The sequence below is a fragment of the Thermodesulfovibrio hydrogeniphilus genome, from assembly GCF_054657355.1.
In genome coordinates this window covers 1,151,698-1,613,070 of record NZ_BAAHYW010000001.1, presented here as the reverse complement: position 1 = coordinate 1,613,070, position 461,373 = coordinate 1,151,698, and the positions used below count along the sequence as shown (strand labels likewise).

The 461,373-nt window shown below is 36.4% G+C and carries 443 protein-coding genes, 7 tRNA genes, 1 other RNA gene, 10 pseudogenes, 1 CRISPR repeat array and 1 riboswitch (2 of these 463 cut by a window edge); of the genes and pseudogenes, 216 read left to right on the top strand and 245 right to left on the bottom strand.

Annotated elements, in window-relative coordinates:
* Window positions 1-2,176: a CRISPR direct-repeat array (repeat unit 37 nt; unit sequence GTTTCAATCCTTGTTTTAATGGAAGTTGCATTCAAAC) (it extends 4,033 nt beyond the left edge of the window).
* Between the two features lie 281 nt (window positions 2,177-2,457).
* The 8 genes from cas4 to ACYQ3P_RS08035 are packed head-to-tail and all read right to left on the bottom strand — an operon-like array spanning window position 2,458 to window position 11,535.
* Window positions 2,458-3,120 (bottom strand): CRISPR-associated protein Cas4, encoded by a 663-nt coding sequence (gene cas4, locus ACYQ3P_RS08070; protein ID WP_460177403.1) that lies wholly within the window; start codon window positions 3,118-3,120, stop codon window positions 2,458-2,460.
* Window positions 3,117-3,422 carry a CRISPR-associated endonuclease Cas2 gene (cas2, locus tag ACYQ3P_RS08065; RefSeq protein ID WP_460177402.1) on the bottom strand — a complete coding sequence of 102 codons (306 nt, stop codon included), beginning with the start codon at window positions 3,420-3,422 and terminating at the stop codon, window positions 3,117-3,119. Before cas2 ends, cas4 begins: the two co-directional genes overlap by 4 nt.
* Window positions 3,419-4,396, bottom strand: coding sequence for a CRISPR-associated endonuclease Cas1 (cas1, locus tag ACYQ3P_RS08060; RefSeq protein ID WP_460177401.1), 978 nt, complete (start codon window positions 4,394-4,396; stop codon window positions 3,419-3,421). Before cas1 ends, cas2 begins: the two co-directional genes overlap by 4 nt.
* 4 nt (window positions 4,397-4,400) lie before the next feature.
* A complete protein-coding gene (locus ACYQ3P_RS08055) occupies window positions 4,401-5,081 on the bottom strand; it encodes a CRISPR-associated endonuclease Cas6 (protein WP_460177400.1) in 681 nt (226 codons plus the stop codon).
* Window positions 5,078-7,411: a CRISPR-associated helicase Cas3' gene (gene cas3, locus ACYQ3P_RS08050; RefSeq protein WP_460177399.1), complete on the bottom strand. Its 2,334-nt coding sequence runs from the start codon at window positions 7,409-7,411 to the stop codon at window positions 5,078-5,080. The genes ACYQ3P_RS08055 and cas3 overlap by 4 nt, the downstream gene beginning before the upstream one ends.
* Window positions 7,395-8,126, bottom strand: coding sequence for a CRISPR-associated protein Cas5 (cas5, locus tag ACYQ3P_RS08045; protein WP_460177398.1), 732 nt, complete (start codon window positions 8,124-8,126; stop codon window positions 7,395-7,397). Before cas5 ends, cas3 begins: the two co-directional genes overlap by 17 nt.
* Window positions 8,127-8,128: 2 nt before the next feature.
* On the bottom strand, window positions 8,129-9,496 hold the full coding sequence (gene cas7b / locus ACYQ3P_RS08040; protein ID WP_460177397.1) for a type I-B CRISPR-associated protein Cas7/Csh2: 1,368 nt from the start codon (window positions 9,494-9,496) through the stop codon (window positions 8,129-8,131).
* Window positions 9,496-11,535: a TM1802 family CRISPR-associated protein gene (locus ACYQ3P_RS08035; RefSeq protein ID WP_460177396.1), complete on the bottom strand. Its 2,040-nt coding sequence runs from the start codon at window positions 11,533-11,535 to the stop codon at window positions 9,496-9,498. Before ACYQ3P_RS08035 ends, cas7b begins: the two co-directional genes overlap by 1 nt.
* 341 nt (window positions 11,536-11,876) lie before the next feature.
* On the opposite strand from ACYQ3P_RS08035, the gene ACYQ3P_RS08030 reads away from it, so the two are divergent.
* The 7 genes from ACYQ3P_RS08030 to ACYQ3P_RS08000 all read left to right on the top strand — a co-directional run bounded on the left by ACYQ3P_RS08030 (window position 11,877) and on the right by ACYQ3P_RS08000 (window position 17,003).
* On the top strand, window positions 11,877-12,983 hold the full coding sequence (locus ACYQ3P_RS08030) for an IS4 family transposase (RefSeq protein ID WP_460177395.1): 1,107 nt from the start codon (window positions 11,877-11,879) through the stop codon (window positions 12,981-12,983).
* Window positions 12,984-13,412: 429 nt separating this feature from the next.
* A complete protein-coding gene (locus ACYQ3P_RS08025) occupies window positions 13,413-13,661 on the top strand; it encodes a hypothetical protein (protein ID WP_460177394.1) in 249 nt (82 codons plus the stop codon).
* A 53-nt stretch (window positions 13,662-13,714) separates the two neighbouring features.
* On the top strand, window positions 13,715-13,990 hold the full coding sequence (locus ACYQ3P_RS08020) for a hypothetical protein (RefSeq protein ID WP_460177393.1): 276 nt from the start codon (window positions 13,715-13,717) through the stop codon (window positions 13,988-13,990).
* Between the two features lie 128 nt (window positions 13,991-14,118).
* Window positions 14,119-15,555 carry a transposase gene (locus ACYQ3P_RS08015; RefSeq protein ID WP_460176825.1) on the top strand — a complete coding sequence of 479 codons (1,437 nt, stop codon included), beginning with the start codon at window positions 14,119-14,121 and terminating at the stop codon, window positions 15,553-15,555.
* Between the two features lie 311 nt (window positions 15,556-15,866).
* The gene (locus tag ACYQ3P_RS08010) at window positions 15,867-16,040 is read left to right on the top strand and encodes an integrase core domain-containing protein (RefSeq protein WP_460177392.1); all 174 of its coding nucleotides are present in this window, start codon (window positions 15,867-15,869) and stop codon (window positions 16,038-16,040) included.
* A 215-nt stretch (window positions 16,041-16,255) separates the two neighbouring features.
* Window positions 16,256-16,561: a hypothetical protein gene (locus ACYQ3P_RS08005; protein WP_460177391.1), complete on the top strand. Its 306-nt coding sequence runs from the start codon at window positions 16,256-16,258 to the stop codon at window positions 16,559-16,561.
* Window positions 16,548-17,003 (top strand): hypothetical protein, encoded by a 456-nt coding sequence (locus ACYQ3P_RS08000; RefSeq protein ID WP_460177390.1) that lies wholly within the window; start codon window positions 16,548-16,550, stop codon window positions 17,001-17,003. The genes ACYQ3P_RS08005 and ACYQ3P_RS08000 overlap by 14 nt, the downstream gene beginning before the upstream one ends.
* A gap of 130 nt (window positions 17,004-17,133) precedes the next feature.
* Here ACYQ3P_RS08000 and ACYQ3P_RS07995 read toward each other — a convergent pair whose 3' ends face one another.
* From ACYQ3P_RS07995 to ACYQ3P_RS07980, 4 genes are all read right to left on the bottom strand, one after another.
* On the bottom strand, window positions 17,134-17,271 hold the full coding sequence (locus tag ACYQ3P_RS07995; protein WP_460177389.1) for a hypothetical protein: 138 nt from the start codon (window positions 17,269-17,271) through the stop codon (window positions 17,134-17,136).
* A 180-nt stretch (window positions 17,272-17,451) separates the two neighbouring features.
* Window positions 17,452-18,573 carry a tRNA guanosine(34) transglycosylase Tgt gene (gene tgt, locus ACYQ3P_RS07990; RefSeq protein ID WP_460177388.1) on the bottom strand — a complete coding sequence of 374 codons (1,122 nt, stop codon included), beginning with the start codon at window positions 18,571-18,573 and terminating at the stop codon, window positions 17,452-17,454.
* A complete protein-coding gene (gene glgB, locus ACYQ3P_RS07985) occupies window positions 18,570-20,489 on the bottom strand; it encodes a 1,4-alpha-glucan branching protein GlgB (RefSeq protein ID WP_460177387.1) in 1,920 nt (639 codons plus the stop codon). The genes tgt and glgB overlap by 4 nt, the downstream gene beginning before the upstream one ends.
* 394 nt (window positions 20,490-20,883) lie before the next feature.
* Window positions 20,884-21,534: a class II aldolase/adducin family protein gene (locus ACYQ3P_RS07980; protein ID WP_460177386.1), complete on the bottom strand. Its 651-nt coding sequence runs from the start codon at window positions 21,532-21,534 to the stop codon at window positions 20,884-20,886.
* A 54-nt stretch (window positions 21,535-21,588) separates the two neighbouring features.
* Between ACYQ3P_RS07980 and ACYQ3P_RS07975 the strand changes: the two genes are divergently transcribed.
* Window positions 21,589-22,227 (top strand): HEAT repeat domain-containing protein, encoded by a 639-nt coding sequence (locus ACYQ3P_RS07975; protein WP_460177385.1) that lies wholly within the window; start codon window positions 21,589-21,591, stop codon window positions 22,225-22,227.
* Window positions 22,205-23,074 carry a metallophosphoesterase family protein gene (locus tag ACYQ3P_RS07970; RefSeq protein ID WP_460177384.1) on the top strand — a complete coding sequence of 290 codons (870 nt, stop codon included), beginning with the start codon at window positions 22,205-22,207 and terminating at the stop codon, window positions 23,072-23,074. The genes ACYQ3P_RS07975 and ACYQ3P_RS07970 overlap by 23 nt, the downstream gene beginning before the upstream one ends.
* Here the strand turns inward: ACYQ3P_RS07970 and ACYQ3P_RS07965 are convergent.
* Window positions 23,049-23,246, bottom strand: coding sequence for a DUF6485 family protein (locus tag ACYQ3P_RS07965; protein WP_460177383.1), 198 nt, complete (start codon window positions 23,244-23,246; stop codon window positions 23,049-23,051). The genes ACYQ3P_RS07970 and ACYQ3P_RS07965 overlap by 26 nt on opposite strands.
* A 524-nt stretch (window positions 23,247-23,770) precedes the next feature.
* On the opposite strand from ACYQ3P_RS07965, the gene ACYQ3P_RS07960 reads away from it, so the two are divergent.
* Entirely contained in the window at window positions 23,771-24,283 is a 513-nt protein-coding gene (locus ACYQ3P_RS07960) for an IS110 family transposase (RefSeq protein WP_460177382.1), read from the top strand.
* Window positions 24,284-24,323: 40 nt separating this feature from the next.
* On the opposite strand, the pseudogene ACYQ3P_RS07955 reads toward ACYQ3P_RS07960, so the two are convergent.
* The 3 genes and pseudogenes from ACYQ3P_RS07955 to ACYQ3P_RS07945 form a co-directional block, all read right to left on the bottom strand.
* A pseudogene (locus tag ACYQ3P_RS07955) lies at window positions 24,324-25,250 on the bottom strand (IS256 family transposase); the annotation flags it as partial.
* Window positions 25,251-25,899: 649 nt separating this feature from the next.
* Window positions 25,900-26,292, bottom strand: a complete 393-nt coding sequence (locus tag ACYQ3P_RS07950; RefSeq protein ID WP_460176154.1) for a transposase — start codon at window positions 26,290-26,292, stop codon at window positions 25,900-25,902.
* Between the two features lie 25 nt (window positions 26,293-26,317).
* Window positions 26,318-26,914, bottom strand: a complete 597-nt coding sequence (locus ACYQ3P_RS07945; protein ID WP_460176447.1) for an IS110 family transposase — start codon at window positions 26,912-26,914, stop codon at window positions 26,318-26,320.
* 452 nt (window positions 26,915-27,366) lie between these two features.
* On the opposite strand from ACYQ3P_RS07945, the gene ACYQ3P_RS07940 reads away from it, so the two are divergent.
* The 9 genes from ACYQ3P_RS07940 to panC all read left to right on the top strand — a co-directional run bounded on the left by ACYQ3P_RS07940 (window position 27,367) and on the right by panC (window position 35,467).
* The gene (locus ACYQ3P_RS07940) at window positions 27,367-27,879 is read left to right on the top strand and encodes a transcriptional repressor (protein WP_460177381.1); all 513 of its coding nucleotides are present in this window, start codon (window positions 27,367-27,369) and stop codon (window positions 27,877-27,879) included.
* 26 nt (window positions 27,880-27,905) lie between these two features.
* Window positions 27,906-28,322 carry a ferritin-like domain-containing protein gene (locus ACYQ3P_RS07935; RefSeq protein WP_460177380.1) on the top strand — a complete coding sequence of 139 codons (417 nt, stop codon included), beginning with the start codon at window positions 27,906-27,908 and terminating at the stop codon, window positions 28,320-28,322.
* 2 nt (window positions 28,323-28,324) lie between these two features.
* On the top strand, window positions 28,325-29,539 hold the full coding sequence (locus ACYQ3P_RS07930) for an FprA family A-type flavoprotein (protein ID WP_460177379.1): 1,215 nt from the start codon (window positions 28,325-28,327) through the stop codon (window positions 29,537-29,539).
* Between the two features lie 14 nt (window positions 29,540-29,553).
* Window positions 29,554-30,048, top strand: coding sequence for a rubrerythrin family protein (locus ACYQ3P_RS07925; protein ID WP_460177378.1), 495 nt, complete (start codon window positions 29,554-29,556; stop codon window positions 30,046-30,048).
* An 84-nt stretch (window positions 30,049-30,132) separates the two neighbouring features.
* Entirely contained in the window at window positions 30,133-30,705 is a 573-nt protein-coding gene (locus ACYQ3P_RS07920; RefSeq protein ID WP_460177377.1) for a flavodoxin family protein, read from the top strand.
* Window positions 30,698-31,591: a radical SAM protein gene (locus ACYQ3P_RS07915; protein ID WP_460177376.1), complete on the top strand. Its 894-nt coding sequence runs from the start codon at window positions 30,698-30,700 to the stop codon at window positions 31,589-31,591. The genes ACYQ3P_RS07920 and ACYQ3P_RS07915 overlap by 8 nt, the downstream gene beginning before the upstream one ends.
* 46 nt (window positions 31,592-31,637) lie before the next feature.
* Window positions 31,638-32,366, top strand: coding sequence for an ABC transporter ATP-binding protein (locus tag ACYQ3P_RS07910; protein ID WP_460178067.1), 729 nt, complete (start codon window positions 31,638-31,640; stop codon window positions 32,364-32,366).
* A complete protein-coding gene (locus tag ACYQ3P_RS07905; RefSeq protein WP_460177375.1) occupies window positions 32,357-33,607 on the top strand; it encodes a SufB/SufD family protein in 1,251 nt (416 codons plus the stop codon). The genes ACYQ3P_RS07910 and ACYQ3P_RS07905 overlap by 10 nt, the downstream gene beginning before the upstream one ends.
* Before the next feature lie 1,017 nt (window positions 33,608-34,624).
* Window positions 34,625-35,467 (top strand): pantoate--beta-alanine ligase, encoded by an 843-nt coding sequence (panC, locus tag ACYQ3P_RS07900; protein WP_460177374.1) that lies wholly within the window; start codon window positions 34,625-34,627, stop codon window positions 35,465-35,467.
* Here panC and ACYQ3P_RS07895 read toward each other — a convergent pair whose 3' ends face one another.
* Window positions 35,468-37,576 carry a RelA/SpoT family protein gene (locus ACYQ3P_RS07895; RefSeq protein ID WP_460177373.1) on the bottom strand — a complete coding sequence of 703 codons (2,109 nt, stop codon included), beginning with the start codon at window positions 37,574-37,576 and terminating at the stop codon, window positions 35,468-35,470.
* A gap of 40 nt (window positions 37,577-37,616) precedes the next feature.
* Here ACYQ3P_RS07895 and murA point away from each other — a divergent pair, with 40 nt between their 5' ends.
* Entirely contained in the window at window positions 37,617-38,870 is a 1,254-nt protein-coding gene (murA, locus tag ACYQ3P_RS07890; RefSeq protein ID WP_460177372.1) for a UDP-N-acetylglucosamine 1-carboxyvinyltransferase, read from the top strand.
* Window positions 38,871-39,024: 154 nt separating this feature from the next.
* Here murA and ACYQ3P_RS07885 read toward each other — a convergent pair.
* Window positions 39,025-39,324: pseudogene (locus ACYQ3P_RS07885) on the bottom strand (transposase); the annotation flags it as partial.
* 56 nt (window positions 39,325-39,380) lie between these two features.
* Here ACYQ3P_RS07885 and ACYQ3P_RS07880 point away from each other — a divergent pair.
* Both ACYQ3P_RS07880 and ACYQ3P_RS07875 read left to right on the top strand, forming a co-directional pair.
* Entirely contained in the window at window positions 39,381-39,725 is a 345-nt protein-coding gene (locus tag ACYQ3P_RS07880) for a transposase (protein ID WP_460177371.1), read from the top strand.
* Between the two features lie 80 nt (window positions 39,726-39,805).
* Window positions 39,806-40,483, top strand: a pseudogene (locus ACYQ3P_RS07875) (IS256 family transposase); the annotation flags it as partial.
* A gap of 40 nt (window positions 40,484-40,523) precedes the next feature.
* Here ACYQ3P_RS07875 and ACYQ3P_RS07870 read toward each other — a convergent pair.
* The 9 genes from ACYQ3P_RS07870 to ACYQ3P_RS07830 all read right to left on the bottom strand — a co-directional run bounded on the left by ACYQ3P_RS07870 (window position 40,524) and on the right by ACYQ3P_RS07830 (window position 50,537).
* Complete coding sequence (locus ACYQ3P_RS07870) at window positions 40,524-41,348, bottom strand: IS1634 family transposase (RefSeq protein ID WP_460177370.1); 825 nt, start codon at window positions 41,346-41,348, stop codon at window positions 40,524-40,526.
* 491 nt (window positions 41,349-41,839) lie between these two features.
* Complete coding sequence (gene tyrS / locus ACYQ3P_RS07865) at window positions 41,840-43,051, bottom strand: tyrosine--tRNA ligase (RefSeq protein ID WP_460178066.1); 1,212 nt, start codon at window positions 43,049-43,051, stop codon at window positions 41,840-41,842.
* 271 nt (window positions 43,052-43,322) lie between these two features.
* Window positions 43,323-44,117, bottom strand: a complete 795-nt coding sequence (gene panB / locus ACYQ3P_RS07860) for a 3-methyl-2-oxobutanoate hydroxymethyltransferase (protein WP_460177369.1) — start codon at window positions 44,115-44,117, stop codon at window positions 43,323-43,325.
* Complete coding sequence (gene recJ / locus ACYQ3P_RS07855) at window positions 44,114-45,787, bottom strand: single-stranded-DNA-specific exonuclease RecJ (protein ID WP_460177368.1); 1,674 nt, start codon at window positions 45,785-45,787, stop codon at window positions 44,114-44,116. The genes panB and recJ overlap by 4 nt, the downstream gene beginning before the upstream one ends.
* Before the next feature lies 1 nt (window position 45,788).
* Window positions 45,789-46,694, bottom strand: coding sequence for a protein translocase subunit SecF (gene secF / locus ACYQ3P_RS07850; RefSeq protein ID WP_460177367.1), 906 nt, complete (start codon window positions 46,692-46,694; stop codon window positions 45,789-45,791).
* On the bottom strand, window positions 46,691-48,313 hold the full coding sequence (secD, locus tag ACYQ3P_RS07845) for a protein translocase subunit SecD (protein ID WP_460177366.1): 1,623 nt from the start codon (window positions 48,311-48,313) through the stop codon (window positions 46,691-46,693). The genes secF and secD overlap by 4 nt, the downstream gene beginning before the upstream one ends.
* A gap of 9 nt (window positions 48,314-48,322) precedes the next feature.
* On the bottom strand, window positions 48,323-48,676 hold the full coding sequence (gene yajC / locus ACYQ3P_RS07840; protein WP_460177365.1) for a preprotein translocase subunit YajC: 354 nt from the start codon (window positions 48,674-48,676) through the stop codon (window positions 48,323-48,325).
* Between the two features lie 588 nt (window positions 48,677-49,264).
* A complete protein-coding gene (locus ACYQ3P_RS07835) occupies window positions 49,265-50,113 on the bottom strand; it encodes an IS256 family transposase (protein ID WP_460177364.1) in 849 nt (282 codons plus the stop codon).
* Window positions 50,091-50,537 carry a transposase gene (locus tag ACYQ3P_RS07830; RefSeq protein WP_460177231.1) on the bottom strand — a complete coding sequence of 149 codons (447 nt, stop codon included), beginning with the start codon at window positions 50,535-50,537 and terminating at the stop codon, window positions 50,091-50,093. Before ACYQ3P_RS07830 ends, ACYQ3P_RS07835 begins: the two co-directional genes overlap by 23 nt.
* Before the next feature lie 57 nt (window positions 50,538-50,594).
* Here ACYQ3P_RS07830 and ACYQ3P_RS07825 point away from each other — a divergent pair, with 57 nt between their 5' ends.
* Window positions 50,595-51,248: an IS1634 family transposase gene (locus ACYQ3P_RS07825; protein WP_460177363.1), complete on the top strand. Its 654-nt coding sequence runs from the start codon at window positions 50,595-50,597 to the stop codon at window positions 51,246-51,248.
* Here ACYQ3P_RS07825 and ACYQ3P_RS07820 read toward each other — a convergent pair.
* From ACYQ3P_RS07820 to ACYQ3P_RS07755, 14 genes and pseudogenes are all read right to left on the bottom strand, one after another.
* Window positions 51,245-52,363 (bottom strand): IS4 family transposase, encoded by a 1,119-nt coding sequence (locus ACYQ3P_RS07820; RefSeq protein ID WP_460177362.1) that lies wholly within the window; start codon window positions 52,361-52,363, stop codon window positions 51,245-51,247. The two genes, ACYQ3P_RS07825 and ACYQ3P_RS07820, sit on opposite strands and share 4 nt — an antisense overlap.
* An 86-nt stretch (window positions 52,364-52,449) precedes the next feature.
* Window positions 52,450-53,112 carry a hypothetical protein gene (locus ACYQ3P_RS07815; protein ID WP_460177361.1) on the bottom strand — a complete coding sequence of 221 codons (663 nt, stop codon included), beginning with the start codon at window positions 53,110-53,112 and terminating at the stop codon, window positions 52,450-52,452.
* Window positions 53,113-53,544: 432 nt separating this feature from the next.
* On the bottom strand, window positions 53,545-54,516 hold the full coding sequence (gene hydE / locus ACYQ3P_RS07810) for a [FeFe] hydrogenase H-cluster radical SAM maturase HydE (RefSeq protein WP_460177360.1): 972 nt from the start codon (window positions 54,514-54,516) through the stop codon (window positions 53,545-53,547).
* Window positions 54,506-55,795 (bottom strand): [FeFe] hydrogenase H-cluster maturation GTPase HydF, encoded by a 1,290-nt coding sequence (gene hydF, locus ACYQ3P_RS07805; RefSeq protein ID WP_460177359.1) that lies wholly within the window; start codon window positions 55,793-55,795, stop codon window positions 54,506-54,508. Before hydF ends, hydE begins: the two co-directional genes overlap by 11 nt.
* Window positions 55,792-56,067, bottom strand: coding sequence for a hypothetical protein (locus ACYQ3P_RS07800; protein WP_460177358.1), 276 nt, complete (start codon window positions 56,065-56,067; stop codon window positions 55,792-55,794). Before ACYQ3P_RS07800 ends, hydF begins: the two co-directional genes overlap by 4 nt.
* Window positions 56,042-57,541: a [FeFe] hydrogenase H-cluster radical SAM maturase HydG gene (hydG, locus tag ACYQ3P_RS07795; protein WP_460177357.1), complete on the bottom strand. Its 1,500-nt coding sequence runs from the start codon at window positions 57,539-57,541 to the stop codon at window positions 56,042-56,044. The genes ACYQ3P_RS07800 and hydG overlap by 26 nt, the downstream gene beginning before the upstream one ends.
* Window positions 57,538-58,953 (bottom strand): aspartate ammonia-lyase, encoded by a 1,416-nt coding sequence (locus ACYQ3P_RS07790; protein ID WP_460177356.1) that lies wholly within the window; start codon window positions 58,951-58,953, stop codon window positions 57,538-57,540. Before ACYQ3P_RS07790 ends, hydG begins: the two co-directional genes overlap by 4 nt.
* The gene (locus ACYQ3P_RS07785) at window positions 58,950-59,207 is read right to left on the bottom strand and encodes a TM1266 family iron-only hydrogenase system putative regulator (protein ID WP_460177355.1); all 258 of its coding nucleotides are present in this window, start codon (window positions 59,205-59,207) and stop codon (window positions 58,950-58,952) included. Before ACYQ3P_RS07785 ends, ACYQ3P_RS07790 begins: the two co-directional genes overlap by 4 nt.
* 83 nt (window positions 59,208-59,290) lie before the next feature.
* Window positions 59,291-59,596 carry a hypothetical protein gene (locus ACYQ3P_RS07780; protein ID WP_460177354.1) on the bottom strand — a complete coding sequence of 102 codons (306 nt, stop codon included), beginning with the start codon at window positions 59,594-59,596 and terminating at the stop codon, window positions 59,291-59,293.
* Between the two features lie 20 nt (window positions 59,597-59,616).
* Complete coding sequence (locus ACYQ3P_RS07775) at window positions 59,617-59,943, bottom strand: iron hydrogenase small subunit (RefSeq protein ID WP_460177353.1); 327 nt, start codon at window positions 59,941-59,943, stop codon at window positions 59,617-59,619.
* Between the two features lie 13 nt (window positions 59,944-59,956).
* Window positions 59,957-61,339, bottom strand: a complete 1,383-nt coding sequence (locus tag ACYQ3P_RS07770) for a [Fe-Fe] hydrogenase large subunit C-terminal domain-containing protein (protein WP_460177352.1) — start codon at window positions 61,337-61,339, stop codon at window positions 59,957-59,959.
* A 19-nt stretch (window positions 61,340-61,358) separates the two neighbouring features.
* Window positions 61,359-63,128: an NADH-dependent [FeFe] hydrogenase, group A6 gene (locus ACYQ3P_RS07765; RefSeq protein ID WP_460177351.1), complete on the bottom strand. Its 1,770-nt coding sequence runs from the start codon at window positions 63,126-63,128 to the stop codon at window positions 61,359-61,361.
* 23 nt (window positions 63,129-63,151) lie between these two features.
* The gene (locus ACYQ3P_RS07760) at window positions 63,152-63,466 is read right to left on the bottom strand and encodes an NADH-ubiquinone oxidoreductase-F iron-sulfur binding region domain-containing protein (RefSeq protein WP_460178065.1); all 315 of its coding nucleotides are present in this window, start codon (window positions 63,464-63,466) and stop codon (window positions 63,152-63,154) included.
* A gap of 111 nt (window positions 63,467-63,577) precedes the next feature.
* Window positions 63,578-63,973, bottom strand: a pseudogene (locus ACYQ3P_RS07755) (hydrogenase iron-sulfur subunit); the annotation flags it as partial.
* 214 nt (window positions 63,974-64,187) lie between these two features.
* Between ACYQ3P_RS07755 and argB the strand changes: the two are divergent.
* Genes argB through rsfS form a run of 3 tightly spaced genes read left to right on the top strand, consistent with a single transcriptional unit; the run spans window position 64,188 to window position 66,165 of the window.
* Window positions 64,188-65,063, top strand: a complete 876-nt coding sequence (gene argB, locus ACYQ3P_RS07750; protein WP_460178064.1) for an acetylglutamate kinase — start codon at window positions 64,188-64,190, stop codon at window positions 65,061-65,063.
* A complete protein-coding gene (locus ACYQ3P_RS07745; RefSeq protein ID WP_460177350.1) occupies window positions 65,060-65,788 on the top strand; it encodes a 16S rRNA (uracil(1498)-N(3))-methyltransferase in 729 nt (242 codons plus the stop codon). Before argB ends, ACYQ3P_RS07745 begins: the two co-directional genes overlap by 4 nt.
* Complete coding sequence (rsfS, locus tag ACYQ3P_RS07740; RefSeq protein ID WP_460177349.1) at window positions 65,779-66,165, top strand: ribosome silencing factor; 387 nt, start codon at window positions 65,779-65,781, stop codon at window positions 66,163-66,165. The genes ACYQ3P_RS07745 and rsfS overlap by 10 nt, the downstream gene beginning before the upstream one ends.
* Here the strand turns inward: rsfS and ACYQ3P_RS07735 are convergent.
* From ACYQ3P_RS07735 to fdhD, 7 genes are read right to left on the bottom strand one after another with little or no spacing between them, the layout of a single operon-like run.
* A complete protein-coding gene (locus ACYQ3P_RS07735) occupies window positions 66,131-66,907 on the bottom strand; it encodes an energy transducer TonB (RefSeq protein WP_460177348.1) in 777 nt (258 codons plus the stop codon). The two genes, rsfS and ACYQ3P_RS07735, sit on opposite strands and share 35 nt — an antisense overlap.
* Before the next feature lie 4 nt (window positions 66,908-66,911).
* The gene (locus tag ACYQ3P_RS07730; protein ID WP_460177347.1) at window positions 66,912-68,063 is read right to left on the bottom strand and encodes a geranylgeranyl reductase family protein; all 1,152 of its coding nucleotides are present in this window, start codon (window positions 68,061-68,063) and stop codon (window positions 66,912-66,914) included.
* Window positions 68,064-68,068: 5 nt separating this feature from the next.
* Entirely contained in the window at window positions 68,069-68,509 is a 441-nt protein-coding gene (locus tag ACYQ3P_RS07725) for a universal stress protein (protein WP_460177346.1), read from the bottom strand.
* 9 nt (window positions 68,510-68,518) lie between these two features.
* The gene (locus ACYQ3P_RS07720; RefSeq protein WP_460177345.1) at window positions 68,519-69,259 is read right to left on the bottom strand and encodes a type III pantothenate kinase; all 741 of its coding nucleotides are present in this window, start codon (window positions 69,257-69,259) and stop codon (window positions 68,519-68,521) included.
* Entirely contained in the window at window positions 69,259-70,056 is a 798-nt protein-coding gene (locus tag ACYQ3P_RS07715; protein WP_460177344.1) for a biotin--[acetyl-CoA-carboxylase] ligase, read from the bottom strand. Before ACYQ3P_RS07715 ends, ACYQ3P_RS07720 begins: the two co-directional genes overlap by 1 nt.
* 3 nt (window positions 70,057-70,059) lie before the next feature.
* On the bottom strand, window positions 70,060-70,680 hold the full coding sequence (locus tag ACYQ3P_RS07710) for an MBL fold metallo-hydrolase (RefSeq protein WP_460177343.1): 621 nt from the start codon (window positions 70,678-70,680) through the stop codon (window positions 70,060-70,062).
* Between the two features lie 33 nt (window positions 70,681-70,713).
* Complete coding sequence (gene fdhD / locus ACYQ3P_RS07705; RefSeq protein ID WP_460177342.1) at window positions 70,714-71,472, bottom strand: formate dehydrogenase accessory sulfurtransferase FdhD; 759 nt, start codon at window positions 71,470-71,472, stop codon at window positions 70,714-70,716.
* Between the two features lie 592 nt (window positions 71,473-72,064).
* Here fdhD and ACYQ3P_RS07700 point away from each other — a divergent pair.
* Genes ACYQ3P_RS07700 through ACYQ3P_RS07670 form a run of 7 tightly spaced genes read left to right on the top strand, consistent with a single transcriptional unit; the run spans window position 72,065 to window position 78,745 of the window.
* Complete coding sequence (locus ACYQ3P_RS07700) at window positions 72,065-72,385, top strand: HesB/IscA family protein (RefSeq protein ID WP_460177341.1); 321 nt, start codon at window positions 72,065-72,067, stop codon at window positions 72,383-72,385.
* Between the two features lie 3 nt (window positions 72,386-72,388).
* A complete protein-coding gene (hemB, locus tag ACYQ3P_RS07695) occupies window positions 72,389-73,360 on the top strand; it encodes a porphobilinogen synthase (RefSeq protein WP_460177340.1) in 972 nt (323 codons plus the stop codon).
* Between the two features lie 3 nt (window positions 73,361-73,363).
* Window positions 73,364-75,373 carry an excinuclease ABC subunit UvrB gene (uvrB, locus tag ACYQ3P_RS07690; RefSeq protein ID WP_460177339.1) on the top strand — a complete coding sequence of 670 codons (2,010 nt, stop codon included), beginning with the start codon at window positions 73,364-73,366 and terminating at the stop codon, window positions 75,371-75,373.
* A gap of 6 nt (window positions 75,374-75,379) precedes the next feature.
* Complete coding sequence (locus tag ACYQ3P_RS07685) at window positions 75,380-76,957, top strand: FAD-dependent oxidoreductase (protein WP_460177338.1); 1,578 nt, start codon at window positions 75,380-75,382, stop codon at window positions 76,955-76,957.
* A complete protein-coding gene (locus ACYQ3P_RS07680) occupies window positions 76,954-77,442 on the top strand; it encodes a 4Fe-4S binding protein (protein WP_460177337.1) in 489 nt (162 codons plus the stop codon). Before ACYQ3P_RS07685 ends, ACYQ3P_RS07680 begins: the two co-directional genes overlap by 4 nt.
* Window positions 77,439-77,708: a (2Fe-2S)-binding protein gene (locus ACYQ3P_RS07675; RefSeq protein ID WP_460177336.1), complete on the top strand. Its 270-nt coding sequence runs from the start codon at window positions 77,439-77,441 to the stop codon at window positions 77,706-77,708. The genes ACYQ3P_RS07680 and ACYQ3P_RS07675 overlap by 4 nt, the downstream gene beginning before the upstream one ends.
* Window positions 77,705-78,745 (top strand): NAD(P)/FAD-dependent oxidoreductase, encoded by a 1,041-nt coding sequence (locus ACYQ3P_RS07670; RefSeq protein ID WP_460177335.1) that lies wholly within the window; start codon window positions 77,705-77,707, stop codon window positions 78,743-78,745. The genes ACYQ3P_RS07675 and ACYQ3P_RS07670 overlap by 4 nt, the downstream gene beginning before the upstream one ends.
* Window positions 78,746-79,076: 331 nt before the next feature.
* On the opposite strand, the gene ACYQ3P_RS07665 is transcribed toward ACYQ3P_RS07670, so the two are convergent.
* Complete coding sequence (locus ACYQ3P_RS07665; protein ID WP_460177334.1) at window positions 79,077-80,108, bottom strand: IS4 family transposase; 1,032 nt, start codon at window positions 80,106-80,108, stop codon at window positions 79,077-79,079.
* A 431-nt stretch (window positions 80,109-80,539) separates the two neighbouring features.
* Window positions 80,540-80,698, bottom strand: coding sequence for a hypothetical protein (locus ACYQ3P_RS07660; RefSeq protein WP_460177333.1), 159 nt, complete (start codon window positions 80,696-80,698; stop codon window positions 80,540-80,542).
* Between the two features lie 336 nt (window positions 80,699-81,034).
* Between ACYQ3P_RS07660 and ACYQ3P_RS07655 the strand changes: the two genes are divergently transcribed.
* Complete coding sequence (locus tag ACYQ3P_RS07655) at window positions 81,035-82,291, top strand: IS1380 family transposase (protein ID WP_460177332.1); 1,257 nt, start codon at window positions 81,035-81,037, stop codon at window positions 82,289-82,291.
* Between the two features lie 344 nt (window positions 82,292-82,635).
* Complete coding sequence (locus ACYQ3P_RS07650; RefSeq protein WP_460177331.1) at window positions 82,636-83,055, top strand: hypothetical protein; 420 nt, start codon at window positions 82,636-82,638, stop codon at window positions 83,053-83,055.
* Window positions 83,056-83,371: 316 nt separating this feature from the next.
* On the opposite strand, the gene ACYQ3P_RS07645 is transcribed toward ACYQ3P_RS07650, so the two are convergent.
* The 16 genes from ACYQ3P_RS07645 to ACYQ3P_RS07570 form a co-directional block, all read right to left on the bottom strand.
* Entirely contained in the window at window positions 83,372-83,953 is a 582-nt protein-coding gene (locus ACYQ3P_RS07645) for a Mut7-C RNAse domain-containing protein (protein WP_460177330.1), read from the bottom strand.
* A complete protein-coding gene (gene rpoC, locus ACYQ3P_RS07640; RefSeq protein ID WP_460178063.1) occupies window positions 83,937-88,052 on the bottom strand; it encodes a DNA-directed RNA polymerase subunit beta' in 4,116 nt (1,371 codons plus the stop codon). Before rpoC ends, ACYQ3P_RS07645 begins: the two co-directional genes overlap by 17 nt.
* The gene (gene rpoB / locus ACYQ3P_RS07635) at window positions 88,052-91,987 is read right to left on the bottom strand and encodes a DNA-directed RNA polymerase subunit beta (protein WP_460177329.1); all 3,936 of its coding nucleotides are present in this window, start codon (window positions 91,985-91,987) and stop codon (window positions 88,052-88,054) included. Before rpoB ends, rpoC begins: the two co-directional genes overlap by 1 nt.
* A gap of 25 nt (window positions 91,988-92,012) precedes the next feature.
* Window positions 92,013-92,408, bottom strand: a complete 396-nt coding sequence (gene rplL / locus ACYQ3P_RS07630) for a 50S ribosomal protein L7/L12 (protein WP_460177328.1) — start codon at window positions 92,406-92,408, stop codon at window positions 92,013-92,015.
* Between the two features lie 15 nt (window positions 92,409-92,423).
* On the bottom strand, window positions 92,424-92,990 hold the full coding sequence (gene rplJ / locus ACYQ3P_RS07625; protein ID WP_460177327.1) for a 50S ribosomal protein L10: 567 nt from the start codon (window positions 92,988-92,990) through the stop codon (window positions 92,424-92,426).
* Window positions 92,991-93,144: 154 nt separating this feature from the next.
* Entirely contained in the window at window positions 93,145-93,831 is a 687-nt protein-coding gene (rplA, locus tag ACYQ3P_RS07620; RefSeq protein ID WP_460177326.1) for a 50S ribosomal protein L1, read from the bottom strand.
* A gap of 3 nt (window positions 93,832-93,834) precedes the next feature.
* Window positions 93,835-94,269 carry a 50S ribosomal protein L11 gene (gene rplK, locus ACYQ3P_RS07615; RefSeq protein WP_460177325.1) on the bottom strand — a complete coding sequence of 145 codons (435 nt, stop codon included), beginning with the start codon at window positions 94,267-94,269 and terminating at the stop codon, window positions 93,835-93,837.
* A 13-nt stretch (window positions 94,270-94,282) separates the two neighbouring features.
* Entirely contained in the window at window positions 94,283-94,807 is a 525-nt protein-coding gene (gene nusG, locus ACYQ3P_RS07610; RefSeq protein WP_460177324.1) for a transcription termination/antitermination protein NusG, read from the bottom strand.
* Between the two features lie 5 nt (window positions 94,808-94,812).
* The gene (secE, locus tag ACYQ3P_RS07605) at window positions 94,813-94,998 is read right to left on the bottom strand and encodes a preprotein translocase subunit SecE (protein WP_460177323.1); all 186 of its coding nucleotides are present in this window, start codon (window positions 94,996-94,998) and stop codon (window positions 94,813-94,815) included.
* Between the two features lie 23 nt (window positions 94,999-95,021).
* Window positions 95,022-95,095 (bottom strand) — tRNA-Trp (locus ACYQ3P_RS07600).
* A gap of 1 nt (window position 95,096) precedes the next feature.
* Entirely contained in the window at window positions 95,097-95,249 is a 153-nt protein-coding gene (gene rpmG / locus ACYQ3P_RS07595) for a 50S ribosomal protein L33 (protein ID WP_460177322.1), read from the bottom strand.
* 3 nt (window positions 95,250-95,252) lie between these two features.
* Window positions 95,253-96,452 (bottom strand): elongation factor Tu, encoded by a 1,200-nt coding sequence (gene tuf / locus ACYQ3P_RS07590; protein WP_460177321.1) that lies wholly within the window; start codon window positions 96,450-96,452, stop codon window positions 95,253-95,255.
* A 47-nt stretch (window positions 96,453-96,499) separates the two neighbouring features.
* Window positions 96,500-96,572 (bottom strand) — tRNA-Thr (locus tag ACYQ3P_RS07585).
* A gap of 7 nt (window positions 96,573-96,579) precedes the next feature.
* A tRNA-Gly gene (locus ACYQ3P_RS07580) sits at window positions 96,580-96,651 on the bottom strand.
* 5 nt (window positions 96,652-96,656) lie between these two features.
* A tRNA-Tyr gene (locus ACYQ3P_RS07575) sits at window positions 96,657-96,739 on the bottom strand.
* Window positions 96,740-96,790: 51 nt separating this feature from the next.
* Window positions 96,791-96,863: transfer RNA gene (locus tag ACYQ3P_RS07570), tRNA-Thr, on the bottom strand.
* 162 nt (window positions 96,864-97,025) lie between these two features.
* Here ACYQ3P_RS07570 and ACYQ3P_RS07565 point away from each other — a divergent pair.
* On the top strand, window positions 97,026-97,229 hold the full coding sequence (locus ACYQ3P_RS07565; RefSeq protein WP_460177320.1) for a helix-turn-helix domain-containing protein: 204 nt from the start codon (window positions 97,026-97,028) through the stop codon (window positions 97,227-97,229).
* 278 nt (window positions 97,230-97,507) lie between these two features.
* Here the strand turns inward: ACYQ3P_RS07565 and ACYQ3P_RS07560 are convergent, their stop codons facing one another.
* The gene (locus ACYQ3P_RS07560) at window positions 97,508-98,353 is read right to left on the bottom strand and encodes an IS256 family transposase (RefSeq protein WP_460177319.1); all 846 of its coding nucleotides are present in this window, start codon (window positions 98,351-98,353) and stop codon (window positions 97,508-97,510) included.
* On the bottom strand, window positions 98,331-98,777 hold the full coding sequence (locus ACYQ3P_RS07555; RefSeq protein ID WP_460177318.1) for a transposase: 447 nt from the start codon (window positions 98,775-98,777) through the stop codon (window positions 98,331-98,333). Before ACYQ3P_RS07555 ends, ACYQ3P_RS07560 begins: the two co-directional genes overlap by 23 nt.
* Window positions 98,778-98,873: 96 nt before the next feature.
* Between ACYQ3P_RS07555 and ACYQ3P_RS07550 the strand changes: the two genes are divergently transcribed.
* The gene (locus tag ACYQ3P_RS07550) at window positions 98,874-99,014 is read left to right on the top strand and encodes a hypothetical protein (protein ID WP_460177317.1); all 141 of its coding nucleotides are present in this window, start codon (window positions 98,874-98,876) and stop codon (window positions 99,012-99,014) included.
* A 346-nt stretch (window positions 99,015-99,360) separates the two neighbouring features.
* On the opposite strand, the gene ACYQ3P_RS07545 is transcribed toward ACYQ3P_RS07550, so the two are convergent.
* Genes ACYQ3P_RS07545 through ACYQ3P_RS07495 form a run of 11 tightly spaced genes read right to left on the bottom strand, consistent with a single transcriptional unit; the run spans window position 99,361 to window position 111,471 of the window.
* The gene (locus ACYQ3P_RS07545) at window positions 99,361-100,419 is read right to left on the bottom strand and encodes an NAD-dependent epimerase/dehydratase family protein (protein WP_460177316.1); all 1,059 of its coding nucleotides are present in this window, start codon (window positions 100,417-100,419) and stop codon (window positions 99,361-99,363) included.
* Window positions 100,416-101,573 (bottom strand): radical SAM/SPASM domain-containing protein, encoded by a 1,158-nt coding sequence (locus tag ACYQ3P_RS07540; RefSeq protein WP_460177315.1) that lies wholly within the window; start codon window positions 101,571-101,573, stop codon window positions 100,416-100,418. Before ACYQ3P_RS07540 ends, ACYQ3P_RS07545 begins: the two co-directional genes overlap by 4 nt.
* On the bottom strand, window positions 101,570-102,709 hold the full coding sequence (locus ACYQ3P_RS07535; RefSeq protein WP_460177314.1) for a methyltransferase domain-containing protein: 1,140 nt from the start codon (window positions 102,707-102,709) through the stop codon (window positions 101,570-101,572). Before ACYQ3P_RS07535 ends, ACYQ3P_RS07540 begins: the two co-directional genes overlap by 4 nt.
* Complete coding sequence (locus ACYQ3P_RS07530; protein ID WP_460177313.1) at window positions 102,696-103,211, bottom strand: NUDIX domain-containing protein; 516 nt, start codon at window positions 103,209-103,211, stop codon at window positions 102,696-102,698. The genes ACYQ3P_RS07535 and ACYQ3P_RS07530 overlap by 14 nt, the downstream gene beginning before the upstream one ends.
* Window positions 103,208-105,094, bottom strand: a complete 1,887-nt coding sequence (locus ACYQ3P_RS07525; protein WP_460177312.1) for a thiamine pyrophosphate-binding protein — start codon at window positions 105,092-105,094, stop codon at window positions 103,208-103,210. The genes ACYQ3P_RS07530 and ACYQ3P_RS07525 overlap by 4 nt, the downstream gene beginning before the upstream one ends.
* A complete protein-coding gene (locus ACYQ3P_RS07520) occupies window positions 105,069-105,683 on the bottom strand; it encodes a hypothetical protein (RefSeq protein WP_460177311.1) in 615 nt (204 codons plus the stop codon). Before ACYQ3P_RS07520 ends, ACYQ3P_RS07525 begins: the two co-directional genes overlap by 26 nt.
* A complete protein-coding gene (locus tag ACYQ3P_RS07515; protein WP_460177310.1) occupies window positions 105,683-107,197 on the bottom strand; it encodes an N-acetylneuraminate synthase family protein in 1,515 nt (504 codons plus the stop codon). The genes ACYQ3P_RS07520 and ACYQ3P_RS07515 overlap by 1 nt, the downstream gene beginning before the upstream one ends.
* A gap of 2 nt (window positions 107,198-107,199) precedes the next feature.
* Window positions 107,200-108,558, bottom strand: coding sequence for a lipopolysaccharide biosynthesis protein RfbH (gene rfbH, locus ACYQ3P_RS07510; RefSeq protein ID WP_460177309.1), 1,359 nt, complete (start codon window positions 108,556-108,558; stop codon window positions 107,200-107,202).
* Complete coding sequence (gene rfbG / locus ACYQ3P_RS07505; protein ID WP_460177308.1) at window positions 108,542-109,639, bottom strand: CDP-glucose 4,6-dehydratase; 1,098 nt, start codon at window positions 109,637-109,639, stop codon at window positions 108,542-108,544. The genes rfbH and rfbG overlap by 17 nt, the downstream gene beginning before the upstream one ends.
* A complete protein-coding gene (gene rfbF / locus ACYQ3P_RS07500) occupies window positions 109,640-110,410 on the bottom strand; it encodes a glucose-1-phosphate cytidylyltransferase (RefSeq protein ID WP_460177307.1) in 771 nt (256 codons plus the stop codon). It abuts the gene before it with no gap.
* Entirely contained in the window at window positions 110,407-111,471 is a 1,065-nt protein-coding gene (locus ACYQ3P_RS07495; RefSeq protein ID WP_460177306.1) for a glycosyltransferase family 2 protein, read from the bottom strand. The genes rfbF and ACYQ3P_RS07495 overlap by 4 nt, the downstream gene beginning before the upstream one ends.
* Window positions 111,472-112,108: 637 nt before the next feature.
* Between ACYQ3P_RS07495 and ACYQ3P_RS07490 the strand changes: the two genes are divergently transcribed.
* The 8 genes from ACYQ3P_RS07490 to ACYQ3P_RS07455 all read left to right on the top strand — a co-directional run bounded on the left by ACYQ3P_RS07490 (window position 112,109) and on the right by ACYQ3P_RS07455 (window position 119,727).
* Window positions 112,109-112,240 (top strand): hypothetical protein, encoded by a 132-nt coding sequence (locus tag ACYQ3P_RS07490; RefSeq protein WP_460177305.1) that lies wholly within the window; start codon window positions 112,109-112,111, stop codon window positions 112,238-112,240.
* A gap of 12 nt (window positions 112,241-112,252) precedes the next feature.
* Window positions 112,253-114,820, top strand: a complete 2,568-nt coding sequence (gene mutS, locus ACYQ3P_RS07485; protein WP_460177304.1) for a DNA mismatch repair protein MutS — start codon at window positions 112,253-112,255, stop codon at window positions 114,818-114,820.
* A gap of 486 nt (window positions 114,821-115,306) precedes the next feature.
* Complete coding sequence (gene coaE, locus ACYQ3P_RS07480; protein ID WP_460177303.1) at window positions 115,307-115,918, top strand: dephospho-CoA kinase; 612 nt, start codon at window positions 115,307-115,309, stop codon at window positions 115,916-115,918.
* Complete coding sequence (locus ACYQ3P_RS07475) at window positions 115,905-116,855, top strand: bifunctional riboflavin kinase/FAD synthetase (RefSeq protein WP_460177302.1); 951 nt, start codon at window positions 115,905-115,907, stop codon at window positions 116,853-116,855. Before coaE ends, ACYQ3P_RS07475 begins: the two co-directional genes overlap by 14 nt.
* 639 nt (window positions 116,856-117,494) lie before the next feature.
* Window positions 117,495-117,638 carry a hypothetical protein gene (locus tag ACYQ3P_RS07470; RefSeq protein WP_460177301.1) on the top strand — a complete coding sequence of 48 codons (144 nt, stop codon included), beginning with the start codon at window positions 117,495-117,497 and terminating at the stop codon, window positions 117,636-117,638.
* A gap of 24 nt (window positions 117,639-117,662) precedes the next feature.
* Complete coding sequence (locus ACYQ3P_RS07465; protein ID WP_460178029.1) at window positions 117,663-118,091, top strand: IS110 family transposase; 429 nt, start codon at window positions 117,663-117,665, stop codon at window positions 118,089-118,091.
* Window positions 118,092-118,116: 25 nt separating this feature from the next.
* On the top strand, window positions 118,117-118,509 hold the full coding sequence (locus ACYQ3P_RS07460; RefSeq protein ID WP_460176154.1) for a transposase: 393 nt from the start codon (window positions 118,117-118,119) through the stop codon (window positions 118,507-118,509).
* A gap of 204 nt (window positions 118,510-118,713) precedes the next feature.
* A complete protein-coding gene (locus ACYQ3P_RS07455) occupies window positions 118,714-119,727 on the top strand; it encodes a hypothetical protein (RefSeq protein WP_460177300.1) in 1,014 nt (337 codons plus the stop codon).
* 68 nt (window positions 119,728-119,795) lie between these two features.
* Here the strand turns inward: ACYQ3P_RS07455 and rfaD are convergent, their stop codons facing one another.
* Window positions 119,796-120,764 carry an ADP-glyceromanno-heptose 6-epimerase gene (gene rfaD / locus ACYQ3P_RS07450; RefSeq protein ID WP_460177299.1) on the bottom strand — a complete coding sequence of 323 codons (969 nt, stop codon included), beginning with the start codon at window positions 120,762-120,764 and terminating at the stop codon, window positions 119,796-119,798.
* Between the two features lie 790 nt (window positions 120,765-121,554).
* On the opposite strand from rfaD, the gene ACYQ3P_RS07445 reads away from it, so the two are divergent.
* Window positions 121,555-122,202, top strand: a complete 648-nt coding sequence (locus tag ACYQ3P_RS07445) for a protein-L-isoaspartate(D-aspartate) O-methyltransferase (RefSeq protein ID WP_460177298.1) — start codon at window positions 121,555-121,557, stop codon at window positions 122,200-122,202.
* 10 nt (window positions 122,203-122,212) lie between these two features.
* Here the strand turns inward: ACYQ3P_RS07445 and ACYQ3P_RS07440 are convergent, their stop codons facing one another.
* Genes ACYQ3P_RS07440 through ACYQ3P_RS07430 form a run of 3 tightly spaced genes read right to left on the bottom strand, consistent with a single transcriptional unit; the run spans window position 122,213 to window position 125,759 of the window.
* Complete coding sequence (locus ACYQ3P_RS07440) at window positions 122,213-123,514, bottom strand: sigma-54-dependent transcriptional regulator (protein WP_460177297.1); 1,302 nt, start codon at window positions 123,512-123,514, stop codon at window positions 122,213-122,215.
* Window positions 123,487-124,701, bottom strand: a complete 1,215-nt coding sequence (locus ACYQ3P_RS07435; protein ID WP_460177296.1) for a sensor histidine kinase — start codon at window positions 124,699-124,701, stop codon at window positions 123,487-123,489. Before ACYQ3P_RS07435 ends, ACYQ3P_RS07440 begins: the two co-directional genes overlap by 28 nt.
* Before the next feature lie 32 nt (window positions 124,702-124,733).
* The gene (locus tag ACYQ3P_RS07430) at window positions 124,734-125,759 is read right to left on the bottom strand and encodes a ribonuclease Z (protein WP_460177295.1); all 1,026 of its coding nucleotides are present in this window, start codon (window positions 125,757-125,759) and stop codon (window positions 124,734-124,736) included.
* Window positions 125,760-125,869: 110 nt separating this feature from the next.
* On the opposite strand from ACYQ3P_RS07430, the gene galT reads away from it, so the two are divergent.
* The 6 genes from galT (at window position 125,870) to ACYQ3P_RS07400 (ending at window position 133,885) form a co-directional block, all read left to right on the top strand.
* Window positions 125,870-126,868: a galactose-1-phosphate uridylyltransferase gene (galT, locus tag ACYQ3P_RS07425; RefSeq protein ID WP_460177294.1), complete on the top strand. Its 999-nt coding sequence runs from the start codon at window positions 125,870-125,872 to the stop codon at window positions 126,866-126,868.
* Entirely contained in the window at window positions 126,865-128,331 is a 1,467-nt protein-coding gene (glgA, locus tag ACYQ3P_RS07420; RefSeq protein WP_460177293.1) for a glycogen synthase GlgA, read from the top strand. Before galT ends, glgA begins: the two co-directional genes overlap by 4 nt.
* Window positions 128,328-130,880: a PAS domain S-box protein gene (locus ACYQ3P_RS07415; RefSeq protein WP_460177292.1), complete on the top strand. Its 2,553-nt coding sequence runs from the start codon at window positions 128,328-128,330 to the stop codon at window positions 130,878-130,880. Before glgA ends, ACYQ3P_RS07415 begins: the two co-directional genes overlap by 4 nt.
* 40 nt (window positions 130,881-130,920) lie before the next feature.
* Window positions 130,921-131,280: a response regulator gene (locus ACYQ3P_RS07410; RefSeq protein WP_460177291.1), complete on the top strand. Its 360-nt coding sequence runs from the start codon at window positions 130,921-130,923 to the stop codon at window positions 131,278-131,280.
* Window positions 131,277-132,575 carry a M16 family metallopeptidase gene (locus tag ACYQ3P_RS07405; RefSeq protein ID WP_460177290.1) on the top strand — a complete coding sequence of 433 codons (1,299 nt, stop codon included), beginning with the start codon at window positions 131,277-131,279 and terminating at the stop codon, window positions 132,573-132,575. The genes ACYQ3P_RS07410 and ACYQ3P_RS07405 overlap by 4 nt, the downstream gene beginning before the upstream one ends.
* Window positions 132,576-132,646: 71 nt before the next feature.
* On the top strand, window positions 132,647-133,885 hold the full coding sequence (locus ACYQ3P_RS07400) for a M16 family metallopeptidase (protein ID WP_460177289.1): 1,239 nt from the start codon (window positions 132,647-132,649) through the stop codon (window positions 133,883-133,885).
* Here ACYQ3P_RS07400 and polA read toward each other — a convergent pair.
* Window positions 133,880-136,399, bottom strand: a complete 2,520-nt coding sequence (gene polA, locus ACYQ3P_RS07395; RefSeq protein WP_460177288.1) for a DNA polymerase I — start codon at window positions 136,397-136,399, stop codon at window positions 133,880-133,882. The genes ACYQ3P_RS07400 and polA overlap by 6 nt on opposite strands.
* A gap of 495 nt (window positions 136,400-136,894) precedes the next feature.
* Between polA and ACYQ3P_RS07390 the strand changes: the two genes are divergently transcribed.
* The 25 genes from ACYQ3P_RS07390 (at window position 136,895) to ACYQ3P_RS07270 (ending at window position 163,940) form a co-directional block, all read left to right on the top strand.
* Complete coding sequence (locus ACYQ3P_RS07390; RefSeq protein WP_460177287.1) at window positions 136,895-138,592, top strand: ABC1 kinase family protein; 1,698 nt, start codon at window positions 136,895-136,897, stop codon at window positions 138,590-138,592.
* 46 nt (window positions 138,593-138,638) lie between these two features.
* Window positions 138,639-139,826, top strand: coding sequence for a tryptophan synthase subunit beta (gene trpB / locus ACYQ3P_RS07385; protein ID WP_460177286.1), 1,188 nt, complete (start codon window positions 138,639-138,641; stop codon window positions 139,824-139,826).
* The gene (trpA, locus tag ACYQ3P_RS07380; protein ID WP_460177285.1) at window positions 139,823-140,599 is read left to right on the top strand and encodes a tryptophan synthase subunit alpha; all 777 of its coding nucleotides are present in this window, start codon (window positions 139,823-139,825) and stop codon (window positions 140,597-140,599) included. The genes trpB and trpA overlap by 4 nt, the downstream gene beginning before the upstream one ends.
* Window positions 140,600-141,436, top strand: a complete 837-nt coding sequence (gene accD / locus ACYQ3P_RS07375; protein ID WP_460177284.1) for an acetyl-CoA carboxylase, carboxyltransferase subunit beta — start codon at window positions 140,600-140,602, stop codon at window positions 141,434-141,436.
* Window positions 141,437-141,470: 34 nt separating this feature from the next.
* Window positions 141,471-142,775, top strand: a complete 1,305-nt coding sequence (locus tag ACYQ3P_RS07370) for a bifunctional folylpolyglutamate synthase/dihydrofolate synthase (protein WP_460177283.1) — start codon at window positions 141,471-141,473, stop codon at window positions 142,773-142,775.
* The gene (locus ACYQ3P_RS07365) at window positions 142,772-144,850 is read left to right on the top strand and encodes an LPS-assembly protein LptD (protein WP_460177282.1); all 2,079 of its coding nucleotides are present in this window, start codon (window positions 142,772-142,774) and stop codon (window positions 144,848-144,850) included. Before ACYQ3P_RS07370 ends, ACYQ3P_RS07365 begins: the two co-directional genes overlap by 4 nt.
* Entirely contained in the window at window positions 144,847-145,722 is an 876-nt protein-coding gene (gene truB / locus ACYQ3P_RS07360) for a tRNA pseudouridine(55) synthase TruB (protein WP_460177281.1), read from the top strand. The genes ACYQ3P_RS07365 and truB overlap by 4 nt, the downstream gene beginning before the upstream one ends.
* Window positions 145,715-146,521, top strand: a complete 807-nt coding sequence (locus tag ACYQ3P_RS07355) for a TaqI family restriction endonuclease (protein ID WP_460177280.1) — start codon at window positions 145,715-145,717, stop codon at window positions 146,519-146,521. Before truB ends, ACYQ3P_RS07355 begins: the two co-directional genes overlap by 8 nt.
* A 24-nt stretch (window positions 146,522-146,545) precedes the next feature.
* Window positions 146,546-147,793 carry an N-6 DNA methylase family protein gene (locus ACYQ3P_RS07350; protein WP_460177279.1) on the top strand — a complete coding sequence of 416 codons (1,248 nt, stop codon included), beginning with the start codon at window positions 146,546-146,548 and terminating at the stop codon, window positions 147,791-147,793.
* Window positions 147,790-149,085 carry an adenylosuccinate lyase gene (purB, locus tag ACYQ3P_RS07345; protein ID WP_460177278.1) on the top strand — a complete coding sequence of 432 codons (1,296 nt, stop codon included), beginning with the start codon at window positions 147,790-147,792 and terminating at the stop codon, window positions 149,083-149,085. The genes ACYQ3P_RS07350 and purB overlap by 4 nt, the downstream gene beginning before the upstream one ends.
* A gap of 23 nt (window positions 149,086-149,108) precedes the next feature.
* On the top strand, window positions 149,109-151,205 hold the full coding sequence (gene fusA / locus ACYQ3P_RS07340; RefSeq protein ID WP_460177277.1) for an elongation factor G: 2,097 nt from the start codon (window positions 149,109-149,111) through the stop codon (window positions 151,203-151,205).
* Window positions 151,205-152,581, top strand: coding sequence for an argininosuccinate lyase (gene argH / locus ACYQ3P_RS07335; protein ID WP_460178062.1), 1,377 nt, complete (start codon window positions 151,205-151,207; stop codon window positions 152,579-152,581). The genes fusA and argH overlap by 1 nt, the downstream gene beginning before the upstream one ends.
* A gap of 35 nt (window positions 152,582-152,616) precedes the next feature.
* On the top strand, window positions 152,617-153,525 hold the full coding sequence (locus tag ACYQ3P_RS07330; RefSeq protein ID WP_460177276.1) for a fibronectin type III domain-containing protein: 909 nt from the start codon (window positions 152,617-152,619) through the stop codon (window positions 153,523-153,525).
* Window positions 153,518-154,516: a hydrogenase expression/formation protein HypE gene (gene hypE / locus ACYQ3P_RS07325; RefSeq protein WP_460177275.1), complete on the top strand. Its 999-nt coding sequence runs from the start codon at window positions 153,518-153,520 to the stop codon at window positions 154,514-154,516. The genes ACYQ3P_RS07330 and hypE overlap by 8 nt, the downstream gene beginning before the upstream one ends.
* Before the next feature lie 28 nt (window positions 154,517-154,544).
* Window positions 154,545-155,507 carry a SurA N-terminal domain-containing protein gene (locus ACYQ3P_RS07320; RefSeq protein WP_460177274.1) on the top strand — a complete coding sequence of 321 codons (963 nt, stop codon included), beginning with the start codon at window positions 154,545-154,547 and terminating at the stop codon, window positions 155,505-155,507.
* A gap of 3 nt (window positions 155,508-155,510) precedes the next feature.
* Complete coding sequence (locus ACYQ3P_RS07315) at window positions 155,511-156,239, top strand: pseudouridine synthase (RefSeq protein ID WP_460177273.1); 729 nt, start codon at window positions 155,511-155,513, stop codon at window positions 156,237-156,239.
* Complete coding sequence (gene truD / locus ACYQ3P_RS07310) at window positions 156,218-157,405, top strand: tRNA pseudouridine(13) synthase TruD (RefSeq protein ID WP_460177272.1); 1,188 nt, start codon at window positions 156,218-156,220, stop codon at window positions 157,403-157,405. Before ACYQ3P_RS07315 ends, truD begins: the two co-directional genes overlap by 22 nt.
* Before the next feature lies 1 nt (window position 157,406).
* Entirely contained in the window at window positions 157,407-157,850 is a 444-nt protein-coding gene (locus ACYQ3P_RS07305) for a DNA polymerase ligase N-terminal domain-containing protein (protein WP_460177271.1), read from the top strand.
* Window positions 157,822-158,466, top strand: coding sequence for a response regulator transcription factor (locus ACYQ3P_RS07300; protein ID WP_460177270.1), 645 nt, complete (start codon window positions 157,822-157,824; stop codon window positions 158,464-158,466). The genes ACYQ3P_RS07305 and ACYQ3P_RS07300 overlap by 29 nt, the downstream gene beginning before the upstream one ends.
* The gene (locus ACYQ3P_RS07295) at window positions 158,463-159,362 is read left to right on the top strand and encodes an ATP-binding protein (protein WP_460177269.1); all 900 of its coding nucleotides are present in this window, start codon (window positions 158,463-158,465) and stop codon (window positions 159,360-159,362) included. Before ACYQ3P_RS07300 ends, ACYQ3P_RS07295 begins: the two co-directional genes overlap by 4 nt.
* Window positions 159,363-159,750: 388 nt before the next feature.
* The gene (gene yedE, locus ACYQ3P_RS07290) at window positions 159,751-160,842 is read left to right on the top strand and encodes a YedE family putative selenium transporter (protein ID WP_460177268.1); all 1,092 of its coding nucleotides are present in this window, start codon (window positions 159,751-159,753) and stop codon (window positions 160,840-160,842) included.
* A gap of 3 nt (window positions 160,843-160,845) precedes the next feature.
* Window positions 160,846-161,064, top strand: a complete 219-nt coding sequence (locus ACYQ3P_RS07285) for a sulfurtransferase TusA family protein (RefSeq protein ID WP_460177267.1) — start codon at window positions 160,846-160,848, stop codon at window positions 161,062-161,064.
* Window positions 161,065-161,613 (top strand): putative Se/S carrier protein, encoded by a 549-nt coding sequence (locus ACYQ3P_RS07280; RefSeq protein ID WP_460177266.1) that lies wholly within the window; start codon window positions 161,065-161,067, stop codon window positions 161,611-161,613. It begins immediately after the preceding gene.
* Window positions 161,598-162,479, top strand: coding sequence for an NAD(P)H-hydrate dehydratase (locus ACYQ3P_RS07275; RefSeq protein ID WP_460177265.1), 882 nt, complete (start codon window positions 161,598-161,600; stop codon window positions 162,477-162,479). The genes ACYQ3P_RS07280 and ACYQ3P_RS07275 overlap by 16 nt, the downstream gene beginning before the upstream one ends.
* A 672-nt stretch (window positions 162,480-163,151) precedes the next feature.
* A complete protein-coding gene (locus ACYQ3P_RS07270) occupies window positions 163,152-163,940 on the top strand; it encodes a coiled-coil domain-containing protein (RefSeq protein ID WP_460177264.1) in 789 nt (262 codons plus the stop codon).
* 640 nt (window positions 163,941-164,580) lie between these two features.
* Here ACYQ3P_RS07270 and ACYQ3P_RS07265 read toward each other — a convergent pair.
* The 12 genes from ACYQ3P_RS07265 to nifH all read right to left on the bottom strand — a co-directional run bounded on the left by ACYQ3P_RS07265 (window position 164,581) and on the right by nifH (window position 177,156).
* Window positions 164,581-165,126, bottom strand: a complete 546-nt coding sequence (locus tag ACYQ3P_RS07265) for a ferredoxin domain-containing protein (RefSeq protein ID WP_460177263.1) — start codon at window positions 165,124-165,126, stop codon at window positions 164,581-164,583.
* A gap of 245 nt (window positions 165,127-165,371) precedes the next feature.
* Entirely contained in the window at window positions 165,372-165,710 is a 339-nt protein-coding gene (locus tag ACYQ3P_RS07260) for a P-II family nitrogen regulator (protein WP_460177262.1), read from the bottom strand.
* A 13-nt stretch (window positions 165,711-165,723) separates the two neighbouring features.
* Complete coding sequence (locus ACYQ3P_RS07255) at window positions 165,724-167,028, bottom strand: ammonium transporter (protein WP_460177261.1); 1,305 nt, start codon at window positions 167,026-167,028, stop codon at window positions 165,724-165,726.
* A gap of 11 nt (window positions 167,029-167,039) precedes the next feature.
* Complete coding sequence (locus ACYQ3P_RS07250) at window positions 167,040-167,864, bottom strand: TorF family putative porin (protein WP_460177260.1); 825 nt, start codon at window positions 167,862-167,864, stop codon at window positions 167,040-167,042.
* A gap of 950 nt (window positions 167,865-168,814) precedes the next feature.
* Window positions 168,815-169,696, bottom strand: a complete 882-nt coding sequence (locus ACYQ3P_RS07245) for a radical SAM protein (protein ID WP_460177259.1) — start codon at window positions 169,694-169,696, stop codon at window positions 168,815-168,817.
* Complete coding sequence (locus ACYQ3P_RS07240; protein ID WP_460177258.1) at window positions 169,677-170,096, bottom strand: P-II family nitrogen regulator; 420 nt, start codon at window positions 170,094-170,096, stop codon at window positions 169,677-169,679. Before ACYQ3P_RS07240 ends, ACYQ3P_RS07245 begins: the two co-directional genes overlap by 20 nt.
* A complete protein-coding gene (locus tag ACYQ3P_RS07235) occupies window positions 170,093-170,410 on the bottom strand; it encodes a P-II family nitrogen regulator (protein WP_460177257.1) in 318 nt (105 codons plus the stop codon). The genes ACYQ3P_RS07240 and ACYQ3P_RS07235 overlap by 4 nt, the downstream gene beginning before the upstream one ends.
* Entirely contained in the window at window positions 170,407-170,811 is a 405-nt protein-coding gene (gene nifX, locus ACYQ3P_RS07230) for a nitrogen fixation protein NifX (RefSeq protein WP_460177256.1), read from the bottom strand. Before nifX ends, ACYQ3P_RS07235 begins: the two co-directional genes overlap by 4 nt.
* On the bottom strand, window positions 170,808-173,363 hold the full coding sequence (gene nifE / locus ACYQ3P_RS07225) for a nitrogenase iron-molybdenum cofactor biosynthesis protein NifE (protein ID WP_460177255.1): 2,556 nt from the start codon (window positions 173,361-173,363) through the stop codon (window positions 170,808-170,810). Before nifE ends, nifX begins: the two co-directional genes overlap by 4 nt.
* Window positions 173,364-173,370: 7 nt before the next feature.
* A complete protein-coding gene (gene nifK, locus ACYQ3P_RS07220; RefSeq protein ID WP_460177254.1) occupies window positions 173,371-174,882 on the bottom strand; it encodes a nitrogenase molybdenum-iron protein subunit beta in 1,512 nt (503 codons plus the stop codon).
* A complete protein-coding gene (nifD, locus tag ACYQ3P_RS07215; RefSeq protein ID WP_460177253.1) occupies window positions 174,879-176,318 on the bottom strand; it encodes a nitrogenase molybdenum-iron protein alpha chain in 1,440 nt (479 codons plus the stop codon). The genes nifK and nifD overlap by 4 nt, the downstream gene beginning before the upstream one ends.
* A 13-nt stretch (window positions 176,319-176,331) precedes the next feature.
* Complete coding sequence (gene nifH / locus ACYQ3P_RS07210; RefSeq protein WP_460177252.1) at window positions 176,332-177,156, bottom strand: nitrogenase iron protein; 825 nt, start codon at window positions 177,154-177,156, stop codon at window positions 176,332-176,334.
* 688 nt (window positions 177,157-177,844) lie between these two features.
* Here nifH and ACYQ3P_RS07205 point away from each other — a divergent pair.
* The 20 genes and pseudogenes from ACYQ3P_RS07205 (at window position 177,845) to glpX (ending at window position 198,536) form a co-directional block, all read left to right on the top strand.
* Window positions 177,845-178,447: a PAS domain-containing protein gene (locus tag ACYQ3P_RS07205; RefSeq protein WP_460177251.1), complete on the top strand. Its 603-nt coding sequence runs from the start codon at window positions 177,845-177,847 to the stop codon at window positions 178,445-178,447.
* Between the two features lie 12 nt (window positions 178,448-178,459).
* A pseudogene (locus ACYQ3P_RS07200) lies at window positions 178,460-178,627 on the top strand (hypothetical protein); the annotation flags it as partial.
* Window positions 178,628-178,696: 69 nt separating this feature from the next.
* Window positions 178,697-178,816: a hypothetical protein gene (locus tag ACYQ3P_RS07195; RefSeq protein WP_460178061.1), complete on the top strand. Its 120-nt coding sequence runs from the start codon at window positions 178,697-178,699 to the stop codon at window positions 178,814-178,816.
* The gene (locus ACYQ3P_RS07190; protein WP_460177250.1) at window positions 178,767-180,350 is read left to right on the top strand and encodes a PAS domain-containing protein; all 1,584 of its coding nucleotides are present in this window, start codon (window positions 178,767-178,769) and stop codon (window positions 180,348-180,350) included. The genes ACYQ3P_RS07195 and ACYQ3P_RS07190 overlap by 50 nt, the downstream gene beginning before the upstream one ends.
* Window positions 180,351-180,453: 103 nt before the next feature.
* Window positions 180,454-181,326: a response regulator gene (locus tag ACYQ3P_RS07185; RefSeq protein WP_460177249.1), complete on the top strand. Its 873-nt coding sequence runs from the start codon at window positions 180,454-180,456 to the stop codon at window positions 181,324-181,326.
* Window positions 181,327-181,410: 84 nt separating this feature from the next.
* The gene (locus ACYQ3P_RS07180; protein WP_460177248.1) at window positions 181,411-181,827 is read left to right on the top strand and encodes a putative metalloprotease CJM1_0395 family protein; all 417 of its coding nucleotides are present in this window, start codon (window positions 181,411-181,413) and stop codon (window positions 181,825-181,827) included.
* A gap of 681 nt (window positions 181,828-182,508) precedes the next feature.
* Window positions 182,509-183,954: a menaquinone biosynthesis decarboxylase gene (locus ACYQ3P_RS07175; protein ID WP_460177247.1), complete on the top strand. Its 1,446-nt coding sequence runs from the start codon at window positions 182,509-182,511 to the stop codon at window positions 183,952-183,954.
* Complete coding sequence (locus tag ACYQ3P_RS07170) at window positions 183,914-188,110, top strand: acyl-CoA dehydratase activase (RefSeq protein ID WP_460177246.1); 4,197 nt, start codon at window positions 183,914-183,916, stop codon at window positions 188,108-188,110. The genes ACYQ3P_RS07175 and ACYQ3P_RS07170 overlap by 41 nt, the downstream gene beginning before the upstream one ends.
* A 5-nt stretch (window positions 188,111-188,115) precedes the next feature.
* Window positions 188,116-188,211: a 30S ribosomal protein bS22 gene (locus ACYQ3P_RS07165; RefSeq protein WP_460177245.1), complete on the top strand. Its 96-nt coding sequence runs from the start codon at window positions 188,116-188,118 to the stop codon at window positions 188,209-188,211.
* A gap of 14 nt (window positions 188,212-188,225) precedes the next feature.
* On the top strand, window positions 188,226-188,441 hold the full coding sequence (locus ACYQ3P_RS07160; RefSeq protein WP_460177244.1) for a hypothetical protein: 216 nt from the start codon (window positions 188,226-188,228) through the stop codon (window positions 188,439-188,441).
* 2 nt (window positions 188,442-188,443) lie between these two features.
* Window positions 188,444-189,457 (top strand): uroporphyrinogen decarboxylase/cobalamine-independent methonine synthase family protein, encoded by a 1,014-nt coding sequence (locus tag ACYQ3P_RS07155; RefSeq protein ID WP_460177243.1) that lies wholly within the window; start codon window positions 188,444-188,446, stop codon window positions 189,455-189,457.
* Window positions 189,458-189,477: 20 nt separating this feature from the next.
* Window positions 189,478-190,104, top strand: coding sequence for a dTMP kinase (gene tmk / locus ACYQ3P_RS07150; RefSeq protein ID WP_460177242.1), 627 nt, complete (start codon window positions 189,478-189,480; stop codon window positions 190,102-190,104).
* A 3-nt stretch (window positions 190,105-190,107) separates the two neighbouring features.
* Window positions 190,108-191,067 (top strand): DNA polymerase III subunit, encoded by a 960-nt coding sequence (locus ACYQ3P_RS07145; protein WP_460177241.1) that lies wholly within the window; start codon window positions 190,108-190,110, stop codon window positions 191,065-191,067.
* Window positions 191,060-191,815, top strand: coding sequence for a PSP1 domain-containing protein (locus ACYQ3P_RS07140; RefSeq protein ID WP_460177240.1), 756 nt, complete (start codon window positions 191,060-191,062; stop codon window positions 191,813-191,815). Before ACYQ3P_RS07145 ends, ACYQ3P_RS07140 begins: the two co-directional genes overlap by 8 nt.
* Window positions 191,802-193,691 carry a methionine--tRNA ligase gene (gene metG / locus ACYQ3P_RS07135; RefSeq protein ID WP_460177239.1) on the top strand — a complete coding sequence of 630 codons (1,890 nt, stop codon included), beginning with the start codon at window positions 191,802-191,804 and terminating at the stop codon, window positions 193,689-193,691. The genes ACYQ3P_RS07140 and metG overlap by 14 nt, the downstream gene beginning before the upstream one ends.
* On the top strand, window positions 193,688-194,362 hold the full coding sequence (radC, locus tag ACYQ3P_RS07130; RefSeq protein WP_460177238.1) for a RadC family protein: 675 nt from the start codon (window positions 193,688-193,690) through the stop codon (window positions 194,360-194,362). Before metG ends, radC begins: the two co-directional genes overlap by 4 nt.
* A 3-nt stretch (window positions 194,363-194,365) precedes the next feature.
* Window positions 194,366-195,565, top strand: a complete 1,200-nt coding sequence (locus ACYQ3P_RS07125) for a TRM11 family SAM-dependent methyltransferase (protein WP_460177237.1) — start codon at window positions 194,366-194,368, stop codon at window positions 195,563-195,565.
* Window positions 195,566-195,609: 44 nt separating this feature from the next.
* A complete protein-coding gene (locus ACYQ3P_RS07120) occupies window positions 195,610-196,584 on the top strand; it encodes a DpnII family type II restriction endonuclease (RefSeq protein WP_460177236.1) in 975 nt (324 codons plus the stop codon).
* A complete protein-coding gene (locus tag ACYQ3P_RS07115) occupies window positions 196,574-197,533 on the top strand; it encodes a DNA-methyltransferase (RefSeq protein WP_460177235.1) in 960 nt (319 codons plus the stop codon). The genes ACYQ3P_RS07120 and ACYQ3P_RS07115 overlap by 11 nt, the downstream gene beginning before the upstream one ends.
* Window positions 197,534-197,570: 37 nt before the next feature.
* On the top strand, window positions 197,571-198,536 hold the full coding sequence (gene glpX / locus ACYQ3P_RS07110; protein WP_460177234.1) for a class II fructose-bisphosphatase: 966 nt from the start codon (window positions 197,571-197,573) through the stop codon (window positions 198,534-198,536).
* A 318-nt stretch (window positions 198,537-198,854) separates the two neighbouring features.
* Here the strand turns inward: glpX and ACYQ3P_RS07105 are convergent, their stop codons facing one another.
* Complete coding sequence (locus tag ACYQ3P_RS07105) at window positions 198,855-199,247, bottom strand: transposase (protein WP_460176169.1); 393 nt, start codon at window positions 199,245-199,247, stop codon at window positions 198,855-198,857.
* A 25-nt stretch (window positions 199,248-199,272) separates the two neighbouring features.
* Window positions 199,273-199,869: an IS110 family transposase gene (locus tag ACYQ3P_RS07100; RefSeq protein ID WP_460177233.1), complete on the bottom strand. Its 597-nt coding sequence runs from the start codon at window positions 199,867-199,869 to the stop codon at window positions 199,273-199,275.
* 656 nt (window positions 199,870-200,525) lie between these two features.
* On the opposite strand from ACYQ3P_RS07100, the gene ACYQ3P_RS07095 reads away from it, so the two are divergent.
* Window positions 200,526-201,344, top strand: coding sequence for an IS1634 family transposase (locus tag ACYQ3P_RS07095; protein ID WP_460177232.1), 819 nt, complete (start codon window positions 200,526-200,528; stop codon window positions 201,342-201,344).
* On the opposite strand, the gene ACYQ3P_RS07090 is transcribed toward ACYQ3P_RS07095, so the two are convergent.
* The 3 genes from ACYQ3P_RS07090 to ACYQ3P_RS07080 are packed head-to-tail and all read right to left on the bottom strand — an operon-like array spanning window position 201,308 to window position 202,581.
* Window positions 201,308-201,877 (bottom strand): transposase, encoded by a 570-nt coding sequence (locus tag ACYQ3P_RS07090; RefSeq protein ID WP_460178060.1) that lies wholly within the window; start codon window positions 201,875-201,877, stop codon window positions 201,308-201,310. The genes ACYQ3P_RS07095 and ACYQ3P_RS07090 overlap by 37 nt on opposite strands.
* Window positions 201,878-201,884: 7 nt before the next feature.
* Window positions 201,885-202,157 (bottom strand): hypothetical protein, encoded by a 273-nt coding sequence (locus ACYQ3P_RS07085; protein WP_460176029.1) that lies wholly within the window; start codon window positions 202,155-202,157, stop codon window positions 201,885-201,887.
* Complete coding sequence (locus ACYQ3P_RS07080; protein WP_460177231.1) at window positions 202,135-202,581, bottom strand: transposase; 447 nt, start codon at window positions 202,579-202,581, stop codon at window positions 202,135-202,137. Before ACYQ3P_RS07080 ends, ACYQ3P_RS07085 begins: the two co-directional genes overlap by 23 nt.
* 57 nt (window positions 202,582-202,638) lie before the next feature.
* On the opposite strand from ACYQ3P_RS07080, the gene ACYQ3P_RS07075 reads away from it, so the two are divergent.
* Entirely contained in the window at window positions 202,639-203,259 is a 621-nt protein-coding gene (locus ACYQ3P_RS07075) for an IS1634 family transposase (RefSeq protein WP_460177230.1), read from the top strand.
* 222 nt (window positions 203,260-203,481) lie between these two features.
* On the opposite strand, the gene ACYQ3P_RS07070 is transcribed toward ACYQ3P_RS07075, so the two are convergent.
* The 22 genes and pseudogenes from ACYQ3P_RS07070 to ACYQ3P_RS06965 all read right to left on the bottom strand — a co-directional run bounded on the left by ACYQ3P_RS07070 (window position 203,482) and on the right by ACYQ3P_RS06965 (window position 226,111).
* The gene (locus ACYQ3P_RS07070) at window positions 203,482-204,708 is read right to left on the bottom strand and encodes a type I glyceraldehyde-3-phosphate dehydrogenase (protein ID WP_460177229.1); all 1,227 of its coding nucleotides are present in this window, start codon (window positions 204,706-204,708) and stop codon (window positions 203,482-203,484) included.
* Window positions 204,709-204,727: 19 nt separating this feature from the next.
* Window positions 204,728-208,825, bottom strand: a complete 4,098-nt coding sequence (locus tag ACYQ3P_RS07065; protein ID WP_460177228.1) for a PEP/pyruvate-binding domain-containing protein — start codon at window positions 208,823-208,825, stop codon at window positions 204,728-204,730.
* A 293-nt stretch (window positions 208,826-209,118) separates the two neighbouring features.
* Window positions 209,119-209,574: a hypothetical protein gene (locus ACYQ3P_RS07060; protein ID WP_460177227.1), complete on the bottom strand. Its 456-nt coding sequence runs from the start codon at window positions 209,572-209,574 to the stop codon at window positions 209,119-209,121.
* A gap of 382 nt (window positions 209,575-209,956) precedes the next feature.
* A complete protein-coding gene (locus ACYQ3P_RS07055; protein ID WP_460177226.1) occupies window positions 209,957-212,113 on the bottom strand; it encodes an ATP-binding protein in 2,157 nt (718 codons plus the stop codon).
* A gap of 120 nt (window positions 212,114-212,233) precedes the next feature.
* Window positions 212,234-212,479 (bottom strand): DEAD/DEAH box helicase family protein, encoded by a 246-nt coding sequence (locus ACYQ3P_RS07050; RefSeq protein WP_460177225.1) that lies wholly within the window; start codon window positions 212,477-212,479, stop codon window positions 212,234-212,236.
* A gap of 32 nt (window positions 212,480-212,511) precedes the next feature.
* The gene (locus ACYQ3P_RS07045; RefSeq protein ID WP_460177224.1) at window positions 212,512-213,747 is read right to left on the bottom strand and encodes a methyl-accepting chemotaxis protein; all 1,236 of its coding nucleotides are present in this window, start codon (window positions 213,745-213,747) and stop codon (window positions 212,512-212,514) included.
* Window positions 213,748-213,761: 14 nt separating this feature from the next.
* Window positions 213,762-216,617 (bottom strand): chemotaxis protein CheA, encoded by a 2,856-nt coding sequence (locus ACYQ3P_RS07040; protein ID WP_460177223.1) that lies wholly within the window; start codon window positions 216,615-216,617, stop codon window positions 213,762-213,764.
* A gap of 3 nt (window positions 216,618-216,620) precedes the next feature.
* Window positions 216,621-216,989: a response regulator gene (locus tag ACYQ3P_RS07035; RefSeq protein WP_460177222.1), complete on the bottom strand. Its 369-nt coding sequence runs from the start codon at window positions 216,987-216,989 to the stop codon at window positions 216,621-216,623.
* A gap of 633 nt (window positions 216,990-217,622) precedes the next feature.
* On the bottom strand, window positions 217,623-217,904 hold the full coding sequence (locus ACYQ3P_RS07030; protein WP_460177221.1) for a hypothetical protein: 282 nt from the start codon (window positions 217,902-217,904) through the stop codon (window positions 217,623-217,625).
* Window positions 217,901-218,266, bottom strand: coding sequence for a response regulator (locus ACYQ3P_RS07025; protein ID WP_460177220.1), 366 nt, complete (start codon window positions 218,264-218,266; stop codon window positions 217,901-217,903). Before ACYQ3P_RS07025 ends, ACYQ3P_RS07030 begins: the two co-directional genes overlap by 4 nt.
* Before the next feature lie 4 nt (window positions 218,267-218,270).
* Window positions 218,271-219,098, bottom strand: a complete 828-nt coding sequence (locus ACYQ3P_RS07020; protein WP_460177219.1) for a CheR family methyltransferase — start codon at window positions 219,096-219,098, stop codon at window positions 218,271-218,273.
* A 200-nt stretch (window positions 219,099-219,298) separates the two neighbouring features.
* Window positions 219,299-220,123 (bottom strand): HEAT repeat domain-containing protein, encoded by an 825-nt coding sequence (locus tag ACYQ3P_RS07015; RefSeq protein ID WP_460177218.1) that lies wholly within the window; start codon window positions 220,121-220,123, stop codon window positions 219,299-219,301.
* Window positions 220,124-220,423: 300 nt separating this feature from the next.
* Window positions 220,424-220,639 (bottom strand): annotated as a pseudogene (locus ACYQ3P_RS07010) (chemotaxis protein CheB); the annotation flags it as partial.
* 272 nt (window positions 220,640-220,911) lie between these two features.
* A complete protein-coding gene (locus tag ACYQ3P_RS07005; RefSeq protein ID WP_460177217.1) occupies window positions 220,912-221,073 on the bottom strand; it encodes a hypothetical protein in 162 nt (53 codons plus the stop codon).
* A 381-nt stretch (window positions 221,074-221,454) separates the two neighbouring features.
* The gene (locus ACYQ3P_RS07000) at window positions 221,455-221,682 is read right to left on the bottom strand and encodes a hypothetical protein (protein WP_460177216.1); all 228 of its coding nucleotides are present in this window, start codon (window positions 221,680-221,682) and stop codon (window positions 221,455-221,457) included.
* Between the two features lie 222 nt (window positions 221,683-221,904).
* On the bottom strand, window positions 221,905-222,069 hold the full coding sequence (locus ACYQ3P_RS06995; protein ID WP_460177215.1) for a DNA methyltransferase: 165 nt from the start codon (window positions 222,067-222,069) through the stop codon (window positions 221,905-221,907).
* A gap of 132 nt (window positions 222,070-222,201) precedes the next feature.
* Window positions 222,202-224,091: a hypothetical protein gene (locus tag ACYQ3P_RS06990; protein ID WP_460177214.1), complete on the bottom strand. Its 1,890-nt coding sequence runs from the start codon at window positions 224,089-224,091 to the stop codon at window positions 222,202-222,204.
* Window positions 224,088-224,687, bottom strand: coding sequence for a PDDEXK family nuclease (locus ACYQ3P_RS06985; protein ID WP_460177213.1), 600 nt, complete (start codon window positions 224,685-224,687; stop codon window positions 224,088-224,090). The genes ACYQ3P_RS06990 and ACYQ3P_RS06985 overlap by 4 nt, the downstream gene beginning before the upstream one ends.
* Before the next feature lie 7 nt (window positions 224,688-224,694).
* The gene (locus ACYQ3P_RS06980) at window positions 224,695-224,919 is read right to left on the bottom strand and encodes a PDDEXK family nuclease (protein WP_460177212.1); all 225 of its coding nucleotides are present in this window, start codon (window positions 224,917-224,919) and stop codon (window positions 224,695-224,697) included.
* Window positions 224,920-224,973: 54 nt separating this feature from the next.
* Window positions 224,974-225,153, bottom strand: a complete 180-nt coding sequence (locus ACYQ3P_RS06975; protein WP_460177211.1) for a hypothetical protein — start codon at window positions 225,151-225,153, stop codon at window positions 224,974-224,976.
* A 59-nt stretch (window positions 225,154-225,212) separates the two neighbouring features.
* Window positions 225,213-225,350 carry a hypothetical protein gene (locus ACYQ3P_RS06970; RefSeq protein ID WP_460177210.1) on the bottom strand — a complete coding sequence of 46 codons (138 nt, stop codon included), beginning with the start codon at window positions 225,348-225,350 and terminating at the stop codon, window positions 225,213-225,215.
* A 290-nt stretch (window positions 225,351-225,640) separates the two neighbouring features.
* Window positions 225,641-226,111 carry a hypothetical protein gene (locus tag ACYQ3P_RS06965; protein WP_460177209.1) on the bottom strand — a complete coding sequence of 157 codons (471 nt, stop codon included), beginning with the start codon at window positions 226,109-226,111 and terminating at the stop codon, window positions 225,641-225,643.
* Window positions 226,112-226,487: 376 nt separating this feature from the next.
* Between ACYQ3P_RS06965 and ACYQ3P_RS06960 the strand changes: the two genes are divergently transcribed.
* Window positions 226,488-226,652 carry a hypothetical protein gene (locus ACYQ3P_RS06960; RefSeq protein WP_460177208.1) on the top strand — a complete coding sequence of 55 codons (165 nt, stop codon included), beginning with the start codon at window positions 226,488-226,490 and terminating at the stop codon, window positions 226,650-226,652.
* Window positions 226,653-227,937: 1,285 nt separating this feature from the next.
* On the opposite strand, the gene ACYQ3P_RS06955 is transcribed toward ACYQ3P_RS06960, so the two are convergent.
* Entirely contained in the window at window positions 227,938-228,105 is a 168-nt protein-coding gene (locus ACYQ3P_RS06955) for a GNVR domain-containing protein (RefSeq protein WP_460178059.1), read from the bottom strand.
* A gap of 267 nt (window positions 228,106-228,372) precedes the next feature.
* Between ACYQ3P_RS06955 and ACYQ3P_RS06950 the strand changes: the two genes are divergently transcribed.
* The 16 genes from ACYQ3P_RS06950 to ACYQ3P_RS06875 all read left to right on the top strand — a co-directional run bounded on the left by ACYQ3P_RS06950 (window position 228,373) and on the right by ACYQ3P_RS06875 (window position 246,184).
* Window positions 228,373-229,674, top strand: coding sequence for a nucleotide sugar dehydrogenase (locus tag ACYQ3P_RS06950; RefSeq protein WP_460177207.1), 1,302 nt, complete (start codon window positions 228,373-228,375; stop codon window positions 229,672-229,674).
* The gene (locus ACYQ3P_RS06945; RefSeq protein ID WP_460177206.1) at window positions 229,671-231,236 is read left to right on the top strand and encodes a Gfo/Idh/MocA family oxidoreductase; all 1,566 of its coding nucleotides are present in this window, start codon (window positions 229,671-229,673) and stop codon (window positions 231,234-231,236) included. Before ACYQ3P_RS06950 ends, ACYQ3P_RS06945 begins: the two co-directional genes overlap by 4 nt.
* Window positions 231,233-232,387, top strand: a complete 1,155-nt coding sequence (locus ACYQ3P_RS06940) for a DegT/DnrJ/EryC1/StrS family aminotransferase (protein ID WP_460177205.1) — start codon at window positions 231,233-231,235, stop codon at window positions 232,385-232,387. The genes ACYQ3P_RS06945 and ACYQ3P_RS06940 overlap by 4 nt, the downstream gene beginning before the upstream one ends.
* Window positions 232,384-233,475, top strand: a complete 1,092-nt coding sequence (wecB, locus tag ACYQ3P_RS06935; protein ID WP_460178058.1) for a non-hydrolyzing UDP-N-acetylglucosamine 2-epimerase — start codon at window positions 232,384-232,386, stop codon at window positions 233,473-233,475. Before ACYQ3P_RS06940 ends, wecB begins: the two co-directional genes overlap by 4 nt.
* Window positions 233,465-234,274: a class I SAM-dependent methyltransferase gene (locus tag ACYQ3P_RS06930; protein WP_460177204.1), complete on the top strand. Its 810-nt coding sequence runs from the start codon at window positions 233,465-233,467 to the stop codon at window positions 234,272-234,274. Before wecB ends, ACYQ3P_RS06930 begins: the two co-directional genes overlap by 11 nt.
* The gene (locus ACYQ3P_RS06925) at window positions 234,267-235,586 is read left to right on the top strand and encodes a flippase (protein WP_460177203.1); all 1,320 of its coding nucleotides are present in this window, start codon (window positions 234,267-234,269) and stop codon (window positions 235,584-235,586) included. The genes ACYQ3P_RS06930 and ACYQ3P_RS06925 overlap by 8 nt, the downstream gene beginning before the upstream one ends.
* 14 nt (window positions 235,587-235,600) lie before the next feature.
* On the top strand, window positions 235,601-236,890 hold the full coding sequence (locus ACYQ3P_RS06920) for a glycosyltransferase family 4 protein (protein ID WP_460177202.1): 1,290 nt from the start codon (window positions 235,601-235,603) through the stop codon (window positions 236,888-236,890).
* An 85-nt stretch (window positions 236,891-236,975) separates the two neighbouring features.
* On the top strand, window positions 236,976-238,013 hold the full coding sequence (locus tag ACYQ3P_RS06915; protein ID WP_460177201.1) for a hypothetical protein: 1,038 nt from the start codon (window positions 236,976-236,978) through the stop codon (window positions 238,011-238,013).
* Complete coding sequence (locus ACYQ3P_RS06910) at window positions 237,970-238,389, top strand: hypothetical protein (protein WP_460177200.1); 420 nt, start codon at window positions 237,970-237,972, stop codon at window positions 238,387-238,389. The genes ACYQ3P_RS06915 and ACYQ3P_RS06910 overlap by 44 nt, the downstream gene beginning before the upstream one ends.
* Complete coding sequence (locus ACYQ3P_RS06905; RefSeq protein ID WP_460177199.1) at window positions 238,356-239,579, top strand: glycosyltransferase family 4 protein; 1,224 nt, start codon at window positions 238,356-238,358, stop codon at window positions 239,577-239,579. The genes ACYQ3P_RS06910 and ACYQ3P_RS06905 overlap by 34 nt, the downstream gene beginning before the upstream one ends.
* The gene (locus ACYQ3P_RS06900; protein ID WP_460177198.1) at window positions 239,569-240,684 is read left to right on the top strand and encodes a glycosyltransferase family 4 protein; all 1,116 of its coding nucleotides are present in this window, start codon (window positions 239,569-239,571) and stop codon (window positions 240,682-240,684) included. Before ACYQ3P_RS06905 ends, ACYQ3P_RS06900 begins: the two co-directional genes overlap by 11 nt.
* Before the next feature lie 46 nt (window positions 240,685-240,730).
* Complete coding sequence (locus tag ACYQ3P_RS06895; protein WP_460177197.1) at window positions 240,731-241,786, top strand: glycosyltransferase family 2 protein; 1,056 nt, start codon at window positions 240,731-240,733, stop codon at window positions 241,784-241,786.
* A 4-nt stretch (window positions 241,787-241,790) separates the two neighbouring features.
* Window positions 241,791-242,501 carry a class I SAM-dependent methyltransferase gene (locus ACYQ3P_RS06890; protein WP_460177196.1) on the top strand — a complete coding sequence of 237 codons (711 nt, stop codon included), beginning with the start codon at window positions 241,791-241,793 and terminating at the stop codon, window positions 242,499-242,501.
* The gene (locus tag ACYQ3P_RS06885; protein WP_460177195.1) at window positions 242,498-243,649 is read left to right on the top strand and encodes a DegT/DnrJ/EryC1/StrS family aminotransferase; all 1,152 of its coding nucleotides are present in this window, start codon (window positions 242,498-242,500) and stop codon (window positions 243,647-243,649) included. The genes ACYQ3P_RS06890 and ACYQ3P_RS06885 overlap by 4 nt, the downstream gene beginning before the upstream one ends.
* Window positions 243,646-244,260 (top strand): sugar transferase, encoded by a 615-nt coding sequence (locus tag ACYQ3P_RS06880; protein WP_460177194.1) that lies wholly within the window; start codon window positions 243,646-243,648, stop codon window positions 244,258-244,260. The genes ACYQ3P_RS06885 and ACYQ3P_RS06880 overlap by 4 nt, the downstream gene beginning before the upstream one ends.
* The gene (locus ACYQ3P_RS06875; protein WP_460177193.1) at window positions 244,253-246,184 is read left to right on the top strand and encodes a polysaccharide biosynthesis protein; all 1,932 of its coding nucleotides are present in this window, start codon (window positions 244,253-244,255) and stop codon (window positions 246,182-246,184) included. Before ACYQ3P_RS06880 ends, ACYQ3P_RS06875 begins: the two co-directional genes overlap by 8 nt.
* Here ACYQ3P_RS06875 and ACYQ3P_RS06870 read toward each other — a convergent pair whose 3' ends face one another.
* Window positions 246,185-246,673, bottom strand: a complete 489-nt coding sequence (locus ACYQ3P_RS06870; RefSeq protein ID WP_460177192.1) for a GNVR domain-containing protein — start codon at window positions 246,671-246,673, stop codon at window positions 246,185-246,187. It abuts the gene before it with no gap.
* A gap of 203 nt (window positions 246,674-246,876) precedes the next feature.
* On the opposite strand from ACYQ3P_RS06870, the gene ACYQ3P_RS06865 reads away from it, so the two are divergent.
* Window positions 246,877-248,538 carry an IS1634 family transposase gene (locus tag ACYQ3P_RS06865; RefSeq protein WP_460177191.1) on the top strand — a complete coding sequence of 554 codons (1,662 nt, stop codon included), beginning with the start codon at window positions 246,877-246,879 and terminating at the stop codon, window positions 248,536-248,538.
* 30 nt (window positions 248,539-248,568) lie between these two features.
* On the opposite strand, the gene ACYQ3P_RS06860 is transcribed toward ACYQ3P_RS06865, so the two are convergent.
* Both ACYQ3P_RS06860 and ACYQ3P_RS06855 read right to left on the bottom strand, forming a co-directional pair.
* Entirely contained in the window at window positions 248,569-249,075 is a 507-nt protein-coding gene (locus tag ACYQ3P_RS06860; protein ID WP_460178057.1) for a Wzz/FepE/Etk N-terminal domain-containing protein, read from the bottom strand.
* A 108-nt stretch (window positions 249,076-249,183) separates the two neighbouring features.
* Entirely contained in the window at window positions 249,184-250,176 is a 993-nt protein-coding gene (locus ACYQ3P_RS06855) for a capsule assembly Wzi family protein (RefSeq protein WP_460178056.1), read from the bottom strand.
* A 117-nt stretch (window positions 250,177-250,293) separates the two neighbouring features.
* On the opposite strand from ACYQ3P_RS06855, the gene ACYQ3P_RS06850 reads away from it, so the two are divergent.
* Window positions 250,294-251,574, top strand: a complete 1,281-nt coding sequence (locus tag ACYQ3P_RS06850; RefSeq protein ID WP_460177190.1) for an IS1380 family transposase — start codon at window positions 250,294-250,296, stop codon at window positions 251,572-251,574.
* Window positions 251,575-251,779: 205 nt separating this feature from the next.
* Here the strand turns inward: ACYQ3P_RS06850 and ACYQ3P_RS06845 are convergent, their stop codons facing one another.
* The 6 genes from ACYQ3P_RS06845 to ACYQ3P_RS06820 form a co-directional block, all read right to left on the bottom strand.
* Window positions 251,780-253,006 carry a chemotaxis protein CheW gene (locus ACYQ3P_RS06845; protein WP_460177189.1) on the bottom strand — a complete coding sequence of 409 codons (1,227 nt, stop codon included), beginning with the start codon at window positions 253,004-253,006 and terminating at the stop codon, window positions 251,780-251,782.
* 11 nt (window positions 253,007-253,017) lie between these two features.
* Entirely contained in the window at window positions 253,018-254,982 is a 1,965-nt protein-coding gene (locus ACYQ3P_RS06840; RefSeq protein ID WP_460177188.1) for a methyl-accepting chemotaxis protein, read from the bottom strand.
* 13 nt (window positions 254,983-254,995) lie between these two features.
* A complete protein-coding gene (locus ACYQ3P_RS06835; RefSeq protein WP_460177187.1) occupies window positions 254,996-255,421 on the bottom strand; it encodes a tetratricopeptide repeat protein in 426 nt (141 codons plus the stop codon).
* A 2-nt stretch (window positions 255,422-255,423) separates the two neighbouring features.
* Window positions 255,424-255,888 carry a ParA family protein gene (locus ACYQ3P_RS06830; protein WP_460178055.1) on the bottom strand — a complete coding sequence of 155 codons (465 nt, stop codon included), beginning with the start codon at window positions 255,886-255,888 and terminating at the stop codon, window positions 255,424-255,426.
* Window positions 255,889-255,986: 98 nt separating this feature from the next.
* A complete protein-coding gene (locus ACYQ3P_RS06825; protein ID WP_460177186.1) occupies window positions 255,987-256,169 on the bottom strand; it encodes a ParA family protein in 183 nt (60 codons plus the stop codon).
* 242 nt (window positions 256,170-256,411) lie between these two features.
* On the bottom strand, window positions 256,412-256,846 hold the full coding sequence (locus ACYQ3P_RS06820) for a hypothetical protein (protein WP_460177185.1): 435 nt from the start codon (window positions 256,844-256,846) through the stop codon (window positions 256,412-256,414).
* Window positions 256,847-257,186: 340 nt separating this feature from the next.
* Here ACYQ3P_RS06820 and ACYQ3P_RS06815 point away from each other — a divergent pair, with 340 nt between their 5' ends.
* On the top strand, window positions 257,187-258,059 hold the full coding sequence (locus ACYQ3P_RS06815) for a tetratricopeptide repeat protein (RefSeq protein WP_460177184.1): 873 nt from the start codon (window positions 257,187-257,189) through the stop codon (window positions 258,057-258,059).
* 1 nt (window position 258,060) lies between these two features.
* Here the strand turns inward: ACYQ3P_RS06815 and galE are convergent, their stop codons facing one another.
* The 3 genes from galE to ACYQ3P_RS06800 form a co-directional block, all read right to left on the bottom strand.
* A complete protein-coding gene (gene galE, locus ACYQ3P_RS06810; protein ID WP_460177183.1) occupies window positions 258,061-259,041 on the bottom strand; it encodes a UDP-glucose 4-epimerase GalE in 981 nt (326 codons plus the stop codon).
* Complete coding sequence (locus ACYQ3P_RS06805) at window positions 259,038-259,907, bottom strand: NAD(P)-dependent oxidoreductase (protein ID WP_460177182.1); 870 nt, start codon at window positions 259,905-259,907, stop codon at window positions 259,038-259,040. The genes galE and ACYQ3P_RS06805 overlap by 4 nt, the downstream gene beginning before the upstream one ends.
* A gap of 879 nt (window positions 259,908-260,786) precedes the next feature.
* Window positions 260,787-262,502 carry a methyl-accepting chemotaxis protein gene (locus ACYQ3P_RS06800; protein WP_460177181.1) on the bottom strand — a complete coding sequence of 572 codons (1,716 nt, stop codon included), beginning with the start codon at window positions 262,500-262,502 and terminating at the stop codon, window positions 260,787-260,789.
* A 541-nt stretch (window positions 262,503-263,043) separates the two neighbouring features.
* Between ACYQ3P_RS06800 and ACYQ3P_RS06795 the strand changes: the two genes are divergently transcribed.
* Window positions 263,044-263,178, top strand: a complete 135-nt coding sequence (locus ACYQ3P_RS06795; RefSeq protein WP_460177180.1) for a transposase — start codon at window positions 263,044-263,046, stop codon at window positions 263,176-263,178.
* A 347-nt stretch (window positions 263,179-263,525) separates the two neighbouring features.
* Here ACYQ3P_RS06795 and ACYQ3P_RS06790 read toward each other — a convergent pair whose 3' ends face one another.
* Entirely contained in the window at window positions 263,526-265,070 is a 1,545-nt protein-coding gene (locus ACYQ3P_RS06790) for an IS1634 family transposase (RefSeq protein ID WP_460178054.1), read from the bottom strand.
* Window positions 265,071-265,660: 590 nt separating this feature from the next.
* Window positions 265,661-268,024, bottom strand: a complete 2,364-nt coding sequence (locus ACYQ3P_RS06785) for a DNA-directed DNA polymerase (RefSeq protein ID WP_460177179.1) — start codon at window positions 268,022-268,024, stop codon at window positions 265,661-265,663.
* A gap of 91 nt (window positions 268,025-268,115) precedes the next feature.
* On the opposite strand from ACYQ3P_RS06785, the gene ssrS reads away from it, so the two are divergent.
* From ssrS to ACYQ3P_RS06750, 7 genes are all read left to right on the top strand, one after another.
* Window positions 268,116-268,295, top strand: a non-coding RNA gene (gene ssrS / locus ACYQ3P_RS06780) — 6S RNA.
* 138 nt (window positions 268,296-268,433) lie between these two features.
* Window positions 268,434-270,035, top strand: a complete 1,602-nt coding sequence (gene rny / locus ACYQ3P_RS06775; RefSeq protein ID WP_460177178.1) for a ribonuclease Y — start codon at window positions 268,434-268,436, stop codon at window positions 270,033-270,035.
* The gene (locus ACYQ3P_RS06770) at window positions 270,025-270,825 is read left to right on the top strand and encodes a TIGR00282 family metallophosphoesterase (RefSeq protein ID WP_460177177.1); all 801 of its coding nucleotides are present in this window, start codon (window positions 270,025-270,027) and stop codon (window positions 270,823-270,825) included. Before rny ends, ACYQ3P_RS06770 begins: the two co-directional genes overlap by 11 nt.
* Window positions 270,826-270,906: 81 nt before the next feature.
* Window positions 270,907-271,344, top strand: coding sequence for a multiheme c-type cytochrome (locus tag ACYQ3P_RS06765; RefSeq protein ID WP_460177176.1), 438 nt, complete (start codon window positions 270,907-270,909; stop codon window positions 271,342-271,344).
* Window positions 271,344-274,016, top strand: a complete 2,673-nt coding sequence (locus ACYQ3P_RS06760; protein ID WP_460177175.1) for a response regulator — start codon at window positions 271,344-271,346, stop codon at window positions 274,014-274,016. Before ACYQ3P_RS06765 ends, ACYQ3P_RS06760 begins: the two co-directional genes overlap by 1 nt.
* A 1-nt stretch (window position 274,017) precedes the next feature.
* Window positions 274,018-274,386: a response regulator gene (locus ACYQ3P_RS06755; RefSeq protein WP_460177174.1), complete on the top strand. Its 369-nt coding sequence runs from the start codon at window positions 274,018-274,020 to the stop codon at window positions 274,384-274,386.
* Complete coding sequence (locus ACYQ3P_RS06750) at window positions 274,383-275,453, top strand: response regulator (RefSeq protein WP_460177173.1); 1,071 nt, start codon at window positions 274,383-274,385, stop codon at window positions 275,451-275,453. The genes ACYQ3P_RS06755 and ACYQ3P_RS06750 overlap by 4 nt, the downstream gene beginning before the upstream one ends.
* A 1-nt stretch (window position 275,454) precedes the next feature.
* On the opposite strand, the gene ACYQ3P_RS06745 is transcribed toward ACYQ3P_RS06750, so the two are convergent.
* The 5 genes from ACYQ3P_RS06745 to ACYQ3P_RS06725 form a co-directional block, all read right to left on the bottom strand.
* The gene (locus ACYQ3P_RS06745) at window positions 275,455-276,633 is read right to left on the bottom strand and encodes a molybdopterin-containing oxidoreductase family protein (protein ID WP_460177172.1); all 1,179 of its coding nucleotides are present in this window, start codon (window positions 276,631-276,633) and stop codon (window positions 275,455-275,457) included.
* Window positions 276,634-276,660: 27 nt separating this feature from the next.
* Window positions 276,661-277,566: a molybdopterin-containing oxidoreductase family protein gene (locus ACYQ3P_RS06740; protein WP_460177171.1), complete on the bottom strand. Its 906-nt coding sequence runs from the start codon at window positions 277,564-277,566 to the stop codon at window positions 276,661-276,663.
* An 11-nt stretch (window positions 277,567-277,577) separates the two neighbouring features.
* Window positions 277,578-278,516: a class I SAM-dependent methyltransferase gene (locus tag ACYQ3P_RS06735; RefSeq protein WP_460177170.1), complete on the bottom strand. Its 939-nt coding sequence runs from the start codon at window positions 278,514-278,516 to the stop codon at window positions 277,578-277,580.
* 665 nt (window positions 278,517-279,181) lie between these two features.
* The gene (locus ACYQ3P_RS06730) at window positions 279,182-279,967 is read right to left on the bottom strand and encodes a TrmH family RNA methyltransferase (protein ID WP_460177169.1); all 786 of its coding nucleotides are present in this window, start codon (window positions 279,965-279,967) and stop codon (window positions 279,182-279,184) included.
* Window positions 279,954-281,615, bottom strand: coding sequence for an NAD(P)H-hydrate dehydratase (locus tag ACYQ3P_RS06725; protein ID WP_460177168.1), 1,662 nt, complete (start codon window positions 281,613-281,615; stop codon window positions 279,954-279,956). Before ACYQ3P_RS06725 ends, ACYQ3P_RS06730 begins: the two co-directional genes overlap by 14 nt.
* Window positions 281,616-282,134: 519 nt before the next feature.
* Here ACYQ3P_RS06725 and ACYQ3P_RS06720 point away from each other — a divergent pair.
* The gene (locus tag ACYQ3P_RS06720; protein WP_460177167.1) at window positions 282,135-283,157 is read left to right on the top strand and encodes a hypothetical protein; all 1,023 of its coding nucleotides are present in this window, start codon (window positions 282,135-282,137) and stop codon (window positions 283,155-283,157) included.
* Window positions 283,158-283,386: 229 nt separating this feature from the next.
* On the opposite strand, the gene hemC is transcribed toward ACYQ3P_RS06720, so the two are convergent.
* The 13 genes from hemC to miaA form a co-directional block, all read right to left on the bottom strand.
* Window positions 283,387-284,352 carry a hydroxymethylbilane synthase gene (gene hemC, locus ACYQ3P_RS06715; RefSeq protein ID WP_460178053.1) on the bottom strand — a complete coding sequence of 322 codons (966 nt, stop codon included), beginning with the start codon at window positions 284,350-284,352 and terminating at the stop codon, window positions 283,387-283,389.
* Window positions 284,339-285,613: a glutamyl-tRNA reductase gene (gene hemA / locus ACYQ3P_RS06710; RefSeq protein WP_460177166.1), complete on the bottom strand. Its 1,275-nt coding sequence runs from the start codon at window positions 285,611-285,613 to the stop codon at window positions 284,339-284,341. The genes hemC and hemA overlap by 14 nt, the downstream gene beginning before the upstream one ends.
* Window positions 285,610-286,416 (bottom strand): cytochrome C assembly family protein, encoded by an 807-nt coding sequence (locus ACYQ3P_RS06705; RefSeq protein WP_460177165.1) that lies wholly within the window; start codon window positions 286,414-286,416, stop codon window positions 285,610-285,612. Before ACYQ3P_RS06705 ends, hemA begins: the two co-directional genes overlap by 4 nt.
* A complete protein-coding gene (locus tag ACYQ3P_RS06700) occupies window positions 286,416-287,090 on the bottom strand; it encodes a molybdopterin-guanine dinucleotide biosynthesis protein MobB (protein ID WP_460177164.1) in 675 nt (224 codons plus the stop codon). The genes ACYQ3P_RS06705 and ACYQ3P_RS06700 overlap by 1 nt, the downstream gene beginning before the upstream one ends.
* A 297-nt stretch (window positions 287,091-287,387) precedes the next feature.
* On the bottom strand, window positions 287,388-287,762 hold the full coding sequence (locus ACYQ3P_RS06695) for a transposase (RefSeq protein ID WP_460176031.1): 375 nt from the start codon (window positions 287,760-287,762) through the stop codon (window positions 287,388-287,390).
* A gap of 36 nt (window positions 287,763-287,798) precedes the next feature.
* Complete coding sequence (locus ACYQ3P_RS06690; protein WP_460177163.1) at window positions 287,799-288,668, bottom strand: transposase family protein; 870 nt, start codon at window positions 288,666-288,668, stop codon at window positions 287,799-287,801.
* 371 nt (window positions 288,669-289,039) lie between these two features.
* Window positions 289,040-291,373, bottom strand: a complete 2,334-nt coding sequence (hypF, locus tag ACYQ3P_RS06685; protein WP_460177162.1) for a carbamoyltransferase HypF — start codon at window positions 291,371-291,373, stop codon at window positions 289,040-289,042.
* 4 nt (window positions 291,374-291,377) lie between these two features.
* Window positions 291,378-291,995 (bottom strand): ribonuclease HII, encoded by a 618-nt coding sequence (gene rnhB, locus ACYQ3P_RS06680; RefSeq protein ID WP_460177161.1) that lies wholly within the window; start codon window positions 291,993-291,995, stop codon window positions 291,378-291,380.
* Window positions 291,992-292,354, bottom strand: coding sequence for a 50S ribosomal protein L19 (rplS, locus tag ACYQ3P_RS06675; RefSeq protein ID WP_460177160.1), 363 nt, complete (start codon window positions 292,352-292,354; stop codon window positions 291,992-291,994). The genes rnhB and rplS overlap by 4 nt, the downstream gene beginning before the upstream one ends.
* On the bottom strand, window positions 292,335-293,102 hold the full coding sequence (trmD, locus tag ACYQ3P_RS06670; RefSeq protein ID WP_460177159.1) for a tRNA (guanosine(37)-N1)-methyltransferase TrmD: 768 nt from the start codon (window positions 293,100-293,102) through the stop codon (window positions 292,335-292,337). The genes rplS and trmD overlap by 20 nt, the downstream gene beginning before the upstream one ends.
* Window positions 293,103-293,156: 54 nt before the next feature.
* Window positions 293,157-293,387 carry a KH domain-containing protein gene (locus ACYQ3P_RS06665; protein WP_460177158.1) on the bottom strand — a complete coding sequence of 77 codons (231 nt, stop codon included), beginning with the start codon at window positions 293,385-293,387 and terminating at the stop codon, window positions 293,157-293,159.
* Window positions 293,388-293,440: 53 nt separating this feature from the next.
* A complete protein-coding gene (gene rpsP / locus ACYQ3P_RS06660; protein ID WP_460177157.1) occupies window positions 293,441-293,677 on the bottom strand; it encodes a 30S ribosomal protein S16 in 237 nt (78 codons plus the stop codon).
* 86 nt (window positions 293,678-293,763) lie between these two features.
* Entirely contained in the window at window positions 293,764-294,711 is a 948-nt protein-coding gene (gene miaA, locus ACYQ3P_RS06655) for a tRNA (adenosine(37)-N6)-dimethylallyltransferase MiaA (protein WP_460177156.1), read from the bottom strand.
* 66 nt (window positions 294,712-294,777) lie between these two features.
* Between miaA and ACYQ3P_RS06650 the strand changes: the two genes are divergently transcribed.
* The 5 genes from ACYQ3P_RS06650 to ACYQ3P_RS06630 are packed head-to-tail and all read left to right on the top strand — an operon-like array spanning window position 294,778 to window position 298,369.
* On the top strand, window positions 294,778-295,539 hold the full coding sequence (locus ACYQ3P_RS06650) for a flagellar motor protein (protein WP_460177155.1): 762 nt from the start codon (window positions 294,778-294,780) through the stop codon (window positions 295,537-295,539).
* A complete protein-coding gene (locus ACYQ3P_RS06645) occupies window positions 295,536-296,177 on the top strand; it encodes an OmpA/MotB family protein (protein ID WP_460177154.1) in 642 nt (213 codons plus the stop codon). Before ACYQ3P_RS06650 ends, ACYQ3P_RS06645 begins: the two co-directional genes overlap by 4 nt.
* A gap of 37 nt (window positions 296,178-296,214) precedes the next feature.
* Complete coding sequence (locus tag ACYQ3P_RS06640; RefSeq protein WP_460177153.1) at window positions 296,215-296,721, top strand: PilZ domain-containing protein; 507 nt, start codon at window positions 296,215-296,217, stop codon at window positions 296,719-296,721.
* Window positions 296,722-297,588 carry a flagellar motor stator protein MotA gene (gene motA, locus ACYQ3P_RS06635; protein ID WP_460177152.1) on the top strand — a complete coding sequence of 289 codons (867 nt, stop codon included), beginning with the start codon at window positions 296,722-296,724 and terminating at the stop codon, window positions 297,586-297,588.
* Window positions 297,578-298,369 (top strand): flagellar motor protein MotB, encoded by a 792-nt coding sequence (locus tag ACYQ3P_RS06630; protein ID WP_460177151.1) that lies wholly within the window; start codon window positions 297,578-297,580, stop codon window positions 298,367-298,369. Before motA ends, ACYQ3P_RS06630 begins: the two co-directional genes overlap by 11 nt.
* Here ACYQ3P_RS06630 and ACYQ3P_RS06625 read toward each other — a convergent pair.
* The 4 genes from ACYQ3P_RS06625 to ACYQ3P_RS06610 are packed head-to-tail and all read right to left on the bottom strand — an operon-like array spanning window position 298,332 to window position 302,383.
* Window positions 298,332-299,234: a diacylglycerol/lipid kinase family protein gene (locus tag ACYQ3P_RS06625; protein WP_460177150.1), complete on the bottom strand. Its 903-nt coding sequence runs from the start codon at window positions 299,232-299,234 to the stop codon at window positions 298,332-298,334. The two genes, ACYQ3P_RS06630 and ACYQ3P_RS06625, sit on opposite strands and share 38 nt — an antisense overlap.
* Window positions 299,231-299,971, bottom strand: a complete 741-nt coding sequence (locus tag ACYQ3P_RS06620) for a 6-carboxyhexanoate--CoA ligase (RefSeq protein ID WP_460177149.1) — start codon at window positions 299,969-299,971, stop codon at window positions 299,231-299,233. Before ACYQ3P_RS06620 ends, ACYQ3P_RS06625 begins: the two co-directional genes overlap by 4 nt.
* Window positions 299,955-300,863: a biotin synthase BioB gene (gene bioB / locus ACYQ3P_RS06615; RefSeq protein WP_460177148.1), complete on the bottom strand. Its 909-nt coding sequence runs from the start codon at window positions 300,861-300,863 to the stop codon at window positions 299,955-299,957. Before bioB ends, ACYQ3P_RS06620 begins: the two co-directional genes overlap by 17 nt.
* Window positions 300,860-302,383: a sodium-dependent transporter gene (locus ACYQ3P_RS06610; RefSeq protein WP_460177147.1), complete on the bottom strand. Its 1,524-nt coding sequence runs from the start codon at window positions 302,381-302,383 to the stop codon at window positions 300,860-300,862. The genes bioB and ACYQ3P_RS06610 overlap by 4 nt, the downstream gene beginning before the upstream one ends.
* 729 nt (window positions 302,384-303,112) lie before the next feature.
* Between ACYQ3P_RS06610 and bioD the strand changes: the two genes are divergently transcribed.
* The 4 genes from bioD to ACYQ3P_RS06590 all read left to right on the top strand — a co-directional run bounded on the left by bioD (window position 303,113) and on the right by ACYQ3P_RS06590 (window position 307,457).
* Complete coding sequence (gene bioD / locus ACYQ3P_RS06605; RefSeq protein ID WP_460177146.1) at window positions 303,113-303,847, top strand: dethiobiotin synthase; 735 nt, start codon at window positions 303,113-303,115, stop codon at window positions 303,845-303,847.
* Window positions 303,848-304,779: 932 nt separating this feature from the next.
* On the top strand, window positions 304,780-305,472 hold the full coding sequence (locus ACYQ3P_RS06600; protein ID WP_460177145.1) for a lytic transglycosylase domain-containing protein: 693 nt from the start codon (window positions 304,780-304,782) through the stop codon (window positions 305,470-305,472).
* Window positions 305,457-306,368, top strand: a complete 912-nt coding sequence (nadA, locus tag ACYQ3P_RS06595; protein WP_460177144.1) for a quinolinate synthase NadA — start codon at window positions 305,457-305,459, stop codon at window positions 306,366-306,368. The genes ACYQ3P_RS06600 and nadA overlap by 16 nt, the downstream gene beginning before the upstream one ends.
* Window positions 306,369-306,410: 42 nt before the next feature.
* The gene (locus ACYQ3P_RS06590; protein WP_460177143.1) at window positions 306,411-307,457 is read left to right on the top strand and encodes a class I SAM-dependent methyltransferase; all 1,047 of its coding nucleotides are present in this window, start codon (window positions 306,411-306,413) and stop codon (window positions 307,455-307,457) included.
* On the opposite strand, the gene ACYQ3P_RS06585 is transcribed toward ACYQ3P_RS06590, so the two are convergent.
* The 5 genes from ACYQ3P_RS06585 to hpt all read right to left on the bottom strand — a co-directional run bounded on the left by ACYQ3P_RS06585 (window position 307,451) and on the right by hpt (window position 311,920).
* Window positions 307,451-307,873 (bottom strand): CAP domain-containing protein, encoded by a 423-nt coding sequence (locus ACYQ3P_RS06585; protein WP_460177142.1) that lies wholly within the window; start codon window positions 307,871-307,873, stop codon window positions 307,451-307,453. The genes ACYQ3P_RS06590 and ACYQ3P_RS06585 overlap by 7 nt on opposite strands.
* Window positions 307,874-307,962: 89 nt before the next feature.
* On the bottom strand, window positions 307,963-309,123 hold the full coding sequence (locus ACYQ3P_RS06580; protein ID WP_460177141.1) for an acyl-CoA dehydrogenase family protein: 1,161 nt from the start codon (window positions 309,121-309,123) through the stop codon (window positions 307,963-307,965).
* A 601-nt stretch (window positions 309,124-309,724) separates the two neighbouring features.
* Complete coding sequence (locus tag ACYQ3P_RS06575; RefSeq protein WP_460177140.1) at window positions 309,725-311,053, bottom strand: TldD/PmbA family protein; 1,329 nt, start codon at window positions 311,051-311,053, stop codon at window positions 309,725-309,727.
* Entirely contained in the window at window positions 311,028-311,396 is a 369-nt protein-coding gene (queD, locus tag ACYQ3P_RS06570; protein ID WP_460177139.1) for a 6-carboxytetrahydropterin synthase QueD, read from the bottom strand. The genes ACYQ3P_RS06575 and queD overlap by 26 nt, the downstream gene beginning before the upstream one ends.
* On the bottom strand, window positions 311,396-311,920 hold the full coding sequence (gene hpt, locus ACYQ3P_RS06565) for a hypoxanthine phosphoribosyltransferase (RefSeq protein WP_460177138.1): 525 nt from the start codon (window positions 311,918-311,920) through the stop codon (window positions 311,396-311,398). The genes queD and hpt overlap by 1 nt, the downstream gene beginning before the upstream one ends.
* 380 nt (window positions 311,921-312,300) lie before the next feature.
* Between hpt and ACYQ3P_RS06560 the strand changes: the two genes are divergently transcribed.
* From ACYQ3P_RS06560 to ACYQ3P_RS06545, 4 genes are read left to right on the top strand one after another with little or no spacing between them, the layout of a single operon-like run.
* A complete protein-coding gene (locus tag ACYQ3P_RS06560) occupies window positions 312,301-313,191 on the top strand; it encodes a lysophospholipid acyltransferase family protein (protein ID WP_460177137.1) in 891 nt (296 codons plus the stop codon).
* A 31-nt stretch (window positions 313,192-313,222) separates the two neighbouring features.
* On the top strand, window positions 313,223-314,302 hold the full coding sequence (locus tag ACYQ3P_RS06555; protein ID WP_460177136.1) for a type IV pilus twitching motility protein PilT: 1,080 nt from the start codon (window positions 313,223-313,225) through the stop codon (window positions 314,300-314,302).
* Complete coding sequence (locus tag ACYQ3P_RS06550) at window positions 314,299-315,474, top strand: type IV pilus twitching motility protein PilT (protein ID WP_460177135.1); 1,176 nt, start codon at window positions 314,299-314,301, stop codon at window positions 315,472-315,474. Before ACYQ3P_RS06555 ends, ACYQ3P_RS06550 begins: the two co-directional genes overlap by 4 nt.
* Window positions 315,475-315,476: 2 nt before the next feature.
* Complete coding sequence (locus ACYQ3P_RS06545) at window positions 315,477-315,899, top strand: response regulator (RefSeq protein ID WP_460177134.1); 423 nt, start codon at window positions 315,477-315,479, stop codon at window positions 315,897-315,899.
* Here the strand turns inward: ACYQ3P_RS06545 and ACYQ3P_RS06540 are convergent.
* The 4 genes and pseudogenes from ACYQ3P_RS06540 to ACYQ3P_RS11750 all read right to left on the bottom strand — a co-directional run.
* Entirely contained in the window at window positions 315,896-317,524 is a 1,629-nt protein-coding gene (locus ACYQ3P_RS06540) for a phosphohexomutase domain-containing protein (protein ID WP_460177133.1), read from the bottom strand. The two genes, ACYQ3P_RS06545 and ACYQ3P_RS06540, sit on opposite strands and share 4 nt — an antisense overlap.
* A 653-nt stretch (window positions 317,525-318,177) precedes the next feature.
* On the bottom strand, window positions 318,178-319,209 hold the full coding sequence (locus ACYQ3P_RS06535) for an IS4 family transposase (protein WP_460177132.1): 1,032 nt from the start codon (window positions 319,207-319,209) through the stop codon (window positions 318,178-318,180).
* Window positions 319,210-319,803: 594 nt separating this feature from the next.
* The gene (locus tag ACYQ3P_RS06530) at window positions 319,804-320,646 is read right to left on the bottom strand and encodes a transposase (protein ID WP_460178052.1); all 843 of its coding nucleotides are present in this window, start codon (window positions 320,644-320,646) and stop codon (window positions 319,804-319,806) included.
* 90 nt (window positions 320,647-320,736) lie between these two features.
* Window positions 320,737-320,910, bottom strand: a pseudogene (locus tag ACYQ3P_RS11750) (transposase); the annotation flags it as partial.
* Between the two features lie 231 nt (window positions 320,911-321,141).
* On the opposite strand from ACYQ3P_RS11750, the gene ACYQ3P_RS06520 reads away from it, so the two are divergent.
* The 7 genes from ACYQ3P_RS06520 to ACYQ3P_RS06490 all read left to right on the top strand — a co-directional run bounded on the left by ACYQ3P_RS06520 (window position 321,142) and on the right by ACYQ3P_RS06490 (window position 326,641).
* Entirely contained in the window at window positions 321,142-322,266 is a 1,125-nt protein-coding gene (locus tag ACYQ3P_RS06520) for a carbohydrate porin (protein WP_460177131.1), read from the top strand.
* An 11-nt stretch (window positions 322,267-322,277) separates the two neighbouring features.
* Entirely contained in the window at window positions 322,278-323,048 is a 771-nt protein-coding gene (locus ACYQ3P_RS06515) for a DUF4198 domain-containing protein (RefSeq protein WP_460177130.1), read from the top strand.
* Window positions 323,048-323,647, top strand: a complete 600-nt coding sequence (gene cbiM, locus ACYQ3P_RS06510; protein WP_460177129.1) for a cobalt transporter CbiM — start codon at window positions 323,048-323,050, stop codon at window positions 323,645-323,647. The genes ACYQ3P_RS06515 and cbiM overlap by 1 nt, the downstream gene beginning before the upstream one ends.
* Before the next feature lie 100 nt (window positions 323,648-323,747).
* Complete coding sequence (locus ACYQ3P_RS06505) at window positions 323,748-324,398, top strand: hypothetical protein (protein WP_460177128.1); 651 nt, start codon at window positions 323,748-323,750, stop codon at window positions 324,396-324,398.
* Window positions 324,388-325,131, top strand: coding sequence for a cobalt ECF transporter T component CbiQ (gene cbiQ, locus ACYQ3P_RS06500; RefSeq protein WP_460177127.1), 744 nt, complete (start codon window positions 324,388-324,390; stop codon window positions 325,129-325,131). Before ACYQ3P_RS06505 ends, cbiQ begins: the two co-directional genes overlap by 11 nt.
* Complete coding sequence (locus ACYQ3P_RS06495; protein ID WP_460177126.1) at window positions 325,128-325,784, top strand: energy-coupling factor ABC transporter ATP-binding protein; 657 nt, start codon at window positions 325,128-325,130, stop codon at window positions 325,782-325,784. The genes cbiQ and ACYQ3P_RS06495 overlap by 4 nt, the downstream gene beginning before the upstream one ends.
* Before the next feature lie 260 nt (window positions 325,785-326,044).
* Window positions 326,045-326,641 carry a class I SAM-dependent methyltransferase gene (locus ACYQ3P_RS06490; protein WP_460177125.1) on the top strand — a complete coding sequence of 199 codons (597 nt, stop codon included), beginning with the start codon at window positions 326,045-326,047 and terminating at the stop codon, window positions 326,639-326,641.
* A gap of 182 nt (window positions 326,642-326,823) precedes the next feature.
* Here ACYQ3P_RS06490 and ACYQ3P_RS06485 read toward each other — a convergent pair whose 3' ends face one another.
* The 3 genes from ACYQ3P_RS06485 to ACYQ3P_RS06475 form a co-directional block, all read right to left on the bottom strand.
* Complete coding sequence (locus tag ACYQ3P_RS06485) at window positions 326,824-327,000, bottom strand: hypothetical protein (protein ID WP_460176854.1); 177 nt, start codon at window positions 326,998-327,000, stop codon at window positions 326,824-326,826.
* Between the two features lie 117 nt (window positions 327,001-327,117).
* A complete protein-coding gene (locus ACYQ3P_RS06480; RefSeq protein ID WP_460177124.1) occupies window positions 327,118-328,224 on the bottom strand; it encodes an IS4 family transposase in 1,107 nt (368 codons plus the stop codon).
* 190 nt (window positions 328,225-328,414) lie between these two features.
* The gene (locus ACYQ3P_RS06475) at window positions 328,415-328,789 is read right to left on the bottom strand and encodes a hypothetical protein (RefSeq protein ID WP_460177123.1); all 375 of its coding nucleotides are present in this window, start codon (window positions 328,787-328,789) and stop codon (window positions 328,415-328,417) included.
* Window positions 328,790-328,973: 184 nt separating this feature from the next.
* On the opposite strand from ACYQ3P_RS06475, the gene atpB reads away from it, so the two are divergent.
* Both atpB and ACYQ3P_RS06465 read left to right on the top strand, forming a co-directional pair.
* A complete protein-coding gene (atpB, locus tag ACYQ3P_RS06470) occupies window positions 328,974-329,651 on the top strand; it encodes a F0F1 ATP synthase subunit A (protein ID WP_460177122.1) in 678 nt (225 codons plus the stop codon).
* 27 nt (window positions 329,652-329,678) lie between these two features.
* Window positions 329,679-330,011 carry an ATP synthase subunit c family protein gene (locus ACYQ3P_RS06465; protein ID WP_460177121.1) on the top strand — a complete coding sequence of 111 codons (333 nt, stop codon included), beginning with the start codon at window positions 329,679-329,681 and terminating at the stop codon, window positions 330,009-330,011.
* A gap of 686 nt (window positions 330,012-330,697) precedes the next feature.
* Here the strand turns inward: ACYQ3P_RS06465 and ACYQ3P_RS06460 are convergent.
* From ACYQ3P_RS06460 to ACYQ3P_RS06430, 7 genes are all read right to left on the bottom strand, one after another.
* The gene (locus tag ACYQ3P_RS06460) at window positions 330,698-331,375 is read right to left on the bottom strand and encodes a zinc dependent phospholipase C family protein (protein ID WP_460177120.1); all 678 of its coding nucleotides are present in this window, start codon (window positions 331,373-331,375) and stop codon (window positions 330,698-330,700) included.
* Window positions 331,372-331,941 (bottom strand): aminoacyl-tRNA hydrolase, encoded by a 570-nt coding sequence (gene pth, locus ACYQ3P_RS06455; protein ID WP_460177119.1) that lies wholly within the window; start codon window positions 331,939-331,941, stop codon window positions 331,372-331,374. Before pth ends, ACYQ3P_RS06460 begins: the two co-directional genes overlap by 4 nt.
* Before the next feature lie 11 nt (window positions 331,942-331,952).
* Window positions 331,953-332,597: a 50S ribosomal protein L25 gene (locus ACYQ3P_RS06450; protein WP_460177118.1), complete on the bottom strand. Its 645-nt coding sequence runs from the start codon at window positions 332,595-332,597 to the stop codon at window positions 331,953-331,955.
* Window positions 332,598-332,611: 14 nt separating this feature from the next.
* A complete protein-coding gene (locus tag ACYQ3P_RS06445) occupies window positions 332,612-333,553 on the bottom strand; it encodes a ribose-phosphate pyrophosphokinase (protein ID WP_460177117.1) in 942 nt (313 codons plus the stop codon).
* 54 nt (window positions 333,554-333,607) lie between these two features.
* Window positions 333,608-333,679, bottom strand: a tRNA-Gln gene (locus ACYQ3P_RS06440).
* 20 nt (window positions 333,680-333,699) lie between these two features.
* A complete protein-coding gene (gene ispE, locus ACYQ3P_RS06435; RefSeq protein WP_460177116.1) occupies window positions 333,700-334,545 on the bottom strand; it encodes a 4-(cytidine 5'-diphospho)-2-C-methyl-D-erythritol kinase in 846 nt (281 codons plus the stop codon).
* Complete coding sequence (locus ACYQ3P_RS06430; protein ID WP_460177115.1) at window positions 334,545-336,209, bottom strand: tetratricopeptide repeat protein; 1,665 nt, start codon at window positions 336,207-336,209, stop codon at window positions 334,545-334,547. Before ACYQ3P_RS06430 ends, ispE begins: the two co-directional genes overlap by 1 nt.
* Before the next feature lie 254 nt (window positions 336,210-336,463).
* On the opposite strand from ACYQ3P_RS06430, the gene radA reads away from it, so the two are divergent.
* The 6 genes from radA (at window position 336,464) to ACYQ3P_RS06400 (ending at window position 340,929) form a co-directional block, all read left to right on the top strand.
* A complete protein-coding gene (gene radA, locus ACYQ3P_RS06425; RefSeq protein WP_460177114.1) occupies window positions 336,464-337,822 on the top strand; it encodes a DNA repair protein RadA in 1,359 nt (452 codons plus the stop codon).
* Window positions 337,794-338,432 (top strand): hypothetical protein, encoded by a 639-nt coding sequence (locus ACYQ3P_RS06420; RefSeq protein ID WP_460177113.1) that lies wholly within the window; start codon window positions 337,794-337,796, stop codon window positions 338,430-338,432. The genes radA and ACYQ3P_RS06420 overlap by 29 nt, the downstream gene beginning before the upstream one ends.
* A 31-nt stretch (window positions 338,433-338,463) precedes the next feature.
* The gene (rsmA, locus tag ACYQ3P_RS06415) at window positions 338,464-339,234 is read left to right on the top strand and encodes a 16S rRNA (adenine(1518)-N(6)/adenine(1519)-N(6))-dimethyltransferase RsmA (protein WP_460177112.1); all 771 of its coding nucleotides are present in this window, start codon (window positions 338,464-338,466) and stop codon (window positions 339,232-339,234) included.
* 491 nt (window positions 339,235-339,725) lie between these two features.
* Entirely contained in the window at window positions 339,726-340,088 is a 363-nt protein-coding gene (locus tag ACYQ3P_RS06410; RefSeq protein WP_460177111.1) for a hypothetical protein, read from the top strand.
* A 47-nt stretch (window positions 340,089-340,135) separates the two neighbouring features.
* Entirely contained in the window at window positions 340,136-340,486 is a 351-nt protein-coding gene (locus ACYQ3P_RS06405; RefSeq protein WP_460177110.1) for a Spy/CpxP family protein refolding chaperone, read from the top strand.
* A gap of 47 nt (window positions 340,487-340,533) precedes the next feature.
* On the top strand, window positions 340,534-340,929 hold the full coding sequence (locus tag ACYQ3P_RS06400; RefSeq protein ID WP_460177109.1) for a MamS/MamX family magnetosome protein: 396 nt from the start codon (window positions 340,534-340,536) through the stop codon (window positions 340,927-340,929).
* On the opposite strand, the gene ACYQ3P_RS06395 is transcribed toward ACYQ3P_RS06400, so the two are convergent.
* Window positions 340,916-341,434, bottom strand: a complete 519-nt coding sequence (locus tag ACYQ3P_RS06395; RefSeq protein ID WP_460177108.1) for a chemotaxis protein CheW — start codon at window positions 341,432-341,434, stop codon at window positions 340,916-340,918. The two genes, ACYQ3P_RS06400 and ACYQ3P_RS06395, sit on opposite strands and share 14 nt — an antisense overlap.
* A gap of 212 nt (window positions 341,435-341,646) precedes the next feature.
* Here ACYQ3P_RS06395 and ACYQ3P_RS06390 point away from each other — a divergent pair, with 212 nt between their 5' ends.
* Together ACYQ3P_RS06390 and ACYQ3P_RS06385 are read left to right on the top strand one after the other, a co-directional pair.
* Window positions 341,647-342,900 (top strand): ISNCY family transposase, encoded by a 1,254-nt coding sequence (locus ACYQ3P_RS06390; protein ID WP_460177107.1) that lies wholly within the window; start codon window positions 341,647-341,649, stop codon window positions 342,898-342,900.
* A 515-nt stretch (window positions 342,901-343,415) separates the two neighbouring features.
* Window positions 343,416-344,306, top strand: coding sequence for a selenium metabolism-associated LysR family transcriptional regulator (locus tag ACYQ3P_RS06385; protein ID WP_460177106.1), 891 nt, complete (start codon window positions 343,416-343,418; stop codon window positions 344,304-344,306).
* Here the strand turns inward: ACYQ3P_RS06385 and ACYQ3P_RS06380 are convergent.
* The 4 genes from ACYQ3P_RS06380 to ACYQ3P_RS06365 all read right to left on the bottom strand — a co-directional run bounded on the left by ACYQ3P_RS06380 (window position 344,296) and on the right by ACYQ3P_RS06365 (window position 346,378).
* A complete protein-coding gene (locus ACYQ3P_RS06380) occupies window positions 344,296-345,027 on the bottom strand; it encodes a thioredoxin fold domain-containing protein (protein ID WP_460177105.1) in 732 nt (243 codons plus the stop codon). The genes ACYQ3P_RS06385 and ACYQ3P_RS06380 overlap by 11 nt on opposite strands.
* A 336-nt stretch (window positions 345,028-345,363) precedes the next feature.
* The gene (locus ACYQ3P_RS06375) at window positions 345,364-345,507 is read right to left on the bottom strand and encodes a hypothetical protein (protein WP_460176822.1); all 144 of its coding nucleotides are present in this window, start codon (window positions 345,505-345,507) and stop codon (window positions 345,364-345,366) included.
* 3 nt (window positions 345,508-345,510) lie between these two features.
* Window positions 345,511-345,756 (bottom strand): transposase, encoded by a 246-nt coding sequence (locus ACYQ3P_RS06370; RefSeq protein WP_460176823.1) that lies wholly within the window; start codon window positions 345,754-345,756, stop codon window positions 345,511-345,513.
* A 25-nt stretch (window positions 345,757-345,781) separates the two neighbouring features.
* On the bottom strand, window positions 345,782-346,378 hold the full coding sequence (locus ACYQ3P_RS06365) for an IS110 family transposase (protein WP_460177104.1): 597 nt from the start codon (window positions 346,376-346,378) through the stop codon (window positions 345,782-345,784).
* Window positions 346,379-346,911: 533 nt separating this feature from the next.
* On the opposite strand from ACYQ3P_RS06365, the gene ACYQ3P_RS06360 reads away from it, so the two are divergent.
* The 4 genes from ACYQ3P_RS06360 (at window position 346,912) to aroF (ending at window position 350,263) form a co-directional block, all read left to right on the top strand.
* Entirely contained in the window at window positions 346,912-348,018 is a 1,107-nt protein-coding gene (locus ACYQ3P_RS06360; RefSeq protein ID WP_460177103.1) for an IS4 family transposase, read from the top strand.
* 152 nt (window positions 348,019-348,170) lie between these two features.
* Complete coding sequence (gene pgeF / locus ACYQ3P_RS06355) at window positions 348,171-348,839, top strand: peptidoglycan editing factor PgeF (RefSeq protein WP_460177102.1); 669 nt, start codon at window positions 348,171-348,173, stop codon at window positions 348,837-348,839.
* Window positions 348,840-348,847: 8 nt separating this feature from the next.
* A tRNA-Pro gene (locus tag ACYQ3P_RS06350) sits at window positions 348,848-348,921 on the top strand.
* Between the two features lie 322 nt (window positions 348,922-349,243).
* Complete coding sequence (aroF, locus tag ACYQ3P_RS06345; RefSeq protein ID WP_460177101.1) at window positions 349,244-350,263, top strand: 3-deoxy-7-phosphoheptulonate synthase; 1,020 nt, start codon at window positions 349,244-349,246, stop codon at window positions 350,261-350,263.
* Here the strand turns inward: aroF and ACYQ3P_RS06340 are convergent.
* Window positions 350,254-350,520 carry a SemiSWEET transporter gene (locus tag ACYQ3P_RS06340; protein WP_460177100.1) on the bottom strand — a complete coding sequence of 89 codons (267 nt, stop codon included), beginning with the start codon at window positions 350,518-350,520 and terminating at the stop codon, window positions 350,254-350,256. The genes aroF and ACYQ3P_RS06340 overlap by 10 nt on opposite strands.
* 24 nt (window positions 350,521-350,544) lie before the next feature.
* Between ACYQ3P_RS06340 and ACYQ3P_RS06335 the strand changes: the two genes are divergently transcribed.
* The 4 genes from ACYQ3P_RS06335 (at window position 350,545) to ACYQ3P_RS06320 (ending at window position 353,735) form a co-directional block, all read left to right on the top strand.
* Window positions 350,545-351,399, top strand: coding sequence for an HDOD domain-containing protein (locus tag ACYQ3P_RS06335; RefSeq protein WP_460177099.1), 855 nt, complete (start codon window positions 350,545-350,547; stop codon window positions 351,397-351,399).
* Entirely contained in the window at window positions 351,396-352,631 is a 1,236-nt protein-coding gene (locus ACYQ3P_RS06330) for a sensor domain-containing diguanylate cyclase (protein ID WP_460177098.1), read from the top strand. Before ACYQ3P_RS06335 ends, ACYQ3P_RS06330 begins: the two co-directional genes overlap by 4 nt.
* A 278-nt stretch (window positions 352,632-352,909) precedes the next feature.
* Window positions 352,910-353,167: a hypothetical protein gene (locus tag ACYQ3P_RS06325; RefSeq protein WP_460177097.1), complete on the top strand. Its 258-nt coding sequence runs from the start codon at window positions 352,910-352,912 to the stop codon at window positions 353,165-353,167.
* A gap of 358 nt (window positions 353,168-353,525) precedes the next feature.
* A complete protein-coding gene (locus tag ACYQ3P_RS06320; protein ID WP_460177096.1) occupies window positions 353,526-353,735 on the top strand; it encodes a hypothetical protein in 210 nt (69 codons plus the stop codon).
* Here ACYQ3P_RS06320 and phoU read toward each other — a convergent pair.
* The 6 genes from phoU to ACYQ3P_RS06290 all read right to left on the bottom strand — a co-directional run bounded on the left by phoU (window position 353,721) and on the right by ACYQ3P_RS06290 (window position 358,764).
* Entirely contained in the window at window positions 353,721-354,425 is a 705-nt protein-coding gene (gene phoU / locus ACYQ3P_RS06315; protein ID WP_460177095.1) for a phosphate signaling complex protein PhoU, read from the bottom strand. The two genes, ACYQ3P_RS06320 and phoU, sit on opposite strands and share 15 nt — an antisense overlap.
* A 327-nt stretch (window positions 354,426-354,752) precedes the next feature.
* Window positions 354,753-355,064: a HEAT repeat domain-containing protein gene (locus ACYQ3P_RS06310; RefSeq protein ID WP_460177094.1), complete on the bottom strand. Its 312-nt coding sequence runs from the start codon at window positions 355,062-355,064 to the stop codon at window positions 354,753-354,755.
* 2 nt (window positions 355,065-355,066) lie between these two features.
* Entirely contained in the window at window positions 355,067-355,918 is an 852-nt protein-coding gene (pstB, locus tag ACYQ3P_RS06305; protein WP_460177093.1) for a phosphate ABC transporter ATP-binding protein PstB, read from the bottom strand.
* Window positions 355,912-356,829, bottom strand: a complete 918-nt coding sequence (gene pstA / locus ACYQ3P_RS06300; RefSeq protein WP_460177092.1) for a phosphate ABC transporter permease PstA — start codon at window positions 356,827-356,829, stop codon at window positions 355,912-355,914. Before pstA (ACYQ3P_RS06300) ends, pstB (ACYQ3P_RS06305) begins: the two co-directional genes overlap by 7 nt.
* A 2-nt stretch (window positions 356,830-356,831) precedes the next feature.
* Window positions 356,832-357,731, bottom strand: a complete 900-nt coding sequence (pstC, locus tag ACYQ3P_RS06295; RefSeq protein WP_460177091.1) for a phosphate ABC transporter permease subunit PstC — start codon at window positions 357,729-357,731, stop codon at window positions 356,832-356,834.
* 10 nt (window positions 357,732-357,741) lie between these two features.
* Window positions 357,742-358,764 carry a PstS family phosphate ABC transporter substrate-binding protein gene (locus tag ACYQ3P_RS06290; protein ID WP_460177090.1) on the bottom strand — a complete coding sequence of 341 codons (1,023 nt, stop codon included), beginning with the start codon at window positions 358,762-358,764 and terminating at the stop codon, window positions 357,742-357,744.
* A 161-nt stretch (window positions 358,765-358,925) separates the two neighbouring features.
* Here ACYQ3P_RS06290 and pstS point away from each other — a divergent pair, with 161 nt between their 5' ends.
* Window positions 358,926-359,933 carry a phosphate ABC transporter substrate-binding protein PstS gene (gene pstS / locus ACYQ3P_RS06285; protein ID WP_460177089.1) on the top strand — a complete coding sequence of 336 codons (1,008 nt, stop codon included), beginning with the start codon at window positions 358,926-358,928 and terminating at the stop codon, window positions 359,931-359,933.
* 38 nt (window positions 359,934-359,971) lie between these two features.
* On the opposite strand, the gene aroD is transcribed toward pstS, so the two are convergent.
* Window positions 359,972-360,661 (bottom strand): type I 3-dehydroquinate dehydratase, encoded by a 690-nt coding sequence (gene aroD, locus ACYQ3P_RS06280; RefSeq protein ID WP_460177088.1) that lies wholly within the window; start codon window positions 360,659-360,661, stop codon window positions 359,972-359,974.
* Window positions 360,662-360,794: 133 nt separating this feature from the next.
* On the opposite strand from aroD, the gene ACYQ3P_RS06275 reads away from it, so the two are divergent.
* Window positions 360,795-360,965: a hypothetical protein gene (locus ACYQ3P_RS06275; RefSeq protein ID WP_460177087.1), complete on the top strand. Its 171-nt coding sequence runs from the start codon at window positions 360,795-360,797 to the stop codon at window positions 360,963-360,965.
* A gap of 388 nt (window positions 360,966-361,353) precedes the next feature.
* Here the strand turns inward: ACYQ3P_RS06275 and ACYQ3P_RS06270 are convergent, their stop codons facing one another.
* Genes ACYQ3P_RS06270 through ACYQ3P_RS06245 form a run of 6 tightly spaced genes read right to left on the bottom strand, consistent with a single transcriptional unit; the run spans window position 361,354 to window position 365,980 of the window.
* Window positions 361,354-361,737, bottom strand: a complete 384-nt coding sequence (locus ACYQ3P_RS06270; protein WP_460177086.1) for a response regulator — start codon at window positions 361,735-361,737, stop codon at window positions 361,354-361,356.
* Between the two features lie 54 nt (window positions 361,738-361,791).
* A complete protein-coding gene (locus ACYQ3P_RS06265; protein WP_460177085.1) occupies window positions 361,792-363,339 on the bottom strand; it encodes an alkaline phosphatase in 1,548 nt (515 codons plus the stop codon).
* 22 nt (window positions 363,340-363,361) lie between these two features.
* A complete protein-coding gene (locus ACYQ3P_RS06260) occupies window positions 363,362-363,637 on the bottom strand; it encodes a metallophosphoesterase family protein (RefSeq protein WP_460177084.1) in 276 nt (91 codons plus the stop codon).
* Window positions 363,610-364,080: a metallophosphoesterase family protein gene (locus ACYQ3P_RS06255; protein ID WP_460177083.1), complete on the bottom strand. Its 471-nt coding sequence runs from the start codon at window positions 364,078-364,080 to the stop codon at window positions 363,610-363,612. The genes ACYQ3P_RS06260 and ACYQ3P_RS06255 overlap by 28 nt, the downstream gene beginning before the upstream one ends.
* Window positions 364,081-364,094: 14 nt before the next feature.
* Entirely contained in the window at window positions 364,095-365,282 is a 1,188-nt protein-coding gene (locus ACYQ3P_RS06250; protein WP_460177082.1) for a ceramide glucosyltransferase, read from the bottom strand.
* 8 nt (window positions 365,283-365,290) lie between these two features.
* Window positions 365,291-365,980, bottom strand: coding sequence for a PHP domain-containing protein (locus ACYQ3P_RS06245; protein WP_460177081.1), 690 nt, complete (start codon window positions 365,978-365,980; stop codon window positions 365,291-365,293).
* A gap of 161 nt (window positions 365,981-366,141) precedes the next feature.
* Between ACYQ3P_RS06245 and ACYQ3P_RS06240 the strand changes: the two genes are divergently transcribed.
* The 7 genes from ACYQ3P_RS06240 (at window position 366,142) to pstB (ACYQ3P_RS06210) (ending at window position 372,809) form a co-directional block, all read left to right on the top strand.
* Window positions 366,142-366,912, top strand: coding sequence for an EAL domain-containing protein (locus tag ACYQ3P_RS06240; protein WP_460177080.1), 771 nt, complete (start codon window positions 366,142-366,144; stop codon window positions 366,910-366,912).
* Entirely contained in the window at window positions 366,902-367,939 is a 1,038-nt protein-coding gene (locus tag ACYQ3P_RS06235) for a GGDEF domain-containing protein (RefSeq protein WP_460177079.1), read from the top strand. The genes ACYQ3P_RS06240 and ACYQ3P_RS06235 overlap by 11 nt, the downstream gene beginning before the upstream one ends.
* Window positions 367,926-368,606, top strand: a complete 681-nt coding sequence (locus ACYQ3P_RS06230; RefSeq protein ID WP_460177078.1) for a sensor histidine kinase — start codon at window positions 367,926-367,928, stop codon at window positions 368,604-368,606. Before ACYQ3P_RS06235 ends, ACYQ3P_RS06230 begins: the two co-directional genes overlap by 14 nt.
* Window positions 368,530-369,855 (top strand): glycoside hydrolase family 1 protein, encoded by a 1,326-nt coding sequence (locus tag ACYQ3P_RS06225; protein ID WP_460177077.1) that lies wholly within the window; start codon window positions 368,530-368,532, stop codon window positions 369,853-369,855. The genes ACYQ3P_RS06230 and ACYQ3P_RS06225 overlap by 77 nt, the downstream gene beginning before the upstream one ends.
* A gap of 433 nt (window positions 369,856-370,288) precedes the next feature.
* A complete protein-coding gene (gene pstC, locus ACYQ3P_RS06220) occupies window positions 370,289-371,218 on the top strand; it encodes a phosphate ABC transporter permease subunit PstC (protein ID WP_460177076.1) in 930 nt (309 codons plus the stop codon).
* A complete protein-coding gene (gene pstA / locus ACYQ3P_RS06215; protein WP_460177075.1) occupies window positions 371,215-372,054 on the top strand; it encodes a phosphate ABC transporter permease PstA in 840 nt (279 codons plus the stop codon). Before pstC (ACYQ3P_RS06220) ends, pstA (ACYQ3P_RS06215) begins: the two co-directional genes overlap by 4 nt.
* Window positions 372,051-372,809 carry a phosphate ABC transporter ATP-binding protein PstB gene (gene pstB / locus ACYQ3P_RS06210; protein ID WP_460177074.1) on the top strand — a complete coding sequence of 253 codons (759 nt, stop codon included), beginning with the start codon at window positions 372,051-372,053 and terminating at the stop codon, window positions 372,807-372,809. The genes pstA (ACYQ3P_RS06215) and pstB (ACYQ3P_RS06210) overlap by 4 nt, the downstream gene beginning before the upstream one ends.
* Here pstB (ACYQ3P_RS06210) and ACYQ3P_RS06205 read toward each other — a convergent pair.
* The 8 genes from ACYQ3P_RS06205 to ACYQ3P_RS06170 are packed head-to-tail and all read right to left on the bottom strand — an operon-like array spanning window position 372,806 to window position 378,749.
* Complete coding sequence (locus ACYQ3P_RS06205; protein ID WP_460177073.1) at window positions 372,806-373,225, bottom strand: hypothetical protein; 420 nt, start codon at window positions 373,223-373,225, stop codon at window positions 372,806-372,808. The genes pstB (ACYQ3P_RS06210) and ACYQ3P_RS06205 overlap by 4 nt on opposite strands.
* Window positions 373,226-373,243: 18 nt before the next feature.
* Complete coding sequence (locus ACYQ3P_RS06200; RefSeq protein WP_460177072.1) at window positions 373,244-374,206, bottom strand: tRNA 4-thiouridine(8) synthase ThiI; 963 nt, start codon at window positions 374,204-374,206, stop codon at window positions 373,244-373,246.
* On the bottom strand, window positions 374,199-375,194 hold the full coding sequence (rfaE1, locus tag ACYQ3P_RS06195) for a D-glycero-beta-D-manno-heptose-7-phosphate kinase (protein ID WP_460177071.1): 996 nt from the start codon (window positions 375,192-375,194) through the stop codon (window positions 374,199-374,201). Before rfaE1 ends, ACYQ3P_RS06200 begins: the two co-directional genes overlap by 8 nt.
* Window positions 375,191-376,444 carry a histidine--tRNA ligase gene (gene hisS / locus ACYQ3P_RS06190; protein ID WP_460177070.1) on the bottom strand — a complete coding sequence of 418 codons (1,254 nt, stop codon included), beginning with the start codon at window positions 376,442-376,444 and terminating at the stop codon, window positions 375,191-375,193. Before hisS ends, rfaE1 begins: the two co-directional genes overlap by 4 nt.
* 46 nt (window positions 376,445-376,490) lie before the next feature.
* Complete coding sequence (locus ACYQ3P_RS06185; RefSeq protein ID WP_460177069.1) at window positions 376,491-376,961, bottom strand: DivIVA domain-containing protein; 471 nt, start codon at window positions 376,959-376,961, stop codon at window positions 376,491-376,493.
* Window positions 376,958-377,266 carry a YggT family protein gene (locus ACYQ3P_RS06180; protein WP_460177068.1) on the bottom strand — a complete coding sequence of 103 codons (309 nt, stop codon included), beginning with the start codon at window positions 377,264-377,266 and terminating at the stop codon, window positions 376,958-376,960. Before ACYQ3P_RS06180 ends, ACYQ3P_RS06185 begins: the two co-directional genes overlap by 4 nt.
* Complete coding sequence (gene proC / locus ACYQ3P_RS06175; RefSeq protein WP_460177067.1) at window positions 377,266-378,057, bottom strand: pyrroline-5-carboxylate reductase; 792 nt, start codon at window positions 378,055-378,057, stop codon at window positions 377,266-377,268. Before proC ends, ACYQ3P_RS06180 begins: the two co-directional genes overlap by 1 nt.
* Window positions 378,054-378,749 carry a YggS family pyridoxal phosphate-dependent enzyme gene (locus ACYQ3P_RS06170; protein WP_460177066.1) on the bottom strand — a complete coding sequence of 232 codons (696 nt, stop codon included), beginning with the start codon at window positions 378,747-378,749 and terminating at the stop codon, window positions 378,054-378,056. The genes proC and ACYQ3P_RS06170 overlap by 4 nt, the downstream gene beginning before the upstream one ends.
* A 29-nt stretch (window positions 378,750-378,778) precedes the next feature.
* On the opposite strand from ACYQ3P_RS06170, the gene ACYQ3P_RS06165 reads away from it, so the two are divergent.
* From ACYQ3P_RS06165 to ACYQ3P_RS06155, 3 genes are all read left to right on the top strand, one after another.
* Window positions 378,779-380,179: a sensor histidine kinase gene (locus tag ACYQ3P_RS06165; protein ID WP_460177065.1), complete on the top strand. Its 1,401-nt coding sequence runs from the start codon at window positions 378,779-378,781 to the stop codon at window positions 380,177-380,179.
* 2 nt (window positions 380,180-380,181) lie between these two features.
* Window positions 380,182-381,567: a sigma-54-dependent transcriptional regulator gene (locus tag ACYQ3P_RS06160; RefSeq protein WP_460177064.1), complete on the top strand. Its 1,386-nt coding sequence runs from the start codon at window positions 380,182-380,184 to the stop codon at window positions 381,565-381,567.
* Between the two features lie 132 nt (window positions 381,568-381,699).
* Window positions 381,700-382,170 (top strand): hypothetical protein, encoded by a 471-nt coding sequence (locus ACYQ3P_RS06155; RefSeq protein WP_460177063.1) that lies wholly within the window; start codon window positions 381,700-381,702, stop codon window positions 382,168-382,170.
* 39 nt (window positions 382,171-382,209) lie between these two features.
* Here the strand turns inward: ACYQ3P_RS06155 and ACYQ3P_RS06150 are convergent, their stop codons facing one another.
* A complete protein-coding gene (locus ACYQ3P_RS06150) occupies window positions 382,210-382,593 on the bottom strand; it encodes a hypothetical protein (RefSeq protein WP_460177062.1) in 384 nt (127 codons plus the stop codon).
* A 65-nt stretch (window positions 382,594-382,658) separates the two neighbouring features.
* Window positions 382,659-382,728: riboswitch (Fluoride riboswitch) on the top strand.
* An 81-nt stretch (window positions 382,729-382,809) separates the two neighbouring features.
* Between ACYQ3P_RS06150 and ACYQ3P_RS06145 the strand changes: the two genes are divergently transcribed.
* The 3 genes from ACYQ3P_RS06145 to ACYQ3P_RS06135 are packed head-to-tail and all read left to right on the top strand — an operon-like array spanning window position 382,810 to window position 385,301.
* The gene (locus ACYQ3P_RS06145) at window positions 382,810-383,922 is read left to right on the top strand and encodes a cation:proton antiporter (RefSeq protein WP_460177061.1); all 1,113 of its coding nucleotides are present in this window, start codon (window positions 382,810-382,812) and stop codon (window positions 383,920-383,922) included.
* A 2-nt stretch (window positions 383,923-383,924) separates the two neighbouring features.
* Complete coding sequence (locus ACYQ3P_RS06140) at window positions 383,925-384,350, top strand: universal stress protein (RefSeq protein ID WP_460177060.1); 426 nt, start codon at window positions 383,925-383,927, stop codon at window positions 384,348-384,350.
* Window positions 384,351-384,374: 24 nt separating this feature from the next.
* Window positions 384,375-385,301: a metal-dependent hydrolase gene (locus ACYQ3P_RS06135; RefSeq protein ID WP_460177059.1), complete on the top strand. Its 927-nt coding sequence runs from the start codon at window positions 384,375-384,377 to the stop codon at window positions 385,299-385,301.
* 90 nt (window positions 385,302-385,391) lie between these two features.
* On the opposite strand, the gene ACYQ3P_RS06130 is transcribed toward ACYQ3P_RS06135, so the two are convergent.
* Window positions 385,392-386,498, bottom strand: coding sequence for an IS4 family transposase (locus ACYQ3P_RS06130; protein ID WP_460177058.1), 1,107 nt, complete (start codon window positions 386,496-386,498; stop codon window positions 385,392-385,394).
* A gap of 166 nt (window positions 386,499-386,664) precedes the next feature.
* Between ACYQ3P_RS06130 and ACYQ3P_RS06125 the strand changes: the two genes are divergently transcribed.
* Both ACYQ3P_RS06125 and ACYQ3P_RS06120 read left to right on the top strand, forming a co-directional pair.
* Window positions 386,665-387,279: a radical SAM protein gene (locus tag ACYQ3P_RS06125; RefSeq protein ID WP_460177057.1), complete on the top strand. Its 615-nt coding sequence runs from the start codon at window positions 386,665-386,667 to the stop codon at window positions 387,277-387,279.
* A gap of 474 nt (window positions 387,280-387,753) precedes the next feature.
* Complete coding sequence (locus ACYQ3P_RS06120) at window positions 387,754-388,518, top strand: hypothetical protein (RefSeq protein WP_460177056.1); 765 nt, start codon at window positions 387,754-387,756, stop codon at window positions 388,516-388,518.
* Between the two features lie 299 nt (window positions 388,519-388,817).
* Here ACYQ3P_RS06120 and ACYQ3P_RS06115 read toward each other — a convergent pair whose 3' ends face one another.
* From ACYQ3P_RS06115 to acpS, 4 genes and pseudogenes are all read right to left on the bottom strand, one after another.
* Window positions 388,818-389,726: a sulfite exporter TauE/SafE family protein gene (locus tag ACYQ3P_RS06115; protein WP_460177055.1), complete on the bottom strand. Its 909-nt coding sequence runs from the start codon at window positions 389,724-389,726 to the stop codon at window positions 388,818-388,820.
* Window positions 389,727-390,157: 431 nt separating this feature from the next.
* Complete coding sequence (locus ACYQ3P_RS06110) at window positions 390,158-390,406, bottom strand: thioredoxin family protein (RefSeq protein ID WP_460177054.1); 249 nt, start codon at window positions 390,404-390,406, stop codon at window positions 390,158-390,160.
* A gap of 409 nt (window positions 390,407-390,815) precedes the next feature.
* Window positions 390,816-391,921: pseudogene (locus tag ACYQ3P_RS06105) on the bottom strand (IS4 family transposase).
* Between the two features lie 277 nt (window positions 391,922-392,198).
* The gene (gene acpS, locus ACYQ3P_RS06100; RefSeq protein ID WP_460177053.1) at window positions 392,199-392,558 is read right to left on the bottom strand and encodes a holo-ACP synthase; all 360 of its coding nucleotides are present in this window, start codon (window positions 392,556-392,558) and stop codon (window positions 392,199-392,201) included.
* Window positions 392,559-392,803: 245 nt separating this feature from the next.
* On the opposite strand from acpS, the gene ACYQ3P_RS06095 reads away from it, so the two are divergent.
* The 5 genes from ACYQ3P_RS06095 (at window position 392,804) to ACYQ3P_RS06075 (ending at window position 398,585) form a co-directional block, all read left to right on the top strand.
* Window positions 392,804-393,187: a hypothetical protein gene (locus tag ACYQ3P_RS06095; RefSeq protein ID WP_460177052.1), complete on the top strand. Its 384-nt coding sequence runs from the start codon at window positions 392,804-392,806 to the stop codon at window positions 393,185-393,187.
* Between the two features lie 158 nt (window positions 393,188-393,345).
* Window positions 393,346-394,542, top strand: a complete 1,197-nt coding sequence (locus tag ACYQ3P_RS06090) for an HD-GYP domain-containing protein (protein ID WP_460177051.1) — start codon at window positions 393,346-393,348, stop codon at window positions 394,540-394,542.
* Window positions 394,543-394,593: 51 nt separating this feature from the next.
* Window positions 394,594-396,042, top strand: a complete 1,449-nt coding sequence (locus ACYQ3P_RS06085; RefSeq protein ID WP_460177050.1) for an RtcB family protein — start codon at window positions 394,594-394,596, stop codon at window positions 396,040-396,042.
* 173 nt (window positions 396,043-396,215) lie between these two features.
* The gene (locus ACYQ3P_RS06080) at window positions 396,216-397,037 is read left to right on the top strand and encodes a menaquinone biosynthesis protein (protein WP_460177049.1); all 822 of its coding nucleotides are present in this window, start codon (window positions 396,216-396,218) and stop codon (window positions 397,035-397,037) included.
* Window positions 397,038-397,796: 759 nt separating this feature from the next.
* On the top strand, window positions 397,797-398,585 hold the full coding sequence (locus ACYQ3P_RS06075) for a coiled-coil domain-containing protein (protein WP_460177048.1): 789 nt from the start codon (window positions 397,797-397,799) through the stop codon (window positions 398,583-398,585).
* Here the strand turns inward: ACYQ3P_RS06075 and rlmB are convergent.
* The 6 genes from rlmB to dsrA all read right to left on the bottom strand — a co-directional run bounded on the left by rlmB (window position 398,569) and on the right by dsrA (window position 405,570).
* Complete coding sequence (gene rlmB / locus ACYQ3P_RS06070; RefSeq protein ID WP_460177047.1) at window positions 398,569-399,360, bottom strand: 23S rRNA (guanosine(2251)-2'-O)-methyltransferase RlmB; 792 nt, start codon at window positions 399,358-399,360, stop codon at window positions 398,569-398,571. The genes ACYQ3P_RS06075 and rlmB overlap by 17 nt on opposite strands.
* The gene (gene cysS / locus ACYQ3P_RS06065) at window positions 399,339-400,805 is read right to left on the bottom strand and encodes a cysteine--tRNA ligase (RefSeq protein WP_460177046.1); all 1,467 of its coding nucleotides are present in this window, start codon (window positions 400,803-400,805) and stop codon (window positions 399,339-399,341) included. The genes rlmB and cysS overlap by 22 nt, the downstream gene beginning before the upstream one ends.
* A gap of 57 nt (window positions 400,806-400,862) precedes the next feature.
* Window positions 400,863-402,668 (bottom strand): ASKHA domain-containing protein, encoded by a 1,806-nt coding sequence (locus ACYQ3P_RS06060; protein WP_460177045.1) that lies wholly within the window; start codon window positions 402,666-402,668, stop codon window positions 400,863-400,865.
* A gap of 266 nt (window positions 402,669-402,934) precedes the next feature.
* Entirely contained in the window at window positions 402,935-403,159 is a 225-nt protein-coding gene (locus tag ACYQ3P_RS06055) for a hypothetical protein (RefSeq protein ID WP_460177044.1), read from the bottom strand.
* 64 nt (window positions 403,160-403,223) lie between these two features.
* The gene (gene dsrB, locus ACYQ3P_RS06050; protein ID WP_460177043.1) at window positions 403,224-404,339 is read right to left on the bottom strand and encodes a dissimilatory-type sulfite reductase subunit beta; all 1,116 of its coding nucleotides are present in this window, start codon (window positions 404,337-404,339) and stop codon (window positions 403,224-403,226) included.
* 22 nt (window positions 404,340-404,361) lie between these two features.
* Complete coding sequence (gene dsrA / locus ACYQ3P_RS06045) at window positions 404,362-405,570, bottom strand: dissimilatory-type sulfite reductase subunit alpha (RefSeq protein WP_460177042.1); 1,209 nt, start codon at window positions 405,568-405,570, stop codon at window positions 404,362-404,364.
* Between the two features lie 148 nt (window positions 405,571-405,718).
* Between dsrA and smc the strand changes: the two genes are divergently transcribed.
* Window positions 405,719-409,168 carry a chromosome segregation protein SMC gene (gene smc, locus ACYQ3P_RS06040; protein ID WP_460177041.1) on the top strand — a complete coding sequence of 1,150 codons (3,450 nt, stop codon included), beginning with the start codon at window positions 405,719-405,721 and terminating at the stop codon, window positions 409,166-409,168.
* Window positions 409,169-409,193: 25 nt separating this feature from the next.
* Window positions 409,194-410,540, top strand: coding sequence for an FAD-binding oxidoreductase (locus ACYQ3P_RS06035; RefSeq protein WP_460177040.1), 1,347 nt, complete (start codon window positions 409,194-409,196; stop codon window positions 410,538-410,540).
* Window positions 410,541-411,011: 471 nt separating this feature from the next.
* On the opposite strand, the gene ACYQ3P_RS06030 is transcribed toward ACYQ3P_RS06035, so the two are convergent.
* Complete coding sequence (locus ACYQ3P_RS06030; RefSeq protein ID WP_460176154.1) at window positions 411,012-411,404, bottom strand: transposase; 393 nt, start codon at window positions 411,402-411,404, stop codon at window positions 411,012-411,014.
* Between the two features lie 25 nt (window positions 411,405-411,429).
* On the bottom strand, window positions 411,430-412,026 hold the full coding sequence (locus ACYQ3P_RS06025) for an IS110 family transposase (protein WP_460177039.1): 597 nt from the start codon (window positions 412,024-412,026) through the stop codon (window positions 411,430-411,432).
* Between the two features lie 476 nt (window positions 412,027-412,502).
* Between ACYQ3P_RS06025 and ACYQ3P_RS06020 the strand changes: the two genes are divergently transcribed.
* From ACYQ3P_RS06020 to ACYQ3P_RS05990, 7 genes are all read left to right on the top strand, one after another.
* Window positions 412,503-413,720, top strand: coding sequence for an aspartate kinase (locus ACYQ3P_RS06020; RefSeq protein ID WP_460177038.1), 1,218 nt, complete (start codon window positions 412,503-412,505; stop codon window positions 413,718-413,720).
* On the top strand, window positions 413,720-414,901 hold the full coding sequence (argJ, locus tag ACYQ3P_RS06015; RefSeq protein WP_460177037.1) for a bifunctional glutamate N-acetyltransferase/amino-acid acetyltransferase ArgJ: 1,182 nt from the start codon (window positions 413,720-413,722) through the stop codon (window positions 414,899-414,901). Before ACYQ3P_RS06020 ends, argJ begins: the two co-directional genes overlap by 1 nt.
* Before the next feature lie 293 nt (window positions 414,902-415,194).
* Window positions 415,195-415,497 (top strand): ATP-dependent Clp protease adapter ClpS, encoded by a 303-nt coding sequence (gene clpS / locus ACYQ3P_RS06010; RefSeq protein ID WP_460177036.1) that lies wholly within the window; start codon window positions 415,195-415,197, stop codon window positions 415,495-415,497.
* Window positions 415,490-417,706 carry an ATP-dependent Clp protease ATP-binding subunit ClpA gene (clpA, locus tag ACYQ3P_RS06005; RefSeq protein WP_460177035.1) on the top strand — a complete coding sequence of 739 codons (2,217 nt, stop codon included), beginning with the start codon at window positions 415,490-415,492 and terminating at the stop codon, window positions 417,704-417,706. The genes clpS and clpA overlap by 8 nt, the downstream gene beginning before the upstream one ends.
* Window positions 417,687-418,430 (top strand): leucyl/phenylalanyl-tRNA--protein transferase, encoded by a 744-nt coding sequence (gene aat, locus ACYQ3P_RS06000; RefSeq protein WP_460177034.1) that lies wholly within the window; start codon window positions 417,687-417,689, stop codon window positions 418,428-418,430. Before clpA ends, aat begins: the two co-directional genes overlap by 20 nt.
* Window positions 418,427-419,104 carry an HAD family hydrolase gene (locus ACYQ3P_RS05995; RefSeq protein ID WP_460177033.1) on the top strand — a complete coding sequence of 226 codons (678 nt, stop codon included), beginning with the start codon at window positions 418,427-418,429 and terminating at the stop codon, window positions 419,102-419,104. The genes aat and ACYQ3P_RS05995 overlap by 4 nt, the downstream gene beginning before the upstream one ends.
* 8 nt (window positions 419,105-419,112) lie before the next feature.
* Entirely contained in the window at window positions 419,113-419,493 is a 381-nt protein-coding gene (locus ACYQ3P_RS05990; RefSeq protein ID WP_460177032.1) for a peptide chain release factor family protein, read from the top strand.
* 26 nt (window positions 419,494-419,519) lie between these two features.
* Here the strand turns inward: ACYQ3P_RS05990 and ACYQ3P_RS05985 are convergent, their stop codons facing one another.
* From ACYQ3P_RS05985 to lptC, 13 genes are all read right to left on the bottom strand, one after another.
* The gene (locus ACYQ3P_RS05985; RefSeq protein WP_460177031.1) at window positions 419,520-419,942 is read right to left on the bottom strand and encodes a F0F1 ATP synthase subunit epsilon; all 423 of its coding nucleotides are present in this window, start codon (window positions 419,940-419,942) and stop codon (window positions 419,520-419,522) included.
* Window positions 419,943-419,957: 15 nt separating this feature from the next.
* Window positions 419,958-421,379 (bottom strand): F0F1 ATP synthase subunit beta, encoded by a 1,422-nt coding sequence (atpD, locus tag ACYQ3P_RS05980; RefSeq protein WP_460177030.1) that lies wholly within the window; start codon window positions 421,377-421,379, stop codon window positions 419,958-419,960.
* A 31-nt stretch (window positions 421,380-421,410) separates the two neighbouring features.
* On the bottom strand, window positions 421,411-422,298 hold the full coding sequence (atpG, locus tag ACYQ3P_RS05975; RefSeq protein ID WP_460177029.1) for an ATP synthase F1 subunit gamma: 888 nt from the start codon (window positions 422,296-422,298) through the stop codon (window positions 421,411-421,413).
* A 31-nt stretch (window positions 422,299-422,329) separates the two neighbouring features.
* Window positions 422,330-423,838 (bottom strand): F0F1 ATP synthase subunit alpha, encoded by a 1,509-nt coding sequence (gene atpA, locus ACYQ3P_RS05970; protein ID WP_460177028.1) that lies wholly within the window; start codon window positions 423,836-423,838, stop codon window positions 422,330-422,332.
* Window positions 423,839-423,844: 6 nt separating this feature from the next.
* Window positions 423,845-424,390, bottom strand: a complete 546-nt coding sequence (gene atpH / locus ACYQ3P_RS05965; protein ID WP_460177027.1) for an ATP synthase F1 subunit delta — start codon at window positions 424,388-424,390, stop codon at window positions 423,845-423,847.
* Complete coding sequence (gene atpF / locus ACYQ3P_RS05960) at window positions 424,387-424,956, bottom strand: F0F1 ATP synthase subunit B (RefSeq protein ID WP_460177026.1); 570 nt, start codon at window positions 424,954-424,956, stop codon at window positions 424,387-424,389. Before atpF ends, atpH begins: the two co-directional genes overlap by 4 nt.
* Before the next feature lie 10 nt (window positions 424,957-424,966).
* The gene (locus ACYQ3P_RS05955) at window positions 424,967-425,386 is read right to left on the bottom strand and encodes a F0F1 ATP synthase subunit B (protein WP_460177025.1); all 420 of its coding nucleotides are present in this window, start codon (window positions 425,384-425,386) and stop codon (window positions 424,967-424,969) included.
* A gap of 126 nt (window positions 425,387-425,512) precedes the next feature.
* Entirely contained in the window at window positions 425,513-426,364 is an 852-nt protein-coding gene (rapZ, locus tag ACYQ3P_RS05950) for an RNase adapter RapZ (protein WP_460177024.1), read from the bottom strand.
* Window positions 426,365-426,378: 14 nt separating this feature from the next.
* Window positions 426,379-426,897: a ribosome hibernation-promoting factor, HPF/YfiA family gene (gene hpf / locus ACYQ3P_RS05945; protein ID WP_460177023.1), complete on the bottom strand. Its 519-nt coding sequence runs from the start codon at window positions 426,895-426,897 to the stop codon at window positions 426,379-426,381.
* 12 nt (window positions 426,898-426,909) lie between these two features.
* Window positions 426,910-428,325 carry an RNA polymerase factor sigma-54 gene (gene rpoN, locus ACYQ3P_RS05940; RefSeq protein ID WP_460177022.1) on the bottom strand — a complete coding sequence of 472 codons (1,416 nt, stop codon included), beginning with the start codon at window positions 428,323-428,325 and terminating at the stop codon, window positions 426,910-426,912.
* Window positions 428,326-429,063 (bottom strand): LPS export ABC transporter ATP-binding protein, encoded by a 738-nt coding sequence (gene lptB / locus ACYQ3P_RS05935; protein WP_460177021.1) that lies wholly within the window; start codon window positions 429,061-429,063, stop codon window positions 428,326-428,328. It lies immediately after the preceding gene.
* Window positions 429,060-429,539: a lipopolysaccharide transport periplasmic protein LptA gene (gene lptA / locus ACYQ3P_RS05930; protein WP_460177020.1), complete on the bottom strand. Its 480-nt coding sequence runs from the start codon at window positions 429,537-429,539 to the stop codon at window positions 429,060-429,062. The genes lptB and lptA overlap by 4 nt, the downstream gene beginning before the upstream one ends.
* Complete coding sequence (gene lptC / locus ACYQ3P_RS05925; protein WP_460177019.1) at window positions 429,520-430,038, bottom strand: LPS export ABC transporter periplasmic protein LptC; 519 nt, start codon at window positions 430,036-430,038, stop codon at window positions 429,520-429,522. Before lptC ends, lptA begins: the two co-directional genes overlap by 20 nt.
* A 106-nt stretch (window positions 430,039-430,144) precedes the next feature.
* On the opposite strand from lptC, the gene ACYQ3P_RS05920 reads away from it, so the two are divergent.
* The 13 genes from ACYQ3P_RS05920 (at window position 430,145) to ACYQ3P_RS05860 (ending at window position 440,814) form a co-directional block, all read left to right on the top strand.
* The gene (locus ACYQ3P_RS05920) at window positions 430,145-431,815 is read left to right on the top strand and encodes an FG-GAP repeat domain-containing protein (protein WP_460177018.1); all 1,671 of its coding nucleotides are present in this window, start codon (window positions 430,145-430,147) and stop codon (window positions 431,813-431,815) included.
* 2 nt (window positions 431,816-431,817) lie between these two features.
* Window positions 431,818-432,525, top strand: a complete 708-nt coding sequence (gene uppS / locus ACYQ3P_RS05915) for an undecaprenyl pyrophosphate synthase (protein WP_460177017.1) — start codon at window positions 431,818-431,820, stop codon at window positions 432,523-432,525.
* A complete protein-coding gene (locus ACYQ3P_RS05910; RefSeq protein WP_460177016.1) occupies window positions 432,506-433,294 on the top strand; it encodes a phosphatidate cytidylyltransferase in 789 nt (262 codons plus the stop codon). Before uppS ends, ACYQ3P_RS05910 begins: the two co-directional genes overlap by 20 nt.
* Before the next feature lie 8 nt (window positions 433,295-433,302).
* The gene (locus tag ACYQ3P_RS05905) at window positions 433,303-434,451 is read left to right on the top strand and encodes a 1-deoxy-D-xylulose-5-phosphate reductoisomerase (RefSeq protein WP_460177015.1); all 1,149 of its coding nucleotides are present in this window, start codon (window positions 433,303-433,305) and stop codon (window positions 434,449-434,451) included.
* A gap of 112 nt (window positions 434,452-434,563) precedes the next feature.
* Window positions 434,564-435,637 (top strand): RIP metalloprotease RseP, encoded by a 1,074-nt coding sequence (rseP, locus tag ACYQ3P_RS05900; protein ID WP_460177014.1) that lies wholly within the window; start codon window positions 434,564-434,566, stop codon window positions 435,635-435,637.
* On the top strand, window positions 435,634-436,050 hold the full coding sequence (locus ACYQ3P_RS05895; protein ID WP_460177013.1) for an NUDIX hydrolase: 417 nt from the start codon (window positions 435,634-435,636) through the stop codon (window positions 436,048-436,050). Before rseP ends, ACYQ3P_RS05895 begins: the two co-directional genes overlap by 4 nt.
* Before the next feature lie 251 nt (window positions 436,051-436,301).
* Window positions 436,302-437,303: a D-glycero-beta-D-manno-heptose 1-phosphate adenylyltransferase gene (rfaE2, locus tag ACYQ3P_RS05890; RefSeq protein WP_460177012.1), complete on the top strand. Its 1,002-nt coding sequence runs from the start codon at window positions 436,302-436,304 to the stop codon at window positions 437,301-437,303.
* The gene (gene pgsA / locus ACYQ3P_RS05885; protein WP_460177011.1) at window positions 437,284-437,820 is read left to right on the top strand and encodes a CDP-diacylglycerol--glycerol-3-phosphate 3-phosphatidyltransferase; all 537 of its coding nucleotides are present in this window, start codon (window positions 437,284-437,286) and stop codon (window positions 437,818-437,820) included. The genes rfaE2 and pgsA overlap by 20 nt, the downstream gene beginning before the upstream one ends.
* Window positions 437,817-438,422, top strand: coding sequence for a glycerol-3-phosphate 1-O-acyltransferase PlsY (plsY, locus tag ACYQ3P_RS05880; protein ID WP_460177010.1), 606 nt, complete (start codon window positions 437,817-437,819; stop codon window positions 438,420-438,422). Before pgsA ends, plsY begins: the two co-directional genes overlap by 4 nt.
* Window positions 438,419-439,093 (top strand): 7-cyano-7-deazaguanine synthase QueC, encoded by a 675-nt coding sequence (gene queC / locus ACYQ3P_RS05875; protein WP_460177009.1) that lies wholly within the window; start codon window positions 438,419-438,421, stop codon window positions 439,091-439,093. Before plsY ends, queC begins: the two co-directional genes overlap by 4 nt.
* Window positions 439,090-439,794, top strand: a complete 705-nt coding sequence (locus ACYQ3P_RS05870) for a lysophospholipid acyltransferase family protein (protein WP_460177008.1) — start codon at window positions 439,090-439,092, stop codon at window positions 439,792-439,794. Before queC ends, ACYQ3P_RS05870 begins: the two co-directional genes overlap by 4 nt.
* A 194-nt stretch (window positions 439,795-439,988) precedes the next feature.
* Entirely contained in the window at window positions 439,989-440,324 is a 336-nt protein-coding gene (locus ACYQ3P_RS05865) for a hypothetical protein (RefSeq protein WP_460177007.1), read from the top strand.
* A complete protein-coding gene (locus tag ACYQ3P_RS05860) occupies window positions 440,308-440,814 on the top strand; it encodes a hypothetical protein (RefSeq protein ID WP_460177006.1) in 507 nt (168 codons plus the stop codon). The genes ACYQ3P_RS05865 and ACYQ3P_RS05860 overlap by 17 nt, the downstream gene beginning before the upstream one ends.
* A gap of 40 nt (window positions 440,815-440,854) precedes the next feature.
* Here the strand turns inward: ACYQ3P_RS05860 and ACYQ3P_RS05855 are convergent.
* Window positions 440,855-441,782, bottom strand: a pseudogene (locus ACYQ3P_RS05855) (IS256 family transposase); the annotation flags it as partial.
* Window positions 441,783-442,012: 230 nt separating this feature from the next.
* On the opposite strand from ACYQ3P_RS05855, the pseudogene ACYQ3P_RS05850 reads away from it, so the two are divergent.
* Window positions 442,013-442,291, top strand: a pseudogene (locus ACYQ3P_RS05850) (transposase); the annotation flags it as partial.
* A 314-nt stretch (window positions 442,292-442,605) separates the two neighbouring features.
* Here the strand turns inward: ACYQ3P_RS05850 and ACYQ3P_RS05845 are convergent.
* The 10 genes from ACYQ3P_RS05845 to ACYQ3P_RS05800 form a co-directional block, all read right to left on the bottom strand.
* Complete coding sequence (locus ACYQ3P_RS05845; RefSeq protein ID WP_460177005.1) at window positions 442,606-443,625, bottom strand: deoxyguanosinetriphosphate triphosphohydrolase; 1,020 nt, start codon at window positions 443,623-443,625, stop codon at window positions 442,606-442,608.
* Complete coding sequence (gene selA, locus ACYQ3P_RS05840) at window positions 443,622-445,034, bottom strand: L-seryl-tRNA(Sec) selenium transferase (protein WP_460177004.1); 1,413 nt, start codon at window positions 445,032-445,034, stop codon at window positions 443,622-443,624. The genes ACYQ3P_RS05845 and selA overlap by 4 nt, the downstream gene beginning before the upstream one ends.
* 2 nt (window positions 445,035-445,036) lie before the next feature.
* On the bottom strand, window positions 445,037-447,661 hold the full coding sequence (gene alaS, locus ACYQ3P_RS05835; protein ID WP_460177003.1) for an alanine--tRNA ligase: 2,625 nt from the start codon (window positions 447,659-447,661) through the stop codon (window positions 445,037-445,039).
* A gap of 3 nt (window positions 447,662-447,664) precedes the next feature.
* A complete protein-coding gene (locus tag ACYQ3P_RS05830) occupies window positions 447,665-448,000 on the bottom strand; it encodes a hypothetical protein (RefSeq protein ID WP_460177002.1) in 336 nt (111 codons plus the stop codon).
* 12 nt (window positions 448,001-448,012) lie between these two features.
* Window positions 448,013-448,456 (bottom strand): regulatory protein RecX, encoded by a 444-nt coding sequence (locus ACYQ3P_RS05825; protein WP_460177001.1) that lies wholly within the window; start codon window positions 448,454-448,456, stop codon window positions 448,013-448,015.
* On the bottom strand, window positions 448,440-449,465 hold the full coding sequence (recA, locus tag ACYQ3P_RS05820) for a recombinase RecA (RefSeq protein ID WP_460177000.1): 1,026 nt from the start codon (window positions 449,463-449,465) through the stop codon (window positions 448,440-448,442). Before recA ends, ACYQ3P_RS05825 begins: the two co-directional genes overlap by 17 nt.
* A gap of 121 nt (window positions 449,466-449,586) precedes the next feature.
* Window positions 449,587-450,606, bottom strand: a complete 1,020-nt coding sequence (rlmN, locus tag ACYQ3P_RS05815) for a dual-specificity RNA methyltransferase RlmN (protein WP_460176999.1) — start codon at window positions 450,604-450,606, stop codon at window positions 449,587-449,589.
* Window positions 450,607-450,609: 3 nt separating this feature from the next.
* Entirely contained in the window at window positions 450,610-451,275 is a 666-nt protein-coding gene (locus tag ACYQ3P_RS05810; RefSeq protein WP_460176998.1) for an LOG family protein, read from the bottom strand.
* Entirely contained in the window at window positions 451,259-451,714 is a 456-nt protein-coding gene (locus ACYQ3P_RS05805) for a co-chaperone GroES (RefSeq protein ID WP_460176997.1), read from the bottom strand. The genes ACYQ3P_RS05810 and ACYQ3P_RS05805 overlap by 17 nt, the downstream gene beginning before the upstream one ends.
* Window positions 451,662-455,018: an adenosylcobalamin-dependent ribonucleoside-diphosphate reductase gene (locus tag ACYQ3P_RS05800; RefSeq protein WP_460176996.1), complete on the bottom strand. Its 3,357-nt coding sequence runs from the start codon at window positions 455,016-455,018 to the stop codon at window positions 451,662-451,664. The genes ACYQ3P_RS05805 and ACYQ3P_RS05800 overlap by 53 nt, the downstream gene beginning before the upstream one ends.
* 64 nt (window positions 455,019-455,082) lie before the next feature.
* Here ACYQ3P_RS05800 and ACYQ3P_RS05795 point away from each other — a divergent pair, with 64 nt between their 5' ends.
* A complete protein-coding gene (locus ACYQ3P_RS05795) occupies window positions 455,083-456,087 on the top strand; it encodes a sodium:calcium antiporter (RefSeq protein ID WP_460176995.1) in 1,005 nt (334 codons plus the stop codon).
* 32 nt (window positions 456,088-456,119) lie between these two features.
* Here the strand turns inward: ACYQ3P_RS05795 and ACYQ3P_RS05790 are convergent, their stop codons facing one another.
* A complete protein-coding gene (locus ACYQ3P_RS05790) occupies window positions 456,120-456,413 on the bottom strand; it encodes a ferritin family protein (RefSeq protein ID WP_460176994.1) in 294 nt (97 codons plus the stop codon).
* A 923-nt stretch (window positions 456,414-457,336) separates the two neighbouring features.
* On the opposite strand from ACYQ3P_RS05790, the gene ACYQ3P_RS05785 reads away from it, so the two are divergent.
* The 4 genes in view from ACYQ3P_RS05785 to ACYQ3P_RS05770 are tightly spaced (at most 44 nt apart) and all read left to right on the top strand, a layout consistent with a single transcriptional unit that may run on beyond the window.
* On the top strand, window positions 457,337-457,672 hold the full coding sequence (locus tag ACYQ3P_RS05785; RefSeq protein WP_460176993.1) for a YtxH domain-containing protein: 336 nt from the start codon (window positions 457,337-457,339) through the stop codon (window positions 457,670-457,672).
* Window positions 457,669-460,020: an endonuclease MutS2 gene (locus ACYQ3P_RS05780; protein ID WP_460176992.1), complete on the top strand. Its 2,352-nt coding sequence runs from the start codon at window positions 457,669-457,671 to the stop codon at window positions 460,018-460,020. The genes ACYQ3P_RS05785 and ACYQ3P_RS05780 overlap by 4 nt, the downstream gene beginning before the upstream one ends.
* Window positions 460,017-460,469, top strand: coding sequence for a TIGR00725 family protein (locus tag ACYQ3P_RS05775; protein ID WP_460176991.1), 453 nt, complete (start codon window positions 460,017-460,019; stop codon window positions 460,467-460,469). The genes ACYQ3P_RS05780 and ACYQ3P_RS05775 overlap by 4 nt, the downstream gene beginning before the upstream one ends.
* A 44-nt stretch (window positions 460,470-460,513) precedes the next feature.
* On the top strand, window positions 460,514-461,373 hold the 5' portion of the coding sequence (locus ACYQ3P_RS05770) for an ATP-binding protein (protein ID WP_460176990.1). 373 nt of this gene lie beyond the right edge of the window; the window shows 860 of its 1,233 coding nt (coding positions 1-860); it begins with the start codon at window positions 460,514-460,516; its stop codon lies beyond the right edge, outside the window.

Here is a 461,373-nt window from a genome sequence, read left to right as displayed (position 1 = left end):
AGAAAATAGAGCAAACTTAGTTTCAATCCTTGTTTTAATGGAAGTTGCATTCAAACAGGTAGGGCAGCTAAAATTGAATGGGAAGAAAAAAAGTTTCAATCCTTGTTTTAATGGAAGTTGCATTCAAACCATATATAAGATCTGCTTCGTTTTCACGTATATCTTTCAAGTTTCAATCCTTGTTTTAATGGAAGTTGCATTCAAACTTTCTTAGTTTACTGAACGATTTTGCTTCATTAATCTTGTTTCAATCCTTGTTTTAATGGAAGTTGCATTCAAACTTGAGTATTGCCGATGTGTCTCCTTCGACTAATCTCAGTTTCAATCCTTGTTTTAATGGAAGTTGCATTCAAACGCGTGCTGGCGATTTGCCAGCTCGCCCTTTCTGCGTACAGTTTCAATCCTTGTTTTAATGGAAGTTGCATTCAAACCATTTACCAAACTAAGAAAGATATGGAGCATGTAGTTTCAATCCTTGTTTTAATGGAAGTTGCATTCAAACTCGCAATGCGTGAAAAATTGCAAAGCGAAAAGGCGTTTCAATCCTTGTTTTAATGGAAGTTGCATTCAAACTTTATCAAACAATTAAAAAGGAGGTTAAAAAATGCCAGGTTTCAATCCTTGTTTTAATGGAAGTTGCATTCAAACATAACTTTTCTCTTGACATCTTAAGTTGATTACGGGTTTCAATCCTTGTTTTAATGGAAGTTGCATTCAAACTTTTTATAGAATTGGCAAATTTAATTTATTGAAAGTTTCAATCCTTGTTTTAATGGAAGTTGCATTCAAACTCATACACGAAGTCCGCCTCACTTTCACGTACATCTTTGTTTCAATCCTTGTTTTAATGGAAGTTGCATTCAAACAAATTTAATTTATTGAAATGAATAGATTTTTTCGTGTTTCAATCCTTGTTTTAATGGAAGTTGCATTCAAACTCTCAGCTTAGCTGGGAAAAATAAAAAAAAGGAGGGTTTCAATCCTTGTTTTAATGGAAGTTGCATTCAAACAGAAACATTTTTGGAAGAAATTTTCACTTATACGGGTTTCAATCCTTGTTTTAATGGAAGTTGCATTCAAACCTTGGCAATTTCTTGGCAGTATTCTCAACATGGTAAGTTTCAATCCTTGTTTTAATGGAAGTTGCATTCAAACCTATTTACTTTAATAGAAAAAATCTATTCATTTTTTTGTTTCAATCCTTGTTTTAATGGAAGTTGCATTCAAACATATCTGTTTGAATACAACTTTTATTAAAGTTTTATGTTTCAATCCTTGTTTTAATGGAAGTTGCATTCAAACCAAAAAGAATATTAGTGAAAAGCTTGAAGAAAAGCTGTTTCAATCCTTGTTTTAATGGAAGTTGCATTCAAACATAGATTAACCACTTGACATTTTAAGCTGATTACAGGTTTCAATCCTTGTTTTAATGGAAGTTGCATTCAAACATATTAGCTGATGACGAGTGGTATGTCACATTCGATGTTTCAATCCTTGTTTTAATGGAAGTTGCATTCAAACCTGGAGGTAACTAATGTTAGTATCTATCAAACCAGAGTTTCAATCCTTGTTTTAATGGAAGTTGCATTCAAACGGTTCAACAGAATATAATATGTTGATGGCTAATATGATGTTTCAATCCTTGTTTTAATGGAAGTTGCATTCAAACAAGATTGACTTTGAAGACTCAAGTGCATCAATCTCAGTTTCAATCCTTGTTTTAATGGAAGTTGCATTCAAACAATATAATCAAAAAATGGACATTGAAAATTATTTTGTTTCAATCCTTGTTTTAATGGAAGTTGCATTCAAACCTCCTAACTCAATGTATTATAATTATAGTTTACTGGTTTCAATCCTTGTTTTAATGGAAGTTGCATTCAAACTAATTATAGTTTACCAAAACCAAGTTACAATGTCAAGTTTCAATCCTTGTTTTAATGGAAGTTGCATTCAAACTTTTTCCCAGCCAAGCTGGGATTAATTATAGTTTACGTTTCAATCCTTGTTTTAATGGAAGTTGCATTCAAACTTATATAAGCTTTGTCTTCAATAATTTCATAATTTGTTTCAATCCTTGTTTTAATGGAAGTTGCATTCAAACTATAAAAATTAATAGATTTTTTTTATTAAAAATAAGTTTCAATCCTTGTTTTAATGGAAGTTGCATTCAAACTGCATTTATTATAGAAATGGTTGATTTTTCTATTTTTGGACCAATTTTTACTAATTAAAATTTTAATAAAAATCTTCATTCAATTTACCCTTTTGTTGTCAAATTATGAACTCTTTTACATCGTTTTTGTATTTTAAAAATCTAATAAAATCAATAAGTTAGCACCATATAATATAGTAACTTAAAATAAAAATTTCAGACTAAGTTAAAAAAACAGCCTTGTCAATGACCAATCTTTCAAAATATATGTGAACATTATAACATTAATTTCAAAGTTTTTATCAAACACATATATTTCTGTAACAACAATCTAAACATCGGTTTTTCCATTGGGTCTTCTTGGGATAGAAGCCTTTCAATATTACAGAAAATATTTCCTCTACTACATTTTTTGCATTTTCAAAATCTTCATCATTATAGACTATTTCTTTTATTTTATTGCCTCCTCTGGTATAGCAGATATATCCCTTTTTGACAGTTTGTTTGTAGTTTTCCATAATTAAAAGTGCATACAACACTGACTGGATGCGATGCGTTCTAAATGTAAACTCATTATATTCTGCAAATTTGTAATCAAGAGGAGCTAAAGTATTGTCTTTCAAATGAAGAACTTCATCTATTACTCCTCTAATTCTCAATTTCTTAGAAGCTAAATAAACAGATATATCCTTGTTAATACAGCCAAGTCTTTTTCTCAAATAGTCTGGATTGTTTTTTTCTCGCCTTTCATGAAGTTCTCTGCCTTTTAAAACTTTATATCTTAATTCTTCATGTTGAGGAATTTTTAGACAGTGCATGAAGTATGTAAATCGCGGACAATATAGATGCTCTATTACTTCAGAGGGGGTAATCATAGGCGTTCTTTCATCATCAAAGTCAATTGTTAAATAGTCATACGAGGATAAATAATCCTCAATTTCTATTTTTCCCAAATCATCTGTCATACAAAGAATGCCTTTATTTCATCTGTTACAAGTTTTTTATCAAATGCCTGTCCAAGAAGTTTTACTTTCTTAAAATCTTCTTCACACATTGGAAATATATACACAGAGTCTTCATCAGGGTTAATAATATCCTCACATATTGTCTTTAGTTCATCTATTTGGTTTCTATTCAATGTGCCCAGAAAAGCCGATTTTTGAACCCTGTATAATCCCATATTTTTACATTGCTTAGCAATTTTTGTTCTAACTTTATCATCAGCTATGTCGTATATAACCCAGACAAGCTTTTCACCTTGTTTCATGAGCCTTTCCCTATTAAGTTGTTCGCTATTTCATGACAGTCAAACTGAATTATATTAATTCTTTTTATGTTTCTGCCTTTATATCTGATAGATTCATCCATGAAAGCATTGAAATCTGTTAGAAGAACTGCTTTACCTTCTTTATTTAGTTTCACTCCATTTGGGATTTTATCAAAATGCTCTACTTTTACTTTTCTTGAAGCAAATAAGCTTATGACAACCTCATCAGCCCATGTGCGATAGTTTTCAATCAGATCAAATACCAGAGACTTTTTATTGTAATGGTCTGTATGAATAAATCCTACATAAGGGTCAAGCCCAGCTATAATACATGCTTTTTCAACCATGGAGTAAAGCACTCCATAGGAATAATTCAAAAGAGCGTTAAATTCATCTTTTGCAGGATTTCTGCTTCTGCCTTCAAATTTGAATCTATCTGGCATTAAAGAGCTTAAGGCTTCAAAATAAATCCTTCCTCCACTTCCTTCAATTCCCATAATTGTGCTTCTACATTCCTCAATTGTTCCTGATAGTCCATCAAGTCCCTTCATAACATTCTGAAGCTTATTAATGTAAGAAGTAATCTCTACTGATTTATGAGGTCTTGTCTGACGCAATCTCTGCAAAAAAGCAATCTGGTTATTAAATTTCGTTCTTACCCACTGAAGAGCAAGATTAAGTCCTGCCTCTGTTTCTGCAATCTCAAGCTGTCTTCTCCTAATCAGTGTGGTGCTACCTAATTTTGAATGCCACACCCTGCCATAGGGAGTGCCAAATTCATCAATAAACACTATGTCTATATTGTTTTCCATAGCCATCTTTATAGCATCCGTAGTTATGTATGCTGCAGTTGATATTAAAATGGAAGAAACCTTTTTACAGGAGATTTCAAAGACTCTGTCTTCGGTTTTTACTCTGAAACAATCTCCGTTTTTCTGAAGATACGAGCCGTATGTGTTTATTACCAGTTGCATATTATCAGTTTATCTTTTTAACTGTCCCAAATCCTCTTGAGACAGACTTACCAATTCCCCAGTAGTCAGGGATTTCAAAGTTTACCGTAAAAGTGCCTAAAAAACCAAGCATGGGTGTGCCTTTGAGAGAAGTTTGAATTTCTTTGAGATTGATTATGTCCACCTTAATTGGTTCAGGTACAGTGTATCCAAGACTTTTTGAGATAGAAAGAAGATTACCAATGAGTATCTTTTCAAGTAGAGCCTTTCTCTTTTGCCATGTTCCGAGTTTCTGATACTGCTCATAATTCTTTTCTTTGAGAGCAAGCCATGGGGTGAGGAAGGAGTAGGATAAAATTGTTTCGGTTATGCCAAAAGATACTTCTTGAAATAATATGTCTCTCTTTATAATCCTGTATTTGTCATTGAATAATAAAATTGTTTTACCGACCAAACTAAGATCATTTAGAAGTTTTGCTCCAGCTTCAATGCCAATTATTAAACATCTTTTATTAATATATTTGTATTGGACAAGCGGATATCTGTATTTGACTAAACCATCTTCATAATGTTGATGAAGAAGTATTTCATTAGGATAAAGTCCTGCAATTGCTCCACGTAAATCTTTGGATTGAATATCTAAACCGTAAGTGGGCTTATCAAAATGTAAAACCACAACAGAATTCAATATTTTATTATTTTTCATATTATGATTGTGCCATTTGGTGTCTTGTAATTAAATCCAATTTCATCATCATAATAGCAAGACTCTAAAAAATAAAATTCACCAATTCCTTTTACTGCTATATCTGTAGGATTAAACTGATAGGCATTCACAGATATGGAATTCATTGCAATTTTGCTTGAGAGTTCTTTTAACCTTCTTCTTCTTTCCCATCTGTCAAGGTTATCCTTAAAGACTTGCTCTATTTCTTCTTTTAATTCTGGGACATATCGCTCAACTATCAAGTTATACTGCTTTAATTCTCCTCTAAGTTCAGCTTTTATATCAAAATTATGTTGCTTTCCATTTCTGTCATATATATGAGTGAAATTTATCAAACATTCTGTTATATTTCTTCCTAAATCTTTACGCTTAAGCTCATTGAAATATTGCTTTGCTAATTCAAATACCTTATTTTCAGGAACTTCATTACTTTGATGGTTATTCAATATATGCGTAGTGGCATCAATAGCAAGCCTATCATAAACCATTGCATTAAATTCCCCGCTCGGACAAAAACTACTTTTTGAATCAGGGTCATATAACCTGACAATCTCAACCGTCCCCATCGTTTTTTCACCTTCCCTGTTACACCTGCCTGCAACTTGAATAATTGCGTCCAATGGTCCAAAGTCACGAATAACATAATCCATATCTATATCCACACCCGCTTCTATACACTGCGTAGTGATCACTAAAGCGCGCTCAGAATTTTTTATCTTTTCTATTCTACTTAACCTTTGTAAAGGAATCACATAAGACGAAAGAAAATAAGGCTCCCTATCACCTGCACTTTCTTTAAGGGTTTCATAAACCTTTCTAGCTGAATCTCGGGTATTAAGAACAATCATGATTTTCTTTTCAGTCATTTCAGGAAGTCTGTTTTTCATTTCACAGATGAAATCTTCTATACTTTTAATTTCTTTATGTTTTAACAACAATTTATATCTTGATAATTTTTCAAAATATTTAATAGGAGCTGGCACAAGTTCTATCGCTCCATCTATAATTTGAGGTTGTGTCGCAGACATAAGCAATATATAGCTTTTGCCCACATTAGTTATATATTTAATAAAAGTGGAAAATGGATGCCAAAGACGTGGAGGCATAGCCTGTATCTCATCCATAATAATTATGCTATTAAAAAGGTTATGGAATCTCATAAGATTTTTCGGTTTAACGCTGAATATAGCGTATAAAAGCTGGTCAAAGGTTGTCATTATTATCTGAGATTTCCAAATATTGATAAAGAACTCCGCAGTATTTGGCTCATATCCATTAAACTCAAATGATGATAAAGAATGAGTTTTCAGAAACACTTCTTCGTTTGGGCTATCAAGGAATTTCTCATATTCTTTAGCAGATTGGTCAATGATTGAGAGGAATGGCAGAGCAACAATAATTTGGGGAGTAAAACCAAAAGTATCCTGTATTTTATTACGTAGTTTGATTGCCCACGAAGCGGCTAACAAAGTTTTCCCCATTCCAGTCGGCAAAGTAAGAGAATACAGACGATTATTTAAATTCAGATTATCCAACATTTCCATAATTTCTTTGTAAGCCTTTTCCCTATCTAGACTTATTTTTGTCTTCTTATCTTTGAAAACAGTTGCTTTATATTGATCTACGACATTTGACGAAATAAAAATAGATTTTCTCTGATATAATTCTTTATTTTTAACTGCAAGGTATGCCTTGTCTGCTTCCAATAGTATTGAATAGACAAATAATATCAATAGCCTTAGTTCTATTTTTTGTTCCTCAGACAGCCTTGATATATCTGAAAATAAATCCTCAATACCACAATCGATTTCAATAGGATTTAATAAACTTATATCGCCTGATAAACCCACATCTTGAAAAATCTTAAGTTTAAGAAACTCTTGCTTAAAGGCTTTTAATCGGTCTACCATTGCAGAGTCGTTTGGCAGGTCTCTCTTCAATTCTGAATGGTGTTTTAAAATAGCCAGCAAAGGTGCTAAAGCAATACATGAATTTAAATTATTCTCCTCGCAATAGGTTAGAAGAGGCTTATATGCAAGAATAGTTGATAAACCAGTATGTTCGTGCTCTCCATTTGGACCTTTACATCCAGTTTCTAATCTTTTTTGAAAGTAGGTAGTTGCTTTTCCGAGATCATGAAATAAAGCGGTTCTTTCAATAAGACCTTTTAAATGCTTTTGGGTGAGGCAAAGGGTTGTAAAGTTAACTTCTTTCTTTTGAAGAAGTTCAACGGCAATTTCTGCAACCTGAGCAAGATGTTTCTCCAGTGGTAAATCAGGATGAGATTTTATGTTAGAAAATTGGCACATATTTTTCCCATTTAGGAATATTCAGTATATTCTTAACATTCTTAAGTGGTACTGCACCACCATCAAGATTTACAGTAAAAATTGCATGTTCAAAATCTCTCGGTGGTTTAATTCCCTTTAAACCTTCAAATTCTGTTATTCGCAGTTTGCTCTCTTGAGGCAGTTCATTAATTTTTTTAAAGTCCAGTTCTCCATGAACCCCTCTAATAAAAGCTCCTCTTACTTCGCAATCAATGCCTTCTTTCAGTATTCCATCAACAATTTCTGAGACTTCGAAATCTGTGCTTGCTATAAATTGTGCAAGTCCGAGATAAGGAGTGAAAACGGGCTTTTGCTCAAGCATAATCTGACGAAGCACAGGAAGTATTTTATCATCACAGTTCCCCACATCTTTTTCTACAACATATATCTTGTATTTTGGTTCTACTATAACCTCTACAGATGTTCTTGAAGAATCTTTGTTTGCTGCACTTCCCGGAAAACCCTGTCGTGTCAAATATGGTATGGAAACTGTGCGATATTTACTACATATCTCTACACCACATTGTATCCTCTGATAAAGTCTTAAATCGTCTTTTTCGATACCTAAGACCGAGCCAATAAAGCCAATTATTGATGTTTTTGTTGGACAAGGCTGAGTCAAACGATAAACATTTGTATACGGTGCACAGAAGTGTGCGAACCTCCCCTTCATCATAAATGATAAAACATTCAAGGTTATACTCCTTTAAGTTTTTTGTAAGCCTCTTCAATAGCAGATTTTGAATCTGCAAAAGCAGGATTTTCTAAAAGTTTATTTAAATCTTCTTTAGATAAATCACTGTTGATACTTAAAATCTTTTGAGACTCACAATAAAATATTCCTTTAATTCCTTCCAATGCTTTTTTTGCTTCATCATTGAGGATTATATTATCAATGTCTACTGAGGGATCATAATCTATATCTAAAATTTCACAAACCTTCTCTTTTAAGCCATTATCAAATCCTTGTTTAAACTCCTCAAGAGAACATAATTCATTAGAGGCAAATTTAATAGTTTTTATTATCTCTTTTCTCTTATTAAGTTTTTCATAAAATTGTTTTAAATCAAGCTTAAAGTCATTTATGCTCCTGTAAGCTTCTTCATCCAAAGGTTTGCCATCTCTTTCAACAGGGATTAATTTCAATGTATTGACAAGGTCACCAAAGTGGAAAGGTTTGTTGTATTCAATGTCAATCAATAATCTTGGCACCTGATTTTTACTACGAGTGTGCCTGTCTCGGGTACCACGCCATAAAGCTTTTAAGAATAATTCATGGTCTTCATCAGTTAGACCTGTGAACTTAGCTGCATTCTCATTAGATATAGCACTTGTGGCAAAAAGTCCATACTCAATGCAATGAGTATCGCCAATAATTCCAGCCTCTTTTTCTTCTTTACTGCCCATAACACTGGTGATTTGTTTATTAGATTGAACCACACGATGTAACGATGTTCCAACTTCAATTTGTATTGGACCAGTAAGTGGCCCACCCAAAACATCTAAACTACCTTTCAATGCAAGCACACTGCCAAACATACGCAGGTCTATAAAAGCACCACATAAATATGCTCTTATAGTATCAATAATATATTTACGTACTGTCTCTGGATCTTCACCATCATTTACGATTTCTTTTATTTTTTTCTCATCCAAAAGTTTCTTCAAGGTTTCAGGGGTCGGTGTTTCGAGAAAGCTTTTGTACTCTTTTTCTTTTTTTAATCTATTGCCGACTGTTTCTTCTAAGTATTTCACGCAGGTTTTTAATTTGTTAATATCGAATAAATATCGTTCAATTCTTTCATTAAGAGTCACAGTTTCAGACTGATCTTCTCCAAGTTTTGTAACCAATATAGAATCAACACCCTTTTTTGTCCAGATATAGTCTCTTATCGACCTTTTAATGCACACATCGGTTACATCACATTTTTTTGTATATCTATCTATACGTGGTTCATTTCCATTGGGATCACCGTTTGGATTGCTTTTTCTAACCTCCCAGAGAAATAAAGTCTCATGCCTGTTTGACAAGGTAGTATTAGCCATTGTTATTTCCTCCTTCATTATTGATTAATATCTGTTTTAGATTCTTCTACTTTCTTTTTATAAATAAAATCTCTGCCTACAGCCCAGCCATGACAAAAAGATACTAAAGCTACACGGTCATTGTCACACTTGCCCCTGTCATAATAGGCTATTGCCCTTGTAAGTTCCTGAAGTCTCGGACTTGATACAATCTTTTCCTTGTTTGTTATATAATTCAGCACCTTTGGATAAATATCCTGCAAAATATCTTTGTAGGTTAAAGCCATAGTTCCAAGCCAATTGTAAGCGGCTAATCTACTGTTGTCTTTCTGCAAGTTTTCTGCATATGAGAATAAACAGCCTACAAAAAATGGTGCAAGGTATTGAGAATCCTTTAATAAAGGATGCATCTCTACAAACTTGCCTAAATCAGGCATAGCAGTAAATTCAAATTGCATATCTGGCATATCTTTTGCCCCCCTTTTATAATTACTTGCGTTTTTCAACATATGAACAAAAACCAGTAACGATAAAATATTCCCTGTGTAATTGGACAACGCATATTTGTCGTTATCATCTCTGCTGATTTTACTTGTTTTAAATGCAGATAAAAGATTTGAATAACAATCTTCTGCTATTTCATCATACGTTATATCTTCAGCATAGAAAATTGCTCTCAGGTAACGTTCTACTTCTGTTCTTCTTTTGCTCTTATTTTTTTTCTTTTTTTCCCATGAAGGATAAAATATCTGATAAAGTAAATATAAATCATCTTGAATATTCCATGAACAATTCCATGTCCTTCCTGTTAAAGACCACATATCATTTAAGTATTTATTAGCTTTTTCAATTACATTTGCTATTCGTGATAGTCTGCTTGGCAATACATCTGGGAAGATGATGTTTAATTCATCTAATCTTCTAACATTTTGAGATTTACCTGTTGTAATATAATCACCAAAGACAAATGTAACAGTGGCATATGATGGTAACTGCCCGAGTCTAAATAATAATCTTTTTTCTGCTGATTGAGTGTCTCCAGATGTGGTCCAAAGTGCCTTTAGATTTTCGTATAACCTTTCTTTATCTTTTTGATCCACAGGCATTACCTTGATAGATGGCAAAATCAGGCATTCATTACCACCTAATTTACGTGTCAATGTCTCAAGTAAATGCTGCTTAAACACATACAACAAATCTGAACAGCCCCGACAGAGTTTAAAGGCTGAAGAAGGAAAAGCATAAGATAGATGATTTTCGTTTGTTGTTTGATAAAAAGACAACTCTGCTGTGCTTTGCCACTGATCTAAAAGGGGTTTATTCCTATGACAAGAAGGGCAAATACCAACAACCTCAGAAAAACTCTTATTTTTAAACTTATCCGCACCTTTCTGAATACCTGCCCTTGTTCGTACAAATAATAAATAACGCCTGAATAATTCATATTCTCCGATTGGCTTATCATCAATTGTTAAGCCAATAAAAACTGACTCTCCTTGCTTTATTGAAGGGAACTTTCCTTGCCAACTTTCTTGCCCTTTAACCTGCAAATTTATCTTGTTTTCTTCACTTTTTATAATATCAATTATGGTTTTCAACCATTCTTTTTCCTCGATCTTATTAGTATCCCAAAATATTGGACCAGTTTCTTCAAAACCTTTATTCTTGCCACTTCCTTTTTGAATGCGACAATAGTCATTTAATATCGTCTGCAATGGAGCGATCAAATCATCAACAGAAAAATCACCTTTTTTAGAGTAAATCTTATGAGGAGTATTTCTGATCTTATCACTTTGTGCTCCACCAGAGCCTTGCCAAAATAAATGACTTGACCAATCAGATAAAGCACCTATTTCAATATAATCTTTTACCTCGCAAGTTTTGTTTATCGTATCAACATTAATAAATAATGCATATTTACACTTATCTTTCGGCTTAGCATCTGCGAGAAGGCCAATAGCATCCTTAGAAGCATTTAGGATCAATTCATCATGAAAGTCCATCCATGATTTATCAGGCGACAATAAACCAATAGAATGCAAGTATAATTCAGTGAGTTGTTTAATGTCTTTAATCATTCATCCCTCTGTGCTCATAAAACCTTAGTCGATTCCTATCCATTTTACGAAAAAATGGGGGGGCATATCAAGAACCCTGTCCCTGCCTGTGTTGCTTCTACACGAGTTTCAACATCATTTGCTTTTAACTCTTTTTCATTCATTGTTGTTAAATCTCCTTTTTAAGTTTTTTAAAATGCTCTTATTACACTCTTGTCCAAAATAAATTTTTTAAAAAGCTCCGATCTGGGTAAAATAGATAAACATTTAGCTTAAAAATTAAAGACCCAGATCGGAGGTGTATATGAATAAGTATAGCAGTATTTTCAGTCAAATTCTATCCCTTTTTCCAAGATTAGAATTTGAGAAGTCAGTCAAAGCAGACAGAAGCTGAGCGTAGAGCAAAAGGGTTTACGAGTTGGGGGCAATTTGTAGCTATGTTATTTTGTCAACTTGGGCAGGCGCATTCTCTAAGAGAGATATGTAATGGACTTGCCAGTTGCGTTGGCAAGTTAAGGCATCTTGGTATAAAAGAAGCTCCAAAGAGCTCTACCCTTGCCTATGCAAATGAACACAGACCGTGGGAACTTTTTCAAGCAGTATTTTATATGCTTCTTCAGAGATGTCAGTCTAAATTTACTGGCAAGAGGAAATTCAGATTTAAGAACAAGCTAATGAGCTTTGATGCATCTGTAATAGAGTTGTGTGCAACAGTATTTGACTGGGCAAAATTCAGAAAGACTAAAGGTGCGGTAAAGTTGCATTTACTACTTGACCACTCAGGATATTTACCTGAATATGCGCATATAACAGAAGGTAAAGTGCACGAAGTAAACATATTAAGGAGACTTCAATTTTGTTCTGGTGCCATAGTAGTAATAGACAGAGGGTGTGTTGACTATGCTTTATTTGGTAGATGGACAGAGGAGGGGGTATATTTTGTAACAAGGTTAAAGGACAACGCCTCTTATAAAGTGATAAAGAGCCTACCAGTGCCAAAGAACAGAAACATAATTCGGGATGAGATAATCAAGCTTAAGGGTTTTTATGCAGAGCAAGACTGTCCATATGAGCTACGGAGGATAGAGGTCATGGATAAGGAAACAAAAGATACAGTTGTGCTACTCACGAACCAACTGAACTTTGGTGCAACGACCATATCAGAGATATACAAAGACAGATGGCAGGGCAGATTTTTTAAGACATTGAAACAAAATCTAAGAGTAAAAACCTTTGTAGGGACATCAGCGAATGCACTTAAGATACAGATATGGACGGCATTAATAGCGATACTGATACTGAAGTATCTGAAGGAGTTATCAACATTTGGATGGTCATTAAGTAATCTGGTTGCATTGTTGAGACTAAACCTATTTACATATAGGAATTTATGGGAATGGATAAATAAACCGACAGAGACACCGCAAATTGAGCCTCAAATAGAACAGTTAAAATTTAGACTTGTTTAATTGGACAGCAAATAAAAAGAAAGGGGGGTAACCTGATTTTGAAAAAGCAAATTTTCTTGTCCAAAAGTCTTATTTTATGCGGATGTTTTTTATGAGTTTAGATTATTTTGGACAGCAATGTATTTAAATATAATAAAAATTGGTAAACCTTAGCTATCTCATCGTCAATTTCCAAAAAACGCAAAATAGCAGGATAAGTCAGAAGTTTGCTCTCATTACCTAAATATTGCGTGGATATCTTATTAAAAAGAGTTTGCTTGAGTCTTTCATCCTTGCAATAACAAAAAACGCTCTAAAACCCCATTTTATCAATTTTTAGCCTATAAAAATAGTAAAGTTCTTATAATTCAATCAGTTTTATCTTTTTTTATCCTATTTTGCAATTTAATATAAGTTCATTATTTTTGACTTTTTGTTTGTTTCTATTTGTTGTATACCAATCAAAAAAGGAGGTCACTATGTTCATCAAAGAGTCTTGGTCAACAAAAAAGGAAATACAAAACCTATGAGATAGCAGAGACTTGCAGAGACAAAGAAACTAAAAAGGTCAGCCAAAAAATAATTGCCAACATCACTCACCCATGTGAGCCTCTTATTTTCCAAATAAGGCACCTACTTAAGTCACCTGAGAAAAAGGTTGTAGTTGACAAGGATGTGTTTTTTAAGGAGACACAGTAAGTAGGTCATATACTGTAACTGTTAGGATTTATGATGAAGATAGGATTTTGGGGATGTTTAAGGCATTTTTCAAAGAAGGGGAGAGATTTGCTATGGCGGTAGCCCATAAAATAATAAGGCAGGCATATGGAGTTTTAAAAAGCGGGATACCATACAACGAAGAAATTCCAATGAATGGAAAAATACTTGACAAACTAACACGGAACATTGCGAGCCGAAGGCGTGGCAATTTCGTTTTTTTACTTTTCACTTCTTACCTTTTACTTTTTACGAATTTTCAGAGACTGCTTCGCCTCCTTCGGAGACTCGCAGTGACAAAAAATCCGTAACTCCGCAATTTTTAAGTAATAGGATTATTAGTTCAACTTTTCATGAAAATTAAACCCTTCTAAATATTAAAACTCTCATTTTTGCTTGACAAAAATATTTCCTTTATGCTATTACTTATTTAAGTAATATGAAAAACGATTTTCCTGATTGGGTATTAAAACATAAGAGAAAAAACACTCAGATTATCAAAAAAGGTAATTCCTTTTATTTGTATCAGATAACCTCTAAGTGGGACCCTCAAAAAGCAAGAGCAAAAAAGATTACCGAAAAATATCTTGGTAAAATCACTAAGGATGGTCTCATTAAGCCAAAACATGAGAGAATTCTTGACTCTATGAAGGCAATAACTGTAAAGGAGTTTGGTGCAACCTCTTATGTGTTAAGTATTGCTCAGGATATAGAGGAACTTCTGAAAGTCTATTTTCCAGATTTCTTCAAATCCTTACTTGTATTTTCACTACTTAGGCTTTTTCATTCATCAGCGATTAAAAATGTGATACACCACTTTAGGGCTTCATATCTGTCTGAAGTGTATCCTGATGCTTCATTATCTGCAAAGAGTCTCTCACAGATTATAAGGGAGGTGGGAAGGCAAAGACAAAAAGTGGTTGAATTTTTAAGGCACTTTCTGAAAGATAGACAATATCAGGTGATAGACATAACGCAGGTTTTCTCTTATTCAGACAATGTTATTAGTGCAACATTAGGATATAATGGTCATGGGGAGTATGTGCCTCAGGTAAACTTTCTGTTGGTGTTTTCTCTTAAAGAAGAAGAGCCTGGATTTTTCAGGATACTGACCGGAAACATAAGAGATGTATCTGCATTCAAGAGAACTCTACAGGAGGCAGCCATTGAGGATGCTGTGATAATATGTGATAAGGGTTTTTACTCAGAGAACAACATAAAATTTCTTGAACAGGAGAATCTAAAATTTATTATGCCTTTAAGGCGGAATAGTTCATTAATAGACTATAGTGTTGTTGGCAGTGGGAGAAGAAGGGAATTTGATGGATATTTTATATTTGAAAAGCGAGTGATATGGTGGAAGGAGAAAAGATTAGATGGCAAGAAAGTAATATTGTATTTTGACCCAAGACTTAAGGCTGAAGAGGAAAAGGACATAATAGGGCATATACAAGATGGCAGAATAGAGGAAGAGAGGTTTTATGAGATAGAGCACAGACTTGGCAGTATAGAGGTTTTAACAAATACAGATTATGATAGCAGGGAAGTGTTTGAATTGCTTAAGGGCAGGGCACAAATAGAGCAAGCGTTTGACACTTTCAAGAATTTTCTTAATGCAGACAGGACATATTTGAGGGATGACGAAAGTTTGAATGGATGGATGTTTGTAAACTTTGTATCATTAATGATGTATTACAGGATATACAATGAGTTAAGGAAGGCAAAACTTTTGAGTAGGTATTCAGTCAAGGATGTACTAATACATCTTGGAAGGATATATAAACTAAAAATGCCTCATGGATGGGAAATTTCAGAAATTCCAAAACAAGCAAGATTGATTGCTGAAAAGTTAAAGCTTGATTTACATATTACTTAAAATAGGCAGAGTTACGGAAAAATCTGAGGCTCGCAGTGACGATGTTGCGGATTGCCACGCTATTCATTGCAACAGGGGGGCTCGCGGTGACGATAATTGAAGGCTGGCAGTGACACACTACTCCGTCATTGCGAGCATCCGAAGGATGCGAAGCAATCTCTTTGAAAGGGAAAAGGCAAGATTGCTTCGCTCGCAATGACGGAGAGGGGGTATCCTCGCAATTACGGAGAGGTGTTCACCATCCACCATCCACGAATCACCATTCACCAGTTACCAATTAGAGACTGCTTCGCCCCACCGAGGGGCTCGCAGTGACAAGTGTCTATCGCTATTTTTGGGATGAATGCCTCAGTAGAAATATTTTTGAAAATGCGAAGCAGACAAGGGAAGCGATAGAAGAATATAGAAAATTCTATAATACAGAGAGACCGCATAGCAGTCTTGATGGGAAAACGCCCTACGAGGTTTATAGGAATGGTTCGTAAATATTTTGTTACAAAGTTTGGGTGCACTATTTTTGTAAGAACAAAAGTTCGTATTTATAATGTTCCAAAAAACGGAGGCATATCAAAATTTGGAGAGTATCAATAATAAATTCTGAAATCATTAGCTCAGATTGTACTATTTATTCATATTCTCCACTTCATATTGAAAATAGTAAAATAGTTGGAAGAATAAGAAAACATAGAGGAGGTAATATATGCCTCTTAGTGATGAACAAAAGGACTTTCTTAAACAATATCACAGCGATTTAGTTAAAGACCTCCATGAGTCTCAAAGAAATTTTATACAACTTGTCATCCCTATCGTATCTGCTATGGCTGTATATGGATATGGGTTAGATAAGATATTGCCTGATAGCCCAAGTGCTGCATCAGAAAAAAAATTTGATTATATTTACTCTTACATCTTTTGCGTCAATTGTACTATTTCTAATTGTATATTTTGGAGCAAACATCCTTGCATATCAACACAGGGCTTCGCAAATGGTGATGATAGAAATTGAAAAAAGAGCATTTGAATTCAATGTTAACGATAATCCCAAAATATTTCCTGAGAATTGGCTTAAAGAAAGTAAGTTTTATAATGGAGAAATAGACCCTCCTGAGATTTATAAATTTTTCAAATGGATTTCTGGTATGCTGATTGTTTCAGTGATTGTTTTATACTCTGTTTTTACAAAAGATGGTCTTAAAATGCCGGTTATTTTAACTGGTGTGGCATTTTTATTAATATTGGGTGGACTAATCTTGAGATTTCGCTGGGATTGGTTTCCAATATTAAATTGTAAATTCCTCATTAAAATAAAGGAATTGTTTAAATCTAAATCCTATTCCACTAAACTAAAGGAATTGATGCCCAACAAACTCCTACTTCTTGCAAACAAGAGGGACAACAGCAGGGACAACAACAAGGAACAACAGGAACATCAACAGGAACAAGATTAGCTTAAATTTTGAAAAACTAATGATAACCAACAAGCCCAAAAAATATAAACAACCAAACAAAATCAAGGATTAATCTGTTATTTGGGTAATTAGATTAAATTTTTTGGAGACAAATAATGAGTTACAATTTTTAGATTAGCCTACAAAATTCTCTCGCACTTTCGTAAGTTTTGAATAACTTCTCATCAACTCCTAATATTCTCAATATCTCCCTCTGTTCATCATTAAGTTTGCTCATAATCTTTATTTTCTCCCCCTTAGACATCATAGTGCCTAAAAAAATGGGAATTTAGGAATTTTTTATAATTTGATGAGGTGAGCTTTTTTGTTATCACGAGGCTTTTAAATCAAGTCAAACTGACCTCTTTTTTGGGGAAAAAGGCGATATTGCTTCTTCCTCGCTTCGCTTGGAGTAGCCCTGAAAATTGGGAATCGCAGAAATTAGGATTTAGTCAGATACAGCAAAGTTTTTCTCTAAAACTGTAAGCCATTCATGTTTGAATTGTTGAAACTTGCCTTCATTTATTGCCTCTCGCATCTTTTGGAAAAACCTGCAGTAAAAATGCAGATTGTGGATTGTATTTAGCCTCATTGAGAGTATCTCCCTGCACATGTAAAGATGCCTAAGAAATGCCCTTGAGTAGTTTTTGCATGTGTAACAGTCACATTCAGGGTCTAAAGGTGATGGGTCATCTTTGAACTCACTTCTTTTAATGCTTATTCTGCCCTGAGATGTAAAGAGTGTTCCGTTTCTTGCATTTCTTGTTGGCATCACACAGTCAAACATGTCTATGCCATGCTCAACTGCATGAATAACATCAAGCAAATCACCAACACCCATAAGATATCTTGGCTTATCCTCAGGCATAATAGGTGCTATTTCACTGACAACTTTATACATATCTTCTTTTGGCTCTCCAACGCTCAATCCACCTATTGCATATCCATCAAAGCCGATTTTCAAAAGTTCCTCAAGTGCTTTTTGCCTTAGCTGTGGGAAAACGCCACCCTGCAAGATTCCAAAAAGAGCATTTTTTTCTTTGTTTTTTTCAAAATGCTCCTTACATCTCTTTGCCCATTCAGTTGTAAGAATCAGTGATTTTTCAACATAATTCTCATCAGAAGGATAAGGAACGCATTCATCAAGAACCATAATTATGTCTGAACCAAGAGCAAGCTGTATCCCAATTGCCTTTTCAGGAGTGATAAAATGAAGTGAGCCATCTATGTGTGAACGAAACTCAACTCCTTCGGATGTTATTTTTCTTAATGATGCAAGGCTGTATATTTGAAAACCTCCGCTATCAGTGAGAATTGGTCCGTGCCAGTTTATAAATCTATGAATTCCACCCAACTTTTTGATTACATCATGTCCGGGTCTTAAATAAAGATGATATGTATTTGAGAGAATTATCTCATATCCAATCTGCTTCACTTCATCAGGAGTCATTGCCTTTACTGTTCCATTTGTGCCAACAGGCATAAATACAGGAGTATGCACAATCCCTCTTTCAGTCTCTAAAATGCCTGTACGGGCAAAACCGTCTTTTTTGAGTATTTTGAATTTCATTTTGCCTGATGCTTAAAAAACAATACTCCAAGAGGAGGTAATGTTAAAGATAAACTGTAAGGTCTATGATGCATTGGAGTCTGCTCAGCATAAACTCCGCCAAAATTGCCATGCCCACTTCCACCATACTCAACTGCATCGCTATTTAAAACCTCTTTCCAGAATCCTCCATAGGGAACGCCAATTCTATAATTGTATCTTGGAACAGGAGTAAAATTGCATACTATGAGAAAGACATCCTTTGGAGATTTGCCTTTTCTTATAAAACTGATGATGCTTTGTTCTGCATCGCCAAAATCAATCCATTCAAAGCCTTGAGGGTTAAAATCAAGCTCATGAAGGGCAGATTCATTTTTGTAAAGACTGTTTAAGTCCTTAAGCCAATTCTGCACTCCACGATGCATTGAAAAATCAAGCAAATGCCAGTCCAAGCTTTTTTCATGATTCCATTCATCCCATTGTCCGATTTCTCCGCCCATAAAAATAAGTTTTTTCCCGGGATGACCATACATGTATCCAAAAAGAAGTCTCAGATTTGCGAATTTCTGCCAGTAATCCCCGGGCATTTTATTTATTAAAGAGCCTTTCCCATAGACAACTTCATCATGAGAAAGGGGTAAAACAAAGTTTTCACTAAATGCATACCAGATGCTGAAAGTAAGCTGATTGTGATGATATTTTCTGTAAATCGGATCCCTTGAAAAATAAAAGAGAGTGTCATGCATCCATCCCATGTTCCATTTCATTCCAAATCCAAGTCCGCCCAAGTAAGCAGGTCTTGAAACCATAGGCCAAGAAGTTGACTCCTCAGCAATTGTTTGGGTATCAGGAAACTTTTCATAAACAGTCTCATTAAGCCTTCTTATAAACTCAATTGCCTCTAAGTTCTCTTTGCCTCCATATTTGTTAGGAATCCACTCACCATGTTGCCTGCCATAGTCAAGATAAAGCATTGATGCAACAGCATCTACCCTTAAACCATCTATATGATACTTATCCAGCCAGAATACCGCAGAGCTTATAAGAAAGTTTTTTACCTCATTTCTTCCGTAATTAAAAATATAGCTGTGCCAGTGCGGATGATATCCTTTCTTTGGGTCTTGATGCTCGTAAAGATATGTTCCATCAAAAAAACTAAGCCCATGTGCATCATCTGGAAAATGGGATGGTACCCAGTCAAGAATAACTCCAATACCGTGCTGATGAAGAACATCAATGAGATACATAAAGTCCTGGGGTGTGCCATATCTGCTTGTTGGTGCAAAGTATCCTGTAACCTGATATCCCCAAGAACCATAAAAAGGATGCTCCATCACAGGAAGAAACTCAACATGAGTAAATCCCATGTATTTAACATACTTTGGAAGCCATTCTGCCATCTCCCTGTATGTTAAGTGCCTATTGCCTTCTTCAGGAACTCTTCGCCAAGAGCCTAAATGAACTTCATAGATTGAAAAGGGTGCGTTCAAATTGTTTAATTTATGTCTATTTTTCATCCATTCATCATCATTCCATTTATATTCAAGCTCCCAGACAATTGATGCAGTTTGGGGTGGTGTTTCCCAGAAAAATGCATAAGGATCACCCTTTTCAAGCCTGTATCCAAATCTTGAAACAATGTAGTATTTGTATTTTGTGCTTTTGCCAACTTCAGGGATAAATCCTTCCCAAATCCCTGAGCCATCCCATCTTACTGCCAGAGGATGGGATTCTCTGTTCCATCCATTAAAATCACCCATTACATAAACAGCCTCTGCATTTGGAGCCCATACTGCAAAATAGGTTCCAGCCACCCCATCATGCTCAACTAAATGGGCACCAAGCTTTTCATAGGCAGTAAAATGGTTACCTTCTTTAAAAAGATAAATGTCAAAATCAGTGAATAACGAAAAATCATGCCTGACAATAGAGTTCATGATTTTTATGATACCATAAATTCAACCCTAAATTGAGCGATTATAGGATTTTGCTGTAAATCTTATGAGTTTGTTTGACATTCTTATGAGATTGCTTCGTCGCTAACGCTCCTCGCAATGACGATTAGGAGGGTTACTGTGAGGCATCCGTCAGGATGCCAAAGCAATCTTTTCGTAAAGTAAGTTCTGTCGCTCTATGGCACTATGACGGCTAGATTGCTTCCTACTCTCTTCGCTCGGAGTCGCAATGACGGGAAGGGGGACACCTTCGCATTGACGATTAAAAAAACCTCACATTAACGCCTACTCTTCTGTCAATGCGAGCCTGCCGTTTATTTTTTTCTGTCATTGCGAGCCTCCGAAGGAGGCGAAGCAGTCTCTAATTGGTGAATGGTTATTGGTGGTTGGTGGATAGTGAATGGTAAATTTTGGATGCCGAAGCAATCTCAGAAACTGCTTTGCCTCCTAACGATTTCTTCATCAGCGTTGTAAAAATATATATCTTACTTAGTCTTTCAAGAAGTTCGCATACAATGTAGGCTTCCCTTAAATCCTTGCCCACAGATACTGTGCCATGCTTTGAGAGAATAGCTGCTTTTCCATTACCCAATGCTTTTACAGCTTCAAGGGCAAGAGCCTCAGAACCTGCGGGAGCATATTTTGAAACTTTTACTTCTCCTCCGAATACTTCTTTCTGCTCATCAAGTATTGCTGGAAGAAGCATTTCAAGGGAAGCAAGAACACAGGCATATGTTGAATGAGTATGAATTATTGCATTTACATCTTGTCTTGCTTTGTATATCTCAATATGAAGTTTAGTTTCAGTGGAAGGTTTTTTTATGCCTTCAATTATGTTTCCATTCATATCTAAAAGAACAATTTCTGATGCTTTTAGTTTTTCATACGATTTGCCTGATGGCGTTATTAAAAATTGATTCTCGCTCACCCTTAAACTCAAGTTACCGCTAATTTCTGTTACAAGCCCCATTTGATATATTTTTTTCGCAATGCGTACAATTTTTTCTCTTTCATTTTTCAATTCCATAGTTTTATTATAAACAATAAGGAAAAATTTAATCTTTAAAGGGAGGCACTAACTATGAAAAAGTTTTTTCTTTTATTCTGTTTGCCTTTGTTTTTAATTGCCACAAATTCTGTATATGCCCACACAATTGATGACCTTTTGAAAGAACTTGATGTTCCGAATTGGAGAGAGAAAATTTCTGACCCAGTGTTTCTGGAAAAATTTCAATCTCCAGAAAAATTCTCCACCGTTGTAAAACTCGCAGATGCAGCAGGTTATGACTGGAGATACAGAATCAGAGCAATTAGAATGCTTGGACATTTAAAAACTCCTCAATCTCAGGAAGCCCTTCTTTCCATGTTTCAGAACCCATTTTTCCATCATGAGTGTCCATCTCTAAAGTCCTATGTTGCAGAGGCATTGGGAGATTTTCCACCTTCAAGGAGGCTTATAGAGATACTTAAGGAAGGACTTAAAGACCCTGAAGTTTTAGTAAGAGAGGCAACTGCTAACTCATTGGGTAGGATAAAAATGCCAGAGGCTACAAAGTATCTTATTGAGGCATTTCCAAATGAGAAAAGCACTGCTGTTAAGATTGCTATTGTGCGGGCTTTAAAATTAATTGGTACTCCTGAGGCTAATGCCTTTATAAAAAATATAGCCTCAGATGGAAATCATAAGGAAATAGTAGATGCATTCGGAGGTAATCTATAAGCCTGAATTAATATCAAATTTTGAGCCTGAGACTATCATTGATACATTTAAACAAACAGCGGAGGTTTTAAGTAAAGAGCCTCCGCTGATAAATCTAAGTGCCAATTCAGGTGAAGCAATTTTTGTAGGTGACACTCACGGAGATTTTACACTAACTAAATATATTGCAAAGAAATTTTTGACCAATGAGAAAAGTTATCTGATTTTTCTTGGCGACTACATTGATAGAGAGCCTGAACCAGAAGGCTCTCTTTATAATCTTCTTTATGTATGTCTTTTAAAAATAAATTTTTCAGACAGAGTTTTTATCTTGAAGGGAAATCATGAAGCCCACTACGCTGTTTTTTGTTATCCCTACGAGTTTGACAGCAATTTAATAGATATATTCGGAACTTTTGGAAGAGATATCCACTCTGCAGCGATTGAAGTATTCAAGGAAATGCCTCTGATGATAAAAACGACAAATGGAGTTGTTGCATCCCATGCAGGATTTCCTTTGCAAGGGCAACAAATCAATGAAAAATCAAGAAGAGACCTTATATTAGATATACTTTGGGCTGATGCAGAAATCTCTCCAATGTTTCGGGGAATAGGTATTCCAAGATTTAAAGAAGATGATTTGGAAGAATTTCTAAAAAAAATTGATGCTAAATGCCTTATTCGTGGGCATGACCCATATTTGGCTAATAAAATAATCTACTCAAACAAATGTTTGACAGTATTTACATCCCGAACATATGCATCCCGTGCAGGTGTCAAAATTGCTAAAGTTAAACTTTCAAAGCAAATCAGGGACGCAAGGGATGTAGTCCTTGAAGATATCACTTCTTTGTATGCATCTGAATAAATCTTTTTATGCTTCTGTCATAGCTTGCTTCAACTTCAGGTGTAAAATAACAAGCTGGAAGCTCCCCTCTTTTTCTGTGATAGTGCAAACACTCACAGCAAATTCCTTTTTTTTCGCATGGCTCATAGGTGCAGGTGCATATTTTTCTGTTTCTCTCAATTTTACACTCCATGACTTCCTCCTGAAATAGCCTTTTTTATATATTTTAGCATATTGGAGAATCTGATAAGTGTTGTTACGCCCACATTTTCACTGAAAGTAATTTTCCGTCATTGTGAATGGTCGTCACGCCTTTGTCTTGCGACAGTTTTTTCCTTCATTGCGAGAGGTTGCCACTCCTTTAGCTCGCGACAGTCTCCCCCCTTTTCTTCATTGCGAAAATTTCCCGTTGTCGTCATTGCGTCCCTCTCCCCGTCATTGCGAGGATTTCTCCTTCCCGTTATTGCGAGGATTTCTTCTTTTCGTCATCGTATGATAAATATATGGACACTAAACAGGGATAAGTTAAAATAAAAGGAAGAAAGAAGGTGGGCAAGGACGATTTGTCATAGGTCTTAAAGACCGTTCGCAATGTTGTCCACCACCTTCTCCCTTCCCTTAAGCCTGAACGGAACATTAGGCTCAGACAGCCTGAATGAGTTCCCACGATGATAGGATAAGGGAAGAAAAACAAAAAAATCAAATGGAGGAAGAGAAATGACAAAAGAGAAGTTCATAGTTGGAGTAGATGTGGCAAAGGATACCATAGCAGTAACAATTAGGGAAAGAGGTAAAGGTAAAAGAGCTTCTTTCAATCTAAAGAATCATGCAGAGCAGTTGCATAAGGCTTTGAAAAAGGAGCTACCTGACTGCTGTAAAGAGGATATACTGGTTGTTATGGAACATACAGGGGTTTATCATTTAAAATTAGCCCATGCCTTATATGAGCAAGGGTATAAGGTAGCAATTTTGAATCCGCTGCAGACAAAGAAACTTGCGGATGCAAAGTTTAATAGAGCGAAGACAGACAAAATAGACTCTGCAGTGATAGCTGAGTGTGTGGAGATTTGCGAAGAGATAAGATTATTTAAGACAGTTGTCAAGAATTTTGTGTCTCATGCGCAAATCTCATCTGAAACATTTGTTGAAGTTCATACAATACCCCACGAGATACAGCCATCGGTTTGCTCCATCTGCCTTTTCTTATTTTATCTACTATCACATATATAGCCACTGATGCAGTTTTCTCAGATTGAAAATACCCTCCAGAGTTTACCCTTAAGACTTCCAGCCTGCTATTTATATTCTCTACCGCATTCGTTGTATATATGTGCTTTCTTATCTCTTCTGGATATTTCTTGTAACAAAAATAATTCTCCTTCTTGCTATTTAGCATCTTTATATAGGCAGGATATTTCTTTTCAAATCTCTTTAGCACATCTTCAAATTCCCTGACAGTATCCTCATAATCGCCTATGTGTTTTATTCTGTTAATCTCTTCACTAAACTGCCTTGCATCAGCCTTTGACATATTTTTGTAAATATTTCTTTGCATATGAACAAGGCAAAGTTGATGGTCAGTTTGAGGAAATAAGGTCTTTACAGCCTCACTAAGCCCTGGAAAATCATCAGAGACAATTATCATTACTCTCCTCAATCCCCTGCTAATCAGATTGTTAAATATCTTGAGCCAATCTCCTTTGTTTTCTGAGCCAATAAAAACATAATACCCATACAAATCTTTCTTCATCTGCATATCTATCCCTAAAACCGTATAGATGACTGCTTTACGAATTCTTCTGCTTTCATCCTTCATCTCTGTATGATATGCATCACAAAATAGGGCAAAACAATCAGAAGGCAGTTCTCGGCTTACTAATTCTTTTGCTTTACTGTATAACTCCTCTTTTAACTCCTCTATTTGCTCAGGAGAATATGGAAGATTCATGCTTTTAAGAAGACTTTTGATCTTTGATGGAGAGTAACTCTACAGAATCAGATTTAGGATGAAATCCTCAAAATCTTTGTCAAATCTTTTCCAATGAGGTGGTAGCACTGCGGAGCGAAATCTTCCCTGTCTGTCTCTTGGCACTGACAAATTTAAATTTCCAAACATACATCCGAGCTGTCTTTGATAAAACCCATTTGATTTGTTGTCAGAGTCTGCCTCTACAAAAAAATCTCTTTCTTTCTTCATCAATAAATTAAAAAGCATCTCAGCTAAAACTTTAATGCTTTCCTGAGGTGGCATCTCTGCAATTTCTTTAATAAAATTTTCAAGCCCAAACTGCCTTATCACTTCCCATTCCTCCTTTTTTAAGGTTATTCCATAAATTGTTTTTTTTGTGCTATTATTCTTTTTAGTTCCCATTTTCCTCTAATCCAAAAAATATCTGCACAATAGACACAATTTTATTATAACTTCCGTGCGTGGCAATCTCGTTCCTTTATACCCCATCCGGTCATTGCAAGGCAGACCAAAGCTCTGCCGAAGCAATCTCTGAAATCTCTACATTTTTGCTCACAACAGAGGGCTCGCAGTGACGAACTGTTGGCTTTCTACGCTGTCGCTCTGGAGCACTGTCGCTCTTTGGCAATATGGCGGCGAGATTGCTTCCTCCTCGCTTCGCTCGGAGTCGCAATGACACCCTTTTCGTCATCACGAGGCTTGCAAAGCGACTTTTTCCCGTCATCACGAGGCTTGCTTTAGCAAGCCGAAGTGCTCTCTCTCTTTTTTGTCTTTTGAAATAGAAAAACGAGATTGCTTCGTCGCTATCGCTCCTCGCAATGACGGCGAAGGGAAATCTTCGCAATGACGAGAAGGAAAATCCTCGCAATGTTCCGTGTTAATTTGTCAAGTATTTTTTTCCATTCATTGCAATTTCTTCATTGTATGGTATCCCACTTTTTAAAACTCCATATACCTGCCTTATTAGTTTATGGGCTACTGCTATCAATGCCTGCATCTTGCTCTTGCCCCTTTGTATCATCCTCTCATACAATGCTTTGCATGCCTTATTATATCTCATCGCTGACATCGCTGCCATATACAATATCTTCCTTATATATGCACTCCCCTTCTTCTGTATCCTCCCCTTTTTCTTTACACTCTTGCCCGATTCATATACTCTCGGGCTTATCCCTATATAACTGCCTACTGCCTTTACTCTGTCAAAATTTTCAAAACATCCAAGCATTGATACTGCTATGCATGCTGTCCTCTTGCCAACTCCAGGCACACTATCCGCTAACTTTATCTGTTTCTCATAACTGGCCTACCGCCAATTCTTCCAATTCCTTCTCCATCTTCTGTATTGTTTCCTCTGCATTTTTTATGAGCTCGTTAAAATTTTCTATTACTGTATCTACCATTATCGGTTCATATCTTAATGCTTCTCTTTGATTCTTTAAACAATTAAGATGTTTCTGAATCTTCGCAAGGCAAGTTAATAGTATCTTAATCTTCCGCTGGGGTTCAGCCATTGGCTTAAATAATCTTATCTCTTCGCAAATCTCCACACTCTCAGCTATCACTGCAGAGTCTATTTTGTCTGTCTTCGCTCTATTAAACTTTGCATCCGCAAGTTTCTTTGTCTGCAGCGGATTCAAAATTGCTACCTTATACCCTTGCTCATATAAGGCATGGGCTAATTTTAAATGATAAACCCCTGTATGTTCCATAACAACCAGTATATCCTCTTTACAGCAGTCAGGTAGCTCCTTTTTCAAAGCCTTATGCAACTGCTCTGCATGATTCTTTAGATTGAAAGAAGCTCTTTTACCTTTACCTCTTTCCCTAATTGTTACTGCTATGGTATCCTTTGCCACATCTACTCCAACTATGAACTTCTCTTTTGTCATTTCTCTTCCTCCATTTGATTTTTTTGTTTTTCTTCCCTTATCCTATCATCGTGGGAACTCATTCAGGCTGTCTGAGCCTAATGTTCCGTTCAGGCTTAAGGGAAGGGAGAAGGTGGTGGACAACATTGCGAACGGTCTTTAAGACCTATGACAAATCGTCCTTGCCCACCTTCTTTCTTCCTTTTATTTTAACTTATCCCTGTTTAGTGTCCATATATTTATCATACGATGACAAAAAAATAAACGGTGAGGCTCGCAATGACGGATAAAATAAAACGGGCAGGCTCGCAATGACGAAAAAAATAAACGAGCAGGCTCGCAATGACGGAATAAGGTGTCCTTCGGTGAGACTTGCAATAAAAGGCTATAGAGTTTAAAAAATCGCTCAAATTAGGTATAAAATTTTTTAGACAGATTTGACAAATAAAATATTTTTATTTATAATAATTTTAATGAAACCGAAAATTAAATGGACACCGCAAAGGCTTGCGATTTTGAAATATCTTGAGGGAAACAAATCTCATCCCTCAGCAGAGGATATTTACGAGGCATTGTATAGAGATTATCCTACCATGTCTGTTGCTACAGTTTACAATGTTCTTGAGTTTCTCAAAAGAACAGGCAGAGTTAGAGAAATTTATGTTGACTCTGAAAAAAGAAGATTTGATCCAGATACAACGCTCCATCATCATGCTGTTTGTATAAACTGCGGAAAAATTTTTGATATTCCAGATATAGAGCTTCCTGATTTGAAAAAATACGCAAAAGACTTTGAAATAATAGATACCCAGCTTACAATTTATGTTTTTTGCAATGATTGTAAGGGAAAAGAGAATTTGAAGATAGGATTTAAAGAGTATCAGTGCACAAAATGCGGTGCAATAAGAACTGCAAAACACAAGCCCCAGAAATGTCCTGCCTGCGGTAGCAGAGGTTTTCTAAAAGAATATAAATCACATCAGTAAAAAATCCAAAAAAACGGAGGTGTTCTATGATAAGCAGTGAGCTTATGGAAAAACTGCAGAAAGCTGTTGCAAGAGAACTGCAAGTAAGCATCCAGTATATGTGGCAACATGTTATGGCAAAGGGAATAAAGGCAGAACCAGTTAGTGCTCTTTTAAAGCAGTTTGCTATAAACGAGATGTTGCACGCTGAAAAAATTGCAGAAAGAATATCCTTTTACGGAGGAACTCCAACCACTCAGCCCGCTCCAATTACAATTGGAAAAAATCTTGCAGAAATGCTTGAACTTGACAAGAAAGCTGAAGAAGAGGCAGTAGCACTTTACAAAGAAATTATAAAACTTGCTGAAAAAGAGGAAGATTATGTAACAAGAAAGCTTTTTGAGCAGATTCTTGAAGAGGAAGAGCTTCATCTTGACAAATTCAGCTCACTTCTTGAGGAGTAAGCATGAAGCCAGTAGAGTTAAAGAACGATATATACTGGGTGGGTGCTGTTGATTGGGCTGTAAGGGATTTTCACGGATACGAAACTCCTCGTGGCACAAGCTATAACAACTATTTGATAATTGACGATGAGCCTACGCTTGTTGATGCAGTTCATCAGGACTTTACCCACATATCAATAGACAACATTTCCCATATAATTGAGCCAAAAAAGATTAAAAATATAATCATCAATCATATAGAAAACGATCATGCCTCAGGACTTGAAAGCATTCTTTGCATAATTCCAGATGCCAATGTTTACATGACTGAAAAAGGTAAAAAGGCATTAAGCAAATTCATTGATTTAAGCAAATACAAAGTCCACACTGTAAAGACAGGTGACACTTTAAAAATTGGAAAAAGAACTCTCCATTTCATTGAAACTCCAATGATGCATTGGCCCGATTCAATGTTTACATATGTAAAGGAAGAAAAGCTTCTCATAAGTCAGGATGCCTTTGGACAGCACATTGCATCAGTTGAGAGATTTGATGATGAGTTTATTCAAAATTACTGCGTGGAAGACCTTGAGGATGCTGTTTTTGATTACTATGCAAATATTTTGATGCCCTATGGAAATGTAATCAAGGCAAAGATTGAGGAAGTCAAAAAATCAGGTATTGAAATTGAGATGATTGCTCCAGACCACGGTGTTATTTGGCGTTCTCATATTGACAAGGTTTTAGGCTGGTATTTGGAAATGGTTGATGCAAAGGCAAAGCTTGGTGCTGTAATTGTTTATGACACAATGTGGCACAGCACAGAGAAAATGGTTTTCCCTATTGCAAAGGGAATACAGGATGAAGGAGTTCCGGTTAAGATTATTAAACTCAGGGCAACTCCAAAGAGCGTAGCAGTAAAAGAAATCTATAAATACAGAGGATTTCTTGTAGGCTCACCAACATTGAATAACAACATTTTCCCATCTGTGGCTGATTTTCTTACCTATCTTAAAGGTTTGAGACCTAAAAACAGGCTTTTTGCTGCCTTTGGCAGTTATGGATGGTCAGGTGAGGCAGTAGGGCAGATGTATGAATATGCAAAAGCTATGAAGATTGAGATATTTGAGCATGGATTGCGAGTTTTGTATAATCCCTCTGAGGAGGAACTTAAAAAATGCTATGAGTTTGGCATAGCCTTTGGCAAGGCTTTAAAAGAGTATCATGCAAAATTTTAAATGGAGGTGAAGAGATGGAGAAAACACTTAAAAACTTAATGGATGCATTTGCAGGAGAGTCTCAGGCAAACAGAAAATATCTTGCATTTGCAAAAAAGGCAGAAGAAGAGGGATATCCCGGAATTGCGAAGTTATTCAAGGCAGCAGCAGATGCTGAAACAGTGCATGCCCAAAATCATTTAAGAGCTGCTGGTGGAATAAAAAGCACAAAGGAGAATCTTGCAGCAGCTATACAGGGTGAGACCTATGAGTTTGAAAGCATGTATCCACCAATGATTAAGGATGCAGAAGCTGAAGGTGCACAGGCTGCAAAGAGAAGTTTACAGTTTGCCTATGAAGTTGAAAAGGTTCATGCTGAGCTTTTCAAAAAGGCACTTGAAAGACTTGCTGAAAAGTTTGATGCTGATTACTATGTATGTCAAGGATGTGGGCATACTGTTGAGGGAGAGCCACCTGAGAAATGTCCTGTTTGCGGTGCTCCAAAGAAGATGTACAAAAAGATAGAATAAATTATAGAATAAATTAATGAACTGAACATGGAGCGATGATGCCTCATCATCGCTCCATTTCTTTATATGAAGAGCTTTTAAACAATGAAAATCCTGTCAATATTAGGCTCGCCAAGAAAGGGAAATTCAGAGATTTTATTAAACGAAGCAATCAAGCTTTGTAAGGAATACAATGCAGAAATAACAGTTTTAAGACCTGCTGAACTTAATATTTCAGGCTGCAGTGAATGTGATGCCTGTAGCACAACAGGACAGTGCATCATTGAAGATGATATGCAGAAGATATATCCGCTTCTTCGTCAAGCAGACAGAATTATAATTGCAACTCCGATATTTTTCTTTGGAATTCCTGCTCAGTTTAAACTTCTAATTGACAGATGCCAGTGCCTTTGGTATGAAAAATATGTTTTAAAAAAGTCAATCTCGCCAATTCATAATAGAAAAGCCCTTTTAATGATTGTAGGTGGAATGAAAAAGGGAGAAATTGGCGTTACTTGTGCTGAGGCAACATTGAAGGCATTCCTTAGAACAATAGATGTTAAAAAACACAGCACCCTTTACTATCTTGGCTATGATGAGGCAGGAGCAATTCTTAGACATGAAGGAATTTTTGATGATATAAAGAAAGCTGTTTATGAGCTAATTAAAAATGATTGAGTATGTCCAATTTTTTCCAACTTTAAGGTGCAATCAAAAATGCTCCTTCTGCTTTAGTAGAGGACTTTCAGGAGATGAGTTTCCTGAAGACAAAATAGAGCAATTGATTGATATTCTTGCAGAAAACAAAATTTTCAAACTTGATATCTTAGGTGGAGAGCCTTTTTTGTATTCCCATTTAGATGAACTTGTAAGTCAAGCTACAAAAAATGGTATCAGAGTTACAATAAGCACAAACGGAAGCATGACCGAGACATTGGAGAAATTTTTAAGCAGAGCTTATGAGAATGTCAAAGTAGGTGTGTCAATTAATGGAAAGCCTGATTACAAGTTGCTTGAGCTCATAAAGGCTCATAAGCTTTGGATAAAAACTGTTATTACAAAAAAGCAAATGCCAGATGTCAATATTTTGGAATTTGCAAAAAATCACAAAATAAATTATTATTTAATTTACATGGATGCGCTGACAGAGAAGGATTTAAAGTTTTCAATGCCTTTTTATGAATTTATGGAGAGAGTTGAAAGTATGAAAAAACTATATCCAAATATAGAGCCTGTTTACTGCAAGGGTTTTATAGGAGGAAATTCAAAATACAGATGCCCTGCTATGACTGAAAAAATTACAATCCTTCCTGATGGCTCAGTTTATCCATGCTATCTTTTAGCAAACAAAAGAGAGTTCTGCATTGGCAACATATTTAGAGATAATCTTTCAGAAATGCTATTATCAGACATGCAAGGAATTTTTAAAAAATTCAATGGAAATAAATGTATCAACAAAACATGCGGATTTTATAAAGACTGCAGGGGTGGATGCATTGCCCATTGCATTATCCATAAAAAAACAACGCATGGATTTGATCCAAGATGTAAATTAAATCACTAAGGGGGAAGATATGATAAAAAAAGAAGGAGGCATAAAAATGGCAGAGATGTTAAAAGTCAGAAACCTTCATGTCTCCGTTGAAGGAAGAAAGGTTTTGGAAGATATTAATTTTTCAGTTGATTACGGAGAGGTAGCGGTCCTCTTCGGTCCTAACGGAGCTGGTAAAACTACATTGATTATGACATTGATGGGATTTCCAAAATACAAAGTAGAAAAGGGCAAAATAATATTCAAAGGCGTTGATGTAACAAACATGGATGTCTCTGAAAGAGCCAAACTCGGAATGGGAATTTCTTTTCAAAGACCTCCAGTGGTAAGAGGTGTGAGCCTTAAAAAACTTCTCACTGTTGTAGGAAATGGAAAAACTGAGGAAGAGATTATGGAGTATGCTGAAAAACTTAATCTGACAGGTCATCTTTCAAGGGATGTAAATGATGGATTTTCAGGTGGTGAAGTAAAAAGGGCAGAGTTGCTTCAGCTTTTGGTTCAAAAGCCTGATTTGATTTTTGTTGATGAGCCAGAGTCAGGTGTTGACCTTGAAAACATTGTTTTGATTGGAGAGATGACAAATCAACTTCTTGGAAGAGGGCAAAGAATCAAGGACCCAAAAAGAAGCGCGATAATCATAACTCACACAGGCTACATTCTTGATTACATCAATGCAGATAAAGGATATATTTTGCTTAATGGTAAGCTACAGTGTAAGGGAAATCCAAGAGACATACTCTCTGAAATAAAGAGAAACGGATACAGGAGGTGTATGGTATGCCAGTAAGCAAAAAATACATAGAAGAGATTAAAAAAAGGGCAAAAAAAGCGGTCAATAAACCTGCATTGTATGGAGAAGACATAGATTTGGAAAAATTCCAGAAACACATTGAAAGAGGAAAGATAGAAAGTCTTGAGCTATTGCCAGAACTTGCAAAAGAAGCAGCCCTTATGGCTGGAGTTGATGTGGAAGAAAAGGAGCGTTCAGGCTCTTATTTACAGATGGACCACTCCGTTGTTTACAAAAGATTAAACAAGCTCTATGAGGGTAAAGTTGAGCTTATGAGTACCCTTGAAGCCATAGAGACCTATGACTGGCTTGAGGATTATTTCTGGAAAATTTTACCACCAGACACTGACAAATACACTGCGCAGGTTGCATTAAATCCAACACATGGATACTTTATAAGAATTCTTCCCGGACAAAAGCTTGATTATCCACTTCAGACATGCTTGATGATTGCAGAGGGCTACATCAGCCAGAATGTGCATAATATTATCATCGTTGAAGAGGGTGCGGAGCTACATGTCATAACAGGATGCACGCTTTCAAAGTCTGATGCAGTTGGAATTCATCTTGGAATCTCAGAATTCTATGTTAAAAAAGGAGGCAAACTTTTCTTTACAATGATTCACAACTGGGCTGAGAACTTCTATGTCCGTCCAAGAACAGCAGTACTTGTTGAGGAAGATGGCGTATATGTAAACAACTACGCATTGATGAAGCCTGTAAAATCCATTCAATCCAGCCCTATAGTTTATCTGAAAGGAGACAGGGCTTCAGCAAGGTTTAATACTGTTATATACGGACTTAAGGATTCTTACATAGACTTAGGCTCAAGGATTATATTTGAGGGAAAGGATACAAAGGGTGAATCTTTGGCAAGAACCATCGCAGACCATCAAAGTGTTATATATTCAAGGGGTGATCTTGTAGCAAAAACAAAGGATTACTGTATGGGAAGACTTGACTGTAGAGGCATCATTTTTTCAAAGGATGCTTCAATCTATGCTATTCCTCAGCTTATTTCTCATGGTGCTGACAAAGCAGATTTGTCCCATGAAGCATCAATAGGACCTATATCTGAGGAGCAGGTTGAATATTTGATGTCAAGGGGACTTACAAAGGATGAGGCAACAAGCCTTATTACAAGCGGATTTTTAAATCTTGATATCCCGTTCTTGCCTGAAATAATTGACAAGCACATAAAAGAGGTAATTGAGATAACTTCAAAGGAGTCGCTGTAATTGGTGATTGGTGGATGGTGGTTGGTGGATGGTGGACACCTTATTTCGTCATTGCGAGCCTGCCGTTTATTTTTTCCGTCATTGCGAGCCTGCCGACAGACAGGCGTGGCAATCTCATCTTTTACTTTTCACTTATTACGTCTTACGTCTCGCGCCTCACGCCTTACGTTTTACGAATTTTCAGAGACTGCTTCGCCCCATCGAGGGGCTCGCAATGACAGTGTGGGTGATTGCCACGTTTTCGCTCGCAACAGGTGGGCTCACAGTGACAAAGGAGGAGATCATTGCAAGCCTAACCGAAGGACACCTTATTTCGTCATTGCGAGCCTGCCGTTTATTTTTTCCGTCATTGCGAGCCTGCCGACAGACAGGCGTGGCAATCTCTCCATTGTACGAAGAAAAAAGGGAGATTGCTTCGGGCACGGAGACTGTCGCGAGCCGAAGTCGTGGCGATGCCTTCGCAATGACTGAAATGAGAACCCTCGCAATGATGTGTGAGAAGAATCCTTGCAATGACGAAGTAGAGGATACCTCCAGATGACAGAAAAGGCAGTCCTCGTAATGACGGTTAAGGGGTACCTTCGCAATGACTCCCTCTTTTCCGTCATCACGAGGCTTGCGAAGCAAGCCGAAGTGATCTCTTTTTTTGTGACGGGGGATACAAAGACGAGATTGCTTCGGGACTTCGTCCCTCGCAATGACGGGGAGGAAAGTCCTCGCAATGACGAGGCAGATGGGTCATTGCGAGGCATCCGTCAGGATGCCGAAGCAATCTCTGAAATCTCTACGTTATCGCTCACAACAGGGGGCTCGTAGTTATGAATTTTTGGATTTCTAAGCTGTCGCTCTGTAGCACTGTCGCTATCTGGTACTATGACGACGAGATTGCTTCCTCCTCGCTACGCTCGGAGTCGCAATGACGGAGAGAGAGAATGTTCGGAGTCGCAATGATGGGAGAGGAAGGCACAATGACATTTGATAACAGTTTATTTAGATATTAAAATTGGAGGTTGACAATTGGAAGTTATCAGGATTCCAAGAATAATGCGTGAAATTACAAAGGATTTAAGAAGTAAATCAAAAACCATCGGTTTTGTTCCTACAATGGGTGCTCTTCATGAGGGTCACCTTTCTTTAATTAAAAGAGCGAAAGATGAGAACGACATTACAATTGTCAGTATTTTTGTCAATCCAACGCAATTTGGTCCCGGAGAAGATTTTGAAAAGTATCCGAGAGATATTGAAGGAGATAAGGAAAAGTTACAGAAAATAGGTATTGATTATCTTTTTTTGCCAGATAAGGATTCTCTTTATCCTGAAGGTTATAGCACCTATGTATGCGTTGAGAATATTAGCAATAAGCTGTGCGGAAAATTCAGACCTAATCATTTCAGAGGTGTGGCAACAATCGTATGCAAGCTATTCAATATAGTAAGACCAACGAGGGCTTATTTCGGGCAAAAGGATTATCAGCAGACAGTCATAATTCAAAGGATGGTTGAGGATTTAAATATGGATGTAGAGCTTATAGTATGTCCAACAATTAGAGAGGAAGACGGGCTTGCAATGAGCTCAAGAAATCTTTATTTGAATGAACGAGAAAGAAAGGCTGCGACAATAATTTACAAAGCATTAAGAGAAGGAGAGAGACTCTTAAGAGAAGGGGAGGAACCTCAAGAGGTTACGAAAAAAATACATGAGATTCTTAAATCCGAGCCCCTTGTGAGAGAAATTCAGTATGCAGGAGTATTTGACCCTCTTACGCTTGATGAGGTGAATGAAAGGCAGAATAAATACCTGATTGCAATTGCCTTAAAAATAGGAGACACAAGGCTTATTGACAATGTTCTTGTTCTTTAGCTACCTTTTAACAGATAAAACTTCGCTTAATTGAGAAATTTTATTGACAATTTCAGAGAGATGATTTCTGTCTTTTACTTCTATGGTGAAATCTATGATTGCTCTTCTGTCAGATGTTGTTTTTGCTTTAACTTCTGTGATATTCACATTGTTTGCTGCTAAAAGACTTGTTATTTCCGCAAGCATACCGGGTTTGTCAAGACATTCAATGCTTACTCTTGTCTGAACCCTTGAATTTCCATCGGATGTCCAATAAACTTCAATAATTCTCTCCTTTTCAAGATACTGAACATTTATGCAATCCTTGCGATGCACTGTAATTCCCTTACCCCTCGTTATAAAACCAATTATCTCGTCTCCCGGTACAGGCATACAGCATTTTGCAATGTGATAAAGAACTTCATCCACGCCTTTAAGAGAGATAAACTGTTTGGTTTCTTTCTTTGAAGGATATTTCTTAGGGATTAAAACTGTCTCTTTTGTATGCTCAGGTATTAATTTGTTTACGACCTGATGGGCTGAAATTTTTCCATGTCCTATCAGAAGAAACAAATCCTCAACAGATTGAACCGAAAATGACTCAAGCACATTTTCTAAATTGTCTGATTTGAGCACAGAAGTTTGTAGTCCATGTTTTTTTAGCTCAGTCTCCAAAAGTTGCTTCCCAATTTCTATGCCTTGTTGTCTTTCTTCCTGCCTTAAAAAGTGTTTAATTTTGCTTCGTGCTCTCTGGGTTACTACAAACTGTAGCCAGTCTTTTCTTGGTTTCTGGTGAGGGCTTGTTATGATTTCAACAACATCTCCGCTCTGCAATTGATAGTTTAAGGGAACAATCCTTCCGTTGACCTTTGCACCTGCGCACTTTGCTCCTACTTCTGAGTGAACTGAAAAGGCAAAGTCAACAGGAGTTGCTCCTACTGGAAGTTCCTTAACATCACCTCTTGGAGTGAATACATAAATGGTATCAGGAACGACTTCTGCCTTTACTGCATCAAGCAGTTCCTTTGCATCTGAAATTTCCTTTATAAGGTCTCTTAGCCAAGATACAAGTTTTGTTTCCCTTGCACTTAAGTCCTTTTTTTCTTTGTATCTCCAATGGGCTGCTACACCTTCCTCTGCAATGATATTCATCTCCTCTGTTCGTATCTGAAATTCTACCCTTTCACCGCCAGGACCTATGACAGTAGTATGAAGAGACTGATATAAATTAGATTTTGGCAGGCTTATAAAGTCCTTAAATCTACCCGGGATAAGTGTCCACAAAGAATGGATGATACCGAGAATGTCATAGCAATGAGTAACAGTATCGGTTATTACCCTTATTCCTATGACATCGTAGACCTGCTCAAAGGGAATTTTTTGTTTTTGCATTTTTTGGTAGATTCCATATAGATGTTTTACCCTTCCAAAAATTCTGAAAGGAATATTCATTTCAGTGATTTTTTGAGAAAGGATTTTGATTACATTGTCAATGTACTCCTTCTGTTCTTCCTTTCTCTTTGCTACTTTATTTTCAAGTTCTCTGTATTCTTCAGGATGCAGGACTTTAAATGAAAGGTCTTCAAATTCTGTCCTCATCCATCCAATACCAAGCCTATTTGCAAGGGGAGCGTATATTTCAAGAGTTTCCTTAGCTATTTTCCTTTGCTTCTCGGTGGGTAGAAATTCAATTGTTCTCATGTTGTGAAGTCTGTCAGCAAATTTTATGAGTATTACTCTTATATCCTTAGACATTGCAAGAAACATTTTTCTGAAACTCTCTGCTCTTACATCTTCAACATCGGAAAACTTGATTTTGCTCAGTTTTGTAACTCCATCAACCAAAAAAGCAACATCAGGAGTGAACATATCGCTTATTTCTTCAACAGTAAAACCTGTGTCTTCAACTGTGTCGTGTAGAAGTCCTGCTGCAATTGTTGTTGCATCAAGTTTCATGTCTGCTAAAATATCTGCAACTGCAAGGGGATGATAAATATATGGAATTCCTTCTTTTCTCAGCTGTGCACAATGGGCTTCTCTTGAGAAAACATAAGCCTGCCTTATAAGTTCTACATTAGCATTCGGTCTGTACTGTAAAACCTTGTTTATTACTTTATCAATCGTAATCATATTTCCATTATCCCCCTTTTTTAGTTTAATATATTTATCTATGGAAAAGTTACAAATTTTTGGTGGAAGACCCCTAAAAGGTCAAGTTACAATAAGTGGGGCAAAAAACGCAGCTCTTCCCATAATGGCTTCAACACTTCTTGCTCCTGCAGTGCATGTGTTAAAGAGAATTCCAAAGCTCAGGGATGTTAACACCATGGCAGAACTAATTAGAAGAATGGGCGGAGAGATAGAGTTCAGCAACGGAGTTTGTGTAATTGACACCTCAAAGATAAATAAATTTGAAGCATCCTACGAACTTGTAAAAACAATGCGAGCATCTGTTTTAGTTTTAGGACCACTGCTTGCAAGATTTGGGAAAGCAAAGGTCTCTTTGCCGGGTGGTTGTGCTATTGGTGCAAGACCTGTCAATCTACACATACTTGGATTGGAAAAAATGGGGGCAAAAATAAAACTTGATGAAGGATATATCATTGCAAAGGTATCAAGATTAAGGGGTGCGGAGATTTATTTTGATATTCCTACGGTTACAGGCACAGAGAATCTCATGATGGCAGCCTCTCTTGCCAAAGGAACAACAAGAATAGAGAATGCTGCTAAAGAGCCAGAGGTCGTTGATCTGGCAAATTATTTAATAGCTATGGGTGCAAAGATAAAGGGAGCTGGCACAAGTATCATAGAGATTGAGGGAGTTGAAAGGCTTGAACCACCTTCAGAGTATGAAATCATTCCTGATAGAATTGAGGCTGGAACATTTATGGCAATTGCTGGAGCATCGGGTAGTGATATTCTGCTTAAAGGATGTAATGTTAATTTGTTAGACGCAGTTATTTTAAAAATGAAGGACGCAGGTGTTGTTTTTAAGGAAACACAGGAAGGTTTAAGGGTTATTGGTGCTAAAAGACCTCAAGCAGTTGATATAAAGACAATGCCATATCCGGGATTCCCAACTGATATGCAAGCCCAGTTTATGGCTATGATGACAATAGCAAATGGCACGAGTGTCATCAAGGAAACAATCTTTGAAAACAGATTTATGCATGTGGCAGAACTAAGAAGAATGGGAGCAGATATAGCTGTTGAAGGTAATACAGCAACTGTGAGGGGTGTGAAAAAATTAAAGGGCGCACCGGTAATGGCAACAGATTTGAGAGCCTCTGCCTCTTTGGTAATTGCGGGACTTATTGCAGAAGGAGAAACAGTCATTGACCGCATATACCACCTCGACAGAGGCTATGAGGAGCTTGATAAAAAACTTATCCAGTTAGGCGCATCAGTCAAAAGAATTAAGTAGTTTTAACTAAATTGAGTAATTTTTATATGGAATCCCTTTTTAGCCTGTCATTGCGAGCCTGCTCGTTTATTTTTTCCGTCATTGCGAGCCTGTCAAAAGGCTGTCTCGCAATCTAAAAGACGAGATTGCCTCGCTTCGCTCGCAATGTTCCGTGTTAATTTGTCAAGTATTTTTTTCCATTCATTGCAATTTCTTCATTGTATGGTATCCCACTTTTTAAAACTCCATATACCTGCCTTATTAGTTTATGGGCTACTGCTATCAATGCCTGCATCTTGCTCTTGCCCCTTTGTATCATCCTCTCATACAATGCTTTGCATGCCTTATTATATCTCATCGCTGACATCGCTGCCATATACAATATCTTCCTTATATATGCACTCCCCTTCTTCTGTATCTTCCCCTTTTTCTTTACACTCTTGCCCGATTCATATACTCTCGGGCTTATCCCTATAGGAGGTTATAATAAAATTGTGTCTATTGTGCAGATATTTTTTGGATTAGAGGAAAATGGGAACTAAAAAGAATAATAGCACAAAAAAAACAATTTATGGAATAACCTTAAAAAAGGAGGAATGGGAAGTGATAAGGCAGTTTGGGCTTGAAAATTTTATTAAAGAAATTGCAGAGATGCCACCTCAGGAAAGCATTAAAGTTTTAGCTGAGATGCTTTTTAATTTATTGATGAAGAAAGAAAGAGATTTTTTTGTAGAGGCAGACTCTGACAACAAATCAAATGGGTTTTATCAAAGACAGCTCGGATGTATGTTTGGAAATTTAAATTTGTCAGTGCCAAGAGACAGACAGGGAAGATTTCGCTCTCAGAGTGCTACCACCTCATTGGAAAAGATTTGACAAAGATTTTGAGGATTTCATCCTAAATCTGATTCTGTAGAGTTACTCTCCATCAAAAATCAAAAGTCTTCCAGAAAAGCATGAATCTTCCATATTCTCCTGAGCAAATAGAGGAGTTAAAAGAGGAGTTATACAGTAAAGCAAAAGAATTAGTAAGCCGAGAACTGCCTTCTGATTGTTTTGCCCTATTTTGTGATGCATATCATACAGAGATGAAGGATGAAAGCAGAAGAATTCGTAAAGCAGTCATCTATACGGTTTTAGGGATAGATATGCAGATGAAGAAAGATTTGTATGGGTATTATGTTTTTATTGGCTCAGAAAACAAAGGAGATTGGCTCAAGATATTTAACAATCTGATTAGCAGGGGATTGAGGAGAGTAATGATAATTGTCTCTGATGATTTTCCAGGGCTTAGTGAGGCTGTAAAGACCTTATTTCCTCAAACTGACCATCAACTTTGCCTTGTTCATATGCAAAGAAATATTTACAAAAATATGTCAAAGGCTGATGCAAGGCAGTTTAGTGAAGAGATTAACAGAATAAAACACATAGGCGATTATGAGGATACTGTCAGGGAATTTGAAGATGTGCTAAAGAGATTTGAAAAGAAATATCCTGCCTATATAAAGATGCTAAATAGCAAGAAGGAGAATTATTTTTGTTACAAGAAATATCCAGAAGAGATAAGAAAGCACATATATACAACGAATGCGGTAGAGAATATAAATAGCAGGCTGGAAGTCTTAAGGGTAAACTCTGGAGGGTATTTTCAATCTGAGAAAACTGCATCAGTGGCTATATATGTGATAGTAGATAAAATAAGAAAAGGCAGATGGAGCAAACCGATGGCTGTATCTCGTGGGGTATTGTATGAACTTCAACAAATGTTTCAGATGAGATTTGCGCATGAGACACAAAATTCTTGACAACTGTCTCTATAACATCAAAATGCACTGGAAATTTATTCTCGTTCAAACATAAACACAACAATACTTGCTTTTTATCGGGCTTCCCATCCCTTGAGTATCCATATCTTGCAAGCCCCAGAGGTCCTTGACCCTCAAAGTATACTGAGGTAATATCATAAAGCAACAACTTTGTCCCTTGTGCTCCCGTCTTATAAAAATCATCTAACACATTATCCATCTTCTCATACAACTTGTCCATTGCCCTGTATATCTCATTTACATGCATATCCTCTTCCCTTAAATCAAACAGTTCCATAAAACCACTTCTTCGTATCCATCCCACTGATGCATACTTACTCCTTGGCTCTATTATCCTGTTAAGCACTACTGCCAAAAGCAAATCTCTTACCTTCTTTGGAAAATGCCTTAACCATCCCAGAAATCCTATCTTCATCATAAATCCTAACAGTAACAGTATATGCCCTACTGAAGTTGCATCCTCAAAAAACTTGTCTTTGTCTACTACAACATTTTTCTCAGGTGACTTAAGCAGTTGCCTTATTTTGGAAATAAGAGGCTCACCTAAGTGAGTGATATTGGCAATTTTTTCATGCCTAACCTTTTTAGTTTTTTTGTCTCTGTAAGCTTTAGATATTTCGTAGGTTTTGTATTTTTTACCTTTTTTTGTTGACCAAGATTCTTTTACGAACATAGTTACCTCCTTTTTTATATTAGTATACAAAAATTAGACAAAAAAGTCAATATTTAAGGGAATAAATAGGCAAAAATAATAAAATTAGGTTAGACTACAAAATTGAATGAAAAAAGATATAACTTATTGAATTATAAAGCTTTTGATATTTTTAAAGGCTGAAAATTGATGAAGTTGGGTTAAAATAAATGAGAGAGCAGCTAAGTATGGTAGAATTGAGAAGGAGAATGAATGAATTGTTAGAGGAGTTGATAGGAGAAAAACTTGGACTGAGGAAGAAAAATTTCACGGACATTTAATTTTTATCTAACACGCGCAGTGACCACTCTTATCTTTATCGCGATGCATCCCCTGTTAGTCATTGCAAAGGGGAAGATGGCATCCAAAGCAATCTAAAAAGAATTTGCATCAATATATTCGTGATGACAGGCTAACGATGGTTTTATATAAAAAACGCTCAATTTAGACTTATAAAGATTATCCACCCCTCACTAATCACTAATCACCAATTTCACAAATCTTCGTTTGCCAATCTTGATAAGATACTCGCCACTTTGAAGCTTTATATCAGGGTCTGTAATTGATTCATTGTTTATCTTTATTCCGCCTTGTTTTATGAGTCTTATTGCCTCAGATGTGCTTTTGATAATTCCTCTTTCCTTTAACAGCTTGGGCAACCAGATTCCCCCTTCTTCATTTTTTATTTCTATAGTCTCAACTTCCTCAGGAGCTTCTTTTTTTCTGAAAAGTCTGATAAAGTTTTCCCTTGCCTTTTCAGCTTTTTCACTGCCGTGATACCTTGTGACAATCTCTACTGCAAGAGCTTCTTTTGCATCACGGGGATTAATCTTTCCTTCCTTTATTCCTTCTTTAAGTTCCTTTAATTCATCAACGGAGATATGGCTTAAAAGTTCATAATACTTTAGCATCAGCTCATCATTGATTGACATGACTTTACCGAACATTTCATCAGGAGGTTCATTTATTCCAATGTAGTTGCCAAGACTTTTAGACATTTTATGAACACCATCAAGTCCTTCAAGCAAGGGCATCATGATAACAACCTGTTCTTGCATTCCGTACATCTTCATCAACTGTCTTCCCATGAGCAAATTGAACTTCTGGTCAGTGCCACCAAGCTCTATATCTGCCTTTAAGTAAACAGAATCGTATGCCTGAAGCAGAGGATATAGAAATTCTAAGATTGTTATAGGTCTTCCTTCTGAAAATCTTTTTTTGAAGTCTTCCCTTTCAAGCATGCGGGCAACAGTTTCTGCGCCTGCAAGTCTGCACATATCAAGAGCAGTCATTGAGCCAAACCACTCGCTGTTAAATCTGATGATTGTCTTTTCAGGGTCAAGAATTTTGAATACCTGCTCCTTATAGGTCTCTGCATTTTTCAGGACCTCTTCCCTTGTAAGTGGTTTTCTGGTCTCTGTTTTTCCTGATGGATCCCCTATCATTCCTGTGAAATCTCCGATGAGAAAAATCACTTCGTGTCCAAGTTCCTGAAACTGCCGCATTTTTTCAAGAAGCACTGTATGACCGAGATGAATGTCAGGAGCAGTCGGATCAAAGCCTACCTTTATACGCAATGGTTTTTTTTCTTTGTATGAGTTTTCAAGTTTTTTAATAAGGTCTTCCTCAAGTATTATCTCTACTGTTCCTCTTTTAATTATTTCAAGCTGTTTTTCTGGTGAAATCAATTTGCTAACCTCCTGTCTAAATTGAACGATTTTTATATAAAACCTTTGTTAGCCTGTCATTACGAGCCTGCCGTAAGCTAAGTACGGCAATCATGTTCAATGACTACCCAGCCAGTCATTGCGAGGCATCCGTTAGGATGCCGAAGCAATCTCAGAAACTTCTTTGCCCCCTTTGAAGTTTGCAGTTACAAAGCGGAGCATAAAAAAGCAAGATTGCTTCGGGACTTTGTCCCTCGCAATGACACTTGAAAATCGCACGATTTATCTCCTAAAAAGAATGCTCTTCATCTGGAAATACTCCCTTTTCAACCTCTTCTTTGTATTTTTTTATGGCATTAAGGGCTTCTTCCCTGAGATTTGCGTATCTTTTTACGAACTTTGGAGTAAATCTTTCAAAAAGTCCGAGTATATCGTGAATAACAAGAACTTGTCCGTCACAATAAGGTCCGGCTCCAATTCCAATGGTAGGGATTTCAAGGCTTTCTGTAATTTGTTTTGCAAGCTCTGTGGGAATAACTTCAAGCACAATTGCCACTGCTCCTGCTTCTTGAAGTTTTATTGCATCTTCTTTAATTCTTTCTGCCTGCTCAGGCTCCTTGCCCTGTAATTTATATCCTCCCATTCTAAGCACTGCCTGAGGAGTAAGTCCTAAATGTCCAATCACTGGAATTTCTGCCTCTGTAATGGCTCTTACATGCTCAAGGATTTCTCTTCCACCCTCAAGCTTTACTGAATGTGCTCCTGCCTCTTTTACAAATCTTCCAGCGTTTCTTACTGCCTCTTTAACGCTTATTTGATAGGACATAAATGGCATGTCTGCCACTACCATTGCCCTTTGAGTTGCTCTTACAACAATCTTTGTATGATAAACCATCTCATCCATTGTAACTGGCAATGTTGTTTCATTGCCTTGCACTACCATTGAAAGGGAGTCTCCAACAAGTATCATGTCTATTCCAGCTTCATCAACAAGCCTTGCGAAAGGAAAATCATAAGCTGTTAGCATTGTAATTTTTTGTCTTTTTTCTTTCTTTTGAAGCAAATCCGTAACTGTAAATCTCATCTTAAAGACCTTCTTAAAGCTTTAAGTTGAAGCTGAAGGATTCTATTTCCTTCCCATTCGTTTATAGTAGGCATAAATCCAGCATCAACAAGGCATCCCTCCATTACAGGCTCTTCTGCCATGTCAAATCCAATAGCAGAAATTGTTGTTCCGTTTTGCTTTAAAAACATTTTTAGGTGATTGTTGCCAACCTTTCTTAAATTTATCACAGTTAATTCCTTTGCTCCAAATATCGGTTCCCGATTGCCCTCTCCAAAGGGTTCAAGAATGCTTATCTCTTCTGCTACCTTCGTTGTTATTTCATTTAAATTAACCGATGCATCAAGATAGAGTATATTTTTTATCTCCTTTGTCATATCTTTAGCAACCGTGCAAAGCCTATCTTTAAAGGATAAAATATTGTCTTTCAATAGAGTCATACCAGCTGCTTGTTTATGACCTCCAAATCGGATTAACAGATCCCTACAGCTGTTGAGAAGTTCCTGTAAATCAACTCCCGCTGGACTTCTTGCTGAACCCTTTGCCTTATCTGCCTGAATAGAAAAAACAAAGGCTGGTCTATTATATCTGTCAACTAATTTGCTTGCAACAGTTCCAACAACTCCGGGATGCCAGTCTCCCCAAAGAACAACTACTGGTTCATCATTAAACTCTTCAGCAAGCTTTTCTTCTGCCTCTGTCATTATCTTTTCTTCTATACTTTGCCTTAATGAGTTCATTTGATTTAGCCATTTACTTAAGGCATCAAGCTCAGATTCCTCTTCTGCAAGTAAGAATTTAACTACATCTTTGGCATGGTCAACCCTTCCCGGTGCATTGATTCTTGGAATAAGACAGTAGCTAAGATGAAAACCTCTGAGCGTTGTTGAATTTACTCCAGTTATGCTTTTAAGCCTTTTTAGAGCCTCCCGTTCAGGTGATTCAACTAACTGCCAGCCATGTTTTATCAAAGCTCTATTTGCATGGGTAAGGGGAACCATATCTGCGTAAGTTCCTAATGTAACAAGGTCAAGATAATGAAAAGCGTTTTCTCTGTCCAAACCAAGAGCAAGCATGAATGCAACGCCAACTCCTGCAAGGAAATTATATAAAGGCTTGCCATCTATCTTAGGATTTATTACTGCTAAAGCATTTGGAACAATTATTTGCCCATCAATTCTCAAAGGTTCATGGTGGTCTGTAATAATTACTTCAATTCCTTCTTTCTTCGCATATTCAACAGCTTCAAAATCCCTTATTCCACAGTCTGCAGTTATTATCAGTTTTGCTCCAACTTTTTTTGCTTCCTCAATGCTGAAAAAGCTTAATCCATATCCATGCTGAATTCTGTGGGGTATGTGATAATAAACATCAGCACCTTTTCTTTTCAGTATATCGTAAAGTATTGAAGTGGATGTTATACCATCTGCATCATAATCGCCATTAATTAAGATTTTAGTTCCTGAATGAATTGCATTTTTTATGATCTCAACCGCAGTTTTTACTCCTGATATCTCGTAAGGATCAATGCTATCAAGACTTGGATTTAAGAAAGAATAGATTTCATCAACATCTTTAAGTCCTCTTGAGACGAGAACCTGAGCTGTTGGTATTGAAATATTGAGGAGTTTAGAAATGTATTCTAAAAACTCTCTATTCGTTTTGATTACAACCCAATCTGTGTACTGCATTTTACTTCTTCAGAAGCGAGTTTTTGCCAAGAAGAAGCACCACCGGACTTGCTACAAAGATAGAAGAATATGTTCCAACAATGATTCCTAATATCATTGCAAGGGCAAAGTCATGCAATACTTCTCCACCAAAGAAAAATAATGCAAAGGCAGCCATCAAAGTGGTAAGAGAAGTTACAATTGTTCTTGAAAGCACCTCATTTATGCTTTTGTTCGTTAAGGATTCAAGAGTCATTGTGCCTTTCGCAACTTTTCCAAGATTTTCCCTGATTCTGTCAAAAACAACCACTGTGTCAGTAAGAGAATAACCTGCTATCGTAAGAAGAGCACTGATAAATATAAGATTGATCTCTTTCCCAAGTATATAAAAAATTCCAAGCACTGCCATAACATCATGGAAAGTTGCAACAGTTGCTCCAATAGAGAAGTGAAATCTAAATCTTATTGCAATGTAAATTAAAATTCCCACCGTAGCAGCTATTATTGCCAAGAGCGCGTCTTTTTTGGTTCTTTCACCTATTTTCGGACCTATCTGAGTGATTGCCTCAATAATTGGTTCTTTAGAAGACAGATTCTCCTTTAAAGCCTTTTCAATAGTATCCTGAGCATCCTGATACTGTTTTTTTAGTTTTATCAGAACCTTTTTCTCTGCAGGCAAATCCTGAATATCTGCATCCTTGATCCCTGCTTTATCCAATACTGCTCTTACCTCAGGTAAAGTGACAGGCTGGGAAAATCGTACCTGTAAACTCAAACCACCAGCAAAATCAACTCCTAAATTTGCATTGCCAGTGTATATTTGAAAAATTGCAAATAAGCCTAATAAAATAAGCAACAGCGATATTATTAATGTAAATTTTCTTTTTCCAAGAAAATCAATGTTTGTTTTTCCAAGTATCTGTATCATATGCTCAGGGTCTTCCTCTCCTTTCCTATGTATATAAAGTCAAAGACTGTTTTTGTTCCTATTAATGCGGTGAAAAGATTGATTGCAACACCAAGAGAAAGCGTTACAGCAAATCCTTTTATTGGTCCAGAGCCAAAATGGAAAAGCACGGCAGCAGTAATCAATGTGGTTACATGGGAGTCAAAGATTGTCCAGAATGCCTTTTTATAGCCAGCTTCAATAGATGCCTTTGGTGTTTTCCCAAGCCTCAGCTCTTCCCTTATTCTTTCAAACATTAAAACATTGGAGTCAACAGCCATTCCTATTGCAAGAGCAATTCCTGCAATTCCAGGAAGTGTAAGGGTTGCATTCAGGGCTGCCAATGCACCAATGAGAAGAACAATATTCAGAACCAAAGCAAAGTCAGCAATTAGACCACTCAAACGATAATAGAAAATCATAAATCCAGCTACTAAAATTGATGCAATTATTACAGCAAGCTTTCCAGCTTCAATTGAATCCCTTCCAAGAGTAGGTCCGACTGTTACATTTTGTATGAGATTTACAGGAGCTGGAAGCGCACCTGCCCTTAACACTATTGCCAAATCCTTAGCTTCCTCAAGGGTAAAGCTTCCAGTAATTTGAGCATTACCACCTTCAATTTTTTCCTGAATCATGGGAGCTGAATAAAGATTACCATCAAGTATAATGGCAAGCCTTCTTTTTACATATTTACCAGTAATTTCTTCAAAAATTTTTGCACCAGCTTCGTTAAATCTGAGTGATACATAGGGTTCATTAAATCTCTGGTCAATGCTTACATGAGCCTCAGCAAGGAGGTCTCCTGTAAGAAGAGTTTCTTTTTTGACAATATATGGTCTTTTGTAAACCTCGCCCGTTTCTTTATTGACAATTCTTTGAAAAACTATCTCATCTCCTTCAGGAATTTTATTTCTCCACTGAGAAAGAAATGCCTCTTCCTCACCAGCTTTTATGAGAGATGGAAGTTCTCTCCAAAGGGGAGTTTCCTCGTCAAGAAGCTTAAATTCAAGTTGAGCAGTTTTTCCTATTATTTCAAGTGCTTTTTTAGGGTCCTTTACACCGGGAAGCTGAACAATAATCTCGTTTTCACCTTGTCTGTGAATTGTAGGCTCAGCAACTCCAAGCTGGTCAATTCTGTTACGGATTACCTCAATTGCCTGCTCAACTGCTGTTGTTTCAACCCTTTTTAAAGCGCTTTCAGGAAGCTGGCATATAATGCTTGAGCCTTGTTCAGAGTAAGAGATATCTGGATAGTTTTCCTTGATTATTTTTTTTACCTCTTCATTGGCAGGTTGAATAGAAATTTTTTCACCATCAACCTTTACTGAAGCCTTTATTCCTTTTTTCTCAAGAAGGCTTTGCAGATGCATCCCTATTCTCTCAACTGTAATCTCCCTTGCCCTTTTTAAATCAACCTCAAATACAAGATGTGAGCCTCCTCTTAAATCAAGTCCAAGCACAATTCCTTTATTTGGCAGATTTTTCTTCCACCAATCAGGCATGTAATCAAAAAGCGGAGTATTTGGCAAAAAAAATACAATGGCAATTATAACAGTAAAAAGTATAAGTCCAGCTCTAAAATATATACCTTTTCTCATTTTTTAATATTAATCCTCGTCTGTTGGTGGTCTAAGTGCGGCAATTGATTGTTTTGAAAATTTAACCTTAACATTTTCGGCAATTTTTAGCACCACTGTGTTCGGATTGACACTTTCCACAACTCCGTAAATTCCACCTATTGTAATAACCTTGTCACCCCTCTTAAGATTCTCAAGCATCTGCCTATGTTCCTTTGCCCTTTTCTGTTGAGGTCTTATGAGCAGAAAGTAGAAAACTACAACAATTAAAATCAAAGGCAAAAGGCTTGCAATAAGGCTCATTATGGGATCACCTTGTTGTCCACCCTGTGGAGCAGGTCCCATTGCATATGCATCCGATATCAAATAAAAAAAATTCATCATTCACCTCCTGATTTTTCTAAATCTTATTATAGTATCAATCTTAAGCAAAAAAACTCAAGTGTAAGTGCAAAAATAAGGATAGACAATCGTAATTGCAAGCCCATTTTCCTGTCAATGTCTGCCTCTCTGTCATTGCAAGCATTAATTTTACTTGGTGTTGCGAGCATTACTTGTACTTATCATGGCGAGCGGAGCAATCTCCTCATGTCTAAAGAGAGATCACTTGGCTTGTTCGCAAGCCTCGTGATGACGGGAAGGAAGTATCATTGCGAGAGACGAAGTCCCGAAGCAATCTTCACCACTCTGTCATTCCAGCGAGGCGAAGCAATCCCTAAGTGTTCGTAAAACGTAAGACGTAAGACATAAAAAGGTAAAAGATGAGATTGCTTCGCCTGTCTGTCGGCAGGCTCGCAATGACCCCCTCTCCTTCGTCATCGCGAGCACTTCTCTTTTTCGTCATCGTATGATAAATATATGGACACTAAACAGGGATAAGTTAAAATAAAAGGAAGAAAGAAGGTGGGCAAGGACGATTTGTCATAGGTCTTAAAGACCGTTCGCAATGTTGTCCACCTACTTAGACAGTTGTCAAGAATTTTGTGTCTCATGCGCAAATCTCATCTGAAACATTTGTTGAAGTTCATACAATACCCCACGAGATACAGCCATCGGTTTGCTCCATCTGCCTTTTCTTATTTTATCTACTATCACATATATAGCCACTGATGCAGTTTTCTCAGATTGAAAATACCCTCCAGAGTTTACCCTTAAGACTTCCAGCCTGCTATTTATATTCTCTACCGCATTCGTTGTATATATGTGCTTTCTTATCTCTTCTGGATATTTCTTGTAACAAAAATAATTCTCCTTCTTGCTATTTAGCATCTTTATATAGGCAGGATATTTCTTTTCAAATCTCTTTAGCACATCTTCAAATTCCCTGACAGTATCCTCATAATCGCCTATGTGTTTTATTCTGTTAATCTCTTCACTAAACTGCCTTGCATCAGCCTTTGACATATTTTTGTAAATATTTCTTTGCATATGAACAAGGCAAAGTTGATGGTCAGTTTGAGGAAATAAGGTCTTTACAGCCTCACTAAGCCCTGGAAAATCATCAGAGACAATTATCATTACTCTCCTCAATCCCCTGCTAATCAGATTGTTAAATATCTTGAGCCAATCTCCTTTGTTTTCTGAGCCAATAAAAACATAATACCCATACAAATCTTTCTTCATCTGCATATCTATCCCTAAAACCGTATAGATGACTGCTTTACGAATTCTTCTGCTTTCATCCTTCATCTCTGTATGATATGCATCACAAAATAGGGCAAAACAATCAGAAGGCAGTTCTCGGCTTACTAATTCTTTTGCTTTACTGTATAACTCCTCTTTTAACTCCTCTATTTGCTCAGGAGAATATGGAAGATTCATGCTTTTCTGGAAGACTTTTGATCTTTGATGGAGAATAACTCTGCAGAATCAGATTTAGGATGAAATCCTCAAAATCTTTGTCAAATCTTTTCCAATGAGGTGGTAGCACTGCGGAGCGAAATCTTCCCTGTCTGTCTCTTGGCACTGACAAATTTAAATTTCCAAACATACATCCGAGCTGTCTTTGATAAAACCCATTTGATTTGTTGTCAGAGTCTGCCTCTACAAAAAAATCTCTTTCTTTCTTCATCAATAAATTAAAAAGCATCTCAGCTAAAACTTTAATGCTTTCCTGAGGTGGCATCTCTGCAATTTCTTTAATAAAATTTTCAAGCCCAAACTGCCTTATCACTTCCCATTCCTCCTTTTTTAAGGTTATTCCATAAATTGTTTTTTTTGTGCTATTATTCTTTTTAGTTCCCATTTTCCTCTAATCCAAAAAATATCTGCACAATAGACACAATTTTATTATAACTTCCCATTGGAAAGTATACTTAAAAGGGGCAGGGAGGCATTGGAAAAAGTAAGGCAGATGGTAGAAAGTGGAAAGCTAAGAGACAGGGAGAAAATACTGAGGAGGGCGCAGAGGAAACTGACAAAAAGTGGAGCTGAGAATTATTATGATTTCAGATACGAAGAAGGCAGATTTCAGATAATAGCAAAGCAAGAAGCTATAAAGAAGGCATATGATATGTGTGGGAAGTATATTTTGCAGACGACATTAATAAAGGAAGAAGATGAAGAGATAGAGAGGCAGTATAAGGAATTACAGACAGTGGAGGATGCATTCAAGCAGTTAAAGGATTTTGTAGAGATAAGACCGATATATCATTATAAAGACAGGAGAGTAAGGACGCATATATTTTTATGTGTGGTAGCCCAGACAGTGTTAAACAGGCTAATGGATGAGTTGAAGGAGAAAGGATGGTTAAGGGAGAGCAAAGAAAACAGTCTGAAGAAGTGTTTGGACAAATTTTATAAGATAGGGATAGGAGGTTTTGAGATAGAGGGGGAGAAAATAAGGATTATGAGCAAAGCTAAGGAGGAACATAAAAAGATACTGAGAATATTGGGAGTAGGGGATAAGATTTTCAGAACTTACGAAAGTGCGAGAGAATTTTGTAGGCTAATCTAAAAATTATAACTCATTGATTTTAAAATTTTTTTATTCAAAAGTTGATGAAGTGGGGGTGTCTCTGTCGGTTTATTTATCCATTCCCATAAATTCCTATATGTAAATAGGTTTAGTCTCAACAATGCAACTAGATTACTTAATGACCATCCAAATGTTGATAACTCCTTCAGATACTTCAGTATCAGTATCGCTATTAATGCCGTCCATATCTGTATCTTAAGTGCATTCGCTGATGTCCCTACAAAGGTTTTTACTCTTAGATTTTGTTTCAATGTCTTAAAAAATCTGCCCTGCCATCTGTCTTTGTATATCTCTGATATGGTCGTTGCACCAAAGTTCAGTTGGTTCGTGAGTAGCACAACTGTATCTTTTGTTTCCTTATCCATGACCTCTATCCTCCGTAGCTCATATGGACAGTCTTGCTCTGCATAAAAACCCTTAAGCTTGATTATCTCGTCCCGAATTATGTTTCTGTTCTTTGGCACTGGTAGGCTCTTTATCACTTTATAAGAGGCGTTGTCCTTTAACCTTGTTACAAAATATACCCCCTCCTCTGTCCATCTACCAAATAAAGCATAGTCAACACACCCTCTGTCTATTACTACTATGGCACCAGAACAAAATTGAAGTCTCCTTAATATGTTTACTTCGTGCACTTTACCTTCTGTTATATGCGCATATTCAGGTAAATATCCTGAGTGGTCAAGTAGTAAATGCAACTTTACCGCACCTTTAGTCTTTCTGAATTTTGCCCAGTCAAATACTGTTGCACACAACTCTATTACAGATGCATCAAAGCTCATTAGCTTGTTCTTAAATCTGAATTTCCTCTTGCCAGTAAATTTAGACTGACATCTCTGAAGAAGCATATAAAATACTGCTTGAAAAAGTTCCCACGGTCTGTGTTCATTTGCATAGGCAAGGGTAGAGCTCTTTGGAGCTTCTTTTATACCAAGATGCCTTAACTTGCCAATACAACTGGCAAGTCCATTACATATCTCTCTTAGAGAATGCGCCTGCCCAAGTTGACAAAATAACATAGCTACAAATTGCCCCCAACTCGTAAACCCTTTTGCTCTACGCTCAGCTTCTGTCTGCTTTGACTGACTTCTCAAATTCTAATCTTGGAAAAAGGGATAGAATTTGACTGAAAATACTGCTATACTTATTCATATACACCTCCAATCTGGGTCTTTAATTTTTAAGCTAAATGTTTATCTATTTTACCCAGATCGGAGCTTTTTAAAAAATTTATTTTGGACAAGAGTGCGGTAGTATCTATTATTATTCCCTCTACTGGCTTTGTAAAAGATCTTATATATTTTTTGAAAAATTCTCTCTGCTTTCCTTCATCCCCCAATACCTTTAATACTCTGCTTATACCCTGAGATGAAAGTCCTTTGGTTTTATATATAAATCTCACCACATTGCCTTCATACCAGTGTTGTGCATACATCATAGCTGAAGGCTGTGTAACCCGATAGATTAATAAGGACAGTATTAATGCCGCGTCTTTCTTGAAGACCTCTTGTATTAATTCATCTATCCCTGTCTTCTTTAATACTTCACTTAAGAGAAATCCTTCTCCAAAATCTAAAATATATTTTTCTTTGTGCTTTTCATAATCAGACTTTTTGATAATCTCTCCATTTTCATCTACAGGACCAAGATACTTTACCCTCTGTCTTGGTGATTTGGTATTTTTATCCCAATAAGAGGTGATCTCATATGCATATTTTTTGTTACCGATTGTTTTATATCTTGCATAACTCATAGTGCCTATATTAGGCATACATGACATAATTAGTTGTTGTATGTCAAGAATAAGAAAAAATACCCAAAAATAGAGATAGACACTCGTCACTGCGAGCCTCCCTGTTGCAAGCGATAGCGTGGCAATTTGGGGCGAAGCAGTCTTTCTCCCTTCTCGTCATTGCGACTCCGAGCGAAGCGAGGAGGAAGCAATCTTGCCTTTTCCCCTTCATAGAGATTGCTTCGCATCCTTCGGATGCTCGCAATGACATCAAAAAATACTTAATTTTAAAATGGTTATACCAATTTTTGGATTTCTATTTCTATTTTTGGGAAAAATAGTTATATATTGGGAAGTTACTAAATATTGAAAATTGGAAATACTTTGATAGTGCCTAATTTATGCGGAATTTAGGAAATTGAAAATCAATGAGCTACAATCTTTAGATTTGATTACAAGATTCTGGCTCATTTTTGTAAAGTCTTAATAACTTCTCTCCAAATCCTAATCTCCGTATTTCCTTCTTTTCCTCATTAAGTTTGTTTATAAACTTAAACGCCCAATTTCTGCAAAGATTTTTTTCCAGTAGTCATAAGAGCCTTTACTCGTTGTTTTTCCCGGATAAATATCATAAAGCCTCTTATACTGGTCAGGAGTTGTATCTGGCATCACAACATTTGCTCCACAGAAAAAAGCTTTTAATCTCAGTGAAGGTGAAATTGCACCCAATGCAGTTGTCGCAGGAATGTTTGCATAGGGAAGAAGAATTCTTGCAATTGCAAGCACTTTTAAAGTTATCAAGGGATTTCCTAATGGAGCTTTCCTCAATGGAGTTTCAGGATGCGGAATAAAAGGACCTATTCCAATCATATCAAGTTCAAGCTCTTTCATAAGTAAGAGATCATCCACCAATGAGTCAATGTTTTGTCCTGGAAGTCCAACAATAATTCCTGAACCAGTCTCATATCCAAGTTCTTTTAAACATTTAATACACTGAATTCTTTTTTCAAGTGTTGTATCTGGCTTCAGTGCCTTAAAAAGCCTTTCATCTGATGTTTCAAATTTAAGAAGATATCTGTCTGCTCCAGCATCCTTCAAAATTGCATAATCCCTGTAACTAAGCTCACCAACTGAGAGAGTAACCGCAACATTAAATTTCTTAATCTCTTTTACGACTTCACTGAGTTTTTTCGCACTCCATAATGGATCTTCACCAGACTGAAGCACTACTGTCCTAAATCCAGCTTGAACAGCCTCCTCTGCAGCCTTAATTATTTCATGAGAATTCATTCTATAACGAACTATTTTTTTATTGTCCCTTCTTAAACCACAAAACAAGCAGTTGCATCGGCAATAATTGGAAAATTCAACAATTGCTCTCAGATGAACTATGTTTCCATGAATCTGCTTCCTTATTTCATCTGCCATTTTTGCAACTTTATCAAATGGAGTTTCAACAAGAAGTTCCTTAATTTCAGCTTTTGTATGATTTGAAATGGCAGTTTTAAGACTCATGCCTTGCCTTTTTTAATTTCTTAAGAATCTGAATCTCTTCCATGCTCTCTTTTTTAGTCTCATCTATCAATGACTGAAGTTGTGGAAATGGAGAAAGTGCTCGCGCAAGCACTCCATGTATATGTGCCATTATTACACCATAATTTACTATCGGAACTCCTGCCCTTTTTGCCTGCATTATTCTGCTGAGCATCTCCTTACGATTAATCATGCATGCACCACAGTGAACGATAAGTTTATACTGACTGAGCTCTTCAGGCAAAGGTCCTCCTCCTGCCTTCACATCTATCTGAAGTTCTCCACCAACCTGAGCCCTCAGCCATCTTGGAATCTTCACTCTTCCAATATCATCCTCAACAGGATGATGAGTGCATGCCTCTGCAATCAGAATTTTATCACCGGGTTTAATTTCTTTTACTGCAAGCACTCCTTCAACAAGGGTTTGAAGGTCTCCCTTGTATCTTGCAAAAAGTATTGAAAAAGATGTGAGCCTTATGTCTTGGGGAGTGTCTGCTGCAACTTTGTTGTAAACTGAAGCATCTGTGACAACTAAAGATGGTTTTTTATTTAAATGGTTGAATGCATGCAGTAGTTCCCTTTCTTTTACAACTAAAGCCATTGATTCGTTGTCTATGATGTCTCTTATTACAATCTGTTGAGGAAGAATAAGTCTTCCCTTTGGTGCTGCCTTGTCAACAGGAATCACACAAATCACAATGTCACCGGGATTGATAAGATCACCAATAACTGTTGGAAGAGTCCAGTCCTTTGGTGCATGATTTATTATTGCCTGTTTAAGCTCGTCAATTCCCTCACCTGTTAAAGCACTTACGAAAACTTTAGGCTCTGGAATTTCCTGAAGCTTTTCAGGTAACTGATTTTTAATTTGAGGGTAAATGTCAATTTTGTTTATAACATACACCAAAGAGGTATTCATCTGCTGAGCCCTATGCACAACTTCTTTTTCAAATTCTCCAAATCCCTTTTCAGGGTCAATTACAAGAAGGATAAGGTCTGTTTTTTCCAAAACTTCGTATGATTTTCTCTTTCTAAGCTCTCCAAGTGTACCTACATCATCAATTCCTGCTGTATCAATTATCACAACAGGACCTAATGGAAGTATCTCCATTGCCTTTGTAACAGGGTCTGTTGTTGTTCCGGGAACATCAGAGACAATTGCAAGGCTCTGACCTGTTAATGCATTAATAAGAGATGATTTTCCCGCATTCCTTCTTCCAAATATTGCTATATGAAGTCTTTGACTTTTTGGAACACTCATTTTTGCTCTCCTAACAGAGATTTAACTTTTAAGAGTATTTCGTCCTTTTCATGAATTTTTTCCCATTCATTTGATACAATCGCATATCTTTCATTGAGATAAACAACTTCAGGCGGAAGAAAACTATCCTCCCTGTGTCCTGCTATGTATGAATGTCTTTTCCCAAGAATCTCAACAAACCAGATATGGGCTCCATATTTTTGTTTTACAAAATCTGCAATTTCATTAAGTTTTTTAGTTAAATCATTAGAAATACAAATCCCTTTCTCCATTCTGGATTCTCCTGTAGTATTCAAGCAAATTATCAAAAACCTTTGGTGGCACTTTTTCTTTAAGCTCTTCAATCTCTTGTTGAATGATCCTTTCTCCAGCAGCCTTAGTCTGTTCTGATGCAAAATCATCAAGCCATTCTCTGAATGTAAGAACAGCGTTTAATTTACAGAAAATTCCCTCTTTTCCTGTTTTAAGCAGAGTCATAATTCGTTCTCCTGTTCTTCCACAACGGTATCCTGCTGTGCAAAAGCTCGTAATATAACCCATTTCTGCAAGCTCACGTACAACCTCATCAAGGCTTCTTGGATCGCCAATTTGAAACTGCTGACGTTCAAGCTCCTGTTCAGTGTATCTGTCTGAGTAAGCTCCTATTCCAATCCTTGTTGAAGCATCTGTCTGTGTTATCATTCCAGAGGCAATAATTTCTCTTCTGACATGTGCCGGTTCCCTTGCAGTAAGAATCATTCCAGTGTATGGAACAGAGAGCCTTATCACTGCAATGAGTTTTTTAAAGTCTTCATCTGAAACTTTATATTTACTTTCTTGAATAAATGGTGTGTTTGCTGCAGGTTCAAGTCTTGGAAAGGATATTGTATGAGGTCCTATTCCAAACTTTTTCTCTAAATCCCTTGAATGATATAAAAGAGCCATCACTTCAAATCTCCAATCATAAAGACCAAAAAGCACACCTAATCCAACATCATCAACTCCTGCCTCAAGTGCCCTGTGATGACAGTAAAGCCTCCATTGATAATTATGCTTAAGTGTGCCCTCTGGATGAACATTTGCATATGTTTCATGATGATAGGTCTCTTGAAATACCTGATATGTTCCTATTCCAACTTCTTTAAGTTTTTTCAAATCTTCAATTGACATTGGAGCAGCATTCACATTTACCCTTCTTATCTGTCCATACCCCCTTTTAGTTGGAACTTTTACAGAGTAAATTGTCTCAAGTGCCTTTGTTATGTAATGAACTGAAGTGCGAGGATGCTCTCCAAGACTTATTATAAGTCTTTTATGCCCTATCTGACCTGCTAAGACTTCTGTCTCCCTCTCTATTTCCTCAAATGTAAGAACTCTTCTTTTTATTACATGATTGTCCCTTCTGAAACCGCAATAGAGGCAGTTGTTTACGCAAAGGTTTCCAAGATAAAGGGGAGCAAAGGTGACAATTCTGTTGTCATAAACCTTTTTCTTAATCTGGCGAGCGGTTTCAAAAATCTCTTCCCAAAGTTCAGGGTCCTTTACATTAAGAAGTGCTGCTGTTTCATCGGGTTCTAAAGTTTCAATGGATAGAGACTTTGCCATTATTTCCCTTACTCTTGATGGCTCAGAATTCTCATTATTCTTGAGCTTTTCCCATATCTCTTCATCATTTATAAAATCTTTTCCATTGTCCATATACTTTGTTATTTCTTCTTCTTTTATCACACTTTCTATCCAACTTTTTTCTAATAAAGCTGTTGTCATTTTAAAAACCTCCTTAAATATTTAATCCCTGCAAAACCGGGAGTTGTTAGCTCCTGTGGCTGTGTTATATTTTTTATCTCTGCCTCAGTAAAAAATCCTTTTTCAATCAATATTGCTTCAACTTTTTTGCCTGTGGCTATTGCCTCTTTGTAAATCTCTGCACATTTTTCATATCCAAGATATGGAGAAAAAGCTGTTATAACACAAGAACTTCTGTCAAAAAGTTCTCGACATCTTTCCTCATCAACCTCTATGCCTGATACACATTTTTCCCTAAAAATCCTGCAACAGTTTTTAAGCATCTTTAGAGAACCTATCAATTCATGGGCAATAAGTGGAAGGAACGGATTTAATTCAAGATTTCCCATACTGCACGCAATACTTACTGCAGTATCTGATGCCATAACCCTAATTCCTACCTGTGTGACCATCTCTGGAATAACTGGGTTTACCTTGCCGGGCATTATTGATGAACCAACTTGAACATGAGGAAGCTTAAGTTCTCCAATTCCTGCTCTTGGACCTGAGCTTAAAAATCTTAAATCCGATGCAATCTTTATAAGGTCAACTGCAAGGGTTTTAAGAAAGCCTGATACTTCAGAGAAGGTATCTGTATTTTGAGTTGCCTCAAAAAGATTTTCAGCCTTTGCCATTGGAAGTCCTGTGAATTCTCTTAATTTTTCAATTGCGATCTCAATGTATGCCTTTGGACAGTTAAGCCCTGTGCCAACTGCTGTACCACCAAGATTTACCTGACGAACTCTTTCCTGTGCCTTATTTAGCCTCCACCAATCTCTGTTTAATGCTTCTGCCCATGCAGAAAACTCCTGCCCTACTGTTACTGGAACAGCATCCTGCATTTCAGTTCTTCCTACTTTTAAGATCTTCGCATACTCTTTCTCCTTTCTTTGGAATTCACCTTGCAGAAGCGCGACTTCACTGGCAAGCTCTTTAAGAAGCCTAACAACTGCTACTTTTACAGCTGTTGGGAAAACATCATTTGTTGACTGATTCATGTTCACACCTTCCAAAGGCTCAACAATATCATACCTGCCTTTTTCATATCCCATAAATTCCAATGCTTTGTTTGCAATTACCTCATTTACATTCATGTTCAGCGAAGTTCCAGCACCTCCTGCAAGTGGGTCCACAATAATTTCGCTGTCAAAGATTCCTTTAGCAAGTTCATCACAGGCATTAATTATCGCCTCTGCCTTTTTCTCATCAAGGAGTCCAAGTTCTTTATTTGCCCATGCACATGCTTTTTTAACCATAGCCATTGCCCATATAAGTTCCCTGTGAATTTTTTCATTAGTGACAGGAAAATTATCCTTTGCCCTTAAAGTATGAATTCCATAATACGCATCTTTTTGCACTAAAATCTCACCAAGTGAGTCTTTTTCCAATCTCATTTTCCCTCCACTGGAATCAAAAGACTCTTTACTGTTACTCCTTTTATCGTTCCTAATTTTCCTGTAAGAGAGCCTATTTTGTCTGTGTCTCCCTCTACAAAGAGAGAAATAAAACCCCTGTCTGCATTGTTTTGAGGAATTCCCATTCTTCCGATGATTATTTCCGAATGCTCTGAGAGGATTTTATTAACAAAGGAAGCATTCTTTTTTCTTTCATTGACAATAATGCCAACTATTCCTATTTTTTTATTCATCCCTTGACCTCAGACCTTCTTTGGTCTCAGAATATCTTTTTCCCTTCCTCACAGGAAAAAAATCCCTTGAGGTAAGGCAAAAATTATCCAAAAACTACACTTCCACCGTTATAAACCTCTTTTAAAATCAGAAGGTCATTTAAAATTTCGTCATCCTCTATCTGTTCAGTTATTTCTTCAAGAATTTCGCTTACTTTCCTCACATAATTTTCATCAAGAATTATCCAATCATTGTAAGTTTCAGCGACTGGAACAACATTTTGTAAAAGATAACCCTTTTTTGCCAAAATCTCCGATATCTTTATCAATCTATCAATTGTGCCAAGCCAATATTTTCGGTTTCCAAGACTGTAGTAAACAACCATGACCTTTTCCTTTTGCCCGGGCATAAAGCCCGGGCTTTATATATTCATACCCTTGCCTTATAGTGAGTATGAAGCAGATTCTCGCTTACTTCACTCAGTGGATGATGCGCAAACTCAGAATAAAATCTTTTTATCATTGGATTTTCATGGGATGCAGCAATCTTAAACTTTTCTCTAACTATTTTGTCATCCTTGTACTGACCTGCCTGTCTTGCCTGTATAAGCTTTAGTCTTGCTTTTCCAATATCAGTCTCAAAAAAATTATTTTGCTTTGTATCTCCTGCAAAAGATGGCTTAGAAAATGAAAGAGCGACTATGCCAGCTCCAGCTAATTTGAGAAATGTTCTTCTGGAAAGAGATTTTATACTCATCTTTTAACCTCCATTATTTTGTTTTAAAAAAAGCGTAAAATAACTGATCCCAAAGGGAAAGTTCAATCTCATGTTTAGGTTGCCCACCTCCATTTATACAACCACCGGGACAGTTCATTACTTCAATAAAATGATATGGGCTTTTTCCTGCAATTACATCTTCAACAATAGGTTTAAGGTGAGCGCCATCTGTTCCTATGCCATTTACAACGCAGACTTTTATTTGAAGTTCTTTTGTCCCAAAAGCTTTTTGATATTCTTGCTTTAGAGGAACAGGAATTGTGGCAGAGGCTATAGGTTTCGTAAAGCCTCTTACACTTTCAAAATCCCATTGAGGACTCATTGCTTGAGGCGACTGCCCTGAAAGCACATGAAATGCAAATCTTACTGCTGCTTCCATTACTCCACCACTTGTTCCAAATATAGTTGCACCACCTGAGTAAGATTTGAATAATTCAGGTTTTCTACCAGCATCCTCAGACATCTTCATAGGGTCTATTCCTTTTCTTTTCAACAATTCTGCAAGGTCTCTTGTTGTAAGAACTGCATCTACATCTCTCATCCCTGATTTCTTTAAGAATTTACCTGCAGAATCAAACTCTGGGCGGGAAGCTTCAAAAATCTTAGCTGTGCATGGCATAACACCGACTGTATAGATGTTTTCAGGTTTAATACCCCAAACCTTTGCACCATAAGTCTTCGCAGTTGCTCCTGACATCTGCTGAGGAGATTTTGCACTTGAAAGATAAGGAAGTATTTTTGGATAGAAAATTTCTGCATATCTTACCCATGCTGGACAGCAAGAGGTAAACTGAGGTAGAGGCTTATGAGCAAACTCTTCAATTTTAAGGGTTATCTTTTTACCCCAAAGCTCAACCGGAAGTTCCTTTAATCCCGCATGGGCTGCAACTTTTGCAAGAAGTTCAGTTCCTTCCTCAAGAATTGTCTGATCAGCTGCGAAGTTATTGTCATAAATAAAGAAGCCTCCTTTTTCAAGTGATGCCCAAAGTCTGCCAACTGTAAGAGTGCCAGGCTCTGCTCCAAATTCTTCACCAATTGCAACCCTTACAGCAGGAGCTATGATAGCCACAACCTTAGTCTTTTTGTCATTGAGCTTTTCTAAAACTTTGTCCACAAAGCTCATCTGTTCAATTGCATTAAATGGACAGTTAAGAAGACACTGACCACAGTTAATGCACTTGTCAACATTGATACTGTGCTTTTCTCCCATTGAACCACTAATAGCATTGGAAGGGCATACTTTCTTACAGGTATCACATCCAACACAGTCAGCCTCATTAATTTTGATGATGCCCCTTAATTCACCAGCTCTGTAAGTGCCAATTTCAGAGCTAACTCCTCCATCTCCTCTGAAAGTCTTGACTTTGCTTGCCATACAGTCCCCCTTTTTTTAGTTATTTTTTACCTCTCGGTGTATAATGGGTATGAAGCAACTGGTGTGATAGATGTCCGAGAGGTTCCTTGAGAAATTCCTTATAAATTGCATGAATTTCAGGATTTTCATGACTTTTCCTAAGGGACAGTTTTTTATCCCTCTCGTAAATACCCTTAATCCTCATCTCTCTTTTCTCTACTGTGGAAGGAATAGGCTGTCCGCCTCCACCTATACATCCACCGGGACATGTCATCACTTCTATGAAATGATAATCCTTAAGCTCACCAGCCCTAACTTTATCCATGAGCTGTCTTGCTGCACCCAATGAGTGAGCCACGAGGACTTTTACTGTAAGTCCGTTCATATTCACAGAAGCCTCTTTTATGTCTTTCATTCCTCTTACAGCCTCAAAATCAAGCTTTTCAAGAGTTTTTCCTGTTACTACCTCATAGGCAGTTCTAAGTGCTGCCTCCATAACTCCGCCTGTTGCACCAAATATTTGTGCAGCACCTGTTCCTTCACCCATTATTGGATCATAGGTTTCATCTGGTAGATTGGCAAAATCTATTCCGGCTTCCCGAATCATTCTTATAAGTTCCCTTGATGTAAGAACTACATCTACATCTCTTTCAATTTTTGGGTTATTCCAGAACTTGCTTGCTGCATTCATCTCAGGACGAGCTGCCTCATACTTCTTTGCAGTGCATGGCATAACTGAGACAACAAAGATATTCTCTGGATTTATGCCTTTTTTCTGGGCATAATATGTTTTTGCAATTGGTCCAAGCATCTGTTGAGGTGATTTTGCACTTGAAACATGAGGAATGAGATCAGGATAAAACTCCTCAATGAACTTTATCCATCCCGGTGAGCAAGATGTAAACTGAGGAAGAACACCACCGTTTTTAATTCTGTGAATCAATTCGTTTCCTTCTTCTATAATCGTTAGGTCAGCTGACCAGTTTGTGTCAAAAACCGCATCAAAGCCTAATCTTTTTAGAGCTGCAACCATCTTACCTGTTATATCTGTTCCTACAGGCAACCCAAATGCTTCTCCAATTGTCACATGTGTTGCTGGTGCTGTTTGCACAACAACATGTTTATTAGGATCAGCAATAGCTTGCCAAACTTTCCATGTATCATCTTTTTCAACAATTGCAGCAGTTGGACAAACAAGAGCACACTGACCACATGCAACACACTGAGTTTCAATTAATGGAACTCCACCTTTAGGACGAACTACAGCCTCATAACCATTTCCGTACAGCTCCAAAACATCAACACTCTGAAGCACTTTACAGGCAGTTATACATCTTTGACATATAATACACTTATTCGGATTCCTAACTATTGAAGGAGATGAGTCATCCATAGGTAAATCTTTTTTTGCACCCTGAGGTCTAATTTGTCTTATATTAAGTTCTTCGCAAATTGACTGCAGTTCACATATACCGTTTTTTGGACAGGTTGGACAGTCAAGATGATGTTCACTAAGAAGCATCTCTAAGTTTAATTTTCTTGCTGCTATCACTTTTGGGGTGCTTGTTCTAACTACCATACCTTCTTTTACAGTTGTGTTGCAGGATGAAACAAAGTCTCTCTCTCCATCAACCTCTACAACGCAAACTCTACATGCTCCAACATCATGTTTGATATGGGGAAGTCCTACTCCATCAAGGTAACAAAGAGTCGGAATCTTAAATCCTGCCTTTTCTGCAGCTTTAAGAATTGTTGTTCCCTCTGGAACTGTAACTTTTTGTCCATTAATTGTTAATGTTACTTCTGCCATATATATCCTCCTAAATAAAAAATTTATGCAATTATGTTTTGCCAGCCTGGATTGGCTGGTATTGTATGAGCACAACTTCCGTTGATGTGAGCATCTAAATCTGCACGGCAGTATTCAAGTGCAAATCTCACTGCCTTTCCAGCCATTTTTCCAAGGTCACACTTGCTTGATGCTCCTAAATCAATTGCTAAATCATACAAAAGAGAAAGCTCTCCATCTGAAATTGAGCCATCAAAAATCTTTGCTACAATCTCTTGCATTCTTTTTGTCCCAATTCTGCATGGTACACACTCGGCACACGAATTTTGTTGGGCATAACCTAAGAAAAAGTCAATCATTTCAGCCATACATTTGTCCTCATCCCACAAAAGCTTACCAGCAGAACCCACTGTTGCAACGGTTCTTGCAATAATGTTCCAATCAATATCAATAGGAGTTTTAATAGAAAGAGGTCCAAGTTTTTTAATGTGGGCTACAAAATCTTTTGCAACTTGAGAAAACTTAAGTCCCTCTGAGCCGGAAATCCACTCAAGCCTTACTCTTTCCTTTGGAATGCCAATTACTTCAAGAAATCTCGTAAGAAGATTAAATCTTCTGTTTGCATAATAATTACCTGTCTTATAATGACAGTCTCCTGGATGGCATCCTGAGACAAGAACACCATCAGCACCTGATAAAAAGGCTTTAATAATAAATTCTGGCTCTACTCTACCTGAACAGGGAACTCTAATCGGATATAAATTTGGTGGATAACTATACCTTAAAGAACCTGCCAGGTCTGCTCCTGCATAACTGCACCAATTACATAAAAATGCAATAACTTTAGGCTCAAAGCCTTTTTCCATAACAAAACCTCCTCAAATTTTTTCTGTTTAGCTTTCTTAGCTTTGAGCCAGCCTTCTGGCAGGCAAATTCTGATGAGTTAAGTTCTGGGCTTCAGCCCTTTAGCCTTCTTGGCAGGATTATTAAGAATTTTGTTAAATATTATCACAAAAATTATATTTTGTCAATACCCCATAAAACATGCTAAAATTCAATAAAAAACAGGAGAGGCATATGATGAGTCAATTTGAACAGCAACTTCTTGAAAAAGCAAATATCCTTGTTGAGGCACTTCCCTACATAAGAAAGTTTTATGGGAAAACTTTTGTTATTAAATATGGCGGAGCAGCTCAAAAGGAGTCTCATCTTAAGGATGCCTTTGCTAAAGACATAGTATTGCTGAATTTTATAGGAATCAAACCAATAGTAGTTCATGGCGGAGGACCAAAAATTTCAGAGCTTATGAAAAGACTTGGTAAAGAGCCCAAATTTATTCAGGGACATAGAGTCACAGACAAAGAAACAATGGAAATAGTTGAGATGGTTCTTGGAGGAGTAATAAATAAAGAAATTGTTCAGCTAATCAATGCTCATGGAGGAAAGGCAATAGGGTTAAGCGGAAAAGATGGAAATCTAATAAAAGCCAAGAAAAAGCATATAAAGATAGATGAAAAAGAAACAGACCTTGGATATGTCGGTGAAATAGAACATGTTTCAACTGATATTTTAGAATCCCTCCAAAAAGATAGTTTTATACCTGTTGTTGCACCTATAGGTTTTGACAAAAACGGCAACAGCTATAACATTAACGCAGATACTGTTGCCTCAAGCATAGCAGTTGCGGTTGGAGCGGAGAAATTGATTCTACTTACTGATGTCAAAGGGATATCAGATGAATCCGGCAACCACATTCCTACCCTTAAAATTGAAGAAGCTCTTAAACTCATAAGTGAAAATGTGATCTCTGGTGGAATGATACCAAAGGTTCATGCTTGTCTTAATGCTCTAACAGGAGGCGTTAAGAAAACGCATATTATAGATGGCAGAATTCCCCACAGTCTCCTGCTTGAGATTTTCACTAAGAAAGGTATCGGCACAGAAATAGTTTTATGAGCAATATTAGGCTGGTTATTCAATACACTGAACTAAAACCAGAGACTTTTATACAACTTTCAAAGGAAGATAAAAAATATCTTTTTAATGTTTTGAGATGCTCTCCCGGTGAAATTGTTTATTTATCCGACGGAAAAGGCAAAACCTATCGGGCAATTATTATTGATAAACAAACTGTCAAAATAATTGAAGAAGAAAGCTTATCAAGAGAAGAGCCATTTTCTATATTTCTCTGTCAGGCTTTGCTTAAGGGCGATAAAATGGAGCAGGTGATTCAAAAGGCAACTGAGCTTGGAGTGAAGAAAATCTTACCCTTTGTCAGTGCAAGATGCGTGGTAAAAGAGACAAACAAACTACAAAGATGGCAAAAAATTGCAAAGGAAGCCTCAGAGCAGTCAGGAAGAAGTATTGTTCCAGAAATAGAGCCAATATGCAGTTATAATGAATTGATACAGAAGTCAAATAACGGGATTATTTTCTGGGAAAAAGAGCAAACACCTCTGCAAGAGGCTTTAAAAGGGATAGATTTAAGGTTACCTGTCTTTTTGATTGTAGGACCTGAAGGAGGCTTCTCAGAAGAAGAGATAAAAATAGCTGAAAGGCAGGGATTAAAGGTTGCGACTTTGGGAAAAAGAATCCTTAGAGCAGAGACTGCTTCAATTGTCTCTGTAGCTGTTGTTAATTTTTTACTGCAAAATTATGATATAATTAAACAATGGAATTAACATCAAAGGAAAAGGCTTTAAAAATAGCTCAATTTTTAGATAGCAAAAAAGCTATTGATATAAAAATTCTTGAACTCAAAGACCTCATAATTATAACCGATTACTTTGTCATATGCTCAGGAGAAAGCACCACTCAAGTAAAAGCTCTCTCAGAATATCTTGAAGAGATGATGGAAAAAGAAGGCATAAAGCCTTTGGGTATAGAAGGTTTTTCCTTTGCGCGCTGGATTTTAATGGACTATGGCGATGTAATAGTGCATATATTTCTTGATGAGCAGAGACATTATTATGACCTTGAGCGCCTTTGGCTTGATGCCCCAAGAATTGCCTTTAAAACAGAACCTACCTCAGATAAAACCCCCGCAATGTATAAATAAAATGTCCAGTTATCGTTAGGCTTTCTTTCTGCCAATCATCCGGAAGAGGCCAAAAAGGCTGAGCGTCTTTTAATGCCTTAATGGCAGCATCATCAAGCATTCTATATCCTGATGTTCTTAGAAGTTCAACTGAAACAAGCTTTCCCTTTTTGTCAATTGTAAATCTGATATAAAGGTCTCCATAAATTCCCCTTTCTGCTGCCTGTGGAGGATACTGCCAAACTCTTTCAATTTTTTCCTTAAGTCTCTCCAGATATCCCCAGTCATTGAATTCCTTTGCAGAAAAACTTAGACCATGTGATGTTTCAACCTTTGCTGACTCGTGATTTTTACTTGAATATTTCGCAATAATATCTTTGTCAAAAATATTCGTTGCCTTTTTTTCAGTTTCCATCTTTGAGAAATTTTTATCGTATTTTAATCCAGCAGAAGGCTTTGTCTCTTCAGCCTTTTTCTCAGCTGTTCCCTCGTGTCCCTTTGGAATAGCGCTCAGTTGTTTAGGCTGTTTTTGTGCTGTAATAGGAGGAATTTTTTGCAAAGTTTTGGGTTGAGGAATTTTTTCAATTCTTTTAGGTTGTTTCGGCAACTCGGAAGGAAGAGATGCTTTAGGTTGAACAGGTAATAAAAGGACTTGGACTGGCTCTGTAGAGAGTTTTTCAGATTTGAAGTATTCCTGCAGTAGCAAAACGATGATAAACAACAAAATATGAAAAACAACTGAATAAAATAAAGATTTCTTCACATATTTATTTTAACTTAGACAGAAACATTCTTGAAATAAAACTCTTGAAAGCTTTTAAGTAAAGAGGGATAAGGCTGTTGCCATGTTCTTTCCTTAACCATAAAGCCATTGCAAGTTCTTGAATTGCTGGATCTCTATGAATATCAAGCCATTCATCAATTTTTTTATCATTGCCAAACATTAAGTCTTGAAATTTCTTCATCATGCTAAACTGCGTAAGAAATCTATCATTCCAAAGTTTTTCATAAAGCTTTAAATTTCCCTGTATCACAGCCTCTGCTGCAAACTGACCAGATTTCATTGCATAGTATATTCCTTCAAAGGAAACAGGCATTGTAAAAGCCATTGCATCTCCACAAAAGATTACATTTCCTTTGAAAAAAGCTCTTTTCGTCCATCTTGGAATCTTATATGCCCTTAATTTCAGGAAATGTCCATCTTTTATTTCCATTGAAAATCGCTTACGCAGGAAATTTTCAATAAGCGGCTTAAGCTTTTTAATATCCTCTGCTCCTGTACCAACAGACACATAATCAATAGCGGGAAAAACCCAAGAATAAAAAAAGGAAGCATGGGCGCTTCCAAACCAGAATTCAATTGTTTCCTTTGTTTCTATATATTTTTCTGGAAGATGAAGGCTGACAGTCCAGTAAAAATCAGGTTTTTTAATTCCTAATAGTGAACATACCCTTGAATTTACTCCATCTGATGCAATCAAGAATTTAGATTGGATTTTTAAGATTTCTCCTGATTTTCTCCTGACCACTGCTTTTATTTTGTTGTTATAATTTTCAATATCAACAAGTTCTGCCTCAATAATTTCTGCTCCTTTGTCTGAAGCCATTTTTTGCAGAAAACTGTCAAAGTTAAGGCGATTTACGATAAATATCTCTCCTCCAATAAAGTCAACCTCAATAGGTGAGGAAAAGGGAGGGACAATTTTGATTTTTTTAATTCTGTTAAAAAAAAGATTTTTCTCTACTTCTTCTAAAATACCAATATCTTTTAGCCCCATAGAGGGGATTCCCCCTCCACAGGGCTTTTCAAATTGAAGATTTTTTTCTACAATAACTGTGTCTATCCCGCTCTCAGAAAGAAACTTTGCAGCAATAGAGCCAGCAGGACCACCACCAGCAACTAAAACTTCACATTCCATCCTAACTATTTTTTAGTCACTACAAGAACAGGACATGGTGCATTTCTAATAACTCTTTGAGTTGTACTTCCAACAAAGAATCTTTCTACACCGCTTCTTTGCAATGTTCCAATAACAATTAAATCAATATTGTTCTCAGCGGCAAATTTAATGATTTCTTCATACGGAATTCCTTTTCTTACTACTGTTTCAACATCTGTCAAACCTTCTCTCATATCAGCACCAAAGGACTCAAGATTTCTCTTGGCATGAGATTCAAGGTCCTTGTATAAGTCTGTAAGAGAAGGATGGGGAATATGAAGATTTGATGCTTTTTCAATATCATAAATAACATGCATCAAGTAAAGCTTTGCATTAAACATTTTCGCCATGTCAACAGCATAAGAAAGGGCATAAAGGGACTCATCAGAAAAATCAGTTGACAAAAGAATTTTTTTGAATTTCATAACAACCTCCTAATTTTTTATGTTTTTTAAGTATATCAATCTCATGCCTTCAAATACAAGATATGGGTTTAAAATATGTGAAATTTTTAAAAATCTTGAAAGCAAGCTTCCATATCCTCCTGTGAGAACTACCTTCAAATTTGCCTTTAATGATTGTCCAATTTCTCTAATAATACCTTCAATGGCATAACATGTTCCTAAAACAATTCCTCCTCTTATTGCACTCTCGGTATTGCTTCCGGGAAGAAAAACCGGTTCTTCTAAATTCACAGGACTAAGCAAGGCAGTATAATTATGGAGTGCAATGTTCATGGTGTGTAAGCCCGGAATTATAGCTCCCCCAACTATTTCAGCTCTCTCTGTAACGACCGTAATCGTGGTTGCAGTTCCAGCATCCACTACTGCAACATTGCCTCTGAATAAATTAAAAGCAGCTACACAGCAAGTAAGCCTGTCTGCTCCTAATTTTTCAGGATTATCAACTGCAATTATTAAATCAGACTTGATTTTGGAATTAACATTTATTATGGAGGCAAAGTATTCTTTAAAAATGTTAAAAAACTGCTCTGACACTGAAGGGACAACTGAACAGACAACGCAGTCATGTCCTTTTTCTATGTAATCCTTTAACTTTTCACAGTTTAAATCCTTCAAAGGTGACGAAAATATTGGCTCGCACTTTGATTCCAACGGATTGGAAAATTTAGCAATTCCTAATGTTGAGTTTCCTATCTTTATAGCATAAAACATTATTTGGTTCTTAAAAGTGTCACATCTCCTGCACAAATTTTTTCATATGTACCGTCAGAAAGTTTTACTATCAACCTTCCTTCTTCATCTATAGCCTCAGCGGTGGCAATAAGCTCCCTGTCAGTAAGAACAATTTTTACTTGCCTACCAATAGTTCCGCTTAATTGCATCCATCTGTCAATTATAGTTTTTCTATTTTTCTTCTCAAGCAATTGATACCATTTATCAAATTCCTTTATAACCTCTACTGCAATCATTGCTCTTGAAAACTCTTCTCCCTTACAAATTCTCAAAGATGTGGCTATCTCTTTAATCTCTTCAGGAATATCCTCTTCTGTCATATTAATATTTATTCCTACGCCAACAACAGCAGCCTTTATTTTTTCACCTTCAATTTTCATTTCCGACAGGATTCCACCTACTTTTTTGTGGTCAATGAGCATATCATTGGGCCATTTAATCTGCACTGGAATGTTTGTAATCCTTCTTAAAGCAGTTGTGCAGGCAACAACACTTGTTAAGGTTATTAATGTTGCATATTTTGGAGTTATTGATGGTTTTAATGCAAAACTCATATAAAGGTTTTTTCCCTCTGGAGAAATCCATCTTCTGCCTAACCTTCCCTTGCCCTTTGTTTGTCTGTCTGCTATAACAACTGTTCCCGGCGGATATCCTTGCTTTAATAGTTCATAACCCACGCTATTAGTTGACTCAACTTCATCAAATACAACAATCTCTTCTATTACCTGTATTTTTGATGAAAGCTCTTTTTTTAAATCCTCTGCTTTAAATTCCATAAATTACCTCTCTGGATTTAATATTATTACTTCAATTTTACCCTTAAGTTTCTCAGCAAAATGATGAGCGTCATTTTCAGAACCAACAATGCTTCCATAATGCATTGGAATGGCAATCTTTGGTTTAATGTCAAGGGCTGCCTGAACAGCTTCTTCTGCAGTCATAACATATGTTCCTGACACAGGTAAAAGAGCTATGTCAACATCTTTAAACTCCTTCATTTCAGGTATGTAGTCAGTATCTCCTGCTATATAAATTCTCTTTCCAGAAACCTTAAAAATATAACCAACCCATCCTTTTTCCTTTGGATGAAATTTTTTGTTCGTATTATATGATGGAACAACTTCAATTTCTATGCCTTCAACATTTACCTTGTCTCCGGGTTTCACAATAACCTCCTTAGCCTTTATCCTTCCAGCACAATCAGCAGGTAAAACGAGCACAGTATCAGGACCTAAAAGCTTTGAAATGTCCTCAGCACTAAAATGGTCATAGTGGTCATGAGTAATGAGTATGATGTCTGCTTTGTCTGGCTTTTTAATCTGAAAAGGGTCAGTATAGATAACCTTTTCTCCAACAATTTTAAAGGTATCATGCCCTAACCATTTAATGTTTTCCAACATTTGACACCTCCTGTTTTTTATTTATGGAAGCATTTATTTAATTCTCTCTCCGTGACAGTAAATATTAAACCTGTTTCCTCTTAAAAATCCAACTATTGTAATCCCGAGATTTTCTCCAATTTCAACTGCCAGAGAGGTTGGAGCTGATCTGCTAACAATTATGGGTATCTTCCATTTTGCTGTTTTTAATATCATCTCAGATGATATCCTTCCGCTTACGAGCATTATTTTACCTCTGAAAGTTATTTTATTCAACAATGCCCAGCCGATTACCTTATCTACAGCATTATGCCTTCCCACGTCTTCAGCTATGAACAGTATTTTTTCCCTATCTGAAAGTGCAGCTGCATGAATACATCCTGTTGTCCTGTATAAAACAGATTGTATTTGAAAATTTTTGTAAAGCTCAAATAATGTATTACAATCAACAGTAAGGTCATCATCAATTTTAGTTCTTAAATCTCGTACAAAGCTGTAAGCTGCCATGCATCCAGAGGTAATTGTTTTACCTTCAAGTGAGACAAAGCCATCAAGCATAACCTTGACATTTATTTCCTTATCAGTGTCTTCTATGAATATCTTTTCAGGACACCAGTCACCCTTTAAAATTCCTTCTGTCATCAGAAAGCCAGTGACCAATTCTTTTATGTGAATCGGAGAGGCAGAGAGAGAGACAACTTCTTCATCGTTGACATAAATTTTTATTCTTTTTTCTACGGCAATTAAATCTTCAACCTCTTCAATCTTTTCTTTCTGATACCTTATTATTCCTTTATTTAAAATCGGCTTCATACGTGTATTTTAACCTGTTAAATCGAAAAATGGCGATAGAAATTTAAAAATTTTTGAAAATAAATATTTTTTACTGTGATTTCGAAAAACGAGATTGCCTCGGGTGCTAACGTACCCTCGCAATGACGAAGGAAGGGGTCATTGCGAGCCTGCCGACAGGCGGGCAAAGCAATCCCATAAAAAGAAAGTATAGCCTCAGAAATAAATTCTCTCGCAATATCCATAAATCTAACATATGATGACAAAAAGGGTAATGCCTCCCAACGACAAAAAGGAGAGTGCTTCGCAAAGGCGAAATGGGGAATGTCTCATAAAGACGAAAAGTGAAATCCTTCGCAGAAATGATAAGTGAAATGCTTCCAATAACGAAAAGGTGGTCATTGCGAGGCATCTGTCAGGATGCTAAAGCAATCTTGTCTTATAATTTTCACTTTTTACCTCTTACGCCTTACGTTTTATGGATTTTAGGGACTGCTTCGCTTTTGGCTTACAGTGACGCGTGTTTAATTATTTTTAAGTGTTAAAGTTTTTCTTGCAAATTATTTCAAAAAACTGCTATTCTGAAATTAGAATAAATCTTTAGGAGGTAGATGTGTTTAGTATCAGTTCAAAGGCAGCCGAAAAGGCAAAATTAATCCTCAAAAACGAGGGAAAAGAAGGATGGGGTTTGAGAATATTCTCAGCTGAAGGATATTGTAGCCCTACTTTTGGTCTTGATATTGATGAAAATCCACAAGAAGGAGACGAGGTAGTTGAAAAAGATGGATTAAAGGTTTATTTAGATAAACAAACCTTTGATCTTCTCAGTGAAGCTGAACTTGACTATTATGAGGACGAAGAGCAAGAGGGCTTTATACTGAAAGGTCCTATGCCATCCTGCGGACCAGGTTGTGGAGGCTCCTGCGGCGTATAAGCGATGTTTCCAATTCATCGCCCAAGAAGACTAAGAAAAACAGATATCCTGAGGAAGATGGTGAGGGAAACAATCCTCACCCCTCAGGATTTTGTTTATCCAATGTTTGTTGTTCCAGGCAAAGGTGTCAAAAATCCTATCCCTTCAATGCCTGAATGCTTTCAGGAAAGCGTTGATGAAGCAGTAAAAACTGCTAAAGAAGTATTTTCCTTAGGCATACCTGCAATAATTCTTTTTGGAATCCCTTCTTACAAAGACGAAAAGGGCTCATCTGCCTATGATGATAATGAAGTTGTGCAGAATGCTATTAAGGCAATAAAGGATGCTATCTCTGATTTAATAGTTGTGACTGATGTTTGTTTATGTGAATATACATCACATGGACATTGCGGAATTATAAAGAATGGAAAAATAGACAACGATTCAACACTTGAAATATTAGCATTAGAAGCATTATCCCATGCAAAGGCTGGAGCAGATATTGTTGCACCATCTGATATGATGGATGGAAGGGTTGGGAAAATTCGCAAAGCCCTTGATGATGAAGGATTTACAGACGTTGTAATTCTTTCCTATGCAGCCAAGTATTCTTCAGCATTCTACGGACCTTTCAGAGAGGCTGCACAGTCTGCACCTGCATTTGGAGACAGACGCAGTTATCAAATGGATCCTGCAAATCGCAGAGAAGCTATCAAGGAAGTTGCCCTTGATATCGAGGAGGGCGCAGATATTGTAATGGTCAAGCCTGCACTGGCATATCTTGATATAATTTCAGATGTAAAAAGAACCTTTAATGTTCCTGTTGCTGCTTACAATGTAAGCGGTGAATACTCAATGATAAAAGCAGCAGCTCAGCTTGGTTTGCTAAATGAAGAGGCTACAATGATGGAAGTTCTTACTGCAATTAAAAGAGCTGGAGCGGACATAATTCTAACATACTTTGCAAAGAAAGCTGCCAAATTGCTTCAAAGTTAATTAATGGGCAAATTCATACTGCAAACCTCCTTTAAACCAAAAGGAGACCAGCCCAAAGCTATTAAACAGCTTGTAGAAGGAATAAAAAGAGGGCATAAGCATCAGGTTTTACTTGGAGTTACAGGCTCTGGTAAAACATTCACAATTGCCAATGTAATAGCAAAATTAAATAAACCAACTCTTGTAATAGCACCAAACAAAACACTCGCAGCCCAGCTTTATGGAGAATTTAAAGAGCTTTTCCCCTACAATGCTGTTGAATACTATGTAAGCTACTACGATTATTATCAACCTGAAGCTTACATCCCTGAGACAGACACCTACATTGAAAAGGATGCGTTAATTAACGATGACATAGACAGAATGAGGCATTCTGCGACCCTTTCGGTTCTTACAAGAAATGATGTCATTGTTGTTGCCTCAGTATCTTGCATTTATGGAATAGGCTCTCCTGACGATTATCTGGCGATGCACATAACCCTTGAAGAGGGAATGACTACTGAAAGGGATGTCCTTCTCCGCAAACTTGTTGATATACTTTATACAAGGGCTGAAGAGGAGTTTAGAAGAGGGACTTTCAGAGTTAGAGGTGATGTAGTTGACATATTTGCATCCCACTGTATTGATAGGGCTTACAGAGTAGAATTTTTTGATAATGAAATAGACGCAATTTATGAAATTGATCCCCTTACTGGACAAAAGCTAAAAAGAATTCTACGGATATTCATTCCACCAAACAGTCACTGGGTAACACCTGACCCAAGACTAAGAAAAGCTTTAGAGTCAATAGAAGAAGAGCTTGAAGAAAGAATTAGATATTTCAAAGAACGCGGAGAAGAGCTTTTTGCAGAAAGAATTGAAAAAAGAACCCGTTTTGATATGGAACTTTTAAGCCAATTTGGACACTGTCATGGAATAGAAAACTACTCTCGTCATCTTAGTGGAAGACTTCCGGGTGAGCCACCTTTTACATTGATAGATTACATTTATGCTGGTCCTTCAAAGGGAGATTTTTTAACAGTTATAGATGAAAGCCATATATCTGTTCCACAAATTGGAGGAATGTACGAAGGAGACAGAGCAAGAAAGCTGAATCTTATTGAATACGGGTTTAGATTGCCATCTGCCCTTGACAATAGACCTTTAACATTTAGAGAGTTTGAACACAGGATGAACTATGTCATTTATGTATCAGCAACGCCGGGAGATTATGAGATTGAAAAGTCAAATCACAGAATTGTGGAACAAATTATAAGACCTACAGGTCTTCTTGACCCTAAGATAGAAGTAAGACCTGCAAGCAATCAGGTGGAAGATTTACTTGAGGAAATCCAAAAAAGAGTTGCAATTGGTGAAAGAGTTCTTGTAACTACAATAACAAAAAAACTTGCTGAAGATCTATCTGAATATTATACCAGTCTTGGAATAAGGGCAAAATATCTTCATTCAGACATAGATACCCTTGAAAGGGTTGAAATACTAAGGGATTTAAGGCTCGGGAAATTTGATGTTTTAATAGGTGTTAATCTCTTAAGGGAAGGACTTGACTTGCCTGAAGTATCTCTTGTTGCAATATTTGACGCAGACAAAGAAGGTTTTCTTCGTTCAGAAAGGTCTTTAATTCAGACAGCTGGAAGAGCTTCAAGAAATGTTAATGGATTAGTTATACTTTATGCTGACACGATTACAGAATCTATGAAAAAAGCAATTGAAGAAACTGAGCGTAGAAGAAAGATTCAAATGGATTATAATACAAAGATGGGAATAACGCCTGAAACTGTTAAAAGCAAAATAAAAGATATCCTGTCGTCAATTTACGAGAGAGACTATGCTGAAATTTCTACTGTTGAAGAAGAAGCTGAAGAGTATGATTTGTCAGAAGAAACAATTAAAAAACTTGAAGCTGAGATGAAAAAGGCAGCTGAGAACCTTGAATTTGAAAGGGCAGCTGAGATAAGAGATAAGCTTTTTAAACTAAAGGAAAAAATTTTAAAGGTTGGAGTAAAGGTTTAGGTAAAAATGAGCAAAGAAGGCAGACTTCATGAACATCCAATTTTAAAATTTAAAAGAGGACAAGAAGTAACAATTTATTTTAATGGTAAACCCATAAAAGCATATGAGGGCGAAACAGTTGCTGCAGCACTTTATGCGTCGGGAGTTAGAATTTTTAGCAGATCTTTTAGATGGCACAGACCGAGGGGATTTTTCTGTGCAATAGGTAAATGCTCCTCATGCATGATGGAGGTTGACGGAATACCAAATATAAGAGTTTGTAAAGTATATGTTAAGGAAGGGATGCAAATAAAGACTCAAACAGGCTTTCCTAATGCTGAATTTGATATCTTGTCAATATCAGATAAAATAATAGACAAAGTTTTTCCTCATGGTAGTCATTACACTAAATTTACCTCCTCTCCATTATTGAGAAACTTTGTTCTCACTAATCTAAGAAAACTCACGGGCTTTGGGGATAAACCAAAGAGCGTTTATAAAAAAAATGCCAGATATGAAGAGATTGAATGCGATGTTTTAATCATTGGAGGAGGTCCGGCAGGAATGTCTGCTGGAATAAATGCCGGAAAGTATGGTGCAAAAGTTTTACTTATTGACGAAAATCATCGTCTTGGAGGACAACTTGTAAAACAAACTCATAGATTTTTTGGCTCAGCCAAACATAAAGCAGGAACAAGGGGATTTAAAATAGCATTAGCCCTTGAAGATGAACTCAGAAAAATTGAAAATGTAAAAATTCTTACAAAAACAAAAGTTTTTGGTATTTACAAGAACGAAGTAGGTGCTTTTAGATCTGACAAACTTTTAAGAATAAGACCAAAAAAGACAATTATAGCAACAGGAGCCTATGAAAGAACTCTCATATTTGAAAACAATGACCTGCCGGGTATATATGGAGCAGGTGGTGTTCAGACGCTGATGAATGAACAGGGTATTTTACCCGGAAAAAATGGATTAATTATTGGTTCAGGGAATGTTGGTCTAATTCTTGCCTATCAGCTATTGCAGGCTGGAGTAAAAGTAGCAGGAATTGTAGAAGCAATGCCAAAAATCGGAGGATATTTTGTTCACGCTGCAAAAATAAGAAGGCTTGGAATTCCGATTTATACAGGACATACTATCTTGAGGGCTATTGGGAAAGAGCATGTTGAAAAAGCAATAATAGTGCAACTTGATAAAAAATGGCAACCAATCAAAGGAACAGAAAAAGAGATTAAATGTGACTTTATATGTATTTCCGTAGGACTCTCTCCTACAATTGAGCTAATTTATCAGGCAGGTTGTGAAATAAAATTTGTTCCGCAACTTGGTGGTTTTGTTCCCTTAAGAACGAAATACAATGAAACAACCGTTTGTGGTGTGTATGTTGCCGGTGATTGTGCTGGAATTGAAGAAGCCACATCAGCAATTATGACAGGCAAAGTCGCAGCCCTTCATGCAATACTAAGTTTAGGATACGAAGGAGAAGATGCAATAAAAGAGCTGGATGAGGCAATGAAAGATATAGAGGAATTCAGAAGCGGAGTTTTTGGAGAGAGAATAAATTCAGGTATTTGTCAGTGTTTGTTGGAGAAAGAGGCATGAAATATCTTGAAAGAGGATATCTTAAAAAAATTGAGTTACCGCCATTTCCTTCTGAAGACAGACTTAAAGAAAAACCAGTAGCCTACATAGAATGTCCACAGCCAATTCCTTGTAGTCCATGTTTTGAATCTTGCAAATATGGAGCAATCCAAATGGAAAACATAAATGATCCTCCACAGGTTAATTATGAAAAATGCACTGGATGCATGGAATGCATTAAGGTTTGCCCGGGATTGGCTATCTTCATGTTACATATCAATAAAAAAGGCAAAGGAGAGATAATTCTTCAGTATGAGTTTATTCCTTGGTTAAGCAAGGGAGATCAAGTGGAGTTATTGAACAGAAAAGGAGAGGCAGTTGGTTCAGGATTAGTTAAATGGGTTTTTCCACCAAGTAAAAATGATAGTACCTCCCTTGTGAGAGTTGAGATTGAAGACCCTGAACTAATATATGAAGTAAGGGCTATAAGAAGGAGTTCAAAATGAGAAAAGTTGTCTGCAGATGCGAAGATTTAACTGAACAAGAAATTTTGCATGCAATTGAACTTGGTTATAAAGATATTGAAAGCCTAAAAAGATACACAGGCTGTATGACAGGTCCTTGTCAAGGAAAGGGTTGCATTAATCATGTTGTTAGAATTCTTTCTCAGAAGCTTGGAAAAAGCATAGATGAAATAGGAATAACAGTGCCCAGACCTCCAGTTGATCCTGTGCCACTTTATATACTATCAAGTGGCGAGGAAAAGGAATGAAAATAGCAGTAATAGGTGGAGGGATTGCCGGGCTGAGCCTGTCCTATTTTTTATCTAAAAAAGGTGCTCAGGTAGAGGTTTTTGAAAAAAAATACATTCTTTACGGCTCCAGTGGAAGGAATTCTGGAGGAGTAACTGCCCAGTTTTCTGATGAATCTTTAATAAAATATGCCTTGCGAACAATAGAGCTTTACGAAAACTTGCAAACTGAGATTGGCTTCAATTTTCTTTTCCGAAAAAGCGGATACTTAAAACTTTCCAATAATCAACAAGAACTGGAAAAAGAAGTAGAGATACAAAAGAATGCTGGTTTAAAAATTGATTTATTGACTCCTAAGGATACAAAAAAAGTGTTCTCAGACCTAAATACCGAAGAATTCTCCATCGCAAGTTACTATAAAGACGGCGGATTGCTATTTCCATGTCCCCTCTTGTGGGGACTTGCCAAAGGATGCAGAAAATACGGCGTAAAAATATATGATTGGACTCAAGCTGAAATAGCTTTTGATAATGATAAAATTATTGGAGTAAAAACTAAAAATCAAGTTCATAATGCTGACATCATTGTAATTGCTGCCGGTGCGTGGAGCAAAAAATTAAATGAAAAAATAGGTATAAAATGCAACAGCAAAATAATAAAAGAAGAAATTTGCGTACTTGAAAGCATAAAACCTTACATAAATCCATATATAATCCATTCCAATGGTTTATTTGTAAATCAATCAATGAGAGGAGAAATTGTTGGAGGAATAAAGGGCAAAAAAGACAGCGTCAATCATGGTAGTTCATTGGATTTTTTGATAAAATATGCAAAGCTCGTGACTGCATTGATTCCAAAATTAAGAGGACTTTCTGTTTTAAGACAGTGGTCAGGAGTATATGATGAAACTTCTGACGGTAAACCCAATGTCGGATTTTCAAACGAGAAAATCTTTCAATTCAATGGATTTGGAAGAAATGGAAACTCTCTTGCCCCCGCCTATGCAGAAGAGGCAGCTGAGATTATTATGAAAAATCTGCAAGATTCTAATCGTTAATTGGCAGGATTATAATCCTTCATTGGTAATGTTCTAAGAGTTTTTGTTAAGATTCTAATCGTTCATTAGTAAAATTCTGTTCGGTCACTGGTAAAATTCTAATGGTTTGTTAGAAAGATTCTAACGGTTTGTTAGTAAAATTCTAATCGTTCATTGGTAATCCCCACTTCATCAACTTTTGAATAAAAAATTTTTAAAATCAATGAGTTATCATTGCTGTCCAAAATAATCTAAACTCATAAAAAACATCCGCATAAAATAAGACTTTTGGACAAGAAAATTTGCTTTTTCAAAATCAGGTTACCCCCCTTTCTTTTTATTTGCTGTCCAATTAAACAAGTCTAAATTTTAACTGTTCTATTTGAGGCTCAATTTGCGGTGTCTCTGTCGGTTTATTTATCCATTCCCATAAATTCCTATATGTAAATAGGTTTAGTCTCAACAATGCAACTAGATTACTTAATGACCATCCAAATGTTGATAACTCCTTCAGATACTTCAGTATCAGTATCGCTATTAATGCCGTCCATATCTGTATCTTAAGTGCATTCGCTGATGTCCCTACAAAGGTTTTTACTCTTAGATTTTGTTTCAATGTCTTAAAAAATCTGCCCTGCCATCTGTCTTTGTATATCTCTGATATGGTCGTTGCACCAAAGTTCAGTTGGTTCGTGAGTAGCACAACTGTATCTTTTGTTTCCTTATCCATGACCTCTATCCTCCGTAGCTCATATGGACAGTCTTGCTCTGCATAAAAACCCTTAAGCTTGATTATCTCATCCCGAATTATGTTTCTGTTCTTTTGCACTGGTAGGCTCTTTATCACTTTATAAGAGGCGTTGTCCTTTAACCTTGTTACAAAATATACCCCCTCCTCTGTCCATCTACCAAATAAAGCATAGTCAACACACCCTCTGTCTATTACTACTATGGCACCAGAACAAAATTGAAGTCTCCTTAATATGTTTACTTCGTGCACTTTACCTTCTGTTATATGCGCATATTCAGATAAATATCCTGAGTGGTCAAGTAGTAAATGCAACTTTACCGCACCTTTAGTCTTTCTGAATTTTGCCCAGTCAAATACTGTTGCACACAACTCTATTACAGATGCATCAAAGCTCATTAGCTTGTTCTTAAATCTGAATTTCCTCTTGCCAGTAAATTTAGACTGACATCTCTGAAGAAGCATATAAAATACTGCTTGAAAAAGTTCCCACGGTCTGTGTTCATTTGCATAGGCAAGGGTAGAGCTCTTTGGAGCTTCTTTTATACCAAGATGCCTTAACTTGCCAACGCAACTGGCAAGTCCATTACATATCTCTCTTAGAGAATGCGCCTGCCCAAGTTGACAAAATAACATAGCTACAAATTGCCCTCAACTCGTAAACCCTTTTGCTCTATGCTCAGCTTCTGTCTGCTTTGACTGACTTCTCAAATTCTAATCTTGGAAAAAGGGATAGAATTTGACTGAAAATACTGCTATACTTATTCATATACACCTCCGATCTGGGTCTTTAATTTTTAAGCTAAATGTTTATCTATTTTACCCAGATCGGAGCTTTTTAAAAAATTTATTTTGGACAAGAGTGTATCATGACGAATCCTATTTTTTGTAATTTGGAAGGACTTTACTCCTTAAATAATCTCTTTTTTTACCCTACAAAAGAGATCACTTCGGCTTGCTTCGCAAACCTCGTGATGACGGAAAAATAAAACAGCAGGCTGGCAGTGACAGAGTAGGTGTAATTGCGATGGTGCGTAAGAACTTGAAGCAATCTCGTCTTCTTTGGGTTACTCCCAAAAGTAGCGATAGAAATCCAATAATTGGTATAACCATTTGAAAATTAAGTATTTTTTGCTGTCATTGCGAGCATCCGAAGGATGCGAAGCAATCTCTACTTTGTTTTTCAATAAAGCCTTACTATAGACTGCTTCGCCCCAGATTGCCACGCTATCGCTCGCAACAGGGAGCTTGCAGTGACGAGTGTCTATCTCTATTTTTCGGTTACTCCCTAAAATAGAAATAGAAATCTACTAAAATAGAGAGGCTCCTTTGTGTATAATAGTTTATATGGAAACAACAAAATCACCCATTGGGTGAACTATTATACACAAGGAGCTTAAGATATGATAAAACAAACTCTGCTTAATTTCAAGTTTAAAAGAACACCCTAAAATAGAAATAGAAATCTACTAAAATAGAGAGGCTCCTTTGTGTATAATAGTTTATATGGAAACAACAAAATCACCCATTGGGTGAACTATTATACACAAGGAGCTTAAGATATGATAAAACAAACTCTGCTTAATTTCAAGTTTAAAAGAACAGATGAAAAGTTAACTCCCCATGCAGGAGCTACTCTTTTTACAGAATTCATGTTGGCTTTTGGAGTTAAAAAGCTTATTCAGAGGATAATGCCATCTCCGGGTTCAAACAGAGGATATGATGCTTGGCAATATATTCATCCCATCGTTCTTATGTTACTTGCAGGAGGAAGACACATAGATGATTTAAGAGAAATTGCTGAAGATAAAGCTTTAAGGGAGAGCACTGGCATGGGAAAAGTCCCATCAAGCTCTGCAGTAGGTGACTGGATAAGAAGAAGTGGCAATGGCGAAGGCATAGTTAAATTGAAAACAGTTATAGATAAAGCAAACAGGAAAGCATTGCAAATACATGAAGCGAAAGAATATACTCTTTGGTCAGACCCTACAATAATAGAGACTGAAAAGTATGATGCAAAGATGACCTATAAAGGGGTGAAGGGGTACAAACCTATAGTTACCGCATTTAAGGAGTTGCCCATTATCGTTTATCATGAGTTTAGGCATGGGAATGTAGCGGGAGTTCCACTTCAAGCACTTTCACATGCATATGAACTGTTGCCTGAAGGAAAAAGGATAAAGCATGCCTGTCTTGACAGTGAGTTTTACACAGCAGAAGTAATAAATTTTCTCAGAAGCAAAGGCACAACATTCAGTATAGTAGCAGATAAGACAGGGGCAGTGATGGATGCTATAAAGAGAATAAAGCATTGGAGAGAATTGAGGACAGAGGAAGGGATACTTACAAACAGACAGATAGGGGAGACAGTGCATGTTATGAAGGGCACAGAGGCATTCAGGCTGGTTGTGCAGAGGTGGAAGAAAGAGCAGATAGATTTATTTGATAGCGAGCCTTATTGTTACCATGTGATAGCAACTGACAGAGAAAGTTCAGCAGAAGAAGTTGTATGGGAGTATAACAAGCGGGGGCAGATGGAGAATATCATTAAGGAATTAAAGAACGGGATAGGGATGGAGAGTTTACCCAGCGGAGAATTTGGGGGAAATGCGATGTGGTTTTGTCTTGGAGTGCTTGCATATAATGTTTTTGTTTTGAAGAGGGAGCTTATTTTACCGCAAGAGTATAAGAACAAGACTATAAGCACAATAAGGTGGTTTTTTATAGAGATAGCAGGGAAAATGGTAAAACATGGCAGAAGGCTATGGCTTCATGTATCAACCACAGTTGAGAAATTTAATCTTCTACTTCTCATATAAGAAAAAAAATAATGGCATTTGTATAAGAAGAGTATTTGCAAAATAAAATGATAAAAAAATAGAGCAATAAAAAACAAACACGGGTGAATATTGTCTAAAAAGGCAAGTTTTAGGTTAATTAATAGGTGAAAATTATAAAAAAGAGAGAAAAAAATAGGGAAAATTATTACGAAAGGGAAGAAATAGGAGGACATAGAGGATAATTTTAATAAAAAATTGTCTTGAAAAGGGTCAAAATAAATCTGTCAGTTTTCTATCTCTATTTTTGGGATACTCCACTATCTTGTCTAATCCGTTTAAATCAGTTAAAATATAACAGAGCGCAAAACTTCGGAGGCTTAAATATGAAAAAATTGATATTTTCTTTATTAATAGTCTTCTCTATAGCTACACCTATCTATGCAAGTAAAGAAGTGCCATTTACTCTTGATGACAGAGACAGATTAATCAGGCTTGAAGCAAAACTTTATGAAATAGACAAGAGATTTGAACAGATAGACAAAAGATTTGAACAGATAGACAAGAGATTTGATGACTTAAAGACATTTCTATGGATAATAACAGGTATATTCACAACTATAATGCTTGGCAATATTGGTTTTGCATACTGGGATAGGAGAACGATTATAAGAAAAGCAAAAGAGGAAGCAATAGAAGAATTTGAGAAAAGTGGAAAGTTAAAGGATTTGATAAATGCTTTAAGAGAACTTGCAAAAACAAATGCTGAAGTTGCAAAGGTTTTGAAACAGTTCAATCTTCTATAAGTTTAGCATCTAAAATACAAGCAGCATAGAGCATTTCTTAATTTTTTCTTAGAAAATAGACGACGGAGTTATTTTGAAAGACCTGAGAAACCTTATTATAATGCCATTTATTCCTTCATTTCTCCCACTTTTCAATCATTGTGATACACCCCTCTTAGTCATTGCGAGTGTGTCTGACACCCGAAGCAATCTCTTTTTTTCTCCTACAAAAGAACAGAAAGATTGCTCGCAGCACTCAGGATGCTCGCAATCACAGTAAAAAATTTGTTTTTCAAAAGGTTTTAGTAATTTTTAGATTTATATCGCCATTTTTCGTTTAAAAGCTCTCGTTGATTACGGAAATAAAAATTCGCTTTTTTGTTTCGTCAATTTTTTCTTTATGTGTGCCATGCCAATATATTTTTCCACAGTTTTTGCATTTTAGAAAATCGTCATTTGAAATTGCTACAAAGTCAGGCACCAACTCAGCTGCTTGATTTTTTCCAATTCTTTCAGTCTCACCATTACAGATAGGACATCTGGGTTTAAGGTTAATTAACTCATGATAGTTACTATTTGGTTGGCAACTTCCATTTGATAATTGCTGGGCAAGGGCTGATAGCTTTTCTTTATTCATCAAACACAACTCACGAAGAACTAATCTAAGGACTTCTTTAATCTGCTCTTCAAGATTTTCAGAGTTTATGAAAATCTTCCTATTCAAAAGTTTTGATTTTACTAATGCCCTATCCCTTGTAAGCAGTATGCGTTCTTGCTGCAAAGATATTTTTATCAATTCTTTATCAGTAAAATCATTTCTGTAAAGAGTGTCAAAACCAAAAAGCCTGAGCCAGTGGCTCAGGCTTCCAAGCATAACATCTGCGACAAATTTTGGAATATCTTTACTGTTCCTGCTCAATACTCTCTTTTTTCTCTTGTTCTATTTGCATATTGTAAAGATCACCCTTGATTAAGGTATCTCTGTATTCAGGTAGACCTGTTCCAGCAGGTATTATTCTTCCCATGATGACATTCTCTTTTAATCCCTTCAATTCATCAATCTTACCTTCAATGGCTGCATCAGTAAGAACCCTCGTTGTCTCTTGGAATGATGCTGATGATACCCATGACTCAGTTGAAAGCGCAGCCTTTGTAATTCCAAGTAAAAGTGGCTTTGCCTGTGCAGGTCTTCCTCCTTGTGCTATAACTCTTTCATTTTCCTCAATGAACTTAAATCTATCAACCTCATCTCCAATAAGAAATGTTGTATCTCCCGGGTCTTCTATTCTTACTTTTTTCATCATTTGTCTTACAATGACTTCTATGTGCTTGTCATGAATTGAAACTCCCTGAAGTCTGTATACTTTCTGTATTTCATCTACAAGATATCTTTGAAGTTCTGTTGGTCCAAGAATCTCAAGTATTGTATGAGGATTTATAGAGCCGTCTATCAATGGGTCTCCTGCTTTAACCCAATCACCATCATGAACTATGACATGTTTACCCTTTGGTATCTGATACTCCCTTGTCTCATCCGCTCCTCTGACTACAATAACCCTTGAGCCTTTTTGAATACCCTTAAACTCCACTATACCATCAATCTCGCTAACTATTGCTGACTCCTTCGGTCTTCTTGCCTCAAAAAGCTCCGCTACTCTTGGAAGTCCTCCTGTAATATCCTTTGTCTTTATTGTCTCTCTTGGTATTTTTGCCAGTATGTCTCCCGGTTCTACCTTGTCTCCTTTATCAACTACAAGGATTGCACCCGCAGGAAGTAAGTATCTTGCTGCTGCTCCTGATGGTAATTTTGCTGTTTTGCCTTCCTCGTCTTTTATAGTTACTCTTGGACGATAGGTGGCTGGATAATCAATAATTATTTTATGGGAAAGTCCTGTTGTGGGATCAGTTTCTTCTTTAAAAGTGACTCCTTCAACTAAGTCACCAAGCGCTATCTTTCCTCCAATTTCTGTTATAATTGGTGTGGTATAGGCATCCCATTCTGCAAGCTTCTGTCCAGCCTCTATTGTCTGACCTTCCCTGACTAAAATCTTTGCACCATATACGAGGTTGTATTTTTCCCTTTCCCTTCCTGATGCATCGGCAATTGCAATTACAGCGTTTCTATTTAAAACAACCAATGAACCGTCTTTTCTTTCTACAAAATGAACATTCTTAAATTTTACTGTTCCTGAGGTTTTTGCCTCAAGCACTGCCTGCTCAACAATTTTTGTTGCCGCACCACCTATATGGAATGTTCTCATTGTAAGCTGGGTTCCCGGCTCACCAATTGATTGGGCAGCTATAATTCCTATTGCTTCTCCTATTTCAATTGGCTCTCCCCTTGCCAGATCCAGTCCATAACACTTTGAACATACACCAAATCTTGTCTGGCAGGTAAGCACTGAGCGAATTTTCACCCTGTCAATTCCTACTTCAACTATCTTTTTGGCAAGTGCTTGGTCTATCAATGTATCCCTTTTTGCAATGATTTCTCCTGTGAGAGGGTCTTTTACATCTTCAGCAAGTGTTCTTCCAAATATTCTCTCCTCAAGAGGCATTACTATTTCACCGCCCTCAATAAGAGGGGTGACATAAATTCCATCCTTTGTTCCACAATCAATTTCCGTCAGAATAACATCCTGAGCCACATCTACAAGTCTTCTCGTCAGATACCCTGCATTAGCTGTTTTTAAGGCTGTGTCTGCCAATCCTTTTCTTGCACCATGTGTGGAAATAAAGTACTGCAATGGAGTAAGTCCCTCTCTGAAGTTAGCAGTAATTGGTGTTTCAATAATCTCTCCAGAGGGCTTTGCCATTAATCCTCTCATTCCTGCAAGCTGTCTTATCTGAGCTATGCTTCCTCTTGCTCCAGAGTCTGCCATCATAAATATGCTGTTAAATGCTCTCCTTTCCTCAAGCTCCTCTGGGCTAAGTTCCTTGCCTTCTTCTGCTCCAAGCTCTTTCATCATCTCATCAGCTATCTTTTCTGTAACATTTGCCCATATATCAATAACTTTGTTGTATCTCTCACCTTGTGTTATTAAACCTTCAGCATACTGCCTCTGCACTTCCATCACCTGTGCCTCAGCTTCCTTAATTATTTCGGCTTTCTTAGACGGAATGTGCATATCATCAATACATATAGAGATTCCAGACTGAGTAGCAATCTCAAATCCAAGCTTTTCAAGTTTATTCATGAAATTCACTGTCTCTCTTTTGCCAAAATTATTATTAATATACTCAATAAGCTTACTTAACTCCTTTTTAGTCAAATCTTTGTTTATCATCTGAAATGGAACGCCCTGCGGCACAATCTCTCTAAATAATATTCTTCCAGTTGTTGTTTCAATAAGTTGCCCATCAATCTTTACCTTTATTGGCGCATGTTTTTCAATTACTCCGCTCTGATATGCAAGAATTACCTCTTCAATATCTGAAAATACTTTTCCAGCACCCTTTGCATTCCTCTTCATCTTTGTCAGATAGTAAATTCCTAAAACCATATCTTGCGTAGGAACCACTATAGGTTTGCCATGAGCAGGAGATAGCAAATTACCAACTGACATCATTAATACTCGGGACTCAACCTGCGCCTCATAAGAAAGAGGAACATGAACTGCCATCTGGTCTCCGTCAAAGTCAGCATTGAAAGCAGTACATACAAGTGGATGAAGCTTGATAGCCTTTCCTTCAACAAGCACAGGATCAAAAGCTTGAATACCAAGCCTGTGCAAGGTTGGTGCTCTGTTTAGAAGTACAGGATGTTCTTGGATAACCTCTTCAAGGGCATCCCAAACTTCTGGTCTTTCCTGATCCACAAGTCTTTTAGCCTGCTTTATGGTTGTTACATATCCCTTTTCTTCAAGCTTGTTAAATACAAAGGGTTTGAATAACTCAAGTGCCATAGTTTTAGGTAGTCCGCACTGATTCATATCAAGTTCAGGTCCAACAACTATAACTGACCTACCAGAATAATCAACTCTTTTTCCTAAAAGATTTTGTCTGAACCTTCCCTGTTTTCCCTTAATCATATCACTCAAAGACTTAAGAGGTCTCTTGCTTCCAGCCTTTAATGCCTTTGAGCGTCTTGTATTGTCAAAAAGTGTGTCAACTGCTTCCTGAAGCATTCTTTTTTCATTTCTTATAATTACGCTCGGTGCTTTAAGCTCTAACAGTCTTTTTAGACGATTATTTCTATTGATAACTCTTCTGTAAAGGTCATTTAAATCTGAAGAGGCAAATCTGCCACCATCAAGAGGTACAAGGGGTCTCAGCTCTGGAGGAAGCACTGGTACTATGTCAAGAATCATCCACTCAGGACGATTTCCAGATTTTCTAAATGCCTCTACTACCTTTAGTCTTTTTGTAAGCTTTCTTTTTAAAGCATTTGAAGTCGCAACTTCTATCTGCTCTTTAAGTTCCTTTGTAAGGGCTTCAAGGTCTATTTTCTTAAGCAACTCTCTTATTGCCTCAGCCCCCATTCCTACCTTAAATCTGCTTCCATATTCAGCAACTTTCTTTTTATATTCCTCTTCTGTGAGCAATTCCCTTTCTTTTAAAGGTGTGTCTCCTGGGTCTATCACAATGTATTCTTCATAATAAATTACCTTCTCAAGTTGCCTTACTGAAAGATCAAGAAGCATTCCCATCTTGCTTGGAACACCTCTTACAAACCAGATATGAGCAACAGGAGAGACAAGCTCAATATGTCCCATTCTCTCGCGTCTTACCTTTGACTCTATAACTTCTACTCCGCACTTGTCACAAATAACTCCTTTGTGTTTCATTCTTTTGTATTTACCGCAAAGACATTCCCAATCTTTGATTGGACCAAAAATTTTTGCGCAGAATAGTCCCTCTGGTTCTGGCTTAAAGGTTCTGTAGTTAATAGTCTCAGGTTTTTTGACCTCACCATATGACCATTCTCTTATCTTGTCAGGTGAGGCAAGTTTTATTCTTATAACATCAAAATCTCTTGGGTTTTTAGGTCTTTGAAATAATGAATAGATATCTTCTATCAAGATTTATCCCCCCTTTTCTTCTTTTTCTCCAGTAGCTCAACATCAAGTGCTAAGCTCTGGAGCTCTTTTATTAAAACATTAAAGGACTCCGGAACACCCGATTCAAGTACAGGATGTCCTTTAACAATAGCCTCATACATTTTTGTCCTACCCTTTATGTCATCGCTTTTTACTGTTAAAAACTCTTGAAGAGTATAAGCTGCACCATAAGCTTCCAATGCCCAAACTTCCATCTCTCCAAGTCTCTGTCCTCCAAACTGAGCTTTTCCTCCGAGTGGCTGCTGAGTAACAAGGGAGTAAGGACCTATAGAACGGGCATGGATTTTATCAGCAACAAGATGATGAAGTTTAAGCATATACATGTAACCAACAGTTACAGGTCTTTCAAAGGGTTCTCCTGTACGACCATCATAAAGAGTTACTTGTCCTGTAGTAGGATATCCAGCTTTCTTAAGTAATTCCTTTATCTCTTGCTCTTTTGCACCTTCAAATACAGGGCTTGCAACATAAAGTCCTAAAGCCTTTGCAGCTAAACCTAAATGCGTCTCAAGTATCTGTCCAACATTCATTCTGGATGGAACACCCAGGGGATTGAGAACAATATCAACAGGAGTACCATCTTCAAGATAAGGCATGTCCTCTTCAGGTAGAACCATTGATACAACGCCCTTATTTCCATGCCTTCCAGCCATCTTATCACCGACTTCTATTTTTCTTTTCATTGCTATATATACTTTAACCAGCTGATTGACTCCGGCAGGAAGGTCATCACCCTTCTTTATTCTTTCTATTTTTTCATTATACTTTGCATGTATCTGCTTTATAGCCTGCTCTACTTCCCTGTTTATTCTGCTAACTTCTGCTTTTACCTCTGGATCGTCTACCTTTAGTTTAAGCAGTTGGTTGACATCAAGAAGATTAATCACCTGTTCTGTAAGCTGTTCTCCTTTTTTGCAAATTACTTTACTTCTTTGTTTGACATCTTCAAGAACTGTCTTGCCTTTTAATAGTTTTCTTATCCTTGTTGCCTTAGTTTCTTTCAAAATTCTTATTTCATCTTCCCTGTCTCTTTCTATTGCCTTAATCTCTTCTTCTTCTATAGCTTTGGCTCTACGGGATTTTTCCTTACCTCTTCTCGTCAGTATCTTAACATCAATAACAACTCCTTCAATTCCCGGAGGAACATACAAACAAGATTCTTTTACATCCTCCGCTTTTTCTCCAAATATTGCAAAAAGTAGTTTTTCCTCTGGAGTAAGAACTCTTTCTCCCTTAGGTGTTACTTTTCCTACAAGAATATCTCCAGGCTTTACCTTTGCACCAATTCTAATTATTCCGTCCTCATCAAGATTTCTCAGCTGTTCTTCAGGCACATTCGGAACTTCTCTTGTAATCTCTTCTGGTCCAAGTTTTGTGTCTCTACATTCTACTTCAAATTCATCTATGTGAATGGAAGTGTATACATCTTCCTTTACAAGTCTTTCGCTTATAAGTATCGCATCCTCAAAGTTATATCCGCCCCAAGTCATAAATGCAACTAAAACATTTCTACCAAGTGCTAACTCACCATTATCCATACTTGGTCCATCTGCAAGTATTGTTCCTCTCTCTACAATCTGTCCAACCTTCACTATGGGTTTCTGATTCATGCAGGTTCCTTGATTGGATTTATGGAATTTTATCAGATTGTAAATATCAACTCCTCCGCCTTCTTCTGTGACCCTTACCACAATTCTTGTTGCATCAACACTCTCTACAATACCAGCTCTCTTTGCAATAACAAGCCAACCTGAATCTCTTGCTGCATAAAGTTCCATTCCAGTACCAACTATTGGAGCGTCTGTCTGAATAAGGGGAACAGCCTGCCTTTGCATGTTTGAACCCATCAAAGCTCTATTAGCATCGTCATTTTCAAGAAATGGAATCAAAGATGCAGAAACACTGACAATCTGCTTTGGAGATACATCCATATATTGAACTTCTTCTCTGGAAACCATTTTGAAATCGCCTTTGACTCTTGCAGCAACAGTCTCACTAATAATGTTTCCTTCTTCATCAACTGGTGTTGTGGCCTCAGCTATTACATAGTTTTCACTATCAAGGGCGCTTAAATAATGTATTTCATTTAAAACTTTTCCATTATCAACTTTTCTGTAAGGAGATTCAATAAAACCAAAATCATTGATTCTTGCATAGCTTGCAAGGGAGGTAATTAAACCAATGTTTGGACCTTCAGGAGTTTCAATCGGGCATATTCTTCCATAATGCGTTGGATGAACATCTCGCACCTCAAATCCTGCTCTTTCACGAGTAAGACCTCCCGGTCCAAGTGCACTAAGCCTTCTTTTATGTGTAATTTCACTTAATGGATTTGTCTGATCCATAAACTGGCTCAACTGGCTTGAGCTGAAAAACTCTTTCACTGCTGCCATCACAGGCTTTGTATTTATTAAATCGTGGGGCATTGCATTTTCAACTTCCGTTATAGTCATTTTTTCCCGAACAGCCCTTTCCATTCTCACCAAGCCTATCCTGAACTGATTTTCAAGTAGTTCTCCAACTCCCCTTACTCTTCTGTTACCAAGATGGTCTATATCATCAACCTCGCCTTTTCCTGTTCTTAGATTAAAAAGATATTTGACAATTTCTATAATGTCTCTGTCAGTAAGCACTCTTACTTCAAGAGGGATATCAAGTCCTAATTTCTGATTAAGTTTAAGTCTTCCTACAGGAGAAAGATCATATCTCTTTGGGTCAAAAAACAATCCATAGAAAAGTTCTTCTGCGGCTTCTTTAGTTGCAGGCTCTCCCGGTCTTAATTTTTTATATATTTCCCTTAATGCTTGTTCCTTGTTTTCAACTTTATCGGTCAGTAGTGTCTCTCTGAGAGAGGGCAGATAGTTAACATTATCTATGAAAAGCAGTTTAAGAGTGTCAATTTTTGCATTGATTATTCTGTAAAATGCTTCCTCTGTAATTTCTTTGTTGCTATCTACTATTACCTCACCTGTTTCAGGGTCAACTATATCTGAAACTGTTATTCTTCCTATTATTTCGCTTTTTTGAATTGGAATCTCTTTAATACCTAAGTCCTTCAGTTTTTTCAGGGCAAATTTGGTAATCTTGCTTCCTTCTTTTACAATTACGCTTCCATCTGGAGCAAGTATGTCAATCCTTGTTCTGACTCCAGCCAATACTTCAGAGACAACTCTTGTGTAAGTATTTTCATCTTTGATTTTAATTTCTTCAATTGGATAGAAAATTTTTAATAAATCCTCATTTGAATAACCAAGCGCCTTTAAAACAATTGTTGCAGGTAGCTTTTTTCTTTTATCTATTCTGACAAATAAAAGGTCCTTTGAATCAAATTCAAAATCAAGCCACGAGCCCCTTACAGGAATAACTCTTGCTGCATACTGAAATCTACCGCTGATTCTGCTTTTACTTTTATCTGGAGCAAAATAAACTCCGGGAGAACGCTGTAACTGGCTGACGATAACTCTCTCTACTCCATTTATTATAAAGCTGCCAGTCTCTGTCATCATCGGAAGATCGCCGAGAAAGATTTCCTGCTCCCGTGACTCCTTTAAAAATTTTTTTCCTTCGTCATCTTTATCCCATATGTTAAGCCTGACCTTCATTTTTATGGGAACAGAATAGGTCAGTCCTTTAACCATGCATTCATGGGGATTCATTTTTGGCTCGCCGACTGAATAAGAAATAAACTCAACAGTATTGTTTCCGTTATAATCGCTAATTGGAAATACGCTTTTTAAAGCTGCCTGAAGTCCCTCATCAAGTCTTTCATCAGGAGAGACATCTTTTTGTAGAAATTTTGCAAAAGATTTCTTTTGAAATTCAAGAAGATAAGGCACCTCCAAGACTGGAGGTACCTTTCCAAAATTTATTCTTTCTCTTAGAGGCTTTATCATGGTTCTCCTTCTCTATGTTTATTTTTTACTGAAATTCTACTGTTGCACCCTGTTCTTCAAGTTTTGCTTTGATCTGTTCAGCTTCTTCTTTGGATACACCAGTTTTGATTGGCTTTGGAGCACCATCAACAAGGTCCTTTGCCTCTTTAAGACCTAATCCTGTAATCTCTCTTACAACCTTGATTACCTGAATCTTTTTATCTCCTGCGGATTTTAAAATGACATCAAAGCTTGTCTTTTCCTCTGCTGCTGGTGCAGCAGCTGCTGGTGCACCTGCAGGAGCTCCTGCTACTGCTGCAACTGCAACTGGTGCTGCGGCGGTAACTCCATATCTTTCTTCAAATTCCTTAATAAACTGACTAAGTTCTAAAATTGTGAGATTGTCAAAAAATTCAAAAACCTGTTCCTTTGTAATTGCCATAACTTTTCCTCCTTTTTATTGAGCTTTTTTATTTTTTAATGCTTCTAATGCGTATAAAAGCTTAAGATTTACTGCCTGCATAGCATAAGCCATCTTGGTAAGTGGTAAACTCATGCCACCGAGCAACATACCAAGCAACACAGTCTTTGAAGGAAGTTTTGAGATATCCTTCAACTCCTCAACAGAATATACCTTTCCTTCTACTACTCCGAGTTTAAGCTTGAATTTCTCATTCTTTGCAGAATACTCAATTGCTTTCTTTACCGCAACAACTGGATCATCGTATCCAAATATAATACCTGTGCATCCCTTTAAAGCATCTGATAGTTGGTCTTTAAAAAATGCATCTCCTAAGGCTATCCTGAAAAGAGTATTTTTGCATACCTTGTACTCAGACCCAGATTCCTTCATGTTTTGACGAAGTTCTGAAATTTCAGCAACGGTTAATCCTTGAAAATCCGTTAAAATGAAGGATTTAGCTCTGGATAGCCTTTCAGCAATTTCTTCAACTTTCTTTTTCTTTAATTCCTTTGTGGTGCTCAGATTGAACCTCCTTTCTCGGACAGCGGTGCGAATTGACAATTTAGAATGATGAATCCTGAATATCCAAGTTTATAAAAATTTTTTAATTCATCATTCATCATATGAAAATTACTGCCAATCTCGGCAGGCGGTTAACCTTTAAGCTTATAAAGCACCTGCTGTCTCAGATTATTTATAACAGGCCAAGCCTGTTTTAAATCTTTAGTTTTGATATATCAATTTTTAAACCTGGTCCCATGGTGGAAGAAAGAGCAACTTTTTTAATATATTTTCCCTTTGAGGTTGCGGGTTTTGCTTTCATTACAGATTTCAATACAGCGATTGCGTTTTCAACTAATTTTTGTTTATCAAAGGAAATCTTACCTATAGGCACATGAACAACTCCACCCTTATCATTTCTATATTCAACTTTACCAGCTTTAGCTTCCTTTACTGCTTTTGCAACATCAAAAGTGACTGTTCCAAGTTTAGGATTTGGCATTAGTCCTCTTGGACCAAGTATTTTACCAAGCTTTCCAACTTGTCCCATCATTTCAGGAGTTGCAATTGCAATATCAAAATCAAGCCATCCCTGCTGAATTTTTTCAATTAAATCTTCAGCTCCTACATAGTCAACGCCTGCTTCTTTTGCTTCTTTTTCTTTCTCACCCTTTGCAAAAACTAATACCTTAACTTCTTTTCCAAGTCCATGAGGAAGGACCACTGTACTTCTTACAATCTGGTCTGATTTTCTTGGATCAATTCCTAAATTAATTGCCATCTCAACTGTCTCATCAAACTTTGCAAAACTATTTTCCTTCAGAATATCAATTGCTTCCTCTAATGTATATTCTTTCTGAAGGTCAATTTTTTCTTTTACAGCTACCAATTTCTTGCCCATTTATTACCCCCTTATCTCAACACCCATACTTTTTGCTGTACCAATAATCATTTTCATTGCTGCTTCCAGTGATTTTGTATTTAAATCTGGCATCTTTGTTTTTGCTATTTCCTCTACCTGTTTCATAGTCAAATTACCGACTGTTTCCTTGCCAGTTGTGCTTGAACCTTTTATTATTCCAGCAGCTTTCTTGATTAGTTCAGATGCAGGAGGAGTTTTTAATATAAATGTAAATGACCTGTCTTTGTAAATTGTAATAACAACAGGAATTAATGTATCCCCCATAGCTTGAGTTTGAGCATTGAACTGCTTGCAAAATTCCATAATGTTAATTCCATGCGGACCTAAAGCTGGACCTACTGGTGGAGCAGGATTTGCCTTTCCTGCAGGTATAACAAGTTTAACCTGTCCTGTAACTTCTTTTTTTGGTGCTGCCATATTTTTTCCTCCTTTAAACCTTTTCAACCTGTGAAAATGAAAGTTCCACAGGAGTTTGTCTTCCAAATATGCTTACCATAACTTTAACTCTTTCATGTTCTGAGTCAACATCATCTATGTATCCATTAAAATTAGCAAATGGACCATCAATTATCTTTACTGTCTCTCCCTTTTCAAAATGAGTCTTTATTTGAGGTGACTTTCCTTTCTCCAATTGCTGAAGAATGGCTTGCACTTCCTCATCAGGGATAGGAGCTGGTTTTTTACCTCCCACAAAACCCGTTACTCTTTGAGTAGTTCCAACAAGATGCCATGTTTCATCATCAAGTTCCATTTCAATAAGAATATAGCCCGGATAAAATTTTTTATCCTGCTCCTTTTTCTTTTTGCCTTTTACTTCTATAATTTTTTCAGTTGGTATTAAAATCCTTGAAATTTTGCTTTCAAGTCCCTTTATTTTCGCTCTTTCCTCTATAGAAGCTTTAACTTTGTCTTCAAATCCTGCCATTGTGTGAATCACATACCATTGTTTTGCCATTATCCTCACCCAATAATCGCAGTTATAATTCTTGAAAGAACCAAGTCTACAAATCCGAGAAAGAAAGAAATTATAAAAACTGTTACAATAACTACCCATGTTGAGACAATAACTTCTTCCCTCTTCGGATATGTAGCTTTTTTAGCCTCAATTTTAACTTCCTGAAAAAAGTTCTTAATTTTTCCTATCATATTTTCACCTCAAAATATATAAACAGGCCAGGAGGGATTTGAACCCCCATCCCCCGGATTTGGAGTCCGGTGCTCTAGCCGTTAGAGCTACTGGCCTATTAAGCTTTTGTTTCTTTATGTAAAGTATGCTTTCTACAGTGCTTACAATATTTTTTTAGTTGCAACTTATCAGGCGTATTTTTCTTATTCTTTGTTGTAGAATAATTCTTAGCTTTACATTCACTACATTGTAAAAGTATAATTTGTCTCATTTTTTACTCCACTATCTGAGTAACTACACCTGCACCTACAGTTCTTCCACCTTCTCTTATCGCAAACCTTAATCCCTCTTCCATCGCTATAGGTGCTATCAGTTCAACTGACATGTTTACATTATCTCCAGGCATTACCATCTCCACTCCTTCAGGTAACTTTATCACTCCTGTCACATCTGTTGTCCTAAAATAAAACTGTGGCCTATACCCATTGAAAAATGGTGTGTGCCTTCCTCCCTCTTCCTTCGTCAATACGTATACCTCTGCCTTAAACTTAGTATGCGGTGTGATACTCCCCGGCTTCGCCAATACCATTCCTCTCTCTACTTCATCCTTGCCTATTCCCCTCAACAATACTCCTATGTTGTCTCCTGCCCTTCCCTCATCAAGTATCTTCCTGAACATCTCCACTCCTGTGGCTACTGTCTTCCTCGTCGGTCCTAATCCCACTATCTCTACTTCATCTCCTACCTTTATGATTCCCCTCTCTACTCTCCCTGTCACTACTGTTCCACGTCCTGATATGCTAAATACATCCTCTATCGGCATCAAAAATGGCTTGTCTATCGGCCTCTCGGGCTCTGGTATATAGCTGTCTAATGCATCAAGTAACTCCTGTATAGGCTTGTATTCCTCTGCATTCGGATCATTGCTTCCACTCTCCAATGCCTTCAATGCTGAACCCCTTATTACCGGTACCTCATCCCCAGGAAATCCATACTTGCTCAACAGCTCCCTTACTTCAAGCTCTACTAAGTCCAATAGCTCAGGGTCATCTACCATGTCTGTCTTGTTCATAAATACTACTATGTATGGCACTCCTACCTGCCTTGCAAGCAAGATATGCTCCCTCGTCTGTGGCATCGGTCCATCATTGGCTGCTACTACTAAGATTGAGCCATCCATCTGCGCCGCACCTGTTATCATGTTCTTTATGTAGTCCGCATGACCAGGACAGTCTACATGTGCATAATGCCTCTTGTCTGTCTCATATTCTACATGCGCTGTGTTGATTGTTATTCCCCTTGCCTTCTCCTCAGGTGCATTGTCTATCTGGTCATAACTCTTGAACTGCGCCATTCCCTTCAAGTTCAGATACTTGGTTATCGCTGATGTCAATGTGGTCTTTCCATGGTCAATGTGCCCTATCGTCCCTACGTTTACATGCGGCTTCTTTCTCTCAAATTTTGCCTTTGCCATCACTTCCTCCTTATTCTCTTTAAACTTTTATACTTTTTTTCTATCAAAGCCCATGACCGGTATCGAACCGGTGACCTCGTCCTTACCAAGGACGTGCTCTGCCGACTGAGCTACATGGGCATAAAAAAGCGGGAAACGGGACTCGAACCCGCAACCCCCAGCTTGGAAGGCTGGCGCTCTACCATTGAGCTATTCCCGCGGCTATGGAGGGGGAAGGATTCGAACCTTCGAAGGCATAAGCCAACAGGTTTACAGCCTGTCCCCTTTGGCCACTCGGGTACCCCTCCATGCTTATCAATATTATAACTTTTTTGTTAATACTTTTTCTAATAGGGAAAAGCCGCCGAAGGGATTCGAACCCCCGACCCGCTGATTACAAATCAGCTGCTCTACCCGCTGAGCTACGGCGGCATCCATAAATTATAATATAAGAATTTTTAAGCAAGATTGTCAACTTTCCCAAAAATCCCTGTGGTTACTATATTAAAATGTCATCTGTTTTTACTAAATTGAAATGTCACATATATGTTAACCTCCTTCTTTTAGGCAAGCAATCTAAAGGAAGGAGGTTTTATGGAGAAAAAATACATTTTTACGGAGGAAGAGTTGAAGAGGTTTGAAGTAATGAATCAAGTCTTATCAGGCTTTTTAACCCTTAAACAAGCTCAGGAGATATTAGGGTTGAGTTACAGACAGGTTTTAAGGCTAAAGGAGAGGTTCAAGTTTCAGGGTTTTGAGGGACTTTTAAGCCCAACTTCATCAATTTTCAGCCTTTAAAAATATCAAAAGCTTTATAATTCAATAAGTTATATCTTTTTTCATTCAATTTTGTAGTCTAACCTAATTTCATTATTTTTGCCTATTTATTCCCTTAAATATTGACTTTTTTGTCTAATTTTTGTATGCTAAATAAAAAAGGAGGTAACTATGTTCGTAAAAGAATCTTGGTCAACAAAAAAAGGTAAAAAATACAAAACCTAAGAAATATCTAAAGCTTACAGAGACAAAAAAACTAAAAAGGTTAGGCATGAAAAAATTGCCAATATCGACAGTTGTCAAGAATTTTGTGTCTCATGCGCAAATCTCATCTGAAACATTTGTTGAAGTTCATACAATACCCCACGAGATACAGCCATCGGTTTGCTCCATCTGCCTTTTCTTATTTTATCTACTATCACATATATAGCCACTGATGCAGTTTTCTCAGATTGAAAATACCCTCCAGAGTTTACCCTTAAGACTTCCAGCCTGCTATTTATATTCTCTACCGCATTCGTTGTATATATGTGCTTTCTTATCTCTTCTGGATATTTCTTGTAACAAAAATAATTCTCCTTCTTGCTATTTAGCATCTTTATATAGGCAGGATATTTCTTTTCAAATCTCTTTAGCACATCTTCAAATTCCCTGACAGTATCCTCATAATCGCCTATGTGTTTTATTCTGTTAATCTCTTCACTAAACTGCCTTGCATCAGCCTTTGACATATTGTAAATATTTCTTTGCATATGAACAAGGCAAAGTTGATGGTCAGTTTGAGGAAATAAGGTCTTTACAGCCTCACTAAGCCCTGGAAAATCATCAGAGACAATTATCATTACTCTCCTCAATCCCCTGCTAATCAGATTGTTAAATATCTTGAGCCAATCTCCTTTGTTTTCTGAGCCAATAAAAACATAATACCCATACAAATCTTTCTTCATCTGCATATCTATCCCTAAAACCGTATAGATGACTGCTTTACGAATTCTTCTGCTTTCATCCTTCATCTCTGTATGATATGCATCACAAAATAGGGCAAAACAATCAGAAGGCAGTTCTCGGCTTACTAATTCTTTTGCTTTACTGTATAACTCCTCTTTTAACTCCTCTATTTGCTCAGGAGAATATGGAAGATTCATGCTTTTCTGGAAGACTTTTGATTTTTGATGGAGAATAACTCTGCAGAATCAGATTTAGGATGAAATCCTCAAAATCTTTGTCAAATCTTTTCCAATGAGGTGGTAGCACTGCGGAGCGAAATCTTCCCTGTCTGTGTCTTGGCACTGACAAATTTAAATTTCCAAACATACATCCGAGCTGTCTTTGATAAAACCCATTTGATTTGTTGTCAGAGTCTGCCTCTACAAAAAAATCTCTTTCTTTCTTCATCAATAAATTAAAAAGCATCTCAGCTAAAACTTTAATGCTTTCCTGAGGTGGCATCTCTGCAATTTCTTTAATAAAATTTTCAAGCCCAAACTGCCTTATCACTTCCCATTCCTCCTTTTTTAAGGTTATTCCATAAATTGTTTTTTTTGTGCTATTATTCTTTTTAGTTCCCATTTTCCTCTAATCCAAAAAATATCTGCACAATAGACACAATTTTATTATAACCTCCTATTTTTATGTGTGGTAGCCCAGACAGTGTTAAACAGGCTAATGGATGAGTTGAAGGAGAAAGGATGGTTAAGGGAGAGCAAAGAAAACAGTCTGAAGAAGTGTTTGGACAAATTTTATGAGATAGGGATAGGAGGTTTTGAGATAGAGGGGGGAGAAAATAAGGATTATGAGCAAAGCTAAGGAGGAACATAAAAAGATACTGAGAATATTGGGAGTAGGGGATAAGATTTTCAGAACTTACGAAAGTGCGAGAGAATTTTGTAGGCTAATCTAAAAATTATAACTCATTGATTTTAAAATTTTTTTATTCAAAAGTTGATGAAGTGGGGTGACGATGTTGCGGATTGTCACGCTATCGCTCGCAACAGAGGGCTCGCAGTGACGGCGTGGGTAATTGCCACAGTATCGCTTGCAACAAAAGGCTCGTAATAAAGCCACAATATATCAGCTATATTAAAGAGTTAACCTTTTGATTTTACTGACTTTTTTGATGAAGTTAGGGCAAATATACTTTTTATATTAAATTTCAAAAAATTTTCCATTTTTTATTCCATTCAATTGTTCTAATAATAGCCTCTTTGAGTGAAATCCTTTGTTTTAGCCCTAACTCTTCTCTGGCTCTTTTAGTGGAAGGGACATATCTTTCAGGTGGAACATTTGGGTCAGGCTTTTTCATAATTTTGACTTCAATGGGCTTGTCAAAGCAAGAAGCAACAAGTCTTGCCAAATCAGCAATTGTTATAGCTTCTTCAGAGCCTACATTGTAGGGTCTGCATGACTGTCCTTTAAATAAAATCGTCCAGAGCCATATTGCCAAATCAGCAGCATACATATAAGACCTATACGGAGTTCCATCTCCTTTTACTATAATCGGTCCTCCCATCAAACCGTCACGAATGAAGTTTCCGATGGCATAATGAAGATTAAGTTGCAGATATGGTCCTACAAAGGAGAAACAACGCGCAATTTTAATTTCAATTCCGTAACTTTTGGCATAAGTTATACATAAAAATTCAGCTGCTCTTTTTCCGATTCCTAAAGCGGCGTTTGAATCATCTGGATTAACAGCACCATTGTAATCTTCAGGAATGTGAGTCATATCAGAAGGCTGAATGCCATATATGTTTCCAGAACTTGCAAATAAAATTTTCTTGGCATTACATTTAACTGCGAAGTCCAGCAATCGTCTTGTTCCGTTTACTATCGTATCAAATCTTAAAACAGGGTCTTCTTTCTTAAAGTAACCCTCTGCTGAAGCACTTGCAAGATGTATAATATAGGGAAACTCTCTATCTAAAAATTTAAAATTTTTAATATCTCCAATTTGAAAACTGACATATTTATTTATTGCAAGATGTGGAAATGCATTTTTAAATGATTCATAATTTCTTGTGAGCACAACTGCTTCTGATTTAAGATCAAGGATTCTATTTATCCATATAAAACTCTCCAATATCCATTTTCCAAAAAATCCTGTTCCTCCCGTAATAAAGATACGCTTACCTCTTATTTCTTCCCACAACTCTTCAGTATGTTGAAGTATGAAGTCTAAATCTTTATGTAAAGGATTTGTTTTTTCATTCATTGCCTTTTATTTTTTGCTTTAGATTCACTTCTTAGGGGACGACAAAGCTGTCTTTCACTTTTTTCAATAAAATCTTTTTCAGTAAAAACTTCATTATAAGGTACAGGTAGTGGTCTGCCATAGGTCTTTTTTAAATAGTTGTTTATAAAATTTCTATCTTCTGCAACAAGGCAGGTGTCTGTATATTTGCCAAAAAATCTGATATTCAATCCCCTTTCAATAATGTCTCTAAGAGGTTCTTTAAAGAAATTTCCAAGAGAACAATGAATATAGGGGCATGGCATAATATCTCCATACTTCGTCACCGATACCATTCTTTTAACTGCTATACATCCTAAATCCAATCCATATCCAGGTGTAAGATGTGTGAATACATTATATTTCTTTTCAAGTTCCCTTACATAATCCATATCTTCTCTTGTAATAAGGACATCAAACTTACCTTCCCATTCTCCCACAGGTTTTGCATATGTAACAAATACTCCGACACCCATTCCATTTAAAAATTCCAAGAATTCAATAAACTCCTGAGACCTTACTCTTTGTTTTGTTACAACAGTTTGTACAATTATATTAAGTCCTGCATTCTGAGCCGCTTCAATTGCTTTCAAACATCTTTCATGAGAGCCTTTTCTTCTTCTAAAACTATCATGTTCTTCTGCAGAGAGGCTATCAAGGCTCAGTTGAATTTTATCTACTCCAATACTTTTTAAATGTTTTGCTCTTTTTTCATCAAGAAACCAACCATTTGTATCAGATGTAATATAAAATTTTTCAGGGTCAATTGCTTTTACTATATCATCAAAGTCTGGAAAAACTAAGGGTTCACCACCTGTAATGACAATATGCGCAAGTCCCATCTCATCAGCCTGACGAAAAAGTTCTTTAACATCCTCGGGAGTAAAATGCCTTTCACCTTTCTTACGCCTCAATCTCGTTATATCACAATGCTGGCAGTGAAAATTGCATTTATAATCGTACTGAAATTGAAGTATGGCTATACTCTCCCCTCTTTTAATCTTTTCCTCAAATTTCATAACCTTTTCATATACATAGGGCTTTTCTTTTTTTAGCTTATTCCTTTTTTCATTTTCTTCTTCCCTTACTTTCGGCTTTAAATTATCATCCAGCATACTACACCTCAATTTTTTCATTTAATAACCTCAAGATTTGTATCTCTTAATACAGCTAAATCAATCTTTACGCCATACTTTCCCTTTACAAGATTTACAACTTCATCTGAATAACTTCCAGCCATTACTATAATTGCATCTATGGGTTCTGATTCTATGGTTTCAGGTGAGACTATTGGAATATGTGTTGCAGGTGTATATTTACCCTGTTTAAAGGTTGCTGAATCTACAACATATTTTATTTTATTTGATATCTCTGTCAAAGACAAAACAGCAAGTGCTTGATGTCCAGCACCCCAGACTGCCACCTTTTTATTCTTGTATTTGCCCAAAAATTTGTTGAGCTCTTCTTTAAGAGATAATAAATAATTATTAAAATGCGATAAAGCAATTGGTTTTTTTCTTTGAACAACCGCTGATATAATATAGTCATGCCAGATTTCACTGAATTCAATCACTTCAAAACCGTTAAGGTTTAGTGAAATGATTAATGTGTCTTTTGTAAAATACATTAGATGATCTGATATGAATTCAGAGAAGAGATTTTTCCTCAAAATCATGTTAAAGTTTGGAACTTCTACAATCCCAACCGCATCCTCTTTTAAATTATTAAAAATACCTCGCAATACTTTATTGGGATAAGGAATATGCTCTAAAAAACTCATCATAAAAAATGCATCAAACGGTGCATTTTCTATCTGATAATTCTCACTTTCTATAAAACCTCGTATTACTTTCAAACCCTGTTTCTTACAAGCAGATACAGACTCCTCAGATGCCTCAAGCCCATATGCATCAACTCCTAACTGAACCATCAATGAGAGATACTCTCCTTTACCACAACCTATTTCAATAATTTTTTTTCCTTTCAATGAATATTTTTCTATGAAATCTTGAAATTGTTTAAATCTAAACTGTTTCATACTTTCAGAAAAACCAGTGGCTCTGATGACTTCTTTATAATAGGGCACAGGGTCATTTCCGAGTTGAACTAAACCACATCCCGAACATTGATAAACTTCCAAATCAATTCCTCTATCATCAGCAATGTCATCTTTGGCAGGTAAATACTGGGCAGATTTTGGCATATTTTTTAATACTATTAAAGGCTTTTCAAAAAATAAATTTCCACAGACTCTGCATCTATTTACTGGCATAGCAATCTCCATCTATGTATTTTCTGTATATTTCATGAATTTTTATTAGATTTTCGGGGCATTTATTATGCCACATAAGATAACCTCTGTCTGTTTCTTTTAATCCCTCATTTTTAGGCACAAAACTACTTGGAAGATAACACTGATACAGAAATGATATAAAATGTCCTCTGATATCTTGACTACAAAAGATTTCATTAATTGCAATAGGCTCTGGCTTAAATTCTACTGGAGTGCCTATTTCCGTTTCTGCTACTTTTAAAACCCTCTCTGCCATCTTCTCTTTAAAACGAACAATGCCACCGGGTAAATGCCATCCTGTTCCTGCGTATTCATCATCCCTCCATGAAAGAAGTATCCGTCCTTTTTCATCCTTAATAAGAAGGTCTACATTTACTAATGGTGTGAGCCTGCTAATAAATAGAAAAATTTCTTCAGGGAGCCCTTTTCTTGGGTTCATTATAAACTGTTCTAAAGTTTTTATTGCTTCACTAATTGTCATAATATTTTTTCCTTACTCTCCAGAAATGGCCACATGTCTTCAAGGGAGCCTGATACCATTGAGCCATCTGGAAGAGTTTTTGACATTATTCTTGGAGCAATCTGTAAGTCTGGATCAATCATCAATTCGCATATTACGGGACCTTCGCTTTCAAGTATCTCTTTTATCTGCTCTTTCAAACTGTCCTGCTTTTTTATTCTGTAAGTTTTAAATCCGTAAGCCTTGCCTATTTTTAAAGTATCTGGTAATGTTAATCCACTTGAGGGATCACAACAAACAAGTCTTCCTTCAAAAAATCTTCTATGGGTGTTTCTGATTGCTGAGTATCCGTTGTTGTTAAGAACAAAGATTTTGATGGGTAGATTAAGTCTTTTTATTGTCTCAAGTTCTTGTATGTTGTGCTGCATTGCTCCGTCTCCTGTTATGCATATTGTTCTTCTGCCACTTGCAAGACAGACGCCAATGCTTTGTGGAATGCCAAAACCCATAGAGCCAAGACCAGGAGAATTAATAAGTCTTTGTCCTTTCTTTATTCTAAAAGCCTGATAGGTAATCTCTGATGCACTGCCTGAGCTGTCAGGAACTATGTTATCATTTGATGTAAGTAAATCTGAAAGAATATCTATGAAAACATATGTATTAACAAACTTTTGAGATTTGTAATATTCCTTAAGTATTATCGGGTATTTTCTTTTCCATTCCTCACACTGTCTTATCCATTGCGAGCGATAGGGTTGTTTGAGCATTTCTTTCATTGCAAGCATGCAATTTAAAAATTCTCTGGCATCTGCGACAATTGGAACATCAATAACAGTATCTATTTTTTTTATCTCATTTTCATCAATATCAACGATTACTTTTTTGGCATGTTTCGCAAAGTTTTTATAATTATAACCAACTTGGGAAAGGTCAAGTCTTGCACCGATAACGAGTATAAAGTCCGAATTTTGTTGAATAAAATTGGCATATCTTGAAGCAATGGAACCTGGTCTTCCAAAAAACAATGGATGAGCATCCTCCATACCATCTGCAAATCTCCATGTAGTTAAGACTGGAATGCCTAAAATGTCAATAAGTTGGTGGAATTGTTCTAATGCATTAGCAATTCTTATACCGCATCCTGCAAGGATTACAGGTCTTTTTGAGTTGTTTAAAAGTTCAATAGTCTGCTTTACTTTTTCATCGACTTTTTTATAATTGTCTTTGCGCGGGCACGAAGTGCCTGTGGCAATCTCAAAAAAGAGATTGCTTCGGTATCCTACGGATGCCTCGCAATGACGGGAAGGTGTTATAACATTATTACCTTCTTTCATTTTGGACGAGAATTCTTCTTCTGGATTAAATCCTTTCAATTTTCCTTCTATTTTTGCTCCTTGAACATCAAGGGGGATGTCAATCCACACAGGTCCTGGTCTTCCATTTTTCGCAATATGTATAGCTTTATCAAGATAATATTTTATCTCTTCTGGTTCCATCACTGTGACTGCATATTTTGTAATTGGTTTAACTATTGAGACAATATCAACTTCTTGCACCCCTATCTGTCTGACTCCTCTGTTTTTCATTAAATCACTTCTTTTGACCTGACCTGAGATTATTAACACAGGAACAGAGTCTATCCAAGAAGCAGCAACTCCTGTTATAGCATTTGTTCCACCGGGCCCTGTTGTTACAAGGGCTACGCCGATATTATTTTTATACTGCGCATAGCCATCAGCAGCAATAGCTGCAGCCTGTTCATGAAGACAGCATACAGGTTTTATTTTTTTATTTCTGCCAACAGAATCAACAAGATGCATACATCCACCACCCGGAAGCATGAAAATATGGGTTAATCCAAGTTCTTCTGCAATATAATCAATTACAAAGTCTGATACTTTCATCTTGATGCTCCATAAGAATTTTGTTTATCAATAACAAAGTTTCTGAGACACTCCTTTTAATCTTATTCCATGGTTGAGGCCAGAGAATTGCTTTTACACCTTTTTTAGTCACGAAATTTACATTGGTGATACTATCATCAATGACTAAGTCAACTGGCAAAAACCAATCAAAAAACTCACCTTTGTTGCTTTCGTATACTGGAGAGTTATCGTAAGACCTATATGAAGGTATAACATGAATTGTTCTAATCCATCTGCAAAAATATGTATAAACCCAATTTGCTACAATTGGAGAAGTATGAAGAGGTGTTGAGGTTAATACAATATGTCTGAATGAACTTCCATAATTATTGAACCAATCAATGACTTCAGAATTAGGTTTCAAATTCATATACGAAGTTAATCTAAATTCATCCAGAGATTCTTGATACTCTTCAATAGTTATTCCAAGTATTTTGTGAGGAGGATTTTCTGTCAAATCAGAGTATGAAAGTTTAAAATCAGAATGTTCTCTTAGCCATTTTTCATAAAACCATTGCTCCATCAGATTGTTTAAAACATCGTCAATATCCCAGACGATTGTTTTCATTAGTCCATCCAATAAGTAATTAAAGTTTTTCTGTTTTTGTTTTGCATTATTGCTGGGTCTGTGTAAAAGGAGTCCTCTTTATAATGGGTTGATGAAATCTCTTCAACTATAGCTCCTGTCTTAGTTATTAAAGAATGTTTTACACCCTTTTCAACGACAATAACATCTCCAACTGTGAATTCCTTTGGCTCACCATCAAGGGTTATTTCAATGTTCCCATACAGAACATGAAAGGTTTCGTCTTTCATTTTATGATAATGTTCTGGATTTTTCTGTCCGGGAAGCAAAATTAACAGCTTTTTGCAATAATCTCTGTTTACCACTGTGATCATTGTCATTCCATAATCCTCAAACTTCTCTATTCCATAATGATGTGATATTTCAAGGTCAGCCCTGCCAGGAACAACAACTTTACTTTCCTTGATTAAGGCTTTAACTTTCTGAACAATTTCATATACTCTGTCTCTATTATTAACTATTTTTATATTGTCAAATAAAATAGGAGCATTCTTTTTAATGTCACTTAATGCAGTTATATCTGAGTATTTAGAAAGGTCGTTGGCTGTGAGGTGATTTTCAAGAAGCGGGATAGCGAGAAATATATCTTTTTGAGTTATTTTTTCGCCAGCCTTAATGTCTCTTAATGCAAAAACTCCTCTTCTAAGTCCATGAAGGCTTTTTAATTCATCCTCAGTGAAAGGATATCTTGTTTCTGAAACCCCGCACATTTCAAATGTGACTTTTGCTGAATCCAGCCATTTTTTTACTTGCTCGGGCGTAGCAGAGTATTTGTTTAATTTATACTTATCAGTCTCTATTCCAACATGTTTTTCAAATATTGTAGCACCTTTTGCAATTGCTATTTTAATGGAGTCATAGTTTTCAGGATTCTCATGTGTTGAGTATCCAACTACTATATTCGGATATCTATTCTTGAGAAGGTCAATCTGGTTCAAATGAAGATTTTCTTTTTTTGTAGGATATTCAGCAACACAGTGCATAAGGGCAAATTTTTTGTCTCTGTGTTCAAAAAAGCTTACAACTTTATCAATATCTTCAAGACAAACCCCTGCAGTTGATGCAATTATTGGCTTGTCTGTTCTTACGATTCTTTCAAGCAAGGGCCAATCAGTAAATGAACAACTTGCTACTTTTATAACATCAAAGTTTAACTCCTCTATTAAATCAACAGATTTTTCATCAAAAGGTGTGCAGATTGAGATAAATCCTAAATTGTCAACCTCCTGTTTTAATCTCCTAAAATCTTCAGGACTTAATCTTGTTTCGCTGAATCTTTTTATGTATTTAAAATCAAAACGAGTTTTATAGTCTGGATGAATAAATGTATCTAAGTGCCTGAACTGAAACTTAAAGGCAAACTGGAAATCATAATCTTTGCAGATTTCGTAAAACTCCTTTATTATTCTCAATCCGTGCTCAACATCGCCCATGTGATTGTTTGCCATTTCTAAGACGAAAAGATTTCTAAAACAATTGACCATGTCCTTATACATGGCTATCCTCCTCTCTTTAAAACAAAATCTCTTATTGTTTTAACCATAAAACTAAGCATTCCTTCAACCAGTCCGGGATAACAACCAATCCAGAAAGAGTTTTTCATGACAAAGTCTGTATTTTTTAAATCTCCAACCACTCTGAAACCATCTCCTCTTTTTCTCATCTCATCAAAGCATGGATGCTTAATAATATTGCCTGCAAATAACATCCTTGTTTGAATCTTGTAATTTTCAAGATATTTCACTATTTCATCTCTGCTAAATCCTGCATTCTCTCTCACTGTCAGTAAAAAACCAAACCAGCTTGGCTTAGAATTAGGAGTGGGTTCGGGTAAAATAAAAAAATCATCCAAGTCACCCAGTTCACTTCTTAAATACTTCCAGTTTATCTCTCTTTCTTTAATAAAATATGGTAATTTTTCAAGTTGAGCACAACCAATTGCAGCTTGCATTTCTGTTCCTTTAAGATTATAACCAAAGTGTGAATAAATATATTTGTGGTCATAACCATAGGGAAGCTCACCGAGTTGCCACTGAAATCTTTTTCCGCAAGTGTTATCCTTGCCAGGTTCACACCAACAATCCCTGCCCCAATCTCTGAGAGAATTTATAATCTTGTAAACTTCTTCACTATTTGTTAATAAAGCACCACCCTCACCAGTTGTTATATGATGGGCTGGATAAAAGCTAAGAGTTGCAATGTCTCCAAATGTTCCTGTATATCTCCATTCTCCATTATAAAAGTATCTTGAGCCTAAAGCATCACAGTTGTCTTCTATAAGCCAGAGGTTATTTTTCTCGCAAAATTGCTTTATTTTTGCTACATCAAAGGGATTGCCAAGAGTATGGGCTATCATAACAGCTTTTGTCTTTTCTGATAGTGCTTTTTCAAGAATTGAACAATCTATGTTGTAGTAAGGAATCTCTATATCAACAAAAACTGGAATAGCACCATACTGAAGTATTGGTGAGACCGTTGTTGGAAAACCCGCTGCGACAGTTATTACCTCATCTCCCCTTTTTATTCTTCTATCTCCCAATTTTGGAGATGTCAGACACATAAAGGCTAAAAGATTTGCAGAAGAACCAGAGTTTACAAAAGAGCAGTATTTAACCCCAATAAATTCTGAAAGGTCTTTTTCAAACATAGTTGTATATCTTCCTGCTGTAAGCCAGAAATCAAGAGCACTATCAATAAGATTTATCAACTCCTTTTCATCAAAAACTCTGCCTGCATAAGGAATTCTATCTCCTATATAAAAAGTTCTTTTCTTCTTAAATTTAAACTCGTAATAATCTCTAACTGCTTTAAAAACCTTTTTTCTTAGTCTTTTCTCTACATTATCCTGTCCATTCATAACCCTTCCCCTTGGCATCAATAATGTAACTGTTTATGTCTTGTAAGGTTTTTATCTGTTTGTTTTTGTAGCAATCTTTATACCAATTTATCGTCATTTCTATCGCCTTATTAATATTCCAAACAGGTTTCCATCCTAACAGAGAATTTGCTTTTGAACAATCAAGTTTTAAAATTTTAGACTCCTGAGGTGCTGAATCATCTTCTACAAACTCATAATCTATTTCATCCCAATAGTCCTTTGCTATCTTGGAAAGCTCAGCTACACTTAAATTCCAATTTCTGTCAGGACCAAAATTCCATGCATCAGCAAATTTTTCCTCTCCCTCAAGAAGTTTTTGTCCTAAAAGTAGATAACCTGAAAGCGGTTCTAAAACATGCTGCCATGGTCTTATAGAATTTGGATTTCTTATTAATGCTTTTTTACTTAAACTTACGGCTTTAACTAAATCAGGTATAATTCTGTCTTCTCCCCAGTCACCTCCACCAATTACATTTCCTGCCCTTACGCTGGCAAGAAGTTTGGCAGAGTTTGAAAAGAAAGATTTTCTATAGGATTGAGTCACAATTTCTGAACATGCTTTTGATGCGCTGTATGGGTCATTGCCTCCCAATCTGTCAGTTTCCCTGTATCCCCATACCCATTCTTTGTTTTCATAACACTTGTCACTTGTTACATTTATTATCACTTTTACACCTTCAGATTCTCTGCAAGCTTCAAGAATATTAACAGTTCCTAAAATATTTGTTTCAAAGGTTTCCAGAGGATTTTTATAAGACTTTCTTACAAGAGATTGTGCTGCAAGATGAAAAACTATCTCGGGTTTATAAGCTTGGATAATTTCTTTCAATTTTTCAAAATCTCTGATATCACCGATTATATGGATGAAACTGTTTTTATAGGTTGACGACAGATTAAGTAACTCAAAATGACATGGTTTTGTTGGAAAGTTAAGTGAATAACCTATTACTTTTGCTCCAATTTCAAGAAGCCATAAACTTAGCCATGAACCTTTAAATCCAGTGTGTCCAGTTACTAAAACTTTCTTTTCTTTATATATTCCTCCAAAAAGCTCCTTCATCTACCAAACCTTCCAAGGTGCTTTTCCGCTTTTCCAGAGGTCTTCAAGATAGTTTTTGTCTCTTAAAGTATCCATTGGATGCCAGAATCCATAGTGTTGATATGCAACTAACTCATTCATTGAAGCCAGAGTAGTAAGAGGTTTGCTTTCCCAGCTCATGTGGTCTCCTTCAATTAAATCAATTACCTTTGGTGAAAGAACAAAAAATCCACCATTTATCCATCCGCCATCTCCAACTGGTTTTTCTATAAAACTTTTTACATGTTTGCCGTTCATCTTTAATGCTCCAAATCTTCCGGGAGGCTGTACAGCAAGAATAGTTGCAAGTTTACCATGTTTCTTATGAAACTCAATCTCATCTTTGATGTTTACATCAGAAACACCATCACCATAGGTAAAACAAAAAAGCTCCTCTCCTTCAAGGTATTTTCTAACCCTCTTAAGCCTTCCTCCTGTTTGAGTAAACTCACCTGTATCAACAACTGTAACCTTCCATGGTTCTGCCTCACAGTTATGCACTGTCATTTTGTTGTCTTTCATGTCAAAAGTAACATCAGCCATGTAAAGAAAGTAATTGGCAAAGTATTCTTTTATTATATAGCCTTTGTATCCACAGCAGATTATAAAATCATTAATACCATAGGCAGAGTAAATTTTCATAATATGCCATAAAATAGGCTTGCCTCCAATCTCTATCATTGGCTTTGGTTTCAAGTATGTCTCTTCAGAAATTCTTGTTCCAAGCCCTCCAGCTAAGATTACTGCTTTCATTTTTGTCCTCCTGCCCATCCAGGATTAAAAATTTGCTTATTTGTCTCTTGTAAAATTACATTTAGAACATCGTCAATCTCTTTAATCTGATTCACTAAAATATTCCTTGATTTACAAAGTTGCCTTGCAGCATTGGTTGTTGTTTTTATTTGCTTTGCAAGTCCTTCATCATCAATCATATCTGCCATAGATAGTATTAAATCCCATCCTTTATCAGGGAGTTTACCTTCAGCAAGAACTCCTAATTCACTAGCTATCATTTGAACAATAAATCTATCCCAAAGGTAATATGTAAGATATTTGAAAAACATAGGCTTTAGTTTCTCCTTGAGAATACCAATTTTGAACAAAATCTGCAATCCCTCAACAGTTAGAAAGTATCTCCACCCCATTTTTTCGATTTGCCATCTTTTAACATCCTCCTGAGTTTGCTGTTCCATTGGCTGACAGATAGGAAAGTCAATTACTACAGCAGGTTCATATGTCGCAACATGAAGAATTCCTAAGACATGACCATAAGCTGCTTCTTTATATTTATCCCATTGGGGAAGCTGGAACATCTTTAACAGTATCTCTTTTTTTATTATCATTGAAGTTGTCCATCCTATAAACTGGTTAAATCCCATTTTATTAGCAAATTCAAGCACTGTATCTTCATAAATTTTATAGCTGTGAGGCTTTAACCATCCATTACCTGCATGAATCAATGTTGGTTCATGTTTATTTAAAACATTCCATACCATTGCCAATCCATCTTTGAGCAAAATATCGTCATCTCCAAAAATCCATAAGTATTCACCAGAGGCTTTAACATATGCATTTTTTGCACTGTCTGCTGAATCAACATGTTTTTCCAGTCTGCAGTAATCAAGAAAAGGATACTCTTTTTTTAATCTTGCAAGCACTCTTGGTGTTTCATCATTTGAACAGTTATCGGATACAAATATTCCAATTTCATCTTGCTTGCCCAATTCAATTATTTGTCTTGCCATTTCTTTTACACATCTTTCAAGCTTTTTTGCTCTGTTCCATGATGGAATAGTAAAACAAAGTTTTTTCATGTTTACCCCCTCTTTCTATAAAAAATCGGCGAAGTTAAGGTTTTATTTTAAAAATAAGCAAATTAAATGCCAATTTTTGGATTTACTTTCTTTTAATGTATCCGAAAAATAGATAGAGGCTCGTCATTGCAACTCCCCTTTGCGAGCAAAAACGTGGAGATTTCAGAGATTGCTTCTGCCTCCTAAAGGATGCCTCGCACTAACGGTGTAGTGTTTCACTGCGAGTACCCTGTTGCGAGCAACAGCGTGGCAATTACCCACATTGTCACTGCGAGCCTCTCTGTTGCGAGCGATAGCGTGGCAATCTGGGGCGAAGCAGTCTCTGATTGGTGGTTGGTGATATGTGCATGGTGAATAGTGAATTGTGAATGGTGGATTTTAGATTTTGAATTGTGTTCATTATAGATTATTTCCTATAATGACGAATCCTATTCTTTGTGATTGGGAAGGACTTTTGCCCCTAAGCAATCTCTTCTTTTTCTTCACATACAACAAAGAGATTGCCACGCCTAACCTTCGGTGAGGCTCGCAATGACACCCTCATCGTCATTGCGAGGAGCGTCAGCGACGAAGCAATCTCGCTTTTTTCTTTCAATAAGGAACGAGATTGCTTCTGCCTCCTAAAGGATGCCTCGCAATGACGAGGTGGAAGGATGCTCGTAATGACAGCAAAATATTTATTTACTCCAATGGTTATAGCAATTTTAAAATTTCTATTGCCACTTTGGGGATGAAAATAAAGTTTATCATCAGTAAAGCCCTTAAATGATATAATAAAAAAATGAACTCTATTGAAGTGCCACAGGAAGAACTCACTCCACTGATGCGTCAGTATTTCAGCATCAAACAGCAATACAGGGATGCAATTGTCTTTTTCAGACTCGGTGATTTCTATGAAATGTTTGGCGAGGATGCAATAATCGCCTCCCGCATTCTGTCAATAGTTCTTACATCAAGGGATAAATCAAGTGATAATCCAATCCCCATGTGCGGTATCCCTCATTTTTCAGCAGACTCTTACATTGAAAAGCTTATCAAAGAAGGATACAAGGTTGCAATTTGTGAGCAAATTGGAGAGCCTAAGTCTTCAAAGGGTATAGTTGAAAGACAGGTTGTAAAGGTTTATACTCCGGGAACATATTTGCCTGAGGGGTTCAAAGAAAATATTTTCATAATGTCTGCTTATACATCAAGAGGAAAAACTGGAATTGCCCTTGCTGATATAACAACAGGAGAATTTTTCTTATACGAAACCGAGAAAAATATTTTGGATGAAATCTATAGATTTGAACCAAGAGAAATCATACTTCCAGCAAGCCTTGAGGATACATTGAAGTTTGAGGCAGATGCTTATCATAAGACCTACTTGGAGGATTGGAAGTTTGATTATCTTGTTTCCTATAAAAGCCTTTTAGAGCATTTTAAAGTTACTTCTCTTAAGGGTTTTGGTGCTGAAGAACTTCAAAATGCCATCTCAGCGGCAGGAGCTCTTTTAAAATATCTTGAAGAGAACAAACAACAGAGAAATTTCAAAGAACTTAAGGTTTTAAATCTTTCTGAATTTATGCTTCTTGACAGTTCAACAAAGAGGAATCTTGAGATTTTTACCTCCCTTGACGGAAGCAAAGAGGGTTCTCTTTTATGGGTTTTGGATGAGACTTTTACTCCAATGGGAACTCGTTATTTAAGAAACGCTCTTGCATGTCCTTTGCTTAAGATTTCTGAGATAGAAAAAAGGCTTGATGGAGTTGAAGCTTTTTATAAAGATTATGTATTAAGGGAAACGGTTGGAAAGCTATTAAAAGATTTTCCTGACATTGAACGGATAGCTCTGAAAATAAATTCTGGAAACGTTAATCCAAGAGAATTAAAATCATTAGGTACAGCCCTTCGTAGATTTCCAGAGTTAAAAGAGGCTCTCAAAGATAAGGCTGAGGTCTTAAATCAATTATCTGAGCAGTTGTATGAACTTGATGAAATTGCATCAATGATTGATAAATCAATTATAGACAATCCTCCTGCTTCAACCAATGAAGGAGGAATTTTCAGGGATGGATATAATGAAAAGATTGATGAGTTGAGAAATCTTAGTAGGGAGAGTAAAAAATACATTCTTCAGATGGAGGCTGAAGAGCGAAGAAAAACAGGGATTTCCTCTTTAAAAATTGGCTACAATAGAGTTTTTGGATACTATATAGAAGTAACAAAGCCAAATCTTCATCTTGTTCCTTCAAATTACATAAGAAAGCAGACGCTTGCAAATGCAGAAAGATTTGTTACAGAAGAGCTGAAAGAGCTTGAGATGAAAATTTTACACGCTGATGAGAAACTCAAAGCCCTTGAACAAGAGCTTTTTGATGCCCTAATCAGAGAGATTCAGCCAAAGGTAAGTTTAATAATGAAGAATGCTGAAACAGTCGGCTATATAGATTATCTTCTTTCTCTGTCAAAGGTTGCCTCAAAATACAACTATATTAGACCTGAAATCACTGAAGAAGAGATTATTGAAATAAAGGAAGGAAGGCATCCAGTGATTGAAAGATTAATACAGCTTGGTTTGCTTTCTGAAAAAAAATTTATTCCCAATGACATGCTGATTGGCACGGATGAGCAAAAAATTATCATACTCACAGGACCAAACATGGCTGGAAAATCAACGTATATGAGGCAGAATGCATTGATAGTCCTTATGGCTCAGATTGGCTCATTTGTTCCAGCATCCTATGCCAAAATTGGAATTGTTGATAGAATTTTTACAAGAATCGGAGCTTCAGACTATCTCTCCAAAGGCCAAAGCACATTCATGGTTGAGATGATAGAGACAGCAAATATTCTTAACAATGCAACATCAAAAAGCTTTATAGTACTTGATGAAGTCGGTCGTGGCACAAGCACATTTGATGGCATTAGCATAGCATGGGCTGTTGTTGAATATATCGCTGATAAAATAAAGGCAAGAACACTTTTTGCCACGCATTATCATGAACTTACTGACCTCGCTTTCAGTATAGATTGCGTTAAAAATTATACAGTTGTTGTGAAAGAATGGGGAGATGAAATTATATTTTTGAGAAAAATTGAAAAAGGTGGAGCAGATAAAAGCTATGGAATTCAGGTTGCCCGCCTTGCTGGACTTCCTTCTGAAATTTTGAGCAGAGCAAAGGAAATTCTTAAACGGCTTGAGAAAAAAGAGTTTCAGATCATTCCCTTTAAGGCAAGACAGCTTGACCTTTTTATGCAGGACGACCCTATTAAAGCAGAGCTCGCAAAGCTTGACATTGAGACTCTCACGCCTCAGAAGGCTTTGAAAAAGCTTAAAGAGCTCAAGGAAATGGTGCGTCGTGATTAATGGTTCGTTGGTGGGGGTTTTAGAATTGTTTAAATTGAGCGATTTTCAGTTGTCATTGCTAATGGTTGCCATGCCATCGGCTCGCTACATTATATGAGAGGAGGAAGCAATCTTGTTTTTTGAGATTACCATACCTGTCCAATGGTAGGCTTACATTAACACACTGCGCGTCATTGCGAGGGACGAAGTCCCGAAGCAATCTCGTCGTCATAGTGCCAGAGAGCGACAGTGCTACAGAGCGACAGCGTAGAAATCCATCAATTCGTCACTACGAGCCCCCCTGTTGCGAGAGATAACGTGGAGATTTAAGAGATTGCTTCGGCATCCTGACGGATGCCTCGCAATGACGAGACGGGAGGATGCATCGCAATAACAGCAAAAATATTTAATCAAACGTTTATATCAATTTTTAAATTTCTATCGCCTTTTTTCAGATTTTATATAAAAAATCGCTCAATCTATATTAAATTAAAAAGGGAGTAAAAGATGTTAAAGGTTGGACTTACAGGAAATTTTGGGATGGGCAAAAGCACAGTTGCTGAATTATTCAAAAAAATGGGCGCTTATGTGATTGATACTGACCAGATTGTTGAGCAATTACTAAAAGAACCAGAGGTAATAGATGAAATAAAACAACTATTTGGCGATGAGGTATTAGTTGATGACAAAATAAACAAGAAATATATTGCTGAAATAGTATTTGAAAATCCGCTTATGAGAGTTTATCTTGAGAATATTCTGCATCCAAAGGTATTTGAGAAGGTTGAAGAAATAATCCAAAAAATTCCAACAAGGGGAGAACCAACAATTGTTGTAATTGAGGCGCCAGTAATATTTGAAAGGGGTTATCAAAACAGATTTGATATTATCATTACAGTTTTTACCCCAGAAGATATTGCCATAAAAAGGCTTAAGAAAAAAGGTTTTTCAGAGGAGGAAGCAAGAAAGAGGCTTAGTGCCCAGTTTCCGATCGAGATGAAAAAATCAAAATCAGATTATATAATAGATAATTCAGGGAGTATTGAAGAGACAGCAACTCAGGTTGAAGCATTATACCAAAAACTAATTGCAATGGAGAGGAGATATGCAGGTAATTAATGGCATTGAAAAGCTTAAAGATGAAAATACAGTCATAACTATCGGAAATTTTGATGGTGTCCATCTCGGACATCAAAAATTATTTGAATTTGTAAAGAAAAAAGCAAAACAGATCAATGGTAAAAGCGTTGTAATTACATTTAACCCGCATCCCATAAAAGTCCTTTTTAAAGACCATCCATTGAAACTCATTACAACAGTTGAGGATAAGGTTAAACTTATTGAAAAATGCGGGGTTGACATACTTATAATAATTCCGTTTACTCCTGAGTTTGCCAACATTGAAGCTGAAAACTTTGTGCGTGAAATTCTTCTTGATAAATTTAATACAAAATGGGTTGTAATTGGCTATGATTATAAATTTGGCAGAGGCAGAAAAGGCACAACAGATTTGATGAAAAAATTTGGCTCTGAATATGGATTTAGAGTCACAGTTGTGAAGGCATATCAAAAAAGTGGGAAAATTCTTAGCTCCACAGCAGTAAGAAATGCTTTGTTTGAGGGAAATATAAAAGAGGCAAATTCGTTTTTAGGCAGGGCATATCACATAGATGGAGAAGTAATAAAGGGCGCTGGAAGAGGTGCATCCCTTTTGGGATATCCAACAGCGAATATTTCTCCAGTGCAAGAGATAATTCCAAAAGAGGGCGTTTATGCGGTTAAAGTAACACTTCCCCATTTGTCAAAAACATTCAATGGTGTTGCCAATATCGGCAAAAATCCAACATTTAATGGAACTGAATACAGCTATGAGGTTCATATTTTTGATTTCAGAGAGAATTTACTTGGCAAAAAAATAAGAGTGCATTTTATAGCAAGAATAAGGGATGAGAAAAAATTTTCATCCCCTGAAGAGTTAAAGCAAAATATTGCAAACGATATTGATGTGGCAAAAAAAATATTCCACAGAGACAGGACCAAGCTTTTTTTAGATTGATAGACACTTTTGAAAACAATTTGTATCTAAATTGTACGATTCTCAAGAGTAATTGCAAGCGAAGCGGTCGGGACTTTTTATGAGATTCTCCCGCCTCACCTTAGTCTAAGATTGCAATGACCACTCACTTTCCGTCATCACGAGCCTTGCGAAGCAAGTCGAAATGATCTACCTTTATGATTAAGGAGATTGCTTCGGGTGCTAACGCACCCTATCAATGACGAAGGAAGGGGTCATTGCGAGCCTGCCGACAGGCAGGTGAAGCAATCTCATAAAAAGAAAGTATAGCCTCAGAAATAAAATCTCTCGCTATGTCCATATATTTATCATATGATGACGGAGAAAATAAAAGGCGAGGCTTGCAGTGACTTAATCCGTGCGTCATTGCAAGGTATTCTCTCTCCTTGTCATCGTATGATAAATATATGGACACTAAACAGGGATAAGTTAAAATAAAAGGAAGAAAGAAGGTGGGCAAGGACGATTTGTCATAGGTCTTAAAGACCGTTCGCAATGTTGTCCACCACCTTCTCCCTTCCCTTAAGCCTGAACGGAACATTAGGCTCAGACAGCCTGAATGAGTTCCCACGATGATAGGATAAGGGAAGAAAAACAAAAAAATCAAATGGAGGAAGAGAAATGACAAAAGAGAAGTTCATAGTTGGAGTAGATGTGGCAAAGGATACCATAGCAGTAACAATTAGTGAAAGAGGTAAAGGTAAAAGAGCTTCTTTCAATCTAAAGAATCATGCAGAGCAGTTGCATAAGGCTTTGAAAAAGTAGCTACCTGACTGCTGTAAAGAGGATATACTGGTTGTTATGGAACATACAGGGGTTTATCATTTAAAATTAGCCCATGCCTTATATGAGCAAGGGTATAAGGTAGCAATTTTGAATCCGCTGCAGACAAAGAAACTTGCGGATGCAAAGTTTAATAGAGCGAAGACAGACAAAATAGACTCTGCAGTGATAGCTGAGAGTGTGGAGATTTGCGAAGAGATAAGATTATTTAAGCCAATGGATGAACCCCAGCGGAAGATTAAGATACTATTAACTTGCCTTGCGAAGATTCAGAAACATCTTAATTGTTTAAAGAATCAAAGAGAAGCATTAAGATATGAACCGATAATGGTAGATACAGTAATAGAAAATTTTAACGAGCTCATAAAAAATGCAGAGGAAACAATACAGAAGATGGAGAAGGAATTGGAAGAATTGGCGGTAGGCCAGTTATGAGAAACAGATAAAGTTAGCGGAGAGTGTGCCTGGAGTTGGCAAGAGGACAGCATGCATAGCAGTATCAATGCTTGGATGTTTTGAAAATTTTGACAGAGTAAAGGCAGTAGGCAGTTATATAGGGATAAGCCCGAGAGTATATGAATCGGGCAAGAGTGTAAAGAAAAAGGGGAGGATACAGAAGAAGGGGAGTGCATATATAAGGAAGATATTGTATATGGCAGCGATGTCAGCGATGAGATATAATAAGGCATGCAAAGCATTGTATGAGAGGATGATACAAAGGGGCAAGAGCAAGATGCAGGCATTGATAGCAGTAGCCCATAAACTAATAAGGCAGGTATATGGAGTTTTAAAAAGTGGGATACCATACAATGAAGAAATTGCAATGAATGGAAAAAAATACTTGACAAATTAACACGGAACATTGCGAGAGATTGCCACGCCTTCGGCTCGCAACAGTCTCCACATCCGAAGCAATCTCAAAAATTTTACTACACTCTATTCGCAATGATAGGATAACAAAGGTTTTCTAAAGAATCGCTCAATTTGGATTGTTATGCATTTCTAATTAAACCAAGATTGGTTGACTTTTACAAAATATGAATTGATATAATTAATCATGATTGATACTTATTCAATTTATAAAGAGCTCAGTTCAACTCTTGGAGAAGCCGCTGCCAAGAGTCTTACGGAAATTTTAGCAAAAATTCATGAAGAGCTAATACAGACAGTTACGAAATCAGATTTTGAAGAGTTATCAAAAAAAGTTGAGTTAATTTCCTCTATTCAATTCAACATTGAAAAAAATCTTGAAAAACTAACCCAAAGAGTAAACGAACTTGCCGAGGCACAGAAAAAGACTGAAGAACGCCTGAACGAACTTGCTGAGGCACAGAAGAAGACTGAAGAGAGACTTAACGAGCTTGCTGAGGCACAGAAAGCCTCAGAGCAAAGATTAACTCGCCTTGAGCAAACCGTTGCCGAGCTTGCTGAGGCACAGAAAGCCTCAGAGCAAAGATTAACTCGCCTTGAGCAAACCGTTGCCGAGCTTGCTGAGGCACAGAAAGCCTCAGAGCAAAGATTAACTCGCCTTGAGCAAACTGTTGCCGAGCTTGCTGAGGCGCAAAAGAAAACTGAAGAGCGTCTTAACGAGCTCGCAGAAGCACAAAAGAAGACTGAGGAAAGTTTAAATAGACTGATTAAAAGGGTTGATCATATTGAACAAGAGCTTGGTGGAATTTCAATGGTAGTAGGTTATGGTCTGGAAGATAAGTTGTATCCTCACATTAATGTTTTTGTAAGAAAAGTTTTCAATGCAGAGCCATTAAAAACTGTATTAAGAAAACATATAGAATTTGAGACTAAAAAATACATTGAAGCTAATATTTATACAGAAGCAAAACTTGATGGAAAACAGGTGCTTGCAATTGGAGAGTGTAAAGCCCAACCGGGCAAAAAAGATATTGATAGATTTATGATTTTGTGTAAAAAAATTTCAGAAAAAACGCATAAAGAAATTTTACCATACATTGTAGGATTTACTTTTACTCCTGTAATTGAGGAATATATAAAAGAAAAATATCCGGAACTAAAGTTTTTCAGAACCTATGAAATAGAAAACAGGCTTTTTTAAATATTTCTATCTACGAAAAATATTCAGTCTGTTAAACCTACTGTCAATCAATTAGCGAAATCAATATTTCAGTCTATATTGATTAAATAATTTAAAACATAGTCCCTAACAGATTCTTCAAGTGACATGGTAGGAGCTGTATAACCAGCTTTTCTTATTTTATCCATGTCAGCCCTTGTAAAATATTGATATTTACCCCTTAACTCTTCAGGCATTTCAATATATTCAATGTTTGGTTTCATATTTAATGCGGAAAATACAGCATTTGCAAGATCATTCCATGAACGAGGAATTCCAGTTCCCGCATTAAAAATCCCATTGATATGTGGCTTTTCTAAAAAGAAAATTGTCATCTCAACAGCATCTTTTACATATATGAAATCTCTAAGCTGTTCTCCGTCTTTATATTTTGGATTATATGACTTGAACAGTCTAATTTTTTTATCTTTTTTTATTTGTTCAAAGGCTTTCAAAACCATGCTTCGCATATCACCCTTATGCCACTCTCTTGGACCAAAAACATTAAAGTATTTAATTCCGACAATTTTATCAAGCACTTTATTTTTGAGTGCCCATAGGTCAAATATCTGTTTTGAAAATCCATAGGCATTTAGAGGTCTTAGATTTGGAATAATGGAATGGTCATCAGAAAATCCCAAAGAACCATCTCCGTATGTAGCGGCTGAGGAGGCATAAATAAATCTTACATTATTTCCTATGCACCATTTTGCAAGGATTTTAGTATATTCATAGTTGTTTTCCATGAGAAAGTCAACATCTCTTTCTGTTGTGCTACTTCTTGCTCCAAGATGAATTATGGCTTTTATTTCGTTATCAAAGCTTCCATTTTTTATCTCGCTGATAAATTTATCCTTATGGATGTAGTCATCAAAAGACAGGTCAACAATATTTTTCCATTTCTCCGATTTGTCAAGATTGTCCACGATCAGTATTTTTTCCTCTCCCAATTCATTAAGCCTTTTTACTACATTGGCTCCGATAAAACCAGCTCCACCTGTAACAACTGTATAACTCATTTTCTCCTCCTGCTAAGTTTAGCATAGATATTTATTTTATCACATTAACTGAGGGATATGTTGTTTAAATACCAGATTAAGACTATTAACTGGAGTAACCGAAAAATAGAGATAGACACTCGTCACTGCGAGCCCCCTGTTGCGAGCGATAGCGTGGCAATCTGGGGCGAAGCAGTCTCTAATTGGTGACTGGTGAATGGTGATTCGTGGATGGTGGATGGTGAACACCTCTCCGTAATTGCGAGGATACCCCTCTCCGTCATTGCGACTCCGAGCGAAGCGAGGAGGAAGCAACCTCGCCATCATAGTACCATAGAGCGACAGCGTAGAAATCCAACAATTCGTCACTGCGAGCCACTCGATGTGGCGAAGCAGTCTCTAATATGATGTAATAACGTAAGACGTGAGACGTAAAAGGCAAAAGACGAGATTGCTTCGCCTGCCTGTCGGCAGGCTCGCAATGACGGAAAAAATAAACGACAGGCTCGCAATCACCCCTTCCTTTGTCATCGTGAGGGCACGAAGTGCCCGAAGCAATCTCGTCTTTCCTTCAATATGGAATGAGATTGCTTCGCATCCTTCGGATGCTCGCAATGACAGCAAAAAACATAAATTTTCAAATGGTTATGCCAATTATTGGATTTCTATCGCTATTTTTGGGGGATTATTGTCCAGTTGCAAGCTTTGGTTGTGAATTGTATAATTAATTACAGATTAAAAGTTGGTCATAGTCAAATGTGAAAAAGCTGTGTAAAGAAGTATTCATTTTTAGAGTAAAAGGAGTAGTAGCATGGATAGATATCAAAAATTAAGAGAATGGATGGTTGAAACACAAATTGTTGAAAGGGGTATAAGGGACAAGCGTGTTATTGAAGCAATGAAAAAAGTTCCAAGACATCTTTTTGTTCCAGAGGAAATTATTGACGATGCATATGATGACAGAGCCCTTCCAATAGGACATGGTCAAACAATTTCCCAACCATATATTGTCGCTTTAATGACAGAGCTCCTTGAACTGAAAGGTGACGAAAAAGTTCTTGAAATAGGCACAGGCTCTGGATATCAGGCAGCAATACTTGCTGAGCTTGTAAAGGAAGTGCATACAATAGAGAGAATTCAAGCCCTTGCTGAAGAGGCAAAAAAGAGATTTGAGAAATTGGGATACAACAACATTAAAGTTTATGTAAGGGATGGCACAGAGGGTTTGCCTGAATTGTCACCATTTGATAGAATTATAATTACAGCAGCTACTCCAGATATTCCAGAACCGCTTGTTTCTCAGCTTAAAGAAGAGGGCATTATAGTTGCTCCAACAGGAGAGAGATACTCCCAGTATTTGCTTAAGGCAATAAAAAGGCATGGAGAGCTGGAAAAACATTATCTGATTCCAGTAGCCTTTGTTCCGCTTATTGGAAAATACGGCTGGAAAGAATATTAAAAAAGCAGAGCTACTCAATTCCGTATTCTTTTATTTTATAATAAAGCGTTCTGAGAGATATTCCAAGAATTTTAGAAGCCTGTTTTTTATTTCCACCAGTTTTTTTCAAGGCTTCAATGATTGCATTTTTCTCCAATGCTTTTAAATCTTCAACTTGCTCTTGCTGTGTATTTGAATCTTCAGGTTTCAGTTCAATTTCTATTTTATTTCCTGAGAGAATCACAGCCCTTTCAAGCATGTTTTCAAGCTCCCGAATGTTACCGGGAAAAGTATATGTTTTAAGCAATGTAATGGATTCGTTACTAAGTTTTTTTCTTTCCTTGCCAAGTCTTAGACTTATTTTTTCCAAGATGTATTCGGCAATTTTTATAATAGAGTTTCTCCTTTCTCTTAACGGAGGAATTGATATAGGAAAAACATTTAGCCTGAAATAAAGGTCTTCCCTGAATTTTCCATCTTTAACCATCTGTTTCAAGTTTTTATTCGTGGCAGTTATAAATCTGGCATTTGTTTTTATTGATTGAAGTCCACCAAGTCTTTCAAAGCTTTTGTCTTGAAGCACTTTTAAAAATTTTGCCTGAACTGCCATTGAAAGCTCTCCAATTTCATCAAGGAAAAGGGTGCCATCCTTTGCAAGCTCTATTTTCCCCGGTTTCTGTTTAACTGCTCCAGAAAATGCTCCCTTTTCGTATCCGAAAAGCTCTGACTCTATTAGGGATTCTGGGATGGAAGCGCAGTTTATTTCTACAAATGCACCTTTTCTTCCGCTCATTCTATGAATTGCCTTTGCTACAGCAGACTTACCTGTTCCTGTCTCTCCGTATAAAATTAGGGTTGTGTCTGTTTTGGCGACTTCTTTAACTATGCTGTAAATATCCTCAATTCCTGCAAATAGAATTTCATAGGGCACTTCATCGGATTCAATTTGTTTATGAGGTTCTGCGGTTGAGATAACTTTTTTAACTGTTTCCAGAAATTCTTCAGGTGATGGAAGGGGTTTTGTTATATAGTCTATTGCTCCCTTTTTCATTGCCTCAACTGCTGATGGTATTGTGCCAAATGCAGTAACAATAATGAATGCTGTATGGGGCAAAAGCTCTTTTGCCTTTTCAATAAAATTTATTCCATCCATCTTTGGCATTTTTAAATCAGTTATCACAAGCTGAGGATAAAAGGCTGTTAATGATTTAAGAGCAAGCTCTGGGTCATGAAAGACTTTTACATTATAGCCTTCGTCTTGAAGGATAGTTTCCAAAAATGAGGCAAAGGATATATCGTCTTCAACTATAAGGATTTTGGTATTATGAGCCATGCTGTAGTTCCTTTTCCTTTTTCACTTTTTATCCGAAATTCTATCTTTAAAATCTCGCAAAGCCTTGTCACTATTGAAAGTCCTAATCCTGTTCCCTTTGGTTTAGTTGTAAAAAATGGTTCAGTAGCCTGCCTTTGTGTTTCTTCATCCATTCCTGTGCCTGTATCTTTGATTTCAATTTCTATTTTACCATTGAGGCTTTTAGCTTTGATATAAATTGTTTTTTCATCTGCCTCTGCCAATGCGTCAACAGAATTTTGAATTATATTTGTGAGAATCTGTTTAAGTTTATCTCTGTCAGTCTTTATTTCTATGTTTTCAGCTTCAATGATTATTTGATTTTCGCCCTGATTTAAAAATGGTATTGTTACTTCTTTCAAAAGTTCTACAAGGTTGAATTCAGTAAGCATAACATTGTGAGGATTTGCATAGTTTGAAAGTTCATTGGTAAGCCTTTCAAGTCTAAGGCTTTCTTTTATGATGATATCAAGATATTCTTTGATTGATGAGCTACGAGACTCTGTCAATGATTCACTATCTGCGAGCTTTCTCAAATACTGGGCAAATCCCTTTATGCTTCCGAGAGGGTTTCTTATTTCATGTGCCAAAACTCTTGAGAGCATGGATAGATTTTCAAGTTCCTTCATTCTATTTTGCATCTTTTCAATTTTTGCAACCACAAAGATTGCGAGTATACCACTTAACAATATAAGTACTGCGGAGATTGAAATAAATATTAAATGGGCTTTTGCTGTTCTTAGCAGTTCCTCTGCTGGATATGGATGGAGAGCAACTCTAAGTATATGGGATTTATTTAAAAAGTTTATCTTTGTATCAGACACAAAAACTTCTTCTCCTGTTCCTAAAACAATTCTGTGATAATAAGGGCTTGGGGATGAGAGGATGTTTTTAATCTCTTTAAATTGCTTTCCAATTAGAAGAGGATTTGAATGAAGCACTACTTTTCCTTCAATATCATAGAGGGCAAGAAATGCTATACCTTCCCATCTTTCATCAATAAGCATTTGAGACATAATGATGCTTCCTTCTGTTTGAAGCTGATTCGGATTTAAATTTTGAATAAGGCTGTTGAGAGTTACAGTAATTCCAATTGCTTGCATCTTTAGAGCTTCTTCTGTAGCATTTCGTGCATTTTTATATAAAAAATATCCACTGATGATAAGCATTGTGGAGGATATTAGCACAATTATAAAAATAACTAACTTTGCTGTAAAATGCCTTTTTTTGATAGCTCTACCTCTCTGTAGACTTCTTCGGGGTTGTCAATGTATTTTGGAGAAATGTGCAATATTTTTAACTCCCCAACACCTGCTTCCCTTGCAATTTTTCCAGTTACCCAAGCTGTAAGATGATTTCTTTCCAAAGCTCTCTCTCTGTCTCTATTTAAAAAAAAGGCTTCACAAAAGAGGATGTCCGAACCACTTACAAATTGGATTATTTTCTCAATATTTTCATCAATTGGGGCAACATCCATTACATAGGAAATTTTTTCTCCCTTTGTTATCAACAGAATATTAAAAAGTTCTTCAAATGGTATAGCACCCTTTGGAGTTTGTATTGGAATATTTGAATTATCTGTTTTAGGTTTTAGCATTGTTTCAGCGTTATACTCGTAATTTGCTTTAATTATTTTTTTTAACTCTCCAAGCCACGGACCTATTTGAAAGCCATGTTTTTCAAGTTCAGTTTTATTGATATTTATATGGAAATCTTCTTCTATTGCATAAGCTATTACAGGAATTCCATGCGATAACTCAATTGCTTTTACTTTGAATAACGGCTCATTAAGAATGATGTTATCCACTATCTGCACTGAATATGTTGTCTCTATTTCAAAACCTTTAGATGCTATAAATCGTGCAACTTTCATCTCACTTCCTTTGATGGCATAGGCTTCAATTTTTAAGGGATAATCTGCAACAAGATTCCATGTATAACCCCTTAGTTTTCCCCATACACAATCAATGATATTTTCAGGACCATAGATTCTGAGTGGTTCTTCTCTTCTTAAAATTGCCCTCAATACTTGGTCAAAGCCAATAAAGTGATCAATATGGGTATGGGTGACAAAGATATCACTTACCTTAAGTAATTCATTAAATGGAATTTTTCTTATATCTCCTACATCAAGAAGTAATGCTCTTTTTTCTCTTAAAAGTTTAATAAAAACGCATGGGTCACCAAAGGCATCATTAATAATTTTGTAATGAAAAAGTTTTGCCATAATGATATAATTATACAAAAAAGCTTATGAATGATGAATGTTGAATTTTTGTTGATGCTTTAAGTCAATGCTGAACATTCATCATTAATATCAAAATTGGAGGGTGGACTATGTCTGAATTGAGAAGAGATCCTGTATCTGGAAGATGGGTAATAATTGCTATTGAAAGGGGTAAAAGACCATCTGATTTTACTCCTGTAAGCCAGAAAAGAAAGGTCAAAGGTTTCTGCCCTTTTTGTCCGGGTAATGAGCATACTGCACCAAATGAAATAATAGCTTTCAGACCTCCAAACACAGCTCCCAATACTCCTGGTTGGTCATTAAGGGTTGTTCCAAATAAATTCCCAGCTCTTCAGATTCATGGAGACCTGAATAAAAGGGGAGAGGGTGTTTATGACAAAATGAACGGAATTGGTGCCCATGAGGTAATCGTTGAAACACCTGATCACCTTGCATCACTCTCAACAATGCCTCTTAAGGCTGTTGAAGATGTTTTATGGGCATATTATTTTAGAATTACTGACCTTAAAAAGGATGTGAGATTCAAGTATGTGATGATTTTTAAAAATGAAGGCGAGTCAGCAGGAGCAACCATTGAACACTCCCATAGCCAGCTTATTGCTTTACCAATTGTTCCACATCATGTAGCAGAAGAGATATTTTATTGCAAAAGACATTTTGAGCTTAGAGACAGATGTTTATTTTGCGATATAATTGCACAGGAACTTGAGGCTGAAAAAAGATTGATATATCAAAATGAGGCTTATATTGTTATAGCACCTTTTGCTCCAAGAGAACCCTTTGAAACATGGATTTTGCCTAAAAGGCATGAATCAAGATTTGAACCAAGAGATAAGAGCTTTATGCTTTTAGCAGATGCTTTGCAGACAACCCTGAAAAAGCTTGATGCGGTTTTGGAAACTCCGCCATACAACTATGTTCTTCATACTTCACCATTTAACAATGAAGATAACGAATACTATCACTGGCATATTGAGATTATTCCAAAACTTACAAAGCTTGCAGGATTTGAATGGGGTTCAGGATTTTATATAAATCCAACTCCTCCTGAAGAGGCTGCCAAGTTTATGCGGGAGGCGAAAACATGAAAGTAGCTTTAGTTTCAGCAGAAGCCGTCCCTTTTTCAAAAACAGGGGGACTTGGTGATGTTGTTGGAGCTTTATTTAAAGAATTTTTAAAAGCCGGCGTTGATGTAAGGTTTTTTTTGCCCTATTATCGGATAACAAAAAATAACTTCTCCGACAAAGTTGAAGATGTAGGCATAGTTTACGGAGTTCAGATAGGAAATAGCAAAAAATTTGGAGCTGTCCGTTCAGCAAAGGCATATGTTGACAGCGAAGACAATTTGATATTGAAGCCTGACAAGTCTGGAAACATATTCTTTATAGAACATAATGATTTTTTTGACAGGGAACAGCTTTATGGCACAAATTACGGTGAGTATCTTGACAATGCAGAGAGATTCATATTTTTCTCAAGGGCAATTCTTGAGATATGTAGAGTTTTGGATTTAAAAGTCCGCATCATACATTGCCACGATTGGCATACTTCTTTGATTCCATTATACTTGAAAACCTTATACAAAGAATGCCTTTGTTTTGAAAAAACCAAGACAATATTAACAATCCATAATTTAGGATATCAGGGAGTGTTTCCAAAAGATAAGCTTGAACTGACAGGTTTTGGCTGGGAGATGTTTCATATAGACTGCCTTGAATTTTATGGAATGGTAAACTTCCTAAAGGCTGGAATATTTAATGCCGATTACATAACAACTGTTAGTCCTACCTACGCGAAGGAGATACTGACACCAGAATTTGGATTCGGACTTGATGGAGTTTTAAGAAAAAGACAGGATAGATTGACGGGAATTTTAAATGGCATTGACTATAAAATCTGGAATCCTGAGAAAGACCCGTATATTATTGCAAATTACGACAAAGAAAACATCGAGGATAAAAGGAAAAACAAAGAAGAGATTATGAAAATAGCCAATCTCACAGGTTCACTTGATAGTCCTCTTGTTGCTTTCATAGGTAGAATGGTGTCTCAGAAGGGCGCAGATTTAATTGCAGATGCAGTCCCTTCTTTGATAGAGAAAGGAATCAATTTTGTGTTTGAAGGAACAGGAGAAAATTATTATGAAAACAGAATTAGAGAACTTCAAAATAAGTATCCTTCAAAAATTTTTGCTTATATCGGATTTGATGAGGTTTTAGCCCATAAAATATATGCAGGAGCTGACGCATTGCTTGTGCCTTCAAAGTATGAACCCTGCGGACTCAGTCAACTTATTGCAATGAGATACGGAACAATTCCAATTTGCAGAAAAACAGGCGGACTTGCAGATACTGTTGAAGACGGCTTAACAGGCTTTCTCTTTGATAATTATACAGTTGAGGATTTACAAAAAGCGGTATTTCGTTTTCTGGAAATATATCATTTTCAGGAAAGATTCAATAAAATGAGACTTAATGCAATGGAAAGGGATTTTTCTTGGAAGAAGTCTTGTTATGAATACTTAGAACTTTATAGGAAGCTAAGCCTATGAGAGAGAGAGAAGCATTATATGAACTTTTAAAATTGCTTGAAATCTCCGAAGAACCTGAACTGCTTTTTGAAAGGCTGATTTTCCATGTTTCAGAGCTTATGAATGCTCAGGGCGCTGTGATGAGGATTATTGAAAATGGCAATTTGAAAACTGTTGCTAAATATAACATTGATACTGATAAAAACATTGTAAAGATTGAAGGAGGACTATGTAGCGAGGTTATAAATGAAGGCAGAGTAAAGACTTTTGGAAGAGAACAGCTATTAGGCAAAGAATTAGATGTTCCTGCCTATTCTTTAATATGTATACCGTTGAAAATTCATGAAACGATAAAAGGAATAATTTTCGTTTATAACAAGATTGACTCTGAAGAAGGCTATGGTGAGTTCTCTGATGAGGACATAAAATTAGCTGAACTTTTCTCTGGAGTTGCATCTCTTATTATTCTCAAATCCTTAAAATTCAAAGAAACTGCTGAGCTTAAAAGCTATCTTGAAAGTCTCATCCAGAGTTCTGCAGATGCAATTATTGCAACCAATCTTGAAAACATAGTAACCGCATGGAATCAGGGTGCTGAGAATATTTTTGGATATAAAGCTGAAGAAATTTTGGGAAAGCCTATACCAATAATTCCCGATTTTTTAATTGAGGTTGAAAAATTCTACTCTGAAAGAATTAAACAAGGAGAGACACTGAAGGATATTGAGACAGTAATGATTAACAAAGAAAGCAAACTCATAGAAGTCAGTCTTACAATGTCTCCTATTAAGAATGAAAACGGGCAAGTAATAGGCATAAGCAGAATCATTAGAGACATTACTGAGAGGAAAAAGCTTGAGAGAGATTTGATAAGAAGGAATGAGGAGCTGGCAAAGATTCTTTTTGTCAGTTCTGCTGTAAGAAGCACATTAGAGCTAAATAAACTTTTGAGAATGATTTTAACTGTTATTACAATGGGTGAAGGACTTGGTTTTAACAGAGCTGTTTTGTTTCTTCTTGATGAAGAATCTCGCACATTGAAGGGTGTCATGGCTGTTGGGCCATCAAGCTATGAGGAGGCTTGGCAGATATGGTCAAGCATGACAAAGGAGAAAAAAACGCTTTTTGAGGTTTTGGAAGACCTAAGCAGACAGGAGCTTGAAGCAGACAGTTTTCTGGAGAGGTTATGTAAAAACATTTCCATATCTATTGATGAAAACACACCTCTTGTTAAGTCAGTCAAGGAGAAAAGAGTTTATAATATCAAAGATGTTCATAAAGAAGAAGCTGATCCAATAATAATTCAGCAATTAGGAAGTCACGCTTATGCAATAGTTCCACTTATTTCAAAAGGCAAAGCCATAGGAGCTATATGGGTTGATAACTTTTATACAAAAAAGCCTATTACTGAGCAAGATATCAATTTTCTGAAAGGCTTTGCTGATCAAGTAGCTGGAGCAATTGAAAACGCATGGATATTTGAGAAAGTAGACAGAGCGGAAAAAGAGCTCAATATGCTATTCAATTCCATAACAGACCTCATATACTATACGGATGAGAATTTTACTATCAAAAAAGTAAATCGTTCTTTCTTGAAAAAAATTGAACTAAGTGAAAACGAAGTAATTGGTAAAAAATGTTTTCAACTTCTCCATAAAACCGAAACACCTTTTAAGGCTTGTCCCCATCTTAGGGCAATTCAAACAGGGAGAGCATCTGTTGGAGAGCTTGAAGAGAACTATCTTGACGGAGTTTATGTTCTTTCAAGCTCTCCAATTTTTGATAATTCTGGAAAATTGCTGGGAACAATAAATGTTGCAAAGGATATAACTGAGATAAAAAAATTAAGGGAAAAAATTATAGTCATGGAAAAAATGGCAGCTTTGGGTGAAATGGCAGCACAGGTTGCCCATGAAATCAGAAATCCTTTGCTTGCAGTAGGTGGATTTGCCAAAAGACTTCACAAACAACTAACAGATGAAAACATGAGGGAATACACAAAAGTTATTATTGATGAGGTCATGAGACTTGAAAGCATATTGAAAGAGATACTGAGTTTTGTGAAGCCATACGAAATGAGCAAAGAACCTTTAAGTATTAAAAAAATGTTCTCAGACGTTGAAAATCTAATAAAAACTACAGTTCGGGAAAATAACAACGAACTTTTTGTGGAAGTAGAGGATGATTTTCTAATTCTTGGAAATTACGATAAATTGAAAGAAGTTTTTCTTAATATGTTAACAAATGCCAATGAAGCAACGAAAAATGGTAAAATTTACTTAAGAGCTAAGAAAAATGGTTATTTGCCTGAGGAAATTAGGGATAAAGGTAGTAAGTATGTTGTATTGGAGGTTGAAGACACGGGAATAGGAATATCAAAAGAAAACATGAAGAAAATTTTTAATCCTTTCTTTACAACAAAAGCCAGCGGAACAGGACTTGGACTTGCTATATCAAAAAGAATAATTGAGGAGCATGGTGGAATAATTGAGGTTGAAAGCGAACTTAACAAGGGAACAGTTTTTCGTATATATTTGCCAGTTTATGAAGAGACTCAAAATAATATTTAAGGGATGTTGAGCAAAACTTTTTTGCTTAAGGAGGATTTGTATGAAGATAATGGTTGTAGATGATGAAAGAAACATACTCATGCTTTATAAGGCTGAGTTTGAGGAAGAAGGATATGAGGTTGTAACAGCTAACTCAGGCAAAGAAGCTCTTGAGCTTTTTGAGAGGGAAAAGCCTGATCTTGTAACCCTTGATATTATGATGCCGGATGTAGATGGAATTCAGGTATTAAGACAGTTAAAGGAAAAAAATCCGAATATCCCAGTAATTATGTTGACAGCCTATGATTACAGAGATGATTTTTCTATATGGGCTTCAGATGCCTATGTGGTTAAATCCTCAGATTTAGGACCACTTAAAGAAACAATTAAGCAGGTGGCTGAAAGATACGGACTAAAATGAAAAAATTTGCCATAGTTTTATTTTTTGTTATATTATTTCCACTTATGGGATTTTGCGAGCTAAAGGAAGAAAAATTAAAAAACGGGCTTAAATTAATTATTGTTGAGGACAAGGCATCTCCAATGGCTACTTTTCAGGTGTGGTATAAGGTAGGTGCTATTGATGAATTGGAAGAAAAGTCTGGAATAAGCCATCTTTTGGAACACCTTATGTTCAGAGGCAGTAAAAACTATCCTGGAAATGTGTTCTCAAAAATTGTTCAATCTCATGGTGGAGTGGATAATGCCTTTACAACAAAGGATTATACTGTTTATTATCAAAAGTTTGCACCACAAAAATTACATGTATCTATAGACCTTGAATCAGACAGAATGGTTAATCTTCTTTTGAGTCAGGAAGACTTTGAGCTTGAAAAGAAGATAGTGCTTGAAGAAAGAAGACAGAGATATGAGGACAGCCCTGAAAGTCTAATTATTGAGGAAGTAATTGGCGCAGCATTCAAGGCTCATCCTTATAGAAAGCCTGTAATTGGATGGACAGAAGACATAGAGAGAATTACGCTTGATGATGTGGCAAAACATTATCAACAATATTATTGCCCAAACAATGCCTTTATCATTGTTGCTGGAGATGTTAACTCCGATGAAATTATAAAAAGCATCAGAGAAAAGTTTGAACCAATTCCCTCATGTCAGAAAAATCCCGAAAGAAGACTTTTATATGAGCCAAAACAGTATGGTGAAAGAAGAGTTATTCTAAAAAGACAAACACATCTTCCAATGCTTGTAATGGCATATAAAGTTCCAGCTTATCCTGATAAGGATAGTATTTCCCTTGAAATTTTAAGCACAATCTTGGGAGAGGGTAAAAGTTCAAGGCTTTACAGAAAGCTTGTAAGAGAAAAATCATTGGCAGTTGACATTTCAACATCCAATTCTCCGCTAAGCAGGGATGGCTTTCTATTTTTTATTGTTGCATACATTAAAGAGCAGGATAAAATTGAGGAGGCAGAAAAAATAATCAAGGAAGAGATAGAGAAGCTAAAAAATGAAAAGCCTGAAAAAAAGGAGATAGAAAAAGCAAAGAACCAAGTTGAGGCATCTTTTCTTTTCAGTCAAGACTCAGCCTTTGGACACGCCCTATTTGTTGGTAGATTTGAGATTCTTGGTAATTGGCGAATGATTAATCAATATCGTGAAGATAGTTTGAAAGTGACTGAGGATGATGTGCAAAGGGTAGCACAAAAATATTTTAAAAATGATAACCTTACTGTGGGGATTTTAATTCCGGAATGAATAAAAGAATTTTAATTATAACTTTGTTTTTTATCATATTTTGCAATTATAACTTTGCAGGAGCATTTAACATGGATTTTAAAACATACAATCTTGAAAACGGTGTAAAGGTAAAATATACCTATCGTAACAGCATTCCTATAGTCTATATTACTGTTTTAATTCCCGCATCCCCATTGGATGAAGCCAAGCCATCGCAGGCATATCTTACAGCTCAGTTGCTTACTCACGGGACTAAATCCCGCTCTGCAAAGGATATTGAAGATGCTATTGATTTTCTTGCAATATCAATAGAAAAGAAGGTTACAGCTGATTTTACAGCTCTAACTCTTTCAACAACAAAAAGGCATCTAAAGGAAGCAGTTGCTTTGTTTTTTGATATCCTTAAGAATCCGACATTTCCCGAAGAGGAGTTTAAAAAAGAGCTCTCCATTCTGGAGAATTCTTTAAGGCAGATGGATAAAGAACCCTCATACATAGCAGGTAAAAAATTCCTTAAAGCACTTTTTGGAGAACATCCTTACGGCAGACCTGTTGAGGGAGAGGCAGAATTACTTAAGGATTTAAAAAGAGAAGACATTGTCAACTTTTACGAAAAGTTTTACAAACCCGACAAAATGATTTTTTCCATTATCGGAGACCTCACTGAAAGTGAGATGGAAGAACTTTTGGAGACGCATATAAAGTCATGGGAAGGAAAATCTCCTGATAGAGCGATATTTGCACCAAAATCCATAAAAAGGGAAAAGCCTTTGGAAGTTTTCGTCAAAAGGGATGACTTGACACAGTCAACAATTGTTCTTGGATTTGAGGGGATATCAAGGAAAGACCAAGATTATTATGCATTCAGTGTTATGAATTACTTGCTTGGCGGTGGAGGACTTACATCAAGGCTTGCAAGGAGTATACGGGAGGAACAGGGACTTGCTTATTCAATTTACAGCATCTTTTCACCGTATCTTATGCCGGGAGATTTTCATATTGAAGTTAAGACAAAGACAGAAAATACTAAAAAGGTCATTCAGATGATTGTTAAAGAGATAGAAAAAATAAAAAAAGAGGGAGTCACAGAGGAAGAGCTAAAAGAAGCAAAGTCCTTTCTTATTGGAAGCTTTCCTTTGAGAATTGATACAATGAAAAAAATTAGCGAATTTCTCTGTGTTGTTGAATTTTACGGACTTGGCGATGATTATGTAGCTAAATATCCTGAATACATTGAACGAGTCACCAAAGAAGATATCAAAAGAGGTGCAGAGAGATTTCTTAACACAGATTCATATATTGTGGTTGTAGTTGGTAAAAATCTATAGATTTAAACTTTTTCCAGTATAAATATTCACTTCCAGAGGAACATGAAGAGAAAAGTTTTTCATCTCTTCATCCACAATCTGCTTTACTCTATCAATATTTTTTTCATGTGACTCAATGACTATTTCATCATGGATTTGAATAATTATCCGTGCATTCAGATTTTCCTGTTTAATTCTATGATAAATTCTGGTCATTGCAATTTTTATAATATCCGCAGCTGAACCTTGAACTCTTGCATTAACTGCCATTCTCTCAGCCTGTTGTCTTAAGTTCTGGTTTGGACTTTTTATTTCAGGTATTGGACGGATTCTTCCAAAGAGTGTTTTCACAAAGCCCTTTTCACGGGCAAAATTAATACTTTGTTCAATAAAATCCTTCACCTTTGGATATCGTAAGAAATAAAGATCAATAAGTTCCTCAGCCTTTTCGTATGGAAATTTAATTGATTCTGAAAGACCAAAGGCACTGATACCGTAGGTAATACCGAAGTTTACAGTTTTGGCAATCCTTCTGTGCTCTTCTGTTAATTGGTTTTCAGAAATGGAGAAAAGCTCCATTGCAGTTGCTTTATGAATATCTTTGCCTTTTATGAAAGCATCAATGAGATTCTGATCTTCACTTAAATGTGCAAGGAGTCTGAGTTCAATTTGTGAATAGTCGGCGCTTAAAAATAGACAACCTTCCTCTGGAACAAAAACCTCTCTCAGATACTCAGCCCATTGTCCTTTAACTGGAATATTTTGTAGATTTGGCTCACTGCTAATTAATCTTCCTGTGCTTGCTACAGTTTGAGACCATTTTGGATGAATTCTTTTGGTTGAGGGATTGATGAAATTCTTAAGGGGAATTAGATAACTTGTAAAAAGCTTGTTCAGTATTCTGTAATTTATCACTTCCTGTGGAAGCTCATGCTGAAGGGCTAATTCTTCCAAAACCTCCATTTCAGTTGAGCGAGCTTTTTTGCCTTTTTTTCTTGATTTTAATCCTAATTTATCATATAAAACCTCAGCAAGCTGTTTTGGAGAGTTGATGTTAAATTCAAATCCTGTGAGATTATAAATTCGGTTTTTTATTTTTTCAATCTCAACTTCAATCATTGCAGTAAGCTCATTAAGTTTTCTTTCATCAACCTTAATACCAGCTTTTTCCATTTCATAAAGAACTTCAACAAGGGGCATTTCTATGTCGTAATAAACATTATCAAGCTCTTTTTCCTTGAGTTCGTTCATGAGTTTTTCATAAAGCTTTAACATCAATGATGGTTGAAGCTGTATTGAGAGTTCTTTGTTGTATATGGTTCCAAGATAATCAAGTAAAAGCTCATTTAAATCGTATTTTGCCTTGTTTGGATTGAGCAGATATGCAGCGATCATTAGGTCAAAGAAAGGCGGAGTGATTGGTGTCTCCAGACTGGTGGCTTGTGAGTAGTGGGTGGCGGACAGAAATTTAAAGATGTCTTTAGCATTGTATAAGATTTTCATAAGATTTGATGACATAAGCTCGTATAGTTGTTTTTCAGGAATGTCAAACTCTGCTATAAGATTATCTACTCCAACGATTGCTTTACTATCAGATAATGTTAAGGAGAATAAGCCCTTTTTGTAGATAGTGCTTAATATATCTTTTTTTTCTGCTTTAGTTATGTTAGTTGAAATTTGCTCCTCAGGCAAAATTTCTTTAATAAGAGAGCGAAATTCAAGTTCCTGAAATATTTTTATAAGGTTTTCCCTGTCAGGTTCTTTAATTTTAAGCTCTTCAAGTTTAATATCAATTGGTGCATCTTTATTTAAAAACACAAGCTCTTTGCTTAATTTTAGCGAGTTTTCATTTTTTCTTATTAGCTCTGCAACCTTTGATGGTTTTATTATTGCAATATTTTTTAAAATGTTCTCAACTGAGCCATATCTCTTTATCAATTCTGCTGCAGTCTTTTCTCCAATTCCTTTTACTCCGGGAATATTATCAATAGAATCTCCAACAAGAGCCATGAAATCCGTAAGTTTTTCAGGCAATACACCAAATTTCTTTAAGACACTCTCTTTGTCAATTAGCAAATCATTGAAAGGGTCATAAATTTTGACTCTATCAGAGACAATCTGCATCATGTCTTTATCAAGTGTTACTATATAAAAATTAAAATCTTCATCTTTTAACTTCTCAACCACTGAGGCGATAATGTCATCTGCTTCATATCCGGGCAACTCAATTCTTGAAATTCCTAAAGAATCAACAATTTTTTTTATGTAATCAATCTGAATGGGCAGGTCTTTAGGTGTCTCTGGTCTCGTTACTTTGTAATCTTCGTATACTTTATGTCTTTTTGTAGGATGAGGACTGTCAAAGGCAATAAGCATATGATTAACATTTTTCTCTTTCAGAAGTCTTAGAAGCATTCTTGTAAAGCCGTATGTGGCATTTGTGGGCGTGCCCTTTGAATTTCTGAGATCCTTTATTGCATGATAAGCCCTGTATACAAAACAGCTTCCATCTAAAAGATAAATCTCTTTTTCCATAACTTTTTATGATAACCTAATTTGAGCGATTTTTTATAGGCAAACCTTTGTAGCCCAAAAATAGCGATAGAAATCCAATAATTGGTATAACCATTTGAAAATTAAGTATTTTTTGCTGTCATTGCGAGCATCCGTTAGGATGCCGAAGCAATCTCTGAAACCATGCTATCTCTCGCAACAGGGGCTCGCAGGGACGAATTGTTGGATTTCTAAGCTGTCGCTCTGTAGCACTGTCGCTCTTTGGCACTATGATGGCGAGACTGCTTTCTCCTCACTTCGCTCGGAGTCGCAATGACGTCCTTTTCTGTCATCACGAGGCTTGCTCTAGCAAGCCGAAGTGATCTCAGAGATTACTTTACACCCTTCGTGTTCTTGCAATGACGATGAGGAAGAGTTCTCGTAATGACGAAGAGGGAGGGAAGGCAAAAGGGGAGAGTTATTCGGCTCGTTTGGAGGCTTAAAGTGACGGCTATCTATTTTTCGTTATAATAAAACATGGACTTTTTTAGATTAAGAAAAACTTTCCTCTCTGCAAAGAGATTAAGGGAAATACTGAATGTATTCATAAAGCACGGTTTTGGGCAAATAATTGACCAAATTCATCTTGGAAAATATATTCCAATTAGAAAAAGGCTTAGAACTTTTGGAAAATGGGAATCTGAAAGGCATTTGAGTGCTCCTGAACGCTTGAGAATGGCATTTGAAGAGCTCGGACCAACATTTATAAAACTTGGACAACTATTTGCCTCAAGACCTGACCTTGTTGGTATCAATATTGCAAATGAATTTAAAAAACTTCAGGACAGAGTATCACCATTTCCTGTTGAAAGGGCATATGAAATCATTGAAACTGAGCTTGGTGCACCTGTTGATAAAATTTTCAAATCTTTTAATCCTGTCCCAATTGCTGCAGCCTCAATAGCTCAGGTTCATGAAGCAGTTCTTATGAATGACAAAGAGGTTATTGTAAAAATAAGAAGACCGGGTATTAAACAGCAAATAACGCTTGATATAATGATTCTTCAGACATTAGCTAAAATGGCTCTCAAGCATATTCCTGAAAGCAGAAATTTTGATCCAGTTGGATTAGTTGAAGAATTTGCAAATTCAATCACAAAAGAACTTGATTTCCAAAGAGAAGCAGCAAATTGTCTGATTTTCAGCAAAAATTTTGAAAATAACGAAAAAGTATATATTCCAAAGATATACAAAGAGTTTACCACAGAGAAAATCCTTGTAATGGAGAAAATCAATGGAATAAGAATAGATGATAAAGAAATGTTAAAGGAAGCTGGCTATAATCTTAAAAATGTTCTAAATACGCTTATAGAAGCATATTTTATTCAGATATTTGAACACGGATTTTTTCATGCAGACCCCCATCCGGGAAACATTTTAGTTATTGATAATGAAAGAGTTGCTCTTATAGATTTTGGTATTGTAGGACGAATTGATGATGATTTTAAGAAATCCTATGCTAATGTGGCATTGTCAATAATAAACAAAGATATTGATAAATTAATTCAAGAATATATTAAACTTGGCATCATTCCAGAAGAAGAAACTCCAGAAAAAATAGAGAGAAAACTAAAGAAGGACATAGAAGATGTACTTTTACCTATCTACTCATTTTCATTGGATAAGATAAATATCGCAGAGGCTGTTGAAGCTGTTATAGAGGTATCTATAAAATATGGACTTAAATTTCCATCTGAGCTCTTCTTGATAAACAAAATTTTATTCATGATAGAAGGGCTTGCAAGGGAGCTTAAGCCTGACATCCATGTAATTGAGTTCATAAAGCCCCTTGCTCAGAAGCTCCTCAGCAAGAGAATTACTTCGGAATTTTATTTTGAAAAATTAAAAACTTTCAAAACCGAAATCGGAGAAGCTTTTCATACAATTCCATCTCAATTGAAAACACTTCTTAGAAAAGCAGTGAGGGATGATATAACTGTAAAAATGTTCCATGTAAATTTACCTGAATTCATAAAAGACATTGATAGAGCAAGCAACAAAATTGCTTTCAGTTTAATTGTAAGCGCAATGATACTGAGTTCAGCAATAATGCATGCTGCAGAAGTAAAGCCTTTGTTTCATGGAATATCACTTTTCGGATTAATTACTGGTGTTGTGGCTTTTTTTCTTGGAGTGTGGTTGATTATTTCAATTATTAAGTCTGGCAGGCTTTAGCAAGTCTTTTTAAGAATTTCAATTTTTGTATGCTATAATACTTTTTATGGGTGCAAAAAAGGGATATTTTGGTCAGTATGGTGGAAGATATGTCCCTGAAACTTTGATGCCTGCCCTTGAAGAGCTTGAAAAAGCCTTTCAAAGAGCAAAAAGGGATAAAGAATTTAATGCCGAGTTTGAAGCTCTACTGAAGGATTATGTCGGAAGACCCACTCCTCTTTATTTTGCAAAAAGATTAACTGAGTATCTTGGTGGAGCGAAGATTTATCTTAAAAGAGAGGACTTAGCGCACACAGGTGCCCATAAAATAAATAATGCTCTTGGTCAGGCTCTTCTTGCAAAAAGGCTTATGAAAAAAGAAAGAATTATCGCTGAGACAGGTGCAGGTCAGCACGGTGTTGCAACTGCAACAGGTGCAGCATTGGTGGGACTTACGTGTGATATCTATATGGGAACTGAGGATATAAGAAGGCAGGCACTTAATGTTTTTAGAATGAATCTTCTTGGAGCAAGGGTTGTTCCAGTTGATATTGGCTCAAAAACTTTAAAAGATGCGATAAATGAGGCATTAAGAGACTGGACAACAAATGTAAGAAACACTCATTATGTAATGGGAACAGTTTTTGGGCCCCATCCTTATCCTTCACTTGTAAGATTTTTTCAAAGTGTAATAGGAAGAGAGGCAAAAAAACAAATTCTTGAAAAAGAAGGCAAACTTCCTAATCTTCTTATAGCATGTGTTGGAGGAGGAAGTAATTCAATTGGACTTTTCAGTGCTTTTCTTAAAGACAAGGATGTTCAGATGACAGGAGTTGAGGCAGGTGGAAAGGGAATCCATACAGGAATGCATGCTGCAAGATTTGCTGGTGGAGAAAAAGGAATTTTTCAGGGATGCTTAAGTTATGTTCTTGAGGATGAAGATGGCAACATTCTTCAGACCCATTCAGTCTCTGCAGGTCTTGATTATGCCTCTGTTGGGCCTGAGCATGCTTATTTAAAGGATATTGAAAGAGTAAAATACACTTACGCAACAGATGATGAGGCTCTTGAAGCCTTTGAGCTATTAAGCAGACTTGAAGGCATAATTCCAGCCCTTGAGTCAGCCCATGCAGTTGCTGAAGCAATAAAGGTTGCTCCGAAAATGTCAAAGGACTCTATAATTATTGTCAACCTCTCAGGAAGAGGAGACAAGGATGTTCAGGAAGTTGCAAGAATAAAGGGTATTACTCTATGAACGGATTTGCTTTAAGAAAAAGGCTTGAGGATATAAAAAAACAAGGTAAAAGGGCATTTATTCCATACATTATGGCAGGAGACCCAAATCTTGATGAGACTGCCAAAAGACTAACAATTCTGCAAAATGCAGGTGCAGATGCTATAGAGCTTGGAGTTCCTTTCACTGATCCGCTGGCTGATGGACCTACAATTCAAAGGGCAGCAGAGAGGGCACTTATGTCTGGCACAACTTTAAAGAAAATTATAGGTTTTCTTAATGATTTAAAAGGACAAATAGATGTGCCTTTAGTTCTTATGACATATCTTAATCCAGTTTTTCGCTATGGAGTTGAAAAATTTTTCAAAGATGCAAAAGAAGCTCAAATCTCTGGAGTTATTTTTCCAGATTTAACTGTAGAGGAAGCCTCTGTTTACAAAGAATTTGCCAAAAAATACGGAGTTGATACAGTATTTTTAGTTGCACCTACATCTACTCCTGAAAGAGTTAAAAAAATTGCTCAAGCATCAACAGGTTTTGTTTACTATGTCTCAATTACAGGAATTACTGGCTCTGGATTAAATTTGGAAAAAAGCTTTGAAGAGCATATAAATTTTGTAAAAAGCTTTGGAAAACCTGTATGCGTAGGATTTGGAGTAAGTAAGGCTGAAGAGGCAAAATACATAGCCCAGTTTGCCGATGGAGTAATTGTTGGAAGTGCAATAGTAAAAGCTTTTCATGAAAAGCCAGATAAAGCTTTTGAATTTATAAAATCCTTAAGAGAGGCAATATAAATGGCTTGGTTTAAGAGAAAAGAGCCTAAAATTGAAAAAAAAGTAAAGATTCCTGAAGGCTTATGGGTTAAGTGTGAAAATTGCAAGGAAATTATATATCGTAAGGAACTTGAAAACAATTTTAAAGTTTGTCCAAAGTGCAATTATCATTTTAGGATTTCAGCAAGGGAGAGAATCTCACTTCTTACTGACAATGGAAGCTTTATAGAGCTTGACTCTGAGCTAACCTCTCCAGACCCATTAGGTTTTCAAGATACCAAACCTTATAAAGATAGACTGCAGGAGAATGAAAAGAAGACGGGCATGAAGGAAGCTGCAATTTACGGAGATGCAAAGATAAACGGAAGAGATGTTGTTATTGCTGTGCTTGACTTTTCATTCATGGGCGGAAGTATGGGAACAGTTGTAGGAGAAAAGGTGGCAAGGGCAGCAGAAAGGGCATTGGATAAAAAAATACCACTCATAATCGTTTCTTCATCTGGTGGAGCAAGAATGCAGGAGGGAATGTTCTCTCTTATGCAGATGGCAAAAACTTCACAGGCAATAGGAAAGCTCAAGGAAGCTGGAGTTCTTTATATTTCTGTTCTTACAGACCCGACATTTGGTGGAGTTACAGCTTCCTTTGCAATGCTTGGAGATATAATAATTGCAGAGCCGAAAAGTCTTATTGGATTTGCTGGACCAAGAGTTATTCAGGAGACCATAAAACAGCAACTTCCTGAAGGATTTCAAAGGGCTGAATTTTTGCTTGAACATGGAATGGTTGATTTAGTAGTTGAGAGAAAAGAGCTTAAAAACACAATTTCAAGAATTATTGATATATTAATGTCACAATAATTATGGATAGTGACTGGTGAATTGAGAGTTTAGGATGAGATACAATGAAATTTTAAATGAGCTTTATCAAAGACGCACGAGAGGAATAAAGTTAGGGCTTGAGAGAGTTCTGAGAGTTTTAGATAAATTAGGCAATCCTCATAAAAGTTTTCGTTCAATTCACATTGCAGGCACAAATGGAAAAGGTTCTGTTTCAAAAATAATTTATACCTTGCTAAGAGCTCATGGGTTCAGTGTTGGGCTTTTTACATCACCCCATCTTACAAGATTTACAGAAAGAATAGTTGTAAATGAAACAGAGATTTCAGAGGAAGATGTAGTAAGACTTGTTGAAAAAGTTCGTCCCTTATCTGATGAGCTTACATTTTTTGAGTATGTTACAGTTATTGCGTTTTTGTATTTTAAGGAAAAAGGAGTGGATTACGCTGTTTTGGAAACAGGAATGGGAGGCAGGCTTGATTCAACAAATGTTGTAAAGCCTGAAATTTCAATAATTACCAGCATTGGACTTGACCACCAACAGTTTTTAGGTCAAGATTTAGCATCTATTGCCAAAGAGAAAGCAGGAATTATAAAAAAAAGCGTGCCTGTGGTGATAGCAAATCAACCAAAAGAAGCGGAAGAAATAATTATTGAAACAGCCAATAACACAGAAGCACCACTTTATATTTACGGAAAAGACTTTTACTCTAATCTAAAATTCATGTCCCTTGAAGGACTTTTATTTGATTTCTATCCACGAAATACTCCTCCCCATGCACCTATTACAGATTTATCTTTTTCTCTTACAGGACTTCATCAATTGGAAAATGTTTCTTTGGCACTTAAAGCGTTTATTGAATTTTATCCAAAATACAATGAAAATGCAATAAGAGAAGGCTTGAAAAAAGTAAAGATGCCCGGTAGATTAGAAATAATTTCGAAGAAGCCACTTATTATTCTTGATATAGCCCATAACCCTGATGGAGCATACTACCTGATACAATCATTAAAATTACTTACAGAGAAGAAGCCTGTGGTTGTATTTGGTGTTATGAAAGACAAGGATGTCAACGGTATTATTAAACATTTTGATGGATATGCTGAAAAAATAATCTTTACCTCTCCAGAGTATGAGAGAGCACTCAATTATGAGGAATTATTGAAGAGGCTCAATGGTTATTCAATAAATATTTGTTCTTCCCAAAGCCCGAAACAGGCATTTAATGAAGGACTTTCAATTTGTTATCAAAATCCAGAGTTGTTTCTTCTTTGCACAGGCTCAGTTTATCTGATCGGAGAGATAAAGGAGTTTTTAGGTGAGACAGCTATTCACAGAAAATTAGGTGAATTACTATGAAATTATCAGCAAAGATAGTTTTTTCAGTAATTTTTAGTGTCATATTTTCAGTATTTTTCGTGCCTTCTAAAGCTATATCTGTTGAAATAGTATCAGACATGCTGGAAAGATTTGAAGAGGAACAAAAGATTATCGCAACGGGAAATGTTCAGGTAGATGAGCCAAATTATAAATTAAGAGCCAATAAAGTTATATATTATGAGACAAAAAACGAGATAGAAGCCTATGGCGACTTATATTATGAAGATGAAGAGATGACAGCATGGGCAGAGGAAGGAAAATTTAATGAGGACAAAAAAACAGGAACACTCAAAAACGCACTTATTCATATAAAAAGACAGGATATGTGGGTCAAAGCTGAAGAAATTGAGCGCTTAAGCGAGATAAAATACAAAGCAAAAAATGCAACATTCTCTACATGCGAGCCTGAGCCTGATAAATCCCAACCGTGGTGTTTCACTGGTCAGTCAGTTGACCTTGTAGTTGATGACACGCTTTTTTCAAAAAACACGACTTTTAAAGTTAAAAACATTCCCTTCCTTTATTCGCCTGTATTCTGGGGACCGGGTGGGAAAAAGAAATCAGGATTTTTACCCTTTAAAATCGGAAATTCCAATACCAGAGGATTTAGTTTTTCTCCTGCCTATTACCTTGTAATTGACAGCAATAAGGATGCAACATTTTATCTGGATTACTTTTCAAAAACAGGAACAGGAAAGGGCATTGAATACAGATACATTGATTTTGATGCAAGAGGAATGTGGTATGCTTATCATATTAAAGACAAGGAACTTGATAGAGATTTCATAGAGTTTCGGGGAATTCATCTTCAAAAATTTAAACATTTTGACTTGCTTGTGGATTTAAACTATGTTAATAAAAATGAATTTTACAGGGAATACGGAGATATTCGTTCAATATCAAATACATATCTTTTTAAGGAATTTAACAAAGACCTTCAGGGAAGATATGACAGATTTTTACAGTCATCGGTTGAGTTATCTGTGCCTGCAGTTGGTTCAAGATTTTATCTTCTTGGGCAGGGATGGAAGGAACTAAAAGCTAATGAAAGCAGTCCACCAGCAAAATTTGAAATGGGATATGTCGTTTATCCTTACAGGCTTGGTGATTTCTTAATAAATTTTCAAACAAATTTGGGAGAATTTTATAAAGAAGACGGACTTAAGGGACAAAGATTTGAAATAACGCCCCAAATAACTCACACACTTGGAGAAACTGTAAAGCTCAGCCAAAAATTGAGTTTTTCTCAGATTTTTTATAATCTTGAAAAAACAGCTCCATACGAAGATGTATCCCATAGGGAGATGTTAAGCTACAACGCTAAAGTTTTTACAAGATTATATAAGCAGAATAACTCTTTTCTTCACATAATAGAGCCATTTATTGAAGGAGTGTTTATTGGCGTTAGTGGAAAACCGCCGATTTTAAAGGAAACTGAGTTAATTGATGACACTGCACTTTTTAGAGCTGGTATTTATAATAAATTGAAATTTACAGATTTCTCCCTTGAAGCAAGAGTTGCTCAGATATATGACTTAAGGGCAAAAAATGAGTGGGATAAGCTTTATCCTCTGCTTTTTGAGGGAAGACTCCATTTTTGGAAACTGAGCTTTGGATTTGACACCTACCAAAATCTTAAAAGAAAGAGAATGGAAAGGCTGAACGCATCAATTGGATTTTCCCCAGACCAAGATACAAGTATTTCAATTAGCCAAAGATATACCAGACAAGGTGCTTTGTCTCCTGCGTATTTGTGGTCTCCAACCATTAGGGAACAATACAGTTTAAAGGATGAAGAAGGCGGAATTAAGCAGTACTATCTTTCATTAATCAAAAAGCTCACTGAAAAATGGTCATTTACAGCTTATGTGAACTACGATGCAAAAGGAGCAGGATTGAGGGATTCTGCATTAAATGTAAGATATGCTGAAAAATGCTGGGCAGCAAATATAAACATTACGAGAAGACCTGTTGAGATAAAGGGAAGACAGACTTCAGATTTTAGCTTCATTATCATATTTGAACTAAAAGGTATTGGAGCAATAAAAATATGAACAGTGTTTTAGTCCTTAATAAACCAAAAGGACTCACAAGTCAGGAAGCTGTTACAGAAGTAAAGAAAATTATAAAAGTAAAAAAAGCTGGGCATGCAGGAACACTTGATCCAATGGCTACGGGAGTATTGCTTGTATGCACAAATGAAGCTACAAAAATAACTCCATTTTTAATGGAACTTGAAAAAGAGTATCTGTTTAAAGCAAGATTTGGAATTTCAACTGATACCTATGATGCGGAAGGGAAAATTTTAAATGTTGTTGAAGATTTTCAACTTGACAAAGAAAAGCTTCAAAAGGTTTTGCAAAAGTTTACAGGACAGATTATGCAGACACCTCCTATGTATTCTGCCTCTAAAGTAGAAGGACAACCTCTATATAAGCTTGCAAGAAAGGGAATTGAAGTAGAAAGAAAGCCAAAAAAAATTTTTGTATATTCAATTGAAATTGAGGAATTTTCTCCGCCATTTGTAACTTTTCGGGTTAAATGCAGTAAGGGAACATATGTGAGGTCCCTTTGTCATGATATTGGTCAGGAAATGGGCGTTGGAGCTCACATAGTAGAGCTTATAAGAACAAGAATTGGAGAATTCTCCGTAGAAAATTCAGTAAGCCTTGATGATTTGAAAAAAACTGAAATTGATGGACAGAAATTTCTTTCAATAGACAAGGCATTATACTTTTTGCCTTCAGTTAATATTCAGGACAATCTAATTAGCAGGTTTTTAAATGGAGCATCTATTAAAATTCCTTCAGGAATTGTTCCTGCAGGATGGGTAAAAGTTAAAAATAAGGCAGGAAAAATTCTTGGCATAGGTTTTGGCAATGGAGTAATTGTTAAACCTGAAAGAATTATTTGGGAGGTTGAATAAATTAGTGTCTGCAACGCAAAAATTAGTAAAAAATTTTGAAAAATTTTTAGTAAGTATCCCAATAGAAAAGTATCGGAAAGAGTTAATGCCTATAAAAACAGTAGAACAGGATTTACCAAAAACTCTTAATCCGTTACCAGATATGTACAAAACTTATTGGAAAGAAGAACCTGAAACTTTTATAGATATTGAAAAGTTTTTTGAAAATTGGTGGACTTCACATCTTGAACCACTTGATAAATTCATTCGGCAATATTTTTGGGGATATTCCCACCAGTTTGTATATTTAGGTTTTAAAGCACGTTTATACAGAACATTTATTTCAGTGCTAACCCAATTTCATTTTGTTTATTTGTGGAAAGCTTACTGTGATTATCCTATTGAAGTTTCTGCAGATTTGGATATTAAGGGAATTGATGCTTTAGTTCATATTAACAACTCTCGTGTAGCTTTGCAAATAAAAAAAGAAACTTATCGTTCAGAAGCAAGAGAGCGAGGGCGTTTTGCTACTCGCCAGCAAGATGTAGATTTAACTGTAGAAGTTCCATACACTGTAACACCTCCAGAAGAATGGCAAAAGAAAATAAGCAAGGCTAAAAAAGAAAAAACAAAAGAACAATATAAACTTTTCTTATGTTTGGCAAAATGTTTTCAAGATTGGTTGGAAAATGGTTTTGTTATTTTTAAATCATCTTACCCAAAAGTTGTGGAAAGCATTATTAGTGATAGAATTAAAGAAAAAGGTATTATTGGATGGCAGGAAGTTCTTAATCATCTAAAAAGTGAAAATTGTCTATAATTTAGTTAGATAGAATGAGAGAAAATGAAAGAACAAATTAAAGAATTACCGCAAAAAATAGGTGCTGTATCAACTCCCCCTTGGTTGGTGGAATTTATGGTAGAACTTGCCAATCCAAATAAGTCACACTGTCGCATTTTAGAACCAGCTTGTGGTGATTGTCCATTTCTTATAAAGTTTGCTGAAAGATATGGATATTATCATGAATTTGTTGGAATAGATATTGATCCAGAAGCAATAAATAGTGCAAAAAAACGAACATCCTTTGCGACACTAATAGAAAGTGATTTTTTATTGTGGGATTCAAATGAAAGGTTTGACATTATCATCGGCAATCCGCCTTATGGAATAATAGGTGATGCCTCGCATTATCCAATTTATGCACTTAAAGAACGCAAAACTCTTTATCGTAAAAAATTTCTTAGTTGGCAAGGTAAATTTAATATTTATGGTGCCTTTATTGAGCATGCTGTTAGATTACTTACGCCCAGTGGTAAATTAGTTTTCGTCGTTCCAGCCAGTTGGTTAGTCCTGGATGAGTTTGCTAAGTTGCGAACTTTTTTGGCATATATGGGAAAATTAATAATTTACTATCTTGGTAAAGTTTTTAAAGGACGCAATGTTTCATGTGTGGTTATGGTGCTTGAAAAAGGAGGACAAGGTTTAGAGCTTTATGACAAAAAAAATCTTCTTGTAAGAAAAATAGACTATAAAGGTGAAATAATCCGTTTTGAAACTAAAGAAACAATAGAGTGGGAAAGTAGTGGAATTCCTTTGGGTTTAATCTTTGATATTTATTTTGCTGCACGAAGTCCTGAGTTTCGTCGCCATCCATCAGTTATTACAAGACCTAAAGAAGGTTTAGTTCCTGTTTTAACAGGAAGGAACTTAAAGGCAGGATACATTGATTATGATACTTGTTTTTCAGGTTTGTGGATGCCAAAAGAGGAAGCTGTAGATTTGAGATTTTTTTATTCCTTTCCCCATATTGTTGTGGGACATACAAAAGGTTGCAGAGTTGTTGCAGCTTTAGATGAAAGATGCTATCCATGGCGTGAGGAAATTCATTTAGTTCCAAAATATGAAGGCATAAATGAAGTGGAACTGGTTAAGTATCTTAATAGTGAACATGTTCAGAATAATTTAAGGACTCTTTACCGAGATTTTATTCCACAGCTTACTATTTCACAATTAAAAATAATTCCTGTTCCTTCAGGGTTAGTTTCTGTATCAAAAGGAAAAATTTTAACTCTTTGGGAGGTTGAAGCATGATTGAAAGATACACAAGAAAAGAAATGGGTGATATTTGGAGTTTGGAGAACAAATTCAGAAAATGGCTTGAGGTTGAGATTGCAGTGTGTGAGGCATGGGCAGAGCTTGGAAAAATTCCTAAAGAAGCACTTAAGGAAATAAAAGCAAAGGCTGATTTTGATATCAAAAGAATTGATGAAATTGAAAGAGAAGTAAAACATGATGTCATTGCCTTTTTGACCTCTGTGGCTGAAAAGGTTGGACCAGTTTCCCGTTATATACATATGGGACTTACATCTTCTGATGTAGTTGATACAGCCCTTGCCCTTCAAATAAGGCAGGCATCCAAGTTAATTATGGAAGACCTTGAAAAAATAAAAGAGCTCTTCAAGGAGAAAGCATTGCAATACAAAGAAACTATATGTATGGGAAGAAGTCATGGAGTTCATGCAGAGCCGACTGTTTTTGGACTTAGATTTGCCATGTGGTATGAGGAGGCAAAAAGAAATATTGAGCGCCTTAAATCAGCAGTGGATAGAATTTCAGTTGGAAAAATTTCTGGTGCAGTTGGAACTTTTTCAAACATTCCTCCTGAGATTGAGGATATTGCTCTAAGAAAGCTTGGACTTAAACCTGAGCCTGTAGCAACTCAGGTTGTGCAAAGGGACAGGCATGCAGAATTTTTATCAGTCCTTGCCCTTATTGCAGCAATGATTGAAAAAATTGCAGTTGAGATAAGGCATCTACAGAGAACAGAGGTTCTTGAGGCAGAGGAGCCATTTACTGAAGGGCAAAAGGGTTCATCTGCAATGCCCCATAAGAGAAATCCTGTTGGATGCGAAAATCTTTCAGGACTTGCAAGGCTTGTGCGTTCCAATGCCTTTGCAAGCTATGAAAACATTGCACTCTGGCATGACAGGGACATATCCCATTCATCGGTTGAAAGAGTAATAATTCCAGACAACTGCATTCTTGTTGACTACATGCTTCATAGACTTTATGGAATTATCAAAGATTTAAGAGTTTATCCTGAAAGAATGCTTAAAAATATGAATTTAAGCTATGGACTTTACAACTCCCAGAGAGTTCTTCTTGCATTGGTAGAAAAAGGACTTACAAGGGAGCAGGCATACAAGCTTGTTCAGGCAAGGGCAATGCAATCATGGAAAGAGGGAAAGCCTTTCATGGAGCTTCTACTTCAGGATGAGGAGATAAGAAAACATCTCAGTGAAGATGAAATAAGAGGCATTTTTGATTTAAACTATTACACGAGAAACATTGAATATATTTACAGCAGAGTCTTAGGAGAATAAAAAATTTTTAGGAGGGAGAGTGTATGAGCAGAGACATTACTAAAATCAGAAACATCGCAATTGTTGCCCATGCAGGTGCAGGTAACACAAAATTGGCTGAGCAGATACTTTTTAAAACAGGACAAATTGACAGGGTAACAACTGGTGAGGCTACTGGAAAGGTAATTGATTATGAACCTGAGGAACTCGCAAGAAACATGACTTTAAGTTGTAAAGTTGCATTCTGTGATTACAAAGATTACAGAATTAACATTATAGACACACCGGGTTTTGTAAACTTCCTTGAAGATACAAAAAATGCATTGAGAGTCTCAGATGGGGCTGTTGTTATTGTGAGTGCAATCTCTGGAGTTAAGGCTGAAACAGAGAGAATATGGAAATTCTGTGATGATTACGACCTTCCAAGAATTGTTTTTGTAAATAAGCTTGATAAGGAAAATTCGTCCTTTGAAAGGGCAGTATGGGAGATAGAAAAAGTTTTCGGACAAGAAGCAATTCCTCTTACTTTACCCATTGGAGAAGGTCCTGAGCTTCGGGGAGTTGTAGATTTAATTGCTCTAAAGGCATATGTTGCTGATGGAAAAACTGCTAAAGAAATTCCGATTCCTGAGGAGTTAATGGGAAAAGTAGATGAGTATAGAAAAAAGTTTGTTGAAAAGATAGCTGAGCTTGATGATAGTCTTTTGGAAAAATACCTTGAAGGTGGAGAACTCACTGAAGAAGAGCTTAGACGTGGACTTCATGATGCCTCATTGGCAAGAAGATTTATCCCTGTATTGGCAGGCTCTGCTCTTTTAGGAATTGGAGTTGAGGCTTTACTTGATAACATCATTTTAGCGCTTCCTGATCCTAAGGAGAGGGCAAACATTTATCCAATAAAGGGAATAAATCCAAAGGATGGAAGCGAAGTTACAAGAAAGCCATCTGCTGATGAGCCTTTTGCAGGCTATGTGTTTAAGACAACTATTGATCCCTATGCAGGAAAAATATCTTATATCAGGGTATTTTCAGGAACTCTAAAGGCTGATTCAAATGTTTTAAATCCTAACACTGAAACAAAGGAAAGAATAGGGCAGGTTTACTATATTTTAGGTAAAAATCAGATTCCTTGCCAGAAGGCAGAACCAGGAGAAATTGTTGCAACTGTAAAGCTTAAAGATACACTCACAGGACATACCCTTTGCGATGAAAACAATCCAATAATTCTTCCAGAAGTTAAATATGTTGAGCCAATCATATCCTATGCAATAGCTCCAAAGGCAAAGGGAGATGAAGAGAAAGTGAGTGCAGGACTTCATAGGCTTCTTGAAGAAGACCCAACGCTAAAATTCTCAAGGGATGAAGAGTCAAAGGATATGATTTTAAGCGGTATGGGACAGGTTCATATAGAGGTTGCCCTTGAAAAATTAAAGAGAAAGTTTGGAGTTGAGGTCGTTTTAATGGCTCCTAAAGTGCCATACAGAGAGACAATTAAGGCCACTGCTTCTGCGCAGGGTAAGTATAAGAAACAATCAGGTGGAAGAGGACAGTACGGTGACTGCTGGATTCAGATTGAGCCACTTCCAAGGGGTGGAGGATATGAGTTTGTTGACAAAATTGTTGGTGGAGTCATTCCTCAACAATACCGTCCAGCAGTTGAAAAGGGAATAATTGAGACAATGAAAGAGGGAATATTAGCAGGATATCCGATCATTGACTTGAAAGTAACTCTTTATGACGGTTCATATCATCCAGTTGATTCATCTGAAATGGCATTCAAAATAGCAGGCTCTTTTGCTCTTAAAAAGGCATTTATGAATGCAAAACCTGTGTTACTTGAACCAATTATGAAGGCTGAGATAATCGTACCAGAGGAAACAATGGGAACTATTATAGGAGACCTTAATGCAAGAAGAGGTAAAGTTCAGGGAGTGGAACCACAGGCAGGAGGAAATCAAAAAATCATTGCTCTTGTTCCAATGGCAGAGATGCTTACCTATGCAAACCAGCTACACAGTATGACATCTGGAAGAGGAATCTACTCAATGGAGTTTTCCCATTATGAGGAAGTTCCATCTCACATAGCTCAGAAAATAATTGAGCAAAGACAGAAAGAGCGTCAGACAAAGGCTGAGGAATGATGAAAAAACCTTGGGGTGGCAGGTTTAAGGAAAAAACTGCAAAGGTGCTTGAAGAATTCTCACAGTCCATATCCTTTGACAAAAGGCTTTGGAAAGAGGATATTGAAGGAAGCAGAGCCCATGCAAAAATGCTTGCAAAGGTAGGAATTATCAAAGAGGAAGAATTGAAGAAAGTTCTCAAGGGACTTGATGAGATAGAAAAAGAGATTGAAGAAGGCAGATTTCAATTTAAGGAAGAGCTTGAAGACATTCATATGAACATAGAGAAAGCGCTCATTGAAAAAACCAACTCTGCAGGAGCTCGCATTCATACAGCCCGTTCAAGGAATGATCAGGTCGCAACAGATTTAAGACTTTACTTAAGAAAGAGGGTGCAGGAAATTGCCGAAGAAATTTCAAATCTTGAAAGGACTTTTGTCTCGCTTGCAGAAAAGCATATTGATACAATTATGCCAGCTTTTACGCATCTTCAGAAGGCTCAGCCAGTACTTCTTGCACATCATCTTCTTGCGTATGCATGGATGTTTGAAAGGGACAGACAAAGACTAAACGAAGCTTTGAAAAGAATAAATCAAAGCCCACTTGGTGCCTGTGCTTGCGCAGGCACCTCACTTCCTATTGACAGACATTTCACAGCAAAGGAGTTGGGATTTGAAGGAGTTATCCCAAACAGCATGGATGCAGTATCTGACAGGGACTTTGTCTGCGATGTCCTATACTGCGGAGCTATGATTATGATGCATCTAAGTAGGCTTGCAGAAGAGATAATTCTTTGGGCAACCGATGAGTTTAGTTATATTGAACTGCCAGATAGATTTTCAACTGGCTCCAGCATGATGCCTCAGAAAAAAAATCCAGACCCTGCAGAACTTATTCGTGGGAAAACAGGTAGGGTTTATGGAAATCTCGTATCAATGTTGACTGTGCTTAAAGGACTTCCTCTTACTTATAACAGGGACATGCAGGAAGATAAAGAACCTGTTTTTGATACAATTGATACAGTATGGATGAGCTTGAGAATAATAAACGAAATGCTTCCTGAGATTAAATTTAATAAAGACAAAATGAGTCAATCAGCAGAAAGAGGCTACACAACAGCAACTGATTTGGCTGAGTATCTTGTTAGAAAGGGTATTCCATTCAGGCAAGCCCATGAAATAACAGGGAAAATTGTGCTTTATTGTATTGAAAATAAAAAAGCACTTTCAGAGCTTAGTTTGGATGAATTTAAGAGTCTATATTCTAATATTGATAAAGATGTTTATGAGGTACTTACTGCGGATGGCTCTATTAAAGCAAAGTCTTCTTATGGAAGCACTGCTACAAAAATGGTAAAAGAGCAGATTAAACTACTTAAAAAAGCATTGAAAAAATGAGAATAGCAGCTATTTTTTTTATCCTATTAATTTTTTTGTCTGGATGTGGACGGAAAGCTGATCCTACTTTAGATGATTATCTTCCTCCTCAGCCAGTCAAGTCTTTTCAGCTTTCTGCAACATATGAGAAAGTTATAATTTCTTGGAGTTATCCTGAAAAAGAAATGGCTAAAGTAGAGAGCTTTCTCATAGAAAGGGAATCTTCAGAAGGGATAAAAACATTAGGATATTTCAGTAAAGACTTAAATTCGCTGGAGGACAGAGATTTTGCCTTTGAGCAGACTTATAAGTATCGGATTTTTGCAATAAGTCCAAAGGGAATATTTAGCACACCAACAGAAGCAATAATAACTCCTAAGAAGCTACCAGAGGTTGAAAATATTGCCTTTAAAATCACCAATGAAGGCGTTATGCTTACTTGGAATACTCAGGGTTCCTTTGGTTATAATATTTACAGAATGAACAATAAGGGAGAATTAACGAAGATAGGCTCAACTGATAAAAACTATTTTTCGGATAACCTGCTTTATTCAATCATTACCAAAAATACAGGTGTAAACAATGACAGCCTTGTATATCTTGTATCTACATATTTGAGTGAACAAAATTCTTACATAGAAGGCAAAAAGAGCCAAATTACAGTGCCATTGGAACAGTTCATTCCTTCAAAACCTGATGAAATTTTTTGGTCAATTAATGAATTGGGAGTTAGCATATCATGGAAAGAAGTGCCTGAGAAATGGGTCAAAGGTTATAGAGTATATAGAAAAAGGGCTAATGAACAGAATTTCAATTTTGTTGGTGAAACTTTGATACCATTATTCGTTGATGGAGAGTTTAATCTCGGCAATATAAAAGAGCCAATTTATTACAGAATTTCAACTATAGGTCCTTCAAAGGAAAGTGAATCAGTGGAAATAAAAGTGGAGGTTATAGATGGATAGAATTTTACTTGGACATGGCAGTGGTGGCAAACTTATGTATGAATTGATAAAGAAATACATCGCTCCAGTATTTGAGCTCAGTTCTCTTATGGATTCAGCAATAGTCTCCTTTAATCACTCAGGAAAAGTAGCTATAACAACTGATTCCTATACAGTTTCACCGATATTTTTCCCGGGCGGAGACATAGGAGACCTTGCAATAAATGGAACGGTCAATGACCTTGCAGTTGTTGGAGCAATTCCGCTTTATCTTACAGTTGGCTTTATCCTTGAAGAGGGATTTCCTATTTCTGATTTTGAGCAGATTTTAAAGAGTCTTTCTTTATCTGCAAAAAAAGCAGGTGTAAAGATTGTTGCAGGAGACACAAAGGTTGTTGATAAGGGAAAAGGCGATGGAATATTTATAAATACATCCGGAATAGGCATCATACCAGAAGGCATTGAGCTTTCACCTTTAAAAATAGATGTTGGAGATAAAGTTATTATCAGCGGTTCAATAGGAAATCACGGAATTGCTGTTATGAGCGAGAGAAATGGTTTTTCCTTTGAGCCTCCAGTTTTGAGTGATACGAGAGCATTGAATGGATTAATTGGAGCATTGATTAATGAGTTTCCTGATGCAATCAAAGTCATGAGAGACCCAACTCGTGGAGGGCTGGCAACCACGCTCAAAGAACTTGCGATGGAGGCAGACAGGGATATTTTGATTTATGAAAATGCTATTCCCCTTCATGATACAGTGAAAGGAGCTTGTGAGCTTCTTGGTCTTGACCCTTTGTATGTTGCAAACGAGGGAATATTTGTTGCTATTGTCAAAGCGGAAGTAGCAGAAAAAATGGTTGAATTGATGAAATCGCATCCTTTTGGGCAAGAATCTGCTATAATTGGAGAAGTTACAGGAAAAGGCGGGAAAGTTTTACTCAAGACTTTTATAGGAGGCACAAGGATTGTGGACATGCTACCGGGAGAGCAATTACCACGCATATGCTGAATTTAAGAATAAATCAAAGGAGTTTAATATGAAAAGGAGGATATTTTTTATAGCAATACTGTGCCTATGCTTTAATGTCTTTGTATTATGCTCTTATGCTCAGGAGAGTAGTTTTTTTGTTGACAGAGTTATAGCAGTAGTCAACAAAGAGGTTATTACTTGGTCTGAGCTTTACAAATTTATGGAGTTTATTTTAAGGGATGAAGTAAAAAACATGAATCCTGATGAAAAATTCAAATATTTTAAAAAAATGGAGATGGAGTTTCTTGAGAGGCTTATTGACACAAAGCTTCAGTTGCAGGAAGCTGAAAAATATGGAATTTTTGTCACTGAAAGCGAAATTGATGCTGCTATTAACGACATAAAGAAAAAATATGGACTTTCGGATAAAGAGTTTGAAGAAAATTTAAAAAGAGAAGGAATGACTCTCAGTGATTACAGAAAAATGATGAAAGAACAAATTATAATTGGAAGAGCAGTAAATTCTATTGTAAGAGGTAAAATTTTAATCTCTGATTCAGAAATTAACAATTATATTTCAGCCCACCCTGAAATTGCCTGTGATGAAGAAGGTTATTATGTTAGTCAGATTATCATAAAAAATACAGAAAAGCAGGAAGAGGTCAAGGATAAGCTTAATGCGATAATAAAAAAACTTGCAGAGGGAGAAAGCTTTAGCAAAGTTGCATCTCAGTATAGTGAGGATGCTTCTGCAAAAACAGGAGGAGCTATAGGATTGATTAAAAAGAGAGAAATTCCAAAGGAACTCGCAGAGCTTTTCAATAAAATGCAGGTGGGACAAATCAGCGAACCTTTGATTACAGCTGCCGGAGTTTACTTATTTAAATTAGATGGTCTTTGTTTTAAGAGAGGCTCAGATGCGCTTAAGAATTATGTCAGAGCATTGATTGAAGAAGAGAAATTCAAAAGAGAATACAGACTTTGGGTCAGAGGACTTCGTCAAAATTCATACATAGATATTTTGGATTAAAAGATGATTCAGAGATTACAAAAAATACTTGCCGATTATGGAATAGCCTCACGCAGGCATGCTGAGGAGTTAATAAAAGAGGGAAGGGTAACTGTTAACGGACAAGTTGCAACTCTTGGACAGAAAGCTGATCCTGAAAAGGATTATATAAAAGTTGACGGAAAGCTGTTAATAAAACCAGAACCAAAGGTTTACTATGCCTTTTATAAACCGAGAAATGTTATAACATCAATTATAGACCCTCAAGGAAGACCGACTGTGAAGGATTTTTTAAGTGGTATTAAATTCAGGGTCTATCCTGTTGGTAGACTTGACTTTGACTCTGAGGGGCTTTTGATTCTTACCAATGATGGTGAACTTGCATACAAAATAATGCATCCGTCTTCAAATATTGAAAAAACATATCTTGTCAAAGTTGATGGAATTATTGAACCAGAGACAATAGACAAACTAAGGAAGGGTATTAAAATTGATGGAAAACTCGCAGTTCCAGTCAGCGTTCATTTTGTAAAAAAGTTGAAAGCAAACTCTTGGATAAAAATCACCCTTCATGAGGGTAGGAAAAGACAGATAAGAAAAATGCTTCAAAGAGTAGGTCATCCAGTTATAAGGCTAATAAGAATAGCCATTGATGGAGTTAAACTCGGAAATTTAAAACCGGGGCAAATAAGACCTTTAACAAAGGAAGAGCTTGATGAACTCAAGGAAAAATGTCATATAAAATCAAAGTAAAGCCTGAGGACTTTATAGTAAAGGAAATTACCAACCTTGAGATTAGAAAAAAAGGACAGTACACTGTATATCTATTAAAAAAAACAAACTGGAATACTGTTGAACTTTTAAAGAGAATTGCTAAAAGATTTAAAATTCCCTTTGAAAATATTTCCTACGGTGGAAAAAAGGATAGACATGCCATTACAGAACAATTTATTACAGTAAAAAATTGCAATAAAGACCTTTCCCTTGAGGAAGAAAATTTTTCAATTAAAAAAGTTGGTTTTTCAGATGTTCCAATGGATCCCAAACACATTGAAGGTAATGTATTCAAAATTACTGTGAGAGATGTATCTGAAAAAAGAGTTGAATTTGTTCTTCCTCAAATTGAAAAAATTCAGAAATACGGCTTTATTAATTACTTTGATGACCAAAGATTTGGCAGTTTTGACCCTAAGCAGGGCTTTATAGCTGAAAAGATTCTAAAAAAGCATTACAACGGAGCATTAAAGATTTATCTTACCCATGTTTATCCTGAAGATAAAAAAGAGGCTAAAGAGAGAAAAAAGTTTTTTTATCAAAACTGGGGCAATTGGCAATTATGCCTTGAAAAAGCAAAAACGCAATTTGAGCAGTTTGCATTCCAGCATCTTACTGACAATCCTAAGGACTATATTACAGTTCTTAGAAAAATTCATAGAGAAGAGATGTCAATGTTTTTTTCCGCATATCAGAGTTTTTTGTGGAATGAGACAGCAAGAAGACTTGTTTTAAAACTGTTTGATAAAGATAATCTTCTCTCCCATAGAGGTATAGCAGGAGATTATATTTTTTTTGACGAGCCAGATTTAAAAAATTTTAAAAATTTTCAGTCTCTGCAAATTCCTACCGCCTCATCAAAGGCAAAAATGCCTGACAGATTAACGGAAAAAATATACTTTGAAATTCTTGCGGAAAGAGAACTTTCACTGCCTTTGTTTAATCTCAAAAAAATAAGGCAGGCATTTTTTAAGTCAGTTGAAAGAACTCTTCTGAGCATGCCATTCTCTTTAAAATACAAAGTTGAAAAAGACGATATTTATGAGGATAAGAAAAAGATTTTATTAGGATTTATACTCCCAAGAGGAGCATACGCAACAATGCTTATAAAAAGATTATTTGCAAAGAAGTCAAGAGGAGATTGATATGCCATATTTTGTTGTCCATGAACACCATGCAAGCCATCTTCATTTTGACTTAAGACTTGAGTATGGTGGAGTGTTGAAATCTTGGGCTGTGCCTAAAGGACCTTCAATGAATCCCAACGACAAAAGACTTGCAATAATGGTAGAGGATCATGCATTGGAGTATGGAGAGTTTGAAGGCGAAATTCCTGAGGGATACTACGGGGCAGGCAAAGTTTATATATGGGATAAAGGGCAATATCAAACAATAAAAGGCTCTCCAGAAGAGGGACAATGGGAAGTGTCTTTATTAGGTGAAAAGCTCAAAGGTAGATTTGTGCTTCTTAAGCTTAAAGGCAAGGAAAAGGAATGGTTGCTTATAAAAAAGAAGGATGAACATGCTGATTATAATTTTAAACTTAAATTAGTTGGACCAGATGAAAGTCCTCATCATAGAAGACGATAAGGCATTAGGCGAAAGTATTGTTGAATACTTGCAACTTCAACAAATAGATGTTCTTTGGCTTTACGATGAAAGAAGACTTCCGAATGTATTAAATGTAAGCGAATTTGATGTTATAATTGTTGATCTAATTCTAAGCTATTCAAAGGGAGAAAATCTAATAACATATATCAGACAAAGAGGAATAAAAACTCCAATTCTTGTTCTCACAGCAAAAAGTTCAATTGATGACAAGGAAGAATGCTTTCTCAGAGGAGCAGATGACTATTTGACAAAGCCCTTTGAGCCTAAAGAATTGCTACTAAGACTTTTAGCTCTTTCCCGAAGAAAAACATTAGATACAATTATTGAAATAGGAGATGTAAAAATCAATTTTGATGCCAAAACTGTTCATAAATCAGGACATGAGATAAAGATTTCAAAGACTGCATGGCAGTTACTTGAACTTTTTGTCAAAAATAGGGGAAGAATTGTAAGTCACGATACGATTTTGAATTATGTGTGGGGAGGCAAAGTTGTAGGAGATGATGTTATAAGAACATACATTAAAGAATTGAGAAAGATCTTACCAAAGGATGCAATACAAAACTTTAAAGGAAGGGGCTACAGACTAAGTTGAAATTTGAAAATCGTTTATTTATAACATTTGCTGTTGCATTGGTTTTAGTATTTTCTATAATCAATTTGTTTGTAATATATTTTTTCATCAAGGAGCAATCAAGGTATGAAACAGAGATAATATTGAGCTATCAAGAGCTTTTAAGATACGATAAGAATTATCCTTTGCCGCCATTTATCAAAAAAACAGGGGAAGACCTGACAATAGAGCCTATTTATAAAGAAGAATATTTCAAAAAATTTTCTCAGACTGTCCTTATATGGGAGTCTTTGTTTCTTTTAATCCTAATGTACATATTTTATCTCGTTATAAAACTTCTCGTTAGAAGGGAGCATGAATATGAAAATTTTTTAAAACTTATTACACTTATCCTATCCCACAAAATTGGAAACTATCTTGCCCTTGTTAAAACTAATCTGGAAATACTAAGATACAAACCAGAGGACAGAATAATAGAAAGGCTTAAAATGCACTCTAACATTTTAAATGATGAGATAAAAAGATTAATTGATGCAGTAAAGAGAATTCCAATGTTACCCAAGGAAAAGGATTTCATAAATCTTAAGGATTTTTTCCATGAAATTTGTTTAAATTTTGAAACAGAAAAGAAAGTAAAGATAACTGGCAAAGAATTAACGATTAAATGTAACAGAGAAATATTATCCCACATTTTTTTTCTATTGTTAGACAATTCAATTAAGTACGCAAAAAATATTATTCATGTCAAAATTTTCAATAATTCAGTAGTAATCAGAAATGACTTTGCAGAAACATCACACGGAGCAGGGGTCGGGCTTCAAATTGTTGATTATCTTTGTAAAATTAATGGATTTAAATTAATCACAAGGGTAAAGGGAGATTATTTTATAAGTGTGGTTGTTTTTAACTTAAGTTAGATAGTATATGTGCACCTGAAAAGTGAAAGACAAAAAAGAGAGAGAAAAGGAATTAAAAAATAGAAATACTAAGTTGTTCAAATTTCATTATTAAGTTTTTTTGAGCGTTATTGGAAAGTTTTTCTGTCAATGAGAATCTCGTCTTCGGTGAGGCGTGGAAATCAAGTGATTGCGAGCTGAAGGCTTGATGGACATTAGCAATGACAGGGAAAAAGCCCTACCAAGCCATTTAAGAATCAATTAATTTTGGTTTCAATCCTTTCTCCATGCAAGAAGTTAGACAAATTGATAGAAAAAAGCGATAAACAAGTCAAAATCTATTGAAAAAATCAATTTTACATATAGGAACTTTATTGATAAAATACTATAAAACTTATGAGGAGGGGGTATGGATGCATTGAAAAACTTCTTTGCAACGAGGACAGGCATTATTGTTGTTGGTTTAATTATCGGTGTACTGGCGCCTTTTCTTCAGTTTCTTGGTAATCCTCCAAACATGGGCATCTGCGTTGCCTGTATGGAAAGGGATATTGCAGGTGCTCTTGGACTTCACAGAGCTGCGGTTGTTCAATATATGAGACCCGAAATACTCGGTTTTGTAATTGGTGCTTTCTTTTCAGCTCTTGCATTTAAAGAGTTTAGACCTCGTGGTGGCTCTGCTCCTTTTGTAAGATTTATTTTGGGAATATTTGCAATGATAGGAGCTTTGGTTTTCTTAGGATGTCCTTGGAGAACTCTTCTAAGACTCGCAGGCGGTGATGGAAATGCAATATTTGGTTTGCTTGGACTTATCTTTGGTATATGGGTTGGAACAAGATTTCTTAAAGCTGGATACTCTCTTGGAAGAACGCAAACAGCTTCTTCAAAAGCCGCAGGATTAGTATTTCCTTTTCTTATGTTTGGACTTCTCGTTCTCCTTTTAATTGACCCGCAACCTGAAGGTGAGCCAAGAGGCATGCTTCTTTTCTATAGCCTCAAAGGTCCGGGTTCAATGCATGCACCTTTGCTAATATCTCTTGGAGCAGGACTTCTTATAGGTCTTCTTGCCCAGAGAAGCAGATTTTGTACAATGGGAGCATTTAGAGATTTGCTTCTTTTCAAACAAGGACATCTTTTCGCGGGAGTTGCTGCATTTTTCGTGGCAGCACTGATAACAAATCTTATACTTGGACAATTCAATGCAGGCTTTGAAAAACAGCCAATTGCCCATACAATGCAACTTTGGAATTTTCTTGGAATGACTCTTGCCGGACTTGCATTTACACTGGCAGGCGGATGTCCCGGTAGACAGCTTTTTATGTCAGGTGAAGGAGATGGAGATGCAGCTATCTTTGCATCAGGAATGATAATTGGTGCAGCAATTGCTCATAATTTTGGACTTGCAAGCTCTCCTCAAGGAATAGGACCAAATGGAGCAGTGGCTACGATAATAGGTTTGATTGTTTGCGTAATCATTGGTTTAACAATGAGAAGGAGGTAAAAAATGGCTGAGATAGTAGATGCAAGAGGACTTTCCTGTCCAGAACCTGTTCTTTTAACTCTTGAGGCTATCAAAAAATTAGGGAAAGGTGAAATTGAAATTCTTGTTGACACAGATACTTCAAAGGAAAATGTATCCCGTGCGGCAAATTCTATGGGATGGCAAGTCGTTACAGTAGAGCAGGAAGGCACTGCATACAAAATAAAGATAAAGAAAGATTAAATGGGATTTTTTAAAAAATTTTTTAAAAAAGAAAAAGAGCAAGCTCAAACAGACAGCAGAGGTATTCTCATATTTGAGAATACCTCTGAAGTTATAAGGGCAGAAAACGTTCTTAAAAAACAAGGGTATGATGTAAAAGTTGTAGGACCGCCAGCTCATGTTAGAAAGGGCTGTGATCTTGCAATTGAATTTCCAATTGTTGAAGCAATGGGAATATTAACTATTCTTGAAAAAGAAGGGCTTCTACCAATTGACTGGATTCCATCCAATGACGGAAATCTTAAACCTGTTGACCTTTTTCATGTTAAAGATTACGGCAGTTATCTGATGGTGAGGGCTGCTAATATGAAAATAACCGTGCATAAATCCACATTAAAAATAGTCAATGTATCAGGAGGTGGATGCCCTGATGTTCCTTATTTAGCAGCTATGCTCGTTGGAAAAAAATTAACAGAGGCACCACAGCCAAGAGCTCTTGGACATACGCTTTGCGGATATGCTCTTCAGCTTGCGTATGATAAAATAAAAGAATTATGCTTGCAATCATAGGGACTGTGCCAGATGATGAATTTCCAATTGTTGCTGGTAAAGCTTTTCTTGATGAAGAGCATGTTATTGTTGAAGACAAAAGAGTTTCTATTCAAAGAGGAACTCCTGCATTAATTGCAGCAGCCATAAAAATTCTTGAAATTTTAAAGAAAGAGCCTCCTTTTGTTTATCTTGTAGGAGATATTGGAAAGGGAGATGGAAGCAGAAAACTGTATGATTTTCTTGTAAAGGATATCAAAAAAAGAAATTTTTCAACATTGACATTTCATTATTTAATGCCTGATGCAGACTGGTGCAATAAAATATTGATAACATTGGATGAGCTTTCTCATCGTCCTTTTCTTATTGCAGATGCTGGTTTTATGTATGCAGCAAAAATGAGCGGAAATGCACCTTCTTTTGACCTTTTTACGCCTGACCCCGGAGAACTTGCATTTTTGGCAGATGAAGAAGCTCCTCATCCTTTTTACACAAGGGGTTTTATACTGCAGGATGAAAGCAAAGTTGAGGAACTTGTAAAAAGAGCTTATGAACACAACAATGCTTCAAAATATCTCCTTGTGAAGGGAAAAGCAGACTACATTGTTTATGAGGGAAAAATCATTGAAATAATCAAAGAACCCTTAATTGAAGCCCTTGAACCAATTGGTGGAACAGGCGACACTATAACAGGTATTGTTTCAGCCTTAATTGAATACGGAATAGAAGTTGAAAAGGCGTGTGCTATTGCATCAAAAATCAACAGAGTTGCTGGAGAAATTGCCAAACCAGACCCATCAACCCAGATAAGTGAAATTATCAAGCTAATACCTGTTGCCCTAAAAGAGGGCTTTAATTCATGTTTCATAAAGAATGATGATGGGTAAAAGAGAAAATATTCTAAAAATTAGAATTAGGATTGACGCCCAATAAATGCTTATTTTTATCAGATTTGAGAGGACATTTATAAAACCTTTATTAGCCAGTCATTTTAAGCATTCTGAATTTAGTGTGACAATTTTTGACATTGCTTCTGTATCCTAACGGATGCCGCAGCAATAAAGAAGAGATGGATTGCAATGCTTCACCTTAGGTGGCTGTGTCGCGATCTGCAAATTATCTTAAATCATTCTGATTGTTGTCCAAAATTTTATTATTTCCAAGGTGTTTTTAAAACACACTGGGAGAAAAATCTTAAATGAGTTATGACACAGACAATTCCCGAAAAATAGAGATAGATACTCGTCACTGCGAGCCCCCCTGTTGCGAGCGATAGCGTGGCAATCTGGGGCGAAGCAGTCTATAGTAAGGCTTTATTGAAAAACAAAGTAGAGATTGCTTCGCATCCTTCGGATGCTCGCAATGACAGCAAAAATACTTAAATTTTAAATGGTTATACCAATTATTTGATTTCTATCGCTATTTTTGGGAATTCAGCGAGGCTTGCAATTATTTTTAAAAATCTCATATTTTAGTTTTTAATAAAACTTGTATGATTGACACTTAATATTTGTTGTTGTTAATATTGATAAAAACCTTCTATCTTAAGAGGGGTAGCTATGGAAATTGAAAAAATTTTTGAGAAATTCAAAGACATAATACTCAGCGAAATAAGAGAAGAGTTTAAACTTTTTAAGGCAGAAGTAAGAGGAGAACTCGCAGGATATAGGCTTGCAATAGAGTCATTAAGTGCGAGAATTGGAAATATTGAATCTGATATAAGAGAGATGAGAACCACATTTAATGCTAAATTTGAAGAAATCAATAAAAGGATAGATGAGACAAATAAGCGAATAGATGAGACAAATAAACGAATTGAAGCCGTAAACAATGAGCTTAGTAGGAGAATAGATGAGACAAATAAGCGAATAGATGAGACAAATAAACGAATTGAAGCCGTAAACAATGAGCTTAGTAGGAGAATAGATGAGACAAATAAGCGAATAGATGAGACAAATAAACGAATTGAAGCCGTAAACAATGAGCTTAGTAGGAGAATAGATGAGACAAATAAGCGAATAGATGAAACAAATAAACGAATTGAAGCCGTAAACAATGAGCTTAGTAGGAGAATAGATGAGACAAATAAGCGAATAGATGAAACAAATAAACGAATTGAAGCCGTAAACAATGATTTTTCTAAGAAAATTGATGAGCTTAGAGTAGAACTAAAGCAGGAGATTATGCTTAATACCCATAGAATTGATGAAAATAATCAGAGAATTGATAGCCTAATGCTTGAAGTTGCGGATATTAAAGGTGACCTCAAGAGAGCTTTTGAAGATAGAATTATACGGGACGATATTATTAAGAGAATTCAGAATCTTGAAGAGAAGGTTTTTGCGTAATTCTTAATTTGTTTTTGCAATAAGATAATTTTTACATCCCTAACATTTGGATTTCTCTTTAATATTGAAAACCTTAATTTTCAGATTGTTAAATTTCATAGCAAGGCTTTTTTACTATACTCTATACTTACAAATATTAGTCAAACTATAGGCTTGCAAAAGGCTTTGCGAAGAAGAAAAAACAGTCTTTGCTTCATCATTCTCGTGAATATCTCAAAATGACTACCTTCCGCCTCATTAAAAGAGGTCGTCACGTCTTTGGCTATCTACAGTCTCCGCAACCAATAAATTTCGCCATTTTCCTTTTCGTCCGACAGAGAGATTTCTTCGGTATCCTAACGGATGCCTCGCAATGACAGGGTGAGGTCCTTGCGGGTGCCTCCCTCATTGTCATTGCGAGCTTCTGCGAAGCAATCTCGCCTTTCCCTTCTCATATAACGGTGATACTGCTACGCCTTCGGCTTACAGAGCCTTCTCTCGTCATTACGAGACTTGCATCGCAAGCCGAAATGCTCTCTCTTTTGGGATAAAAAAGAGATTCCCACGCATCACCTTCACTGAGAATTGCTATGATATAAAGAAGAGGTTTTATAGCAAATCGCTCAATTTATTTTTGAATTATAGGTTGATTTTCAAAAAATCAAATAGGCTTTCTGTCAAAGAAAATGTTTTTACCTTTTACACTTAATGGAACGCCTAAAATTATCTGGGCATCCATAAGTTCAAGATTTTTAGCAGCAACGCCAATGGTGCACATAACTCTATTGTCCACCCCAAATTCTTTAGCAACTGAGACAAGGGAGCCTATTGCAATACCTAAATCTATAGCTCTTATTGTACATACTGGTCCTGAATAGTCACTCTTGTGTCCCTTTTGTTTTAAAATACTGTTACAGTCATATCCACAAGCACCACAATTTACTCCTGCTGGCTTTTTAAAATTAAGTCCAATTAAAATAACTGCTTCAGCATCCCTTACATTTTGTGCATCTCTTTTGAAGAATTTGTAAGCTTCTCCCCTTTCTGCAATCTTTTCCATCTCCTCAGCCAAAGCCTGCTTTTCCTCAGGAGTTACAATTCCTGTTACAATTTCATCCTCTCCCTTTGCCTTTGGTGCTGTTCTTGCTGAAACAAGCATTATTTTTGCAAGTGTCTCAATCACTTCTTTTTCAGGATTTAGCTCCATAGTATCCTCCCAAAAAATTTTTTGTGATGTATTATTTTAGCATGAGGTTAAATCTAAATTGTTGACTTTCAAGCATTATATTGAATAAACACCACGGCTTTGGTGAGATTCGCATTAATAGAGAAAAATAAACAGGGATATTAAGGGTTTTATAAAAAATCGCTCAATTTAGGTTAAACATAAAATAAAAATCGGCAGGAAGGGGATTTCCTGCCGAATGTTCAAGTTTAATGTTTATTAGAATTTTATATTGCCTGCTCCCCACGCTCCTTAGTTCTTATTCTTATAGCATCCTCAACTGGTAGGATGAAAATCTTACCATCACCAACATTTCCTGTGTATGCCTTCTTCTGAAATACTTCCACAACCTTCTCAACCATCTCATCAGGCACAACAACTTCAATTTTCATTTTAGGGATAAAGTGAACCTCTATCTCAGAGCCTCTGTATATTTCAATGTGACCCTTCTGTCTTCCAAATCCATTCACTTCATAAACTGTCATTCCCTGAATGCCTGCAAAAACAAGAGCTTCTTTGACTTCTTCAAATTTAAAGGGCTGTATTATGGCTTCAATCTTTTTCATGTTTTACCTCCTTTTATAGTAAATTATAAGCTTTTTCACCATGTGCTGATGAGTCAAGTCCAATGATTTCTTCTTCCTCTTTGACCCTTATTTTCATGAATATCCGTATGATTAAGAATATCAGTGCAGTCATAACTCCTGTGTAAACTATTGTTACAAGAACTGCCAATGTCTGTGTCCAAAGTTGAGCTGGATTACCGTACAAAAGCCCTTTGCCAGCTTCATTGATTGCTGGGTCTGCAAATACTCCTGTAAGGATTGCACCAATTATTCCAGCAACTCCGTGAATTCCAAATACATCAAGGGCATCGTCATAACCTATTTTTGGTTTCATTTTAGCAACGCTAAAGTAGCACAGAAATCCTGCCAAAGCTCCAATTATGATAGAACCCACAACATTGACAAATCCTGCAGCAGGAGTAATAGCAACAAGTCCAGCAATCATTCCTGATGCAATTCCCAATACCGTAGGTTTTTTTGTCATAGCCCACTCAGTAAACATCCAGCTAAGGGCAGCTACTGCTGTTGCTGTATTTGTATTAATGAAAGCCTGCGCAGCAAGTCCATTGGATGCAACAGCACTTCCAGCATTAAATCCAAACCATCCAAACCACAAAAGTCCAGCACCAATTGCAACAAGGGTTAGATTATTAGGTAGAAGAACAGTATTTTTTCTCTTACCAAGAATAAGCACTCCAACCAAAGCTGCAATACCTGCATTTATGTGGACAACTGTTCCACCTGCAAAATCAAGTGCACCCATCTCTGCAAGAAATCCTCCACCCCATACCCAGTGTGCCACAGGAACATAAACAAGACTCATCCAGAGAATTGAAAACAAAACCCATGCTGAAAACTTCATTCTCTCAACATAAGCACCACTTATCAGTGCAACTGTAATTGCTGCAAATGTAAGCTGAAATACAACAAATAAAACCTCAGGTATAGTGCCTTGCAATGAATCTACCTTAAGTCCTGACAAAAAAGCCTTATCTAAGTAACCAATTACTCCCGCAATATCACCTGAAAAAGTAAGTGAGTATCCAAAAGCAATCCAAAGTAAACTAACCAAGCAGTAAGCAACAAAGCTCATAGCAATTGTGTTAAGAACATTTTTTCTCCTTGCCAGTCCACCATAAAACAGTGCAAGTCCTGGAACAGTCATGAGCATAACAAGGGCTGTTGCCATAATCATCCATGCAGTATCTCCTGTATCCAGCTTTTGCTGAGGAGGTTGTGCCTCCTCGGCAAAAAGCAAGCCTGATGAAATTGTTAAAAACATCGTAATTAGAAATAAAATACTTAAAAATTTTTTCATTTTGCCCTCCTTTAAAAGCTAAATGTTATATTGATTCCTGTTACCCAAGTGTCATCAAGGTGTCCATTGGGATTGTAAGGATTGCCGTCAACAATTCTTTTTGCCTTGTTTGAAAGTGGAAACCAGTACTGAACAACAGGCTGAACTGTTAAGTTCTTTGTAATTGGAATGGTAAATCCAGCTTGAAGTTTTCCATCGTGAAATCCGCTGTATTTTTTGCCTGTGTACTCTCCTGTGCTTCTTTCATAGGTTCTCCAGTAGCTATCATCTCCTTTGAAATATCCAAATGAAGCTGCAAGGTCAAGGGTTATGTCCTTGTAGACCTCAAAGGAATGGGAAAATGAGAGATTAATATAAGTACTGGGATAAGTTGAGATATCACGATAAATTGTAAGGGTAGGTTTAGAAATCACATCATAAGTCGCGCTTAGGAAGAGTTCTTCTGTCTCATCAGTATACTTTGTTCCGTAGTAAATGTAACCAGCAGTAAGAGAAAGCTTGTCAATGGGATTGAATGTGTAACTGAGTGTAAGGTCAGATTCATTAAAGCTTTTTCTTCCCGGCCTGTCAGGAACAAAACTCTGAGTTTGCCTTTCATTAGTGTCAATGTTTCCCCAGTAATTAACTGAAAAACCCTTGTAAGAAACTGTGACTGATGGTTGAATAACAACGCTTCCTGAACTCAGCTCATAACCCCTGAAAATGTACCTGTTGTAAACACCTAAACCAACAGAACCAGTAACCTTGTCCTCTTCCTGCTTTGCCTCTTCAGCATAAACAAAAGAGAAAGAGATAAGAACAACTAACGCCACTACCAAATACCTGAAACTTTTCATGATGCTACCTCCTTTTTTATTTTTATAAAAAATAATGCTAAAAGCATGCCAAAATGAAATGATTGAAATTAAAGGATTTTAAAGTTTAATATAAGCTACAATTTTGTATAGTTTTACAAAATTGTAATTTTCATTTGTCCAAACAAAAAAATAGATAGAAACACTTCACTGTGAGTCTATCTTTTGCAAGGGATAGCATGTTAATCGTCCACTCCATCACTGGAAGCCTTAGGCTCTTAATCACTGCGAGCCTTCATATAACTCCCCTTGTCAATGCAAGCCTCCCTGTTGCGAACGAAGCACTCCAACACATTGTCCCTACGAGCCTCTAAAGAAGGCGAAGCGGTCTCTGATTGGTGGTCGGAGATTAGTGCATGGTGATTAGAGAATTGTGAATGATGGATTTTAGATTTTGGATTGTTTTAATTATAGATTATTTTCTATCATGACGAATCCTATTTTTTGTAATTGCGAAGGACTTTATTCCTTAAGTAATCTCTTTTCTTCATTTTCGTTGTCTCATCATTGCGACGCATTCCTTTTTTCTGTCATTGCGAGCATCCGAAGGATGCGTGGCAATCTTTTCTTTTTCCCTTCAAAGGAATGAGATTGCTTCGTCGCTAGCGCTCCTCGCTATGACGACAAGGAAAGAATTCGCAATGACGACAAATAAAGTGTTAGCAATGACGACAAGGAGGTCATTGCGAGCGTAGCGAAGCAATCTCGTCTTTATTTTCCCATAAAGCCTTATTAGAGAACGCTTCGCCCCAGATTGCTACGCTATTGCTCGCAACAGGGGGTCCCACAGTGACGCTTGTAAATCTCTATTTTTGGGTAATGTGAGCATCTTGTATCATAGTTTTGGGGAGGGGCGTTGAAAATTATCTTAGATATACAAGATGCTCACATTTTTGTCAATCATGAGAAAGCCAAGCCTATACAATGATAAATCATACAGAATCGCAGTAATCAAAAGCTAATGCTGTGTTTAAAAGTTCAAGTTCTATGTCCTTTTCCTCTTCAAGTCTGCCAAGTGCATCTGCTCTGCATTGTTTGCAATGCCTGATTTGAGGAATGAATCTCTCTGCGTTTGACCTTACCTTCTCTACCAAAGCGTGAGATGGTCTTACTATATTTTTAAACCTGCCATTAGGAATAAGCGGTATAATATTCATCACTGTGACTTTTAATTCATTTGCTTTTTTTGCTATGCATTCTATTTCTTCCTCATTTATACCCGGAATTAACACTGAATTAATTTTTACATAGAACCCTTTTTCAGTAAGCATTTTCAAGCCTGTCCATTGATTTTCAATTAGCATTTCAATTGCCTCTTTACCTCTCAGCAATTTGCCTTTATGATTAATCCAAGAATAAATTTTTTCAGCTACAGATTTATGGACTGCATTAATGGTTACTGTAATTGTCTGAATATTCAACTCCTGTAGAAGTTCAATTTTTTCAGGCAAAAGAAGCCCATTTGTTGAAAGGCAGAGATTGATTCCCGGGAACTCTTTTCTAACCAGCTTGAAAAATTCAAAGGTGCTGTCATTTGCCAGAGCATCACCCGGACCAGCAACGCCTACAACAGAAATCCTTTCTCTATCCATGATGATACTCAGCCTCTCAAGTGCTTCATAGGGAGTCAAAATCCTGCTTGATACGCCGGGTCTTGATTCATTGACGCAGTCATATCTTCTATCACAATAATTACAGCTTATGTTACAATTAGGCGCAACGGGCAGATGTACTCTGCCATATTTTTTATGTGCCTCCTTTGAAAAACATGGATGCTTTTTCAATATCTCAGCATCAAGAAATGGCTTTTTCATCTGTTTCTCCTGTTCTTATTCTAATTGCTTGCTCAATAGGGCAAACAAATATTTTTCCATCGCCATGTTTCCCTGATTTGTTCACTCTTATTATTGTCTCAACAATATTTTCTACCATATCATCTGGCACAATCATAGTTATCATTCTCTTTGGCACAAAAAGAGCAACCTTCTGTAAAGAATGCTCAAGAGCGTATTTTGAAGGAGTTGGTTTAAGCTTTACAGCTGTGCAAAAGCTCTCTGGCAGATCCGAGTCCATCTCTTCTATGCATGTGTCGCCCTTTTGCTTTCCTCTACCCTCAACACCTTGAAGAGTTAATGACGGAAAACCAATCTCTTCAAGGGCTCTTTTTGTCTCTGGAGTTTTATCTCTTCTGATTATGGCTATAATCTCTTTCATAGTCCCTCCTCCCCTGTTCTAATTGTAAATGACCTTTCTACAGGGCTTACAAATATTTTTCCATCACCAATAAATCCTGTGCGGGCTTTATCATTTATAATGGCAATTACCCTATCAACATCCTCATCATCCACTACCATCATAATCAATGTCTTTGGAAGTTCATCGTAATGAACTGGTCCAACTTGAAGTCCCTTCTGTTTTCCTCTACCAAAAACTGGCATTTTGGTAAGTGAAGGAAATCCTGCTCCTTCTAATGCAAGAACAACCTCCTGCTCTTTTTCTGGTCTTATAAATGCCCTAATCATTTTCATTGTCCTTCCTCCTTGTTTATTAATTTTTTAAGCCACGGCGGTGGCGAAGTTTTTAGTGTTGAGAGAAGTTTTTCAATGCATTCCTCTATTGTTGTTCCCTCCTTTACTTTAAGAGGCATCATGCCTTTTTGAGAAAGTCTTGCAGCAGATGGTGGTCCAATTTCTGTTATAAAAACAATCTTGCAATCTGAAAGAGCCTTTACTTTGTCCCACACCAAATCATTGTGAACTTCAGGCATATCCTTACTGTCTTCAATTTTGCTGTCCCTACCTTCTGAAAATTTTCTAATTTCTGAAAATCTGTAACCATTTCTGTCAATTTCATAAATTACAAACTGACCACATCTTCCAAAGTGCTCATTAACATTTATGCCATCCGTTGATGCAAAAGCGATTTTCATAGGTGTCCCTCCTTCATTAATAAATTGACCAAATCACATATAATATTGATGCTACCTCTATAGCCAATCGTGAGTTTCTGTGAATATCCGAAATTTTTATATACCGGGAAACCCATCTCATAAAGAGGCACTCTCAGTCTTTTCGCATTTCTATGAGCATGACTGTTTGAAATAAGCAGGTCATATTTGCCTTTAATGCTACTTAAAGAACCGATGATGACCTCCTCTGCTGAAATGAATTCAGCATTTTCTGTGTTTTCAGGCAATACAACTGACTTAAGTTGCATGCCCATATCCAAAAGAAGATTGGATAGATGAAAAACATTGTCGGATTCAAGGGCAAGGGCGACTTTTTTGCCTGTAAGAAAGAATTGAGCATCTCGCATTGTATCTATCAGGATTTTCCTGTCTCTCTGAAGCTTATCTGGAATTTTTCTTCCACTGATTAGTGAGAGAGTTTCAACAAATTCATCGTTAGCTCTTATCCCTGTTAAGCTTCTGAATACCCTATATTCTATGCCAAATCTTTCTTTCAAAAGCTTACCTAATGAACTCAGGCTATCTCCTAAAACCAATGTAAACTCTGAGTCTCCCATTCTCTCAATATCTTCTAAAGTAACACCTCCTTTGGCTATTCCTGAGAATGAACTGCTTCCATCAAGGCTTGAAAGCTCTGGCAGTATGATAGGTTTTAGTCCAAAAAGCTCAGAAATCTCTTTAATTTCTGAAAAATCCTGAGGTGTGAGATGGTGACCGGCAATAATATTGATCTGTCCTTTTTTCTGCATAATCTCCTTTGACGGAATTAAACCTAAAATTTTTTCTACTGCCTCTTTGTATCCTCTTTGCAAACTTCCTCTATAATCAGGAAGAGGAATGTGTATTAATTTTAAGCCACTGTCTTCCAACTGATTTACAATATCCTCACTAATTTCCTCTCCCTTGATATGAGAAATCGCTCCTGTTATGACTGCTATCAGTCTTGCTCCTTTTTCTCTTAAGTTTTCAATTGTGCTTTTTAGTTTCTCCATCCCTCCCATAACAACTTCTTCAGTGAAAATTTTTGTGCTAAACATTGATATAGGCTCTCTAAAATGTTTGATAAGAAGAACCTTTCCTAAAAAATTACATCCCTGAGTTGTATGAAGCAGAGGAGCTGCGCTTTCAATTCCCTGTAAAGCCATAACAGCACCAATAAAGGGAGCATTTTTTAATGGATCAATAAAGATATCCTCCTCACTCCTTTTAATCAAAAGTTTTGAAAATTCTCTTGAGGAGTAAAAACTCAATGCTCTGCTTATGTCTTCTGCAAGGTTCACTAAACCTCTATATCCTGCATAGGCTCTGTGTCTTTCCTGATTGACATCTACAAAGGGAAACCCTTCTTTGATAGCCAGATATTGGTTTCTGCCTCCTGCAACGAGGATGTCTGCTTTGGTCTCTTTCATTATTTTCAAGATGTTTGCCGAAGAAGTATCTTCAAAAAGAATGCAGTTATCACTCACCAACTCTCTTATTCTTTTTTCATCCTCATATGTGCTTTTCTTTATACCCACTGCAACTACATCAAGCCCCAAATCATTCAAAGCAGATATCATTGACCAAGACTTAACGCCACCTGTATAAAGCACAACTCTTTTGCCTTTGAGTGATTCATAATGAGAAAGTTGGCTTTGAAGTTTTCTCTCCTCATGCTTAATCAGTTTTTCCACTTTTTCCGCAAGTCTTCTATCTTTAGGGAAAAAAGAAACCATCTTCCTAAGAGCATTGGCAATCTCTGTTTTGCCGAAAAATGAGACTTCCACAAATGGTATGCCGTATCTTTTCTCCATCTCAATCCCAATATTTACAAGGGCTCTGCTGCATACAATAACATTAAGCTTGGCTCTATGAGCCCACTTTATCTCTCTGTAGCGAGAGTTACCTGTAATTCTTGAAAGAATTCTGAAACCCGCCTTTTGAAGCAAAGATTCTATAAATACTTGCTCTCCAGCGATGTTGTATTCTCCAATCAGATTGATGTCTCTTTCACCAAAATCAGGTGGCTCTTGCTTTCCAATAACATAATCAAGAAGAACTTCGCCTGCTATGCGGTTTCCCAAATTTTTTGGTCCTATAAAGCCCGGTGCATTAACAGGAATAACATCAGTATTGAATTTTTCTGTTGCCTCAAGGCAAATCTTTTCTATGTCCTCTCCAAGAAGTCCTGTAGCACAGGTTGAATAGACAAAAATAGCAGAAGGTTTGATATTCAACACAATATGCTCAATAGCTTTTAAAAGTTTTCTCTCTGTTCCCAAGATTATGTCAAGTTCAGAAAGGTCAGTGGTAAAACCCATTTTATGAAAAATGCCCCTTTCTGATACTGTTCCTCTGCCCTGCCAAGAGTTAGCACAGCAAGAAATAGGACCATGCACAAGATGAACTGCATCGGCAATTGGTTGTAACACAATCATTGCACCATCAAAAGCGCAGGATTCTCCTCCTCTTGCCCTGCAGATTTTTTCCTTTTTTTGTATTTCATCTGTCTTATTTATTGTAGAAAGCAACATATTGCACCTACCTTATTACGTCAAAACTTGGGGAGTCCTTTGTCTGTCTATCCATCTCATCAAGAACAGTATTGACCATAAGTGTCAGAAGGTTGAGAGCACCACTGTATCCAATAATTGGATATCTGTGCATGTGATGCCTATCAAATATTGGAAAACCAACCCTGATAAGCGGAATATCAGTATCTTTCCATAAAGCCTTGCAATAAGAATTGCCAATAAGCAGATCAACAGGTTCTGTAAAAAGAAGAGAACGCAGATGCCACATATCCTTTTTTATGTAAACCTTACCCTCTGTGCCAAAAAGAGGCTCTCTTTGAAGAATTGAATAGGCTTGTCTTTCAAAGTCCTCATCGCCATTAGTGCAAACGATATGAACAGGAATACCACCAAGCTCAAGAATAAAGCTTAATAAACCAAGCAGAAGGTCAGGGTCTCCGATGAGCGCAAATCTTTTTCCATGAATATAAGCATAGGAGTCAATCATGGCATCAATTACTCTTCCTCTCTCTTCAATCAACTCTTCTGGAATAGGCTTGTTTGTGAGCTGACTGATAACATCAATAAATAAATCCGTATTAGTTATACCGATAGGATAGGGAATGTTTACAAAAGGCTGCCTCCAAACTTCCTTTATAAACTCACCTGTTTTCTGTGTTGAATACTTCTGAAGAGCAACAGTTGCTGTTGAATTGATTGAATCCCTTAAATCCTCAAGAGTTGTTCCACCTGAATACATCTGATATTCACCAGTATTTGGAGCATCAAGATGATCACTGATATCACTAAGAAGAATATGATTAACACCCATCATACTGAGAATTCTTTTGACTTCCCTGTAGTTACCAGTGTATGTGTCAAATCCTAAAATAAGATTTATCTTTTCAGTCTGAACAGGTTTCAATCCAGCTGTCATATAACTTAAAATTCCTTTTAACATCGCATCATAGCCATTTATATGGGAACCTGTAAAGCTTGGTGTGTTGGCATAGGGAGTAAAAATTTCCTCAGGGATTACTCCTTGTTTTTTTGCTTTCTTGATAAACGCATTTAAATCATCTCCAATAACCTCAGCCATACATGTGGTTGAGATCGCAAACATCTTTGGTTTATAGAGCGCATAGGCATTTTCAAGTCCCTCAACAAGATTATTCAAACCTCCAAATACCGCTGCATCCTCTGTCATTGAGGTTGATACAGCTGGCACAGGCTCTTTAAAATGTCTGCTCAGATGACTTCTGAAATAAGCAACACAGCCCTGAGAACCATGAACAAATGGCAATGTGTCCTTGAATCCTAATGCACAAAGCACTGCACCAAGTGGCTGGCATGCCTTAGCAGGATTGATTGTCAGAGCCTTGCGAGCAAAATTTTTCTCTCTGTATTCTGGCGTTTTTGTGTACTCCAAAACCTTTTGAACTTCCTCATCTGTGCAAGGGATTTCAAACTCCTTTTTACTCTCAAAAATTCTTTTGTACTCATCACTTTTATAAAGTTCTACATGGTCTTTTATTTTCATTTTGTTTTCCTCCTTATCAATTTCCATGAAGGATTGTTTATAGCCATATCCATGTCACGGGCAAAAACAGGAAAGCCATCAAATCCGTGATACGGTCCTGAATAATCCCAAGAATGCATCTGTCTGAACGGAATTCCCATTTTATGATATACATATTTCTCCTTAATTCCTGAGCCTACTAAGTCTGGCTTTAAAGCCTCTGCAAATTTTTCAAGTTCATAGTGAGATGGATCATCATACAAAAGTGCATTTTTTGCCAACTGAGGATATGTTCTCTCATAGTCATCCCTATGTGCAAACTCATATCCTGTAGCAATAACTGTCATTCCTAAGTCCTCATAGGCACCAACAATATGTCTTGGTCTTAATCCTCCAACATAAAGCATTACCTTTTTACCCTCCAGTCTGGGTCTGTATTTTTCTATTACTTGGTCCATAAGAGGTTTATACTTTTCAATGGTTTTCTCTGTCTTTTCCATGATTTTATCATCAAAATTCCGTGCTATTTTTCTCATGCTTTCATATATCTTAGTTGGGCCAAAAAAGTTGTACTCCATCCAAGGAATCTCATAGTTTTCCTCAAGATAACGGGCAATATAGTTTGTTGACCTGTAGCAGTGAACCAGAATTAACTTTGGTCTTGGTAGCATAGTTAGCTCATTAAGAGTACAATCTCCGGGTATCTGTGCAATAACTCTAAGTCCCATCTCTTCAAGAATTTTTCTTGAAGCCCAAGCCTCTCCACCAATGTTATAGTCACCAAGAATAAGAACATCATAGGGAGTTTCCTTCTCTAAAACTCCCTTTACCTTTCCAAGAACCCAGTCTCTTATGCTGTCATTGGCTATGTGATGTCCAAGAGACTGACTTACTCCTCTGAAGCCTTCGCAACGGACAGGTATCACAGGTATTCCAAGCTCCTTAGTCATCTTTCTTGCAACAGACTCAATATCATCGCCTATAAGACCAACAGGGCATTCACACTGGATGCTAATACCCTTAGCCAAAGGAAACATCTCTTTAATCTCTCTGCAAAGCTGTTCAAGTTTTTTATCTCCTCCGAAAACAATGTCATTTTCCTGAAAATCGGAAGTAATATGCATTGTTCCAAAGGCATTTATTCCAGTTATTCCGTTATAGTAGTTTCTTCTTGACCACCAACTATACTGTCCGCAACCCACAGGACCGTGACTTATATGAACCATGTCTTTTATCGGTCCCCATACAACTCCCTTTGAACCTGCATAGGCACATCCCCTTGAGGTCATTACACCGGGTCTTGACTTGACATTAGACTTAAGCCCGCAGGTTGAGGGAGTGCATTCAGGGTCATTGGATAATAAATGTTTTCTCCTTTCTTTTTTTGTTTTTTCAGGATATACTTCAAGAACTTCTTCTATTAATTTTTCAGTATTCTGTTCAATTATTCTATGCATTTTTATTCCTCCTTTAATCTAAAAATCCGTATTTTTCAAGTAATTCTTCAAGTTCATCCATTGTAAGCGGTGTTGGAATGTATAAATTTTTGTTCTCAGCCATCTTCTTTGCCAGAGCTCTATATTCATCTGCCTGTGGATGTTCAGGGGCATACTCAACTACTGTCATACGATTAAGTTCTGCCTTCTGAACCATATTATCCCTCGGAATAAAGTGAAGCAGCTGAGTTCCCAGTCTTTCTGCAAACTCTGACACAAGCTCGTATTCCTTGTCTACTTTTCTTGAATTACATATAATTCCACCAAGCCTTACGCCTCCACTTTGAGCGTATTTAAGAATTCCTCGGGAGATATTGTTGGCAGCATAAATTGCCATCATCTCACCAGAAGTAACAATATAAATCTCCTTTGCTTTGCCCTCACGGATAGGCATGGCAAAACCTCCGCAAACAACATCACCTAAAACATCATAGAACACAAAATCAAGGTCAGGCGTATAGGCGCCATTTTCCTCAAGAAAGTTAATGGCAGTGATTACGCCTCTACCAGCGCAGCCAACACCTGGTTCAGGACCTCCAGATTCAACGCATTTAACACCCTTAAATCCTTCAAGTAAAACCTCGTCCAGTTCAAGCTCTTCAACTGCTCCCTTTTCTCGTGCAAGGTCCATCACTGTTGCCTGACTTTTTTTGTGAAGAATAAGCCTTGTTGCATCTGCCTTTGGATCACAACCTACAATCATACATTTGTATCCTGCCTCTGCAAGGGCAGCAACGGTATTTTGAGTAGTAGTGGATTTACCAATTCCACCTTTACCATAAATGGCTATTTGTCTCATTTTTTCCTCCTTTATTTTTTGATTTGACATTAGTAAATCAATTTTTATGCCAGATGAAAAAAGATGTTTTTACAAGGAATTTTGGGCAAATATTTTACAATTTTGTAGATTTAGCTTACTTTTTTGAAATTTATTACATTTTTGTTGTATCAATATTTCCCAAATTTTTCAAAAGATACAATCTAAATTGAGCGATTTTTAATAATCAAAAATAGTTAGAAATGCTCCACTGCGAGCCTTCCTTCATCGTCACTACGAGCCAACTTTCATCGTGACTGCGAGCTTCAGATTTTTTTGTCACTGCGAGCCTCCGAAGGAGGCGAAGCAGTCTATGAGATTGCTTCGGAATCCTAACGGATGCCTCGCAATGACTGCTAAGAGCGTCAAAGCGAGGACTTCCCTTTTTCGTCATTGCGACTCCGAGCGAAGCGAGGAGGAAGCAATCTCATCTTTTTGCTCCTCTTTTCGTCATCTCGAGCGTAGCGGAGCGAAGCAGTCTCTACTTTATTTTTCAATAAAGCCTTATTAGAGACTGCTTCGCCCCAGATTGCCACGCTATCGCTCGCAACAGGGGGCTCGCAGTGACGAGTGTCTATCTCTATTTTTCGGTCTCATGAATGCCTTGACAAAAATACTAAAATTTGCTAAAACTTTTATTAAGTTTAATCAAAAAAGGGCTTCATGAAAAATGAAAGAATCAAAAGATGATTCTATATCAAGAAATTTAGATGAACTATCAAAAGAAAATGCTGAGCTGAGAGTTTATCAAAGCCTTTTTGAAGCATCTCCAATACCAATCTGCATCTTTGAGCTAAAAGATGATAGGCTTGTTTTAATTAATATAAATTCAGCGGCAGAGGAAATTCTTGGGAAAGACCTTACATCATGCATTGGAAAGCTTTTTGAAGATATTTGTCCGTTCCATAGCAAGTATGAAATTCTCAAAGTCTTCGTGGAAGCAATTAAAAACAAGAAAAGTATTAAAACTACCATAGAGGATTTTATAACCAATAAAGAGGGTTTGTTAAACAAGGCAATTGAAATTAATGCCTTTTCAGTTTCAGACAACAAACTTGTTGTAATGTTCCATGACATCACTCAGTTAAAAGAGATGGAAAAATCCATGTTACAGAGAAATGCATTATTTTATTCATTATTTGAAAATGCAGTTTTTTTAGCTGGAGTGCTTGACCAAGAGGGCAGATTAATTGAAGTCAATCAAAACGCCCTAAAAATCATTGGTATGCCTGCTGAAGCTGTTATAGGAAAACCCTTTATTAATACTCCGTGATGGAGGGATGAAGATAAGCCTCGCCTTCGTAAAGCCTTAGAAAATGCATTAAATGGCAAAGTTGATAGCTTTGAGGCAATCCATTACAATTTGGATGGCAATGCTTTAAATATATTATTCAACGCAAATCCAATAGATATAAATGGTAAAAGATTTATTTTTGTTACAGGAGTAGATATCACTGAACAAAAAAAGACTCAACAGGCTCTTATAGAAAGCGAAAACAAATTCTCATCTATATTTGAATCTATGGCTGAAATGGTTGTTCTGCACGAATTGGTTTTTGATGAAAAAGGCAATCCCGTAAACTATCGCATACTTGACTGTAATCCAGCATATACGAAAATTACAGGTATTTCAAAAATATGATGCCATTGGGAAACTCGCTACAGAAGTTTACAAATCTCAAAATCCACCTTATTTTGATATATACAGTCATGCCACAATAAACAATACTCCGAAAACATTTGAAACCTATTACGAGCCAATGGATAAATACTTCCATATATCCGTAGTTCCTCTTGGAAAAAACCGTTTTGCAACAGTAACAACAGATATTACTGAACTGAAAATAAAGGAACAGGAAATAGAAAAGAGCGAAACACTTTTCAGAAGTATATTTGAATCTTTCCAAGATGTTTACTTCAGATATAACAAAGATTTTATTGTTGAACTTATCAGTCCATCTATAAAACAAATTGGGGGTTATGAGCCCGAAGAAATAATAGGGAAATCAGCCTTAGAGTTTTATTCAAATAAAGAAGACCATCAAAAAGTAATCAATATACTATTAGATAAAGGTCAAATCTACGATTACGAAGTTGTTCTAAATAAAAAAAACGGTGAACCCTTCATATGCAGTGTAAATGCCAAAATTCTGAGAGATGAAGAAGGAAATTTCGCAGGTGCTGAAGGAACTATCAGAGACATCACACAAAGAAAACAACTTGAACAAATGCTTCAAGAAAGTGAGCAACGCTATCGCACACTTTTTGATCAAACAAGAGATCCAATAATGATTTTAGAGCCTCCTTCATGGCATTTTAAAGCAGCTAATCCTGCTGCAATGCAGTTATTTGGTATTAAAAGTGATGAAGAACTTCAAAAATTAACACCTTGGGCTATATCTCCTGAATTTCAGAGTAACGGCGAATCATCAGAAAAAAAAGCTTTAAAAATGATTGACACTGCAATGCGAAATGGCTCACATTCCTTTGAATGGACTCATCGCAGTCTGGACGGAAAACTGCTTTATTTTTCTATACTCCTTAGTAAAATTGAGATAGGTGGAAAAGTATTTTTGCAAGTCTCAATGCGTGATATAACGGAGTTAAAAAGAAAGGAAGAGGAACTTAAGAACAGCGAAGCACGAAATAAAGCATTACTTCAAGCAATTCCTGATATTATGTTTATTTTTGATAAAAGTGGAGTATTTGTTGATTTTAGTTATCAAAAGCCTGAAAATCTTTTGCTTCTTCCAGAACAGTTCATAGGCAAAAAAGCTGCAGAAGTTTTACCTGAAGAGCTTGCGATATTAACTATTGATAAATTAGAAAAAGTTTTCCAAACAAAGCAAATTCAGACTTATGAGTATTCTTTGGAGATAAAGGGCGAAGTTAAATATTATGAGTCAAGACTTGTTTATATGGACGAAAATCATGCTTTAGCTATTGTAAGTGACATCACCGAACGGAAACGTCTTGAGGACGAAAAAAAAAAGCTTCAGGAGCAGTTAATACAAGCACAAAAGCTTGAATCAATTGGTCGTCTTGCAGGTGGAGTGGCTCATGATTTCAACAATATGCTTGAGGTTATCTTAGGATTTACTGATCTTTGCATGAGGAAAATAGAGCAATATCATCCTATATATTCCTATCTTGAAAAAATAAAAAAAAACAGCTGAGCATTCAGCCCAACTTACTCGGCAACTTCTTGCTTTTGCCCGCAAGCAACCCATTTCACCAAAAGTTGTTGATTTAAATTTAACAATCAAAGACTCTTTAAGCATGCTAAGGCGTTTAGTAGGTGAAAATATCAGTCTGACATTTGAGCCTGAAAAAGATTTATGGCATGTTTATATAGACCCAGCACAGATTTCTCAAATTCTTACCAATATGTGTATTAATGCCAAAGATGCTATCCAGTCTTTAAAGGAAACGGGCAATATTATTATTTCAACTAAAAATATTTCTCTTGACCAAAAATACTGTGCATCCCATCCTGATTGCATTCCGGGTGAATATGTAATGCTTACAATAAGTGATGATGGATGTGGAATGGATGAGGCAACTGTTGCCAAAATATTTGAACCATTTTTTACTACCAAAGAATTAAGAAAAGGCACAGGACTCGGACTTGCCACTGTTTACGGTATTGTCAAGCAGAATAATGGCTTTATAAATGTTTACAGTGAATTAGGAAAAGGAACGACTTTTAAGATATATCTGCCAAGACATACTGCTGAAGAGCCTAAAGATATAGAAAGAAAAAGAATTGAAGAGCTGGCGGGTGGAGGAGAAACAGTTTTATTAGTGGAAGATGAGCCTGCTATTCTTGATATGATTACAATAATGCTTCAATCTATGGGATACAATGTTATAGCTGCTGGAAATCCTAAGGAAGCAATTAAACTTGCAAAAGAGCGTAAAGGCAAAATAGACCTCGTCATTACCGATGTAATTATGCCTGAGATGAACGGTCGTGATTTGGTTGATAGAATAAAATCTTTATATCCTGATATCAAATGTCTGTTTATGTCTGGCTATCCTGCTGATGTTATCTCAAAGCAGGGAATACTTGAAAAAGGCATGCACTTTATTGAAAAGCCTTTTTCATTGGATGATTTCTCAGCTAAATTAAAGGAAATACTTGAGACCTAATTTGAGCAATTATTTTGTAGCGATATGAGTTTCAATGAAAACCGACGGGTTGATAAAAACTTCTTATTTTAATAAACTTTAATTATGAAGATACAAAATTCATTAACTTTAAATCAAATTGAACAGCAAAAAATTAATCAAGTTGTTCAACAATTGAGAAATATTGAACGAAAAGTTGTAGCCCATGAAATGGCACATAAAGCTGTTGCAGGAAAGTATGCAGGACCTGTAAATTATGGATACACCAAAGGTCCTGACGGAAAACTCTATATTACAAGTGGTGAGGTTTCTTTAGCCCTTTCTGAGGAGGCAACTCCTGAGGAAACAGTAGAAAAAATGGAAATTATAAAAAGAGCTGCTATGGCACCTGCTGACCCTTCTCCACAGGATATAAGGGTTGCGCAAACAGCAGCAATAAAAGAAATGAGGGCCAGAATGGAAATGCAAATGCAGGAAGATAAAAAATATCAATCAGCATCAACCTTTGAAATCATAGTTTAACAACGAAAAACCTTTTTTAGCCTGTCATGATGAATATAGCAAATTAAATTTTGATTGCTACGGATGCTAAGCCTATCCTAAGCCGAAGGCGTGCGACTGGTCACAATGACTACCTTTCCCCCGTCAGCACGAGGCTTGCGAAACAAGCCGAAATGATCACCGTTAGAAGAAAAAAGGCGTGATTGCTTCGGGTGTGGAGACTGTGGCGAGCCAAAGCCGTGGGGACCACTCGCAATGACCACCTTTTTCAGTCATTGTATGTTAGATATATGGACATTGCGAGAGATTTTATTTCTGAGGCTATACTTTCTTTTTATGAGATTGCTTTGCATGCCTGTCGGCAGGCTCGCAATGACCCCCTCTCCGTCATCGTATGATAAATATATGCGGTGAGGCTCGCGATAACCTCTCTCCCCGTCATTGCGAGGAGTTCCCTCATCGTCATTGCGAGGAGCGATAGCGACGAAGCAATCTCGCCTTTTTTCTTCGGACAATGGAGAGATTGCCACGCCTCCTTCGGAGGCTCGCAATGACAAAAAAAATAAACGGTGAGGCTCGCAATGACGGAAGAAAATCGGTGAGGCTCGTAATGACGGAAAAAGTGTCCTCCTGTATGGCTTGCAATGACACCTTCTTTTTTTTCTTGACGAAAAAAAGGTGTAGCAGAGATAATATTCATATATGGCATACGAGGATTTAAGAGAATTTTTGAAATTGCTTGAGCAGAAAGGACTGCTTCACAGAGTGAAAGCAGAGGTTGACCCTGTACTTGAGATTGCAGAAATCACAGACAGAATGAGTAAATCTCCAAATGGTGGCAAAGCTTTATTTTTTGAAAAGGTTAAAGGCTCTGAGATTCCAGTTGTTACAAATATTTTCGGCTCCTTTGAAAGGATGTGCCTTGCCCTTGAGGTTGAAAGCCTTGATGATGTTGGCAGAAGAATAGAAAAACTGCTTAAGCAAACTCCTCCAAAGAGCCTTAAAGAAAAAGTTCTTGCTCTTTTTGAACTTATTGAAGTGAGCAAATTTTTGCCAAAGAGAGTTAAAAATGCACCCTGTCAGGAAGTGATTGACAAAGAGCCTGATTTAAGCAAGCTTCCAATTCTTAAAACATGGCCCCTTGATGGCGGAAGATTTATAACTTTTCCAATGGTTTTTACCCGTGATCCTGATACAGGTATGCAGAATTGCGGAATGTACAGGATGCATGTTTATGATGAGAGAACAACAGGTATGCATTGGCATATTCATAAAGATGGCGCAACGCATTATCGTAAATACAAGGAGCTTGGAAAAAGAATGCCTGTTGCAGTTGCAATAGGTGGAGACCCTGCAATAATTTATTCTGCAACCGCTCCGTTACCTTATGGTGTAGATGAGATGCTTTTTGCAGGATTTTTAAGAAAATCGCCTGTTGAGATGGTAAAATGCGTAACCTGCGACATTGAAGTTCCTGCAAACGCTGAGATTGTGCTTGAAGGCTATGTTGACCCAGAAGAGTTAAGGGATGAGGGTCCATTTGGAGACCATACAGGATTTTACTCGCCTGTTGATAAATTTCCTGTTTTTCATGTAACCTGCATCACCCACAGAAAAGACCCAATTTATCCTGCCACAGTTGTTGGGAAACCTCCAATGGAAGACTGCTATATGGGAAAGGCAACGGAGAGAATATTTCTGCCGCTTCTTAGATTGCAATTTCCAGAAATCATAGATATGAACCTACCAATGGAAGGCGTTTTCCACAATGCTGCCATAATTTCAATAAAAAAGCAGTATCCTGGGCATGGTAAAAAAATTATTCACGGACTTTGGGGAATGGGACAGATGATGTTTTCAAAGCTCATTATCGTTGTGGATGAAGATGTGGATGTTCAAGACCTTTCAACAACTGCATGGAAAGTGCTTAATAATGTTGATTGGCGCAGAGATGTCATCATTTCAGAGGGACCCCTTGATGAGCTTGACCATGCAGCAAGTTTTCCAAGATTTGGTGGAAAGATGGGAATTGATGCAACCAGAAAAACCAGAGAAGAAGGAATGATGAGGGATTGGCCAGAGGAGATTAGTCAGGCAAAGGAAATAGTTGAGCTTGTTAATAAAAGATGGCAAGAATATGGCTTCTGAGCTTTTGCTTGGAATTGATGTTGGTAGCGAAACTGCAAAAATTGCAATAATAACACAAAACAGCGAGCTTGTTGAAAAATTATATCTCAAACATCTTGGCAAACCTGCTGAAGTTGTATCAAAAATTCTCAAAGATTTAATAAAGAAATATCAAAAACTAAAAATAACTTTCACTGGTGTCTCTGGAAGATTTATTGCAAAAACCCTTAATGCTCCCTATTTAAATGAAATTGTCTCGCAGGCAACAGCTACCTCATTTTATTATCCACAGGTAAGAACAATAATAGAAATTGGTGGGGAGGATTCAAAGCTGATTTTTCTTGACCATGCTGGAAGAATAAAAGATTTTTCCCTAAACAGCATCTGTGCAGCAGGCACAGGCTCTTTCCTTGAACAGCAGGCAGAAAGGCTCGGGCTGACAATTCAAGAATTCAGCGAGCTTGCTGTCAGATCTCAGAAACCATCAAAAATAGCTGGCAGATGCAGTGTGTTTGCAAAGTCTGACATGATTCATCTTCAGCAGATTGCAACTCCTGTGGAAGACATCATCGCAGGGCTTTGCTATGCGCTTGCAAGGAATTTTAAAGCAACTATGTTCAAAGGAAGGGCAGTTGAACCTTTGGTTGCCTTTCAGGGAGGTGTGGCTGCAAACAAGGGAATGGTGAAAGCCTTTAAGGAAGTTTTGAATGTTGAAGAAATTCTTATTCCAGAGCATTTTGAGGTAACAGGCGCATTGGGTGCTGCTATTAAAGCAAGGCTTTCAGATGTCTATCTTGATGATAAAATAATTAAGAAGCTGAGCCAGATAAAGGCAGACATTGAATACGGACTTCCACCTCTTAAATTACTTGATGTCTCTCTCACCAAAGACAACTTATCCCAACCACCAAAAACCAACTACGAGCCACGAGTCACGAGCTACGAAGCCTATCTTGGAATAGATGTTGGTTCAGTAAGCACAAACATAGTTTTGCTTGACGAAGATGGAAATTTACTTACCAAGAGATATCTTTACACCTCTGGAAAGCCAATAGATGCTGTAAAAAGAGGATTGGCAGAGATAGCTGAAGAATTCATAGATATTAAGATAAAAGGCGTAGGTGTTACAGGTTCTGGCAGATATATGATTGGTGACTTTGTTGGTGCAGACATTGTTAAAAATGAAATCACAGCCCACGCTTATGCTGCGGTTCATTTTGACAGAACAGTGGATACTATTTTTGAAATTGGCGGGCAGGATTCAAAATATATACGCATTAATGACGGAAAGGTAATAGACTTTGAGATGAACAAAGCATGTGCTGCTGGAACAGGTTCATTTTTGGAAGAGCAGGCTGACAAGCTCGGTGTTAGTTTGCAGGAATTCCAAAGCCTTGCATTTTCATCTGAAAAACCCTGCAGACTTGGTGAAAGATGTACGGTTTTTATGGAAAACTCCTTAGTTATCAATCTTCACAGGGGAGCAAAAAAAGAAGATATCATTGCAGGGCTATGTTATAGCATTGTAGAAAACTACATAAACAGGGTTGTAGCAGGAAAACCAATCGGAAAAAAAATATTCTTTCAGGGTGGAGTTGCATTCAATAAAGCAGTTATTACTGCCTTTGAAAACTATTTAAAAACGAAAATTTCTGATGATTTTTGCATAGTTGTTCCTCCACATCACGAGGTTATGGGAGCCATTGGAGTAGCTTTGATAACAAGGGATTTGATGAAGAATGGAAGAGTTAGCAATTTCAAGGGATTTGATATTAAAAACAAGTCCTACAATATCTCTTCCTTTGAATGCAGTGGCTGTGCAAATCATTGTGAGATAAATAAGGTAAAAATTGATGGCAAGGAAGGTTATCTTTTCTACGGTGGAAGATGTGAAAGATATGAAAGAAAGGATATAGATACCAAAATTCCTGATCCCTTCAAAACAAGGGAAGAGCTTTTGTGGAAGGCACATTTTGAGTATGAGGAAAAATTTAAAGAAAGAAAATCGCCTGTAATTGGAATTCCTTATCTCTTCTTTTTCCATGATTATCTTCCGTTCTGGAGCACGCTACTTTGGGAACTTGGCTTTAAGGTAGAAGTCTCAGGCAAGACAAACAAAGAAATCATCAACAAGGGCATAGAGAAAACCCTTTCTGAGGCTTGCTTTCCAATAAAAGTTGCTTACGGACATATTGCAGAGTTGGTTGAAAGAGGCGTGGATTTAATTTTTCTGCCAAGCTTTGCAAATATGAACATTAATGATGAATATCAGCGAGGACTTGCATGTCCGCTTGTTCAGACTATTCCATACATAAGCAAGGGAATCTTTAAAGAGATAAAGATAATAACGCCAAGAATAGATTTTTCAAGGGGCTTTGATTATTTAAAGAAAGAGTTAAAACAAGCATTCAAAGGCTTAATTAAGACAAAAGATTTAGACAGAAAAATTTCCATTGCCAACAAAAAACAGCAGGAATTTTTAAAATCACTAAAAAAAGAGGGCATTAAATTCATTGAATCAGCCAAGACAAAAGATTTTGGGCAAACAGCAACAGTAGTTATAGTTGGAAGAGCATACAATGCCTATGACAGGTCTGTCAGCCTTGATGTAGCTGGCAAATTAAGACGCCTCAATGTACTGCCTATTCCTATGGATATGCTTCCAACAGAGAAAATCAGCATAAAAGAGGAGTGGGATAATCTTTATTGGCTTTCAGGACAAAGGATAATCAGAGCAGCAAAGTTTATTAAGAAACTATCAAATACTTATCCCGTATACATAACTAACTTCTCCTGTGGTCCTGATTCTTTTATAACAAACTATTTCAAAGAAGAATTGGCAGGGCATTCCTATCTGATACTTGAGATTGATGAACATAGTGCGGATGCAGGACTTGTAACAAGGCTTGAAGCCTTTATTGATAGCCTTGAGGGAAGAGAAAGACAGGATAGAGAAAAGTTTTTATTTATTCCGTTTATTAAAAGACAGCATTCTGATTTGTCAAAAAGAACTGTTTACATTCCCAGAATGGCTGAACATGCTTATGCCATTAAGTCAGCATTTAACTTCTGTGGTATAGATGCAGAGGTGATGCCTACCTCAGACAAACAATCCCTTGAACTTGGCAGAAAACACATCTCAGGGGGTGAGTGTTTTCCTTATCTTGTAACCTTAGGAGATATGCTAAAAGTAGTTCATTCTTCAGATTTTGATCCGAATAAAACTGCCTTTTTTATGCCTTCAGGAGCAGGTCCCTGCAGATTTGGGCAATACAATGTCTCTCACAGAATGGTTCTTTCAAAATTAGGCTACGCAGATGTCCCTGTGTATTCACCTCAGCAGGATAGTCAATTTTACAAAGATTTGAATATTGCAGGTGGAGAATTTTCTTTAAGGGCGTGGCAAGGAATTGTTGCTTATGGACTTCTTCAAAAGCTTTTGCTTCAGACAAGACCCTACGAAAAAAACAAAGGAGAGGCTGATGCAGTTTATGAGGAATATACAATAAAAATCTGCGATGCTCTCAGAAGCAGGAATTCAGATATTGAAACTTTGCTAAAAAATATGAAAAGGGACTTTGAAAATATCCCAAAATATAAAGAAGAAAAACCTCTCATCGGAATTGTAGGAGAAATATTTGTCAGGTCCCATGAGTTTTCAAATGAAAAATTAATAAGAAAGCTTGAAGCACTCGGTGCAGAGGTTTATCTTACACCGCTTGAAGAGTGGATTCATTATGTAAATACTGTAGCTTTAAGAAAAGCTTTGATAAAAAAGGATAAATCTGCTATTATAAAAATTCTTGTGAATAAATTTTTCCAGTGGAGGGTTGTAAAAAAGTTTTCATCTGATTTTAAGGGGTTTCTAAAATTTTTGCACGAACCTTCCATCAGGGAAATATTTAAATTTGCTTCACCATATATTCCTGACTGTTTTGAAGGAGAAACAGTATTGAGTGTTGGTAAAAGCGTGGAACTTATAAAAAAAGGCGCTAAGGGAATTGTAAATACAATGCCTTTCGGATGTATGCCCGGTGCAATTGTAACAGCTTTGTTAAGATTCATCCAAAAAGATTATAATATCCCTATAGTCTCGTTATCATTTGATGGTTTGAATTCAACAGTAAATGAGCTTTGGCTTGAAGCCTTTATTGAAACAATAAAACAGGGGAGGTGAACTGAGTGGGAAGCGTTCTTAAGTGGAGAAAGAAAAAAATGAACAAACACAAATACAGAAAACGCCGCAAAAAAATGAGAGCCCAAAGAAGAAATAAATAGTTAAAGGATTAAAAATGAAAGACCTGCTTGCCTTAAAAGAGCAGCTTGCCTTGATTGAAAAGGAAATCAAAAGCTTAGCTGAGAAACTTGACCAGATTGATAAAAAGTTAAGCTTAATAGAAGATTTAGACCTTGAAATCAAGGCAATAAAGCTTTTTTTAAAAAGGAATTTTCCTGACTTTACGAGAGAATATCCTGAGATTCTCAAAAAAATCAGGGCTAAGGAGTAATCATGACTTTTGAATCCTTTGCTACAACTGGCATAGGAAGCATGCCTCATTTTGAGGCTTCAAAGGCATGCGAGTTAGTATTTGATTACTTTGATATACCCTTTTGGCCTCAACTGCCTAAATTATCAAACAGGGAGTCCATGATTGCGCAGTTTTCAGAGGGACTCCCTGGAATAGTCGTGGAAAATGAAAAAATACACCTATTGAAGGACGAGGAAAAAATTACCGAATGGCTAAGCTTATATACAGATGACATGGTCTCGCCCATGAGCAGAGATTACGCTCATGGGCTTTACGAAATTGCAGACAGGCTAAAGGGAAATCGCCTGAAATTTTTCAAAGGACAAATCACAGGACCTGTTACTTTCACTCTCTCCCTTAAAGATGAGGAGGGCAAACTTATTTACTTTGATGAAACATTAAGAGAGCTGGCATTACTTCATCTTAAGGCAAAAGTAAAGTGGCAGATAGATTTTTTGAAAAATTTTGCCGACGAAGTAATTATATTTATGGATGAGCCGATTCTGCAAGCTGTTGGGACATCTGCGTATATTTCAGTAGAGCAATCTGAGGCAATGAGATTGATTAACGAATTGGTTTGCTACATTAAATCTCTCGGAGTCAAAGTTGGCATTCATTGCTGTGGAAGGGCAGACTGGAAGGCAGTGCTATCTACAGGCATTGATATACTTAACTTTGATGCTTTTTCGTTCTTTGACTTCTTTAAAATCTACATTGACCAAATAGCTGAATTTCTAAACAAAGGCGGAATTATTGCATGGGGATTTGTTCCAACAACTGATGATATTTATAGCCTCAGTGATGATCAGATAATAAAGCAGGCAGTGGACAAAATCTTAGAATTTTTCAATGAGTTATCACAATCAACTGTCCAAAAGCCTCCTGCTACCATATTAACGCCATCCTGCGGGATGGGTTCATTGGATGAAGATGCAGCAGAAAGAGTTTGCAAGATTTTGAAAAATTTAAAAGAGACTTTAACAATAAGGGGCTGAGGAAGTCATTAATTTTATAAATGAAAAAGGGCATTTTTATAACCTTTGAGGGAATTGAGGGCTCTGGAAAAACAACTCAGGTAAAACTACTTGCTGAAAGACTAAAAGAGCAAGGCTTTAAGGTCATAAAAACTTTTGAACCCGGAGATACTCAAGCAGGTGAAAAAATTCGTGAAATTCTTCTTTCACCATCTATAAACATAAATCCTTTAACTGAGCTAATGCTTTATTTTTCAGACAGGGTTCAGCATGTGGAGGAAAAAATTAGACCTGCGATTAATCAAGGCATCATTGTCATATGCGACAGATTTACGGATTCAACTGTTGCATATCAGGGATATGGGAGAGGATTATCCATTGAGCTTATTGAAGAATTGAACTATATCCTTCTTAATAACTTCAAACCAGACTTGACAATTCTATTGGATTTACCCGCAGAGATTGGTCTGTCAAGAAACCAAAAGATTAACAAAAGAGACAGATTTGAGATGGAAGATATCGCATTTCACAATAAAGTAAGAAAAGGATATCTTCAAATTGCCAGCTCTGAGCCTGAAAGGATTTTTATTGTTGATGCAACAGAAGATGTCTCAGAAATCAGCCAAAAAATATATGAAATAGTGCGAACAAAGGTTAATATTGGATAGATAATGGCAGATATCAAAATTATGAAAGAAATTATTCATCATCATAGAAGGGCGATTAAAATTCTTGAAGGCACAATAAAGACTGGCAAAGTTCCGAATGCTTTTATTTTTATTGGAGACCCTTATGTAGGGAAAACCGAGACTGCAATAGCCTATGCAAAGGCTTTGAACTGCCCTGAAAATTTGCAATCCTTTCATTATTGCGATATATGTCAATCGTGCAAAAAAATAGATTCGGGAATCCATCCAGATGTAAAAATTATCGCTCCTGAAAAAGACACTATTACTGTCAACACAATAAGGGAGTTGGAAGAATTTGTAACTTACCGAATTCTTGAGGGAAAGTATAAAGTTATTATCATTAAGGAAGCTCATAAAATGAATATTGCCGCTGCAAATGCCTTTTTAAAAACAGTTGAAGAACCACCATCCAACACTACAATAATTCTAATATGTGACCATATTCATTCTCTGCCTGAGCCTCTTGTTTCAAGATGTTTCAAAATTCATTTTTCTCCATTGTCCAGAGAAATCATGGAAAAAATTGTCTTAACATATTTAAATGACAATCAGACTGCTGAAATTCAGACATTATTAGACTTGCTAATGGGGCGTCCCGGATTTTTGACTTCGGGAAACATTATAGATACCATAAAATGGTTTACAGAAACCCTTGAAAATTTAAATAATAAAAAATCACCATGGAAAGACAACGAAGAAGTTAAACTATGGATAGACTTTTTCTGCATACTAATAAGCGATATAATTAAAGTCAAGATTATCAAAAAAGGCAAACAAATTCTGCCTGTTGAATTAAATTTAAAAAAAAGCTTAACATTACAGCAAATGTTTGATTTATTTGATAGACTTCAGGAGATAAGAAAAAATATTGATTTAAATCTCAACAAATCTATAGTATGGAATTATACAAAAAACTTGATGAACGGAGTTGTAAATGTCTAACATTGCACATCTTAAAATAAAACCCTTCGGGAAGGTTTATCGTTATAAGAATGAAATTGAGAGCCTAAAGCAAGGAGACCTCGTTGTTGTAGAAGGAGATTTTGGATTAACAATTGGTGAGGTTGTAGCTATTTCAGATGGGGACGAACAAAATCTCAAATCAGTAATCAGATTAGCAACGCAGGAGGATTTGAAAAATTTTGAAAATAATTCTTTCACTGAAAAGGAAGCCTACGAATTCTGCCTTGAACGAATTAAAAAAAGAAAGCTTCCTATGAAACTTCTTGTTGTTGATTGTGCTTTGGATAGAAAGCGGATTATTTTCTATTTCACTGCAGAGGGGAGGGTGGATTTTAGGGAACTTGTAAAGGACTTGGCTGCAAAATTTAAAACAAGAATAGAGTTACGGCAGATTGGCGTAAGGGATGAAGCTAAGTTTCTTGGAGGCATTGGTGTCTGTGGCATGGAAATTTGCTGTAAAAAATTTATAAGCTTTTTTAAGCCTATTTCATTGCAGATGGTAAAGGAGCAAAATGTTGTTTTAAATGTATCTAAACTCTCAGGCGTATGCGGAAGGCTAAAGTGCTGCCTTAGACACGAGTTTTACGGTGAAATAGAAGAAGCAATTGATGAGGAAATTACAATTGCTGAGGAAGAAAAGGAGCCAGAAATCAAAAGAATTTCACATATACTAAGCACTGCAAAGGATGATGACGAAGCTAAAGGAGGCAAAGATGACGGAAAATAAAGGCTTTTACATCACAACGCCAATTTACTATGTAAATGACATTCCCCACATTGGTCATGCCTACACTACTGTTGCAGCAGACATACTTGCAAGATACATGAGGCTAAAGGGAAGACGTGTATTCTTTCTCACAGGAACAGATGAGCATGGACAGAAAGTTGAAAGAGCAGCAAAGCAGAGGGGCAGACAGCCAAAAGAGCATGCAGACATAATGGTTGAAAACTTCAGAGCCCTTTGGAAGGAATTAAACATAAGCAACAATGCGTTTATAAGAACAACTGACGAGGAACATAAAAAGATTGTTCAGGAAATTCTACAAAAACTTTACGATAAAGGCGAGATTGTAAAAAGAAAATACTGCGGAATGTATTGCACACCCTGTGAGAGATTCTGGACTGAAAAGGACCTTGTTGAAGGAAAATGTCCTGACTGCGGAAGAGATGTTGAGTGCATTGAAGAAGAGAATTATTTTTTCCTAATGTCTAAATATCAAAACGCTCTCATAGAATACATTGAGAAAAATCCTGACTTCATACTGCCTGAGACAAGAAAAAATGAAGTTTTAGGTTTTCTAAAAACAAAACCTCTCGGTGACCTTTGTATATCTCGTCCTCGACAAAGACTTGAATGGGGAATCTCACTTCCCTTTGATGAAAACTATACAACCTATGTATGGTTTGACGCATTGCTCAATTATTACTCAGCCTTAAAATATCTCGCACCTCAAGACATTCAATGGTGGCCCCCAGACCATCACCTCATAGGAAAAGACATCCTCACTACCCATGCTGTTTATTGGTCTACAATGCTTATGGCTCTTGAAATGCCTTTGCCAAGAAATATTTTTGCCCATGGCTGGTGGACTGTTAAGGGTGCTAAGATGTCAAAGTCTTTGGGAAATGTTGTAAATCCCTCAGAGGTAATCAAAAAATATGGAGTAGATGCTTTCAGATACTTTCTTTTTAGGGAAGTATCCTTTGGTCTTGATGGAGATTTTTCAGAAGAGGCATTAATAAGAAGGATAAACAGCGATCTTGCCAATGATCTTGGCAATTTGGTCAATAGATTTTTGGTAATGAACGAAAAATATCTTAATGGCGAGGTTACTCCAAAATGGAATGATGAAGAGTTCACAGCACAAATCAAGACTCTGATTAAAGAGATTGATAATGAAAAACTTTGGGACGAGTTTAAGCTAAACACAGTACTTGAAAAAATCTGGGAAGTAATCTCTTCTGCAAACAACTACATTGCAAAAACAGAGCCATGGAAACTGGCAAAAGAAAACACTGATAGACTCACTCAGGTGCTGTTTAATATCTGGAACACAATAAGAGTAGTGACCGCATTTTTATCTCCCTTCATGCCTGATACAGCATTAAAAATATGGCACGCTCTTGGTTTGAAAGCTCTCCCAATTGATAACACAATGCTTATGTGGGAAGTAGAGCTTACTCCAACAAGGACAGAGAAAATTGAACAGCTATTCCCAAGAATTGAAATGCCAAAGGCTGAACAACAAAAAGCAGAGAAAAAGGAGGAAAAAGTGGAAGAATTGATAAGCATTGAAGAGTTCATGAAAATAAAGTTAAAAGTAGGCAAGGTTATATCAGCTGAGAAAGTTAAGGGCTCAAAAAAACTCATAAAGCTCATTGTGGACATTGGCGAGCAAAGACAGATTGTTGCAGGAATTGGAGAGCATTATAGCCCTGAGGAACTTGTTGGCAGATCAATAGTGGTGCTGAGCAACCTTAAGCCAGCAAAGCTCATGGGCGTTGAATCACAAGGAATGCTTCTTGCAGCAACAGGACAGGATGGGACTGTATCCATCCTTACATTAGACAAAGAGGTAGCCCCTGGCGCAGGAATAAAATGAGCTCGGTTAGGGAATGGCCAGAGGATGAAAGACCGAGGGAAAGACTGATTAAGCATGGAGCGCAGAGCCTCACAGATGCCCAGCTACTTGCAATAATCTTAAGAACTGGCTCAAACAAAAAGACAGTGATTGAAACAGCTATTGAGTTACTACAGCAATTTGGTGGACTTAAGGGAATTGAAGAGGCATCCATTAAAGAGCTTAAATCTTTCAAAGGACTTGGTATTGCAAAAATTGCACAAATCAAAGCATCCTTTGAACTTGGAAAAAGAGTGCTTAGCCAAAGAGCTGTTGAGCAGGTTTTCAACTCAGCATCAATTGTATTCAACTATTTTTATCCAAAGATAGGCAACCTGAAAAAAGAAGTATTTATAACGCTTTTACTTGATACAAAGCTCAAACTCATCAGAGAAATCAAAGTATCAGAAGGCACACTTAATCAGTCACTGATTCATCCCAGAGAAGTATTCAAAGAAGCTGTGAAAGAGTCAGCCTATGCAGTAATACTTGTTCACAATCATCCAAGCGGAGACCCGACTCCAAGCGAGCAGGACATAGAAGTCACCAAAAAACTCAAAAAAGCCTCAGAAATCCTTGAAATCAATCTACTTGACCATGTAATAATTGGAAATGGCAGATTTTTCAGTATGAAGGAAGGGGGAATAATTTGAGCCATGACAGGTAAGGTTGACAATATGCCTTTTGTTCTTCCAGATATTAAAAGTCATTTATTCCCTTCTAATTATAAGTTACTTCCTAATACTACTGAAATCTTTGAACTTGAGTTTGCTTTTTATGAATATCATTTACTCACTAAAGGGGAACTGATCAAAAGAGGCGCATTTTTTAAAAGTATTGATGATATTCCAACACATCATTACATAATATGTTTAAATAATAGCCCCCTGATATGGGAAGGAAGGTCTGAAATAGTGAAAGCTTATTTTAAGGAGGGTAATTTTTCCACAGGTTATGCAACACACGGACTTTTCCCATACAGAGGTAAGTTTCATCCTCAATTAATAAAAGGTTTATTAAATATTTTAAAAATCAAACCCGGAGATATAGTGCTTGATCCTATGTGTGGAAGTGGAACACTTAATGTTGAAGCAAGTCTAATAGGTATTGATTCTATCGGAATTGAAAAAAGTCCTTTTTGTGTTTTGATGAGCAAGGTAAAATATGAAGCATTAAAAATCAGTACAGAGATATTAGACTCTATATTAAAAAACATGGAAAAAAATTATAAAATTTTGTTATCCTCTAAAAACTTACCTTTAGATTTCTTATGCCAAAAATCATTTGACCCTGAAAAAATGATAACACTTCTTGCCTTTTTGGATACAATGGGATATGCCAGAAGATGCAAAAAAAGTATAGATACTCTTTTTCCTTCTGTACTAAAAAGATACGTAAGCCAGATTAATTTCTTTATTAATGTAAGAGATAAACTTAATCTAAAGATGGGTAATGCAAGATTTGAGATTGGAGATGCAAGAAACCTTCCATTAGAAAACCAAACTATAGATGAGATTATTACCTCTCCACCCTATTCATTCGCAATTGATTATGCAGAAAATGACCGTCCTCAACTGGAGTATTTAGGATATGATGTGTCTGACCTTAAAAACGAGATGATAGGCTTAAAAGGCAAAACCAAAAAGGAAAAACTTGCAAATTATTTTGATGATATGTATAAAGTCTTATCTGAGATGTACAGAGTGTTAAAAAAAGATAAATATGCAGTTGTAATTATAGGTACAAATGATATTCAGACAGGTGGGATAAGACTTGAGACCAAAATTGAAGATATGGCAAAAGAAATTGGGTTTAAATTAGATCAGAAGATAGTAAAGCCAATAAAAGGAATTTAGAATACAATGAAGGATGAGTATATACTGTTTTTTAGGAAAATCTTATGAAAAATTACAAACCATCATTAGACGAAAAATTTAATACTGTCATCTCCAAGAACACTTTCTATTTCTACAATGAAGAATTTGAGGAATATCATGAGGGGCATATTTCATCTATCGCACAGAATATCTTTCTTCTCAAAAACAGAATTGAACAGGAAGGATTGAAAGAGGAAGCACTGATAAAACACATTACAGAAGTTGAAGACGGGCTTGATGCAATTTTAACTATCACAGGCTTTTCAAAAGAAAGTTTGCAGAGGCTGGTTAAATTTATCAGAGTTACAGAGGATAAAGCCCTTTCTAAGCTTGTTAATAAAGATAAATGGCTTAAAGAGGATTTTAATAGTGAGTGGAGTCTTGAAAAGATAAAATCACTTGTCAAATCTAACAGATATTTTGCTGAAGGGATTGTTAATATCTTTTTCAAAGGAGCAACCATTCCAGTTATAAAAAAGATTTTGCCATTGTTTGAGTTTAAAAAACTTGATATAACAAAATTCAGCTTTTCAGTTGAATCTCTTGTGGATACAATTATAAGATATAAAACAAAAGGTTCATACAAAGCATCTAAGGGTGGAAACCCTGAAGTTGTAATAGAAAAAATCTTAGTAAAACATAAACTGACATTTGAAAAGGGTAATTTTAGAATTCCCAAAGCTGGTAATATCCCAAGAACAATGGACTTTATAATTCCTAACAAAAAATCGCCCAAATTAATAATTGAATGTTCCTATTCGGTAACTACTGCATCAGGTATGGGAGACAAGGCAAAAACAGAGAAAACGGTTGCTGATTATTTAAAAAAGAATTATCCAGATGTTATTTTTGCTGGCTTTGTAGACGGAATTGGCTGGTATGTAAGAAGAGTTGACCTAAAACGAATGGTTGAAGCATATGATTTAGTTTTTACATTCAGCAAAGATGAACTTGCAAGGTTTGAATTGTTTCTAAAGGAAATCTTTCATGCAAAGTAAAGAGTTTTTTGAAGGGTTAATCAACCAAATAATTCAGGGTGATTGTCTGGAGATTATGAGAAGGATTCCAGACAATAGTGTGGATATAACATTTGCTGACCCTCCGTTTAATTTGAAGAAGAAATACAATAGTTACTATGACAAACATGATGTTGAAGAGTATCTGTCATGGTGCAAGGAATGGCTTTATGAGATGGTTCGGATTACAAAACCCACTGGTTCTATATTTGTGCATAATATACCAAGATGGTTAATTTACTTTGGTGCATACCTTAATGAAATAGCCATATTCCGTCATTGGATAGCATGGGATGCCATGGGCTCTCCACTGGGCAAGACACTTCTGCCAAATCACTACGGTATTTTGTATTATGTAAAATCAGATAAGTTCAAGTTTTATGATATTAGAATGTTGCATAAAAGATGCAGAAATTGCAGATACATCCTTCAGGATTATGGAGGCAAAAAGAGTCAGATGCATCAATTTGGATCTCTTGTATCGGATGTATGGACAGATATTCACAGAATAAGACATAAAAAACGTAGAGATGAACATCCATGTCAACTCCCTGTAAATCTTCTTGAAAGACTTTTACTTATGAGCACAGATGAGGGTGATATAGTTTTTGATCCATTCATAGGAACAGGTACAACCGCAATTGCAGCAAAAAGACTTGGAAGGAGATATATAGGAATAGATATTGATCCGAAGTATGTAGAAATCACAAATAAAAAGTTACAAGAAACAGAACCAATCATGATAAACGGTTGCTATATCAGTATTTTTCTTGATACGGTCATAACAATAAGAGATAAAGACTGGGATAAAATTAAAGAAGCATTTATTTTTTCTGAAGACCCAAAGGAATTAGAAAAAAAGGAACTTAAATTAAAACAATATATGCTTCATCCATTAAGATTCATGCAATCGCAACAGTTATTTTTTTAATATAAGATATCACATAAAGAACAAAAGGAGGCAAGGGATGCTTAGTAATTTAGTGCCGTCAATTTTAAAAGTATGTGAGCTTGCTGCAATTGAAGCAGCAAGACTTATGGGTAAAGGCAACAGAAAAGAAGCGGATCAGGCTGCTGTTACTGCAATGAGAAATGCCTTGAATGATTTGCCAATCAAAGGCAGAGTAGTTATCGGAGAAGGAGAAAGGGATGAAGCCCCAATGCTTTATATTGGTGAAGAGGTTGGAAATGGTAGTGGTCCTGAAGTTGATATAGCTGTTGACCCTTTAGAAGGAACAAATCTTTGTGCAACAGGAATGCCCAATGCACTTACTGTTATGGCTGTAACAGAGAGAAATGGGCTTCTTTACTGCCCCGATACTTACATGGAAAAGCTTGTCGTGCGTCCGCAAGCAAGGGGTATGGTTGACATCAGAAAGCCTGTTAAAGAAAACCTTGAAGCCCTTGCTAAGGCACTTGGAAGAGATGTAGATGATCTTGTTGTAGTAGTGCTTGACAGACCTCGGCATGAAAATCTGATTAGAGAAATCCGTGCTGCAGGTGCAAGAATTAAGCTGATATCTGACGGAGATATTACACCTGCAATTGCTGCTACAGTTGAAGGCACTGGTATTCATGCTTTAATGGGCATTGGAGGAGCGCCTGAGGGAGTTTTATCTGCAGCAGCTGTAAAAAGTCTTGGCGGTGAGATGCAGGCAAGAATAAGGTGGAGAAACGAAGAAGAAAAGAAAAGAGCTATCTCATACGGAATGGATATAAGCGAAGACAAGGTCTATACCCTTGATGACCTTGTTTCAAGCGATAATATCATCTTTGTTGCTACTGGCGTTACAAAGGGAGACCTGCTTAATGGTGTGAGATTTTTTGGAGGTGGTGCAAGAACTCACTCATTAGTCATTGATTCAAAACAAAGGCTTATAAGATTTATTGATACCATCCATATCTTTGACAGAATTGAAAGACTGAGACTATAAATAAAAATCCGGAGTGGGAAAGAGTTTGTCCCACTCCAAAATTTATTATTGGATAAAGAAAGACTAACTTAAATTGAGCAATTTTTGGTTATCGCGAGAAGTCCGAAGGTGATGCGTGGTGATCCGCCTCTTTGTCATTGCGAGGCATCCGTTAGGATGCCGAAGCAATCTTTTCTTAAAATAAGTTCTGTCGCTCTGTAGCACTGTCGTTCTATGGCACTATGACGGTGAGATTGCTTCGTCGCTATCGCTCCTCGCAATGACGGCGAAGGGAAATCTTCGCAATGACGAGAAGGAAAATCCTCGCAATGTTCCGTGTTAATTTGTCAAGTATTTTTTTCCATTCATTGCAATTTCTTCATTGTATGGTATCCCACTTTTTAAAACTCCATATACCTGTCTTATTAGTTTATGGGCTACTGCTATCAATGCCTGCATCTTGCTCTTGCCCCTTTGTATCATCCTCTCATACAATGCTTTGCATGCCTTATTATATCTCATCGCTGACATCGCTGCCATATACAATATCTTCCTTATATATGCACTCCCCTTCTTCTGTATCTTCCCCTTTTTCTTTACACTCTTGCCCGATTCATATACTCTCGGGCTTATCCCTATATAACTGCCTACTGCCTTTACTCTGTCAAAATTTTCAAAACATCCAAGCATTGATACTGCTATGCATGCTGTCCTCTTGCCAACTCCAGGCACACTCTCCGCTAACTTTATCTGTTTCTCATAACTGGCCTACCGCCAATTCTTCCAATTCCTTCTCCATCTTCTGTATTGTTTCCTCTGCATTTTTTATGAGCTCGTTAAAATTTTCTATTACTGTATCTACCATTATCGGTTCATATCTTAATGCTTCTCTTTGATTCTTTAAACAATTAAGATGTTTCTGAATCTTCGCAAGGCAAGTTAATAGTATCTTAATCTTCTGCTGGGGTTCAGTCATTGGCTTAAATAATCTTATCTCTTCGCAAATCTCCACACTCTCAGCTATCACTGCAGAGTCTATTTTGTCTGTCTTCGCTCTATTAAACTTTGCATCCGCAAGTTTCTTTGTCTGCAGCGGATTCAAAATTGCTACCTTATACCCTTGCTCATATAAGTCATGGGCTAATTTTAAATGATAAACCCCTGTATGTTCCATAACAACCAGTATATCCTCTTTACAGCAGTCAGGTAGCTCCTTTTTCAAAGCCTTATGCAACTGCTCTGCATGATTCTTTAGATTGAAAGAAGCTCTTTTACCTTTACCTCTTTCCCTAATTGTTACTGCTATGGTATCCTTTGCCACATCTACTCCAACTATGAACTTCTCTTTTGTCATTTCTCTTCCTCCATTTGATTTTTTTGTTTTTCTTCCCTTATCCTATCATCGTGGGAACTCATTCAGGCTGTCTGAGCCTAATGTTCCGTTCAGGCTTAAGGGAAGGGAGAAGGTGGTGGACAACATTGCGAACGGTCTTTAAGACCTATGACAAATCCTCCTTGCCCACCTTCTTTCTTCCTTTTATTTTAACTTATCCCTGTTTAGTGTCCATATATTTATCATACGATGACAAAGGGGGAGGGCATTGCCAGGCTGCCGTTTATTTTATCCGTCATTGCGAGCCTGCTCGTTTAATTTTCCGTCATTGCGAGCACCGAAGGTGCGTGGCAATCTCGTCTTTTGCCTTTTACGTCTCACGTCTTACGTTATTACATCATATTAGAGACTGCTTCGCCAAATCGAGTGGCTCGCAGTGACGAATTGTTGGATTTCTACGCTGTCGCTCTGTAGCACTGTCGCTCTCTGGCACTATGACACCCAACTTCATCAATTTTCAACCTTTAAAGATATCAAAAGCTTTATAATTCAATAAGTTATATCTTTTTTCATTCAATTTTGTAGTCTAATCTAATTTTATTATTTTTGCTTATTTATTCCCTTAAATATTGACTTTTTGTCTAATTTTTGTATACTAATATAAAAAGGAGGTAACTATGTTTGTAAAAGAATCTTGGTCAACAAAAAAAGGTAAAAAATACAAAACCTACGAAATATCTAAAGCTTACAGAGACAAAAAAACTAAAAAGGTTAGGCATGAAAAAATTGCCAATATCACTCACTTAGGTGAGCCTCTTATTTCCAAAATAAGGCAACTGCTTAAGTCACCTGAGAAAAAGGTTGTAGTGGACAAAGACAAGTTTTTTGAGGATGCAACTTCAGTAGGGCATATACTGTTACTGTTAGGATTTATGATGAAGATAGGATTTCTGGGATGGTTAAGGCATTTTCCAAAGAAGGTAAGAGATTTGCTTTTGGCAGTAGTGCTTAACAGGATAATAGAGCCAAGGAGTAAGTATGCATCAGTGGGATGGATACGAAGAAGTGGTTTTATGGAACTGTTTGATTTAAAGGAAGAGGATATGCATGTAAATGAGATATACAGGGCAATGGACAAGTTGTATGAGAAGATGGATAATGTGTTAGATGATTTTTATAAGACGGGAGCACAAGGGACAAAGTTGTTGCTTTATGATATTACCTCAGTATACTTTGAGGGTCAAGGACCTCTGGGGCTTGCAAGATATGGATACTCAAGGGATGGGAAGCCCGATAAAAAGCAAGTATTGTTGTGTTTATGTTTGAACGAGAATAAATTTCCAGTGCATTTTGATGTTATAGAAGGCAACATATCAGATAAGGAGACAGTAAAGGGACTAATAAGTCAGTTAAAGAAGAGATACGACATCAAGGAGGCAGTATTTATAGGAGACAGTTGTCAAGAATTTTGTGTCTCATGCGCAAATCTCATCTGAAACATTTGTTGAAGTTCATACAATACCCCACGAGATACAGCCATCGGTTTGCTCCATCTGCCTTTTCTTATTTTATCTACTATCACATATATAGCCACTGATGCAGTTTTCTCAGATTGAAAATATCCTCCAGAGTTTACCCTTAAGACTTCCAGCCTGCTATTTATATTCTCTACCGCATTCGTTGTATATATGTGCTTTCTTATCTCTTCTGGATATTTCTTGTAACAAAAATAATTCTCCTTCTTGCTATTTAGCATCTTTATATAGGCAGGATATTTCTTTTCAAATCTCTTTAGCACATCTTCAAATTCCCTGACAGTATCCTCATAATCGCCTATGTGTTTTATTCTGTTAATCTCTTCACTAAACTGCCTTGCATCAGCCTTTGACATATTTTTGTAAATATTTCTTTGCATATGAACAAGGCAAAGTTGATGGTCAGTTTGAGGAAATAAGGTCTTTACAGCCTCACTAAGCCCTGGAAAATCATCAGAGACAATTATCATTACTCTCCTCAATCCCCTGCTAATCAGATTGTTAAATATCTTGAGCCAATCTCCTTTGTTTTCTGAGCCAATAAAAACATAATACCCATAACAAATCTTTCTTCATCTGCATATCTATCCCTAAAACCGTATAGATGACTGCTTTACGAATTCTTCTGCTTTCATCCTTCATCTCTGTATGATATGCATCACAAAATAGGGCAAAACAATCAGAAGGCAGTTCTCGGCTTACTAATTCTTTTGCTTTACTGTATAACTCCTCTTTTAACTCCTCTATTTGCTCAGGAGAATATGGAAGATTCATGCTTTTCTGGAAGACTTTTGATTTTTGATGGAGAATAACTCTGCAGAATCAGATTTAGGATGAAATCCTCAAAATCTTTGTCAAATCTTTTCCAATGAGGTGGTAGCACTGCGGAGCGAAATCTTCCCTGTCTGTCTCTTGGCACTGACAAATTTAAATTTCCAAACATACATCCGAGCTGTCTTTGATAAAACCCATTTGATTTGTTGTCAGAGTCTGCCTCTACAAAAAAATCTCTTTCTTTCTTCATCAATAAATTAAAAAGCATCTCAGCTAAAACTTTAATGCTTTCCTGAGGTGGCATCTCTGCAATTTCTTTAATAAAATTTTCAAGCCCAAACTGCCTTATCACTTCCCATTCCTCCTTTTTTAAGGTTATTCCATAAATTGTTTTTTTTGTGCTATTATTCTTTTTAGTTCCCATTTTCCTCTAATCCAAAAAATATCTGCACAATAGACACAATTTTATTATAACCTCCCATTGGAAAAAGTAAGGCAGATGGTAGAAAGAGGAAAGCTAAGAGACAGGGAGAAAATACTGAGGAGGGCGCAGAGGAAACTGACAAAAAGTGGAGCTGAGAATTATTATGATTTCAGATACGAAGAAGGCAGATTTCAGATAATAGCAAAGCAAGAAGCTATAAAGAAGGCATATGATATGTGTGGGAAGTATATTTTGCAGACGACATTAATAAAGGAAGAAGATGAAGAGATAGAGAGGCAGTATAAGGAATTACAGACAGTGGAGGATGCATTCAAGCAGTTAAAGGATTTTGTAGAGATAAGACCGATATATCATTATAAAGACAGGAGAGTAAGGACGCATATATTTTTATGTGTGGTAGCCCAGACAGTGTTAAACAGGCTAATGGATGAGTTGAAGGAGAAAGGATGGTTAAGGGAGAGCAAAGAAAACAGTCTGAAGAAGTGTTTGGACAAATTTTATGAGATAGGGATAGGAGGTTTTGAGATAGAGGGGGAGAAAATAAGGATTATGAGCAAAGCTAAGGAGGAACATAAAAAGATACTTAGAATATTGGGAGTAGGGAATAAGATTTTCAGAACTTACGAAAGTGCGAGAGAATTTTGTAGGCTAATCTAAAAATTATAACTCATTGATTTTAAAATTTTTTTATTCAAAAGTTGATGAAGTGGGGTGACGGGGAGATTGCTTCCTCCTCGCTTCGCTCGGAGTCGCAATGACGGGGCGGAAAGTCATCGCAATGACGACAAGAAGGACGCCTGTCGCGAGCCAAAGGCATAGCGACCAATCGCAATGACAAAAAAGCTTTAATAAAATTTAAGAATCGTAAAAATTAGGGATCTAATAAACATCCTTTGAAACTTTAACTGTAAGGTCGCCGAGCATGTTTGTGTAACTTCCAAGCTCATTGTCATACCATCCGTATATTACAGCCTGTGTAACAGGAATTTGTAATTTGTCCACAGAGGGTGCTCCAATGGAGCAAACTTTTGAAATATCAAGTGTAATCATAGCTGTTCTTGTGTGCGTCTCGCTTCCTTCAATGATTGCAGCAGGTCCGAAAAATCCTATTATGTCTGTGGATACTTTCTGGTCCTCAGTAAAGAGCAAATAACCTCTTGTTTCCCTTTCTGATGCTTCTTTGTAGATTTTGTTTATAAGGTCATTGGTGATTATGTTGTTTTCATCATCCCTAAATGCGACAACAAGAATTATTAGCGAGCCTGTTACAACAGGAACTCTTACAGACTGGGCAATAAAGCCTATATTTTTCATCTCAGGCAAAACCAATGCAAGCGTTTTTGCTGCTCCTGTGCTTGTAAGTATTATGTTATTCATAGCAGAACGTATTTTTCTTAAATCCTTTGCCTCAGTCTTTGGCACTCTGTCCAAAACCTGCTGGGATGCTGTCACTGCATGAACAGTTGCCATTGATAAACTCAGTATTTTCTCTGCTCCAAAATAATCAAGCAAAGGTTTTATCATGTGCGCAAGACATGTGGTTGTGCAGGATGCACCAGAGATGATAAAGTGTTTTTTGCTGTCATACATCTCTTCATTTATGCCCATGATAACTGTCACAGCATCATCGGGAATTTCAAGAGTTTTATCTTTTATTTTAAATGGAGCACTCACCAATACCTTGTATGCACCACTTTCAAGATGGCCTCTTACAGAGCCTTCCTTTGAATCTACTGGAAGTGTTGGGTCAAGAAATTTTCCTGTAGTGTCAACTACAAGTCTAACTCCGTGTTTTTCCCATCCAATGTCTTTTGGATTTCTGCTTTCCATAAGAAACTTTATAGGAATTCCATCAATCACCATTGTGGAGTTCGCCTCATCAATCTTTTCTATTACACTTTTTGATTTATAACCGTAAAGATAATTGTGAAGTCTACCATATGTGGAGTCATGCTCAATGTAAAAAGCCAAATCATTTAAAGATTTTCCAACTTTTCTGCCAAGATTGACCACGAGCCTTGAAAAATGTTTTCTTCCTATATGATGCCACAGGGTAAGCTTTCCAATCCTTCCCAGTCCATTAATTCCTAATACTGTTTCTCCCATTTTCAAACCTCCCTTTCATTTAAAAATAATCTGTTGAAATATAGATTTTTTGGGTTTCGTGTTTGCCTAAAAAAACCATCCCGCTTCTGCCATCAATGCTGATGTAATCTCCCTTTTTCAAAACCCTTTTTCCTATTTTACACTTTTTTTCGTTCTGATACACCACCATTTTTGAAAAACCTACTACACATGTTTTGCCAAGTTTTGTAGCAATTATTGATGCATGGGAAGTTGAGCCACCTCTGGCAGTCAGGATTCCGTCAGCATTTGCAATATGAACAATATCATCTGGCACAGTGTCTGCTCTTAAGAGAATTAAAGGAGTATCAGGTTCAATGGATTTAAAGTTTTTGATATCCTCCACATCAAAAACTATTTTTCCAGAAAGAGCACCACCGCTTACACCAATTCCTGTGCCAAGCTTGTTTGCATTCAAAGCAGGAGTTGGTATAAACACTGTTACTATTTCGCCCTTTGAATAGCTCATCTCCCTTGTCTGAAGGATGTAAAGGTCTTTTTTACCTCTTCCTTCAAAGGTAAATTCAATCTCCTGATGCTCCCATTTTTCCTTGTAAATCAGTTTTTCAGCTATTTCATAAAGCATTTCATATATTTCTGGGAAAGCTTCTTCTAAGGATTTGTCAGTCTCTCTTCCTTCGTAAATTTTCTGCTCAACTGAGATAGGAAAAGTTTTTACAAGTCCAGAAACAATATCCTCACCCTGCGCTCCTGTTGTGTAATCACCCCAAAGCACGAGTCTGTCAGATGCTTCCTTCGGATTTCTTGTAAAAACCACACCTGAGCCTGAATTGGTATCAATATTGCCAAAAACCATTTTTTGCACGACAACCGCTGTTCCCCAGTCTTCTGATATGCCAAGCAGTTCCCTATAAGCCTTAGCCTTTACAGAATTCCACGAATTTAACACTTGATTAACAGCGATTAGAAGTTGTTTCCAGGGGTCATCTTCAACTTTTATTCCAAGCGATAATATGAACTCCTTGTAAGCCAGAGCAACTTCTTTCATCTGCAAAGGTGAAAACTGGATTTTTAGTTCAACTTTATGCTTTTTTTTGTAAAAGTTCATAATATTGTCAAATTCATCTCTGTCTATGCCGAATGACATTCCCCAGCATTGCAAAAATCTTCGGTAGCTGTCCCATACAAACCACGGCTTTCCGGTTTGATTGATTAGTCCTTCTGCAATTTCCTCGTTTATTCCAACATTTAAGAATGAATTCATCATTCCCGGCATTGATATAGCTCCACCGCTTCTTACAGATACAAGAAGAGGATTAGAAGGCTCACCGAATTTGCTTTTTGCCAGAGGTTCAAGCCTTTTTATAGCTTCCCTTAATTCCTTTTCAAAATGTTCCCTTGCAGGAGCAAAGTCTGTAATAACTTCTTTACATCTGAAAACTTCTGTTGTAATAATAAATCCCGGGGGGACTAATATTTCCTTGCTGGCGAGTTTTACTAAATTATGTCCCTTGTTACCGAGATGGATTCGGTCATTTATTTCTTTTTTTGGCGTGTAAATATCGCAGAGTATTTTTTTAGGATCATAGGTCATTAGTAAATCAAGTTCCCTGTATTGAAGCCTCTCTGCTTGATTGTATGCGGTCTTTATTATTCTGCCGATAAGTCTGTCCAACTGATTCAGTCCCGGATACTGCATAACAGCGTCCCTGAGGAATTTTTCTGACATTGCACTGATAAATTCAAATTTTTCAATTTCCTCTCTCTCAGAAATTCCGTAGATTTTTGAGATAACTTTTTTTAGCCATTTTTTATATGGTGCTGTACAATATGTGTTTACTATATCACTGACTGATTCTGAAAGATTTCTGAATATATCCATATACTGTGAGAATGTGAATCTTCGGATTTCTAATGCAACTGTAAGCATGTCAAGGGTATGAATGAATTTCTGAGAAGACAAACCATTTAATTCAATAATTCGCATGAATAGTCTAAGATATTTTTCTATCCTGAAAAGCGTAGCCCTTGTAATAAAATCCGTATCAATAGACTGTTCAATTTCATCCAACAATCCATTTAGTATGTTTTCAAGTCTTAAATATACAGAAAGGGCATTAAACTTTCTCTCGCTGTATCTTCCATAAACAGACGGTATACCTGCAGCAATATGTCTTTTATGGGCTATGTCTTCAAAAACCTCGTATTTTTCTGGAGAGAGAATAATATTCTTTAATTCTTCAAGATATATTACAAGAGCCTGAATTTTATTGAAAAGCGAATCGTGCTTAAGAACTTCATTTAAATAAGAACCATCTGGCAAACCCAAAAAAAGGGTTTCCTTAAGGAAGTTCTCCAACTCGCAGTAGTCAATTTTATATTTTCTGTAAAGTAGTTGATATAGTCTGATTGCAAGAACCGCTTTAATTTTGTGCTCGTAGGGAAAATTGTATTGATTTAATTTTGTGTTTACAGAATCCACCTGACTCATGAGAAGATTTTCAAGGGAGCCAAAATCTTTTATCAATTCATGAAATAGTCTTCCCATTTCAGAGAAATGCTCTTTTTCATATTGAAGTGCTTCTATTATGTCTGAAGGTGCGTATTTTTTTAGCTCTGAAACATTTCCAGTCATCCAGAAATTAATTGTTTCTTTGAGCAAATCAAGTATTAAGGGACTGCTTTCTACATGCACCTGCTTTCTGATGAAGTGTATAAGAGGGTCTTTTCTTTTAAAGATTTCGTCCACTTCAGTTGAGACAGTTCTGAGCTGTCCTTCTGCATTGATTTCATTGTAATAAACTGGAAGGTTTCTCAATATTGGTTTGGTTAAATAAAATACTGGCAAGATTTTGGAATTCAGAAGTTTTGTGATTTCCCTCTGGAAAAAGTCAGTATCCTTTATATGAACTCCTCCAAAAAACAAATATAAGCTCAGGGCTGATATCAGGTCTTTAGATAAAACAGGTTTTTTTGAAATAAGATTAAACCAAAGTCTCAGATTCCTTATATGATTCCTGTTATCACCAATTTCAAACTCGTCAGTGAAACCTTTTATCTGTGGAGTATGAAACCCGATAGAAATTAAAGATTCTATATAAAAGTTTATAAGCTCCTTATCGCCTGATGTATAGACAGCTTCTCCGATTTCTTCAAGCGAAAATAATACAGCATCAGGCAGGACAAAAAAGAAGCAATCTAATTTTATAAATATCTTATCAAGCAGTTCCAGAGTTTTCTTTGTTGACAAAGCTACAAGGGCAGGAAAAGTATTTTTGATATTTTTGCCTATTTCCCTTATTGCAAAATCGTATAATTCCGCAAGAACTTCGTTTTCTGTAATCCAGAAAAAATAGTATATTCTATTTTGCAAATCTATCAAATCATTGGAGGAGACGATAAATTTTCTATGGAGCTCACGAAATATATTGTAAAGCTCCATTCCTGCGGGAATTGTCACGAGTTCCCTCAAATCGTCTGCTGTCTGTATTTTTTTATTGTATGCATCAAATTCCTCGTAAAGTGAGTTGAATGTTTTTTCTACAAATAGATAGCCCTGCGGAAATATCTCTTTGTAGTAGGCAAGGGGATTTTTGATTGAGGATAAGGTATTATAAAGAGCTTGCAGATAAATTTTATAAAGTCTCGTAAAATTAAGAAGATTTTCCTCTTGGATAAACTGCATTTTAACAATTGTCTTCCCTATAACTCTTAAGCTATCAAGTTTTGGCAAGTAGTCATTTAAATCAAGCGAAAGGAGATATTCAAAGATATCCGATGCAATGGATAGAAATTTTTGATTCTCCGCTGAATTACACTCTTCTATTAACTTCAGCGTCATTCTCAAAAGAGACCTCAAAGAGCTTTCAAGGATTTTTTTATTGTCAAGGCATTCAATCAGATAGCTAAACAAAATTTTTGCAGCCTCAAAGCCCTCAGGATGTTTGAAGTAATAAGTGAAATATTTTATGAAGTGGTTTTCAACCTCGTAAGGAATGCGATGATTAAGAGTTGACCTTTGTATTTCTTTAAACAAGTTTTCCACATTGCTTAGGATTCCCGGGTAAGATGAAAAAATCTTGACAATTTTAGCTTGCTTTTCCGAATTGCTTAAATTTTTTAAATCCTCAAAAATCATGGAACTATTTCATTATATCAAACTTTCTTCTCAACCTTCTATATTTGGCTCGTGCCGAAAATGCGATATATCCTCATCACTGCGAACCCCCTGTTGCGAGCGATAACGTGGAGATTTCAGAGATTGCTTCGGCAGAGCTTTGGTCTGCCTTGCAATGACCCACACGCCTTGTCATTGCGACTCCGAGCGAAGCGAGGAGGAAGCAATCTCGCCTTTTTCATGCCCTACATCGTCACTGCGAGCCACTCGATGTGGCGAAGCAGTCTCTGATTAGTGATTGGTGATTGGTAATTTTATTTTACAAAAATGTTGAGAACAGCAATCAATATAGCAATAAATGAAAACCCAGCAACAGTAAGCCACTGTTGAAAAGACAACCTTTTTTCCAAAGCTTCAAACCGAGTATTCATAGCTTCAAACCGAGTATTCATCTCTTTGTATAAAGCTTCAAACCGAGTATTCATCTCTCTCTGTAGAGCTTCAAAGCGAGCATTTATAGCTTCAAACCGAGCATTTATAGCTTCAAACCGAGCATTCATCTCTGAGTAAAGTCTTTCATGTCTTTCTGCCTCAAGAAGCCTTAAGCTTTTCAACTCTTCTTCCACTCTGACAATTCGTTCAACAAGAGCAATTTCCTTAAGTTTTATTTCCCTTTCAGAAACATATTGTTCAATATACTCAGGCAGATAATTCTTCAGAAACTCATCCATTAATTTTTCAATTGTTTCTTTATCAAATGTGGTTTGCATGGTTAATTATTTCATAATAAATTGATATTTGTCAATGAAGTTGGTGAATGGTGATTAGTGCATGGTGCATGGTGAACACCCGCCTCGTCATTGCGAAGACTTTCCTTCTTGTCATTGCGAGGGACGAAGTCCCGAAGCAATCTCGTCTTTTTTCTTCGGACAATGGAGAGATTGCCACGCCTCACCTTCGGTGAGGCTCGCAATGAAGGAAAAAAACGGCAGGCTCGCAATGACCCACCCGCCTCGTCATTGCAAGGTGCGTTAGCACCGAAGCAATCTCGCCTTTCTATATGCAACGAAAAAGAGGTCACCTCGGCATCCTGACGGCTGCCTCGCAATGACTGTGTAGTATGTCACCGTGAGGAGCGTTATGTCGCAAATGTTAATCCAATACAGTTCTTAGTTTCTGTGCAAGTTCCTGAAGAGTGAAAGGTTTTTTAAGCAGATATAATTCTCCAACATGAAGGTTTAACTGCTCCTGTGAATAGCCCGACATGTATAAAACTTTGGCTCTTGGTGAAATCTTTCTTATTGCCTTGACTAATTCAACTCCGCTCATCTTTGGCATCACCACATCTGTAAGTATTATGTCTATCTCATTTGCTTTTTCTTTAAATATGGAGAGAGCCTCTTCAGCATCCTTTGCCTCATAAACTTTGTATCCAAGATTTCTTAGCATCTCTGAAGTCACTATTCTTGTCTCGTTGTTGTCTTCAACAACAAACACTGTTTCTTTTCCTTTTGGTATTTCCTGCGCATTATGCAAAGATTTTAGTTTTTCTGATTGTCCTTCAGTCAATGGCAGATATATTTTAAACGTTGTCCCTTTACCCTCTTCGCTGTAAACCCAGATATTTCCATTATGCTGTTTTACTATGCCATATACAGTTGCAAGACCTAATCCAGTGCCTCCTTGTTTTGTTGTAAAGAATGGCTCAAAACACTTCTCCATTACTTCCTTTGACATTCCAACTCCTGTGTCTGATACTTCAATTAAAGCATAATTGCCAGTTTTAGCTCCTATGTGCGCGCTTACATATTCATCTGTAAGGGTTACCGCTGAGGTTTTAATTGTAAGCTTGCCTCCATTTGGCATCGCATCCCTTGCATTTACAGCAAGATTCATGATTACCTGTTCAATCTGTGAGATGTCGCACTTGACTGCTAAAGGCTCACCGTATAGGTCAAAATGTAGCTCAATGTCCTCACCCATAAGCCTTTCAATCATCCGCTTAAGTTCCGCGATTACTTCGTTTATATTTACTATTCTTAGCTCAAAATCCTGTTTTCTACTGAATGCAAGTATTTTTCTTGTGAGAGCTGCTGCTTTGTCAGAGGCTTCAATTATTGCTTCAATTCTTGTCCTCAGGGGGTCATCGTCATGCATTTTCATAAGTGCAAGTTGCGCATTTCCTCTAATGGCAACGAGAATGTTGTTAAAGTCATGGGCTATTCCACCTGCGAGTCTTCCAATTGCCTCAAGCTTTTGAAGCTGATTAATCTGCCTTTGAAGTTCTGCTTTTTCCTCTTCTGCTTTTATCACATCTGTTATATCAATGGCTATCTCAAATCTAGCTGGTCTTTCATCTGTCCATGTTATAATTCTGTCAATTATTTCATAATATCGCTTTAAAATTGGATTGTAATATGTCCATTTGTAAGGCTTGCCTGCAAGTTTAAGTATTATTTCATTTGTGCAGAATTCACATGGCTGGTCTTTGCCCTGAAGCTCCACATAACATAGTTTGCCTACCAAATCCTTGCCAAAAAGCTCTTTTGTATACTTATTGGCATATAAAATCTCATGGGTAAAGGGATCAGAGATGTATATGATAGAGTCTATGCTGTCAAATATTGAAAGAAGTTGATTTCTTTCATTCTCTAAAGCCTCTAATGCTCTCTTTTCCTTTGTAATATCAACTACAACAGAAAATAATCCTTCTTCAATATTTTCTTTGTCAAGAGGTTTTGTAAATAGCTTTACCCAAATTTTTCTTCCATCTTTTCTGAGCCACTCAATCTCATGGTCAATAAATCCTTTTTCAAAAAGCTGTTTAAGACGTTCCTCGCCAACTCCTTCATAGTGTTTTCTTTCCTTGTAGAAAATACTTGTATTCTTCCCTCTTATCTCTTCAGCTGAGTATCCTACCATGTTTAAAAAAGCCTCGTTGAAGTCTAATATATCTCTATCTATTGTATGGACTAAAACTCCAACGATCATGTTGTTGTATATTCTTTGTAGCTTCTGCGAAGTTTCATACAATTCTGAAAATGTATCATGAACAACCTCTAAATTATGAAAAATTCTTTGAAGCCTTGCTGTGGAGAAGTCTTCTTTTAAAATATCTTCCGGTGAGAAATGATAAAAGTTATGGTAAAACCTGCCTTGTCTTAAAATAAAGGGATGAAGTCTTAAAGCTATGTTAAGAAAATCCTTATCTGAGCTTGAAAAGCTATAACCACAGATTACACTAATCGGATAGGCTCTTACTAATTCTTCTACAGTCAAGAAGCAATCAATAATGTCCTTTTCATTCACAAAAATAAATCTTGTATCAATGAATACTCTAACAGGAAAAGTGTTTTCTCTATTTTCTAAGTAGTTTTTTATCTCATTGGATATGACATTAAAGTCTACTTTTTTGTCTTTTTTTAAAATCTACTCAATCCTGAAAATCTTAATCCGCCCACTCTCTTTTGAAAGCCTTTTTTTCAATTCATTATCACAATAAGCATCAGTAAAGATAAGGATATCTTCACCAAAGTCTTCTGAAATTAAGTTTGTCAAAAGCTCATAAAACTCTTCTTCATCGTCATAAACAAAGCCAATATTCATTGAAGGCTTAATACTGCGAAGTATGTCATTTAAGGTTTTTAATCTTGATATTTTAGATGATATATTCACAGTCAATCCTTCTTAATTAATATTAATTAAAATCAATCAAAGAAAACAACATCTTCTTCCTTTTTTGCTTCCTTTTTAAGCTTAAGCAGGGTTTGTCTTGCAATTTCTCTTTCCTTATTCATTGTAAAGTTGTTTTCAAGCTCTTGAAGTATATCTTTTTTTATCTCCTGCATCTCTCCCTCCTCAAGCAAATGCTTTATGTCTAAAGAATCTATTTCACTGCCTACTGTTTCAATGATTTTGTTTACATGCTCAAGCATTTGCTTTGTTATGTCCTGAAACTGAAGATTGACAATGATTTGATTAATGTTTTCATATAAGATTTCGTTTTCTTGAATTAACTTAGAAGATTTATCTATAATCTTTTCAAACAAAGACAATGTTTTTAAAACAGGGATAAAATTTCTTAAATTTTCTTCTGCCAAATCTATATCTTTCTCAAAAATTCCTACTATTTTTTCTATGCTTTCAATCTGTTTTGAGATGTCGCCAATCAGTTTTTGAGCATTCTTTGAAAGGGCTTCTGCATTAACAGCAAGCTTGCCAAATTCTGATGCTACAACAACAAAGCCTCTTCCATGCTCGCCTGCCCTTACTGCCTCAATTGTAGCATTAATTGAAAGCATGTTCATCTGTTCATACATATCTGATGTCTGCCTTAAGGTTTTTATGATTTCGTTTATCATGCCTTTAAGAGGCTGGAAGTTTTTAAGAAAGCTTTCTATATCTATTTCACTCTCCATTTGGGAAACAAGATTTAAATACTCTTTTTTTACTTCTTCAATGATTTTAGAAAGTAAAAATTCACCATTTTTAACTAATCGCTGGCATCTTTTTGTTTTTTGACATTCTTCAAAAGAGGGACATTGAGACCCCTCCACTTGAGAATTAACCAATCTATGAAGTTTAAAACTTATTTCTGCAATCAAATCCAGTAAAATTTTATTTGCAACTTCATTTGTTCTTTTGATTTCATTTAATATAATCATAAATTTATCCACTGAATCTACAACTGCCTGCTCAACGTAAACACTCACTTCTTTTATGTTTTCGTAGGCTATTTTAAGCATCTCTTTCTGTCTTACTGAAAGCTTATTTGCGTTTAAAATAAAATCTTCAAACTTTGCCTTTAAAGTTTCATACTGATTTTTTATTTCTGAGTATTTTTTTTCCTTTTCAATCACTTTTTTCTTATACCAGAAAACTACAAATACCACCGCAAAGATTAGAATTATAATTTTCGCAACTAAAATAAATGTAGAATCCATATTTTTTATTCCTCCTAAACCAATGTTTCTGGATTTAAAACAAGAACAACTCTTCCATCACCCATGATGCTAATGCCTGAGATTAAATCTAAATCCTTTAATTCTTCAGGCAATGGTTTAACTGCTATCTCCATATTTCTGTGCAATTCATCAACAATTATTCCAAACTCTCCTGAATTTGTTTTAAGTATTACAACTGGAATCTCTTTATTTAAAAGTTCTTTTTTACTAATTGTCCTCTGTCCACCATTTAAAAGAACGCTTAGTGTTTCAACAGGAACTACCTTTCCTCTCCAGTATATTCCTAATCTTTCATGAATTCTTTTAATTTTGTTTACATCAACCTTTTTGGTTTCCACTACAAATTCAATTGGAATTGCATAAAGTCTTTTCGCAGATTCAACAAATAGACTCTGAAGTATTCCTATCCTTGTTGGCAGAGTAAGTGTAATCTCTGTTCCTTTGTCTTCTTCTGAGACAACTGTAACTTTTCCACCAAGAGACTCAACTGTTGTTTTTACAACATCCATTCCAACTCCTCTGCCTGATACTTCAGTAACCTTTTCTTTTGTGCTCAATCCAGGTAGAAATATCAAACTCAAGATTTCAGGATCATCAGGAGACTTAACATCTATCCCTGAAGCCTTAGCTTTTTCATATAAGTTCTTTCTTGAAATTCCCCTTCCATCATCTATAATTTTTATAACCAGATTTGTTCCTTCCTGAAATGCCCTGAGTATCACTGTGCCTTCTTCAGGTTTTCCTTTGTTCTTTCTTTCATCTGGAGTTTCTATTCCGTGGTCACAGGCATTTCGCACAAGATGTATAAGAGGGTCAGACAGCATATCTGCTACCTTTTTATCAATCTCTGTTTCTTCGCCATCAGTAATAAAATGAATCATTTTTCCTTGTTTTCTTGCTATGTCCCGCACAACTCTATTAAACTTCTGGAAAATATGCTTTATTGGTATCATTCTTAGAGAAATTATACCTTCCTGAAGATTTCTTGATACCCTGCTCATCTGATAAAAGTTATCTTTAAAAATTCTTAACAAATGGGGGTCTATCTTGTCTTTTAACATTGAGAACAGATATTCAAAAGAATTTTTCACTACAATGAGTTCTCCAATGAAATTATTGAGCATTTCCACTTTTCTTTCATCAACTTTCATTGTCTTGACTTCTTCAACTTGCTGAACTACCTGAGGTTTAAGCTGTGAGGCAGTTTCCATAAGTTTTTGTTTCTCAAGAGCTTCTTTTATATCTTCTTCTTTAACTTTGCCTGTTTCAACTAAAATCTCACCAAGCTTTTTTTGTTTAGATATGGCTTCTTCAATGTCTTTTTCGCTTACCTTTCCCTCTTCAATTAATATTTCACCAAGTCTTTTTACTCCACCAGTTAAGATGCCTTCAATGAAAGCATCTATGTGTTTGAATATTTTTTTGAAATCCTTTATCTCCGATTTTTCAAGATGCTGAATAGCTTTTTCTGCAAGAATTGCAAGGGTATTTATTCCAATATTTTTTGAAATTGTGCTGAGGCTTTTTAATGCTCTATTAATAGTTTTTAGCTTTACTTCATCCAGTTTTTCATCAATAAGAAACAGTTTAACAATTTCTCTGAACTGCTTTGCCTGTTCTATAAAAACTGTTCCCTTGTCTTCTGAAATTGTAGGTGTGAGCACTTCTGAAGGTGCTGATGTTATTAATTTTTCAAGTCTTTCATGAATAAGAGGCAACTCCTTAGGATAACCTTCATTGGTTTTAAGATTTATGAGTATGGTTCTTAATAAATCAATGCTCTTTAAAATTGTATCTATTGTCTCCTTTGAAGGCTGCAACTTTTTATTTTTAATGGCGTCAAGAACAGATTCAAGTGTATGGACAAATTTTGCGAGTCTTGAAAGTCCTATGTAGTCAGAGTCTCCTTTAAGAGTGTGCACAACTCTTAAAATATTTTGCAGGCTTTTGGGAGAAAGTTTTTGTTCAAATTCAATTATATTTTTCTCAATTGTCTCTAAAGCTTCATTGGCATCTATTAAGAATTCTTCTATTACACTGCTGTCAATACTTTCAAAGGGTATATTTTCTTTCTTTTTCTTTTCCTTTATTTCTATTACTTCTATCAAAGATGGGTCAAAAGCTAAGTCCTTTATCTCATCTGCATTTAAATCTGTTGCAACATAAATTTCTGGCTTAAGATAAAGCTTGAAAGGTTCAAATTGATTAATTGAAGGGACTGAATCTTTGCTACCACAGGCTTTGTAGAAAGTAGAATTATTTTTAAGATTTCTAAGGAAAACCAATGGGTCAAAGCCGTTTACAAATTCTTCATCTGTATAATTTACAAGGACTTTATATGTTTTATAACCTTGTTTCTGAAAATCTTTTAGTTCTGCCTCAATTTCAGATTGAACTGAAATTGTCACTGAAGGTTGAAGCTTCGGTTCTTCTTGTATTTTTTGCTCCTGAGGCTTTTCCTCTTTTATAATGAATCCTTTAAAAGCTTCTACAAGAGATTGGTCTATTTCAGGGATTGTGCCTGATTCATAAGAATTTATCATCTCAGAAAGAGTATCAACACCTTTAAGGAGGAGGTCAACAATTTCTGGTGAAAGTTTGATTTCATCGTTTCTTATCTTATCAAGAAGTGTCTCCATGTGATGAGCAAACTCAGATATTTGATTTAGCTCAAAACCTCCTGCACTTCCTTTAATTGTATGAATTCCTCTGAAAATAGAGTTTAAAAGTTCAGAATTTTCAGGGTCTGTTTCTGCCTTTAAGAGGTCTTCTGTGACTTTCTCAAGAATTTCTCTTGATTCATTAAAAAAAGTTTTTTGTAATACTCCATGTTTATTTCCATATATCACACCTCACCCGATAATTTTTTTTACAACACTTAAAAGAACATCGGGTTTAAAGGGCTTTACAATCCATGCTTTTGCTCCAGCCTGTCTTCCTTCTTCTTTTTTTGCTTCCTGACTTTCTGTGGTAAGCATTACAATAGGCGTGAATTTATTTTTTGAATCAGCCTTAACTGCTTTTATTAACTGTATTCCATCCATATTTGGCATATTTAAGTCTGTTATTATCAAGTCAACTCTGCCAACTTTTTGAAGTTGTTCCAGAGCCTGTTTTCCATCACCTGCTTCAATAACATTGTATCCACTGTTTTTTAAAGTCATTGCAACAAGTCCTCTCATTGATCCTGCATCATCTACAATTAAGATTGTCTTTGGCATAACAGCCTCCTATGTTATTCTTTTCATTTTTTCAAGGTAGTTGAAGAATCTTCCATTCCATCTGGCAAACCTCCCTAAGGTCCACCTTTATCCCTTTAGAATCTCGCCTTTCATGGCAACCCTCTCTACGAGATTGCTTCGTCGCTGACGCTCCTCGCAATGACGGAATAATGGGAGCCTGTCGCGAGACGAAAGCTTGGCGACCATCGCAATGACACCCTTTTCTGTCATCACGAGGCTTGCAAAGCAAGCCGAAGTGATCTCTCTTTTTGTGCCCCATTCTGTCATTGCAAGTCTGCCCGTTTATTTTTTCTGTCATTGCTAACCTCCCGATTATTTTTATTCTTCATTGCGAGCCTCACTGATTTTTTTCTGTCATTGCGAGCCTCCGAAGGAGGCGTGGCAATCCCGTTCCTTGTCGCTCCCATTCTGTCATTGCCAGCAGTGCGAAGGACTGCGTGGCAATCCCGTTCCTTATTGAAAGAAAAAGACGAGATTGCTTCCTCCTCGCTTCGCTCGGAGTCGCAATGACGGCGATGGGGAAGTCCTCGCAATGACGGAAAAAGAGGGCTCACAATGACAAAAAGACACCCTCTCAATAACGGATAGGGAAGTTCTTCAATGTGTTCGTATTTAAAAAGCATTTTCAATACCATAGAGTAACTTTAATTCCCTAAGTATTGAACTCTCGTTAACAATCACCTCATATTCTGAATTTAAAATGGATAAAATCAGCTGAAAATATGCCGTATCAAGTTCTGCATCTTCTGCAATAGCAATGTTGATTTTCTTCGCTTTTTTGCCTTTGTTTAAGGCATTTTTGATTTTTTCAATATCTTCTTCAATTTCAAAAATTCTGCATTCTTCTTTGAAAATTAAATCAACTGAGCCATTTTTTTGCTTAATCTCTATCATATTTCCTCTCCCAGTAAAAGTTTTATATAGGTGATTAAAATATCTGGCTTTACGGGTTTTACAATATAGAGATTTGCACCTGCCTCATAACCCTTTCTTCTATTTATATCTTCCTGCTGTGTTGTGATTATTATTATCGGTGTTTCTTTGGAAAATTCCCTGTAGTGTTTTATAAATGTTAATCCATCCATTTTAGGCATGTTAATATCGCAAAGAATAAGGTCATATTCTTTTGTTAAAGCCTTCTCCAGTGCATCTGCTCCATCAATTGCTTCATCAACTAAAAATCCTGCAGATTTAAGTATATTGCTATGAAAGGCTCTCACTACATTTGAATCATCAACTACAAGTACTTTTTTCATCCTCTCACTCCTTTGTATATACTAAATGAGGACCAAGTTTTATCAATTTAAAGGCTGTTGTAATTCTTGAAAGCGATTCTGTTGAGCTCAAAAATATAAATCCTTTTTTGTTTAAAGCAATATAGAAATGGTCAACAACCCTTTTACGGGAAAGCTCATCAAAATATATAAGAACATTTCTGCAAAATATAAAATCAAAACCTCTGTATTTTCTTAAGGCTAAAAAATCACTTAAATTCAAATGCTCAAGTCTGACAAATCTCTTAACCTCATCCTTTACTATAAATTTTGAACCAGAATTTAAAAAGTATTTTTTTAGATAATCAGGAGGAACATCTTTTACACTTCTTGGCTCATAGATACCTTTTTCTGCTTTTTCAAGAGCTTGGGTATCAATATCAGTTCCAATTATCTCTATGTTCCATTCCTCAGGGTCAAGCATTTCATTCAAAATGATTGATAAAGTATATGGCTCCTCACCAGTTGAACAGCCTGCAGACCAGATTCTGATGTTTTCATCACCTGTTTTAATTTTATTTTCTACAACTACTGGTAAACAGTATTCTGCAAAGGCTTGCAATTGGGGAAAATCCCTGAAAAAGTATGTCTCATTTATCGTTAAAAGCTCAATAAGTTTTTGAAATTCTTGACCCTTTGGGTCTCCAAATTTTAAAAGCCTTAAATACTCTGTAGGATTGGTTATTCCAAGTTCCTGCATCCTTTTTTCTATTCTTTTTTCAACAAAATAAAGTTTGTGCTTCTCAAATTTTATTCCTGTTTTTCTGTATATTAAATCTGCAAACCTCTCAAATTCCTCTATGGTAAGCTTCACTGCTCCTCTCCTTTACCTGTCTTCGTAATTACATACCCTTAAATTCATGGCAATCTTTCTTGAGATTGCTTCCTTCTCGCCTCGCTCGGAGTCGCAATGACGGGGAGGAAGGTCATTGCGAGCCTGCCGTTTATTTTTTCCGTCATTGCGAGCCTCACCGAAGGTGAGGCGTGGCAATCCCTCTTTTCCTTCTTCGCCCCTCACTGCTCCTCTCCTCTTAATATCTCCTTGAGTTCTTCATCTACGAATGGGTCATTTAAAATTTTTGAAATCATATCTTGCACTTTAGGATTATTTTTAATCTCAGGAAACCTGTTTGCTGTCTCTTCTATAAAATCTATCAAATCCTTTGCAACAGCAGTTGAGTATTTGAGTATATTTAGTGTTTTTAAAATTGTTTCTAAATCTCCCACCTTTGCAACCATTTTTAAGAAGTCAGGCAATAAATACTCAGGTATTTCTGTATTAGAGAAATATTTAAAGATTTCTCTACAGCCTTCTTCACTTTCAAGCTCAGTAATTGACTGAATGATTGTTGACCTTAGCATTGGCTCATCTTTTTGTTTAAAAAGTTTTATAAGTTCTGGCACACTTTCTTTGTCTTGAAGTTTCCCGACATATTCAACTGCTGTGATTTGAACATTTGGATTTTCATCATAAATATAAGCTCGAACTGCAAGCTGAGCCTCAGGAGAGCCTATTAAAACAAGACTGTCAAGAATAAGCTTTCTTACTTCATGATACTGAGAATCCATTTTAGATGTTAAAAATGCTACAGCATCACTGCCCTTTGCACCAAATATCTCAACTGCAGCATTTCTTAAATACGCATCTTCTGAGCTGAATAGATTAAATATTTCTTCATAAAAAGGTTGTAAGTCAAGGTATTTTAAAGAGGTTACAATTGCTTCTCTCATTGCAATTGAGTCTTCCTTTTTAAGTATTTCAATAAGTTGTCTTATTTTTTCTTGGTCAGGCGACTCCATCATTTCGTAAATCTGCAAAAGTCTCTCTTCCTCTTTCATTTTTACCCTCCTAATACATGCACATCTAAATTGGGCAATTTTTATATAAAGCCTTCGTTAGCCTATTATTGCAACCCCTATGCTTATTTTTTCCGTCATTGCGAGCCTCCCGATTATTTTTATTCTTCATTGCGAGCCTCACTGATTTTTTATCTGTCATTGTGAGCCTCCGAAGGAGGCGTGGCAATCTCAGAGATTGCTTCGTCGCTATCGCTCCTCGCAATGACAAAAAAATGCATTCAATAACATTTGATCATTACTCAATTTTCACATTCACATACACTTTACACTTACACTTCTTTAAGCCAGTGCTTTTACTGCCTTTACGATTTCATCTGCAATTTTGTAACTCGGTGCAACAATCTCTGCACCACCTCTTTCTATTGCTTCCTTTGGCATACCAAAAACTATGGCTGTCTCTTCAGACTCTGCAATGGTTATTCCTCCAGCCTTCCTTATCTTTACCATGGCATCAACTCCATCGTCTCCCATTCCTGTAAGCAAAACGGCAGTTATCAAAAATATTGTGTCTCATTGTAAAACCTCATATTAAAGAGCTGTAAAAGTTCATATGCTTTTGATTTGATAACAGGCACAGGATTCTTCCATTTACCATACTTCAGTCTATCAATCTGCAGAATTAAATTTAATCTAAAAAAATACTCTGAGACTGAAAATAAACTCCAAGTTTTCTACTTATCTGTTCTATTCGGTTTTTAAGATTATCTACTAATTCGTCATGTATATATATTTACTATCTATTTAGGACATCTAAGAAAACAAAAGACCTAATTTCCTTTACTTTCACCCTTCATGATTTCATCAAGTAGTTCTTCAAGAAACTCCCGCATTGCTACTTTTTCATTTGGTTTCTTGTTTTCACCAAAATATTTCTTCAGTATTAATTCAATTGCTTCGTTTTTTATCCTCTCAAATGTCTGCTGATCCATCTTATATCCTCCTCTCTTTCTACCCTTAGACACAACTTTATTATCACTCCCATGGTATTATATACTTGCAGGTATAACGGGTTATAAAAGAGTCACTAATGGCAAAAGATAGATTATCAAAATCCAGATTTTGAAAAGGTTCTGGATTAATGTGAGAAGCTTTTTTAATACGGCAGATATACTTATATGCTGCTTGTTAAAAACGATCGAGGAGAGAGATATAAAGACAAGGGCGCTAGAGATACCCTGCCCAACAATTCAAAAGAGAAACTTTTGGTTTATTTCACGAGACTCCTGATACCTCTTACCGAAAGACTTTCTAATGGTACAGTCTTTTTTGCAGTTATACTTGAATATGAGTAAAAAAGTGATACTCTGGACTTAGTGCCAGAGCGAAATTACAATCACATTGATCAGTCCTTTGCCTTTAATTTTGTCCTCAACACCATTGGTTCGGGATACGATATCTCCTTCTTCACTACTCATAAGCAGCAATCTTTCAAGTAGATGGATGGTTAATTGGCAGGGATATTCATCCCTTCTTTTGTTGGACCTTATCCGGTGAATATCCGTCCACACATCAGAGATAAGAGGTCCAAATTGATGCATCTGGCTCTTTTTACCGCCATAATCTTGTAAGATTAAGGGCAATTTCTACAGCGGTTGTTCAATAATTCTGATATCATAAAACTTAAATTGGTTAGATTTCACATAATAATAAAATTCCATAGTGATTAGGTAAAAGCATTTTACCAAGATGAGAACCCATTGCATCCCGGGAAATCCATTGGCGGAAGATAGCAATTTCATTTAGATAAGAGCCAAAATATATTAACTATTTGGGAATGTTATAAACAAAACAGAGCTTGTGGGTTTGGTGATCCGAACCATCTCACGAAGCCATTCCGTAAACCAAGTGAGATATTCTTCGACATCACATTTATCATAATAACTATTGAGTTTTTTTAGATTGAATGGCGGATAAAAAAGTAACATCAACACTGATCTGAGGTATTTTTCTCATGATTTCTAAACAATCACCCTGAATAACTTTGTTTATTAGGGAATTAAAAAATTCTTTATTTCCCATAGAACATCGGGGAGAGCAGATATTTAAACTTTTCAAGTTTATTTCTGAAATATAAGTATATCTTCAACCCCTATTTTCCCTTTATCTGCTTTTGATAGGCCATGTTCAATGATATCAACTAATTTAAACCCCACTGATTTACCTAAGTCCCCTAATATTGGAGATGTTTCAATTATTTCTTCTTTTCCATTTATTATCCAGGAATGGCATTTACTAACAACCATTAGATAATATCTGCCCTTTTTAAGCACTCTATAACACTCCTCAAACGAGAGTTTCATCATTTTAAGATAGTTCTGGACAATTTCGGCTTTGTAAGTTCTACGCGCTTTTTGCAAAGTCTCTATAAGTCTTAAATTTGAATCTGGTAATGTAATAGAAAAATATTTATCACTTACAAAAAGAGGCATATTTTTATACTTAATTTCGTCTCTATGCCTTGCTTCATAGAAGTTTTTTGTTGATTCCCACTTAAGGTCCTCATCCAGACCCAAGATTAATATAGAGATTTTATTATTTCCAATATAGTCTAATGCATCAAAATAAGGTGGTGATGTAAGTATCCCATCTATAGTTTCATTTCCTATCATAGATAGATTGGTCGCATCTCCTTTTATAATCTTTACTCTTCCACCATCAAGTTTAACATCCAACATTTTAGCCAATTTTTGTGTAGCATATAAAACTAAATACCTATCTTCAAGATAAGATTTAAATGAACCAATTATATCCCATGCCCTGTTTTTTTCAGAATATTCAACAATCTGCTGGCTTAAAAGAATCAAAAGAAATTGTCTAATTTTATTATCTTCAAATCTTTCTATTTTTTCTTTAAGTAGAAATATCTTCTCAAGATGGGGCTCTATTTTTTTAAAAGCTGTGCCATTTAAAGTATATTTTCTTATTTTTTCCTTTAAAAGTATGGAGTCAGTTTTTATATTTCTTTTGGAAACGCCACTATCAATTGCTGTTAAAAGTTCAATTATTGAACTTCTTAATTTTTTAATATCTATTGCAATATCACATTTTACCTCAGCAATCATTTTGCCTATGTTTAACACCTCAACCCCTATCGCATTTATTCCCATTGTTGGAGCATCAGCAATAAAAGCACCTGAACCTACAAAGGGATCAAGAATTGTCTCTCCTTCTTTGACTCGTAGAAGGTTTATCAATGCCCTTGATATTCTCGGGTCTCCTTTTCCCTTATATTTGTGAAGATAGTGTAGAAATGGCTTGCGCAAATCCGTGAATGCCCAGTCTACAAAATCACCAATGTGGTTTTTCCCGAGTCCAAAATGAGGGGAACGATAATGTCCGTTTTTGAGGTGTGAAAGTAATTCATTTAAGCCTCTTTCAATTCCTGATTCCTTTTCTGCAAAGTAGGTTTCCCAGTTTTCATTATTTTTAGGTCTGAAAACACAAGATGGAAGTTTTTTTATTTCTGTGGCATATTCAAAGAGCGCATGAAAGGGCAAAAATCGGAGTACAACTAATTTATTTTTATGCTTTTTCATGTTTTTCAAGAAGATTTGTGTGTAATGATTGAGCTCTATTTTTTCAGCGTCTAAATTTTTATCAATTGTTATCCCGATTTTTTTCAATACTTCTTCAATCTCCTTGGCCTCAAAGATTATATAAATCTCCCTGAAGAATGTAGCCCTCTTAACTGTATTTATTATATTATTTGTAGGTGGCACTTTTGCCAAAAAACCCTGAGCTTCACCAAGATATACTAATCTTGTTATTAAATGGATTACTTCTTCATCCAGTTGATTAAATGGTCTATCTCTAAAAAGAGTAGCAAATGTCCTTATAAATTCTGTTTTTGTTTCTAATAAGCTATCTATTTCCTTCTGGGCAAGATATATTTCATCAGGATCTCTTAAATCAAATTTTAACTTTGCTAAACAATATAGATTCATCATTTCACCTTAAATAATTCGCAAGGTTTTATCTTAAATTGTAATTTAGTTGGGTCTGGCGTTCCTCCTTTTCTTTGCATTGTAATTCTGCCAATATATAAACTTCCACGTGGTGAAATCTCTATTTCCCCTGAACCAAAGAAATTCATAACTGTGTTAATATCCTTCAATATCCAGGTAGTGGTATAATTATTTTTATTATATCGCGTAACAAGCATCCAATCAGCAGACAATCCTCCTCTTCCTTTCAAAATATCTGAAACTACAAGAATTTTGTTTTCTTTAAAGAAATTTATTATCTTTTTTCTTAAATATTCTGGCAATTCATCAAGGAACATTCTCCTATTATCTCTAAGGTTTCTATTTGATACAATCTCTGGATAAGAATATGGATTGATTTCACCAGTAAACAATTTTAGTCCAAGGGCAATTTCATCATCAAAATTCCACATCTCTTTATACGAATCTACCCGTCTTTTATCTACCTGGTTATAGTCAGCATCTGAGTTTGCTTTCTTTAATGATAAATTTTCTATTTTTAGAATTTTGCCAATCGTAATAATAACTCTTATCTGAACATCTGCCTTCTTGAATTTCATTAAATCTTCAAAACGCTCTCTTAGTTCTAATTTTTCTATATCTTCCTTTTTTCATACGAGTCGGTATTAGAATTGCTTCAACTGAATCTATACAATTGATTTCATATCCCATAATCTTAAGCCAGGTTTTTGCTTCTTCGTCTCTTTTCCAATTATTGAACTTCTTACAAATTTCTTTTTCGTTTGCAAAACCACCTTTAGCAGTTGAAGAACCAATCTCAAATTTTGTCATATCGGCTTCTTCTAATATGATTATTTTTAAACATTATTTTTCTTATATGTTCAACTAATACAGATCTTTTAACCCTTCTCTTTTTATCTTATTTTTTAGAAGAAGAATATTCTGGGCAATTGAAGAAATATGTCTCTCGTAATCTTCTTCAAATTCTTCGTTATAGAAATAGAAGGTATTTTTTGAAATTACGATATTAAACTTCTCCTCTAGGAATGAGAGATTATGTTTCATTTTTCTGTTTCCTCCAGTTGCAACTCAACTAATAACTTCTTGTAAGTTTCATTGAAGCGCTATTCATATATTTTTCTTCCCCCAATAAACACCAGTATAGGTAAAATGCAGAGTAAATTTGAGCATCTTTTTGCTTTCTTTTCCGCGCGCAGTCTTTCTTTCTCCTTCTTTATTTTTTGTGCTATTTTCTCATACATTTTATACTTACTTCAATTTCTTTTACGATAAAATGAGGAGTATGTTCATCTGCTTGAATACCAACTAAATCTGATTCTAACTGAATTATTAATGAGGCTATATTCTCCTAAAAAAACAATATATACTCATCCTTCATCGTATTTTGCATCCCTTTTATTGGTTTTACGATTATCTGGTCAAGAACAAATCTATGGTTTAATGCCATTTCTTCAATTCTGGTCTCTAATCTTATCCCACCTGTCTGAATATCATTTGAGCCTATTACGATAACTGCATATTTGCTTTTTTTTTAAACTCGTGCCATTTCAGACAATACTTGATTCATATCTTCAAAATAAATTGCGAGTTTTTCTTTTCTTGTTTTAACCTTCAAACCTATCATTTCATTTTTAAGTTCAGATATATTGTATCCTAAATACTCTAATTGTGGTCTATCATTTTCAGCGTAATCAATTGCAAAAGAATAAGGAAGAGATGTAATGATAGCATCTATTGAATTGTCTTCTAAACAGAGATTTCTTGCATCTCCAATTTTAAATCTAGCATTACCAATTTTGAGGTCAAGTTTATCCCTTTCCTGAATAAAAGATTTGATTTGTTCCACATATCTTTTAAGCACAGAAGGAAAAAGAATCTCTTTACTTTTTGAACATCTGCTTGAATAACCCATTGCATCCAAGAAGGCAAGCAGAGTAATATTCTTTTCCGAGTTGAACTCGTTATCATAAGAAAAATCTAAAGGTAACTTCTTACTGCTCATTAATGTCCTATAATTTTTGTCCATATTTTTAAGGAGTAAGTATTAATGATAACTCAGAACTGTCTACTTTTAATGCTTCATTCTTTACCTTACTCATTAATACACAAAATGGGCTTTTTTCAATTTAAATTGAATCAATTCCTATTATACCTGCTTTCACATTTAAAATGCCACTTCAACACATTGGGTCAACGACCAAATCCCCATGTTGAATATTCAAAATATTAAGTATACCTTTTAGCCCATCTCCAAATAGAGTCTTCCTCATAAGCTTGTGGTTACTATATCAAAATGTCACATGTTATTAATAAATTAAAATGTCACATTTGTTAATCTCCTACATTTAGATGCATTTCCTCTAAAGGTAGGAGGTTTTATGGATACAAGATATTTAGTTACGGAGGAAGAGTTGAAGAGATTTGAGGTAATGACTCAAGTATTGAATGGCTCTATGACTCTTAGACAGGCTCAGGAAATTTTAGGATTGAGCTATAGGCAACTTCTAAGGATCAAAAAGAAACTTGTCTGTGAGGGCTTCTAAGAAAAAGACCTTAGAAATCTCAGGCCTTAAAGATTAGCTTCAGACTTGACTTTTTAGGGAGATTTACAAATCCTGCATTTTTGACACAAACTTAGGAGTGCCAATAAAAATTCCTGATTTATAACAACACAACTAAGTTTTTGTTTTTTATGCAGAGTTTCATCCCTCTTAGGTAGTTTGGACTTACATAGAATTATTTGTCGCTTGTAGGGGGCAAATGATGATTGGAATGGATTTGGTGTTAAACTAATCTTCTATAAATAAAAAAGTTGGACTTGAAAATAAGCATAAGAGGTAGCAGGTTTTAACTGTCATTATAGATTATGACATCTGAATTTTACATCTTTACCGATAAACAGCTATACTCTGCTCATAGGTTGATAGCAAGCCTACTCCACCTGCTCATTTTGGTACTACGGTAATATGTTTTAGCTTACCAGCATTCACCAGAAAGTCCACAGTGTTGACCTATAGGTTATAAATGTCGTTAACTTAAATATATACATTGTGCATTTAAAATTCTTTTTGAAAAACTTAAAGTCGCCCTCATTGACTACTAAGTCGATATAATTTCACTTAGTTAACTTTTCTTCCATTGTTACATACTCATGATATAACATCGAACATAGGATTATTCCTTTCTTCACCCCTGGGTTGCTTTCGCCTTTATTCATAGCTATTAGTTTAAGAAAGTTTTTCATTTCTATATCGGTTAAAACTATTTTTAATTTTCTTCTTCTTAAGACTAAATATTGATCATCTTGATTTTCCAAATCTGTCAAATACGCTATTTATGTCTATTCCTCCCTGAGCTCCAAAAAATTCCTTAAATACTCTCGTAACAAGCTTAGAAATTTTCAGGATTTTAAAAAACATTTTAAAAAACTGTCTCGTGTGAACTTTCAAGATATGAATTTACTCTTTCTAACTTCTTAAAACCTTAAGAATTAAAAACTATAATCTCCTTACATTCCCCTATGACTTTTCCCAACAAGTATGATATTTCGGAGTAATAGAGCTGATGAGTTAAATGCTTATCAGCTAATTTCATCTTTCTACAAAAAGATATCTTAAAAATTTACGGTATTTATAACGGTATCAGTGATTTAAATAAAAATTAGAAAATTCTTTAGAAATTAAATAGTTAGTTAGCTTAATTCGACCACCTTCCACTTTTTAGTAGGTAGATGGGTGAGGGACTCTTAATGAAATGAGTAATAAACAATACTTTATTACTAAAAATCTCTTTTCTTTCAAAATGACTTTTTTATGTGGTCTAAATCGATTATCCTTTTCTTTCTCTTCTAATTTTCTCAACATACTCAATAACGAGCACTATTATTATTCCCACAAGTATGGCTGATATTGCTGAAATTAAGATAATTAGCTTTGTTTTTGGCTTAACGGGAGTGCTTGATATGTAAGGCTTATCTACAAGTTCAACACCCTTCAGATTTTTAAGGGTTTGGTCAATTGTAATTTTCTCATGCGGAAACGAGCAAGGAAGCCTTGGTCAGTGGAGAGAGGGTCAAAAAGTGAGGGTATAATGACTTTTTTCGTATTAGGGATAGATAAAAAGAACGATAAGAAACTTTAGGCTTTTTATCAAATGATTACACTAACAATTGGACAAGCTTTAGAAATAAAAATTTAAAAAATGTTATAATATTCCGTTCTATTCTAAAAAGAAAAACATTAACTATATCAAGGAGAGAGAGCTTTGGAACTAATTGAAAAGATTAAAGAAAGGCGAGCTCATGTTGGCATTATTGGGCTTGGTTATGTGGGGATGCCATTGGTGGTGGAGTTTTGCAGGGCAGGGTTTAGTGTAACGGGTTTTGATATTGACGAGGAAAAAGTATCTGCTCTTAAAAGTGGTAAAAGTTATATAAAGCATATATCTTCTGAAGTCATCAAGGATCTAAAAAATTTTACTCCAACTACGGATTTTTCCAAGCTTAATAAGATGGACTGTATAATCATCTGTGTTCCAACACCGCTTAACGAATACAGAGAACCTGACATGTCTTATGTTTTCAATACAGCCAAAACAATCGCAAAGTACCTCCGCAAGGATCAGTTGATAGTTTTAGAATCCACAACGTATCCAGGGACTACAGATGAAGATCTAAGGGCTATACTTGAAGAAACAGCTCTTAAAGCCGGTGTTGATTTTTATCTTGCATACTCACCTGAGAGAGAAGACCCTGGAAATAAACATTTTACAACGAGAAAGATTCCAAAGGTTGTAGGGGGGTATACAACAAAGTGTTTAGAACTAGCCAACACTCTCTATAGCCAGATTGTAGAGAAAACCGTGTGTGTTTCTTCAACAAAAGTAGCTGAAGCCACAAAGCTTTTAGAGAACATCTACAGGGCAGTTAACATAGCCTTAGTTAACGAGTTAAAGATGCTCTTTGATAGAATGGGGATCGATATATGGGAAGTCATAGAGGCAGCCAAGACAAAGCCTTTCGGTTTTCAAGCCTTTTATCCAGGACCTGGTTTGGGTGGGCACTGTATACCTATAGATCCTTTTTATCTTACATGGAAAGCAAGAGAGTATGACTTCTCTACAAGGTTTATTGAACTTGCAGGCGAAATAAACACATATATGCCTTACTATGTTGTACAAAAGACTATAGAAGCTTTAAACCAAAGGGGCAAAAGTATAAAAGGTGCTAAAATCCTTATTCTAGGATTAGCTTACAAAAAGGATGTGGACGATGCAAGAGAATCACCATCTTTCAAGTTAATAGAGCTTTTAGATAAGAAAGGTGCTCAAGTTGATTACAACGACCCTTACATTCCAACGGCTCCCAAAACACGAAAGTATAAGTTAAGTAAAAGCTCTGTCCCACTTACAGCTGAAAACTTGAGAAGTTATGATTGTGTAATAATTGCAACGGATCATTCGGATTATGATCCAGAATTTATTGTTAAAAATGCCAAGCTTATTGTTGACGCAAGAAACTTAATTAAGAACCCGTCTAAATATCCTGACAAAGTGGCGAAGGCATGAACAAATCTGTAGGTTTAGTTGGAATAGGATACTGGGGTAAAAATATACTACGTAACTTATACGAACTTGGTGTAATTTATGCAGCCTGTGACTTTAACAGAAGCACCATCGAGCATTATAAAAACATTTATCCAGATATTTACTACACTACCTCCTTTGATGAAATACTGCAGATACCACATATCCGCGCTATTGCCATTGCGACACCAGCTGCCACTCATTACGAACTTGCAAAAAAAGCTCTTCTTGCAGATAAAGATGTATTTGTGGAAAAACCCCTTGCACTGAATATCAAACAAGGAGAAGAACTTCTTGACATAGCCAAAGATAAAGGAAAAATACTGATGGTAGGTCATATTCTCCAGTACCACCCTGCCGTTATAAAGCTTAAGGAATTGATAGATGGTGGAGAACTTGGAAAGATCCAATACATCTATTCCAATAGATTAAATATTGGTAAACTAAGAACTGAAGAAAACATACTCTGGAGCTTTGCACCGCATGATATTTCTGTTATTCTCATGCTTGTGGGAGAGGAACCTACAAAAGTTAATGCCTTTGGAGGAGATTACTTAAACAAGGATATTCACGATATAACAATAACCACATTGGAGTTTAGAAATCGCGTAAAAGCTCATATCTTTGTAAGCTGGCTACATCCCTATAAAGAGCAAAAGCTTGTAGTTGTAGGTACCAAAGCAATGGCTGTTTTTGATGATGTAAGTAAGGAAAAGCTATTTATCTATCCTCATAAGATCCAATGGAAAGAAGGTAAAATTCCCGTTGCCCAAAAGGCAGAATACTATGTGGTTCCTGTTGAGGATAAGGAACCGTTAAAGGAGGAGCTTAGGCATTTTATAGAGTGTATAGAGCGAAGAAAAGAGCCAAAGACAAACGGTGAAGAAGGTTTAAGAGTTTTAAGAATATTGGAGACTGCAGAGAATATCATAAAAAGTGAAACAGGATATAAAATCTTAACAGATAAACCTTATTTTGTTCATGAAAGTTCTTACGTTGATAGTAAAGTAGAAATTGGGGAAGGGACAAAAATATGGCACTTTTGCAATATTCTAAGGAACACAAAGATTGGAAAAAACTGCATAATTGGTCAGAACGTTATGATAGGACCTGATGTAACAATAGGTGATAGGTGTAAGATTCAAAACAATGTCTCTGTTTATAAAGGTGTAACCCTTGAAGATGATGTCTTTGTAGGTCCTTCGGCGGTATTTACCAATGTTTACACTCCACGTGCTTTTATAGAAAGAAAGAAGGAGTTTTTACCCACAGTTGTTAAAAAAGGTGCAACCATTGGAGCAAATGCAACGATAGTTTGTGGTATAACCATTGGTAAATACGCTATGGTAGGTGCTGGTGCTGTAGTTAAAAAAGATGTACCCGATTATGCTATAGTTGTTGGTGTACCTGCAAAACAAATTGGCTGGGCATGTAAATGTGGCGTAAAGCTAAAATTTAACAACACAAAAGCTACATGTAGTTACTGTGGTAGCCAATATATATTGGAAAATAATCGTTTAGTACCTTTAAAGGAGACAGTATGAGAGGGATTCCACTTTTGGATTTAAAACTTGAGTACGAGTACATGAAGGAAGATATAGATAACGCAATTAAGAGATGTCTCGAGCATCAAAGATGGATACTTGGCCCGGAGGTAAAGGAGCTGGAACAGAAAATAGCAGAGTATCTTGGCGTAAAGTACTGTATAGGATGTTCTTCTGGTACTGAAGCGTTGGTGCTGTCTCTGAGAGCTCTGGCTATAAAAACCAAAGGTAAAGAGTACTTTGACAGGACAGATGAAATCATAACAACGCCTTTTACCTTTACAGCTACAGGAGATGCCATATTAAGAGCAGGTGCTACACCTGTTTTTGTTGATATCGATCCACTGAGCTTTAATATAAATCCAGAAAGTATAAGAAAGTACCTATCATCCCAATCTAGATCTAGAGATTCCAAAGTTGTGGGTATAATTCCTGTTCACCTTTACGGTCAACCGTGCGACATGGACGAGATAATGAACATCGCCAAAGAGTACGATTTATTTGTAGTGGAGGATGTAGCACAGGCCTTTGGTGGTATGTGGAAAGGAAAGAAACTTGGATCTTTTGGCCATACAGGTGCTTTTAGCTTTTTCCCTTCCAAAAATTTAGGCGGCTTTGGTGACGGTGGAATGGTTGCAACCAATGACGAAGAGATCGCAGAACTTGTGCGGATGCTTATAAAGCACGGTGGCAAAGATAAATACAATGTAGATCATATCGGTTACAATGCAAGGCTTGATACCATTCAAGCGGCCATACTTCTTGCAAAACTGAAGTATATAGATGAATTTAACGAGAGAAGAAGAAAGATAGCAGAGATTTACAATAGAGAACTCAAAAGTTTGAGTATAGGCTTGCCACTCAGCGAAAATGACAACATCTACCACGTATATCACCAGTACACTATAAAGGTTCCTACCAAAAAAAGGGATGAACTTCAAATATACCTTAAGGAAAGAAATATAGACACGATGGTTTATTACCCTGTGCCTTTACATAAAATGAAAGTGTTCAATGGTAGATGTAAAACTGTAGATGTTAAGCAAGCAGAACAAGCTCCTAAAGAAGTTCTAAGTCTACCCATAGAGCCCTTGCTTACTGAGGAAGAGGTGCGTTACGTATGTAAAACAATCAAGGAGTTTAAATGGTGAAGGTTGCAAGTATAGTGGGTGCAAGGCCTCAGTTTATAAAGCTAAAACCTGTTGCCAACGCGCTAGAAAATGCTAAAATCGAGCATGTAATAATTCACACAGGTCAGCACTACGACTATGAGATGTCAAAGGTATTTTTCCAGGAACTAAGCTTGCCAGAGCCAAAGTACAATCTGGGGGTAGGTTCTGCTTTACATGGAAAGCAAACCGGCCAGATGCTTGAAAAAATAGAAAAGGTACTTTTGGAAGAAAAACCAGACATAGTTTTAGTTTACGGTGATACCAATTCCACTCTTGCAGGCGCTTTGGCAGCAGTCAAACTACATATTCCAGTAGCTCATGTGGAAGCAGGACTAAGAAGTTATAATAAACGTATGCCAGAAGAAATAAACAGGGTTCTTACAGATCATGTATCAGATCTTCTCTTTTGTCCCACACATACAGCGGTAGAAAATCTTAAGAAAGAAGGCATTGAAAAAGGTGTTTTCTTTGTAGGTGATGTTATGTACGATGCTGTGCTTGAGTATGGAAAGATTGCTCAAAGGAAATCCCAGATACTTGGACGCCTCGCTCTTGATACAAAGAGCTATGCTTTAGCTACAGTGCATCGAGCAGAAAACACAGACAACTTAAAACGGCTCGAGAACATATTTTTAGGACTGTCCAAGCTTGCCCAAAATGGGCTAAAGGTAATTGTTCCACTTCATCCAAGAACACGTAAAGTGCTTTCCACACTTTCTATTTCTGAATCACTTCCTTCAAACCTTCTCATTATCGAACCTGTATCTTACCTGGATATGCTGATGCTTGAGAAAAATGCTCGTGTTATTCTTACAGATTCTGGTGGTGTCCAAAAGGAAGCCTTCTTTTTCAGAGTTCCCTGTGTAACCTTGAGGGAAGAAACGGAATGGGTAGAAACAGTAGAAACTGGCTGGAACGCACTTGTGGGAACAGATCCAGATCGCATTTTAGATACAACACTAAAAGCAAAGCCAGGTACAGATTCAGCTTCTTCTTATGGAGATGGAAGGGCTGGGGAGAGGGTTTTCTCCATTTTAGAAAGTCAGGTTAGCAAATATGGGTTTTGAGCACGATTATTACGACCAACCTGAGCTTTGGGGAAAGGATTTTTCTGAAATTCCGGCAGAACGGGAGCGGATCAATGCCACTATTGAGCTCATTCCACTTGATGTTAAAACCAATCTTGACGTAGGTTGTGGAAATGGGGCCTTTTTGCATGCATTGCCGTCCAATTATGAGGCTATAGGAATCGATGCAAGTCGAGAGGCTCTAAGACATGTTAAAGTCAAAACGGTCCATGGCAATATTGAGTGTCTTCCTTTCCCTGATGAAAGTTTTGATTTAGTTACTTGCCTAGAAGTGCTCGAACATTTGCCAGTTAAAACATTTGAAAAAGCTTTGTTTGAGCTTCAGCGAGTAAGTAAAAAGTACATCATTATTTCAGTGCCAAATAGAGAGAATATTGAACAATCGCTTGTTATGTGTCCAAAGTGTTACTGTTGGTACAATCCTCATAGACACGTAAGAAGTTTTAATCATGAAATTATGAAAACTTTGTTTACGCAGTTCACCCTTGCTACTTTGAAGGAAATCGGTCCTGTTGAACCAAGATCTAGCTATAATCGAATTATTCTTGGGGCCTATAAGTTATGGAAAAGGACACTACCTCCTGCTACTGCTGTATGTCCTCAATGTGGGTACCAACTTAAAACACACAGTGAATCTCCCAAGAATGTCTCAGAAACCAAGCAGACCTCGCATTTGATTTCGATTGTAAAACCTATAGCGCGGACTATTTGGCGACCGCTGAGCATTCCTCGGTGGTTATTGGCTTTATATGTTAAGAAAGAAAGTGAGAATGGGTAACTTTGTTAAAGATGTGAGCTTAACTGTTAGCACGAACCTAGCTTCGCTGGTATTTGGTCTTGTAACCTCTGTCATCTTGGCCAGAGTTCTTGGTCCAGAAGGAAGAGGAATCTATGCCCTTGCCACACTTCTACCATCTCTCATAGTAACCTTTGGAAATCTGGGGATTGGACCTGCAACTGTCTACTACGTGGCCCGCGGCGAGTTCCGGAGCCAAGAAATATTAGGAAACAACGCCCTGCTTAGTGTAGGTCTCGGCAGTGCTGGATTTCTTGCCGGTTTGCTTATTGCTTTTTTCTTCCGAGAAACTGTCCTTCCAGGCGTTTCCCTGGAGTATCTTCTCTTAGCTCTAACCCTTGTGTTTCCCAACTTTTTCTTTTCTTATATCAATTACGTACTCCTTGGTGCTCAGCGCATTAAGGAGTTCAACTACGTTCAGATTGTCCAGTCCGTTCTTTTTCTCTTGTCCATCGCTATCGCTTTGCTCGTGCTGAAGGCTGGCGTGAGTGGAGCCATACTCGCAGGGTTGCTCACCTGGCTTGTGGTTGATGCTCTGGTCTTTCGCCTGGCTGCGAAGGTTGCCGGAGGAGTTGATCTCAAACCTAACTGCCTTTACATAAAGCGGGCGACTACATACGGCATTCAGGCGCATCTATCAAACATTCTGGGGTTCCTTAACTATCGTGTGGACATGTTCCTCGTCAACGGCTTCTTGGGGCCGGCTGCTTTGGGGTTATACTCCGTAGCGGTTGGGCTTGTAGAGAAGTTGTGGATGATTTCCTACGCAGCAAGCACGGTGCTCTTTCCTCGGGTGGCAGGAGAATCTAAAGAACAAAGGCGCAAGGAGTTTACACCTCTTGTGGCGCGTACCGTCCTCTGGACTACGGGTCTTGTAGCCTTGGCATTGGTGCTTCTCAGTCATTGGATCGTGCTTTTGTTGTATTCTGAGGCTTTTTTGCCTGCTGTTAGTGCTTTAAAGGCTTTGCTTGTCGGAATTGTAGCTCTTAGTGCTTGGCGGGTGTTGGCCAATGATATCGCCGGTCGTGGACATCCGGGATTGAACATCTACACTGGCTTGGCTGCGGTGGTCACCAACATAGCCTTGAACCTTCTTTGGATCCCGCGCTATGGAATTGTAGGTGCAGCCTGGGCCTCAACAGTTTCTTACACGGTGTCTTTCCTTTGCGTTCTCTTTTTCTATTGCCGTCTCTCCGGCAACCGTTGGACCAAAGTCATTTTCCTCCAGCGAGACGATTGGATGCTGTATTGGCAGACGGTGGTAGTACTGTGGCAATGGATCAGGACAAAATGAAGGAGGAATAACGTATGGGTATTGTGAACAGAAAATCTCCAATGAGTGAGAATGCTGAAGATGAAGTAAGGAAAAAGTTTCACGCTTCGAAAACTGTGTTAATGATGTCAAGAATTGAAATCCAGCCTCTCGTTCCAGTATACGGTACTCCTATCATTAACTATACACTTCGTGCTTATCTTAATGCCGGCTGGACAATTTATTTTGTAGTCGGGTTTAAGCCTGACCCAGTAGACTATGAATTGATTAAGCAACTAAATATCTCTTGGTTTCAAATACCATTGCTGCGCACCTTAGAAAGATTACCGAAGATTGGCTTTTTCGCCCGAGCTGTATCGTGGCTGGTTGGGCAGATTCTGTTTTTTGTGAAAGGTTTCCAAATTATCAGCAAGCACAAGGTCGACCTGATCTACACGTGGGATACGAATGAAGCTGTTGCAGCATGGATCTTATCAAAAATATTTGCGATTCCATGGGTAGCACGATATCTCGGTACACCAGTAAGTGGCTTAAAGAGGAAAGTACTTTGGAAAGTCCGTTTGTGGCAACTACTCCTTGCATACAAGCTTCCTGCTGACATAATCATAATGACAAACGATGGAACGCAGGGTGATAAAGTTTTACAAGAGTTGGGTGTGGATATGAGCAAAGTGCGGTTTTGGATGAACGGTGTAGACTGGGAGTTTTTTAACACTGAAAATCGATCTGAAAAGGCCAAAAGCCTTCTTGGGCTCAACAATATGTATGTTCTCCTTTGCATTAGTAGGCTGGTCAGTTGGAAGCGAGTAGATCGCTCTATTAGTGCTTTGCCAGATGTAGTAAAAGAACATCCAAATACGATTCTCGTTATTGTGGGAGACGGTCCAGAGAGAGAGCGTTTGGAACAATTAGCCCTTCAGCTTGGAGTTAGAGAACACGTGAGGTTTGAAGGAGCAGTGCTCCATTCTGAAATACCTAAGTATTTGGCTGCAGCTGATATCTTTCTATCCTTTTATGACTGGTCCAATGTTGGAAATCCTTTACTTGAAGCCATGATGGCTGGAAAATGCATTGTAACTTTGAATAACGGCGATACGGGACGTTTTATTCAAAATAATGTCAATGGTGTGCTTCTGGACTATGAGGATTTGCCAAAACTGCCGAAAGTGATCAATGAACTTCTTTCTGATGAAGAACGCCGTAAACGCTTAGGATCTAACGCGTACAGATTCGCTAAAGAACACTTTTGGAGTTGGGAAGAACGGTTGGAAGCTGAGGTGAAGGAAGTAGAAAAGCTTATTTTGAAGCAGTTCAGGAGGGAATGACTGCTTGAGGAGAAAGACTTTTATATTCATATCCGACATAAGGATTAATTTCTTACCCATAAGCTTGGCTATTACCGTATTTCTGTTGGTAGGAATGTGGATTTCTGGATCGGGGATGTCTCTACCTTCTATAATATTAACCTTTATAGCTATCATTCTAGTTGGGTGGCATCTCCTGTACGTAGCAATACCATTAACTAGTTTGGAAAAATTTTTCTGTTGGCTGACTTTTGTTACAGGTTTCTTTGGGCCAGCCTTTCTTTTTATAGACATAGGTCCATTTGCTCTTTTCCCTTTCAGGATATTCTTAATAATACTGTGGGCCTTGTTTACTATACATATGCTAGCAAATGGAGGAAAGATCTTTATAAAACAGCGTCAAATACGCTCGTATCTTCTTTTTCTTGTTTTTTGGTTGTGGTATGCTGTAATTTCGCTAAGCTGGGCGCAATCCAAAACAGATGCGTTGCGTCATATTATTTTTTTAGCAACGGGTTTTTCAGTCATATTTTTTGTAAGTTTTTACTTTCGTAATGAAAAGGACTTGAAACGACTTTTTTGGGTATGGTTAGGGGCTTTTTGGAGCATGCTTTTAATAGGACTATGGGAACACTTAACCGGTAAACATCTTCCAGTATCGGGATACAGTGAAGATAAACTCTTGGAAGTAGCTGAGTATGTGAGAATAGCTGTAATGAACATACCAACAGGGGTTTTCAAAAATCCCAATGATTACGCTACATTTCTTGTCTTGAGTATCCCGTTTAATTTAAGTTTTATTAGATACAGTCAAAACCTTTTGTTAAGGGCCTTTGGGATAGTAACTTTTCTTCTTAGTAGTTATTTCATCTTGATCACTGGCTCGCGTGCAAATCTTTTAGCTCTATTCCTTGAGATAGGATTTATTTGGGTCTTTTTGGAGCGTGGAGTTCGTAAACTGAAGTGGGTAGTTATCATAGCCATGGTATTGAGCATAAGTGTATGGTTGTTACCTGAAATACTTGAACTAATTTTTATTAAAACAAGCGAACAATTATTTTCGCTCATTTATCAGGCACAGTACCAGATTGAGTCTTTCTATGTTCGATGGAATCTCCTCAAAAATGGTTTACTTTTTGTATAATTCCACGGCCGGCTTTGGTGTAGGTGCTGGTAATGCTGAGTATTGGATGGAAAACTTTGCACTTTACGATACATTTGGCATTCTTAACCCGCATAATTGGTGGCTGGAAATACTGATTAACTATGGAGTCTTCATATTTACTGGATACCTTCTATTTTTCCTGAGCCTTGTTCGCAGGCTCTGGCAAGCATATAAAACCACTGATGGGGCCGACCGCATGATTGCCGAAGCGTTGCTTCTATCGCTTGTCGGTTTTTCCATTGCCAGCATAAGTTCCAGTTCGATCATGGCGTTTACTCCTCAGTGGTTGTTGTTCGCTTTTGCGTTAGCCTTCTTGAATAGATGGCGCTGCTCGTTGAGGAGAGAAGGCTTATGAAGGTGCTCGTGATCTCCCATATGTATCCCTCTTCGTTCAATGAGGTAGGAGGCATATTTGTTCATAAACAAGTAAAGGCTCTGGTCAACGCAGGATTAGAGATACGAGTTGTCTCACCGATTCCTTGGGCCCCCTGGCCTGTAAAGCACCTAAAGCGAAAATGGAGAGCGATTTCAAAGGTACCAGAAAAAGCATTATTGGATGGAATTCTAATATATTACCCACGCTACCTTGAATTTCCGCGAGCATGGTTTTTTGCTTCGTCAGGGTGGCGGATGTATAAAGGTATTAAAAGGCTTGTTAAGACTCTTCGTCGGGAGTTCCCCTTTGACCTTATCCATGCTCATGTTGCATTACCGGATGGATATGCTGGTGCTCTTTTAGCACAGGATTTTAGGAAGCCATTAGTCATCACTATCCATGGCCAGGATCTCCAGCATACTGTTTACCGTGGTGCTAACTGCAAAAAAAAACTTGGTTATGCGCTACAAAATGCTGCTAAAGTAATAGTAGTAAGCAAAAAACTTTATCGGCTTGCGGTTAAACACTTTGACGTTACTAACAAATTAGCCGTTATACCTAATGGTGTCGATTTCCAAGAAATCGCACAAGCGGAAACCAATAGAAAAGAGAAGAACAACAATGTTATTCTTTTAAGTGTGTCAAATTTGGTCTTGACTAAAGGAATTGAGTTTAACATCAGCGCAATCAGACAGTTGAAAGACAAATATCCGAATCTCCAATACTGGGTGGTAGGAAGTGGACCAGAAGAGAGAAAATTGCAGGCTTTGGTTGCCCGTCTTGGGTTAGAGGAGCGGGTGAAGTTCCTAGGGCGTCAGCCGCACAGCAATGCCTTGAGGTACATGGCCAACTGTGATGTGTTTAGTCTTCCCAGTTGGGATGAAGGATTTGGGATTGTATATATAGAGGCAATGGCACTGGGGAAGCCAGTAATTGGCGTCCAAGGACAAGGCATAGATGGTATTGTGGTTCATGGGGAGAATGGTTTATTGGTAAAGCCTCACGATGTCGATAGCCTCGTAGAAGCTCTGGATTTCCTCCTCAGTCACCCTGAGGAAGCAAAAGCCATGGGCGAACGAGCCCGCCGACTTGTCTTAGAAAACTACACCTGGGAAAAAAACGCTGAAAAAACAATTCAAGTTTATAAAGAGGTGCTCGATGAATACTAAAGTCTGTATCCTCACCACCGTTCACTCGCCGTTTGACACCCGCATCTTTCACAAGGAGGCGAAAACATTAGCTCAGGCTGGATACGATGTAACATTGATTGCCCAGCATGAAAAAGACGTGGTGGTGGACGGTGTCAAGATCATCGCCTTACCCAAACTGCGGAACCGCCTCGCCCGTATATTCGGTCTCACTTGGCGAGCTTTCTGCCTTGCTTTGAGGCAGCGGGCAGACATTTACCACTTCCACGACCCTGAACTCATCCCGGTGGGACTGCTGCTCAGACTGCTGGGCAAACGGGTGATCTACGATGTGCATGAGAATGTGCCCAAGCAAATCTTACACAAGGAATGGATACCGAGCCCACTGCGTTGGCTAGTGGCGAAGGTGGCTCAATTTGTGGAAGCGGTGGCTGGTAAAATTCTCAATGCGGTGGTAGCTGCCACACCCCAGATTGCTAAGCACTTTCCTGCTGCCAAGACCGTAGTGGTACAGAACTTCCCAATTCTTGATGAGTTGCTGCCACCAAATCCCATGCCTTATACCAGCCGACCGCTTAAGGTTGCTTACGTGGGTGGCATCACGGCCATTCGCGGTGTCCGAGAGATGGTGCAGGCCATGGCTTTGCTGCCGAATAGTCTAAGTGCCAAGCTTGTGCTGGTGGGTACCTTCAGCCCACTCACTTTGGAAGAAGTTGTGCGGCGCCTGCCCGGCTGGGAGCGGGTAGAGTTCCTGGGATGGCAAGATCGATCTGGAGTGGCCAAAGTATTAGGAGATGTGCGAGTTGGCTTAGTTGTGTTTGGGCCAGTGCCGAACAACGTAGAGGGCTGGCCAGCAAAACTCTTCGAGTACATGTCCACAGGGCTTCCGGTGATCGCCTCTAACTTCCCTTTATGGAAAGAAATCGTCGAGGGGAACCAATGCGGAATTACGGTTGATCCCCTTGATCCGAAAGCAATTGCCCAGGCCATTGAGTACTTGCTCACTAATCCTGAGGAAGCCCAAAAGATGGGTGAAAACGGCCGCCGGGCTGTGAAGGAGAAGTATAATTGGGACCTAGAGGCAGCGAAGTTGCTCAGCCTTTACAAGGAGTTGCTTTTGCAATGAATGGTAAAAAAATTCTATAATGTATATTAACGACCCGGAGGCTCATATGAATATTAAAGATAACCTACCCTTTGTTTCAATTATCATTCCATGTCGCAATGAGGAAAAGTTTATTGGCAAATGTCTCGATTCTATTATCGCTAATGATTATCCAAAGGATAAATTAGAGATTTTTGTTGTTGATGGAATGAGCGAGGATAAAACAAGGGAGGTTTTAAAAGAATATACTCAGAAATACCCATTTATTAAGATTTTAGATAATCCAAAAAAGGTCACCCCAAGCGCCTTGAATATAGGGATTAAAAAGGCAAAAGGAGAGATAATAATAATAATAGGTGCGCATACGGAATACACAAGAGACTACATCTCAAAGATAGTACACTGGCTCAAAAAAAGTGGTGCCGATAGTGTAGGGGGTATTTTGATAACAAAGCCAGGGGCAAATACCTTGATAGCAAAAGCAATTCCTCTTGCATTGTCTTCCATGTTTGGTGTAGGAAACGCATATTTTAGGACTGGTGTAAAAGAGCCTAGATATGTTGATACTGTTCCTTTTGGTGCTTATAGACGGGAGGTGTTTGATAAGATTGGCTTGTTTGATGAGGAATTAGTGAGAAACCAGGATGACGAATTAAATTTACGATTAATAAAAAATGGTGGTAAAATCCTTCTTGTTCCAGACATTATCTCTTATTATTATGCGAGAGATTCTCTTCTTAAATTATGGAAATTGTATTTCCAATATGGCTACTTCAAGCCTCTTGTTGCTTTGAAAGTAGGTACAGTACTTACATGGCGCCAGCTTATTCCAGCCATCTTTGTTGGAAGCCTATTTATATCCGGAATACTTTCATTCTTTTTTAGTCCATTTTTATGGTTATTTTTCTTCATTCTTTGTAGTTATCTTCTGGCCAATTTGGGATTTTCAGTATACTTATCACTAAAAAAAGGTATTAAATATCTTCCTTTTTTACCACTTTGCTTTGCTACTCTACATTTTAGCTACGGAATAGGATATTTAAAAGGCATTATGGATTTTATAATATTGAAAAAACATAAAAAGAACAAGAACAAAATTAAGGACATTCCTTTAACAAGGTGAAAGAATGATGAATATAGAAGAAATTAAAAGAATAAAATCAGTTTATGAAAAAAGAAAAATAGAGGTACATCCACAGCTATATTCATACTTTAATCCTGGTAACTTTTTCATAGTTCAATCAAGAGAAAGAGAAATTATTAACACACTCAAGAAATTTGGTATAAATTCTCTTGAAAATAAAAAAATTTTAGATGTCGGTTGTGGAACAGGAAGTTTTTTAAGAAAATTAATTGAATGGGGGGCTAATCCTGAGAATTTATATGGAATAGATCTATTACCTGATAGAATCGAACAAGCAAAGAAACTATCTCCAAACATTAACTTTGTTTGTGGAGATGCTTCTAAACTTCCTTACGATGATGAAACTTTTCATGTTGTTATGCAATTTACGGTTTTCACTTCAATATTTGATGACAGTTTGAAAAAAATGATTTCTAAAGAAATGTTAAGAGTTTTAAGGAGAGATGGAATAATTCTTTGGTATGATTTTATTTATAACAACCCAAAAAACCCTGATGTAAGAGGAATAAGTAGAAAGGAAATCATAAATCTTTTCCCTAACTGTGAATTTTTATTTAAGAAAATAACCCTGGCACCTCCAATCGCTCGACTTGTAGCACCAAGGTCATTTTTAATGTGCTACCTACTTGAGCTTATTCCATTTCTTAGAACCCATTACTTAGCGGTTATAAGAAAAAAGGAGAATCTTATATGAAGGACTTCCTTCCTTTTTATGTGCCCGATATTGGGCAAGAAGAAATTGAGGAAGTGCTGGATACTTTGCGTTCTGGTTGGTTGACCACTGGGCCAAAGACCAAGCAATTTGAAAGAGAATTTGCCCAATTTATTGGAGAAGAAGTTGAGGCTATAGCGGTCAACTCTGCCACAGCAGGATTGCATCTTGCATTAGAAGCAATTGGTATAGGACCAGGGGATGAGGTTATAACAACTACTTACACTTTCACAGCAACTGCAGAAGTGGTTCGTTACCTTGGAGCCGATCCTGTATTTGTTGACATCGATCCCAATACTCTTAATATCGATCCTTCAAAGATTGAAGGCGCCATAACACCCAGAACAAAAGCTATAATAGTTGTCCATTTTGCGGGTCTTTCCTGCGATATGAATAGGATCTTAGAAATAGCTAAAAGGTATAACCTAAAAGTCATAGAAGATGCTGCCCATGCATTACCTGCCACTTACAAGGGTAAGCTCATAGGATCCCTCGAAAGTGATGCTACTGTTTACAGCTTTTATGCAACAAAAACTATAACCACAGGAGAGGGTGGTATGGTTGTGACAAAGGATCCCGATATAGCCAAGCGCTGTCGTATTATGCGTCTGCACGGGATAGATCGCGATGCCTTTGACAGGTATACATCAAAAAAGCCGTCGTGGTATTATGAAGTAATAGCACCAGGCTTTAAGTATAACATGACAGATCTGGCAGCATCTCTTGGGATTCAGCAACTAAGAAAGGCGTGGGACTTTCAGAAAAAACGAGAGGCAATAGCAAATGTTTACAATGAAGCCTTTAAGAACTTACCTGTGATATTGCCTCCCAACGCACCTGATGGTGATATTCATGCCTGGCACCTGTACGTTTTGCGACTTAGAGATAATGCTCCTGTGTCTCGTGACCAATTTATCAATCTTATGGCCGAAAATGGCATAGGTTGTAGTGTTCACTTTATTCCTCTACATCTTCATCCATATTGGAAAGAGAGATACAACCTAAAGCCTGAAGATTTTCCAGAAGCACTAAATGCATATAAAAGGGCTGTGAGTTTACCCTTTTACACCAGGATGAAAGATGAAGAAATAGAGAAGGTTATAATGACTGTAAGGGAAATTTTAGGATGATTGCGAAGCGTATATTTGACTTTTTTTTTGCTACAATAGGGCTTATTTTACTTCTTCCAATTTTTGCTTTGATTGCCATTTGGATAAAGCTTGATTCTCCTGGTCCTGTCTTTTTTCGCCAAGTAAGGGTAGGACGTTTTGGAAAACCTTTTAAATTATATAAATTTAGAACAATGTATGTTGACAGCGAATCAAAAGGACAGCTTACGGTTGGAGAAGATCCAAGAATCACAAAAGCTGGTTACTTTTTAAGAAAATATAAACTCGACGAGCTTCCACAGCTAATAAATGTGGTTAAGGGAGAAATGAGTCTTGTTGGTCCAAGGCCCGAAGTACCTCGTTATGTAGCCTTCTATCCACCAGATGTGCGTCAGAGGGTGCTTTCTGTGCCACCAGGCATTACGGATTTCGCATCCATAATGTTCAAAGATGAAAACGAATTATTGGCACAAGCACAAGATCCGGAGAAAGTCTATATTGAAGAAATTCTCCCTGTAAAACTCAAGTGGTATGAAAAATATATTTTGGAACGTTCTATTTCCTTAGATTTTAAATTAATTCTGCTTACATTGATGAAGATAATAAAAGGAAGGTCAGGACAAAATGCTTAAATTTTTACTCACGCCAACTCATAGAAAACGTCTTTTCTTTTTTTTATTCATGGATATTCTCTTGCTATCTCTTTCCCTATATCTCTCTTTTTTAATTCGATTTGAGTTCAATCTGCCAGATACTTACAAAAAGTTAATTTTAAGTGCTTTGCCATTATTTGTTCTGGTAAAACTTTGTGTTTTTCCTTTTTTTAAGGTATATAAGCTTACATGGAGGTATGTAGGTATAAACGATTTATTGAATATTATATCTGCTCTCTTTGTTTCAGAGCTTGTTCTGATAGCCATTATTCTTGTACCATCTCCATTTAATTTCTACTCCCTGATAGGAAAGATCTCTAATTATGTACACCCTGGTTTTCCAAGGAGCATTTACTTAATAGACTTGACTCTATCGATACTGTTGATATCTGTACTCAGGATATCCAAGAGAGTTTATCTTGAGATTGTGTGTAAGAAAAAAAGCTTTAAGCAAGGACTAAGAACAGTGATTATTGGAGCTGGCAATACAGGTGAGATGGTACTCAGAGATATGCTTAAGCAGAAGTTCTTTCCATTTTATCCTGTTTGTTTTCTTGATGACAACAAAGATTTGTTAGGAAGTTGCATCCATAATGTTAAGGTGGCAGGGAAAATTAGTGACATTAAAAGTGTTGTGAAACGATACGATATAGAGGCAGCGATAATAGCGATTCCTTCACTGCATTACAGGGCTGTAAGATCCATTTATGAGGATTTAAAAGAGGCAGGTGTCAAAACAGTAAAGATTGTGCCACGTATTTATGATCTTCATAAACCACAGATAAATATAAAAAGCCTCGAAGATATAAGCGTTGAAGACCTGATAGGTCGTCAACCTATAAATGTAAACTACAAGGAAATAGAGAGCTTTTTAAAAAATAAAGTTGTCCTTATAACAGGAGCAGGTGGATCCATAGGCTCGGAGTTAACCCTGCAGGTTTGTGGTTTTTATCCAAGGAAGTTAATACTTTTTGAGATAGATGAGACAGCACTTTATAATATTTCCCTAAAGTTAAAGAGAATCTTTCCTACGGCATATGAGAACATTCATTTCATTATTGGTGATATAAAGGAAAAAAAGAGGGTTAGTGAAGTCTTCGAGTTTTTTAGACCAGAGATTGTTTTCCATGCAGCTGCATATAAACATGTGCCTATGATGGAGTACAATCCCACAGAGGCGGTCAAGGTTAACGTATTTGGTACCTACAATGTAGCAAAGTCTGCCCTTCAATATGGAGTTCAAAAGTTTATTTTAATTTCAACAGATAAAGCAGTTAAACCGAAAAGTGTAATGGGAGCAACAAAGAGAATCGCTGAGTATATTTGCACAGCACTTAACAGCATGGGTAGTACTGAATTTGTATCTGTACGATTCGGAAATGTGCTTGGAAGCAGAGGAAGTGTCTTACCCATATTCCTTGAGCAGATAAAACAGGGAGGTCCCCTTACAGTAACACACAAGGATATGAAAAGATACTTTATGACTATCCCGGAGGCTGTATCTTTAGTTCTTCAGGCAGCAGTTATAGGAAAAGGAGAAGAAATTCTTGTTCTAGATATGGGAGAGCCTGTGCGAATAGTAGATTTAGCAGAAGAACTGATAAGGCTTCACGGAATGGAGCCATATAAAGACATCCAGATAGAGTTTACAGATTTAAGACCAGGGGAGAAACTTTTTGAAGAGATTCTTACTGCAGAGGAGGGAACATTTGCAACAAGACATGAAAAAATATTCATAGCAAAAAACAGTGAAACATACACTATCGAAGATATAGAAAATATGTTATGCGAGTTTAAAGTAGCGATTAGTACATCATTTCGTGGAGATAAAAACTTTAGAGATTTATTTAGAAAATATGTGAAATACTATGATGACGAAAAAGTATTTATAAAAATCAATTAACTACTTACCTTTTAAACGATTAAATACGAGGTATTTTTTTAGTGTTTCAACTCTCTCTCTGTTCTGGGGATCATTAACTATCTTTTCTTTATATTCCATGAAGAACGCTAAAAATACTGATAAAAAGAAACCCAAAAATGTTGCTATTGTTACCATCAGCCCTCTTTTTGGTTTAACTTTTTTCTCAGGAGGAACCGCTTCTTCTATCACCTGAATCACTACTGCCTCTCGTGCCTCATCGAGTTTTTCATATACTTTTGCCTCAAGCTTGCATAGCTCTACCTTTAAGGTTTTTAAGGCTTCTACTGCCTTTTGAAGATCAGGATTATTTGGCGTTGAATATGTCTTCATTGCCTGGATCTCAACCTCTTTTGCAGCAATCTTAGCCCTGAGCTCGGCAATGCCTTCAATCAAAGCCTTTATCTGCTCTTCTACTTGGAGAGCACCTGTCTTTTCCTGAAAACCTCTCATTGTCTCTTCAGCCTTCATAAGGGGAACTTTTGCATCTTTAAACCCAACTTCATCAATTTTCAGCCTTTAAAAATATCAAAAGCTTTATAATTCAATAAGTTATATCTTTTTTCATTCAATTTTGTAGTCTAACCTAATTTTATTATTTTTGCCTATTTATTCCCTTAAATATTGACTTTTTTGTCTAATTTTTGTATACTAATATAAAAAAGGAGGTAACTATGTTCGTAAAAGAATCTTGGTCAACAAAAAAAGGTAAAAAATACAAAACCTACGAAATATCTAAAGCTTACAGAGACAAAAAAACTAAAAAGGTTAGGCATGAAAAAATTGCCAATATCACTCACTTAGGTGAGCCTCTTATTTCCAAAATAAGGCAACTGCTTAAGTCACCTGAGAAAAAGGTTGTAGTGGACAAAGACAAGTTTTTTGAGGATGCAACTTCAGTAGGGCATATACTGTTACTGTTAGGATTTATGATGAAGATAGGATTTCTGGGATGGTTAAGGCATTTTCCAAAGAAGGTAAGAGATTTGCTTTTGGCAGTAGTGCTTAACAGGATAATAGAGCCAAGGAGTAAGTATGCATCAGTGGGATGGATACGAAGAAGTGGTTTTATGGAACTGTTTGATTTAAGGGAAGAGGATATGCATGTAAATGAGATATACAGGGCAATGGACAAGTTGTATGAGAAGATGGATAATGTGTTAGATGATTTTTATAAGACGGGAGCACAAGGGACAAAGTTGTTGCTTTATGATATTACCTCAGTATACTTTGAGGGTCAAGGACCTCTGGGGCTTGCAAGATATGGATACTCAAGGGATGGGAAGCCCGATAAAAAGCAAGTATTGTTGTGTTTATGTTTGAACGAGAATAAATTTCCAGTGCATTTTGATGTTATAGAAGGCAACATATCAGATAAGGAGACAGTAAAGGGACTAATAAGTCAGTTAAAGAAGAGATACGACATCAAGGAGGCAGTATTTATAGGAGACAGGGGGATGGTGACATTACAGAATATAGAGTATCTTGAGAGAGAGGGGATAAACTACATATTAGCGATGAGATTTAGGGAAGCAAAGAAAATGGTAGTGCAGAAGGGTATACAGTTAGATATATTTCAGAAGGAGTTGCCAGTGACCATCTATATAAGTGAAGAGGAAGGGGTAAAGAGCAGATATGTACTATGTGGGTCTGAATACAGAGAAAGCCATGACAGGGAGACATTGGAAAGTATACTTAAAAGGGGCAGGGAGGCATTGGAAAAAGTAAGGCAGATGGTAGAAAGAGGAAAGCTAAGAGACAGGGAGAAAATACTGAGGAGGGCGCAGAGGAAACTGACAAAAAGTGGAGCTGAGAATTATTATGATTTCAGATACGAAGAAGGCAGATTTCAGATAATAGCAAAGCAAGAAGCTATAAAGAAGGCATATGATATGTGTGGGAAGTATATTTTGCAGACGACATTAATGAAGGAAGAAGATGAAGAGATAGAGAGGCAGTATAAGGAATTACAGACAGTGGAGGATGCATTCAAGCAGTTAAAGGATTTTGTAGAGATAAGACCGATATATCATTATAAAGACAGGAGAGTAAGGACGCATATATTTTTATGTGTGGTAGCCCAGACAGTGTTAAACAGGCTAATGGATGAGTTGAAGGAGAAAGGATGGTTAAGGGAGAGCAAAGAAAACAGTCTGAAGAAGTGTTTGGACAAATTTTATGAGATAGGGATAGGAGGTTTTGAGATAGAGAGGGAGAAAATAAGGATTATGAGCAAAGCTAAGGAGGAACATAAAAAGATACTTAGAATATTGGGAGTAGGGGATAAGATTTTCAGAACTTACGAAAGTGCGAGAGAATTTTGTAGGCTAATCTAAAAATTATAACTCATTGATTTTAAAATTTTTTTATTCAAAAGTTGATGAAGTGGGGTTAAACTGTTCTTCAAAGAAGAGCCTTCTTTGGCTTGCCTCTGTAGTAGCAAGTCCTCTTACAAGATTCTTCAATTCTTCTACAAAGGCATTTGCCATCTGGGAGGACCTTACAGGATCTTTATCCTCTACTCCAATCGTGATTATACCGCTTTTTGTGTCAGCTGTAGCCTTAAGATTTTTTAAAAGAATTTTTCTTGCATCCTCACGATATTTAGTATCATAAACCTTCATTAAATTAAACTTATCGATAATCCTATCTGCTACAGTCCTGCTTTTTAACATCCCAATGTAAAGATAAAGATCAGCAGGATTTTTCAAACCCAGAGCATCACCGCCCATCTGACTGAGCATTATCTTTGTCTCAGCTCTGTATATTGGAGGAAGAAGTAGACTTATGATTGCAGTTAATACTGCTACGCCTAAGGTAATACCAAGAATAATGTTCTTCCGCTTTGCAAGGACAACAATAAGGTCAAGCAGGTTTATTTCGTTTTTCTTGTTGCTTCTCTTTTTCTTCCATACCCTTCTCCCAAAGATATGAATTTAAAAATTATAATTTATTGTAACATTTACTCATCTCTTTATTAATCATGCCTTCCATATTTTTAATCTTTGTAAAAGAGTACAAAGATTATGTTCCTCTCTGTGGTAAGAGATCGAGATGCTTTTGTTTATGTCATGGAGATATGACAGCTCAAGGAAGATATCCTTTGAATCTGTTCCCATGTGGTGGCCTATTGTTCTGCCTTTGTATGTATAAGCCTCCGGGCCATAGATATGGTGCGTGTACCAGACATTTGGATAACCTTTTACATGGGTCGTTGCATATTCTCCTTTTATGCTTATCCTTTCAAAGCTAAAAACCCTCGGAAGATATATGCCCATAAGGTATGCCCATTTGACAGGTAAATAATTTGTGCTATCCTCTCCAGCTGCCTCTAAGTATACTTGTAATGGCTGGAATTTAAAAGGTAGTGTTAGCTTCATATCAAAACCTGCCCTCTGATCACTTGCCTCTTTAGTAGATATATTCTCTCCTTTTCCTATTAAGCTTCTTAACCAGGTTTTGAGATTCTCAGGACGTCCCCTTCCACCTAAAAGAGCAGTTCTTTGAAGCCCAATCTCAAGATAAGGATGGGGCTTAAAGTTGATCCTTGTATCCCATAAGTATGGTTCTGGAATCGTCCTTTCTTTTTCAAGCCTTGTCACAAAAAAGACAAATCTAAATGGACCAAGATACTTAAATACCCAGGGTAATAAAATGGGGTGGGGATTTGTGATCTTTAAGATCCTCATGGGCTTAGCATTATTAGAAAGAAGTAAAGCTCCATGATAACCTGGACCCCACCATTGCGAATCCTTACCAAACTGTAGATCAAGGCCCAAAAAACTTAAAACCCCATATCCTCTTTTCATCACAATATCTGCATCATCTGGATACTGTAACTCAGGAGTAATGTAAAAAGAGAGCCAACCAAGTTCTGCTCTGGAAGAAAATCCTACCCTTAGATTTGAGCCATTTTTATACCTATCTCCATCATTGTTATAATTTAACTTATCGGTGCTTGAATCCTGATATATCCCTAAAATAGAAATAGAAATCTACTAAAATAGAGAGGCTCCTTTGTGTATAATAGTTTATATGGAAACAACAAAATCACCCATTGGGTGAACTATTATACACAAGGAGCTTAAGATATGATAAAACAAACTCTGCTTAATTTCAAGTTTAAAAGAACAGATGAAAAGTTAACTCCCCATGCAGGAGCTACTCTTTTTACAGAATTCATGTTGGCTTTTGGAGTTAAAAAGCTTATTCAGAGGATAATGCCATCTCCGGGTTCAAACAGAGGATATGATGCTTGGCAATATATTCATCCCATCGTTCTTATGTTACTTGCAGGAGGAAGACACATAGATGATTTAAGAGAAATTGCTGAAGATAAAGCTTTAAGGGAGAGCACTGGCATGGGAAAAGTCCCATCAAGCTCTGCAGTAGGTGACTGGATAAGAAGAAGTGGCAATGGCGAAGGCATAGTTAAATTGAAAACAGTTATAGATGAAGCAAACAGGAAAGCATTGCAAATACATGAAGCGAAAGAATATACTCTTTGGTCAGACCCTACAATAATAGAGACTGAAAAGTATGATGCAAAGATGACCTATAAAGGGGTGAAGGGGTACAAACCTATAGTTACCGCATTTAAGGAGTTGCCCATTATCGTTTATCATGAGTTTAGGCATGGGAATGTAGCGGGAGTTCCACTTCAAGCACTTTCACATGCATATGAACTGTTGCCTGAAGGAAAAAGGATAAAGCATGCCTGTCTTGACAGTGAGTTTTACACAGCAGAAGTAATAAATTTTCTCAGAAGCAAAGGCACAACATTCAGTATAGTAGCAGATAAGACAGGGGCAGTGATGGATGCTATAAAGAGAATAAAGCATTGGAGAGAATTGAGAACAGAGGAAGGGATACTTACAAACAGGCAGATAGGGGAGACAGTGCATGTTATGAAGGGCACAGAGGCATTCAGGCTGGTTGTGCAGAGGTGGAAGAAAGAGCAGATAGATTTATTTGATAGCGAGCCTTATTGTTACCATGTGATAGCAACTGACAGTGAAAGTTCAGCAGAAGAAGTTGTATGGGAGTATAACAAGCGGGGGCAGATGGAGAATATCATTAAGGAATTAAAGAACGGGATAGGGATGGAGAGTTTACCCAGCGGAGAATTTGGGGGAAATGCGATGTGGTTTTGTCTTGGAGTGCTTGCATATAATGTTTTTGTTTTGAAGAGGGAGCTTATTTTACCGCAAGAGTATAAGAACAAGACTATAAGCACAATAAGGTGGTTTTTTATAGAGATAGCAGGGAAAATGGTAAAACATGGCAGAAGGTTATGGCTTCATGTATCAACCACAGTTGAGAAATTTAATCTTCTACTTCATATAAGAAAAAAAATAATGGCATTTGTATAAGAAGAGTATTTGCAAGATAAAATGATAAAAAAATAGAGCAATAAAAAACAAACACGGGTGAATATTGTCTAAAAAGGCAAGTTTGAGGTTAATTAATAGGTGAAAATTATAAAAAAGAGAGAAAAAAATAGGGAAAATTATTACGAAAAGGAAGAAATAGGAGGACATAGAGGATAATTTTAATAAAAAATTGTCCTGAAAAGGGTCAAAATAAATCTGTCAGTTTTCTATCTCTATTTTTGGGAGTTTCTGACCTTTTCTCTTCTTCTGTTTGCCTCTGTTCCATCTTCCTTAACTCCTCAATAGTTTTCTTATCAAAAAGATTTGATTCATTAATAAGCATGATGAGTCTTTCACCTTGATTGAGTTTGACTATTCCTTCAATATTTTCAGACTCATCTGTCTTTAAAATAGCAGGAGCAGGCTCAACTAAATCCTTTGGAACCCTTACCACCTGTTTCATCCTGTCAACTATAAATCCTAAATTAACACCAGATATTTCAACAACCACTATTCTCTGGTCTTCCTTTATATTTTCCTTTATGACTTCTTTAAATTTTTCCACAGAGCCCTTTGAAAAATCTTTCTTTAAATTTTGAATAGCAAAACCTATGGCTTCACTTGAAGTTCTAAACTCATCAAGCCATTTCCATAGCTCTGTATTTTTAATGTCCCTCACAGATTTGCACTCGTTATACATTCTTTCAATTTCAGAGTTGATTTCTTCTGACAGTGATTGAAGCTTAAAAAGCTTCCTCAAATCAATAACTGGCAAAATTTGATTTCTCACTGTAATAATACCTTTTACATACTGAGGTGCATTGGGGACTTCAGTAATCTCATGTATTCTGAGTATTTCTCTTACTTTCTCTATAGGGAAAGCGTATTCTTCTTCAGAAATTATGAAGGTAACAAGCTGAAGCTCTTCTAAAGCTTTTTGAGCCTGTTCTTTCTCTTCTAATGTCTGAGCGGTTTTATCAGACTTTATAGCCTTCAGGTCTATGTCGCAAAGAGATTCAAGGTCAAGCTCCATTATTATCTCGTCCTTGCTTTTAATGACAGCAGATATAAACTTTTTATCAATTCCTGATGAAACAATTGAAGGTGGCTCTTCAATTTCAGAAGCCTCAAACTCAACAACACCTTTTACTTTGTCAACTATAATACCTGTTGGAGTTGTTCCTGTCTCCAGTATTATTAATCTTGTATGGTCAGTTACCTCTGTAACTGGCAGGTTCAATTTTACTCTTGAATCAATCACTGGAACAATTGTTCCTCTTAGATTTGTAAGTCCCCTCAGATAAGCAGGAGCTCTTGGCACTTCTGTTATTTCTGGATATCTCACAATTTCCTTTACAGATTGAAGTGGTAGTCCAAAAGCCTCCTTTTTTATCAAAAAAGTAATTATCTGTTTGCTTTGAGAAGCATCCATAGGTTACCCCCTTACATACTCTGGAGTTCATCAGCGAGGGATGCTATCTCCTCAATAGCCTGAGAAAGTTCCTGAAGTCCTCTTGCCTGCTCCTCTGCAGCTGATGCAGCTTCAGTAATGGCTTTCTCTGCTTCTTCTGTAGCAGCTGCAAGTTGTTGGATACCTTTCTTTGCCTCTTCTATGGCTTTCAGAATTTCATTTAACCTTCTATATGTATCTGATATAGAATTTTCACCATTTCTAATTTCATCTATAGCGTTTTCTGTCTTTAAGAGATTTTCAGTTATTGCCTTTGCCTTTTCAGCCTCAGAACGGGCTGTTCTTGAAGCAAGGTCTATATCCTGCATACATTTTGCAATTAAATACTGAAGTGCCCTTACCATATCCTTTATTTTATCAGCATTATCCGCAGATTCATTTGCAAGATTTCTTATGTCTCCAGCAACCACTGAAAATCCTTTACCATGCTCTCCCGCCCGAGCAGCCTCAATAGAACCACTTACAGCAAGCATATTTGTCTGTATTGTAACATTCATAATTGCTTCTACTATCTTTTCAATCTTTCTTGACTTCTCATCAAGTTCTTTAATATTTCCAAGTGCTTTTAAATTATCCTCTGCGGCTTTATTTATATTGGCTATTAAAGTATTCACTCTTTCCTTAATTTCTGAGTAATGTTTTGACATATCTTCTAAGAAAGAAAGTCTATTACTCGTTCCTTTTTCCATTTGCTGTGCAGTGGCAGCAAGTCTTTCAACTATTTCTGAACTTTTTTGTGTTTGTTTTGTCTGAAGTTCTGCAGCAACTCTGATTTGTTCAATTGCTTTTGCTAATTCCTGAGCTGCTGAACTTGCCTCCTCAATATTGGCACTCAGCTGTTCTGCCATTGCTGCAAGTTCCTCTGCTGACTTCTTAGTATCTGTTGAGTTTTTAAGCTCCTCAGCAGCATTTGCAAGTTCCTGAGATGCAGATGCCATCTCTGAAAATGCCTTTGTCTGCATCTCTGTGCCTTTTCTTGCCTCCTCAGCTGCTGATGCCATCTCTTCCGCAGCAGTTGCTACCTGTTCTGAAGATTGTAAAAGTTCCTGCGCTTCTGAAAATGCTCTTCCAGCTAAATTTCCTGCTAACTGTGTGTTCTTATACAATTCATCAATTTCTTTTGCTATATTTATCAGCTCTTCATTTATCTTTTTTCCTCTTTCAACTTCATCCTTTGCATTCTTTCCAATCTGATTTATCTCATCCACAACTACTCTTACAGCTTCCTGTATTTCTGTAACAACATCCTTAATCTGCCTTGCTGATTTTTCTGATATCTCTGCAAGATTTCTTACTTCATCTGCAACAACAGCAAAGCCTCTGCCATGCTCCCCAGCCCTTGCTGCCTCAATTGCTGCATTAAGTGCAAGCAGATTTGTCTGGTCTGCAATTCTTACAACTGCCTGAACAATATTTCCTATTTCTTCAGACTGCTTTTCAAGTTCCTCCATAAGTTTTACTGTTTCTTTGGAAAAATCAGCAGATTCATTAACTCCTATTATTAAATGCTCTATTCCTTTTGCTGTTTCTTCTCCAATCATTTTGATATTATTAGCCCTGTTGAGATTTATTTTTGCATTTTCGGTTATTTGGAGGAAATTCTTTTCAATTTGAGTTACTGCAGCTCTTGACTGTTCAGCAGCTCCTGCAGCCTCTTCTGCACCTGCTGCAATCTGCTCCATTGAACGATTAAGCTCCTCTGCTGCTGAGGAGGATTCCTCAATTGCTGATGCAAGCTGTTCTGTTGCCGCAGCTATTCTTTCTGCTATCTGCTGTTGTTTTGCCAGTGTCCTTGCCCTTGCTTTTTCCTGTGCTATTCTTTTAGCTTCCTCTCTCTTGCGTGCGAGCTCATCATCCATTATGACAGTCTTCACTTCTTCCCTTCCAGGCTTAGATAATCCTTTCCCTACAATTCCTTTTTTCTTTAAATCTGCCATTTTAAAACCTCCTTTATTGGTTTAATTTTTTCAAATTTGCTTTCAAGATTTCATTGTCTGGGAATAGCTTTATGGCTTCTTTTAAAAGCTTTATTGCTTGTTCCTTTCTGCCTGTTTCAGAATAAAGCACTGCAAGATTATTTACTGCCTTTGGATTTGGACAGAGAAGATTACTCAGGCGGTAGAAAAATATGGCATCTTCTTTTTCTCCAGCCTTTTCAAGCTTTAATGCAATTCTGAAGAAAAGTTTGTCAATATTTTCTATATCCTTAAAAAGCTCTTTAATTAAATTTTTTGTTTCCCTTATCAGTTCTTCAACTGGCATTGTTTTGGCATTTATATATAATTCATTGACCTGAGCTGTAATATTTTCATCAGATGGTGTTAATTTGACCTTTAAATTTTCCAAAATTAAATCTCTTAGTTTTATACCTTGCATTCTTATTCCTCCTCTATCAAAATTTCCTCTGCCAGCATGTGAAAATCATAAGAAGCCTTTGAATGGGGAGCATAGGCAATTACAGGCATCTGTTTCCATGAAGCCTCTGAAATCTTTATATCAAGCCTTATCCCTCTTCTTATTAATCTTTCACCAAAGGTATTTTTAAGTTCCTGCAATACTTCATTGGAATGCCTTGTTCTCATGTCAACCATAACAGGGATTATTCCAGAGAATTTTATTGCAGGATTGTATTTTTCTGAGATTTTATAAAGCAGTCCAAGAAGTTGTGCAAGCCCTTCCATTGCAAGAAATTGAAGAGGCATGGGAATGAGCAGATTAGTTGATATTAAAAATGAAAATTTCAACAAATCATCTCTTCCCGGCGGAGTATCAATAAGGATAAAATCATAATCAACATGCACAGGAGTTAAAACATCCTTGAATTTAAACTCAGAGCCATATATTACATAGGCAGGGTCAGTATGAAGAGAAGGAATTATATCAAAGCCAAAAGAGGTTTTATATGTAAGGTTTTTAACAGGGAAGCCATTAAAAAGAAGGCTTACCCCCCCGAATTTTTAGCGTAAGGATTTATCCCTGAGATAAATGTAGCATGGCATTGAGGGTCAAGGTCTAAAAGCAAAACTCTTTTATTTTTTGCCGCAAGAGTAGCAGCAAGATTAACCACTGTTGTTGTCTTGCCACTACCTCCTTTTTTGTTAGCAAAGGTAATGATTTTAATCATACCAAATTATACTAAAAATTCTTTTGTTTTTCAATATATGTTTTTCAATAAATTATTACCGAAAAATAGATAGAAACCCGTCACTGCGAGCCCCTCTGTTGTGAGCGACAGCGTGGAAATTTCAGAGATTGCTTCGGCATCCTTGCGGATGCCCCGGAATGACGGTGTAGTGTGTCACTGCGAGCCACTCGATGTGGCGAAGCAGTCTCTAATTGGTGGTTGGTGACTGGTGATTGGTAATTTTATTTTACAAAGATGTTGAGAACAGCAATCAATATAGCAATAAATGAAAACCCAGCAACAGTAAGCCACTGTTGAAAAGACAACCTTTTTTCCAAAGTTTCAAAACGAGTATTAATCTCCCTCTGTAAAGCTTCAAAGCGAGCATTTATAGCTTCAAACCGAGTATTCATAGCTTCAAACCGAGTATTCATCTCTTTGTATAAAGCTTCAAACCGAGTATTCATCTCTGAGTAAAGTCTTTCATGTCTTTCTGCCTCAAGAAGCCTTAAGCTTTTCAACTCTTCTTCCACTCTGACAATTCGTTCAACAAGAGCAATTTCCTTAAGTTTTATTTCCCTTTCAGAAACATATTGTTCAATATACTCAGGCAGATAATTCTTCAGAAACTCATCCATTAATTTTTCAATTGTTTCTTTATCAAATGTGGTTTGCATGGTTAATTATTTCATAATAAATTGATATTTGTCAATGAAGTTGGTGAATGGTGATTAGTGGATGGTGGATGGTGCATGGTGAACACCTGCCTCGTCATTGCGAGGACTTTCCTTCCCGTCATTGCGACTCCGAGCGAAGCGAGGAGGAAGCAATCTCGCCTTTTTTCTTCGGACAATGGAGAGATTGCCACGCCTGCCTTTCGGCAGGCTCGCAATGACGAAAAAAATAAACGGCAGGCTCGCAATGACGGAATAAGGTGTCCTTCGGTGATGTTCGCAATGATTCTTAAGAATCGAACAATTGAGAAAAAAGCTTTTTGATGTGTGGTAAAATATTTTGATGAAAAAAATTATATTCTTCATATTTTTTGGATTAATTTTTTCATCATCCGCCTTTTCTGATAATCTCTCTTATGTCGTTGTTATTGATGAAAATTCAAATCCAGTCTCCGCATATGCAATTGTTCCAACGCAAAGGGAAGAAATTTTCATGAGCAAAGTAGAGCCATTGAAAAAATGGATCATGATTTCTAAATCCCGATTAATCGTTGTTAAGAATGGCGTTGGATATCCGGTAAATGATTCATTGATTTTTGATAAAAAAAAGGGAATTGTATTGCTGTTGATTGATACTAATCAAGGAAAGCCTTTCAACTTCAACACAGAAATGGCTGAAAGAGATGTAAATGTTTTGCTTGAAAATAAGAAAATAGTTTCATCAAAGTTAGAAACGCTCATTCCTCAATACAAAAAACCATCAACGGAGTTGCATGAGATTTCTATCCCAGAAATAGATTATTTATCAATTGCATCTAAATACGAAAATATTGGACAGCTTGAGAAGGCTTTAGATATTTATGAGCAGATTTATAAGAAAGCTCCTGATAGCAAAGAATCAAGAGAGATATTGGAAAAAATTGTAAAATTAAGCTACAAATTAGGCTACTATAAGAAAGCAAAGGATTATCTTTTGAAACTTCCCAATGAAGAGAAAAATACAATAAAGCTTGCGAGCATCTATATTATAGAAAAAGATTTTGAAGGAGCTTTAAAAGTCATCGGTAACTCTCAATCAAACTCTGCCTACTTACATTATCTAAAAGGCATCTTATTTTATCTTTCCAACAAAAAAGACGATGCCTACAGGGAATTGTCAATATTGTTAAAGTTAGATAAAAATCTGGCTAATAATCTAAGGGAGCTTCTTAGATAGCTCAGTCTTTAAGCTTTTTCTCCCATTCAAAGGCTGTTTTTATTATATATTCAAGGTCATCATATTTTGGAGTCCAGCCGAGTTTTTCTCTGATCTTACTGCTGTCAGCCACAAGCACAGGTGGGTCACCTTCTCTTCTTGCTGAAGGTATCACTTTAAAATCAATACCTGTAACTTTTTTTGTAGCCTCAATTACTTCTTTTACAGAGTATCCATGCCCATAGCCACAGTTAAATATATCAGATTTTCCACCGTTAAAAAGATATTCAAGGGCAATAATGTGTGCCTCAGAGAGGTCATCAACATGAATGTAATCCCTTATACATGTTCCATCTGGAGTTGGATAGTCTGTTCCGTAAATCTCAAGATATGGTCTTTTACCAAGTGCTGTCTTTACTGCAACTGTAATAAGATGAGTTGCATCTTTTCTTTTCTGCCCAATTCTGCCTTTATTGTCTGCGCCTGCAACATTAAAGTAACGAAGCGAGATGTATCTAAAATCAGTTGAGCTTGAGACATCAGAAAGTAGATGCTCAACCATAACCTTTGATCTTCCGTAAGGATTTATTGGTTTAAGTGGCGCATCTTCGCTAACTGGAATCTCTTCAGGAATACCGTAGACAGCAGCTGTTGATGAAAATATGAAATTTTTTACACCAAACTCAAGGCAAGTCTCAACAAGATTGAGGGTGTTGCAAAAGTTGTTTTTATAATACTTTGCAGGTTCTTTCACAGATTCAGGAACAACTATGTATGCTGCAAAATGAATTACAGCGTCTGGTCCAAAGTCGGCAAAGGTTTTTCTTAAAGTTTCCTTGTCTGCTAAATCTCCAACAACAAGCTTTCCATATAAAACAGCTTCAGGATGCCCGAATGAAAGATTATCGTATGTAAGAACTTCATACCCCCTTTCAGATAAATCCTTAACCACATGACTTCCTATGTAACCAGCTCCACCTGTAACAAAGATTTTATAGCTCATCTCCCCTCCAATTCATAATTTTTGAAAATTTTGTATATTCCAGAAAAATCATCCAACTCAAATCCCTTTGCTATAGCTAAAGCATAAAGCTCTTTTACTATACTTGCAGTGAAAAGAGGTCTTTTGAGATTTTTTGCCAAATCTTGCAGATAATCCAAGTCCTTGTATATAAGAGCATTTGAAAAATGAGCAGAGAAATCCTCATCAATTAGCTTTTGTTTCTTGACATTCAAAATCATTGAATTTCCAGCTCCAAAGGAAAGTATCTCTATTGCTTTTTGCTTTTCTATTCCTACATCCTCAGCAAATGCAATTGCCTCAGCAAGGGTAGCCATAAAACTGCCAAGAACAAGATTATTGATAAGCTTCATCTTGGTTGCAAGCCCTTGTTTTTGAAGATAAAAAATATTTTTACCTATCTTTTCCAAAATAGGCTCGGCTCTCTCAAAGGATTTTTCATCTCCACTTACAAGGACTGTTAAAAGACCCTGAGAAGCTGGAATTACGCTGCCTAATACAGGAGCTTCAAGATAATAAGCCTGTTTTTCTTGTAGAATATGATAGAAATTCAAAACTTCCTCAAAATGATTTGTTGTAGTATCAATCACTATTTTTCCTTCGCATTCTCCAGAAACAATTCCATCCTTCTGTATAAGTATATCTTTTACAGCACTGCTGTCCTTTAGGTTAAGAATAACCATGTCTGTCTTTGATACAAGCTCAGCAGGAGTATTGGCAATAAGGCAACCCAAATCCCTTGCTTTTTCAATTGTTCTATTCCAAACTATTAAGTCAACTCCTTCTGAAATTAATCTTTTTGCCATAGCTTTTCCCAGATTTCCGAGCCCTATAAAGCCTACTTTCATTTCTTGCCTCCAAATTAATAATGTCTATTATTATAGAACAAGAGCAAAAAGTCATAAAAGTAAGATGGAAGACCGAAAAATAGAGATAGATAATCGTCACTGCGAGCCCTCTGTTGCGAGCGATAGCGTGGCAATCCGCAACATCGTCACTGCGAGCCTCCGAAGGAGGCGAAGCAGTCTCTAATTAGTAACTGGTGAATGGTGATTCGTGGATGGTAGATGGTGAACACCTCTCCGTAATTGCGAGGATATCCCCTCTCCGTCATTGCGACTCCGAGCGAAGCGAGGAGGAAGCAATCTTGCCTTTTCCCCTTCAAAGAGATTGCTTCGCCTCCTTCGGATGCTCACAATGACAGCAAGAAATACTTAATTTTCAAATGGTTATACCAATTATTGGATTTCTATCGCTATTTTTGGGGAAGAATTAATAAAGACAAGTTGAGCGATTTTTAAAAAAATTTTTGTTATCCTGTCATTGAGAGCATCCATGAGGCATATCAATCTAACCCTATGCGTCATTGCGAGTGATCACTACGCCTTCGGATCGCTACAGGCTACGAGCCAGAAGCAATCTCTAAAAATTCGTGAAACGTAAAAGAGAGATGTAAGAGGAAAAAGATGAGATTGCTTCGCTTGCCTAACAGCAGACTCACAATGACAGGATGGGTCCTAACGGAAAGCGAGCTTATAACGCTTCACCTTCTTTAAAACTCGCAATGCGTGCAAAAAAAATAATTTTCAAAGGGTTGTAGTAGTTATTGGGTTTCTACCTTTATTTTTCGTAAGATTCTTCAAATAGAAGGAACAAAACTTAAAAAAGATGATTTGTATTTGGGGGAAGGCAAAAATTTAAGACCTCCCCCAATCCTGTACATCAAATTAGATTCTGCATCTTCCTATCGCAGAATTAAGTTCTCCGCCCAATCTTGCAATATCTGATGCTGTCTGAGCTGACTGGTCAACTGCAAGAGATATCTCTTTTGAACCCTCTGCTATGCTTCCTATATCCTGTGTTATGTGGTCTGTGACTGATGACATCTCCTCTGTTGCACTCGCTATCTGCTGTATCATTCCTTGTAGCTCTTGTGCTTTAGCTAATATTTGTTCAAGCATCTGGGCTGATTTGTTGCTTAGCTCTACTCCACTTGCTACTTTCTTCGTTGCATCTTCCATAGAACCCTCTGCCACACCTACCTCTGCCTGTATTCCCCTTATCATCTCTGCTATCTCATCCGTTGCCTTCGCTGTTCTTTCTGCAAGTTTACGCACCTCATCTGCAACTACTGCAAATCCACGACCCTGCTCTCCAGCCCTTGCTGCCTCAATTGCTGCATTCAATGCAAGTAGATTTGTCTGATCCGCTATGTCTTTGATTACTGTCACTATCTCACCTATCTGGCGGGAACGGTCTGCAAGAACATTGATTACTTCTGAGAGTTTATTAATAGCTCCCTCTATGAGTTTTATCTCCTGTGCTGTGTTTGTTGTCATTTCTTTGCCATCTTTTGCTACCTGTGCAGTCACATTGCTTGCCTCTGCAATTTGTGCTGCGTTCTTTGCTATGTCAACAACAGTTTGAGACATCTCCTCAGCTGCTGATGCAATCTGAGAGGCTCTCTCTGTCTGAGATTTTAGATTCCTTGATATCTCCTCTGTTGTCGCAGAAAGCTGCTCTGAGGATGAGGCAAGAGATGATGCTACGGTTTGAATGCTTGATATAAGATTTTTTACAGTGTCCATAGCATTTGATACTGCCTTAATAATAGGTACAAATTCGTTTTTAGCGTTGATTTCAAATTTCGCTGTAAAATCACCGCTTGCAATTCTATTCATTGTCTCTCCTAAGTCTTTTGCAAAATTCTCTACAAACTTTTTTGTATCCCTGATTAAGAAAATAAAAAGAGAGAGGATAATTAAAAGAATTATACAAGCAGCTATCAATAATTTTGTTGCTTCAGTCATTACACTCTTATTAACATCGTCTATATAAATTCCTGTGCCGATAACCCAACCCCAAGGCTCAAAATTTTTTACAAAGGAAAGCTTAGGAAAAGTTTCTTTTGTTACTCCACCACCTGCTAATGGTTTGGGCCATTGATAGGTAACATATCCTAATCCTCCTTGATTTACTACTTCTACAAATGCCTGAAAAAGATTTTTCTTACCATCGGTCTTTATTATTTTTCCCTGTAAGCCTGCCTGCATACTTGTAGCACAGTTAAACTTTGGATCGTCAAGAACCTTTCCATCAAGGGAGCTCACTGTTGGATGCATTATCATTTTAGGAATTGGCAAAGTAGTATCATTTATCCAAAAGTATTCTTTCTCTTCATACCTTAAAGTTTTAATAACTGAAATAGCTGCCCTTTGAGCTTCTTCCTCAGTTAACTTGCCCTCTTTGAATAACTTGTGATAGTATTCAATAATTCCATAAGCAGTCTCTGTTACATGTTTAAGTTTAATTTTTTTCTCTTTTATCATTGAATCTTTAAGAGTTAAAACATTGTTTGCAAAAATAACAACCAATGATAGAAATACAAACAAAGCTAAAATGATAAGCTTTCCCTTTAAGCTTAAATTTCTCCATTTCTTCATATTTTATGCTTCCTTTAGGTAAAGCTTTTTCAATTTCCAAATAATTTGCTTCAATTTATTCGCAAGGACAAGACTAACATACTTAATATAGTTTTGAATTAGATATGCAAAATATATTCCATTCATGAAACTTATTGATTTGCCTATCTTTTGCCTTAAGATAAAAGTTACTAAAAGTAACAAATTTTTAAAAAGTGTTACTAAAAGTTACAAAAATAGTGTGTGCGATTCCTAAGTGTCATTGTAAGAATTCCCCTCACATTCACTGCGAGATATTCCCCTTACCGTCACGTATGATAAATATATGGACATTAAGCAGAGATAGTTTAAAATAAAAGTGAAAAAAGAAGGTGGCAAGGACGATTTGTCATAGGTCTTAAAGACCGTTCGCAATGTTGTCCTCCACCTTCTCCCTTCCCTTAAGCCTGAACGGAACATTAGGCTCAGACAGCCTGAATGAGTTCCCACGATGATAGGATAAGGGAAGAAAAAAATCAAATGGAGAAAGCGAGATAACAAACGAGACGTTCGTAGTTGTGACATGCTCTCCATTTTTTGGAACAACAAAAATACGAAACTTCCAGGCAATTCCATTGCAGAAGTCTGCCGTAAATACTCTATCAGCAGAAGCAACTTTGACAAATGGAGACAAAAATTCAAGGGCATGTCCTCATAACAGTCCGGGAGGAAAATCGCCCTAAGAGGTTCATAGGAATTGTTCGTAAATATTTTGTTACAGTGGTTGGTTGCATTAGTTTTATTAGTTTTATAAAAACAAAAGTTTGTATTTATAATGCTCCAATAAACGGGGGCATATCATGTTTTCACCCTTTAGAAGTTCTTCAATACAGACAGAAAGTATTGGATGAAGCCTTTCTGCACATATAAAACCTGAAAGTTTAGGGCACTGTCTCAATAGTTCAATATGTTGCCAATTGTACTTCTTTTTTCTTCCAGAGTTCTTTTAACCCCACTTCATCAACTTTTGAATAAAAAAATTTTAAAATCAATGAGTTATAATTTTTAGATTAGCCTACAAAATTCTCTCGCACTTTCGTAAGTTCTGAAAATCTTATCCCCTACTCCCAATATTCTCAGTATCTTTTTATGTTCCTCCTTAGCTTTGCTCATAATCCTTATTTTCTCCCCCTCTATCTCAAAACCTCCTATCCCTATCTCATAAAATTTGTCCAAACACTTCTTCAGACTGTTTTCTTTGCTCTCCCTTAACCATCCTTTCTCCTTCAACTCATCCATTAGCCTGTTTAACACTGTCTGGGCTACCACACATAAAAATATATGCGTCCTTACTCTCCTGTCTTTATAATGATATATCGGTCTTATCTCTACAAAATCCTTTAACTGCTTGAATGCATCCTCCACTGTCTGTAATTCCTTATACTGCCTCTCTATTTCTTCATCTTCTTCCTTTATTAATGTCGTCTGCAAAATATACTTCCCACACATATCATATGCCTTCTTTATAGCTTCTTGCTTTGCTATTATCTGAAATCTGCCTTCTTCGTATCTGAAATCATAATAATTCTCAGCTCCACTTTTTGTCAGTTTCCTCTGCGCCCTCCTCAGTATTTTCTCCCTGTCTCTTAGCTTTCCTCTTTCTACCATCTGCCTTACTTTTTCCAATGCCTCCCTGCCCCTTTTAAGTATACTTTCCAATGTCTCCCTGTCATGGCTTTCTCTGTATTCAGACCCACATAGTACATATCTGCTCTTTACCCCTTCCTCTTCACTTATATAGATGGTCACTGGCAACTCCTTCTGAAATATATCTAACTGTATACCCCTCTGCACTACCATTTTCTTTGCTTCCCTAAATCTCATCGCTAATATGTAGTTTATCCCCTCTCTCTCAAGATACTCTATATTCTGTAATGTCACCATCCCCCTGTCTCCTATAAATACTGCCTCCTTGATGTCGTATCTCTTCTTTAACTGACTTATTAGTCCCTTTACTGTCTCCTTATCTGATATGTTGCCTTCTATAACATCAAAATGCACTGGAAATTTATTCTCGTTCAAACATAAACACAACAATACTTGCTTTTTATCGGGCTTCCCATCCCTTGAGTATCCATATCTTGCAAGCCCCAGAGGTCCTTGACCCTCAAAGTATACTGAGGTAATATCATAAAGCAACAACTTTGTCCCTTGTGCTCCCGTCTTATAAAAATCATCTAACACATTATCCATCTTCTCATACAACTTGTCCATTGCCCTGTATATCTCATTTACATGCATATCCTCTTCCCTTAAATCAAACAGTTCCATAAAACCACTTCTTCGTATCCATCCCACTGATGCATACTTACTCCTTGGCTCTATTATCCTGTTAAGCACTACTGCCAAAAGCAAATCTCTTACCTTCTTTGGAAAATGCCTTAACCATCCCAGAAATCCTATCTTCATCATAAATCCTAACAGTAACAGTATATGCCCTACTGAAGTTGCATCCTCAAAAAACTTGTCTTTGTCCACTACAACCTTTTTCTCAGGTGACTTAAGCAGTTGCCTTATTTTGGAAATAAGAGGCTCACCTAAGTGAGTGATATTGGCAATTTTTTCATGCCTAACCTTTTTAGTTTTTTTGTCTCTGTAAGCTTTAGATATTTCGTAGGTTTTGTATTTTTTACCTTTTTTTTGTTGACCAAGATTCTTTTACGAACATAGTTACCTCCTTTTTATTTAGCATACAAAAATTAGACAAAAAAGTCAATATTTAATGGAATAAATAAGCAAAAATAATAAAGTTAGATTAGACTACAAAATTGAATGAAAAAAGATATAACTTATTGAATTATAAAGCTTTTGATATTTTTAAAGGCTGAAAATTGATGAAGTTGGGAGACACCGCAAATTGAGCCTCAAATAGAACAGTTAAAATTTAGACTTGTTTAATTGGACAGCAAATAAAAAGAAAGGGGGGTAACCTGATTTTGAAAAAGCAAATTTTCTTGTCCAAAAGTCTTATTTTATGCGGATGTTTTTTATGAGTTTAGATTATTTTGGACAGCAATGGTCATGATAGAAAATAATCTATAACTAAAACAATCCAAAATCTAAAATCCATCATTCACAATTCACTATTCACCATTCACCAATTAGAGATTACTTCGCCATACGCTCGCAGTGACGAGTTTCTATCTTAATTTTTGAGTCTTAAAGACATTGAGAATCCTCATTGCCGATGGAACAATCTGATTTTCTATGTAGTAATCTATATCAACTTTAGATGGTTCAGCCAACTCTACTGGATACGCTCTTTCACTAATGGAACCAGTACCTTTTTGAATGATATAGCCTATGACGCTTCCTTCTCCAACTGGAATTTCTTTTTCAAGAAGTCTTTTGGCAGCCATAACATGCGGAGATATGAGTTTATATTCAGAAACAGGCTTTGAAAGCTGTTCATAGACAACGAGGTCTCTAAAGTCATACTTACTCTGCTTTAGATTATTTATTCTTTCATCAAGATATTTAAAAGCTCCTTTAACATTTTCCTCTATTAGGCACATTTTCAATATTTCCTGTTGAGTTTGCTTTGCGTAACGGGACAAATCTCTTCTCACTATCTCAAGTCCTCTAATTTTTAGCCTTCCTTTTTCATCCAAAAGTGCATACCTTTTTTTTGCTATTCCACCTGTTTCTTTTGGAACAAATAGTCCTTTTGCATAGAAATTTTCAAGGTCAAGCCTCATTATTCCGGGAAGATAATCGTTTATTTCATGTATAAAAGCCTCTACTTTACCTTTGTCTTCAGCAAACTTTAAAAATACTGAATCCGTATCTCCATAAATTACCTGAAAACCTCTTTCCTCTGCTTTTTTTAATACTTCCTTTATCCAGAATCTTCCAAGTGCTGTTATGGATTCTGCACACTCCTTAGAATACCATCTGCTTCCAGGATAGGCGTAATATCCATAGGAAGCATTAATAATTGTTTTCAATGCTTTTTGTTTGGTATCAAGCACAAGATATTCGTGGGAGTCTGGATCAAGCTTTTTTAATTTTTCCTTTAAAGCGAGCCTCTCTTTTAAAAGCTCCTCTATAGCAAGAGATTCAAATCCTCTTTTATTTTTGCAAAACCAATAGGGAAGTTCTGGTATTTTATAACCCTCATCTTTACAACAAGAGCAGTTAAGAGTTTCAATTGAAATATTGTACGAGGCAATAATGGATGGATAGAGGGAGGCAAAATCAACAACCGCAATGTTTCTGTGAAGCCCCGGCTGAGGCTCCTTTACAAAACCGCCTTCATAAGTTATTTGTCTTCGCATTTGTATTTCATCAAACTTTGGCTGATTGGGAATGATTCGGTTTTGGCTTTTTGCTTTTTTTATGTAATACCACTCAACAAGCTGACTGTATGGCATCCTTGATGTATCAAAAAGTGACTGACCAGTAATTTTAGTCAGTTCTTCTATGTCTGGAAGCAGCATTTCAGCAAGCTTATACACAAGTTCACTGTCTTTTAAGCAATATCTTGCGAGTTTATCAAGTTCATGCCCCTTATCCCATGCTTGCAAAATATCCTCGTATTCCATGTCAAGCTTTGTGTCTTCTAAAAGTTCATAGGCAACATTTTTAAGTGTAAGTTGTTCACTTTGAAGCATTGGAGAGAGAATATTGAATACAAAGTTAAATATATCAATATGAACTCTTCCTATAAGACGGGCAGTTGTAAATCTTGCCCTTTTTAAAAGGGTAATTCCAGAGTTATCCCTTGAAAGAGAGTCTATGCTTACTTTTAACTTTTTTGCTCTTTCTCTTAAAACAGGCATATCATAAAGATCCGAGTTATAACCACAGATTATATCAGGGTCATAGTTCTTTATGATTTGTAAAAAACTCTCAATGACTGATTTTTCATCATTTACAATAATTGAGTCTACACTGTAATCTGTTTTTTGATATGTGATTATTTTAGACAATCCTTCACCAAATACAGATATCATTATGATAGATGGAACTCCTCTTTGAACCTCAATCACTTCCATATCAAAGGCAAGGATTTTAAGATTAGGTTTCTGCCAAATGGTTTTTTTGATATCTTTTATTAAACTCTTTCCTCCCTTAACAGTCAATTCTCCTTCTAACCATTCAAGACAGGAGAAACCTTGCTCAGACAGATAAACTCTTGGTGCTGAAATTTGATATTCAAATTCATCAATGACAGAGCCGGAACCTCCTCTATTCAACTCCAGCATTTTTACAGCATCCCTGACTTTCTGCAAATCCTGATGTCTTTTTGTATAAATTTTTATAAAAATTTTTTCTTCGCCATGAAAAATTTTTCTCTCCTTTGTGATTTCAGTAACAGGCAAGGCTTTTTGTTTTATAATTTCAGAAATTTCCTTTGTAGCTTGTTCAATATCTGAGGGCAATACATAAAAATAGGATCTGTATGTAGGATCAATGGTTTTAATCCTACTTCCATCTTCAGAAATTCCGAATAAAAGCATTCCTTCATCGGAGTAGTCAATATCCAAAAGATAGAATTTCATTGCTTAATTATATCAATTTCTGATGGACGGAGGTAAGAATTTAAAAATAAGATTGCATATAGTTTATGTTTTTTGTTATAAAATAATTAAAGGCTTCCTGCCCTGTACGTGATGGAGGAAAAAGGAGGTCCGGCAATTAAATCATTTAAGGGAGCCAGCGTAGGCAGTGGTGAGCATGCCTCTTCGGAGGAAGCCTAAACTGTCTACAAGGCACCCACTTGTCAGGAGAGGACCTGACCCTTTCCAAACCACACGGCAGGGCGGGGGTTATGATGACAGTGGAGAAATCCACTTTAGATAAATATAAATTTTTAAGTATCATAGATTTTTTGCTATAGATTAAAATTCTATCCACTTCATCATATCCCCACGAGGAAGCCATTTATAAATAATTCTGGAGGTGTTTATTATGGATTTTATATATATTCTCATTGCTATAGTCTTTGGTGCTGCTTCTGGTTATGGTTTATATCTTTACAAAAAGAAAAGTCTGGACATAGAAAAGGCAAATCTAGAAATAGAGAAAAAAAGTCTATCTGAAGAGAAGATAAAAATTCATGATGAAGTTCAGAAAATTATTGATGAAGCAAAAAAAGAAGCAGAGACGATAAAAAAAGAAGCTCAAATATCAGCAAAGGAAATAGTATATCAGTTAAAATCTGAGGCAGAAAGGGAACTTAAAGAGAAAGCAAAGGAAATTAATTATCAGGAAAAGAGATTAAGACAAAAAGAGGAGCTTCTTGACAGAAAGTTAGAACAGGTTGATAGAAAAGACTCAGAATTACATAAGAAAGAAAAAGAATTAGCAGAAAGAGAAAGAAATCTATCAGACAAAGAGAATCATTATAAAGAGTTAATCAAGGAACAGCAGATACTTTTGGAAAAGATAGCTGGAATGAAAAAAGAAGAAGCAATGCAAGAACTTTTCAGAAGGATTGAGGAGGAAACGAGGTTTGAAGTAGCAAAGTTAATTAAAAAAATAGAAGACGAAGCAAAGCAGGAAGCTGACAAGAAAGCAAAAGAAATACTAAGCCTTGCTGTGCAACGATATGCAAGTGATTATGTAGTAGACGCAACAGTGACAGCAGTAAGTCTTCCAAATGATGAGATGAAAGGAAGAATAATAGGAAGAGAAGGCAGAAATATAAGAGCCTTTGAAGCACTAACTGGAGTTGATCTTATAATTGATGATACTCCAGAGCTTGTTATACTTTCATCCTTTGACCCCATAAGGCGAGAGGTTGCAAGAGTTGCACTTGAAAGACTGATAGCTGATGGAAGAATTCATCCTGCAAGGATTGAAGAGGTTGTTGAAAAAGCAAGAAGGGATGTTGAAATATCCATAAGAGAAGAAGGTGAAAAGGCTGTTTTTGAGCTTGGATTGAGCGGTATTCATCCTGAAATAATAAAGCTTGTTGGAAGACTTAAATACAGAACATCATATGGACAAAATGTTCTTCAGCATTCAAAGGAAGTTGCTTGGCTAAGCGGTATTATGGCAGGAGAAATTGGCGCTCGCGCACTTTTGGCAAAGAGAGCAGGACTTTTGCATGATATTGGTAAGGCTGTAGACCACGAAATGGAAGGTTCTCATCAGGAGATCGGTGCTATGCTTGCAAGAAAATACGGTGAGAGTGAGGAAGTTATCAATGCTATTTTGTCTCACCATGAAGATGTTGAATTTTCCTGTGTTGAATCTGCTCTTGTAGCTGCAGCAGATGCTCTTTCAGCTGCACGTCCGGGTGTAAGAAGGGAAACAATAGAAAGTTACATAAAAAGACTTACCAAACTTGAAGAACTTGCTATGTCTTTTCAAGGAGTCCAAAACTGCTATGCAATTCAAGCTGGACGAGAAGTGAGACTTATTGTAAGACCAGATATGGTTACTGATGAAGAATGTGCTCTCATTGCAAGGGAGCTAACCAAAAAAATTGAGAAAGAGTTAAGCTATCCTGGGCAGATAAAAGTTACAGTTATCAGGGAATCAAGATTCATAGAATATGCAAAGTAATGAAACTGTCAACATACTCTTCATCGGCGACATAGTAGGCAAGCCCGGAAGAAATATCGTAAAGGCAGTTTTGCCAAAGCTCATTCAAAGCTATAAAATTGAATTAGTTATAGCAAATGGAGAAAACGCTGCAGGTGGTTTTGGTATTACTGAAAAAGTTGCTGAAGAACTTTTTTCTTTAGGTGTAGATATTATAACCACTGGCAATCATGTATGGGATAAAAAGGAAGCTGTTCCATATATTGCAAAAGAATCAAGAATCCTAAGGCCTATCAATTATCCTGAGGGTGTTTTGGGAGCAGGAAGTATAGTTTTCCGAACACGAAAAAACAACTTAGTTGGAGTGATAAATGCCTCAGGAAGAGTATTCATGAATACTCTTGAATGTCCATTTAGAGCCACCAAAAAGGAGATTGAGAGAATTAAAGATGAAACAAATATCATTGTAATAGATTTTCATGCTGAGGCAACATCAGAGAAGCTTGCCTATGCATTTTATTTTGATGGAAAGGTTAGCGCTATTTTGGGCACTCATACCCATGTCCAGACAGCAGACGAGAGAATTTTGCCAAAAGGCACAGCATACATAACAGATGTTGGCATGACAGGACCTGAAAATTCAATAATAGGGTTTAATGAGGATGAAGTGATAGAAAAATTTCTTACCCAAATGCCTAAAAAATTTGAAGTTCCCTCTGCTCCATCAATCCTTTCTGCTGTTTTCGTTGAAGTTGATTCAAACACAGGTCTTTCAAAAAAAATAGAAAGACTGAATATAAGGCAAAGTTAGATTTAAAAAATTTATGTTTTTCAAAGAAAATCTTATTTAAGCCAAGTTTACAAATATTCATTTTTCTGGTAATCTTTAAATATGAAGCTCATGCTTGCTTTATTATCAATTCTTTTTTTCCCAGTCGCTGTTTTTTCCGAATACATAGGGACTGAAGCATGTAAATCATGCCATTTGAAACAGTATGAAAGTTTTATAACCCATTCAAGAATGTCTCGCTCCTATGAGGCAGTTGAAAAAATGAAGAATAAAATAACTCCTGAAGAGCTAAAAACCTGTTATCAATGTCATGCAACTGGCTATGGCAAAAAAGGAGGATTTGTATCTGTGGAGCAGACTCCTCATCTTAAAAATACAGGATGTGAAGTATGTCATGGACCCGGCAAAAAACATATAAAAACTAAGAATCCGGCTGACATAAAAAGAAAAGTTACTCTTGAAACTTGTGAATCCTGTCATACTGAAGAGAGAATAAGGACATTTAGATTTAAGCCCCTTCTCTACGGAGGAGCTCATTGATGTTTAAATTTATTACCCAAAAAATTGGAAACAAATTAATGCTTACTTTTATTGCAATAATTATTTTGATCATGATCATAGAGATGACATTCAGAATTTATTTTGGAGTGCAGGATAGAGTAAGAATTGCAGAAACTGGAAGCAAGGAAGTAATGGATACAATTTATGCAACAATGAAACATCCTTTGACAGTTGGTGACAGTGAAACCATTCACAGAGATCTTGAGGAAATCGGGCAGAAACATAAATACATCTCTGTCTATCTATGCGATTTTAATGGAATAGTTTCATTTTCAACGGATAAAAAAAACATAAATCTAAATATTGAAAAACTAATAAATGAACAAAAATTTATAGAAACGCTTAAGGAAAGTTTCAAAGGATATACGGAAGAGGCTAAGTCATTAATTCTTAATTTAGAGGATAGGCGCAATCTAATATCTATTTTACCAATAAAAAATGCTCCTGAATGTTACCATTGTCATGGCAGATCAAGAGATATTTTAGGCGCCCTTGTTATGAAAACGGATGTTGAAGGTTTATATAAAACTGTAATTGCTCAGAGAAATAGGTCCCTTGCATTGACACTTTTTGCATCTTTGCTCGCTATATTAGTTACCAATCTCGTAGTTAGCAAATTTATAAGAAAGCCAATCAATAATTTGGTTGATGCTGCTGCAAGATTTGCCAAAGGAGAGATATCAGTAATAACAAAATATCCTAAGGATGAAATAGGAACTTTGACAGAAACATTTAACTACATGGTTAATGAAGTTGCCAAATCTAAGATGGAACTTGAAAAGGAGCTAACGCGAAGAGCAAGGCTGCTTGAGGAAAGGGATGAACTTGTTGCTTTGCTTCAGAAGGCAAATAAGCAATTGAAGGAGCTTGATACTCTAAAGTCTGCATTCATTGCAAACATGTCCCATGAGCTCAGAACTCCCATGAATGCAATAATAGGATATACTGATTTACTTCTTGATGAAGTAGACGGACCTCTCAATGATGACCAAAAGGCTTCTCTTAGAAAAGTTGCTGCAAATGCAAGGCATCTTCTTCAGTTGATAAATGATGTACTTGATATTTCAAAGATTGAATCAGGCAAGATAGAGCTTAGACCCAAAGAGGTAGATTTAAGACAACTCATTGATTCAATTATGGTCACATTTGAACCTTTGATTGCTAAAAAGGGGCTTTCCTGTTCATTGGAGATTGAACCGGGAGCAGAGATACTTTATGTTGATGAGGATAAAACAAAGCAGATATTAATTAATTTAATCTCCAATGCTGTCAAGTTCACTCATCAAGGAGGCATAACAATAAAAGCAAAGGTCTCTGAAAGGGGTAAAGACAAAGATGGAAATCCGCAATTTGTTGAAGTTTCAGTAACGGATACAGGCATTGGAATAAAAAGCGAAGACCTTGATAAAATCTTTGATAAATTCGCACAGGCTGATATCTCAACGACAAGACAGTATGAAGGAACAGGACTTGGGCTAAGCATAGTAAGAGGACTTGTAGCTTTACACAAGGGAATGGTTTGGGCTGAAAGCGAGGTAGGCAAAGGCAGTACATTTTATGTGTTGTTGCCATTCAAAAAAGAGGTTTTTGATACCGCTGGTCCTGTAATTGAGGAAAAAATGGCTGAAGCTCTTGGGCAGTATTTTGAAGTTCCAAAAGAGGTATTTTTGCAGGACCCCTCTTACGAAGGAAAGCTTGTTAGATGTTGGGATTATACACAATGTGGGCATGTAAACTGTCCTGAATATGGTTCAGGAGAGAAAAGATGCTGGCTTGTTTTAGGCACGCATTGTAAGGGAAGGAAAATAGCATCCTATCCTGAAAAAGTTGATACATGTAAGATATGCGAAGTAGTAAGAGACCTTGTACTTCATAGAGAGCCTTTAGTATCTGAAATAGTTAAACCCTCTAAGCAAGAGAAAGTTGTATTGGCAATTGATGATAATCCTGATGCAGTTGATTTAATTAGAAAATATCTGGAGAAGGAATACAAAGTTATAGGAATTCTTAACAGTGAAGAGGCGGTGAAAAAAGCAAAGGAAATAAAGCCTGTTGCAATAACTCTTGATATAATGATGCCAAGAAAAGATGGTTGGCAGGTTTTGAAAGAGCTTAAGGAAGATCAAGAAACAAAGGATATTCCTGTAATCATCGTTTCTATAGTTGACAATAAAACACTTGCCTTTAGTCTTGGCGCAACAGATTATTTTGTAAAACCCCTTGATGGCAATTTACTTTTGAAAAAAATACAAACTATAGAAACAAAAAGACCTATAAAAAAAGTTTTTCTTCTTGAAAGAGACCAGAGGACAAATGAAGAATTAACTAAAATACTTAAAGAAAGTGGTTACGAAGTCTTACCGGCATTAAACAGCAAGGAGGCAATTGAAAGGGTAAAAACTGAAAAGCCTGACCTTCTCATTGTTAATATAACAGACCCTCAAAGTAGTGCCTTTGATTTTATTGATTTTATCAAAACATCTGAACATTTAAGGGATATCCCGATAATTGCTATTACGAATAAGGAATTAAGCGAAAAAGAAAAGGAAGCATTAAATGGTAGAATAAAGGATATAATAAATAAAGCTCTCGTTTCAGAGGAAGAACTTATTCAGGAATTAAAAAATAGCCTAAAGAAATTGGAGGGCTGAGATGCCAAAGATTCTTGTGGTTGATGATAATGAGGACTCAAGGGAGCTCGTTAAGAAAATCCTAAAAAAACAAGGCTATGAAATAATAGAGGCTGTTGATGGAGAGGATGCCATTTCAAAGGCAGTTGCTTACAGACCTGACCTTATTCTTATGGATATCTCAATTCCAAAAATTGATGGTTATGAGGCTACGAGAAGATTAAAACAAAGAATTGATTTTAAGGATACTCCTATAATAGCTTTTACTGCCCATGCAATGAGGGGAGATCAAGAGAAAGCACTTGAGGCTGGTTGTGATGGTTATATATCAAAGCCTATAAATGTAAGAGAGTTTCCTGAACAAATAAAAATGTATCTGAAGGAAAAATGACAGAAAACAAACAGACTGTTTTAATCGTAGATGACAATATTGATACCGTAGAGCTTTTAAGAAAAAGACTTCGAGCAGAAGGTTACAACACAGAGGAAGCTTATGATGGAGAGGAAGCATTGAAAAAAGTTTATGAAATCATGCCAGATATAATCATTCTTGATGTTATGATGCCAAAGATGGATGGTTATGAAGTTTGCAGACGCCTTAAAACAGATGAAAAAACAAAGTTTATTCCAATAATAATGCTTACAGCAAAATCAGATGTGGAAAGCAGGGTAAAGGGTCTTGACATTGGAGCTGATGACTATGTACCTAAGCCCTTTGATTACAGAGAACTTTCTGCAAGAGTTCGTTCACTTATTACAAGAAAGGAGACTGCTGAAAGAGTTATTGAAGAAGAAAAAACAGAATCAGTAAGAAAACTAATAGACAGTCTTTCCCATGAAATAAGAAATCCAATTGTAAGTATTGCAGGATTCGCGAAAAAAGTATATGAGAGCCTACCACCGGGTGACCCAAATAAACCCTATCTTATGACAATTTTGCAGGAATCTGAAAGACTTGAAAAACTTTTGAGAGAAATAGTCAATCTAAAGATGATTGCGATTGGATTTCTTGAGAATGTCAATCCAAAAGATGCTATAGAGGAGGTATTAGAAGAATTTGAAAAAGAAATTGAGGAGAAGGCAATAGAGGTAGAGACAGAATTTAATGAGACACCAACTCTTTACATAGACAAAGAGCATCTAAAAATAGTACTTAGAAATATCATAAAAAATGCAATTGATGCAATGGAAAGGTCTGAAAAACGAATATTAAAGATTTCTCTTCAGAGTATCGGAAATGATGTGGAAATAAAAATTTCGGACACAGGCAAGGGCATTCCAAAGGAGATTTTAAAGAGAATATTTGATCCATTTTTTACTTCAAAAATATATGGTCCAGGCCTTGGACTTACAGTAGCTTTAACAATTGTGCAGTATTATAAGGGATTCATCTCTGTTGAAAGCGAGGTTGGCAGAGGAAGCACATTTGTAATAAGAATTCCATTAAGAGGAAAATAGACTAAATTTTCTCTATCCTGCAGTAAAATGTTCTACCTGAAGGAGTTGATGTAACTGGGTCTCTGTCAAAGTCATCAGTTAAAGAGTTAAGATTCCACTTATCACTGATTTCTCCCCAGCCCCAAGCGATTCTTATAACTCCTTTTGAAACAGCATCTGAAATTCTTGCCTTCATTTCTACATATCCATTTGGAGTAGAAATTCTGACAAAGTCTTCATTTTTTATGTTTAAAAGCTCTGCATCAGAGAGATGTATGTCAACATAAGGCTCTTTTTCAATTTTACGGAGTTCCTCAACATGCCTGAATTGGGTATGGGTATAGCAGTTTACCCTTTTTCCACTTATTCCTATAAAAGGATAATTTTCTCTTTGCTCTTCAAAGCTTAATAATTTCTTAGGGAATTCTTTCATAAATGGAATTGGTTCTATATTAGCTTTTGCAAGCCTTTCTGAGTACATTTCAACCTTTTTTGAAGGAGTGTTAAACCCTTCGGTTTCGTATTTTTTAAATCTTGGCTTTTCATACCAGATTCCATTTGGATTATTTTTAAGCTCATCTATTGTAATTCCTGTTGGCTCTAACTGATAGTTTAAAGCCTCTTCAGAAGAGTTCCAGGGAAAATATTCTTTCAAACCTAAAGCTTTTCCAATTTCAATGAGAATATCAATATCACCTTTGCTTTCTCCAAGAGGTTCAATTACCTTTTGCTGAAGCATGATAAAGCAATTTCTTACGTATGCCCTGTTTATTTGAGTTTTTTCAAAACAGCTTGCAGCAGGAAGTATTAGATGGGCGAATTCGCTGGTTTTGTTTTTAAACATATCAATCATCACAAGACAATCAAGCTTCTTTAGAGCTTCTCTTACCCTTTGGGAGCCCATCATTGTTACAGCAGGATTTCCAGATTGAACAAAGAGAAAACGCACAGGATAGGGTTTTTCATAAAGTATTGCATCAATTAGACAAGACTGCCCGTGAAGTCCCCATGTTGGATGAAATCTTTCAAAAAGTGGATAGTCCTTCATGACCGAAGGGACATGAGAGACTTTTTCTTTTAATTGAATGTTTCTCAGTGGTATTGGCTGAGGAATAAAGTCTCCGCCTTGAATGTCAAGATTTCCTGTCAATGCCCTTAGAATAGCAATTGCCCTTGTGGTTTGGAAAACATTTATATGCATATCTAAGCTGGTAAGGGCTCTCCACCCTTACCAGCAATAATGGGTTTGGAAAACATTTATATGCATATCTAAGCCATTTCCATCAATAATGCAGGCTGGTTTTGTTGTAGCATATATACGTGCTAATTTTTTAATCTTGTCCTCTGTAATTCCTGTTTTTTCAGTAATTTCAGAGGTGTTTAAGGATTTAACTGTTTTTTCAAGTGCTTCAAATCCAATACAGTGTTTTTCAACAAATTCTTTATCATAAAGCTTATTTTCTATTATTTCTTTGATTATTCCCAAAGCAAGTAATCCATCATGCCCGGGTTTTATCTGTATCCATAAATCAGCCATTTCAGCAAAGTATGTTTTGGTTGGGTCTATTACAATCAGGAAAGCACCTTTTTCTTTTGCATAAATTATAGCCTCTGCCATTGTCGGCAGTGTATTTCTGTCATTTTTCCCCCATACAATTATGCATTTTGAATCCTTCACCTGCGGAATAGTAATAGCTCCATATGTATATGTATGAGCCATATTCCTTGCAACAAAGCATACAGAGCCGTTTCCTATTGCATTTGGAGAGCCTATAGCGCTGAGCAACCTTACTGCATAATCCCATGGTGTTCCCCAATCCGCAGCCATTCCACGATACAAGGCAATGCTTTCGGAAGAGTATTTTTCTTTTATTTTTTCAATTTTTTCGGCAATAAAATCTAAAGCCTCCTGCCAATAGGACTCTTTAAAATCATCATTAAGATTTTTTCGTAAAAGAGGCTTAAGAACTCTATCTTTTGAGTAAACTATTTTGCTTGTATTTGAAAGTTTTGGGCATGGAATAACTTTTTCAAATGGTGTTATTCTTTTTGCAGATAGAAGCTTTCCGTCTGAAATTTCAACTTCAACTGGACAGCAAGCTGAACAAAGTCTGCACACAGTAATTTTTTTCATCTTTATATCTCCTATCTTACAGCCTTTACAAAAAGGCTTGTTATGAGTTCAGAGTGATTGCGATGATTTCTTATTTTCCAATAAACTGAACCTGTAGTAATAATTTTCCAAGTGGGATTTAGCAAATTTTTGTATCCTTCAAGTATTTTTAAAACATTTTCAATTCCGAATCCCTGAAACTCACCTTCTTCTTTTCCTCCAAGCCAATCATCAATTTTTGCCACATCCTCAGACCATGAATAGGGATCAGAAATAAGCATCTGTGCATCTCTTTTTTTAGCAACTCTGTTCATCTCCAAAAGATGCTTCATTGGTTTAGGAACTTTATCCAGAATATTTAAGGATGACACTATGCTAAAGTAATCTTTTCTAAAGGGCAAATTAAGGGCATCTGCAACAATAAAATCAACATTTTCTGTTTTGATGGTCTCTGGAATTTTTATCTCAACCTGTTTTGCAAGATTGCCTTCTTCAAAGAGAGGGAAAGTAAGCATTCTATTATTAATTAATTCTCTCGCAGTCTTTATAAAAGACATTGACAAATCAATTCCCACTGAAAATTCTGACTTTTGAGCTATTTCTATCGTAAATCTGCCAACTGCACAGCCAATATCAAGGCTTAGACCTTTATCAGGATTTATGAGTTCTGTCCATTTTTTATAAGCATCTATCCACTCACTGTCTCCAAGCCAGTCTCCAAAATGACTCCAAAGATATGAAGAGACAACTTTAATGTTTTCGTATTTGTTTGAAAGTGAGGGTATCCAGTTTGGATCAGGAGGCAATATTGCAATACCATCTTTGATTTTATATTCTGCGCCACAGTGGGTACATTTGAGAACTCCTTCTCGGATATCATCCTTTTCTGATTCAAAGATTTGAAGATTTAGAGGAATTTCATCTGGCAGGCAGATTGGACAGATAAGCAAATTTTTTAAAAATTCTCTCATGCTTTGTTATAAAATTATAACCCAAAGATAGCGATAGAAATCCAATAATTAATATTTATTTGAAAATTAAGTGTTTTTTTTTGCTATTCCGAGCATTCCTTCATTTTTTCGCCATTGCGAGCGAAGTGAAGCAATCTCTTTTCTCAAGCTATGGAGAGTGTTCTCCTTTTTGGAAGAAAATAAGGATAGATTGCTTCGGGTGTTGAGCCTGTCGCGAGCCAAAGGCAAGGCGACCACTCGCAATAACAATTAGAGAGAAACCTCTCAATGACGGAAAACAAGTCTATCGCGAGCTGAAGGCATGGCTACCTTTCACGATGAAACCCAAAAATAGCGATAGACACTCGTCACTGCGAGCCCCCCTGTTGCGAGCGATAGCGTGGCAATCTGGGGCGAAGCAGTCTCTAATTGGTGACTGGTGAATGGTGATTCGTGGATGGTGAACACCTCTCCGTAATTGCGAGGATACCCCTCTCCGTCATTGCGACTCCGAGCGAAGCGAGGAGGAAGCAATCTTGCCTTTTCCCCTTCAAAGAGATTGCTTCGTATCATTCGGATGCTCGCAATGACAACGAAAAATACTTAATTTTCAAATGGTTATACCAATTATTGGATTTCTATCTCTATTTTAGGGATGAAACTTTAGAATTGCATAATTTAGACTATTATTTTATCATTCTCTGCCTTAAAACCTCATAAAGCAAAATTGAAGAACTTATTGCAACATTAAGGCTTTCTGTTTTTCCTAAATGAGGAATTCTGCATGAGATATGAGGCAGTTGCCTAAGCTCAATTGATACTCCATGTTTTTCGCTTCCAAGCACAACTGCAACAGGCTTTTTTAAATCTACTTCAAAAGAAAGCTTTTCAGCATGCGGGTCTGAAATTAAAAGAACAAGATTATGTTTATTTAAAAATTGCTTAATCTCCTCTGTCTCTACTTTTAAAACAGGAATGAAAAATATACTTCCTGCAGAAGCTCTTAAAGTCTTCTGAGAAAAAGGATTGCATGTTCCCTTTGTTACAAATACTGCATTGCTTCCTAATGCCTCTGCAACTCTAATAATTGTTCCAAGATTTCCCGGATCCTGCACCTTGTCAGCAATTACAATAAGATTAGGCTTAATATGTGAAATATCATTCATGCTTTGAACTTTATATCTTACAACTGCAAAAATTCCCTGTGGTGTTACTGTATCTGCAATCTTTTTTGAAATTTTATCTGATATAAAAATGACTGAGATTCCTCTTTCATTAACTTCTTTAAAAATTTCCCTTTCTTTCTCAAAAAATTCTTTTGTAGTCAAAACTTTTTCAACACTTGAAAACTCAGATTGCAGAGCACATTCCAGCAAATTTAATCCTTCAATGAAAATATTTTCTGTTGGCTTTTCTTTGATTTTAATAATCTCTTTAATTAGAGAATTTTCTGGACTTTCAATGTATTTCATTAAGCTTTATAAATGCCTTTGGAAGGCTTTCAATGATGTCTCCTGCCACAAGTCCGTGATATCCCTTATCCCTTGAAGCTATATCTCCACTCAATCCATGAATATATACTCCTAAAACTGAAGCCTGAAAAACATTAAGTCTTTGTCCAATCAGGGATGCTATTATTCCTGTTAAGACATCTCCAGAGCCTCCTGTTGCCATTCCCGGATTTCCTGTTGTATTTAAGAATGCTCTTCCATCTGAAGAGGCAACAACTGTTGGAACTCCCTTAAGAACAACTACTGTGCCAAACTCCTTTGCAACAGACTGGGCAATTTCAATTCTTCTTCTCTCTATTTCTTTTACTGAAATCTTAATAAGCCTGCTAAGTTCTCCCGGATGAGGAGTGATAACTGTTTCAGGCTTTGCATTTTTAAGAATTTCAGGATTTCTGCTTAAAAGTGTTATTCCATCTGCATCAATAACAACAGGACATGGAGATTCAGTAAGTAAAAATTTAAGAATCTCCTCAGTATCATCATTTATTCCAACACCCGGACCAAATGCAACAACATCTGCCTTTTCATTTAAAAATTCTTTTATTTCTGGAATTGCTTGCTTTGACAAAGTTTGAATATTGCATGGAAGTGGAAGAAGCATCTCTTCAAGAACTTTGCTCTGAAAAACAACTTTAAGGCATGCAGGAACAGCAATTGTTACAAGGCCTGAACCTGCCCTTAGACAAGACTTTGCTGGCATCATTGCAGCACCAGTCTTTCCAACTGAACCAGCAATAACAAGAACATGCCCGTAAGTTCCTTTATGGGAGTAAGCAGGTCTTAAAGGAAGAAGTGAGCGCGCAAGTTTCTCATCAATAAGCTCTACTTTTATTTTTTCAGAATTTAAAAGCTCTTGCGGAAATCCAATATCTTCAACAAAAAGCCTTCCAACATAATCTCTTCCGGGAAAAAGCAAATGCCCTCTTTTTGGAAGTCCAAATGTAACTGTAAGAGTAGCCTTTACAGCAGTACCTAAAACCTCTCCTGTATCTGAAGAAATCCCGGATGGAATATCAACAGCAACAACAGTTCTTTTAAAAGAATTTAAAGTATTAACCAAATCAGCAATACTTCCTTCAAGCTCCCTTTTAAGTCCTGTTCCAAATATTGCATCAACAATTAAATCTGCATGGGAAATATCAGACTTACTTGGATAATCCTCAATGACTTCAACTCCAAAATTTTTTGCTATCCTAAGCTGAGTTTTGCAGTCCTCAGAAAGCTTATCTTCAGGAAAAAGCTGAAAAACCTTTATATCAATCTTTTCTTCATCAGTTGCTTTATTTTTAATTATTCTTGCAACAGCTACTCCATCGCCTCCATTGTTTCCGGGACCAGCCAAAACAATAACTCTTTTTCTCTCTCGTTCGGAATTGTCATTACAAGGGAACGAAGTACCCGTGGCAATCTCCGAAACAAGATTGCTTCGGCATCCTGCGGATGCCTCGCAATGACCAAATGGGTTCACCATATAGTCAATCTTTGGCTTAAGAATATGTTTAACCACTGCCAATGCAGCCCTTTCCATAAGAACATGCGAAGGAATTCCGTATTGATTAATAGTGAGACTGTCAATTTCAGCCATTTCAGATGATGTAACCACTTTCATAGATAAATTATAGCACAACTAAAAACTATGCTGCTTTAAGATAAAGTTTTTCTGCAAAATTTTCAATTTCTTTGGAAAGCTCATAAATTTTTTTCATTGAGGGGGTCATTAAACGTCATTTTGAAAGGTTATTATTTCTTTGTCTCGCGATAGACTCTACGGGAGACAATCCCTTTTCTTATTCGAAGGAAAAAGCGAGATTGCTTCAGAACTAAAGTTCTTCAAAATGGTTTGGTAATGATAGGCAATACTCTTTAATAACAAACAAAACCCCAACCCATATCCAAACTCTAAAATCTTAAATTCACTATGCACCAATCTCAAAGACTGCTTCGCCACATTGAGTGGCTCGCAGTGACAATATGGGTAATTGCAACGCTGTCGCTCACAACAGAAAGGCTCGTAGTGACGAGTATCTATTGCTCCTATTTTTCGAGTAAAAAATCTATTGCGGAATAGGTGGATTTTTTCATATAATTAAGCAGCGATTTTAAAAATATATAGAGAGGAGAAAACAAAATGAGCAGGTACGGCTTGTTTGTTGGGTTGGTGGTTTGTTTTGTGTTTCTTATTGGTGAAGCTACTATTCATGCTGAAGGGTTAGGTTCCAACGCTCGAATCCACAAAAAATTTGTTCTTTATCCGGGCAAAGGTAAAGATGACTATGTACTTTATGTTCCCTTTGAAGTTACTCGTCCCGGGATAATAAGTGTATATCATGAGATGACTTATGTGGATCCGAAGAAGCATTCTTCTTCGCCCCTTTTGATACTTGCCGATGAAAGAGTCTTTGAGAAATCTGACAAAGATGCATGGCAAAAGTTAAAGGAAAAAACAAGGGACCTCATAAGGTATGTACCTGTTATTGATGCACCTTTAACTGGTGGAGAATATTTTTTAAAGTCATTAAAAAGTCTTTTAGGACAGAAGGAAAAGCCTCCAGCATGGTATCATGGAAAAAGAGAGCTTCTTGAAAAATCTGACAGAATAAGGCATGTTGTTGATGATGAAGAAATCAGAAAAACAAACGGTAGATATGTCGTTATCTTAATAAATAACACATCAGGTGAATATCATGGCAATATTTTAATTTCCTTTCCCGGAGATGTCTGGGATGTTGATCCAGAACTTGAAGCGAAATATCCGAACAAGCCAGACCTTTCAATTGAAAGCATCTCACTTGATGATTACAACAGAGTGGTTGTTACTGTTGTAAATAAGGGACCTGGTTTGCTTGATAAGGTTCGTTACAGAATAGATGCTGAGAAGGTTATTCGTCTTAAGATTTTTGTTGATGGTAAAGAAGCTCTATCAGTTCCAATTGCAGAAGTGGATCCCAAATATGACCTTGTTTTCAAAGGGAAACCTGTAAAATATACAACCAACATTCAAATTTCAAGCCCTGCAAAAGTAATGGCAATCATTGATGCAGATGATATTGTTGCAGAAAATGACGAGAGAAATAACAAAAAGAGAGAGAATTTAACACCAAGAGATATATCTGAACAAGGCAAGCGTATTAAAAGAGGCTCAGGTGAATAAGTAGAGATTGACAGTCCTGATTGGTTTATACACAAAAATAGATATAGATTCGTTATTGCGAATAAAGCGAAGCAATCTCATTCATTATTGAAGATAAAAAGTGAGATTGCTTCGCAACTTTGTCCCTCGCAATGACGGGAGGGGATGATTCGCAAGCCTCCTGATGACGGACAGAGGTAGTCAATGCAAGCGATGCATTCTCGTTTGTTTATCTCAATAAGGAAAAGGATTACTCGTTTTTGTAAACTCTTTCAAGGATTTCTGCTCCTCCCCGTGCAAGTAGCTCTCTTGCAAGTTCAGCTCCAAGTCTTTGGGCTTCCTCTAAAATGGAATCATCGGGAAGGCTTTTATTAAGACTCATTAGCCTTTCACCCCTTATAATAGGAGTTTGTCCTTCTGGATCGCCTATTATTCCAGTTATTTTGAGTTCTGTATTTAAAATTCTTGCATGACATGCAAGGGGAACTTGGCATCCTCCTCCCATAACTCCAAGAAATGCTCTTTCAGCAAGAACGCAGAGAGCTGTTTCAAAATGATGAAGAGGTTTTATCAGTTCATTCAAGAAGTCATCATCTGCCCTTGTTTCAATTCCAATAGCTCCCTGTCCAATTGCAGGAATTATCGCATCTTCACTGAAGACTTCTGTAACTATTGATTCAAAACCCATTCTTTTAACTCCAGCCATTGCAAGCACTATTGCGTCATACTCCCCTTCTTTGAGTTTTCTTATTCTTGTATCAACATTGCCACGAAGAATCTTTATATTTAAATCTTCCCTTAAGGCTTTTAGCTGAACTGTTCTTCTAAGACTGCTTGTGCCAACTACTGCTTTTTGGGGAAGGTCTTTCAATCCTTTGCCATCTTGGCTTATAAAAGCGTCTCTGGGGTCTTCCCTTTTGCATATGGCTGATATTTTTAGTCCATGAGGTATTTCTGTGGGCATATCTTTCATGCTGTGCACAGCCAAGTCAACTTTTTTTGAAAGCAATGCCTCTTCTATTTCTTTTACAAACAATCCCTTACCACCAACCTTTGCCAGCGGTGCATCAAGGATTTTGTCTCCTGTTGTTTTAATTTTCTCTATATCAACCTGCAAGTCTGGATAAAAGCTTTCAAGCTTTTCTTTAACCCAATTAGCCTGCCATAGGGCAAGTTTACTTCCCCGAGTGCCTATGACTATTCTACTCCTCTTCACTGTCAATTCCAAATAACCTCCTTGTGGCAAATATTAATAATTCTTTGTTTTCGCAATTATTTTTGAGTGCAATCGTTGGATAGTGCATGATTTTGTTAACTATACTTTGCGTAAGATAATCAACGGAGCTCAAAAGCTCAGGTGGTAAATCTTTAAATTTAGCCCTAAATTTTTCAATCTCCTCCTGTCTTATCTGTTCAGCTTTGTTTCTTATTGAGACTATAACAGGCACGCTTTCAAGGGAGTTAAGCCACTGGAAAAATTTCTCAACCTCCTCCTCTATTATATTTAAAGCCTTCTGAGCTTCCTTTTTTCTTTCAAGAAGGTTTGAATCAACAACATCTTGAAGGTCATCAATGTTATAAAGGTAAACATTGTCAAGTTCATTGCAAGATGGCTCTATATTTCTCGGCACTGATATGTCAATGAGAAAAATAGGCTTGTGTTTTCTTAGTGCCATTACCTCTTTCATCAGCTTCTCAGTTATCACATAATGGGGAGCACCAGTTGAGCAGATGACAATATCTGATTTTGCAAGATGTTCTTTTAATTTTTCAAACTGGACTGCCTCTCCATTGAATTCTTTAGCAAGCTCTAAAGCCCTTTCAAAAGTTCTATTAGCAATAAAAACAGATTTTATTCCGCTTCCTATTAGATGCCTTAAAGCAAGCTCAGCCATCTCTCCAGCACCAACCAAAAGTATGGACTTTTTGGAGAGATCATCAAAAACCTTCTTAATAAGACCTACAGCAGCGTAACTTACAGAAACAGGATTTTCTCCTATACGAGTCTCATTTCTTACTCTTTTAGCTGTAAAAAATGCTCTTTTCATTAGATGATTGAGAATTAGGGATGTAGCTCTCTCAGAAAGAGCAGTCTCAAAGGCATCCTTTACTTGACCAGTTATCTGAGGCTCTCCGACAATCATAGAGTCTAAGCTTGAGGCAACTTTAAAAAGATGCTCAACTGCTTCTTTGTCCTTATAAATATACAAATATTTTTCAAAGACTTCTCTGTCAATGTTGTGGAATTCAGATATGAAATTTTTTATTGTCTCCTCTGAAGAGCTCTCTTTATTGTCATTATAGGCATATATTTCTACTCTGTTGCAAGTTGACAGTATAACAGCCTCTTTTAATCCTTTCTCATGAGTGAGCTTTTTCAGAGCTTTTTTTACTGCGTCCGCTGAATTGAATGCAAGTTTCTCCCTTATTTCAACAGGAGCTGTTTTATGGTTTAATCCGATAACTATAATACTCATACTCTTTTGTGAAAACTTTCAATAAGTAGATTTATTCCAAAAAAGCCTATTAATACGAGGACAAAGGCAAATATTGTTAGATAGGCTGCCTTTTTCTTTTTCCAGTCACCCTTGACTCTTAAATAAAATATTGCGAGATAAACACACCATGTAAGAAAGCTCCATATTTCCTTTGGATCAAAAAGAAAGCCAAGCAGTCTAAGATATTTAATTAATCCAACAATTAGAGCAATTGTATAAATAGGAAATCCCCAGAAAACCAAGTGATAATTAATCTTATCCAAAACCTCAAGACTTGGAAGAACTCCAGTAAGTCCTTTAAATTTTTTCGCCTTTATTGCCTTTTCCTGTATTAGATATAGAATACTGAAGACAAAAGCAAGACTAAAAAGAGCAACGCCAAAAACAGCCATCAGAGCATGAATGTCTATCCATATGCTTTTTAAATTTGGGTCTATAGTTGGAAAGTTTCGCGGGAAAAAGGCACTTATAAACATAAAGGCGAATGAGATTATTAGAGAGAAACTTATTACAGAGGCTCTATAGATGAAGCTTATGCCTATCGTAGCTAATATCATACTCCAAGAGAAGAAAGAAGTAGCCTCATGCATTGAAAAAACCGGCGCTTGTCCTGATTTTATGTATCTTATTAACAAATAAATTGTATGGAGAGTAAAACCAGCGAGGGTGGTGTAAAAAATAGCCCTTTCCAAGTCATTCTTTTTTCTAAGAATTCCTGCAATACTTAGAAGAAAGGCTGCAAAATAAAAAGTTAGAGCAAGCTCAAAAAAAACTGTTCCCATTAGAAACAACCAAGCTCACATTTACGAATTTTTATTTTAAGCTCATTTGCAACTCTACCAACTTCAATGTATTCAACATTTAATTCCTCAGCAATCTTTCTTGCTTCAGCACATGTAATTTTTCCATCATTGCTTCTTTCTCGAAGAAGCTTTTCAATAATCTTTTTTGGCTCAATTTTTTCAATCTCTGCCATCACTTCCTCCATAGAATAATTTTCTCCTATGATTAAATCAGCTCTCTCAAAAATAGCTTGTCCTGAGGGCTTCATTTGTTCATTGAGACTTCCTTTAAGAAATATTATAACATCAGTTTGCATTTCTCTTACCAGAGAATTTCCTTCAATGATTAAAATCGTTTGCTTATCTTTAGGTATAATTCTATTAAATTGTTCGTATAGCTGATAACAAATCTCGGGCAAATCATCTTCATTAGCCTTTACCCAAAACACATAATCCGCACCAGCCTTTTTCATCCTTGCTGTATCCTTGCCTTCTTTTTCTAAGAGAGTATCTTCGGTAATAATTGAAGAATAAAGACTGCTTTTGGAATATTTTACAGCGACAACAAAAGAATCTTTTGTTTGCTTGATATGTTTTATAAGACTTTCTATGAAAGTAGTCTTACCGGCATTACTTTTTCCTGCTCCAACTCCAATTGATAGTAACCTTTTCATCGCAAATTGAACACTATAATATTTGCTCCCATAAAGTCAAGTTTTAAAGTAAACCCAAAAATAGAGATAGAAAACTGACAGTTTTATTTTGACCCTTTTCAGGACAATTTTTTATTAAAATTATCCTCTATGTCCTCCTATTTCTTCCCTTTCGTAATAATTTTCCCTATTTTTTTCTCTCTTTTTTATAATTTTCACCTATTAATTAACCTCAAACTTGCCTTTTTAGACAATATTCACCCGTGTTTGTTTTTTATTGCTCTATTTTTTTATCATTTTATCTTGCAAATACTCTTCTTATACAAATGCCATTATTTTTTTTCTTATATGAAGTAGAAGATTAAATTTCTCAACTGTGGTTGATACATGAAGCCATAGCCTTCTGCCATGTTTTACCATTTTCCCTGCTATCTCTATAAAAAACCACCTTATTGTGCTTATAGTCTTGTTCTTATACTCTTGCGGTAAAATAAGCTCCCTCTTCAAAACAAAAACATTATATGCAAGCACTCCAAGACAAAACCACATCGCATTTCCCCCAAATTCTCCGCTGGGTAAACTCTCCATCCCTATCCCGTTCTTTAATTCCTTAATGATATTCTCCATCTGCCCCCGCTTGTTATACTCCCATACAACTTCTTCTGCTGAACTTTCTCTGTCAGTTGCTATCACATGGTAACAATAAGGCTCGCTATCAAATAAATCTATCTACTCTTTCTTCCACCTCTGCACAACCAGCCTGAATGCCTCTGTGCCCTTCATAACATGCACTGTCTCCCCTATCTGTCTGTTTGTAAGTATCCCTTCCTCTGTCCTCAATTCTCTCCAATGCTTTATTCTCTTTATAGCATCCATCACTGCCCCTGTCTTATCTGCTACTATACTGAATGTTGTGCCTTTGCTTCTGAGAAAATTTATTACTTCTGCTGTGTAAAACTCACTGTCAAGACAGGCATGCTTTATCCTTTTTCCTTCAGGCAACAGTTCATATGCATGTGAAAGTGCTTGAAGTGGAACTCCCGCTACATTCCCATGCCTAAACTCATGATAAACGATAATGGGCAACTCCTTAAATGCGGTAACTATAGGTTTGTACCCCTTCACCCCTTTATAGGTCATCTTTGCATCATACTTTTCAGTCTCTATTATTGTAGGGTCTGACCAAAGAGTATATTCTTTCGCTTCATGTATTTGCAATGCTTTCCTGTTTGCTTCATCTATAACTGTTTTCAATTTAACTATGCCTTCGCCATTGCCACTTCTTCTTATCCAGTCACCTACTGCAGAGCTTGATGGGACTTTTCCCATGCCAGTGCTCTCCCTTAAAGCTTTATCTTCAGCAATTTCTCTTAAATCATCTATGTGTCTTCCTCCTGCAAGTAACATAAGAACGATGGGATGAATATATTGCCAAGCATCATATCCTCTGTTTGAACCCGGAGATGGCATTATCCTCTGAATAAGCTTTTTAACTCCAAAAGCCAACATGAATTCTGTAAAAAGAGTAGCTCCTGCATGGGGAGTTAACTTTTCATCTGTTCTTTTAAACTTGAAATTAAGCAGAGTTTGTTTTATCATATCTTAAGCTCCTTGTGTATAATAGTTCACCCAATGGGTGATTTTGTTGTTTCCATATAAACTATTATACACAAAGGAGCCTCTCTATTTTAGTAGATTTCTATTTCTATTTTAGGGCCAATCTCAAAAATAGCGATAGAAATCCAATAATTGGTATAACCATTTGAAAATTTATATTTTTTGCTGTCATTGCGAGCCTCCGAAGGATGCGAAGCAATCTCTTTTCTCTATCAGATAGAAAAAGGCGAGATTGCTTCGTTTCGCTCGCAATGACTGAAAAAGGGCTATGACGGAAAGGATAATCATTGCACATATTCTCAAAACTGTTGCAGGGCTGGCTCACGATGAAAGTTTTATAAAAACAGCTCAATTTAGACTTTCATTCTTTTGCCAACAAGATATGCCTGTCCTAATGATATACAGGCGTCATTGCAGGGAGAATTTTGGTGGATTAATGGAATGAAGCCTTCTTTTTTTAAGATTTTCGTTGTTTCTCTGAGGATATAAGTATTTTGAAAAACTCCTCCGCTTAGCCCAACCTCTTTAACTCCATACTTTTCTTGAATTGCCTTCATGGTGCAGAAAATAATTTTCACTATTGAATTGTGAAACTTCCACGCAATTTCAGATATACTCTTTTCTGATAGATAATCTTCAACAATTTCTCGTACAAGCGGTCTGTAATCAATTAGTAATTCATTATCATCCTGTTTGATAACCATGTTATAGCTGTTTTTACTTGAAAATTCAGCATTTGAAGGAATCAGGTTTTCCAGTGCTATTGCTGCCTCAGCTTCAAAGGTGTTGAAATGGCAAACTCCTATGATTGAGGATATCCCATCAAAAAGTCTTCCTATTCCGCAGGATAACGGGCTGAATTGGTTTATTTTTTTGATTTTTAAAATCTGTTTGATTTTATTTTCATCAACCATTTCAGCAAAATGTAGTTTTCTAATTAATTCATATTCTTCACCAAATGTCTCATCAAATAGTGAAAGGGCTATTCTCCAAATTTCTTTTATTGCACCCTCTCCGCCCGGCAGAGGAATGTAATCCATGTGGGCAAGTCTTTTGAAGTTTTCAATGTTGCAGTGTAAAAATTCACTTCCCCAAATTTTTCCATCAATTCCATATCCTGTTCCATCAAAGGCAACTCCAAAAAGTTCCTCCAATCCGTGTTCAGCCATTACTGAGGCAATGTGACTGTAGTGATGCTGAATTGGAAAACGTGGGAGATTGTATTTTTCTGCATAGTTTAGAGCTAAATTTGTTGAATAGTATCCAGGATGAAGGTCATGTCCGATGGCAATTGGTTTAACCCTGTATACGGATTTAAGATTTTGTAGTACTTCTTCAAAAAAGTTTAATGTTTCAAGATTTTCCATATCTCCTATGTGCTGACTCGTTATTGCATAGTTTGACTTTGTCAGCGTAAATGTATTCTTAAGGTCAGCTCCAAATCCAATAACCTCTGGAAGCTCCTCTTTGAGCGGAATTGCTTTGGGAACAAAGCCCCTTGCCCTTCGGATAAAATAAATATTCCCTTCAAATTCCTTTACTACAGAATCATCTACTCTCATGAAAATCTCTCTGTTGTGGACAAGAAAAGCATCTGCAACATTTTTAAGTTTTTCAAACGTCTCCTCATTTTTGGTTATTATAGGCTCTTCAGAAATGTTTCCACTTGTCATGACAAGGGCTTCAAAATGGGAGGTTAATCTTTTGGATTGGTAATTTTCTGTTTTGTAATCTGTAGGATAATAGAAAAGAAGATAATGAAGTGGAGTATAGGGAAGCATAAATCCGATATAAGGATTTTTAGGAGATACTCCTTCAGGAAGTTCACAATCGGGCTTTTTTCTTAAGAGTAAAATTGGACGCTCTTTTGATTGAATTATTTCCTTTTCAGCTTCAGAGACAAAGCAAAATTTCTCTATTTCCTTCAATGATGGAGACATAAGTGCAAAGGGTTTGTTGCTTCTTCTTTTTCTTTTTCTTAATTCATTTAAAGCCTTTTCATTTTTTGCATCACAGCAGAGATGAAATCCACCAAGCCCTCTTATTGCCAATATTTTTCCCTGTTTTATCATTTCTATTGCTTGAGGAATAGGATTTTGAATTTCAACAAGGCTGTCGCCTTCTTTTATAAAAAGCTTTACCTGAGGACCACATACAGGACAAGCATTTGGCTGGGCATGAAATCTTCTGTTTGATGGATCTTGGTATTCTTTCAGACATTCTGGGCACATCTGAAAAACTGACATTGTAGTGTTTGGTCTGTCATAGGGAATTTTGTAAGTGATTGTGTATCTTGGACCACAGTTTGTGCAGTTTATGAAAGGATAAAGGTATCTTCTATCATTGGGAGTAAAAAGTTCTCTTAAACAATCATCACAAATTGATACATCCTCTGAGATATGAGTGAATCCTGCCTCATCAATGCTTTCTATGATTTGAAAGTCCTTATCTCCATTTAAGGGAATTTCAATTTTTTCAATAGAATAAATTTTTGCAAGAGGAGGATGTTCGTTTTTAAGGCTGTTAAAAAAATCATCTGTCCTTTGACCTTCTACCTCAATAGTGACACCTTTTGCAGTATTAGTAACGAATCCAGTTAAATGAAGATTTTTGGCAAGATTATATACAAATGGGCGGAATCCAACGCCTTGAACAACTCCTTTTACTTCAATGCGAATTCGTTTCATTAATTTAGAATAACATTAATTCTCTTACTGGTGAAAAACTCTTTCTGTGGATTTCGCAGGGACCGTATTTTTGTAATGCATCTATGTGTTGTTGTGTTGCGTATCCCTTGTGTTTGTCAAATCCATAATTGGGATATATTTTATGATATTGTTTCATTATCCTGTCTCGTGTGACTTTTGCGATGATGCTTGCAGCAGCAATGGAAGCACTCTTTTGGTCACCTTTAATTATAGATTTTTGATTGACTTTCAAATCAGGCAAGTATAGGGCATCCAAAAGAAGCAGTTCCACATCTTTTTTAAGGCTATTCAATAAATCATTGAAAGCTTCTTTCATTGCGAGGCGAGTTGCTTCAAGAATATTGAATTTTTCAATTAAATCAACATCAATTATGCCAATTCCAACAAAGGAATGCTCAAGTATTTTTTCAAAAAATTTTTCCCTTTGCTCTGCAGTGAGCTGTTTTGAGTCATTTATGCCTTCAATAAAAACATTATCTTTAAAGCATACACATGCTGCAACAACAGGTCCAGCAATACAGCCTCTTCCTGCTTCGTCTGCTCCAGCAATTATATTAAAACCTTGAGCCCGAAAAGATTCATCAAAGGCAAAAAGGCTCATGCCTTGTTATATTCAGTTTTTTCTTTAACCTTTGCCTCTTTACCTTTCTTTGTTCTGAGATAGTAAAGTTTTGCTCTTCTTACATCTCCTCTTCTTACTACCTCAATTTTGTCAATGATTGGACTGTGAAGAGGAAATACTCTTTCTACGCCAACGCCGAAGGAGATTTTTCTTACTGTGAAGGTCTCCCTTAAACCACCTCCTCTGCGAGCAATAACAACACCCTCAAATATCTGAATTCTTTCCTTGTCTCCTTCTTTTACTTTTACATGAACTTTTACAGTGTCTCCAGGATTAAAATTAGGAATATCTGCCTTTTTATATCTCTCTTCTATTGACCTAATGATTAACTGATTCATCTGTACCCTCCAAAAGTTTAGTATTTATTTCCGAGCAAAGCTCTTTTAAAATTTCTAAATCCTCAGGCGATAAATTTTTCAATAAATCAGGTCTTTTCTGTAATGTGTTTTTTAATGCTTCTTTTTTTCTCCAGTAAGCAATTTTTTTATGATTTCCTTTTATAAGAACTTCTGGAACTTTCATTCCTTCAAAATTCTCTGGCCTTGTATAGTGAGGATAATCTAATATCCCAGCCATAAAAGAATCTTCCACAGCTGACAACTCATCTCCCAAAGCTCCCGGAATCAATCTCACAATAGTATCTATTATAACCAAAGAAGCCAATTCTCCACCACTTAAAACATAATCGCCAACTGAGATTTCTTCATCAATAAAAGCCTTAATTCTGTTATCAATGCCTTCGTATCGTCCACAAATTAAGACCATAGGAGTTTTAGCATTAACAAATTCACGGGCAACATTTTGTGTAAATCTTCTTCCCTGTGGTGAGAGCAAAATAATTTTTTTTGATATGCCATCTTGCCTGATATGTTTGATTGCATTGTAAAACGGTTCTATTTGCATAACCATTCCTACTCCACCACCATAGGGATAATCATCAACTTTCTTATGCTTATCATTTGAAAAATCTCTCAAATTGTAAATTTTAACCTCAGCAAGTTTTCTTTTAATAGCTCTTCCCACAATTCCATACTTTACATAACATTCAATTACTTCTGGGAATATGGTTAAAACTTCAAATTTCATAAAAAGAAAAGGGCGTGACTCTCACGCCCTTTATTTAACTAATTTTTGGCTGGACTATTCTAAAATTTCAAGGACACATCTTTTGCCAACTTTTGTTCCAGCAGCACCCAAGATTGTCCTCATAGCCCTTGCTGTCTTACCTTGTTTTCCAATAACCTTACCAAGATCGCTTGGAGCAACTCTGAGTTCATATACAGTGGTTTTTTCGCCCTCAATTTCAGTTACTCTGACATCCTCTGGTTTGTCAACCAGTGCTTTCGCCATGGTCTCAATGAGTGTCTTCATGCTCATGTTCTAACCTCCGTGCAAAAAGAGTAGTAAATACCCCTCTGGGTATATTAAGCAGAAACCCGTTCAATTAATTTTCTTACGGTATCTGTAGGTTGTGCTCCATTTTGGAGCCAGTATTTAACCCTATCAATATCCAGCGTTATCTCTGGAGGCTCTGTTTTTGGGTTGTATGTTCCTACAATTTCAATATAAGGTCCATTTCTTCTTGCCTTTGCATCAGCAATAACTACTCTGTAAAAGGGCTTTTTCTTTGCTCCCAGCCTCATCAATCTTATTTTAACCAATTTTACCCTCCAATGATGTAGTAATCCTATAATTTTTAAATATATTATATTCACTCCAATAAATGCAACTGTTTCGTTTGAAATTATCAAATAATAGGCATTTTTGCTATGGTATAAAAAATTTTTTCCGCTATGCTCTTAAAATTGTAATCTCCGGTTATATCAAACCATAATATATCCTTTTCTTTCTTGAACCATGTAAACTGCCTTTTTGCATACATTTTTGTTCTCTTTTTTATTAATCTAACTGCCTCCTCAAGAAGATAACAATCTGCAAGATAACCGGCGATTTCTTTATATCCTATTGCCTGCAATGCGGGAAGAGGAAAATGAGTATTAGCATGTTTCTTTATCAACGTCAAAACAAATCTTACCTCTTCAATCAAGCCAGCATGAATCATTTTTTCTACTCTTTCTTCTATAAGGCGATATAACTCTTTTCTGTCCCTTTTCAGCCCAATTTTTATGAAATCATATGGAAGAGGAGCTGTTAATTTTTTTTGTATCTCACTGATTCTCATTTTACCCTTAAAAAAGACCTCCAACGCTCTTATAATTCTGCGGAGATCAGTTGAGTAAAGTTTGTTTGCAGTCTCAGGGTCAATATCTTTTAAAATTTTATAAAGGGAGCCAGGATTTTTTTTCTCCTCTTCTATTAATTTTTTTCTTAACTCCCAATCTGCATCAGGTCCTTCAAAAATTCCCTCTGTTATTGCTCTTAAATAAAGTCCAGTTCCACCCACAACGAGAGAAGTTTTACCTTTTTGGAACAATTCTTCAATAATTTTTTTAACCTTTTCTATATAACTACCTGTGCTGAAGTATTCCCACGGATTAATAATGTCTATCATATGATGGGGAACTTCTTGCCTTTCTTTTAATGAAGGCTTTGCTGTGCCAATGTCCATATATTTATATATTTGCATTGAATCTGAGCTTATTATCTCCGCATTGAGCAATTTAGCCAGATGAATTGAAATATCCGTTTTTCCTACTCCTGTAGGACCAAGTAGGATGATAATTTTTTTCTGCATCACATTTTATTATAATCCATATAAAATTATTGATAATTACATTCGATAAATTTATAATATAGAAAAATGGATTTCATTGCCCTAATAGGACTAATTATAGGCATTGGAGCAGTCATAGCAGGAAACATAGTAGAAGGAGGCACATCTGCCCATCTTGTTCAAGCAGCTGCAGCCATTATTGTATTTGGGGGCACTCTTGGTGCGGTAGTTTTCAGTTTTCCCTTGAAAGATTTAATAAATGCCTTGCAAAGCTTAAAATTTATCTTTATCAACAGAAAGATAAACTATGATGAAACCGTTGAGACCATTTTAGAGCTCCTTGTTATTGCCCGAAGAAAAGGGCTTTTAGCTCTTCAAGAGGAAATAGAAAAATTATCTGATCCTTTTTTAAAACGAGGATTAATGTATGTAATAGACGGAGTTTCTCCAGCTATTATCAAAGACTCGTTATATCAGGAGATTTATTCTTTTGAGGAAATTATAAGGCGGGCATCAAAGGTTTATGATGCAGCAGGTGGTTATGCGCCAACAATTGGCATCATCGGAGCTATTCTTGGACTTATTCAGGTTCTTAAGAATGTTACAGAACCTTCAATCATAGCTAAAGGCATAGCTACAGCATTTGTCGCAACGATTTACGGAGTTGGTTCTGCTAATCTTATATTTATACCAATGGCAAAAAGGATAATTAATAAACTTGAGGATGAGGTTCTTTTAATGGAGTTGATGGTTGAGGGAATTTTGGGTATTGAATCAGGAATGAATCCTTACTTTTTGAGAGCAAAACTTGAAGCCTTTATACGAGAAAGACAGAAAGAACGGATATGAGAAAAAGGAAAAAAAATGATAAAGAAGAAGAAAATATTCATCGCTGGCTTATATCATATTCTGATTTTCTAACCCTTCTTTTTACTTTTTTTGTTGCCCTTTATGCCTTATCTGCTGTGGATATTTTAAAAGCAGAAAGATTTACTGTTTCCTTAAGAAAAGTTTTTAAGGTTATGGATAAACCTATTCAACTTGAGGAGGACAGAAGAAATTCAATTGTTGAAGACCTAAAAAAGCTTTTAAAAGACTCTCCTGAAGTCAATATAACAGCTTCTTCCAGAGGCGTTGTAATTACTTTGCCAAATTCTCTTTTGTTTGACTCTGGTTCAGCCAGACTAAAGCCAGAGAGTGAGGAAGTTCTTACAAAAATTGCTGAAAAATTAAAGGAAATACCTGCAAAAATATTAATAGAGGGTCATACTGATAATGTTCCTATTGTTTCTTCTTCTATATACAAATCAAATTGGGAGCTTTCTGCTGCAAGGGCTGCTTCAGTTCTTCATTTTATGCTGGAAAAAGGACTTTCTCCAGACAGATTCACCATTGCTGGATATGGCGAATACAGGCCTGTAGAGTCTAACGAAACGCCTGAAGGAAGAGCAAAAAATAGAAGAGTTGAAATTGTTATAGTAAGATAAGTATAATTTATAAGTTAAAACTTGATAGGTATAAAAAATGAGAGAATACTCCCGAGTAGATGCTTCTATTCCATTGGGAATTAGATTAATTCCGGAAGAGGAAAAGCATAAAATAAAATCAAGAGTTTCCGGAGATATAAGTTTTTTACACATTCCCCATGAAGAACCAACAGATAAAGTACTTGCTGAGTGGTTAAAAATCATAAATGCTAAACTTGACCACATTATTAATTCCTTAAATTTACATCAGGAAGGGTTTTCCTCTCTGCCCATCTATGATGTAAACATAAGCGGAGGAGGCATTAGTTTTACCTCTGAGGTTTCCTATAATGTTGGAGATATCGTTGAGATTAAAACAGTTCTTGAAACTCCTGCTACAATTGCATTATATCTTTATGGCGAAGTAGTTAAAAGTGAAAAAACAGATAATCATTGGAAAATTAGTGTAAAATTTATTAATATATCTGAAGAAGTAAGAGATTTTATCATTAAATTTGTTTTTCACAGAGAAAGACAAATTTTGAGGGAAAAAAGGGAAATTTAAATGTTGGTAATCATTGGCATAATTGTTGGTGCTAGCTGTATAACAGCAGGATATTTATGGCATGGTGGTAATCTTTCTGTACTTTTTCAACCATCGGAAATTTTGATTATTGGTGGAGCTGCTTTAGGTGCTTTGATAATTTCCTCTTCGCCTCATGTTATCATTGGAGTAATAAAGGGGTCTATATCTACTATTACGAGCGGAAAGAATTATTCTAAAAAGGATTTTTTGGATGTGTTGCTTCTCCTTACAGAGTTATTTACTAAAATAAGAAAAGAAGGATTGATTTCTATTGAACAAGATGTAGAAGAACCAGAGAATAGTTCAATCTTTTCAAAATATCCAAAATTTCTTAAAAATCATCATGCTCTTCATTTGTTGACTGATACATTAAGGACAGTCATGACAACAACGATATCACCTTATGAGCTAGAAAGCATGCTTGATAATGAACTTGAAACGATTTACGAAGAGGAAATAACTCCAGCGAAGACTCTTTCAACTATAGCAGATTCTCTTCCTGGACTTGGTATAGTTGCAGCAGTATTAGGAGTTGTAATAACAATGGGGAAAATGAAAGAACCACCAGAAATTTTAGGAATGAGTATAGCTGCTGCATTGGTAGGAACTTTTTTAGGTGTCTTACTATGTTATGCCTTTGTAGGACCCCTATCAAGAAGAATGGAAGCATCAGTTCATGCTGAGAAGGAGTATCTGCTTGTTTTGAAATCAGCTCTTATATCATTTGTAGGAGGCGCAGCGCCTCAGATTGCTGTTGAATTTGCTCGTCGAAGCATTCCACCAAATGTGAGACCCTCTTTCCATGAGCTTGAAGAAGAAATAAGGGCTTTAAAGAGTGGCAGATAAGTCAAAAACAACTATAATAGTTAAAAAGGTCAAGAAAGGTCATGGCGACCATCATGGCGGAAGCTGGAAAGTTGCTTATGCAGACTTTGTCACCGCTATGATGGCTTTTTTCTTGCTTCTTTGGCTAATAACAATGGTAGAACCTGAAAAAAGAGCTGCTGTTGCTGACTATTTCAGAAATTTTAATTTATTTCAGCAGTCAGGTAGATCCTTTATGGAACAGTCCTCTTCAATTCATCAGGAAGTAAAGACGACTGTTGAACCTGTTACAGGAGAAAATATTGCAGAAAGATTTAAAGAACAGATGAAAAAAGCCATTGAAGAAAAACTTAAAGATCTTCAAAAACATATAATTGTTGAATCTATAGAGGGTGGGGTAAGAATTGAGCTTGTAGACCTTGAAGGTGACCCTCTTTTCCCAAGCGGTTCCGCAGAGCTTTCGCCAAAAGCTAAAGAAATTCTAAAAGTTGTTGCTGAAAACATTAAAGATGAAAATGCTATGATAGCGGTGGAAGGTCATACTGATGCAGTTCCATTCAGAGGAGGCAGTATATCTAACTGGGAGCTTTCAAGTTATAGAGCCTCATCAGCAAGAATAGAGCTTGAAAAAAATGGTGTTGACCCATCAAAAATATCAAGGGTTGTAGGTTTTGCAGACACCATGCCTCTTATTAAGGAAAATCCTAAGGACCCAAGAAACAGAAGAATTAGCATTGTTTTACAGTTTGAAAAAGGGCAAAAGCCTAAGGATCTTGATATTTTAAAGGAAAAACAAGGTTAAGAGCATTTTTAACAATCTTGATCTCAACTGGAGTTTTACCAAAATAGTCACCATCTATTTGAACATGTGCATCTCCTCGGATTTTCAGATGGTTTGAATGAAAATAATCTGTCCCTTTCATTTTTAAATGCCTCTTAAAAACAACGCCAATGATCTGCAATGCGAGTTCTAAGCGAGAGCTTGTTTTAGATAAAAACACACCAAAATAAGGCTCTCTTAAATCAATGTCAGGTGCTATCTTGAAGTTTCCTCCATAACATGAAGCCTTAGCGATTACAACAGAGTAGGCAGATTTTTTCTGTCCATTTGTTATTTCTAATTTTTCAGGCTTTTCTCTTAAAAGGGTTTTAATTCCAGCCATAATATAAGCAATTTTCTTTAAAAAAATTTTCCTTTCTGGTCTAACTCTATGAACTGCATAGCCGTCAAATCCTATTCCAGCCATAAGAATAAAAAGTCTTTGTTTTTCTTTGCTTTTAATTTTTCCAAGATGAACCTTTTCTGCCTTCCCATTGATTGCAAATTCAACGGCTTTAGGCAGATTTTTTGGAATATTTAACTCCTTTGCAAGAACCGATGTTGTGCCCATTGGCAGTATTGCCAATGCAACATCTGAAAATGCCAGTCCGTTGACTATTTCATTGTATGTTCCATCACCTCCAGCGCCTATTACAAGTATGCTTTTACCTTTATACTTTTCAGCTATGTTTTTAGAGAATTGCTCCGCATCTCCTCTTTTTTTTGTAAGAAGGGTATTGAAAAGTATGTTTTTGGTTTTGAGTATCTCTTCAACTTTTTGAATTCTTTTTAAAGAACCACCACCGGCAATTGGATTTGCAATTAGGAAGATTTTTTCATATTTCATAAGACAATCACCGGAGTTTTTTCCAAAAAATATATTAAATCCGCAATGTTACAAGGCATTTTTATGAAAAATGCCCTTCCTCCGTATTCATCTCCCCTGTTTTTTATATTTGTAATTCTCAAATATCCCAAATCCCGAGATGCTAAATATCCTGTTGTGTAATCTGGATTATCTGATATGCAAAGTTCAGCAACTATATCATTACGAGAAGATACTTTAGAGGCGATGGTTAGAGCCTCAACAACTCTCTGTGGCTGAGGAGTTAGTTTTTTTATTTGTCTTAATACTATTAGTCTCTTATTTTTATCCATGTGAATTCTGGATACTCTTACTCCCCTTTTTATGTCAGGTTCAAGCCTTTTACCTGTGAGTGAATCTATCATTGTTGCTCCACGCATTTCTTGATTTTTAATAACTTCAAAGGCTAAATCTATTGCATTTTCCGATACTCCGAGTTCCTTTAATTTTAATCTCACAAACTCCATAGCTTCGTCTTTTGTATTGCAAAAAATAGTCTTTATCGGAAGTGCTGGAATTTTCTTAACCGGTTGTTCAATTTTTTCCACAGTAAGGACAATTTTATCTGGTTGTCCCCTTGAATGCTCAAAGGCTCTTTTTAAATATTGATTTATTGCTTTATTAAGCTCTGAAAAATCATATATTCCCTCAGCTCCGGAGATGTGTTTTTCTTTTTCATGTTCATTTTTTGAAGCTCTCATTCTAACTGACCACATCATCAACCTCAAGTTCGTGTTCTTTAATGAATTTTAAGTCATCTTTGTAATGTCTTCCTGTTGTTGTAAGATAATTTCCTGTCATCAAAGCATTTGCACCAGCAAGAAAAATCCATGAGGCAAAATCCCCAAGCAATGGTCTTCCGCCACATACTCTTATGTCTTTTTCAGGAAGCATAAGTCTAAAGAAAGCTATAATTTTCAATGCTTCTGTAGGGCTTAGTGGATGTTTATTCTCAAGTGGTGTTCCTGCGATGGGAGTTAGAAAATTTATTGGAACTGATTCAACTTCCAAATTCTTCAACACCTTTGCCATTTCTTCCCTGTCAATCCATTCCTCACCCATTCCAAAAACTCCTCCAGAGCAAATTGAAAGCCCAGCTTTTTTAGCTAACTCTAAGGTTTTTAATTTATCTGAAAAATTGTGGGTTGTGCAAATTTTTGTAAAAAATCTTTCAGAAGTCTCCAAATTGCAATGAAGTCTTTCAAGCCCCTTATCTTTTAAATAGCAAATTTCATCATAGTTTAAAAATCCCAAAGAGCCACATGTATTAATTCCCGCTTTTTTTATCTCCTCAATTGAATCTGCGATACTAATAAGTTCATTCTTTGTTGGTTTTCTTCCGCTGATAACTATTGAGAATCTTTTTACCCTGTGTTTTTTTGCCTCTAAAGCCCTTTCCAATATATCTCTCTTGCTAAGTAAAGGATAAACAGGAGCATTTGTCTTATATCTTGATGACTGGGCACAAAATGCGCAGTCTTCAGAGCAGACTCCGCTTTTTGCATTTACAATTGCGCAGAGTTCTATTTTATTGCCCTTAAATTTTATTCTTAATTCGTTTGCTTCAAAAAGCAAAGAATAAAAATCTGAATTGACTATTTTCTCTATCATCCCTTAATTTTCCTGAGATATCTGATGTCTCTTAAAATAATTTGTCTGCTTTTGATTGCAGTGTATGAAAGAAATCCTAATACAAAAATTATAAAGACCCTTGCGAAAATTTTGCTTAAATCTGAAGTTATTAAGACCTCAGAAAAGTTTTTTACAACCCAAAAATACAAAATAAAGGCTAAAAATAAAGGAGATATGAAAGCTGTAATGTAAACAAATGTCTTAGGTATCTTTAAAGAAGTATGGCTTATCATTTCCTTGTAAAAATTTTCTATGCCAAATACCCAGACAAATATAATAATCTCAACCAATCCAAAGAAAATTAACATCATAGCTCCTGCCCAAAAGTCAAGCTCATCAATGAAGTTTGGAACAAAGGCAGAAAAATGAGCACCAATAATAATTAGAAACATCGCTACATTGACTGCCTTAGCATGACTCCACTTCATCTCATCTTCAAACAAAGCGATAAGCGGCTGTATGAGTGCAAGGGATGAAGTAAGGGCTGCTAAGAAAAGCAAAAGAAACCAAACAAAGGAAATTAAATTCCCCAATGGCAAATTCATAAGAACAGCTGGCATAGTCATAAATCCAAGCCTCATGGTTCCTTCTTTTGCAAGCTCAGGAATAGCAGCTGCGGAAAACATGGCAAATGCTGCGGGTATGGCAATTGAGGCACCTATTAGTAATTCAACGAATTCATTTATGCCAGCAGTTGCCAACCCTGCTTTAATGATGTCGTCCTTTTCTTTGACATAGCTTGCATAAACAGCAATTGCTCCCATACCTAATGACAGAGTAAAAAATATTTGTCCAGCAGCTTCTACCCAGACTGTAGGATTGGTTATTCCAGAAAAATTGAGGTTGTAAATAAACCTTAAACCATCAATTCCAGCCCAATCCTTTGCAGAAAGAGAAATTATTCCAAGCAGAAGGCCAAACAAAATTATGGAAGGCATAGCTATTTTAGCTGTCAGTTCAATTCCCTTAACTACGCCTCTTTGAAGTATAATCCAGTTCAAGACAAGAGTTATTAATAGAAAAATATAGGCTATTTTAGAGGGAGTTGTATACTGTTTGAAAAAATCAACATAAGGTTTGGCTACTTCTATAGGAACAGAGCTATCAATAGGTTTAGGAAGTTGATTTAATAAAGATAAAATTGAGTAACCTAAAGTCCAAGATTCAATGTATATGTAATACATTGCTATTAATACGGGAATAGCTACTCCAAAGGAACCTAAAACCCTTGCCCAGCTTTTGTGCTTGAAAAACAAACCTAAAATACCAGTCATTGAACCATGTCCATACTTGCCAGCGAATCTGCCAATAACCCATTCAATAATCATTAAGGGTAAGCCCATAAAAATAAATGCAATAAAATATGGAACCATAAAGGCTCCGCCACCATAAAGAGCAGCCTTTGATGGAAATCTCAAAACATTTCCTAATCCAACTGCATTACCTGCGGTGGCAAGAATTAACCCTATTTTTGACTTCCATTTCTCCCTTTCTTGCATTTTTTACTCCTAAAGCTATGTTAAATTATATGTTTAAGTTGAGCGATTTTTTATACACCCCTGTTAATCTGTTGTTGCAAGCCTCACCTTTTTTGTTTTTTTTGTCATCGCGTCTTACCAAAGGTGAGGACTGGTAATCTACTTCTTCGTCATTCCGAGGCATCCGATAGGATGCCGAAGCAATCTCATAAAAGACGAGATTGCCTCTCTTCGCTCGCAATGACATCCGATAATCTCTCAACTCAGGTTATATTATATAATTATACACTATAGCATCAAAACAATTTTCTCTCTCCCAAAAATAGCGATAGAAATCCAATAATTGGTATAAACATTTGAAAATTAAGTATTTTTTGCTGTCATTGCGAGCATCCGAAGGATGCGAAGCAATCTCTTTGAAGGGGAAAAGGCAAGATTGCTTCCTCCTCGCTTCGCTCGGAGTCGCAATGACGGGGAGGAGAGAGAGATTGCTTCGCCCCAGATTGCCACGCTATCGCTCGCAACAGGGGGGCTCGCAGTGACGAGTGTCTATCTCTATTTTTCGGTTATATTTTTCGGTTATATCTTATTTCTGGATTTTTGACCTAATTTTTCTTTATCATAAATGTTGTATGCTTTTGTTTACATAGACAAAAGCTATGACTACCACAAAATCCGCCTGCTGGGGTGTGGTAGTTAAAGGGCGGAGAAAAAATACCCCAGTCTAAATTGTGCATTTTGCACAGTTTAGTGGAAAGGGATTTACCTATGAAAGCAGGATACTTTATCACAGGAACTGATACAGGAGTAGGTAAAACAATAGTAACTGCTGCTATTTTAAGATGCTTTATAAAAAGAGGGCATAAAGTTGGCGCTATGAAACCCATAGAAACTGGTTGTATAAATAAAGACGGCATTCTTCTGCCAAATGATGGCATGTTTTTGCGTGATATGGCTGAGATGAATGATTCTGTGGATTTAATCACACCTGTAAAATTTGAAACACCCTTAAGCCCTCTTATGGCATCAAGAATTGAAAATCTGGAGGTTGAAACAGACAGAATTTTTAAAGCTTTTGAGAATTTGAAGAAAAAATATGACTATCTTATCGTTGAAGGAGTTGGTGGCTTAATGGTTCCTATTATAAAATTAGAAAGGAAGAAAGCATCTTACTATTTTGTAAGGGATTTGATAAAAGATATGGAATTATCAGCAATTGTCGTAACAAGGCCAACTCTTGGGACATTGAATCACACAATTCTTACAATTGAGGCTTTAAGGAATAAAAAAATTCCTATAAAAGGCTTTATTATTAACTTTAATGAACCTCCCAAGAATGACATTGCAGAGAAAACAAATCCTGAAATATTAAGAGAAATTCTGGATATTCCGTGTTTAGGCATAATGCCTTATTTGAATGACTATAGTAAAGACACCATAGGAGAAACAGGGCTAAAGCATATTGATATTGAGGCGATTTTATAGAAAACCCTGTTAGCCTTTCATTTTAAATATCTGAAGTGCGATGTTGTAAAAGTTGAGATTGCTTCGTCGCTGAAGCTCCTCGCAATGACGAAGGAAGGGGTCATTGCGAGCCTGCGGACAGGCAGGCGTGGCAATCTCATAAAAAGAAAGTATAGCCTCAGAAATAAAATCTCTCGCAATGTCCATATATCTAACACACGATGACTAAAAGATGAGAGACTATTGCGTGCTGAAGGCGTGGTAATCTCACAATGACACTTTTTTAGTCATCACGAGGCTTGCGGAGCAAGCCGAAGTGATCTCTATTTTAGGGGAGTGGAAAAAGGAGATTACTTTGGTTGCTCAATCACCTTAGCAATGTCCATATCTCTAACATACAATGACGAGGAGAGAATACATCGCAATGACAGAAAAGGTGCTCATTGCGAGGCATCCGCAGTATGCCTAAGTAATCCGTCTTTTCCTTTTAACTTTTCAGTTCTTGCGCCTTACGAATTTTTATAGACTGCATCGCCTTCTTCGGAGGCTCGCAGTGACGATATGTTTGATTTCTATGCTTATCATTTGCAAAATATTGACTTACAATGCTGACTTTTTTATTTCTCCTATTTTTTTAAGCTTTCTTCAATACCGAAAAATAGAGATAGACACTCGTCACTGCGAGCCCCCCTGTTGCAAGCGATAGCGTGGCAATCTGGGGCGAAGCAATCTCTCTCTCCTTCCCGTCATTGCGACTCCGAGCGAAGCGAGGAGGAAGCAATCTCGCCTTTTTTTCTTTCAACAAAGTAGAGATTGCTTCGCATCCTTAGGATGCTCGCAATGACAGCAAAAAATACTTAATTTTCAAATGGTTATGCCAATTATTGGATTTCTATCGCTATTTTTGAGTCAATAATTGCAAATAACTTATATTCTCTGCTATTATTTAAATTATGTTAAAAATTTTGTTTCTAATCAGCTTCGTATTTCTGATTTCTAATACTGCCGATGCTGGAAAACTATGCCTCCAAGTAGTGGATGGTGAGGCAGTATACACTAATCTATGCGATGTTAGATTTGAAAAAAAATCAAAAAAAACAGCCTATAAACCTGTCCATTTTTCAACTGCCTCTGAAACCAAGTACTCCCGTGAAGAGCTTGAAAGAATAGTTGAAGAAAAGTCTAAAAAATACGGATTAGATGTGAAACTTATAAAAGAAATGATTAGAGAAGAGTCTGGCTGGAATGTAAATGCTGTGTCTCCTAAAGGTGCTATGGGTATAATGCAGTTGATGCCTTCCACAGCCCTTCTTATGGGAGTTAAAAATCCTTTTGACCCAAATGAAAATATTGATGCAGGAATAAGGTATATGAAATATTTACTGGAAAAATTCAATGGAAATGTTTCTTTAGCATTGGCAGCATACAATGCAGGTCCAAATCTTGTTGAAAGACTTGGCAGAATACCGAACATTCCTGAAACACAGGGCTATGTGCATAGAATCTCGCTCAGATACTCAGGAAGTGTTCCTCAAAATATAGGTTATTCACCTGAAAAGAATAAATTTCGTCCAATTAAAGCCGTTGTTCTACAAGACGGCTCAGTTTTATATACAAATGTGGATGACACATGGATAAGGCGATAATTGAAGAGATATTAGAGCTTAAAAAACAGAAAAATGCTATAATTTTGGCTCACAACTACCAAAGGGAGGAAGTTCAGGATATTGCAGATTTTGTTGGAGACTCCCTTGAACTGAGCAGGCAGGCAGTAAAGGTAGAATGCGATGTCATTGTTTTCTGCGGAGTTCATTTCATGGCAGAAACCGCTGCAATACTTAATCCTGATAAAACGGTTCTACTGCCAGAAATTGAAGCTGGATGCCCAATGGCAGACAATGTAGATGTTGAAGAGCTTAAGGAATGGATAAAAAAATATCCTGACTCTCCTGTCATATCCTATGTTAATACCACCGCAGAGGTAAAGGCTTTAAGTTATGCATGCTGCACATCAGCAAATGCTCCTCAAATTGTTAAAGCAGTTCCGTTTAAATCAGTAATATTTATTCCAGATAAAAATTTAGCTAACTGGGTCAAAAAAAATGTTCCAGAGAAGGAGCTAATTGTTTGGGAAGGTTTTTGCCCAACCCATCATATGATAAAAAAAGAAGATGTGCTCAGGGCAAAGGAAGCTCATCCAGATGCATTGGTTGTTGTTCATCCTGAATGCAGGCCTGAGGTGATTGAAATGGCTGACCATGTTGCATCAACTTCAGGCATGGTTAGGTTTGCAAAGTCATCTACAGCAAAAGAATTTATAATTGGCACAGAAGTTGGACTTCTTTACAGGCTTAAAAAAGAAAATCCAGAAAAAATTTTTTATCCCCTCAAAAGAACAATGATATGCCCCAATATGAAAATTACCACCCTTGAAAGCGTTCTTTCTGCCTTAAAAGAAAACAGATATATAATCAAAGTCCCCGAAGATATAAGAGTTAAAGCAAAAGAAGCAGTGGACCGCATGCTCTATCTTGTCTCATAAATAGTGCTATAGAGCAACAAGGCGGCAGTGTGATAGAAAAACATGGAGATTTCTGAAATAATCAAAGAAAAAATAAAAAAAGAAGGCGTAATTTCTTTTGAAGATTTCATGGAGATAGCCCTTTACTTTCCAGAGCATGGATATTACACAAGTCCTTTAACAAAAATCGGAAGAGAGGGCGATTTTTTTACAGCATCCCATCTTGGAGCAGTTTTTGGGATTTTGCTTGCAAAAGCAATTGAGGATTATTACTTCAAAATGAACAAGCCCTCTGATTTCTCAATAACAGAAATAGGTCCTGGTATGGGTTATCTTGCAGAGGATATTCTATCAAATCTTAGTTTTTTACCAAGATACAACCTTGTTGAGATAAATCCCTATCTTGTTAAAATCCAAAAATCAAGACTTGAGAAATTTGGAAACATACCTGTTTGGCATAAAAATATTGATGAACTTTCAGAGGTAACTGGAGTGATTATTCTGAATGAAGTATTTGATGCCTTACCTGTGAGAATTTTTGAAATAAAAGATAAGCCCTATGAGGTTTATGTAACAGTTGATGAAACAGGTAATTTAAAAGAAACACTCTTTCCTGCAAGAGCTGATACTGTGCGGTATCTTGAAGAGTTTGCACCTTGGATATTTGATATAGAGGGATACAGGTCTGAGGTAAATCTTAAAGCAAAAGAATTTATTGAAAAGCTCGCCCAGAAATTAAAAATTGGTTATTTAATGATCTTTGATTATGGTTACACTTCAGAAGAATATTATAACCCTTCCAGAAACAGAGGAACACTTCTTTGCTACCATAAACACACAATCAGCGAAAATCAGTATTTAAATATTGGAAAGCAGGACATTACAGCCCATGTAAATTTTACAGCCATTGAGAAATGGGCTACTTATGCAGGATTCAAAGTTGAACATTTTTCATCCCAAAGCAAATATTTAATTTCTCTCTGTAATGAAGCTTTGTTAAATAAACTAAATGAATTAAAATTAATTCAACAATTTAAAAGGCTTGTGCTCCCCCAAGGTATGGGGGAGAGCCACAGAGTAATGATTTTATCAAAAAATATACTTCAGTAAGGTCTTTTGCCCGCTATATTGCCAGTTGGTTTGTAATTACAAACCCAAATGTATGAGCCATCTCTGCATTTTGCTCTTCCGCAACCAACTTCTCTTGTTTCTCGCCAAACCATTTGGGTATAATGTCCGCATCTTTTGCCTGCTCTGCAACTGTTGTTTATATAATCATAATCAAATCTTTCTTTTGCCCAATAATCAACCACATCTTTGGGCTTTGCAGGATAATTTGCCCAAAAAATATTTTCACCTAAATTATTGCTACTGTGATACATTTGACATCTAACACTTAATTTATCTGCCCAATCATGAGCAATTGATGCAAGCTCCTCTGACCATCTTAAATCAGGCACACTCACATATCTTCTCCATTTGTTATGCTCTATCAAAAGTTCTTCTTTTTCTCTAACTGTTAACATAGATGAGTATTGCCAACCCTGATAATTGAAAAAAGAGCAACCCACAATTAAAGCAACCACAAACAACAAATAAAATTGAGGCTTTATCATTATTTCATAGACCTTGAAAGCTCTTTGATTATTTCCTGCCCTATGACATTTCTCTGAATCTGATTTGTTCCCTCATAAATCTGAAGAATCTTAGCATCCCTCATCATCTTCTCAACTGGATAATCCTTCATATATCCTGCACCACCCATGACCTGAACTGCGTCTGTAGTAACCTTCATTGCAACATCAGTGGCAAAGGTTTTAGCCATTGCTGAAGCTTTTGTGATTTCCTTTGCTCCGCTGTCAATATATCTTGCAACTGAGTAAACAAGAGCCCTTGCAGCTTCAATTAAAATCGCCATATCAGCAAGCATGTGTTGCACTGCCTGAAAACTTATTACAGGTTGTCCAAACTGTACTCTTTGTTTTGCAAAGCGAGCTGCTTCCTCAAATGCTCCCTGAGCGACTCCAAGTCCCTGCGCTCCTACACCAACTCTTGATTGGTCAAGGGTTTTCATGGCTACAATAAAGCCCATTCCTTCTCTACCAAGAAGATTTTCCTTTGGAATACGGCAGTTTTCAAAAATGAGCTCCCTTGTCACAGATGCTCTTATTCCCATTTTGTTCTCTTTTTTGCCAAAGCTGAATCCGGGAGTTCCCTTTTCAACAATAAAGGCAGAAGCACCACGAGCACCTTTGCTTTTATCGGTAATAGCAATAACTGTGTATATTTCAGCCTCTCCTCCGTTCGTAATCCATTGTTTTCTACCGTTAAGAATATAATAATCACCGTCCTTTGTGGCAGTTGTCTGGATTCCTCCTGCATCTGAGCCTGCATTTGGCTCTGTAAGTGCAAAGGCTACAAGGCGTTTGCCATCAGCTATGTCTGGTAAATATTTTCTTTTTTGTTCTTCGTTTCCAAATAGAATAATTGGATATGTGCCAAGAGCATTGGCTGCATATGTGGTTGAAACTCCAAGACAAATCCTTGAAAGCTCCTCTACTACAAGACAAAGTTCAAAGCTTCCAGTGCCAAGTCCTCCATATTCCTCTGGAACAAAAACTCTGAACATATCAGCCTGTGCGAGAATTTTCATAATTTCCCAAGGAAACTCTCCTGTCTCATCAAGCTCAGCTCTAATTGGCTTTACATGCTTTTCTGCAATGTCCCTCGCCAAGTCTTTTATCATCTTTTGCTCTTCAGTTAAAAAATAATCCATTACACCCTCCTAATTTTTATTTTGATGTTCAATCTTCTATGCCTTCTATGAAAAATTTCTTTTTCATTGCAATTAATTATATTATTCGTTAATTGTCAATTATCACCATGCCTCTGGCTCGCCGTAAGCTATCATCATTGCCTTAATTGCAAGCTCCGAAGGGGAGTGGCAATCTCCCATTTCCTCACTTGGAGACCCTGTTGCGAGCAAAGCTAAGCAATCAGGGGAGAAGCAGTCTCTTAGATTGCTTCGGGTGCTATCGCACCCTCGCAATGACGGAAAGGAAAATGCCTCGCAATGACGAAGAAGGGAATGCCACCCAATAACGAAAAGGGGGGCGACTCGCAATAACGAAGGAAGAGGGTCATTGCGAGCCTGCCGACAGGCAGGCTGAGCAATCTCATAAAAAGACAGGATTGCTTTAGGACTAAAGTATCTCGCAATGTCCATATATCTAACATATGAAGAAGGATACTTCGCAATGAAGAAAAAAAGACCTCGCAATGACGAGGGAAAGAATGCCTCGCAACGACAGATTGCTTTTGCATCATGCTGATTCCTCGTAAATGTCTTCTTCTCGCTTTCCTTCAACTTCCATCCACTATCCACTAATATCCACCCCTTCTACAAGAAAACTCGGTGAGCCTATATTGCCATAAAACCTTAAATCATTGCCTAAGGCAACAATATTTTTAAAAACTTCTAAAACATTGCCAGAAATTACAGCCTCTTTAACAGGATACTTTAACTCACCATTTTCTATATATACTCCAGAAATCCCAACTGAAAAGTCTCCACTAACAGGATTTGCAGTGTGCATACCCATAACTTCTGTAATGTATACTCCTTTGTCAACATTTTTTATAAGTTCCTCTTTGCTATATTTTTTTGCATCTGTATCAATATAGAAATTTGTAGGACCTACAGAGATTCCACTTGCAAGCCTGACAGCATTGCCTGTTGATGATGTTCCCATCCTTTTGGCTGTATATGTGTTGTGCATCAGTGATTTAAGCATGCCTTTTTCTATTAAAATTTTCCTTGATGTGGGCACGCCTTCTCCATCAAAAGGTGTGGAGCCGAATTTTTCTGGAATTGTTCCGTCATCTATGATGTTAATTAATGGATTTATAACTTGCTCATTCATTTTACCGATAAAAAGTGACCTGCCAAGCAAATAGTTTTCTGCTGAAAGCGACTGGGATAAAAGCTCAACAAATTCAGTTGCCACAAAGGTGTCAAAAACTGCAAATCCTTTAAAAGATTTAATCTTTTCAGGATTAAGAAGCATAAGAGCCTTTTGTCCTGCTTCTCTTCCTACCTCTTTAACATTGATATTTCTAAAAAATCTTTCAGCCCTGTAAGACCATGCCATCTGTGGAGATTTATCTTCTGCTATAGCAATTATATGGGCAGTTATAGTTGTAAATGGGTGAAAGATAGATATTCCATTGGAATTTATTATTCCCATGTCCTCAATTGTTATTGAAATTTCAGCATTTCTGAGTTTTTTTATTCTTTTGTCAAAAAAAGCCGCCTTCTGCATATCAATAAGGAGAGCAGAGAGAGAATTTTTGACTTCAAAGATATCTGCATCAAAGACAACTACTTCCGTGAAATCTCTGCTTGATGGGAGACTCAGAAATTCATCTGGTTCAGAAATTTCTGCTATTTGTATAGCAGAGGCAAAAGCATCTATAAGTTTATCAAAGCTTGAGCAGGTGGAAGTCCCTGCTTTTTGTTGTTTGATAACTCTTACAGAAAAAAACTCCTTTGCAGAATTCTTTTTTTTGTCAATATTTAAATCCTTGCCTTCAACAGAAAAGGATTTTTTTCCTGAAAAGTAAATTTCCCATTGAAAATCTTTTATTTCAGGAAGTTTTTTGTAGATAATCTCAATATAGTCATTCAAAATATGTGGCTGCTGCATAATCAGACTCCCAAACAGTAATGCTTTCAAGAACTACAGGATAGTTTTGAAGCTTTTCTTTTAATGCCGAATACAGCCATCTTGCAATGTTTTCACTGGAAGGATTTATTTTATCAAATGGTGGAATTTGGTTTAAAAAACTATGATCCAGTAAGGATAAGACTTCTTCTGTGACTCTTTTTAATTCCTTAAAATCTATGGCTATTCCAATTTCATTAAGGCTTTCCGATAGAACATTTACTTCTACTTTCCAATTATGGCCATGAAGATTTTCACACTTTCCTTTGTATCCTCTTAACTGATGAGCAGCATCAAAGCCAGAGAGTATCTTTAACCTGTACATCACTTCAGCTCTTTTTTGAAAATAGTAAGATACGGAAGATTTCTAAACATTTCATTATAATCAAGTCCATAGCCCACAATAAACTTATTAGGAATTGAAAATCCTAAATAGTCAATAGGAACTTCCACAACTCTTCTTTCTTTTTTGTCAAGTAGAACACATATTTTAAGAGATGCTGGCTCCATTGAAAGAATTTTCTCTCGTATAGCTTGTAAAGATATTCCTGTGTCAATTATGTCTTCCACAAGAAGCACATCTTTGCCTTTTATCTCTTCTCGGGGGAAATAATGAATATTTACCTCTCCAGAGGATTTATCTTTGATGTAACTTGAAGCAATAATAAAATCTACTTTCAAAGGTGCTTTGATCTGCCTAACAAGGTCTGAAAAAAATATAAATGCGCCTTTAAGAATTCCAATCACAAGTAAATCCTTATTTTTGTAATCATTGGTAATTTTGCGTGCCAGCTCACTTACTTTTTTCTGAATCTGCTCTTCCGAAATTAATGGCGTTCCAATAAACATAGTGAAATATTATAACAAAAATTACCAAATTTTGACGAAGTTAATTTTAGGATATTATAATTTAAATTGAGCGATTTGTATAAGACTTTTGTTAATTCTGTCATTGCGAGCCTCACCGAAGGTGAGGGGTGGGAATCTGCAAAAAGGCGAGATTGAGTGGATTGCTATCGCTTCCTCATAATGACGCCTATTTTAGTCAACATGAGGCTTGCGAAGAAAGCCGAAGTGCTCTCTTAGTTGAAGGGATGAAAAAAGAAATTGCTTCGGGTGCTGGCGCACCCTCGCAATGACGGAAATGGGAGACTGTCGCAAGCCGAAGATATGGCGAACACTTGCAATGACGCTTGAGAATCCCAAATCTATATATAATTTAAACAGCCATGAAGTCAAATATAAAGCATAAAATATTCAAGCTGTTAATTTGGTTCTTTTTCTTCTTGGGAAAAACTCTGAAAAAACAGCATTTACCAAAGATAGCCAACATTATCGGGAATATTTGGTATTTTTTTCCCATTTCAAGAAATAAAATCGCCCTTTCTAATATAAAAATAGCCTTTGACAAAGAGTTGGAAGAATGCGAAGTTTTATTGAAAAATTTTTTTAAAGAACTCGCTTTGATTATTCTTGAAATTGCCTATATAGTCCAGCATAAGGAAAGTTTATCACTTTGGGCGGAAGCTTCAGGATTAGAAAATTTTGATAACGCACTTAAAAAGGGCAATGGAGTTGTTGCTTTAAGCGGACACATAGGCAATATTCCCATAATGCTTGCGTGGTTAGCTGAAAATAATTATCCTGTAGCTGTACTTTACAAGGAAGGCAAATATCTTCCAAAGGGATTCCTATACAATCTTATTAAATCATATAACATTCATCCTATTCCCTTTATTTCAGACAGGGATATGCCAAAGGAAATCATAAGGGCATTAAATAAAAATATGATCGTTTTCATGCTTGCTGATCAAGCAAGACCGGGAGTATATGCAAAATTTTTTGGTAAATATGTTCAATGCCAAAGAGGTCCTTTTGTAATTGCGCAAAGAAAAGAAGCACCTATTATACCTGTTTTTATCACACGAGAAAATAGAAGGCACAGAATTTTAATTTATCCTGAATTAACAATACAATCTGACAAAAAAGGAAAAGTTTTTTCAGATGAGAATATAATAGCCTTTTCTGAAAAATATAATGATATTCTTGAAAAATTAATCAGACAGCATCCTGAGCAGTATTACTGGTTTCACAGAAGATTTAAAAAAATGAAGGCTTGAAAAAAATTTTTTTCAAGTTTATAATCAAAATATGGCAAGAATAGATGCATTTTTCAAATTAATGCTTGAAAACAACGCAAGCGATTTACATCTCGTTGCAGGAAGCCAGCCTGTTTTGAGAATACATGGAGAACTTGTAAGGGTTCAATATAAGGTCTTAGATAATCAGGAATTAAGAAGTCTTCTTTATGAGATAACGCCTGAGGAAAAGATTAAAATCTTTGAAGAGACAGGAGACCTTGATTTTGCCCATGAAATACCAGGTATAGCAAGATTTCGTGTTAACTACTTTATGCATAAAGATGGAATGGGAGCAGCTTTCAGACATATTCCAAATGAAATAAAGACCATTGATCAACTTGGACTTCCGCAAGTGCTTAAAAAATTCGCTATGTTAAAAAAAGGAATAGTATTGGTTACTGGTCCAACAGGTTCTGGTAAATCTACAACCCTTGCAGCAATTATAGATTATGCAAATACGCAAAGAAAAGATAGAATAATCACCATTGAAGACCCTATTGAATTTATCCATCCAAATAAAGGATGTGTAATTTCATACAGGGAAGTGGGAACACACACCGAAAGTTTTGCAAAAGCCCTAAGAGCAGCCCTAAGAGAAGACCCGGATATTATTCTTGTTGGTGAAATGAGAGATATTGAAACAATTCAGCTTGCATTGGAAGCAGCTGCCACAGGTCATTTAGTTTTCAGTACTCTTCACACATCATCAGCCATCAAAACAATTGACAGAATTATTGACGTTTTTCCACCAGAACAGCAGGCTCAAGTGCGAACTTCTCTTAGCGAATCCCTTCAAGCAGTTGTTGCTCAAACACTACTTAAAAGGGCTGATGGAAAAGGAAGAGTGGCAGTATGTGAGATTTTAATTAACACATATGCAGTTGCAAATTTAATAAGAGAAGGAAAAACTCATCAAATACTCTCTGTTTTGCAAACCAGTAAAAAGATTGGTATGCAAACAATGGATGATGCTCTTATTGAGTTACTGGAGCAAGGCAAAATCACACCTGAAGATGCCTATGATAGAGCTACTGATAAACAAAAATTTGCAAGATATTTCAAAGAATTGCCTCAGGAAGCCTTCAGATGAGAAAGCAAGAGCTTGACTTTATTTTGCTGAAGCTTCTTTCATTTCACGAAGAGATTTCGGACATAATTTTCACTGCCGGAAGACCTTTTCAGGTTATGTTATGGGGAGAACTCAGGCCTGTATATATTGATGAAGTCCCAATAGAAAAACTTACACCCTATCAGACAGAGATTTTATCTATGTTAATTATTAATAATCAGCGAAGACTTCTTGAAAACCTGATAACACGTGGATACTGTGATCTGAGCTACTCATTACCCAATGCCCGTTTCAGAGTTAATATTTTCTCCCAGAGAGGGAACTACTCAATCGTAATGAGAAAACTTCCTTTAAGAATTCCTACTGTTGAAGAGTTGAAACTTCCAAAAATTGTTTATGAAATTGCAAAGGAAAGAATGGGGCTTGTTTTAGTTACAGGTGCAACTGGTTCTGGAAAAACTACAACCTTAGCTACCATTCTTAATTTAATAAATGAGGTAAGACCCTGCCATATAATCACTCTTGAAGACCCTATTGAGTATGTCCACATTCCTAAAAAGGCAACATTTAATCAAAGGGAACTTGGAATTGATTTTTTTGATTTTGCAGACGGTCTTAGGGCTGCACTAAGACAAGCACCTCATGTAATACTTGTCGGAGAAATAAGAGACAGAGACACTCTTGAGACTGCAATGATGGCAGCTGAAACTGGACATCTTGTATTAGGAACACTTCATACAACTGATGCAGGACAGACAATTGGAAGAATGATCGGAATGTTTCCACCAGAGGATGAAACCTATGTTAGACTTAGAATCTCTGACACACTTAAATGGGTTGTCAGCCAGAGATTGCTTCCCAAAATAGGTGGTGGAAGAGTAGTTGCAACTGAAGTTATGAGGAAAAATCTTAGAGTAAAAGATTTAATTATAAATGGAGAAACTGCAGAAAAAACATTTTACAGTGTTATAGAAACCTCTGAAGCTCTTGGAATGCACACATTTGACCAGTCAATAATAAAGCTTTACAAAGAGGGACTTATAACAGAAGAGACAGCTGTTGCATATGCATCACAGAGAGCTGTTGTGATAAGGGAGATTGACAAAATAAAGGCTCAAAGGGGCGAGAAAACAACAGATATAGAAGGACTGAAAATTGATACAGAATATGAAAGAAAGCTTAAAAGAGGTTAAAAATGCCTAAGGCTTTGATATGTGAGAATAATCCTGAAATTACAAAATCTATCTCTCTTTATCTGAAAACCATAGATTTTGACTATCATATTGCTATTAGCATAGAAGAAGCATTATATTTGCTAAATTCTGATGATATTTCATTCGTTGCAATTAACGAAAATTTCGGCAATGAGCCTTTTGAAAAAAACAGAGTTATTTCATACCTCTTGAGCTTACCAATGTATATAAGGAGAAACATTTTTTTGTTATTGATTGGACAAAATTTTAAAACATTGGATCGTTTTAAGGCTTTCTCATTAGGTGTAAATGTGGTAATTAACTCAAAGGAAACGGACATTTTAGGAAGAGTATTACAATTAGCATACGCTGAATATAACCGCCAATATAGAGTTTTTAAAGAGTTATTATCCAAACATCTCTAATTCAACTTGCAAATTCCTTCAATGCATATCTTCTTTGCAAGCTGCTTTGTACCTTCTACAAGTTCTTTCCTTTCGTCAGGGTTTTTGGTTTCAACATATATTCTTACTTTAGGCTCTGTGCCAGAAGGTCTTATCATAATCCAAGATTTATCTTCAAAAACAATTTTAACTCCATCAGTTGTTATAACAGAGACAATAGACTTTTTTAAACTGCCTATTTGGAGAGTATCGTCTATCTTAAGCTCCTTAGCAATTTGCTCAACATTGTTCTTTATATGGGGACCAAATTTTTCTCTTGGAATTTCTATTCCTGTTCTGTCTGGGTAAAATTTTCCGTAGATGCTTTCTATTTCTTCAAGATAATCACTTAGACTTTTATTCAGTGTGGCAATCATTTCTATTGCAAGCAAAACTCCAAACATAGCATCTTTCTCAAGGGTATGATTTTGAACGGAAATTCCATCGGACTCTTCAAAAGCCACAATAGCTTTATTTTCAGCATCTGGTAAAAGATAGGGTCTAAAGTGTTTAAAACCTACCTTTGTTTCTACAACAGGAACTTCCAAAGCTTTAGCTATGGCATTGACAAAATTACTTGTTCCAACACTCTTTACTACAATGCCCCTTAGTCCCTTATGCACATAGAGATAATGGAATGCCATTGCACCAAAATAATTCATAGGTATTTGCCTTTTTAAATCCGCAAACCTAACTCTGTCTCCATCCGGATCAATTATAGCGGCAAAAGCAAGGGTATCTGGTTTAAGATGTGATAAGGCAAGAGCAAGATTGGCTTCACTTGGCTCTGGAGAAAGCCCTTCAAATAATGGGTCATCATCTCTTCTTAAACATATAAAAGTCCCCGGCTTCAGAGATAGAATTTTTGCAAGCTTTCCCTTCGTAGCACCATACATGTGGTCAACAACTATTGTCTGTCTGTTTTTTTCAAGAAAGTTTTTTATCTTTTCAATGTTTAAAATGCCCCTCTTTTCAATAAATCTTTTATAGACTTCTGTCAAATCTATTCTTTTGATTTCTTTAGGAGGAATAGATTTTATAGACTCTGCTTTTTTCATCAACTCATTTGCAAGATTCTCTATAGGTTTAGTTAATTTCTCTGGAGCAGGTCCTCCATCGGATGGATTTAGTTTAAAACCTCCATAATTAGCTGGATTATGACTTGGCGTAAGATTAATGGAGACAGAAGTGCCAAGTTCAACAATACCAGCAGAAAACTCAGGTGTTGCTGCCTCACCTGCATAATAGCAATTTATACCTTCATTTTGCAGAATTCCAATAACCTCATAGGCAAAATCCTGCCCTAAAATTCTGTTATCATGTCCAACAATAATTCCCCTTTCCTTGAACTCATTAAATGAACTTACGCCGAATGCCTTTAGTACTTGCTTGTCTTCGCTCTTAACTGCTTCAACAATTGCAGATGTCAGAACACGAACATTCTGCATTGTAAAATCAGAACCTATTTCTCCTCTCCATCCAGAAGTGCCAAAGTGAATAACTGTTTTTTCTGTATTTTCCTTTGCAAGCTCTATAATTTCTTTTAGAAGATGTCTGTTTTGGGATGGATTGCTTAAAATTTTTCTCCATATTTCTGATGCTTTCATAATCATCTCCTTTTTTTTAATTATAACCTAAATTATGCGATTTTTAAGAATCATTGCGATAAGTCCCAAAAATAGCGATAGAAATCCAATAATTGGCATAACCATTTGAAAATTAAGTATTTTTTGCTGTCATTGCGAGCCTCCGAAGGATGCGAAGCAATCTCTTTGAAGGGGAAAAGGCAAGATTGCTTCCTCCTCGCTTCGCTCGGAGTCGCAATGACGGGGAGGAGAGTGAGACTGCTTCGCCCCAGATTGCCACGCTATCGCTCGCAACAGGGGGGCTCGCAGTGACGAGTGTCTATCTCTATTTTTCGATAAGTCTTCATGCCTTCAGTGTATTACAGGCTTAGTTCCCTAAGCAATCTTGTTTTTTTCTCTATCCCCTAAGAGAGATCTCTTCGGATTGCTTCGCAAGCCTTGTGATGCCATGAAAAAGTTGTTTAGTAAGCCTATTGAAGACTATAAAAGAGCATCACTGCGATTTCGAGCAAAGCGAGGAGGAATCAATCCCAGAGTTCGCTTTAAATTCAGTTCATTGCTGTCCAAAATAATCTAAACTCATAAAAAACATCCGCATAAAATAAGACTTTTGGACAAGAAAATTTGCTTTTTCAAAATCAGGTTACCCCCCTTTCTTTTTATTTGCTGTCCAATTAAACAAGTCTAAATTTTAACTGTTCTATTTGAGGCTCAATTTGCGGTGTCTCTGTCGGTTTATTTATCCATTCCCATAAATTCCTATATGTAAATAGGTTTAGTCTCAACAATGCAACTAGATTACTTAATGACCATCCAAATGTTGATAACTCCTTCAGATACTTCAGTATCAGTATCGCTATTAATGCCGTCCATATCTGTATCTTAAGTGCATTCGCTGATGTCCCTACAAAGGTTTTTACTCTTAGATTTTGTTTCAATGTCTTAAAAAATCTGCCCTGCCATCTGTCTTTGTATATCTCTGATATGGTCGTTGCACCAAAGTTCAGTTGGTTCGTGAGTAGCACAACTGTATCTTTTGTTTCCTTATCCATGACCTCTATCCTCCGTAGCTCATATGGACAGTCTTGCTCTGCATAAAAACCCTTAAGCTTGATTATCTCGTCCCGAATTATGTTTCTGTTCTTTGGCACTGGTAGGCTCTTTATCACTTTATAAGAGGCGTTGTCCTTTAACCTTGTTACAAAATATACCCCCTCCTCTGTCCATCTACCAAATAAAGCATAGTCAACACACCCTCTGTCTATTACTACTATGTCACCAGAACAAAATTGAAGTCTCCTTAATATGTTTACTTCGTGCACTTTACCTTCTGTTATATGCGCATATTCAGGTAAATATCCTGAGTGGTCAAGTAGTAAATGCAACTTTACCGCACCTTTAGTCTTTCTGAATTTTGCCCAGTCAAATACTGTTGCACACAACTCTATTACAGATGCATCAAAGCTCATTAGCTTGTTCTTAAATCTGAATTTCCTCTTGCCAGTAAATTTAGACTGACATCTCTGAAGAAGCATATAAAATACTGCTTGAAAAAGTTCCCACGGTCTGTGTTCATTTGCATAGGCAAGGGTAGAGCTCTTTGGAGCTTCTTTTATACCAAGATGCCTTAACTTACCAACGCAACTGGCAAGTCCATTACATATCTCTCTTAGAGAATGCGCCTGCCCAAGTTGACAAAATAACATAGCTACAAATTGCCCTCAACTCGTAAACCCTTTTGCTCTACGCTCAGCTTCTGTCTGCTTTGACTGACTTCTCAAATTCTAATCTTGGAAAAAGGGATAGAATTTGACTGAAAATACTGCTATACTTATTCATATACACCTCCGATCTGGGTCTTTAATTTTTAAGCTAAATGTTTATCTATTTTACCCAGATCGGAGCTTTTTAAAAAATTTATTTTGGACAAGAGTGAATTCAGTTCTTAGTGAATATTGTTTATCTTTTTTTAGCGACTTTTTAATTCATATTGACTCGTTAAGTTATTATTGATATAATAAATCAAGCCACGAAGGCTTGGAATCGCTCAGAAGAGCGAAAGTAAGCTTTTGTGGCTTTTATTTTTTGAGACTGTCCAAAAATGATAAAGGTTTAAGTCTATGGAGATAGGTAAGAAAAATTTAAAAGACTTCAATAAAAAATTGATAGTAATTTTTCCATCATATGCTCAAATATTAACCTTTTTATCACTAAAAAATCAATTATTACCCCTCAATTTTCAAATACTATCCCTTAGATTTCCTATATTGTTCTCTTTATATTATTGTTTAGTATATGCTTTACACACTAACAAGTTTGTTGTTCGTCTTAAATCCAGCTATGACTCTGCTCAAATAAGCTGCAATGCTCATAAAAACATGTATGCTTACTTGTTTTATCCCCCTTACTCTCAACTGACAAAGCCTTTGAGCTGTCTTAAGTACATTGTTGACTCGTTCAATTACTGTCCTTTGCTTATAAGTCGCTTTAAAGCTTTTCTTACTTCTTATCGCTCTCATTGTTTTTTGTGTGTCTTGGTCTTCTTTGATATAAAAACAAGGTCCGTAATCACTCTTGCCATAGCAGATGTTTCTAAAAAGACATCCTTTTCCTTTTTCTTTATGAAGCCCGCAGCGAAATTTTATTCTTCCTCTTTTGCTTTCTCTTCCCCAATAACAAAGTTCAATTCCTACTGGACAGACAAGTTTTCCTTTGGATGTTACAGTTATAAAGCCTGTTTGCAAAGGATTTTTTCTTCCTCTGGGATTTTCAGCAATGTATGGAATAATGTCTCTTCCCAAAAGAAATTTCCCATTTTCCACAGAATCATATCCTGCATCTGCTATTACTGCCTGTATTGTTTTGTTGTTCTTTTTAGCAATCTTTTGAGCAAACTCTGTCAAAGGTGCAAGAAAGTGCCCATCCCATTTATTTCCCTCTGTAACAGTGGCAGATACAATCACTGGCAATTCTGTGGTAGTGACTGTGAGATGGACTTTGTAGCCAAAAAAGCTAAAGTCCTTCTGTTTGTATCCAAGCTTAGCATCTTTATCAGAAGGAAAGGCTTCTATATGGGTAGAATCTATAGAAAGCTTAAGTTTATTGCTTTTTATATTAACCAAAGATTGAGCAATAAGATTCATAACAATATCATGAAAAGTGTCAACTCCAAGTCTTTGCCTAAAGTAGTGGAAGGTGTTATGTTTTGGAGTGTTTCCGTAGGAGAATCCGCAGAGAAAGCAGAGTCTACCGTCAAACTTGAGCTTTTTAGCAAGGTCTCTTTCAGAGTTGGCATATCCAAGATAAATGAGCAAAAGTGCTTTAAAAAGACTAACAGGGTTGTAGCCTTGCCTACCGACGGAGGAGTACTTATCTCTACAAAGTTCATATATGAAGGAGAAGTGAATACTGCTGAAAAGAATTTTAAGGGGGTCATCAAGAGGTATAATTTGAGAAATGATATTGTCAGCAAAGTTAGGTTGATTATGTCTTCTCGTTGCTTGTCCTCCGATATAAAAGGATTAAGATATTTTAATGATTTAGGGGCAAAGAAAAAAAGCAATAGCTTACAAATGCTTGATTTTCAGGTGTTTGTAAGTTTTTGAACAGTCTCATTTTTTGAAAGGGAGGAAGGAAAGATGAGGAAAGTTATTGTTTTGTTTGTGCTTTTTGCTTTTCCAATGTCAGTCTTTGCAGCAGACATTACAGAGAAGTTTTCAATTTCAGGAACAGCAACAACAGTTTATCAGTGGCTCAATATGAGCAAGGGTTACTTGGATGATGAGACAAAAAAGAAAAGACAAGACCGTGGCTCTGCAGTTATTGATTTTAATGTATCTTTGAGACCAACTGAAAATGATGAATTTTTCTTAAGAGCGAGCTTTGCTAAGGGAAGTGGTTTTAAGGATTCAAGCTATCCTTTCACTTTATCCTCAAATGCAGATGATGTTTTCATTGACCTAAAAAACATTAATGGTCGCTCAAGGGACCATCTTCTGGAGCTTTGGTACTCCCATAAGTTTGAACTTGCAAAGGAGACATCCCTTAAATTTACAGCTGGAATAATTGGCTCAACATCCTTTATTGATGACAATGCCTTTGCAAATGATGAAATTGGGCAGTTTATGAATGAGGCATTGGTTAACAATCCCCTTGCAAATCTTCCAAATTATGACTATGGAGTTGCAGGAGAGTTTGAAATAAATGGATTTCATTTTAGGGTTGTTGGAATGCGTTCAAAGAATGAGGCTGAGAGAAACTACAACTGGATAGGTGCACAGGTTGGATACAAGCTTGAGACATCTTTGGGCGAGGGTAACTACAGGCTTTATGCATACACAACAAACAAGAGATTTTTAGACTGGGATGAAGAAAACTATAAGGCACTGAAAGGCATAGGAGTATCCTTTGACCAAGAGCTTGTGAAGGAGACACTTGGAGCATTTCTAAGGGCAGGCTGGCAGGATGACTCTGCGCAAGTTGATTACAACAGAATGGTCTCATTTGGATTGAATCTTAAGGGAAGTGTTTGGGGAAGGAAGGACGATGAAGTAGGAGTAGGATATGCATATTTAAAGTCTCCTTCAAAGGCTGATTTAAGCTCAAGCCAAGTATTTGAAGGATATGTAAAGTTTAATCTATTCAGCTACAAATTCTTAAGCTCTGACCTTACCCTTGATTATCAGTATGTGCAGGACAAAGAAAGGGAAAATGGAAAGAAAGCAGCAAATATCTATGGAGTTAGATTTAATATTCACTTTTAAGGAGGTATAAGATGAAAGGATTTTCAAAATTTTTACTTAGCATCGTGACAGTCTTATTTTTCGCAGGCACAGCATTTGCTCACTTTGGAGTAATTCTTCCTTCTGAAGACATCATCGGAGAGAAAGACCCAAAGAAAATTACTCTCAAACTCTATTTTATGCATCCCTTTGAGCAGGAATGGTTAAACATGGAAAAGCCAAAGGCTTTTGGAGTGTTAATTGGTGAGGAAAAAATTGATTTACTTGAAAGTCTTGTTAATAAAAAAATAAAGGGTAAAAATGCATGGGAAGCTCAGTTTATGATTAAGAAACCAGGAGATTACATATTTTATTTTGAGCCACAGCCATACTGGGAGCCTGCAGAGGATAAATTTATAATTCATTACACAAAGGTTGTTGTTCAAGCACTTGGAAAAGAGGAAGGATGGGACAAGGAGGTCGGACTTCCAATTGAGATAGTTCCTCTCACAAGACCTTATGGACTATGGGTTGGAAATGTATTTCAAGGAATTGTAAAGCTCAATGGAAAGCCTCTTCCATTTGCAGAGGTTGAGGTTGAGTACTTTAATGAAGGTGGCAAAGTAAAAGCACCAAAGGATTCGTATGTAACACAGGTTATTAAGGCTGATGCAAATGGTGTTTTTACATATGCAATTCCAAAGTCAGGATGGTGGGGATTTGCAGTCTTAACTGATGCTCCATACAAAATTAAGAAAGATGGAAAAGAATATCCTGTAGAGATTGGTGGAGTTATATGGGTTAAGGCAAGGGAGATGAAATAATGCATATATCTGAAGGAGTTCTTTCAGCGCCAGTGCTTCTTGCTGGCGCTATTCTTTCTTTAGGTGGGCTTGCTATTGGACTTAGAAAAATAAGAAACGAAGACATTCCTAAAGTTGCAGTTTTGTCTTCAGCGTTTTTTGTTGCATCTTTAATTCATATTCCAATAGGACCAACATCAGCCCATCTTGTTCTTAATGGACTTGTGGGAATGCTTCTTGGTTGGGCAGCTTTTCCTTCAATATTTGTAGCGCTTGTTCTTCAGGCTGTTTTGTTTCAGTTTGGTGGGCTTACTACTTTAGGAGTGAATACTTTTTCTATGGCAATGCCGGGAGTTTTGTCATATTATATTTTTAGAAAAATGATTCTTAAAGGTAAAACTACTGCATTCATTGGAGGATTTTTAGGAGGAAGTTTTTCAATACTTATTGCAGCAGTTTTTATAAGTATTGCTCTTCTTGAGACAGAAAAAAGCTTTATTGGTGTAGCAGGAACACTTTTGTTAGCTCATCTTCCTGTTGCAGTAGTTGAAGGAATAATAACTGGCTTTGTTGTAACATATCTTAAAAAAGTGAAACCAGAGGCATTTGTTGGTGGATAGTGAATGGTAGCTGGTGATTGGTGAATAGTGATTGGTGAATGGGGAAGAAATTGGGATTACTTTGCAGTAATGGATGCAAAAAGAGAGAAGGAGGGTTAGTATGCGGAATTTAAATTTATTAATTTTTGGAAGCATTTTAAGTTTGATGTTTTTTGTGCAGGACTCATTTGCCCATAAAGTAAGCACCTATGCGTACAGGGAGGCATATAAGGTTTTTGGAGAATGCTACTTTGTTGATGGTTCACCATGCAAAAACAGCAAAGTAGAGGTTTACAATGAAAAGGGGCAAAAAATTCTTGAAACATCAACTGATGAAAAGGGAAAATATAGTTTTAAAACAAATGAAAAGGGAACATTGAAAATAGTAATTCCTGCAGGAGAAGGACACAGGGCTGAGTATAAGTTGGTGGATAGTGGCTCGGGAATGGTGGATAGTGAAAGAAAGGAAAAGAGACAGTCTAAAACAGACAGTGTGAAGAGTGTAGGTGTAAGTGCAAGTGTAGGTGTAAGTGCAAGTGCAGGTGAAAATGCAGGTGCAGGTAAAGTTGAAAATAAGCTTACAAATGAAGAGATTAAAAAGATAGTTGAAGAGGCAATGGAGACAAAAATTCAAGGTTTAAGGGCTGAACTGATGGACTTAAGAAAGCAGATGGATAAGGCAAGCATTAGGGACATAATTGGTGGAATTGGCTATATTTTTGGAATTTGGGGAATTATAATGCTTATTAAAAGAAGAAAAAATGCATCTTGAGGAATTCTCAGAAGGTAGAAGTCTTCTTCATAAATTAGATCCAAGAGTAAAAATATTAGTTTTCTCCGCATTTAGCATACTATGTGCAATATCAACAGGAATTAAAAATCCTTCGCTTTTCCTTCTTTACTCTTTAATTTTGCTTTTCATTGCAAAGCTAAAAATGAAGTCTGTTTTCACAAGGCTTTTTTTAGCAAACTTTTTTATAGCCTTTATCTGGATTTTTGTGCCTCTTAGCTACTCTGGTAATCCATATTTTTATGTTGGTCCACTTAAGATAAGTTATGAAGGACTTATTTATGCTCTTTCAATTACAATCAAATGCAATGCAATAATTATAGCTACAATAGCTCTTTTGTCAACTTCTTCAGTGTTTTCCCTCGCCCATGCTTTGGACCATTTTAAAGTTCCAAAAAAGCTGATAACAGTGTTTTTCCTTTTTTATCGCTACATAACAGTTATTCACGAGGAATATATAAAAATTAAGAGAGCAGTTTACGCAAGGGGGTTTGTTCCTAAAACAAATCTTCATACATATAAAACCTATGCATACATGGTTGCGGGAATTCTTATAAAAAGCTATGAAAGGGCAGAGGAGATTTACAAAGCAATGCTTTGCAGAGGCTTTAAAGGCTATTTTCCTCTTCTTGAGCACTTCAGAATGAAAAAAACTGATATAATATTTGGTATTGCATCTTTTGCAATTTTCATTTTTATTTGGGTTAAAAGTTGAAAGAGCCAATTATAAGACTTAGAAACATCACATTCAGCTACGAAGGAAGAAAAGTCTTTGATGACTTGAATTTTGACCTTTACGAAGGAGAAAGGGTTGGACTGATTGGTCCTAATGGTTCAGGTAAGACAACTCTTTTGTACATTATCATGGGACTTTTAAAACCTCAAAGAGGACTTGTTGAAATTTTTGGGAAAATAAGACAAACCGAAAAAGATTTCAGTGAGGTTAGGCAAAAAATAGGACTGCTCTTTCAGGACTCAGACAGTCAGCTTTTCTGCCCAACAGTAAAGGAAGACGTGGCATTTGGTCCATTGAATCTTGGAAAGACAAAAGCAGAGGCTTCAAAAATTGTGCATGACACACTTGAGCTGCTTGGATTAAAGGGTTTTGAAAACAGAGTTACTTTTAAACTATCAGGCGGTGAGAAAAAACTCGTTGCCCTTGCAACAGTTATTGCCATGAAACCAATTTGCTATTTGCTTGATGAACCGTCTGCTGGATTGGATGAAACTACAGTTGAAAAATTGATAGACTACTTAAAAAATCAAGCAAATACCTATCTGATAGTGTCCCATGATAAAAAATTCATAGAATCAGCGACTGAAAAAATTTATAATTTAAAAGATGGGCAGTTAAGAGAAATGAGGTGACCCAAAAATAGAGATAGAAATCCAAAAATTGGCATAACCATTTGAAAATTAAGCATTTTTTGCTGTCACTTCGAGCATCCGAAGGATGCGAAGCAATCTCTTTGAAGGGGAAAAGGCAAGATTGCTTCCTCCTCGCTTCGCTCGGAGTCGCAATGACGGGGAGGAGAGTGAGACTGCTTCGCCCCAGATTGCCACGCTATCGCTCGCAACAGGGGGCTCGCAGTGACGAGTGTCTATCGCTATTTTTGGGAGGTGAAATTATGGATGAACTATCAAAGGAATATGTTATAGATTTTTTTACAAAGCGTTTTATACATTTCAAAGATAAGCCCGAGGCTGTGGGATGGACACCGCAGGGACAACTGCTTCGTTATAATGCTGTGCTTGAGTTATTAAATCCGCTTGGGAAAAAACTTCTTGATTTTGGCTGTGGTAAGGGTGATTTTTATGGTTTTTTAAAGGAAAAGGGTATTAATTGTGACTATACAGGCATAGATATTAATCCGTATCTTATTGACCTTGCAAGAAAAAAGTATAAAGATGCCAGATTCTTTGTTCAAGACATTGAAAATGAGCCTCTAAACGATGATTTTCACTACACCATTGCCATAGGAGTTTTTAATCTTGCCATTGAAGGTGCAGAAGCTATTATGAATAGATGCTTGAAAATTCTTTTCAAACATACGACTGAGAAACTTATCTTTACCTGCCTCAATAAGAAAACATCGCTTAAGGACATAGGATTGGTCTATTACGACAAAAAATATCTTGAGACCCTTGCAGAGGATTTTCAATGTAAGTATCAAGTTATAGACGATCTCATTGAAGGAGATATTTTTCTTATACTTGAAAAATAGCCATCTGTTTGATTTAAACCATTAGGTTCATTTTGACAATTTTATTAAGTGTCATGGCGATGCTTTAGTAAAAAATTTCCTCTTCCTATTATAAAAAGCTTGCATTGGCAAGCCAAGTGTTCTTTTACCCCACTTCATCAACTTTTGAATAAAAAAATTTTAAAATCAATGAGTTATAATTTTTAGATTAGCCTACAAAATTCTCTCGCACTTTCGTAAGTTCTGAAAATCTTATCCCCTACTCCCAATATTCTAAGTATCTTTTTATGTTCCTCCTTAGCTTTGCTCATAATCCTTATTTTCTCCCCCTCTATCTCAAAACCTCCTATCCCTATCTCATAAAATTTGTCCAAACACATTGCTGTCCAAAATAATCTAAACTCATAAAAAACATCCGCATAAAATAAGACTTTTGGACAAGAAAATTTGCTTTTTCAAAATCAGGTTACCCCCCTTTCTTTTTATTTGCTGTCCAATTAAACAAGTCTAAATTTTAACTGTTCTATTTGAGGCTCAATTTGCGGTGTCTCTGTCGGTTTATTTATCCATTCCCATAAATTCCTATATGTAAATAGGTTTAGTCTCAACAATGCAACTAGATTACTTAATGACCATCCAAATGTTGATAACTCTTTCAGATACTTCAGTATCAGTATCGCTATTAATGCCGTCCATATCTGTATCTTAAGTGCATTCGCTGATGTCCCTACAAAGGTTTTTACTCTTAGATTTTGTTTCAATGTCTTAAAAAATCTGCCCTGCCATCTGTCTTTGTATATCTCTGATATGGTCGTTGCACCAAAGTTCAGTTGGTTCGTGAGTAGCACAACTGTCTCTTTTGTTTCCTTATCCATGACCTCTATCCTCCGTAGCTCATATGGACAGTCTTGCTCTGCATAAAAACCCTTAAGCTTGATTATCTCATCCCGAATTATGTTTCTGTTCTTTGGCACTGGTAGGCTCTTTATCACTTTATAAGAGGCGTTGTCTTTTAACCTTGTTACAAAATATACCCCCTCCTCTGTCCATCTACCAAATAAAGCATAGTCAACACACCCTCTGTCTATTACTACTATGGCACCAGAACAAAATTGAAGTCTCCTTAATATTTTTACTTCGTGCACTTTACCTTCTGTTATATGCGCATATTCAGGTAAATATCCTGAGTGGTCAAGTAGTAAATGCAACTTTACCGCACCTTTAGTCTTTCTGAATTTTGCCCAGTCAAATACTGTTGCACACAACTCTATTACAGATGCATCAAAGCTCATTAGCTTGTTCTTAAATCTGAATTTCCTCTTGCCAGTAAATTTAGACTGACATCTCTGAAGAAGCATATAAAATACTGCTTGAAAAAGTTCCCACGGTCTGTGTTCATTTGCATAGGCAAGGGTAGAGCTCTTTGGAGCTTCTTTTATACCAAGATGCCTTAACTTACCAACGCAACTGGCAAGTCCATTACATATCTCTCTTAGAGAATGCGCCTGCCCAAGTTGACAAAATAACATAGCTACAAATTGCCCCCAACTCGTAAACCCTTTTGCTCTACGCTCAGCTTCTGTCTGCTTTGACTGACTTCTCAAATTCTAATCTTGGAAAAAGGGATAGAATTTGACTGAAAATACTGCTATACTTATTCATATACACCTCCAATCTGGGTCTTTAATTTTAAGCTAAATGTTTATCTATTTTACCCAGATCGGAGCTTTTTAAAAAATTTATTTTGGACAAGAGTGATCTAACATACAATGACAGCAAAAAAATACTTAATTTTCAAATGGTTATACCAATTATTGGATTTCTATCGCTATTTTTGGTAAGTTCTTCAATACAGACAGAAAGTATTGGATGAAGCCTTTCTGCACATATAAAACCTGAAAGTTTAAGGCACTGTCTCAATAGTTCAATATGTTGCCAATTGTACTTCTTTTTTCTTTTAGAGTTTTTCTGAGTATTTTTCATTTTTGTATGATATTGTCCTGTCAAATACTTTTTTTCAAATCTTTTCAGTCTCTTCTGAGCTGTAGATATTGAAATACCTGAGATTTCAGCATACTGTCTGATAATTTCAGATTTTTTGTTTTTTGATGCGCTTATGTAGTTTTTTATCAACCTTGTCATTAATTGCATATCAAACTCCTGTATCATGTTTTGTCCTCCTGAGTTTAGTTGTTTTGACTCAGGAGATATTTTAGCATTTTACGGACATTTTATTTTTATCTATCCATCTATATTTCACGGACATTTTTTATTATCTAATGCGATAACTTGACATTTAAAATAATTTTGTGTATTATATACTAAATTATCTTTGTAAGAAAGGAGGCTTACTGTGGAAGCACCAAGTTTTTTACACATGTTAATTCCTTCTGTCCCAGCTTACGTTAGCCATTCTTGGTTAGCCATGGTTTTAATTATTGTAGTTGCTTTAATTGTTAAGAACAATCTTAAGATGGTTCCATCAGCTCTTCAAAATGTTATGGAAGTTCTATTTGAATTTCTACGGGGACAGGCTTTAACAAGCATTGGACCTAAGTGGGCAGATAAGTTTTTGCCTTTGCTTGGAACTCTTTTTATTTATATTTTAGTAGGCAATTTTTTTGGTCTTATTCCAGGTTTTGAGTCGCCCACATCCAATGTTAATGTTACCTTTTCTATGGCAATTCCCGTGTTCTTCATTTATCAGTATATGGGCTTCAAGGTTCACGGAATTCGCTATCTTGAACATTTTCTTGGTCCAATCAGAAGCGTTTATGCTATTCCATTTATGATGTTTATGTTTGTCGTTGAATGGATAACCCATTTGGCAAGACCATTAACACTGGGTGTCCGACTTTTCGGTAACATGTTTGGTAAGCATCTACTTTTGATGGTTCTCGGAATTCTTGCTCCACTAATAGTTCCTGTTGCATTTTTAGCTCTTGGAACATTAGTTAGCGTCCTTCAGGCATACGTTTTTATGTTATTAACAGCAGTTTATATAGCTGGTGCTGTTGAGGAGCATCACTAAAATAAAAAAAGAAAGGAGGGAGTATCAATGAGAAAGCTTTTTGTAGTTCTTTTTGCTGCTCTTGTTGTTGTTCTTACTGCTTCAGTAGTTTTTGCTGCTGAGTCAGATCCAGCAAAGCTCAATTATTACGGCTATGCTACAGCTGGCGCATTAATAGGACTTGGTGCAGCAGCAGGTGGTGGAGGAGCTGGAATGGGACAGGGTCTCAGAGGTATTCTTGAAGGTTCCGCAAGAAACCCTGGAGTCAGTGGAAGACTTATGACATTCTTCATCGTAGGTCTTGCATTGATTGAGTCATTGGTCATTTATGTTCTCGTATTTGTTCTTATTACCTTCTACGCAAATCCTTTTGTGAAGTAATTTTAGTTAATTTTTCTTCTAAAGGGAGGCAAAAGCCTCCCTTTTTTTATTTCAATACCATTAATAACAAAATTTCTCTCTCTTTTCTACTCTGCAAAAATTATTTTATCTAAATTGAGCGATTTTTATATAAAAACATTGTTAGCCTGTTATTAAGTACTGCTTGAGAATTTTTGAGATTGCTTCGGGCACGAGACTGTAGCGAACCGAAGGCGTGGCGATCCGGTTGCGATGACGAAAAGGGGAGTGCTATCGCAAGGATGATTAAGGGTTTTATTGCAAACCTGCCGAAAGGTATGCGTAGCGATCTCTCTTCCTTAATGCTCCATCTTGATATTGCTGGCAGTGCAAAGCACTGTGTGGCATTCCCGTTCCTTATTGAGAGAGAAAAAACGAGATTGCTTCGGATGCTAACGCACCCTCGCAATGACACCCCCTCCGTCATCACGAGGCTTGCGAAGCAAGCCGAAGTGATCCCTCTTTCGGTGTATAAAAAAGACGAGATTGCTTCGCTTCGCTCACGATAACGAATTAACAAAGGTTTTGTAAATAATAACTCAATTTAGAACCAAAAAGCATTATAAACGATTGGTGATTGATAAAGATTTAAAAAAAATACAGCGATTGGTTGGTATTTCTTTTACTTTTCCCACCTGTTCTCACATACACATACACATACAAATCTTTTAGTGATTAGGAGACATTCTTATTATGTCTGAATTTTTTCCGTAATTAAGAATGTCTAACATCGCATTTAATGATTTAACATGTAAGTTTTCAAATGTAGTAGAGTCTTTCAATTCTCCGAAATTGAAACCAGAGAGAAAAATTAGTGATTTGTATATTTTCTTTGATGTTTTCATTGTCGGAATTGATTCCACTATACTTTGCTCAAAGAATCGGTCGCTTACTTTTTTCACTCTTTTACTAATTGCCATTATTTGAAGCCAGTATAGTCTATCCACCATCCTGTCTGCTTTGAGTTCAAAAATCATATGCTGTAAAGGATTGAGGTCTTTTATTTCCTTATGAAGAACAGCATCTGCTGCAAGATGAGTCAGAAATCCATAGGCAAAAGCTTGTTCTTCGGGTGTTTTAGCGTCTTCAAGAAGATTTAAGCCAGTTTTCCATGAATGGGGATTTTTGCTTTCTGGAAGATACTTTTTGCCTATTACAACATCTGGAAGCAAATTACCGTATATAAAGTATTGTTGGTAATTATTTATAAGTGGCACAAGGGAAATTGGAATAAGATGGATAAAATTAAAAGTCTGCTGCGCCAAATATGCATGAGACAATGGTCCCCATGCATATGAGGTTTCGGGATAAAAAAATACAAGTATAAATAAAAAAATTACTATCATGCTTTGCCTCTGTTGTAAATATTCATTGCCTTTTCAACACCCTCGTCAAGTATTGTAACAATTGCATCAGTGGCTTGTAAAACTTTTTCTTCAATAAGTGGTTTTTCTTCTTTAGAAAAAGGACTTAATACATAATCTGAAATATCTCCATCAGAGGGTTTGTCAATTCCTATTCTAATCCGAATAAAATTATGATTGCCAATGGAATTGATTATTGACTGTACTCCTTTGTGACCACCAGATGAGCCAGATTTTTTAATTTTTATTTTTCCCACTGGCAAATCTAAATCATCATGAATCACTATTAAAGAGTTAGGCAGATTTTTTAATATTTTATCATTTGCAACTTTATTCACTGCCCTTCCACTTAGGTTCATATAAGTAAGTGGTTTTAATAAAATAACATCTTTATCTTTAATTTTGCCTTCTGCAATTAGATAATCATCATGTTCCCTAAAACTAAAATCAAATTTTTCAGCTAACTCATCAATTACTCTGAATCCCACATTATGTCGTGTGTTTCTATATTTTCTACCAGGATTGCCTAACCCGACTATTAATACCATTTAAAGAGCTGTTATTCTTCTTCCTCCTCTTTTTCAGCTTTCTTGCCTTTCTTTATAACTTCTGGTTCAACAGTTTCTTCTGTGGATGGAGTTATTTCTTCTTCAGATTCAACTGTTACTGTTGCAATAACTTCATCTGGATCAGAAATGACCTTAATTCCTTCCTCAAATTTTAAATCTCTAACATGCACAGCATCCCCGACTTCTAATTGGGAAACATCAACTTCTATGTGTCCAGGTATTTTTTCTGGAATCGCTTCAATTTCAATTTCTGTAATTCCGTGCTGAAGAATACCTTTGTCCTGTTTAACTCCAATTGGTTCTCCAATTAACACTATTGGGATTGTAACCCTGAGTTTTTCAGTGGCACTAACCTCCATGAAATCAACATGCAATAATTTGCCTGTAACTGGATCTACTTGATAATCTTGCAATATTGCCTGTTTTTCACTATCCTCAATCTTCAAGGTAACAAATATTTTTTCCTTTGTGGCAATATTCATGAAGGGAAGAATTTCCTTTGCGGCAATCTGTATAGGAGTTGAATTGCCATCTTTATAAATAACGCAGGGAATGTATCCCTCTCTTCTTAATTGTCTTGCAGCTCCTTTCCCTTTTTTCTCCCTCTTAGATACTTGTAGCACAAATTTTTCCATCTTCCATTCCTCCTTTACACAAATAATGAACTTATTGAAGTTTCTTCATGAATTCTCTTTATTGCCTCACCTAAAAGATGGGCAACTGTAAGAACTTCTATTTTAGGGCATTTTTCCTTTTTATCTCCAATTGGGACTGTATCAGTAATAATAACTTTTTCCAATACCGAATCATTTAGTCTTTCTATGGCAGGTCCTGAGAGCACACCATGTGTGGCTGCTGCAAAAACTCTTTTTGCTCCCTTTTCTAATAATGCCTTTGCTGCCTGTGTTATTGTGCCTGCAGTGTCTATCATATCGTCAATAAGAATGGCATCTTTGTCCTTCACATCTCCTATAACATGCATTACTTTTGAGACATTTGGAGCATCTCTTCTTTTATCAACAATTGCAAGGGGAGCATCTATTTTTTTCGCAAATACTCTCGCCCTTTCTGTGCCTCCAGCATCTGGAGAAACAACGATGATATTATCAAGCTTGTTTTTTCTAAGATAATCTAAAAAAACAGGTAGCGCAATAAGATGATCAACTGGAATATCAAAAAATCCCTGAATTTGTCCTGCGTGTAAATCAATAGATAGAACTCTGTTAGCTCCGGCAACTGTTATTAAGTTTGCAATCAGTTTTGCTGAAATAGGAACTCTTGGTTGGACTTTTCTGTCCTGTCTGGCATATCCATAATAGGGAATTACTGCTGTTATTCTTCTTGCTGAAGCTCTCTTAAGGGCGTCAATAAGAAGTAAAAGTTCCATGATATTCTGGTTTACAGGAGGGCATGTAGGCTGAATTATAAATGCGTCTGAGCCTCTGATGTTTTCCTTAATCTGCACCATTATTTCGCCATCGCTGAAAGTAGTAACAGTTGTTTCTGTTAACGGGGTTTGTAGATACTCGCTAACTTTTTTTGCAAGTTCTGGATTAGCATTACCTGTAATCAGTCGTATTCCGTTCGGCATTATAGCAAACTCCTAAAATAAAAATTAGCCCTCCTATGAGGGCTTTTTTATTAACTGGGGAGGCAGGATTCGAACCTGCGAATGGCGGATCCAAAATCCGCTGCCTTGCCGCTTGGCGACTCCCCAAGTATTTAAATCATTTTTTTTCAAGCTACAAGGGTCTGTACAGCCCTGCACCAGTATCCTGAAAAGGCCTCAGAGGCGGCTAAAGCCTCTTCTTTACTACTAAATAAACCAAATACTGTTGAACCACTTCCACTCATCAGGCTTGCTTTTGCACCTAAAGTCAAAAGTCTTTTTTTTATCTTATCTATCTCGGGATATTTCTGTAATACAACCTTCTCAAGGTCATTCCACAGAGTTAATTTTTCATCCCCGCGAACAAGTAATTCATACAACTGCCAAATATTATTATTAATTTTTTCATAAATTTCTGTCAATTCTCTCGTGAGGGTTAGAGAATTATAAGCCCATTTTGTTGAAATACTAAAAGGTGGTTTTACAAGCAATAGAGTATGAGATTTCTTAATTTCAAGGGGTTTAACTATGTCACCTCTTCCCTCAACAATGCATAGGGGAAGATTGAAGAAGAAAGGAATATCACTTCCTAATTTTGCTCCTATTTGTTGAAGCTCTGAATTGCTTAATCCAATTTGCCACAGTTTATTAATTGCTTTCAGTGTTGCTGCAGCGTCAGAACTTCCACCAGCCAATCCAGCACCTATGGGAATTTCTTTGTTTAAGGTTACCTTTATACCTCTGTTTATACCTGTGTAGTCTTGAAAAGCTCTGATTGCCTTATAGATAAGATTATTTTCCATTTTGATTGGCATGTTGCAAATAATTTCCACTCTATCTGAATCATCAAATATCATAGTGTCATATAAATCTATTGCATGAATAAGAGAGATTATGTCATGATAACCATCTTGTCTTTTTCTTAGAACAGAAAGAACCCAATTGATCTTGGCTGGTGTTTTAATAGTAAGCATTAATTTTTAAGAAATTTTTTGATGTTTCTTATTTTTTCCTCAACTCTTTCTTTTAACCCAATCTCTTTTTCATGATACTTAAGAGCCTCTTGCCAAGCATTCAATGCCTCCTGGAAGTTGCCGAGGTCTTTATAAACATCTCCGAGATGTTCAAGAATAACAGGGTCATCTTTCACATATTTTATTGCTTCAACAAGATATTTCAATGCAAACTGCTTATTGCCGAGCTTGAAATGAACCCATCCCAAGCTATCTAAATAATAGCCATTGTTTGGCTTTATTTTCACTGCCTTTTCAATCAAACGGAGGGCTTCCTCAAGATTGATACCTCTGTCAGCATAACTATAACCCAAATAGTTTAAAGCTTCTGCATGCTCAGGATTTATGGAGATAACTTTTTTCATAAATTGCTCAGTTTTTTCAAAAATTCCAAGCTTATCAAATACTACTCCTGATAGGAAGTTAATATCAACATGGTCTGGAAATTTAATTAAAGCCTTTTCTGCATAATTTTTTGCAATCTCATATTCTTTCATCTCCATAGAAGTTTCTATGGCATAAATATAAATCTCAGGCACATCATCTGCAAACTGTAGAACTTCGTCATAGATATTTAAGGCTTCTTTATATTTTTTTTGTTTCAGATAAACGGTTGCAAGATTAACAAAGGCATTAACTTGTTTAGGATTAAGAGATATTATTCTTTTCAGAATATTCTCGGCTTCAGCAAACTTTCCTGTTTCTATATAATTCAATGAAAGATAATAAAGGAGATTTAGGTCATTTGGATGTTTTGAAAGAAGATAATTGAGCTCTTCTGAAGCTCTATCAAATTGTTTTGTCTGCAAATATAGAATTGCAAGTTTTTCACTAATCTGTTCTGACTCTGATTTTTGTCCTTTAAGGGCTTCAAGTTCTTCAATTGCCTGTTTGAATGATTTACGGGATATGTATAAATTAATCAGTCTCTCTCTGGCAAAAAGATTTTCAGGATTTATCTGAAGTGCTTTCTTAAAATAAGACTCTGCCTCCTTTGAATTCCCTCTAATCTCTTCTATTACTCCAAGATTGGTATATGCAGGTTCATAATCGGGATTGATAGCGATGATTTTTTGAAAAGTTTCGCTCGCTGATTTGAAGTCCTTTTTTTCAATATAAATTACACCTAAGAAGTGCAAAGCCATAATATTTTCATCATCTTCTTTAAGCATGAGCTTAAAGGCTTCTTCCGCTTTATCTAACATTCCTCCTGATAGATAAAGATTGCCAATTTTTGCAAGAATTTCAGTTTTGTTGGCAACCTTATCGATTATTTTTTCATAAACGCTGATAGCTTCCAAGATTTTCTTTTCTTTAATGTAAATTGCAGCACGCACTTTTAGGGCTTCAATATTATCAGGTGAGTTTTGTAAAGCATCCTGAATGAGTTCCTCTGCTCTTTCTATCTGTTCTACTTTTAGATAAGCATTGGCAAGAATTATTTTTAGGAATACTGACTGAGGAGCAGATTTTAAAGCCTGCTCATAATATGAAATTGCAGAAGTTATATCTCCATTAATTTCAGAATAGTATCCAGCAATAAAAGGATAATATGAATCCTCTTCAGCAAAGACCAAAACTGGTATAAATAAAACGAAAAAAGCTACTATTAATGCACGGAACATATAATATTATGGCACAACAATAGGTAATAAAAAAAGGGGAGAAAAATCTCCCCCTTTTGCTCATGTAAAGAGACACTTAGCAAGAACTCTTGCACTTGCAGGTAGGCATAGCCTTTCCTGATACTTTCCTAATCATGGCGTACCTCCCTTTCATAGGGATTTAAACCTCTTCATGAGGTTCATAGAGCTTCATGCTCTAAATTCATTATATCAATTTTTTGTAAAAAAATCACAAAATCAATTATCATTAATTCATGAAGCCCAAGTTAAAAAGAGTATTCCAATGCCAAAGCTGTGGTTATATCTCTCCCAAGTGGATAGGTAAATGTCCTGATTGTGGAGCGTGGAACAGTTTTGTTGAAGAAGTGATTGATAATGCGCAAGCTTCTGCAAAAAAAACAGAATTATCTGTTAAACCTCTTTCTATATCCTCCATAGAGATTTCAGTTTCAGACAGAATCTCAACAGGTATCGGAGAGCTTGACAGAGTTCTTGGCGGTGGGATTGTAAAAGGTTCTTTTGTGCTGATCGGCGGTGATCCTGGCATAGGAAAATCTACAATAATGTTACAGGTTGCTAATAACATTGCCCAAAATTATGGGAAGGTGCTTTATGTCTCAGGAGAAGAGTCTCTGTCGCAGATAAAACTCAGAGCAGAGAGGCTGCAAGCAAAATCAGATGATATTCTTCTTCTTAGTGAGACACTCGTTGAAAAAATTATTGACTGTGCACATGATATTGAACCATCTTTGTTGATTATTGACTCAATTCAGACTGTTTATACTGAGGAAGCAGTTTCAGCACCTGGAACAGTCAGTCAGATAAGGGAGTCTGCAGCAAAATTTATGAATTTTGCCAAACGGACAGGCACTCCTGTTTTTCTGATAGGACATGTTACAAAGGAAGGCGCAATTGCTGGTCCTCGTGTTCTTGAGCATCTTGTTGATACAGTGCTTTATTTTGAAGGAGACAGAGGCTATGCATACAGGATTTTAAGAAGCGTAAAAAACAGATTCGGACCCACAAATGAGATAGGAATTTTTGAAATGACAAGTGAGGGACTTCACGAAGTTGAAAATCCCTCAGCAATATTTCTATCGGAGCATTCCTCCTCAAGTGGTTCAGCAATTACAGCTACTATGGAAGGAACAAGAGCAATTCTTACAGAAATTCAAGCACTTGTTACTCCTTCAAATTTTGGAATGCCAAGAAGAAATTTCATCGGCGTTGATTACCAGAGAGTCAATCTCCTTGTAGCTGTTTTAGAGAAAAGGGGTAGAATAAATTTTGCAGGAGCAGATATTTTTGTAAATGTTGTCGGAGGACTTAAAATAACTGAGCCAGCCTCTGATTTAGCAGTCATATCTGCAATAATCTCATCATTTAGAGATGTTCCTTTGCCAGAGGGGATGGTAATTTTTGGAGAAGTTGGATTAAGTGGTGAAGTGAGAGCAATCTCGCAGGCAGAGCTTCGCCTTAAAGAAGCAGCAAGAATAGGAATGACAACTGCAATCATACCAAAAAGCAATCTTGAAAGAATGAAAGAAAAAATTAAAATAAAAATCAATGGAGTGGGGTCAATAAATGAACTTATTGAAATTATTAACAGTTAGCCTTATTGTTTTTTTAATATTTGGATGTGCAGAAAAAAAACCAGTTGCTTTAAAGGAGTTTGAAGCAGAGGATTTACAGGATTTTATCTCTAAGATGAAAAATTACAATTTCATTGAAAGCAGTTTAAATATTCAGTATGAAGCAAAAAACAGTGTTCTCACAGGCGATGCTTTGCTGAGGATTACTGAAAAGGAACTTTTACTAAGAGTATATTACATGGGATTTCCCGCAGGAGAGCTTTATGAGGAAAGCGGAGAGGTAAGTTCGACTCTTTTGATTGAAAAGGATAGATTAAAACAGCTAGCATTAGGCATAAGAAAGGCTTTCATATGGTGGAATGGTGATTTCTCAATAGAGGAAGATGAAAATTATTACATTTTAAAAGAAAAGGACGGAAGAACTGTGCTTCTTTCAAAAGCAGGCTTTATGCCAGTAAAACAAACTTTAAATATAGATGGACAGAGTGTTTTGATCAATTATGATGCATACAATAAGATTACAACAGAAAATGGAACTGTTTTAAACATGCCTTCCAACATTGTTGTTTATTACAAAAATCGGACTCTTAAAATAAAAGTGGAAAAAATTAAGCTGAAAAGTGAGCCGTGAATCGTGGATGGAGGCTGGAGATTAAAGGATAATGGGGAAAAAATTAGGTCAGCATTTTCTAAGAAACATTGAAATTCTTGAAAGAATAATAAGTGTCTCTGGAATAACTTCTTCTGACACAGTGGTTGAAATAGGTCCTGGCATGGGTGACCTAACAGCAGAACTGCTTAAGCATGCAAAGGAAGTAATTGCCATTGAGATAGACCAGAATCTTTTCAAAATTCTAAAAGAAAGATTTGTCAACAGTGAAAATTTGAAACTTGTTAACCAAGATGCTTTAAAATTTCCATACGAACAACTCGGTCCTTTTAAGGTGGTTGCAAATATTCCATATTACATAACAAAGCCGATTATTTTCAGGCTTATTGAGGCAAAAAATCTTTTATCAATGACCCTTACCATTCAAAAAGAAGTCGCAGAAAGAATCAATGCAAAGCCTTCAACAAAGGCATATTCTGCCCTAAGCATCATAGCCCAGTATTACATGGAGACTGAGATTAAGTTTTACATTCCTCCCCATTTTTTCAGTCCACCGCCAGAAGTTACATCTGCAGTAATAAAAATGGATAGAAGAGATAAGCCTCCAGTTCAACTTAAAGATGAGAAGATTTTTTTCAGAGTAGTTAAATCAGCCTTCAGTAAAAGAAGAAAAATGCTTTCCAACTCTTTAAAGTCAATTATAGATGAACCGAAAGATTTTCTGATCAAAATAGGCATTGAACCTATGAAAAGACCAGAGGAACTCACAATTGAGGATTTTGCAAAGATTGCAAATGGAGTTTGCAATCTTTGCAAATCCTAATGCAAATTTTGCAAAATTTTTAATCCATCTTTTAGCCCAATTCATATAAAATCATCTACAAATCAATAGCTTTTCATTTTGGCACATTATTTGATTTATTAAAAACTGAAATGAGCGATTTTTTACATAAAACCTTTATTAGCCTGTCATTGAGAGCTTATTGTAAAACGAGGGTGGCAATCTCCTCACTGCAAAAAGAAAGACGAGATTGCTTCGTCGCTGTTGCTCCTCGCAATGACGAAGAAGGTAGTCATTGCGAGGCATCCGTAAGGATGCCGAAGCAATCTCTTCTTTTATCTTTTTACTTCTTATGTCTCATGTCTTATGTTTTACGAATATTTAGAGATTGCTTCCCTCTCGATTTGCTCAGAGTCGCAATGATGGAAAGGAGCGAAGACTGTCACAAGCTGAAGTCGCAGCAGCCATCTGCAATAACATTTGAGAATCGCTCAATTTAGGCAAAAAAACAACAAAGAAAGGAGGTGAGGAGGATGAAAAAGCTATCAATTACTATATTGAGTGTGCTTGTTGTTTTTATAATGATAGGTGCATCAGCTTATGCATGGAAGGGTGGTGGTCCTGGATATGGAGGACAAGGTTGTCCATGTTATTCTTCGGTTGATCCTGCAAAGGCTCAACAGTTTTACAATGATACCACACCCATTAGACAAAAGATGCTTCAATTAAGAGGGGAGCTTATGCAACTTTATGCCCAGCCAAATCCTGATTGGAATGCAATTTCCAAGAAACAGCAAGAAATGGTTCAAGTGAGGACAGAGTTACAAAAAAGAGCTCATGAGTATGGACTGCCATATGGGAAAATGGGTATGCACAGATGTGGCAGAGGATGGTAAAATTAATAGGCTATTAAGCATGAAAACAAAAAATAGGAGGTATATTTATGAGAAAATTAGCAAGTATCTTGGTTATCACAGCTGTTGTAATTGCATTCGCAGGAGTATCATTTGCCCAGAAAGGTATGGGACCACACTATCCTGTTGGAGTAGACCCTGAAAAGGCGCAACAGTATTGCAAAGAGATTCAGCCACTTTATCAGAAGGACATTCAACTCAGGGGAGAACTTTTAACTCTCTGGGCACAACCAAATCCTGACTGGAACGCAATTAAGCAAAAAGAGCAGGAAAGGGCTAATCTTAGAGTAGAGATGCACAAAAAAGCTCATGAAATGGGACTTCCTCATGGATATGGTGGCAAAAGAGGATTAAATGTTAGAAGAATATGTGGATGGTAAGGCATTTGGGGGCGAAAGCCCCCCTTATAATAATGTTGGGCGTGTTTATGATAAGTATATTAATAACTACCGGTGAAGTTGTATCAGCACATGACTGGGAAGAGCAATATGACCCCAATACTGAAATTACAATCAAAGGCAAAATCTCAGAAATAATTATTAGAGAACATGGACCTGTAATTTTAGGCGTTATTAAAGATAATAGAATTTATAATGTCTTAACCGCTCCCTATTGGTATTTTGAACAGGAAAGGATACAATTGAACACAGGCGAGGAAGTAGTTGTTTACGGAGCTAAATTTTTCTCAAGAAGGGGAGAAAAGTTTTTAATGGCAAGAGAAATCCACAATATTAGCACAGGAAAAATACATACTTTTCGGGACGAATCTTTACATCCATGCTGGAGAGGTAGAGGAAAACACAGAAAATTCAACCCTCAATAGCAGTTTTTTCAGTTGATTCAATCATTCCCATGCTTTCTTCCTTGCCTATAAAAGTATCCATATCAAGAAGTATGATTAGTCTATCTTCAAGTTTAGCAATCCCTCTTATGAACTCCGAGCTTACAGAGTAAGTCATAGGCGGTGGAGGCTCAACGATATCTGTTGATATTCTTAAAACTTCATTAACTGAGTCAACTATTAACCCAATAGTTATTCCCTGAATATCCATAATCATAATTCTCTGGCTTGATTTTTCTTCTTCCTCTGGTAGTCCAAATTTCTTCCTTAAACTTACAACAGGAATAACCTTACCTCTCAAATTAATAACTCCCTCAACATAATATGGTGCATTTGGCACTCTTGTAATTTCTTTCATTCTATTTATTTCTTGCACTTTAAGAATATCCACAGCATACTCTTCATTTGCAAGGGTGAATGTTACAAGTTGTAGAATTTTTGATTCTGTCTTTATTTTTTTCTCAGTTGATACCAATGCATCGCTCATAATTAACCTCCTTCAAAACTATTTTTTGAAGTGTAACTTATTTTACATTTTAAGTTCAACTTATTATAGATATCCTGTGGTTACTATATTAAAATGTCATCTGTTTTTACTAAATTGAAATGTCACATATATGTTAACCTCCTTCTTTTAGGCAAGCAATCTAAAGGAAGGAGGTTTTATGGAGAAAAAAATACATTTTTACGGAGGAAGAGTTGAAGAGGTTTGAAGTAATGAATCAAGTCTTATCAGGCTTTTTAACCCTTAAACAAGCTCAGGAGATATTAGGGTTGAGTTACAGACAGGTTTTAAGGCTAAAGGAGAGGTTCAAGTTTCAGGGTTTTGAGGGACTTTTAAGGAAAATACCTGAGCCACCCACAGCCCTAAAGATTGACTCTTCCGTCAAGGATGAGATCATAAGCTTGAGAAAGTCCTTGTACTGGGATTTCAACATACTTCACTTTAAGGATAAACTTAAGGATGTTCATGACATTAACTTAAGCTATGAAAGTATAAGAAAGATATTGATACAGGAAGGGTTACATGAACCTAAGAAGAAAAGAAAAGTATACCGAAGGAGAAGGAGGATGCCTAAGGCAGGAATGCTTGTGCAGATGGATTCATCTCAACATAGGTGGATTGAAGGTATTGGGCAGCAATGGTGGCTTGTAGCAATGATAGATGATGCAGATGGATTTGTGTATGCTGAATTTCATCCATCTGAGACAGTATGGGCAAATATGTCAGTAATAAGAGCATATATAGAGCAAAGAGGTGTCTTTATGGCTTTATACACTGATAAAGCCTCTCACTTTAGGACAACAAGGCATGGAGGGCTTCACTATCATGTTGAAGTACAACATAAAGAAACCCAGATTGCAAGAGCATTAAATGAATTGGGGATTAAACTAATCAATGCAAATACTCCGCAGGCAAAAGGAAGAGTTGAACGTAAGTTTAGATTTTTTCAGGACAGGCTTATTAAGGAGATGAGATTAAGTGGTATAAGGGATTATGATGAGGCTAACAAGTTTCTCAAAGAGGAATTTCTTACATGGAGTAACAGTAGATACACTCTTTCTGTAGAGAGTCTTTATATGCCTGTGGCTACAGAAAAAGACCTTGACCTTGTCTTTTCAATAAAACATCCAAGAAAAGTGAACAAAGACAACACATTAAGATACTGTGGAGGAGTTTATCAGATACTTCCTGTAAAGGGAATTAAGAGCCTTGCAGGCAAATGGGTAGAGGTTTGTGAACTTAGAGACGGTAGAATGGAGATATTATGGGAAGGCAAACGTATAGGATATTCAGAAATAAAAGGATTAGATAAGACAGAAAAAGAGAGACTTAAAGAGAAAGAAGAGATTTTAAATCTCAGGACTTATATAGAGGAACAGAGAGAGCAGAAGGAAAAGAAGAAATATAAACCTGCAGCTAATCACCCTTGGAGGAGAAGCTTAAAATAAAATGTGACATTTTAATGTAGTAATAAAGTGTGACTTGACTTTAGTAATAACATACTTTTTGTGGTCAGAAACCAAAAAAATGGCTATAGAATACACATTTGAATAAATAATTTTTGCTGTCATTGTGATGCATCCGTCAGGATGCAGAATCAATCTCTTTATGCATAAAGGGAGATCACTTCGGCTTGCTTTACAAGCCTTGTGATGACAGGAAAAAAGTTATTGCGAGCCTGCCGTCAGGCAGGCGTGGCAATCTTGTTTCCTAACGAAATGGAGAAAGACGAGATTGCTTCCTCCTCGCTTTGCTCGGAGTCGCAATGACAGAGAGGTGTTCACCAATCACCATTTACCAATTAGAGACTGCTTCGCTCCAGATTGCCACGCTATCGCTCGCAACAGGGGGCTCGCAGTGACGAGTGTCTATCTCTATTTTTCATTACTGACAGTCATGATTTTCTATCGCTATTAAAGACATTTTTTGTATTTCAAACTTTTTTCTGTTATACTATAGAGCAATGGATATACATCAGCTCAAAGTTTTTATTTCTGTTTACAAAACTCGTAGTTTTTCAAAAGCAGGAGTAGAACTTTATCTGACTCAGCCTACTGTGAGTGAACATATTAAAACTCTTGAAAAAGAACTAAATACTAAATTGTTTGACCGAATTGGCAAAACAGTTATACCTACAAAAGAAGCTGAAGTTCTCTTTGAATATGCATTAGACATTATCCAACGAATGGATAATCTTAAGGATTCTTTTCAAAGAGCAATAAAAACGCCATCTGGTGAAATGTTTGTTGACTCAAGTAGTATCCCGGGGACATATATTTTGCCAAATTTGATATCCCTATTTAAACAAAAATTTCCAAATATTTCTATAAATATAAGTGTTTCTGATTCAAAATCTGTGATTGAAAATCTGATTTCTGGGCAAATTCTTCTTGGTGTTGTTGGAACAAAAATAAATAACCCTGCGATAAACTATACACCTTTTATGGATGATGAATTAGTAATCGCAAGTCCTAATTTTATAGGAAAATCACACATTACCCCTGAGGAGCTTCTTGATTACCCTTTCATTATGAGAGAAGAGGGTTCGGGAACAAGAAAAGAGATGGAGAATTGGTTAAATAAAATAGGTATAAACATCGCATCATTGAAAGTTGTTTGTACATTGGGAAGCACTGATGCTGTAAAGCAGGCAATAAAAAACGGGTTAGGGATATCAATACTTTCAATACATGCGATTAAGGATGAAATAGAATGCAAAAAATTAAAGGCTATCAGAATCAAAAATTATGAGATGAAAAGAACTTTTTACATTATTACTCACACAAAAAGAAACCTGCCTTATATATATAAACTTTTTTACGACTTTTTGATAGAAAAAGCCTTTACTTTATAATGCTGTCTAATCCTTCAGGAGAGAATCCAACAGCCCTTTTTCCATTGTACGAAATAAAAGAGGGAGTACCGTTTATCTGAATTTGGCTCATAAGCGCTATTGATGCTTCAATCTTTTTCTTTCCCTCATCACATAACTGCCCTTTCCAATCAGAGTTTAAATAACCCTGATAATCCATGCCTGAACAAACTGCTTTGATAGATTTATCTTTTGCTTGAGGATGTAATTGCTCAAGGGGGAAGAAAATGACTTTTACCTCAACCTTTCTTGAATCTGCCCACTCTTTCACAGCCTGTTTTGATCTCTCACAAAATGGACAGTCTGGATCAGTAATCAAGTATACATATTTATTTGCACCCTCAGGTTTGTAGGAAAATGCAACAACCTTTTCTATCTCCGCGGAGAAATTCTGAAAAATACTCTGCTGTAAGCGTGCAAGGGTAGCTTTGTTTAAAAATTCGCCGTTTTGATAAACATCTCCAAATAGGAATGTTTTACCATCTGGAAATGCATAAAATACATTGATATGCCCTGCTTTCTGAATTACAATCTGACAAAGATTAGTCCCTTTTATATCATTTTTTTCAACTAACTTATCAAAATCAATCTTTAATGCGCTCTTTATAGCATCCTCTTTAATGTTTGAACAAGGATTAGAGGACATATTACAACTTACAAGGACTAACAGACAAAATACAAAGAAAAGCCTAAATATTCTCATTTTTCACCTCGTTTGTCTTTTTTTTAAGTCTAACAGATATGAGGACATACAAGTCAATAAAAATTGAATAAGCTAAACTTAAATTGGGATATTTTCGTAGAAAACCTTTGTTAGCCTGTCATTGGAAACCTAATGATTTTTTCTGTCATCGCAAAGAAGCCGTTCTTTTATAACGTTGCGAGCGAAGGAATCTAAAAAGGCGAGATTGCTTCGTCGCTTCGCTCCTCGCAATGACTCCTCTTTGTCATCACGAGGCTTACGAAGCAAGCCGAAGTGACCTCTCTTTTTGTGACGGGGGATTGAAAGACGAGATTGCTTCGCTCGCAATGTTCCGTGTTAATTTGTCAAGTATTTTTTTCCATTCATTGCAATTTCTTCATTGTATGGTATCCCACTTTTTAAAACTCCATATACCTGCCTTATTAGTTTATGGGCTACTGCTATCAATGCCTGCATCTTGCTCTTGCCCCTTTGTATCATCCTCTAATACAATGCTTTGCATGCCTTATTATATCTCATCGCTGACATCGCTGCCATATACAATATCTTCCTTATATATGCACTCCCCTTCTTCTGTATCCTCCCCTTTTTCTTTACACTCTTGCCCGATTCATATACTCTCGGGCTTATCCCTATATAACTGCCTACTGCCTTTACTCTGTCAAAATTTTCAAAACATCCAAGCATTGATACTGCTATGCATGCTGTCCTCTTGCCAACTCCAGGCACACTCTCCGCTAACTTTATCTGTTTCTCATAACTGGCCTACCGCCAATTCTTCCAATTCCTTCTCCATCTTCTGTATTGTTTCCTCTGCATTTTTTATGAGCTCGTTAAAATTTTCTATTACTGTATCTACCATTATCGGTTCATATCTTAATGCTTCTCTTTGATTCTTTAAACAATTAAGATGTTTCTGAATCTTCGCAAGGCAAGTTAATAGTATCTTAATCTTCCGCTGGGGTTCATCCATTGGCTTAAATAATCTTATCTCTTCGCAAATCTCCACACTCTCAGCTATCACTGCAGAGTCTATTTTGTCTGTCTTCGCTCTATTAAACTTTGCATCCGCAAGTTTCTTTGTCTGCAGCGGATTCAAAATTGCTACCTTATACCCTTGCTCATATAAGGCATGGGCTAATTTTAAATGATAAACCCCTGTATGTTCCATAACAACCAGTATATCCTCTTTACAGCAGTCAGGTAGCTCCTTTTTCAAAGCCTTATGCAACTGCTCTGCATGATTCTTTAGATTGAAAGAAGCTCTTTTACCTTTACCTCTTTCCCTGATTGTTACTGCTATGGTATCCTTTGCCACATCTACTCCAACTATGAACTTCTCTTTTGTCATTTCTCTTCCTCCATTTGATTTTTTTGTTTTTCTTCCCTTATCCTATCATCGTGGGAACTCATTCAGGCTGTCTGAGCCTAATGTTCCGTTCAGGCTTAAGGGAAGGGAGAAGGTGGTGGACAACATTGCGAACGGTCTTTAAGACCTATGACAAATCCTCCTTGCCCACCTTCTTTCTTCCTTTTATTTTAACTTATCCCTGTTTAGTGTCCATATATTTATCATACGATGACAGAGAGAGAATACCTCGCAATGACCGAAAGTAAGAAAGCCTATCTGGAGCCAAAGGCGTGGCAATCTCTGAGATTGCTTAGAGAAGTCTGTCGTGATCCGAAGGCGTAGTGACTATTTACAATGACACTTGAGAATCAGCGCAATTCACTCTTGTCCAAAATAAATTTTTTAAAAAGCTCCGATCTGGGTAAAATAGATAAACATTTAGCTTAAAAATTAAAGACCCAGATCGGAGGTGTATATGAATAAGTATAGCAGTATTTTCAGTCAAATTCTATCCCTTTTTCCAAGATTAGAATTTGAGAAGTCAGTCAAAGCAGACAGAAGCTGAGCGTAGAGCAAAAGGGTTTACGAGTTGGGGGCAATTTGTAGCTATGTTATTTTGTCAACTTGGGCAGGCGCATTCTCTAAGAGAGATATGTAATGGACTTGCCAGTTGCGTTGGCAAGTTAAGGCATCTTGGTATAAAAGAAACTCCAAAGAGCTCTACCCTTGCCTATGCAAATGAACACAGACCGTGGGAACTCTTTCAAGCAGTATTTTATATGCTTCTTCAGAGATGTCAGTCTAAATTTACTGGCAAGAGGAAATTCAGATTTAAGAACAAGCTAATGAGCTTTGATGCATCTGTAATAGAGTTGTGTGCAACAGTATTTGACTGGGCAAAATTCAGAAAGACTAAAGGTGCGGTAAAGTTGCATTTACTACTTGACCACTCAGGATATTTACCTGAATATGCGCATATAACAGAAGGTAAAGTGCACGAAGTAAACATATTAAGGAGACTTCATTTTTGTTCTGGTGCCATAGTAGTAATAGACAGAGGGTGTGTTGACTATGCTTTATTTGGTAGATGGACAGAGGAGGGGGTATATTTTGTAACAAGGTTAAAGGACAACGCCTCTTATAAAGTGATAAAGAGCCTACCAGTGCCAAAGAACAGAAACATAATTCGGGATGAGATAATCAAGCTTAAGGGTTTTTATGCAGAGCAAGACTGTCCATATGAGCTACGGAGGATAGAGGTCATGGATAAGGAAACAAAAGATACAGTTGTGCTACTCACGAACCAACTGAACTTTGGTGCAACGACCATATCAGAGATATACAAAGACAGATGGCAGGGCAGATTTTTTAAGACATTGAAACAAAATCTAAGAGTAAAAACCTTTGTAGGGACATCAGCGAATGCACTTAAGATACAGATATGGACGGCATTAATAGCGATACTGATACTGAAGTATCTGAAGGAGTTATCAACATTTGGATGGTCATTAAGTAATCTAGTTGCATTGTTGAGACTAAACCTATTTACATATAGGAATTTATGGGAATGGATAAATAAACCGACAGAGACACCGCAAATTGAGCCTCAAATAGAACAGTTAAAATTTAGACTTGTTTAATTGGACAGCAAATAAAAAGAAAGGGGGGTAACCTGATTTTGAAAAAGCAAATTTTCTTGTCCAAAAGTCTTATTTTATGCGGATGTTTTTTATGAGTTTAGATTATTTTGGACAGCAATGAGCGCAATTAAGATTAAAATTTTATCAGCTATGTGCATTATAATAAAATGATGAGCATTATTGAACCAGAAATTTTTAACAATCTGAATCTCAAAGCTTTTTTCACAAAAAAGAGTTTCAATATTAAATCTATCTCTCCCCTTTACCTTCCAACTCAAAAACACACTGACAATATCTGGGTTTTAAAAAATAGAGAGGAAGAAACTATTGTGGCTGACGCTTTAATCACAAACCTGAGAAATATTTTCATAGGAGTGAAAGTTGCAGATTGTTTACCTGTGCTTTTGTATGACCCAGTTAATCAAGTCATTGGTGCAGTTCATGCAGGCTGGCGAGGTACAGCGAAGGGAATTCTCAAAAAAACTATATTTGTTATGGAAAAAGCAATGGGATGTGATATTGAAAATATCTTAATTGCTCTTGGTCCTTGTATTAAAGGTTGCTGTTATGAAGTAGGAGAAGAAGTTTTGGAGGCTGTTTATAAGGAAACGTCATCAGAAGATTTTATTCTCCGAAGGAATGGCAAATATCACATTGATATATCTAAAGCAAACATTATCCAAGCTTTATCAGCTGGAATTAGATATGAAAATATATGGGCATCTGATGATTGCACATATTGCAAATCTGATGAATATGCCTCATACAGATTTCATGGCAAAAAAGCTGGCAGGCAATATGGTTTAATAGGAATGTTATAATAAAAAAACGGGGTGTAGCGCAGCTTGGTAGCGCGCACGGTTCGGGACCGTGGTGTCGGAGGTTCAAATCCTCTCACCCCGATAAAAATAAAAAGGAGAAGGACAAATGCTATTTAATGCCTATTATTTCTGGTTTGGATTTTACTTTAACTAATCTGCCTCTGGCAGGTTAGTCTGTTTAAAAAATAAATTAAGGCAGACAAGCCAGGGGCAGATAAGTCCCCGGTTTGTCTGCCTTTTTTATTTATATCTAAGCTGAGCGTTTTTATAAACCTTTTTAGTACGTAATTGCGAGCTTCACCAAAATTGAGGCGTGGTTATCTCGGAGATTGCTTCGCTTCGCTCGCAATGACATGTAAGAGGCGAACAATTTAGTTCATAAAACACATATAGGAGGTTTAAAAATGGTAATTGTAATGAAGCCAGACGCAACAGAACAACAGCTGAAGGAGGTTTTATCTAAGATTGAGGAGTTAGGTTACAAACCTCATGTAATCTATGGTGCTACAAGAAATGTTATTGGTGCGGTTGGCGATGAAAGAGGAAAGTTTGTTCTTCAAAGCCTTGAAATTCTCGACGGAGTAGAAGCAGTTATCCCAATTCTAAAACCCTACAAATTGGCATCAAAGGAGGTCAAAAAGGAAAAGACAGTTATTAATGTAGGAGATGTCTCAATTGGAGGAAATGATATTGTCATTATTGCAGGTCCTTGTGCTGTTGAAAATGAAGAACAAATTATCAATACCGCCTTAGCAGTTAAAAAAGCAGGAGCAGATATTTTAAGGGGAGGTGCCTACAAACCAAGAACATCTCCTTACACCTTCCAGGGATTAGGAGAAGAGGGATTGAGACTTCTTAAAAAGGCAGGAGAAATGGCAGACATGCCAGTTGTCACAGAAATAGTAAACCCAGAACATCTTGATCTTGTCTGTGAATATGTTGACATTCTACAGATTGGAACTCGAAATGCACAAAATTTTGAACTTCTAAAAAGAGTGGGTCAGACCAACAAGCCTGTAATTCTTAAACGAGGCATGTCTATGACAATCAAAGAATGGCTTATGAGCGCAGAGTATATTTTAAGTGAAGGAAACATGAATGTGATTTTATGTGAACGAGGAATAAGAACCTTTGAGAATGCAACAAGAAATACTCTTGATCTGTGTGCAATAGCTGTGCTTATGGAAGAAACTCATCTTCCAGTTATCGTTGACCCCTCCCATGCAACAGGTTATGCAAAGTATGTCTCTCCAATGGCATGTGCTGCAATTGCTGCAGGCGCAGATGGCTTAATGATTGAAGTTCATCCTCAACCGGACAAGGCTTTTTCAGATGGTCCCCAGTCCTTAAACTTCAATGCCTTTGAGAAAATGATGGAAAAAGTGAGGCTTTTTAGCAATGTAGCGAGAACAAACTATCCGTAGCGGATTTTCATCACTATAATCAAGGAAATAATGATAAGGGAGAAAAAATTTGCCATTATAACAGGAAGCTCTTTAATAAGAAGCCCGTAAAAAAGCCATAGTGCAATACCAACGGCAAGGAATATGAACATGGCTAAAGAGACATCCCGTGCGGATTTAGTCCTATAAATTTTTATTGCCTGCGGAATGAGTGCAGAAGTTGTTATAATACCAGCGATTATTCCTATGAGATTATTTAAATTCATTGAAATTTCCATACTTTATATTGTATCATTTTTTAAATGGAAACAATTAGCGAAGAAATATACCACAACATAAGAATTGAAATTCAAAGACTTAAAAAACTTCCTACCCTCTCCTCTAATGCTGAAAAAATTATAGAATTAACAACGAAAGAAAATATACATCTTGATGAACTTGTAAGCAGCATTGAAAATGACCCGCCTATTATGTCTAAAGTTTTAAGTATCTCAAACATTGCTTATTTTGGTTTCTCAACCCCAATAACAAGCATCAAAGATGCTCTATTCAAAATTGGCTTTAAAACTCTAAAAAATATTGCATTAAGTGTAGCTGTATTTAGTATCTTTAAGGGACATGGAGAAAAAGAAAAAAGCTACGAAAGAATTTTTAAGCATTCTGTTGTAACTGCAACAATTTGTAAAATCATATCACAAGATTTTCTTAAACATGACTACGACGAAGCCTTTGTTGCAGGCATGCTTCATGATATAGGATTTTTTGCCCTAAATTTTGCTTTTTATGACTATTTTAAAGAAATAGAAAGGGCTTTATCTTCAGGAGATTCTCTTTTAGTAACTGAAAAAAAAATATTAGGAACTGATCATACAGAAATAGGGAAATGGCTTGCTGAATTTTGGAAATTCCCAGAATCAGTGTGCTATGTTATTGCTCATCACCATGAATTATCAAATAAAGTTGATAAATATGCTGAAATTAATGCCATTGTGCATCTCTCATCATACATTGCTGAAAATTTAGGATATAAACTATTTGAAGGCTTCTATGAAAATCCATTTTACAAAGAAGAAACATATAAAATCCTCTGCCTTCCTGAATTGAATGATTTAATATCTCATGTAAAAAGCATTATCTCTGAGATGGAAGAAATATGAGAGAATTTTTAACTGAAATAGCAAAACTCATTAATATAAGCAACTATGAAAACTATGATGAAGAAACTTTAAAGGAACTGATTCTGAAACAAGTTAACAATAGATTGGCCATTGAAACAGCAGTTTTTAATTTAAGTGAAGATTTTGCCTGGAGTTGTGAAATTTCCCTTAGGGTCATATCAACCATTTGCAGAATCATAGATAAAATTAATTCTCAAAAAAATATTTACGAATTTATAACCTATTGTTTTGATGAGTTTATAAAAATTCTACCCATAGAAAACATTTCATTTATGGAAAAACATCCCAGATGGAATTATCTAATTTTAAAAGCAGCTTCAGGTAAAATCAAGTTAGATGAATTCCACACGAAAAAATTCAACATAGACAAATCCTTTTGTGGTTATGCTTATAAAAACAAATATTATGTTTACACTCCATATGCTTCAATGGATGAGAGATTTGACAAAACTCTTTCAACATTGCCAATTAAAACACTGTTGTCAGTCCCAGTAAAAATTCAGAAAGAAATTATCGGAGTAATAAATTATTCACATTCTAAAGAGAATGCCTTTGATGAATTAACTATTTTTTATTTCGTATCAATGACAGAGCTTTTCTCTGCAATTCTCACTCTTTTCAAATTATATAAAGAAAATCTTCATTATCGCAGAAAGCTTGAGAAGGAAATTATCAGAAAGAGTAAAGAATTATTGAAAATTAGCAAAAAATTTTACAAGGAGTCAATCACTGATGTTCTTACAGGTCTTTATAACAGAAGGCTCTTTTTCAAAAGATTGGATGAGGAGTTTTCAAAATTTTTAAGATATGGAAACAGTTTTTGTCTTATTATCTTTGATCTTGATGCTCTTAAGAAAATAAATGATACTTTTGGACACAGCGAAGGAGATAGAATATTAAAACTATTTGCAAAAATTTTAAAAACCAACAAAAGAAAAGAGGATATAGTAGCCAGAATAGGCGGAGATGAATTTGCATCTATTGTATTTGTATCTGCAGAGGGTGCTTTAAAATTTGCAGAAAAAATTAGGGAGCAAATTAAATCTTCCTATAAAAAAGCTCCTGTTAGCGTCTCTGGTGGAGTTGGCTGTATAGGGAAAGGTTGTTCTTTCAAATATTACAAGAATTATAGAGAATTCTTTAATGATGTTGATAAAATGCTCCTCAAAGCTAAAAAAACAAAAGACAGCATCGCCTTATTGGAAACCTAAATTAAGTGATTTTTCTATAAAAATCACTTAACTCGGATTAGAAAAAAATACACACAATTATAGGCATGCGGAAAAAATTAATGCTTGGCTATTTTATAAATGTGGAAATAGAAAAATTTTTGTTTTTTTAAGTCAAAATTAAAAAATAGATAATAAAGAGGCTTATTGGGGATAACATTGAAAATAGGGCATTTGTATTAGATATAACGGACACATATTTTTCAGGTAGCAGGGCGGACTGGAAGCTGAGGATAGGAAAAGACAATCAGTATAGCAAGTTGATACAGATAGCATTAGCAGTGACGGCGGGGGAAGGCTATCCGATACTACACAAGATTTACGAAGGCAACATAAATGGGGTGAAGATACTGGAAGATTTGATGACAGAGATGGAATCTCCTGAGAGTTACCAGAGGGAGGAGGCGAGATATATGGGGTATTCGTTGATATACCAGAATTGTGGGATATCTGCAGGGAAAGCGGTAAAGAAGTATTATGAGAGGGATATAGTAGAGAAGGCATTTAAGGCAGTATAAACCTTAACCCGATAAGGAAATAAAGACTTGATCGTGTAAAGGCACACATAAAGATCTGTTATCTTGCCTATGCAATTCTTTCATACATACAAAACAAATTGAAGGTAGCAAATTCTGCTGTGGATACCTTAGAGAAGCTTCAAATCGCCTATAAAGTGGAACTTAAAGATAGAACGAAATACTTCACCTGGACAAAAATCGTAACATTAACAAACGAACTGATAAGGACCTTAAAATCATTGAACTGTAGTGTATAAAATTATTGAACTGTAGTGTATAAAATTAAGGGAAAAGTTGGGTAAGTTAGAATTCAAGCTTAAGAGATAATTAAAAAGATTTAAAAATTTTAAGCTATGGCATGACCATTGGATACATTGATATAATCACTGAAAAGGAAATAAATCCTGACAGATTAGAAAAATGGAAACAGCTAATATCTGATGGCAACAAGCTCGTTATTCTACTTCCAAAGGAAGAAAAACTAAAAATAACAGAGCTTCTCTGGAAGGAAGGACTTGCTGAAAAAGTTAGTGTAGGAACATACGAAATCAGTTTATTTTTGCCTTGACATAAAATCTTCTAAACAAAGTTTATGGATTTCCTCTGTTACAAAAGTTCCTCTTAGCATCTTGCCTTCAACCATATAAATAACCATCTCTGCAATATTTGTTGCATGGTCTGATATTCTTTCAAGATACTTTGCAATAAACATTCTTTTAAGAGCAAGTGGAATTATATCGGGATTTTTTAACATTAATTCAAAAAGTTCATTATGGTTTCTCTCCAAAAGCTTATCTACTTCATCGTCCCTTTTGATAACATCATAGCATAAATCAACATCTTCCTTAACAAAAGCATTTATGGCATCCTCAACCATGCTTTCTGTAATCTCAGCCATCTTTGGAATATTAACAAAGGGCTTAAGAAATGGCTCTTGATTAAGCTCAATGGCTCTTTGTGCGATATTTACTGCATAATCCCCCATTCTCTCAAGGTCTGTGCTTATTTTCATAGCAGTTGTAAGAAATCTTAAATCCTTTGCCATAGGCTGTCTAAGTGCAATAATTCTTATACATTCCTCATTTATTTCAACTTCAAGTCCATTAATAAGATTATCCCTTGAGATAACATGTTTGGCAAGGTCATTATCCCTTTCTATTAGAGCCTTTACAGTCTTTCTTATGTCTTCCTCAACAAGGCAACCAAGTATAAGAATCTTTTCTTTTAATTTCCTTAACTCATCATCTAAAATTGCCATATTAGCCTCCTAAGTCTTCTTTTGGTATTATACCAATTTCTAATTTAACAGAACCTATCATAAAAATTTTTTATACCCAAATTGAACGACTCTCAATCCTCATTGCAAGGCACGAAGTCCCAAAGCAATCCCGTCTTTTTAAATTGCTTTGCTATGCTCGCAATCACGAGGTTTGATGATGCCTCGCAATGACGAGATAGCAAATTGTCCCATGTTTCTTAGTTTGCTTGCAAAGATAGACAAACAAAGGTTTTCTATAAAAAATCGCTCAAGTTAGGTTATAAATATTTCAATATCAACGAATATCTTTTAAATTTTTTCTTTAAACTATTTAAAACATTCTCTGCCTCCATCGTCCCTATATTTTTTTAAAGTATTAATTATTTCTATCAAAATCATGGGGTCTTCTTCCTCATCTAACATCTTTTCCAACTTATAAACTGCTTGAGGAAGCCTTTTTAAACCCAAAAGATGGACTACAGTTTTTCTTATTTCCTTTACAGGATGATTTAGTACTAAAAGGAGTTTTTCATCATAGGGAAGTAAAGAGTAATTGCTGATATCGCGACCGCATTTAGAACATATTTTTTCATTTTCCTTTAGTTCGCACCAACAATAGGGGCAGAAGAAATGTAGCATTTTTATCCGAATCTTCCAGTAATGTAGTCCTCTGTAAGTTTGTTAGATGGAACGGTGAATATCTTTTTTGTATTATCATATTCAATAAGTTCTCCCATGTACATAAAACCTGTGTAATCAGCTATTCTTGCTGCTTGTTGCATGTTATGAGTGACAATTATGATAGTTAGTTTTTCTTTAAGTTGGATGAGAAGTTCCTCAATTTTTGATGTTGAAATAGGGTCAAGAGCGCTTGTTGGTTCATCAAAAAGAACTATATCTGGCTCTATTGCTATTGCCCTTGCAATACAAAGTCTCTGCTGCTGACCTCCTGATAAGGAGTAGGCATTGTCATCAAGCCTATCCTTTACCTCATCCCAAAGGGCAGCTCCTTTTAAAGCCCACTCCACTCTTTGCTTTATTATATTTTTATCTTTGATTCCATTTACTCTTAAACCATATGCTACATTTTCAAAGATTGATTTTGGAAACGGATTGGGTCTTTGAAAAACCATTCCAACTCTTCTTCTTAATTCAAGAACATCAATATTTTTGTCAACAATGTTTATTCCATCTGGATGCAGGATTATAGAGCCATCGTACTTTGAACCGGGGTAAAGATCATGCATTCTGTTAAAACATCTTAGTAGAGTTGTCTTACCACATCCACTCGGACCAATTAATGCTGTTATTTTTTTTGTGGGAATTTTGAAGTTTATATTTTTCAAAGCCTTAAATTCACCATAGTAAAAATTAAAATCTTTAACCTCTAATTTAATCTCGCCCTCAGGATTTTGAAGTGTTTTGGATTGCACTTTGCTATTTATATTTTCCTGTGTACCAAAAAATAACCATTTTAGTGTTTCTATTACCATATGTATTTTCTCCTCACTTTCTGTCTAAAGTAATATGCTATAGCATTCATCAAAACAGTTAACACAAGAAGAACAAACCCTGCAGCAGCTGCATTTATTTGAAAGTCTGCCTGTGGTCGTGATACCCAGTTAAATATTTGAATGGGTAGCACCGTGAAAGGAGACAAGAGAACCTCCCATAGCTTTTCACCGGATATAAAAGGAAAATTAGAAGTAAATGGAGAAGGTGGCAGAAATGCAATGAAAGTCAAAGCTCCTATTGTAATTAAAGGTGCTGTCTCTCCTATTGCCCTTGATGCGGCAATTATAAGACCTGTTAAAATCCCTCCAAGTGAATATGGAAGAATGTGGTCCCTAATAGTATCCCATTTTGTTGCTCCGACTGCATAAGCACCTTCTCTTATGTCTCTTGGGATTCGCCTTATTGCCTCTCTTGTATTAACAACAATTACAGGGAGCATCAAAAGACTCAAAGTCAGTCCTGCTGTGAGAATACTCTCACCAAAATTAAAACGATAGACAAAAATTCCTAATGCTAAAAGACCATAGATTATAGCTGGAACAGCAGCAAGATTATTTATGTTAAGTTCAATTATAGTCTCAATTTTACCAATTATTCCTTTTCTGGAGGCATATTCTTCAAGATAAATCCCTGCCGGAATTCCTATCAAAAGAGACCAGAATATTGCTCCTCCCATTACAAGCAAAGTTCCAACCCAAGCAGCAAGAATTCCCGATTTATCGGGAAATCTTGAAGGATATGAAGCGTAAAAAGAAGGATCTTTAAGTTTAGATAAACCATCTAAGAATATGTCTAAAACCAGTGTAATCATAAAGGAGATTACGAGAAATAAGCCTAAAAAACCAATAATAGGAAAAATAATATCAGTCCTTGAACTAAGTCTTTTCATTATCAGTAAGCCTCCCTAATTTTTGACCTTAGCCAAAGAGCGATTGAATTGAATACAAATGCAATAATAAATAGAGCCAAGCCAACCGCAAAAATTGATAGATATTCAATTGAACCAAAGGGCAAATCTCCCAATGCAACTTGCACTATGTATCCTGTCATAGTTTGCACAGGCACTCTTGGATCAAGAGTTAAATTCGGATACATTCCTGCAGCCACTGCTACGACCATTGTTTCACCTATTGCACGGGATGCTCCAAGAATAAACCCTGCGATTATTCCTGATATAGCAGCCGGTATTACTATGCTAACAGCAGTCCTAAATTTAGTCCCTCCCAAAGCATAAGATGCCTCTCTTATTCTCTGAGGAACACCCTTCATTGCATCTTCAGCCATAGATGCAGTATAGGGTAAAATCATAAATCCGAGAACAATCCCTGGAGCAAGTGAATTAAAAGCCTCTAAATCGGGCACAATTTTTTGAAGTAAAGGTGTTACAAACAGCAATGTAAAATAACCATAAACAACAGTTGGAATAGCCTCAAGAAATTCAATAATAGGCTTTACAATCTCCCTTACACTATGGGGAGCATATTCACTAAGATAGACTGCGATTAATAGCCCAAGAGGCACTGATATTATTACAGCAATTCCTGCAATTAGGAATGTTCCAGCAACAAGGGGCCAAATTCCAAACTTTTGATTGGCAAACAGAGGAGTCCATTCTTTTTCTGTAAGAAACTCTTTTATTGATACGATATTGAAAAATTCTATCGTATCTTTTAAAAGAACATATACAATGCCGATAGTTATGAATATTGTAAAAAAGCCGGCGGTAAAAAATACCGCCAGCATTATCTTATTTTTTAATTTTTTGTAGCCTAAATTGCCGAATAAACTCAAATCCTTACTCCTACTGCTTTAACTCTCTCTTTAAGAGATCGTCAATTGTGAGTCCTATCTGAAGCTCTCCACCAAAGACAGTTCCTACTTTCATGTTTTTGAATCTCTCCTCTGCCAGAGGATATGCATTGGATGGAAGAGGGATGTATCCTACTTGCTTAGAGATTTTTGCAGCATTCTTTAGATAAAACTCTACAAATTCTCTAACTTCAGGTTTTTCTTTTGCTGATTTTTCGTTCACATAGATAAAAAGAGGTCTTGAAAGAGGCTGATATGATCCATCCTTTACTGTTTTTTCACCCGGTTCAACACAGGCTCCTGTCTTTGGGTTTTTGATTTTAAGAGCCTTCACCTTACCTTTATTTTCAATTACATAGGCAAGTCCGACGTATCCAAGACCTCCAACATCTCTTATAACAGCATTCATTATAACATTGTCATCTTCGCTTGCCACATAATCACCCCTGCTTGCCTTTGCCTTTCCAACTACGGCTTCTGTAAAGTACTCAAATGTTCCAGAATCACCACCGGGTCCTGCAAGTCTTAATGCTTTGTCTGGCCAAGTAGGATCAACTTGATTCCATTTAGTAATTTTTCTCTGTGCGTCTGGCTCCCACATTTTCTTAAGCTGGTCAATACCTATGCAATCGCCTTTAATCCAGTTATTCTTTGTGTTTACAAAAACTGCCAATGCATCATAGGCAACAGGAAGCTCAATGTACCTTATTCCATTTTTCCTGCATTCCTCAATTTCCTTAGCCAGAATTGGTCTTGAAGCATCTGAAATGTCTGTCTCACCGCGGCAGAATTTTTTGAATCCGCCACCAGTTCCTGAAATTCCAACTGTTACTTTAGCTACGCCTTTTTTTGCCTTTTGAAATTCCTCTGCAATACCCTCGGTGATTAGATAAACTGTTGATGAACCGTCAATCTTGATGATCGGCTGTGCAGGAATAATGGAAACTGAGAAGAGAACAATGACCGCTAAGATCAATCCGACCAAACAAAAACCCTTAAAACTTGGATACTTCATAAAACACCTCCGATTTTTTATTTTTCATACTTTTACTTTAGCATCCTTTTGTTACAGCATTGTTACATAAATGTTAAGATTTTGTTACAAAAGTTAAGTCTTGTGTTATACTTATTGATAAGAAGTTCATTTCAAAAAAATTTCAAAGAAAGGAGTATTTTATGGCGCGATTAGTAGCTGTGATTATTTTATCTTTTGTATTTCTCCTTGCTAATCAACCTATTGCTTCCCAGATGATTAATGGTGCAGGAGCTACTTTTCCTTATCCTCTCTATTCAAGTTGGGCAAATGATTATTTCAAATCCACTGGAATTAAGATTAATTATCAGTCAATAGGTTCAGGCGGTGGAATAAGGCAAATAACAGAAAGAACTGTTCACTTTGGTGCTTCTGATATGCCTCTTAAACCAGAAGAGATAGAAAAATCTAAACTTCTCCAATTTCCTGCAGTTATTGGCGGTGTTGTTCCGATTGTTAATCTTCCAGAGGTAAATCATGGAGCTCTGGTTCTTGATGGAACAACAATGTGTGAGATTTTTCTTGGAGAGATCAAAACATGGGATAATCCAAAGATTAAAGCATTAAATCCGAATATTAAACTTCCTTCCAAGCCTATTACCGTTATCTATCGTTCAGACGGCTCTGGAACAACTTCAATTTTTACCCATTATCTAAGCGGAGCATGCAAAAAATGGGCTGACTCAGTAGGTTTTGGAACTGCTGTAAAATGGGCAACAGGCATTGGAGCAAAGGGAAATGAAGGGGTCGCAAATTATGTCAAAAGAACACCTTACTCTATTGGATATGTTGAATTTGCTTATGCGAAACAAAATAAACTTCCATCAACACTTCTCAAAAATGCCGCTGGACAGATAGTCGCACCAGACTTTGAAAGTTTTGCTGAGGCAGCCAAGACAGCAAAGCTTGACCCAAAAGAACACTTTCATGCATGGATGACCAATGCTCCAGGTAAAAAAGCATGGCCCATCACTGGAGCAACATACATTCTTCTTGCAAGAGAGAAAACAGATGTTAACAAATCCGTAATCAAATTCTTTGACTGGGCATTTCAGAGAGGTGATGAATCAGCCAAAAAGCTTGACTATGTACCACTTCCTAAGGAATTAAAGGATAAAATCAAAGCTTACTGGAAAGCTAATATAAAGTAAAGGGAGCAAAAGTTCAGCCTGAGGCAGAGCGCTCTGCTTTAGGCTTTTTCTTTTCTTATTTCAAGTCTATCAAAAATATAGACCATTTCATTTAAATTAATCTGTCCCGGAGCAGATGCTTCATTCAAGCTTGCATAAGTAAGTAACGAACCAAAGATTGGATTTACAACCCTTGATGGAACTCCTTTCTGTCCCATTCCTATAACAATAACACCATAATCTTTATGCTTCAAAGTAAACATAAGAAGCTTCTCTAAATCACTTCTCTGATTTACCATTGTAGCTATTTTTACAATATCTGCTCCTGTTTCCTTGCCTCTTTGAAATATTTTTTCCAATTCCTCTTCTTCAGGGGTATAGTTGAAATTATGATATGAGCCAATAAGATTTATATTTCTCTCTCTGCTTATTTTTCTCAGTTCTTTGCAGTCTTCGGATAATATTTCTATATCAAAAAAACTGCAATATTCTGCTACTTCATGATAAATTTTGAGCCTGTCTTTAATTTCCCTTCTTCCGCCTTCATTTACAGCTCTAACCGTGCAAAGGATTGGTAATTCATATTTTGATTTTGCAACTGAAAAGATTTCCTTGTATTTGTCTGGATTTTTAAACATATCTACTCTTAGCTCAATGAGGTCAGCACCTTTGAGCCTCTCTTTTGGCACAGACAAAACATCTTCATCTTGCATGACTACAGCTATGGCAGGAGTATTTTTAAAGTGCATTTTACAGTCTATCAAGTATTAACGGAATATTTCAAATAAACCAAAGAAAAAGACAGGATGCAAGCCCCTGTTGCAAGCGATGGAGTGGTAATCCCCATATCGTCACTGCGAGCTCCCTGTTGCGAGCGATAGCGTGGCAATCTGGGGCGAAACAGTCTCTAATAAGGCTTTATTGAAAAACAAAGTAGAGATTGCTTCGCATCCTTCGGATGCTCGCAATGACATCAAAAAATACTTAATTTTCAAATGGTTATACCAATTATTGGATTTCTATCGCTATTTTTGGATGACAGAAAAAAGCTGAATTGCAAGCCCTCATGATGACGAAAAAAGTGTGTCATTGCGAGCGAAGCGAAGCAATCTCGCCGACATAGTGCCATAGAGCGACAGTGCTACAGAGCGACATAATTTATTTTAAGAAGAGATTGCCACGGCTGCCATGCGGCAGGTTCGAAATGACGGAAAATAATCAACAGTCTTGCAATGACGGATAAGGGCTCACAATAAAGAAAAAGTAAAATGATAGGATTGCAATTAATTAAGAATAAACGGCAGGCTCACAATGAAGGCAAAAAATACCTAACTTTCAAATGTTTATAGAAATTTTGGCTTTCATTCCATTGCGGAAGAAAAGAAATAGAAAGCCCTGCGTCCATTTGCACTCAAGGCTTTCTTTGGGAGGAGGGGTGGGCTTAGTTGTTTAGCTTTCTTTTGTTTATGTAAAAAGAAATTTTCCTATAAAGCTGAAAGATGTCACCTTTTACGATATAGTCGCAAACACATTTTTTTATTTTTAAAATTCTCAAATACTCCTCATCAAGGCAGGAGTAAAACAAAACAGGAATTTTTCTTTTTTTTGTGTGATTAACTATTAAATCATAAAGTTGTTCTCCTGTCAAAGCTGGCATATTGACATCAAGAAGTATTAAATCAGGATCATGTTTTTTCAAATTATTCGTAACTCCAAGCCAACCACAATTTTGAATTACTTTGTAGCCTGCTTTTTCAAGAAGCTCTTTTGTACACATTATTTCCTGTTCATTGTCATCAACCAATAAAATTTTTCCCCTCTCCATTTATTTCCTCCTATATTTATAGGATTAAAGATTTTTTTGTCTTTTGAATGGTTATTATGCAATATGCAAATCAAGATGTAGCTCCCATTCTTTATCTGAAATTGGCTTAATGTGGGATAATGCCATATCTGGAGTCATTGTAGGATTGGAATATTTTATACCTAAATAATTTGCCATTACTCTGAATAAATCAGTATTGTCTATAAGGTTTCTTAATTCTACGCCGTAAGATTTTCTTGAGTATACAATAGCGAGCTGGTCCTCTGCAGTGTGATTTGTTGAAGTAAAACCCACATTTCCCCTTCTCAATCTTGCTGGAGGTTTTGTGCTCTCTCCATCGTAATCGTATATGCTCTTTCTTAAGATATTTCCCATTGTTGCCTCAGGTTCATACCAAATATCATTGATCACAAAGTTTCTCTTTCCTGTTAGATGTCTGTAAATCTCTGCTGCCTCATCCATTGAAATTAACTGTTGTGTGTAATGTTCAAAGATTTCCTTAACTGACTTTAAATCCTGCCCTTTCATTTTCTTTATTATATATTCAAATGATGCCTTGTTATTATAATTGAGCAAAGCTTGAGTTGCATCGTTGTATTCAGGTCCTGTTCCATTGATTCCAAATCCTGAATTTCCATGATCAGATGTCACTATTACCATAACATCAGGATTTCTGGTTATGAAATCATTTAGCAAAGCTATTGTCTTGTCAAGCTCGTAGCAGTCCATCATTGCTCCATAGGCATCATTGGCATGGCATGCATGGTCAATTCTTCCAGCTTCTACTAAAAGAACAAAACCTTTTTTATTTCTTGACAATATGCTTAAAGCTATGGCTGTCATCTCAGGAAGGGAAGGCTGATTTGTTCCCAAGTCCTTATCATTTATCCTGTCTACAAAATAACTTATGTGGGATGAATTAAATACTCCTAAAATGGGCTTTTCTGTTGAGACTTTTAGCAATTCCTCCCTTGTTTTAACAACTTGATACCCCTTAGTCTTAAATTCATTGAATATGTCCTTTCGGTCCTTTCTTTTCTCATGGGAGAAATGCTTTTGCCCACCACCCATTGCAACCTCCAATCCAGAGTTAAGTAAGTCAACTGCAATACTGTCTTCATCATCTCTGTTTGGATTGTGACTATACCATGCAGCGGGAGTTGCATGGGTTATCCGAGTTGTTGTGACAAATCCGCAGGAATAGCCATTATCCTTTGCAAGTTCAAATATTGTTTTAAGTTTTTTTCCATTTGGCAGCACTGATAGACTTCTATTTATAGTCTTTGAACCAGTTGCCCATGCAACAGATGCAGGAGCTGAATCAGTAACAACAGAAGAGAGGGAGCTTGTATTCATTAGATAAATCTTTGAATTTGGATTTTTAATGAGCCGTGATAAGCTACTTTCCTCGCCAAATTTCCTTCTCATAAACTCATTCATTGCTTTCATGACTCCAAGTGGCCAACCATCACCAACTAAAAATATTACTCCCTTTGTACCAGAAATGCTTGAAAGCTCAGTTTTTGCAAATACTTTTTGGGACAAAGTTAGCATTGCCAAGAAGCTTCCTATGGAAGCCTTTAAAAAGTCTCTTCTGTCCATAATTAAAACTCCTTTAAATTTTTTATTTCCCCTGCAATAATTTCGTGGCAAAGTATTCAGGCAATCCACAGTCTATTATTGCAGAAGCCAATTTCTTGACATCATAAGGTATTCTTAAAAACTCTGTATGAACTTCCTTAGAATTTACCTCAACAATACAAAGGCATGCTCTTACATCTCCATCCTTTGGTTTTCCTACGCTTCCTGCATTTATGAAGACTTTTCCTTTTATATCTTTTCTGTACGGAATGTGAGTGTGTCCATAAATCATTATATCAGCGTTAGCTTTATCTGCCATTGTAAGAAAAAAAACTTTTCATTTCTATTCTCATACCAGTAAAGATTATTTTTAATTGGTGTAGCATGGAAAATCTTTATTTTTTTTCCATTGACTGAAAAAGATATATCAAAAGGCAAATTTCTCATGTATTCCTTGCTTTTTGAGGTTGCGTGTTTTTTTGTCCACTCAAATGATAGATGAGCCATCTCTGCCTGCAAAGAGTCTTCATATTTGCATCCGCAATTTTCCTTTTCATTTGAGACTGTATCATCATAGTTTCCCTGAACACCTTCAATTTTATTTTCAATAATAAAATCCACTACCTCATTTACAAATGGTGCGTATCCTCCAATATCACCAAGATGATATATTTTTTCAACTTTTCTGCTTATAGCCTCCTCATAAGCCCTTTTCAAAGCCTCAATATTTCCGTGAATATCGCCTAATATCCCAATTTTCAAAGTCTCCTCCTTTGTTATGCAAATCTCTCCTTTATTGCACTGATAATTCTGTATCGCCATGTAAGTATGCCAGAGTATTCATAGGGAAGAAGTAAAGAGTTCTTTCCTATTTTGTATCTGTTGCCTCTCCACACTACTGTGCTACTTAAAAGAGGTACAAACCAAAGAATTCCGATTATAATGTCTTTAAAAGGAGAAAGTAAGTAAACTCTTTTGTTCATCTCAGTCTTTATGATTTTGCCCAAGTAGATATCACAGAAAATTTTTACCGAGGATACCCATAATGCAAAGAAAAATGTAAACCATGAAAGATTGAGCAAAAGAGAAATCACAGACATAAAGACAGGATTCCCAAGCATTTCAGATAGATATTTGCCCCCACCAATTTTCCATCTTAGTTTTCCCCACCTTGTGTGTCTGTTTAAAAATTTTTTTATATCCCAGTACTCATTCACATTGTCTATTGTGTAGCTTGAAAGGACTACTTTTTTCCCAGATTTATGCATGTTATATCCAATGACATAGTCCTCTGCAAGAAAATCTTTAAAAGCCTCAAGCCCTCCAATTGCTTCAATGTCCTTTTTTCTCATGAGCATTGACTTGCCTATCACGCAAGGCATTTTTAAAAACTTATCAAGGAAGCAGACACTTGAGATTATGAATGTATTAAGATGGAGATTCTCCAGTTTAGCACCCAGAGATAGACTTCCAGTTCCTCTTATGATATTTGTAACAAGTCCAACATTTTCATCAGAAAGATGTTTCACAATCTCTCTAATATAGTTTTTCTCTACCATTACATTGCTGTCACTTATAAGAACAATATCGTATCGTGATTCTTGGTAGGCAGGTATCAGGTTATTTACCTTTGGATTAAGACCTATTTGGCATTTTTCAACTAAAAGTTTAACCTTTTCTGGATACTTGTCAGCTATTTTCCTCGCTGTTCTGTAAGCAGGGTCATTGTAGTCCTGAAGGGCGAGAATTACTTCATATTCTGGATAATCCTGAGTGCAAAAGCTCTCAAGATTGTCAAATAGGTCATCATCAATTCCTTTAAGGGGCTTGAGAATTGAAATAGGCGGATAGTATTCTTTGTTATCGTTTCGTTCTCCTATTTTAGAACGAACTGCCCATATCTGGAATCCGTATCCAACAATTCCTAAAAAAGCAATGATTGTAAAGATATAAAATGTTTCCATATATCCTCCTATCCTCTAAAAAGAGTTATTGCAACACCTTTATTGTGTTTAATACAATTTTTCACTGCTGAAATATTCTTCTCGCAGTTCAGTAGAGTTTTCCATGAATAAAGATGTCTTGGCTTGTGGAAATCGCTATTTGCAATATATGGATATTTTTTAAGGCTTACAACATTGAAGACATCGTCCCTGTTTGCTATCTCCCAAGCATCAATGTATTTTGCATATTTTTCTCTGTTCCTCCACAGATAAAGAGTATTCCTTATCTCTCCTTTCATCTGATGGGGATGACATGCAACTACAAGGGCATTCTGTCTTTTTGCCTCAAGAAATATGTGCTCGTAACTTTCACAGGCTGAAATAAATTCTTTAATGTCAATAATTAGAATATGAGCTGACTTTTCAGATGATAGATAATTTTTGCTGATTTCTACTCCTGCAATTACAAGCATCTGGTATTTATCCCATGCCCTCTGTGCTTCATCCTGAATGTTTTGCAAATATTCATAAAAATTTTTCTCTGTGATTGTCATTTCAAACTTATATGCCAGCTTTCCTATCATGCTGTCTCCATTTACCACATGGTCAGTTATGGCAATAACATCAAATCCAGCCTGACCATAAAGGTCTATAACTTTTCTCAGTTCAAGGGAACCGTCTGAGTATTTGGTATGTATGTGAAAGTCGCACAAAAGCATATTTTTAATTTGATAATAACTCCCGAATGTTACAGGAAGGTTAAGAAAAAATTAAATTTCTGTTAATTTTGTTTAACAATTCTGTAACATTCCTTTAACTTTCGTGTAACAAAATTGTGAAATAATAATGTAGTTCTAAATCAATACAAACGGAGGATAATATGCCTGAAACATTAGAACTAATGGAAACCGATGAATTATGTTCAGATGAATTAGCTCTGCTGTATCGGGAACTGACTGTCCACTTTCAACCTATTTATTCCACAAGGCTCGGCAAGGTTTTTGGATACGAAGCTTTGGCAAGACATAAAAATAGGGCTATCAATATCAAAAATCTATTTTTAATGGCAAAAAAATCAGGCTTTCTTTTTGAGCTTGATATGCTTTGCAGAAGAAATGCAATTCAGGAGGCATCAAGGCAAAATTTGAACGGATATTTATTTATTAATATCTGCCCTGAAAGTCTTCTTGTGCCCAAACACGAAATTGGATTAACAGATAAATTTGCAGAAGAGTTTAAATTCCCGAAGGAAAGAATTATTCTTGAAATAACTGAAGAGACAGCAATTGAAAATTATGAATTATTTTTTGAAGGTATCTCATATTACAAAAGCAGAGGATATAAAGTAGCAATTGATGATTTTGGAGCAGGATTTGGTGGTCCAAAGCTTTTCAGCATGATTAAGCCCTGGATTGTAAAAATTGATAGATATTTTATACAAACTTTGGAAGACAATTTTATTTCTCGCTCTTTTGTTGACTACACAATTTCAGTATGCCAACAATTAGGAATAATGGTGGTTGCAGAGGGTATAGAGACCCAGATTCAACTGCAGCAAGCTATAAAATTTGGAGCGGATCTGCTTCAGGGTTATTATTTGGGCAAACCAAAGGCAGAAATAGCTTTGCTTTCAGAAACCTATGCTAATTAATGAATTAGAGAAAATTGATTTTAAGTGTGAATTAGAAAGAAATCTGTTTGATGTATATGTGGGTCAAATTTCTTTAAACATAGAACCATTACGGGATGATGCCAAAATTATGGATGCCTTCCTAAGATTTATGAGAGAGGAAAATCTTAGTCTCATACCTATAGTAGATAAAAAATCAAATGTGGTCGGTCAAATTCAAAGGAACAGATTTTTGGAGCATACTATTCTTGGAAGATACGGATACGGAATTCATCTTAATTCAAGAAAGAGCCTCTTTGAAGTTATGGAGACACCAACAACAATAGTTGAAAATACTATATCTCTTGAGGATGCTTCAATGTTAGTTCAAAAGAGAGAAAATAAAAAAATTTATGACGACATAATAGTAACAAAAGAGAGCAAATATTACGGAGTATTGCCAGTAAACATACTTCTTGAGGCAATCACAAAGAGAGCGATTATATTGGCAAAAGACTCAAATCCTCTTACAGGACTTCTGGGAAACTGGGCAATCCAGAGGGAGATTGAAAAAAGAATTCGTTGTGGTTGTATTTTTGATGTCTGCTACATAGATCTCAATAATTTTAAGCCCTTTAATGATTGTTATGGATTTGAAAAAGGTGACAAGGCAATTTCTGCTATTGGAGAAATTTTAAGAAAAATTTCCTATGAAACAGACAATCAAATCTTTGTAGGACACATTGGAGGAGATGACTTTATCGTTATTACCCCATCACACATGGGAGAGGTGGTATGTTCAGAGATAATAAAAAGATTTGAAGAATTCTTACCTGCTTTGCATGGGGAAGATTTTGTAAAGGGCTATTATACATCAAAAAACAGAAAGGGAGAGGAGATGGTTTTTCCACTTTTGTCTCTCACATGCGCAATCGTTAACTCAGCTAATATTTCGTCCTTTGCCCATCTTGCCTCTGTTGCATCAGAAGTTAAGGCTGAGGCAAAGAGGCTCTCAAGGATAAAGGGTAGTTCTGTGATATTCAAGGACAGAAGAAATGAAGGAGAATAATCTTTTTAACTTATCTTTAATATCCCATGAGTTTAAAGCACCATTAAGTGCGATTTTAAACTTGGTGAAGTTAATAGAAATAAACCTTGACTCCTGCGATGAAGAAAAAGTGCGTAGGTATTTGAGCATGATATCATCTCAAACAATTTATCTTAAAAACTACATTTCAAATACTATTGAATTTGGCAAAATGCAAACTGGTAAAAGCGAGCTAATTTTAGAGGACTTTGATGTTGTTGAACTCATATCAGAGGTGGCTGAAATCACAAAAATATTAGTTGAGAATAAGCCAGTAAAGATTATAACTCAATTTCCCCTAAAAAGCTTTTCAATCTACTCTGACCCTATAAAGCTTAAGCAAATTCTAATCAATATTGCCTCAAACTCAGCAAAATTTACAAAACAAGGCTATATTTTATTCAGTTTTCATGTTGACAATGAAATAACAATAACAATTGAGGATACGGGATGTGGAATTGATAAGGAGAAAATAAATGAAATTTTTAATCCATACCAAAACACAGACAGCAAAATATATGAAAGTTCAGGGCTTGGCTTGTATATTACAAAAGAACTGTTGAGGATTTTAAATGGAAGCATTAAGATTGAAAGCGAATACGGAAAAGGAACAAGAGTTTTTATCAGAGTTCCAAGAAGAAGTCAATAAAAATTCAAAGATAAAAAAATTTCTCTGGGGTGTTGCAACTTCAGCTTTCCAGCTTGAAGGCTCACCCTATGCAGATTGGTCCACATGGGATAGTGTTTTTAACATCAACCCGCAGATAACCAATCATTATCAACTTTACAGGGAAGACATAAAACTTATAAAAAATCTTGGAGTGAATGCATACAGATTTTCAATTGAATGGAGTAGAATTCAGCCCTCTGAAGGTTATTGGCTCAAAAATGTTGTTGAACATTATCAAAGAATTATTGATTTGCTGAATGAAAATGACATTACTCCTATGGTAACAATTCATCATTTCACACATCCGATATGGTTTATCAATAAATATCCTTGGCATAGGAGAAAATCTATTGAGAAGTTTTATGAATATGTAGAAAGGCTCATTGAAAGCATTAAAGGAGTTGACTACTGGATAACCTTTAATGAGCCCTATCTGCTCATTCTTGGTGGATATGTAGAAGGTTGTATTCCACCCGGAATTCAGGATTTTAACTTAGCAATTAAGGCATTAAAAAACATCTTAATCTGCCATTCTAAAATATATGACCTGCTTCATATTGTGAATCCAAATGCAATGGTTAGCATTGCTCATAATATGGCAGTGTTTACACCTTGGATAAAGACAAATCCCCTTGACAGACTTGTTGCAAAAATTGCAAAAAATTTTTACAATCATTCAATTATTAACGGATTTTTAACAGGCAGAATTACATGGTCTTTGCCATTTCAAAAATCAATTAAAATTGATGTGCCAATCAAAGGCAAGCTTGATTTTTTTGGTATTAACTACTACACAAGGGTGCACATGAGATTTAACCCTTTGAAAAAATTTTTTGTTGAGTTCAGGCATAGAGATATTGATGGGCATGGACTAACAGATATGGGATGGGAGATATATCCAAAGGGACTGATTAAAGTTCTGAAGTATGCTTCCTCCCTCAATGTTCCTCTTATTATAACTGAAAATGGAATTGCTACTAAGGATGACCATAAAAAGATAAAGTTCATAAAAGCTCATATTGATGCTCTGGAAGAGGCAATCAAGCAAGGAATTGATGTAAGAGGTTATTTTTACTGGTCTTTAATTGACAACTATGAATGGCTACATGGACTGGATGCAAGATTTGGACTTTACAAAGTTGATTTCATAACTTACAGAAGACTTTATACAAAAGCTGCATCTTTCTATTCCTACATAATCAGGTCAAGGAAATTTACCGAAAAGTAGAGATAGACACGCGTCACTGGCGAGCCTCCGCATGAGGCGAAGCAGTCTCTAATTAGTGGTTGGTGATTAGTGGTTGGTGCATGGTGAACACCTCTCTGTCATTGCGACTCCGAGCGAAGCGAGGAGGAAGCAATCTCTTTTTAACAAAAAAAAAGAGATCACCTCGGCTTGCTATGCAAGCCTCGTGAAGACTGGAAAAGTGGTCATTGCGAGGGCACGAAGTGCCCGAAGCAATCTCTACTTTTTCCTTTAACAAGGAACGAGATTGCCACGCCTCCTTCGGAGGCTCGCAATGACGAGAATATAATCATTGAGGCTTGCAATGACAGTAAAAAATGTTTATTTTTCAGAAGCTTTTAGTAACTTTTAGATTTCTATCGCCATTTTTTGGGAATTTACTACTCATTACTAATTTAGGTTATAATAAATGGCAATGCGAAAACAGAGGGGTAAAGTTACAGATTTAATATTTCTTATAGTAACTGCCATTACTGCTTTTAGCGTTATAGCAATCTCTTTTGGAATATTTATTGTTCTTTTTAAAGAATCTCTTCCTGCAATGAACAAATTTGGAGTTGAAGGCTTTATCTTTTCGACTGAATGGGATCCGGTGCAGGAAATCTTTGGTGCAGGACCAGCTTTAGTTGGAACTCTTATCACTTCCTTTTTATCTTTAATTTTAGCTATTCCTATTGCAATAGGAATAGCAATATTTATTACTGAAATCGCTCCATCTTTTCTAAAAGGAATTATTGGGACAGCAATTGAATTACTTGCTGCTATTCCGAGTATTATTTATGGAATGTGGGGACTTTTTACTTTAGCTCCAATAATGAGGGATAATATAGAGCCATTTTTACAGAAAACAGTTGGTAAGTTACCCTTAATAGGAAAGCTTTTTGAAGGTACTCCATTGGGCGTTGACCTTTTCACTGCGAGCATAATATTGAGCATAATGATAATTCCATTTACAGCTTCAATTGCAAGGGATTCTTTTAATCTTACTCCTTCAGTCCTTAAAGAGTCTGCCTATGCTATTGGAGCGACAAAATGGGAAGTTGTAAAGGATGTAGTTCTTCCATACTCAAAGCTTGGAGTATTAGGAGGAGTAGGACTTTCTTTAGGAAGGGCATTGGGAGAGACAATGGCAGTTGCCTTTGTTTTAGGAAATTTAAATAGAATTCCCACTTCTCTCTTTGATGCAGCAGCAACAGTAACAGTGAAATTGGCAAATGAGTTCACTGAGGCTGACAAAGATATATATTTAAGTTCGCTTTACTATCTTGCTTTGTTGCTTTTTGTTATGAGTTTTACTATTCTTGCTTTAGCAAAAATATTCTTACTTAAGGCTCAGAGGCGATGACATACAAAAAAAGGAAGGTAATAAGTGCGATTGCTCTCTTTCTCTGCTTTCTTACCGCAGTTTGGGGTATTTTTTGGCTTTCATTTATTATAATTGATGTTCTAAGGCACGGAATTACCGCAATAAATCCTTCTCTTTTTCTAAATGATCCCGCACCTCCCGGAGAGGAAGGCGGAGGATTAAGAAATGCATTTGTAGGACATTTTTTAATTACATTGTTTGCTACATTGATAGGTGTTCCCGTTGGAGTGCTTGGCGGCACTTTTTTGGCAGAGTATGGCAGAAAATATAAAATATCTCAGTTTATAAGCATTCTTGCAGATATAATGGTAAGTGTGCCAGCAATAATTGTAGGTGCATTCGTTTATGCTATAATTGTAAAACCTCTTGGACACTTTAGTGGATGGGCGGGTGCAATAGCCTTAGGAATAATTATGATACCAACTGTTTTAAGAACAACTGAAAACATGCTTTCTCTAATTCCTTGGACGCTGAGGGAGGCTGCTTTTGCACTTGGCGCGCCTTATTATAAGGTAATCATTCAGGTAGTCTACAGAGGAGCAGCAACTGGAATTCTCACAGGTATTATTCTTGCAATCGCAAGAGTGACAGGAGAGGCTGCACCGCTTCTGTTTACGGCTTTTAATAACAATTATTTTTCCTTAGATATGCGTCAGCCAATAGCATCCCTTACAGTAACTATTTTTCAATACGCAATGGGTCCCTACGAAGAATGGCATGCTCAGGCATGGGGAGCAGCATTGATGATAACAGTGTTTATCCTTTTTGCCACAATTACTGGAAGAATTCTCATAAAAAGGAGGTATAGAGATTGATTATTGAGCTGGAAGTAAAAAATTTAAATTTTCTTTATGCAGGCAATATCCACATATTAAAAAATATAAACATGACAGTTTACAAAAACCAAATTACTGCCTTGATTGGTCCAAGTGGATGTGGAAAAACTACACTCCTTAGATGTTTTAACAGAATGCATGACCTTTATGCAGGTAACAGATATGAAGGAGAAATAATATTTCAAGGCAAAAATATTCTTGCAAAAGATATTGACCTCATTGAGCTTAGAAGTAAAATCGGAATGGTTTTTCAAAAGCCTACTCCCTTTCCAATGAGCATTTTTGAAAATATTGCCTATGGATTGAAATTAAGGGGAATAAAAAACAGGGCTGAGCTAAAAGACAGAGTAGAGAAAGCTCTTAAGGATGCAGCACTTTGGGAAGAGGTTAAAGATAAACTTAACAGCAATGCCTTTGGCTTAAGTGGTGGACAGCAACAAAGACTGTGTATTGCAAGAGCTTTAGCAGTTGAGCCGGAAATTATTCTATTTGATGAACCAACAAGTGCCCTTGACCCGATTTCAACTGCAAAAATAGAAGAGTTGATTGTTTCTTTGAAGGATAAGGTTACAATAATAATTGTTACCCATAACATGCAACAGGCAGCAAGAATATCTGACTGGACAGGATTTATGATGCTTGGAGAACTGATTGAATATGATAAAACAAAGAAAATATTTACTGTCCCGTCAAATAAGCTTACAGAAGACTACATTACAGGAAGATTTGGTTAATCTGGATATCTAAACGGACTTCCTCTTAAAATTCTCTCAACCTTAGGAGGATTGCCCTTTAATAGAAAGCTTGCAAGTCCTCTCTCTTCTGTTTCTTTTCCAAGATAGCTCCATTTTCCATTCCATGAAACATAAAGTCTTGTCTCATCACCGATTATCTCTGCAAAAACAGGAGTAAATTCAAGTGTTGCCTTGTCAAAAGGTCTTATGCTTGCTATGATATCTCTATAAGCTGATTCAGAGGTGTATTGTTTTATTTTTTCAAGCTCCTTATTTTGATAAGCCTGTCTTATTTCATCTACAACTTTAAATGTTTGCGTGGTGTATAAATACTCCTGAGATGGTTGTTTGACCTGCTTTTTTCCTCCACAAGCAAACAAAAGCAAAAATACTATAAAAATTGCTATTTTTTTCATGCTATCCCTCCTGTCCAATTAAACTATCCTATATTTTACAACTTCATCCTTTAACATTGCACCATAAATTTTTTTTAATACATGACCATTGACTCTGATAACAATGTTATTTTGCTCTTTTTTTGAATAATAAACGCAAATTGATGCTCCTTTTTCTATTTCATCATCTGAAAATACCTCTGAAAGCAAAACAACAGGTCCTTTGAAATCCTCAGGATGAATAATAACACCTTTGTGCTTAAGAAGAACTTCATTTTCTGCCTCGCATCTGCCTACTATTGCTTTACATTTTTGAGAAAGTCTAAAATGCCTTCCTACTTTCAGTAATTCTATGTTTTCTACGGAAAGCTCGTCATGTTCAATAAGGTCCTTCAATTTTTTACAAAAAGTAGGGTCTGTAAGGAAACAGCCACCTGCTGGCTGTGGTATTTTCTCAATTCCGTATTTTTTTGCTAAAGCCAACTGAGGCTTGCGAGTTCTGCCCCATATGTCATAAAGCAAATCTCTGTTAACAATACCCTCTTTTTCAGGTATTGTTGGAGGAAGAAGTTTAGCAGACAGGGGTCTGAGAATTAAGCCAGAGAGTTCAGTCTTCTTCTCAATATGAAAAAGCATACTTTTTTGCTGAGTCATCGGTCTTTGACTTACAACTTCGCCTGTAATAATAAATTGGGCATTATAAGTTGAAAGTAGTTTTTTAGCTTCCTTTAGCATTAGTATTTTACAGTCAATGCAAGGATTAAGATTTTTCCCAAATCCGTGTTCAGGCTCTTTTAATAGTGGAATAAATTTTTCTCTTATATCAACTTCAATGATTGGAAAATCAAATTGTTTTGAGTAATTTAAATCATCTTCTCTTAAAGCGCTGGTAAATCCTGTTAAAAATTTAAGTGCAATAACATCAATATTTTGCTCTTTAACGATGAGGACTGAAAGAAGGCTATCAAGCCCACCAGAGTATAAAGCAAGGGCTTTATGCATAGGGATGCGTTTTCCAGAGTTTTAGTATTTCCTCTGGAGAGGCCGTTGCTGTCCCAACTTTTCCGACAACTATTCCAGCAGCTACATTAGCTATCTTTGCTGCATTTGATAGAGAAGCTCCTGCCACATGGGAAAGTGTAATGGAAGCAATTACTGTGTCTCCTGCACCAGTAACATCAAAGACTTGCTTTGCAAAAGTTGGAAGATGGGTAATATTTATTTCAGAGTTGGCTTTCTCAAAAAGACTCATGCCTTCCTCTCCCCGAGTTATTAAAACCGCATCGCAGGATAGCTTTCTTAAAAGATTGTTTCCAGCTTTGATAAGGGTCTTTTCGTCCTTTATCTCAATTTCAGCTCCATGAGATGCTTCAGCAAGATTTGGAGTAATTAGAGATACCTGCTTGTATAATCTGAAATGTCCAACCTTTGGGTCAACAGCAACAAAAAGTCCTTTTTCATTTTTCTCTGAAACGAGAATTCTAAAAAGCTCCTCTGAGACAACGCCTTTTTTATAATCAGACACTATTACTGCATCAAAATTTTTCAGGGCAGATTTAATCATTGAAAGAAAAACTTCCTTAGCTTTTCCCTCCAGCCTTCTTTTGTCTTCTACATCAAACCTTACAATCTGCTGATTGCCTCCAATAACTCTTGTTTTAACTGTTGTGCGCCTTGAATCCTCAAAAATGTAATCAATTCCTATTCCGCTTTCCTCAAGCAATTCTTTTACAATTTTACCACTTGAGCCTTTGCCAACTATGCCTGAAATATAAGCATTACCACCTAATGCCTTTATATTATTGGCTACATTAGCAGCTCCACCAAGCCTGAAAGATTCCTCATAAACCTCAACAACCGGAACAGGTGCCTCAGGAGAGATTCGGCTTACTTTGCCAAAGATGTATCTGTCTAATATGATATCTCCAATAACAAGTATTTTTTTCTCTTTGAATTTTTTGAAAAGTTTTTGCAAACTTTCTGTGTTCATTTTGAATTCTCCAATAAATTAATAATTTCTTCCAAGATGCCTTCGCCTTGTGTGGAATCCTTCATATTTTTCCAGATATATTTATTCCTTTTTATTTCCTCCTCTCCGACAATAATGACCCAGTTCGCTCCTATTTTGTCTGCCCTTTTAAGTTGAGCTTTAAGTGAAAGCTCTTCGTAGGCTGTCTCAGTGTTGATGCCCTTTTCTCTTAATATGTTTGATAGTTTTCTTGCTTCCCTTTCAATTCCTTTTCCAGCATATGCAACATAAACCAATTGTCGTTTATGCCCAATGGAAATAGTCTGTTTACAAAGTTCAACTAATCTTTCCATACCAATTGCAAAGCCTGCTGCAGGAGTTACAGGTCCTCCAAACATTTCAACAAGGTCATCATATCTTCCCCCTGCAGCAACTGCATTTTGAGCACCAAGCATTGTTGTTGTCACCTCAAACACTGTCTTGGTATAGTAATCAAGTCCTCTTACAATTTTAGGATTAATAACAAATTCTATCCCCAAGAAACTCAGCTCTTCTTTGAAACTTTCAAAATGAGCTTTGCACTCTTCGCAAAGATAATCAAGTATCAAAGGAGTATCCTTTAATGTTTCTCTGCATATTGGGACTTTGCAGTCCAGTAACCTCAAAGGATTTCTATTAAATCTTCTCTGACAGTCATTGCAGAGAGAGCTAACCTTATCATTTAAAAAGCTGAATAGATTTTCTTTGTATATTTGCCTACATTTTTTACAGCCAATAGAGTTTATCTCAAAGGCAAGTTTATCAATTTTTAGTTTTTGGAAAAAATTTTTTAAGATATAAAGAAGTTCTGCCTCAACTGAAGGAGATTTAACTCCGAAAACCTCTACTCCAATCTGATGAAACTGTCTGAATCTTCCCTTTTGTGGTCTTTCATAACGAAACATTGGACCAATGTAGTAAAATTTTCTTGGTGATGGCAGATTAAATAGGCTGTGTTCAATATATGCTCTGACTACTGATGCTGTGCCTTCAGGTCTTAAGGCAACCTTTCTACCCTTTTTGTCCTCAAAAATATACATCTCCTTTTCAACAATATCCGTGTCCTCTCCGATACTTCTTAAAAAAAGTTCTGCCATTTCCAAAATAGGCGTTCTAATTTCCTGAAAATTGTATATCTCAAATATATCTTTAGCTTGTTGTTCAATAAACTGCCAGATACTAATCTCATCAGTAAGAATATCTTGCATTCCTCTTAAGGTTTTAAAATTCATCAAGTGTTCCTCCTCAACTTATCTCAATACAACAATCCATAAGCCACTATTCACCAACTTCCTCTCCTTCCCTTTCCTTGTCAAAATCAAGCATCCTTAAATGGCTCTCAATGAGCCTTCTCAGCTCTTCCTTAAAATGTCTTCTTATTCCCTTGAGATCAACTATATCCTCATGAATTTTAACGACTTTTTCTTGAGCTTCACGAATAATGTTCTCTGCTTGCACCTCTGCATCCTTTATTATTAGTTCTGCTTCCTTTTTCGCATTAGTCTTGTACTCCTCTACCAGCCTTTGAGCTGTCATAAGAGTATCTCTGATAGTCTGGTCTATTTTTTTATACTCTTCTAACTGATTTTCAAGGATTGCTACTTTTTCTTTCAACATAGAATTTTCCTTAAGAATTTCCTCCAACTCTTCCCTTATTATTTCAAGGAAAGAGTAAACCTCTTCCATGTCAAATCCTCTAAATTTAACTTTAAACTGCTTCTGCTGAATGTCAAGCGGCGTGATTCTCATGCTAATCCTCCTTTTATTCTATAACCAAGCTCTATGATGCTAACGATTAAAAACTTCTGCAAAAAATAGATAAAAAGCAGCAAGATCAGCGGAGAAATATCAATAGGAATTCTTAGGGGCAACAATTTTCTAATAGGTCTTAGAACTGGCTCAGTAACTCCATATAGAAATCTCACAATAGGATTATACGGATCAGGTCTTACCCAGCTTATCAGTGCCGCAGCTATAACAATGAATGAATATATTGTTAATAGAAGGTCAAAGATGCTACCTAATGCAATTAACAAGTTGCCAATTATAAACATTATTGCACCCTTTGAGAAAGTTCTTTGGCTCTCTCTGTTGCTGCCTTTACTGTTTTTAAAAGTATATCTCTAAGTGTTCCGTCTGAAAGTACTTTTAGCCCTGCCTCTGTTGTTCCACCCGGAGAGGTAACCTTTTGTCTGATTTTATCAGGTGGCAGTCCGCTGTCAAGCAGTTTAGCTGTGCCTATAAATGTTTGTATTAATAGTTCTGATGCAATATCTTCTGAAAAACCTAATTCTGCTGCCACATCAATTAACTGTTCCAAGATATAGCATAAAAATCCCGGACCACTGCCAGAGAGGGCTGTCACAAGGTTCATGTAGTGTTCAGGCAAAGTGATTACTTTACCAACACTCATGAATATATCTCTTACAGGTGCTACTATTTTCATCTCAAGGCATTCACAGATAGCAAGAACAGTCATTGCTTCACCTACTGTTGCTGCAAGATTTGGCATTGCTCTTATAAGTCTATCTGTTCGTAGATAATTTTTTATGAGATTGAGAGGAACTCCTGCTGCAATTGATACGACAGTATGATTTTCTGTTACAGTGTCTTTTATTTCTTCAAGCACTTCCTTAATGTTTTGAGGTTTAACAGCAAGTACAATAATATCGGATTGTTTAACCAGTTCAGTATTTGATTGAGTTGTTTTTATTCCATAACACTTCTCAAGATACCTTCTTCTCTCCTCAATAGGTTCAGAAACAATAACATTTTTTTTACCCTCTTTTATTAGCCCCCTTATAAGGGCTTCTGCCATATTTCCTCCACCAATAAATCCTATCATTTTATTACCTCCTGTTTTATTCTTTCTCCAAAAATTGCTGTTCCTATTCTAACCATTGTTGCTCCTTCTTCTACAGCAACTTCAAAGTCATGGGACATTCCCATAGAAAGTTCTTTGATTAAAGGATATTTTTGTGACAGGCTATCCCTTATTTCTCTTAGTTTTCTGAAATACGGTCTAACATCCTCAGGGTTTTCAAAATATGGTGGAATTGTCATAAGGCCTTCAACTTGCAAATTTTTTAAATTCAAACAAAGTTCACAAAGTTTTTCCACTTCCTCTTCTTTGACTCCATACTTAGTTTCTTCCTCTGATAACTTAACCTGTATAAGTACTCTTTGAGTTTTATTAATCTTTTCAGCCTCTTTATTTATCGCTAAGGCAAGGCGGTCTGAATCTAAAGAGTGAATAACTGTAAATAGTTTTACAGCCTCCTTGACTTTATTGGTTTGAAGATGTCCAATTAGATGCCATTCAATATCAAAGTCCCTTATTTTTTCAATTTTAGATTTTGCCTCCTGAACTCTGTTTTCGCCAAAAATTCTCAAACCTAAGTCTGCAGCTTCAATTATTTTTTCAATTGGTTGCGACTTTGAAACTGCCACTAATTTTATCTCCTCTGGATTTCTTCCCGCTCTAATTGCAGCATAGGTAATCTTTTTAAAGATAGATGATATTCTTTGCGAAAGCATACTATAATACATTATACATGATTTTTAGAATGTTTGATATATTCACTTTAAGGTGGAAGCTAATTCTGCTACTTCTTTTTCTTAACGTTAGTCTTGTGTCATCCCTTTACATTTTTTATACCCAGACAGAAAAAAAGCTCTTAAAAGAAATTGAAAGGCAAACAGCTGATCTTACAAAGGCTATTCAAATTGGAGTGGAGGAAGTAACAAAGAGTGGATCATCCAGGCTTTCAGATTATCTAAAAAAACTTGATGCGAAGGGTATCAAGGAAGTCTCAATTATCAGTAACACTCAGGAAATTATTGCAAGTACAAATCCTCAAAATATTGGACAACCAATTACTCACAGAAAAAAGGAATTAATAATCAAAGCTGAGCTTGGAGAGCCTGTTTTTGAGGAAGAAAATGTCTACAATGTAATTGTTCCAGTTGTTGCAGGGAATGTCCAATACGGCTACATTCATCTAAGGATAAATAAAGATGACTTCTCGCAAATTCTAAAGGCAAATGCTTTAAAGAGAATTGTGGCTACATTTTTAATTTTCTCTATCGGTATCGTCCTAACATATATCATTGCAAAAAGATACACAAAACCTATTGATCAACTTAATGAGGCAGCTATAAAAGTAGCTCAAGGAGATTTTTCTTATAGATTGGATATCAAAAGAAAAGACGAAATTGGTAAAATTGCAGAAAGCTTCAATTTCATGATTCAAAAGCTGGAGGAAAACAAACAGCTTCAGCAAAGACTAAGAGAAGCTGAGTATCTTGCCACTATTGGGCAGTTAAGCAGAACTATTGCCCATGAGATAAGAAATCCTTTGAACTTTATCAATTTAAGCATTGACCATCTTATAGAAAAATTAAGAAAACAAAGCCCCGAGTCAAGTGATTATACAAAACTCCTTGAAAACATGAAAACTGAGATATACAGAATAAACAATCTTGTCACAGAATACCTTGAATATACAAAACCTCTTAAGCTAAACAGAAGAAATTCAAGTGTTGTTGAGATTATTGATGAAGTTCTATCTTTGGTTGAAGCAAAAGCCCAGCAAGAAGGAGTTAATATTTACAAGGATTACAAGTTTGATTTTACGCTAAATTTTGATATAGATTTAATAAAAAGCTGTTTATTAAATATTATCACGAACGCATTACAGGCAATGAGGGATTCTGAAATAAAAAATCTTTTTGTTAAAACTGACCTCGTATCAGATGAATTATTGATAAGCATTGCAGACACAGGTGCAGGCGTTCCAAAAGAATTTCTTGATAAAATATTTGAGCCTTTTTTTTCAACAAAAAGGGGTGGCTTGGGTTTGGGATTACCCTTAGCAAAGAGAGTAATAGAAGAACATGGTGGTAGAATAGAATTTATAAGTGAGCAAAATAAAGGAAGCGAAGTAAGAATTTTTCTGCCAATATAAGCATGACAACAATATTAGTCATAGATGATGAACCTCTTCAAAGAGAGATACTTTCAACAATTTTAATGGATGAAGGATACAATGTATATTCTGCCTCAACAATTGAAGAAGCCAAGAAAATAATTAATGAATACAGCCCCGAAATTATACTGACAGATTTGAAACTTGGAAACGAGAATGGAATAGAAATTCTTAATGAACTCCCATACGAGCCTTTCACTCCTGCTGTAATTGTAATAACCGCGTTTGGAACAATTTCATCAGCAGTTGATGCAATAAAGAGAGGAGCCTTTGATTATTTAACAAAGCCAATTGACAAGGAAATTTTGCTTGTAACAATTAGAAAGGCACAGGAAAGGATAAATCTTATAAAAGAAAATTTGAGACTAAGGGAAGAACTTTATGGACAATTTAAAATTGAAGGAATCATCGGAAAATCAAAAAAGATGTTAAAAGTTCTTGATATTGTGAGAAAAGTTACTCCTACATCTGCAACAGTTCTCATATACGGTGAAAGCGGAACAGGAAAGGAACTCATTGCCAAAGCAATTCATTATAATTCACCAAGAAAAGACAAACCTTTTATTGCGATAAACTGCGCAGCTATTCCAGAAAATCTTCTTGAAAGTGAACTTTTTGGATATGAACCAGGAGCTTTTACAGGTGCAACCACAAGAAAAATAGGATTAATTGAGTCTGCAAATGGAGGCACTCTTTTTCTTGATGAAATTGCTGAAATGCCACTGTTACTTCAGTCAAAACTTTTAAGAGTCCTGCAGGACAAAGAAGTAAGAAGAATAGGAGGAAAAGAAACAATCAAAGTAGATGTAAGGATTATTGCAGCAACCAATAAAAACTTAATTGAGGAGGTAGAAAAAAACAGATTTAGAGAAGACCTTTATTACAGACTGAAAGTAGTCACAGTTGAAATTCCACCTTTAAGAGAGAGAAAAGAAGACATCCCCGAGCTTGTTAGCTTTTTTATAGAGAAATATTCAAGAGAATTCGGGAAAAGAATCTTAGGCATTGAAGAAAAAGCTTTACAAGCACTCCTTGAGTATCAATGGCCCGGCAATATCAGGCAACTTGAGACTGTTATAGAGAGAGCAATTATTATTTCTGAAGGAGAGAAGATTACTCTAAAGGACATTCAGGATGAATTAAAACTAACAATCCCTAAAAATGTTCTTGATATTGATATCCCTGATGAGGGCATAAATTACGAAGAACTTGAAAAGGAAATACTTAAAAAGGCACTAATTAAATCAAACTATGTAATTGCCAAGGCAGCAAGACTGCTTGGAATGAGTTATAAAACATTCTGGTATAGGCTTGAAAAATTTGGTTTGTCAGAAAATTTCCCCAAAAGGGAAAACTTTCCCAAATGAGGAAATTAATTTTCAATAAAGTTATTGATATTGTTACAATCTATTTTGGCATGAAAGTTGATTAAATATTTTTAGCCAGAAACTGAAACCATGTATTAAAAAACAGAAAAAGGAAGGAGGTGAAAAAGGAAGATGAAGAAAATTTTAGCAGTAGTAATGGCATTGGTATTTGCACTCACAACAGCAGTAGCATTTGCAGAGCAGCCTGCTGCAAAGCCAGCCGAGCCTGCAAAGAAGGCTGAGCCAGCCAAACCAGCTGAGCCTGCAAAGAAAGCTGAGGCAAAGGCTGAGAAGAAAGCTGAAAAAGCTAAGGTTAAATCAATTACTGGTGAGGTTACAGCTGTTGATACAGTTGGTAACACAATCACCGTAAAGAGCAAAAAGCAGGAGCTTACAATCGGTGTTACAGCTGACCAGATTAAGGATGTAAAGGCTGGTGACAAGGTTGTAGTAAAATACACCGAGCAGGATGGCAAGCTCACAGCAAAGAGCGTAAAGAAAGCTGCAGCAAAGGCTGAGAAAAAAGGTGAAGTAAAGAAAGAAGAAAAGGCTGAAAAGAAAGAAGCAAAACCAGCCGAGAAACCAGCAGAAAAGAAACAGTAATTTTTTAAGCATAGGTGGGAGACTTTTCTCCCACCTGTTTTATACCTCTACTCCTCTTTTTCTTAACTCCTCTAACTTTTTCTCCCTACAAGTTTTACATCTAAATTCAGGCTCAGGATCATGCAGTTTATCATAGTTTTTGGTTTTTACTACTCTGTATCCTTCACATATCACTCCACAGTCAGCACATCTTACATTTTCTTTAATCTGCCAAAGGGGATAGAATGCTGGAATTTTAAAATGAGACTTAAAAATTGCCTTATCTACAAACCAGAAAACATTGGCAAGCAAAAACTGATTAAGCAAAAAAGCAGGTATAGTATGGATTTTAAGATAATCACTTAAAACATACTGAAGCAATGCTCCAGCAATTCCTGACAATACTATCCATCTACCAAAAACATAAAAAAACCATGTTTTCATATACTGACCCTCCTGCAAAAAAATTTAATAATAAATTAAATTTTAACATATTTTTGTAGTATAATATTTTTTTAGGCGATGGAGTTCGCCTTTAACCGCCTCTAATTTTCAGGGGCTGATAACTCCTACTGTAAAAAGGTAGAGTTACAACCTGAAAGGGAGGCATTTATATTTGAAACTCTTCTTTAAGCTTCTTTATGGTTTTTTCTTGCTGTATTGTCAACAATAATTGCCACAAAACTGCGCTTAGCCACAGCTCTTACTGAAATTGGTGTAGGTGCAGTTGCAAGTCTTGTTATACCTTTATTGGGCTTAAATCTTGGAGAAAACGAGATTTGGATTAAATTTATTGCTTCTGTGGGAGCAATAATGCTTACTTTTCTCGCTGGAGCTGAACTTGAACCGGAAGTATTAAAGTCAAGATGGAAGGAAACTATTGCAATAGGATTAATTGCATTTTTAGGACCATTTCTTGGATGTACTGCTTTTGCCTATTATCTTCTTGGATGGTCAGTTAAGGCAAGCTGGCTTGCTGGAGTTGCCCTTTCTACAACATCTGTTGCAGTAGTTTATGCTGTTATGCTTGAACTTGGTTTAAACAAAACTGAATTTGGCAAACTCATACTTGCTGCCTGTTTTGTGAATGACCTTGCAACAGTCATTGCACTTGGTCTTATATTTTCGCCCTTTACTATAAAATCACTGATTTTTATAGGAGCTACAATTGCTTTGGCAGTTTTTATACCCTTTGTGACCCCCAAAATATTCAAAAAGTTTGGAGGAAGACCTTCAGAATTTGAAGCAAAATATCTGCTTTTCTTTCTTCTTGGCATTGGTGCACTTGCTATATGGTCTGGAAGTGAGGCTGTGCTTCCTGCATATATTATAGGCATGGTTTTGGCAGGAAGTGTTGGCAAAGATCACCAGCTTATAAGAAGACTTAGGACGCTTACCATAGGATTTCTTACGCCTTTGTATTTTTTAAGGGCTGGATATTTTGTATCAATTCCAGCTATAATTGCTGCTCCAATACCGCTTTTAGTGCTTTTGGCTGGAAAAATGATAACAAAATTTGTTGGAGTTTATCCTGTAACAAAATTTTTTAAATTCAAACACAAAGAAGGCATGTATACAACACTTCTTATGTCAACAGGACTTACATTTGGCTCTATTTCTGCCTTATTTGGACTAACACATGGAATAATTGACCAGAGTCAGTATTCACTTCTTATTGCTGCAGTTATTGGTAGTGCTGTTATACCTACAATCATTGCAAATGCTTTTTATCTGCCAAAATATCTCTTACCAAAATCAAAAAAGGAGGTTTAAGGATGTTGAAAAAAATTCTTATAGCCTTTGATGGCTCTCAAGAGGCTTACAAGGCTCTTGATTTTGCTTTAAAACTTACAAAAGAGTGCCCGTTGCAGGAAAGGGAAATTATTGTTCTTTCTGTAGCACAGCCTCCAGAGCCTGCTGACATAAGCGAGGTTAAAGCTGTTATTGACAGTGCTACTGAATATTACAAAAAAGAATATGAAAAGATTTACTCCATTGCAAAAGAATATGCAGTAGAGATAAAAACTGAGATTGTTGTAGGTCATCCTGCAGACCAGATTGTAAGATATGCAGCAGAAAATAGTGTTGATTTGATAGTTATGGGACAAAGGGGACTTTCAAAAATTGAAAGGTGGCTTCTTGGCTCAGTATCAAGAAGAGTTGCCACTTATGCAACATGTCCTGTTGTAATAGTTAAATAAAGATTGAATTTGTTACAATTTTAAATGGACCCTATTACCCATACTCTTTCAGGTATAGTTTTTGGAAAAACTTTAACTAAAAATAAAGTTTTTATTGCAATATTAATTGCATCCACTTTATTACCGGATTTAGATATAATTCTTTTACTTCACAGTAAAGAGCTTTTTCTTGCACAACATCGTGGAATAACTCATGGAATTCTGTTTTTGTTGATTATACCTTTATTTTTTGCTTTAATTTTCAGGAAAAAATATGGATTTTTTAAAGTATATGCTATATCCTTTACAGGTTATGCACTTCATCTTTTTCTTGACCTTACAAATCAATATGGCACAAAAATTTTATCTCCCTTTGATTGGACATCATTCAATCTTTCTTTAACATTCATAATTGACCCTTATGTGTTACTGCCTTTTTTATTTGCAGTTGTTTTGTCATTTAAATTTAAAAAACAGATGAAGTTTTTGCTAATTCTTTCAATTATTTTTGTGACTGTTTACATTTCAGCTAAAGCATATCTTAAGGCAGAGGCAAGGGATTTTTTAAAGCAAAAAATAGAAGCCCATCAATACAGAGTTTATCCTTTACCAAATGATTTTCTAAGATGGTGGTTTGTAGCAAGGTATGCAAATGAGTATATAACAGGCTTTGTCGACCTTTTTACAAAAAAAGTTTACATTGATGAGAAATATCTTATAAAAAATGACGAAGCAATAAAAAAATCAAAGGAAGCTGAAACCGTAAAAGCTTTACTTGATTTTGCAAAACATCCTGTTGCTGAGGTAAAGAAAGAAGGAGATGTGACAGTTGTTGTATGGAAAGAACTCTCTTATGGTTATTTACCTAAAGAAAAATTTACTGCAAAAGTTTGGCTAAAAGAAACCCCCAATGGTTATCAAATTATAAATTCTAAGCTTATCATTGCTGTCCAAAATAATCTAAACTCATAAAAAACATCCGCATAAAATAAGACTTTTGGACAAGAAAATTTGCTTTTTCAAAATCAGGTTACCCCCCCTTTCTTTTTATTTGCTGTCCAATTAAACAAGTCTAAATTTTAACTGTTCTATTTGAGGCTCAATTTGCGGTGTCTCTGTCGGTTTATTTATCCATTCCCATAAATTCCTATATGTAAATAGGTTTAGTCTCAACAATGCAACTAGATTACTTAATGACCATCCAAATGTTGATAACTCTTTCAGATACTTCAGTATCAGTATCGCTATTAATGCCGTCCATATCTGTATCTTAAGTGCATTCGCTGATGTCCCTACAAAGGTTTTTACTCTTAGATTTTGTTTCAATGTCTTAAAAAATCTGCCCTGCCATCTGTCTTTGTATATCTCTGATATGGTCGTTGCACCAAAGTTCAGTTGGTTCGTGAGTAGCACAACTGTATCTTTTGTTTCCTTATCCATGACCTCTATCCTCCGTAGCTCATATGGACAGTCTTGCTCTGCATAAAAACCCTTAAGCTTGATTATCTCGTCCCGAATTATGTTTCTGTTCTTTGGCACTGGTAGGCTCTTTATCACTTTATAAGAGGCGTTGTCCTTTAACCTTGTTACAAAATATACCCCCTCCTCTGTCCATCTACCAAATAAAGCATAGTCAACACACCCTCTGTCTATTACTACTATGGCACCAGAACAAAAATGAAGTCTCCTTAATATGTTTACTTCGTGCACTTTACCTTCTGTTATATGCGCATATTCAGGTAAATATCCTGAGTGGTCAAGTAGTAAATGCAACTTTACCGCACCTTTAGTCTTTCTGAATTTTGCCCAGTCAAATACTGTTGCACACAACTCTATTACAGATGCATCAAAGCTCATTAGCTTGTTCTTAAATCTGAATTTCCTCTTGCCAGTAAATTTAGACTGACATCTCTGAAAAAGCATATAAAATACTGCTTGAAAAAGTTCCCACGGTCTGTGTTCATTTGCATAGGCAAGGGTAGAGCTCTTTGGAGCTTCTTTTATACCAAGATGCCTTAACTTGCCAACGCAACTGGCAAGTCCATTACATATCTCTCTTAGAGAATGCGCCTGCCCAAGTTGACAAAATAACATAGCTACAAATTGCCCCCAACTCGTAAACCCTTTTGCTCTACGCTCAGCTTCTGTCTGCTTTGACTGACTTCTCAAATTCTAATCTTGGAAAAAGGGATAGAATTTGACTGAAAATACTGCTATACTTATTCATATACACCTCCGATCTGGGTCTTTAATTTTTAAGCTAAATGTTTATCTATTTTACCCAGATCGGAGCTTTTTAAAAAATTTATTTTGGACAAGAGTGTAAGCTTATAATATGAAAGTATGTGAAATTTTTGCCAGCATTCAAGGTGAAAGTTCTCTTGTTGGAATTCCTATGATTTTTATTAGATTAAGCGGTTGCAATCTAAGATGTAATTACTGCGATACAACTTATGCCTTTGAAAATGGTAAAGATTATACTATCACTGAAGTGATAAATGCAATCAAACAGTATAACCTTAAATATGTTGAAATTACAGGCGGAGAGCCATTGCTACAGATAGAAGTTTATGATTTAATGGATGAACTTGTAAAAAATTACAATGTAGTTCTTGAGACAAATGGCTCCTTATCTTTAGAGAAAGTAAATTCTTTTATAAAAATTATAATGGATGTAAAAACGCCTGGAAGTGGAATGAGTGATTACAATTATTTGGAAAATTTGAATTTTCTTAAAGAAACTGATGAAGTTAAATTTGTGATAACAGACAGAAATGACTATGAATGGGCAAAGCAGTTCATAAAAGAGCATTCTATAAAAGTAAGAGAAATTCTTTTCTCTCCGGCTTTTGGTTTACTTGATGCAAAGGAACTTGCCAAATGGATAATTGAAGACTCTCTGGATGTAAGACTTAATATTCAACTTCATAAATACATATCTGTTAGATAGTATTTCCCAAAAATATAGATAGAAACGAGTCACTGCGAGCCCCTATGTTGCGAGCGGAGCGAAGTAAACCACCACATCATCACCGCTTGCTTCACATACAACAAAGAGCTTGCCAACCCTTATCTTCGGTGAGGCTCGCAATGACTTCCTTTTCGTCATTGCGAGCGAAGCGAAGCAATCTCAAAAAATTCGTAAGAAGTAAAAAGTAAGGCGTGAGGGGTGAAAAGCAAAAGATGAGATTGCTTCGGCATCCTTGCGAATGCCTCGCAATGACGAAAAAATAAACGGCACCCTCGCAATGACCCCTTCCTTTGTCATTGCGAGGGTGCATGAGCACCCGAAGCAATCTCATCTTTCTTTATGTCACTTATCAGCTTCGTTTGCTCGGAATGACAGTAAAAAATATTTATTTTTCAGGTATTCTTTGAAATTTCGTTGTTTATTTAAAAAAGTATATAATAGAAATAAGTTTTGATGATTAATCAAGTTAGAGTTTTGGTAGTATTCAAGAAAATGATAAAAAGTAAAATTCAGAATGATAGTTTAAAAACGTTCTCTAACATCTTGAATTTCTATGTTGAACAAATCCCTGAGGTTCATGATATTGCAAACCGATGTTTAAATACAGAGAGATGGGATGGGAATGTTGTTTTAATGTTGTTGGATGCAGCAATTACGTCAACAGGACTTAACTATTTTAGTGTAGTTGTTCCAAAAGTAAGGCAATATGAGAGAGAATTTTTACAGGAAAGAGAGGTGAATTCTTTAAGAAAGTTCACAAAACTCAGTATAGAAAGTCTTTCTCATATATTTAAAAACAAACGGGCTTTGAACATGGCAATGGAGATAGCAAATTATCTTGTCAAAATTTCTGAATCAGATAAGGATGCTATCAGAACTTGGGCAAAAAATTCAAAGATTGAGCATTGGAAACAAGACCCTGTTGGAAGAATAAAAGGAGTTGGGCTTATAACATTTCAGTATCTCAGAATGATGGGAGGTATTGACACGATTATGCCTGATAAAATTGTAAAAAGAGTAATAAACAAATTTTTGGCTGAATCAGGCATCAATCCAATCAATAATGATTTAGAATTTATAAGAGAAATTGAAAAATTGGCAAAGCAAATACAAATCCGACCAACTGAATTATGTTTTTTATCATGGTTGATAGAAAGCAGAGACCGAAAAATAGAGATAGACACTCGTCACTGCGAGCCCCCCTGTTGCGAGCGATAGCGTGGCAATCTGGGGCGAAGCAGTCTCTAATTGGTGACTGGTGAATGGTGATTCGTGGATGGTGGATGGTGAACACCTCTCCGTAATTGCGAGGATACCCCTCTCCGTCATTGCGACTCCGAGCGAAGCGAGGAGGAAGCAATCTTGCCTTTTCCCCTTCAAAGAGATTGCTTCGCATGCTTCGGATGCTCGCAATGACAGCAAAAAATACTTAATTTTCAAATGGTTATACCAATTATTGGATTTCTATCGCTATTTTTGGGATATAAAGGAAAGACTTCTTTAGAGGAGAAAATTTATTAAAAAAATTGAATGATATATCTTCTAGCAATGTAAATAATTACAAGTCCAAGAATTAGCTTGATATATTTTTGAGGAACATGCCTTTGAGTTCTTGCTCCAAGATACATGCCAGCAATTCCGCCAATTCCAAATAAAATTCCAAGAAACCAATCTGGACTTGTTTGCATTCCATCTGAGGGAAGTAACGCATAGTAAATTACCCCAAAAAAAGAGGCTGTAAATGTTCCCATTAGACAAGCACCTGCTATACTGTGTACAGGGAGTTTAAAGAATGTTATTATAAAAGGAGCCATAATAGAGCCTCCCCCTATTCCATAGGCACCACCTATAATACCTATAATAAAAGCAATCATAAATAAAACTACTGGATTAAATGAAAAATTTTCTCCCCAAAATTCATATTCTATTTTTTTAAGAGAAACTGAAATAGTTTTTACCGTAGCATCTTCAGAAAGTTTTTGGTCAAATTTTTTTGCTTGCGCAGTTTTTTTCTTTTTAAAAACATCAAGAAACAGTCTTATTCCTATATAAAACAGAACAAGACCAACAAAAAATTTGAAAGATTTCGGATCGGACAATATTTTAATTCTTACATAGTATCCAATAATTATTCCCGGTACTGTTCCTATAATAATAACCCACGCAATTGGCCAAGCCATTCTTTTTTCCTTAACATACCTGTAAACTCCTGATGGGATACCAATTACATTAAAAAGATGATTTGTCCCACTGACTCCGGGAGAAGTGTAATTGAGATAACTTACTTGAAAGGGCAAAAGTAAAAACGCTCCAGATACTCCGCCCATTGATGTAAAAAAAGATACCACCAACGCCACAAGCGGTGGGATAAGTATGTTTGTTGTTACTCCAGAAATAGGAAAAGTATATGAAAGAAAATCTAACATAAAGTAAGAATACTAAAAACTTTTGTTAGTTTCAAATAAAACTTTTTAATCTTTATATAAACTGGAATTTTTGAGAGTCAAGTGTCATTACAAGTCTCACCGAAGGACCCCCCATTCTGTCATTGCGAGCCTGCCGACAGGCAGGCGTGGCAATCTCATTGTCCATTCGGAGGAGGAAAAAGGCGAGATTGCTTCGGGTGCTGACGCACCCTCGCAATGACGCTCTCTTTCGTCATCACGAGGCTTGTGACAGCAAGCCGAAGTGATCTCAGAGATTGCTTCCTCCTCACTTCGCTCGGAGTCGCAATGACGAATAAAAAAACTCGCATTGACGAGGAAGGGGCGCAACCTCGCAATGACGAGGAGGAAGGATGGCTCGCAATAACAGATTAACAAAGGTTTTTTAGAAATCGCTCAATTTTTATATAAAATTATTTTGAACTAAGTTCTTCAATCAAAATATTTCTAATTTTGTCCTCATTTGGAAGAGGTAAACCAGAATGTTTAAGTTTTCCATTGATAACTAGTCCAGGAGTTACTTGTGTATATTTAAATATTTCCTTGAAATCTCTGATGTGAGAAATTTCTGATTGAATTCCAAGTTGGGATACAACTTTTTTAACTGTTTCTTCAAGTTTGTTACAATTAGGACAACCTGGACCAAGAATTTTAATGTACATTTGCCCTCCAATAAAAAATTTTTTATAAATTATAGCATATCATAGCTGTATTGTGTAATGTGGAAATAAAACCCAAAAATAGCGATAGAAATCCAATAATTGGCATAACCATTTGAAAATTAAATATTTTTTATTGTCATTGCTTCAGCATCCGAAGGATGCCTTGCAATGACGAGGTGGTTGGATGCCTTGAAACGATGAAGAAGCGGAATGCCACGCCTACCTAACGCTGTTTCATACCCCTTTTTGTCAGATTTTTCTCTTTAAGACTTTTTAAAACACCTTGAAACATTGCTGTCCAAAATAATCTAAACTCATAAAAAACATCCGCATAAAATAAGACTTTTGGACAAGAAAATTTGCCTTTTCAAAATCAGGTTACCCCCCTTTCTTTTTACTTGCTGTCCAATTAAACAAGTCTAAATTTTAACTGTTCTATTTGAGGCTCAATTTGTGGTGTCTCTGTCGGTTTATTTATCCATTCCCATAAATTCCTATATGTAAATAGGTTTAGTCTCAACAATGCAACTAGATTACTTAATGACCATCCAAATGTTGATAACTCCTTCAGATACTTCAGTATCAGTATCGCTATTAATGCCGTCCATATCTGTATCTTAAGTGCATTCGCTGATGTCCCTACAAAGGTTTTTACTCTTAGATTTTGTTTCAATGTCTTAAAAAATCTGCCCTGCCATCTGTCTTTGTATATCTCTGATATGGTCGTTGCACCAAAGTTCAGTTGGTTCGTGAGTAGCACAACTGTATCTTTTGTTTCCTTATCCATGACCTCTATCCTCCGTAGCTCATATGGACAGTCTTGCTCTGCATAAAAACCCTTAAGCTTGATTATCTCATCCCGAATTATGTTTCTGTTCTTTGGCACTGGTAGGCTCTTTATCACTTTATAAGAGGCGTTGTCCTTAACCTTGTTACAAAATATACCCCCTCCTCTGTCCATCTACCAAATAAAGCATAGTCAACACACCCTCTGTCTATTACTACTATGGCACCAGAACAAAATTGAAGTCTCCTTAATATGTTTACTTCGTGCACTTTACCTTCTGTTATATGCGCATATTCAGGTAAATATCCTGAGTGGTCAAGTAGTAAATGCAACTTTACCGCGCCTTTAGTCTTTCTGAATTTTGCCCAGTCAAATACTGTTGCACACAACTCTATTACAGATGCATCAAAGCTCATTAGCTTGTTCTTAAATCTGAATTTCCTCTTGCCAGTAAATTTAGACTGACATCTCTGAAGAAGCATATAAAATACTGCTTGAAAAAGTTCCCACGGTCTGTGTTCATTTGCATAGGCAAAGGTAGAGCTCTTTGGAGCTTCTTTTATACCAAGATGCCTTAACTTGCCAACGCAACTGGCAAGTCCATTACATATCTCTCTTAGAGAATGCGCCTGCCCAAGTTGACAAAATAACATAGCTACAAATTGCCCCCAACTCGTAAACCCTTTTGCTCTACGCTCAGCTTCTGTCTGCTTTGACTGACTTCTCAAATTCTAATCTTGGAAAAAAGGATAGAATTTGACTGAAAATACTGCTATACTTATTCATATACACCTCCGATCTGGGTCTTTAATTTTTAAGCTAAATGTTTATCTATTTTACCCAGATCGGAGCTTTTTAAAAAATTTATTTTGGACAAGAGTGACCTTGAATATACTATAAAATTTTTGCCGAAAGAGGACTGATTTAATGACAGATTGCTACACAGCCATCTAAAAATTGGGTGGTAGTTTCGTTTTTAAGGCAAAAAATAAAGATCTTACTCAATCAACTAATTATCACAAAGGCAACAGCATAATTTTTTTCGTGGGAAAGTGAACAATTAATAACAGTTTTTTCTTTATCCATAAACCAAGAACCACTAATCGCAATCTGTGGTGAGCCGTTACTTGAGTTTATGATTTCTATATCCTTAAGTTTCAGTCCTTCAGGTTTATTTAATGCTTTAATTACTGCTTCCTTAGCTGCAAAACGAGCTGCAAAGTGTGGGAATGGATTTTTATGGCTAAAGCTGTATTTTATTTCGTTGTCTGTAAAGATTTTTTTTAAAAATTTTTCGCCAAATTTTTCATAAATTGCTTTAATTCTGTCAACTGATACAATATCAACGCCTATTCCTTTAATCATAGCTCAACCTTACCGTCATTGTATGATAATATGGACACTAAACAGGGATAGTTTAAAATAAAAGGAAGAAAGAAGGTGGGCAAGGACGATTTGTCATAGGTCTTAAAGACCGTTCTCAATGTTGTCCTCCACCTTCTCCCTTCCCTTAAGCCTGAACGGAACATTAGGCTCAGGCAGCCTAAATGAGTTCCCACAATGATAGGATAAGGGAAGAAAATAAAAAAAATCAAATGGAGGAAGGAGAAATGACAAAAGAGCGGTTCATTATTGGAGTGGATGTAGGAAAGGATACCATAGCAGTAACAGTAAAAGAAAAAGGTAAAGGTAAAAGGGCTTCAGTAAACCCAATGCAGATAGACCGAGACAATATTGCCGAAAAAATAGAGATAGACACTCGTCACTGCGAGCCCCCTGTTGCGAGCGATAGCGTGGCAATCTGGGGCGAAGCAATCTCTCTCTCCTCCCCGTCATTGCGAGCGAAGCGAAGCAATCTCGCCTTTTTTTCTTTCAACAAAGTAGAGATTGCTTCGCATCCTTCGGATGCTCGCAATGACAGCAAAAAATACTTAATTTTCAAATGGTTATACCAATTATTGGATTTTTATCGCAATTTTTGGGATATTGGATAGAGGTTGACTACAATCGCCTTTATGTTCATAGTGCATTGGGATATAAGAGTTGTGAGGAGTTTGAAATGTTATACTATAAAGAGGCAGGCAGGAAAATAGCATGACCTCTACACATTTAAAACGTCAAAAATGTCCAACCAAAGGGGTGTATTATAATAATGAGCACCGAAATAAAACATGTTGAGGATTTTATTGATATTGAATTAGATAAAATTCCTACAACAGGAAAAGTTCCTTGTAATGTTTATTTCCATGAAGACAACACTATAAAAGAGTTAGTAAATGCTGGCAATTTATTTACAAGTGTTTTAAAATCTGCCTTAAGAGAAAAAGGAATTGGCAAAGTTTATATAAAGCGAGAAGACAGAGATATTTTCTTTGATTTTATTAATAAAACAAAACCTGATAATTTCTTTGAATCTTTATTAAAAAGGATTCCTTTAGATCATGAAAAATACTGCAAAGTTGAAAAGGAAATAATCAAAATTGCAGACACACTTCCTTTTGATATTTATCATTATGACGGAAGAAAACTAACCCTTGCAGTTAAAGCTAACACCAACATCGCAGATTCTATAAATAGCCTTCAAGAAGGTGATCTGCTGATAAAAAAATCTGATTTACAACTTTATAAAGAGTTATTAAAAACAATTAAGCCAGCAGATGAAAAGAAAGATTTTCTCCTAAGGGAAAGGGCAAAAATTTTAATTTTGGAGCTTTATACAGAAGCTGAACAAAAGGAAAATATTGAAAATTTATTTAAAAACTTATCGGAAATCATAGACAAAATAATTGAAAATTTATCCACAAATATAGATTTATTTGATAATCTCAATATTTTAAAAAAGCATAGCAACTACGATTACATTCATTCCCTTAATGTCACAGTTTTAGCTTTATCTGTAGGATTAAAGGCTAATTTAGATGAAAAATCTTTAAAAAATCTCGGAGTAGCAGGAGCTTTACATGATATTGGAAAAATAAAAATCTCACCTATAATATTATCAAAAATGGGGAAATTATCGGCTCATGAGTTTGAAATTTATAAAACCCATGTCATTGAATCCGTGAAAATAGCTTCCAAATTAGGTGTCTCAGAAGAAACAAAAAATGGAATTCTTCATCATCACGAAAAGATAAATGGAAAAGGATATCCACAAAAGCTTAAAGGAGAAGAAATTTCTTTGTTTGGTAAAATTTTTTCAATTGTTGATGCCTATGATATGCTAACTTCTCCTACACTAATAAGATACGCCTACACTCCTTTTCAAGCTCTTCAAATTATGATAAGAGACAAATGTTATGATAAAAAATTCTTAGAAATTTTCATAAAACTTTTAGGTAACAGAGTCTAATCCATATATATTTGCTAAAATAAAAAAGAAGTAAACTTTCGGAGGTGAGCTATGCCCAAAATTGAAGGCACTGAAAGAATAGATGAATACAGATTAAAAGTTCCAAAGGGTTTTGTTCAAGGCATGAGGACTGAAGGAATCATATATGTTGATGAAACATTGGAACAGGAGCTTGAGATGGATGCAGTAAGGCAGGTTGCAAATGTTGCAACCTTACAGGGAATTGTTGAACGCTCCCTCGCAATGCCTGATATCCATACAGGATATGGTTTTCCAATTGGTGGAGTTGCTGCTTTTGATGCTGAAGAAGGAGTAATCTCACCGGGAGGTGTGGGTTATGACATCAACTGTGGCGTCAGACTATTAAAAAGTAATCTTACTCGTGAAGAAGTCAAGCCAAAGTTAAGAGAACTCGTTGACCTTCTTTACACTCACATTCCATCTGGAGTTGGCTCTACAGGCAGGATTAAGCTTTCTGGAAAAGACCAGGAAAAAGTTGTAAAAAAAGGTGCTATTTGGGCAGTTGAAAATGGATATGGTGATGCGGATGATTTAAAAAGGATTGAATCGCACGGTTGCCTTGAATATGCTGATCCAGATGTTATAAGCAACAAGGCATATGAAAGAGGAAAACAACAGTTAGGCACACTTGGAAGCGGGAATCATTTCCTTGAGGTTCAATATGTTGCAGAGGTTTATGAACCAGAAATAGCAGAAGCAATGGGACTTTTTAAAGGACAGGTTACTGTGATGATTCATAGTGGTTCTAGAGGATTTGGACATCAAATTTGCGATGACTATGTAAGAGTGATGCTACAGGCAGCAAAAAAGTATGGAATTGAACTTCCAGATAAAGAACTTGCATGCGTTCCATTTAAAAGCAAAGAAGGACAGGATTACTTCAAAGCAATGTGCGGTGCTGCAAATTATGCGTGGGCAAACAGACAGTGTCTTATGCATTGGACAAGGGAGGTTTTTCTAAGAATATTTAAGACCTCACCAAAGGAACTTGGTATGAAAGTTGTTTTTGATGTTGCCCATAATATTGCAAAAATTGAATGGCATGAAATAAATGGAAAAAAGAAAAAGCTTATTGTTCACAGAAAAGGAGCAACAAGAGCATTTCCAAAAGGTCATCCTGAACTTCCTGAAGAGTATATAAATATTGGTCAACCTGTAATTATTCCGGGAGACATGGGGAGGGTATCATTTGTTTTAGTAGGAACAGAAAAGGCAATGAAAGAAACTTTCGGTTCAACATGTCATGGAGCTGGAAGAGTGCTAAGTAGAAATCAAGCAATTAAACAGGCAAAAGGCCGCTCAATTAAACAAGAGCTTGAGGAGAGAGGTATAATAGTTAGGGCTGCAGGCAAAGAGACTTTAGCTGAAGAGATGCCAGATGCATACAAAGATGTTGCAAATGTTGTAGAAGTTGTTCACAATGCAGGAATTGCAAAGAAAGTTGTAAAACTAAAACCTATGGGAGTAATTAAAGGATAGTGGTTGGTGAATGGTAGATGGTGGTTCGTTAAATGAAAGATTATAAAGAGCTTGAGGTTTGGAATAAACGAATATAGGATATTTAAAAAACTTTGAGGAGTTTCACGATAAAATTAGTTCTATTAAGAAAATGCTAAATGCATTGATTTCATCACTCAAAAGGAGAGCTAAATATGTCAAATAATGCACGAAACACGAGTCACAAATCACCAAACACTAAATTAAAAGTAGGATGGATTCAGTATGCCAATGTTTATCCAATTTATTATGTACTTGAAAAAGAAGGACTTTTAAACGGTGTACATTTTGTAAAAGGTGTACCAAGTCAGTTAAATTGGGCTTTAAGAAATGACTTGATAGACATAAGCCCTTCTTCCTCTGTTGAATATTTGCTAAACAAAGAACTTTATGATTACATTGATGGAATCTGCATAAGTTCAAAGGAGTATGTAGGAAGTGTGCTTTTCTTCACTGATTTTGATTTAAAAGAACTTGACGGAAAAAAAATTCTTCTCACTGAACAATCTGCCACATCTCAACTACTACTGAGGGTCATTCTTGAAAAATTTCTTGGTTTGTCTCCTTCGTATGATATTTCTTCAGCTCCTTATAATGGTGAATCTTTTTTATTGATAGGTGATGATGCATTAAAGTTTAGAAAAATTTTAAAAAATAAAAAAATTTATGATCTTGCTAATCTTTGGTATCAGCATACAGGACTTCCGTTTGTATTTGCCCTATGGATTGTAAGAAAATCAATCGAAACTGTGGAAAATGAACTGCATAAACAATATATTCAATTCCGGGAAACCCTTCTTTATGCAAGAGACAGATGCAAAGCGTACTTTGAAGAAATGGTTAAAAATTATTATCTCAAAGAATTCATGTCAGAAGATGAAATTTTGTATTATTGGCAAGAAAACATGGATTATTGTTTAACAGAAAAGCATAAAAAAAGCCTTGAATTGTTTGATTATTATTTGAGCTTGTTATAGTAATAAGCTTTTTGATAGTCTCTCAAAAAAGAAATACACATGTGTCACTGCGAACCCCTGTTGCGAGCAAGAGTGTTGCAATTACCCACACTGTCACTGCGAGCCTCCACTTCTTTGTCACTGCGAGCTGAAGGCGAAGCAGTCCTGAAAATTAGTAAGACATAAAGAGTAAGAAGTGAAAAGTAAACAACAAGATTGCTTCGGCAGACCTTCGGTCTGCCTCGCAATGACCACCTTGTTCGTCTTTGAGAGACATTCACCTTTTCTGTCATTACTAACGAAACATAGCAATCTCATAAAAAGACTGGATTGCTTTAGGACTAAAGTATCTCGCAATCTCCATATATCTAACATAACATGACAAAAAAGTCGGTGACGCTTGAAGTGACAAAAAATTGGGAGAAGTTTTCAATTAGCACCCTCGTCGTCATTGCTATGTGTTCTCCCTACTCGTTATTGCTATGTATTCTCTCTCTTCATTGCGATGTACCCTCTCTACTCGGCATTGCTATGTACTCTTCCCCCGTCATTGCTATGTATTCTCTCTCCCCGTCATTACGAGGGCACGAAGTGCCCAAAGCAATCTCTTTTTTCTCCATAGATAGAAAGACAAGATTGTTTCGCAGCACTCAGGTTGCTCGCAATGACAGTAAAAATGTCTACTTTTCAAATGGTTTTAGTAATTTTTAGATTTTCATCGCCATTTTTGGAGTCTTCCCAAAATTGATTTGCCATACAAACTAATGATATTATAAAACTATGATTAGCGGAACTTTATACAGAAAACTTGAAAAACTTCCAGAAGATTTAAAAGATGCGCTTTTGGATCTTATAGATGAGTTAGGAAAAACAGTTACAAAAGAAGACTTCCGTGAACTGAAAGAAACTGTTCAAGAACTTGCCGAAGCTCAAAAGAAAACCAAAGAAAAAATTAATCAGCTTGTTGAAGCTCAAAAGACTACTGAACAAAGGGTTACAAAGCTTGAAACTGTCGTCCAAGAACTTGCCGAGGCTCAAAGGGAGACTGAAAGAAAGCTTAATGAACTTGCTGAGGCTCAGAGGGAAACTGAGAAAAGCTTGAAAGAACTCGCTAAAGCTCAAAAGGAAACTGAATCTAAAGTAGCTTTACTCTTTCAAGAACACAAAAAAACAAGGGAGCAGGTCGGTAATTTGATAAATCTGCATGGATTCTTACTTGAAGATAGAGCATACAAGGGACTTCCACAATTACTAAAAAGAGATTTTAATGCAACGGTTATTGAACCATTTAAGAGAACATTCGTATCAATTGAAAGAGGAAAAGAGATTGAGCTTAACATTGTAGGAAAAGTTGAGATAAAGGGAGAGGAATTCTGGGTTTTGGGAGAATGTAAAACTCAGCTAAAAAGAAGTCATATTTCTGAGTTTCAAAGGAAAATTGAGCAACTTAAGAAAATTTTTGGAGATAAAATTATCAAAATTTTGGTTACAGCCCAGACAATTAACTCCGAAGTTATAAAAATTGCAGAACAAAGAGGTTTCAAGCTCTATTTCAGTTACGAGTTTTAAGCCTAACTTCCCTTTGTCTTAAAGTTTCTAAGGCTGCGATTCCAACAGATGTTGCAACATTTAATGAATTGATTTTCCCCCGCATCGGAATACAAATTAATTCATCACACAATTCTCTCACTGTAAGCCTTATTCCCTTTCCTTCTGAACCAAAGATTAATGCTAAAGGACATGAAAGCTCTGCTTGCCATATGGATTTCTCAGCTGATGCTTCAGCACCGATAATTTTTACACCATTGTCCTTGAGCTCACGGATTGCGTATTTGATGTTGTTTATTTCAATCAGGTTTACATGCCATATAGCACCAGCAGAAGATTTCCATACAGAAGGAACTTGTCCAACACCTCGTTTTTCTTGATAAATTACGCCGTGCACTCCTACAGCCTCTGCAACTCTTAATATTGCACCAAAGTTTTGCGGGTCTTCTATTAAATCAAGAATTATAAAAAAAGGCTTCTCACCCTTTGCCTGAGCTTCCCTTAGAGATTCCTCTATGCTTACTGTTTTTTTCTTCCGTACTTTGGCAATGATACCTTGATGAACACCCTGTACTTTTTTTTCAATATACTCTTCATTGACAATTGTCACTGGAATGCCTTGCTGCTGTGCAATTTCAATTATATGCTGAAGCTTTGAGGCTCTATTTTTTGCTATATAAATTTCCCTTATTATCTCGTTTTTACCAGACTTCGTTAAATAACCACTATTTCCAAGCTTCAATGCTTCTGAGATTGGATTGACGCCGTAAATAACTATAAAATCTTTACTTTCCATATAGTTCTTGCCGGTCTATCCTCAAGAATAATTCCCTTTGAGAGAAGCTCATCCCTGATTTGGTCTGCCCTTTGCCAGTTCTTATTTTTTCTTGCCTCAGTTCTTTCCTGAATATATCCTTCAATCTCTGACTCTGTAATAGGTATCTTTTTAACACTTAGAAGGCTTCTGTACCACTCAATTGGCTCTCTATTAAAAAGATTAAGCACAGCTCCAACTTCTTTCAATTTAACCTTTGCTTCCTTCAGAATATCAACAGCAATTTCTTGAGAAGGCTTTTGATCAATGAATCTGTTGATTTCCTTTACAACTTCAAAGATTAAACCAATTGCTTTAGCGGTATTAAAATCATCATCCATTGCCAATGTAAATTCTTCAGGAAGTTTAGTAATTGTTTCCTTTATTTTTGAAACATCAACATTTTTCCCTTTACCCTGCACTTCTCCCCTTTCAAACTCTTCAATTCTCATGATTGTACTGTAATATCTATCCAAAGTTGCCTCTGCCTCCTTCAAATAGGCATGGTCAAACTCAATTGGGCTACGATAATGACTTGAAAGAAGGAAAAGCCTTAATGCTTCTGCATCGTAAAGTTCAAGCAAATCTCTAATGTTAAGCACATTTCCAAGAGATTTTGACATTTTCTCTTTGTTAATCGTTACAAAGCCATTATGAACCCAGTATTTTGCAAAGGGTTTTCCAGTATATGCCTCAGATTGGGCAATCTCGTTTTCATGATGGGGAAATATAAGGTCTGCACCTCCACCATGAATATCAAGGGTCTCACCAATATGTTTTATAGACATTGCAGTGCATTCAATGTGCCATCCGGGTCGCCCTTTACCCCAAGGAGATTCCCACCAAGGCTCTCCCGGCTTAGATGCTTTCCAAAGAGCAAAATCAAGGGGGCTTCTTTTTCTCTCATTTACCTCAACCCTTGCACCATGCAAAAGTTCATCAATTTTTTTATGGGAAAGTTTTCCATACTCCGAGAATTTTTCTACAGAAAAATAAACGCTTTTTCCCTCATCCTCATCAACTGTGTATGCATAGCCTTTTTCAATGAGCTTTTGAACTATTTCTATCATTTCATTTATATGCTCAGTGGCTCTTGGCTCTACATCTGCCCTCGCTATGCCAAGTCTGTCCATATCTTTGTAATATTCTGCTGTATACTTCTCAGCCACATCCTTCCAGCTTATGCCTTCCTTATTGGCACATTTAATAATCTTGTCATCTATATCAGTAAAATTTCTTACAAACTTTACATCATAGCCTTTGTATCTTAAATATCTTACAATTACATCAAAAACAACCGCGCTTCTTGCATGTCCAATGTGACATAAGTCATAAACTGTTACTCCACATGCATAAATTCCAACTTTTTTTTCATTAATGGGCTTAAAATCCTCAAGTTTCCCCGAAAGCGTGTTAAAAATTCTCATTTTGCCTCCCTTGCAATGACATTAAAACACATAAAAGTATTTTAAAAATGAATCCCATTAATTTGCAAAACGTCCTAAATCAGTGTGGGGTATAAACAACGCTGAAACATACTCATCCATAAATGTTTTTGACCGAGATAAATCAATATAAGTCATCTTATTAGCAATCTCCTCAGCCTTATCTCTTAAAGGTTTACTTAGAAGACATAAAATTGAACCAGCCAAAGATGTATTTCCAACAAAGGCAAATCTTTCCACAGGCAGATTTGGAAGCATGCCTATTTTGATTGCCTTCTCTACATTTAAAAACTCTCCAAATCCTCCCGCCACATAAACCTTTGAAATGTCTTTTTCACTTATGCCTATTTCATTCAGTAAAGTAGTAATTCCAGCATAAATTGCAGCCTTTGCTCTGACAATGTTGTCAATGTCTGCTTGAGATATGTAGCAATCTTCACTGATATAAAATCTAATTTCATCATCTATGTAACGAAGAAAAGAAGATGAACCACTTACAAATCTTCCTTTACTATCAATAACACCTGCTTGAAATAGTTCACAAATTATATCAATCATACCTGAACCGCAAATCCCTTTAGGTTTTCCTCCTCCGATAACTTTAATCTGAAATTCATCAGAGCTTTTGTCATATTTAAACTCTTCAATTGCTCCTTCAGTGGCTCTCATTCCACAGCTAATTCCACTTCCTTCAAAACAAGGACCTGCAGAGGTTGATGCAGTTGCAAGCCAGTCTTTGTTACCGATAACTATTTCTCCATTTGTTCCAATATCTATAAAAAGTGAAATCTCCTCAGCCTCATGCATGCCTGTTGCGAGCAAGCCTGCAACTATGTCTCCTCCAACATAACCTGCAACAGAAGGAAAAGTGTAAACAGGTGTATTCTCTTCTAAATTAAGGTTTGCATTAATTGCTTTCCATCGTGGATATTGAGAAAAAACAGGTGTGTATGGCTCTTCACGAATAAACTGTGGATTTATTCCCCAAAAAATATGACACATTGTTGTATTTCCTGCAACTGTGCAATAAAAAATTCTTCCATCTTTGTGCTTTGCTGAAACTGCTGATATTAATGCATTTATATCATCAATAATCGCTTTTCTTAAAATATCAAGTCCATTAGAATTCTCAACTGCATAAATAATTCTTGTTATCACATCATCTCCATAAGAAATTTGAGAGTTATAGCAACTTGCAATCTCAACAATCTTGCCTGACAAAACATCAATTAAAGATAAGACAACAGTTGTAGTTCCAATATCAACAGCAATTCCATAAACTTTTTCATTTGGTTCAAGAAAGCTCAAAATTTCTCCTTCTGCCAAAGCAATATCTACTTTCCAATTTCTTTTTCTCAAAATTTCAGGAACTTTTTGAGCAATTTTACTGTTAACAGTTATTTGCTCACCTAAAAAATCTTTTAATCTTTCAAAATCTGCTCTTGAATCTTCAACATTTGGAGGGTCAAGGGAAATTGTGATTTTTGTAATCAAAGGCTTAAAAAGATTTGGATTTTTCTTAAAAACTCTCTCAATTAACTCAACCTTTGCTTTAGATATTTTATCTGAAACTGCGATTAATCTTTCAGGAATTTCAACAAAAATATCGCTTTCAGGATATGCCTGACATGCGAGAACATAGCCAGACTTTCTCTCAGACTCGGATATGCCAAAAAAGCTTTCACATCTTACTTTTCCTTCAACAACTCTAATCTTACACCTTCCACAGCTTCCTTTACCTCCACAAGAAGCAGGCAAATATACATTATTTTTCTGAAGAACCTCAAGCAGACTTCTCCCCTCGGCTTCAAAAGTTTTTCCAAAATTGGTAGAAATCCGAAACATAAATTTTATAATACCTGATTTTATTGTTAATTTAAAAATCAAATGTTTTGATGCAATTTTGGAATAGCAATAGATATCCTCATGCAATGCCTTGTTACAGGCGATTGGTTAGCAGTTATCATCACTTCAACGTTGTGGTTCTTATTCTTTTTGTCAATGCGAGAGAAATGAAGAAATTTCGCTTTTATATATTGCTTAGCGTAAGATAAAAAAGGAGGGCAAAAATTTATGCCCTCCTTTGATAACAGACTTACAAATATTTTTAATTATGCACCCTGACGTTTCTCGCCAAGTTCAATATAGCTTCCGCCAAAATATGTGTAAATCAAATCTCCTGCATCAATAAGGTCTCTTAATGCAGCCTTTACTTCTGCATCAGGAATTCCCTGCTGTCTGAAGTGTTTGATAATGTCAGTTTGTTTATATTTTTTCTTTCCCTGAGCGTCCTTAATTAGCTGATAAATAGCTTTTTTTAATTCCTCTTTCTCCATATTACCTTACACCCCTTTCAATTTTTATACAAGGGAAGGCAGGCATGCCCTCCCTTGTATTTAATTATTTAACCCACTTAATCTGTGCTGTTGTTCTGAATGTTTCAAATGCGTATGTCCAGTCATCAATATGCTGATATGTAAATGGTAAGCCTGTTACTGCAAAGAATTTCTCCCATCCAATTCTTTCAATCCACTCGCCTACTCTTTCGTGTTTCTTTGCGCCTGCTATGTAGGCATCAAGAATTTTCTGGGTCGCCTTAACAACTTCAGGCCATCTTGGTGTATTGTTTGGTAAATAGGCAACAGCAAGCTTTGAGAACTTTGGTGTTGTTCTTAAGTTACCAACCTTACCACCAACGACTATTGCAACACCGTCATTCTCTGGGTCAGCAATTGGAAGAGCTGGACAGACGGAGAAGCAGTTACCGCAGTACATGCACTTGTCTGGATTGATTTTTATTGATTTCTTTGCTGGATCAGGAGTAATTGCTGCGGTTGGGCATGCAGCCATTGTTGTTGGAAGCTCACAGAGGTTCTTAAAGTTTTCATGGTCAATTCTTGGAAGCTTTCTGTGGATTCCAACATAGGCAATGTCTGAGCAGTGAACCGCACCGCACATGTTTGTACAGCATGCAACAGCAAGCCTTACTTTGTTTGGAAGCTCCTTTGTTGTAAAGTAATCAGCAAATGCATCCATTAAAACTTTTACTAATCCAGATGCATCAACTGCTGCTGAATGGCAGTGGACCCAACCCTGAGTATGAACGATATTACTAATTCTTGGACCAATTCCACCAATCATGTAATTCTTTGCTTTAAGCTCATCAATTAAAGGCTGAACCTTGCTTTCATCGGATACAAGGAATTCAACATTGTTTCTTGTTGTAAATCTGAAATATCCATCACAGTATTTATCCGCAATGTCTGCATACTCTCTCAAAGTATCAGTACTTAAAAGCCTTGGCGATGCTACTCTTACACTCCAGATTTTGTCTCCAGAGTTAGCTATATGAACCATCAAACCAGGGCTAAGTATTTCGTGTGTCTTCCAGTTACCATAGTTCTTTTTAATAACTGGTGGCAAGAAATTCTCGTAATGAGGTGGTCCTATATCTGTTTGTCTTTGTTTTACATCTACTACTTCTGGGATAAAAAATTTCTCAGGAATGTCACCCATGTTATCTCCTCCTTATTTTTATTTATTTTAAATATTCTTCCCAAGGTTTCTTTTCTAAGTCTTCTTCTTTCCAGAACCAGAATGGATCTCTTCTTGGCTCTTTTACCATCTCAGGTGTTGGCTCAAGTTCGCATACTTCAAGGAACTCTCTCATGCCTCTACGGATAATAAGCTCACCAATTCTCTCTCTGTTCTTTCCGTATTCATTCCACCAATCCCACATCTTTCTGATGAGGTCTTTGATTTCATCATATGGTGGCTTCATCTCCATGAATGGAACAATTACCCAAGAAAGTGTTGCACCGATAACGAATGGTGCCTTTGCACCGATAAGAATTGTTGCTCCAAACGGAGGTGTTGGTCTTAATGCTCCCTTTAATTTTGCAATACAGTGCATGCAGTGTTTGCAGTCTGCATTATTAATCTTTAACTCATTCCCATCCCAAGTAATGCATTTTCCTGGGCAGAGATTTACGATTTCATCCTGAATGTTCATTCCCTTACTGGCGTATTCTCTTACTTTATCCTGATCAATCTCTATTGGTCCTTTCCATGTTCCAATGATAGAAAGGTCTGCACGGGCTATGGATGCATTACAGTCAACAGGGCATCCGACTGTTTTAATCTTGAACTTATATGGGAACTGTGGTCTGTGAAGCTCATCTTGGAATTCCTGTGTTAGATCATAAGTAATGTTAAGGGTGTCAATCATTGACCATTCGCATCTTGCTGGACCGACACAGCAGCTTGGAGTTCTCATAGCAGAACCTGAACCACCAAGATCAAATCCATTAAGGCTTAGAATTGTAGCAAGAGGCTCAAGATTTTCTGTTACTGTTCCTAACAAAATCATATCTCCTGTGGAGCCATGGAAGTTTGTAAGTCCGCTACCATATTTGTCCCAGAGGTCACAAATAAATCTTATTGTGTCTGATGTGTAGAAAAGACCTGCTGGCTGGTTAACACGGACAGTGTGGAAATGCGCAACTCCGGGGAATTGATCAGCCAACTGAGAATATCTTCCGATAACTCCTCCACCGTATCCCCTAACACCAACGATTCCACCGTGTTTCCAATAAGTTACTTTGTCTCTGAAGCTTTTTTCAAGCTGGCCAAGTTCATCAGCAGCCATCTCGTTCTTTGCAGCTGCTTTTTTGATTTCTGTTACGAAGCTTGGAAAAGGACCCTTTTCCAATTCGTCCAACAAAGGTGTTTCGTGCTTCTTCGTCATATTATCCTCCTGCTTTTGAGATTTTTTAAATTATACCATAAAAACTTATGTCTTTCAACAGTAAAATAATTGCCTATTTTCGGTCAAATAAAAAAATTTTATGTCAACATTAAAGCTTTTAAATAAAAAATTAAGCTAAAATATTTAAATGAAGATTAAGTGGATAGAACTCAACGGATTCAAATCCTTCCCTGAAAGAACGAAAATAGAGCTCAATGAAGGAATAACCTGCTTTGTAGGACCAAATGGAGCTGGGAAAAGCAACATTGTGGATGCTTTTAGATGGGTTCTCGGCGAGCATAATCCCCGCATTCTTCGTGGTGAAAAGATGGAAGAAGTAATATTTCAAGGTTCTGCCACAAAAAAGGATAAGGGACTTGCAGATGTATCAATGCTCATTGAAATAAATAAGGATGTAGAAAATGGTGATGAACCTCAAAAAAGAGAGATTGAAATAAAGCGAAGATTTTTCCGAACAGGTGAATCTTATTTTATTATCAATGGCAAACAGGCAAGATTAAAGGATATCCGAGAAATTTTCATCTCAGAGGGTGTTGATATAAGAACATACTCAATCATTGATTCTGCAAGAATAATGGAAATTCTCTCTAAACCTTCTTATAGAAGAGTTTTGATTGATGAATGTGCAGGCATATCTTTGTACAAAATTAAAAAATCAGAATCTGAGTCCAAACTTCAATCTGCTAAGGAAAACTTGCAAAGAATTGAGGACATACTTGGGGAGCTTAAAAAACAATACTCTTTACTTGAAAGGCAGGCAAAAAAGGCTGAAAAATATAAGAAAATTCTTGAAGAGTTGACTGACCTTGAACTAAGGGTATCAAGAACCGAAAGCTTAGTGCTTATTGAAGAGCTTGAAGGCGTTAGGAATGAATTGGATTCCCTTGAACAAAAAAAGGAAAAATTAAATAAAACCAGCGATGAAGTAGTGAGCAAAATAAATGAATTAAAAGACATCATATCCGAACTTGAAAAAAGTATTCATGAAAAAGAAAACAAGCTTAAACAAACAGAACTTCAAAGAGCTAATTCGGAAAAAGAGCTTGCCCTTCTCATTCAAGAGGATAAAAACAAAAGGGAACAAATTGAAAAACTTAAAGAGCAAAATATAGAAATTCAAAGGGAAATAGAAAAACTACAAAATGAGCTCAATGAAACCAAATCTGAAACTTTAGAACTTGAGCAAGATATTGAAAAAATGCGTCATGAAATTTTGGAATTTGAAGAAAGACTCTTAAAATCTCATGAAAAATCAGATTACTTTGAAAAACAGCTTGAAAAGCAGAGAAAAATACTTTTTAACCTTACCACAGAACTTGCCAACAAAAAAAATCACTATCAATCTGTAAAAAAATCAATTGAAAATAGCCAAAACAGATTAAATTCCATTGAGTATAAAAAGAAAGAAATCACGGACAAGATAAAACAATTTGAGAAGGAGATAGAAAATAAAGAATTTAAAATTAAATCCTTAAAAGACAGTCTTCACAATGAAACAGATGCAGTAAACAAACTAAGCAACGAACTTTCAAAAGCAGAGAAAGCAATTGATGAGAAAAATCAAAGATTATTTGAAAGGAAAAAGGAAGAGGCTGTCATAAAGGGAAAAATAGAAGCCCTTTCATCAGAAATATGGGAAGAAAAACAAGAAGGCAAACTATTTTTTGAATGCATAGAAGTAGCACCTGAAGTTGAGGAATTGTTAGAAAGTCTTTTGGATGAGAAATTAAAAGCCTCTGTGATTGAAAGCTTTGAGCAAATTATTCCATCACAAAACAAAAGATTTTTCTTTTTGAAGGATTTCGTTAACTGTCAAAAAACAACTTCCGATGACACAGAAAATCTAAAAATCAAAAATTACATCAAAATAAAAGACCAAAGCATTCCTGAACAACTTTTTGAAAATATTTTAATCGCAGAAACACTTGAAAAAGCCCTTGCTATTAAGCAAAAAAATCCTAATTTTTGCATTATCACAAGACAAGGAGAAATAATTTTTCCAGACGGCTTTATAAAAACAGGCAAGGCAGGAAATCTACTAAAAAAGAAAAGGGCTTTAGATGAGTTAAAAGTCAAACAAAATTCAATTTATAGCGAAATAAAAACCATTGAAAATGAATTAGAGTCCTTAAAGAAAGAAAGAGAACAGCTCAAAGATACAATTCAAACTAAGAGAGCTCAGATTTCAAAAATCAAAAACGAGCTTTTTCAACAAGAGACTCATTATAAAAACCTTCAGAAGGAATACGAGCAATTAAAACAAAGAGTCAAATACATAGAAAATGAAAAACAAACTTTGCAGATGGAGATACATGACAACACCCAGTTAATAAAAAATCTTCAGTCAGAAGTTGAACAAATATCTATGAACATTGATGAAGCAGAGACCAAAATTGAAGAATTAAAATCTTTGCAAAAAGAATTGTTTCGTAAATATGACGAAGAAAAGGAATTGCTGTCCAAGAAAAAATCAGACTTGTCTGCATTAAAAGAAAGGCTGAACAGTAAAAGGACCGATGTAAACAGGCTAACTGAGAATATCAAACGCCTTTTAGTTAAAAAAATGAAAAACGAAGAAGAGATAGGTCAGAGCATAAAAAAAATAGATGATATAAACCTTGCAAAATCTGAAAAAAATGAGAAAATTAAACAGCTTACGATAGAAGCTGAAAAATTGAAAGAAGAGCTTGCCTTTCTTATGGAAAAGATTCAAAAAGAAAAAACATCAGCAGAAGAACTTGACAAAAAATATCAGAGCATTAATAAAGAAATCCAAAACCTTACCGCCATAATTGGAGAAAAAAGAGCAAATGAAGGAGAGCTTAAAATAAGGCTTCAAAATTTATGGAACAGCATATACAATTTTTATGGCAAGGATATATTAAGGGAAGAGATAGAACCTGTTGAAAATCCTGATAGCTTGAAGCCAAAAATTGCCCAGCTCAAGAATCAATTAAAAGAGATCGGACCCGTTGATATGGAAATTTTAAAAGAGCATCAAGAGGTCAAAGAAAGATACGAATTTATGCTTTCGCAACAAAAGGATATAAAGACTTCTATTGAAGAGCTTGAAGATGCCATCAGAAAAATAAACTCTCTTACAAGAAAGAAATTAAGAGAAACCTTTGAGCTACTGAAAGAAAAATTTAATTCAGTATTTCAGGAACTCTTTGGTGGTGGAAAGGCAGAACTCATTCTGACAAACGAAGAAAACATTCTTGAGGCAGAATTAGAGATTAAGGTACAGCCGCCCGGTAAAAAATCAAACAATATTAATCTACTTTCTCAAGGCGAAAAAACTCTTACTGCGATAGCCTTTTTATTTTCCTGCTTTTCAATTCGTCCTTCTCCGATATGTATCCTTGATGAAGTTGACGCGCCTCTGGATGATGCAAACACAATAAGACTGAGAAATTTAGTAAAAAATTTAAGCAACAAAACCCAGTTTCTCATCATTACCCATAATAAACTAATGATGGAGACAGCTAATTATCTGTACGGAGTGACCATGCAGGAAGAAGGAATTTCATCTGTAATATCCCTTGAGCTTCAAGAGGCAGAGGCTTATGCACAATGATGGCTAAAAAATTTTCGGAGGATAAATGTTATTAGAGGGGATTGAGGTATCTGACATAAAGGAAGACTTAATCTGTTACAGCTATGATTCATCTTATGCAAAAGGCGTAATTCCAGAAATTGTTGCGTTTCCAAAGAATACGCAAGAGATAATAAAAATTGTCAAATGGGCATACAATAAGGGATTTAAAATTGTGCCAAGAGGAGCTGGCACCGGTATGGCTGGTGGTGCTGTGCCAATATATGAAAGAAGCATGGTGGTCAGTTTAGAGAGGATGCAGGAAGTATATGAAATAAATCCCAAAAATTTTACTGCAGTTGTAGCATCTGGAGTAATAAACGGTGAACTACAAAAGGAGCTTCAGATTCACGGGCTTTTTTATCCTCCGGACCCTGCATCCCTTGATTACTGCACCATTGGTGGTAATGTATCCACAAATGCAGGAGGACCAAGAGCAATAAAATACGGAGTTACCAGAAACTATGTTATGGAGCTGGAAGTCGTGCTATCCAATGGAGCAGTGGTTACATTTGGTGGTAAAACTGTAAAAAGAGTAGTTGGATATGAGCTAAAAGAGCTTTTTATAGGAGCAGAAGGCACGCTTGGAATTATTTCAAAAATTACCCTAAAGGTTCTTCCGGAGCCTGAAGAAATAATCACGCTTCTTATCAATTTTAAAGACATTGAAAAGGCTGGAGAATGCATTCCAAAGATTATTGGAGCAGGAATTGTTCCAAGAGCATTGGAAATCCTTGATAGCACATGCTTAAACATTATTGAAACAAATACTGAAATTGGGCTCCCTCAAAACATAGATGCAATGCTTCTTGTTGAACTTGATGGAGAGCTTACATCAATAAAAAGGCAAGCAGAAATGATAGTTAACATTGCAAGTAAGTTTAAAGCAGAAACTCAAGTTGCTACAGATTATTATGCAAGGGAAGCACTTTGGAAAGCAAGAAGAAGCATATCTCCGTGCATACTCAAAATGAGAGATAAGCAGAAAATCAACATTGACATTGCTGTTCCGATTGATATGCTTTCAAAAATGTTTTCACAATTAAAGGAGCTTTCAGAGCAAAGCAAAATTCCAATAGTCTCCTTTGGACACGCAGGAGATGGAAACATTCATGTAAATGTCCTTGTAAACAAGGAAGATGAGGGAAACAAAAGGCAAGGCTTTGATATTGTAAAGAGAATTTTTGAGTTAACAGTGTCATTAGGTGGTGCGATATCTGGAGAACACGGAATAGGTGTAACTAAAAAGCCTTATATTGAAATGCAGATTTCAAATCAGACTCTTGAGCTTATGAGGACTATAAAAAGAGTATTTGACCCTAAGGCAATCATGAATCCCGGAAAAATATTTTAGTCCTAATTGAAGATATTTTTATACAAAACCTTTATTAGCCTTATTGATAGACCTTTATTAGTCTTATTACAAGCCCGATATTTATTTTACTCGTCCTTGTTTTCCCGATGCTTATTTTTTAGTAACTGCGAGCCCGATACCCATTTTATTCGTCATCGCGAGCCCTGAAAGGGCGTGGCAATCTCAGAGATTGCTTCGTCGCTGTCACTCCTCGCAATGACAGGGAAGGGGTCATTGCGAGCCTGCCGTCAAGTGGCTGTGTCATAACCCCTTTTTTGTCAGATTTTTCTCCTCAAGGCTTTTTAAAACACATTGAAAATTCTACAAAATTTTTGCAAAAAGCAGACTGATTTAAGAGAATTGGGAGATTGCGACACAGCCACCTTTGGGAGCGGTAGCGTAGCAATCTCACCTTTTTTGCAACGGAGAGATTGCGAGCCTCACCTTCGGTGAGGCTCGCAATGTTCCGTGTTAATTTGTCAAGTATTTTTTTCCATTCATTGCAATTTCTTCATTGTATGGTATCCCACTTTTTAAAACTCCATATACCTGCCTTATTAGTTTATGGGCTACTGCTATCAATGCCTGCATCTTGCTCTTGCCCCTTTGTATCATCCTCTCATACAATGCTTTGCATGCCTTATTATATCTCATCGCTGACATCGCTGCCATATACAATATCTTCCTTATATATGCACTCCCCTTCTTCTGTATCCTCCCCTTTTTCTTTACACTCTTGCCCGATTCATATACTCTCGGGCTTATCCCTATATAACTGCCTACTGCCTTTACTCTGTCAAAATTTTCAAAACATCCAAGCATTGATACTGCTATGCATGCTGTCCTCTTGCCAACTCCAGGCACACTCTCCGCTAACTTTATCTGTTTCTCATAACTGGCCTACCGCCAATTCTTCCAATTCCTTCTCCATCTTCTGTATTGTTTCCTCTGCATTTTTTATGAGCTCGTTAAAATTTTCTATTACTGTATCTACCATTATCGGTTCATATCTTAATGCTTCTCTTTGATTCTTTAAACAATTAAGATGTTTCTGAATCTTCGCAAGGCAAGTTAATAGTATCTTAATCTTCCGCTGGGGTTCATCCATTGGCTTAAATAATCTTATCTCTTCGCAAATCTCCACACACTCAGCTATCACTGCAGAGTCTATTTTGTCTGTCTTCGCTCTATTAAACTTTGCATCCGCAAGTTTCTTTGTCTGCAGCGGATTCAAAATTGCTACCTTATACCCTTGCTCATATAAGGCATGGGCTAATTTTAAATGATAAACCCCTGTATGTTCCATAACAACCAGTATATCCTCTTTACAGCAGTCAGGTAGCTCCTTTTTCAAAGCCTTATGCAACTGCTCTGCATGATTCTTTAGATTGAAAGAAGCTCTTTTACCTTTACCTCTTTCCCTGATTGTTACTGCTATGGTATCCTTTGCCACATCTACTCCAACTATGAACTTCTCTTTTGTCATTTCTCTTCCTCCATTTGATTTTTTTGTTTTTCTTCCCTTATCCTATCATCGTGGGAACTCATTCAGGCTGTCTGAGCCTAATGTTCCGTTCAGGCTTAAGGGAAGGGAGAAGGTGGTGGACAACATTGCGAACGGTCTTTAAGACCTATGACAAATCGTCCTTGCCCACCTTCTTTCTTCCTTTTATTTTAACTTATCCCTGTTTAGTGTCCATATATTTATCATACGATGACTAATAAGAGCGTCATAGCGATGACTTCCATTTTTTGACATTGCGAGCGAATCAATCACCAAAATTGCCACACATCACCTTCGTTTGATCGCAATGATAGCAAAAAATGTTTATTTTTCAAAAGTTTTTAGTAATTTTTAGATTTTTATCGCCATTTTTCGGTTAGACCCAAAAAACTATTGTAAAATTCCAGTTAATTTTTACATAATAATAAAATTCTATTAAATCCACGGAGGAAAGGCAAATGCTTATTGTTCAGAAATATGGAGGAACTTCAGTTGCAAACATTGAACGAATAAAAGCTGTAGCTGAAAGAGTTTCAAAAACAGCTAAAGAAGGACACAAAGTTGTAGTTGTCGTCTCTGCTATGGCTGGAGAAACAGATAAACTCATAGGACTTGCCCATCAAGTATGCCCAGACCCTCCTGAAAGGGAGATGGATTTGCTACTTTCATCTGGCGAAAGAGTTACATCTGCCTTAACAGCAATGGCATTGCATGGATTAGGGCACAAGGCCATTGCACTGACAGGAAGGCAAATGGGAATTATTACAGATGCGGTTCACACAAAAGCCAAAATAGAAAGAATTATTGCTACAAGGGCAGTAAAAGCTTTAGAGGCAGGATATATTGTTGTGGTCGCAGGATTTCAGGGAATTACAGAAGAAGAGGATGTAACAACACTTGGCAGAGGAGGTTCAGACCTTACAGCAGTTGCAATTGCTGCTGCCTTAAATGCAGATCTTTGCGAAATTTATACAGATGTAGACGGAGTTTATACAGCAGACCCTAATATTGTACCCAATGCTAAAAAACTTGAAAAAATTTCCTATGAAGAGATGCTTGAACTTGCCTCTCTTGGTGCAAAAGTGCTTCAGACCCGTTCAGTTGAATTTGCGATGAAGTATAATGTGCCAGTTGTAGTGCGTTCAAGCTTTAATTATAATCCAGGAACATTAGTTACAAAGGAGGATAAAGACATGGAAAAAGTAGTCGTGTCAGGAATTGCACATGATAAAAATCAGGCAAAAATTACTATTCTAAAAGTACCTGACAAGCCAGGAATTGCTGCAAAGCTTTTCAGAACCATTGCAGATGCCAATATTGTTGTTGATATGATAGTGCAAAACATTAGTGCCGATGGAAAAGCCACAGATATTTCATTTACTGTGCCCAAAACAGATGCCAAAAAAGCCCTTGAAATTACAGAGAAATTAAGCAAAGAGCTTGGTGCAAAGAAAGTCTTACTCAACGAAGGCATTGCCAAAATATCAATCGTAGGTGTTGGCATGAGAACACATTCTGGTGTTGCAGCTCAAATGTTTGAAGCATTGGCAAATCATGGCATAAACATTATGGCAATAAGCACATCAGAAATAAAGATATCCTGCTTGATTGATGCAAAATACACAGAGCTTGCTGTAAGAGTATTGCATGATACATTTAAGTTAGGTGAGCAGTAATGGAAGTTCCATCCCCAAAAGGCTACTTATACTCTGTTACAAAGGCAGGTATAAAATATCCTGACAGGTATGATTTAGCACTTGTTTATTCAAAAAAGCCTGCTCAAATTGCAGGAGTATTTACCACAAATCAGATAAAAGCAGCACCAGTAAAGATTTGCATGAAAAGAATAAAGTCAGGATTAGGGCAGGCAATTATTTTAAACAGCGGAAATGCAAATGCCTGTACAGGTAAAAAGGGCATTGAAGATGCCTTGAAAATAACTGAAAAACTTGCTGAGAAATTAACAATTAACAAAGAACATGTTTATCCCCTATCTACTGGAGTAATTGGCATGGAAATGCCTATGGAAAAGATTATACCTGCCCTTGATGAAGTTGTCTCAGGTCTTGGTAAATCTGAACCTTTACAGGTTGCTCAGGCTATTATGACAACAGATACTTTCCCTAAACTCTCGTATAGACAAATTAAAAGCGGAAGTCATGTAGTAACAATTCTTGGAATATGCAAGGGTGCAGGAATGATAGCTCCAAATATGGCTACAATGCTATGCATGATTTTAACTGATGCCAAAATAGAAGCCCCTGACCTTAAAGTGCTCCTGAGAAATGCAGTTTCTCAAAGCTTCAACTGTATAACTGTTGATGGAGACATGTCAACAAATGATACTGTAATTATGCTTGCAAACGGAGAATCAGATTGTAGAATTGAGAAAAAAACATCTTTATGGGGACAATTCAGAGATGCATTAAATGAAGTCTGCCTTGAGCTTTCAAAGATGATTGTAAAGGACGGAGAAGGAGCCACTAAATTTATTACAGTTAATGTCAAAGGAGCCAAAACAGCTCAGGATGCAAGAAAAATAGCAAAGGCAGTTGCAAATTCTCCACTTGTTAAAACAGCCTTTTATGGTGAAGACCCAAACTGGGGAAGAATAATAGCTGCAGTTGGTTATGCAGGAGTTCCTGTCAAGGAAGAAAAGATTGAAATTTCAATAAATAACATCCTCCTCTTTGACAAAGGCACTCCAACACTTAGGGAAAATGAACTTGAAAGTGCCCTAAAAGGTAAAGAAATTGACATTCAGATTAATCTAAATCTCGGCAAGGCGGATGCGAGAATTTATACCACAGACTTATCAGAGGAATATGTAAGGATAAATTCAGCCTACAGGACTTAGAAAAAATCACCGAAGCCGACGAAGAACACTTTTTCCGTCATTGCGAGCCTCACTGATTTTTTTTGTCATCATATGTTAGATATATGGACATTGCGAGAGAATTTATTTCTGAGGCTATACTTTCTTTTTATGAGATTGCCACGCCTGCCTGTCGGCAGGCTTGCGACAGCAAGCCGAAGTGATCTCGTAGATTGATTCGCACCTTTAGTGTTTGCAATAACAAAAAAGAGTGTTCACAGTGATAAAAGTCTATACTCTTGAGAACTCTATCTTACATTGCTTAATATTAAATTATGGAAGAGAAAATTTACATAGAACAACATGAAGAGACCTCATTAGACGAACCTGACCTTTATAAAGTATATCTTCTCAATGATGATTATACAACCATGGATTTTGTTGTTCATGTCTTAATGACAATATTTGACAAATCAAAAATAGAGGCTACTTCTATAATGTTGCATGTTCATAGAAATGGCAAAGGATTAGCTGGCATCTATCCAAAGGAAATTGCAGAGACAAAAGTATACCAAGTTGAAAAACTTGCAAGAAGTCGTGGATTCCCATTAAAATGCATTATAGAGAAAGATGATTAATAAAGATTTACAAATAATAATCACAGCAACAATTGAAGATGCTATCGAAAGGGGACATGATTACCTTACAGTAGAGCATCTTCTTTATGCAATTTTGCATGATGAATTTGGTTCAGAAATTATTAAAAATTGCGGTGCTGACACAGAAGCAATAAAGCAAAATCTTGAAAAATTCTTTGAGCAAAACATTCCAAAAAAGAAAAACAGGGGCTACGCCCAGCCAACTTTAGCATTTCAAAGGGTAATGGAAAGAACTATTGATCATGTAAAGTCAGCTGAAAAGAAAGAAGCAGATGCAGGAGACCTCCTTGCTTCTATCTTTCTTGAAGAAGACACTTATGCAGTAAGACTTCTTAAATCCTATGGAATAACAAGGATTGATATTTTAAACTACATATCCCATGGAATTTCAAAAACAGGCTTTGAAGAGACTATTCAGAAGGAAAACAAAAAAATTGATCCTTTAAAAACATTTACGATTGAACTCACTGAAAAGGCAAGAAAGGGAGAGATAGATCCAATCATAGGTCGTCAGCAAGAAATTGAGAGAATTGTTCAGGTTTTAATCAGAAGGAGAAAAAATAATGTAATTTTAGTTGGCGAACCGGGAGTAGGAAAAACTGCTCTTGTTGAAGGACTTGCTCTTAAAATCGCTAAAGGTGAAGTACCTGATTACCTTCAGGATTTTAAAATCTATGCCCTTGATATGGGTTCTCTACTCGCTGGAACAAAATACAGAGGTGATTTTGAAGCCCGAATGAAAGCTCTTATAAATTCACTTTATCGTATAAAAAATTGCATACTTTTCATAGATGAAATTCACACAATTGTAGGCGCAGGCTCTGCAAGTGGAAGCACTATTGATGCTGCAAATCTCCTAAAACCTGTACTAATTGAAGGGAAAATTAGATGCATTGGAGCAACTACATACGAAGAATATAGAAACTACTTTGAGAAAGACCGTGCTCTGTCAAGAAGATTTCAAAAGATAGATGTTGTTGAGCCAAACGAAGAGGAAACCTTTGAAATCTTAAAGGGTCTGAAAAACTATTATGAACAACATCACGGAGTAACATACACAGATGAAGCTTTGAAAGCAGCGGCAACTCTCTCATCAAGATATATAAATGACAGATTTTTACCAGATAAAGCCATAGATGTCATTGACGAGGCTGGAGCTATCGTAAGACTGTACCATGAAAACAAGGTTGTTGATGAAAAAATTATTGAACAAACTATATCAAAGATAGCAAGAATACCTTCACAGGAAGTCACAACAAACGATAAAGATAAACTTAAAAACATTGAAGATGAGCTTAAGTCTGTAATCTTTGGACAGGATGAAGCAATTGAGGCTGTTGTTAGAGTAATAAAGCTTGCAAAGGCTGGTTTAAAAGAAATTCAAAAGCCTATAGGATGCTTTCTATTTACAGGACCTACAGGAGTTGGTAAGACTGAATTAGCTAAACAGCTCGCCCAAAAACTCGGTATTTACTTCCTCCGCTATGATATGAGTGAATACATGGAAAAACACTCAGTAGCAAAGCTCATTGGTGCACCTCCCGGATATATTGGATTTGAACAGGGAGGACTTTTAACCGAACAAATAAGAAAAAATCCTCATTCCGTTCTTCTGCTTGACGAGATTGAAAAGGCTCACGAGGACATTTGTAATATTTTACTTCAGATTATGGACTATGGAACTTTAACTGACAACACTGGAAGAAAAGCTGATTTTAGAAATGTAATACTCATCATGACTTCAAATCTTGGAGCAAGGGAAGTAGAAAAGCCTATTATTGGCTTTGGCGACAGAACTGCGGATCAACTAAGAAAAAGCAAAGAAGCTGTGGATAGAGTTTTCAGCCCTGAATTCAGAAACCGTTTGGACGCAATAGTCACATTTAATCCTTTGCCAGAGAAAATCGTAATAAAAATTGTTGAAAAATTTATAAAAGAGCTAAACGAACAACTTGCGAATAAAAATATTAAAATAAAGCTTACTGAAAAGGCAAAAAAATGGATTGCAAATAAAGGCTTTGATTCAAAATTTGGCGCAAGACCTCTTCAAAGGGTTATTCAAAGGGAAATTAAATCACCCCTTGTTGAGGAAATATTATTTGGCAAACTTTCCTCAGGAGGAGATGTTTTAATTGACATAGTCAAAGATTCAATTAAATTTAAAATAAATGCCAATATTCCTGCTTAATGAAAAGCCAATTTTCCCAAATCCTGAGTTATCAGAGCCTGATGGTTTACTGGCAGTCGGAGGAGATTTAAGCCCAGAACGTCTAATAGTTGCCTACAAATCTGGAATTTTTCCTTGGTATAGCGAGCCACCAATTGCATGGTGGTCTCCTTCTCTGCGACCCATTATTTTTCCAAGACTCTTTGCCTTTTCAAGAAGCCTTTATCAAACCCTTAAAAAAGGAACTTTTCAGGTTACCTTTGACCAAGACTTTCAAGGCGTTATAGAAGGTTGTTCTTCTACACCAAGAAAAGACTCCATTGGCACATGGATTACTCCAGAAATGAAAAAGGCATATATAGAGCTACACAGTCTTGGTTATGCTCATTCTGTTGAGGTATGGAAAGAAGGAAATCTCGTTGGAGGACTTTATGGTGTTTTAATAGGGAAATCTTTTTCCGGTGAATCAATGTTTTCCCTCGTCCGAGATGCATCAAAAGTTGCTCTTTCATGCCTTATTGAATTTGCAATTAAAAATGATCTTTACTTTATAGACTGTCAGGTAACCAATGAGCATCTACTAAGAATGGGAGCAATTGAAATTCCCAGACCTGTTTTCTTGAAAATACTGGATGAAGCTACCACAAAAGATTTTATAATAAAAAGATGGGCGAGAGATGATCATTCCACCATTAACACAGCTTTTTTTCTTAAAGACAAACTCATAAAAAGGAGAAGACTATGAAGCTTTTACTTTTTGATATAGACGGAACATTAATAAGTGCTGGAGGAGCTGGAACAAGATCACTAAACAAAGCCTTTGAAAAGGTTTTAGGCATTAGAGATGCCTTCAAAAATTTTGAAATGGCAGGAAAGACTGATGTGCAAATCATCAAAGAAGGACTAAAAATTCATGGCAAAGAACCATCCTCAAGTCTGATAAATGAATTGATAGAAAATTATCTTGAATTTCTGCAGATAGAAATAAAAAACAATTCAAAGCATATAAAACCCGGCGTTTTAGAGTTTATAAATTTTAATCTTGAGAAATTCTCCTATCCCATGGGACTTCTTACTGGAAATCTTGAAAGAGGTGCAAGAATAAAACTTGATCCCTTTGGATTAAATCCGATACTTCCATTCGGTGCATTTGGAAGCGACCATGAAGACAGAAACTCACTGTTACCAATCGCTGTAGATAGATTTTTAAAGAAATTTAGCAAAACTATAAACTATCATCAGTGTATTGTTATCGGTGATACTCCAAGAGATGTGATCTGTGCAAAAATACACGGAGCTAAAGTTATAGCTGTTGCTACAGGACCTTATAGCTTCCAAGAGCTTTCTAACACTGATGCCGATGTTGTTGTTGAAAACTTATCGCAGATTGAAAAAATACTGCCTCTGCTTTCAAATTAATAAATCAGATGGGAAAGTTTCCTGTAACAGAGAGAAAAGAAAAAGAATTACTTAATGAAATGGAGCAACTGGGAATCAAAGAAACAGATATTGAAGAAAAGTTTATCAGATGCTCTGGACATGGAGGGCAGAAGGTAAACAAAACCTCCACAGGAGTTTATCTTAGGCATATACCAACAGGAATTGAAATCAAATGCACTAAAGAACGTTCTCAGGGATTAAATAGATTTTTCGCAAGAAGATTACTCGTTGAAAAAATCAGAGAATTTTACGGCTTGCCTACTGAAAGAACAAAGGAAATAGAAAAGGCAAGAAAGCGAAAACAAAGAAGTAAAAGGCGAAATAAAGAAAAGGGAGAGGAAAAACCTTCCTCTCCCTTATTTGATTAAATTTTCTTAAGTCTATTTTACTACAACTATTTTGCTACAAGCCTTGTTGCAAGCTGAATTCTTGTTGTTGCTCTTACAAGGGCTGCTTGCGCTCTTTCTACATCAATATCCTGTTCTCCTGCCTGTGCTCTGCGAAGTCTTTCTTCAGCCCTCGCCAATGCAGCCTTTGCTCTTTCAACATCAATTTCCTCTATTCTTTCAGCACTTCCAACCAAAACAAGCACCCTATCATTTAATACTTCGCAATACCCGCGATTGATAAATACATAATGCGTTTGTCCATCTTTTTTGTATGATAGGGAGCCAATTCTAAGGGCAGTCATAAACGCACAGTGCCCGGGAAATACTCCAAAATCACCCTCTGCTCCTGTTGCATAAACCTCATCAACTTCTTCGTTTATTAATTCTCCATATGGAGTTATGACTTCTAACTTCAACTTATTCTCCATTCCTCACTCCTTTAATTAGACCTGTCTTGTATAGCCAAGCTTCTTAGCCTTCTCCTCCACCTCTTCTATTGGTCCAACCATGTAAAATGCCTGCTCTGGCAGGTCGTCATATTTACCATCAAGGATTGCCTTAAAGCCCTTAATTGTCTCATCAAGCTTGACATATTTACCTGGAGTTCCTGTAAATGTTTCTGCAACATGGAATGGCTGGCTAAGGAATCTCTGAAGTTTTCTTGCCCTTGCAACTGTTAATTTATCATCTTCAGAAAGTTCCTCTATACCAAGAATTGCAATGATATCCTGCAATTCTTTGTATCTCTGGAGAACTGCCTGAACTCCACGGGCAACCTGATAGTGCTCATCTCCAATTATTCTTGGATCAAGGATTCGGCTTGTTGAGTCAAGAGGGTCAACTGCAGGATAGATTCCAAGCTCTGCAATCTGACGGGAGAGAACGACAGTTCCATCAAGGTGAGCAAAAACTGCTGCAACTGCAGGGTCTGTCAAGTCGTCTGCAGGAACATAAATTGCCTGCATGGATGTAATGGAGCCTTTGGCAGTTGTTGTAATTCTTTCCTGCAAAGCACCCATCTCTGTTGAAAGTGTTGGCTGATAACCGACTGCGGAAGGCATTCTTCCAAGAAGTGCGGAAACCTCAGAACCAGCAAGTGTATATCTGAATATGTTATCAATAAAGATAAGAACATCCTGTCCCTGATCTCTGAAGTACTCGGCAACTGTCAATGCTGAAAGAGCTACTCTTGCTCTAACTCCAGGTGGCTCGTTCATCTGTCCGTAAACAAGCGCAACCTGGGGTAAAACTCCAGAATGCTTCATCTCAAGATATAAGTCATTTCCTTCACGGGTTCTTTCTCCAACTCCTGCAAAGACCGAAACTCCACCATGCTTCATTGCAATATTGTGAATCATCTCCATAATAATAACTGTCTTTCCAACTCCTGCACCACCGAACATTCCCATTTTACCGCCTCTGACAAATGGAACAAGAAGGTCAAAGACTTTAACACCTGTCTCAAACTGTTGTGTTGTTGGAGACTGGTCTGTAAACTCGGGAGCTGTTCTATGTATAGGATATTTTTCTTGTGCCTGAATTGGTCCCTGTTCATCAACAGGCTCGCCTAAGACATTAATAATCCTGCCAAGAACAGGTTTACCAACTGGAATTGAAATTGGTGCTCCAGTGTCAACAACCTTCATTCCTCTAACTAAACCATCTGTTGAACCCATTGCAATTGTTCTTACTCTTTTTTCTCCAAGATGCATGGCAACTTCAAGAGTAAGGTGAATCTCTGGAATTCCTTTAGCTGGATCGCCAGGTTCATCTATTCTTAACGCATTCAGAACCTCTGGCAGCTTTTCTTCAAACTCACAGTCAACGACTGTTCCGATAACCTGTACTATTTTACCAACGTTCATAAGTTAAAACCTCCTTTATTCTTTATTAAAATTACCCTTCACTCTGTTTTAAAGCCTCAACGCCGCCGACAATATCCATCAACTCAGTTGTAATAGATGCTTGTCTTACCTTATTAGCAATCAATGTTGTCTTTCTAATCAACTCTTCGCAGTTCTTGGTAGCATTATCCATAGCTGTCATTCTTGCTGCTTCCTCTGCTGCTTGGGATTCTAAAAGGGCTCTGTAAATCTGAATTTCAATGTATATTGGAAGCAGCATTTCAAAGAGCTCTGGAGCTCTTGGCTCGTATGTGAACGGAATAAATGCAGGCTGCTCAGAAGGCTCTGCATCTATTTTTCCAATTGGTAGTAATTTGTTAATCACAACTCTTTGAGCTATAACTGACTTGAATTCATTAAAAATAACAACCACTTCATCAACAGCCTCTGACACATAATCATTTATGAGTTCTTGAGTAATCATCTGGGCATGGGAATACTGAAGCTTTCCAGAAATTCCAGTCCAAACATTTTTAAGGGCAAAGTCTCTTCTCTTAAAGTAATCTCTTGCCTTCCTTCCAACTACAGAAAGGACAATATTTAGTCCTTGCTCTTTGAGTCTGTTTATTTCTTTATGGGCTGCCCTTAATAAATTTGTATTAAAGGCACCACAAAGCCCCTTGTCAGAGGTGATGACAAGAATTTCTACAGTTTTAATTGGTCTTCTTAACAGTATTGGAGGTACATCACCCCTCATTTCTGCAGCTCCTGCAAGATCTGCAAGAACCTGCTGCATCTTTGTTGCGTAGGGTCTGTACCTTAGCATACTGTCTTGAACTTTGCGAAGTTTAGCCGCTGCCACCATTTTCATGGCAGAGGTGATCTTTTTTGTTCCCTGTATTGCCTTTATCTTCTTTCTTATATCTCTTAATGATGGCATTTAACAGCTCCTACCTTGGAATTTTTATTAATTAAGGCTGGAATGTCTTTTTAAATTCTAATATAGCATCGGTTATCTTCTGTTTAAGGGTATCATCAAGCTCTTTCTTCTCCCTTATTTCTTTTCTCAGGTCTTCCTTCTGGCTTCTGATGAAGCTTAAGAAGCCCTTTTCAAATGGCTTAATTGCTGATAATGGATACTCATCAAGATGTCCCTGAGTACCAGCAAATATAAGCATTACCTGATCCTCAACAGGCATTGGTTCATATTGATCCTGTTTGAGGAGCTCAACCATTCTCTGTCCTCTTTCAAGCAATGCTCTTGTAGCTTTATCCAAATCTGCTGCAAACTGAGCAAATGCAGCAAGCTCTCTGTACTGTGCAAGGTCAAGTCTTAACATTCCTGCAACCTGCTTCATTGCCTTAATCTGGGCTGCACCACCGACACGGCTGACTGAAAGACCGACATTAATAGCTGGACGAACACCAGCATAGAAAAGCTCTGGCTCAAGGTATATCTGTCCGTCTGTAATTGAGATGACGTTTGTTGGAATATAACCTGAGACGTCACCTGCCTGTGTTTCAATAACTGGTAATGCTGTAAGAGAACCACCGCCTTCTGCATCAGAAAGTTTTGCTGCTCTTTCAAGCAATCTTGAGTGTAGATAGAAGACATCGCCTGGGTATGCTTCTCTTCCTGGAGGACGTCTCAAAATCAAGGAAACTTGTCTATATGCATAAGCTTGTTTTGTTAAGTCGTCATAGCAAACAAGTGCATGCATACCTTTGTCTCTGAAGTATTCACCCATTGCACAGCCAACATATGGTGCAAGATACTGCATGGATGCAGGCTCAGAAGCTGTTGCTGCAACAACTATTGTATAGTCCATAGCACCGTATTTTCTCAATGTCTCAACAACTTGAACTACACTCTGCCTTCTCTGTCCGCATGCAACGTATATACAAATACAATTCTGACCCTTTTGGTTAATTATTGTGTCAAGCAAGATAGCTGTTTTTCCTGTCTGACGGTCGCCAATGATGAGCTCTCTCTGTCCTCTACCTATTGGAATCATTGCATCAACTGCTTTAATTCCTGTCTGGAGAGGCTCTTTAACTGGTTGACGTTTAATAATTCCCGGTGCAATAACATCAACTTTTCTGAAGTTTTTCGCATTGATTGGTCCTTTGCCATCAATTGGCATACCGATGGCATTAACTACTCTACCAATGAGCTCCTCGCCAACAGGTGTTTCCATAACCCTGCCTGTTCTCTTAACAATATCACCCTCTTTTACAAGTCTGTCATCACCGAAGAGGATTGCACCGACATTGTCCTCTTCAAGGTTAAGAGCCATTCCATAAACACCATTTGGGAGCTCAAGCATCTCTGATGCCATACAATTGTCCAATCCATAAATTCTTGCAACTCCGTCACCAACTGATGTAACAATTCCTACCTCGCTGACATCAGCCTTTTTCTCAAAGTCTGCAATCTGCTTCTTAAGGTACTCACTAATTTCTTCCATCTTAAGTTCCATAGTTTCTCACCCCTTTATAAGCTTATCTCTTAAAAGACCCAACTGGCCTTTTATGCTTAAATCATACATTGTGCTTCCAACCTTAACCCTAATTCCACCTATCAATGATGGATCAGTCTCATATTGCAATTCAACTTCTCTTCCTGTAATTGCTTTGAGAGTCTCTACTATCTTTTGCTTCATGCTATCAGGAAGCGCTACTGCAGAAGTGACGACACCCTTAACCTTTTTCTTTGCTTCCAGATAAAGGGCATTAATATACCTAACAATTTCTCCCAGACCAACTAATACACCTTCAACACTAAGGAAGCTTAAGAATTTTTTCACTTCCTCAGGAAGTCCAAATTTTTCGCAAAGATAGGCAATAACGCCTACCCTCTCCTCATCCTTGAATGAAGGAGATGTAAGCATGTTTCTAAATTGCCTTTCTTTCTGCATGAGAATTGAGATTGTTTCAAGCTTTACTACAATTTCTGGAACCTGGTCAAGATTTACCAGGCTTAAAAATTGTTTTGCATACTTTTTTGCCTTAGCTCCTCTTACCTTTCTCAATTTTTCCGCCCCTCTATTATTTTTATTGCTTCCTGAAGAAGCTTTTCCTGCTCCTCAGGAGTAATTTTCTCTTTTAATTTCTGCTCGCTCAATTGAACTGCAAGCTCAGCAGCCTCAACCCTAAGAGCATCCTTTGCCATCTTCACTTCAAATTCTATATTTGTCTTTGCCTGCTCTAATATTTTCTGCTTCATGCTTTCTGTTTCCTGAATTATCCTCTGTTTTTCCTGCTCTCCAATGTTTTTCGCAGAGCTTATTATATCCTCAACCTCTTTATCCTTTAATTTAAGCCTCTCTTCTACCTCTTGAAGTGCCTTTTGAGCAAGCTCTTTTGCTTCTTGAGATTCTTTAATGCTCTTCTCAATCAACTCTTTTCTTTGGGCAAGATAATTTTTAATTGGCTTTCCAAGAAATTTAACAAGGATAAAAACCAATATAGCAAAGTTAATTGTTTTAAAAGCCCAATCTTTTAAATCTCCTCCGGCGTGTTCACCACCCTCAGCTGCGAATGATGAAACTGCGGAAACTGCAAGAATTGCTAAAATTGTAATAATCAACCTTTTCATATAACCTCCATTATGCCTTTACGAGTTTATTGACAATCTCTTCAGACAGTCTTTCTACCTCTTGTCTTAAGGCTGCTCTTACCTTCTCTGTCTCAGATTTAATTTCTGCCCTTGCCTTTTCAATCATCTGAACAGCTTCCTTTTCAGTAGCTGATAAAACTTCTTTCTGGTAATTGAGAGCTTCTTCCCTAAGAGCATCAATGATTTGCTTTGCCTGAGCCTTTGCATTTGCCAAATCTGCATTCATCTGAGCAAGAGCCTTTTCCTTTTTCTCAATCATAGCTTGAGCTTCTTCCATTGCACCCTTGGTCATCTGCTCTCTCTGCCTGAAAAGCTCCATCATTGGTTTGAAGAGGATAGCATTAAGGATAAACATTAAAATGAAGAATTGAACCATTAAAACAAAAAACCAATTGTTAAACTCTAACATAGCCCACCTTCTTTCTGTTAGATTTTTTTACTGCAATTAAAACAACTGCATGAAAAGATACCATATACAGCTTTTTTTGTCAAGAAAAATTCAATTTTAAATTTTTATAACTCCATTAAAAATTGCTTATAAATCTCTGTGAATCAATATTGGATTAAGCGATAATCCCTTTATAAAATTTGCTATTTCCTCTGCTAAAACCACTGACCTGTGCTTCCCACCTGTGCATCCAATTGCGATTGTGATGTATGCCCTTCCTTCCCTCTTGTACCCCTCTAATGCGAATTTTAAAAAACCAAAAACATGATCCAAAAACTCCTTTGTTTCCTTTTGCTTCAATACAAAATCTTTAACTGGCTCTTCCTTGCCTGTTAGCGGTGACAAAGACGGGATAAAATAAGGATTTGGAAGAAATCTTGCATCAAAGACAAGGTCAGCATTTGAAGGAATTCCTTTTTTAAAGCCAAAGGAGATAATTGTTATAGTCGGCTGTTTTATCTGCCCTCCAAAGATTGAAGAAATATAAAATTTTAATTCGTGGGGATTAAAATTTGATGTATCCACTATCCTGTCTGAAAAACTTCTGATTGAAGACAGAGATTTTCTCTCCTCTTTAATCGCATCCTGAAGATTTTCATAAAGTGAATAAAGAGGATGAGGTCTTCTCGTTTCTTTGTATCTTCTTAAAATAGTTTCATCATCGGCTTCAAGAAATAAAACCTCAGTAATATAATCTTCTTTTATTTTCTCAATAATAGTAACAGCTGTCTTAAGAAACTTGTAAGCCCTGATATCTACTGCGATTGCTATTTTTTCAAAGTCTCCATGCTTGTTTAAAATTTCAAGAAATTCTGGCACCGCAGGAGGCGGTAGGTTGTCTATGCAGAAAAAACCCATATCTTCAAGGGTTCGCAAAGTTACAGTCTTCCCTGCTCCAGAAAGTCCCGTTACTATTACTATTTTAGGTTTTTCTTTCAAGGTATTATGCTGATTTATTTTGCCGGCTCAATCAAACCATAATTGCCATCTTTTCTTCTGTAAACTACATTGACATCACCTGAGAAGGAGTTAACAAACATGAAGAAGTCCTTATCCAGAAGCTCCATTTGATCCACTGCCTCTTCAGGAGTCATAGGTCTTAATTCAAATTTTTTGTATTTGACGATTCTTTTTGCTGCCTCAACACCTGCCTCAGAGCCATAACTCTTGTTAGCAGCTTTTTTATTTTTATCCTGAACCTTTTCTTTGTACTTAAGAATCTGCTTTTCAAGTTTCTCAACTACCTGATCAACAGCTGAATAGAGGTCTTCTGTTTTTCCTTCTGCTTGAATCAAATGTCCATTAACCTTTAAAAGAACATCTATCTTATGCGTAAACTTTTCAATACCAACAGTAACAATGATTTCACTCAATTCACTTAAAAATTTTTCAAACTTCTTTAACCTCTTTTCAACATACTGTCTCAAAGCATCAGTAACTTCAATGTTTTTTCCTCTGATAGTGATTTTCATTTTTCATCCTCCTTAATATTGTTTTGTTTTTCTTAAAGCCTTTGGCGGTATTTTAAGCTCTTCTCTGTATTTTGCCACCGTTCTTCTTGCAATGTTTATCCCCTGACTTTTCAATATCTCTGCAATTTCCTTATCGCACAATGGTTTTTCAGGGTTTTCTGAGGCAATAATCTGTTGTATCATTTCTTTAACATGAGTTGTTGCAACATTACCATCTGCTGATGATAAGGATTTGCTGAAGAAAAATTTAAAGCTAAACATCCCGTGTTCACAACAAAGATATTTGTTGGATGTTACCCTACTTATTGTGCTTTCATGTAATCCCACCTCATTCACAACATCTCTTAGAGTTAAGGGCTTCAAAAAACTTACACCTTTATCAAAAAACTCCCTCTGAAACTTAACAATGCTCTCTGTAACCCTATAAATTGTTTTGTTTCTTTGTTCAATACTGCGTAAAAGCTCAACAGCGTTTTTGAATTTCTCTTTCAGATACTCCTTTTCAGCTCCATTGAGATTTTTTGCTTCTATAAGCTCTTTGTAAATTTTGTTAAGCCTTAATTTGGGAATTCCCTCGTCATTCAAAATTATTTGATATTCATCGTCAATCTTTTGAACATAAACATCTGGCACAGGAGTTTTTACAATTATATTTGAAAAGTTTCTACCTGGTCTTGGTTCAAGTTTTTCTATTATTTTGACAGCTTCTATTACTTCCTGCAGAGGAATATTAAACTTTTTTGCTATTTTTTCATATTTTTTCTTTTGGATATCCTCAAGATGCTCATCAATAATCCTATGCACGATTGTATCGTTTAAACCTAATGCTTTTATTTGTAACAAAAGACACTCCTTAAGATTTCTTGCTCCAACTCCAGTTGGGTCAAATTCTTGAACAAGGGCAATAGCTTTTTTTACAGTTTCAATATCTGAGTTAGCAAGGCTGGATATTTCCTCTTCTGAAGCTCTAAGATAACCGTCTTCATCAATATTGCCTATCACAACCTCTGCAACTGCTCTTATTTCATCTGAAGCCTTACTTAAGCTTAATTGCCACATTAAATAATCAGACAAATCAGAAGTAGTTGAATAGAAAAGCTCAAAGGAGGGCTTTTCCTCAAACCCTGGATTAAAATATCCAAGATCCCTTCCATCATCAGCCCTTTCAGCAAAGTAGTCGTCAACTATTAATTTATCAAGCCTGCTAATTATGGGGAGTTCCTCATCATTTTCCTGAGTTTGTTCTATTTCTTGCTCGGTTAAGTTTTCCTCATCAATCTCAAGAAAAGGATTTTCTATTAATTCAAGCTGAATATACTCACTCAGCTCAAGTTGAGAAAATTGAAGCAACTTAAGCTGCAGTTGCAGTTGTGGAGTAAGCGTAAGTTTCTGAGTTAATCTTAAATCTGTTCTCTGTTCAAGTGCCATTTAAAGTTTAAACTCCTCTCCTAAAAATGCTTCTCTTACCTGAGGATTGTTAATTAATTGCTCAGGAGAACCCTCTGCCAATACCCTTCCACTGTGAATTATAAAAGCCCTGTCAGTTATTGAGAGAGTTTCCCTTACATTATGGTCTGTTATTATTACTCCGATACCCTTGTCTTTCAAATTTTTGATAGTTCTTTTTAATTCAACAACAGCCAATGGGTCTATTCCTGCAAAGGGTTCATCAAAGAGCATAAAAATTGGCTTCAAAGCAATTGCTCTTGCAATTTCAGCCCTTCTTCTCTCCCCACCTGAGAGTTTATAGCCTTCCCTATCTGCAAATTCTGACAGATTGAATTCTTTTAACAATTGATTGACCTCTTCATCAATTTTGGACAAAGCATCTTTGTCATTTTCGTATTTAATCTCAAGCACTGCCCTTAAATTATCCCTTACTGTAAGCTTGCGAAAAATTGAAGGTTCCTGTGGCAAATATCCCATTCCAAGCTTTGCTCTTTGAAAAACAGGTAATGATGTTATATCCTTGTTGTCAAGGAAAATACTCCCTGCATCAGGTTTTATAACTCCAATCATCATATAAAATGTGGTTGTTTTTCCAGCTCCATTCGGTCCCAAAAGCCCTACTACTTCTCCGCTTTGTAAAGATAAGCTTACATCCCTAACAGCTTCCTTTTTCCCAAAACTTTTCTTTAATTTTTCTATCCGTAAAGTGTGGCTCATTTCTCTGTTTTTTTCTCCTTTAGGTAAACCTTGCTTTTTTCAACCAATGCTCTGTCATCTTTCATAAAATAAGTAATTTTCTCGCCTGTAATTAAATTTTTACCCTCCGTTGCTCTTGGCTCTCCGGTAAAAACAACTCTTTCTTCAGGCTCTGGATAATAAGTAGCCTTATGCGAAGTAATTGTTCTATTACCTTTGACCACTCTGACATTGCCTATTACTTCTATCATTTTTATGTTGCCACCCTTCTGCTCGTCTTCATAGTAAACAATCATCTTATTGGCATACATTGTAGTATCCCCTCTTACAGCAACAACATTCCCCTCAAAGGTTGCTGTTTTTGCCTTACTGTCATTGACAAGGCTCTGGGATGTTATTACTATAGGCTCTGAGGTTTCCTTCTGTTCTGCAAATACCAAACTAAAACATAAAAACATTGCCAATATTATTAATAGACTATTTTTTGGAATGAACAATTGCCTTTACCCCCTTTTTTAATTCTATCAAATCAGCACTTGCTGTGCCCTCATTTCCTTCAATAGTAATTTTATTGCCCACGAGCTTTAAGGGCTTCTCTGAATGCAAGGTTCTGCTTTTTGCATCCCAGTATGCTTCTGTTCCATAAACCTTGTAATTCTTTGATATACCCTCTATTTCATCCTTTAGGAAAATATCACCCGATTCAGAGTAATAAAATCCATTTTTTGCTTTAACAGTAAACTCCTTTTCAGGAAAGATCATCGTAAGATTACTTAATGTAATAACCTTACCATCATCACTTATCATAGCTTCTTGTGAGAAAAGTTCAAACTTTACATCCGTATTCTTTTTTTGAATAAATTTTATCTCCTTAAAAATAGAGCCTTCCATTGAAATTTTAATTTTCGGAGATTCCTCTTTATTCATGAAACCAACTAAAACAATCAATACAATACAAACTGCTGAAGCACAAGAAATTAATAACCACTTTCTCATTTTTTATCCTTGTTTAAATATACCATAAATTGATGGTTGGTGGTTAGTGGCTGGTGACTGATAAAAAATTTTTGACTTGAAACACTAATTTAGTATAAACTTTAACATGCATTATTTAAAACAACTTTTAGTTGTCCTTTTTGTTGTTTTAAGTCTATCTTTTATTGCTGAAGCAAGTCCTAATTCATTCTATTTTGAAGCCTTTAAAAACGACCTTCTCTCCTATTTCCCAGTTATTGACGGAAAAGTAGTCAAACAAGTCAATAATGAACTAACTTTGGACAAAGGCCTAAAGGACGGATTAAAAAAAGGACAAAGAATTATACTTTTTGAGCAGACTGTTCCTCTAATTCATCCTGTTACGAAACAGGTAATTGGCAAATCAGAAAAAATAATAGGCTCTGCGGAAATTATAGAGGCAGAAAACAATACAGCCAAAGCAGTTGTGCTTGATGGAGATATAAAAATACAAGAAAATCAAGTGCTTTTTAAAATTCCTAAATCAAAGATAAAAATATTTTATGCTCAAACGAATACTGAATGGGCAGTAGGAGAAGGTTATTACAGAGAATTAAAAGAAAGCGAAAGATTTGAATTAATAGATGCACCTGTAAATGTTGATGAAAACGAAAAACTCTTTAAAAACGCTAAAAATGTTAATGCCGATGTTTTGTTGATATTGAAACCAATCAAAAAAGAGCAGGGATTAAAAATCTCCCAAGAGCTTTACTGGGTAAAAGACCAAAAGCCTCTTTCAAAAGCTGAGATTGAGCTCAATCCAACAGCCTTAAGCGAATTAAGAAAAAAATATGCTTCATTAATCGTTCCAGAAGGTCATACATTGCTCTCATTCAGACTTTCAAGAAGCATTAACAGAATAGCAACAGGCAACTTTGATGGCATCAGCCAGAATCAGCTTTTAATAGCCTCTGACAATGAAATAAGCCTCTATCAAATAGAAGTTGACCTAAAGCTAAAGAGTAGCTATTCTATACCTATTGGTGGCGATATTCTTTGGTTTGATACAGGAGACATTGACAGAGACGGAAAAGACGAGATAACTATAACTTTCAAAAAGGACGACAGAGTGATTTCTTCAGTAATAAAATGGTCTTCCAATGAATTTGAAGAGATATCTCGTATTTATGATGTATTTCTTAGAATATACGAAGGAAAACTAATAGCTCAAAAATTCTCGCCATCCATTGGATTTGACGGAGAAATTATGTATATCAAGCCAGAAAAGTCTTCATACCAAAAGTTAGAAACCTTTAAGATGCCTGTAAAAGCAAACATATATGACTTCTACCTAATCGGCAGCATGATGTTCAAATGGGAAGAGGATGGAACATTTGCAGTTTATAATGAAAAAGGTTTACCCCTTTGGCGTTCACAGGAACCACTTGGTTATGGATTGCAATATGAAAAACAAACCGGCATATCAATGTTAAGTCTTGGAAAGTGGAAAGTTCAAAGCAAAATAAAGCCCTTCAGCAACGGAGTTATTATTATTGAAAAGAAACCTCTTCTCGGACTTGTAAATGTGTCAACATTAGGTTATCGTAGCTCAAAACTTCAGTTACTGCAGTGGACAGGAATAGGAATAGAGCAGACTGACATCACAGAGGAGATGTCTGGAGAAATTCTTGATTACGCAGTTTCATCAGACAGGCTTTATGTTCTTGTAAAGCCACCTTTTGGGCTTGTCCCAAAAAGGATTCTTCAGGGAGAAAGTCCTTTCGAGACCCAGCTTCACATTCTCTCCCTAAAATACTAAAAATGAGTAGACTTCTCAAACATGTTGCAATCATCATGGATGGAAATGGTAGATGGGCACAGATGCGCGGACTGCCTCGTTATGAAGGACACAAAAGAGGAGTTCAAAAAGTAAAAGAAATAATTCAATCAGCTTTAAAACTAAATATACCCACATTAACTTTTTACGCATTTTCAATTGAAAACTGGCAGAGACCTAAAAAGGAAGTTGAAATTATCATGGGATTGCTTGAAAGCCACTTGAAAAAAGAAAAAGAGATTTTTCTCTCTCAAGGTGTCAGATTTAAAATGATTGGGAATCGTTCATACATCCCTGAAAAAGTTTTATCAGTCATAGAGGAAACAGAAAAAGATACTGCCCATTGTGAAAAATTAATTGCCCAGTTTGCAATAAGCTATAGTGGTAGAGATGAAATAGTAAGGGCTCTTAAGAAAATCATTGAACAAAAAATACCTGCAAACGAGATTAATGAAAATCTTATAAATCTTTATCTTGATACTTCTGGAATACCAGAGCCAGATTTGATTATCCGTACTTCTGGAGAACAAAGACTTAGTAACTTTCTAATATGGCAGGCTGCTTACTCTGAGTTTTATTTTACAAACACTCTTTGGCCAGATTTTACAGAGGATGAATTTACAGAAGCTATTCTTGATTTTCAGAAAAGACAGAGGAGATTTGGCAAAATAAGTGAGTTTACAAGGGCATAAAAAAAGAATACTGATTGCACTGATTGCTATTCCAATTCTGTGGTTTATAGTTGCTAAACTTCCACCATCATATTTTCTTGCTCTTTTAATTGCAGCAAATGCCATCGGAATGTGGGAATTTCTAAAAATGTATAAATGCTCAAATACATCTATTTTGATTGGAGTAATCTTTGCTGTAATCATTTTATTGCTTAATTGCTTTTATTATCAGTTTGCCCTTTACTATTACTCTTTATGTTTTATTGCAATCTCCCTATTTCGTCTGTTTTCTAAAAAGCAACCATCTATGGCTTTACAGGATATCTCTCCATTAATAATTGGCATAATGTATATTCCAACCTTAATTGTCTTTCATTGGTTTTTAAGGCTTGAGGGATGGCAGTGGATTGTGTATCTTTATGCAGTAGTCTGGGCTTCAGATTCATTTGCATACTATATTGGAAAAGGATTTGGGAAAAGAAAGCTTTATCCAGAGGTAAGTACTAAAAAAACTTGGGCAGGTGCTTATGGTTCATTAATTGGCGGTGCTGTTACATCACTTTTCTTAGGTTATCTGCTTTTAGAGAAATCCCTTGTTCAGCTTGCAATCATTGGTTTTGCAATAGGCTTTATTTCAATATTAGGGGATCTTGTTGAATCAATGTTTAAAAGGGATGCTGGAGTAAAGGACTCTGGAATATGGTTTTCAGAGCATGGAGGAGTCCTTGATAAAATAGATGCCATGCTTTTTGCAGGAGTGCTACTTTATTTTGGCATGAAGTGGGTTTAGGAGGCAAAATGAAAAATGTAGTAATACTTGGAAGCACAGGTTCAATTGGAAAAAGTGCTCTTGAAGTAATAAAAATGTTTCCTGAAAAATTTAAAGTTTTAGGGCTTGGAGCAAAAAGCAGTATAGAAATCTTAGAGGAGCAAATTAGAGAATTCAAGCCAAAATATGTGGCTGTTCATGAAAAAAAAGCCTGTGAAGCATTGAAAAAACGAATAAAAAACATAGAAATTCTTCAAGGTCAAGAGGGAATCTCAGAAATTGCAAAGCTAAAAGAGGCAGACATAGTTATCTCAGCGATAGTCGGAGCAGCAGGTCTTGTTCCAACATTTGAAGCAGTGAAAGCAGGTAAAACAATAGGACTTGCCAATAAAGAAAGTCTTGTAATGGCAGGCGAAATCATTAAAAGGGAGGCAAAAAAATCTGGTGCGAAGATAATTCCTGTTGACAGCGAACACAGTGCAGTCTTTCAATGCATTAATGGCTGTAATAGGTCATATATTAAAAAAATATGGCTTACTGCTTCTGGCGGACCTTTCAGGGGAAAGAAAAAGGAAGAAATTGAAAATGTAACACCAAAGGAAGCTTTAAATCATCCAAAATGGAAGATGGGTAAAAGAATCACCATTGATTCTGCCACACTTATGAACAAGGGATTTGAAGTTATTGAAGCCCATCATCTCTTTGATATTCCTGTTGAAAACATAGGAGTTCTTATTCATCCTCAAAGCATTATTCACTCCCTCGTTGAATTTGTAGATGGAACATATCTTGCCCAGATGAGTAATCCTGATATGAAAGCTCCTATTGCTCTTGCATTATCCTTCCCTGACAGACTTCATGACATAATCAAACCAATAGACTGGGCAGCAACAAGCCATTTAAGCTTTGAATTGCCAGATACAGAGGTTTTTCCCTGCTTAAAACTTGCCTATGAGGCAGTAAAAATCGGCGGTACTATGCCGACTGTTTTAAATGCAGCGGATGAAATTGCTGTTGAAGCTTTTTTGTCGGGAAGGTTAAAATTTAGTAATATATACAAAGTGATAAAAAAGGTCATGAACTCTCATTCTGTCAAAGCGGTTGAATCAATTGATGATGTCATTGAGGCAGACAAATGGGCAAGAGAGAAAGCGTGGTCGGTGATTAGTGGTTCGTGACTTGTGGTTAAGAAAAAAAGGCGAGATTGTGTGAGTGTCAAAGCAATTTTTAGAATCTTATAAATTAGGTTTAAATAACAAAAAAATTCGTAAAACCTGATGAGGAGGGATAATGAATTTAATTTATGCAATAATACTTTTTGGATTCTTGATATTCATCCATGAGCTTGGACATTTTTTAGCTGCAAAAATAAGCAGAGTAAGAGTACTCAAATTTTCAATTGGATTTGGTCCAAAAATTATAGGAAGAAAAATCGGTGAGACTGAGTATCTTTTAAGTGCTGTTCCTCTGGGTGGATATGTAAAAATGTATGGCGAAGAAGTAGGTGATGAAGTAATAGACACAAAAAGGTCCTTCAAACATCAATCAGTATCTAAAAAAATTTTCATCGTCATCGCAGGACCTCTTTTCAATATCATTGGAGCAGTCTTATTGTTTTGGGTAGTTTATATCTATGGTATTCCTGTGCTTAAACCTGTGATAGGTGAAATAATGCCCAATTCACCTGCCTATACAGCTGGACTACAGCCAAAGGATAAAATAATTGAAATCAACGGAGAAAAAATAGGAAACTGGTTTGACATGGCTCAGTTTATACAGAGAAATCCAGGAAAATCTCTTGAATTTAAAATAGAAAGAAATGGGGAAATTAAAACAATTAACATCACACCTGAGCAAAAGGAGGCAAAAAATCTTTTCGGAGAAAAAGTATTTGTCGGGCAAATTGGTATAAAGCCAGCTGAAGAGTTTTTCATTCACAGGGAAAATCCTGTTACTGCTTTAAACAAATCAATAGAGAAATGTATTGAAATAGTGGAGCTTACCTATCTTACAATAGTGAAAATCTTCCAAAGAGTTGTATCAACTGATGTTATAGGTGGACCAATACTTATCTTTCAAGCAGCAGGAAAAACTGCTGAACAAGGCATCGTAAGCTTCTTGAGCTTTGCTGCAATAATTAGCATAAATCTGGGTATTTTAAATCTCTTACCAATTCCTGTTCTTGATGGTGGACATATTCTGTTTTTCTTGATTGAGGGCATAAGAAGAAAGCCCTTAAGTGAAAAATTCATTGCTGTATCGCAAAAAATAGGAATAGCATTTCTTATAGCCCTAATGATGCTCGCATTTTACAACGATATTTTAAGGCTCTTAGACCCCTCAAGAATGCCATTAGGAAAATGAAAAGGCATTATTCTGCAGGTGGTGTGGTATATAAGATTGAAAATGGTCAAATAAAGATTCTTCTTATTGCTACGAAGAACAAAACAGTATGGGCTTTTCCAAAGGGACATGTGGAATCAGGAGAAAAAGGAGAGGAGACTGCTTTAAGGGAAATTAAAGAAGAAACAGGAATTGAAGGGAAAATCGTTGATGAATTGGGAGAAGTTTCATACTGGTTTGTCTTAGAAGGACAAAAATGCTTTAAAATAGTTAAATATTTTTTGGTTGAATACACAGGTGGTGAAATATTTCCTCAATGGGAGATAGACACTGCAGAATGGTTTTCAGTGGATGAAGCATTAGAGAAGCTAACTTACAAAAGCGACAAGGAGATACTAAAAAAAGCGATGGAAAAAATATTGAATATCATATAAATTGAGCGGTTTTTTATGAAAACCTTTTGTCCGTCATTGCAAGCCTCAGCGAAGGTGAGGCGTGGTAATCTGACTCTTTGTCATCGTATGTTAGATATATGGACATTGCGAGAGATTCTATTTCTGAGGCTATACTTTCTTTTTACCAGATTGCTTCGTCGCGGAGCCTGTCGCGAGCCGAAGGCATGGCAACCAGTCGCAATGACACTTGAAAGTGTCAGAATTTAATTTTTTATCAATGGATGGTAAGCGTGAATAGAAAAATTTTAGGCAAAAAAGAGCTTAAAGGAAAATTAGAAAAACTTAAAAATCAAGGGAAAAAGATAGTTTTTACCAATGGATGTTTTGACATTATTCATTCTGGACATGTGAAATATCTTAAAGAAGCGAAAAAATTAGGTGATATCCTTGTGATTGGGCTAAATTCTGACAGCTCTGTAAGAAAAATAAAACCCTTAAGACCAATTAATTCTCAAAAGGACAGAGCTGAGGTTTTATCATCCCTTGAAATGGTTGATTTCATTACTATATTTGACGAGGAAACTCCTTACAACCTAATAAAACTGCTCCAACCTGATATTCTTGTTAAAGGAGGAGACTGGAAGGTTGAAGATATTGTTGGAGCAGATTTAGTTAAAGAGGTGTACAGCCTTCCATATGTTGAGGGAAAATCAACTACTGGAATAATAGAAAAGATTCTTGAAAGATACACGAAGGAGGAACCCAATAAGAATATAATTCAAAAAGCAAAAAAAATAAAGCTTTTAATTCTTGATGTGGACGGAGTGCTTACCTCAGGAGACATAATACTTGATAATCAGGAAAACGAATTTAAAGTTTTCAATGTCAGAGACGGACATGGAATTGTAATGTTAAATAAGGCAGGAGTTAAAATAGCTGTGATAACAGGAAGAAGCTCTAATGCTCTATCAAGAAGAATGAAAGAACTCGGAATCTCTGAAGTTCATCAGGGAACGAGGGAAAAGCTAAAAATTTTTAATGAAATCGTTACAAAGTATTCGCTTAACAAAGAAGAAATTGCTGCAATGGGAGATGACATAATTGACCTTTCCATTCTCAAAAGAGTTGGTTTTTCAGCTTGTCCGCAGGATGCCCATGAGGAAGTGAAAAGAAAAGTTGACTATGTTACAGAAAAGAAAGCTGGAGAAGGCGCTGTCAGAGAATTGTGTGATATAATTTTAAAAGCAAAGGGGCTGTGGAATAAATTTATAGATGAATATACGAACCTTTAATCTGCCAACATCTCTAACAATAATCAGGATACTCATTATACCTCTTTTTATTCTTGAAGCACCATTTAATCCACAGGTAGGTGCTTTTTTGTTTTTTATTGCCTCTTTAACCGACTTCCTTGATGGATATCTGGCAAGAAAATTCAAGCAAATTACAAAACTTGGCATTATTTTAGACCCAATTGCAGACAAGCTTCTTGTTATAACAGCCCTTATAATTCTTGTTGACATTGGAAGGGTTGCAGCATGGATAGCTACTGTTATTATTCTTAGAGAATTTATAATCACAACTATGAGATTTTATGCTCTATCACGAGGAATAGTCATTCCCGCTGAAACAGCTGGGAAAATAAAAACAGTGCTTCAGATGCTATCAATTCTGTTTTTGCTGATAGCAGATGAAATTTTTGGGATAGACTTGTTTGATATTGGAACAATCTTGCTTTATATCGCAACTGCTTTAGCTGTTTATTCGGGAATACAATATATCATGAACTTCTGGAGAAATTTAAAATGATGATACTGCTATGCATTTTATCCTTTATCTTTGGCGCAATTCCATGGGGATATATTATTGGAAAATCAAAGGGCATTGATTTAAGAAAAGTTGGAAGTGGCAATATAGGTGCAACAAATGTTCTAAGGGTTATTGGAAAAAAGGAAGCTTTGATTACTCTTCTATTAGATATTTCCAAAGGCTTTATTCCTGTAATAATTGCTAGAATGATATTAAATCAGTCACCAATAAACAGCTATGAAATATTTATGATAGGCTTAGTAGGAATTTTCGCAATATTGGGTCATTGTTTTTCTCCTTTCCTCAAGTTCAAAGGCGGAAAAGGTGTAGCAACATCAATTGGCGTCCTATTTGCCTATATTCCAATTGTAGGATTTTTTACGGTAATAATATGGATTTTAACATTTAAAATTTCAAAGATTTCCTCTCTTGGAGCATTGGTATCATTTGCTTTACTTCCTCTGAATGTTTATTTTTTCAGCTATCAAGATGAGGTGTTAATAGTCGCATTTTTGATAACAACGATTATTTATATAAAGCACATACCAAACATTAAAAGATTGCTTCAGGGAAAGGAACTAAAGATAGGTGAAAACAAATGAAAAAGGCAGTAATTCTTCTTAGCGGAGGAATTGATTCATCAACAACCCTTGCAGTTGCAAAAGCTGATGGATATGAATGCTATGCTATCTCCTTTGACTACAGTCAAAGGCATAAAATAGAGCTTATAAGTGCCGAAAAAGTTGCAAAACATCTCGGAATAAAGGAGCATTTGATAGTCTCCTTTGACTTAAGAAAAATTGGCGGCTCTGCCCTTACATCTGACATAGCTGTTCCAAAGGGAGAAGCACATGGAATTCCCTTGACATATGTTCCAGCGAGAAATACAATATTCCTCAGCTTTGCCCTCTCTTGGGCTGAAGTTTTGGAATGTCCGAATATTTTTATTGGAGCAAACATTGTTGACTACTCAGGTTATCCAGATTGCAGACCTGAGTATCTTCAGGCTTTTGAAAATATGGCAAATCTTGCAACAAAGGTGGCTGTTGAAGGTAAACTAAAATTCAAAATACATGCACCACTTCTTTACATGACAAAGGCAGAAATAATTAAAAAAGGCTTTGAGCTTGGATTGGACTATTCTCTCACATGGAGTTGTTATGACCCGCAAGGAGACCCTGAAAATCCTGTGCCCTGCCTCAAATGTCCAAGTTGCATTTACAGATTAAAAGGCTTTGAAGAAGCCGGTTTAAAAGACCCATTGGTAAAATGATTAGCTTAAAAGTCTATTCAAGGATAATAAAGAAAATTATTCTCAGCAGCATAAAGGCAAAAAAAGGGCAATACACCTATGAAGAACTTATTCTTGACGGAATGAAAATACTTGATATGTTTAGAGATGTTGGATGCAAAGTTACAATAAAGGGAATAGAAAACTTAAAAAATAGCAAGCCTCCATTTGTATTTGTTGCAAATCATATGAGCACTCTTGAAACATTTGTATTGCCTGCAGTAATTGGAATGAAAAGCAGAGTTACTTTTGTAGTAAAAAAATCTCTTCTTGAATATCCCTTTTTTGGCAGTATTCTTTCTGAATTAAATCCAATTCCTGTAACAAGAAAAAATCCGAAGGAAGATTACAAAGTTGTTATAGAAGAAGGAGTTAAAAGGCTTACAGAAAACATCTCTGTTATTGTTTTTCCACAGGCAACAAGACAGATTGATTTTGATCATAATAAATTCAACACACTCGGAATAAAGCTTGCAAAAAAAGCACAGGTTCCTGTTGTGCCAATTGCTCTGAGAACAGATGCATGGGGAGTAGGCAAAATCTTTAAAGACTTTGGAAAAATTGATGCAACAAAACCTATATGCTTTTTCATAGGAAACCCTATTGAAATAAAATCAAAGGGCATTGAAGAACATATGGAAGTTATAAATTTCATTTCCCATTCTCTAAAAAAATGCACATGATTAATCTATAGTTAAACCCAACTTCATCAATTTTCAGCCTTTAAAGATGTCAAAAGCTTTATAATTCAATAAGTTATATCTTTTTTCATTCAATTTTGTAGTCTAACCTAATTTCATTATTTTTGCTTATTTATTCCCTTAAATATTGACTTTTTTGTCTAATTTTTGTATGCTAAATAAAAAAGGAGGTAACTATGTTCGTAAAAGAATCTTGGTCAACAAAAAAAGGTAAAAAATACAAAACCTACGAAATATCTAAAGCTTACAGAGACAAAAAAACTAAAAAGGTTAGGCATGAAAAAATTGCCAATATCACTCACTTAGGTGAGCCTCTTATTTCCAAAATAAGGCAACTGCTTAAGTCACCTGAGAAAAAGGTTGTAGTGGACAAAGACAAGTTTTTTGAGGATGCAACTTCAGTAGGGCATATACTGTTACTGTTAGGATTTATGATGAAGATAGGGTTTCTGGGATGGTTAAGGCATTTTCCAAAGAAGGTAAAGAGATTTGCTTTTGGCAGTAGTGCTTAACAGGATAATAGAGCCAAGGAGTAAGTATGCATCAGTGGGATGGATACGAAGAAGTGGTTTTATGGAACTGTTTGATTTAAGGGAAGAGGATATGCATGTAAATGAGATATACAGGGCAATGGACAAGTTGTATGAGAAGATGGATAATGTGTTAGATGATTTTTATAAGACGGGAGCACAAGGGACAAAGTTGTTGCTTTATGATATTACCTCAGTATACTTTGAGGGTCAAGGACCTCTGGGGCTTGCAAGATATGGATACTCAAGGGATGGGAAGCCCGATAAAAAGCAAGTATTGTTGTGTTTATGTTTGAACGAGAATAAATTTCCAGTGCATTTTGATGTTATAGAGACAGTTGTCAAGAATTTTGTGTCTCATGCGCAAATCTCATCTGAAACATTTGTTGAAGTTCATACAATACCCCACGAGATACAGCCATCGGTTTGCTCCATCTGCCTTTTCTTATTTTATCTACTATCACATATATAGCCACTGATGCAGTTTTCTCAGATTGAAAATATCCTCCAGAGTTTACCCTTAAGACTTCCAGCCTGCTATTTATATTCTCTACCGCATTCGTTGTATATATGTGCTTTCTTATCTCTTCTGGATATTTCTTGTAACAAAAATAATTCTCCTTCTTGCTATTTAGCATCTTTATATAGGCAGGATATTTCTTTTCAAATCTCTTTAGCACATCTTCAAATTCCCTGACAGTATCCTCATAATCGCCTATGTGTTTTATTCTGTTAATCTCTTCACTAAACTGCCTTGCATCAGCCTTTGACATATTTTTGTAAATATTTCTTTGCATATGAACAAGGCAAAGTTGATGGTCAGTTTGAGGAAATAAGGTCTTTACAGCCTCACTAAGCCCTGGAAAATCATCAGAGACAATTATCATTACTCTCCTCAATCCCCTGCTAATCAGATTGTTAAATATCTTGAGCCAATCTCCTTTGTTTTCTGAGCCAATAAAAACATAATACCCATACAAATCTTTCTTCATCTGCATATATATCCCTAAAACCGTATAGATGACTGCTTTACGAATTCTTCTGCTTTCATCCTTCATCTCTGTATGATATGCATCACAAAATAGGGCAAAACAATCAGAAGGCAGTTCTCGGCTTACTAATTCTTTTGCTTTACTGTATAACTCCTCTTTTAACTCCTCTATTTGCTCAGGAGAATATGGAAGATTCATGCTTTTCTGGAAGACTTTTGATTTTTGATGGAGAGTAACTCTGCAGAATCAGATTTAGGATGAAATCCTCAAAATCTTTGTCAAATCTTTTCCAATGAGGTGGTAGCACTGCGGAGCGAAATCTTCCCTGTCTGTCTCTTGGCACTGACAAATTTAAATTTCCAAACATACATCCGAGCTGTCTTTGATAAAACCCATTTGATTTGTTGTCAGAGTCTGCCTCTACAAAAAAATCTCTTTCTTTCTTCATCAATAAATTAAAAAGCATCTCAGCTAAAACTTTAATGCTTTCCTGAGGTGGCATCTCTGCAATTTCTTTAATAAAATTTTCAAGCCCAAACTGCCTTATCACTTCCCATTCCTCCTTTTTTAAGGTTATTCCATAAATTGTTTTTTTTTGTGCTATTATTCTTTTTAGTTCCCATTTTCCTCTAATCCAAAAAATATCTGCACAATAGACACAATTTTATTATAACCTCCTATGAATCGGGCAAGAGTGTAAAGAAAAAGGGGAGGATACAGAAGAAGGGGAGTGCATATATAAGGAAGATATTGTATATGGCAGCGATGTCAGCGATGAGATATAATAAGGCATGCAAAGCATTGTATGAGAGGATGATACAAAGGGGCAAGAGCAAGATGCAGGCATTGATAGCAGTAGCCCATAAACTAATAAGGCAGGTATATGGAGTTTTAAAAAGTGGGATACCATACAATGAAGAAATTGCAATGAATGGAAAAAAATACTTGACAAATTAACACGGAACATTGCGAGCGAAGCGACAGGTGGCTGTGTCATAACCCCTTTTTTGTCAGATTTTTCTCCTCAAGGCTTTTCAAAACACATTGAAAATTCTACAAAATTTTTGCACAAAGCAGACTGATTTAAGAGAATTGGGAGATTGCGACACAGCCACGACAGGCAGGCGTGGCAATCTCATAAAAAGACTGGATTGCTTTAGGACTAAGGTATCTCGCTATCTCCATATATCTAACATACATGACAAAAAAAAAAGAGGCTCGCAGTAACGATGAAATTTGTTCAGAGTCTCCCAGTGATGGAAAAGCTTTAATCACGGTATAACCCAGCTCTTTGGAATGAAAATTTGCTCAAAGGTATGCATGGCATATCTGTCAGTCATTCCAGCAATAAAGTCGCAAATTTTTCTATGAAGTTTTTTTTCTTCAAGACTCTCTGCTCCGATTAGATGCGGATTTACAAGGTAATAATTATAAAGATTTTCAAGCACCCTTTTTGCTTTTTCTATTTCCCTTACAACAAGCTCATTGTGATAAACTCTTTCAAACATAAACTCTCTAAACATGTAAAGATATTGTTCCATCTCCTCTGACATACAAATTTTCTCATAATCCCTATTGATTGTGCTAAAAATTACATTCCTTACCATTGTATCTATTCTCTTTGAGTGTCTATCTCCAAAGACTTTAATTATTTCCTTGGGGATGTCATTTTTCTTTAAAATCCCTGCCCTTAAAGCATCATCAAGGTCATGATTGAGATAGGCTATTATATCTGCAACCCTTACAATTTGTCCCTCAAGCGTTGCGGGTTCATCACTGAATATTTTACCTCTGCCCTTTGAATGTTTGAGAATTCCATTCCTTACTTCAAAAGTAAGATTAAGTCCTTTCCCATTTTTCTCTAATACATCAACAACCCGAAGACTTTGCCTATGATGTTCAAATCCACCCGGATGCAACTGCCTCAATATTGCTTCTCCTGCGTGACCAAATGGAGTATGTCCTAAATCATGACCCAGAGCAATAGCTTCAACAAGGTCCTCATTAAGCCTTAAAGCTCTTGCAATAGTCCTTGCAATCTGGGATACTTCAAGCACATGGGTAAGTCTGGTTCTGTAATGGTCACCTTGCGGTGAGATAAAGACTTGTGTTTTATGCTTTAGTCTTCTAAAGGCTTTGCTGTGAATAATTCTGTCTCTGTCCCTTTGAAAAGGCGTTCTTACATCATCCTCCTCTTCCGATTTAATTCTTCCACGAGTTTGAGAACTTAATTTTGCCTTTGGATGCAAAATTTTTCTTTCTATTTCCTGATATTGCTCTCTCAGATTCATAAGGAGGTCATTACAGATTTTACTGCCCTTACAAGTAAAGATATTTCGTGATCTTGAACAGTTCTTGTATCAAAAATTACAAAATCATCCTTTATTCTTGCAATAACAGGAGGCTCTGTTTCCCTAAGTTTTTTTGTAAAATCTTGCGGAATAATTTTTGGTTTTATTGCAACAACATAAGTCTTAATACCAAATTCTGGCAGTGAGCCTCCACCGGGCATTGAGACATCTTCTTTTATTTCTGCAAAAACTCCTTGTTTCTTTAGAATTCTTGCTATCTTCATAGCACGCTTTTTTATAAATTCAACAGGCTCTGTTATCATCCTTAATGTAGGAATTTTTTTCAATGCAGTTTCCTCATCAAGATAAAGCCTTAGAGTTGCTTCAATGGCTGCTAGTGTCATTTTGTCAACCCTTAAAGCTCGCATTAGAGGATTCTTTGATATTTTCTCAACGAGCTCTTCTTTTCCTATTATAAAGCCTGCTTGGGCTGAACCAAGAAGTTTATCACCGCTAAAAGTAACCAAATCTGCACCCTCTTTTAATACTTCCTGCACAGTTTGCTCTTCTAATCCGTATTTTTTCATATCAATGAAACATCCGCTTCCAAGATCAACCATTACAGGTATTCCCCTTTGTCTTCCAAGTTCAACAAGCTCATTGATAGAAACCTCTTCTGTAAAGCCAATAATTCTAAAGTTTGAGCGATGCACTTTCAAAAGAAGGGATGTGTTTTCATTTATTGCATTTTTATAATCATTTATCTTTGTCTTATTTGTTGTGCCAACTTCTTTAAGAATAGCACCTGAATGTGCCATTACATCAGGAATTCTGAATGAACCACCGATTTCAACAAGTTCTCCTCTTGAGACTATTACTTCCTTTCCTTTTGCAAGGGTATTAAGAGAAAGAAAAACAGCACCTGCATTGTTGTTAACTACTACAGCAGACTCAACATTTAATAATCTTTTTATTGCATCTATAACATGAGTGTATCTTTTTCCCCTTTGTCCCTTTTCTAAATCATACTCAAGATTTGAATAGGATGTTGCAACTTCAACTACATGTCTGACTGCTTCTTCTGGCAGAATTGCCCTTCCAAGATTTGTATGAATCACAACACCTGTTGCGTTTATTACAGGGATAAGCGAGTATCTCTGCTTTTTCTTTAAAGCATTTTTTACTCTATCAATAATACTCTGCTCGTCTATCTCTATTGTTGCACCCCGCAAGATTTCATTCCTTAATTTTTCAATTACTTCCTTGACACTTTCCTTGACAACTGCATGGGAATGATTATCTGATAGATTATGAATCTCAGGATGCTTTAAAATTTTGTCAACAGATGGAAGGAGTCTTAAATAATGTTGAATGTTAGATGTTGAATTTTTATTTTCTGTCTCACTCATGATTAATAGTTTGCAAGCTCCGTGTAGAATAATTCTATCGTTTTGTCAATGGCTTCTCCATCTGGACAGCCTCCTTGAGCCATGTCTGGTTTGCCACCACCCTTTCCACCAATCTTTGCGGCAATGTTTTTGAGAATCTTTCCAGCATCGTATTTATTCTGGGCATCCTTTGTTACTGATAAAATGAGTATTCCTTGTCCATCTTTTTTTGATGCAAGCAAAATAACTGCAGGATGAAGCCTTTCTTTGATTTTGTCTGAAAGGGTTCTTAAACTCTTTGCATCTACTCCTTCAAGTTTCAACGCAAGTGCTTTTACTCCATTTATCTCCCTTGCCTGCTTTATAAATTCATCTATGTTTTGGGTAATCAGCTTATTCTTCAATGCCTCTATCTCTTGCTGCTTTTCTTTAAGTTCATTAATTAGCCTTTCAACTGCACGCACAGGCTCTGATGATTTAAGCATAGCAGAGATGGTTTTTAGTTGCTCCCTGTCTGCATTTGCATATTTCCAAGCCTCAAGCCCTGTAAAAGCCTCTATTCTTCTTATTCCAGAAGCCACAGAGCCTTCTGAAAAGATGTAAAAACTTCCAATCTCTCCTGTGCTCTGGCAGTGAGTTCCTCCGCAAAGTTCCTTACTAAATCCTAAAACCTTAACAACTCTTACAACATCTTCGTATTTGTCTTCAAAGAGAGCAATAACACCTTCCTTTAAAGCCTCATCAAGAGCTTTAATCTCTATTGTGACTGGAAGGTTTTCAAGGATTTTTTCGTTTACAATCTGCTCTATCTCTATGAGTTGTTCATCACTTACTGCTTCAAAATGGGTAAAATCAAATCTTAGCCTGTCAGGTGCAACAAGGCTTCCAGCCTGCTTGACATGGTCTCCCAAAACTGTTCTTAAAGCACTGTGAAGAAGATGGGTTGCTGTGTGATTTCTCTTTATTGCGTTTCTTCTTTCTATATCAATCCTTGCGAATACTTCATCGTCCTCTTTAATGCCTCCCTCAAGAACTTTTACTTTATGACAGTGAAGTCCCAAAATCTTCTTTGTATCCAAAACTTCTGCTTTACCTTTCGGAGAAACTATTATGCCTGTGTCTCCAACCTGTCCACCTGACTCAGCATAGAAAGGCGTTTCTTTTAGAAAGACTTCACCTTCCTCGTTTGTGCCGAGCTCTTTGACCCTTTTTCCATCCTTTATTAAAGCAGATACCTTTGTAGAAACTTCGTATTCTGAATAGCCTACAAATTTAAACTCGTCAGATTTAAGGCTTAAGTCTTTATAAGCATCAAGCAATGCTACTTCCTCAACCTTCTGGGATGCCCTTGCCCTTTGTCTTTGTTTGTTAAGTTCCTCATGAAACCCGTCTTCATCTATAAGCAACTCTGAGTCCTGAGCCATTTCCCGTATGAGGTCAAAGGGAAGTCCGAATGTGTCATAAAGCTTAAATACCTTTTCACCTGAGATAACATTTGACCCAGAGGCTTTGAGTTCTTCAATTATTTCGTTAAATACATTCTCAGCTTTTTCAAGGCTTTTGATAAATCTCTCTTCCTCAACCTGTAAGACCTTTTCAATCCTTTGCTTTTCCGTGACTATCTCAGGATATACATCTCCGAGCTTAAAAACAACAGGCTCAACAAATTTATAAAAAACAGGCTTATCATAGCCTAAAAGCCTGATGTGTCTTCCTGCTCTTCTTATAATTCTTCTCAACACATAGCCTCTGCCTTCATTAGAAGGGATTAGTCCTTCTGCAATTAGAAAAGTCGCAGCTCTAATGTGGTCTGCAATAACCTTTATTGAAATATCAGCTTTTCTTTCCTTGCCATAGCTGACATTTAAGGCATTGCAGATTTCAGAAATTATTGGCTCAAAGAGGTCTGTATCAAAATTCGTTTTTTTGCCCTGCTTCACTGCAGTAATTCTTTCAAGTCCCATTCCTGTATCAATACTTGGCTTTGGAAGGGGATGAAGATTTCCTTGCTCATCTCTGTTGTACTGCATGAACACTAAATTCCAAAGCTCAAGGTATCTGTCACAATCGCATCCAACTGAGCAGTCTGGTTTTCCACATCCAAAGTCTTCACCTTGATCAATGATTATCTCTGAGCAAGGTCCACATGGTCCTGTATCTCCCATCTGCCAGAAGTTATCTTTCTCTCCAAGCCTGACAATTCGGTCAGAAGGAATACCAACTTCCTTCTCCCAAATCTGAGCTGCTTCATCGTCATCTCTATAAATTGAGACATAGAGTTTTTCCTTCGGAAGTTTGAAATACTCAGTTAAAAGTTCCCATGCAAAAAGTATGGCATCCTGTTTGAAATAATCGCCAAAGGAGAAGTTCCCAAGCATTTCAAAGAATGTATGATGCCTTGCAGTAAAACCGACATTCTCAAGGTCGCTGTGCTTGCCACCAGCTCTCATGCATTTTTGACAGGTTGTAGCCCTTGTGTAAGGTCTTTTTTCCTCTCCCAAGAAAACCCTCTTAAATTGAACCATTCCTGCATTTGTAAAAAGCAGGCTTGGGTCATTTTTGGGAATGAGAGGTGAGCTTTTTACTAATTCGTGTCCCTTTGAGATAAAGTAGTCCAGAAAGAGCTTTCTTATTTCAGAACTTTGCATAAATTATTCCTCACCCACTATTCTTTGTTCATTGCTTATTATGTAGGTAAGTTTTCCATCAACAAATATAAGCCTTGATTTTAAAAGTCCCAAAGAAGATGAATAAACCCATTCCTCCCTCTGTTTTCCCTTTTCAGGAGTAAGGATTCTTATGGAAGAAGGAGGTCCCCATGCAAATCTCACCTGCTCTTTTGTCATTCCAAGAGCTATTTCTCCTTTAGCAATTCTTTCCTGAATATCTGGAGGATAGTGTTTAATCTCATCATAAGTATATCTCACACCTTGAGAAGCACAGCCAAAAACAAAAACCGCAGTTAATAAAAAAATCAATGCTCTCATGCAAAACCTCCTTTAGTTAAAATTTTCATTAAGACATTTATTTATCGTATCCCAAGAAAAACCTCTTCTTAAAAGAAAGCCTGTAATTTTTGCCCTTTTTTTGTCAGGTGTAACATCTTTAAAAAGATGATGCTTTCTTTGAAGAAGCCGTTTAGCTATTGAAAACTCGTCAATATTGGGAAGTTTTTCAAGCTTTTCCTTATCAATTCCTTTCCGAATGAAATAAATTCTCAATCCCATTTCTCCCAAAAGCCTGTCTTCAGCGATTTTTTCAGCCCTTTGAATAAATTTTTCATCATCTACAAAGCCCTTTTGTTTAAGATATTCAATCGTATCCTTTATATCCTTCTCTCCAAACCCTTTTCTTTGAAGCTTTTCTCTTAATTCAGCCTCTGTCCTGTCTCTTAAACTTAAAAGCCTTAATGCAATCTTTAGTGCATCATTTTGTTTTTTCACCTTCAGAAGCCTTTGCTGCTCTTAGTCCGTAAGTTTCTAAAACCTTTGCGTATATTTCATTAAAAATCTCTGGATGAGTTTTTAAATATTCCTTTGCATTTTCTCTTCCCTGAGCAAACCTTGAGCCCTGATAATTATACCATGCACCTGATTTTTCTATAATTCCCTTTTCAACTGCGAGGTCAAGAACTTCACCTGTTTTTGAAATACCCTCATTGAAATATATATCAAACTCAGCTTGCCTAAAAGGTGGCGCTACTTTGTTTTTTACTATCTTTACCTTTACTCTTGAACCTGTTATATCCTGTCCCTCTTTTAGAGTATCTGCCTTTCTTATATCAAGCCTCATGGATGCGTAAAACTTAAGGGCTGTTCCTCCCGGCGTGGTTTCAGGATTGCCAAACATTACGCCAATTTTTTGTCTAATCTGGTTTATGAAAATGACAACTGTATTTGACTTTGATATAGCTGCTGTAAGTTTACGCAATGCCTGACTCATAAGTCTTGCCTGCAATCCGGGCAAAGAGTCTCCCATTTCTCCTTCAATTTCTGCCTTTGGAACCAATGCTGCAACAGAGTCAATAACAATTATATCAACAGCACCGCTTCTGACAAGAGTTTCTGTAACCTCTAAAGCCTGCTCTCCTGTATCTGGTTGGCTTACGAGAAGGTCTTCAATGTTAACTCCAAGCTTTGCTGCATAATTTACATCAAGAGCGTGCTCTGCATCTATAAATGCTGCAACTCCGCCCATTTTCTGTGCCTCTGCTATTGCATGAAGGGCGAGGGTAGTTTTTCCCGATGACTCTGGACCAAAAATCTCTATTACTCTTCCTCTTGGATATCCTCCAACACCTGTTGCTATATCAAGTGAAAGAGAACCTGTAGGAATAACAGATATACCCTCTGCTTGAGTCTTTGTTCCAAGTCGCATAATAGCGCCTTTGCCAAAATTTCTTTCAATCTGAGATATTGCTATCTCCAAAGCCTTTAACTTATCCTTATCCATAAATCACCTCTTAAAAATAAATGCCCTCCGGCAAAAGATATTTGCTTTATTATAAAAGTTTCAAAAATTTTTTGTAAAATGCAATGGAAATGAGCCACTTAAGCCATAAAACAGCGTTTAATTAATCATATAAAGCCTTAAGTTGTCCACAGGCAGCCAGAATGTCACTACCTTTGCTTTTTCTTATAAAAACAGAGTAACCCTTTGAAATAAGAATGTTCTGAAATCTCAAAATCTCTTCTTCCTCAGGTTTTTCAAGCTCGCATCCTTTCCACGGATTAAAGGGAATAAGATTTATTTTGCTTGGTATACCTTTTAGGAGTTTGGCAAGTTTAAAAGCATCTTCTTCAGTGGTGTTTACATTTTTTATCATTACATACTCAAAGGTTATTCTCTGTCCCGGCTTAAGAGGGTATTTTTTTAAAGCTTCTATTAACTCAGAAAGAGGATATTTTTTGTTTATTGGCATCAGAAAGCTTCTTTTTTCATCATCAGGAGCATTTAGCGAGACTGCGAGCTTAACAGGTAACTGTGTAACAATTGATTTTAGGTTTGGAATTATTCCTGCTGTTGAAACAGTAATTCTTCTTGGTGAAAATTTTATGAAGTTTTTAAATCTCCAAATTGCCTCAATAACATTTTCAAGATTTAGGAAAGGTTCTCCCATGCCCATAAATACAATGTTTGTAATTTGTCTGCCTTCATCCTTCAAAAGTTTACTTACCTGTATGAACTGGTCAACAATCTCCCATGCCATCAAGTTTCTTTTAAATCCAATTTTCCCGGTAAGACAAAATCTGCACTTAAGAGGACAACCAACTTGAGAGGAAATACACAAAGTGAGCCTTTCTTTGTCAGGAATTAAAACAGACTCTATGGTATGTCCGTCTTCAAGTTGCCAGAGGAACTTTTGCGTTCCATCAGAGGATATCATTCTTTCTATCAGTTTAAGATTGCCAATGTAGTAATTTTTTGCAAGAGTTTCTCTTAATTTTTTTGAAAATTCTGTTATCTCATCAATATCTGATGCATATTTTTCGTAAATCCATCGGATTAGCTGTTTAGCCCTGTAAGAAGGGAGTGAATTTTCTTGAATTATCTCTTGAATTTGCTTTTCGTTGAGAGATTTTAAGTTGTTCATGCTTTAATATATAAGCTGAGGCAAAGGAATGTTTAATCGGGTCAAATGATTTATAAAATAACTATATACTGCTTCCGGGTTGTCTATCATAACAAAAAGATTAAAGTCATCTATGCTGATTGCTCCAATTCTCATAGGAGAATTTTTAAGCCAGTCAATAAGTCCTTTCCAGTAGTCAGAGCCATACAGAACAACAGGAAAATTTTTAATTTTACCAGTCTGCACCAGAGTTAAAGCTTCAAAGAGCTCGTCAAATGTTCCAAAACCACCAGGAAAAATAACAAAACCAATGGAGTATTTGATAAACATCAATTTTCTGACAAAGAAATATCTGAAATCAAGGGAAATATCAAGATACTTATTAGGATGTTGTTCATGGGGAAGTTCAATGTTCAGTCCAATGGATTTGCCTTTTCCAAGCTTTGCTCCTTTGTTTGCCGCCTCCATTATTCCCGGACCACCACCTGTTATTATTGAAAATCCGTGCTCACTTAAAACTCTCGCCACTTTAAAAGCTTCCTGATAATAAAAACTTTCTTCATTCAACCGAGCACTTCCAAAGATTGAAACCGCAGGTCCTATTCCAGAGAGTGTTTCAAAGCCTTCAACAAGCTCAGACTGAATTCTGAAAACTCTCCAGACATCAGTGGACTTAAAATCCTCTATCATCCACATCCTCCAAGATACTGGTTCTTATGAGTGCAACGAGGGCTGAATGGGGAACAATAAAGTATTTTTTCTCTTCAAACATTATTTCAATTGCGGCATCTTTTATGAAAAAAGCATAATCTCCTTCTTGAGCTTGGAGAGGAATGTATCTGATTGGCTCAGCATTGTTTTGTTTCCACGGCTCCTCAAGAATTAAAGAAGGGTCATGAACTGGATAACCGGGACCTACTTTGACAACCCTTCCTCCCATGATTTTGTTTTTTTCCTTAACTGAGGGAGGCAAAAAAAGACCAGCACTTGTTTTATCAGTTTTATCATCGGGTTCAACAAGAACCCTGTCACCTACTATTATTAATTCCCTTTTTGTCTTCATGTTTAATTTTAACTTACTCGCATTTGGTAAAGCCACAGCTGTGGCATGTTGCGCATCCTTCTTCATAGGAAAGCTGACCACCGCATTCAGGGCATGCGCCGTAGTGAATTGCATTTTTTTTGCGATTGTTGGCAGGTTGTGATTCTTGGCTTATGGCTAATTGTTGAGTGGTCTTTTCACGGGCAATTATCAACAATCCACTATCCATTAACTCTGCTTCCAATGCCTTTGCAATAGCATCTGCACAGCTTGTTATCTTTCCTTGAGCTGTCCATGCTGGAGCATAACAGGAAATACCCTTGAGTTGCTTAACTATTTGCTCAGGGTCTATTCCGCTTCTTAGTGCAAGGGATATAAGCCTTCCTATTGCTTCAGCCTGAGATGCTGCGCATCCACCTGCTTTGCCAATGTTTGTAAATACCTCAAAGGGATTATTATTTTCATCCTTATTAATTGTCACATAAAGATTGCCACAGCCTGTTTTCATAAGTCTTGTAACGCCAACTAAAAGCTCAGGTCTTTTGCGAGGCTTGAGGGTTTGCTGACTCTCCTGTTGCTCCTTTGCCTTTTGAATAACCTGTCCAACACGTGAACCTGCTCTATACACAGTAACTCCCTTGCAACCTAACTCATAGGCAAGTAGATATACCTGCTTTACGTCATCTTCTGTTGCATGATTTGGAAGATTGACTGTTTTGCTTACTGCATTGTCAACATATTTTTGAAATGCTGCCTGCATGCGTATATGATATTCAGGTGAGATGTCATGGGCAGTGACAAAAATTCTTTTGAGCTCTGCTGGAATTTCGTCCATTTCCTGAATTGAACCTTTTTCAGCTATTTTCTCTGCAAGCTCATCTGACCAAAGCCCAAGCTTTTCCATCTCTGCTTTAAAATATTGATTGATCTCAACAAGTCTTGTTCCATCCATAACATTTCTTACAAAATAAAGAGCAAAAAAGGGCTCAATGCCTGAGGAGCATCCAGCTATTATGCTTAATGTTCCTGTTGGTGCAATGGTTGTAATTGTGGCATTTCTAAGAGGCATTTTACCATAGTAAATGCTTTTTTCATAATTTGGAAATGTGCCTCTTTCCCGAGCAAGCTCTACTGATGCAAGTCTTCCTTCATCCTGAATGAATTTCATGACCTGTTCAGCCAGTTGGAGAGCCTCTTGTGAGTCATATGGAATTTTAAGCTGAGCTAACATATCTGCCCAGCCCATTACACCAAGTCCGATCTTTCTGTTTGCTTTTGTATTTTTTTCAATTATTTCAAGGGGATACTTGTTTGCATCTATAACATTGTCAAGAAAATGAACAGCCTTCCACACAGTATCCTTGAGAAGCTCCCAGTCTATCTGTCCATCCTTTACCATCTTTGAAAGATTTATTGAGCCAAGATTGCATGATTCAAAGGGCAGTAAGGGTTGCTCTCCACAGTTGTGAACATAGAAACCGTTTGCATCAAAGGCATTTATGCCGAGTATTGATGCATCGTAAACTTTCTCAATACCATCTGCGATGATTTCTTCAACTTTCGCAATAAAACTTGTTTTGTTTGGTTTTCTTTTGTAATTTTTAATAAGCCTTGCAAGTTTTTCAGCCTTGTCTTTATCGGCAAAATTGATTTTTTCGTAAAAGACAAATACATCCTCGCCAGAAATAAAAAGTTCATGCGGAGCCTTGCATTGATAGAGTTTTTTTCCGCCTTTTCCATCAGGAAGTAAAGCAGAATGCTCAGCTCTGCGATTTGCATAAATTTTTGAATATATACCAAACCTTAGAAGAATTCTCTGTACAGCTTTCAAAATTGATAAATTGCTTTGTGAAAGTCTTATGTTTATTCCTTTTAATTGGTTTCCCTGAACTGAGCCATCTGCATCAAAAAGTCCTCTTAAAAGCCCTCTGCAGAATTGAGATGATGCCTTTTCAATCTCTTCAGTAATTGTTTTTTCCTCATAAATATTTAAGTCCTGTGTCAGAGTTTTAAGATAACCAAGAGAAAGCCTGTATTCACTCCTGTCACTTATACATTGCCATCCTTTAAAATCAGCTCTATGTGGAATGCCACAGGCACAAGCATAGGCATATTGCCTTACTGAAACTGCTCCAGAATCCTCTCCCCATGATGATAAAACAATTGTATCCTTTTTAATTGTTCCATCACCAAGAAGCAGTCCTATTAAATAACCTTCCTCTTCTGAGTATTTTCCTTCCCATCCATCAAATGCTCTGTGGTCGTGAAGCAAAATTTTATCTCCCGGTTTCAAAAACCTTACTTCTGTCCATTCAGCCTCAGTTTTATATCTTGTTGATTTTTTAACTTTCATTACAGGATGATTTTCAGTTAAACGAACTTCAAAGCCTTCTTTAGTCTTTAATCTGAAAACCTGCCTAATTCCAGTTGAAAAGAATCCCTGAGATGTGCTTTCCCATTTTTCTCCATTTACAACTGCTGTAAATTTTTTTCCAATTAAGTCTTTGACCTGTCTTGGGCCCTCTGCAGTCATAATCCAAGTGTCCTTTGTAACACATGGATTTGTGGCTTCAATCTCACCTATTTCTGGCGTTGGATTTGCTGCATTCATTCTGTCTAAGAAAACAATACCCGGCTCTCCATTTTTCCAAGCCTGATGAACAATTAAATCAAAAACTTCTCGAGCGCGAAGACGTTTTACAGACTTGCCAGAGCGGGGATTTATTAAATCATACTCTTCATCATTCATTACAGCCTTCATGAACTCTTCTGTAAGTCCAACGGAGATGTTAAAGTTTGTAAATTTAGTAATGTCATCCTTGCATGTGATAAATTCAAGGATATCAGGATGGTCTACCCGAAGAAGTCCCATATTTGCTCCTCTTCTTCGTCCACCCTGTTTTACTGCTTCAGTGGCAGAATCAAAAACACTCATAAAAGATACAGGACCTGAGCTTATTCCCTTTGTTGAGCCAACAACATCTCCTTTAGGTCTTAAACGAGAAAAACTGAAACCCGTGCCACCGCCAGATTTATGAATAATTGCAGCATACTTTACTGCATCAAAAATTCCCTCCATTGAGTCCTCAACAGGAATTACAAAGCATGCGCTAAGCTGTCCCAAAGGAGTTCCTGCATTCATAAGGGTAGGAGAATTTGGCAAAAATTTAAAGGAAGTCATAAGCTCATAAAATTTTTCCTCAGTCTCTGCTACTTCTTGTTCTGTTTTTCCATAGGAAGCATCAATTTGGGCAATTGCTTTTGCAACTCGTCTGAAGAGTTCCTCAGGTGTCTCTATAATCTTTCCTTCTTCATCTTTCTTAAGATATCTTCTCTTTAAAACCTCTATTGCATTTGGGTTAAGATTAAGCTTTGAGCTTGCCTCAGACATGAAAAGACCTCCTTTTTTGATGAATGTAATTGTTAATATAATAGAGTTTAGTTTATAATTTCAAATGATGGATTGGATTCTTTTAATTGCTAATTTTTTTTTAATTCTTCTTTCAGCAGAAATTTTTACAAACGGGTTAGAGGTTTTTGGAGCAAGGCTTTCATTAAAACAGGCAGTTGTTGGTTCTGTATTAGCCGCAGTTGGAACAGCCCTTCCAGAGACTATTTTACCTATGGTAGCAATTTTTTTACATAAAGGAGAGGCAGGTCACTCAATTGGAATAGGTGCGATTTTGGGTGCTCCATTTATGCTTGCTACTTTAGCTTTTTTAATGATTGGTATAACCACGGTAGTTGCCTATTTCAGCAAAAGAAGAAGCTTTGGCTTCCATGCAGAGCTTTCTACAGTAAAAAGAGATTTAATTTTCTTTCTTTCAATGTATTCTGCTGGAATTTTTCTTCCTATGTTAATACCAATGCATATTGTTGTAGCTATTTTGCTTGTAGTTGGCTATATCATTTATCTTTATTTTACTTTTAAGGGTGAAAGTAGCTCTATAATGCATGAAGAAACTCTTTATCTTGAGAAAATTTTTGGTAAAGTGCTTCCAATAGCCAAATTTAAGACTTTCTTTTCTTTATTTCAAGTATTGCTTGCACTATTTATAATGATTGAAGGTGCTCATGGATTTGTTACAGCCCTTCAGCATATTTCAGCAAAAATTGGCTTTGACCCTCTTCTTTTTGCCTTACTTGTTGCTCCCGTTGCAACAGAACTTCCTGAAAAATTTAACTCTGTCACATGGACATTCAAAGGAAGAGATACTCTTGCAATGGGAAATGTAACTGGTGCAATGGTTTTTCAGTCAACATTTCCAGTCTCTGTAGGAATAATTTTTACTGATTGGAATATAACAGGATATGCTCTTTTAAGTGCTTGCCTTGCGATTGCTTCTGGATTAATAATGTTGGGAGAGATTCATTTCCGCAAGCGAATCTCTCCCTTTACGCTAATATTTTCCGGCTCTTTTTACCTGCTTTACGCTTTTTTAATAATTAAACCCTTATAAAAAACATCTATCCACCAGCCAATAATAACTGCTTACTCTTCGTCTTCCTCCAACAACTCCTCTACTTCTTCTCTTCCTTCTTCAAGCTCATCTTCCTGCTCTTCATCGTTCATAAGAAGCAGTGTGAGAAATTCACCAACATGTGTTTTTTCTTCCCTTGCTATGTCTAAGAAAATGGCACGAATTTTTTCATCCTGTGTGAGGGAGGCAAGCTGTTCATAAAGATTGATTGCATCAAGCTCAGCAATAAGTCCAATTCTTAGTATCTGCCTCTCAATATCCTCTTGAGAGAGGTTTTCCAAGTTAAAGGGAATTTTGGAAAGCATAATACACCTCCAGTGTTTTTTTTAATTATACCTTATTTTAACCTAAATGAAGCGATTTTAAAATATTATTGCGAGTCTCACCGAAGGAAAGACTTTCAATCATGTGCAATAAAAATTATTTCCTGCATTTAAAAAGCGAGATTGCTTCGTCGCTTCGCTCCTCGCAATGACGCCTTTTTCGTCATCACGAGGCTTGCGAAGCAAGCCGAAGTAATCTCTCTTTTTGTGACTGAGGATAGAAAGGCGAGATTGCTTCGAGCACTTCGTGCCCTCGCAATGACGACAAGGGGGTCATTGCGAGCCTGCCGACAGGTGGCTGTGACGCAATCTCTCAATTATTTTAAATCAGTCTGCTTTGGGCAAAAATTTTGTAGAATTTTCAATGTGTTTTGAAAAGCCTTGAGGAGAAAAATCTGACAAAAAGGGGGTATGACACAGCCACGACAGGCAGGCGGGGCAATCCACCAAACCGTCATTGCGAACCTCACCGATTTTCTTTCGTCATTGCGAGCCTCACCGAAGGTGAGGCGTGGCAATCTCCCTTCCTTGATGCCCCATCCTGTCATTGCGAGGCATCCGTCAGGATGCCGAAGCAATCTCTTCTTTTATCTTTTTACGTCTTACGTCTCACGTCTTACATTTTACGAATATTTAGAAATTACCTTGCTTTGCTCGGAGTCACAATTATAGTGAAAAAGATTCCATTAATCATTCACTATTCACCAATCACCATCCACCAACCACGAATTAGAGACTGCTTCGCCTCCTTCGGAGGCTCGCAGTGACGATGTTGCGGATTGCCACGCTATCGCTCGCAACAGGGGCGTCGCAGTGACGAGTGTCTATCTCTATTTTTTCGGATTTTAAGCTAATTGGCAATAAAAAGTGTTAAAATTAAATAAATAAACTCAAGGAGGACGAAGATGAGGGAAGAGGGAAAAATATTGGCAGCATTTTTATTGGGTGGAGTTATTGGCGCAGCCTTTGCTCTTTTGTATGCTCCAAAATCTGGAGAAGAGACAAGGAGAGAAATTAAAAAGAAGGCAAAGGAACTTAAGAAAAAGACTGTAAGGGCAGCTGAAGATATTTATGAGGAGATGGAAGAAATTTCTGATATGATAAAAAGAAAAATGAAAGAACTCAAAGAAAAAGGTCATGAACTTAGTGAGGATGCAAGGGAGGAAATTTTAAATCAGATTGATAAGCTTTCAAAAATGATTGAAGAAAAGAAAAAGAAGCTCTTGGAGAAGCTTGGTTGATAAGTAGGAAGGCATTAGAGGATTTAGATTATTTCAAAGCACTAAATTTAATTTCTGAATTTTCTAACTCTGATGCTACAAAGCAGTATATTGAACAGCTTTATCCCTGCGAGGCATTAAAAGAATCAGAAGCTTATCTTAGGGAATTTCAGGAAATTAAAGAATATCTGGACAAAGGAGGAGAGATTCCGATCTCTCCCTTTCCTTCTATTTCTGAGCTACTGAATAAAGCATCAAAGGAAGGTGCTTTTTTTGATGGTCAGGAACTTTCAAAGTTTTTAAAAGTCCTGCGAGTGCTTGATAGAGTCTCTCCTTTTGTTGATGAACTTTTAAATTTGCCATATCTGTCAAGAAGAATTAAAAGCATACTTGAAAGCTATCTTGCTATAGGACAGCCATATCTTTTGGAAAAACTTGAAAACAGTATTGATGAGGATGGGAATATTCTTGATACAGCATCCTCAGTGCTTAAATATGTAAGAAAGCAAATTAAAATTACAGAGGAAAGAATTAAGGAAAAACTTGAAGAAATAATTAATCGCAAGGAAACCGTTGTTTTTCTTCAGGACAGGTTTATTACAAAAAGAAATGACCGATGGGTAATTCCTGTAAGAATGGATTCAAAGGGAATGGTAAAGGGAAAAGTCTATGATGTTTCCCGTTCAGGTGAGACAGCTTTTATTGAGCCAGAAGAGATAGCTTCCCTTTCAAAAAAGCTTGAGGAGCTAAAAATTGAGGAAAGAGTTGAAGAGATAAGAATTCTTAAAGAACTTTCAAATGATATTCATCAAATTAGTGAAACTTTGCAAAGAGAGTTTAATCTTCTTTTATATCTTGACAGGCTTCTCTCTATTTATAAATATTCTCAAAAATTTAAGGCAGAAGTTCCAAAAATAACGGATTCGCAGGAGATTTCACTTATATCAGCAAGACATCCTCTTTTAATGCTAACAAAGGAAAATGTTGTTCCCCTTGATTTAGGGCTTAAAGAAAAAAAGGTTTTAGTAATCAGTGGACCAAATGCAGGTGGAAAAACTGTAACATTAAAAACAATAGGACTTCTTACAGCAATGGCACTTTCAGGACTTCCTATTCCAGCAAGTGCCTCATCAGTAATTCCATTTGTAAAGTCTATCTATGTAGACCTTTATCATGAAGGCTCAATTGAAGAGCAACTTTCAAGCTTTGCATCCCATGTTATGACATTGAAAGAAATTGTTAAAAAAGCAGACTCAGAAAGCCTTGTTCTTATTGATGAAATTGGAACAAACACTGATCCTGAAGAAGGCTCTGCCCTTGCCTGCGCAATAATTGAAGAGTTAAAAAATAGAGGCTCATTTACATTTGTGACAACCCATTTAAGCAAGGTTAAACTCTTTGCAGTAACTCAAGAGGGAATGGAAGTTGCTGCAATGCTTTTTGATGAAGCCACAATGACTCCTCTTTACAAATTAAGCATTGGCACACTGACTACATCCTATGCCCTTGAGACAGCTAAGAAATATGGTTTCCCTGAAAAATTAATTAAAAGAGCATATGAGCTTAAAGGTGGTCAGGAAGATGTAAAAATTTATAAGCTAATGAATGAACTTGAAAGAATGAAAGAAGAATATCAGGCTAAGATAGATGAAATAGAAAAGGTTAAAAAGACTCTTTTAAGTGAAAAGGAAATTTTAGAAAGACAAAAAAGGGAAATAGAGGAAAAAAGAAAGGAAATTTTGGAAAAAGCAAAGAAAGAAGCAAATGAATTAATTCAAAAGATAAAAAAAGAGCTTAATATTCTTTATGAGGAGGCAAAGAAGGCAGACAGAAAAAAGCTTAAAGAGATATATCAAAAAACTTCAGAAATTGCAAGGGAATTTCAAAGTGCAGGTGCAAGTGCAGGTGCGAGGGAGATTAATGTTGGAGATTTTGTTAAAGTAAAAAGTTTAAATCTTAAAGGTAAAGTTATAAGCATTGAAGATAAAAAAGTAAAGATACAAACAGAAACTGCTCAAATAGAAGCAAAGATTGAGGATGTAGAAAAAATTGCAGGTGTAAGTGAATGTGAAAGTGTAAGAGAAAAAGGTATGAGTTTACATGCACCTTCACATACACTTACACCTGCACTGCATAAGCTTGACATAAGAGGAATGAGGGTTGATGAGGCAATTCCAATTGTTGAGAGATTTTTAAATGAGCTTTCCCTTGAAGGAGCATCTGAGGGAATTATTATTCATGGAATTGGAAAGGGAATTTTAAGGGATGCAATAAGACAGTATGTAAAGGAGCATCCAGCAGTAAAATCAACAAAAAAAGGCTCTCCAGATGAAGGTGGAGATGCTGTGACAGTGGTAGAGTTAAAATGAAGGCAGTGGGAGTAATTGGAGCAGGAAAAGCAGAGCCCGAGCTTTTGCATTTAGCTGAAGAAGTTGGAAGACTTTTGGCAAAAGAAGGTATTATTGTTATCACAGGTGGACTTGGAGGAGTTATGGAGGCAGCATGTCGTGGAGCAGTCTCTGAAGGTGCAATTACAGTTGGAATACTTCCAACTTTAAGAAAAGAAGATGCAAATCCCTATGTAAAAATTGCAATTCCAACAGGAATGGGAGAAATGAGAAATGCCCTAATTGTAAGAGCCTCTGATGCACTGATTGCAATTGGTGGAGAGTATGGAACATTAAGTGAAATTGCCCTTGCCCTTAAAACAGGAAAACCAGTCATTGGACTTAAAACATGGGACATTCCCGGCATCATAAAAGCCAACTCACCAAAAGAAGCAGTAGAAAAGGCATTGAAAAGTTTCCAATACAGTTGAAACTTTATTGACAAAATTAAAATTCTTCGGTTATAGTCTAAACTATGGATAGAGAATCAATAGAAACATATAGTCTGTTGCCTCGCGACAAATATATTGAATACATAAAAAAATATCTTGGCACTCCTGTTATAAAAGTTCTTGTAGGAATGAGAAGGGCTGGCAAAAGTTCTCTTATCAAACTTCTTATTAATGATTTAGTTCTGCAAGATGTGCCATTAGAAAACATTGTTTACATTAATAAAGAGTCCTTAGAATTTGAAGATATAAAAACTTATAAGGATTTATATTCTTTTGTTAGTGGAAAATTAAAGGAACTCAGAGGACAGAAGTTTATATTTATAGATGAGATACAGGAAATTGAAGCTTGGGAAAAGGCGGTAGTGTCATTTTTAGCTGAGTCTTTAGGAGATATTATAATCACAGGTTCAAACTCTCATTTGCTCTCCAGCGAATTAGCAACATTAATAACTGGCAGATATATTGAGATTTTTGTGTATCCTTTATCTTTCAAAGAGTTTTTATATTTCAGGGGTAAAACTGGAAATATTGAAGACGAGTTTAAGAATTATCTTAAATTTGGAGGACTGCCTGGGATTCATCATCTTTTATTTGAGGAAGAGGTGATATTTAATTATTTAAATTCTGTATTGAGCACAATTCTCTACAAAGATGTAATTGTAAAGAATAAAATACGAGATGTTGCTCTGTTTGATAAAACTGTACGATATATTTTTGATAATATTGCAAATGTTACCACTGCAAAAAGAATAGCCGATTATTTTAAATCCCAAAAAATTAAAGCTTCAATTGATACCATATTAAATTATCTGAAATATCTTGAAAATGCTCTACTAATTCACAAAGTTCCCAGATATGATTTAAAAGGAAAAAAATACCTTGA

Coding starts and splice junctions, on each gene's coding strand:
- ACYQ3P_RS05810 (WP_460176998.1), bottom strand. CDS start 451,275: ATGATAGAGGATTTTAAGTCCACTGATGTCTGGAGAGTTTTCAGAATT.
- rplK (WP_460177325.1), bottom strand. CDS start 94,269: ATGGCAGCACCAAAAAAAGAAGTTACAGGACAGGTTAAACTTGTTATA.
- ACYQ3P_RS05985 (WP_460177031.1), bottom strand. CDS start 419,942: ATGGAGAATAAGTTGAAGTTAGAAGTCATAACTCCATATGGAGAATTA.
- uppS (WP_460177017.1), top strand. CDS start 431,818: ATGAGTAGACTTCTCAAACATGTTGCAATCATCATGGATGGAAATGGT.
- hypF (WP_460177162.1), bottom strand. CDS start 291,373: ATGAAACGAATTCGCATTGAAGTAAAAGGAGTTGTTCAAGGCGTTGGA.
- ACYQ3P_RS06055 (WP_460177044.1), bottom strand. CDS start 403,159: ATGGAGAAAGAGGAATTAAAAAAAGCTATTTATCAGCTAATTAAGGAC.
- ACYQ3P_RS06450 (WP_460177118.1), bottom strand. CDS start 332,597: ATGGAAAAATTTGTGCTACAAGTATCTAAGAGGGAGAAAAAAGGGAAA.
- hypE (WP_460177275.1), top strand. CDS start 153,518: ATGGATAGAATTTTACTTGGACATGGCAGTGGTGGCAAACTTATGTAT.
- ACYQ3P_RS07765 (WP_460177351.1), bottom strand. CDS start 63,128: ATGGCAGAAGTAACATTAACAATTAATGGACAAAAAGTTACAGTTCCA.
- ACYQ3P_RS06580 (WP_460177141.1), bottom strand. CDS start 309,123: ATGGATTATTTTTTAACTGAAGAGCAAAAGATGATAAAAGACTTGGCG.
- ACYQ3P_RS06505 (WP_460177128.1), top strand. CDS start 323,748: ATGCGGAATTTAAATTTATTAATTTTTGGAAGCATTTTAAGTTTGATG.
- trmD (WP_460177159.1), bottom strand. CDS start 293,102: ATGAAATTTGAAGTTTTAACCATATTCCCAGAAGTAATTGAATGTTAT.
- ACYQ3P_RS06700 (WP_460177164.1), bottom strand. CDS start 287,090: ATGAAAAGGTTACTATCAATTGGAGTTGGAGCAGGAAAAAGTAATGCC.
- nifK (WP_460177254.1), bottom strand. CDS start 174,882: ATGAAAATAAAAGACCATGTAGAACTTTATAAAAGTGATGAGTACAAA.
- ACYQ3P_RS07005 (WP_460177217.1), bottom strand. CDS start 221,073: ATGGATCAGCAGACATTTGAGAGGATAAAAAACGAAGCAATTGAATTA.
- ACYQ3P_RS08020 (WP_460177393.1), top strand. CDS start 13,715: ATGTTTAAGGCATTTTTCAAAGAAGGGGAGAGATTTGCTATGGCGGTA.
- ACYQ3P_RS05790 (WP_460176994.1), bottom strand. CDS start 456,413: ATGCTTTCCAAAATTCCCTTTAACTTGGAAAACCTCTCTCAAGAGGAT.
- ACYQ3P_RS07725 (WP_460177346.1), bottom strand. CDS start 68,509: ATGAAATTCAAAAAAATTCTTTTGTCAACTGATTTTTCTGATGAGTCC.
- ACYQ3P_RS07995 (WP_460177389.1), bottom strand. CDS start 17,271: ATGATGTCTAAGGGGGAGAAAATAAAGATTATGAGCAAACTTAATGAT.
- yajC (WP_460177365.1), bottom strand. CDS start 48,676: ATGATGAATTTTTTTTATTTGATATCGGATGCATATGCAATGGGACCT.
- tmk (WP_460177242.1), top strand. CDS start 189,478: ATGAAAAAGGGCATTTTTATAACCTTTGAGGGAATTGAGGGCTCTGGA.
- ACYQ3P_RS07185 (WP_460177249.1), top strand. CDS start 180,454: ATGCTAAGGCGTTTAGTAGGTGAAAATATCAGTCTGACATTTGAGCCT.
- ACYQ3P_RS07145 (WP_460177241.1), top strand. CDS start 190,108: ATGGCAGATATCAAAATTATGAAAGAAATTATTCATCATCATAGAAGG.
- ACYQ3P_RS05795 (WP_460176995.1), top strand. CDS start 455,083: ATGATGGATTGGATTCTTTTAATTGCTAATTTTTTTTTAATTCTTCTT.
- accD (WP_460177284.1), top strand. CDS start 140,600: ATGGCTTGGTTTAAGAGAAAAGAGCCTAAAATTGAAAAAAAAGTAAAG.
- ACYQ3P_RS07320 (WP_460177274.1), top strand. CDS start 154,545: ATGAAAAGGAGGATATTTTTTATAGCAATACTGTGCCTATGCTTTAAT.
- ACYQ3P_RS07060 (WP_460177227.1), bottom strand. CDS start 209,574: ATGCAAACCACATTTGATAAAGAAACAATTGAAAAATTAATGGATGAG.
- ACYQ3P_RS07965 (WP_460177383.1), bottom strand. CDS start 23,246: ATGGAGTGTAAAATTGAGAGAAACAGAAAAATATGCACCTGCACCTAT.
- ACYQ3P_RS06840 (WP_460177188.1), bottom strand. CDS start 254,982: ATGGCAGATTTAAAGAAAAAAGGAATTGTAGGGAAAGGATTATCTAAG.
- ACYQ3P_RS06920 (WP_460177202.1), top strand. CDS start 235,601: ATGGGTATTGTGAACAGAAAATCTCCAATGAGTGAGAATGCTGAAGAT.
- rplL (WP_460177328.1), bottom strand. CDS start 92,408: ATGGCAATTACAAAGGAACAGGTTTTTGAATTTTTTGACAATCTCACA.
- ACYQ3P_RS06180 (WP_460177068.1), bottom strand. CDS start 377,266: ATGTTTATAATTGGCAACTTGTTAATTGCATTAGGTAGCATCTTTGAC.
- ACYQ3P_RS05995 (WP_460177033.1), top strand. CDS start 418,427: ATGAAGCTTTTACTTTTTGATATAGACGGAACATTAATAAGTGCTGGA.
- ACYQ3P_RS07545 (WP_460177316.1), bottom strand. CDS start 100,419: ATGAATGAAAAAACAAATCCTTTACATAAAGATTTAGACTTCATACTT.
- tuf (WP_460177321.1), bottom strand. CDS start 96,452: ATGGCAAAGGCAAAATTTGAGAGAAAGAAGCCGCATGTAAACGTAGGG.
- ACYQ3P_RS07270 (WP_460177264.1), top strand. CDS start 163,152: ATGGAAATTGAAAAAATTTTTGAGAAATTCAAAGACATAATACTCAGC.
- ACYQ3P_RS07140 (WP_460177240.1), top strand. CDS start 191,060: ATGTCTAACATTGCACATCTTAAAATAAAACCCTTCGGGAAGGTTTAT.
- ACYQ3P_RS07250 (WP_460177260.1), bottom strand. CDS start 167,864: ATGAAAAGTTTCAGGTATTTGGTAGTGGCGTTAGTTGTTCTTATCTCT.
- ACYQ3P_RS07445 (WP_460177298.1), top strand. CDS start 121,555: ATGGATAGATATCAAAAATTAAGAGAATGGATGGTTGAAACACAAATT.
- ACYQ3P_RS06960 (WP_460177208.1), top strand. CDS start 226,488: ATGGATACAAGATATTTAGTTACGGAGGAAGAGTTGAAGAGATTTGAG.
- ACYQ3P_RS07035 (WP_460177222.1), bottom strand. CDS start 216,989: ATGCCAAAGACAATCTTAATTGTAGATGATGCAGGATCAATGAGAGGA.
- ACYQ3P_RS07160 (WP_460177244.1), top strand. CDS start 188,226: ATGAAAGACCTGCTTGCCTTAAAAGAGCAGCTTGCCTTGATTGAAAAG.
- ACYQ3P_RS06160 (WP_460177064.1), top strand. CDS start 380,182: ATGACAACAATATTAGTCATAGATGATGAACCTCTTCAAAGAGAGATA.
- ACYQ3P_RS06925 (WP_460177203.1), top strand. CDS start 234,267: ATGGGTAACTTTGTTAAAGATGTGAGCTTAACTGTTAGCACGAACCTA.
- ACYQ3P_RS06200 (WP_460177072.1), bottom strand. CDS start 374,206: ATGCATAAAGCCCTTGCTTTATACTCTGGTGGGCTTGATAGCCTTCTT.
- hydF (WP_460177359.1), bottom strand. CDS start 55,795: ATGAGTGTTCCAAAAAGTCAAAGACTTCATATAGCAATATTTGGAAGA.
- ACYQ3P_RS07155 (WP_460177243.1), top strand. CDS start 188,444: ATGACTTTTGAATCCTTTGCTACAACTGGCATAGGAAGCATGCCTCAT.
- ACYQ3P_RS07655 (WP_460177332.1), top strand. CDS start 81,035: ATGATAAAACAAACTCTGCTTAATTTCAAGTTTAAAAGAACAGATGAA.
- aroD (WP_460177088.1), bottom strand. CDS start 360,661: ATGCACTTTAAAAATACTCCTGCCATAGCTGTAGTCATGCAAGATGAA.
- ACYQ3P_RS07980 (WP_460177386.1), bottom strand. CDS start 21,534: ATGGAATTGAAAAATGAAAGAGAAAAAATTGTACGCATTGCGAAAAAA.
- ACYQ3P_RS06385 (WP_460177106.1), top strand. CDS start 343,416: ATGGATATACATCAGCTCAAAGTTTTTATTTCTGTTTACAAAACTCGT.
- ACYQ3P_RS05845 (WP_460177005.1), bottom strand. CDS start 443,625: ATGAATCTGAGAGAGCAATATCAGGAAATAGAAAGAAAAATTTTGCAT.
- atpA (WP_460177028.1), bottom strand. CDS start 423,838: ATGGAACTTAAGATGGAAGAAATTAGTGAGTACCTTAAGAAGCAGATT.
- ACYQ3P_RS06185 (WP_460177069.1), bottom strand. CDS start 376,961: ATGAGAATCACGCCGCTTGACATTCAGCAGAAGCAGTTTAAAGTTAAA.
- ACYQ3P_RS07435 (WP_460177296.1), bottom strand. CDS start 124,701: ATGCTTATCATCAGTGGATATTTTTTATATAAAAATGCACGAAATGCT.
- pstB (WP_460177093.1), bottom strand. CDS start 355,918: ATGGTAATAGAAACACTAAAATGGTTATTTTTTGGTACACAGGAAAAT.
- ACYQ3P_RS06035 (WP_460177040.1), top strand. CDS start 409,194: ATGTTATTAGAGGGGATTGAGGTATCTGACATAAAGGAAGACTTAATC.
- ACYQ3P_RS05865 (WP_460177007.1), top strand. CDS start 439,989: ATGTTCGTAAAAGAATCTTGGTCAACAAAAAAAGGTAAAAAATACAAA.
- ACYQ3P_RS07970 (WP_460177384.1), top strand. CDS start 22,205: ATGCATTCGGAGGTAATCTATAAGCCTGAATTAATATCAAATTTTGAG.
- ACYQ3P_RS06945 (WP_460177206.1), top strand. CDS start 229,671: ATGAACAAATCTGTAGGTTTAGTTGGAATAGGATACTGGGGTAAAAAT.
- motA (WP_460177152.1), top strand. CDS start 296,722: ATGTTGGTAATCATTGGCATAATTGTTGGTGCTAGCTGTATAACAGCA.
- ACYQ3P_RS07555 (WP_460177318.1), bottom strand. CDS start 98,777: ATGGGAACTAAAAAGAATAATAGCACAAAAAAAACAATTTATGGAATA.
- ACYQ3P_RS06535 (WP_460177132.1), bottom strand. CDS start 319,209: ATGTTATTTTGTCAACTTGGGCAGGCGCATTCTCTAAGAGAGATATGT.
- ACYQ3P_RS06550 (WP_460177135.1), top strand. CDS start 314,299: ATGAGAAAGCAAGAGCTTGACTTTATTTTGCTGAAGCTTCTTTCATTT.
- ACYQ3P_RS06085 (WP_460177050.1), top strand. CDS start 394,594: ATGCCCAAAATTGAAGGCACTGAAAGAATAGATGAATACAGATTAAAA.
- ACYQ3P_RS07085 (WP_460176029.1), bottom strand. CDS start 202,157: ATGAATCTTCCATATTCTCCTGAGCAAATAGAGGAGTTAAAAGAGGAG.
- ACYQ3P_RS06720 (WP_460177167.1), top strand. CDS start 282,135: ATGAGCAGGTACGGCTTGTTTGTTGGGTTGGTGGTTTGTTTTGTGTTT.
- ACYQ3P_RS06150 (WP_460177062.1), bottom strand. CDS start 382,593: ATGAAAACATGGTTTTTTTATGTTTTTGGTAGATGGATAGTATTGTCA.
- rfaD (WP_460177299.1), bottom strand. CDS start 120,764: ATGAGTTATACAGTTGTTACAGGTGGAGCTGGTTTTATCGGAGCCAAT.
- ACYQ3P_RS07490 (WP_460177305.1), top strand. CDS start 112,109: ATGACGAGGTGGAAGGATGCTCGTAATGACAGCAAAATATTTATTTAC.
- rplA (WP_460177326.1), bottom strand. CDS start 93,831: ATGGGCAAGAAATTGGTAGCTGTAAAAGAAAAAATTGACCTTCAGAAA.
- ACYQ3P_RS05805 (WP_460176997.1), bottom strand. CDS start 451,714: ATGAAGAAGGATGCGCAACATGCCACAGCTGTGGCTTTACCAAATGCG.
- ACYQ3P_RS06135 (WP_460177059.1), top strand. CDS start 384,375: ATGGACCCTATTACCCATACTCTTTCAGGTATAGTTTTTGGAAAAACT.
- pstA (WP_460177092.1), bottom strand. CDS start 356,829: ATGAAAAGACTTAGTTCAAGGACTGATATTATTTTTCCTATTATTGGT.
- ACYQ3P_RS06485 (WP_460176854.1), bottom strand. CDS start 327,000: ATGTGTTTGGACAAATTTTATGAGATAGGGATAGGAGGTTTTGAGATA.
- ACYQ3P_RS06330 (WP_460177098.1), top strand. CDS start 351,396: ATGAGAGAATTTTTAACTGAAATAGCAAAACTCATTAATATAAGCAAC.
- ACYQ3P_RS07015 (WP_460177218.1), bottom strand. CDS start 220,123: ATGAAAGAGGAAGAGAGACTTTTGCAGATTTACGAAATGATGGAGTCG.
- ACYQ3P_RS06310 (WP_460177094.1), bottom strand. CDS start 355,064: ATGCTACATTTCTTCTGCCCCTATTGTTGGTGCGAACTAAAGGAAAAT.
- proC (WP_460177067.1), bottom strand. CDS start 378,057: ATGATAGGATTTATTGGTGGAGGAAATATGGCAGAAGCCCTTATAAGG.
- ACYQ3P_RS06690 (WP_460177163.1), bottom strand. CDS start 288,668: ATGATAAAACAAACTCTGCTTAATTTCAAGTTTAAAAGAACAGATGAA.
- ACYQ3P_RS07000 (WP_460177216.1), bottom strand. CDS start 221,682: ATGCATCAATTTGGACCTCTTATCTCTGATGTGTGGACGGATATTCAC.
- ACYQ3P_RS06555 (WP_460177136.1), top strand. CDS start 313,223: ATGGCAAGAATAGATGCATTTTTCAAATTAATGCTTGAAAACAACGCA.
- ACYQ3P_RS07120 (WP_460177236.1), top strand. CDS start 195,610: ATGAAAAATTACAAACCATCATTAGACGAAAAATTTAATACTGTCATC.
- ACYQ3P_RS06530 (WP_460178052.1), bottom strand. CDS start 320,646: ATGAATCTTATTGCTCAATCTTTGGTTAATATAAAAAGCAATAAACTT.
- argH (WP_460178062.1), top strand. CDS start 151,205: ATGAAAAAACCTTGGGGTGGCAGGTTTAAGGAAAAAACTGCAAAGGTG.
- ACYQ3P_RS06225 (WP_460177077.1), top strand. CDS start 368,530: ATGGAAGCATTAAGATTGAAAGCGAATACGGAAAAGGAACAAGAGTTT.
- ACYQ3P_RS06835 (WP_460177187.1), bottom strand. CDS start 255,421: ATGCAAGGTATAAAACTAAGAGATTTAATTTTGGAAAATTTAAAGGTC.
- ACYQ3P_RS06320 (WP_460177096.1), top strand. CDS start 353,526: ATGACCATTGGATACATTGATATAATCACTGAAAAGGAAATAAATCCT.
- ACYQ3P_RS07550 (WP_460177317.1), top strand. CDS start 98,874: ATGGATGAGTTGAAGGAGAAAGGATGGTTAAGGGAGAGCAAAGAAAAC.
- ACYQ3P_RS06560 (WP_460177137.1), top strand. CDS start 312,301: ATGAAGTCAAATATAAAGCATAAAATATTCAAGCTGTTAATTTGGTTC.
- rny (WP_460177178.1), top strand. CDS start 268,434: ATGGATTTTATATATATTCTCATTGCTATAGTCTTTGGTGCTGCTTCT.
- ACYQ3P_RS07100 (WP_460177233.1), bottom strand. CDS start 199,869: ATGACAAAAGAGAAGTTCATAGTTGGAGTAGATGTGGCAAAGGATACC.
- ACYQ3P_RS07240 (WP_460177258.1), bottom strand. CDS start 170,096: ATGAAAGAGATTATAGCCATAATCAGAAGAGATAAAACTCCAGAGACA.
- ACYQ3P_RS06740 (WP_460177171.1), bottom strand. CDS start 277,566: ATGAAAAAAATTACTGTGTGCAGACTTTGTTCAGCTTGCTGTCCAGTT.
- ACYQ3P_RS05785 (WP_460176993.1), top strand. CDS start 457,337: ATGAGGGAAGAGGGAAAAATATTGGCAGCATTTTTATTGGGTGGAGTT.
- ACYQ3P_RS06060 (WP_460177045.1), bottom strand. CDS start 402,668: ATGTTTCGGATTTCTACCAATTTTGGAAAAACTTTTGAAGCCGAGGGG.
- ACYQ3P_RS06340 (WP_460177100.1), bottom strand. CDS start 350,520: ATGGAAATTTCAATGAATTTAAATAATCTCATAGGAATAATCGCTGGT.
- ACYQ3P_RS07905 (WP_460177375.1), top strand. CDS start 32,357: ATGCCAGTAAGCAAAAAATACATAGAAGAGATTAAAAAAAGGGCAAAA.
- ACYQ3P_RS06155 (WP_460177063.1), top strand. CDS start 381,700: ATGAAGAAAATTTTAGCAGTAGTAATGGCATTGGTATTTGCACTCACA.
- ACYQ3P_RS06075 (WP_460177048.1), top strand. CDS start 397,797: ATGATTAGCGGAACTTTATACAGAAAACTTGAAAAACTTCCAGAAGAT.
- cas3 (WP_460177399.1), bottom strand. CDS start 7,411: ATGTGCCAATTTTCTAACATAAAATCTCATCCTGATTTACCACTGGAG.
- phoU (WP_460177095.1), bottom strand. CDS start 354,425: ATGGCAATTTTAGATGATGAGTTAAGGAAATTAAAAGAAAAGATTCTT.
- recA (WP_460177000.1), bottom strand. CDS start 449,465: ATGGATAAGGATAAGTTAAAGGCTTTGGAGATAGCAATATCTCAGATT.
- ACYQ3P_RS08015 (WP_460176825.1), top strand. CDS start 14,119: ATGAAAAACGATTTTCCTGATTGGGTATTAAAACATAAGAGAAAAAAC.
- ACYQ3P_RS07370 (WP_460177283.1), top strand. CDS start 141,471: ATGAGATACAATGAAATTTTAAATGAGCTTTATCAAAGACGCACGAGA.
- ACYQ3P_RS07115 (WP_460177235.1), top strand. CDS start 196,574: ATGCAAAGTAAAGAGTTTTTTGAAGGGTTAATCAACCAAATAATTCAG.
- ACYQ3P_RS06585 (WP_460177142.1), bottom strand. CDS start 307,873: ATGTTAACAGTTAGAGAAAAAGAAGAACTTTTGATAGAGCATAACAAA.
- glgA (WP_460177293.1), top strand. CDS start 126,865: ATGAAAGTAGCTTTAGTTTCAGCAGAAGCCGTCCCTTTTTCAAAAACA.
- hydG (WP_460177357.1), bottom strand. CDS start 57,541: ATGACAACAGCTTTATTAGAAAAAAGTTGGATAGAAAGTGTGATAAAA.
- ACYQ3P_RS06770 (WP_460177177.1), top strand. CDS start 270,025: ATGCAAAGTAATGAAACTGTCAACATACTCTTCATCGGCGACATAGTA.
- ACYQ3P_RS08000 (WP_460177390.1), top strand. CDS start 16,548: ATGATAGAAATTGAAAAAAGAGCATTTGAATTCAATGTTAACGATAAT.
- clpA (WP_460177035.1), top strand. CDS start 415,490: ATGATTAATAAAGATTTACAAATAATAATCACAGCAACAATTGAAGAT.
- ACYQ3P_RS06490 (WP_460177125.1), top strand. CDS start 326,045: ATGGATGAACTATCAAAGGAATATGTTATAGATTTTTTTACAAAGCGT.
- dsrA (WP_460177042.1), bottom strand. CDS start 405,570: ATGACGAAGAAGCACGAAACACCTTTGTTGGACGAATTGGAAAAGGGT.
- ACYQ3P_RS06980 (WP_460177212.1), bottom strand. CDS start 224,919: ATGACAAAATTTGAGATTGGTTCTTCAACTGCTAAAGGTGGTTTTGCA.
- ACYQ3P_RS06730 (WP_460177169.1), bottom strand. CDS start 279,967: ATGAAATACATTGAAAGTCCAGAAAATTCTCTAATTAAAGAGATTATT.
- ACYQ3P_RS07180 (WP_460177248.1), top strand. CDS start 181,411: ATGAAGATACAAAATTCATTAACTTTAAATCAAATTGAACAGCAAAAA.
- rlmN (WP_460176999.1), bottom strand. CDS start 450,606: ATGAACAACTTAAAATCTCTCAACGAAAAGCAAATTCAAGAGATAATT.
- metG (WP_460177239.1), top strand. CDS start 191,802: ATGACGGAAAATAAAGGCTTTTACATCACAACGCCAATTTACTATGTA.
- nifX (WP_460177256.1), bottom strand. CDS start 170,811: ATGAAAATCGCTTTTGCATCAACGGATGGCATAAATGTTAATGAGCAC.
- ACYQ3P_RS07920 (WP_460177377.1), top strand. CDS start 30,133: ATGAAAATCCTGTCAATATTAGGCTCGCCAAGAAAGGGAAATTCAGAG.
- ACYQ3P_RS07895 (WP_460177373.1), bottom strand. CDS start 37,576: ATGATTACGATTGATAAAGTAATAAACAAGGTTTTACAGTACAGACCG.
- aat (WP_460177034.1), top strand. CDS start 417,687: ATGCCAATATTCCTGCTTAATGAAAAGCCAATTTTCCCAAATCCTGAG.
- queC (WP_460177009.1), top strand. CDS start 438,419: ATGAAAAAGGCAGTAATTCTTCTTAGCGGAGGAATTGATTCATCAACA.
- ACYQ3P_RS06910 (WP_460177200.1), top strand. CDS start 237,970: ATGTTCGATGGAATCTCCTCAAAAATGGTTTACTTTTTGTATAATTCC.
- ACYQ3P_RS07560 (WP_460177319.1), bottom strand. CDS start 98,353: ATGAATCTTCCATATTCTCCTGAGCAAATAGAGGAGTTAAAAGAGGAG.
- lptB (WP_460177021.1), bottom strand. CDS start 429,063: ATGAGCCACACTTTACGGATAGAAAAATTAAAGAAAAGTTTTGGGAAA.
- nifE (WP_460177255.1), bottom strand. CDS start 173,363: ATGTTGCTTTCTACAATAAATAAGACAGATGAAATACAAAAAAAGGAA.
- ACYQ3P_RS07975 (WP_460177385.1), top strand. CDS start 21,589: ATGAAAAAGTTTTTTCTTTTATTCTGTTTGCCTTTGTTTTTAATTGCC.
- ACYQ3P_RS06270 (WP_460177086.1), bottom strand. CDS start 361,737: ATGGAGAGGGGAAAAATTTTATTGGTTGATGACAATGAACAGGAAATA.
- ACYQ3P_RS07440 (WP_460177297.1), bottom strand. CDS start 123,514: ATGGCTCATAATACCAAAATCCTTATAGTTGAAGACGATATATCCTTT.
- ACYQ3P_RS08055 (WP_460177400.1), bottom strand. CDS start 5,081: ATGAAAAATAATAAAATATTGAATTCTGTTGTGGTTTTACATTTTGAT.
- ACYQ3P_RS06380 (WP_460177105.1), bottom strand. CDS start 345,027: ATGAGAATATTTAGGCTTTTCTTTGTATTTTGTCTGTTAGTCCTTGTA.
- ACYQ3P_RS07205 (WP_460177251.1), top strand. CDS start 177,845: ATGAAAGAATCAAAAGATGATTCTATATCAAGAAATTTAGATGAACTA.
- ACYQ3P_RS07945 (WP_460176447.1), bottom strand. CDS start 26,914: ATGACAAAAGAGAAGTTCATAGTTGGAGTAGATGTGGCAAAGGATACC.
- ACYQ3P_RS06755 (WP_460177174.1), top strand. CDS start 274,018: ATGCCAAAGATTCTTGTGGTTGATGATAATGAGGACTCAAGGGAGCTC.
- ACYQ3P_RS07400 (WP_460177289.1), top strand. CDS start 132,647: ATGGATTTTAAAACATACAATCTTGAAAACGGTGTAAAGGTAAAATAT.
- ACYQ3P_RS06800 (WP_460177181.1), bottom strand. CDS start 262,502: ATGAAGAAATGGAGAAATTTAAGCTTAAAGGGAAAGCTTATCATTTTA.
- ACYQ3P_RS06990 (WP_460177214.1), bottom strand. CDS start 224,091: ATGATGAATCTATATTGTTTAGCAAAGTTAAAATTTGATTTAAGAGAT.
- cas2 (WP_460177402.1), bottom strand. CDS start 3,422: ATGAAACAAGGTGAAAAGCTTGTCTGGGTTATATACGACATAGCTGAT.
- secD (WP_460177366.1), bottom strand. CDS start 48,313: ATGAGAAAAGGTATATATTTTAGAGCTGGACTTATACTTTTTACTGTT.
- ACYQ3P_RS06140 (WP_460177060.1), top strand. CDS start 383,925: ATGTTGAAAAAAATTCTTATAGCCTTTGATGGCTCTCAAGAGGCTTAC.
- ACYQ3P_RS07350 (WP_460177279.1), top strand. CDS start 146,546: ATGAAAGAACAAATTAAAGAATTACCGCAAAAAATAGGTGCTGTATCA.
- ACYQ3P_RS07730 (WP_460177347.1), bottom strand. CDS start 68,063: ATGGAATGTGAAGTTTTAGTTGCTGGTGGTGGTCCTGCTGGCTCTATT.
- ACYQ3P_RS07315 (WP_460177273.1), top strand. CDS start 155,511: ATGATTCAGAGATTACAAAAAATACTTGCCGATTATGGAATAGCCTCA.
- rplS (WP_460177160.1), bottom strand. CDS start 292,354: ATGAATCAGTTAATCATTAGGTCAATAGAAGAGAGATATAAAAAGGCA.
- ACYQ3P_RS06815 (WP_460177184.1), top strand. CDS start 257,187: ATGAAAAAAATTATATTCTTCATATTTTTTGGATTAATTTTTTCATCA.
- ACYQ3P_RS06880 (WP_460177194.1), top strand. CDS start 243,646: ATGATTGCGAAGCGTATATTTGACTTTTTTTTTGCTACAATAGGGCTT.
- smc (WP_460177041.1), top strand. CDS start 405,719: ATGAAGATTAAGTGGATAGAACTCAACGGATTCAAATCCTTCCCTGAA.
- ACYQ3P_RS06080 (WP_460177049.1), top strand. CDS start 396,216: ATGTCAAATAATGCACGAAACACGAGTCACAAATCACCAAACACTAAA.
- ACYQ3P_RS07080 (WP_460177231.1), bottom strand. CDS start 202,581: ATGGGAACTAAAAAGAATAATAGCACAAAAAAAACAATTTATGGAATA.
- ACYQ3P_RS07930 (WP_460177379.1), top strand. CDS start 28,325: ATGAAGCCAGTAGAGTTAAAGAACGATATATACTGGGTGGGTGCTGTT.
- truB (WP_460177281.1), top strand. CDS start 144,847: ATGAACAGTGTTTTAGTCCTTAATAAACCAAAAGGACTCACAAGTCAG.
- ACYQ3P_RS06365 (WP_460177104.1), bottom strand. CDS start 346,378: ATGACAAAAGAGAAGTTCATAGTTGGAGTAGATGTGGCAAAGGATACC.
- rfaE1 (WP_460177071.1), bottom strand. CDS start 375,194: ATGAACACAGAAAGTTTGCAAAAACTTTTCAAAAAATTCAAAGAGAAA.
- atpF (WP_460177026.1), bottom strand. CDS start 424,956: ATGAAAAGGTTGATTATTACAATTTTAGCAATTCTTGCAGTTTCCGCA.
- bioB (WP_460177148.1), bottom strand. CDS start 300,863: ATGATAGAGAAAATAGTCAATTCAGATTTTTATTCTTTGCTTTTTGAA.
- ACYQ3P_RS06895 (WP_460177197.1), top strand. CDS start 240,731: ATGAATATTAAAGATAACCTACCCTTTGTTTCAATTATCATTCCATGT.
- ACYQ3P_RS06250 (WP_460177082.1), bottom strand. CDS start 365,282: ATGGAAACATTTTATATCTTTACAATCATTGCTTTTTTAGGAATTGTT.
- ACYQ3P_RS06240 (WP_460177080.1), top strand. CDS start 366,142: ATGCCTGAAACATTAGAACTAATGGAAACCGATGAATTATGTTCAGAT.
- ACYQ3P_RS06090 (WP_460177051.1), top strand. CDS start 393,346: ATGAGCACCGAAATAAAACATGTTGAGGATTTTATTGATATTGAATTA.
- hpf (WP_460177023.1), bottom strand. CDS start 426,897: ATGAAAATCACTATCAGAGGAAAAAACATTGAAGTTACTGATGCTTTG.
- ACYQ3P_RS06590 (WP_460177143.1), top strand. CDS start 306,411: ATGGAGATTTCTGAAATAATCAAAGAAAAAATAAAAAAAGAAGGCGTA.
- ACYQ3P_RS07305 (WP_460177271.1), top strand. CDS start 157,407: ATGCCATATTTTGTTGTCCATGAACACCATGCAAGCCATCTTCATTTT.
- ACYQ3P_RS07475 (WP_460177302.1), top strand. CDS start 115,905: ATGCAGGTAATTAATGGCATTGAAAAGCTTAAAGATGAAAATACAGTC.
- rseP (WP_460177014.1), top strand. CDS start 434,564: ATGAATTTAATTTATGCAATAATACTTTTTGGATTCTTGATATTCATC.
- ACYQ3P_RS07030 (WP_460177221.1), bottom strand. CDS start 217,904: ATGATAGAGATTAAGCAAAAAAATGGCTCAGTTGATTTAATTTTCAAA.
- ACYQ3P_RS06165 (WP_460177065.1), top strand. CDS start 378,779: ATGTTTGATATATTCACTTTAAGGTGGAAGCTAATTCTGCTACTTCTT.
- lptC (WP_460177019.1), bottom strand. CDS start 430,038: ATGAGAAAGTGGTTATTAATTTCTTGTGCTTCAGCAGTTTGTATTGTA.
- nifD (WP_460177253.1), bottom strand. CDS start 176,318: ATGCATAGAATAATTGAACAGAATACTGAAAAATTAATAGAAGAAGTT.
- ACYQ3P_RS07535 (WP_460177314.1), bottom strand. CDS start 102,709: ATGCCAGTAAATAGATGCAGAGTCTGTGGAAATTTATTTTTTGAAAAG.
- ACYQ3P_RS07520 (WP_460177311.1), bottom strand. CDS start 105,683: ATGAAAACAATCGTCTGGGATATTGACGATGTTTTAAACAATCTGATG.
- ACYQ3P_RS06245 (WP_460177081.1), bottom strand. CDS start 365,980: ATGCTTTTGTGCGACTTTCACATACATACCAAATACTCAGACGGTTCC.
- ACYQ3P_RS07715 (WP_460177344.1), bottom strand. CDS start 70,056: ATGGAATTTAAAGCAGAGGATTTAAAAAAAGAGCTTTCATCAAAAATA.
- ACYQ3P_RS06885 (WP_460177195.1), top strand. CDS start 242,498: ATGAAGGACTTCCTTCCTTTTTATGTGCCCGATATTGGGCAAGAAGAA.
- rfbF (WP_460177307.1), bottom strand. CDS start 110,410: ATGAAAGCAGTAATCTTAGCTGGAGGGCTTGGAACAAGAATTTCTGAA.
- ACYQ3P_RS07910 (WP_460178067.1), top strand. CDS start 31,638: ATGTTAAAAGTCAGAAACCTTCATGTCTCCGTTGAAGGAAGAAAGGTT.
- ACYQ3P_RS06975 (WP_460177211.1), bottom strand. CDS start 225,153: ATGAAACATAATCTCTCATTCCTAGAGGAGAAGTTTAATATCGTAATT.
- rfbG (WP_460177308.1), bottom strand. CDS start 109,639: ATGAAGGAGCTTTTTGGAGGAATATATAAAGAAAAGAAAGTTTTAGTA.
- ACYQ3P_RS07720 (WP_460177345.1), bottom strand. CDS start 69,259: ATGTTTTATGCTATAAAGATAGGAAACTCAACATTAGGAATTGCTAAA.
- ACYQ3P_RS06795 (WP_460177180.1), top strand. CDS start 263,044: ATGCTCTCCATTTTTTGGAACAACAAAAATACGAAACTTCCAGGCAAT.
- ACYQ3P_RS06665 (WP_460177158.1), bottom strand. CDS start 293,387: ATGAAGACACTCATTGAGACCATGGCGAAAGCACTGGTTGACAAACCA.
- ACYQ3P_RS07675 (WP_460177336.1), top strand. CDS start 77,439: ATGAGAAAAGTTGTCTGCAGATGCGAAGATTTAACTGAACAAGAAATT.
- ACYQ3P_RS06540 (WP_460177133.1), bottom strand. CDS start 317,524: ATGAAAGCATCAGAAATATGGAGAAAAATTTTAAGCAATCCATCCCAA.
- ACYQ3P_RS06460 (WP_460177120.1), bottom strand. CDS start 331,375: ATGATAGTAATTTTTTTATTTATACTTGTATTTTTTTATCCCGAAACC.
- ACYQ3P_RS07800 (WP_460177358.1), bottom strand. CDS start 56,067: ATGGAGAAAGGGATTTGTATTTCTAATGATTTAACTAAAAAACTTAAT.
- ACYQ3P_RS07745 (WP_460177350.1), top strand. CDS start 65,060: ATGAGCAATATTAGGCTGGTTATTCAATACACTGAACTAAAACCAGAG.
- purB (WP_460177278.1), top strand. CDS start 147,790: ATGATTGAAAGATACACAAGAAAAGAAATGGGTGATATTTGGAGTTTG.
- ACYQ3P_RS06445 (WP_460177117.1), bottom strand. CDS start 333,553: ATGCCGAACGGAATACGACTGATTACAGGTAATGCTAATCCAGAACTT.
- ACYQ3P_RS07415 (WP_460177292.1), top strand. CDS start 128,328: ATGAGAGAGAGAGAAGCATTATATGAACTTTTAAAATTGCTTGAAATC.
- ACYQ3P_RS06265 (WP_460177085.1), bottom strand. CDS start 363,339: ATGGACAGAAGAGACTTTTTAAAGGCTTCCATAGGAAGCTTCTTGGCA.
- secF (WP_460177367.1), bottom strand. CDS start 46,694: ATGATACAGATACTTGGAAAAACAAACATTGATTTTCTTGGAAAAAGA.
- ACYQ3P_RS07390 (WP_460177287.1), top strand. CDS start 136,895: ATGGACTTTTTTAGATTAAGAAAAACTTTCCTCTCTGCAAAGAGATTA.
- ACYQ3P_RS06940 (WP_460177205.1), top strand. CDS start 231,233: ATGAGAGGGATTCCACTTTTGGATTTAAAACTTGAGTACGAGTACATG.
- ACYQ3P_RS06875 (WP_460177193.1), top strand. CDS start 244,253: ATGCTTAAATTTTTACTCACGCCAACTCATAGAAAACGTCTTTTCTTT.
- argB (WP_460178064.1), top strand. CDS start 64,188: ATGAGTCAATTTGAACAGCAACTTCTTGAAAAAGCAAATATCCTTGTT.
- rpmG (WP_460177322.1), bottom strand. CDS start 95,249: ATGAGACAAATTATACTTTTACAATGTAGTGAATGTAAAGCTAAGAAT.
- ACYQ3P_RS07780 (WP_460177354.1), bottom strand. CDS start 59,596: ATGCCCGGGCAAAAGGAAAAGGTCATGGTTGTTTACTACAGTCTTGGA.
- ACYQ3P_RS07835 (WP_460177364.1), bottom strand. CDS start 50,113: ATGAATCTTCCATATTCTCCTGAGCAAATAGAGGAGTTAAAAGAGGAG.
- ACYQ3P_RS07095 (WP_460177232.1), top strand. CDS start 200,526: ATGTTTGTAAAAGAATCTTGGTCAACAAAAAAAGGTAAAAAATACAAA.
- ACYQ3P_RS06120 (WP_460177056.1), top strand. CDS start 387,754: ATGATTAATCAAGTTAGAGTTTTGGTAGTATTCAAGAAAATGATAAAA.
- fdhD (WP_460177342.1), bottom strand. CDS start 71,472: ATGAAGCCGATTTTAAATAAAGGAATAATAAGGTATCAGAAAGAAAAG.
- rsfS (WP_460177349.1), top strand. CDS start 65,779: ATGGAATTAACATCAAAGGAAAAGGCTTTAAAAATAGCTCAATTTTTA.
- ACYQ3P_RS07255 (WP_460177261.1), bottom strand. CDS start 167,028: ATGAAAAAATTTTTAAGTATTTTATTTCTAATTACGATGTTTTTAACA.
- ACYQ3P_RS06260 (WP_460177084.1), bottom strand. CDS start 363,637: ATGGCAGATAAAGCTAACGCTGATATAATGATTTATGGACACACTCAC.
- ACYQ3P_RS05830 (WP_460177002.1), bottom strand. CDS start 448,000: ATGAGAGCATTGATTTTTTTATTAACTGCGGTTTTTGTTTTTGGCTGT.
- ACYQ3P_RS06865 (WP_460177191.1), top strand. CDS start 246,877: ATGTTCGTAAAAGAATCTTGGTCAACAAAAAAAGGTAAAAAATACAAA.
- ACYQ3P_RS06890 (WP_460177196.1), top strand. CDS start 241,791: ATGATGAATATAGAAGAAATTAAAAGAATAAAATCAGTTTATGAAAAA.
- pstC (WP_460177076.1), top strand. CDS start 370,289: ATGCGAAAACAGAGGGGTAAAGTTACAGATTTAATATTTCTTATAGTA.
- ACYQ3P_RS06870 (WP_460177192.1), bottom strand. CDS start 246,673: ATGAAGGCTGAAGAGACAATGAGAGGTTTTCAGGAAAAGACAGGTGCT.
- ACYQ3P_RS06905 (WP_460177199.1), top strand. CDS start 238,356: ATGGCGCTGCTCGTTGAGGAGAGAAGGCTTATGAAGGTGCTCGTGATC.
- ACYQ3P_RS06965 (WP_460177209.1), bottom strand. CDS start 226,111: ATGAGCAGTAAGAAGTTACCTTTAGATTTTTCTTATGATAACGAGTTC.
- ACYQ3P_RS06395 (WP_460177108.1), bottom strand. CDS start 341,434: ATGAGCGATGCATTGGTATCAACTGAGAAAAAAATAAAGACAGAATCA.
- ACYQ3P_RS07670 (WP_460177335.1), top strand. CDS start 77,705: ATGAAAATAGCAGTAATAGGTGGAGGGATTGCCGGGCTGAGCCTGTCC.
- nadA (WP_460177144.1), top strand. CDS start 305,457: ATGGATAAGGCGATAATTGAAGAGATATTAGAGCTTAAAAAACAGAAA.
- plsY (WP_460177010.1), top strand. CDS start 437,817: ATGATGATACTGCTATGCATTTTATCCTTTATCTTTGGCGCAATTCCA.
- radA (WP_460177114.1), top strand. CDS start 336,464: ATGAAGCCCAAGTTAAAAAGAGTATTCCAATGCCAAAGCTGTGGTTAT.
- secE (WP_460177323.1), bottom strand. CDS start 94,998: ATGATAGGAAAAATTAAGAACTTTTTTCAGGAAGTTAAAATTGAGGCT.
- ACYQ3P_RS06930 (WP_460177204.1), top strand. CDS start 233,465: ATGGGTTTTGAGCACGATTATTACGACCAACCTGAGCTTTGGGGAAAG.
- rsmA (WP_460177112.1), top strand. CDS start 338,464: ATGGGGAAAAAATTAGGTCAGCATTTTCTAAGAAACATTGAAATTCTT.
- ACYQ3P_RS06805 (WP_460177182.1), bottom strand. CDS start 259,907: ATGAAAGTAGGCTTTATAGGGCTCGGAAATCTGGGAAAAGCTATGGCA.
- ACYQ3P_RS07300 (WP_460177270.1), top strand. CDS start 157,822: ATGAAAGTCCTCATCATAGAAGACGATAAGGCATTAGGCGAAAGTATT.
- rlmB (WP_460177047.1), bottom strand. CDS start 399,360: ATGGAAAGTAAAGATTTTATAGTTATTTACGGCGTCAATCCAATCTCA.
- ACYQ3P_RS06545 (WP_460177134.1), top strand. CDS start 315,477: ATGCCTAAGGCTTTGATATGTGAGAATAATCCTGAAATTACAAAATCT.
- ispE (WP_460177116.1), bottom strand. CDS start 334,545: ATGCTTACTATTAAAACACCAGCCAAGATCAATTGGGTTCTTTCTGTT.
- queD (WP_460177139.1), bottom strand. CDS start 311,396: ATGTACAGGTTAAAGATACTCTCTGGCTTTGATGCTGCTCATCAGTTA.
- rpoN (WP_460177022.1), bottom strand. CDS start 428,325: ATGGCACTTGAACAGAGAACAGATTTAAGATTAACTCAGAAACTTACG.
- ACYQ3P_RS06420 (WP_460177113.1), top strand. CDS start 337,794: ATGAACTTATTGAAATTATTAACAGTTAGCCTTATTGTTTTTTTAATA.
- acpS (WP_460177053.1), bottom strand. CDS start 392,558: ATGATTAAAGGAATAGGCGTTGATATTGTATCAGTTGACAGAATTAAA.
- ACYQ3P_RS07940 (WP_460177381.1), top strand. CDS start 27,367: ATGAAACCGAAAATTAAATGGACACCGCAAAGGCTTGCGATTTTGAAA.
- ACYQ3P_RS06335 (WP_460177099.1), top strand. CDS start 350,545: ATGGAAACAATTAGCGAAGAAATATACCACAACATAAGAATTGAAATT.
- ACYQ3P_RS07275 (WP_460177265.1), top strand. CDS start 161,598: ATGCTTGCAATCATAGGGACTGTGCCAGATGATGAATTTCCAATTGTT.
- ACYQ3P_RS05955 (WP_460177025.1), bottom strand. CDS start 425,386: ATGTTAGAGTTTAACAATTGGTTTTTTGTTTTAATGGTTCAATTCTTC.
- argJ (WP_460177037.1), top strand. CDS start 413,720: ATGGAAGTTCCATCCCCAAAAGGCTACTTATACTCTGTTACAAAGGCA.
- ACYQ3P_RS07565 (WP_460177320.1), top strand. CDS start 97,026: ATGGAGAAAAAATACATTTTTACGGAGGAAGAGTTGAAGAGGTTTGAA.
- ACYQ3P_RS07830 (WP_460177231.1), bottom strand. CDS start 50,537: ATGGGAACTAAAAAGAATAATAGCACAAAAAAAACAATTTATGGAATA.
- ACYQ3P_RS07265 (WP_460177263.1), bottom strand. CDS start 165,126: ATGGAGCTAAATCCTGAAAAAGAAGTGATTGAGACACTTGCAAAAATA.
- ACYQ3P_RS05920 (WP_460177018.1), top strand. CDS start 430,145: ATGCATTATTTAAAACAACTTTTAGTTGTCCTTTTTGTTGTTTTAAGT.
- ACYQ3P_RS07175 (WP_460177247.1), top strand. CDS start 182,509: ATGGCATACGAGGATTTAAGAGAATTTTTGAAATTGCTTGAGCAGAAA.
- ACYQ3P_RS05775 (WP_460176991.1), top strand. CDS start 460,017: ATGAAGGCAGTGGGAGTAATTGGAGCAGGAAAAGCAGAGCCCGAGCTT.
- ACYQ3P_RS06725 (WP_460177168.1), bottom strand. CDS start 281,615: ATGAAAGTGGTTACATCATCTGAAATGGCTGAAATTGACAGTCTCACT.
- coaE (WP_460177303.1), top strand. CDS start 115,307: ATGTTAAAGGTTGGACTTACAGGAAATTTTGGGATGGGCAAAAGCACA.
- ACYQ3P_RS07710 (WP_460177343.1), bottom strand. CDS start 70,680: ATGTTGGAAAACATTAAATGGTTAGGGCATGATACCTTTAAAATTGTT.
- ACYQ3P_RS07770 (WP_460177352.1), bottom strand. CDS start 61,339: ATGGCAAGCAAAGTCAAGACTTTCAGAGGAGATGGAGGAGTTAGCTCT.
- nifH (WP_460177252.1), bottom strand. CDS start 177,156: ATGAGACAAATAGCCATTTATGGTAAAGGTGGAATTGGTAAATCCACT.
- ACYQ3P_RS07650 (WP_460177331.1), top strand. CDS start 82,636: ATGAAAAAATTGATATTTTCTTTATTAATAGTCTTCTCTATAGCTACA.
- ACYQ3P_RS06520 (WP_460177131.1), top strand. CDS start 321,142: ATGAGGAAAGTTATTGTTTTGTTTGTGCTTTTTGCTTTTCCAATGTCA.
- truD (WP_460177272.1), top strand. CDS start 156,218: ATGTCATATAAAATCAAAGTAAAGCCTGAGGACTTTATAGTAAAGGAA.
- cas1 (WP_460177401.1), bottom strand. CDS start 4,396: ATGCAACTGGTAATAAACACATACGGCTCGTATCTTCAGAAAAACGGA.
- selA (WP_460177004.1), bottom strand. CDS start 445,034: ATGAGTGAGACAGAAAATAAAAATTCAACATCTAACATTCAACATTAT.
- atpD (WP_460177030.1), bottom strand. CDS start 421,379: ATGAACGTTGGTAAAATAGTACAGGTTATCGGAACAGTCGTTGACTGT.
- ACYQ3P_RS07285 (WP_460177267.1), top strand. CDS start 160,846: ATGGCTGAGATAGTAGATGCAAGAGGACTTTCCTGTCCAGAACCTGTT.
- galT (WP_460177294.1), top strand. CDS start 125,870: ATGTCTGAATTGAGAAGAGATCCTGTATCTGGAAGATGGGTAATAATT.
- pstA (WP_460177075.1), top strand. CDS start 371,215: ATGACATACAAAAAAAGGAAGGTAATAAGTGCGATTGCTCTCTTTCTC.
- radC (WP_460177238.1), top strand. CDS start 193,688: ATGAGCTCGGTTAGGGAATGGCCAGAGGATGAAAGACCGAGGGAAAGA.
- ACYQ3P_RS07870 (WP_460177370.1), bottom strand. CDS start 41,348: ATGTTCGTAAAAGAATCTTGGTCAACAAAAAAAGGTAAAAAATACAAA.
- glpX (WP_460177234.1), top strand. CDS start 197,571: ATGCTTAGTAATTTAGTGCCGTCAATTTTAAAAGTATGTGAGCTTGCT.
- ACYQ3P_RS06025 (WP_460177039.1), bottom strand. CDS start 412,026: ATGACAAAAGAGAAGTTCATAGTTGGAGTAGATGTGGCAAAGGATACC.
- ACYQ3P_RS06820 (WP_460177185.1), bottom strand. CDS start 256,846: ATGCAAACCACATTTGATAAAGAAACAATTGAAAAATTAATGGATGAG.
- ACYQ3P_RS05895 (WP_460177013.1), top strand. CDS start 435,634: ATGAAAAGGCATTATTCTGCAGGTGGTGTGGTATATAAGATTGAAAAT.
- ACYQ3P_RS06750 (WP_460177173.1), top strand. CDS start 274,383: ATGACAGAAAACAAACAGACTGTTTTAATCGTAGATGACAATATTGAT.
- ACYQ3P_RS07530 (WP_460177313.1), bottom strand. CDS start 103,211: ATGACAATTAGTGAAGCAATAAAAACTTTAGAACAGTTTATAATGAAC.
- ACYQ3P_RS07065 (WP_460177228.1), bottom strand. CDS start 208,825: ATGATTTTTGAGGATTTAAAAAATTTAAGCAATTCGGAAAAGCAAGCT.
- hemB (WP_460177340.1), top strand. CDS start 72,389: ATGTTTCCAATTCATCGCCCAAGAAGACTAAGAAAAACAGATATCCTG.
- ACYQ3P_RS06115 (WP_460177055.1), bottom strand. CDS start 389,726: ATGTTAGATTTTCTTTCATATACTTTTCCTATTTCTGGAGTAACAACA.
- trpA (WP_460177285.1), top strand. CDS start 139,823: ATGAACGGATTTGCTTTAAGAAAAAGGCTTGAGGATATAAAAAAACAA.
- ACYQ3P_RS06475 (WP_460177123.1), bottom strand. CDS start 328,789: ATGATACAGGAGTTTGATATGCAATTAATGACAAGGTTGATAAAAAAC.
- ACYQ3P_RS07405 (WP_460177290.1), top strand. CDS start 131,277: ATGAAAAAATTTGCCATAGTTTTATTTTTTGTTATATTATTTCCACTT.
- ACYQ3P_RS07915 (WP_460177376.1), top strand. CDS start 30,698: ATGATTGAGTATGTCCAATTTTTTCCAACTTTAAGGTGCAATCAAAAA.
- ACYQ3P_RS07785 (WP_460177355.1), bottom strand. CDS start 59,207: ATGAATAAAAAAATAGGAATAGTTGGCATTATTGTCAATGAAAGAAAA.
- uvrB (WP_460177339.1), top strand. CDS start 73,364: ATGGGCAAATTCATACTGCAAACCTCCTTTAAACCAAAAGGAGACCAG.
- cysS (WP_460177046.1), bottom strand. CDS start 400,805: ATGAGAATTTTTAACACGCTTTCGGGGAAACTTGAGGATTTTAAGCCC.
- ACYQ3P_RS07680 (WP_460177337.1), top strand. CDS start 76,954: ATGAAATATCTTGAAAGAGGATATCTTAAAAAAATTGAGTTACCGCCA.
- ACYQ3P_RS06900 (WP_460177198.1), top strand. CDS start 239,569: ATGAATACTAAAGTCTGTATCCTCACCACCGTTCACTCGCCGTTTGAC.
- ACYQ3P_RS06985 (WP_460177213.1), bottom strand. CDS start 224,687: ATGAAATTCAAGAAGGCAGATGTTCAGATAAGAGTTATTATTACGATT.
- dsrB (WP_460177043.1), bottom strand. CDS start 404,339: ATGGGTGACATTCCTGAGAAATTTTTTATCCCAGAAGTAGTAGATGTA.
- fusA (WP_460177277.1), top strand. CDS start 149,109: ATGAGCAGAGACATTACTAAAATCAGAAACATCGCAATTGTTGCCCAT.
- tgt (WP_460177388.1), bottom strand. CDS start 18,573: ATGAAATTCAAAATACTCAAAAAAGACGGTTTTGCCCGTACAGGCATT.
- recJ (WP_460177368.1), bottom strand. CDS start 45,787: ATGCAGTACACAGATTGGGTTGTAATCAAAACGAATAGAGAGTTTTTA.
- ACYQ3P_RS06290 (WP_460177090.1), bottom strand. CDS start 358,764: ATGAAGTATCCAAGTTTTAAGGGTTTTTGTTTGGTCGGATTGATCTTA.
- ACYQ3P_RS07470 (WP_460177301.1), top strand. CDS start 117,495: ATGACAAAAGAGAAGTTCATAGTTGGAGTAGATGTGGCAAAGGATACC.
- pgsA (WP_460177011.1), top strand. CDS start 437,284: ATGAATATACGAACCTTTAATCTGCCAACATCTCTAACAATAATCAGG.
- ACYQ3P_RS07515 (WP_460177310.1), bottom strand. CDS start 107,197: ATGTATAAGGACATGGTCAATTGTTTTAGAAATCTTTTCGTCTTAGAA.
- ACYQ3P_RS06205 (WP_460177073.1), bottom strand. CDS start 373,225: ATGAAAAAAATAGCAATTTTTATAGTATTTTTGCTTTTGTTTGCTTGT.
- ACYQ3P_RS07025 (WP_460177220.1), bottom strand. CDS start 218,266: ATGAAAAAAGTACTTGTAGTTGATGATTCAAATGTAGTGAGAGCCTTT.
- ACYQ3P_RS07070 (WP_460177229.1), bottom strand. CDS start 204,708: ATGGGAGAAACAGTATTAGGAATTAATGGACTGGGAAGGATTGGAAAG.
- ACYQ3P_RS06785 (WP_460177179.1), bottom strand. CDS start 268,024: ATGAAATTCTATCTTTTGGATATTGACTACTCCGATGAAGGAATGCTT.
- ACYQ3P_RS07125 (WP_460177237.1), top strand. CDS start 194,366: ATGACAGGTAAGGTTGACAATATGCCTTTTGTTCTTCCAGATATTAAA.
- alaS (WP_460177003.1), bottom strand. CDS start 447,661: ATGCAAAGTTCTGAAATAAGAAAGCTCTTTCTGGACTACTTTATCTCA.
- ACYQ3P_RS05905 (WP_460177015.1), top strand. CDS start 433,303: ATGAAAAATGTAGTAATACTTGGAAGCACAGGTTCAATTGGAAAAAGT.
- ACYQ3P_RS07775 (WP_460177353.1), bottom strand. CDS start 59,943: ATGAGTATAAAATCTCTTTCCAGAAGAACATTTCTCAAATTAGCTGGA.
- ACYQ3P_RS06125 (WP_460177057.1), top strand. CDS start 386,665: ATGAAAGTATGTGAAATTTTTGCCAGCATTCAAGGTGAAAGTTCTCTT.
- rfbH (WP_460177309.1), bottom strand. CDS start 108,558: ATGAATGGACAGGATAATGTAGAGAAAAGACTAAGAAAAAAGGTTTTT.
- ACYQ3P_RS07665 (WP_460177334.1), bottom strand. CDS start 80,108: ATGTTATTTTGTCAACTTGGGCAGGCGCATTCTCTAAGAGAGATATGT.
- ACYQ3P_RS06110 (WP_460177054.1), bottom strand. CDS start 390,406: ATGTACATTAAAATTCTTGGTCCAGGTTGTCCTAATTGTAACAAACTT.
- ACYQ3P_RS07760 (WP_460178065.1), bottom strand. CDS start 63,466: ATGATTGACTTTTTCTTAGGTTATGCCCAACAAAATTCGTGTGCCGAG.
- ACYQ3P_RS07525 (WP_460177312.1), bottom strand. CDS start 105,094: ATGAAAGTATCAGACTTTGTAATTGATTATATTGCAGAAGAACTTGGA.
- ACYQ3P_RS06515 (WP_460177130.1), top strand. CDS start 322,278: ATGAAAGGATTTTCAAAATTTTTACTTAGCATCGTGACAGTCTTATTT.
- ACYQ3P_RS06620 (WP_460177149.1), bottom strand. CDS start 299,971: ATGATGTGGTCAGTTAGAATGAGAGCTTCAAAAAATGAACATGAAAAA.
- yedE (WP_460177268.1), top strand. CDS start 159,751: ATGGATGCATTGAAAAACTTCTTTGCAACGAGGACAGGCATTATTGTT.
- ACYQ3P_RS06765 (WP_460177176.1), top strand. CDS start 270,907: ATGAAGCTCATGCTTGCTTTATTATCAATTCTTTTTTTCCCAGTCGCT.
- ACYQ3P_RS06735 (WP_460177170.1), bottom strand. CDS start 278,516: ATGAGAGAATTTTTAAAAAATTTGCTTATCTGTCCAATCTGCCTGCCA.
- ACYQ3P_RS07880 (WP_460177371.1), top strand. CDS start 39,381: ATGGGAACTAAAAAGAATAATAGCACAAAAAAAACAATTTATGGAATA.
- ACYQ3P_RS05990 (WP_460177032.1), top strand. CDS start 419,113: ATGGGAAAGTTTCCTGTAACAGAGAGAAAAGAAAAAGAATTACTTAAT.
- trpB (WP_460177286.1), top strand. CDS start 138,639: ATGGGTGCAAAAAAGGGATATTTTGGTCAGTATGGTGGAAGATATGTC.
- ACYQ3P_RS06020 (WP_460177038.1), top strand. CDS start 412,503: ATGCTTATTGTTCAGAAATATGGAGGAACTTCAGTTGCAAACATTGAA.
- ACYQ3P_RS06430 (WP_460177115.1), bottom strand. CDS start 336,209: ATGTTCCGTGCATTAATAGTAGCTTTTTTCGTTTTATTTATACCAGTT.
- ACYQ3P_RS06410 (WP_460177111.1), top strand. CDS start 339,726: ATGAAAAAGCTATCAATTACTATATTGAGTGTGCTTGTTGTTTTTATA.
- ACYQ3P_RS07495 (WP_460177306.1), bottom strand. CDS start 111,471: ATGAAAAAACTTTGTTTTACTATTCCATCATGGAACAGAGCAAAAAAG.
- ACYQ3P_RS07245 (WP_460177259.1), bottom strand. CDS start 169,696: ATGAAAAAGCCATTTCTTGATGCTGAGATATTGAAAAAGCATCCATGT.
- ACYQ3P_RS07410 (WP_460177291.1), top strand. CDS start 130,921: ATGAAGATAATGGTTGTAGATGATGAAAGAAACATACTCATGCTTTAT.
- ACYQ3P_RS07790 (WP_460177356.1), bottom strand. CDS start 58,953: ATGAGATTGGAAAAAGACTCACTTGGTGAGATTTTAGTGCAAAAAGAT.
- pth (WP_460177119.1), bottom strand. CDS start 331,941: ATGGTATTAATAGTCGGGTTAGGCAATCCTGGTAGAAAATATAGAAAC.
- ACYQ3P_RS07280 (WP_460177266.1), top strand. CDS start 161,065: ATGGGATTTTTTAAAAAATTTTTTAAAAAAGAAAAAGAGCAAGCTCAA.
- ACYQ3P_RS07235 (WP_460177257.1), bottom strand. CDS start 170,410: ATGAAAATGATTAGGGCATTTATAAGACCAGAAAAAGAGCAGGAGGTT.
- ACYQ3P_RS07925 (WP_460177378.1), top strand. CDS start 29,554: ATGGAGAAAACACTTAAAAACTTAATGGATGCATTTGCAGGAGAGTCT.
- ACYQ3P_RS06745 (WP_460177172.1), bottom strand. CDS start 276,633: ATGCATATAAATGTTTTCCAAACCACAAGGGCAATTGCTATTCTAAGG.
- aroF (WP_460177101.1), top strand. CDS start 349,244: ATGGTAATTGTAATGAAGCCAGACGCAACAGAACAACAGCTGAAGGAG.
- ACYQ3P_RS07195 (WP_460178061.1), top strand. CDS start 178,697: ATGGCTGAAATGGTTGTTCTGCACGAATTGGTTTTTGATGAAAAAGGC.
- hydE (WP_460177360.1), bottom strand. CDS start 54,516: ATGAGTCTTAAAACTGCCATTTCAAATCATACAAAAGCTGAAATTAAG.
- rnhB (WP_460177161.1), bottom strand. CDS start 291,995: ATGAGCCTTTTTGCCTTTGATGAATCTTTTCGGGCTCAAGGTTTTAAT.
- galE (WP_460177183.1), bottom strand. CDS start 259,041: ATGAGCTATAAAATCTTTGTTACAGGTGGAGCTGGTTACATAGGAAGT.
- ACYQ3P_RS06170 (WP_460177066.1), bottom strand. CDS start 378,749: ATGCTTTCGCAAAGAATATCATCTATCTTTAAAAAGATTACCTATGCT.
- ACYQ3P_RS06995 (WP_460177215.1), bottom strand. CDS start 222,069: ATGTTACTTTTTTATCCGCCATTCAATCTAAAAAAACTCAATAGTTAT.
- mutS (WP_460177304.1), top strand. CDS start 112,253: ATGAACTCTATTGAAGTGCCACAGGAAGAACTCACTCCACTGATGCGT.
- ACYQ3P_RS07685 (WP_460177338.1), top strand. CDS start 75,380: ATGAGCAAAGAAGGCAGACTTCATGAACATCCAATTTTAAAATTTAAA.
- ACYQ3P_RS06610 (WP_460177147.1), bottom strand. CDS start 302,383: ATGCAAGAAAGGGAGAAATGGAAGTCAAAAATAGGGTTAATTCTTGCC.
- ACYQ3P_RS08035 (WP_460177396.1), bottom strand. CDS start 11,535: ATGATTAAAGACATTAAACAACTCACTGAATTATACTTGCATTCTATT.
- ACYQ3P_RS06760 (WP_460177175.1), top strand. CDS start 271,344: ATGTTTAAATTTATTACCCAAAAAATTGGAAACAAATTAATGCTTACT.
- pstS (WP_460177089.1), top strand. CDS start 358,926: ATGGCGCGATTAGTAGCTGTGATTATTTTATCTTTTGTATTTCTCCTT.
- ACYQ3P_RS06375 (WP_460176822.1), bottom strand. CDS start 345,507: ATGATACAAAGGGGCAAGAGCAAGATGCAGGCATTGATAGCAGTAGCC.
- ACYQ3P_RS06825 (WP_460177186.1), bottom strand. CDS start 256,169: ATGATTAAAATCATTACCTTTGCTAACAAAAAAGGAGGTAGTGGCAAG.
- ACYQ3P_RS06235 (WP_460177079.1), top strand. CDS start 366,902: ATGCTAATTAATGAATTAGAGAAAATTGATTTTAAGTGTGAATTAGAA.
- ACYQ3P_RS06465 (WP_460177121.1), top strand. CDS start 329,679: ATGAGAAAGCTTTTTGTAGTTCTTTTTGCTGCTCTTGTTGTTGTTCTT.
- ACYQ3P_RS06845 (WP_460177189.1), bottom strand. CDS start 253,006: ATGGATGCTTCTCAAAGCAAACAGATAATTACTTTTTTGATAAAAAAG.
- hisS (WP_460177070.1), bottom strand. CDS start 376,444: ATGAATTTTAAAACCTTAAGAGGAATGCAAGATATTCTTACTGATGAG.
- ACYQ3P_RS06405 (WP_460177110.1), top strand. CDS start 340,136: ATGAGAAAATTAGCAAGTATCTTGGTTATCACAGCTGTTGTAATTGCA.
- ACYQ3P_RS06230 (WP_460177078.1), top strand. CDS start 367,926: ATGAAGGAGAATAATCTTTTTAACTTATCTTTAATATCCCATGAGTTT.
- ACYQ3P_RS07045 (WP_460177224.1), bottom strand. CDS start 213,747: ATGGATTCTACATTTATTTTAGTTGCGAAAATTATAATTCTAATCTTT.
- cas7b (WP_460177397.1), bottom strand. CDS start 9,496: ATGAAGGAGGAAATAACAATGGCTAATACTACCTTGTCAAACAGGCAT.
- ACYQ3P_RS07960 (WP_460177382.1), top strand. CDS start 23,771: ATGACAAAAGAGAAGTTCATAGTTGGAGTAGATGTGGCAAAGGATACC.
- ACYQ3P_RS05800 (WP_460176996.1), bottom strand. CDS start 455,018: ATGTCTGAGGCAAGCTCAAAGCTTAATCTTAACCCAAATGCAATAGAG.
- ACYQ3P_RS06645 (WP_460177154.1), top strand. CDS start 295,536: ATGAGAAAAAGGAAAAAAAATGATAAAGAAGAAGAAAATATTCATCGC.
- ACYQ3P_RS07540 (WP_460177315.1), bottom strand. CDS start 101,573: ATGAAAAAATTGAGGTGTAGTATGCTGGATGATAATTTAAAGCCGAAA.
- ACYQ3P_RS06600 (WP_460177145.1), top strand. CDS start 304,780: ATGTTAAAAATTTTGTTTCTAATCAGCTTCGTATTTCTGATTTCTAAT.
- miaA (WP_460177156.1), bottom strand. CDS start 294,711: ATGCAGAAAAAAATTATCATCCTACTTGGTCCTACAGGAGTAGGAAAA.
- clpS (WP_460177036.1), top strand. CDS start 415,195: ATGGAAGAGAAAATTTACATAGAACAACATGAAGAGACCTCATTAGAC.
- ACYQ3P_RS05870 (WP_460177008.1), top strand. CDS start 439,090: ATGATTAGCTTAAAAGTCTATTCAAGGATAATAAAGAAAATTATTCTC.
- ACYQ3P_RS07260 (WP_460177262.1), bottom strand. CDS start 165,710: ATGAAAAAGATTGAAGCCATAATACAGCCCTTTAAATTTGAAGAAGTC.
- panB (WP_460177369.1), bottom strand. CDS start 44,117: ATGAGATTTACAGTTACGGATTTGCTTCAAAAGAAAGAAAAAAGACAA.
- atpG (WP_460177029.1), bottom strand. CDS start 422,298: ATGCCATCATTAAGAGATATAAGAAAGAAGATAAAGGCAATACAGGGA.
- ACYQ3P_RS06970 (WP_460177210.1), bottom strand. CDS start 225,350: ATGTATGAGAAAATAGCACAAAAAATAAAGAAGGAGAAAGAAAGACTG.
- ACYQ3P_RS06095 (WP_460177052.1), top strand. CDS start 392,804: ATGACAAAAGAGCGGTTCATTATTGGAGTGGATGTAGGAAAGGATACC.
- ACYQ3P_RS07455 (WP_460177300.1), top strand. CDS start 118,714: ATGATTGATACTTATTCAATTTATAAAGAGCTCAGTTCAACTCTTGGA.
- ACYQ3P_RS07935 (WP_460177380.1), top strand. CDS start 27,906: ATGATAAGCAGTGAGCTTATGGAAAAACTGCAGAAAGCTGTTGCAAGA.
- hpt (WP_460177138.1), bottom strand. CDS start 311,920: ATGTTTATTGGAACGCCATTAATTTCGGAAGAGCAGATTCAGAAAAAA.
- murA (WP_460177372.1), top strand. CDS start 37,617: ATGGAAAAGTTACAAATTTTTGGTGGAAGACCCCTAAAAGGTCAAGTT.
- ACYQ3P_RS06705 (WP_460177165.1), bottom strand. CDS start 286,416: ATGGGAACAGTTTTTTTTGAGCTTGCTCTAACTTTTTATTTTGCAGCC.
- nusG (WP_460177324.1), bottom strand. CDS start 94,807: ATGGCAAAACAATGGTATGTGATTCACACAATGGCAGGATTTGAAGAC.
- ACYQ3P_RS08005 (WP_460177391.1), top strand. CDS start 16,256: ATGCCTCTTAGTGATGAACAAAAGGACTTTCTTAAACAATATCACAGC.
- ACYQ3P_RS07430 (WP_460177295.1), bottom strand. CDS start 125,759: ATGGCAAAACTTTTTCATTACAAAATTATTAATGATGCCTTTGGTGAC.
- ACYQ3P_RS06640 (WP_460177153.1), top strand. CDS start 296,215: ATGAGAGAATACTCCCGAGTAGATGCTTCTATTCCATTGGGAATTAGA.
- rpoB (WP_460177329.1), bottom strand. CDS start 91,987: ATGATAAAGCCTCTAAGAGAAAGAATAAATTTTGGAAAGGTACCTCCA.
- ACYQ3P_RS06850 (WP_460177190.1), top strand. CDS start 250,294: ATGATAAAACAAACTCTGCTTAATTTCAAGTTTAAAAGAACAGATGAA.
- cas4 (WP_460177403.1), bottom strand. CDS start 3,120: ATGACAGATGATTTGGGAAAAATAGAAATTGAGGATTATTTATCCTCG.
- hemA (WP_460177166.1), bottom strand. CDS start 285,613: ATGAGTATTATAGTTATCGGATTAAACCATAAAACAGCTCCTGTTGAA.
- polA (WP_460177288.1), bottom strand. CDS start 136,399: ATGGAAAAAGAGATTTATCTTTTAGATGGAAGCTGTTTTGTATACAGG.
- ACYQ3P_RS06650 (WP_460177155.1), top strand. CDS start 294,778: ATGGATTTCATTGCCCTAATAGGACTAATTATAGGCATTGGAGCAGTC.
- glgB (WP_460177387.1), bottom strand. CDS start 20,489: ATGAACTCTATTGTCAGGCATGATTTTTCGTTATTCACTGATTTTGAC.
- ACYQ3P_RS06400 (WP_460177109.1), top strand. CDS start 340,534: ATGATAAGTATATTAATAACTACCGGTGAAGTTGTATCAGCACATGAC.
- ACYQ3P_RS07365 (WP_460177282.1), top strand. CDS start 142,772: ATGAAATTATCAGCAAAGATAGTTTTTTCAGTAATTTTTAGTGTCATA.
- ACYQ3P_RS06575 (WP_460177140.1), bottom strand. CDS start 311,053: ATGCAGCAGCCACATATTTTGAATGACTATATTGAGATTATCTACAAA.
- cbiQ (WP_460177127.1), top strand. CDS start 324,388: ATGCATCTTGAGGAATTCTCAGAAGGTAGAAGTCTTCTTCATAAATTA.
- cbiM (WP_460177129.1), top strand. CDS start 323,048: ATGCATATATCTGAAGGAGTTCTTTCAGCGCCAGTGCTTCTTGCTGGC.
- ACYQ3P_RS06625 (WP_460177150.1), bottom strand. CDS start 299,234: ATGAAATATGAAAAAATCTTCCTAATTGCAAATCCAATTGCCGGTGGT.